This is a genomic window from Paracoccus sp. TOH, assembly GCF_030388245.1.
GTDB classification, from domain to species: Bacteria; Pseudomonadota; Alphaproteobacteria; order Rhodobacterales; family Rhodobacteraceae; genus Paracoccus; species Paracoccus simplex.
Window position 1 is genome coordinate 1,499,416 of record NZ_CP098360.1, and the last position, 443,614, is coordinate 1,943,029.

Consider the following 443,614-nt stretch of genomic DNA (forward strand, 5'->3'; position numbering starts at 1 on the left):
GAAGGCCCGCGAGGGGGTGATGGAGTTCCTGCTGATCAACCACCCGCTGGACTGCCCGATCTGCGATCAGGGCGGCGAATGCGACCTGCAGGACCAGGCCGTCGCCTATGGCGTCGATTTCAGCCGCTATCGCGAGCCGAAGCGCGCCAGCGAGGATCTGAACCTCGGCCCGCTGGTCGAGACGCACATGACCCGCTGCATCTCCTGCACCCGCTGCGTGCGCTTCACCACCGAGGTCGCCGGCATCACCCAGATGGGCCAGACCGGGCGGGGCGAGGACAGCGAGATCACCAGCTATCTGAACGAGACGCTGAACTCGAACCTGCAGGGCAATATCATCGACCTGTGCCCGGTCGGGGCGCTGGTGTCGAAACCCTATGCCTTCACCGCCCGGCCCTGGGAGCTGACCAAGACCGAATCCATCGACGTGATGGACGCGCTGGGGGCGAGCATCCGTGTGGATACCAAGGGCCGCGAAGTCATGCGCATCCTGCCGCGCAACAATGACGCGGTGAACGAGGAATGGATCAGCGACAAGACCCGCTTCGTCTGGGACGGGCTGCGCCGCCAGCGCCTGGACCGGCCCTATATCCGCGAAAACGGCAAGCTGCGCCCGGCCTCCTGGCCCGAGGCGCTGGAGGCCGCGGCGCAGGCGATGCAGGGCAGGAAAGTCGCGGGGCTGATCGGCGACCTGGTCCCGGCCGAAGCCGCCTTCAGCCTCAAGCAACTGGTCGAGGGGCTGGGCGGCACGGTGGAATGCCGCACCGACGGCGCGCGGCTGCCGGCCGGCAACCGCTCGGCCTATGTCGGCACGGCGAGGATCGAGGACATCGACAGCGCCAAGCGCATCCTGCTGATCGGCACCAACCCGCGCGACGAGGCGCCGGTGCTGAACGCCCGCATCCGCAAGGCCTGGGCGCAAGGCGCGCAGGTCGCCCTGATCGGCGAACCGGTGGACCTGACCTATGACTACCACCATTTCGGCAGCGACCGGGCCGCGCTGGCCAAGCTGCTGGACGAGGATCTGGCGAACAAGGACGGAACGTCCGGCATCGTGATCGTCGGCCAGGGCGCGCTGCGCGAGGCGGATGGCGAGGCGGTGCTGGCCAATGCCATGCGCATCTGCGAACTGGGCGATTGCAGGCTGCTGGTGCTGCACAGCGCCGCCGGTCGCGTCGGCGCCATGGATGTGGGCGCGGTGACCGATGGCGGCCTGCTTGCCGCCATCGACGGCGCGGAAGTGATCTACAACCTCGGCGCCGACGAGGTGGACATCGCTCCCGGTGCTTTCGTGATCTATCAGGGCAGCCATGGCGACCGCGGCGCGCATCGCGCCGATATCATCCTGCCCGGTGCCTGCTATACCGAGGAAAGCGGCCTGTTTGTGAACACCGAGGGCCGGCCGCAGCTTGCCGCCCGCGCCAATTTCGCGCCGGGCGAGGGCAAGGAGAACTGGGCCATCCTGCGCGCGCTTTCCGCCGAACTGGGCAAGACCCAGCCCTGGGACAGCCTGGCCGGGCTGCGCCGCAAGCTGGTCGAGGCGGTGCCGCATCTGGCGCAGATCGACCAGGTGCCGCAGAACGACTGGCAGCCGCTCGACCGTTTCGACCTGGGGCAGGCGAATTTCCGCTATGTGATCCAAGACTTCTACCTGACCAACCCCATCGCGCGCTCCTCGCCGCTGATGGGTGAGCTTTCGGCGATGGCGGCGGCGCGCAAGGCCGCGCCCCTGGCGGCGGAGTGAACAGGATGCGGTCCCGTCTGGCCCTGCTGATCGGAATGGGTGCGACGGCCCTGCTGGCCGGCTGCGGCGATTCGAAGACCGATTCGCGGCCCCAGCCCAAGCCGGCGGAGCTGGGCGTGGCGGTGCTGCAAAGCGATGGCGGCTCGCCCTACAAGAAGGTGCTGACCAAGGGCCGGATCTCGACCAAGTCGGGCGAGATCCTGATTCTGGAGCCCGACGGATCGGTCAGCGAGATGGCGCTGGACAGTCCCGAGGGCCGCGACGCCTTCGCGGTGACCGAGGCGGACTTGCTGGCGCTGAACGCCAATCTGGATCTGGACCTGTCGGGCCTGCCGGACATGGGCCCGGTGCGCAAGCGCGAACCCACGGCGCAGGAAAAGGCGCTGGCCGCATTCGCCGCCCGCACCCGGCCGCTGCGGCTGAACCTGCCGTCGAGCTTCGAGGCCGATCCCAAGGATTTCCAAGGCGCGCGGGTGACGGGTCTGGCGAATTCGCGCAAGGGCGCGGGCAGCCTGGTGGAAGTGACCGCGAACCTGCGAGGCGGGGTGGACGCCGACACGGCCTTCGCCTATGCCACATGCGCGCTGGCCAACTGGGCCGATGCGAAGGGGGCAGCTTACGCCCGCCACATCCGCACGCTCAGGGACAAGCGCAACGGCAAGATGGTCGTCGGCTCGGTGTTCACCCTGTCCGCGGAAAAACCGATGGGCCTGACGGTGATGACAACGAAAGAGACCTTGCAGGAATGCAAGGCACGCGGCATTCCCGCGGCGTGAGAGAAGGGACGAAAGATCATGGCTGAATTCTGGGCCTCGCCCTACGGTTTCGCGCTCAGCCTGCTCTTGCAGGGTCTGGCGGTCATCGCCTTTGTCATGGGCTCGCTGATCTTCATGGTCTATGGCGACCGCAAGATCTGGGCGGCGGTGCAGATGCGCCGCGGCCCGAACGTCGTCGGCCCCTGGGGCCTGCTGCAGACCTTTGCCGACGCGCTGAAATACGTCGTCAAGGAAATCGTCATCCCGGCCGGCGCCGACAAGTTCATCTTCTTCCTTGCGCCCTTCCTGTCGATGATGCTGGCGCTGTTCGCCTTCGTGGTGATCCCCTTCGACGACGGCTGGGTCATGGCGAACATCAATGTCGGCATCCTGTTCGTCTTTGCCGCCTCCTCGCTGGAAGTCTACGGCGCGATCATGGGCGGCTGGGCCTCGAACTCGAAATACCCGTTCCTGGCCTCGCTGCGCTCGGCCTCGCAGATGATCTCCTACGAGGTGTCGATGGGGCTGATCATCATCGGCATCATCATCTCCTCGGGCTCGATGAACCTCAGCGAGATCGTGCTGGCGCAAAAGGGCGATTACGGCCTGCTGAACTGGTACTGGCTGCCGCACCTGCCGATGGTGGTGCTGTTCTTCGTCTCGGCGCTGGCCGAGACCAACCGCCCGCCCTTCGACCTGGCCGAGGCCGAATCCGAGCTGGTCGCCGGCCACATGGTCGAATACTCGTCCACGCCCTACCTGCTGTTCATGGCCGGCGAATACATCGCCATCTACCTGATGTGCGCGCTGCTGTCCTTGCTGTTCTTCGGCGGCTGGCTGTCGCCGGTGCCCTTCATCGCCGATGGCTGGTGGTGGATGGTGATCAAGATGTGGTTCTGGTTCTACATGTTCGCCATGGTCAAGGCGATCGTGCCGCGCTACCGCTACGACCAGTTGATGCGGATCGGCTGGAAGGTGTTCCTGCCCCTGTCGCTGGGCTGGGTGGTGCTGGTGGCGATCCTGGCCCGTTACGAAGTGCTGGGCGGATTCTGGGCCCGCTTCGCGGTCGGAGGATAAACCATGTATTCCAACAAGCTCGCCGAGGCATTTGCCAAAGCCAGTGAGACCGACAAGGTGGAGCTGGCGCATTTCCTCGCCAACAACCTGGACACGGCGGAACATGCGCGTGACGGCGCCCGCGTCAGGGAATATGTCGCCGCGTTCGACCGTTTCGCGGCCCCGAAGCAAGGGGAACGTTTCTGATGGCCTTCGATTTCGCGCGGGCGACCAAGTATTTCCTGATGTGGGACTTCATCAAGGGCTTCGGCCTGGGCATGCGCTATTTCGTCTCGCCCAAGCCGACGCTGAACTACCCGCATGAGAAGGGCCCGCTGTCGCCGCGCTTCCGCGGCGAACACGCGCTGCGCCGCTATCCGAATGGCGAGGAACGCTGCATCGCCTGCAAGCTCTGCGAGGCGGTCTGCCCGGCCCAGGCCATCACCATCGACGCCGAACCGCGCGAGGACGGCAGCCGCCGCACCACGCGCTACGACATCGACATGACCAAGTGCATCTATTGCGGTTTCTGCCAGGAAGCCTGCCCGGTCGATGCCATCGTCGAGGGGCCGAATTTCGAATACGCCACCGAGACCCGCGAAGAGCTGTTCTACGACAAGCAGAAGCTGCTTGCGAACGGCGAGCGCTGGGAGGCCGAGATCGCCCGCAACCTGCAGATGGATGCGCCCTACAGATGACCGATGCGCTCACCAGGCTTTTCGCGCAGATGATGGCTTCCGGGCAGGAGATGGCGCGCGCCTTCAACCCGGCGCTGGAACATTTCGACATGCGCGCCATGGAAAAGCTGGTGCCGACGATCCCTGCCGACATGCTGGAAATGTGGTTCGGCAAGACCTTCAACCGCGAGGGGCTGGACGCCAAGACGCGCCTGCTTCTCACCATCGGCGCGATCACCGTGCAGGGCGCGCTGGCCGAGCCGCAATTGCGCCTGACCATTCGCCAGGCCATCGCGGCCGGCGCCACGAAACGCGAGATCGCCGAGACGATCTTTCAGATGAGCATGTTCGGCGGGCTGCCTGCGATGCAGAAGGCGCTTGAGATCGCCCAGAGCGTCTATGCCGAGGAGGACGAGGAATGATGACCTTCGCTTTCTACCTGTTCGCGATCTGCTGCTGCGTCGCGGGCTTCATGGTCGTGATCAGCCGCAACCCGGTGCATTCGGTCCTGTGGCTGATCCTCGCCTTCTTCTCGGCGGCCGGCCTGTTCGTGCTGCAGGGCGCGGAATTCGTCGCCATGCTGCTGGTCGTGGTCTATGTCGGCGCCGTCGCGGTGCTGTTCCTGTTCGTCGTGATGATGCTCGACGTGGATTTCGCCGAGCTCAAGGGCGAGCTGGCGCGCTACCTGCCGCTGGCGCTGGTGATCGGCGTGGTGCTGCTGGCGCAGCTCGGCATCGCCTTCTCGGGCTGGACGGCCTCGGAACAGGCCGAGGCGTTGCGCGCGGCCCCGGTGATCGAGGGGGTGCAGAACACCCGCGGCCTGGGCATGGTGCTTTACGACCGCTACGTGCTGATGTTCCAGCTGGCCGGGATGGTGCTGCTGGTCGCGATGATCGGGGCCATCGTGCTGACCATGCGCCACCGCCGCGACATCAAGCGCCAGAACGTGCTGGAGCAGATGTGGCGCGACCCGGCCAAGGCCATCGAGATGCGGGATGTGAAACCGGGCCAGGGGCTTTGACCGCGGCGGATCGGGCCGCGGCAGCCATCGGGACCGCCGCTGCGGCCCCAGTAGCAAACGGATATTTCAACGGGTGAACGACCCGGAGGGACCAGGACGATGATCGGATTGACACATTACCTTGTGGTGGGGGCGATACTTTTCGTCACCGGCATTTTCGGGATATTCGTGAACCGAAAGAACGTCATCGTCATCCTGATGTCGATCGAGCTGATGCTTCTGGCGGTGAACATCAATTTCGTCGCCTTCTCGACCCATCTGGGCGATCTGGCGGGGCAGGTCTTCACCATGTTCATCCTGACCGTGGCGGCGGCCGAAGCCGCCATCGGCCTGGCGATCCTGGTCGTCTTCTTCCGCAACCGCGGCACCATCGCGGTGGAAGACGTCAACGTGATGAAGGGATAAGGCGACATGGAAAAGATCGTCCTCTTTGCGCCCCTCGTCGGGTCGCTGATCGCCGGCTTCGGCTGGCGCGCGATCGGCGAGAAGGCCGCGCAGTACCTGACCACCGGCATCCTGTTCCTGTGCTGCCTCATCAGCTGGTATCTGTTCCTGTCCTTCGACGGCGTGCCGCGGCACATCTCGGTTCTGGACTGGGTGGTGGTCGGCGACTTCCACGCGGAATGGGCGATCCGGCTGGACCGGCTGACCGCGATCATGCTGGTCGTGGTGAACACGGTCTCGGCGCTGGTGCACATGTATTCGCTGGGCTACATGGCCCATGACGACAACTTCACCCATGACGAACATTACAAGGCGCGTTTCTTCGCCTATCTGTCGTTCTTCACCTTTGCCATGCTGATGCTGGTGACGGCGGACAACCTCTTGCAGATGTTCTTCGGCTGGGAGGGCGTCGGCGTCGCCTCCTACCTGCTGATCGGCTTCTATTACAAGAAGCAGTCGGCGGGCGCGGCGGCGATGAAGGCCTTCATCGTCAACCGCGTCGGCGATTTCGGCTTCCTCCTGGGCATCTTCGGCCTCTACTGGCTGACCGGGACGATCCAGTTCGACGAGATCTTCGCCCAGGTCCCCGAGATCGCCCAGACCCAGATGCATTTCCTGTGGCGGGACTGGAACGCGGCGAACCTGCTGGGCTTCCTGCTGTTCGTCGGCGCCATGGGCAAATCGGCGCAGCTCTTTCTGCACACCTGGCTTCCCGACGCGATGGAGGGTCCGACCCCGGTTTCGGCGCTGATCCATGCCGCGACCATGGTGACGGCCGGCGTGTTCCTGGTCTGCCGCATGTCGCCGCTTTACGAATTCGCGCCGGACGCCAAGAACTTCATCGTCATCATCGGCGCCACGACCGCCTTCTTCGCCGCGACCGTGGGCCTGGTGCAGAACGACATCAAGCGCGTCATCGCCTATTCGACCTGCTCGCAGCTGGGCTACATGTTCGTGGCGGCCGGGGTCGGCGTCTATTCGGCGGCGATGTTCCACCTGCTGACCCATGCCTTCTTCAAGGCCATGCTGTTCCTGGGCGCCGGCTCGGTGATCCATGCCATGCACCACGAACAGGACATGCGGAACTATGGCGGGCTGCGCAAGAAGATCCCGCTGACCTATTGGGCGATGATGATCGGCACCTTCGCCATCACCGGCGTCGGCATCCCGCTGACCCATATCGGCTTTGCCGGCTTCCTGTCCAAGGACGCGATCATCGAAAGCGCCTGGGCCGGCAGTGCCTATGCCTTCTGGCTGCTGGTCATCGCCGCCTGCTTCACCAGCTTCTATTCCTGGCGGCTGATCTTCCTGACCTTCTACGGCAAGCCGCGCGGCGACCATCATGCCCATGACCATGCGCATGAAAGCCCGCCGGTCATGACCATCCCGCTGGGGGTGCTGGCCATCGGCGCGGTCTTTGCCGGCATGGTCTGGTACGGCCCCTTCTTCGGCGACCATCACAAGGTCACGGAATATTTCCACATCGCCGGCACGCATGAAGCGGCCGAGGGCGAAGCGGCGGAACACGCGACCGCCGAGGCCCCGGTGGAACATGCCGCCGCCGATACCGCGACCGCCGAGGGCGAGGCAGCCGCCCCCGCTGCGCATGTCGCCGCGCCGGTCGGCGGTGCGATCTACATGCATCCCGACAACCACATCATGGACGAGGCGCACCATGCGCCCGCCTGGGTCAAGGTCTCGCCCTTCATCGCCATGGTGCTGGGGCTGGTCACCGCGTTCTTCTTCTACATCGCCAACCCGACGCTGCCGCGGCGGCTGGCGGCGCAGCAGCCGGCGCTGTATCAGTTCCTGCTCAACAAATGGTATTTCGACGAGATCTACGACTTCCTCATCGTCCGCCCGGCGAAATGGCTTGGCCGCGCGCTGTGGAAGGGCGGCGACGGCGCCGTCATCGACGGCACCATCAACGGGGTGGCCATGGGGCTGATCCCGCGGCTGACCCGCGCGGCGGTCCGGGTGCAATCGGGCTATCTGTTCCACTACGCCTTCGCGATGGTTCTGGGCATCGTGGGCTTGCTGATCTGGGTGATGATGCGGGGCGCGCACTGACATGACGAACCTTCTTTCCATCATCACCTTCCTGCCGATCGTCGCCGCGATCATCATGGCGCTGTTCCTGCGCGGCCAGGACGAGGCCGCGGCCCGCAACGCCAAGTGGCTGGCGCTGCTGACCACGACGGCGACCTTCGTGATCTCGCTCTTCGTGCTGTTCCGCTTCGACCCGGCCAATACCGGCTTCCAGTTCGTCGAGGATCACGCCTGGATCATGGGCCTGCGCTACAAGATGGGCGTGGACGGGATCTCGGTGCTGTTCGTGCTGCTGACCACTTTCATGATGCCGCTGACCATCCTCTCGACCTGGCAGGTCGAGGTGAAGGTCAAGGAATACATGATCGCCTTCCTGGTGCTGGAAGGGCTGATGATCGGCGTCTTCACCGCGCTGGATCTGGTGCTGTTCTACCTGTTCTTCGAGGCCGGCCTGATCCCGATGTTCCTGATCATCGGCATCTGGGGCGGCAAGGACCGCATCTATGCGTCCTTCAAGTTTTTCCTCTACACCTTCCTCGGCTCGGTGCTGATGCTGGTGGCGATGATCGCCATGTACCGCATGGCGGGCACCACCGACATTCCGACGCTGCTGGGTTTCGACTTCCCGTCCGAGACCTATCGCCTGCTGGGCATGACCGTGGTCGGCGGCACGCAGATGCTGCTGTTCCTGGCCTTCTTCGTCAGCTTCGCGGTCAAGATGCCGATGTGGCCGGTGCATACCTGGCTGCCCGACGCGCACGTTCAGGCGCCGACCGCCGGCTCGGTCCTGCTGGCGGCGGTGCTGCTGAAGATGGGCGGCTACGGCTTCCTGCGCTTCTCGCTGCCGATGTTCCCGGTCGCCAGCGGCGTGGCGCAGCCCTATGTCTTCTGGCTCTCGGCCATCGCCATCGTCTACACCTCGCTGGTGGCCTTGGCGCAGTCGGACATGAAGAAGGTCATCGCCTATTCCTCGGTCGCGCATATGGGCTACGTGACCATGGGCATCTTCGCGGCCAACCAGGTCGGCGTCGACGGCGCCATCTTCCAGATGCTGTCGCACGGTTTCATCTCGGGCGCGCTGTTCCTTTGCGTGGGCGTCATCTACGACCGCATGCACACGCGCGAGATCGACGCCTATGGCGGGCTGGTGAACCGGATGCCGGCCTATGCCGCGGTGTTCATGTTCTTCACCATGGCGAATGTGGGCCTGCCCGGCACCTCGGGCTTCGTGGGCGAGTTCCTGACCCTGCTCGGCACCTTCCGCGTCAACACCTGGGTGGCGCTGGTTGCGGCAACCGGGGTGATCTTCTCGGCCGCCTATGCGCTTTGGCTGTATCGCCGGGTGACCTTCGGCCAGCTGATCAAGGAAAGCCTGAAGTCGATCACCGACATGACCCCGCGTGAGCGCTGGATCTTCGTGCCGCTGATCGCCATGACGCTGATCCTGGGCGTCTATCCGCGGCTGGTGACCGACGTGACCGGACCGGCGGTGGAAAGCCTGCTCAATGACTACAACCAAAGCCAGCCGGCGGCGCCCGTCGCCACGGCCCAAGCCAGCCACTAGGGGGCAGACATGACCTCGCTCGACTTCTCGACCATTCTGCCCGAGGTGGTGCTGGCCGCTTACGCTTTGGCCGCGCTGATGGCCGGGGCCTATCTCGGCAAGGACAAGCTGGCGCGGACGCTGCTCTGGGCGACGGTCGTGGCCTTTCTGGTCATCGCCGCCATGATCGGCCTTGGCAGCCGCGCCGATCAGGCGGCGTTCCACGACATGTTCATCGACGACGGTTTCTCGCGCTTCGCCAAGGTGGTGACGCTGGTCGCCGCCGCCGCCGTCCTGGCGATGAGCGCCGACTACCTGCAGCGCCGCAACATGCTGCGCTTCGAATTCCCGGTTCTCGTCGCCCTGGCGGTGCTGGGCATGATGTTCATGGTCTCGGCCGGCGACCTGCTGACGCTCTACATGGGGCTGGAGCTGCAGTCGCTGGCGCTTTACGTGGTCGCCGCCATGCGCCGCGACTCGGTGCGCTCGTCCGAGGCCGGGCTGAAGTATTTCGTGCTGGGCTCGCTCAGCTCGGGGCTGCTGCTCTATGGCGCCTCGCTGGTCTACGGCTTTGCCGGCACCACGAACTTCTCGGGCATCATCACCGTGATCGAGGGCGGGCATCTGTCGCTGGGCGTGCTGTTCGGCCTGGTGTTCATGCTGGTGGGCCTGGCCTTCAAGGTCTCGGCCGTGCCCTTCCACATGTGGACGCCGGACGTCTATGAGGGCTCGCCGACGCCGGTGACCGCCTTCTTCGCCACCGCGCCCAAGGTCGCGGCCATGGCGCTGATCGCGCGGCTGGTCTTCGACGGTTTCGGCCATGTCATCGGCGACTGGAGCCAGATCGTCGCGGCGCTGGCGGTGATGTCGATGTTCCTGGGCTCGATCGCCGGGATCGGCCAGAGCAACATCAAGCGGCTGATGGCCTATTCCTCGATCGCGCATATGGGCTTCGCGCTGGTCGGCCTGGCCGCCGGCACCGCGCTCGGCGTGCAGTCCATGCTGCTTTACATGACCATCTATGCGGTGATGAACGTCGGCACCTTCGCCTTCATCCTGTCGATGGAGCGCGACGGCGTGCCGGTCACCGACCTGGCCTCGCTGAACCGCTTTGCCTGGAACGAGCCGGTCAAGGGGCTGGCCATGCTGGTGCTGCTGTTCAGCCTGGCCGGCGTGCCGCCGACCCTGGGCTTCTTCGCCAAGTTCGGCGTGCTGACCGCAGCCGTCGATGCTGGGCTGGGCTGGCTGGCGGTGCTGGGCGTCATCGCCTCGGTCATCGGCGCCTTCTACTACCTGCGCATCGTCTATTACATGTATTTCGGCGGCGAGAGCGAGGGCGTCACCTCGCGCATGGGCGCGGTGCAGTATCTGGGGCTGATGGTCCCGGCGCTGGCCATGCTGGTCGGAGCCATCAACATGTTCGGCGTCGATGCCGCCGCCGGCCGTGCCGCCGAAACGCTGGTGACGCCGACCCTGGCCGCCGGACAAGCCGCCGAACCCGTTCTGGCCACCGAGCCCGACCAAGGTGAGTGAGCCCTGGCCCACGGGCGTGGCCCGCCATGTGCTGGCCCGCACCGACAGCACCAATGCCGAGGCGCTGAGGCTGGCGCCCGGTCTTTCCGGCCCGGCCTGGGTGATGACCCGCGACCAGTTCGCGGGTCGCGGCCGTCGCGGCCGGGACTGGGTGATGCCGGCCGGGAACTTTGCCGGCACGCTGGTGACGCGGCCCAGGGGCGGGCCGCTGGGCGCGGCGCAACTCTCTTTCGTCGCGGCGCTGGCGCTTTACGACGCGCTTGCCGATGCCTGCGGCCCCTCGGTGCGGCTGGCGATCAAATGGCCCAATGACGTGCTGCTGAACGGCGGCAAGGTGGCCGGTATCCTGCTGGAAAGTTCCGGCTCGGGTTCGGGCGTGCAGGCCGTCGCGGTCGGCATCGGCGTCAACCTGGCCGCCGCACCGGATGCGGCGGCGGTCGAGCCCGGCGCCGTGCCGCCGGTTTCGGTGCGGGGCGAGACCGGCCATGCCGTCGACCCCGAGGATTTCCTCGACCTGCTGGCCCCGGCCTTCGCGCGCTGGCAGGCACAGCTCGACACCTACGGCTTCGCGCCGATTCGCAATGCCTGGCTGGCCCGCGCGGCGAAGCTGGGCGAGCCCATCACCGCCCGCACCGGGCGGCTGGAAAGCCACGGCATCTTCGAGGGCATCGACGACAGCGGCGCGCTGATCCTGCGCACGGCGGCCGGGCGGCAGGTTATTCCCGCCGCCGATGTCTATTTCGGGGGCTAGGGCCATGCTGCTTTGCATCGACACCGGCAACACCAACACGGTCTTTTCGGTCTGGGACGGCGAACGGTTCGTCGGCCTGTGGCGCATCTCGACCGACCATCGCCGCACGGCGGACGAGTACTTCGTCTGGCTGTCCACGCTGATCTCGTTGCAGAAGCTGGAACTGAACATCGACGCCTGCATCATCAGCTCGACCGCGCCGCGGGTGGTGTTCAACCTGCGGGTGCTCTGCAATCGCTATTTCGATACCCGTCCGCTGGTGGTGGGCAAGCCGGACTGCCTGCTGCCGGTGGCGCCGCGCGTCGATTTCGGCACCGTGGTCGGCCCCGACCGGCTGGTGAACACCGTCGGCGCCTTCGACCGGCACGGCCCGGACCTGATCGTGGTCGATTTCGGCACCGCCACCACCTTCGACGTGGTGGACACCGACGGCGCCTATGTCGGCGGCGTCATCGCGCCGGGGGTGAACCTGTCGCTCGAGGCGCTGCACATGGGCGCGGCGAGCCTGCCGCATGTCGACGTGACCATGCCCGTCAAGGTGATCGGCACCAATACGGTGGCCTGCATCCAGTCGGGGATCTTCTGGGGTTATATCGGCCTGGTGCAGGGCGTGGTGGACAAGATTCGCGAGGAACGCGGACGGCCGATGCAGGTTATAGCTACGGGCGGGCTGGCGCCGCTGTTCGACCAGGGATTTGATTTATTTGACGCGATCGAGGACGATCTGACCATGCATGGCCTGCGCCTGATCCACGATTACAACAAGGAGTTGGGCAATGGCTGAGCGCCTGATCTATCTGCCGCTGGGCGGCGCGGGCGAAATCGGCATGAACGCCTATGTCTACGGCTATGGTCAGCCGGGACGCGAGCGGCTGATCGTCGTCGATCTGGGCGTGACCTTCGGCGACATGGACAGCGCGCCGGGCATCGACCTGATCATGGCCGATGTGGCCTGGCTGGAAGCCAATCGCGACCGCATCGACGCGATCTTCATCACCCACGGGCACGAGGATCACGTCGGCGCGCTTGGCCTGCTCTGGCCCAAGCTGCAAAAGCCGGTGCATTGCCGCCGCTTCACCGGCGCGCTTGCGCGGTTGAAGCTCGAGGAGGCCGGCCAGCCCGTCGACCAGATCCACATCCATGCGCCGCGCCCCGACGTGGTGACGGCGGGTCCGTTCCGGGTGCAATTCGTCCCGGTCAGCCATTCGATCCCGGAAAGCTCGGCGCTGATCATCGACACGCCGGCGGGGCGGATCGTGCATACCGGCGATTTCAAGCTGGACGGCACCCCGGTGGTGGGCGAGGCCTTCGACCCGATCCTCTGGCACGAGATCGCGAACGAGGGGCAGGGGGTCAAGGTGCTGACCTGCGATTCGACCAACGTCTTCTCGCCCCATCCCGGCCGGTCCGAGGCGGTGCTGGCCAATCCGCTGCTGGATTTCGTCATGGCGCAGCGGCAGCTGGTGGTAGCGACGACCTTCGCCAGCAACATTGCCCGGCTCAAGACCCTGGCCGAGGCCGGCATCGCCGCCGGCCGCAAGATCTGCCTTTTGGGCCGGGCCATGCGCCGCATGGTCACCGTCGCGGTCGAGACCGGCATCCTGACCAGCTTCCCCCCGGTCATCAGCCCCGAGGAAGCCTCGGAACTGCCGCGCGACAAGGTGATGCTGATCGTCACCGGCAGCCAGGGCGAGCGCCGCGCCGCCAGCGCTCAGCTGTCGCGCGGCCGCTATCTGGGCATCCAGCTGAAGGACGGCGACAGCTTCCTGTTCAGCTCGCGCACCATCCCCGGCAACGAGCGCGGGGTGATCCGCATCATGAACGCGCTCTCGGAAATGGGCGTCGACCTGTATGACGCCGATGACGGGCTCTATCACGTCTCGGGCCATGCCAACCGCCCGGATATCGAGGCGGTGCATGACCTGCTGAAGCCGCAGATCGTCATCCCGATGCATGGCGAGCACATGCATCTGCGCGAACATGCCAAGCTGGCCGAGGCGCGCGGCATTCATGCGATGGTGGCGACCAACGGCACCATGCTGGACCTGTCGGGCGAAGCGCCGCGGGTGGTGGACCAGATCGACACCGGCCGGCTCTATCTCGACGGCACGGTGCTGATCGGCGCCATGGACGGGGTGGTGCGCGACCGCATCCGCATGGCGCTGAACGGCCATGCCATGGTCTCGGTGATCATCGACGAGGACGACACGCCGCTGCCCGACGCTTGGGTGGAACTGTCCGGTCTGCCGGAACAGGGCCGCGCCGGCGTGCCGCTGGCCCGCAACATCGAAAGCGAGTTGGCCGAGTTCCTGGAACGCGCCGATGACCGCACGGTCATGGACGACGACCGCCTGGAGGAAGGGATCCGCAAGATCACCCGGCAAGTCTCGATGGAGGAGATCGGCAAGAAGCCCGAGGTGACGGTGGTGATCTCGCGCCTGGCCGCGGAATGACTTGACCTCGACCCGCGCCCGGGGCATGGGCGCGGGCATGAGCGAATTCGATCCGAACCCTCCGCGCCGCAACTTCTACGGCCGCCGCCACGGCAAGACCCTGCGCCAGAGCCAGAAGGGCTACCTGTCCGAGGATCTGGGCAGCCTGCGCCCGCGCGGCATCACCGAGCAGGAGAACCCCGAGAGGACGCCCGTAGACCCGGCAGCCATCTTCGGCGACGCCCGCCCGGTCTGGCTCGAGATCGGCTTCGGCGGCGGCGAGCACATGGTGCACATGGCGGCGCGCTATCCCGAGATCGGTATCATCGGCTGCGAACCCTTCATCAACGGCGTCGCCATGCTGCTGGGCAAGATCCGCAATGCCGGGGTGCAGAATGTCAGCGTGCATCCCGGCGACGCGCGCGACCTGATGGACGTGCTGCCCGATGCCTCGATCAGCAAGGCGTTCCTGAACTATCCCGACCCCTGGCCCAAGGCACGCCATCACCGCCGCCGCTTCGTGACCCCCGAGCACCTGATCCCGCTCGCCCGCGTCATGAAGCCGGGCGCCGAGTTCCGCGTCGCCACCGACATTCCCGACTACGTGCGCCAGACGCTCGAGGAGGTGCCGCAGGCCGGCTTCGCACTGGTCGCCGAGGGGCCGCAGGCATGGGACGACTGGCCCAGCACCCGCTACGAACAGAAGGCGCTGCGCGAGGGCCGGGCGCCGCATTACGTCACCTTCCGCCGGCAGGCATGAATTTCCGCCGGGCTGATTGCGCCCGGTCGCCGTGACCGCTATCACCTTGCGCGACAAGCACGAGGGGGCCTTCATGTCACATTCCGCCGAACCGCTTCCGATGACCGCCCGCCGTTCGGGTCCCCTGACGGGCGAGGCCAAGGTGCCGGGCGACAAGTCGATCAGCCACCGCGCGCTGATCCTCGGCGCGCTGGCGGTGGGCGAGACGCATATCACCGGCCTGCTGGAAGGCCAGGACGTGCTGGACACCGCATCGGCGATGCGGGCCTTCGGCGCCCGGGTGGAACGGCTGGGCGAGGGGGAATGGCGCGTCGACGGCGTCGGCACCGGCGGCTTTGCCGAGCCCGAGGGCGTGATCGACTGCGGCAATTCCGGCACCGGCGTGCGGCTGATCATGGGCGCCATGGCCACGACGCCGATCACCGCCACCTTCACCGGCGATGCCAGCCTGTCGCGCCGCCCGATGGGCCGCGTCACCGACCCGCTGGAACTGTTCGGCTGCGCAGTGACAGCGCGCGAGGGCAAGTGCCTGCCGGTGACCATCAAGGGCGCCGCCGATCCGGTGCCGGTGCGCTACAGGACCCCGGTCGCCTCGGCGCAGATCAAGTCGGCCGTGCTGCTGGCGGGCCTGAATGCGCCGGGCGAAACCGTGGTGATCGAATCCGAGCCGACCCGCGACCATACCGAGCGGATGTTGGCCGGCTTCGGCGCCAGCATCCGCACCGAGACCACCGACGAGGGCCATGTCATCACCCTGCAGGGCCGGCCGGAACTGAAACCGCAGCCGGTGGCGGTGCCGCGCGACCCGTCCAGCGCCGCCTTCCCGGTGGCGGCGGCGCTGATCGTGCCGGGCTCCGAGATCCGTGTGCCCGGCGTCAGCCGCAACCCGACCCGGGACGGGCTCTATGCGACGCTGCTGGAAATGGGCGCCGACATCACTTTCGAGAACCCGCGCGAAGAAGGCGGCGAGCCGGTGGCCGACCTGCTGGTGCGCCACGGCCCGCTGAAGGGCGTGACCGTGCCGCCGGACCGCGCCGCCAGCATGATCGACGAATTCCCCATCCTGTCGGTCATCGCCTGCTTCGCCGCGGGCGCGACCGTCATGCAGGGTGTCCATGAACTCCGGGTCAAGGAAAGCGACCGCATCGACGCCATGGCGGTCGGCCTGCGCGCCAATGGCGCCAAGGTCGAGGACAGCCCGGACAGCATGACCGTCCACGGCCAGGGCGGGCTGACCGGCGGCGCCACCTGCGCCACGCATCTCGACCACCGCATCGCCATGTCCTTCCTGGTCGCCGGCCTGGCCTCCGAGCAGCCGATCCGCGTGGACGACGGCGGCCCGATCACCACCTCCTTCCCGGATTTCCTGCCGCTGATGCGCGGCCTCGGCGCGCAGATCGACTAAGGCGCAGGGGCGCCCGTCACGGGTGGCGCCCTGCTTCTGCTTTCCCCGAATAGCCGAATCCCACCGCGAAACCGAACCGGGCCGCGCCGCCCTGCTGCGCCCCGGCCTTCACCGTTTCCCAAATACCCCGGCACCCGCGCCGCCGGGCGCGGCCTCAGCCCGTCTTGGCGGCGGCCAGCGGATAGCCGATCCCGGCCAGCGCCGCGCGGATCTCGTCCAGGATCGCCGGGTCGTCGATGGTGGCCGGGGCCTTGAACGGCGCGCCATCGGCGATCTTGGCCATGGTGGCGCGCAGGATCTTGCCCGAGCGGGTTTTGGGCAGCCGCTCGACCACGCAGGCCGACTTGAAGGCCGCCACCGGGCCGATCCTGTCGCGCACCAGCCGCACCACCTCCGCCACCACCTTGTCAGGGGGGGTCGCAACCCCGGCCTTCAGGCACAGGAATCCGACCGGAGACTGACCTTTCAGGCTGTCCGCCACGCCGATCACCGCGCATTCCGCCACGTCGGGATGCGACGCCAGCACCTCCTCCATCGCCCCGGTCGACAACCGGTGCCCGGCGACGTTGATCACGTCGTCGGTGCGGGCCATGATGTAGAGATAGCCGTCCTCGTCGATATAGCCCGCATCGCCGGTCTCGTAATAGCCGGGGAAATGCTCCAGATAGGACTTGCGAAAGCGGCTTTCCGCATGCCACAGCCCCGGCAAGGTGCCGGGTGGCAGCGGCAGCTTGATCGCGATGGCGCCCAGCGTGCCGGCAGGGACCGGATTGCCGCCCTCGTCCAGCACCTGCACGTCATAGCCGGGCATCGGCACCGAGGGGCTGCCCAGCTTGGTCGGCAGCATCTCGATGCCGATGGGATTGGCGGCGATGGCCCAGCCGGTCTCGGTCTGCCACCAGTGATCGACCACCGGCACGCCCAGATGCTCCTGCGCCCATTTCACCGTGTCGGGGTCGGCGCGCTCGCCGGCCAGGAACAGCGCCTGCAGGTCGTGCAGCTTGTAGCGCTTGATCCATTCGCCCTGCGGATCCTCGCGTCGGATGGCGCGCAAGGCGGTGGGGGCGGTGAAGAAGCTCTTGATGCGGTGGTTCTGGATGATGCGCCAGAACACGCCCGGATGCGGCGTGCCGACCGGCTTGCCCTCGAAGACCACGGTGGTGGCGCCGGCGATCAGCGGCCCGTAGCAGATATAGGAATGCCCGACGACCCAGCCCACGTCCGAGGCGGCCCAGAAGCGGTCGCCGGGATCGATGTTGTAGATGTTGGTCATCGACCATTGCAGCGCCACCAGATGCCCGGCGGTGTGGCGCACCACGCCCTTGGGCTGGCCGGTGGTGCCCGAGGTGTAAAGGATATAGGCTGGGTGGTTGCCCTCGACCGGCACGCATTCGGCGGGCTTCACGCCGTATTGGAAGCCGTGCCAGTTGAAGTCGCGGCCCTCGACCAGCTTCGCCACCTCCTGCTCGCGCTGGAAGATTACGCAGAACTCGGGCTTGTGCCCGGCCATGTCGATGGCGGCGTCGAGCAGCGGCTTGTAATGCACCACCCGGTTGGGTTCGAGCCCGCAGGAGGCGGCGATGATCGCCTTGGGCTGGCAGTCGTCGATGCGCACCGCCAGTTCGTTCGCCGCGAAGCCGCCGAAGACCACGGAATGGATGGCGCCCAGCCGGGCGCAGGCCAGCATGGCCTCCAGCGCCTCGGGGATCATCGGCATGTAGATGATGACCCGGTCGCCCTTTTCGACGCCGCGCATCCGCAGCGCCCCGGCCAGCGAGGCGACGCGATCCCGCAATTGCCGATAGGTGATGCCCTTGGACGACAGGGTGATCGGGCTTTCGTGCTGGATGGCGACCTGGTCGCCGCGCCCGGCCAGAACGTGGCGGTCCACGGCGTTCCAGCAGGTGTTGACCATGCCGTCCGAGAACCATTCGTAGATCGGGGCCTTGTCGTCGAAAAGCGCCTTCGAGGGTCTCTGCTGCCAGTCGATCGCCTCGGCGGCCTGCATCCAGAATCCATCGGGATCTGCCTGCCAGGCGGAATAGACGTCACGATATCCCATGAAACAACTCCTCCCCGAGCTATTCCGTGGTTGTTAGGCGAGCGAAAAGCGGTTGTGCAAGAATGTTAACGCCCACAGCCGGGGGTGCGACAAAAAGTTTTGCAGAATCCTGCCGCCAAACGGCGGATGGCTTTGCAAAGCCGGGGTTTCTTTGCGCATGGCTGAAAAATGCCCGGGCCTTTGCAAAATGGCCGCCGGGGAAACGGGCCGCGGCAGAATCACCGCGGCCCGCGCCGTTCATTTGTAATGGTCGACCGGGGTGCCGGCGATGGCGCTCATGTTCAGCAACCCGCGGGTGGTGATCGAGGGGGTGACGATATGGGCGAGGTTGCCCATGCCCATCAGGATCGGTCCGACCTCGAGCCCGTTCGCCTTGAGCTTCAGTGCGTTCCTGACCCCCGAGGCCGAGTCGGTGCCCGAGAAGACCAGCACGTTCGCCGCGCCCTCGATGCGGGAATTCGGCAGCAGCCGCTCGCGGATGGTCGGGTCCAGCGCCGAATCGACATGCATTTCGCCGTCGAAGATGAAATCGACGCCGCGCGCCTGCAGGATCTCCATCGCCGCGCGCATCTTGCGCCCGGAATCGGTGTCGAGATTGCCGAATTGCGAATGGCTGCACAGCGCCACCTTGGGCGAGATGCCGAAGCGGCGCACATGCCGGGCGGCGCCGATCGCCGTCTCGGCCACCTGTTCCGGGGTCGGCGAGTGGTTGACCTGGGTGTCGGCGATGAACAGCGGTCCGTCTTCCAGGATCATCAGCGACAGCGCGCCATGCGGGCGCAGCCCGTCGCGGGCCAGGACCTGGGTGATGTAGTTCAGGTGCCAGCTGTACTGGCCGAAGGTGCCGCAGATCAGGCTGTCGGCCTCGTTGCGGTGCACCATGACGGCGCCGATGGCGGTGGTGTTGGTGCGCATGATGGCGCGGGCGACCTCGGGGGTGACGCCGCGCCGGGCCATCAGCTCGTGATAGGTGCCCCAATAGTCGCGATAGCGCGGGTCGTTTTCCGGGTTCACGATCTCGAAGTCGCGGCCGGGGCGGATCGGCAGGCCGGCGCGCTCGGCGCGCATCTCGATCACCTCGGGGCGGCCGATCAGGATCGGCGCGTCGGTGGTTTCCTCCAGCATGGCGTTGGCGGCGCGCAGCACCCGTTCGTCCTCGCCCTCGGCGAAGACGATGCGGCGGTTGGCGGTCGCCGCCGCCTCGAAGACCGGGCGCATGATCAGCGCCGAGCGGAAGACCGAGCCGTCCAGCTTGCGCTTGTAGGCGGCGATATCCTCCAGCGGCCGGGTGGCGACGCCGGTTTCCATCGCCGCTCTGGCCACGGCGGTCGAGACGACGCCGATCAGCCGCGGGTCGAAGGGCTTCGGGATCAGGTAGTCCGGGCCGAAGCTCAGCGTCTCGCCGCGATAGGCTGACGCCGCCTCGGCCGAGGTGGTGGCGCGGGCCAGCGCCGCGATGCCCTCGATGCAGGCCAGCTGCATCTCGTCGTTGATCGTGGTCGCGCCCACGTCCAGCGCGCCGCGGAAGATGAAGGGGAAGCACAGGACGTTGTTGACCTGGTTCGGATAGTCGCTGCGGCCGGTGGCGATGATCGCGTCGGGGGCGACGGCGCGGGCGTCCTCGGGCAGGATCTCGGGCGTGGGGTTGGCGAGCGCAAAGATGATCGGGCGCTTGGCCATGCGGGCGACCATCTCGGGCTTCAGCACGCCGGGGCCGGACAGGCCCAGGAACAGGTCCGCGCCCTCGATCACCTGGTCCAGCGTCCGCAGGTCGGATTTCTGCGCGTATTCCGCCTTTTGCGGCGTCATCTCCTCGGTCCGGCCGTCGTGGACCAGGCCGGCGATGTCGCACAGCCAGACATTCTCGCGCTTGACGCCCAGCTTCAGCAGCATGTTCAGGCAGGCGATGCCGGCCGCGCCGCCGCCGGTCGAGACCACCTTGATGTCCTGGAACCGCTTGCCGGCGATGTGCAGCGCGTTGGTGGCGGCGGCGCCGACGACGATGGCGGTGCCGTGCTGGTCGTCGTGAAAGACCGGGATGTTCATCCGCTCGCGGCACAGCTTCTCGACGATGAAGCAGTCGGGGGCCTTGATGTCTTCCAGGTTGATGGCGCCGAAGGTCGGTTCCAGCGCGCAGACGATCTCGGCCATCTTTTCCGGGTCGGGCTGGTTCAGTTCGATGTCGAAGCAGTCGATATTGGCGAATTTCTTGAACAGGACCGCCTTGCCCTCCATCACCGGTTTCGAGGCGATGGCGCCGATATTGCCCAGCCCCAGCACGGCGGTGCCGTTCGAGACCACGGCGACCAGATTGCCGCGCGCGGTATAGCGGGCGGCGGTGGCGGGATCGGCCTTGATTTCCAGGCAGGCCTCGGCCACGCCGGGGGAATAGGCGCGGCTCAGGTCGCGGCCGTTGGCAAGCGGCTTGGTCGCGCGCACCTCGAGCTTACCCGGATGCGGGAATTCGTGATAATCCAGTGCCGCCTGCCTGGCGTTGTCCTGCCGGCGTTCTTCCATGGCCAGAAACCTCTCCTCTCAAGATGGTTCAGCGTTAAACTATTTTTTCGCGGGGGAACAGGGGGCATCGCCGGCCGGGCGGCCCTCTGCCGGTCTTGCATCGGGACGGGGGCGCGCGCAAAACTGGAAGCGGCAAGGCGGTGGCGAAAAAGGGGACCGGCATGACGCTTCTGGATGCGGCGCGCGAGGTGCGGGAGCGGGCCTATGCGCCCTATTCGAAATTCAAGGTCGGCGCGGCGGTGCGCGGCGCCTCGGGCCGGATCTATGCCGGCTGCAATGTCGAGAACGTCGCCTATCCCGAGGGTACCTGCGCCGAGGCCGGGGCCATCGCCCTGATGGTCGCCTCGGGCGAGACCGAGTTGGTCGAGGTCGCGGTGATGGCCGACAGCCCGACCCCGGTGCCGCCCTGCGGCGGCTGCCGGCAGAAGCTGGCCGAGTTCGGCCGCGCCGATACCCCGGTTCTGCTGGCCACCGTCCGCGGCGCCGAGCTGGCCACCACCATCGGCGAGCTGCTGCCCGGACGTTTCGACATCTCGCATCTCTCGGGCACCGAATGACGCCAGCCGATCCCCGTCTGGATCCGCGTCCGGTGATCGCCGCCGTCCGCGACGGGCGCGGGCTGGACGGGGCCGGCGCGGCGCTGATCGCCCGCGGCCTGGCCGAGGGCTGGGTCAGCGACGCCCAGGCCGGGGCCTTCGCCATGGCGGTGCTGATGCGCGGCCTGGACGCGGCGGGGCGGGTGGCGCTGACGCTGGCCATGCGCGATTCCGGCGACGTGCTGCGCTGGGACTTGCCGGGGCCGGTGGTGGACAAGCATTCGACCGGCGGCATCGGCGATACGGTCAGCCTGATCCTGGCGCCGCTGGCCGCCTGTTGCGGCGCCTATGTGCCGATGATCTCGGGTCGGGGGCTGGGCCATACCGGCGGCACGCTGGACAAGCTCGAGGCCATCCCCGGCTTCCGCACCGCGCTGGCCGAGGACGAGTTTCGCCGCGTGGTGGCCGGGACCGGCTGCGCCATCGTCGCGGCGGGGCCCGAGCTGGCGCCGGCGGATGCGCGGCTTTACGCGATTCGCGACGAAAGCGCGACGGTCGGCTCGCTGGACCTGATCACCGCCTCGATCCTGTCGAAGAAGCTGGCGGCGGGGCTCGATGCGCTGGTGCTGGACGTGAAGCAGGGCTCGGGCGCCTTCCTGCGCAATCCGCAGGCGGCGCTGGACCTGGCGCGCGCCCTGGTCTCGACCGCGCAGGGCGCCGGCTGCCGGGTCCGGGCGCTGGTGACCGACATGGACCAGCCGCTGGCCCGCGCCGCCGGCAACGCGCTGGAACTGCGCGAGGCCATCGCCGTCTTGACCGGCGCCCAGGGGCAGGGCGCGCTGCGCGAGCTGTCGCTGTCGCTGTCCGCGGCCTGCCTCGATCTGGTCGGGCTTTCCGGGGCCGGGGCGGCGCTGCAAGGCGGCGCGGCGGCCGAGCGTTTCGCCCGCATGGTGGTGGCGCAAGGCGGGCCGGCCGACCTGCTCGACCGTCCCGACCGCCACCTGCCGGCCGCGCCGGTGATCCGCCCCGTGCCCGGCCATGGCCGCGTCGCCGCCATCGACACCGAGGCGCTGGGGCACGCCGTGGTGGCGCTTGGCGGCGGCCGGCTGCATGCCGGCGACCGCATCGACCCGCGGGTGGGTCTTGCGGATCTGCTGCGCATCGGCGAAGAGGCCGGCGCGGGCCGCCCCCTGGCCTTCGTCCATGCCGCCTCGGAAGCGGCGGCCGAGGCGGCGGTCGCCACGGTGCAGGCCGCCTATCTGCTGGGCGACGGGCCGGGACCGGGCCCGCTGATCCGCTGCGAGGTATCGCCCGATGACTGACAGTCGCGCCTTCCTGATCGTCATGGATTCGGTCGGCATCGGCGGCGCCCCCGACGCGGCCGAGTTCTTCAACGACGGCCTGCCCGATAGCGGCGCCAATACCCTGGCCCATATCGCCCGGGCGTGCCCGCTGGCCATGCCCAATCTCGACGGGCTCGGCCTGGGCGCGGCGGTCCGGCTGGCCAGCGGCGAGGCGGCGCCCGGCCTCGATGCCCGGCCGCAGGGGCTTTGGGGCGCCGCGACCGAAGTGTCGCGCGGCAAGGACACCCCCTCGGGCCATTGGGAGATCGCCGGCGTGCCGGTGCCGTGGGAGTGGCATTATTTCCCCGATACCCGCCCGGCTTTTCCGCCCGAGCTGACCGCCCGCATCGCGCAGGCCGCCGGCACCGAAGGCATCCTCGGCAACGAGCACGCCTCGGGCACCGAGGTGATCGCGCGGCTGGGCGCCGAGCATCTGCGCGGCGGCTGGCCGATCTGCTACACCTCGGCCGACAGCGTGCTGCAGATCGCCGCGCATGAGCAGGCCTTCGGGCTCGAGCGGCTGTACCGGCTGTGCCGGGACGTGGCGGCCATGGTCCATCCCCTGCGCGTCGGCCGGGTCATCGCCCGGCCCTTCACCGGGGCCGAGGGGGCTTTCACCCGCACCGCCAACCGCCGCGACTATGCCATCGCGCCGCCCGGCCGGACCATCCTCGACGCGGCGCAGGCGGCCGGGCGCGTCACCCATGCCATCGGCAAGATCGGCGACATCTTCAGCCATCGCGGCATCGACCGGCTGCACAAGGGCCGGTCCGATGCCGATCTGGCCGAACACCTGCTGCGGCTCGCCGACGAGGCCGAGCCGGGCAGCCTGACCTTTGCCAATTTCGTCGAGTTCGACAGCCTCTACGGCCACCGCCGCGACATCAAGGGTTATGCCCGGGCGCTGGAATGGTTCGACGGCGTGGCCGGCGCGCTGATGCGGCGGCTGCGGCCCGGCGACCTGGCGCTGTTCACCGCCGACCATGGCAACGATCCCAGCTGGCACGGCACCGACCACACCCGCGAACGGGTGCCGGTTCTGGGCTGGGGCTATGGCGCGCGCGCGGTCGGGCTGGTGGGCTTTGCCGATATCGGTGCCTCGGTCGCCGCGCATCTGGGCCTGCCGCAGGTCAGGCCGGGGAGAGCCTTCCTGTGAAATCCGTGAAGAAGATCGAGCTGCACCTGCACCTGGAAGGCGCCGCGCCGCCGGGCTTCATCCGCGCGCTGGCGGCCGAGAAGCAGCGCGACATCGGCGGCATCTTCGACGCGCGCGGCGCCTATGCCTATCGCGGCTTCGACGAGTTCCTGCGCGTCTACGAGGCTGCGACCTCGGTCCTGACCGGTCCGCGCGACTATGCCCGGCTGCTGGCCGAGGTGCTGGCGGAATGCGCCGAACAGGGCGCGATCTATGCCGAGCTGTTCGTCTCGCCCGAGTTCTGCGGCGGCGCCGAGCTTTCGGCCTGGCGCGACTATCTCGCCGCGATGGAGGAGGTCGCCGCCGCGGCCGAGCGCGACGGCATCGCCAGCCGCGCCATCCTGACCGCGATCCGGCATTTCGGCCCGGAACGCGCCCGCCGGACGGCGCTTTGCGCCGCCGAGACCGCGGGCGGCTGGGTCGCCGGCTTCGGCATCGGCGGCGCCGAGAATGTCGGCGAACTGCGCGATTTCGCCTGGTCCTTCGATTGCGCGCGCGAGGCCGGGCTGGGCCTGACCGCCCATGCCGGCGAATGGCGCGGGCCGGAGTCGGTCCGCGATGCCCTGTCGCTGGGCGTTGCCCGCATCGGCCACGGCATCCGCGCCGTCGAGGACCCGGCGCTCCTCCGCGACCTGGCCGAGCGCGGCACCACGCTGGAGGTCTGTCCGGGTTCCAATGTCGCGCTCGGCATCGTGCCGTCCTGGTCCGCCCATCCCATCGCCCGGCTGGCCGATGCGGGCGTGCGGGTCACGGTCTCGACCGACGATCCGCCCTTCTTCCACACTTCGCTTTCCCGCGAATACCAGATGCTTGCCGATGCCTTCGGCTGGGCCGAAGATGAGTTCCGGCAGATGAACCTCTGGGCCGTCGATGCGGCATTCTGCGACGAGACCACCCGCACCCGCCTGCGAAAGGACCTGACATGACCCGGCACCTGACCATCGTCGACCACCCCCTGGTGCAGCACAAGCTGACGATCATGCGCCAGAAGGATGTTTCCACCGCGGGTTTCCGCCGCCTGCTGCGCGAGATCAGCCTGTTGCTGGCCTATGAGGTCACGCGCGAGCTGGAGCTGACCACGATCCGCATCGAGACGCCGCTTTGCGAGATGGAGGCGCCGACGCTCGAAGGCAAGAAGCTGGCGCTGATCTCGATCCTGCGGGCCGGGAACGGGCTTCTGGACGGCATTCTCGAGCTGATCCCGGGCGCGCGCGTGGGCTTTGTCGGCCTGTATCGCGACCCCGAGACGCTGCAGCCGGTGGAATATTACTGCAAGGTTCCGAAGGAATTGGACGCGCGCATGACCATCGTGGTCGATCCGATGCTGGCCACCGGCAACAGCTCGGTCGCGGCCATCGACATGCTGAAGGAACGCGGCGCGAAAAACCTGCGATTCCTGTGCCTTCTGGCCGCGCCCGAGGGGGTCGAGCGCATGCGGCAGGCCCATCCCGACGTGCCGATCTTTACCGCCGCGCTGGATGAGCGGCTGGACGATCACGGCTATATCGTGCCGGGCCTGGGCGATGCCGGAGACCGCATGTTCGGCACCAAATAGGCCGGCGTTAACCGCAGGTTCAGGGTTTTTGCCCTATCACCGTCCCAAAGGGCCGATTCGGGAACGGGACGATGCTGTGGATGCTGCGGATGATGCTGGCGCTGCTGCCGGGGCTGGCGCTGGCCCAGGATCTGCGCCCGGCCGAGGAACCGCCGGCGGATTTCTTTGCCCGGCAATATATCGACAGCCGGGGCTGCGTGTTCCTGCGCGACGATGCCGGGCTGTGGGCGCCGCGCCTGGCGCGCGACGGCTCGGCGACCTGCGGCTATCCGCCGACGCTGTCGGCGCGCGGGCTGGACGGCAAGCCGCGGCTGCGGGCGCTGGACCCCGATGCCGGGCGCAGCCATGCCGAGTTGCTGGAGGAAGCGCTGTCCCAGGCCGTCATCACCAACCTGCGGCCGGGCGAGCTGGCCAGCGACCCCCGGCCGATGGAGACCCTGCCCGACAGGGGCGGCGAGCCTGCCTCGGCCGGCCCGGCCGAGGCCTTGCGCGCGGCGCTGAGCGCGGCGCCGGCCCTGCGTCAGGGCATGGGCGGGGCGTTGCAGCCGAATCGCCGGCTGTGCGAACTGCTGGGCTATGACGGCGCGCCGGGCGCGGCCCGGCTGGGCGCGGACCCGTCGCAGGGCTATTGCGGCTCGCTGAACCCAGCGGACCTGTCGCGTCTCAGCTTCATGCGCCCGGCCGGCCATCCGGCCACCGCCACGGCCGCGCGGGTCGCGCCGCTGCCGCCAGCGGCGACAGCGCAAGCCGCGACGGTGCCGGGGCTGGGCCGCCAAACCGTTCCCGGGCCTGTGCCGGCCGCGAAGCCGGCCGCTGCGGCACGAGCGATCGTCCCCCAGGACAAGCCCGGGACCAGGCCGCAGCCGGCCGGCAAGAGCCACGGGGGTGCTGGCGCCGCGACCTCCGCCGTCGGCACCATCCCCGCGGGCGCGCGCTATGTGCAGCTTGGGACCTTCGGCAATCCCGACAATGCCGAGCGCGCGGCCCGGCGGCTGGCCGGGCTGGGCTATCCGGTGCTGCGTGGCAGGGACCGGGTGAACGGGCGCGAGGTGCAGTTCATCATGGCCGGCCCGTTCGACGACCGCGAATCCATCGTGCGCGCGCTGGATGCCATCCGCCGCGCCGGCTATCGCGATGCCTTCCCACGCTGACCCAAGCTGGCGGGCGGTCCTGGGGCGGATGGGCGGCTGGCTGCGGGCCGCCGCCGCCTGCCTGCGGCCCCGCCATCCGGCGTCACTGGTCGCAGATCTCCTGCAGGGCGATCCATTGCCGGTCGCTCAGCACCGGCTTGGGCGCGGCGGTGCGGAACGGGTCGGCCTCGATCAGGCCCAGCGTGGCCTCTCCGGTCGGGTCCAGCGAGCGGGCATAGGGCTCGCTCGAGAGGCCGGCACGGGTGAAATAGGCCAGCAACTGCTCGTCCTCGGGGCGTGGCACCGGATCGGCCAGCAGTTTCTCGCCATAGCCCGACAGCGAGGCTGCCGGCAGCGTTCCCGCCGTCAGCAGGTGGAAGGTCGCCCGCGGTCCGGCATAGCGCAGCGCGGCCAGCAGCGGGTCGTTCGCGACCGCCGCCGCCTGCGCGGCGAGGATATGGCCCGCCGCAACCTCGGGCGAGAGTTGGCCTTCGATCAGGTCCTCGCCCAGCAGGGTGATCGGGCCGGGCAGGCGAAGCGCCCCGCGCAGCGTGGCCGGGACCACGGCGATCTGCGCCTCGGGGCCCATCAGCCGCATCGCCAGCTTCTGGCGCACCATGTCGCCCGCGGGCCGCGAGCAGGGGCTGCCGGTGGTCTTGGCGATCTCGGCCAGCACCATGCGCCCGATTTCCGCGCGTTGCGCCGGCGGGGCGATGTCGGCGGCATGTCGCACCAGCGCCGGCGGCACCCAGAACAGCGCCAGCACCGCCATGACCGCGGCGGCGCCCAGCATCAGCCCGCCGCGCAACCGGCCGGGATGCGGCTTGCTGGCCTCGATCACCTGATGCACCTTGGAGATCGCCGCGATCATCAGCTCGTCGTCGATTTCCAGCTCTTCGCCGGCATCGGCGCCGCCCGGCGCGTAGCGGGCCGGCAGCTTGCCGGGGTTGAGCCGCGTCACCGCCGGCAGCGACCAATGCGCCAGCGGCATTTCCGAGCGCGGATCGGTCAGCACCAACGTCGCATCGCCGAACGAGACGATGACGTCGCGCAGCTGCGATTTCGGCGTCTCGCGCCAGATTCCCGCTGCCTCCAGCCGTTGATATTGGTTCAGCGCTGTCATTGCTGCGCGACCGGCCTCCGCTGCCTTTTCCCGACCATAAGCCAAGCCCGGCGCCGGTCAACGGCCCCTGTTGTCACGGAAATTCCGCGCCGGCGCCAGAGTGTCCGCGATGGGCCGCGACAAAATTCGCCATGCGCCCGAGGGCGGTCGCAGGGGCGCCCCCGGTCCCGCGCGAAACCCGCATGCAGCGCCTTCCGCATCCTGCCGGACCACCGTCACGGTCCCGGCCGGTTCGCGCCCTGCACAGGGGACGGGAACGAGGCGGACCAGCCGGGCTCAGGCGTTTTCGGGGACGGCCATGCCGCGCTCGCGCGCCAGTTCGCGGATGCGGTTCTGCAGCTTTTCAAAGGCGCGCACCTCGATCTGGCGGATGCGCTCGCGCGAGACGTCGTAGCGCGAGGACAGGTCCTCGAGCGTCATCGGATCGTCGCGCAGCCGGCGCTCCATCAGGATGTCCTTTTCGCGGTCGTTCAGCACGTCCATGGCGGCGATCAGCATCTCGCGCCGCGTCGACAGCTCGTCGGCCTCGGCGAAGGCCTCGGCTTGGTTGGCGTCCTCGTCCTCCAGCCAGTCCTGCCATTGCGCCGTCGATTCGCCGTCGCCCGAGCCCACCGTCGCGTTCAGCGAGGCATCGCCCCCCGACAGCCGGCGGTTCATGTCGATGACTTCCTGTTCGGAGACGTTCAGGTCGTTGGCGATCTGGGCGACGTTCTCGGGGCGCAGGTCGCCTTCCTCCAGCGCGCCCAGCTTGGACTTGGCCTTGCGCAGGTTGAAGAACAGCTTCTTCTGCGCGCTGGTCGTGCCCATCTTCACCAGCGACCAGGACCGCAAGATGTATTCCTGGATCGAGGCGCGGATCCACCACATCGCATAGGTGGCCAGCCGGAAGCCCTTTTCCGGATCGAAGCGCTTGACCGCCTGCATCAGGCCGACATTCGCCTCGGAGATCACCTCGGCCTGCGGCAGGCCGTAGCCGCGATAGCCCATGGCGATCTTGGCGGCGAGCCGCAGGTGGCTGGTCACCAGCTTCTGCGCCGCCTCGGGATCCTCGTGATCGGTCCAGCGCTTGGCCAGCATGTATTCCTCCTCCGGCTCCAGCAGGGGAAACTTGCGGATTTCCTGCAAGTAGCGGTTCAAGCCCTGTTCGGGGCTGGGGGCCGGAAGGTTCGTGTAGTTCGCCATCTGAAAAATCCCTGTCCCGCAGAGAAGCGGGCAATTGTGAACGCTATCAGCGCGGTCCGGGTTCCGTCAGCCCGGCGCGCCGCGCAGTTTGGCCAGCAACCCGGCCATGTCGGGCGGCAGCGGGCTGGCAAAGGTCAGCGTCTGGCCGCTGACCGGATGTTCGAAGCCCAGCTCGGCCGCATGCAGGGCCTGGCGGGGAAAGGCGGCGACGGCGCTTGCGGCCTCCGCCCCCAGCGCCCGGGCAGAAGCCCGCCTGTTTCCACCATAGACCGGGTCGCCGACAAGGCCCAATCCCGCATGGGCCATGTGCACGCGGATTTGATGGGTGCGGCCGGTCTCCAGCCGGCATTCGACCAGCATGGCGGCGGGCGGCGTGCCGAAGGTCTCGACCACCCTGGCCCGGGTCACGGCATGGCGGCCGTTGTGAAAGCTGACCGCCTGGCGCTGCCGGTCGCCGGGATGGCGGCCCAGCAGGGTGGTGATGCGCAGCACCCCGCCAGGTTCGAAGGCCAGGCCCGGCAGGCCGCGCAGCCGCGCATCCGCCGGGTCGATCATGCCATGCGCGATGGCGAGATAGCGGCGCTGCGCGCTGTGATCGGCGAATTGCCTTGCCAGGCCCTGATGGGCGCGGTCGGATTTCGCCACCACCAAGAGGCCCGAGGTTTCCTTGTCGATCCGGTGCACGATGCCCGGCCGCGCCGCGCCGCCGATGCCGGAAAGGCTGTCCGCGCAATGCGCCAGCAGCGCGTTGACCAGCGTGCCCGACGGGCTGCCGGGTGCCGGATGCACCACCATGCCGGCGGGCTTGTCCACCACGATCAGGTCTTCGTCCTCATAGGCGATGTTCAGCGGGATCGCCTCGGGCAGGGCGTCAAGCGGCTCGGGTTCGCCGATCTCGACGAAATAGTCGCCGGATTCGGCCCGCGCCTTGCCGTCGGTGACGGAACCCGAGGGGCCGGTCACCGCGCCCTCGGCGATCAGCCGGGCCAGCCGCGAACGCGACAGCACCGCCTGCTCTGGTGCGCAGAGGGCAAGCGCCTTATCAAGGCGCTCGGACAGACCTTCGGGAATGGTGATGAGGATTTCGGCCATGGCACGGGATGATAGGCTGGATGCGGGGCCAGAGGAAGCGCTGCCGATGCTGCGCTGGCTGCGCTTTCTGGTGACCGCGCTGGCGGCGGTGATGGGCCTGGGCGTCTTGGTGATCGCGGCGCTTCTGTGGCTGCGCCTGTCCGAGGCGCCGCTGCCGGAACTGCCCCAGCACATCGCCCTGCCCGAGGGCGCGACGCCCGCCGCCGTCACCTTTGCCCGCGACTGGATCGTGGTGGTGACGGAAGCGGGCGCGGTGCTGCTTTACGACCGCCAGGGGCGGCTGCGCGACCAGGTTCAGCCCTGAGCCGAGTCACCGGCCTTGCCGCCGTTGGTGCCGGCGGTGCCGGGGGCCTTGCCTTCCAGCGCATCCAGCCGGGCACGCAGTTCGGCATTCTCGGTCCTTGCCTTGATCGCCATTTCGCGCACCGCCTCGAATTCCTCGCGGGTGACGAAGTCGCGCTCGGCCAGCCAGCGGTCGATCCAGCTGTTGAAGGCGGTCTGCGCCTCGTCCTTGGCGCCCTGCGCCACGCCCATGGCGTTGGTCATCAATTTCGAGAGATCGTCGAGAAAGCGGTTGTTCGCGGTCATGGCGGGCCTTTCGGTTCAGCGTCGGCCCCTATATGGCCCTGCCGGGGCCGCTGTTCAATCGCCTGACGGCGGCGGTTGACACCGGGCCGCCCCCGCGTAGCCTGCCCGCGCCGAAACGAGGAGCCCATGATCCCCTTTCCCGACATTTCGCCCGAGATCTTCACCATCCATCTTTTCGGCATGGATTTCTCGCTGCGCTGGTATGCGCTGGCCTATCTGGCCGGGCTGCTGATCGGCTGGCGCATCATCGTGGCGCTGATGCGGCGGCCGCGGCTTTGGGGCGATGGCGCGCCGATGCGTCCCGAGCAGGTCGAGGAATTGCTGACCTGGGTGATCGTCGGCGTGGTTCTGGGCGGGCGGCTGGGCTTCGTGCTGTTCTACGAGCCGGGCTATTACCTGGCCAATCCCGGACAGATCCCGGTGATCTGGCGCGGCGGCATGTCCTTTCACGGCGGTTTCCTGGGCGTGGTGCTGGCCTCGTGGTGGTTCTGCCGGCGGCACGGCATTCCGGCGCTGCGGCTGGCCGATGCGCTGTCGGTGGCGACGCCCGTCGGGCTGGGCCTTGGCCGGGTGGCGAATTTCATCAATGCCGAGCTGTGGGGGCGGCCGACCGACGCGCCCTGGGGGGTGATCTTCCCGGGCGAGGCGGCGCAGGCCTGTCCCGGCGTCGCCGGCCCCTGCGCCCGGCATCCGAGCCAGCTTTACGAGGCCGGGCTGGAGGGGGTGCTGCTGGCGCTGGTGCTGGTGCTGCTGGTCCGCACTGGCGGCTTGCGGCGGCCGGGGCAGGCGCTGGGGGTCTTCGTGATGGGCTACGGGTTGTCGCGCTTTGTGGTCGAGTTCTTCCGCCAGGCCGATGCGCAATTCATCACCCCCGACAATCCGCTGGGCCATGTGCTGGGCGGGCCGGTCTGGGGCGTGACCATGGGGCAGGTGCTGTCGCTGCCGATGGTGCTGGTCGGGCTGGCCTTCCTGATCCGCGCCCGCGCGCGGCCGGCCATCGCCCCGCCCGCCGCATGACGCCGCTGGCGCGGACCATTGCCGCGCGCATCCGGCTGTCGGGGCCGATGCGGCTGGACGACTACATGCAGCTTTGCCTGCTGCATCCCCAGCATGGCTATTACGCGACCCGCGATCCCTTCGGCGTGGCGGGCGATTTCACCACCGCGCCCGAGATCAGCCAGATGTTCGGCGAGATGGTCGGGCTGGCGCTGGCGCAGGCCTGGCTGGACCAGGGCCGCCCGGCGCCCTTCACCCTGGCCGAGATCGGCCCGGGGCGCGGCACGCTGATGGCCGACATTCTGCGCGCCATCCGCGTGGTGCCGGGCATGGCCGCGGCGGCGCGGGTGGTGCTGGTCGAGGCCTCGCCGCATCTGCGCCGGGTGCAGCGCGAAAAGCTGGGCGAAATCAGTCATGTGGAGGATGTGTCCGGGCTGCCGGAAGCGCCGCTGTTCCTGGTCGCCAACGAGTTTTTCGACGCGCTGCCGATCCGCCAGTTCCAGATGGGCGGGCAGGGCTGGGCCGAGCGGGTGGTGGTCCTGGGGCCCGAGGGCGGGCTGGCGCTGGGGCTCGCCGCGGTGGCCGAACAGCCGCTGCCGCCTGCGCCCGAGGGCACGGTGCGCGAGCTTTGCCCGGCGGCCGGACCCATCGTCGCGACCCTGGCCGGGCGGATCGCGGCGCATGGCGGCTGCGCCATCGTCATCGACTATGGCGGCTGGGACGGGCAGGGCGACACCTTCCAGGCGCTGCGCCGGCACCGGCCCGAGGATCCGCTGGCCCATCCCGGCGAGGCCGATCTGACCGCGCATGTCGATTTCGCGCCGCTGGCCGGAACGGCGCGGGCCCTGGGCATCCGCGTCTCGGGCATGTTAAGCCAGGGCGAATGGCTGTTGCGGCTGGGCATCGCGCAACGGGCGCAGCGCCTGGCGGCGGCCGGGGACGGCGGCGCCATGGCAGCGCTTCATCGCTTGACCGCGCCCGGCGAAATGGGTCACCTGTTCAAGGTGCTGGCCTTCTGGGCTCGCCATGCGCCCGCGCCTCCTGGAATAGAGCCCCTGGACGATGATGCACACCACGCTTGAGATCCTGACCCATCCGCTGCTCGCCTCGGTGCGGCATGGCTTCTTCACCCGCCGCGGCGGCGCTTCCTCGGGGCTGTTTTCCGGGCTGAACTGCGGCTATGGCTCGAGCGATCAGGGCGAGATGGTGACCATCAACCGCGCCCGCGTCGCCGAGGCGATGGGCGTGCCGCCGGGCGGGCTTGCCACCGTGCATCAGGTCCATTCCGCCGATGTCGCCGTGCTGCGCGCCGGCGACGAAGCCGCTGATTTCGCGACGATTCGCGCCGACGGCATCGTCACCGACCAGCCGGGCGTGGCGCTGGCGGTGCTGACGGCGGATTGCCAGCCGATCCTGCTGGCCGACCCCGAGGCCGGGGTGATCGGCGCCGTCCATGCCGGCTGGCGCGGTGCGCTGTCGGGGGTGATCGAGGCGGCGGTGGGCGCCATGAACGACCTGGGCGCCCGGCGCATCCGCGCGGTGATCGGCCCGACGATCAGCCAGCGCGCCTATGAGGTCGGCGAGGATTTCATGGACGCGTTCCTGGCCGAGGATCCGGACTATCACCGCTTCTTCGCCGGTGGGCCGAACGGCCGGCCGATGTTCGACCTGCCCTCGTTCGGGCTGATGCGGCTGCGCGAGGCCGGGGCCGAGGCGGAATGGACCGGGCGCTGCACCTATTCCGACCCGGAGCGGTTCTTTTCCTATCGCCGCAGCACGCATCAGAACGAGGCGGATTACGGGCGGCTGATCTCGGCGATCGCGCTGTGAGGCAACGGGCGTGCGCGGGGCGCGCAACGCGGCTTTCAAAGCGTTGATCCTGCTGGAAATGCGGGCGTGACGGCCGTACACCGGGCGTACACAGGCCGTATGCCGGGGGGCGGACATTCCCAGCCGGGCCGAGGGGGCCTTGGGCGCTGTCAGCGTCGCGGGACGCAGCGGTCACAAGACCGTTGCGTCAGCTGGGCAGGGTGGTTTTCCGCGGCAGCCGACGGAATGTTGCGCCGTGCAATTGTCCCGGGGCGAAAAACCGACCATGATCGGGGCGCGTGCTTTGGCGCGGAATGTCAGCAGCGATAGGAATGTCCCGGTTGAACCCCCTGTTCTACAGCTTCGGGCTGATGCTGCTGGTTTTGGGCCCGATTTCCGGTGGCGCGGTTCGCGCCGAGAATGTCTCATTGCGGCCGGAGGACTTCATCCCGGTCATCCAAAGCCGGGCGATGACCGAGCGGCTGGATGAGCTGGCCGCAGTGTTCGAGAACGATCCGGAGGCCGTTGCATCCCTGGTCGACAATGAGATCGGCGGGCGCATCGCCATGCAGCGCTATGCGAGGGCGATGGTCGAGGCCGGGGCGGCGGCGCGGCTTGGCCAGCAATGGGCGTTGTTGATCGCCGACCCGGACAGCCTTGGGCGGCCGGTGTTTCAAGATGGCGGCGTCCGGTTCCCATTGGCGGCGAATGCGGGGTTTGCGACCGGGGCAATGATGACGGCGCTGAAGGATGATCAAGAGGCGGCCGAACGGTTTGCGCGCGGCGCAGGTATCTCCACGCCGGTGGCGGGTGAGGCCGCGTCGGAATGGCTCATGAAAGCCGCCGCGCCTTTGTCGCGGCCGGCAAGGGCCGCATTCGGCAGCGCCATGCGCGCCGGCGCCCACCAGGAATAGGCGGTCCGGTCCGCCGGGCCGGGAAAACCGGGTCACGATGGCGAAGGGGCCGGTCGAGACCGATCTTCGGAACGGGGCATTCAACCAGGGTGGCCCAGGTCAGTGAACGGGCCGTGTCGCCCGCCGCGGAAGCGCTGGACCAGCAAGTCGAACAGCAATCGGAGTAACGATATGCGGACATATGCGATGCTTTTGGCATTTTTGGGGCTGACGATTGCACCGCCCTCGGCGGGGCAGGATTTTCCGGTTCCGTTTGACGGGCTTGCCACAGACATGGCGATGAACGCTTTGCACAGCTCGATGCTCAACAGCATGTTGGAGCAGAATGACGACGAGCCGGCGACGGAAACACGAGCTGCCGTGGAAACCGGCTATGCGGCATCGGCAGCGGTAAGCGCGCAGGCGCAGCGCCAGTTCATCGCCTTTGTCCGCGAAACCTCCGGTGCGGCCGGCGCCGAGGCGGTCGAACTGGAATTCAGAAAAGCAAGCCCGTCCCAGATCTGGGCCGGGATGGTCGCAGGGGACGGGCTGCGGCCAGGCGATGCGGTGGACGCAGTTGCAGGATACTGGATGCTCAACTGGATCATCGCCAACAGGGCGCATGAGACGGATTTTGATACCCGCCCCATATTGATTCAGGCCCGGTTGGCGCTGTCGCAAAATGGCGGTTTCCGGGCGTTGACCGAGGCGCAACGCCAGGAGCTTTCAGAGGTGTTGATGATGAACTTTCTCATTCAACAGGCTGTTTACAGTGATGCTGTGGCGAAGGGGAACGAGCCGATGCAGGCGGCGCTTGCCGACGCAGCAGTCGCGCGTTTTCGGAATGAGGCCGGGGTGGACCTGCGCGCGATTACGGTAACGGATCGCGGCTTCGCATCCCGCTAGCTCGTGCCGGAGACCGCCATGCGACCGTCCCGGCCGACAAGCAGGCGATCATCCATCTTCAGATGGACCAAGCCTTCCGGCGCCGCCCTGTCGGCCGTCAGCAGCGACGCCGGGCGGCGTCGCGCGACCGTCCGCACCGGCCTCAGCCCCTTTATCCCACCGCCGCCGCGCGTTCCTCGACCACCGCGAAGGGCACGCCGGGTTCGTCCTTGGCGCAGCGGATCACCAGCGAGGTCTTGACCGAGGCCACGTTCGGCGCCGCCGTCAGGCTTTCGGTCAGGAAGCGCTGGAAGCTTGGCAGGTCGGGCGAGACGCATTTCAGGATGAAGTCGATCTCGCCGTTCAGCATGTGGCATTCGCGCACCAGCGGCCAGTCGCGGCACAGCGTCTCGAAGGCCGAAAGGTCGCGCTCGGACTGGCTGAGCAGGCGGACCATGGCGAAGACCTGCACCTCGAAGCCCAGCTCGCGGGCGTCGATATCGGCATGGTAGCCGCGGATATAGCCCATCTCCTCGAGCGCGCGGACCCGGCGCAGGCAGGGCGGGGCCGAGATGCCCACCCGTCGCGCCAGCTCGACATTGGTCATCCGACCGTCGCCCTGCAGTTCCGCCAGGATTTTTCGGTCGATCTCGTCAAGTCTGGCGCCGCTCATCTGTTCCTCTTGGGCCGTTCGCTCGGCCAAAATCATGCCGGAAGCTACCCCGCCGGGTGGCTTTGCGCAATATTCTTTCCGCCACCGCAGCCTGCCCGCAGGTGGATTGCATGAGGCGGCGGGGGTGATTACCTAGGCGGCGCAACGCAAAAGGTCCAGCTTCATGTCCCAAGATTCCGTCGATGCCGCCAGCCCCGCTGCCGATGCCGTCCTACCCGCCCATAGCCGGGTGCTGATCGTGGGCTCGGGTCCGGCGGGCTATACCGCCGCCGTCTATGCCTCGCGCGCCATGCTGAGCCCGGTGCTGATCCAGGGCATGCAGCCCGGCGGCCAGCTGACCATCACCACCGAGGTCGAGAACTGGCCCGGCGAGACCGAGATCCAGGGCCCCGAACTGATGGTGAAGATGGAGGCCCATGCCAAGGCGATGGGCGCGCGCATCTTCATCGACACGGTGACGAAGCTGGACCTGACGGTGCGGCCCTTTGTCGCGACGCTGGATTCCGGCGCCACCATCACCGCCGATGCGGTGATCCTGGCCACCGGGGCGCAGGCGCGCTGGCTGGGCCTGCCGAGCGAGGAGAAGTTCAAGGGTTTCGGCGTCTCGGCCTGCGCCACCTGCGACGGTTTCTTCTATCGCGGCCGCGAGGTGGTGGTGGTGGGCGGCGGCAATACCGCCGTCGAGGAGGCGCTGTTCCTGACCAATTTCGCCAGCAAGGTGACGCTGGTGCACCGCCGCGACAGCCTGCGGGCGGAAAAGATCTTGCAGGAGCGGCTGTTCCGCCATCCCAAGGTCGCGGTGCTGTGGGACCACGAACTGGCCGAGGTCGAGGGCACCGAGGCGCCGCTGGGCGTCACCGGCGTCAAGCTCCGCCACGTCGCGCAGGGAACCGAACAGGTGATCCCGGCGGATGGGGTGTTCATCGCCATCGGCCACGCCCCGGCATCCGAGCTGGTGCGGGATCAGCTGGAGCTGCACAATGGCGGCTATGTGAAGGTCGAGCCGGGCACCACCCGCACCTCGATCCCCGGCGTCTTCGCCGCCGGCGACCTGACCGACCACATCTATCGCCAGGCGGTGACCAGCGCCGGCATGGGCTGCATGGCGGCCTTGGATGCCGAGCGCTGGCTGGCCGAGCATGACATGGCCGGAGAGCCGAACCGCCACGCCGCCGAGATCCCGGCGTGACGGCCTTTGCCGCCTTGCCCGAGCTTTATGTCAGCCCCGCCGCCGGGCAGGGGCTGCGGGCGGATGCCGCGCGGCTGGCGGCCTGGGACCTGACCGCCGAGCAGACGGCCGAACTGGCGCTGATGATGGATGGCGGGCTGTTTCCGCTGCGCGGCTACCTGTCCCAGGCCGATCATCAGGCGGTGCTGGCCGACGGCCGGCTGGCCTCGGGCATGGTCTGGCCGCTGCCGCTGGCGCTGGCGGTCCCGGACGGCCTTGCCGCCGAGCTGGAGCCGGGCCAGGACATCGCGCTGCGGGAACCCGGCGGCGCCGTGCTGGCGATCATGTCGGTGACCGATATCTGGGGCGCCGGCCCGGCGCTGCTGGGCGGCCGCATCAAGGGGCTGGCGGCACCGCGCGGCCGCGACGCGGCGCTGACCCCGAATGCGCTGCGGGCGCGGTTCCGGGCGGCGGGCTGCCGGCAGGTGCTGGCCGAGCTTGGCGCGGGCGGGGTGATGCTGCGCCCGGACCGGGGCGAGCCGGTGGCGCTGCCGCTGGCCGTCCAGAGCGCCCTGGGCCAGGCGATCCTGGCGCGCAACCACGGCGCCACGCATCTGCTGCTGCCCGAGGACGCGGCGGCGCGGCGGCGGCTCTGCGCCCATGCGGACGGGCTGGGGCTCGACCCCGTCGGCTGACGGCGCGTTGACCGGCACGGCCGCATCGCCTATCGCAAGAGGCAGAGAGTGGGAGCGCAGATGACCGAGCCTGTCCTGATCCTGACCATGAAATGGGGCACGATCTACGGTGCAGAAGATGTGAACCGGCTTTATCGGCAGGTTCGGCGCCACCTGGCGCGGCCGCATCGCTTCATCTGCTTCACCGACGACGCCGAGGGCATCGACCCCGGCGTCGAGGCGCTGCCGCTGCCCGAGCTGGGCCTGCCCAAGGGCCATGGTGACACGCGCTGGCGCAAGCTGGCGCTGTTCCGCCGCGACCTGGGCGGCTTTGCCGGCATGACGGCGCTGTTTCTGGACCTGGATCTGGTGGTGGTGGACGACCTGACGCCGTTCTTCGACCTGCCGGGCGATTTCTTCATCATCCGCGACGACGACCTGTTTCGCGCCAAGCCGCTGCGCAAGGTCAATCCGGCCCGCGACCGTTTCCTGCATTCGGTCGGCAACAGCTCGGTCTTCCGCTACGAGGTGGGGGCGCATGGCTATGTCCTGGACGCCTATCTGGCCGATCCGCAGGCGGCGACCGCGCGATACGAGATCAGCCAGCAGTTCCAGAGCGCCCAGCTCGCCGCGCAGGGCAACCTGCATTACTGGCCGAAAGGCTGGTGCGTCAGCTTCAAGAACGATTGCGTGCCGCGGCATTTCCGCAGCTTCCTGGCCGATCCGGCCTTGCCCGAGGGCGCGAAGATCGTGCTGTTCGCCGGGGCGCCGAAGATGGAGGACGTGTTCGCCGGCCGCGGCCACAAATGGTATCGCCGCATCGGCAATATCGACTGGCTGAGAAAGGCCTGGCAGGGATGATCGCGGATGCCTTGCGGCGCCTGAAGCAGGCCCGGCGCATCAGGGCGGCCGAGGCCGAGATCCTGGCCCGCCGCGTCGCGCCGGCGCCGCATGGGCTGCGGGCGCCGCTGGTCGTCAGCCTGACCAGCTATCCGGCGCGTTTCGCCAGCCTGCATCTGGTGCTGCGCTCGCTGCTGACGCAGACGGTGGCGGCGGACCGGGTGATCCTGTGGCTGGACGCGGGCGACGAGGCGAAGCTGACCCCCGAGATCCGGACGCTGGGGGTCGAGACGCGGATCTGCCCGAACTGGCGCAGCTACAAGAAGATCGTGCCGGCGCTGCTGGAGGCGCCGGATGCCTTCATCGTCACCGCCGACGACGATGTCTATTACGGCGCCGACTGGCTGGCGCAGATGGTGCGCCGGGCCGGGGCGGGCGTGGTCTGCCACCGCGCGCATCGCGTGGCGCTGCGCGACGGCCGGCCCGCCGCCTATGGCGACTGGCAGCGCAACATCGGCCGGCCCGAGGCCGGGCCGCTGGTCTTTCCGACCGGGGTGGGGGGCGTGCTCTATGCGCCGGGGGTGTTCCACCCGGACGTGACCGATGCGGCGCTGTTCCAGCGGCTGGCGCCCTCGGCCGACGATGTCTGGCTTTACTGGATGCACCGGCTGGCGGGGTCGCGGCCGGAAAAGATCGGCGGCCGTTTCCGCATCACCGAATGGCCGGGCACCCAGGCGCAGAACCTGCGCGCCGGCAACCTGGCCGGCGACGGCAACGACCGCGCGCTGCGCGCCATGCTGGAGCATTACGGCTTTCCGGCCTGAACCGGCGTCCGTTACGGCGCCAGCCGCCGGGCGCTCAGCCGGCCGGGATCGCGCACGCGGATCAGGCCGCGGCGCTGCTCGATGATGCCTTCGGCGCGCAGCTCGGCCAGGGTGCGGTTGACGGTCTGGCGCGAGCAGCCGGCCAGCAGCGCCAGCTGCGACTGGCTGACCTGGACCTCGGGCCGCTCGGTCGTGGTCATGCGCAGCAGGTGCATGCAGATCCGCCCCTCGGCCGAGTAGAATTGCGCGATGGCCTGCAGCCGGTTGTCGCGCACCAGCCGGCCATGCAGGATGCCGGCGAAATTGCGCAGCAGCACCGCCAACGGCACATGCCGCATCAGCAGCGGCGCGGTGAAGCACAGCAGCCTGGTGTTCGGCAGGGTGCGGCAGGAGGCGGCGCAGGTCTTGCCGGACAGCAGTTCGATCTCGCCCATCACCTCGCCGGGGCCGGCGACATGGGCGATGACGGTGTTGCCGTCCACGTCGACGAAGCTGACCTCGATCTGGCCCTCGATGATCAGATAGGCGACGTCGGTTTCCTCGTCCTGGCTGAGGATCTCGGTGGGGGTGGGAAAGACCCGCGGCGTGCATTCGGCATAGAAGGCCAGCCGCGCCTCGACGCCCAGCCCCTCGATCAGGTCGGGCGACAGGCTTTCCCAGCGCCCCGGCTGCTGGAACCATGGCGGCAGGCCCGGCGCTTTTCGAACGGGGCCCGGCTGCGGGCTCCGGCGGATCGGGCTGTCATTGGTCAAGAGGCCGCCCCAGTTTGAATCATGCGCGTCAGGTGACGCGCATGATTTTACACGAACGGGGCAGGATCGGAACAGCAAAGAACCTGCCGCCGGGGCACCGGAAGCATTGCGCTGGGGGATCCGGCACTTGCAAAACCGGGCCGAGGAAACATGGATCCCCTAGCGTCACCACCATTTAGCGGATTCTTGCCGGTGTTTGTGTAAGATAGCCGACAGTTCGGAACGATTTCTTGCCGCTGGGCTGCGACAGACCGCCGCAGCAGCGCCCGCCGCCCCGCCGGACGGGGCGGCGCCGGCGGTCAGTGCACGCTGACCGGGCTGAGTTCGTTCTGGCGGGCCAGCATGAAGGCCAGGCTGCGGTCCTTGACCAGCGCCAGCCGCTCGCCATCGGGGCCGTGCACGGCATAGAGCGCCTCGGCATCCGGCACCTGGCGGCGCACCTCGTCGGGCAGCGTGTCCATGGCGACGCGGCGGATATAGACGGTGTTGCCCGTGATTTCCGGGCCGAAATCGAATTTCTCGTTCATCTGCGATCCCCTTTCACTTGCGGCTGATCGGTATGGTCTGCACGATGCTGTCGGGCACGGCCCGGCGCAGGTCGATGTTCAGCAGCCCGTTCTCCAGCCCGGCCGAGACCACCTCGACCCCGTCCGCCAGCACGAAGCTGCGCTGGAAGGCACGGGCGGCAATGCCGCGGTGCAGGAACACCCGCTCGTCCTCCGCCTCGGCCTGACGGCCGCGAATCACCAATTGGCGATCCTCCAGCGTGATGCTGAGATCGTCCTCCGAGAAGCCGGCCACGGCCAGCGTGATGCGGAAGCCGTTCTGCCCCTGGTGTTCGATATTGTAGGGCGGATAGCCCTCGGCGCCCTTGGCGGCGCGTTCGGCCAGCCGCTCCAACTGGTCGAACCCCAGCAGGAACGGATGAGCGGCCAGACTGATCTTGGTCATTCCCCCAAGCCCTTTACATCTAAAGCGACTGTCGGCCGGACCCCGGAATGGCGATCCGGCAAGACCAATATGTGAACGCGGGCGGCGCAGCGCAAGATGCCGATCCGTTAACCGAGATTGGCAAAGCCATTAACAGCGTTGTATCGGTGGGATATAAGAGGTCAGTCCAGCCCGAGGCCCGACATGAACGCCCATCACGAGATGTCCCATGAAGAGATCGCCCGCGCCAAGCTCGAGGTGCTGCGGCGCGAGCATCGGGATCTGGACGAGGCGATCGCGGCGCTGTCCGAGCAGAGCCTGACCCATTCGCTGACCCTGCAGCGGCTGAAAAAGCAGAAGCTGGCGCTGAAGGACCGCATCACCCGGCTCGAGGACGAGCTGACCCCCGACATCATCGCCTGATTGCATGATCCCGCCCGGCGCTGTAGGGCGGGGCGCAAAAGGGGGTCGAGCCATGGAAGAAGCCGCCGAAACACCCGCCGGCACGCCCGTCGGCATCATCATGGGCAGCCAGTCCGACTGGCCGACCATGCGCGAGGCCGCCGCCATCCTGGACGCGCTGGGCATCGCCTACGAGGCGCGGATCGTGTCCGCCCATCGCACGCCGGACCGGCTGTGGGACTATGGCAAGACGGCGGTGGCGCGCGGGCTGAAGGTGATCATCGCCGGGGCCGGCGGCGCTGCGCATCTGCCGGGCATGATGGCCAGCAAGACCCGGGTGCCGGTGATCGGCGTGCCGGTGCAGACCAAGGCGCTGTCGGGCGTCGATTCGCTTTACTCGATCCTGCAGATGCCCAAGGGCTATCCGGTCGCCACCATGGCCATCGGCGCGGCCGGCGCCGCCAATGCCGGGCTGATGGCGGCGGGGATCCTGGCGATTTCCGACCCCGGGCTGGCGGCGCGGCTGGAGGCCTGGCGCCAGGCGCTGAGCGATTCGATCCCCGAGGAGCCGAAGGATGAGTGAACTTGCCCCCGGATCGGTGATCGGCATCCTGGGCGGCGGCCAGCTGGGCCGCATGCTCTCGGTCGCGGCCAGCCGGCTGGGCTATCGCTGCCATGTCTACGAGCCGGGCGCCGCGCCGGCGGGCGACGTGGCGCATCGGCTGACCACCGCGCCCTATGAGGACCAGGCGGCGCTGCGCGCCTTCGCCGAATCGGTCGATGTCATCACCTATGAATTCGAGAACGTGCCGACGGCGGCGCTGGACCTGCTGGAATCGCTGCGCCCGATCCGGCCGAACCGCCGGGCGCTGGCGGTGTCGCAGGACCGGCTGAGCGAAAAGGACTTCCTGGCCGGCATCGGGCTCTGCACCGCGCCCTATCGCAATGTCGAGACCGAATCCGACCTGCCCGAGGCGCTGGCGGCGCTGGGCGTGCCCGCCATCCTCAAGACACGGCGGCTGGGCTACGACGGCAAGGGGCAGATCCGCCTGTCCGATGCCGGGCAGCGCGACTGGACCGGCGCCCCCTCGGTTTTGGAGGGGTTCGTCGAGTTCTCGGCCGAGATCAGCGTCATCGTCGCGCGCGGCGCCGACGGGCAGGTCGCGGCCTATGATCCAGGCCTGAACCTGCATCGCGAGGGCATCCTGCGCACCACCACCGTGCCCTGCGGCCTGCCGGCCGGCCTGCTGACCGATGCGGTGCTGATCGCGGCGCGCATCGTCAATGCGCTGGACTATGTCGGCGTCATGGGGGTCGAGCTGTTCGTCACCGCGGACGGGCTGGTGGTGAACGAGATCGCGCCGCGGGTGCACAATTCCGGGCACTGGACGCAGGCCGGCTGCGCCGTCGACCAGTTCGAGCAGCATATCCGCGCCGTGGCCGGCCTGCCCTTGGGCGACGGCCAGCGCTATGCCGATGTCGAGATGGAGAACCTGATCGGCGACGACATGCTGCGCCTGCCCGAACTGCTGACGCAGCCGCGCTGCCAGGTCCATCTTTACGGCAAGGGCGATGCGCGCCCCGGCCGCAAGATGGGCCATGTCAACCGGCTGCGGTAAAGGCCCCCGCCACCCGGTCGAATTCCTCCCGGTTGCCGGGAATGCCGAGGCGGATCCAGCGCGGGTGCCAGGGAAAGACCCGGCTCCAGATCCCGGCGCGGGCCAGCAGTGCATGCGCGACCGGCGCGTCGGGGGCGTCGTAGAGCCGGAACAGATGCGTGCCCCCGACCAGCGGCCAATGCGGGGCGACGATCTGGTCGAGATGCAGCGCCGCCTCGGACAGCCAGACCACGGTGTCGTCGATCCATGCCGCATCGGCCAGCGCCTGCGCGCCGATCTCCAGTGCCGGGCCGCTGACCGCCCAGGGGCCGGCGCGCTCGGCGAGGCGCGCCAGCAGATCGGGCGCGGCGATGGCGAAGCCCAGCCGCAGCCCGGCCAGGCCCCAGAACTTGCCGAAGCTGCGCAGCACCATCGCATTGTCCGGCCGCGCGCCTGCCACCGACAGGTCGGGGCGCGGATCGGCGAAACTCTCGTCCACCACCAGATGACCGACCGTGGCGGCGATGGCGGCGATCCGCGCGGGTGTGAATTCGCGCCCGTCGGGATTGTTCGGGTTCACGATCACCGCCAGATCGGCGCCGGCCAGGGCGTCCGGATCGGAGGGTTCGGCCACCTGCCAGCCGGCGGCGCGCAGGCTGGCGGCATGTTCGTTATAGGTCGGCGACAGCACCGCCGCCCGCCGGCCCGGCAGCACATGCGGCAGCAGCTGGATCGCCGCCGAGGCGCCGGCCAGTGGCAGCACCTGATCCTGCGGGCAGCCGAATCGGGCCGCGGCCGCCGCGCAAAGCCGCGCGGCATCGGCGCGGGTCGGCAGCGCGGTCAGGGCATGGGGTGAAAACACCGCCGCAGGCCAGGGCCGGCGGTTGATTCCCGTGGACAGGTCGATCCAGTCCGCCCGTCCGAAGCGGCTGGCCGCCTTGTCGATATCGCCGCCGTGGTCGCGCATGGCTAGCTCCTCCCTCGCGCGTCCTTGAACCTGCGCAAACGCCCGTGGTCAAGCGGCAGAGGCTGGCTGTCGCGAACCGGTAACGGAATTTTCGCTTTACACCCTCGTGGAACCGTCCCACGATATGTTGTAGGCACATTTCGGAAACTACGCCGAGTGTTGTCTGGGCCACCAAGAGTTGGGGCCAAGGGTTGGGGTTCGACCTTGCTCCGCTCTCAGACAGGCAGGGGGACAGGATATGGCACAGCTGGACTTCATCCATAGCGATGACATCCATCCCATCGACATCGTGGAAACCGTCGCGGCGCATCACGAATGGGACTTCGACCGTCTGGCCGAGGACCAGATCGCCATGGCGGTCGAGGGGCAATGGCGCAGCTATTCGATCACGCTGGCCTGGTCGCCGCGCGAGGAGGTGCTGCGGCTGATCTGCACCTTCGACATGGATCCTCCGGCCGAGAAGCTGCCGGCGCTTTACGAGGTGCTGAACCTGGCCAATGATCAGGTCTGGGACGGCGGCTTCACCTTCTGGTCGCCGCAGAAGCTGATGGTCTGGCGCTATGGGCTGGTGCTGTCGGGCGACGCCATCGCCAGTCCGGAACAGATCGACCAGATGATCGGCAACGCCATCCTGGCCTGCGAGCGCTTCTATCCCTGCTTCCAGCTGGCCTGCTGGGGCGACGCGACGCCCGATGCCGCCATGGACATCGCCCTGTCCGAGGCCTACGGTCGCGCCTAATTTTCGCCGCAGGGCAGGGACGGGGCATGGATTTTTCGGATGTGAACGCGCGCGGGCTGGTGCTGGTAGGCTGCGGCCGCATGGGCGGGGCATTGCTGGACGGCTGGCTGAGGAACGGGCTGGCGGCGGGCGCGGCGCATGTTCTTGACCCGCATCCCCGGGCGGAACTGGCGGATCTGGGTGTTTCGGTCAACGCAGAATTGCCGGACGACCCGGCGGTGCTGGTGATCGCCGTCAAGCCGCAGATGATGGCGGATGTGCTGCCGCGGCTGTCGGTCGGGGCGCGGACGCTGGTGGTCTCGGTCGCGGCGGGGGTGACGCTGGGCGCCTATCAGGCGGCCTTTCCGGCCGCGCCCATCGTCCGCGCCATGCCCAACACCCCGGCGGCCATCGGCCAGGGCATCACCGCCATCATCGGCAATGCCAGGGCCGGCGAGGCCGAGATGGCGCTGGCCGAGACGCTGATGTCCGCCGTCGGCCGCGTCGTGCGGCTGGAAAGCGAGGGCCAGATGGATGCGGTGACGGCGCTGTCCGGCTCGGGGCCCGCCTATGTGTTTCACCTGATCGAGGCCATGGCCGCGGCGGGCGCGGCCGAGGGGCTTTCGCCGGCGCTGGCGCTGGAGCTGGCGCGGGCGACCGTGGCCGGAGCGGGCGCGCTGGCCGTGCATGAGGATGCGGACCCGGCGAAGCTGCGCGAGGCCGTGACCTCGCCCGGCGGGACCACGGCGGCGGGGCTTCACGAGCTGATGGACCCCGAGACCGGCCTGCCGCCGCTGATGCGCCGCACCATAGCGGCCGCCGCGGCGCGGGGGCGGGAGCTGGGGCAATGACCGAGCCGATCGCCTGGGCGGATTTCGAGAAGCTCGAGATCCGCGTCGGCCGCATCACCCGCGCCGAGCCTTTCCCCGAGGCGCGGCGGCCGGCCTTGAAGCTGTGGCTGGATTTCGGGCCCGAGCTCGGCGAGCGCAAAAGCTCGGCCCAGATCACCCGGCATTACGCGCCGGACGGGCTGGTGGGCCGGCAGGTGCTGGCGGTGGTGAATTTTCCGCCGCGCCAGATCGGCCCCTTCATGTCCGAGGTGCTGGTGCTGGGCCTGCCGGACGAGGATGGCGAGGTGGTGCTGATCGGCCCGGACCAATCGGTGCCTCTGGGCGGAAGGATGTATTGATGAAACTTCTGGTGACGCGCCGCATGACCCAGGCGGCGGAACATGCGCTGTCGGCCCGGTTCGAGACCGAGATCCTGGACCGCAAGGACGGCTTGAGCGTCGACGAGGCGGCGCGGGCGCTGGCCGATTACGACGCGATCCTGCCGACGCTGGGCGACCGCTTCGCCGCCGAGGCCTTCCAGGGCCGGCCGCGCTGCCGCCTGCTGGCGAATTTCGGCGCCGGCTACAACCATATCGACGTGGCGGCCGCCGCGGCGGCCGGCATCGCCGTGACCAATACCCCCGATGCCGTGACCGAGGCCACCGCCGACATCGCGCTGACCCTGATCCTGATGACCGCGCGCCGGGCGGGCGAGGGCGAGCGGTTGTTGCGCCGCGGCGCCTGGACCGGCTGGGAGCCGACGCAGCTTCTGGGCCGCCATGTCACCGGCTGCACGGTCGGCATCCTCGGTATGGGCCGCATCGGCAAGGCCATCGCCCGGCGCTGCCATTTCGGCTTCGGCATGGATGTGATCTTCCACAACCGCTCGGTGGTGTCGTCGCTGGATTTCCCGGCCCGGCAGGTGACCGATCTGGACGAGCTGTTGACGCAGTCGGATTTCGCCGTCGTGGCCGTGCCCGGCGGCGCCGGAACCCGGCACATGATCGGTGCCGAGGCGCTGGAGCGGCTGGGGCCGCGGTCCTACCTGATCAACATCGCCCGTGGCGACGTGGTCGAGGAGGCGGCGCTGGTCGAGGCGCTGGCCCAGGGCCGGATCGCCGGGGCCGGGCTCGATGTCTACGAGTTCGAGCCCAGGGTCTCGCCGGCGCTGTGCGCCATGGAGAACGTCACCCTGCTGCCGCATCTGGGCACCGCCGCCGAGGAGGTGCGCACCGCCATGGCCATGCGGGCGATGAACAACCTCGTCGCCTTTGCCGAGGGGCAGGCGCTGCCGGACCGGGTGAACTGAGGCTTGCGCCGCCGGCGCCGCCGGCGCGGGTGACGGCAGGACGGGGCTGCGGTGGGGGCTTGACCCCGCCGGCTTGGGCTTTCAGGTTGGGGCCGGGACAGGCCGGGCGGGACAGGATGCTTTACAGCTATATCAGTCAGGGGGCCGGGCTGTTGCCGCTGCCCGAGGGCGGGGGGCTGGCCGAGGCGCTGTGGATCGACCTCTATCGCCCGCTGGATTCGCAGGTGAAGGCGGTGGCGGCGCTGGGATACGAAATCCCGACCCTGGCCGAGATGGAAGAGATCGAGATCTCGAACCGGCTCTATACCGATAACGGCACCCTCTACATGACCGGGGTGCTGCCGGGACAGTTGCCCGACGGCACCCCGGCCGCCATGCCGGTGACCTTCATCGTCAGCCCGCGCCAGCTGGTCACCGTGCGCCACCACGCCCCGCGCCCCTTCGAGACCTTCCCGCCGCGCGCCGACCGCTCCAGCAGCGGCTGCGGCTCGCCCGCGCGGGTATTCCTGGGGCTGGTCGAGGAGATCATCGGCCGCTTCGCCGATATTTCCGAAGGCGTGACCAAGGTGCTCGACACCACCGCCGGGCAGGTGCTGACCATGACCGCGGCCTCGGACGCGGCGTCGCTGCAACGCTCGCTGGTCACCATCGGCCAGCAGGCCGAGCTGATGAGCCGGGTGCGCATGGGGCTTTTGTCCATGGACCGCATTCTGGCCTATCACGCGGCCAATACCGGGCATCAGCCCGAGCATGGCCATATCCGCCCGCTCGGCACGGCGCTGCAACGCGACATCCAGGCGCTCGAGGTGCATGCCGATTTCCTGGGCTCGCGCATTGCCATGACCGTCGATGCCGCCATGGGCATGATCGGCCTGCAGCAGAACGACCGCGTGCGCATCCTGTCGGTGGTGGCGGCGCTGTTCCTGCCGCCGACGCTGATCGCCAGCATCTACGGCATGAACTTCACCCATATGCCCCAGCTGGAGCTGGAATGGGGGTTTCCCATGGCGCTGGGGCTGATGGTGGTCTCGGCCGTGGTCACCTTCCTGGTGCTGAAATGGCGGAAATGGCTTTAACCGCGCAGCGGCACTTCCTCGATCATGCGGAAGAAGCCGTCCTCGTCCTCGCCCATCAGCGCGACGGCTGCCACCGGCATGGGCGCGGCGATCAGCGGCGCCAGATGCGGGGCCAGCTTCTGGCGCAGCGCCTCGGCCAGCGGCGCCGGCAGCTGGCTGCTGAGCGTCAGGTGATAGCGGAACAGCTCCAGCACGAAGGGATAGCCCCAATGGTCCAGATGCGCGCGGGCCTGCGGCGGCAGGCCGTCGGGATTGCGCCGCTCGCGCTCGGCCGGGGTCAGCGGCGCGCGGAAGGCATCGAGCCGGGTCACCAGCGCGGCTTCCAGCGCCAGCAGCCCGGCCGGCTGCCGCTTCGGGCGCAGCGCGACGAACCCCCAGTCGCAGCGCGTCTCCAGCGCCAGCGCGAAGGGCGCAAGATGGTCGCAGATCAGCCGCAGCGCCAGCGCCAGTTCCTTCGGGCCGCGGCCCGGCGCCAGGCGGAAGGGTGCCTTCAGCGTGGCGTGGAACCCATAGCGGCGCGGCGTTTCGGTCAGCGCATCGGCATCGCCGGGCAGGCCGCCGGGGCGCAGATGCGCCATGCCGTGCCGGGCGTCCCAGCCCAGCCAGGCGCCGCCGAACTCGCCCAGGGCGCCCGTCGGCAGATGATAGATCGCGTAACGCCGAAACTGCATGGCCCCTCCTGCCGCAGGGCAGCCCTGCAGCGGGCCGCCTTGTCCGCCTTCCTAGCAAAGCCTATGACCGGAGGACCAGCCGCATGACCGAAGGACAGCGCATGAGATCGACGCTCAGCTACATGACCTGGCCCTTCATCCTGACCGGCGTGGGGCTGGCGCTGGCCGGCTTTCTCGGCTGGGAATATCACGGCACCGGCTCGGGGGCGCTGGCCTTCTTCCTGATCGCCGGCATCCTGGCGGTGCTGGAGATCTCGCTTTCCTTCGACAATGCCATCGTCAATGCGCAGAAGCTCAGGCAGATGACGCCGAAATGGCAGCGCCGCTTCCTGACCTGGGGCATCATCATCGCCGTGTTCGGCATGCGGGTGATCTTTCCGCTGCTGGTGGTGGTGATCGCCGCCCGCCTCGCGCCATGGGAGGCGGTGCGCCTGGCAGCCACCCAGCCGCAGGAATATTCCCGCATCATCCACGAGGCGCATCTGCCGATCGCCGCCTTCGGCGGGGCCTTCCTGATGCTGGTGGCGCTGAACTATTTCTTCGACGAGGCCAAGGACGTCGACTGGATCAAGGGCGTCGAGGCGGCCTTGCGCAAGCTGGGCGAGATCCGCGGCATGGAGGTCGGCTTCGTGCTGATCTGCATGCTGGTGATCGTCGGCCAATTGCCGGCGGAAAAGGAGCACGCCTTCATCATCGCCGCGATCTGGGGGGTGATCACCTATCTGCTGGTGGACATGCTGGGCCATGTGCTGGACCGTTGGGGCAGCGCGCCGAGCCATGCCGACATGGCGCGCGGCGGCTTCGGCGCCTTCCTCTATCTCGAGGTGCTGGACGCCTCCTTCAGCTTCGACGGGGTGATCGGCGCCTTCGCGCTGACGCAGAACCTGTTCCTGATCGCCATCGGCCTGGGCATCGGCGCGATGTATGTGCGCTCGATGACGGTGATGCTGGTCGAGCGCGGCACGCTCGCCGCCTTCCGCTATCTCGAGCATGGCGCCTTCTGGTCGATCTTCGTGCTGTCGGTGCTGATGTTCGTGCAGACCCTGCGCCCGATCCCGGAAGTGGTCACCGGGCTTCTGGGCGCCTGCTTCATCGGCATGGCCTTCCTCAGCTCGCTGGCCTGGCGCCGGCGCCATCCGCACGGCTGAGCGCGCCGCCCGGCGCCACGGGGCTTCTCTGTTTCCCAAATACCCATGCGACGGCGCCCCGGGGCGCGGTTGCCGGGGTATTTGGGAAACGGTGAAAGGCGCCGGATGTCAGGCGCCGCCGCCCAGCGGCCGCGTCGCCTGGTGAAGCCAGTCGCGCACCTCGCCCGCGACCAGCGGCGCGATCTTCTCCCGGACCCGGGCGTGGTAGGCGTCGAGCCAGGCGATCTCGGCCGGGGCCAGCAGGCCGGGCTCGATCAGCCGGCGGTCGATGGGGGCGAAGGTCAGGGTCTCGAAGCCCAGCATGGCGCGGCCGTCCGGGCTTTCGCGCGTCTCGACCACGATCAGGTTCTCGATGCGGATGCCGAAGACGCCCTCGCGGTAATAGCCGGGCTCGTTCGACAGGATCATGCCGGCAGCAAGCGGGATCTCCGAGATGCGCGAGATCCTGACCGGTCCCTCATGCACCGACAGGCCGGCGCCGACGCCGTGGCCGGTGCCGTGGTCGTAATCCATGCCCTCGGACCAGAGCGGCGCGCGGGCCAGCGCGTCGATATGGCAGCCGGCGACGCCCTGGGGGAACTGCACCTGCGACACCGCGATCATGCCCTGCAGCACCCGCGTATAGGGCCGGCGCACCGCCGGATCGACCGGACCCATCGGCAGGGTGCGGGTGATGTCGGTGGTGCCGTCCGGATATTGCCCGCCGGAATCGACCAGCAGCACATGACCGGGCAGGATGCGCAGGTTGCTTTGCCGGTCCACATGGTAATGCGGGATCGCGGCATGCGGGCCGGTGGCGGCGATGGTGTCGAAGCTGATGTCGAGGATGCCGCGCGCCACGCGCAATGCCTCGAGCTTTTGCGCCACGTCGATCTCGGTCAGCGGCTCGGCGTCCAGCTGTGCGGCGCGGCCGTCGAGCCAGCACAAGAGTTCCGTCACCGCCGCGCCGTCCTGCAGATGCGCGGCGCGCATGCCGGCGATCTCGGCCGGGTTCTTGCAGGCTTTCGGCAGGATCACCGGGTCCGGCGCCTCGGCGATCGGGGTGTTCATGCTTTCGATCAGCGCGAAGACCCGGTCGGGCGCGCTGGCGGGATCGACCCGCACCGGGCCGGCCAGGTTGGTCAGCGCCGGGGTCAGCGCGTCCAGCGGCAGCACCGAGACCTCGTTGCCAAGCGCCGCCCGCAGCTCTGCGTCGAACTTGGCCGGGTTGGTGAAAACGGTGACATGGCCGGTCTCCTCGATGATGGCGAAGCATTGCACCACCGGGTTCTTCGGCACGTCGGCGCCGCGGATGTTGAGCAGCCACGAGACCGAGTCGGGCAGCGTCAGCACCGCCGCCTGCTGCCCGGCTTCGCGCAGCGCCCGGGCGATGCGGGTGCGCTTCTCGGCCGCGGTCTCGCCGGCGATGCCGCCGGGCCAGAGCCGCACCGCGCCCGCCGGCGGCTCGGGCTGGTCGGGCCAGATCGCATCCACCGGGTTCGCGTCAAGCGCGATCAGCGCGATGCCCGAACCGGCCAGGCCCTTTTCCATCTCGCGGATCTCGCGCCGCGTCTGCAGCCAGGGGTCGTAGCCGATGCGGCCGCCCTCGGGCAGGGCCGCGCGCAGCCAGTCGGCGGGTCTGGTTTCCGGCCAGGGCACCGGGGTGAAATGCGCGGGATCCACCTCGGCCTTGACCTGTACGCGATAGCGGCCGTCGATGAACACCCCGGCGCGGTCGGGGGTGACGATGCAGAAGCCGGCGCTGCCGGTGAAGCCGCTGAGCCAGGCCAGCCGCGCGTCGCGGGTGGCGACATATTCGCCCTGATGCGCATCGGCGCGCGGCACCAGGAAGCCGTCGAGCTCGCGCGCCGCCAGTTCGCGGCGCAGCGCGGCCAGCCGGGGCGGATGCGCGGCGGGGTCGGAATGGCTGTCGTAATTCTGGAACATGCTCGCCTCCGGGTCTTGTTCTGGTTGTCAGGCGCGGGCCAGCGCCGCGCGCGCGCCGGGCAGGGTGCGCGCGAGGCCGTCGGCCACGGCTTCGGCGCTGCGGCGGTGGTGGAATTCGGCGGCGACGCGGGCGCGGGAGGCCTGCGCCAGCCGCTGCGCCTGCTCGGGATCGGCGTGCAGCCGGGCGATCTGCTCGGCCATGATCTCGGGTCGCTCGGGCGGCACCAGGATCGCGTCGCGGCCCGAGGTGATCAGCTCGTGATTGCCGCCGACATCGGTGACGACCACCGGCATTTCCATCGCCATCGCCTCCATGATCGCGACCGAGATGCCCTCGTTCAGGCTGGCCAGCGCAAAGACATGCGCGCGCTCCAGCCCCTCGCGCACCCGATCCTCGCTGACCGCGCCCAGCAGCGTGACCGCGTCGCCCAGCCCCTTTGCCGCGATCAGCGCGTCGAGCTGGCGGTGATAGCCCGAGCCGCCCTGCTCGTCCTCGCCGGCGATCTCCAGCCGGGCGTCGATGCCGCGGGCGCGCAGCAGGGCGACCGCCTCGATCAGGTGGTCATGGCCCTTGACCGCGTTCAGCCGGCCGCAGCTGAAAATGCGCAGGGCCTCGCCGGGGGCGGGGGGCTGCCAGGGCGTCCGGCGCCGGATCTGGTCGAGGTCCACGCCCATCGGTGCCACGTTGATCACGGCGGGGCGATCGGTGCCGATCTCGCGCTCGGCCACGCGCGTCAGCAATTGCGAGATGATGGTGGCGAAGCGGGCATGGCGCCATTTCTGCCGCTGGTTCGGGCCATAGCCCTCCAGCGTCGGCCCGTGCAGGGTCAGGCTGTAGCCGGGCCCGCCCAGCCGTTCGGCGAACATGGCGATATTGGCGCTGTCGGCGCAGCTGTGGACATGGATATGGTCCCAGCCCTGCTGGTGGGCGATGCGCTTCAGCCGCGCGCCCATGCCCAGCAGCGCCAGCATGCGCAGCCGGCCCTTCACGCCCTGCGCCTCGGCGCTCAGCGCCGCGCCCAGGCCGCGGGCCCAGCCGGACGGGCCCGAGCGCAGGAATTCCGCGACGATGCCGAAGCCCTCGCCGCCCAGCGGCATCAGATAGCGGGTCTGGGCCTGCGCCTCGGCCGCCCAGCTATGCGAGGCGACGGCGCGCGGCGGCGGCCGGGTCGAGATCAGCTCGGCCTCGATGCCGAGTTCCGCCAGCGCCTGCCTTTCGCGCCACAGGAAGATATGCGTCTGGCCCGGAAACTCGGGAATGAAAAAACCGATCTTCAACACGTCGAGCCCCTTGGCCTGCAAGGCGGAAAGCCGCCCCGATCCGGCGAAATTGGTCGCACGGGAGACGGGGCAGATCAAGCAGCCGGAATGGACAGGCCTATCCCGCCCGGCGCTGGTTCATGGCGCGGGCGCGCTTCCTTGGATCGGCCTCGAACAGCGCCGCGAGCTGTTCGGTGATGGCGCCGGCCAGCTGCTCGGCATCGGTGATCGTCACCGCGCGCTCGTAATAGCGGGTCACGTCATGGCCGATGCCGATGGCCAGCAGCTCCACCTGCTTTCTGCGCTCGATCATCGCGATCACGTCGCGCAGGTGCTTTTCCAGGAAATTCGCCGGGTTGACCGACAGCGTCGAATCGTCCACCGGCGCCCCGTCCGAGATCACCATCAGGATGCGCCGCGCCTCGGGCCGCCGGGCCAGACGCCGATGCGCCCATTCCAGCGCCTCGCCGTCGATGTTTTCCTTGAGCAGCCCCTCTTTCATCATCAGGCCCAGATTCGGGCGGACCCGCCGCCAGGGCGCATCGGCGGCCTTGTAGATGATGTGGCGCAGGTCGTTCAGCCGCCCCGGCTGCGCCGGTCGGCCGGCGGCCAGCCATTTCTCGCGGCTCTGGCCGCCCTTCCAGGCGCGGGTGGTGAAGCCCAGGATCTCGACCTTGACCTGGCTGCGCTCCAGCGTGCGGGCCAGCACGTCGGCGCAGATCGCGGCGATGGAGATCGGCCGGCCGCGCATCGAGCCGGAATTGTCCAGCAGCAGCGTCACCACGGTGTCGCGGAACTCGGTGTCCTTCTCGACCTTGAAGGACAGCGGCGTCGTCGGGTTCGCCACCACGCGCGCCAGGCGGCCGGCGTCCAGCACGCCCTCTTCCTTGTCGAATTCCCAGCTGCGGTTCTGCTGCGCCTGCAACCGGCGCTGCAGCTTGTTCGCCAGCCGGCTGACCACGCCGCGCAGCGGCTCGAGCTGCTTGTCCAGATAGGCGCGCAGCCGCTCCAGCTCGGCCGGGTCGGCCAGGTCCTCGGCGCGGATCTCCTCGTCGAATTCCTGGGTATAGACGCGGTATTCGGGGCTTGCCTCGCTGACCTGCGGCGGCAGGTCGGGGGGCGTTTCGGCCTCGGACATCTCGGCCTCGTCCACCAGCTCCTCGTCGGACTGGTCGTCCAGGCTGACCTGGGCCTGGCGCTCCTCCTGGGTCTGGTCCTGGGTGCGCTCGGGGCTGGCCTCGGCCTCCTCGTCCTGGTTCTGGTCGCGGGACTGGTTGTCGCCGGCCTCCTCGTCCTGCTCGGCGTTTTCCTCGGCCTCGTCCTCCTGCGGCTCGTCCGGATCCTCGCCCAGCTGGTCGCCATAGCCCAGGTCGGCGATCACCTTGCGGGCCAGCCGGGCGAAGGCGGCCTGATCGGCGATCACCTGGCCCACGGCGTCCAGATCGGCGCCGGCCTGTTCCTCGACGAAGGGCCGCCACAGGTCGGCGACATGCTGCGCGGCCGAGGGCAGGGTGCGGCCGGTCGCCGCCTGCCGCACGATATAGCCCGCCGCCACCGCCAGCGGCGCATCCGCCGGGGCCTTGATCTGGCCATAGCCCTTGCGCTCGGCCTCCTGGCCCAGCTTGGCGTCGATATTCGACAGCGCGCCGGGCATGTCGCGGGCGCCCAGAGCCTCGCAGCGCGCGGTCTCCATCGCCTCGTAGAGGTCGCGCGCCATCGGCCCGGCGGGGACGTATTTCGCATGGGTCGCGGCGTCGTGGTGGCGCAGCTTCATCGCCAGCGCATCGGCGGTGCCGCGCGCCAGCAGCACCTCGTCGCGGGTCATGCGGCGGCTGACCTGCGGCAGGCGCATGGTGTCGCCCGCCACGCCGGACGGGTCGGCGGTGAAGGTCACGTTCAGCTCGTGATCCTCGGCCAGGGCGCGGGTGGCCTCGGTCAGGGCCTTCTTGAACGGATCGGCGGGGTTGTCGGATTTTTTCACATCAAGGCCGCAGATTGTCCAAATGAGGGTTTAACGATATAAAATTCGAGCAAGCATCTTTTAGCTCGCGCGAGGCATGATCCCAAAAAACGACATCTACTCTAAAGCCGTCTGAAATAAGCTGCGTGATTGCGGGGACGTAATCGGAGTCGCCAGATACAATCGTGAAAATATCGCCTTCCTCGGCGTTTTTATACGCGTCGCGCGTAAGCGCTGCGACTATTCCGGTGTCAATTTTTTTCTCTTTATTCGCTCGGTTGCGGTCCTCCGTTACGACCTCAAATCCGGCCCTGCGCGCAATATCCCATATCGCGTCATTCTCGGGCGGGCGAGATCCAAACAGCATTGCACGTCTTGTATCGGCGTTGTCTAGCCCAGCAACGAATTCGTAGAGCTTTCCGAAGCTCATGCGGTATTCGTTATCGACTATCCTATTTTCCATCGCTTCATATACGTCAAGGGCGAGCCCCTGACGAACTGCTGAAACGCGCTTCCCCTCAATAAAAACATTTGAATTATCTACGTAAATCCATTCACCCATTGTCTACTCTCCCGCCTTGACCGCCGCGCTTTCCGGCAGTTCCTCGTCGAACAGGCGCTGATAGAACTCGGCCACGGTCTGCCGCTCCAGCTCGTCGCATTTGTTCAGGAAGGTCAGCCGGAAGGCATAGCCCACGTTGTCGGCGAAGATGCGGGCGTTCTGCGCCCAGGCGATCACCGTCCGGGGCGACATGACCGTGGACAAGTCGCCCTGCATGAAGGCGGTCCGGGTCAGGTCGGCCAGCGTCACCATCTGGTTGATGATCTTGCGGCCCTTTTCGGTGTTGTAGGTCGGGTTCTTGGCCAGCACGATGGCGGCCTCGGCGTCGTGGCTCAGATAGTTCAGCGTCGAGACCAGCGACCAGCGGTCCATCTGGCCCTGGTTGATCTGCTGCGTGCCGTGATAAAGCCCCGTCGTGTCGCCCAGACCCACGGTGTTCGCGGTGGCGAACAGGCGGAAATACGGGTTCGGCGTGATGACCTCGTTCTGGTCCAGCAGCGTCAGCTTGCCGTCGGCCTCCAGGACGCGCTGGATCACGAACATCACGTCGGCGCGGCCGGCGTCGTATTCGTCGAAGACGATGGCGGTCGGGTTGCGCAGCGCCCAGGGCAGGATGCCCTCGTGGAACACCGTGACCTGCTTGCCGTCCACCAGCTTGATCGCGTCCTTGCCGATCAGGTCGATGCGGCTGACATGGCTGTCCAGGTTCACCCGCACGCAGGGCCAGTTCAGCCGCGCCGCCACCTGCTCGATATGCGTGGATTTGCCGGTGCCGTGATAACCCTGGATCATCACCCGGCGGTTATAGGCAAAGCCCGCCAGGATCGCCAGCGTGGTGTCGGGATCGAACTTGTAGGTGGGGTCGATGTCCGGCACCCGGTCGGACCGCTCGGCAAAGCCCTTGACCTTCATGTCGCTGTCAAGGCCGAAGACCTCGCGCAGGTCGATTTCCTCGGTCGGTTTCGCGTTCTGATCCAGCATGGGGCGGCCCTTTCGATTGTTCCATGCTTGATGAATGATTCGGCAGACGGGTGCAAGCCGGCCGGGGCCGCGGAACCTTCGCCGCAGCCGCGAATTGCGCATGGGTGCGGCGCCGCCTAGAGTGCCGTGCGGAACCTTGGGACAGGACGGATTGGCATGAGCGGATTGCTGGCGCTGCTGGATGACGTGGCGGGGATCGCCAAGATCGCCGCGGCTTCGGTCGACGACGTGGCCGGGCAGGCGGTCAAGGCCGGCGCCAAGGCGGCGGGGGCGGTGATCGACGACGCGGCGGTGACGCCGAAATACGTGCACGGCTTTTCCGCCGCGCGCGAGGTGCCGATCGTCTGGAAGATCGCCCGCGGCTCGCTGTTCAACAAGCTGGTGATCCTGCTGCCCATCGCGCTGCTGCTCTCGGCCTTCGCGCCCTGGCTCATCACGCCCCTGCTGATGATCGGCGGTTCCTATCTGTGTTTCGAGGGCGCCGAGAAGATCTTCCACGCGCTTGCCCATGACCACGGCAACGACCCGCACCTGACCGTCACCGCCGAGGGCGGCGCCGGCCTCGAGGAAGAGCGGGTCCGGGGCGCGATCAAGACCGATTTCATCCTCTCGGCCGAGATCATGACCATCGCGCTGGCTGCGATCCCGAACGATGACGCGATCGGGATGAAGGCGCTGATCCTTGCCGTGGTGGCGGTGGGCATCACCGTCGCGGTCTACGGTTTCGTGGCGCTGATCGTGAAGGCCGACGATTTCGGCCTGCACCTGCACGAGCGCGGCGGTCCCGGCGCGGTGCTGGGGCGCGGCATCGTGCATGTCATGCCGGGCTTCATGAAGGTGCTGACCGTGGTCGGCACCGCGGCGATGATCTGGGTCGGCGGCCAGATCGTCGTGCACGGGCTGCATGTGCTGGGCCAGCACCAGCCCTATGAATGGATCCACCACATGGCCGAGGCCGCGGCCCATGCCGTGCCCGCCGCGCCGGGCCTTGCCGCCTGGGCCACCACCGCCTTCTTCGACGGCATCTTCGGGGTGATCCTGGGCATGATCCTGATCCCGGTGGCGCATTACCTCGTCTCGCCCGCCATCGGCGCGGTCAAGGGGCTGTTCGGCGCGCGGGCATAGGGCGGCGCGTCTTGCCGTCGGCCGGCGGGCGGGACTATGAACTGCCATACCAATTCAGCAGGAGGTGCCATGCCGATTCCCGCCGCCGCCGCCGAGGCGCTTGCCGCGCTGCTCGGGCCCCGCTTCTCGACCAGCGCCGCCGACCGCGATCTGCATGGCCAGTCCGAATCCTATCACCGCGCGCCGCCGCCCGATGCCGTGGCCTGGTCCGAGACCACCGATGAGGTGGCGCAGGTCGCGGCGATCTGCCACGCCCACCGGGTGCCGCTGATCGGCTGGGGCACCGGCACCTCGCTCGAGGCGCAGGCGATGGCGACGCAGGGCGGGCTGGTCCTCGACATGCTGCGCATGGACCGGGTGCTGGAGATCCGCGCCGAGGACATGCAGGTCAGCGTCCAGCCCGGCTGCACGCGCGAGGCGCTGAATACCGAGCTGCGCGCCACCGGCCTGTTCTTCCCGGTCGATCCCGGCGCCAATGCCAGCCTGGGCGGCATGGCGGCGACGCGGGCCTCGGGCACCACCGCCGTGCGCTACGGCACCATGCGCGAGAACGTGCTGGCGCTTCAGGTGGTGCTGGCCGACGGCCGGGTGATCCGCACCGGCACCCGGGCGGCGAAATCCAGCGCCGGCTATGACCTGACCAGCCTGTTCGTCGGCTCCGAGGGCACGCTCGGCATCATCACCGAGCTGACCCTGCGCCTGCACGGCCAGCCCGAGGAGGTGGCGGCGGCGGTCTGCGGCTTCCCGACGCTGGAGCAGGCGGTGGAATGCGTCACCGCGACCATCCAGTCGGGCATCCCGATGGCGCGGATCGAGTTCATCGACGCCGATGTGGTGCGCGCCTTCAACACCTTCGCCGGCACCCGGATGCACGAGGGGCCGCATCTGATGGTCGAGTTCCACGGCGCCCCCGCCTCGGTCCGGGGCGATGCCGAGGCCTTCGGCGCGCTGGCCGCGGACTTCGGCGGCACCGGCTTCGACTGGGCCACCACGCCTGAGGCGCGGGCGGCCTTGTGGAAGATGCGCCACAACGCCTATCGCTCCTGCCTGGCGCTGCGGCCGGGGGCGACGGCGGTGGTGACGGATGTCTGCGTGCCGATGTCGCACCTGCCGGCGGCGGTGGCGGCGGCGGCCGAGGACATCCGCGCCGAGGGGCTGCTGGGCCCGATGGTCGGTCATGTCGGCGACGGCAATTTCCACGCCCAGATCCTGGTCATGCCCGGCGACGCGGCGGAACTCGCCGCCGCCAAGCGCGTCGCCACCCGCATGGCCGAGCGCGCCATCGCCGTCGGCGGCACCATCACCGGCGAGCATGGCGTGGGCATCGGCAAGCGGCCGCTGATGCGCGCCCAGCACGGCGATGCGGTCTCGGTGATGGCGGCGATCAAGCAGGCGCTCGACCCCGAAAACATCCTGAACCCCGGCAAGCTGGTGCCCGAGGTGAACTGACCCGTGAACCGGCCCGTCTCGGCCCGCCTCGGCCCTACAGGCAGCCTTCCAGCAGCGTCTCGAGCTCGGCGGCGTCGCGGCGATAGCGGGCCATGCTGCGCTGCATCGTCGCCTGGAAGGTCGCCTTGGTCGCCATCAGGCCGCCCGAGGTCTCCAGCCGCCGGTTGAAGGCCGCTTCCAGCTCGCGGTTGTAGCTGGCCATCGCCTTGGCGATCTGCGCCGCGGCGCCGACGCGCTTGGCGGCCGGGGTGTCCAGCGTGTCGGCGGTGCGCTGGACCAGCCCCGCGGCCATCTCGACCCCGGCCTCGGCGGTGCGGGCATTGGCGGCGCTGCGGCCCTGGGCGCCGGTGATGCTGTCGATGCTGGCCCAGCCGCCCAGGCCCAGGTCGGCGGTGCCCTTGGCATAGGCCGCGCCCGCACCCTTGGCCGGCGTGTGGGCCAGCGCCCGCTGCGCCAGGGTGCGCGCGAACTCGGTCCCCGAGACCGAGCCGTTCGCCACCCCCGCCGCGCCGGTGTGGATGTCGCTGAAGGTCTGCGTGCCATCGGCCAGCGCCCGCGCCGCGTCCCCGGCCTTGTGCCCGGTCAGTTGCATGATCGCCGCCCCCAGATCCAGCGAGGCCAGCGCGGTCTTGTGGATCAGGTCGATGACCAGCCAGACCCGGCCCTCGTCGTTCAGCCGGTCCAGCTCCAGCGTCATCTCGCGATATTCCCGCTCGGCCGCGGCGATGAGATTGCGCAGATTGGCGAGCTTGGCGCGGTTGTCGCGGCATTGCGCCGGCGGCAGCACCCGGTTGCGCCGCATCGCGTCGCCGGGGCTCAGAACCGTCTTGCGCGCCACGGGGCTGTGCTGGGGATTCTGGCGGTTGTTGGGCAGAAAACCTGTCATCGTCACCTCCGTTGCCGGCCTTGCCCCGCAGGTTAGCCGGCGGGGCGGCAGGGGGCAAGTCGGCGGGCGCTTCGCGGGCCGCGCGACCGCGACGCGGCCAACCGCTGCAAATGCAAGGACCGGCCCGATCCCGCAAAAACCGCCCCGCATGGCTTCCCCCCGCGGCGCGGCTGGCTTAATCAGGCGCAGGCAAGGCGACGGATACGAGGGCGCGACCGATGAACTGGGACCCCGAGGGCAAACCCCGCAAACCCGATTTCCTGGGCATCGGCGCGCAGAAGGCCGGCACCACCTGGCTGTCGCAGATGCTGGGCCAGCACCCCGCGGTCTGGACCCCGCCCTTCAAGGAGGTGCAGTTCTTCAACCACCGCTTCATCGAGGAGCACCGCAAATGGCTGCCCTGGCACTATCGCCGCGGCCGCCAGACCATCGAGAAGCGCTGGGCCGCCCGCGGCGAGGAGATGCCGCGCGACATGGTGCGCTATCTGGACCGCATCACCAGCGGCGCCATGTTCACCAATCATTGGTACAAGCAGGTCTTCGCCCCGGCGCCCGCCGGCACGCATCCGATCGACGTGACCCCGGAATATTCGACCTTGCCGCCGGAAGGCGTGGAATTCGTGGCGAAATTCCTGCCGCAGGCGAAATTCGTCTATATCATCCGCCATCCGGTGGACCGGGCCATCTCGCAGTTGAAGATGAACCTGACCCGCGCCCGCCGCAAGCCCAAGACGGTCGAGGCCTGGCTGGAGGAGGTCGAGGATCCGGTGCTGATGGATCGCGGCGACTACCTGAGCTACGTCCCGCGCTGGAACGCGCATTTCGGCCCCGAGCGGCTGCTTTACATGCCCTTCGGCATGATCGCCCGCGAGCCGCTGGGCTTCCTGCGCCGGGTCGAGGACTTCCTGGGCCTGCCGCCGCACGACTATCGCGACATCGGCAAGAAGGTCTTCGCCTCGGACAGCGGGCTTTCGGTGCCCGACAAGGCCCGCAAGCGCCTGCGCGCGAAGCTGGAGCCGCAATTCGAGTTTCTCGACCGGACCTTCGGACTGGATTTCACCAAGGACTTCCGCTGAGCCTTCCCCTTTCGCCCCCGCTCGACTACATAGCGCGCAGCTTCGCACGAGTTACAGCAAACGGGGAAAGATCATGGCCTCCTACCAGTATGTCTATCACATGGACGGGGTGTCCAAGACCTATCCGGGCGGCAAGAAGACCTTCGAGAACATCCGCCTGAACTTCCTGCCCGGCGTCAAGATCGGCGTCGTCGGCGTCAACGGCGCCGGCAAATCGACGCTGCTGCGCATCATGGCCGGCATCGACAAGGATTTCACCGGCGAGGCCTGGGCCGCCAAGGGCGCGACCGTCGGCTACCTGCCGCAGGAGCCGCAGCTCGACCCGGCGCTGAACGTGCGCGGCAACGTCATGGAGGGCGTCAAGGCCAAGCAGCAGAAGCTTGACCGCTACAACGAGCTGGCCATGAACTACTCGGACGAGACCGCCGACGAGATGGCGAAGCTGCAGGACGAGATCGACGCCGAGAACCTCTGGGATCTCGACAGCCAGATCGACATCGCCATGGAGGCGCTGCGCTGCCCGCCGGACGATGCCGACGTGGAAAGCCTGTCGGGCGGCGAGCGTCGCCGCGTGGCGCTGTGCAAGCTGCTGCTGGAACAGCCCGACATGCTGCTTCTGGACGAACCGACCAACCACCTGGACGCCGAAACCATCGCCTGGCTGCAAAAGCACCTGATCGAATATCCCGGCACCATCCTGATCGTCACCCACGACCGCTATTTCCTCGATGACATCACCGGCTGGATCCTGGAACTGGATCGCGGCCGCGGCATCCCCTACGAGGGCAACTATTCGGCTTGGTTGGAACAGAAGGCCAAGCGGCTGGAGCAGGAAGCCCGCGAGGACAAGGCCAAGCAAAAGACGCTGGAGCGGGAACTGGAATGGATCCGCGCCGGTGCCAAGGCGCGGCAGGCCAAGCAGAAGGCCCGGATCAACGCCTATAACGAACTGGCCGGCCAGTCCGAGCGCGAGAAGCTGTCGAACGCCCAGATCATCATCCCCAACGGCGAGCGGCTGGGCAACAAGGTGATCGAGGTCGACGGCCTGAAAAAGGCCATGGGCGACAAGCTGCTGATCGAGGATCTGACCTTCTCGCTGCCGCCGGGCGGCATCGTCGGCGTGATCGGCCCGAACGGCGCCGGCAAGTCGACGCTGTTCAAGATGCTGACCGGGCAGGAAAAGCCCGATGCCGGCGAGATCAGCTATGGCGACACGGTGAAACTGTCCTATGTCGACCAGTCGCGCGACGCGCTGGACCCGAACAAGACGGTGTGGGAGGAGATCTCGGGCGGCGCCGAGCAGATCGAGCTGGGCGACGCGACGATGAACAGCCGCGCCTATGCCTCGGCCTTCAACTTCAAGGGCGGCGACCAGCAGAAGAAGGTCGGGCTGCTCTCGGGCGGCGAACGCAACCGGGTCCACATGGCCAAGCTGCTGAAGTCGGGCGGCAACGTGCTGCTGCTGGACGAACCGACCAACGACCTGGACGTGGAAACGCTGCAGGCGCTCGAGGCGGCGCTGGAGGATTTCGCCGGCTGCGCGGTCATCATCTCGCACGACCGCTTCTTCCTCGACCGGCTCTGCACGCATATCCTGGCCTTCGAGGGCGACGCCCATGTCGAATGGTTCGAAGGCAACTTCGAGGATTACGAGGCCGACAAGGTCCACCGCCTCGGCCCGGATTCCATCGAGCCGAAGCGGGTGAAATACAAGAAGTTCACGCGGTAATGGGTAAGGGGCGCTCGGTCAGACTCTATCTTGCCGAAGGATCTGCTACAGGGATCTTGACTGCCGAAATCATTAACTGGACCGGCCACGCCCTGGCCGGTCCAAGAACTCGTCTTGAGGTAGCTCTGAAGCGTGAAGAGATGTTTCGGACGGGGGTTTACCTCCTTTATGGGGACAGCCTTGAGGGGGATCTTCCTTCTGTCTATGTCGGTGAGGGGGACAGCATCGCTGCGCGTATCCGGATCCACGCCCAAGACGATGAAAAGGATTATTGGGATCGTTTCGTTGCCATCACGAGCAAAGATCTCAACCTGACCAAAGCTCATGTGCGTTATCTTGAGAGCCGGTTGATTGTTCTTTTGCGTGAGGCCAAAAAATGCTCGTTGCAGAATAAAACCGAGCCGGTCTTCGAGCGATTGCCAGAAGCCGATATTTCCGACATGGAAACCTTTCTTGAAGAAATCCAGCTTCTTTTGCCGGTGATCGGAATTGATTTCCTAAGACGACCGCAAATGGCTGTCGCTCAACAAAGCAAAGAATCCTCATCTCAGACGGTGACGTTCTTTCTCACAAACGCCAACAAAGGCATTTCGGCTCGTGCGGTCGAGGCGGAGGGTGAGTTCATCGTTCTTACTGGCTCGACGGGAAGTTTGAACGTTTCCCCGTCGTTTCATGAAAGAATTCGGCTTGTTCGCGAGCAAGCGCTTGAGTCCGGGCGAGCCGTCCGGACTGACGATCATAACTTTCGATTGGTTGAAGATCTTGCCTTCAGTAGCCCCAGCGCGGCTGCCGTCTTTCTTTTCGGTACGAGCAGAAACGGCCGCACTGATTGGCTTGTGAGCGGGAGCAGTGAAACATATTCGACCTTCAAGGAGCGGCAGCTATAGGCGCCGCATCCTAAGAATATTCCTGCTGCAAGCCTTTGCAAAGGCTGACGCTGGGCGGGGTTACTGATTTCCCAGCTCAGGCCCATTCCCAAGGCCGGGTGAACTGTCCCAGGCAATCCGCCAGCGCCTGCTCGTCCACCGTGCCCTTGCGGGCCAGCCGCACGACCAGGCCGCGCTTCTTGTCGTCCACCACCTCGGCCACCTCGACCGCCAGCCCCGCCTTGGCCAGCGCCGCATCGTAGACGCGCTTGATCGCCAGCTTGCGCAGGTCGGGCTTGAAGATCTTGCCCACCGCGGTCTTCGGCAGCTCGGCCAGGATCTCGATATGCTTCGGCACCGCCGCACGCTCGTGGATATGCGCGCGCGCGTGTTCCATCAGCTCCTCGACCGACACCTCGGCACCCGCCACCAGCTCGACATAGGCGCAGGGCAGCTCGCCCGCGAAACTGTCCGGCTGGCCGATGGCGCCGACGAAGGCGACCTTGGGATGCGACAGCAGCGCATCCTCGATCTCGGCCGGGTCGATGTTGTGGCCGCCGCGGATGATCAGATCCTTGGCGCGGCCGGTGATCCACAGATAGCCGTCGGCGTCCATCCGCCCCAGATCGCCGGTGCGCAGGAAGCGGCCCTCGGCGAACAGGTCGCGGTTCTTGTCGGGCTCGGTATAGGTCGAGCCCTCGTAGACGCCGGGATTGGCGACGCAGATCTCGCCGATCTCGTCGGTGGCGCATGCGTGGAAGCCGGTCGCGTCGCGGCGCAGGATGCGGACATGGGTATAGGGCAGGGGGATGCCGACCGAACCCACCTTCTTCAGGCCGCCGACGGGATTGACCGAGACCAGGCAGGTCGCCTCGGTCAGGCCGTAGCCCTCGGCGATCTCGACGCCGGTGGCGGATTTGAAGCGGTTGTAGAGCTCCATGGGCAGCGGTGCCGAGCCGGAGATCGCCATGCGCAGCGACGAGACGTCGCCGTTCACCGGCCGCTGCATCAGCGCGGCGATGGCGGTGGGCACGGTGATCAGGAAGGTCGCCTGCCAGCGCTCGATCAGCTTCCAGAAATTGTCGAAAACCCCCTCGCCGCGATAGCCGGCAGGGGTGGGCATGACCAGCTGCGCCCCGGACATCAGGCAGGACATCAGGATCGGATAGGCGGCAAAGACGTGGAACATCGGCAGCGGGCACATCAGCACGTCCTGCTCGGTGAACAGCAGCGTGCCGCCCAGCCAGCCGTTGTAGATCATGCCGGATTGCTTGTGCTGGGCGACCTTGGGCGTGCCGGTGGTGCCGCCGGTGTGGAAATAGGCGGCGACGCGATCCTCGGCCGGCTCGTCGAACAGCAGGCGATTGTGGCGCTGGGCGCTGGCGGCGGCCTCGAAATCCATGACCCTGGCCTGGTGGCGGGTCGGCAGCTTGGGGCGCATCAGCGGCACCAGCAGGCGCTTGAGCCCGGTCAGATAGCCGCGCAGGTCGATCTCGAGCACGGTCTGCACGCCCGGCGCCAGCGCCACCGCCTCGGCCGCCTTCTGGGCGATGTCGGTCTTGGGGAAGCTCTTCAGCGTGACCAGGACCTTGGCCCCGGTCTCGCGCAGGATGCCGGCGATCTGCTCGGCATCGAGCAGCGGATTGATCGGGTTCACGATGCCGGTGGTGGCGCCGGCCAGCAGCACCACGGGCGCCTCGATGCAGTTGGGCAGCAGATAGGCCACCACGTCGCCGGGGCCGACGCCCAGGGTGTGGAACAGGTTCGCCGTCTCGGTGACCCGCTCGTGCAGCTCGGTCCAGCTGAGGGTGCGCGCCGGGGCCTTGGGGTCCGAGAACAGCTGGAAGCTGATCGCCGGGCGCTGGGGATGCTGGTCGCGGGTCCGGGTCAGGGCCTCGTAAAGGGTGCGCGGCACCGGACGTTGCGCATAGGGCATCTCCGCCTCGACCGCATCGCGGTCTGCGACGTTCGCGAACCTGGCCATCAATTTCCTCCCATCTTCCTGCCGGGACACAGGCGGGCCCCGCTTGCGGAAAGAATGGTCCGAAAAACCGCGCCGGGGCAAGCAGGGCCTTGCCCGCGGCACGCCGAGACGCAGCGTCAGAGACGCCGCGTCAAGCCTGCGGAATCCGCAGGGTCTGGCCGGGATAGATCTTGTCGGGATCGCTGAGCATGGGCTTGTTGGCCTCGAAGATCTCGGGATAGCGGGCGGCTTTGCCAAGATATTTCTGCGCGATGGCCGAAAGCGTCTCGCCCTTCTGCACGGTATGGAAAACCGGCTTGGCCCCGGCCGGCGCCGGGGTTTCGGTGCCCGCGCCCTCGGCCAGCTCGACATGCGCGATGCCCTTGATGTTGCCGACCGCCAGGATCAGCTTCTCCAGCGTCTCCTGATCGCGCGCCTTGCCCGAGATGATCACGGTGTCGCCGCGCAGCTTCAGGTGCACGTCCTTGCCGGTCAGCCCCAGTTCCTTGAGCTCGGCCTTCAGCGCCTCGACCTTGCGATCGGTGTCGCTTTGCGCCGGCTGGGCGGGGGCCGCCTGCGGGGCTGCCTGCGCCTGGGCTTCGCTGCCGAACAGCGATTTCCCGGCATCCTTCACGAAATCCCAGATGGCCATGGCCACTCCTTCTCTCAGATTGCGTCCCAGCGGCAACGTTCCGCCGAGCCGGCGGTTCCAGACAATTTTCGGCAATCGGAAGTTGAGAAACTGAACCCGCCCGCCTAGTTTGCGGCGATCAAGAGGATGTTGAAATTGAACAAATACGCTAACTATCTCGTTTCATTGACCCTTTTCGGGTTGATGGCGATCCCGTCCCAGGCCGGAGAGGCTGCGCGAATCTCGACCAAGGCGGCCGGGCAGGATCTGCAGCGCTCGGGGGCGGTGACCTGCTACCAGACGTCGATGCGGGAAAATCAGGCAGCGGTGCAGGCGACCAATGCCACCCGCAAGGCCCGCGGCCTGCCGTCGCTGAAGCCGAATGCCGAACTGGCGGTTGCCGCGGCGCGGCATGCTTGCGACATGGCCCGGCGCGGTGTCATGTCGCATCGCGGCAGCGGCACCAGGGGGCCGATGCAGCGGCTGAAGAAAGCCGGCTACCGGCCCAGCATCGCCGCCGAGAACATCGCCGCCGGTCCCTTCACCCAAGACCGGGTGCTGCGCGAATGGGTGCGGTCGAGCGGGCATCTCGCCAATATCCTGATCCCGCAGGTCAGGCATTACGGCATCGGCAAGGCGGTCGGCGCGGATGGCAAGACCGTGTATTGGGCGGCGGTCTACGGCGCACCGCGCTGACCGGGCGCCCGGCCGGTCACGCCGATCCCTTGCAGGGCCGGCGGCCCGCTGGGATGGCGGCGACCCCGGTGGCCCGGGCGCCAATCAGGCCCCGGCCGGTTCGGTCGGATCGGCGGCGCCTTCGGTGAATTGCAGCCGGGCCAGACGGGCATAGAGTCCGCCTTGCGCCACCAGATCCTCGTGCCGGCCCTGGGCGACGATCCTGCCGTGATCGAAGACCACGATGCGGTCGGCCTTCTTCACCGTCGCCAGCCGGTGCGCGATGATGATCGTGGTGCGGGTGCGGGCCAGATCGTCCACGGCGTTCTGCACCAGCCGCTCGGATTCGGCGTCAAGGGCCGAGGTCGCCTCGTCCAGCAGCAGGATCGGCGCGTCGCGCAGGATGGCGCGGGCGATGGCGATGCGTTGCTTCTGCCCGCCGGACAGCATCACCCCGCGCTCGCCGACATAGCTGTCATAGCCCTCGGGCAACAGGCGCAGGAATTCGTCGGCATGGGCGGCGCGGGCGGCGGCCTCGACCTCGGCATCCGAGGCGCCGGGGCGGCCGAAGCGGATGTTTTCCCGCGCGGTGGTCGCAAAGATCACTGGATCCTGCGGCACCAGCGCGATGGCCTGGCGGAAATCGGCGCGCGCCATGTCGCGCAGGTCGATGCCGTCGATGCGCACCGTCCCGGCATCCGGATCCCAGAAGCGCAGCAGCAGCTGGATCACCGTGGTCTTGCCGGCGCCCGAGGGCCCGACCAGCGCCACCGTCTCGCCCGGCGCGATGTCGAGCGTCGCGCCCTCCAGCGCCGAGCGGTCGGGGCGCGACGGATAGTGGAAGGTCACCGCGTCGAAGCCGATGGCGCCGCGCACCGGGCGGGGCAGGGCGACGGGATCCGCCGGATCGGTCAGCGCATCCTGCGCGGTCAAGAGCTCGCTCAGCCGCTCGGTCGCGCCGGCGGCGCGTTGCAGCTCGCCCCAGATCTCGGACAGCGCGCCGACGGCGCCGGCGACCAGCACGGCATAGATGACGAACTGCACCAGCTCGCCCACCGTCATCGCTTCCAGCCGCACGTCGCGCGCCCCGATCCAGAGCACGCCCAGCACGCCCGAGAAGATCAGGAAGATCACGATCACCGTCATCACCGTGCGGGTCTTGACCCGGCTCAGCGCCGAGTCGAAGGCGCGCTCGGTCACCTCGGTGAAGCGCGCGCGGGTCGGCCCCTCATGGGTGAAGGCCTGCACGGTCTGCGCCGAGAGCAGGCTTTCCGAGGCGGCGCCCGAAGACTGCGCGATCCAGTCCTGGTTCTCGCGCGACAGCTTGCGCAGCCGCCGGCCCAGCACGATGATCGGCACCACGATCACCGGCACCAGCACCAGAAGCAGCATGGAAAGCTTGGCCGAGGTCCAGACCAGCATCACCATGCCGCCGGTCAGGATCAGGAAATTGCGCAGCGCGATCGACACCGATGAGCCGATCACCGACTGGATCAGCGTGGTGTCGGTGGTGATGCGGCTGATGATCTCGCCGGTCAGCACCCGTTCGTAGAAGGCCGGGCTCATGGCGATGACCCGGTCGAAAACCGCCTTGCGGATATCGGCGACCACCCGCTCGCCCAGCCGGGTGACGAGATAGTAGCGCATCCCGGTCCCCAGCGCGAGCAGCCCGACGATGGCGAGCGCCGCCCCGAAATATTGGTCGAGCAGATGCGCGCCGGCATCGAAGCCGTCGACCACCCGGCGCACGGCAAGCGGCAGCACCAGGCTGATCCCCGCGGTCACGGCCAGCGCCGCCAGCGCGGCGGCCAGCAGCCCGCGATAGGGACGGATGAAGGGCCAGAGCGCCCGCAATGCGCCGATGCGTTTCGTCGTCGGACGGTCCGCGACGGGTTTGGGTCCGCGTGCCATATCTCTTCTCCTGGGTCGCCCGGACGGGGTGCCTGGTGGCTTGGTCAGAGCGGTTCGGTGCCGCCGGCCAGTTCCAGAATGACCTCCCATTCGGCATCCGAGACCGGCTGCACCGAGAGGCGCGAATTGTTGACCAGAACCATCGCGGCGAGCCGCGGCTCGGCCTTGGCCTCGTCCAGCGAGATCGGCCGCTTGATGCGGGCCACGGCGCGGACGTCCACGCATTCCCATTTCGGGTCCGCGGCGGTCGAGTCGGGATGCGCCTCGGCCAGAACCTCGCAGATGCCGACGATCTCCTTGCCGATGTTGGAATGGTAGAAGAAGCCGCGCTCGCCCTTCTTCATGGCGCGCATGTTGTTGCGGGCCTGGTAGTTGCGCACGCCGTCCCATTGCTCGCCCTTGTCGCCGCGGGCGATCAGGTCGTCGAAGCCGAAGACGTCCGGTTCGGACTTGAACAGCCAATGCGCCATCAGCCGATCACCTTCTTCCATTCGATCACCTCGACCGAGGCGAACAGTCCGGCCAGCGCATAGGGGTCCTGCGCCGCCCAGTCCTTGACCTGGGACAAGCTGTCGCCCTCGACGATCAGCAGCGAGCCGCAGGGCTGGCCGTCCTGGACGAAGGGACCGGCCAGCGTCACGCCGGGCTGCGCGCCGAGAAAGGCGAGATGCTGCTCGCGGGTATCCAGGCGGGTTTGCAGCTTGCCGGCATGGTCGCGGCAGATCACGGCGAAAAGGGGCATCATTCCTCCTTGAGCGGACGGTTCAGCAGAATGTCGAGCGCATGTTCCATGGCGATGCGGCCCTCGGCAAGACCCGCGACCAGATTCGACACCGGCATCTCGATTCCCATGCGGGCGGCAAGGGCGGTGATGGCCCGGGCGGTGGCGGCGCCCTCGACCGTGGTGCCGGCGGCGAAGTCGCGGCCGGCGCCAAGCGCGAGGCCGTAGCGGAAATTGCGCGACTGGTCCGAGGTGCAGGTCAGCACCAGATCGCCCAGGCCCGAGAGCCCGGCCAGCGTCTCGGCCCGCGCGCCGCGCGCCGTGGCCAGCCGCACCATCTCGGCAAAGCCGCGGGTGACGATGCTGGCGCGGGCGCTGTCGCCATAGCCCGCGCCGATGGCGGCGCCGGCGGCGATGGCGATGACGTTCTTCAGCGCCCCGCCCAGTTCCGCCCCCGGCACGTCGGTGGTGCGGTAGAGCCGCAGCGCGCCGGTGGAAAGCTGGTGTTGCAGGGATTGCGCGGCCTGGGGATCGGCGCAGGCCAGCGTCAGGGCGGTGGGCAGGCCGCGGGCGATGTCGGCGGCGAAGCTGGGGCCGGTCAGCACCGCCACCGTCGCTTGCGGGCAGGCGGCGCCGATCAAGGCCGAGGGGCCGGTCAGGCTGGCAAGGTCGATGCCCTTGGCGCAGCTGACCAGCCGGCGGCCGTCGAACAGCTGCCCCTGTTCGGCCAGGAAACCGCCCAGCACCTGGGCCGGCAAAGCCAGCAGCACGGTATCGGCAAGGCAGTCCTGCAGCGCGTCGGTGACGCGCAGGCTGTCGGGCAGGCGGATGCCGGGCAGGCGCGGGTTCTCGCGCGTCCCGGCCCAGCCGATGTCGCGGCCCCAGAGCGTGACCGGCGCCTTGCCGGCCAGCACCACCGCCAGCGCCGTGCCGAAGGCGCCGGCGCCGATCACCGCCACGCTCATGCCTTTGCCCCCCGCTTGCCGGCGCCCAGCATCGGCGCGGCCCTTTGGTCCAGCGGCCAGCGCGGCCGCGCCGCCAGGTCCAGGCCGTCGCGCTGGCCGGCCTGGTAGGCCTCGATCCCGGCCCAGGCGATCATCGCCGCATTGTCGGTGCACAGCCGCAGCGGCGGGGCCAGGAAGGTCGCGCCGGCGCCGGCCGCGACCGCCTGCAGGGCGGCGCGCAGGGTCTGGTTGGCCGCGACCCCGCCAGCCACCGCCAGCACCGGGGCGGGCGATGCGGCCAGCGCGCGGCGGGTCTTTTCCGCCAGCACCTCGGCCACCGCCGCCTGGAAGCCGGCGCAAAGATCGGCGCGGTCCTGTTCGTGCAGCCCGCCCTGCGCCGCCACCAGCTCGTCGCGCTGGCGCAGCACCGCGGTCTTGAGGCCCGAGAAGCTGAGATCGCAGCCCGGCCGGTCCAGCAGCGGCCGGGGCAGGGCGAAGCGCCGCGCATCGCCGGCGCGGGCCGCGGCCTCGACCGAGGGACCGCCCGGCTGCGGCAGGCCCAGAAGTTTCGCCACCTTATCGAAGGCCTCGCCCGGGGCGTCGTCGATGGTGCCGCCAAGCCGGGTGAACTCCTCGGGGCCGTCCACGCGCAGGAACTGGCAATGCCCGCCCGAGACCAGCAGCATCAGATAGGGATAGGCAACGCCATCGGTCAGGCGCGGCGTCAGCGCATGGCCGGCAAGGTGGTTCACGCCGACCAGCGGCAGGCCGCTACCCGCTGCCAGCCCCTTGGCCAGCATCACCCCCGACAGCACGCCGCCGATCAGCCCCGGCCCGGCGGTGACGGCGATGCCGTCCAGATCGCGCAAAGCCAGCCCGGACTGGGCCAGCGCCGCCTCGACGCAAAGGTCCAGCTTCTCGGCATGGGCTCGGGCGGCGATCTCGGGCACCACGCCGCCGAAATCGGCATGCAGCGCCGCCTGTCCCGCCACCACCGAGGCGAGGATCGTGCGGTCGTCGCGCACCACCGCCGCGGCCGTGTCGTCGCAGCTGCTTTCGATGCCCAGAAAGGTCAGTCCCATGCTCATCCTTGTTCCCGTGCCGCCAAGGGCCTAGGCAGAGGGGGAACTAACACCTTGTCAGGCCGATTGCCATGCCGCCCAAGCCCGTGCCCCTGCTGCTTCTGACCCGGCCCGAGCCGGCATCGCGGCGTTTTGCCGCAGCCGTGGCGCATCTGGGGCTGCCGGTGGTGATCTCGCCGGTGCTGTGCATCCGGCCGGTGGCGCATGATGCGGCGCGGCTGGCGGCGGCGCGGGGGCTGGTCTTCACCTCGGTGAACGCGGTGCCGGCGGCGGGCGCGGGGCGCGGCCGGCCGGCGATCTGCGTCGGCCCGGCGACCGCCGAGGCGGCGCGCGCCGCGGGCTTCGCGGTGACCGAGGGGCCGGGCGACGCGGCCCGGATGATGCCGCTGCTCAGGGGGTTGGACGCGGGCTGGCTGCACCCGCATGGGGCGCATGTGGCCAAGGAATTGCCGGTTCCGGGCATGGTCGTCTATGACCAGTTGCCCATGCCGCTGACCCCCGAGGCGCAGGCGGTGCTGGCGGGAACCGCCCCGGTGATCCTGCCGCTGTTCTCGCCCCGTTCGGCGCGGCTGCTGGCCGGGCAGGCCGGGGGCGCGCGGGCGCCGCTGTGGCTGGTGCCGATCAGCGCCGCGGCGCGGGCGGCGTGGCAAAACCCCGCCGACCGCGCCGTCATCGCCCCTGCCCCCGATGCGGAAGGGATGATATGCGCGCTGGAAAGGCTGCTCGGCGCGGAACAAAGCATGTGAGGCGGGTTGAGGCGTATCGCGCCGCCCACTAGACTGCCGCCGGGAGCCAGTCATGATTGCGGGCCGGGGCGCGATGGCAAGGGCCGGGGCCGCCGGGACGCAATGCAGAAACGGAACGGGGAAGAATTGTGAGAAAGCCAGAAGCCAATTCCAGCGACAACACGTCAACCCCCGGACAGGAAACGAAAAAGAAGGCGGTGTCTGGCCCGGTGATCGAAAGCCGCCCCGTCAGCTCGGGCGAGGGTGCCGGACCGGCCAAGACCGAAGCCAAACCGCAGGTCGAATCGCGGCTGGTCGGTTCGGGCAAGGGCGCCGAGGCCGCGGCGCCCAAACCCTCGGCCGCGGCGGCGCAGCCGGGCGGGGCCCGGGTCGAATCGTCGTCCATTCCGCCGGTGGCCGCCGCGAAAACCGAGGCTGCGAAACCCGAGACCGCGAAAACCGAGGCCGCGAAGAACGTCGCTCCGAAACCTGATGCCGCCAAGCCCGAGCCGAAGCCCGAGCGGGTCGAGACCCGGGTGGTCGAGGTGCGCAAGGCCGGCTTCATGCCGACCGTCCTGGGCGGCGTCGTCGCTGCCGGGCTGGGTGCCGCCGCGGCCTGGTGGGCGATCCCGCATCTGCCGCCGGCCTGGCAGCCCGCCCTGCCCGAAACCGCCCCGACCGAGGCCGAGATCGCCGCCGCCCGCGAGGCCGGCACCGAGGCCGCCAAGGCCGAAATCGAGGCGCAGGGCGATGTCTTCGCCAGCCGCGCCTCGGATGCGGGGGCGGATGCGGCGCGCCAGGCGTTGGCCGATGCCTCGCTGCCAGGCGGCGACGCGGCGGCGCTGAAGGCCCAGACCGACAAGCTGGCGGCGCTGGAACGCACCGTCTCGGAGCTGGCGGCGCGGCCGGCGACGCAGACCGTGGTCTCGGGCGAAAACGGCGCGCAGCTGCAGCAATTGGTGGATGACGTGAATGCCCGCCTGACGGCGCAGCAGCAGCGCATCGACGAGCTTTCTTCGCGCCCGGCGGCCGACCCGGCCGCGGCCGAGCGGATGCAGGACTTCGCCGCCCAGGCGCAGGCGCTGCAAGGCCAGATCGCCGCCGCCGCCGCGGAGGCCGAGAAGCGCATCGCCGCCGCCCAGTCGCAAGCCGCCGCGCTGCAGGAAAGCGCCGAGGCCGCGAATCGCCGTGCGCAGGCCGCAACCGCCGCCGCCGCCCTGCAGGCGGCGATCGAGACCGGGGGCGCGCGCGATCAGGCGCTGGCCGATCTGCGCGCCGCGGGCGTCGAGCCTCCGGCGGTGCTGGCGGGCGAGGTGCCGACGCTGGAACAGTTGCGCGGCGATTTTCCCGCCGCAGCGCGCGACGGGCTGGCCGCGGCGCTGAAGGCGACGCCCGGCAATGGCGGCGCGCTGGACAGCATCGGGAACTTCCTGCGGGTGCAGACCGGCGCCCGCTCGGTCGAACCGCGCGAGGGCGACGATCCCGACGCGGTCCTGTCGCGTGCCGATGCGGCGGTGAAGGCCGGCGACATCAAGGGCGCGCTGGCCGAGATCGGTGGCCTGCCGCAGCCCGGCCAGGACGCCATGTCGGACTGGACCGCCAAGGCGGGTGTCTGGGTCGAGGCCAATGCCGCGCTGGCCGCCCTGGCCGCCGGCAGCTTGTAAGGATCCCGTCATGCTGCTTTCGGCTTTGAAAATCCTGATCTTCTTCGCCATCGTTCTGGCCATCACCCTGGGGGCGCTGCAGCTTTCGGAAAGCGGCCAGGGCCTGAGCATGGTCTATGGCGGCACCGAATACACGCTGGGGCCGGTGCAGCTGGCCATCGCGGCGCTGGTGGTGGTGCTGCTGGGCTGGCTGGTGGTGCGGGCGCTTGGCCTGCTGATCGCCTTCATCCGGTTCCTGTTGGGCGACGAGACGGCGATCAACCGCTTTTTCGCCCGCTCGCGCGAGCGCAAGGGTTACGACGCGCTGTCCGACGGGATGCTGGCCGTCGCCTCGGGCGAGGGCCGGCTGGCGCAGGACAAGGCCGCCAAGGCGGCAAGGCTCCTCGACAAACCGCATGTCACCGACCTGCTGGCCGCGCAGGCCGCCGAGGTCGCCGGCGACCGGGCCAAGGCGGCCGAGATCTATCGCCGGTTGCTGTCGGACCAGCGCACCCGCTTTGTCGGCGTGCGCGGGCTGATGCACCAGAAGCTGGCCGAGGGCGATACCGCCACGGCGCTGAAGCTGGCGGAAAAGGCCTATGCGCTGAAGCCCAAGCACGCCGAGGTGCAGGACATGCTGCTGGAACTGCAGACCCGCGAGGGCGACTGGAAGGGCGCGCGCGCGGTGCTGAAGGACAAGCGCAAGCAGGGCCAGCTTCCCAAGGACGTGCATCTGCGCCGCGACGCGGTGTTGGCGCTGAAAGAGGCGTCCGAGGTGCTGGCCGAGGGCAATTCGATCAGCGCGCGCGAGGCCGCGATCTCGGCCAACCGGGCCAGTCCCGACCTGATCCCGGCCGCCGTGCTGGCCGCGCGCAGCTATGTCGCGCAGAACGACGCCAGGAATGCCGGCCGGGTTTTGCAGAAGACCTGGAGCGTGCGCCCGCATCCCGCCATCGCCGCCGCCTATGCCGAGATCGTGCCGGACGAGAAGCCGGCCGCGCGGCTGCGTCGCTTCGAGGAGTTGATGCGGCAGAACCCGGATCACGAGGAAACCCGGTTGCTGCGCGCCGAACTGCTGCTGGCCGCCGAGGATTTTCCCGGTGCCCGCCGCGCCTTGGGCGATCTGGCGCAGAAGCACCCGACGGTGCGCTCGTTGTCGATCCTGGCCGCCATCGAGCGGGGCGAGGGCGCGGACGACGCGGTGGTGCGCGGCATCCTGGCGCGCGCGCTGGTCGCCAGCCGCGGCCCGCAATGGGTCTGCGACAAATGCCACAACGTCATGGCGGATTGGTCTCCGGTCTGCGATAGCTGCGGCGGTTTCGACACCCTGACCTGGCGCGAGCCCGACAGCGCGGTCTGGACCGCGCCGGCTGCGAACGGGGCCGAGATGCTGCCGCTGCTGGTTGGCGGCAAGGCTGCTGCGGCCGACCCGCCGGTGCCGGCCGCGGTGCCGATCCCGCCGCGCGCCAGCGCCGCCGGCATGGTCGATCGGCAGCCGGACGAGTCCCGGCCCGAGCCCGAGCCGGTGCCTCTGGCCGAGGTGGCCGATGTCGCGCCCGGCATGGTTCCGCGCGAGTCGGATTACCGGCGTGCGGCCGCGGGCGTGGGTGGGGCCGAACCGGCGATGACCGTCACCGACCCCGAGCCGGAGCCGATCCCGGTGCCTGCTGTCGCGGCACCCACGCCGCAGGCCGCGCCGGTTTCCGAAGCGGCGCGCAAGCCGGTCGTCACCGATCAGGGCGACATTCTGCCTGTGCGCCCGGATGTCGAGCCGCCCGAGGAAGCGACGGTGAAGATCGCGGGGAAAAAACACTGATCCCCCCTTTTCGCCCGCGCCGGAACCTGCTATCCGGCGCGGCACATGGAACGCCGGTGTAGCTCAGCTGGTAGAGCACGTCATTCGTAATGATGGGGTCGGGGGTTCGAGTCCCTTCACCGGCACCATGGATACCCCCCGACCTGTTCCCGATAGGGCAGGGAAGGGGGCTATGGTTCCCTCCACAGTCCATGGCACCACCCGGCAGGGCTTGGACGTCACGCTGGTGATCGTCGACCGGAACATCTCGAAGCAATCACGATCCTTGTCGGGAACGGCAACGCCGATCCGCAACGCGAAGCGGTCGAGCATCTTTCCGAGATCATCCGCCGCAGTCGGAAGCGTGCAACCTCGCTGATATCCGGCAGAGGGTTCATCTTGGCCTTGGCTGCCTCGCTCGGCGCGGCGCCGGCCCGATGCGAACGTCGAAAAGGCCTCGTCGATCCCGCCGTGGATGAGGTTCTTCTGCCGACGGTCCACCGTCGCCTTGGCTTCCGCCAGGCGGCGCCTGACCGTGCCTGGCGCCTTTGCCCCATCCGCTGCATCCGCTTGCTGGAAGGCCGGCCAGGGCCGGCGCGTGATGGAGGCGTTCAGGCGGTTCGCCATGAACTGCACGACCCGCCTGTCCGTCGTCGGGTGATCTGGAACCCGAGCGCCGGATCTGGAGCGGGGGACATGGCCCGGGCGAGCTGTCGACTGCTGGCGCCCGGTTCAAGACCAGGGATACCGTGCCGGATTTTCCAGGCGGGTTGAGGTGCGGCCCCGGCGCCACCCGGCCTTTGGCCCGTTCCTGGCCGGAAAGATGCTCATGGCCATCGGCATGGCGCCGACCCTATCCGGAGTTGACGGTTTCCGTCGCCGTGACCGCGGTCCTTTCCCAGCTCGGCTCGCGCGGTCTCTGCGCGCTGCTCGGACGATGGGCCGCCGCAAGAAACGCCGGCCGCTATGCTATTCCGCCCTTGTCGATGCCGGGATTCGGCGCCGTGATCCGGAGATGCGCAAGCCGATAGAGCATGGAAAGACTCCGAGACCTTTCGGCTTGGAGTTTTTTCATCAGGCCATTGTGGACCTTTCGCTCGCCGTTAAGAACCGCGCGGATCACCGGGATCAGCATGTGCCGCTTGCGCAACCATGCCGGCATGAACTGATCCCCTTGGGGCGCCACCCAATGATCAAGGTGAAACGTCCTGAGAAAGTAAGGGATATGCAGTCGGTCAGGGCCGTTCAAACCATGGAGAATCATCCCTCCCCTGATTTTCTCCAGTCCCTTTTTCGCAGTAGGGAAGCGCAAGCCGCCCGAGTTTTCGACCATCTCCGCGCGAATGCGCGGATCACGAACGATGGCGGGATCGGGAGACCAGCGGGGGGCAAACGCCATCGTATGGCGAACCGGGAGAATGGCAGCCCAGGAAATCGCCCCGAAAGCGCCGATGGAAAACCCCATCGTATCGACGACCTCTGTTTTCTGGCGGTCCATTTCCTCAGCGATGATCGGGAAAATGCGATCCACGCGCTGGGGGCGAGAATAATATCCGAAGTCATGCTCCAAAACGAACAAGGTCTTGCGCCGCATGGCAGCTAAAGCATGGCGGAATTCCGGAGGGCGGCCTTTGGGGCCCCAGCTTCCGAAAGAAACGACCATGGGGCCAGGGGCTGGATTCGCCGGGACGCCGCGCAAGATCGTCAGCTTCGGCTCGTCCACGATGGGTTCAATGTTGAAGGCGTGAAAATCGTTCTGGGTGGTCATGGTAAATAAAACTGCAAATCGGTGTTGTTGGACAAAACCGTCCAGTTTAGGGGGATCAGAAATCCTTGGCCCTAAACCAAGGGCGCAGTCAAGCGCCTTGGCCCGATGAAAGTAACCGCCTGCGATTCTGTATCACGGGGCGAAACTATCCTGCCACATTTTCCGCGCCTCCTGCGGAGCGAGGACTTTATGTCAAAATGGTCCTGTCCATAAATGTCCCGAAAGCGCGCCGCGCCTGGCCGCTACCCCATCCGATCGCCTCGCCTTCGTGCGGAGCTTCTGCATCGAGGAGGCCATGTGCCCGGCAGGGCTCAAGTGTCGCGGCCGCCCGGAGATGCCTTTTGAGCGGCATCATTCTGGCGCGAGCGGGCCATCGACGCGATTTTCGGCCGCGACACCGTGACCCGCGCTTTCCAGAAATCCGCAACCCTTGTCCAGGACGGCATCATCGGGCCCAAGAGCGGGGCTGCGGGGCTGTCCGGTGCGGTTTTCGCAAGGTGGGTGAGGGAGAGACTTCCGACTCGAACGATGCGCGAACAAAACCAAACCAAATGGTTGAAAACTGCGACCAAAGTAGGAACGAAACCCGACCGTGAGCACCTTGCGCCTCTTTGCAGAGAGTCGCAAGCTGGGCGCCAGCGCAAACAGGAGTTGAACATGCCGCATCAGGCCATTCTTGCCTCGACATTGATTTTCGGGGTTTTTGCCGTCGCCGCCGTCGCGACCGCTTCGGTGATCACCACGCAGTCCATGGGTATGTGGGTCGATCCGCCCAAGCCGACCTGATCCTCGGCGATCTCAACCGATATGATCCCGTCCCGGTCAGCTGCGGGGCAGGGGCCGTTGGCGTTTCAGGGATTCAGCCGCCCCTTATCCACCGGCGTCATCAGGGCCCGCGACGCGATCTTTGTTGCGCAGGGCGATCCGCGTGGCCAGCGGCCCCCCGATCCAGTCCGCAGCATCTGGGAAAAATGGCCGGGGCGGTCAAGCCTGCGCGGGATCGTTGGGGGCGGATCCGAGCGAGGCCCGAGGTGATGATGGCGGGGGACCATGCCACCGCCCGGCATATTATGCAGCGAATCGTCGCCCAAACACCGGATGGGTTCGCCGGCGCCATGATCCAGAGAGAAGTCATGCAACCTTTCCGGGTCGCGTGGCTTTTCGCATTCTCAACCCTGTTCTGCGCAAATCCCTGACAGATGGACCTTTTGGGCTCTGACGCGCGGCTTAGCGTATGGCATCGCGGGGGATGACCTGCTAGGAAGGAAAGGCGGGACAACTTGCGGGCGAACGATGAAGGAACAAGACATTTCCATTCTCGGCATATGCCGGTTTTCCATGCTGGGCCGCGGGGATTGGAAGGCCTATCGCAACAAGTCCGAAGACCAGCTTGAGGCGATCTACGAGGAAAAGGCCGCCGAGCTTTTCGCTCCCGACCGCATGGAGTCGCGGTTGGCGACCTTCGAGCATCTGACGCTGGCTTCGATGCGCGCGCAAAGCGACCCGAATTTCCGCTTCCTGGTCATCTCCTCGGACCGTATGCCCGAGGAATACCGCCGCCGGCTGGAAGCGATTTGCCAGCCCGTCGATCAGGTCGTGCTGCGGTTCCTGCCACCGCTGCATGTCTCGGGGGCGGTCACCGGCATTGCCGCCGAGCTGGAGATCGACCTGCCGAATACCGTGCAGTTCCGGTTGGACGATGACGATTGCGTCGCCAAGGATTTCATCCGCCGCCTGCGCCGCCATGCCGCCGGAATGTGGCGCAACGCGCATTTCGCCGTCAGCTTCTCGTCGCTCTATTATTGCGTGACCGACGGGCCGACCGAGGGGATCTACAACTGGTATAGCCCCTTCTTCAGTGCCGGAGCGGCGGTACGGCACAGCTCTCGGACCGTGTTCGACTATGGGCATTTCAAGATCCCGCAGCATCTGGTCGCGGTGACGGACCCGCATTTCCCCAGCATCGTGACGCATCGTGGCGACAACGACACGCCGCGACACGAGGCGCAGATCCTGCGCAAGCGCGGCATGGTGCGGGCCTCGGAGCAGGACGTGCGCCGGGCCTGGGAGCGGCATTTCGATTATCTGGGCCCGGAGGGGCTGGCCTTGTCGACCTTTGCCAAGGTTGTCGGCAAGAAGCCGGCTGCGGAATTCGTGGGGCTGGAAGACGAGAAGGCCGAGGGCGTCGCCTGAGCCCACATTCCGCGCCCGGGATCGTGGTCGCGGGGCTTTGCGCGGTGCGTCAGGCTGATGGCCGATGCGGTGTCGGCTGGACCAGGCAAATCCTTGGGATTATGACGATTTCAGGAACGCCTTGACAGCGGCGGCCCGCCGGGCGTCGAGCTGAACGGGTCGGCCAAAGCGTCTGTTCCCGACAGGCTCTGACCCCCGGGCTTCGAGGGACGGAAACGGCGCGCTTGTCCTTCGCGATCCAAGCCTCTCGGGCAAGCGGGCGGAGCTTTCCGGTTGTCCGCCAGCGCCTGCACGGCGGCAGACAAATTAGTTTATTCCCTGTTGATAACAACTGTGGATTGCAGGTAGAACGACAGAAGTTTTTGGTTGTGTATCAGCTGTTACGCTGAAAAGGGGGCATCAGATGCCGCTGCGGGAAGAGATCGTCTACAGCAGTTCCGCCTATACGATCCGCACCGCGCAGCATCCGGACAATCTCGAGGCGGGCCGGCCCGCGGTGGTGACCTTCTCCCATGCCGGGCTCAACCCCGGCAATGTGCGGCCCGGTTTCGCCGAGCGCTGGCTGCGCGCCAAGGCGGTGGACGGTTATTTCGTCCTGAACCACCGCACCGACTGGTTCCAGAACGACGACTTCTTTCCCGCCATCGAGGCCATCCGCGCCCATGCCGGCTCGCGGCCGCTGGTCACCTATGGCTCCAGCATGGGCGGCTATGGGGCGCTGCTGGGCTCGGGCCGGCTGCGCGCCGAGCGGGTGGTCGCGGTGGTGCCGCAATTCTCGATCGAGCGGGCAGTGGTGCCGTTCGAGAAGCGCTGGCGCAAGGAGGCCGAGGCGCTTGGCGCCTTCCGCCACGACGTCACGCGCGAGATCCATGAACATGCCCGGATCACCGTGATCCTGGACCCCCGCAATGATGACCGGCATCACCTGGCGCTCTATCCGCTGACCCGCAACTGGGAGGTGGTGGCGCTGCCTTTCGCCGGGCACATGCCGCTGCTGGTCATGCAGGATGCCCGGCTGCTGGGCGGCTTCGTGCTGCCGACCCTGCTGGGGCAACCCGAGTCGCGGCCGCCGATCCGTGCCCTGCTGCAGGGCCGGCGGCGCAGCGCGCTGTATTTCCGGGTGCTGGGCGTCCACGCGGCGCGGCTGGGGCGCTTTCCCACCGCGCTGGAAGCGGCGGCCCGCTGTGTCGAACTGGGCGTGCCCGCGAATGGCGACAAGATCCATGAGGTGATCGGCAAGCTGCGTCCGGTGCGTGAGCGGCTGGGCAAGCGCGTGCTGCTTCCCACCGCCTGATCCGGTCCGGCGCGATCCCCGATCCAAACTGCCTTTGCCCGCGGCCGGCCGTTGCTTGGCCACAACCGGCAACGCTGCCGAATCCTCCGGATAATGTCCGCGCCCTTCGGAATGAGCAGAGGAACGCAGATGCCGAACAAAGCCACAGTCAGGGGTGTCCTGATGGATGCCACCCTTGCCCCCATCGCCGAGGGCAAGATCGTCGCCACGCTGAACGGGTCCGACGTGTTCGACGGCGCGCAGGTGGTGATCCGGAAGGTCGAGGCCACCACCAACGCGCAGGGCGAGTGGTCGCTGCCATTGCTCGTCAATGCCGAGGGCGATGCGGCGGCCACCAACTGGAGCATCGAGGGCTACAACCAATATGTGGCCAAGGTCTTCGAGGTGAAATCGCTGTTTCTGGCCTCGGCCACCGAGATCACCCTGGGGGATCTGGAACGGACCAGCGCCCAGAACCTGAAGGCGGCGCGCGAGGGCAGCGCGGTGCGGCTGGTCGTCGCCCGGGACCAGGCCGGTTACGAGGCCCTGCCGGAGGGGCAAAGGCGCGACAGCGATCTGGTGCTGCTGGATCCGCGGGACAATCCGCTGGCGATCCATGCCGGGCTGAGCGCTGCGCTGTTTCGCGGCGTGCAGCGCATCCATGCCGGTGGTCGGGCGGTGCCGCTGCTGGATGCGCGCGGCACCACGCTGATCGCCGGGCAGGGCGAGGCCGTCGCGCCGCAGGTGGTGGCGCCGCCGGCACTTTCGCCGGACAATGCCGGAATTGGTGCCAGCGTGACGCTGGATATCGGCTCGGCCACCGGCATGCCGGTGCCGGCGGCGGAATGGGACATCACCCTGAACGGCAGCACGATCCGCGACCGGGTCGATGCGGCGCAGATGCGGTTGCAGCTTGCCGAACCGGGGGAGTACGCGCTGACTGTCCGCTGGCGCAACGAGGCGGGCATGGCCGAGGCCGAGACTGCTTCGCTGATCGTGGCGCCGGCGGCCGAGGTCGTGCCGGACATGGCGCAGGCGGCCGGGTTCTTTGACGCAGGCTCGGCCTATACCGGCGCCGCGACCGCGGTCACCGGCCTTTCCAACAAGGGCAGCGGTGGCTGGAACCTTGCCGCGACCAGTTCGGGCGCGGCCATCGCCATGGGCCCCGAGGGCGTGGCCTTCAACGACGGTCGCAGCCTGCAGGCGATCAACCTGAGCAATGCGGGCGTGGACGGGGTGTTCATCGTCGTGCGCGCGGTGCTGGACGGCTACGGCTCGGGCGTGGCGCAGGTGCTGGCGGCCAACCCTTCCGCCGGCGCCATCGCCATCCAGAACAACAACGGCGCTTTGCAGGCGCGCTATCATGACGGCACCGCCCGCAACATCGCGCTGGGATCGGTCAGCTATGGCCAGGAATTCGTCGTCGGGCTGGAAATCGACAATCGGGCCCGGACGGTCCGCGCCTATACGCTGGCGGGCGATCTGGTCCAGGAAACCCCTGTCGGCATGCCGGGGGTGAATTTCACCACCGTGCGCACCGGGCAATATGTCCGCGGCACCGTCAAGCAGATCGCCGTCTGCGCTCGGCCTGCAGGCGGCGCCTTCGCCCTGCGCTTCGAGGATGTCGTCGCGCATTTTCGGGGGGCGTAACGGCGCCGGGCAATACCGTCGATCTGCTGGTGTCGCGTGGGCAATCCCTGGCCCTGGGCGCGAATTTCGGGGGCGAGACCGCCCCGAACGGCCAGAAATGGCGAGACGTGTTCGGCGGCGGGACCAATCCCGGCGCTCTGATGCTGACCGGGCTGCGCCGCGCCGACGGCGTCGCGATCGGCAATGTGGCGAACCCGCTGCTGAACGGCTATGACACCGCCGCGCCTGCCGCCGGCAGCGGGCCGATGGTGGTGCAGACCTCGATCCCCGAGGGGGCGGTGCTGGCCTGCGGTATGCTGCGGGACGGGCTGGTCGGCCAGGCCGTCGCCTTCCAGTTCCATGATGCCGGCGGCCAGACGATCGAGAATTTCGACGACGACCCGGCAACGGGCTCTGCCGATCTGCTGGCGCCCTGGCAGAACGCGGAATGGTGGCTGTCCGAGGCGGCGCGGGTTTTCGCCGCGCAGGGCTGCGCCGTGCGGGTGCCGCGCCTGTTCCTGAACCAGGGTGAGGCCGATGTCGCCCGCCCGCGCGGCTGGTGGCAGGCCGCGGCCGAGGCCACGGTCGAGAAGATGATCGCCCAGATCCGCCGGCTGACCGGGCAGGTCACGCCGATCCGGCCGTTCCTGCAGCAGACCGGCGGCTACATGCAGGGCGCTGCGGCCAATCTGCACCAATGCAAGCTGGACCAGCTGGATTTCGTGCGGGCGCGCAACGGGGTGCTGATCGGCCCGCTCTATCCCTACAAGATCGACAATGGCGACGGGAAAGGCGTGCACAAGCTCTGGTCCGAATATGTCCGCGCCTATGAGGTCGGGGTCTGGGCCGCGGCCGAGGATGCGGCGGGGCGGCCCTGGAACCTGCTGCCGGGCACGGCCACGCGGACGGGCGACCGCATCGCCATCCCGATCTCGCTGCGCGAGGACGAGGCGCTGACCAGCGCGGCCGGGCTCTATGCCGATTACGGCGGCGATCCCGCGCATCTGGGGCTCGAGGTGGTCGGCGGCGGCGCCATTACTGCCGCCGGCGTCTCGGGCGGCGACATCCTGATCGAGGTCGCCGGCCCGGTCACGGCGATCCGCTATGCCATGCAGCGCGATCCGACCGATTACCGGGCCCTGACCGACGCGGCCGGCTGCGGCTACGGCGCCCATCGCGGGCTGATCCGCACCACTCTGACCAGGACGGTGCGCTGGGGCGGCATGGATTTCGTCATCGAGCGCTGGCTGCCCAGTTTCGAGGTCGAACTGGCCTGAGCATCGGCGCGCAATCCGGGCAGGGCCATCCCCAAGGGGTGGCCCTTTCCCGCATGCGACCGGCGCAACAAACCGCGACGAAACCGCGGCGCTCCGGCGATTTGCTGTGGACATGGCGGCAATCGTCGGAAAACTGCCCGACAGGCGGATCAGCGGAGGCGAGCCATGAACCCGACCATCGACGAGGCCCTAACCCAGGGCGGTGCGGGGCGTTTCCAGCGGCGGCTGCTGGGGATCTTCGGTCTGGTCTGGGCGGCGGATGCGATGCAGGTCATCGCCATCGGCTTTACCGCCGCCTCGATCGCGGCCAGTTTCGGGCTGACCGTGCCGCAGGCCCTGCAGACCGGCACGCTGTTCTTTCTGGGCATGTTCGCCGGCGCGACGCTGTTCGGGCGCATCGCCGACCGGATCGGCCGGCGCAACGTGCTGCTGCTGACGGTGGCCTGCGACGCGGTTTTCGGCCTGGCCTCGGTCTTTGCGCCGGACATCTGGTCGCTGATGCTGCTGCGCTTCCTGACCGGCATGGCGGTGGGCGGCACGCTGCCGGTCGATTACGCCATGATGGCCGAATTCCTGCCGCCGCGGAATCGCGGCCGCTGGCTGGTCTGGCTGGAGGGGTTCTGGGCCATCGGCACCATCATCATCGCCCTGACCGCCTGGGTCGCGCATCTGGCCGGCGCGGCCGAGCCCTGGCGCTGGATCTTTGCCGTGGCCGCCCTGCCGGCGCTGATCGGCGTCTGGCTGCGGCTCTGGGTGCCGGAATCGCCGATGTATCTGCTGCGCAAGGGCGACGAGGCCGGCGCGCGCGCGGTGATCGACCGGGTGCTGACCGCGAACGGCGCCCGCGCCCTGCCGCAGGGCACCCGCCTTGCCGCGCCGCCCGTCACCGCCGAGGTGCGGCTGTTCGGCCCCGAGCTGCGCAACCGCAGCCTGGGCATCTTCGCCGCCTGGTTCCTGGTTTCGCTGTCCTATTACGGTGTCTTCGTCTGGCTGCCGGCGGAACTGGTCAAGGGCGGCTTCGGCTTCGTGCGCGGCTATGGCTTCCTGGTGCTGATGGCGCTGGCGCAACTGCCGGGCTATGCGCTGGCGGCGCATGGCGTGGAAAGCTGGGGGCGCAAGCCCACCTTGCAGATCTTCCTGCTGCTCAGCGCCGGAGGCTGCCTTCTTTTCACCGTCGCCGGCAGCCCCTGGCTGGTCGCGGCCGCGCTGCTGCTGATGAGCTTTGCGCTGCTGGGCACCTGGGGCGCGCTCTATGCCTATACGCCCGAGCTTTATCCGACCGGCTTGCGCGGCACCGGCATGGGCACGGCCAGCGCGGTGGCGCGGGTGGGCGGGCTGCTGGCGCCGTCGCTGATGGGCTATGTGGTGGCCCGCGGCTTCGGCACCGCGATCGGCGTCTTTGCGGCGCTGCTGCTGCTGGCCGCCATCGGCACGCTGTTCATCCGGGCCGAAACCCGCAACAGGTCCATCGTCTAGGGCTGGCGGCAGCCGGCGCCCGCGATGCGGCCGGCCACCCCTCGGTCAGAGCCGCTTGCTGCGCAGCGACTCGCTTGCCCCATCGGGAAATAGGGGCAGTTTCCAGCGCCGTGGCCGTTGAACCTTAGCGAAAACGACGGAAATCTCGGGCCGGCCCTTGCGAGCCGGTCCTTTCTTTGGCAGGGGCAGGGCATGGCAAGCGTATCCGAACTTTACGAGGCCCGCGTGGCGACCGGCCGACTGGCCCCCGATGCGGCACAGCGCGGCGTGCTGCCGGTGCTGGACCGGCTGGTGGGCGACCTGGCGGCGACCCCGGCCCCGGCGCCGCAGAGGAACGGCTGGCTGTCGCGGTTGCGCGGCGCGGCCCCGGCGCCCGCGCCGGCGGTCAGGGGACTCTATCTCTGGGGAGGCGTGGGCCGCGGCAAGTCCATGCTGATGGATCTGGTGATGGAGGCGGCGCCGGTCGCGGCCAAGCGCCGGGTGCATTTCCACGAATTCATGCAGGAGATCCAGGCGGCGCTGGAGGGGGTGCGCAAGACCGGCCAGCAGGACGCCGTGCGCCCGGTGGCGCTGGCGGTGGCGCAGCAGGCGCGGCTGCTCTGCTTCGACGAGATGCAGATCACCGACATCGCCGATGCGATGATCGTCGGTCGGCTGTTCCAGGTGCTGTTCGAGGAGGGCGTGACCGTCGTCACCACCTCGAACCGGGTGCCGGAGGAGCTTTACAAGAACGGCCTGAACCGCCAGCTGTTCCTGCCCTTCATCGCGCTGTTGCGCGAGCGGCTGGAGGTGGTCGAGCTGGTCAGCGCCACCGACCACCGCCAGAATCGCGACGAGGCCGGGCAGGTCTGGTTCATCCCCGCCGACACGGCGGCGCATGACCGGATGGATGCGCTGTGGCGTCAGGACACCGCGGGCGCGCCGACCGCGCCGTTGCTGCTGGAGGTCAAGGGCCGCCAGGTCGAGATCCCGCAGCATCTTGGCCGCATCGGGCGGGCGAGCTTCTGGGACCTTTGCGGCAAGCCGCTGGGTCCGGCCGATTACCTGGCCATGGCCGATGCGCTGGACCTGCTGTTCATCGACTCGATCCCGCGGCTGTCGCAGTCGAACTACAACGAGGCCAAGCGCTTCGTGACCCTGATCGACGCGCTTTACGAGGCCAGGGTGCGGCTGATCGCCAGCGCCGCCGACGAGCCGGAACGGCTTTACGCCGAAGGCGAGGGCGCCTTCGAGTTCGAACGCACCGCCAGCCGCCTGCGCGAGATGCGCGACGCCGATTGGGGGCGAGCCTAGCGGCGCGCTGCGCGGTCATGGGGGCTCTGCCCCCGGCCTTCGGCCTTCCCCCCGGGGTATTTGGAAAACGGTGAAGCGGTGGCCCGTTCCCGGCCCGCCGGGACAGGTGAGGTTCTGACCCTGCTTGCGCGCCGGATCCGGGCACATGCCGGCTTTCACCGTTTTCCAAATACCCCCGGGGGAGTCCCGCAGGGACGGGGGGCAGAGCCCCCACTGCCGGCTGCGGACGCGCGCGGGCCTAGCCGTTCTCGCGCAGCACCTGCCCGGCGAGGTAGAGCGAGCCGCAGATCAGGATGCGCGCGCCGGGCTGGTCCGCGGCCAGGCGCCGCACTGCCGTCAGCGCATCGGGCGCGATCGCGGCGGCGAGCCCGACCGAGGCGGCGGCGGCGGCGGTATCCTCGGCCGGCAGGGTGTTCGGCTCGCCCGGGATCGCCACGGCGGTCAGGCTTTGCGCCACCCCGGTCAGCGGGCGCATGTAGCCCGCCACGTCCTTGGTGTTGAGCATGCCGCAGACCAGATGCGTCGGTTTCCTCGCCATGGCCGCGAGGGTCGCCGCCACCGCCTCGCCGCCCGCCGGGTTGTGGCCGCCGTCGAGCCAGAGTTCGCAGCCGCCGGCCGCCTCGACCAGCGGGCCGCGGCTGAGCCGCTGCATGCGGGCCGGCCATTCCGCCTCGGTCACCGCGGCGCGGGCCTCGACGCGGCCGAAACCCAGTTCGCGCAGCGCGGCGATGGCGGTGCCGGCGTTCACGATCTGGTGCGGGCCGGGCAGGGCGGGCAGCGGCAGGTCCATCAGCCCGTGCTCGTCCTGATAGACCAGCGCGTCGCCCTCGCGCCGGCTGTCCCAGTCCTGCCGGGCGATGCGCAGCGGCGCGAAGAGCCGCTCGGCCTTCTGTTCGATCACCGCGCGGGCGGCGGGCTCTTGCGGGGCGACGATGCAGGGCACGCGGCGCTTGAGGATGCCGGCCTTTTCGGCGGTGATCTCGGCCAGCGTCTCGCCCAGGTATTGCGTGTGGTCGATGCTGATCGGCGTGATGACGGTCAACACCGGCGACTCGATCACATTGGTCGCGTCCAGCCGGCCGCCGAGGCCGACTTCCAGCAGCGTGTAATCCGCGGGTGTGCGCGAGAAGGCCAGGAAGGCCGCCGCCGTGGTGATCTCGAAGAAGGTGATTGGCGCGCCGCCGTTCGCGGCTTCGCATTCCTCCAGCGTGGCGGCCAGGTCCGCCTCGGGGATCAGCGCGCCGGCCAGGCGGATGCGCTCGTGGAACTGCGCCAGATGCGGCGAGGTATAGGCATGCACCCGCAGGCCTGCCGATTCCAGCCCGGCGCGGATCATTGCCTGGGTCGAGCCCTTGCCGTTGGTGCCGGCGATGTGGATCGCCGGCGGGATGCGGCGTTCCGGGTTCCCCAGGGCGGCCAGGATGCGGTGCATCCGGTCCAGCGACAGGTCGATGACCTTGGGGTGCAGCTGCATGAGCCGCGCGAGGATGGCGTCGGAGGAGGTCATCGCGATGTCGTCCGGTTCAGGTGGGCTTGCTGTCGGCGGCGGGCGCCTCGGCCTCGGGCTGCGGCGGGGCGATGTTGCCCGGCGCGGGCAGATCGCCCGCCACCGGCGCGGGCAAGCCCCCCAGCATGCGCAGGATGGTGATCAGCTCCTCGCGCAGCTGCTTGCGATGCGTCACCCGGTCCAGCATGCCGTGGTCCAGCAGGTATTCGGCGCGCTGGAAGCCCTCGGGCAGCTTCTCGCGGATGGTCTGCTCGATCACCCGCGGGCCGGCGAAGCAGATCAGCGCGTTCGGTTCCGAAATCTGGATGTCGCCCAGCATGGCATAGCTGGCGGTGACGCCGCCGGTGGTCGGATGGGTCAGCACGACGATATAGGGCAGCCGCGCCTCTTTCAGCATCTCGACCGCGACGGTGGTGCGCGGCATCTGCATCAGCGACAGGATGCCTTCCTGCATCCGCGCGCCCCCGGCGGCCGAGAACAGCACCAAGGGCCGCTTCAGCTTCACCGCGCGCTCGGCCGCGGCGATGATGGCGTTGCCGACATACATGCCCATCGACCCGCCCATGAACGAGAAGTCCTGCGCGGCGGCGACGATCGGGGTGCGGCCCATCTCGCCCTCGGCGACCAGCATCGCCTCTTTCTCGCCGGTGGATTTCTGCGCCGCCTTCATGCGGTCGGGGTATTTCTTCTGATCGCGGAAGCCCAGCGGGTCGGCGACCGGCTCGGGCACCTTGACCTCGTTGAAGACGCCGCCGTCGAACAGCGCCGCGAAGCGCAGCCGGGGCGAGATCGCCAGGTGATGGTCGCAATTCGTGCAGACGTTCAGGTTGTCCGACAGTTCGCGGTGGAACAGCATGGTCCCGCATTCCGGGCATTTGGTCCACAGGTTCTCGGGCACCTCGCGGCGCGAGAACAGCGAATTGATGCGCGGACGGACATAATTGGTGATCCAGTTCATCGACGGCCCCTGCGCTCTGTTCAGGGCGTGACTTAGGCAAATCGGCGCGGAATTGCAATTCCGCACCGCCCGCGCTTTCATGCGGGTCATGTGGACCCAGATGTTCGTGTTCCTTCATTATGCGATTGCGCTGGCGGTGTCGGTGCGCGTCCTGCTGCGGCCGCGGTTGGAGCCGACGGTGCGGCTGTCCTGGATCCTGGTGATCGAGCTGGTGCCGCTGGTCGGCATCCTGGCCTATGTGCTGTTCGGCGAGATCCGCATGCGCGGCGCCGAGGTCGAGACCATGGCCAATGTCCGCGCCCGGCTGTCCGGCCTGTGGACGCCCAGCCCCGAGGCGGTGAAGCGCCCGCCCGAATTCGCCGCCCCGGTCATTGCCGCGAATCGCGCCACCGGCGGCTTCTCGGCGGTGGCCGGCAACCGCGCCACTCTGCTGGCCGAGGACGACAGCGCCATCGCCGATCTGGTGGCGGCCGTCGACGCGGCGCGCGACCATGTGCACATGCTGTTCTACATCTGGCTGGACGATCCCTCGGGCCGCTTGGTGGCCGAGGCGGCGATCCGCGCCGCCGGCCGGGGCGTCAAGGTGCGCGCCATCATCGACGCCTTCGGCTCGCGCGCCTTCGGCTATTCCGAAAGCTGGCGGGCGATGCGCGAGGCCGGGGTCGAATGCGTCGAGGCGCTGCCGCTGGGCCTGCCGATCATCGGCGGGCTGTCGCAGCGCATGGACCTGCGCAACCACCGCAAGATCGTGGTGATCGACCATGTGCTGGGCTTTACCGGCAGCCGCAACTGCTCGGACAAGGCCTTTGCCGTCAAGCCGCGCTTCGCGCCCTGGATCGACGTGCTGTTGCGCCTGGAAGGGCCGGTGGTGCGGCAGATGCAGGCGGTCTTCCTGCAGGACTGGATGAGCTATACCGGCGAGGATCTGGGCGATATGCTGCAGATGGCGCCGCCGGTGCGGGCGCCGGGGGCGCTGGCCCAGGTGATCGCCACCGGGCCGGACGACCGCCAGGGGTCGCTGTCGGACTGCATGGCGACGATGATCTATGCGGCGCGCGAGCGGCTGGTGATCACCACGCCCTATTACGTGCCCGACGCCTCGCTGGATTCGGCGATCCGCACGGCGGCGCGGCGCGGGGTGGACGTGACGATGATCCTGCCGGCGCGCAACGATTCGCTGGTCGTGCAGGCCACGTCCGAGGGGTTCTATTACGGGCTGGTCTCGGCCGGGGTGAAGCTGATGCTGTTTCCGGACGGGCTGCTGCATTCCAAGATCATCGCCGCAGATGGCGAGATGGCGATGATCGGCAGCGCCAACATGGACCGCCGCAGCTTCCAGCTGAATTACGAGATGAACATGCTGCTGGTCGGTCCCGACGTGACCGAGCTGCTGGACGAACGCCAGCAGAGCTATATCGCCCGCTCGCGCCGCATCGACCTGGACGAGATCCGCGGCTGGTCGATCCGGCGGCGGTTGCGCAACAACCTGCTGGCGCTGGCCGCGCCGATCCTGTGACGGAGGAGCATCATGACCGACGAACCTGCCGAAGAACCCGAAACCGACCTGGCCCATGGCAAGATCGTGGACGGCGCCCCCGCGCTGGCCGAGACGGCGCTGCGCGCGGCGCTGGCCCGGCTTGCCGGCTGGGAGCTGGCCGCGGACGGCAAGGCGATCCGCCGCGAATGGCGCTTCAAGAGCTTCAAGGCGGCGGCCGCCCTGGCCAACCTGGCCGCCTGGCAGGCCGAGGCGGCCAATCACCATCCCGACATCGCCTTCGGCTGGGGCTTCGCCCGCGTCAGCTTCTCGACCCATTCGGCGGGCGGCGTGACGATGAACGACCTGATCATGGCGGCGCGGCTGAACGCGGCGACGGCCTAGCCACAACCGCAAGCTGTTTTCGCCGCCTTGGGGCCTTGCCCCCCGGGCGGTCCAGCCCTATCCAAGTCGCCAGTCAGAGGATGTCGCCATGAAGAACAACCGTTTCGACAAGTCGTCCCTGCCCAGCCGCCATGTGACCGAGGGTCCGGCCCGCGCGCCGCAGCGCAGCTTCTTCTATGCCATGGGCATCTCCGAGGAGGAGATCCATTCCCCCTGGGTCGGCGTCGCCACCTGCTGGAACGAGGCCGCGCCCTGCAACATCGCGCTGAACCGGCAGGCGCAATCGGTCAAGCAGGGCGTCAAGAAGGGCGGCGGCTGCCCGCGCGAATTCACCACCATCACCGTCACCGACGGCATCGCCATGGGGCATGAGGGGATGCGCGCCAGCCTGGCCAGCCGCGACGCCATCGCCGATACGGTCGAGCTGACCATGCGCGGCCATTGCTACGACGCGCTGGTGGGGCTGGCCGGCTGCGACAAGTCGCTGCCGGGCATGATGATGGCCATGGTGCGGCTGAACGTGCCCAGCGTCTTCATCTATGGCGGCTCGATCCTGCCCGGCCGCTTCCACGGCCGCGACGTGGTGGTGCAGGACGTGTTCGAGGCCGTGGGCCAGCACGCCGCCGGCAATCTGCCCGATGCCGAGCTGGAGATCCTGGAGCGCGTCGCCTGCCCCTCGGCCGGGGCCTGCGGCGGGCAATACACCGCCAACACCATGGCCTGCGTCAGCGAGGCGATCGGCCTGGCGTTGCTGAACAGCTCGGGCGCACCGGCGCCCTATGAATCGCGCGACCAGTACGGGCTGGCCTCGGGCGAGGCGGTGATGGCGCTGATCGAAAGGAACATCCGCGCCCGCGACGTGGTGACCCGCAAGGCGCTGGAGAACGCGGCGCGGGTGGTGGCCTGCACCGGCGGCTCGACCAATGCCGGGCTGCACCTGCCGGCCATCGCGCATGAGGCGGGGATCGCGTTCGACCTGTTCGACGTTTGCGACATCTTCCGCGACACGCCCTATTTCGTGAACCTGCGCCCCGGCGGCGATTATGTCGCCAAGGACCTGTTCGACGCCGGCGGCGTGCCGGTGGTGCTGCGCGAACTGCGCAAGGCGGGGCTGATCCACGAGGATTGCCTGACCGCCTCGGGCCGCAGCATGGGCGAGGAACTGGACCGCATCACCCGCGAGGCGGACGGCAAGGTCATCCACCCGGTGACGGCGCCGCTGTCCCGGACCGGCGGCGTGGTCGGGTTGAAGGGCAACCTCGCCCCGGACGGCGCCATCGTGAAAGTGGCGGGCATGGCGCCCGAGGACCAGGTCTTCACCGGCCCCGCCCGGGTCTTCGACTGCGAGGAGGACGCCTTCGAAGCGGTCATGCGCCGCGATTACGCCGAGGGCTGCGTGATCGTCATCCGCAACGAGGGTCCGGCCGGCGGCCCCGGGATGCGCGAAATGCTGGCGACCACGGCGGCGCTGTCCGGCCAGGGCATGGGCAAGAAGGTGGCGCTGATCACCGACGGGCGGTTTTCCGGCGCGACGCGCGGCTTCTGCGTCGGCCATGTCGGCCCCGAGGCGGCGCATGGCGGTCCCATCGCCCTGCTGCGCGACGGAGACATCATCACCATCGACGCCGTCGGGGGCGCGCTCTCGGTGGCGCTGACCGAGGCGGAGCTGGCGCAGCGCCGCGCCGAATGGCCGGGGCCGCGGCCGACCGATTACGCCTCGGGCGCGCTGTGGAAATATGCCCAGCTCGTCGGCAAGGCCCGCTACGGTGCCGTCACCCATCCCGGGGCGGCGGCGGAAACCCACGTCTACATGGATCAGTGACAGGCAGAACGGCATGGCGATGCGTCCCCGCAAGTGGATCGAACGGAAAACCCGCGCCCGGGCCCTGCGCCATTGGGAGGCGCTGGCCGATCATGCCGGAACCCTGGGCCCGGGCCGGTTGCGCGGGCTGCGCGAGGAGGCGCTGGCGCTGCGCGCCAGGCTCGACCGTTTCCTGCTGCGCGCCGACCGCCGCGTCGCCCGGTCCCGCGCGGCGCTGGACGCGCTGCACCTGCCGGGCGGCACCGACTGGCGCTGGCGGCCGGGGTTCATGACCGGCCAGATCTCGCCCCGGGGCGTGGCCGGGCCTGAAAGCGGCGGCAAGCTGGGCGATGCGGCGGCGGTCTGGCACGATTGTCCGGAGCGGGCGCTGATCCTCGAACAGCTCGACAATGCCGGGGCGACGGATCTGGCGCCCTTCGGCATCCGGCTGGAGGTCTTCGGCTTTGCCGGCAACTTCCTGTCGCTGTCGATCGACCTGCCGGTCAGCGCGCTGGCCGGGCTGACGCGCAGCCATGTGCTGCGGCTGGAAACCGGCGTCCTGGCCGAGCGGGCGCTGAACGTCTATGCGCGGCTGAACATCGGCCACGGTCCCAATATCGACGAGGTGACGCTGCAGTTGCGCAGCTTCGAGCCGGGCCAGCCCGGCCAGCAGGTGACCGAGTTCGACCTGGCCTATACCGAGATGAACGAGAAGCGGCTGGAAAAGATCTGGCTGGACCTGATCTTCGAATCCCCCCGGATGAACGCGGTCGAGATCCGCGAGCTGTTCTTCTCGCGCCACCTGCGGGCCGAATTCTGAAGCAAGGAAACAGGATGAACGAATTTGAATCCCTGGGTCTGAAAGGCGGGATCTGGCAAGGCGTATTGCAGCGCCCCACGCCGCCCGCCCGGCTGGTTCTGGTGCATATGGGTGCCCGCGTCGCCGAGGCGCGGGTCAGCCCGGACGCCGCGGGCGGCTGGCGCGTCGCGGCGCCGATCCCGGCCGAGCGGCTGTCCGACGGGGTGCAAAGTTTCCTGCTGCTCGAGGATCAGGGCGAGGAGGGCGAGCCGCCCCGGCCCGGCGCCCTGCATCTGGGCAGCCTGACCCTGGTCGCCGGCGCGCTGCTGGACGACGACCTGCGCGCCGAGCTGGAGCTGATGCGGGCCGAGCTGGAGCTGCTCAAGAAGGAACTGCGCCGGCTGGCCGCCCGGACCGAGGCCGGCTAGGCCCGCCGCCCCCGCCGTTCAGTCGCGGGTCCAGTAGCCGTAACCGCCCAGATCGGCAAAGCCCAGCCGCTGGTAAAGCGCCCGGGCGTGGGCATTGTCGCGCCGGACCGCCAGGGCAAGCCGGGTCGCGCCCTCGGCCGCGGCCCATTCGGCGGCCTTGCGCAGCAGCCAGCCCGCCACGCCCTGCCGGCGCAGCGCCGGCACCACCTCGATGCCGTGGATCATCGCCACCCGGCCGTCCCGCGCCACGAAGGCCGCGCCGGCGGCGCGATCCTGCACCCGGCCCAGGATCGCGGTCCTGGGCTGCGCCACGCGTTCCATCACCGCCTGCCGGCTGGCCGGGATGCCCCCCGCCGCCCAGATGTCGCGCTGGATGGCCAATGGCGGCCAGATCGCGAAGGCGGCCAGCGGCGGCGCCGGCTCGGCCGCCAAGGCTGCGCAATCGGCGGCCATGATCGCGGTCGGCGTGCCGGGGCGATAGCCCTGCGCCCGCAGCGCCTCTTGCAGCGCGGTATCGGCGTCGGTCACCCGGAACATCGGCCGCTCGTCCCAGCCGCGCTGGATGGCTTCGATGCGCGGGATCGCCGCCGCCTGCCAGTCCGGCGCCAGCACCCGGGCCGAGCTGACCCGGCCGCCGGCCCCCAGCCCGCGCCCGACGCGAAACCCGCCGGCCTCGGCATATTCGGCCGCCGGCCAGGTGCTTTCGAAGGCGCGGGCGATTTCTGGATCGGCGATCACAGCGCCAGCCTTTCGCGCAGCGCGGTCATGGCATCGGTGACGCGCTGGCCGTCCAGCCCGCGGATCACCAGGCTGGTGCCGTAGCGCTGGCCGCGCTGGAACGGATACGATCCCAGCGACAGGTCGGGGAAATCGTCGGCGACCGCGCGCAGCTCGTCGGCCACGTCGGATTCCGGCCGCAGCACCTCCAGCGCCTCGCTGACCGAGGGGCGGCCGGTCGGCAGCTTGTCCACGATGGCCTCGACCATGGCGCGGAACACCTCGGGGACGCCGGCCATGACATGGGTGTTGCCGATGTGGAAGCCGGGCGCGGCGGAATGGGCGTTGGGGATCAGCGCCGCGCCCAGCGGGATGCGGGCCATGCGCAGCCGGTTGCCGGTGACCTCGACGCCGCGCGCCTCCCAGCGGGCGACCATGACGCGGCGCGCCTCCTCGTTGATCTCGATGCCCACGCCAAAGGCGTCGGCCACCGCATCGGCGGTGATGTCGTCATGCGTCGGCCCGATGCCGCCGCTGGTGAACAACATGTCCCAGGCGCCGCCCAGCGACTTGTCCAGCGCCCGGATCGCCGCGACGATCTGGTCATGGTCGTCGCCGACGATGCGCACCTCGCGCAGGTCGACGCCGATGCTGTTCAGCACCTGCGACAGGTAATGGGCATTGCCCTCGCGCGTGCGGCCGGACAGGATCTCGTCCCCGATGACGAGAATGGCGGCGGTGGGATTGTCGGACTGCATCGGCGCGCTGCCTCCTGGCGATCTGGCTCACTCGGGGAAATGTATAGGTCCGTGCGCGGGGCTGGAACAAGTGGCGCCTTGGGTCTATCTGTGAAACAGGAGATCACGAGGACGATATGAACGACGCACGCCAGACCCGCGAGGGCATCCGCATCCACGAGCCGCAGGACTTCCAGGGCATGCGGGCGGCCGGGCTGATCGCGGCGCAGATCCTGGACGAGGTCGGGGCGCTGGTGCGGCCGGGCGCCGCCACCGGCGCGCTGGACGACTTCATCCGCGGCCGGGTCGGGGAACTGGGCGCCACCAGCGCCACCATCGGCTATCGCGGCTACCAGCATGCCAGCTGCATCAGCGTGAACCATGTCGTCTGCCACGGCATCCCCGGCGAGAAGCTGCTGGCCGAGGGCGACATCCTGAACATCGACGTGACGGTGATCGTGGACGGCTGGTATGGCGACAGTTCGCGCATGTATGTGGCGGGCAAGCCCAGCGTCAAGGCGCGCCGGCTGATCCAGGTCACCCATGACAGCCTGATGAAGGGCATCGAGGCGGTGCGGCCCGGCGCCACCTTCGGCGATATCGGCTGGGCGATCCAGAGCTATGTGGAACAGAACCGCATGTCGGTGGTGCGCGACTTCTGCGGCCACGGCCTCGGCCGCACCTTCCACGCGCCGCCGAACGTCCTGCATTTCGGCCGCCCCGGCAAGGGCCCGGTGCTGGAAGAGGGCATGTTCTTCACCATCGAGCCGATGGTGAACCTGGGCCGGCCCGAGACCAAGATCCTTGCCGACGACTGGACGGCGGTGACCCGCGACAAGTCGCTCTCGGCCCAGTTCGAGCATTCGATTGGCGTGACCGCGGACGGCTGCGAGATCTTCACCCTGTCGCCCAAGGGCCTGTTCTTCCCCGATCTGGGCTGAGTTCGCGACCCCCCGGCGTCTTCGTCCCGAAAATACCCGTGCGACCGCGCAACCGTCGCTGTCGCATGGGTATTTATGCAACAGAGAAAACGCAGGCCGGCGCGCGAAGGCTGGTCCCGGCGCCTGTTTCACCGTTTGAGAAATACCCCTGCAACGCCGCCTGCCGGCGCGGCGTCAAGGCTTGCGGATGGTCTCGCCCGGCATGATGGTCGGGGCCAGGGCGATGATGCCGTTCTCGGGCCGCGGCTCCTTGCCGGCGACGATGCGGGCCGCGCGCCGGCCGATATCGATGCGCCGCGCGTCGGTGGTGGTCAGCCGCATCGGCAACCCGTCCAGCAGCTCGACGCCGTTGAAGCCGGCAAGCCCCAGCCGGCCCGGGATGTCATAGCCCTTCTCCATGCACCACAACAGCCCGCCGGCCCCGATCATGTCGTTGGAGAAATACAGAAAGTCCAGCTCCGGCTCGCGCGTCAGGATGCGCTCGGTCAGCTCGCGGCCCTTGTGCAGCGACGAGCCGCCCTGGTAATATTCCCGTGCCGCCAGTTGCAGCCCATGCTCGCCCAGCCGTTCCTCGAAACCGGCAAGCCGCTTGCGGGCGCGATGGTCCTCGGGCATGTGCGTGCCGATGAAACCGATGCGGCGATAGCCGGCGGCGAGGATCTCGTCGGCCATCTCGGCGCCGGCGCGGCGATGGCTGATGCCGACGGCCGTGTCGATGGGTTCGCCGTCGATATCCATGATCTCGACCACGGGCAGGCCGGCATTGTCCAGCATGGCCCGTGCCGCGCGGCTGTGCTCGAGCCCGGCCAGGATCACCCCCGAAGGCCGCCAGCTGAGCATGTCGTAAAGCACCGCGTCCTCGCGCGAGGGGGAATAGTTCGTGACCCCGACCACCGGCTGCAGCCCGGTATCGTCCAGCTCGGCCGAGATGCCGCCCAGCACGTCGGGAAACACCATGTTCGACAGTGATGGGATGACCACGGCGACCAGGTTCACGCGCTGGCTGGCCAGCCCGCCGGCGATCTTGTTCGGGACATAGCCGAGCGCGCGGGCGGCGGTCAGCACCTTTTCGCGGGTGGCGGCCGAGACATCGCCGCGATTGCGCAGCACGCGGCTGACCGTCATCTCCGAGACGCCCGAGGCTTCGGACACATCGCGCAATGTCAGGGGGCGGCGGGGTCTTTTCGTATTCATCACAACTACCGGGACGCAATCATGTTACCGTTATCGCGTCCCGCCGGTGGCGGCAAGCTAGCTTGCCATTTCGCCGATCTGCGGGCAAAAGGGGGCGCGGCGGCCCCGTGGCTCAACTGGATAGAGCAGCCCCCTCCTAAGGGGCAGGTTGCAGGTTCAAGTCCTGCCGGGGTCACCAGAAAATCCAAGCGGTTGCTGATAAGGCATGAGAGTGCACGATTCCGCGGTTTTTCGTGCATATCCCTGTCAAGCGCGAAGCCCTGCACGAAGGGGGCGGGCAGCAGATCAGATTGGTTTGTATCGATACTTTCCTGGGGATCGGCCGATATCCGGGTTCATTCCTGCCAAGGTCATTTCACTGCTTTTTCATGACTGACGGCGCCAGGAGGGCCGGCATCGCCTCCTGACGCTGAGAGATCGGGCCGAAATCGAGACCATCCGGGGCGAATGCCCGGATGTCGGATGCCTTCAGCCGCGAAACGATCGTGTTGCGGTGAAGGCCTCCGTCATCCGACGCTGCATCCGTCGGGTGACGGGGTGCAGCGTCTTCAGTGCCACCGCGCCTCGACCATTGCCTGAAACCGCCGCTTGTCCCGCAATCCGATAGCGCGCGCGAATTTCGCCGTGGACATGACGCCGCGCAAGGCATCCGTCGAGCGCATTCTGTTCCTGGTATGATCCTGCCGCCATTGGTCCATCGACGACTTCCGGACTGGGAAGGCGCCGCAATCTTCGCCCGTGGCAACCCGACCCACCTGCAGCTCTCGCGTGCGGATGGCGGAAATGATATCCCCGGCCGCAGCATGGGTTCGGGCACTTGCGTCCTGACTGCTCTCCCAGCCTGGTTCACCGGAGGAAACAGGCCCCGCCAGCACCTGCAACTCGGCGTTCAGGGCCAGCCCATCCGAGATCCGCCATTTCAGCGTGATGCCCGGGTGTCGGCTGCACGGGTGTCGCCATTCGGCACGGCCCTGCCGGCCGGCTGACCCAAGCGATCCGGGACGGGTGGCGGCTGCCCCCGTCACGGCCTTTCCTGCCGCCCCCGGTCAGCCCGGATAGGCGCGCGTCGAAACCAGCCGGTGATAGGCGAGGGCGACCAGAACCAGCGTCACGGTGCCCGCCAGGATCGGCAGGCCCAGGAAGGACCAGCCCGCGCCGGTCAGGATCACCACCAGCGGGTCGCCACCCGCCGGCGGGTGCACGGTTCCGGTCAGCTGCATGACGGCGATGGCCAGGCCGACGCCGAGCCCCATGGCCAGCACGGAATCGCCGACCAGGTTCAGCACCAGCAGCCCGACCAGCGCCGACAGGAAATGCCCGCCGATCACGTTGCGCGGCCGGGCCAGCGGGCTTTGCGGCAGGGCGAACAGCAGCACGCAGCTTGCCCCGAAGGGCGCGATCAGCAGCGCGTGCTCCAGCGATTGCGCAAGCCCCGCCAGCAGGCAGATCGCCACCGCTCCGCCCAGGCCCGAAACCAAGGCGGGCAACAGGTTCAGGCGGGCATAGACGGCCAGAGCCCGCGGCTTTTCCCGCTCGGCGGCCCGTGTTTGCGAATACATGTCATTCTCCCGGGAAACGGCCCGCGCGATCTTTCTCGCGCGGGCCGGCAGGTGTCAGCCGACCTTCTCGAACTTCGCGGCCTCTTCCGAGCCGCGCGTCGCATTGCCCTTGGAATAGGAATGCGCGCCGACGCCGGCCAGGCTGCCGCCCTGCACGATCAAGTATTCGTCGCGGATCGGCCGGCCCTCGAAATGGCATTCCAGGATCTCGCGCGTGCCGGCGGCATAGCGGGCCTGCGCCGACAGCGAGGTGCCCGAGATATGCGGCGTCATCGCGTTATGCGGCATGGTGCGCCAGGGATGATCCTGCGGCGCCGGCTGCGGGAACCAGACGTCGCCGCCATAGCCGGCCAGTTGGCCGCTTTCCAGCGCCCGGGCCACCGCGTCGCGGTCGCAGAGCTTGCCGCGCGCCGTGTTGACCAGATAGGCGCCGCGCTTGAACAGCTTCAGCGTCTTGTCGTTGACCATGTGCTCGGTCTCGGGATGCAGCGGGCAGTTCAGCGTGACGATGTCGCAGGCCGGGAACATGTCCCGCGGCGTCTCGTGCCAGGTCAGGCCCAGTTCCTGCTCGACCTCGCGCGGCAGGCGGTGGCGGTCGGTATAGTGCAGGTGCATGCCGAAGGGCTTGAAGCGGCGCAGCACCGCCAGACCGATGCGGCCGGCGGCGACGGTGCCGACATGCATCCCCTCGATGTCGTAAGAGCGGGTGACGCAATCGGCGATGTTCCAGCCGCCCTTCACCGCCCAGTCATGCGAGGGGGTGTAGTTGCGCACCAGGTTCAGCGCCGTCATCACCACATGTTCGGACACGCTGATCGAGTTGCAGAAGGTCACCTCGGCCACGGTGATGCCGCGGTCGATGGCGGCCTGCAGGTCGACATGGTCCGAGCCGATGCCGGCGGTCAGCGCCAGCTTCAGCTTCGGCGCCTTGGCGATGCGCTCGGCGGTCAGGTAGGCCGGCCAGAACGGCTGCGAGATGACGACCTCGGCATCGTGCAGGTGCTTTTCCAGCTCGCTGTCGGGACCGTCCTTGGACGAGGTCACCACCAGCTCGTGGCCCTGTGCTTCCAGGTATTTGCGCAAGCCCAGCGCGCCCGAGACCGAGCCGAGCAGGCTGCCCGGCACGAAGTCGATGGCCTTGGGCGTGGGCAGGGTCTGCCCGTCGGGATAGCGCTCGATCACCGGCAGGGAATCGCGGGCGTAAGAGGTCGGATAGCCGTCGACCGGATCATCGTAAAGAACGCAAACTACCTTGGCCATGTCACTTCCTTTTTGCTTCGTTGCGGCAGCCAGAAGCCCTGCCTTCGCGCCGCATCCGGCACAAAGGATCACCGGCCTGTCCCTTGCGGTCAGGCGGACCGGCCGCTTGCGGCCGGGGTGAATGTCGGGGCTTCCCTCCCTGGATGCCTCGGGTTGAGCGAGGTGTCTTGTGGACAGGGCAAGCCTGCATTCCGCGGCAGGCATTGGCAAATCGGAGTTTTTCAACGATCCATAGACGGGGTCGATCAAGCTGCGGCGCAGCATCCACCGACGCGGCGATTCCGCCGCCGCTGGGCGCGCGATCGCGCGCCGCATCGCGGATCGCGGTCACGCCGAGCGTCTCGCCCGGATCGAGTGGACCGGCGTCGAGATGACGGGAAAGCCCGAGCCGGCGCAGCAGGCCATCGACACCAGGTTGGATCGTCGGTGCGCCGGTTGACGCCGGCCCGGTCTAGGCCGGGGCGCGGAACAGGCCGGCAACCAGACGCGGCAGGATCTCCTTGCCGGTCAGCGGCGCCAGGGGCAGGCCGGCCGCTGCCGGATCGATCCAGACCGCCTCGGCAATCTCGGCGCCCGCGGCGATGTCCGCTTCCCCGCTCAGTCGCAGCAGAAACAGCTCTGCCACCACCTGACAGCCGGGCTCATTCGCGGCAGGCGCCCGGAACCGGCCCAGATGCCGCAGCGCATCGGCACCGATCTGCAATCCGATTTCCTCGCCAAGCTCCCGGCAAAGCGCGCTTTCGGGGCTTTCGCCTGGATCGATCTTGCCGCCTGGCTGTTGAAACGCCCGGGTGCCCGCTTTGCGCACCAGAAGCGTTCGGCCATCGGGGTCGAGAATCAGTGCGGCCGATATCCGAATCTCCTTGGTCAAACGCAGCCTCCTGGCGGATCACGGCTCATGCAGGTCGGCGTCGCCGAACAGGCCGTTCGCGACCGCCCGTTGGGCGCAATCCTGCAAGGCCCGCACCATGGGGGATTGCGGCATCCGATCGGCAAGGACAAGGCCGATTTCCTGCACCTGTGCCGGGGTCGTCATCGGGATCAGCGCCAGATCGGGCACGCCGCCAAAAACCATGCCGAACGTATGCGGCACGATGGCGCACCAAGGCCCGCGCCGCAGATGCGCCATCACCCCCAGGAAGGAATTGGTGGTGATCCGCGGCTTCAATGTCACGCCGGAACTGGCGGCGATACGGTCAATGATGCGGCGGTTCTGCATGTCGTCTGACAACAGGCAGAGCGGGTGCGCGACCGCTTCCGCCCAGCAGATGCCCGCCCGGCCGGCAAGGGCGTCCGTCTGGCGCGTGGCAAAGACATAGCGCTCGGAGTAAAGCCGCTGGCAGCGCACATGCTGCAAGGGCTCGTTGTCGAGATAGGTGATGCCGCCGTCGATGTCGAAGCTGTCGATCCCCTTCTGGATAGACCGCGACGACATGGAGCGCAGCACGATCTCGGCATGCGGATTGCGGGCCATGAAGGCATCGGTCAGGATCGCGGTCGCCGGCATTGCGGCGGGGATCACGCCCAGTCTCAAGCAGCCCTTCAGCCCGGTGCTGTGCTTGCGGCTGAGATCGTCGCGCATGCTGTCGTGATCGGACAGGATCTGACGGCCCCAGTTCAGCACCTTTTCGCCCTCGGCGGTCAGCGACAGAAACCGGTGACCGCGCACGATCAGGCCCAGGTCGAGCTCTTCCTCGAGCTTGCGGATGGCGTGCGACAGCGTGGGTTGGGTGACGTTGCAGCGCTCGGCGGCGCGGCCGAAATGCTGCTCTTCGGCCAGCGTCACGAAAAATCTGAGATGACGTATCAGCATGATAATACTTTTCCGGTGCCAGGTTCGTCGCGGTCCCGGAACCAAACGAAAGGTTGCGTGGCGGCTGGCAGGAGAGAGCGGCGCCGCGGCCCCGACCCGAGATCACCGCAGATCGCGCAGCAGGCGCGAGACATGCGTGGGCCGCCAGGCCGTGCCGTTTTCGGTGGTCCAGCCGCGCTGGTTCAGGGCCGATGCGATCTCGCTCAGGGTTGATCCGCTTTCACGCATCGGCAGCACGATCGGCAGGGCATGGTCCGCGATGTCGCTGGGCCGGCGTTCGCCGTTCGCCTTCCCGGCCGCCGCCCAAGGCAGATCATGCGACTGGTCTGTCTGTTGCTTCTCAAGGTCGAAGGCGCGCTCCTGTGCAATCATCCGGGCGTAGATCTGCAATTCGCTCTTGCGGGCATAAGGCAGCCCGGCGACGCGCAGCCGAATCCCGGGATCGGCGAAGACGGCGGCATGGCCGACTCTGTCGAAGGGGATGCGGTCCAGGCGCGCGACCAACAGCTCTGCGCCGTTCAGGCGGCAAAGCTCCAGCGCCGCCGCCAGGGCCGGGAAATTCTGCGCGGCGGTCGCGTTGCGGTCGCAAAACAGCTTTGCCACCTGGGCGGCGGCGCCAGCAAAGCTGCCCAGGAAAAAAGCGATGTCCCGCCTTTGCGCCGACAGACTACGCCCCGAGTGACTCCGGTCCTCTGGTCCAAGGCGTGTGTAGATCACGAACCGGGTCATCGCTTTGCCTTTCCGCTTGCCGGCCCGGCGTTGAAAACGCGGGCAGGCACGGGGGGCGACGATGGCGCCCCCCGTGCTTTTCAGAACCGCAGCGCGGTGGTCAGGAAAAAGCTGCGCCCCGCCTCGGGATAGCCTTCGACCAGTGCATAATCCCGGTCGAAGATGTTGCGCATGCCGAACAGAATCTCGGCCCGGTCGCTGGCCTGCCACGCGAAATCCAGGTTGGCCAGCGCGAAGCCGCCCATGCGGGTATAGGCGATGGCCGCCGGATCTTCGGGCTGGATGGCGCTTTCCGACAGGCGCGAGCTTGAGACCTGCACCGAGGGCGAGACCGTCAGCGCCGCCGTGGCCTGCCAGTCCAGCCGCACAAAGGCATTGTGGCGCGGCGTGTCGGTCGGCCGGTAATCGGCGCGCAGCGGGTCGGTGATCGACCGATGCAGATAGGTATAGTTCGCCACCAGCATCAGGCCGTCGGCCAGTTGCCAGTCGGCCGAGACCTCGAACCCCTTGTAGACCCCGTCGCCGACGTTGCGGCTTTGGGTGATCTGGTCGCCCTCATCGTCAAGCGCGCCGGTCGGGACCGACTGGATCATGTCCTTGACCTTGCTGTAGAACAGCGCCGCGTCCACGGTGGCGGGGCCGATGTCGCCGCTGTAGCCCAGCTCGGCGTTCAGCGCGCGTTCCGATTCCAGGTCCGGGTTCGGCACCGCCGTCCCGAAGCGGGTGCTGTAGCGGTCGAAGAGCGTCGGGAACCGGGTGCGCGAGGACAGGCTGGCGCGATATTCGCCCGAAGCGCCCGGCTGCCAGATCGCCGCCAGCTGCCAGTTCACCGCGTCCGACGAACCCGTCGGCAGGCCGGCGTCGTCCTCGGTCCGGTCGGCTTCCAGCACGCGGGCCTTGTCATAGCTCAGGCCCGCGACCACGCGCAGATCCTCGCGCGCCTGCCAGGTGTCCTCCAGCGCGACGGACCAGGTTTCCTCGGTGCTGATCTCGGCCGGATCGGGGCTGCCGCCCAGACCCGGGCGCGAGAACTGGATCGATTCATGCCGGTCGCGGCGGAAATGCGCGGCGCTGCGCAGGGTGTGGTCGCCGAACTCGGCCCCGCCTTCAAGGCTCAGGCCCCAGGACCGGTCCTTGTAGCGGCTGTCGAAGGCGCGGCGCTCGGTCTGGGTGCTATGGGTATAGTCGTCCCAGGCCGAGAGCAGGTTGTCGAAGCGGTTGTAATAGGCCTTGGTCTTCACATAGCCCATGCCGAGTTCGGTGTGCGAATAGAAGGCCAGGCTGTCGATGTCCCATTCCGGCCAGGTCCAGTCGCGCTGCCAGCTTTGGCCTTCGCCGGGCTCATCGGTCACCCCGCGGATCGGCTGGTCGACGTTGTAGGGCGCGTTCTTCTGCCCGGTCTGGCGGGTATAGCTCAGCACGTATTCGTCGGTCGCGTTCGGCGTCCAGCCGGCCTTGAGGTTCAGCCGCGAATCCTCGCTGTCGGAATAGTCGCGCAGGCCGGCACCCTGCTGCGGGCGGGGCTGAAAATCGCGCGACAGGTAGAAGCCGTCGCTGTCGCGCTTCAGATAGCTGCCTTGCAGCCAGAACTGTTCCTGTTTCGTGCCCAGCGACACATAGCCGCTGCGGCCCGAGATGTCGCCGCGATTGCCGGCCTCGACGCCCAGCCGGGCCTCGCCCTCGAAGGGCTGCGTGGGCTGGCGCGTCACCAGGTTGATGGCGCCGCCCATGCCGCCGGGGCCGTTCAGCACCGAGACATAGCCCTTTTGCACCTGGATCTCGGCCAGGTCGGGGGTCAGGAAGCGGCCATAATCCAGGCGGTTGTCGGCCGGCAGATAGACCCGGATGCCGTCGATCGACAGCGGCGCCTGGAAGCGGTCGAAGCCGCGCACGAAGACCAGCCGCTCGTTGCGGCTGCCGCCGGTATTGCCGATCTCGACCCCCGGCACCACGGCCAGCGCATCATCCAGCGTCAGGCGGTTCTGCCGCGCGATCTCCTCCGAGGAAACGGTGGTCGCCGTGCCGCCCTGCGCCTCGGCCTTGCCGGTGATGACCACCGTGCCCAGCGTGAAGACCGGGCTGGCCGGGTCGGCGTCTTCGGCCATGCCCGTGTCGGGCTCTTGCGCCATGCCCGCGCCGGGCGTTTGCGCCATGCCGGCGCCGGGCATCAGCCCGGCCAAGGCCAGGGCGAACAGGCCCCTCGTCAAATTACACTCCATCGCTCCCTCTCGCGAATCGTTATGTTTCATAAAACATAACGTAGCCGGCCGGGATGACCATAGGCCGAACGGTGTCGCAGCCTCCGGGCGTGTCCGCCGCGCCACGTAGCGCTTGCCAGCACCATCCGTTATGTTTCATCATCTATAACGACGCGGGAATCAGCGCCGAAAGGGGGACCACCATGGACATCCGCTATGTCTGCTCGAACGAGGAATTCGGCACCGACAGCGCGCTGAGCGCCGCGGCCGGGCGCGCGACGGCGCTGGGCATCGCGCTGGCCGGCACCGTGCAGCCGGTCGACCCGGACATGCCGCGCGGCCATTGCGACATCGTGCTGGCGCTTTTGCCCGATGGCGAGCGGCGCGGCATCAGCGCCGACCTGCCGCCCGAGATGCCCGGCTGCCGGCTGGACCCCGAGGCGTTGGAGGCGGCGGTCGCCGTCGTCGAAAGCCGCCTGCCCGGCGCGCAGGCGCTGGTGGTGAACAAGTTCGGCAAGCAGGAGGCGGCGGGCCGCGGCCTTGTCCATGCCATCGGCGAGGCCTGCGCACGGGGCCTGCCGGTGCTGGTCGGCGTGGCGCCGCAATGGCGCGAGGCCTTTCTGGCCTTTACCGAGGGCAGGGCCCAGCCGCTGCCGGCAGAGGAAGATGCGATTGTCGCATGGCTGCGGCAGGCCTGCCTTGCTAAGGTCGGCTGATTTTCAACCCTACGGTAAAGGAACACCCCATGAAGCTCAGCGCAAGAAACGTCCTGCCCGGTACCGTGACCGAGATCGTGACCGGCGCCGTGACTAGCCATGTCCGCATCGACCTGGGCGGCAGCACCGTCACCGCCTCGATCACCAATGATGCGGTCAAGGAACTGGGGCTCAAGGTCGGCAGCCGCGCTTCGGCCGTCATCAAGGCCTCGGACGTGATGGTCGGCGTCGCGGAATGACACGATCCGCGGATGCGCTGAGGCCACATGAACGGGCCGTGACCACGCCGACGGGTTTCGACGCCGGACTTTGGTTCATCGGCCGCATCCGCACCCCCTGGCATCGGCGCGGTGATTGCCCGCATCGCGGCGATGCCGAGACCGGCCCCGATTGCCATATCGAAGTCTTCGGCCCCTGGGACGCGGCGCTGGCCGGGGTCCGGGCGCATGAGAATCTGCAGATCCTGTACTGGATGGATCATGCCCGGCGCGACCTGGTGCTGCAGAACCCGAAATTCGGCGACAGCGCCACCGGAACCTTTGCCCTGCGTTCGCCGGTGCGGCCCAATCCGGTCGCCTCCTCGGTCGTGCGGCTGCTGGCGGTCGACGGGCCGGTGCTGACCGTGCGCGGGCTGGATTGTCTGGACGGCACGCCGCTTATCGACATCAAGGCCGCATTCGGAGCCATGACATGATTCTTCTGACCCGCCGGCATCTTGCCGGCCTGCTGCTGGCGCTGGTCGCCGCCGGCCCGGCGCTGGCGCGGGATGGCAGGGCGTTCACCGACGCCACCGGGCGCGCGGTGCAGATCCCCGGCCATCCCCAGCGGGTCTTTGCCGCCGGCCCGCCGGCGGCGGTGCTGCTTTACGCGCTGAAGCCGCAGGCGATGGTCGGCTGGGTGCGGCCGCTGAAACCGCAAGACCGGCCTTTCCTGCGTGCCGGGCTTGCGGAACTGCCGGTGCTGGGCCGCCTGACCGGCAGGGGCGACACGCTGAATCTCGAGGTGCTGCTGTCGGCCAAACCCGAGCTGATCGTGGATTACGGCAGCGTCAACGCCACCTATGCCGATCTGGCCCGGCGGGTGCAGGATCAGGCCGGCGTGCCCTATGTGCTGGTCGATGGCAGCTTTGCCGCCATGCCGCAGGCGATTCGGCAGATGGCCGAGGCGCTGGGCGTGCCGGAACGCGGCGAGACGCTGGCGGGCTATGCCGAAACGACACTGGCCGATCTGGACGCCATGCTGGCCGATATTCCCGAAGCGGCCCGGCCCGGCGTCTATCTGGCCCGCGGCCCCGAGGGGACCGAGACCGCCGGCCGCGCCTCGATCAATGCCGAGATCATCGCCCGCGTGGGGGCGCGGAACGTGGTCGATGCGGCGGGGGACGGGCTGGCCAATGTCTCGCCCGAGCAGGTGCAGGCCTGGGCACCCGATGTCATCATCACCGTGGACCCGGATTTCGCCGCCAAGGTCGGCAGCATGCCGGAATGGCAGGGCATCCCGGCGGTCGCCAATCGCCAGGTCTATCTGGCGCCTTCGGCACCTTTCGGCTTCATCGACGCCCCGCCTTCGGTCAATCGGCTGGCCGGGGTGATCTGGCTGTCGCACAAGCTTTACCCGCAGGCGGCCAAGGGCGACCTGCACCGGCAGATCGCGGATTTCCACGAGTTGTTCTATGGTCCACGTCCGGACGACGCCACCGTCTCGGCCCTGCTGGGTGAGTGAGCGCCGCCTGTCCCTGCTGCTGCTGCCGGGGGTGGTCGCGGCGCTGCTGCTGGCGGTGGCGACCGGTCCCTATGGCCTGTCGCCCGGCCAGATCGTCGCGATCCTGCTGGGTGAGCGCAGCGATCCGCAGGCGGTTACGGTGCTGCTCAACATCCGTCTGCCGCGCGTGCTGGCCGCCGCGCTGCTGGGCGCGGTGCTGGCCTCGGCCGGGGCGGCCTATCAGACGGTGTTCCGCAACCCGCTGGTGTCGCCCGATATTTTGGGCGTCTCGGCCGGGGCGGGCTTTGGCGCGGTGCTGGGCATCCTGCTGGGACTGCCGGTCATCGCCATTCAACTGCTGGGCTTCGGCACCGGCCTGCTGACCGTGGCGCTGGTGCTGGGCCTGAGCCTTGCCCTGCGCGGCACCGGGCAGGTGCTGGTCATGGTGCTGTGCGGCATCGCCATCGGCGCGCTGGCCGGGGCAGGCATCTCGCTGGTCAAGCTGCTGGCCGATCCCGAAGAACAATTGCCGGCGATCACCTTCTGGCTGATGGGCAGCCTTGCGGGGATCAAGCGTGTCGACGTCGTTCTGGCGCTGCCGGCGGTGCTGGTCGGGCTTGCGCCGCTGCTGGCGCTGCGCTGGCGCATCGGCATCCTCGCCATGGGCGAGGACGAGGCGCTGGCCATGGGCGTCGATGCAAGGCCGCTGCGGCTGATGGTGGTCGCCTGCGCCACGCTGATGACCGCGGCCGCCGTCTCTATGGCGGGGGTGATCGGCTGGATCGGGCTGATGGTGCCGCATATGGCGCGGCTGCTGACCGGGCCACGCTTCGACCGGCTGCTGCCGGCCTCGATGCTGATCGGCACGGGCTTCATGGTGCTGGTCGACACCGCCGCCCGCAGCATCGCCAGCATCGAAGTGCCGCTGGGCATCCTGACGGCCGTGCTGGGCGCGCCGGTCTTCGTCGGCCTGTTGATGCGCGGTTCGCGGGGATGGAGCGAATGACCTCGCTTCTGACCGCCCGCGACCTGACTGTCGGCCATGGCGGCAAGGCGCTGATCCGTGGCCTGGATTTCCGGCTGCCGGCGGGCCAGGTGCTTTGCGTGCTGGGTCCGAACGGCGCCGGCAAGACCACGCTGTTCCGCACGCTGCTGGGGCTGATCCCGCCGGTCGCCGGCGAGGTGACGCTGGACGGCGCGCCGCTTGCGCGGCTGTCCCGGCCCCAGATCGCGGCACGGCTGGCGCATGTGCCGCAGGCGCTGGCCAGTCCCTTCGCCTTCACGGCGCTGGACATCGTGCTGATGGGGGCGGCGGCGCGGCTGGGGCCTTTCGCGCGCCCCGGCCGGCCCGAGACCGCCCGCGCGATGGCCGCGCTCGACCGCCTCGGCATCGCCGATCTCGCCCCGGCCGAGATCGCCCGGCTTTCCGGCGGCCAGCGCCAGCTGGTGCTGATCGCCCGGGCGCTGGCGCAGGATGCGGCGGCGCTGGTGATGGACGAGCCGACGGCAAGCCTCGATTTCGCCAACCGCCGCCAGGTTGCGCAGGCGATCCGGCAGCTTGCCGAGGCGGGGCGGAGCATTATCCTGTCCAGTCACGACCCCGACCATGCCGCGGCCGTCGCGGATCAGGTTCTGCTGGTCGGCCGCGAGGGCGCGCTGGCCTGCGGCGCGGTAATCGACACGATGACGGAAGCCAACCTGTCGCGGCTCTACGGAATCAGCATCCGTGGCCAGCTTTCCGCTTCCGGCCGGCTTCATTTCTACTGATCGTGCTCGCCGTCAGCCGCGGGCCGCATCCCGGCCGATAGCATGCCGCTCACACCGCGGCGCCCTGCGCCGGCGGCGATGGTCCCGACCGCCATGGCGCGACGCCCCTTGGGCCGCGGGCGGTGTCCGCCGCGCAGGATCGGGGCTGCAAGGCCCGACCTCTCCACCCTCGGCGGACACCGCCCGTCCAGCATCGCCACGGTATCGCCAAGCCATTGACTTGCGGACGCATGGGACATGCACCGGCCATGTCGGAGAGCTTCTTCCAAGGCCGGGGCCCGCAACCGGCAGGCGCGGTCGCCGCCGAACCGCAGGCGGAGAGCGCCGGGATCGGGCCGCGAGCCTCGCCGACGATCCGCCCGAGGGGGGAAGCCGGACCGGGATCGCAACCCATCCCGCGGGCGCATGTCGGGGGCCGGACCGCAACGGTCCGCCATCCGCATCCCGCATCGCATCGCCTCTCTGCATCGCAGCGAATTGACGGCGCAGCATTGTTACGCTATCGCTGGCACCGTCGTAATAATCTTGCGAGGATCGACTCCGTGGCCGAGAAAGACAAACCCTGGCTCTTCCGCACCTATGCCGGCCATTCGACCGCCGAGAAATCCAACGCGCTTTATCGGGGCAACCTCGCCAAGGGGCAGACCGGCCTCTCGGTGGCCTTCGACCTGCCGACCCAGACCGGCTATGACAGCGATCACGTTCTGGCCCGGGGCGAGGTCGGCAAGGTCGGCGTGCCGATCAGCCACCTGGGCGACATGCGGGCGCTGTTCGACCAGATCCCGCTCGAGCAGATGAACACCTCGATGACCATCAACGCGACGGCGCCCTGGCTCCTGTCGCTTTACATCGCCGTGGCCGAGGAGCAGGGCGCCGACATCACCAGGCTGCAGGGCACGGTGCAGAACGACATCATCAAGGAATACCTGTCGCGCGGCACCTATATCTGCCCGCCGAAACCCTCGCTGAAGATGATCACCGACGTCGCGGCCTATACGGCAAAGAGCCTGCCGAAATGGAACCCGATGAACGTCTGTTCCTATCACCTGCAAGAGGCCGGCGCCACGCCCGAGCAGGAGCTGGCCTATGCGCTGGCGACCGGCATCGCCGTGCTCGACGACCTCAGGGGCAAGGTCGAGGCCAGGGATTTTCCTGCCATGGTCGGCCGGATTTCCTTCTTCGTGAACGCCGGCATCCGCTTCGTGACCGAGCTGTGCAAGATGCGCGCCTTCACCGAGCTCTGGGACGAGATCTGCCGCGAACGCTACGGCATCGAGGAGGAGAAATACCGCCGCTTCCGCTACGGCGTGCAGGTGAACAGCCTCGGCCTGACCGAGCAGCAGCCGGAAAACAACGTCTACCGCATCCTGCTCGAGATGCTGGCGGTGACGCTGTCGAAGAATGCCCGCGCCCGCGCGGTCCAGCTGCCGGCCTGGAACGAGGCGCTGGGCCTGCCGCGTCCCTGGGACCAGCAATGGTCGCTGCGCATGCAGCAGATCGTCGCCTATGAAACGGATCTCCTGGAATACGGCGATCTCTTCGACGGCAATCCGGCCATCGCCGCCAAGGTCGAGGAACTCAAGGCCGGCGCCCGCGCCGAACTGGCGACGCTGGACGAGATGGGCGGCGCCATTGCCGCCATCGAATACATGAAGTCGCGGCTGGTCGAATCCAATGCCGAGCGGCTGAATCGCATCGAGGCGAACGAGACGGTCGTGGTCGGCGTGAACCGCTGGCAGCAGGGCGAGCCCTCGCCGCTGACCGCCGGCGACGGCGGCATCATGGTGGTCGATCCGGCGGTCGAGCAGGACCAGATCGCCCGGCTGGAGGCCTGGCGGCAGGCGCGCGACGAGGCGGCCGTCCAGGCCGCCCTCACCGCGCTGCGCGATGCCGCGCAGAGCGGCCGGAACGTGATGCCGTTCTCCATCGCCGCCGCCAAGGCGGGGGCGACCACCGGCGAATGGGCGGCGGTGATGCGCCAGGTGCATGGCGAATATCGCGGCCCGACCGGCGTCTCGGCCAGCCCGTCCAACCGCACCGAGGGGCTGGAGCCGATCCGCGAGGCGGTGGACGCCGTCAGCCGGCGCCTGGGCCGGCGGCTGAAATTCCTGGTCGGCAAGCCCGGCCTCGACGGCCATTCCAACGGCGCCGAGCAGATCGCCTTCCGCGCCCGCGACTGCGGCATGGACATCACCTATGAGGGCATCCGCCTGACCCCCGAGCAGATCGTCGCCCGCGCCGCCGAGGACAATGCCCATGTCGTCGGCCTGTCGATTCTGTCGGGCAGCCACCTGCCGCTGATCGAGGAGCTGATGGAGCGCATGCGCGCCGCCGGCCTGACGCATGTCCCGGTGGTGGTCGGCGGCATCATCCCCGACGAGGACGCGGCCCGGCTGCTGAAGCTGGGCGTGGCGCGGGTCTATACGCCCAAGGATTTCGAGCTCAACCGGATCATGATGGACATCGTGGCCCTGGTCGAGCCCGAGGAAGCCGCCGCCTGAGCCGGTGGCCCGGCCGCAGGGGCATTGAGCACCGAAGAAGCGGCCGCGCCGCCGGTTTCTTCGTCGTCCAAATACCCGAAACGCGGCCGCGCCGTCAGTCCTTCAGCAGCAGAATCAGCGCGGCGACGGTCGCCAGCACCCCGGGCAGCACCGCCAGCGGCGGCAGGCCCCGGGTCAGGACGGCTTCCAGCAGGATGACCCAGGCCGGGGTCAGATAGGTATAGGCCATCACCTTGGACGAGGGCAGGCGCATGGTGGCGAATTGCACCAGCGCCGTGGTCAGCGCGCTGGCGAAGATCGCCACGTAAAGCAGCGTCACCCAGACGATGGCCGGCAGATGCGCCCAATCCGTCTGCAGGATCGCCCGCCCGCCCCAGACCAGCAGGATCAGCCCGCCGGCGCAGAGCGTGGCGAGGGTCGAGGCGATCGGCGTCTCGCCCCGGTTCAGCCGCCGCACCATCGGCGTATAGAGCGCATGCGCCGCGCAGCCGACCAGGTAGATCGCCTCGCCGCGGCCGAATTCCAGCCGCAGCAGCGCCGCCGCGTCGCCGCCGAAGATCACCCAAAGCGAGCCCGCCGCCCCCAGCGCCAGCGCCAGGGCGATGCGCCCGGTCATGCGCTGCCGCATCAAGAGCCAGCCGAAGCCCGCCGCCATCAGCGGCGTCAGCGTGAACACCGCCGCGGCCGAGACCGGCAGCGCGGTCTTCAGCCCCTCGAACATCAGCACGAAATAGGCGGCGAAAAGCCCGCCCAGCAGCAGGTAGCGCCAGGGGGCGCGAAAGGCCGCGCGCGGGATGCCGGGCCCGGCCAGCGCGACGCCGCCGACCACGCCCGCGGCGATGGCGAAGCGCGCCGCCGAGATCGCCGCCGGGTCGATCAGGTTCGCCGCCCGCGCCCCGAGCGAGAAGGAGCCGGCGATCGCGGCCGAGAACAGCAGCATCGCCGCATGGCCCTGCAGCGTCTCGCGCCGCATCTGCGGCACCGCGGCCGAAAGCTCGGCCATCAGCCGCGCCCGAGCATGTAGAACTCGTCGTTCGGCCGGATGTCGCCGGCATTCACCAGCCGGTTCGACATGCCGAAAAAGGCGGCGATGGCGCCGATGTCCCAGATCTCGTCCCGAGTGAAGCCGGCCTCGACCAGGGCGGCATGGTCGCCGGCCTCGATGTCCTGCGCCCGCAGCGCCACCTTCTCGGCATAGACCAGCATGGCGCGTTCGCGGGGCGTCAGGTCCGCCTTGCGCCAGTTCACCGCCACCTGGTCGGCGATCAGCGCGTTCTTGGCCCGGATGCGCAGGATGGCGCCATGCGCCACCACGCAATATTGGCACTGGTTCAGCCCCGAGGTGGCGACCACGATCAGCTCGCGCTCGGCCTTGCTCAGGCCCGACTCGCGTTCCATCAGAGCGTCGTGATAGGCGAAGAAGGCGCGGAATTCGTCCGGGCGATGCGCCAGGGCCAGGAAGACGTTCGGCACGAAGCCGGATTTCTCGGCCACCTTGCGGATGCGGGCGGCGATATCCTCGGGCATCTCGTCCAGCGAGGGCACGGGGAAGCGGCTGATGGGATGGGTCATGGTGCGGTCCTCCGGGGGCCGAGGTTTTCACCAAAGCCGGCGCAGGGTCAACGGGGCAGGGTCAACGGGGCAGGTCGAGGGGGCAGGTCATCCGGCCCGCGCTTGACTTCGCGGGCCATTGCGCCTATCCACGCCGGGATTCCCCGGAAGGTCTGGCCTTCCGGTCCCCGCATGCCGGGGATCGCCCCCCGTCAGCGCGTTGCGCCCACGGGGGCGTCACTGTTTATTCGCGCCCCTTGCGGGCAACGGCAACCATTGGAGGGCCGCCGATGTTTGAAAACCTGTCCGACCGCCTTGGCGGCGTCTTCGACCGGCTGACCAAGCAGGGTGCCCTGTCCGAGGAGGATGTCGCCGCCGCCATGCGCGAGGTGCGCGTCGCGCTGCTGGAAGCCGACGTCTCGCTGCCGGTCGCGCGCAGCTTCGTGAAATCCGTCACCGCCAAGGCCACCGGCAGCGCCGTCACCAAGTCGATCACCCCCGGCCAGCAGGTGGTCAAGATCGTCCATGACGAGCTGATCAAGGTGCTGCAGGGCGAGGGCGAGCCCGACGCGCTGCGCATCGACAATCCGCCGGCGCCGATCCTGATGGTCGGCCTGCAGGGCTCGGGCAAGACCACCACCACGGCCAAGCTGGCCAAGCGCCTCAAGGACCGCGAGAAGAAGCGGGTGCTGCTGGCCTCGCTCGACACCAACCGCCCGGCCGCCATGGAGCAGCTGGCGATCCTGGGCCAGCAGATCGGCGTCGACACCCTGCCGATCGTCCCGGGCGAGAATGCCGTGCAGATCGCGAAACGCGCCAAGCAGCAGGCGACGCTGGGCGGCTATGACGTCTACATGCTCGACACCGCCGGCCGGCTGCATATCGACGAAGTGCTGATGGACGAGGTGCAGGCGGTCCGCGACGTGGCCAACCCGCGCGAGACGCTGCTGGTCGTCGACGGGCTGACCGGCCAGGACGCGGTGAACGTCGCCACCGAATTCGACGGCAAGGTCGGCATCTCGGGCGTGGTGCTGACCCGGATGGACGGCGACGGCCGCGGCGGTGCGGCGCTGTCGATGCGCGCCGTGACCGGCAAGCCGATCCGCTTCGTCGGCCTTGGCGAAAAGATGGACGCGCTGGAAGCCTTCGACGCGCAGCGCGTCGCCGGCCGCATCCTCGGCATGGGCGACATCGTCGCGCTGGTCGAGAAGGCGCAGGAGGTGCTGGAGGTCGAGCAGGCCGAGCGCATGATGAAGCGCTTCCAGAAGGGTCTGTTCAACATGAACGACCTGAAAGGCCAGCTCGAACAGATGATGAAGATGGGGGGCATGCAGTCCATCATGGGCATGATGCCCGGCATGGGCAAGATGGCCAAGCAGGCCGAGGCCGCCGGCTTCGACGACAAGGCGATCAAGCGCCAGATCGCGCTGATCAACTCGATGACCAGGAAGGAACGCGCCAACCCGGACCTGCTGCAGGCCAGCCGCAAGAAGCGCATCGCCGCCGGTGCCGGCATGGAAGTGTCGGAACTGAACAAGCTGCTGAAGATGCAGAAGCAGATGGCCGACACGATGAAGAAGCTCGGCAAGATGGGCAAGGGCGGGATGCTGAAACAGGCCATGCGCGCCATGACCGGCAAGGGCGGCGGGCTGCCCGACATGGCCAATGTCGATCCCGAGAAGATGGCCGAGGCGACGAAGATGCTGCAGGATCCCAAGGGGTTGGGCGGCGATCTGGGCAAGCTGAACCTGCCCGGCGGGCTCTCGGGGCTGTTTGGGAAGAAATAAGTGGTCACGCTCTCCGACACGCCCGTGCTGACGACCGAACGCCTGGTCCTGCGTGCCCCGCAGGCCGGCGACTGGCCGGTCTGGCGTGACTTTGCGGCAAGCGAACGCTCGGCCTGGGTCGGCGGGCCGCTGCTGGCGCCGGGCCTCGCTTGGCGCGCCTTCGGCCATATCGTCGGCCATTGGGTGCTGCGCGGCTACGGGCTGTTCACCGTGACCGACCGCGCAAGCGGCGCCGCGCTGGGCGGGGTCGGGCCCTGGTTTCCCGACGGCTGGCCCGAGCCCGAGATCGGCTGGACGCTGTGGGATGCCGGTGCCGAGGGCAGGGGCATCGCGCATGAGGCGGCGCTGGCCGCCCGCGACTTCGCGGCGCGCCGGCTCGGCTGGACGACCGCCGTCAGCTATATCCTGCCCGCCAACGACCGCTCGGCCGCGCTGGCCCGGCGGCTGGGCGCGCAGCGCGATACCGCGGCCGCACATCCCGGCACCGAACCCTGCGCCGTCTGGCGCCACCCGGCGGAGGCCTTCGCATGAGCGACGGGCGCTGCATCCGCGGTGTACGCCCGGTGTACGGGCGGTGGACAGCCGCCCTGAACGAAATCAACGTCTTGGAGATTTCCGCGTGACCAATGACGCCGCCCGCGCCGCCGCTCTGTTGAAAGAGCATCGCGCCAGCATCGACCGTCTGGACGCGATCCTGGTCTATACGCTGGCCGAGCGCTTCAAGCACACCCAGAACGTCGGCCGCCTCAAGGCCGAACACGACCTTCCTCCGTCCGATCCCGCCCGCGAGGCAAGCCAGATCGAGCGGCTGGAACGCCTCGCGCGCGAGGCCGATCTCGACCCGGAATTCGCGCGCAAATTCCTGAATTTCGTGATCGCCGAAGTGATCCGGCATCACGAACGGTACCACGTCTAGGATGCGTTGCCGCGCATCCGCCAAACCCGCCATTCCAAAGGAGAAATCGCAATGGCAATGAAAATCCGCCTGGCCCGTGGTGGCTCGAAGAAACGCCCCCATTACGCCATCGTCGCCTCGGACTCGCGCATGCCGCGCGACGGCCGCTTCCTCGAGAAGCTGGGTGTCTACAACCCGCTGCTGCCCAAGGATTCGGAAGAGCGCATCAAGATGGATCTGGAGCGCGTCCAGTACTGGCTGGGCCAGGGCGCGCAGCCGACCGACCGCGTCGCCCGCTTCCTGGAAGCCGCCGGCGTGAAAGAGAAGGCCGAGCGCAAGAACCTGAAGAAGGGCGAGCCGGGCAAGGCCGCGAAAGAGCGGGCCGAGAAGCGCGCCGCCCGCGAGGCCGCCGCCAACGCCCCGGCCGAAGAAGCCGCTTCGGAATAATCCGGCATGGCCGAGCGGATCTGTGTCGGCGCGATCGCGGGCGCCTTCGGCGTCCGGGGCGAGGTGAGGCTCAAGAGCTTCACCTCGGAACCTTCTGATATTGCTGCCTATGGTCCGCTCTGGTCCGAGGATGGAAAGCGCTTCTTCACGGTCCGGCTGAGCCGGCCGGTGACCGGGGGACTCGGGGCCCGGCTCTCGGGCGTCGAGACGCGCGAACAGGCCGAGGCGCTGAAGGGCGTGACGCTTTGGGCCGACCGTGACCGGCTGCCGGCGCTGCCGGATGACGAATTCTATCACACCGACCTGATCGGGCTTTCCGTCTACGACACCGGCGGCAAGCTGATCGGCAAGGTCCGGGCCATCTACGACCATGGCGCGGGCGACATTCTCGAGATCTTCGGAACGGGCCGCCAGACAGTGTTGCTGCCCTTCACCCGCGCCTTCGTGCCGACGGTGGACATCGCTGCCGGGCGCATCATCGCCGACCCGCCGGAAGAGGAACAGGAATGACGCGCATTGCATTGTTCTCCATCGGTTTTCTTCTCATGCTCGCCGGCCCGCTGATGCAGGGTCTCTCGGGCAGCGAGAACCCGAACGCCTATATCTTCGCGCCGGTCATGCTGGCCGGGATCATTCCGCTGCTGGCCGGGCAGGCGCTGTCGCCCAGCCCGCGGCTGATGGCGCAGGCCATCCTGATCTGCGGCGCGCTCTGCATGGGCGCCTGGTATCTGGGCACGCTGTTCGCGCCGATGACGCTGCCGCCCGCCGCGCCGGTCGGCACCGCCATCCTGGGGGCGCTGCTGGTGGTGGCCGGCAATTTCCTGCTGCGCCGCGACGCATGAGCACGCCGCCGAAATCCCACGCGGCGAAATCCCATGGCCGGCTTACCATCAGCGCCAGCCTGCAGCCGCGGGACCTGATGGCCGAGCCTCGGGTCAAAGGCGCGTGGACAGCGCAGGTCGTCACCCTGTTTCCCGAGGCTTTCCCGGGGGTTCTGGGGCTTTCCTTGACCGGGCGGGCGCTGGCCGAAGGGCTGTGGAACCTGCGCAGCATCGACCTGCGGCCCTTCGGCATCGGCCGGCACCGCAATGTCGACGACACGCCGGCGGGCGGCGGCGCCGGCATGGTGATCCGCCCCGACGTGATGGACGCGGCGCTGCGCGAGGCGGGCGGCGACCTGCCGGCCATCTACCTGTCGCCGCGCGGCAAGCCCTTCACCCAGGCCCGGGCGCGGCAACTGGCCAACGGTCCCGGCATGACGCTGATCTGCGGCCGGTTCGAGGGCGTGGACCAGCGCGTGCTGGACGCCCATGGCGTCGAGGAGATCAGCATCGGCGATTACGTCCTGACCGGCGGCGAACTGGCCGCTCAGGTCTTGATCGACGCGACGGTTCGCCTTATACCGCGCGTGCTGGGGAATCAGGAATCTCTGGCCGAGGAATCCTTTTCCCCGGACCAGGGCGGCCTGCTGGAACATCCGCAGTACACGAAGCCCGCCCTTTGGGAAGGCCGCGCGATCCCGGACGTGCTTCTGTCCGGCAATCACGCGGCTATTGCCAGTTGGCGGCGCGACATGGCCGAAAGGCTGACCAAGGAACGCCGCCCCGACCTGTGGCGGGCATATGAGGAAACTCGTATGGACCCGGCAAAGGACCGACAGCTCTCGGGCGCATCAGACCAATCGCGGGGCTACCGCGAGTAACCGAAGGAACAAAGCGATGAACCTGATCGCCCAGATCGAAGCCGAGCAAATCGCCGCGCTCGGCAAGGAAATCCCCGATTTCAAGGCCGGCGACACCGTGCGCGTCGGCTACAAGGTGACCGAAGGCACCCGCACCCGCGTGCAGATGTACGAAGGCGTGGTCATCTCGCGCAAGGGCGGCGGCATCGGCGCCTCGTTCACCGTGCGCAAGATCTCGTTCGGCGAGGGCGTCGAGCGCGTCTTCCCGCTCTACTCGACCAATATCGACTCGATCACCGTGGTGCGCCGTGGCCGTGTCCGCCGCGCCAAGCTGTACTACCTGCGCGATCGCCGCGGCAAATCGGCCCGCATCGCCGAGGTCAGCAACTACAAGCCCAAAGCCGAAGCCCAGGCCTGAGGAGACGCGCCATGAAAGCAGAGATTCATCCCGACTATCACTTCATCACCGTGAAGATGACCGACGGCACCACCTATCAGGTGCGTTCGACCTGGGGCAAGGAAGGCGACACCATGTCGCTGGACATCGATCCCAGCGTGCACCCGGCATGGACCGGCGGCTCGGCCAAGCTGATGGACACCGGCGGCCGGGTGTCGAAGTTCAAGAACAAATATGCCGGCCTGGGCTTCTGAGTCCACCGCGCCCGGATCTGCAAACGCCGCCCTTTCGGGCGGCGTTTTTCGTTCCGGGGGATGGTGGGCGATCCCCGGCGGAAGGCGATCACCGCCGGCATGCCCGATCATAAGCCCCGATCAGAAGGCCCGATCAGAAGGCCGGGCCCAGGATCGGCATCCAGCCCGGCGCCCGCGTCGGCCGGTTCAGCGGCAGGCCGGTCAGCGGCCCGTTGCCGGTGTCGATCATCACCCGGCCGTCGCGATATTGGCGCAGCACCGGCCCCTGCACGCTTTGATAGGCCGAAAGCGCGATGGTCGCATAGGGGCGGGCGGGCGTGCGGAAAGCGGCGCGGATCATTGCAGGGCTCCTTTCCTGTCGAGGCGGTGGATGGCGGTGCCCCAAAGCGCGGGGTCGCGGTCGCGCATCAGGTCCCGGGCGGTCCTGAACGGTTCGCAGGTGATCAGCCGCAACGGAATCTCCGAGATCCGATGCGGCTTGCCCGTGCGGCGGTCGATCAGGCTGACCGCATAACGGGGCGGGGCGAGCATGGCGGCCCGCAGCGCGCGATCGGCAAAGGCCGACAGATGGTGCCGATAGGTCATCTTTGGCTCCTTCCCTTGGCTGACCTGCCGGTTTGGTCCGGCAGACATATGACGACATAGTCGGTCGTATTTTTCAAGATAAATCTCGACCTGTTGTGTCGTGATGAAAGAATGAAGCTGGAACAGAAGGTTGCGCGACGGCCCCAAGGCTTGCAACGGCAGTGCGCCGCGCGGAAAAACGCCGCCGCGGCGGCGATTCGCGCCGATGCGGCGCTTTTCATCGCGCCGGGCGCGGCCTATGGTCCGGCGCGAGGTGGCGGGCATTTCCGGGGGATTCGTGGCGCATATCATCGTTGTCGGAAACGAGAAGGGCGGTTCGGGAAAGTCCACGACCTCGATGCATGTGGCCACCGCGCTGGCGCGCATGGGCCATCGGGTCGGGGCGCTGGACCTGGACCTGCGCCAGCGCAGCTTCGGACGCTATCTTGAGAACCGCGTGCATTTCGCCCAACGCGAGGGACTGGATCTGCCCACGCCGATCCTGGGCCATCTGGCGCCCGAGCCCGAGGCGGACAGCGATCCGCTGTCCCAGGCGGTGGCGGCGCTGGAGGCGGAATGCGATTTCATCCTACTGGACTGCCCCGGCTCGCACACCCGGCTTAGCCAGATGGCGCATACGCTGGCCGATACGCTGATCACGCCGATGAACGACAGTTTCGTCGATTTCGACCTGCTGGCGCGGCTTTCGCCCGAGGGCCGGATCCTCGGCCCGTCGATCTATGCCGAGATGGTCTGGTCCGCCCGCCAGCTGCGCGGCGAGGCGGGGGCGGGACCGATCGACTGGCTGGTGCTGCGCAACCGGCTGGGCACCCAGGCGATGCACAACAAGCGCAAGGTCGGCGGCGCGCTGGCGACGCTGTCCAAGCGCATCGGCTTCCGTGTCGCGCCGGGCTTCTCCGAGCGGGTGATCTTCCGCGAGCTGTTTCCGCGCGGATTGACGCTGTTGGATCTCAAGGACATCGGCACGGAACAGCTCAACATGTCCAACATCGCCGCCCGGCAGGAACTGCGCGACCTGATCGGCGAATTGAGCTTGCCCGGCGTCAGCGTTTCCTTCTGATCCGCGGCCGGCATTGTTGCTGGCGGCGGGCACCATTATGTTGCGCCGGAGATTGGTTTGGAGGGGACGATGACCGCAGCCTGCCGGATCACCCGGGCCGCGATGCTGGCCCTTGCCCTGTCCCTGTCGGGACCGGCACTGACGGCCATGGCCGAAACGGCCGGCGCGGTCGAACAGTCCGAACTGCCCGTGGTGACGCTGGCGCGGGCCGAGAGGACGCCGATCGAGGCGCGGGTGCCGGTCTCGGGCTCGCTGATCGCGCGGCAAGAGGTGCAGGTCCATGCCCATGTCGCGGGCTACGAGATCACCGGCATCGAGGCCGAGGTCGGCGACCGCGTGAAAGCCGGCGCGGTGCTGGCCCGGCTGGCGGACGAGGCGCTGTCGGCGCAGCTGGCCCAGGCCGAGGCGGAATACCAGCGTTCCGAGGCCGGGATCAGCCAGGCCGAAAGCCAGATCGCCAGCGCCGAGGCGACGCTGACCGAGGCCACGGCAGCACTGGCCCGCACCCGCAGCCTGCGGCAAAGCGGCAATGCCAGCCAGGCGGTGCTGGACCAGGCGATCGCGGCCGAGGCCTCGGCGCGGGCGGCCGCGGCTTCGGCGTCGGACGGGCTGGGCGTGGCGCGGGCGCAGCTGGCCCAGGCCGGCGCGAGCCGCCGCATCGCGCGGCTGAACCTGGGTCATGCCCGCATCACCGCGCCGGTCGATGGCGTGGTGGTGGCGCGCACCGCGCGGCTGGGCGCGATCTCGGGCAGCGGCGGCGAGCCGCTCTTCACCCTGATCGCCGGCGGCGAGATCGAGCTTGCGGCCGATGTGATCGAGACGGCGCTGTCGCAGCTGACCGCCGGAGACCCGGCCGAGATCCGCGTGGCCGGGCTGGGCGAGGTCCGCGGCAGGCTGCGGCTGGCGCCGGCGGCGGTCGACCCGGTGACGCGGCTGGGTTCGGCGCGGATCGCACTGGACCCCGATCCGCGGCTGCGCACCGGGCTTTTCGCCAGCGGCTGGGTCATCACCGACCGGCGCGAGGCGCTGACCGTGCCCAGTTCGGCGATCCTGGCCGATGACCAGGGCGAGCGCGTGCAGGTGGTCACGGCCGGCCGGATCGAGACCCGCCCGGTGAAGGCCGGGCTGATCTGGCAGGGTCGGCGCGAGATTCTGGAGGGCCTGGCGCCGGGCGAGCAAGTGGTGGCGCGCGCCGGCGCCTTCTTCCGCAGCGGCGATCAGGTGCAGGCCGCGCCATGAACTTCTCGGCCTGGTCCATCCGCCATCCGGTGCCGCCGATCGCGGTCTTCCTCGTGCTGCTGTTGATGGGGTTCTACAGCTTCAGCCGGCTGGCGGTCACCGCCATGCCGAATATCGACCTGCCGCTGGTCAGCGTCGTGGTCGGCCAGCCGGGCGCCGCGCCCAGCGAGCTGACCCGGCAGGTGATCCAGCCCATCGAGGATTCCATCGCCTCGATCACCGGCGTGCGGCACATCACCTCGTCCGCGACCGACAGCGCGGCCCGCATCTATGTCGAGTTCGAGCTGGAGACCGATACCGACCGTGCCGTGAACGATGTTAAGGACGCGGTGGCCAATGTCCGCGCCGACCTGCCCGAATCGATCGTCGAGCCGCTGGTCCAGCGCATCGACATCAGCGGCATGGCGATCCTGACCTATGCGGTCAGCAACCCCGGCATGAGCATCGAGCAGCTGTCGGATTTCGTCGACGACGTGGTGTCGCGCGACCTGTCCACCGTGCCGGGCGTGGCCAGCATCACCCGCATCGGCGGCGCCGACCGGCAGATCAATGTCGATCTGGACCCCGACCGCATCATGGCCTTCGGGCTGACGGCGGCCGAGATCTCGGAGCAGTTGCGGGCCAAGAACATCGACCTGGGCGGCGGGCGCGGCGATCTGGCCGGCACCGAATATTCCATCCGCGCCCTGGGATCGGCCGGCGATGTCGGGCGGCTGGCGGCGACGCCGATCCTGATCGGCGGCGGAGAGGCGGGCGGCCGCACGGTGCGGCTGGACCAGCTGGGCAGCGTCAGCGACGGCGCCAGCGAGGAGCGCAAGTTCGCCCTGCTCGACGGCCAGCCGGTGGTGGCTTTCGGCGTGTTCCGCGCCAGCGGCGAATCCGATCTGAAGGCCGGCGACGGCACCAAGGCCCGCATCGCCCAGATCGAGGCCCGCCATCCCGGCACCCGGATCACCCTGATCGACGACGCGACGACCTATACATCGGGCAGCTATCACTCGACCATGGAGACGCTCTACGAGGGTGCGGCGCTGGCGGTGATCGTGGTGTTCCTGTTCCTGAGGAACTGGCGGGCGACGCTGATCGCCGCCGTGGCGCTGCCCCTGTCGATCATCCCGACCTTCTTCGTCATGCATTGGCTGGGCTTCACGCTGAACGGCATCAGCCTGCTGGCGATCACCCTGGTCACCGGCATCCTGGTCGACGACGCCATCGTCGAGATCGAGAACATCGTGCGGCACATCAACATGGGCGTCCCCGCCTATCAGGCCAGCATGGAGGCCGCGAACGAGATCGGCCTGACCGTCATCGCCATCAGCTTCTCGATCGTCGCGGTCTTTGCCCCGGTCAGTTTCATGGGCGGGATTCCAGGCCAGTATTTCAAGCAGTTCGGGCTGACCGTCGCGGTCTCGGTGCTGTTCTCGCTGCTGGTGGCGCGACTGGTCACCCCGATGCTGGCCGCCTATTTCCTGCGCGACAACACCCGCCTGGCCGAGGAGCGGGACGGGCCGGTGCTGCGCAGCCTGATGGCGGTGCTGGCCTGGACGCTGCGCCATCGCGGGCTGACATTGCTGATGGGGCTGGGGGTCTTCATCGGCTCGATCTGGTCCGCCACGCTGCTGCCGACCGAGTTCATCCCGGCCTCGGATGTCGGCCGCAGCCAGATCACCATCGAACTTCCGCCCGGCGCCACGGTGTCGGAAACCGAAGCCGCGGCGCGGATGGTTTCGCAGCGCATCAAGGCGGTGCCCGAGGTGCGCTCGGTCTTCGTCAACGGCGGCGAGGACGACGTGGCCAAGGCCGAGCTGATGGTCAATTACGGCCCCAAGGAAGAACGCGAGCGGTCGAGCTTCGTCATCGAGGACGAGCTGAAGCACGACCTGGCGCAGATCCCCGACCTGCGGATCAATTTCCAGAACGAAGAGGGCAATGCCGACCTGTCCATTTCCGTTTTGGGCGACAGCGAGGACGGCGCCGCCGAGGCGGCCGAGCGGCTGATGGCGGCGATGAAGACCCTGCCGGAGCTGGAAGGGGTGAGTTCCTCGGCCAGCCTGCAGCGGCCCGAGATCCAGATCCATCCCCGTCCCGAGGTGGCCTCGCAGCTGGGCGTCACCGCCAGCGCGCTGGCGACGACGCTGCGGGTGGCGACGCTGGGCGACACGGAATCGAACCTGGCCAAGTTCAATACCGGCGACGAGCAGATCCCGATCATGGTGCGGCTGGACGAGGCCGCCCGGCGCGACCTGATGACGGTGCGCAATCTGCGGGTGCCAAGCACGGCCGGGCAATTGCCGCTGGAGGTGGTGGCGGATGTCTCGATCTCGGCCGGGGCGACCGAGATCGGGCGCTATGACCGGAGCTATCGCACCACGGTTTCGGCGAACCTGGCCGGCGGGGCACTGCTGGGGCCGGTCAACGCGCAGGTCACGGCCTTGCAGCAGGAGGTCGAGCTGCCGCTCGGGACCCAGATCCAGCCTTCGGGCGATGCCGAGATCATGGCCGAGGTGTTTCAGGCCTTCACCGTGGCGATGATCTCGGGCGTGCTGCTGACCTATGTCGTGCTGGTGCTGCTGTTCCACAATTTCGTCACCCCGGTCTCGATCCTGATGTCGCTGCCGCTGGCCATCGGCGGCGCGATCCTGGCGCTGTTCCTGACCGGCAATTCCATCAGCATGGCGGTGGTGATCGGATTCCTGATGCTGATGGGGATCGTGACCAAGAACGCCATCATGCTGGTGGAATTTGCGGTCAGCTCCATGGATCAGGGCACGGAAAAGCCGGCGGCGATCCTGGATGCGGTGCACAAGCGTGCCCGGCCCATCGTGATGACCACCATCGCCATGACCGCGGGCATGGTGCCCTCGGCCATCGGCACCGGCGAGGGGGCCGAGTTCAGCTCGCCCATGGCCATCGCGGTGATCGGGGGGCTGCTGCTGTCGACGCTGCTGTCGCTGCTGTTCGTGCCCTCGCTGTTCTCCGTGGTGCATGGCGGGCAGGTGCGGATCGGCGGCTGGCTGCGGCGGCGGATCGGGCTGAATGCGGCGCGGGAGGCGGTCGGCGAATGAGGCCGGGCCGGGGGCTTCGCGCCCCCGGACCCCCGCGGGGTATTTGGAAAACGGAGAAAGGGGGCCGCGAGGCCCCCTTGTCCGTTGGTTTTGCCGGGAATCAGGCCAGCATGCCCATCGGGTTTTCCAGGTGCTTGACGATGGCGTCCAGAAGCTGGGCGCCGAGGGCGCCGTCGATCACCCGGTGATCGACCGAGAGGGTCATCGACATGACGTTGCGGATCACCACCTCGCCGTTTTCCACGACCGGGGTCTGGATGCCGGCGCCGACGGCAAGGATCGCGCCATGCGGCGGGTTGATCACCGCGTCGAAGTTCTCGATGCCGAACATGCCCAGATTCGAGATCGCGAAGCTGCCGCCCTGATATTCATGCGGGGCGAGCTTCTTGGTCTTGGCGCGGTTGGCCAGATCCTTCATTTCAGCGGAAAGCGCCGACAGGGTCTTTTGCTGGGCGTCCTTCAGCACCGGGGTGAAGAGCCCGCCTTCGACCGCCACGGCGACCGCCACGTCCGAGGGCTTCAGCTTCAGGATGCGGTCGCCGGCCCAGACGGCATTGGCATCCGGCACCTCTTGCAGCGCCAGGGCGCAGGCCTTGATGATGAAGTCGTTCACCGACAGCTTCACGCCCCGCGATTCCAGCTGCTTGTTCAGCATGGCGCGGAACTTCATCAGCTCGTCCAGCTTGGCCGAGCGGCGCAGGTAGAAATGCGGGATGGTCTGCTTGGCCTCGGTCAGGCGGGCGGCGATGGTGCGGCGCATGCCGTCCAGCGCCAGCTCGGTGGTCTCGCGGTCGGCATACATCTTGAGCACGGTTTCCGCCGAAAGACCGGCCGGGGCTGCCGCTGCCGGGGCGGCGGCGGCCTTCTGGGGCTCTGCGGCGGCAGCGGGTTTCGCCGCGCCGGGCTTCGCGCCCTCGACATCCGCCTTGACGATGCGGCCATGCGGGCCCGAGCCCGTCACGCCGGCAAGGTCGATGCCCTTTTCGGCCGCGATGCGCCGCGCCAGCGGCGAGGCGAAGACCCGGTTGCCATCGGCCGCCTTCGGCGCCGCCGGGGCAGGGGCCGCCGCCGCTGCCGCAGGAGCGGCGGCTTCGGCTTTCGCGGGTGCGGCTGCCTCGGCTTTCGGCGCCGGGGCCGAGCCGATGTCGGAGGCGCTTTCGCCCTCGTCCAAGAGCACGGCGATGGGCGTGTTCACCTTCACGCCCGCCGTGCCCTCGGCCACCAGGATCTTGCCCACCGTGCCTTCGTCCACGGCCTCGAATTCCATCGTGGCCTTGTCGGTTTCGATCTCGGCCAGGATGTCGCCGGATTTGACCGCGTCGCCTTCCTTCACCAGCCATTTGGCCAGCGTGCCCTCCTCCATGGTCGGAGAAAGCGCGGGCATCAGGATTTCTGTCGGCATCTCGCTTGCTCCTTAACGGTAGGTGACTTTCTTGACCGCCGCCACCACCTCGTCCGAGGTGATCAGCGCGTGCTTTTCAAGATTCGCGGCATAGGGCATGGGCACGTCCTTGCCGGTGCAGTTGATCACCGGGGCATCGAGATAATCGAAGGCGTTTTCCATGATATAGGCCGAGAGGTGGTTGCCGATCGAGCAGACCGGGAAGCCCTCTTCCACCGTCACGCAGCGGTTGGTCTTTTGCACCGAGGCGATCACGGTCGCATAGTCGATCGGGCGCAGGGTGCGCAGGTCGACGACCTCGGCCTCGATGCCCTCGCCGGCCAGTTTCTCGGCCGCGTCCAGCGCATGGGTCATGCCGATGCCGAAGCTGACCAGGGTCACATGCTTGCCGGGGCGCACGATCTTGGCCTTGCCGAAGGGGATGGTGAAATCCTCGAGGTCCGGCACCTCGAAGCTGCGGCCGTAGAGGATCTCGTTTTCCAGGAAGACGACCGGGTTCGGGTCGCGGATCGCCTGTTTCAGCAGGCCCTTCGCGTCGGCGGCCGAATAGGGCATGACGACTTTCAGGCCGGGGATCTGCGCGAACCAGGCGGCGTAATCCTGGCTGTGCTGGGCGGCGACGCGGGCGGCGGCGCCGTTCGGGCCGCGGAACACCATCGGCGCGCCCATCTGGCCACCCGACATGTAGAGCGTCTTCGCGGCCGAGTTGATGATGTGGTCCATCGCCTGCATGGCGAAGTTGAAGGTCATGAACTCGACGATGGGGCGCAGGCCGGCCATGGCGGCGCCGGTGCCGATGCCGGCGAAGCCGATCTCGCTGATCGGGGTGTCGACGACGCGGCGCGGGCCGAACTTGTCGAGCAGGCCCTGCGAGATCTTGTAGGCGCCCTGGTATTCGCCGACTTCCTCGCCCATCAGGAAGACGGTGTCGTCGCGGGTCATTTCTTCTTCCATGGCCTCGCGCAGGGCTTCGCGCACGGTCATGGTCTTCATCGGCGTGCCTTCCGGCCAGTCGGGCGACTGATCCGCGACCGGCGCCGGGGCAGGGGCGGCGGCCTCGGCCGGCGCGGCCGGCGCCTCGGCCCTGGCCTCGGCGGGCGCGGCCTTCGGTGCCGGGGCGGCATCGACGGATTCGCCTTCCTCGACCAGCACGGCGATGGGGGTGTTGACCTTGACCCCCTGGCTGCCTTCGGCGATCAGGATCTTGCCGAGGATCCCCTCGTCGACGGCCTCGAACTCCATCGTGGCCTTGTCGGTCTCGATCTCGGCGAGAATGTCGCCGGATTTCACGCTGTCGCCTTCCTTGACCAGCCATTTGGCCAGCGTGCCTTCCTCCATGGTGGGCGACAGGGCGGGCATCAGGATTTCGGTTGCCATGGTTCCCTCCCCTCAGGCGTTCTGTTCCGCGCCGCCCTGCGGCACTTCCTTGGCGTAGATATCGGTCCAGAGCTCCTCCAGCGGCGGCTCGGGGCTTTCCTTGGCGAATTCGGCCGAGTCGTTCACGATATCCTTGATCTCCTTGTCGATGGCCTTGAGGTCCTCCTCGGAGGCGTGCTGGCCGGTCAGGAGCAGTTCGCGCACATGCTCGATGGCGTCGCGCTCGTCCCGCATCTTCTGCACTTCCTCGCGGGTGCGGTATTTCGCCGGGTCGGACATCGAATGGCCGCGATAGCGATAGGTCATGACTTCCAGGATGTACGGCCCCTTGCCGGCGCGGCAATGCGCCACGGCCTTTTCGCCCGCGGCCTTGACCGCCAGCACGTCCATGCCGTCCACTTGCTCGCCCTTGATGCCGAAGGCCTCGCCGCGGCCGAACAGCGTGGTCGACTTGGTCGAGCGCTTCATCGAGGTGCCCATGGCATATTGGTTGTTCTCGATGACGAAGACCACCGGCAGCTCCCAGAGCTCGGCCATGTTGTAGGTTTCGTAGACCTGGCCCTGGTTCGAGGCGCCGTCGCCGAAATAGACGAAGGTGACGTTGTCGTTGCCCAGATACTTGTCGGCGAAGGCAAGGCCGGCGCCCAGCGGCACCTGCGCCGCGACGATGCCGTGGCCGCCGTAGAAATGCTTCTCGCGGCTGAACATGTGCATCGAGCCGCCCTTGCCCTTGGAATAGCCGCCGATGCGGCCGGTCAGCTCGGCCATCACGCCGCGGGCTTCCATGCCGCAGGCCAGCATGTGGCCGTGGTCGCGGTAGGAGGTGATGCGCTTGTCGCCTTCTTTGGCGGCGGCCTCGAGGCCGACGACGACGGCCTCCTGGCCGATATAGAGATGGCAGAAGCCGCCGATCAGGCCCATGCCGTAAAGCTGGCCGGCCTTTTCCTCGAATCGCCGGATCAACAGCATGTCGCGGTAGTATTTGAGCAGCTCATCCTTGGACACGTTGGACGTGCTCTGCCTGGCTGCGGGCTTTCTGACCATGGGCCTCCTCCTCGGGGCAAGGAATAGTTCAGCGTTAAACTAGTTCTAGGCGAAGCTTTCGGGGGAAGTAAACCGGACTCGTGCATCCGTCCAGAGGGCAGATGCGGAAAGCCGCCGGTCGCCGGGCGCGCGCGAAGGCGGCCGCGCGGCGCCTCGGGCGGGCGGTCGCAGGGGTATTTGGACAACGGTGAAGAAGCGGGGCCAGAGCCCGCGGGAGCGGTCAGCGGATGATGATCTCGTCGGCGCGCACCAGGCCCAGCACGTCGCGGGCGCGTTCGTCCAGCAGGTCGAGATCGAGATATTCGTCCGACAGGCGCCGGGTCAGGTTGCGCATCCGGTCCACCTCGGCCTGCAGCTTGTCGCGCTGCTGGACCAGTTCCTGCGTCTCGGCCTGCAACTGCACCCGCCGCAGGATGCCCGAGGGGCCCTGCACCGCCGCATAGGCGAAATAGACGCCCAGAAGGATCATCACGACGAAGAAGATGATGGCGCTGATCGACAGGCGTTGGGTCATGGTCTGCTCGGTTGTTTCGGGCGATCATGCCACAGGTGCAAAGCGGGGGGAATCCCCCGAAGCGCCGCGCAGGAGGTCGTCGAGCACCAGGGCCATGACGCGGGCGGAATCCCGCATGTCGTCCACGCCCACCCATTCGTCGGGCTGGTGCGCCAGGTCCAGCACCCCCGGCCCGTAGGCGATGCAGTTCTGCAGCTTGCCGATGCGGTCGATGTGCTTCTGGTCGTAGGTGCCGGGGCTGACGACATAGCCGGCCTCGCGGCCCAGCACCCGTTCGATGGCCGCCGCGGTCGAGCGCACCACCGGGGCCTTGCGGTCTGTCATGCTGGGGATGACCTCGAACAGGTCGCGGATCTCATAGGAGAAGCCGGGCCTTTGCGCCTTGACCTTTTCGAGCAGCGCGGTGACCTCGCGCTTCACTTCCGACAGCTCCTCCTCGATCAGGAAGCGGCGGTCGATGGTGATGCGGCAGCGGTCGGCGACGCAGGGTGCCGGCAGACCGGTGAAGTCGGGGCCGAGATCCGGCTCGCCGCCATGGATCGAGTTGATGTTCAGCGTCGAATTCCGCGCGCCTTCGGGGATCACCGGCATCTGCGTGTGTTTGGTCATCAGCAGCGGGAACAGCGTGCGTTCCATTTCCTCCAGCACCGCGCCCATGTGGCGGATGGCGCTGTCGCCCAGGAAGGGCATCGAGCCATGGGCGATGCGGCCATGCGTCTCGATCTCGGCCCACCAGACGCCGCGATGACCCAGGCAGATGCGGTCCTTGTGCAGGGGCTCGGGGATGATGACATGGCCGACATGCGCAAAGGCGCCCTGCTGGGCCAGATAGGCCACGCCGCCGAAACCGCCCGATTCCTCGTCCGCGGTGGCGCTGATCTCGATCTGGCCGGGGTGGTCGGGGTAAAGCGCCGTGAAGGCCTCGGCGGCGATGATGCTGGCGGCCAAGCCCCCCTTCATGTCGCAGGCGCCGCGGCCATAGATGCGGCCATCGGCCAGTTCGGCGGCGAAGGGATCGCGGCTCCAGCCATGGCCGATCTCGACCACGTCGTGATGGCTGTTGAAATGCACGCATTCGCCGGGCGGGCCGCCGCGATGCCGGGCCACCAGGTTCCAGCGCGGGAAAGCCTCGCAGTCGCCGGGCGCGCCATGGGCGCGGATCAGCTCGCAGGTCCAACCCTGCCGTGCTAGCCGCGCCTGCAGGTATTCGCAGATCTCGCGGTAGTTGCGTCCTGGCGGGTTCAGCGTCGGAATGCGGATCAGATCCTGGGTCAGGCGGACCAGGTCGTCGCGGCGGTTCTCGATCTCGAGGGCAAGGGCGTCCATGGTGCAAGGCTAGGCCGGGCGCGGGGGCGCGGCAATGGGGTCATTGACAGTCGCGGCGCGCGGGCCTTCCATGGGGCAGGTTTTTCGCAACCAGGGTCGGCCCGATGATCGCCTTTCTCCGCCTGATCGGCATGGTCCTGGCCGTCGAGCTGATCTTCTATGTGTTGATTTCGATCTACATCCGCAGCCTGCGCCGGGAAGAGCTTGAAAAGGAATGGGATCGCCGCCATCCCGAACGCGCGGGCCCCTCGCCGGAACGCGCCGAGTTCGTGCGGCGTTCGATGGTGGGTTTCGGCAAGACCCTGCGGGCGCGGCTCGTCGGGCTGGTGCTGGTTCTGCCGGTGGTCGCGATCATCGTGATCATCGTGTTCGTGAATTACAACTGAGGGGGGCGCCGATGCGCTGGTTCCTGACCGTCCTTGGAGTGATCTTCGGGATCGCGGTCTTTTCGTTCCTGGACTACACGCTGCCCTCGAAGCAGACGGTCCGCATTACCAACACCTACAACCGCCTGACCGATATCGGCGCGAACCGTATCTTCTATGCCTCGCCCGACACCGGCACGGTGCAGAACGCGCAGGGGCAGCGCGACGTGCGCTTCATCGACACGGTGCGCCTGAACGGCAAGCCCTATGTCTATCGTAACGAGGATACCGGCTGGATCTGGCCGCCCTATTTCAAATACGACAGCTCGAACCTGCATGCGCGGGCGACGGACATGCGCTCGACCGCGGCCAGTCCGGAATGGGTCAGCGTGACCTCTTACGGCTGGCGCATCTCCTGGTTGTCGATCTATCCCAACGCCATCTCGGTGAAGCCGGTGGCGGGGCCCGAGGTCAAGCCCTTCAACTGGGCGGCGCAGATCATCCTGCTGGTGCTGGGGGCGCTGCTGTTCCTGCTCTGGCGCATGTGGAACCAGTTCCGCGAGCGCACCATCGACCCCGCGGTGCGCTCCGCCGACGAGACCTGGGACCGGATCGACGCCCGGGCCGACGCGGCGCGCGACCGGGCGCGCGGGCGCATGCGGCGCTGGTGGGACGGGCTGCGGGGGCGCTGAGCGATGGAGCGCAAGAACCCCGGCACCGATTTCCGCCTCGACTGGTTCGAGACCATCCAGGTCAACACGCCGGCGGCCGAGCGCCGCGCCGCAAGCCTGGCCGCGCGCCGCAGCCTGAAAAAGGAATGGCAGGCGGCCTGGCTTCTGAACGCGGTAGGTTGCATCGACCTGACCACGCTGTCGGGCGACGACACGCCCGACCGCGTGGCCCGGCTTTGCGCCAAGGCGCGCCAGCCCGTCGATGCCGGTCAGTTGGCGGCGCTGGGGGTCGATCACCTGACCACCGGCGCGGTCTGCGTCTATCCGACCATGGTGGCGGCGGCGAAACGGGCGCTGGCCGGCACGGCGATCCCCGTCGCCTCGGTCGCGACCGGCTTTCCGGCCGGGCTGATGCCGCTTGACCTGCGGCTGGCCGAGATCCGCTATGCACTGGACCAGGGCGCGGACGAGATCGACATCGTCATTTCCCGTGCGCTGGTGCTGCGCGGCGAATGGGCGGCGCTTTACGACGAGATCTGCGACATGCGCGAGGCTTGCGGCCATGCCCGGATGAAGGCGATCCTGGCGACGGGCGAGCTCAAGACCCTGGGCAATGTCGCCAAGGCCAGCCATGTCGCCATGCAGGCCGGCGCCGATTTCATCAAGACCTCGACCGGGAAAGAGCCGGTGAACGCCACGCTGCCGGTCAGCTTGGTCATGTTGCGCGCGATCCGCGACTATCGTGACCAGACCGGCTTTGCCGTCGGCTTCAAGCCGGCCGGCGGGTTGAAAACCGCCAGGGACGCGCTGAACTGGCAGGTGCTGATGGCCGAGGAGCTGGGCCGCGACTGGCTGCGGCCGGATCTGTTCCGCATCGGCGCCAGCTCGCTTCTGGCCGATATCGAGCGGCAGATCTCCCATCACGTCACCGGGCGCTATGCCGGCGCCCATCGTCTGGCCGCGGGGTGAACATGCCGAAGGTAAGCGAAATCATGGAAAGCATGGAATACGGCCCCGCGCCCGAGGATGCCTCTGCCGTCCGCGACTGGCTGCGCGAACGCGGCCGCTTCGGCCATTTCATCGCCGGACGTTTCACCCGGCCGGGCGAGACCTTTGCCAGCCGCGACCCCTCGACCGGCGAAGAACTGGCGCAGGTCACGCAAGGCACCGCCCGCGACGTGATGAAGGCGGTGCGCGCCGCCCGCCGGGCGCAGCGCGGCTGGGGCGCCATGCCCGGCCATGTGCGGGCGCGCTTTCTGTATGCCATCGCGCGCACCATCCAGAAGCGCGAACGCTTCCTGGCGGTGCTGGAGACGCTGGACAACGGCAAGCCGATCCGCGAAAGCCGCGACATCGACGTGCCGCTGGTGGTGCGGCATTTCTACCATCACGCCGGCTGGGCCGAGCTGGCCGAGACCGAATTTCCCGGCCATGGCCCGCTGGGCGTCTGCGGCCAGATCATCCCCTGGAACTTTCCGCTGCTGATGCTGGCCTGGAAGGTGGCGCCGGCCCTGGCCGCCGGCAATACCGTGGTGCTGAAGCCGGCCGAATACACGCCGCTGACCGCGCTGGCCTTTGCCGAGATCTGCGCCCATGTCGGGCTGCCCGCCGGGGTGGTCAACATCGTCACCGGCGACGGCGAGACCGGCGCGGCGCTGGTCGAGGCACCGGTGGACAAGATCGCCTTCACCGGCTCGACCGAGGTCGGGCGCGGCATCGCCCGCGCCGTCGCGGGTTCGGGCAAGCGGCTGACGCTGGAGCTGGGCGGCAAGTCGCCCTTCGTGGTCATGGAGGATGCCGACCTGGACGCCGCCATCGAGGGCGTGGTCGATTCGATCTGGTTCAACCAGGGCGAGGTCTGCTGCGCCGGCTCGCGCATCCTGGTCGCCGAATCGGTCGCCGCGCGGTTCGAGGCGCTGCTGCGGGCCCGGATGCAGAGCCTGCGCCTCGGCCCGCCGCTCGACAAATCCACCGATATCGGCGCCATCGTCGATCCGGTGCAAAAGGATCGTATCCTGCGCATCCTCGACCGGGCGACCGCCGCCGGGGCGGAGCTGGTCGGCGGCGCGCCGGCGGCGGGCTGTTTCATCGCGCCGGGTTATCTGCGCAACATCGCGCCCGCCAATCCCGGCATGGTCGAGGAGATCTTCGGCCCCATCGCCACGCTGTCCACCTTTCGCACCGCGGACGAGGCGGCGGATCTGGCCAACAACACCCGCTATGGGCTGGCAGCCTCGGTCTGGTCGGAAAGCGCCACGGTGGCGACCGACATGGCGGCGCGGATCAAGGCCGGCGTGGTCTGGGTGAATTGCGCCAACCTGTTCGACGCCGCCGCGCCCTTTGGCGGGATGCGCGATTCGGGCTATGGCCGCGAAGGCGGGCGCGAGGGGATGCTGGATTATCTTACCGCCGCCGTCGCCGCGCAGCGCGACCCGGTGCCGGCGGAGATCGCCCCGGTCGAGGCGCCCGAGGACAGCGCCGGGATCGACCGCACCGTCAAGCATTACATCGGCGGCGCGCAGAAGCGGCCGGATGGCGGTGCCAGCTACCTGGCGCAGGACGAGCTGGTGCCGCTGGGCAATCGCAAGGACATCCGCAACGCCGTCGAGGCGGCGGGGTCCGCGCTGGCGAAATGGCAGGGCCTGGGCGGCCACGGCCGGGCGCAGGTGCTGTATTTCCTGGCCGAAAACCTGGCGCAGCGCCGCGCCGAATTCGCCGGCTTCGCCAGTCCGGCCGAGGTCGATGCCGCCATCCGCCGCTGCTTCTTCTATGCCGGTTTCGCCGACAAATACGACGGCGCCACGGTTGCGGCCAAGCCCGGCCACCTGTGCCATGTGCAGCCCGAGCCGCATGGCGTCATGGGACTGGTCGCGCCCACGGCCGCGCCGCTGGCGGGGTTCATGGCGCTGGTGCTGCCGGCCATCGCCATGGGCAATGCCGTGGTGGCGATCCCGTCGCAGGACCGGCCGATGGCGGCGCTGACGCTGGCGCAGGTTCTGGCCTGCTCGGACGTGCCGGGCGGTGTGGTGAACATCGTCAGCGGTCCGCGTGATGCGCTGGCGGGGGCGCTTGCCGCGCATGACGGCGTCTCGGCGATCTGGCATGCCGGGCAGGGCGAGGGGCTGGCCGAGGTGCAGCGCACCGCGGCCGAGACCCTGATCCCGGTCTGGACGCCCGAGCCGCGCGATTGGACCGATGCGAAGGCGCAAGGCCGGGAATTCCTGCGCGCCGCCAGCCGCAGCAAGACCATCTGGCTGCCCTATGGCGCGCTTCCCGCCGGCACCGGCAGCGCGGCTTACTAGCAGCGCTTGCCCTGCGCCGGTTCCGGCCGGCGCGGGCATTGTCATCATCCTGGGCCAAGGACACGATCCGGCAGTCTCGGCATCGGAGCAGCAAGCATGTATGTCCCCCCGCATTTCCACGAGATCCGCCCCGACGAAATCGCCGCGATCATCGAGACCGCGCCTTTGGCCTGCATCGTGGCGCAGACCGGAAAGGGGCTGGTTGCCAACCATATCCCGCTGCTGGCCGCCCCGGATGGCACGCTGATCGGGCATGTGGCGCTGGCCAACGACATGCACCGGCTGATCGCCGATGGTCAGGAGGTGCTGGCGATCTTCCGGGGCGAGGATGCCTATGTCTCGCCGAATTTCTACCCGAGCAAGGCCGAGCATCACCGGCACGTCCCGACCTGGAACTATCAGGTGGTCCATGCCTATGGCGCCATCAGCTTCCAGCATGACGACCATGCCAAGCGCGCGGCCGTCGGCCTGCTGACCCGCAAGCACGAGCGCCGCCTGAACGGCACCCAGGCCTGGCGCATGGCCGACGCCCCGGCCGATTACCTGCAGCAGATGCTGAACGGCATCGTCGCCTTCCGCATCGCCCTGCGCCGGACCCTGGCGAAATCGAAGCTCAGCCAGAACCGCGAGCCGCGGGACTATCTGGGCACGATCGCCGGCCTGAAGGCCAGCGGCTATCAGGCGATGGCCGAACGGATGGCCAAGCGCCTGCCCGGCGAGGATTGACAGGCCGGCGCCGCTGGCTTGCCGAAACCCGGCGGACGGGAAGCGACACGGCGCTGGCGGAGGCCGTGCCCGGCAGTCGGCCCGGCCACCGCACCAGCGCCGCCATTTCCCGCCCGGACCCGGCGCGGCCCGGCCGCTGTCAGGCCGCTGTCAGGCCGAGCGCAGCCAGCGCAGCCCGGCCTCGGTCGAGGTACGCGGCGAATATTCCGCCCCCACCCAGCCCTGATAGCCGGAACCGTCGACGGCCCGCAGCAATTCGGCGAAATGGGCATCGCCCTGGCGCGGTTCGTGCCGGCCCGGGCAGCCGGCGACCTGGATGTGCCGCACCCGGCCGGCATGGCGCTGCCAGATCTCCAGCGCGTCGCCATGGATCATCTGCGCCTGGTAGGCGTCGAATTGCAGCCCCAGATTGGCGGCGCCGACCTCCTCGACGATCTCGGCCGCCAGATCGAAGCAGTCGAGAAAATAGCCCGGCATGTCCTCGCCATTCATCGGCTCGATGGTCAGGCTGGCCTGCGGCGCGCGGGCGCAGGCCCAGCGAAGGTTCGCGACCAGCGTGCGCCGGGCCGCGGCCCCGGCGGCCTTGCCGGCCATCACATGCAGATGCTGCACCCCCAATGCCCGGGCGAAGCGCATGGCCCGGTCGAAATCGCTGCGGAACCGCGCCTCGTTGCCCGGTTCGGCGGCAAAGCCGCGCGGGCCGCCCGCCCAGTTCGGCGGCGGCGTGTTCATCAGCACGAATTCCACCCCCGCCGCCTGCGCGGCCCGGGTCAGTTCCTTGACCGCCAGGTCATAGGGAAACAGGATCTCGACCCCGTGAAAGCCGGCGCGGCGCGCGGCGGCAAAGCGCTGCTGCATCGGCAGCTCGGTGAACAGATAGGTCAGGTTGGCGGCGAATCGCGCCATGGTCAGGGCTCCAGAGGAAAGGCCGTCCCTCCCGATCGCACTTCCATACGCCCGTTTTCGCCGGGCATAGCTGCATCGGCCAGTCGGTAGAATGTCTTGCGGTCGATCAGCGCCCAAAGACCGCGGCGAATATGCACATAGGGCCGGGGTTCCTCGACCGTCCCGCGCAGCGCGATCGCATGCTCGGGACCGGCGATCACCCGGTCGGCCACATTGGTGGTAAAGCTGATCTCCTCCCCGATCTCGGCATCGACGGCGACGAAGGGCGCATCGACCACGCGGATGCCGACCTTTTCGACCGGGGTGACCAGAAAGTAATCGTTACCCTCTCGCTTCAGGATCGAGGCGAAGAGGCGCACCATTTCGGGCCGGCCGATGGGGGTTCCGTTATAGAACCAGCTGCCATCGGCGCGGATTTCCATGTCGAGATCGCCGCAGAAGGGGGGATTCCACAGATGCACGGGCGGCGGACCCTTCTTCGACGCGCGGCTGGCGGCGGCGGCAATTCCGCTCGCATCGCTCACGCTATTGTCAGTCTTTTCCACCATTCCCTGTGGACCCCGTCACACCTGCCTTTATGTTGTCCTAGAGCAGAAACGGGGCGTTGTCATGGCCGAGGATGAAAAACTGGTTTCGGAAATCTTGACGCTGACCGACCGGCTGGCCCAGGTCCGCGCCAGCGTCGAGCGCCGCTTCGTCGGCCAGCATGCGGTGGTCGAGCAGGTGCTGGCCGCGATCCTGTCGGGCGGGCACGCGCTGCTGGTCGGCCAGCCGGGCCTGGGCAAGACCATGCTGGTCGATACGCTGGCCACGGTGCTGGGCCTTGATACCGCGCGCATCCAGTTCACCCCCGACCTGATGCCGGCCGACATCCTGGGCTCCGAGGTGCTGGACATCCGCCCCGACGGCACCCGCGCCTTCCGCTTCATCGAGGGGCCGGTCTTCACCCAGCTGCTGATGGCGGACGAGATCAACCGCGCCAGCCCCCGCACCCAATCCGCGCTGCTGCAGGCCATGCAGGAGAGCGAGGTGACCATCGGCGGCGAACATCGGCCGCTGGGCCGGCCCTTCCACGTCCTTGCCACCCAGAACCCGATCGAGCAGGAGGGCACCTATCCCTTGCCCGAGGCGCAGCTGGACCGTTTCCTGTTGCAGATCGACGTGGATTATCCCGACCGCGACACCGAGCGCGCCATCCTGCTGGCCACCACCGGGGTCGAACAGGGCCGCGCCCATGCGGTCTTCGACGCGGCGGGGCTGGTCGCGGCGCAGGCGCTGATCCGGCGCATGCCGGTGGGCGAGACGGTGCTGAACGCGATCCTTGACCTGGTGCGGGCCGCGCGGCCCGGTGCGCCCGAGGCGCCCGGCTGGATGGCCGACACGCTGGTCTGGGGGCCGGGGCCGCGCGCCGCGCAGGCGCTGACGCTGGTGACGCGGGCGCGGGCGGCGCTGAACGGCCGTTTCGCGCCGACGCTCGACGATGTCGAGGCCATGGCCGCCCCTGTGCTGCGCCACCGCATGGCGCTGAGCTTTGCCGCCCGCGCCCGCGGCGACGGCATCGAGGGCGTGATCGCGCGGCTGGTCGGCGACCGGATGCAGGCGGCCGCGTGAAACCCTCGGCCGACCAGCTGCGCGCCCGGGCCGAGGCCGCCTCGGCGGCGCTGCCGGCGCTGATGCTCTCGGCCGAGCGGCTGGCGGCGGCGCTGGTCGCCGGCGCGCATGGCCAGCGCCGGGCCGGCACCGGCGAGGATTTCTGGCAATACCGCCCCGCCACTGCGGGCGATACGGCGCGCAGCATCGACTGGCGACGCTCGGCCCGCTCGGACGGGCAGTTCGTCCGCGACCGCGAGGCGCAGGTGGCGCAATCGGCGGCGCTTTGGGTCTCGGGCGCGGCGGGCATGGATTACGCGGGCGGCGAGGACCGGCCCAGCAAGCGCGACCGCGCCGATCTGCTGGCGCTGGCCTTGGCGATGGCGTTGCTGGCCGGCAGCGAACGCGTGGCGCTGACCGGCCAGCCGCCGCGCCCCGGCCGCCTGCAGGCCGAGCGCATCGCCGAGGCGCTGATCGCCCGCCAGGCGCTGGACGGCGACGAGGACGCGCCGCCGGCCGAGGCGCTGCGTCCCGGCCAGCGCGTGGTGCTGTTCGACGATTTCCTGGGCGATCCGCAGCCGGTGCTGGACTATCTCGGCCGCGCGGCCAGCCTTGGCGTGCAGGGCGTGCTGATGCAGGTGCTGGACCCGGACGAGGAGGGCTTTCCCTGGGGCGGCGCGGTGCTGTTCCGCTCGGCCTCGGGGGCGCTTCGCCACGACACCCGCGACGCGGCCGGGCTGCGGGGCGCCTATCTGGCGCGGCTGGCCGAGCGGCGCGAACTGCTCCAGCGCGCGGCGCTGACCGCGGGCTGGCATTTCGGCAGCCATGACACCGCCGCGCCGCCGGCGCAGGCGCTGCTGTGGCTCTGGTCGGTGCTGGAGGGCTGATGCTGGTCCTGGGCCCCCTCGGCTTCCTGACCCCCTGGCTGCTGGCGGCGCTGGCGGCGTTGCCGGTGCTGTGGCTGATCCTGCGCGCCATGCCGCCGTCGCCCAAGCTGGTGCGGTTTCCGGGCACCCGGCTGCTTCTGGGCCTCAAGGATCCGCATCCGGTGGCGCGGCATACGCCGTGGTGGCTGCTGCTGCTGCGGGTGCTGGCGATCGCGGCGCTGATCCTGGGCTTTGCCGGGCCGGTCTGGAAGCCGTCGCCGGACCAGGGCGGGCAGGGGCCGCTGCTGATCGTCATGGATGCCGGCTGGGCCGCGGCGCCCGACTGGCCGCAGCGGCAGGAGCGGGCCTTGCGGGCGCTGGATCAGGCCGCGGCGGCGGGCCAGCCGGCAGCGCTGATGGTCGCGGACGGCCGGGCCGAGGGGGCGCTGGCCTTCCAGCCCGCTTCCGAGCTTGCCGGGCAATTGCGCGCCCTGCGCCCCGCCGCGTGGGAGACGCGCTATCCCGCCGACCCCGATGCGGCGCTGGCCGAGGCGCCGGCGGCGCTGTCGGTGCTCTGGCTCAGCGACGGGCTGGACCATGACGGCCGCGCCGACTGGCTGGCGGCGCTGTCGGGCCGGGGCCGGGTGACGGTGGTGCCGCCGCAGGGCCCGCGCCTGGCGCTGGAACCCGTTGCCGGCGACCGGCCGGCGCTGCGGCTGCGCGTGACCGGCGGCGGTCCGGTGCCCGAGGTGCTGGCCATGGGCCTCGACCCGCAGGGCGTCCCGCGCGAACTGGCCCGGCTGAAGCCCGGGGTGCCCGAGAGCGGCGTCCAGGGCGGCGTCGCCAGCTATCTCATCCCGATCACCCTGCCGTCCGAATTGCGCAACCGCATCACCCGCTTCGAGGTCGAGGGCCAGGTTTCGGCCGGGGCGGTGGTGCTGGCCGATGACAGCATGCGCCGCCGCAAGGTGGCGCTGGTCGGCGACGACCGCGCCAGAGAAGGGCAGCGGCTGCTGTCGCCCATGCATTACCTGCGCCGGTCGCTCGCCCCCTCGACCGACCTGATCGAGGGTGGGCTGGGCGATGTGCTGCAGGCCTCGCCCGACGTGATCGTGATCGCCGACCAGCTTGGTCTGGCCGAACAGGCCGAGCTGCGCGATTGGGTGGAAGCCGGCGGGCTGCTGGTGCGGTTCTCCGGCCCGCGCATGGCGGCCTCGGACCGGCTGAGCGAGGAGGCGCTGCTGCCGGTGCGGCTGCGCGCCGGCGGGCGCGACATCGGCGGCGCGCTGAGCTGGGGCGAGCCGCGCGGCATCCGGCCCTTTGCCGCCGACGGGCCCTTCGCCGGCCTTGCCGTGCCGCGCGATGCCACGGTGCGCGCGCAATTGCTGGCCGAGCCGGCCCCGGACCTGGCCGAGCGCACCATCGCCCAGCTTTCCGACGGCACGCCGCTGGTCACGCGCGCGCCGCTGGGGCAGGGGCAGCTGGTGCTGTTCCACACCACCGCGAATGCGGAATGGTCGAACCTGGCGATCTCGGGCCTGTTCGTCGAAATGCTGGACCGGCTGGTGCGCAGCGCCCGCGCCAGCGCCGCCGCGCCCGAGGTCGAGGCGGCGGAACAGCCCTTCTGGTTGCCCGAACTGGTGCTGGACGGCTTCGGCCGCAGCGCCGAGCCCGGCAATCCGGTGCCGGTGGCCGCCGCCGATTTCGCCAAGGGGCCGGCGCCGGGCGCCCCGGCAGGGCTTTATCGCGGCGGCGAGCGCATGGCGGCGCTGAATGCCGGCGGGCCGATCGCCCTGGCCGACTGGCCGGGCGCGCGGATCGAAAGCGCGGCGCAGGCGCCGGGGCTGGACCTGCGCGGCTGGCTGGTCGCGCTGGCCGCGGCGCTGTTCGCGCTGGACGCCCTGGGCAGCGCCTGGCTGGCGCGCGGCACGCGGCGCGGCCGGGACAGGGGGTTCGCATGAGGCTGATCCTGTTGATCCTGCCCTTCTGGGCCCTGTGCTGGACCGCTGCGCTTCACGCGCAAGAGGCGCCCGACCCCCGCCTGATGCGGGCCGCGGACGAGGTGACGCTGGCCTATGTGATCACCGGCGATGCCGAGGTGGATGCGGCATCCGAAGCCGGTCTGCGCGGGCTGTCGCAGGTGCTCACCGCCCGCACCACGGTCGAACCGGACGAGCCCATCGGCATCGACCCCGACCGCGACGACCTGTCGCTGCTGACCTTTCTCTACTGGCCGGTGACCGAGGCGCAGCCCTTGCCCTCGCCGCAGGCCTATGTGCGGCTGAACCATTTCCTGCGCTCGGGCGGGATGATCCTGTTCGACACCCGCGACGGCGACATCGCCGGTCTGGGCGGGCCGGACGGCTCGGCGACGCTGCAGACCCTGGCCGCGCCGCTGGACATTCCGCCGCTGGCGCCGGTGCCCGGGGATCACGTCCTGACCCGGACCTTCTACCTGCTCAGGGATTTTCCCGGCCGCTATCAGGGGCGCGAGATCTGGGCCGAGGCGCCCCCCGCCGGCGCCGAGGCTGCCGAGGGGGTCCCGTTCCGCAATCTCAACGACGGCGTGTCGCCGGTGCTGATCGGCGGCAATGCCTGGGCCGAGGCCTGGGCCGTGGACGATAACGGCCTGCCGATGTTCAGCGTCGGTTCCGGCTTCGACGGCGAGCGCCAGCGCGAGATGGCCTATCGCTTCGGGGTCAACCTGGTGATGTATGTGCTGACCGGGAATTACAAATCGGATCAGGTGCATGTGCCTGCATTGCTGGACCGGCTGCGGCAAGAGGAGGTCTCGGAATGAGCGGGCTCGCCTTCGATCCGCTGCTGCCCTGGCCCATCGTGGCGGCGCTGGCGCTGCTGGCGGGGCTGGTGGCGCTCTGGTCGCTTTGGCGCGGCTTGCGCGGCTGGCTGCTGCGCGGACTGGCCGGCTTGGCCGTCGCGGCGGCGCTGGCGGGGCCGGCGCTGGAATCGGGCATCCGCAACAAACTGTCCGACATCGTGATCCTGCTCGACGACCGCAGCGCCAGCCAGGCGCTGCCGGGGCGGGCGGCGCAGACCGATGCCGCGGTCGAGGAACTGACCCGCCAGCTTGCCGCCCTGCCGGATACCGAGATCCGCCGGGTGACGCTGGGCGACGACCCGGACGGCACGCTGGCCGGCGCGGCCCTGACCCGGGCGCTGGCCGCCGAGCCGCAGGGCCGCGTCGCCGGGGTGATCGCCCTGACCGACGGGCTGGTGCACGACGCGCCGATGGTCCCGGCCGCCGCGCCCGCGCCGGTGCATGTGCTGCTGACCGGCCAGCCCGCCGACTGGGACCGCCGGCTGGTGATCGAGGAAGCCCCGGCCTACGGGCTGATCGGCAAGCCCGTCACCATCCGCCTGCGGGTCGAGGACCAGGGGGCGGTGCCGCCCGAGGTGGCGCAGACCCCCGCCCGCCTGCGCATCATGCTGGACGGCGAGGAGATGCGCAGCCTCGACCTGCCGCCCGGCGTGACGCTGGATCTGCCGGTGGTGCCGGATCACGCCGGGCAGAACGTGGTCTCGATCGGCTTCGACGCGCCTGAAGGCCCGACGCCCGAACTGACCGACCGCAACAATTCCGCCGCCGTGCAGATCCAGGGCGTGCGCGACCGGCTGCGGGTGCTGCTGGTCTCGGGCGCGCCGCACGCGGGCGAGCGGACCTGGCGCAACCTGTTGAAATCCGACGCGAACGTAGACCTGATCCACTTCACCATCCTGCGGCCGCCGGACAAGATGGACGCGGTTCCGGTGGACGAGATGTCGCTGATCGCCTTCCCGACCCAGGAACTGTTCCTGGAGCGGATCAAGGATTTCGACCTGATCATCTTCGACCGCGACCGGGTGCGCGGCATTCTGATGCCGCTCTATTACGAGAACATCCGCCGCTATGTCGAAGAGGGCGGCGCGGTTCTGGTCTCGGCCGGACCGGAGATGTCCACCGTGGAAAGCCTGAACCTGTCGCCGATGGGGGCGATCATCCCGGCGCGCCCGACCGGCCGGGTCTATGACGAACCGTTCCTGCCGCGGCTGACCGAGGAGGGCCAGCGCCATCCCGTCACCGCCGGCCTGCCCGGCGCCCCGGCCGAGGGCTCGGACAGCCATTGGGGCCGCTGGCTGCGCATGTCGCAGGTGATCCCCGATCCGCGCGCGCAGGTGGTGATGACCGGCGCCAATGACGAGCCGCTGCTGATCCTGAACCGGGTCGGCAAGGGGCGGGTGGCGCTGCTGACCTCGGACCAGGTCTGGCTCTGGGGCCGGGGTTTCGAAGGCGGCGGCCCGCAACTGGAGCTGCTGCGCCGCATCGCGCATTGGTCGATGCAGGAACCGGAACTGGAGGAGGAGGCGCTGCTGGCCGATGTGACCGGCGGCCTGACCGTGACCATCACCCGCCGCACCATGGACGAGACCGCCGGCCCGCTGCGCATCACCCGTCCCGATGGCGGGACCGAGGATCTGCCGCTGGCCGAGGCCGGGCCGGGCCGTTTTACCGCGCGCTGGACGGCGCGGGGACCGGGGCTGTATCGGCTGGCCGATGGCGAGATCAGCCGCGTCCTGGCGCTCGGCCCGGCGGCACCGCGGGAATTCGAGGAAACCGTGGCCTCGGGCGCGGTGCTGGGCCCCCTGGCCGAGGCGACGCAGGGGGCGGTGCTGCCGCTCTCCGAGGGCGTCCCATCGCTGCGCACGGTGCGCGAAGGCCGGCCGGCGCATGGCCAGGGCGTGGCCGGCCCCTGGATCGCCATCACCCCGCGCGACGCTGCATCGGTCAGCGGCATGACGCACCGGCCGCTGCTGCCGGGCTGGGCCTGGCTGGCGCTGATCGCCGGGCTGGCGCTGGCCGGCTGGCTGGCCGAGGGGCGCGGCCGGCTGCGCCGCGCCTGAGCGCCGGCAAAACTTGCCAAGATCGCCCCCCGTTGCTAGGCAAATGAAAACATTCCAAGAGGACCGCATGGCTTCCGACGAGACCGCCTATATCCCGCCGACCGAAGTCGATCTGGCGATGATCAAGCGCATCCTGCCGCATCGCTATCCCTTCCTGCTGGTGGACAAGGTCCGCGACATCGTGCCGATGGAAAGCTGCGTCGGCATCAAGAACGTCACCTCGAACGAACCGCATTTCGAGGGGCATTTCCCGCAAGAGCCGGTGATGCCGGGCGTGCTGATCATCGAGGCCATGGCCCAGGCCGCGGCGGTGCTGGTCGGCGTGTCGCTGGATCTGGCCGGCAAGGGCATGGGCACCTATTTCATGTCGATCGACAAATGCCGCTTCCGTCAGAAGGTGGTGCCCGGCGACGTGCTGGAATTGCACATGAAGACCCTGCGCGGCGGCGGCAAGGTCTGGAAATTCGAGGGTCGCGCCATCGTGAACGGCCAGCTTGCCGCCGAGGCCGAGGTCATGGCCATGCTGAACCGTGGCGAGAATGGCTGAGACCGTGATCCACCCCTCGGCCGTCGTCGACCCCGCCGCGCGGATCGGCGAGGGTTGCGAGATCGGCCCGTTCTGCGTCATTGGCCCCGAGATCAGCCTCGGCCGCGGCGTGGTGCTGAAATCCCATGTCGTGGTGACGGGCGAGACCAGGATCGGCGACGAGACCGTCGTCTTCCCCTTCGCCTCGCTGGGCGAGGTGCCGCAGGACCTGAAGTTCCGCGGCGAACGCACCCGGCTGGAAATCGGCGCCCGCAACCGCATCCGCGAATACGTGACCATGAACCCCGGCACCGAGGGCGGCGGCGGCGTCACCCGGGTCGGCGACGACGGGCTGTTCATGGCCGGCAGCCATGTGGCGCATGACTGCCGGATCGGCGACCGGGTGATCCTGGTGAACAACGCCTCGGTGGCGGGCCATTGCGTGCTGGAAGACGACGTGATCGTCGGCGGCCTGTCCGGCGTGCATCAATGGGTGCGCATCGGCCGCGGCGCGATGATCGGCGCGGTGACCATGGTGACCGCCGACGTGATCCCCTTCGGCCTGGTGCAGGGGCCGCGCGGCCATCTGGACGGGCTGAACCTGGTCGGGTTGAAGCGCCGCGGCGCCTCGCGCGAAGACATCCACGCGCTGCGCGACATGCTGGGCCAGTTGGGGCGGGGCAGCTTCCGCGACACCGCCCGCCAGCTGGCGGACGAGGATCACGGCCCGATGGTGCGCGAGGTGCTGGATTTCATCCTCGGCCCCTCGGACCGCAGCTTCCTGGCCCCACATCCGTGAGAGCACATCCATGAGCCGCATCGCCCTGATCGCCGGCGAGGGCTGCCTTGCCCCCGCCATCGCCGCCGCGCTGGACCAGCCGCTGGTCTATGCGCTGGACAACCTGAAACCGCAGCTCGAGGCCAGGCCCTTCCGCCTGGAACGGCTGGTGCCCTTCCTGGACGAGCTGGCCGACCAGGGGGTGACGCAGGCGGTTTTCGCCGGCGCCATCCGCCGCCCGAAGATCGAGCCCGAGCTTTTCGACCCGCGCACCCTGACCATCGTGCCGCGCATCCTGATGGGGATGCAGTCGGGCGATGACGCCGCCTTGCGCGCGGTGCTCGACGTATTCGAGGAAGCCGGCATAACCATCTGTTCTGTCGATCAGATCCTGCCGGATCTGGTGCCTGGGGAAGGCGTGCTGGCGGGCGAGCCGAGCCCACGCGACCAGAAGGACGCCGCCCGCGCCGCCGAGATCGTCCGGGGCCTCGGCACGCTCGACATCGGTCAGGGCGCGGTGGTGGCGCAGGGGCTTTGCCTTGCGGTCGAGGCGCTGCCGGGCACCCAGGCGATGCTGGAATTCGCCCGGCTCCATGTCGGGTTGAAACCCGATCCGAAGGGGGCGGGCGGCGTGCTATACAAGGCGCCCAAGCCCGGCCAGGACCGCCGCATCGACCTGCCGACCATCGGGCCCGATACCGTGATCCAGGCTGCCGAGGCCGGGCTGGCCGGCATCGCCTGGGAGGCGGGCAGCGTTATCCTGCTGGACCGCGCCGAGGCGGTGCGCCGCGCCCAGGCAGCGGGGCTGTTTCTGTGGTCGCGGGGGTGAATGGGTGTTGGGAAAGCGGAAATGAGGCTTGCTTCACCGTTTTCCAAATACCCAAATGACGGTGCCGCGACAGCGGCAGCAGGGTATTTGGAAAACGGTGAAGACCGGGAGGCTTCTTTGTTTTGCAAAGACTCATGTCGGGACATGGCAAGCGGAGCGACGCGATGAAGTTCTTCCTGATCGCGGGCGAGCCTTCGGGCGACAATCTGGGCGGCGCGCTGATGGCCGGGCTGAACAGCCTCGATCCCGGCGCCGAATTCCTGGGGATCGGCGGCCCGGCCATGGCGGCGCAGGGGCTCGCGAGCCGCTTTCCCATGGAAGAGCTGAGCCTGATGGGCATCTGGGAGGTGCTGCCGAAATACCGGGCGCTGAAGGCCCGGATCGCCGAGACCGCCCGCGCCGTCGTCGAGGCCCGGCCCGATGCGCTGATCACCATCGACAGCCCGGATTTCTGCCTGCGCGTGGCGCGCCAGGCGCGGGCGCTGGCCCCGGATCTGCGCACCATCCATTACGTCGCGCCCTCGGTCTGGGCCTGGCGGCCGGGCCGGGCCGGAAAGATGGCCGAGGTCATCGACCATGTGCTGGCGATCCTGCCCTTCGAGCCGCCCCTGATGCAGGCCGCCGGCATGACGTGCGATTTCGTCGGCCATCCCATTGTCGCCGAGCCGGTGGCGGGCGCGGCCGAGGCGGCGGCCTTTCGCGCCGCGAACGGCATCGCGCCGGATGCGCCGCTGGTCCTGTGCCTGCCGGGCTCGCGCCGGACCGAGGTCGGCCGGCTTGGCCCGCGCTTCGACGAGGCGCTGATGCGGCTGCGCGACCGGGTGCCGGAGATTCGCGTGGTGATCCCGACCGTGCGCGGCGTCTCGGGCCTGGTGCGCGACATGGCCCGGCGCTGGCCGACCGCACCGGTGGTGATCGAAAGCCCCGAGGAAAGGCGCGCGGCCTTCGCCGCCGCCGACCTGGCGCTGGCCGCCTCGGGCACGGTCAGCCTGGATCTGGCCGCGAACGGCGTGCCCATGGTGATCGGCTATGACGTGGCGCCGCTCAGCCGGCTGATCATCGGGATGCTGCTGCGCACCGACACCGTGACGCTGGTCAACCTGGTCAGCGAGACCCGGGCGGTGCCGGAATATCTGGGCCGCAACTGCCAGCCGGGGCCGATGTCGCAGGCGCTCTACCGGCTGATCGAGGATCCCGAGGAGCGCGGCGCGCAGCTTGCCGCCATGGCGCTGACCATGGAGCGGTTGGGGCGCGGCGGCGAGCCTCCGGGCTTGCGCGCCGCGCGTTCGGTCATGACGGCGATCAGTTCTGCGCCGCGACCACGATGATCTCGACCTTGTAGTCGGGCGTCGCCAGCGCCGATTCGCCGGTGGCGCGGGCCGGGGCGTGGCCGGCGGCGACCCAGCCGTCCCAGACCGCATTCATCTCGGCGAAATCAGCCATGTCGGCCAGCCACACCTGGGCCGAAAGGATGCGGGTCTTGTCCGAGCCGCATTCCGCCAGCAGCCGGTCGATCTGGGCCAGCACCGCGCGGGTCTGCTCGGTCACCGATTCGCCGGGCTTGCCGACCTGGCCCGCCAGGTAGACGGTGCCGTTATGGACGACCGCCTGGCTCATGCGGGGGCCGGTCTCGATACGCTTGATCTCGGACATGGAAAATCCTTTCGGGTTGGGCCGGCGTCAGAAAAGCCGCCAGAGGAACAGCGCCGTCATGCCAAAGCCGATGGCCGCAATCAATGCCCGCAACGCGCCGATCGGGATGCGCCGCGCCACCGGCGCGCCCAGATAGCCGCCGAGCACGGTGCCGAGGCTCATCACCGCCGCCGGACCCCAGGCCACCTGCCCGCCCGCCGCGAAGATCGCGAAGGAGATCACCGACAGCGCGAAGGACAGCCAGTTCTTCAGCCCGTTCATCTGGTTCAGCTGCGTCATGCCCCAAAGCGCGAACAGCGCCAGCAGCACGATGCCCAGCCCGCCGTTGAAATAGCCGCCATAGACCGCGACCGGCACCATGGTCCCGGCGCCGAAGGGCGCCACCGCGTTGCGGTGCTGCGCTGCCCATTCCCGCACCCTGGCGCCCCAGATGAAGACCGAGGTCGCGGCCAGCAACAGGAAGGGCACCAGCACCGCGAAGGCCTGGTTCGACGAGACCAGCAGCAGGCAGGAGCCGGCGACACCGCCGACCAGCGTCCAGAAGGTCAGCCGCAGCACCAGCGCGCGCTCGATCTGCGCGATCTCGCGCCGGAAGCCCAGGGCCGCCGACAGATAGCCCGGCAGCGCCGCGACGGTGCTGGTGGCATTGGCCGAGACCACCGGCACGCCGCCGGCGACCAGGGCCGGGAAGGTGATGAAGGTGCCGCCGCCGGCGACGGCATTCAGCATCCCGCCGAAAAAACCGGCGACGAGCATCAGCAGGGTATCGGTCATGCGCGGCCTTTCCGGAACGTTGGGCAGCCCTGCTTAGCCGCGCGGGCAGGGGGCGTCCAGCAGCCGGACAGGCAAACGCCCGGAGAAACGCTGCGGGCGGGATCGTGGCCGGGCCTGATCCGGTCAGAAGATGCCGGTCAGATACAGCAGGATGATCACGAAGATCGGAACCCCCAGCAGCCAGGCGATGATGCCTTTCATGATCTCCTCTCCCATCAGATGCTCGGGATCCGAACGCGGGCTGCCGGGGATTGTTCCCGGCAGCCGCAGGGGCCTGGCCGTCGGCCGGTTTCGAAGAAAAGCGCCGCTCCCGGGAATAGGGGGGCTGCCGGGCCGTAAACCCCTTGCCCCCTTCTGGGGTGCTCTGGGTCAAAGGATGAAACGCATGAAAGCCCTTCGCATGGTTCTGATGGCAGGCATCGCCGCGGCCGCGGCGCTTCCGGCGCCGGCATATGCGGATGATGATGACGCCCCGCGCTACGCGCCCGGCCCGGGGATCGAGCGGCTGCTGCTGCGCGGTCTCGGCGGCTGGGCATATCCGGTCTGGCGCGGCGATGACGACGACGACCGGCGCCGGGTTCGCTATCGCGGCTGGGGCGACGACGACGATGATCGCCCACGCTGGCGCAGGGGTGATCGCGACGACGACGACGATGATGATGATGATGATGACGACGACGATTGACGGATCGTGCCGCGGCAGGACGGTCGGCCCCCGGCCTTAGCCGGCGTCGAAGCCGGCGCGGATCTCGGCCTCGGCACGCGCCGCCAGCGTCTTGCGCGTCTCGCCCGCCACCGGGATCGGGGCGTGCAGCCGCACCGTGACCGAGCCTTGCGGGTATTGCGCCAGCACCGCCAGCAGATGCGGACCCAGATCCATGTCGCCCCACCAGCCGTAGAAGCGCGGGTCGCGGCCTTTCGGGGCGCGATAGGCCGCGCTCATCGGCTGGATCGCCAGGCCCCCGGGCAGGGCGGGGTCCAGGAAGCCCTGGAACAGCGTCGGCTTGAAGGGCAGCACCCGCCGGCCGTCGCTGCTGGTGCCTTCGGGGAAGAACAGCAGCCGGTGGCCGGCGCGGGTGCGCTCGGCGAATTCCTCGGCCTGGGCGCGGGCGAGCTTCGGGTCGCGGGCGACGAAATGCGTGTCGGTGACGCGGGTCAGGACGTTGATGCCCGGCCAGCCCGCCACCTCGGCCTTGGAGACGAAGAACACCGGCAGGGCGGCGTTCAGCACGAAAATGTCGAGCCAGCTGGAATGGTTGGCGACGATGGCGCCGGGGCCGCGCATCGGCCGGCCCTCGCAGCGCCATTTCAGCCCCATGATCCACAGGCAGACGCGGCAGACGATCTGCACATGCGGCCCGGTCACCGGGCGGCACGCGCCGGCGAACAGCCGCTCGACGCCGCGGATGGGCAGGATCAGCAGCACGCCCAGCACCAGCACCAGCACGATGCCGGTGCCGCGCAGCGCCACCAGCAGCCAGCCCAGCGGGCCGGGGCGCGGAATGGCGGGCGGCGGATCCTCGCCGCGCCAGGTGCCGCGGGACTGGGTGTCGCCGGACGGCCCGCTCATTGCCCCTGCCGGGTTTCGTAGAACTTGCGATGCCGTTCCGACATGGCCCCGGTGTCGACCAGCAGGAAGACATCGGTGGTGTTGAAGGGCCGGTCCAGATAGGCGCCTTCGCCGACCGAACCGCCGAGCCGCAGATAGGCCTTGATCAGCGCCGGCATGCCGGCCATGGCGGCGCGGCGGTCCAGTTGCTCGGCCGGGACCAGGTCCATGGCCTGGTAGCCCTCGGGTCGGGCGCGGGGCCGGATCGTCGGCGGCGCCAGGTGGTGGTGATGCAGCCAGCTTAGCGGTTGGGCCAGCGCCTGCACGTCGGTGCCATGGAACGAGGCGACGCCGAACAGGATCTCGATCTGGCGGGCCAGCACGTAATCGGCCAGCGCGTTCCACAGCAGGAACATGCCCGAGCCGCCGCGAAAGGCGGGGTCCATGCAGGATCGCCCCAGCTCCAGCAGCGAGCGGCCGCTGCGGCGCAGCGGCGTCAGGTCGTACTCGCCGTCGCAATAAAAGCGGCCGAAGGTTTCGGCCCGCTCGCCGGGCAGCAGGCGGTAGACGCCGACCACATGGTCCAGCTCGCTGCGCGAGCGGCGGTTGTCGACCAGCACCAGGTGATCGACCACCGGGTCGAACTCGTCGCGCTCCAATTGCTGTTCGTGATCCACCAGCGCGCCGTCGCCGCCCAGTTCCTCGACGAAGACCCGGTATCGCAGCCGCTGCGCAGCCAGCAGATCGGCTTCGTCCGTGGCGAGCCGCGTCTCGAAAAAGGAAGTCTCGGGCGTCATCGTCCGGCCTGGCACCCTGTCTGGTTGCGATCTGGCATGTGTCTAGGCGTGCAAGGGTGACATTGCAACCGCGGCCCGATCCAGTGCCGCTCTTCGGCATCAAGACGGATTGACTCGCGCAAAAGTTGAATTAACTTGAAAATGTCGCCTAATAGGGGTCCATCGTGACCAGTTCAAGATTGATATGTCTGCCGTCCACGACCTGTTTCCCAGCATTGGTGAAGTTCACGGTAATGCGGTCGCCGATCCGCGATTGCACCTGCCCGATGCCCCATTCCGGCGCGCCGGGATGGCGCACCATCATGCCCGGTTCCAGGATTTCATTCATCTTTCGCCCCTTCTTGCGGCACAGTGCAGGCTAGCCTTCCATGGATGATCTGACAATCTACCGCGATCCGCCGTCGCACGGTCCCCTGCCGCCGGCGCTCGAGGCCGAGCGCATGGCCGCCCTGGTCAGCTCGCGGCTCTGCCACGACATCGTCTCGCCGCTGGGGGCCATCGGCAACGGGTTGGAGCTGCTGCAGCTTTCGGGCGCGTTTCCGGGCATCGCCGCCTGCGACGAGATGCAGCTGATCGTCGAAAGCGTCGAGGCGGCCCGCGCCAGGGTGCGCTGGTTCCGCATGGCCTTCGGCCATGCCGCGGCGGACCAGCGGCTGAGCCTGGCCGAGCTTTCCGCGCTGCTGGCGGATGTCGAGAAGGGCGGGCGCATCCGCCTGCGCCTGGACGCCGGGGGCGACCTGCCGCGCATCGAGGCGCGGATGATCCTGCTGGGGTTGATGTGCCTGGAAACGGCGATGCCCTGGGGCGGCAGCGTGCTGATCTGCCGCGGCGCCAGCGGCTGGCGGCTGGTCGCCGAGGCAAGCCGCACCCGGCTTGACCCGGCCCTGTGGTCCTGGCTGGACGCCGATCCGGGGCGCGAGCGGCCCGAGCCAACCTCCTCCGAGGTGCATTTCCCGCTGCTGGCCGGTTTCGCCCGCGCCGCGAACTGGCCGCTGGCCTGGGAACTGGACGAGACCGGCGGCGAAATCGCCTTCTAAAGCCGATCGACCAGCCGCCGCCTGAGTCGGTTCAACAGGCCGGGCGGCAGCTCCGGCCCCTCCTCCAGCAGGGCGCCGAGCAGTGCCATCGCCTCGTCCTCGGCATGATCCAGCATTGCCATCCCGGCTTCGAACCGGCCGCGCGGGCTGCCCTGGCGGGCCAGCTGGCGCAATTCCGGCAAGGCCCGCGCCGGGTGGCGGGGCAGGGCGGCGATGGCCAGGTTCAGCCGATAGGGTTCGGCCTTGCGCCGGGCCTCGCGGTGGTCGCGGCGGATCGCGGCGGCGTCGATGCGGTCCTCGACCAGCATCTCGGCCAGCTTGCCGATGCGGCCGGCCTGGGCCAGCACGCCGGTGGCCGGATGGCCGCCATGCGGCAGCGGCAGTGCGGTCAGCCGCGGAAAGGCCGCGCCGATGCGCGCCGCATGGGCGCGGTCGGCAGCGATGGCGGGATCGTAGATCAGCAGCCCGGTCACGTCGCGCGCGCCCCGATCCTCGGGACGCGGCATAGTCATGCCGATACGGGCGAATTACGGGTGCCGGCCGGGATCATAGGGCGCGACCTCGGGGTCGATGCTGTATTGCGGCGACACCGCCATCACCCGCCGGGCATGGCAGGCCGCCGAATAGAGCAGCGCCGCATAACCGCCCATCGAGAAGCCGGTCGCGACGACCTCGTCATAGCCGCGGGTCGCGCGCTCCAGCGCCTCGGCCAGCGCCGGGCTGCGATCCGAGACGAACCAGTCCCGCCGCGCCGTCTGCACCACCAGCGCGTCGATGCCCAGCCTTTGCGCAAAGCGCGGGCAGACCGGCGGCTCGAACCCGCGCATGGCGCGGTCGCGGCCATGCTCGAAACCGACCATCGCGCGGCCACCGTCGCCGGCGCCGCGAAACAGGGTGATGCGGTGGCGCCGGTCCTGGTGCAGCCGTTCGGCACCCATCAGGGGCGGATGGTGCCGTCGCCGGTGACCAGATACTTGAAGCTGGTCAGCTGCTCGGCGCCGACCGGGCCGCGGGCATGCATCTTGCCGGTGGCGATGCCGATCTCGGCGCCCATGCCGAATTCGCCGCCATCGGCGAATTGCGTCGAGGCGTTGCGCATCAGGATGGCGCTGTCGAGGCCCTTGAAGAAGCGCTCGGCGGTGGCGTCGTTCTCGGTCAGGATCGATTCGGTGTGGCCCGAGCCATAGCGGCGGATATGGGCGATCGCCTCCTCGACCCCATCGACCAGCTTGACGGCGATGATCTTGTCCAGGAATTCCTGCCCGAAATCCGAGGGCTCGGCCGGCATGGCGCCCGACACCTTGGCAAGCTCGCCCTCGGCGCGGACCTCGACGCCGGCATCCAGCAGATCCTGCACCAGCACGGCGCCGTGTTTCGTGTAGAACTGCCGGTCGATCAGCAGGCATTCCGCGGCGCCGCAGATGCCGGTGCGCCGGGTCTTGGCGTTCAGCACCACGCGGCGGGCCTTGTCCAGATCGGCGTCGCCGTCGGCATAGACATGGCAGATGCCCTCCAGATGGGCAAAGACCGGCACGCGGGCCTCTTTCTGCACCAGTCCGACCAGGCCCTTGCCGCCGCGCGGCACGATCACGTCGATGAACTCCTGCGCCCGCAGCATGGCAGAGACGGCCGCGCGGTCGCGGGTCGGCACCATCTGGACAGCGGCCTCGGGCAGCCCGGCCTGCTTCAGGCCCAGGACCAGCGCCTCGTGGATCGCCGCGGCGCTGTTCAGGCTTTCCGAGCCGCCGCGCAGAATGACGGCATTGCCGGCCTTGAGCGCCAGCGCCGCGGCATCGGCGGTGACATTGGGCCGGCTTTCATAGATCACCCCGATGACGCCCAGCGGCGTCGCGACGCGCCGGATGTGCAGCCCGTTCGGCCGGTCCCACTCTGCCAGCACCTTGCCGATCGGATCCTCTTGCGCCGCGACCGAGCGCAGCCCGTCGGCCATGGCGCGGATGCGCGCGGGGTCGAGCTTCAGCCGGTCCAGCATGGCGGGGGAAAGGCCCTTTTCCTCGGCATGGTGCATGTCGAGGATATTGGCGTCGAGAATCGCGTCCTCGGCGCGGAGGATCGCCTCGGCCGCGCCGATCAGGGCGGCGTGCTTGCGTTCGGCCGAGGCTTCGGCCAGCGCGGCGGCGGCGGCGCGGGCCTTCTGCCCCAGATCCGCGATCAGCGCATCGGCATCGGAAGTGGTCAGGTCTTTCATGGCGGCATTCCCTTGCATGTGGCCTGAGATAGGCCCGCCGGAGCCGGAAAACCAGAGATTAAAGGGGGAAGGTGCAGGATTCTGTTGCCAGGCTCCTGCGGGCCCCGCCTTACGCTGCTAGGCGGAAGGGCTTAAGTTTCGGTTACCCGAGCTGCTTACGCAGCCAGAGCCACCGGAGCACGGTTGTCGTTGGCAACTGTACATTTTGCACCGATGACGGTGGTAGCTCACCGAGACAAAGCAAACAGCTTTAGACGTTCGTCGATCCTGTTTCGACCCCATGCGCCCCCAACGAGGGATGATGGTGGAGCCGCCGGGTACCGCCCCCGGGTCCGATCCGCTTATTACCTGCGCGTTTATGTCCATAGTCCGACTGACGCCGAACGATCCGAATATAGGCGCCGTGTCCGCGGCGCGCAAGGGAGGGGAACCCAGTTCCCCTCTTGTCCCGCGCGCGGGACAATTCACCCCTTGGGGTATTTGCAAAACGGCGAAAGCGGGGCGCGGCGCCTGGCTTTCGCCGTTCTGCATATGCTTCGGCGATTGTTACGCAACTGACACAATCCTTTCGCATAACCGTCGCATCGTCGTTCTAGAGAGCGGGCAGGCCGCAACGGCCCCCAGGAAATGTCAGGAGTGATCCTATGAAATCCGCGAAACTCACCGTGTCGGCGCTGGCCGTGATTGCTGCCTCGGCCACGGCTGCCGCCGCGCGCGACCAGATCCAGATCGCCGGTTCGTCCACGGTGCTGCCCTATGCCACCATCGTCGCCGAGGCCTTTGGCGAGAACAGCGACTTCCCGACCCCGGTGGTCGAATCGGGCGGCTCCTCGGCCGGTTTGAAGAAGTTCTGCGAGGGCGTGGGCGAGAACACCATCGACATCGCCAATGCCTCGCGCCCGATCAAGGACAGCGAGAAAGAGGCCTGCAAGGCCGCCGGCGTGACCGAGATCATGGAAGTCCGCATCGGCTATGACGGCATCGTCTTTGCCAGCGACATCGCCGGCAGCGACTTCCAGTTCACCGCCGCCGACTGGTTCAGCGCCCTGGCCGCCAAGGTGGTCAAGGACGGCAAGGTGGTCGACAACACCGCGACCAAGTGGAACGAGATCCGCGCCGACCTGCCGGATCAGGAGATCCTCGCCTTCGTGCCCGGCACCAAGCACGGCACCCGCGAAGTCTTCGAGGAGAAGGTCATCGCCGCCGGCTGCGAGGAATCGGGCGCCGCCGAGGTCTTCAAGGCCGAGCTGGGCGAGGACGAGGGCGAGGCGGCCTGCATGGCGCTGCGCACCGACGGCAAGTCCGTGGACATCGACGGCGACTATACCGAGACCCTGGCCCGCATCCAGTCGGCCAAGAACGGCATCGGCGTCTTCGGCCTGTCCTTCTATGAGAACAACACCGACAAGCTGAAGGTCGCGACCATCGGCGGCGTCACGCCCTCGACCGAAAGCATCGCCTCGGGCGAATACCCGGTCTCGCGGCCGCTGTTCTTCTATATGAAGAAGCAGCATATCGGCGAGATCCAGGGCCTGAAGGAATTCGCCGAGTTCTTCGTCTCGGACGAGCTGGCCGGCCCCGAGGGCCCGTTGGCCGCCTATGGCCTGGTCTCGGATCCCGAGCTTGCGGCGACGCAGCAGGCGGTGGCCGACGAAGTGACGCTCGCCCAATGATCTGACGGGCGCGGGGGAGGTTCCCCGCGCCTTTTCCATTTCCCAGTCTCGAGGCTCACATGCCTGTCTCCTGGACCTTGCTGATCGTCCTTGCCCTGGCGGTCGCGGGCTATCTTGCCACCCGGTCGCGCGCCATCGCCCTGGCGTCCGGCGACATCCGGCGGCTGCATTCGCGCCCCAGCTATTACGGCTGGAACGCGGCGCTGCTGACGGCGCTGCCCGCGCTTTTCCTGATCGCGCTCTGGCGCTTCTTCCAGCCGGGCGCCGATACCCTGCTGGTGTCGGCCGCAGCCCTGGTCCTGGCCGCCGCGGGCCTTGGCTTCGCGCTGAGCCGCACCGCGCCGGGCTTCCGCGCCCGCAATGCCGTCGAAAGCATGGTCAAGGGTCTGTTGATCCTGTGTTCCAGCATCGCGATCCTGACCACCGCCGGGATCGTGCTGTCGATGCTGTTCGAGACCGGGCATTTCTTCCGGCAATATCCCTGGCAGGAATATTTCTTCGGCACCACCTGGTCGCCGCGCTTCGGCGGCGGCTCGCAGCTGGGCATCCTGCCGCTGGTCTGGGGCACCCTGTATATCTCGGTGATCGCGCTGGCGGTTTCGGTGCCGATCGGGCTGTTCGCGGCGATCTACATGTCGGAATACGCCTCGCCCCGACTGCGCGGCATCGCCAAGCCGGCGATCGAGGTGCTGGCGGGAATCCCGACCATCGTCTATGGCCTTTTCGCGCTGATCACCGTCGGCCCCTTGCTGCGCGACTGGTTCGCGCAACCGCTGGGCCTGGGCAGCTCGGGCTCCTCGGTGATGACCGCGGGGCTGGTGATGGGCATCATGCTGATCCCCTTCGTCAGCTCGCTTTCGGACGACATCATCAACGCCGTGCCGCAATCGCTGCGCGACGGCGCGCTGGGGCTGGGCTCGACCCATTCGGAAACCATCAGGAACGTGGTTTTGCCCGCGGCCCTGCCGGGCATCGTCGGTGCCGTCCTGCTGGCCGCCTCGCGCGCCATCGGCGAGACGATGATCGTGGTCATGGGCGCCGGCGCCGCCGCGCAGATGGGCCTGAACCCGTTCGAGGCCATGACGACCATCACCGTGAAGATCGTCAGCCAGCTGACCGGTGACACCGATTTCGCCGCGCCCGAGACGCTGGTCGCCTTCGCGCTTGGCCTGACCCTTTTCGTCGTCACCCTGGGGCTGAACATCATCGCCCTTTACGTGGTGCGCAAATACCGGGAGCAGTACGAATGACCGACGCAGCCATGCCGGCAGCGGCGCTTCCGCAGGGCAAGAGCTCGCTTCTGGCCGCCGATCCCCGCACCCGCAAGCGCAACGCTGCCGAAGCCCGTTTCCGCGCCTATGGGCTGGGCGCCATCGTGATCTCGATGATCATGCTGGTGATCCTGCTGTTCACCATCCTGACCGGCGGCATCGGCGCCTTCCGCCAGACCTATCTGGAGATCCCGGTCACGCTGGACGCCGCGCAGCTTGACAAGAGCGGCAGCCGCGACCCCGAGCAGATCAAGAAGGTGCTGACCCTCACCTATGGCAAACTCCTGCAGCAATCGCTGGAAAACACCATCGCCGACAAGGGCATCGCCGTTCCCGACCTGTCGGACAAGGACATCTCGACGCTGATTTCCAAGGAGGCGGCGGCGCAGCTGCGCCGCCGGGTGCTGGCCGATCCCGAACTGATCGGCCAGACCGTCGAGAGCCGCGTGCTGGTGAACGGCCGCATCGACGGCTATTACAAGGGCCGCGTCAGCATGGAGAGCGCGGCGCGCGACGCCAATACCTCGCCCGCGCAGCTGCAACTGGCCGATGCGCTGAAGGCGCAGGGGATGCTGGCGACGGAATGGAACTGGTCGTTCCTGACCAGCGCCGACGCCTCGGACCAGCGCCCCGAGGCCGCCGGCGTCGGCATCGCCATCCTCGGTTCGCTCTACATGATGCTGGTGGTGCTGGTGCTGGCGGTGCCGATCGGCGTCGCGGCCTCGATCTATCTCGAGGAATTCGCGCCCAAGAACCGCTGGACCGACATCATCGAGGTGAACATCTCGAACCTCGCCGCCGTGCCCTCGATCGTCTTCGGCATCCTCGGCCTTGCCGCCTTCATCAACTTTGCCGGTCTGCCGCAATCGGCGCCCATCGTCGGCGGCCTGGTGCTGACGCTGATGACGCTGCCCACCATCATCATCGCCACCCGTGCGGCGCTGAAGGCGGTGCCGCCCTCGATCCGCGACGCGGCGCTGGGGGTGGGGGCGTCCCGGATGCAGTCGGTGTTCCACCATGTGCTGCCGCTGGCCATGCCGGGCATCCTGACCGGCACCATCATCGGCCTGGCCCAGGCTTTGGGCGAGACCGCGCCGCTTCTGCTGATCGGCATGGTGGCTTTCGTCAAGAACTACCCCTCGGCACCGCCGGACGGGCTGTTCGAGCCGGCCTCGGCGCTGCCGGTCCAGGTCTACAACTGGACGCAGCGCGCCGACCCCGCCTTCGTGGAACGCGCTTCCGGGGCGATCATCGTCCTGCTGGTGTTCCTGCTCTGCATGAACCTTCTGGCCATCTTCCTGCGTCGCAAGTTCGAGCGCCGGTGGTAATCCCGGAAAGGAGACCCGATATGAACGACATGAGTTTGCTGGAGCGCGCTGTGGACCAGACGGAAATCAAGATCTCGGCCCGGGACGTGCAGGTCTGGTATGGCGACAAGCATGCGATCAAGGACGTGAACGTCGATCTGCTGGACAAGACCGTGACGGCCTTCATCGGCCCCTCGGGTTGCGGCAAGTCGACTTTCCTGCGCTGCCTGAACCGCATGAACGACACCATCGACATCAGCCGCGTCGAGGGGCGGATCACCCTGGACGGCGAGGACATCTACGACAGGCGGGTGGATCCGGTGCAATTGCGGGCCCGCGTCGGCATGGTGTTCCAGAAGCCGAACCCGTTCCCGAAGACGATCTATGACAACGTGGCCTACGGCCCCCGCATCCATGGCCTCGCGCGCCACCGCGCCGAGCTGGACGAGATCGTCGAGAAATCGCTGCGCGGCGCCGCGCTGTGGAACGAGGTCAAGGACCGGCTGCAAGAGCCCGGCACCGGCCTGTCGGGCGGCCAGCAGCAGCGGCTTTGCATCGCGCGCGCCGTGGCGACCCAGCCCGAGGTGTTGCTGATGGACGAGCCCTGCTCGGCGCTGGACCCGATCGCCACCAGCCAGGTCGAGGAGCTGATCGACCAGCTGCGCGCCGAATTCTCGGTGGTGATCGTCACCCATTCGATGCAGCAGGCCGCGCGCGTCAGCCAGAAGACCGCCTTCTTCCATCTTGGCAACCTGGTGGAATACGGCAGCACCGACGACATCTTCACCAATCCGCGCGACCCGCGCACCGAAAGCTACATCTCGGGCCGTATCGGCTAGGCCGGAAAGGGATCTGACATGAACAACGAACGCCATATCCTCTCGGCCTTCGACCGCGACCTGGAAACCGTCCAGGCGCTGGTGGTCAAGATGGGCGGCATGGTCGAAACCGCCATCCACGACGCCGCCATTGCGCTGGAAACCCGCGACGACGAACTGGCCGAGGAGGTCCGGCGCCGCGACAAGGCCATCGACGAGCTGGAGATGCAGATCAACGAGGAAGCGGCGCGGCTGATCGCGCTGCGTGCCCCGCGCGCCACCGATCTGCGCATGGTGCTGTCGGTGATCAAGATCTCGCATATCCTCGAGCGGGTGGGGGATTACGCCAAGAACATCGCCAAGCGCAGCAACGTGCTGGCCGACATGCCCGCCATCGAGGGTGCCGGCATGGCGCTGCGGCGCATGTCCACCACGGTCGAGGCGATGATGAAGGACGCGCTGGACAGCTATATCCAGCGCGATGCGGCGCTGGCCGGCGACGTGCGCAAGCGCGACCTGGAAGTGGACCAGATGTACAATGCGCTGTTTCGCGAGTTCCTGACCTACATGATGGAGGATCCGCGCAACATCACCGCCTGCATGCATCTGCATTTCATCGCCAAGAACATCGAGCGCATGGGCGACCACGCCACCGGCATCGCCGAGCAGGTCATCTACATCGCCACCGGCGAGCTGCCCGACGATCCGCGCCCCAAGGGCGAAAGCGTGCCGCGTCTGGAGGGGGCCTGATCCATGGCGCAGTCGCAACCCTGTGTTCTGGTGGTCGAGGATGAGGGCGCGCAGCGCGAGGTTCTGAAATACAACCTCGAATCCGAAGGCTTCCAGGTGGTCATGGCCGAGAACGGCGACGAGGCCATGTTGCTGGTGGCCGAGGAGCAGCCCGACCTGATCGTTCTCGACTGGATGCTGCCCAATGTCTCGGGCATCGAGATCTGCCGGCGGGTCAAGGCCGACCCTTCGACCCGGCAGATCCCGATCATCATGCTTTCGGCCCGCTCGGAAGAAGTGGACCGGGTGCGCGGGCTGGAAACCGGCGCCGACGATTACGTGGTCAAGCCCTATTCCGTGGTCGAGCTGATGGCGCGGCTGCGCACCCAGTTGCGCCGCACCCGCCCGGCCTCGATGGGCGAGCGGCTGAGCTTCGGCGACATCATCCTGGACGCGGCCGAGCACCGGGTCTTCCGTGCCGGCCAGCCGCTGCACCTGGGCCCGACCGAGTTCCGGCTGCTTTCGACGCTGATGGAGAAGCCCGGCCGGGTCTGGACGCGCGAGCAGCTTCTGGACCGGGTCTGGGGCCGCGACATCTATGTCGACACCCGCACCATCGACGTGCATGTCGGCCGGTTGCGCAAGGCGCTGATGACGCATGGCGGCGACAACCCGGTTCGCACCGTGCGCGGCACCGGCTATTCGCTGGGTTGAGCTTCCGTCGACCGCCCCGCGGCGGCCCTGACCGCGCGGGCGATGGCGGCAGGCGCGCGGTTTTGCAAACCAAGGCGGGTGCGGGATTTCCCACGCCCGCCGCCGAAACATCGGGCAGCCGCGGCGCCTTGGGGCCGCGGCTACGCTTTTTCCTCAGTTCTGTGCCTGTTCCAGCAGGTCGGTGATCCGGCGCACCGCGACGCGGCGATTCTCGCGCTCGGCGCCCTCGCTCGGCACCAGCAGGAACTGCTCGCCATAGCCCTGCACCACCATGTTCTCGGGCGGCACGTCGAAATATTCGGTCAGCGCCAGCGCCACCGATTCCGCCCGGCGGTCCGACAGCGCCAGGTTCGCCGCGTCCGAGCCGACCGCGTCGGTGTAACCCTCGATCATGTAGATCTCGCGCGGGTTCTGGTCGATGCTGTCGCGAATCACCTTGCCCAGCGTGGCAAGCTGCTGCGCCTGGTCCGGGGTGATCGCCGATGAGCCGGTGTCGAAGGTGATCTCGGGCACGTTCACCGGCGCGACCAGGGCCCGGACCTCGGGGATGTTGCGGATCTGCCCCAGGGTAAAGCGCCGGTCCACGGCCGCCTCGCGGCGCAGCGCCTCGCGCAGCGCGGCCTCGTCCAGCGGGCCGCGGTTCAGCACCACCGGCGGCGGGGCGGGCAGGGTCGAGATCTCGACCGGCTGCACCTCGGTATTGTCGAGCAGCCGCATCTCGGTGCCATCGGCGCGCACCAGCGTGCGGCGCAGGATGTTCATGTTGGCGTCGCGGATGGTGACCACGCGGCTGCCATCCTCGCGCAGGACCGTGGTGCGGGTCGAGCCGTCCTCGAAGTTCTCGGTGCGCACGTTCGAGCCGGGGCGGTAGAGCAGGGCATTGTCGTCCCTGATCACCTGCTGGCTGCCATCGGGAAGGGTCACGACCACCCGGTCGCCGGTATTCAGCGCTACCTGCCGGTCGTTGGACAGCATCTTGCCCACGGCGAACCCGGCCGCGCCGGCGAGCAGCAGCTTGCCGATGTCCTTCAGGTTGTCGTCATCGTCGTCGTCGCGCGCCTGCTGCTGCTCATCCTGCTGGCTGCGCTGCTGCAATCCCTGCATGATCGCGGTCTCGAAATCCTCGTCCGAGCGGCGGGCGTTTTCCTGGGTGATCTGCACCTCGTCCACCTGCCCTTCGGCCTCGTCCCCGTTGGCCTGGGCGGCGAGGGCGGCGGCATCGGCGGGGGACTGCTGCTCGGCGGCGCGTTTGGCGACCTCGTTGGGCTTGACCCGGGCTTCGGGGGCCTGGACCTCCTCGCGCTCGCCGGGCTGCGGCTCACCCGGCTGGGCCACCGGCGGTTGCTGGGCCTGCTGGGTTTGGTCCTGCTGGCCGCCCTGCTCTTGCTGCTGACGTTCCTGCAGGCGACGGCCGAGTTCCTCGGCATCGGGCGCCTTGCCGTCCGCGCCGTCCGCGCGCTGCGGCGGCTTCTGCGGGTCGGGCGCCCGGTCGCGGGTCTGGGCCTGCGTCGCGTCGCGATCCTCGCCCGGCTGCGGCTGGCCGGGTTCCGGCCGGGCGTCGCCGCCGGTCTTGGCTTCCAGCGCCTTCTTCAGTTCTTCCGCATCCGGATTCGCGCCGCTTTCTCCTGCGGGCTGCCGGGCCTGCACCGCGGGATCGTCCTGGCGCGGCTTCTGGTCCGGCGCAGGTTCCGATTCCGTTGCCGCCGCGGGCGTATCGGGCTTGGGTTCGGGCTGCTTCTGTGCCTCGCCCTGCGCGCCACCCCGCGCGTCGTCCTGGGCTTTATCTTGGGCCTTGTCCCGGCGCGCGCCCGCTTCGGCGGCGTCCCGGGGCTCGTCCTTCGGCGTTTCGGCCTGGACGACCGGAGGTTTGGCTTGCGGTTCCTGCGCCTGGGTCACCTCGGGTTTGGGCACGGGCGCCTCGCCTTGCTGCTGGGCTCGGCGGGGCGTCTCGCCGCCAGGCTGATCGCCGGCTTGCGGCTCGGCCGCGGGCGCGATCTCGGGCTCGGCCTGTTCAGGTTGTGCCGGCTCGGGCTGGGCCTGTTCCTGCTGCCGGGCTTGGGCCTCGGGCTTCGGCTCGGGCTGCGGTTCGGGTGCGGCCTGCCGCCGACGCGGCTGGTCTTCGCCCGCGCCCGGCGCGGCGGTGCCTGCAGGCTGTTCGGGCTGCGCTTGCGGAGCGGTTTCCTGAACCTGGTCCTGCTGGGCCCGTTCCGGCTGAGCCTGCTCCGGCTGGGCCTGCTCTGGCTGGGCCTGCTCCGGCTGGGCCTGCTCCGGCTGGGATTGCTCCTGGGCCTGGCCTTGCCGGCGCTGCGGCTGTTCGGCCGGGCGTTCCAGCTGCTCGGCCGCCTTGGGCTCCGGTTTCCCGCCCTGCCGGACGGGTGCCTCGGCATCCTGCTTGGGGCGGGGCAGGATCTGCTGTTCGCCGCCGCTCTCGCCCTGCTGTTCTTGCGCCACCGCAAGCTGCGGGGCGATCAGCGACAGACAGGCCACGATCGCGGTTGTTGTGTTGTAAATGCGGCGCATGACGGTCCTCTTCCGATGGTCGCGTTGTTGCGGCCAAACCCGAAGCCGAAGGCCGGGGTTCCCCAACAACCGCGTGACCGGACCGTGATGGCCGGATCAGGCCGATATCCGCCACGCGGCCGGTTCAGGCGCCGAGCAGCGCCAGTTTCCCGCCAGCCAGGCGTTGCACGCGTCCCGCCAGCTCCAGCGCCAGCAGGGCCGGGGCGATGACGGCGGCGGGAACCCCCAGGTCGCGGATCAGCAGGTTTTCCTCGGTCGGGCTCGGACCCAAGCGGGCGAGGATCCGCGCCTCGAGCGCCACCGGCCCGCCTTGCGAGGGCAGCGTGGCGGGGGGGGAGGCCGGACGATGCCCCAACGCCGCCAGACGGCTGGCCACGGCGGCAGGCTGCATGACCCGAGCCTTGCGTTCGGGGACGGGTTCCGTCGCCGGGCGTGCGGCTTCGACTGCGGTGGCGTTCGCCTGCAAGGCGGCGAGCACATCGGCGGAATTGCGCACCAGAAGCGCGCCGTCGCGGATCAGCGCGTTGCAGCCGCCCGCCCGCGCATCCATCGGATGGCCGGGTACCGCCATGACCTCGCGCCCCTGGTCGAGCGCGCAGCGCGCGGTGATCAGGCTGCCCGAGCGATGCGCGGCCTCGACCACCACCACGGCCCGCGACAGGCCCGAGATGATGCGGTTGCGGGCCGGGAAATGCCGGGCGACCGGTTCGGTTCCCGGGGGCTGTTCGGTGACCAGCAGCCCGGTCTCGCAGATCGATTCCGCAAGGGCTGCATTTTCGCTGGGATAGATCATGTCGATGCCGCCGGCCATGACCGCGATGGTGCCGGTGCTCAGCGCCGCTTCATGCGCGATGGTGTCGATGCCGCGGGCCAGACCGGCGATGACGGCGGCACCTTCCTGCGCCAGCCCCGAGGCCATGCCGCGCGCCATGCGCAGCCCCAGCGACGAGGCATTGCGCGCCCCGATGACCGCCACCGGCAGCCTGTCCAGAACCGCAAGCCTGCCGCGCACCCAGAGCACCGGCGGCGCTTCGGCCACCATGCGCAGCAGCGCCGGATAGTCGGGGTCGTTCCAGCCGAGCAGCCGGGCGCCGGCCCGATGACCGGCCGCAAGCTCGGCCTCGGCCAGTGCGGCGGGGCAGGGGGCGTAACCCGCGATCCCTGCGGCACGGGCGATTTCCGGCAAGGCGTCCAGCGCTGCCTCGGCGCTGCCATGTTCGGCCAGCAGCCTATGGAAGGTCGCCGGCCCGACCTTGCGAGAGCGGATGAGGCGCAGGGCGGCAAGCCCGTCCCCCTTCGGGGTGAGTGGGGTGTGGTGGGGGTCGAAAGAAAGCGGTCCTGCCATGATCCCGTGCCTTTGCCTCATCCGCAGGCCGAGTCATGGCATGGCAATGGTTAAGAATGGGTTAGCCGCGAAAAGATTCCTGCACTATATTGATATAACATGAAATCATGCCGCGGAACCGCCGATGGTCAGCCCGCCGATGCGCAGCGTGGGCAGGCCGACTCCGACCGGGACCCATTGCCCCTGCTTGCCGCAATTGCCGATTCCCGGATCCAGCGACAGATCGTTGCCGATGGCGCGGATCTGCTGCAGCGCCGTGGCGCCGTCGCCGATCAGCGTGGCGCCGCGGATCGGATCGCCGACCTGGCCGTTCCTGACCCGGTAGGCCTCGGTGCAGGAAAACACGAACTTGCCGTTGGTGATGTCCACCTGGCCGCCGCCGAAACCCACGGCATAGATCCCGTCCTCGAGCCCGGCGAGGATCGAGGCGGGATCCTCGGCGCCGGCCAGCATGAAGGTGTTGGTCATGCGCGGCATCGGCGCATGGGCATAGCTTTGCCGCCGGCCGTTGCCGGTCGCTTCGACCCCCATCAGCCGGGCGTTCTGGCGGTCCTGCATGTAGCCGGTCAGGATCCCGTCCTCGATCAGCACGTTGCGGCCGGGCGCCGTGCCCTCGTCATCGACCGAGATCGAGCCGCGCCGGTCCGGGATGGTGCCGTCATCGACCACGGTCACGCCCGGAGCGGCGACGCGCTGGCCCATCAGGCCGGCAAAGGCGGAATGGCCCTTGCGGTTGAAATCGCCTTCCAGCCCGTGGCCCACGGCCTCGTGCAGCAGGATGCCGGGCCAGCCGGGGCCCAGCACCACGTCCATCACCCCGGCGGGGGCGGGGACCGAGCGCAGGTTGACCAGCGCGATGCGCAGCGCCTCGCGCACCAGGCCTTGCCAGTGTTCGGCCGCGACCAGCCCGTCGAGCGCGATGCGGCCGCCGCCGCCGGCGGTGCCCGATTCGCGGCGGGCGTTGGATTCCACGATCACCGAGACGTTCAGCCGCGCCATCGGCCGGATGTCGGTGGCAAGCCCGCCCTCGGGGCGCAGGATCGCCACCTCCTGCACCGAGGTGGCGATGCTGGCAGAGACCTGCACCACCCGCGGGTCGAGCCCGCGCGCGAAGGCGTCGATCTCGCGCAGCAAGGCGACGCGGGCGGCGAAGGGCACGGATTCGGCCGGGTCCACGGGCGCGTAGAGCCGCCGGATCTCGCCCCCGGGGGGCAGGGCCAGCGTGCCGCCGCCATCGCCGACCGCCAGCCGCACCGTCTCGGCGGCCTTGTTCAGCGACGCCTCGTCGATCTCGGTCGAATGGGCATAGCCGGTCACGTCGCCCCGCACGGCGCGCAGGCCGAAGCCCTGCTCGGCATCGTAGCTGGCGGTGCGCAGCCGGCCGTCGTCGAAGACCAGCGCCTCGGAGCGCGAGCGTTCCAGGAACAGCTCGCCATCATCCGCACCGCCAAGCGCCGATTGCAGGATGCGCAGCGCGCGGCCCTGATCGAGATGGGTTTCAAAGGGGGAAAACGCAGCGTCTGTCATGGGGCCCATCCTTGCTGGATGCCTCGCCTAGGGGTTTTTTGGTAGCAAGTCGATACCTATAGGCTTGCCCGGCGGGGTAAGATATGGTTCTGGTGCAGGACCGATTGCCGGCGGTCCGAGGAGTCATGGCCTGCCGGCGGCATGATAGGCAACGGGATGGGATGATGGCAATTGCGACGATGCGCCGCGGACTGGCGGCGGTAACTGGCCTTGGACTTGCAGCGATGGCGGCCATTCCGGCCATGGCGCAGGACGTGCTGGGCGAGCTGCCGGTGATCGGTAAGCCGCATAATGGTGGGATGGGTTTCCAGCCGGCCTCGAGCCCGCTGGCGCATGATCAGCAATGGCTGGATCATTTCGTGCTCTACATCATCACGGCCGTGACGATCTTCGTCTGCCTTCTGCTGCTGATCTGCATCGTCCGCTACAACCGCCGAGCGAATCCGGTGCCGGCCCGCTTCACCCACAACACCCCGATCGAGGTGATCTGGACCCTGGTGCCGGTGCTGATCCTGGTGGCCATCGGCGCCTTCTCGCTGCCGATCCTGTTCCGCAGCCAGGAAATGCCGAACGACCCGGACCTGGTGATCAAGGCCATCGGCCATCAGTGGTACTGGTCCTATGAATATCCCAATGACGGCGTCGCCTTCGATGCGCTGATGCTGGAAAAGGACGCGCTGGCGGATGCCGGTTACTCCGAGGACGAATACCTGCTCGCCGCCGACAACCCGGTCGTGGTGCCGGTCGGCAAGAAGGTGCTGGTGCAGGTCACCGCCACCGACGTGATCCACAGCTGGACCGTCCCGGCCTTTGCCGTGAAGCAGGACGCCGTGCCGGGCCGCATCGCGCAACTGTGGTTCTCGGTCGATCAGGAAGGCGTGTATTTCGGCCAGTGCTCGGAACTTTGCGGCATCAACCACGCCTATATGCCCATCGTCGTCAAAGCCGTCAGCCAGGAAAAATACGATGCCTGGCTGGCCGGTGCGAAGGAAGAATTCGCTGCCGATGCCTCGGATTACCTGCCGGCCAAGCCCGTCCAGCTGGCCTTGGCGGAATAAGGTCGGGCCGTGGCCGAGATCAACGCATATGAGGGGCCCGCAGAGGCGGGCTTCGGCGACTATGTCGCGCTGCTGAAGCCGCGCGTCATGTCCCTGGTGGTGTTCACGGCCTTTGTCGGGCTGTGGATCGCGCCGCAGCCGGTCAACCCTTTCGTCGCCTTCTGCGCGGTGCTGTTCATCGCGTTGGGGGGCGGGGCGTCGGGCGCCCTCAACATGTGGTATGACGCCGATATCGACGCGGTGATGAAGCGCACCGCCGGCCGGCCCGTGCCTTCGGGCCGCGTCACCTCGGACGAGGCGCTGGCGGTCGGCATCGCGCTGTCCGGCCTGTCGGTGATGATGCTGGGGCTGGCGGCGAACTGGTTCGCGGCCGGGTTCCTGGCCTTCACCATCTTCTTCTATGCCGTGGTCTACACGATCTGGCTGAAGCGCTCGACGCCGCAGAACATCGTCATCGGCGGCGCGGCCGGGGCTTTCCCGCCGATGATCGGCTGGGCCTGCGCCACCGGCGGCATCAGCCTGGAATCGCTGCTGATGTTCGCACTGATCTTCTTCTGGACGCCGCCGCATTTCTGGGCGCTGGCGCTGTTCATGAAGGATGATTACTCCAAGGCCGGCGTGCCGATGCTGACCGTGACCCACGGCCGCAAGGTGACGCGCCGCCACATCTTCGCCTATACGCTGGTGCTGGCGCCCTTCGCGATCTGGCTGGGCCTCACCTCGGTCGGCGGCCCGCTTTACATGGCGGTCTCGGTGGTGTTGAACGTGATGTTCATTGCCGGCGGCTGGCGTATCCTGCGCCGCAGCGAGGAGCAGGCCCAGGCCGATGGCTACAAGGTCGAGAAGCGCTATTTCCGCCTGTCGCTCTATTACACCTTCCTGCATTTCCTGGCGCTGCTGATCCAGCATTGGGTGGGGGGATGGTGATGCTGCCTCAGGTCGAGCATGAATTGCACAAGCGCCGGCGCAGCCGCAACATCGGCCTTCTGGTCGTGCTGCTGGGGTTCGTGGCGCTGGTCTTCGGGCTTTCGGTGGTCAAGATCACCCAGGGCGACATGATGCAGGGCTATGACCACCGCCCGCGCCCGTCCATGCTGCCTGCGGATCCGAACCCGCCGGCGCGCAATCCCGCGCCTGTCGCGGCGCCGGGCACCCCGGCGGCCGTGCAGGGCGGCGCAGAGGAGGCAGGCCGATGACCGCCAAGCCCACCAGATCGAACGGGCGTACCGTCGGCATGCTGGCCGGCATCGTGGTGCTGATGGGTGCGCTGAGCTGGGCGGCGGTGCCGTTCTATTCCTGGTTCTGCCGGGTGACCGGCTTTGCCGGCACCACCAACGTGGCCGAGTCCGCCTCGGACACCGTGCTGGACGAAAAGATCCGCGTGCGCTTCGATGCCAATGTGGACAGCGACCTGGGCTGGACCTTCCGGCCCTTGCAGCGCGAGATGGAACTGCGCATCGGCGAGAACGCCATCGCCTTCTACGAGGCGATCAACAATACCGACGAGCCGATCACCGGCACCGCCAGCTACAACGTCGCGCCCGACGCGGCCGGCTATTTCTTCAACAAGATCGAATGCTTCTGCTTTACCGAGCAGACGCTTGCCCCGGGTGAGCGGATCGAGATGCCGGTCAGTTTCTTCGTCGATGCCGATCTGGTGAACGATCGCGATGCCGGTCGCATCCGCGACATCACCCTGTCCTATACCTTCCACCGGACCGATCCGCCGGCGCCGAAACAGGCGGCGCTGGACGCGACGCCGGACCCGACCGTAAACTGAGCAACAAGAACCAGCAACAGCCGGAAAAATGCAGCCATGGCCCATGTAAAGAACCACGACTATCAGATTCTGCCGCCATCGATCTGGCCGCTCTTCGGTGCGATCGGCGCCTTCGTGATGCTGACCGGCGCCGTGATGTGGATGAAGGGCGGCGGCCCCTGGCTGTTCCTGATCGGTCTGGTGGGCGTGCTCTATGTCATGTTCGGCTGGTGGGCGGACGTGGTGCGCGAGGGCGAGTCGGGCGAACACACCCCGGTGGTGCGCATCGGCCTGCAATACGGCTTCATCCTGTTCATCATGTCCGAGGTGATGTTCTTCGTCGCCTGGTTCTGGGCCTTCATCAAGAACGCCATGTATCCGATGGGGCCGGACAGCCCGATCAAGGATGGCGTCTGGCCGCCGGAAGGCATCGTCACCTTCGACCCCTGGCACCTGCCGCTGATCAACACGCTGATCCTGCTGCTTTCGGGGGTCGCGGTGACCTGGGCCCACCACGCCTTCGTGCATGACGGCGACCGCAAGACCACGATCAACGGCCTGATCGTCGCGGTGATCCTGGGCATCTGCTTCACTGGGCTGCAGGCCTATGAATACAGCCACGCCGCCTTCGGCCTGGCCGATACGGTCTATGCCGGCGCCTTCTACATGGCCACCGGCTTCCACGGCGCGCATGTCATCATCGGCACGATCTTCCTGTTCGTCTGCCTGATCCGCCTGCTGCGCGGCCAGATGACCCAGCAGCAGCATGTCGGCTTCGAGGCCGCCGCCTGGTACTGGCACTTCGTCGATGTGGTCTGGCTGTTCCTCTTCGTCGTGATCTATATCTGGGGCCGCTGATCCCGACTGACATTTGCGCGGCGCGGGACGGCAGTTCCCGCGCCGTTTGCTTTGGAGGCCCGCCATGCGCCGATACCTGTTTCCGCTGATCGTCGGCGTGCTGGGCTGCGCCGTCCTGATCTCGCTCGGGCTCTGGCAGCTCAAGCGGCTGGACTGGAAAGAGGGCATGATCGCCCAGATCCAAAGCCGCATCGCGGGCGCACCGGTGCCCCTGCCGGCGGCGGTGGACCCGTCGATGAAATACCAGCCGGTGCTGGTCTCGGGCCAGACCACGGGCGAGGAGATCGACGTGCTCTCCGGCACGCGCGAGTCGGGCGGCGGCTATCAGGTCGTCTCGGGCTTCGTCACCGATGACGGGCGCCGGATCCTGCTGGATCGCGGTTTCGTCGATCAGGACCACAAGCGCGACCCGCGCCCGGCCACGCGGCTGGACGTGGCGGGCAACCTGCACTGGCCCGACGAAAAGGGCAGCGCCACGCCCGAGCCCAACCTGACCGAGAATGTCTGGTTCGCCCGCGACGTGCCGGCCATGGCCAAGGCGCTGGGAACCGAGCCGATCCTGGTGGTCGCGGCCGAGGTGCGCGGCGATGCCCAGGGGGTGCAGCCGATCCCGGTCGCGGTCGAGGGCATCCCGAACAACCACCTGAGCTATGCCGTGCAATGGTTCATGATCGCGGCGGTCTGGGCAGGGATGACAGTGGCGCTGATCTGGCGTATCAGGCAGCGGCAATTCTAGGGGGACGCAATGCGTTACGTTTCGACTCGGGGGCGGGCTCCGGTCCTGGACTTCGAACAGGCGATGATGGCCGGCTTGGCGCGCGACGGCGGGCTGTATCTGCCCGAGGCGATCCCGATGTTCTCGGCCGAGGAGATCGCCCGCTTCGAGGGCCTGCCCTATGAGGAGGTCGCGCGCCGCGTCGCCAGTCCCTTCGTCGGCGAATGCTTCAGCGATGCCGAGCTGCGCGGCGCCATCGCCCGCGCCTATCAGGGCTTCGACCATGTCGCCCGCGCCCCGCTGGTCCAGCTTGCCCCCGGCCATCACCTGCTCGAGCTGTTCCACGGCCCGACGCTGGCCTTCAAGGACTTCGCCATGCAGCTGATCGGCCAGCTGTTCCAGCTGGCGCTGGCGCGTTCGGGGCAGCGGGTCACGATCCTGGGCGCCACCTCGGGCGATACCGGCTCGGCCGCCATCGAGGCGTTCCGGGGCCTGCCCAATGTCGACGTGTTCATCATGTATCCGCATGGCCGGGTCAGCGAGGTGCAGCGCCGGCAGATGTCCACGCCCTCCGAGGCCAATGTCCATGCGCTGGCCGTCGACGGCACCTTCGACGATTGCCAGGCGCGGCTCAAGGATCTGTTCAACGACCACGGTTTCCGCGACGCGGTCGGGCTTGCCGGCGTGAACTCGATCAACTGGGCGCGGGTGCTGGCGCAGATCGTCTATTACTTCACCGCCGCCGTCAGCCTGGGCGCGCCGGGCCGCGCGGTGGATTTCACCGTGCCGACCGGCAATTTCGGCGATGTCTTCGCCGGTTCCATCGCCAAGGCCATGGGCCTGCCCATCGGCCGGCTGGTGGTCGCCACCAACCAGAACGACATCCTGCACCGGGCGCTGACCGGCGGCGAATACCGGGTGGGCACGGTCGCGCCCTCGATCAGCCCCTCGATGGACATCCAGGTCAGCTCGAACTTCGAGCGGGCGTTGTGGCTGGCCTATGGCCATGACGGCAATGCCGTGGCGGCGCTGATGGAGGAACTGAAATCCGGCGGTTTCGCCATCAGCCAGGGGGCGCTGCAGGCGCTGCGTGAAACCTATGTCTCGGGCCGCGTTTCCGAGGAGGAAACCACCGCGATGATCGCCACCATCCGCGCGGAGACGGGCGAGGTGATCTGCCCGCATACCGCCGTCGCCGTGAAGGTGGCGCGCGAGCATCTGCGGCCGGGCGTGCCGATGATCTCGCTGTCGACCGCGCATCCGGCGAAATTCCCCGATGCGGTCGAGGCCGCCGTGGGCATCCGCCCGCCTCTGCCGCCGCATATGGCCGATCTTTTCGACCGGGACGAGCGCATCACCCGTATTGCAAACGACGCCGAGGCCATTAAATCGCTGATCCTTGAACGGAGAACAGCTTGAACCAGATCCGCATCAGCACCTTGCCGAACGGCCTGCGCGTCGTCAGCCGCGACATGCCCGGCCTGCATTCCGCCGCCATCGGCATCTGGGTCAATGCCGGCTGCCGCGACGAGCGCGCCGAGCAGAACGGCATCGCCCATTTCCTGGAACACATGGCCTTCAAGGGCACCGCCCGGCGCAGCGCGCTGGAGATCGTCGAGTCGATCGAGAATGTGGGCGGCTATATCAACGCCTATACCTCGCGCGACGTGACCTCCTATTACGCGCGGGTGCTGGCGGGGGATGTCGAGCTGGCGCTGGACGTCATCTCGGACATCGTGATGAACCCGGTCTTCGACCAGCGCGAGATCGAGGTCGAGCGCGGCGTCATCCTGCAGGAGATCGGCCAGGCACTGGACACGCCCGACGACGTGATCTTCGACTGGCTGCAAGAGGCCGCCTATCCGAACCAGCCCATGGGCCGCACCATCCTGGGCCCGGCCGAGCGGGTCAGCCGCTTCGACCGTGCCGACCTGTCGGGCTTCATCGGTGAGCATTACGGACCCGAGCGGATGATCGTCGCCGCCGCCGGTGCGGTCGATCACGACCGCATCCTGCGCCAGGTCGAGGCGATCTTCGGCCATCTGCCGGCCCGCGCCCTGACCACGCGCGAGCCCGCCCGCTGGCAGGGCGCCGAGGCGCGCCGCGTCAAGGGGCTGGAGCAGGCGCATTTCGCGCTGGCCTTCGAGGGGCCGGGCTATCAGGCGCCGGATTTCTATGCCGCGCAGATCTGGACCTCGGCGCTGGGGGGCGGCATGTCCTCGCGCCTGTTCCAGAAGCTGCGCGAGGAAAAGGGCCTGTGCTATTCGATCTTCGCGCAGTCGGGTTTCCATGACGATACCGGCATGGTGACGATCTATGCCGGCACCTCGGGCGAGCAGATCGCGGATCTGGCGACGCTGACCGTGGACGAGCTGAAGCGCTCGGCCGAGGACATGAGCGAGGCCGAGGTGGCCCGCGCCCGGGCGCAGCTCAAGGCCGGGCTGCTGATGGGGCTGGAAAGCCCGACCGGCCAGGCCGAGCGCATGGCGCGGTCGCTGGCGATCTGGGGCCGGGTGCCCGACCCGGCCGAGGTGGCCCTGCGCATCGACGCGGTGACCGTGGCCGACATCCGCGCCCATGCCGAGCAGCTGATCGCCCATGCCCGTCCGGCGCTGGCGCTTTACGGGCCGGTCGAGGGCGCCCCCTCGCGCGAGGTGCTGGCCGAAAGGCTTGCCGCCTGATGTTCTCGCGCCGCCGTCCGCCGCGTCTGGAAACCGAGCGGATGGTGCTGCGCCTGCCGGCGCATGCGGATTTCGGGCCATGGGTGGCGTTGCGGGTCGAAAGCCGCGCCTTCCTGACCCCGTGGGAGCCGGTCTGGGCCACCGACCACCTGTCCAAGCGCAGCTTCACCAACCGGGTCTATTGGGCGCAGCGCGCCAGCCGCAACGGCACGGCGCTGCCCCTGTTCCTGATCCGGCGCGACGGCATGCTGCTGGGGGCGATCACGTTGGACAACATCCGCCGCGGCCCGGCGCAATCGGCGACCATCGGCTACTGGATCGGCCAGCCCTTCGCCCGGCAGGGCTATATGCGCGAGGCCATCGGCGCGCTGGTGCAGCACGCCTTCACCGAGATGGACCTGAGCCGGATCGAGGCCGCCTGCCTGCCCGAGAACACCCCCTCGCGCGGGGTGCTGGAGCGTTCGGGCTTCAAGTATGAGGGCGTGGCGCAAAGCTATCTGCAGATCAACGGCCGCTGGCGCAACCATGTGCTTTATTCCAACCTGCGCCACGACCGACGCGGCAAGACCGAGGTGCGCTGATGCTGAACCCCGCCGATGACGCGCTGGCCGCGCGCCTGCCCGCTGGCGTGTTGCGCGAGGTGACGCCCGCCTATCTGGAGGAACCGCGCGGCCGCTATTTCGGCCGCGCCGGGCTGATCGCCGCGCCGCGTGGCACGGATGAGGTCGCCGCCGTGGTCCGCGCCTGCGCCGAAGCGCGGGTCGGCATCGTCCCGCGCGGCGGCGGCACCGGCCTGGTCTCGGGGCAGGTCATGCCGGATGGGCCGGCGCCGCTGATCCTGTCGCTGGAACGCATGACCGCGCTGCGGGCCGTCTTTCCCGAGGAAAACGTGCTGGTGGCCGAGGCCGGCATGACCCTGCAGGCGGTGCGCGACGCCGCCGAAGCGGCGGGCCGGCTGTTCCCGCTGTCGCTGGCCAGCCAGGGCACCGCGGCCATCGGCGGTTGCCTTGCGACCAATGCCGGCGGCGTCACCGCGCTGCGCTATGGCACGGCGCGGGCGCTGTGCCTGGGGATCGAGGCGGTGCTGCCCGACGGCTCGATCGTCCACGACCTGAAGCGGCTGCGCAAGGACAATACCGGCTACGACATCCGCGATCTGCTGGTCGGGGCCGAGGGCACGCTGGGCATCGTCACCGCCGCCAGCCTCAAGCTGGTGGTGCCGCCGCCGGGGATCGGCACCGCCATGCTGCAGGTGCCCTCGCCCGAGGCGGCGCTGACGCTGCTGTCGCTGGCCGAGGGGCGCATGGCCGGCGGCGTCACCGCCTTCGAGCTGATCGGCGGCCAGGGCCTGGCCTTCCTGGCCGAGGTGCTGCCCGAGATCCGCCAGCCCTTGCCCGGCGCGGAATGGTCGGTGCTGATCGAGGTCGGCCTGCCCGAGGGGCTGGCCCCCGAGGCGGCGCTGGAGGGGTTGCTGACCGACGCCCTGGAGCGCGGCCTGGTCACCGACGGGGTGATCGCGCAATCGGGGGCGCAGGCGGCGGGTTTCTGGCACCTGCGCGAGCATATCCCCGAGGCGAACCGCCGCATCGGCGCCGTCGCCAGCCATGACATCAGCCTGCCATTGTCGGAAATCGCCGGCTTCATCCGCGACGCCGGCGCGCGGCTTGCGGGCGAGGGGCTGCGCATCAACTGCTTCGGGCATCTGGGCGACGGCAACCTGCATTACAACCTGTTCCCGGCATCGGGCCGCCATCGCGCGGATTACGACGACCGGCGCAAGGCGCTGTCGCATCTGGTGCATCAGATGGTGGTGGATCGCGGCGGCTCCTTCTCGGCCGAGCACGGGATCGGGCGGCTGAAGGTCGGCGATCTGGAACGCTGGGCCGATCCGGCGCGGCTCAGGGCGATGCGGGCGATCAAGGCCACGCTGGATCCGCTGGGCATCATGAATCCGGGCGCGGTGCTTTCAGCAACGGCGTAAGCCGCGTCCGCAGGTGGTCCAGATAGGCCGAGAGCCATGGCGGCATGAAGGGCTGCGGCAGGTAAAGCGCCTGGATGTCCAGTTGCGGCCGGGCGAAATCCGGCAGCAGCCGCTGCAGCCGGCCCTGGGCCACGTCCTGCGCCACGACGAAGCTGGGAATCAGCGCCACGCCCTCGGCCTCCAGCACCAGTTGCCGCACCGCCTGGGCGCTGTTCACGGTGATGCGGCCGGGCAGGGCGATGCTGACCGGCTTGTCCTCGATCAGGAAGATCGCCCGGCCGGGATTCTGCGTATTGCTGTCGCGGATGTTCACATGCTCGCGCAGATCCTCGGGGCGGGCGGGGCGCGCATGTGCGGCCAAATAGGCGGGACTGGCCACCGCCCAGGCCTCGGCCTGGCCGATGCGGCGGGCGATCAGGCTGGAATCGGTCAACTGGCCGATGCGCAACGCCAGGTCGAAGCCCTCGGCCGCCAGATCGACATAGCGGTCGGTCAGGTTCAGGTCGATTTCGATCCCCGGATGGCTGGCGGTGAAGTCGCGGGTCAGGGTGGTGGCGAACATCTCGCCGAAGGCCACGGGGGCCGAGATACGCAGCCGCCCGGTCAGCACCCCCTCCTCGGCATGGGCCTGCGCGTCCAGTTCCTCGACCGCCGCCAGCACGCGGCGCGCCGCGACCAGATACCGCTCGCCCGAGGGGGTCAGCGACAGGGCGCGCGTGGTGCGGTTCAGCAGCGTGACGCCCTGCTGCCCCTCCAGCGCCGCGACATATTTGCTGACCAGCTTGTTCGAGATTCCCAGCCGTTCGCCCGCCCGGGTGAACGAGCCGGCATCGACCACGGCGACGAAGGCGCGGATGCCGTCGATCCTGTCCATTATATCCTCGTATCGGCGACAATATTTCCATGAATATGGCAATTTTCGCGACAATCTCCAAGCACTATCTGTCGGGTAACGGACAAGCGAACAGTTGCAAGGAAACACATCATGACCGACCTTAGCCAAAGCGCCCCGGCCCTGGCCGAGCGCAATGCCGATATCGCCGCCTTCATCCTGCGGGCCTCGACTGGAACCTGGTTCCTGGTCCACGGCCTGATCAAGCTGCTGGTCTTCACGCCTTCGGGCACCGCCGGCTATTTCCAGTCCATCGGCCTGCCGGGCATCCTGGGCCCGCTGACCATGCTGGCCGAGATCCTGGGCGGGCTGGCACTGATCGCCGGCATCTTCACCCGCCAGGTGGCGCTGGCGCTGGCCGCCGTGCTGCTGGGCGCGGCCTGGTTCGGCCATGGCGGCGCGGGCTTCACCTTCAGCAACCCGGGCGGCGGCTGGGAATATCCGGTGCTTTGGGCCGTGACCATGCTGGCGCTGGCGCTGCTGGGCGACGGGGCCTGGTCGGTGGGCCGGCGCCGCTGAGCGCTTCGCGAAACGATCTTGCCAGGGCCGGCCTTCGGGCCGGCCTTTCCTTGCGTGCATGGCTGGGTTGATTTGTCACTGCGGCGCAGAGGCCCTAATCATCCCGCCCAGATCAGGGAGGCTGCCATGACCGAGGATTACCTTCACCGCATCCGTCACACGGCCCTGCGCGAGCGTGTGGTCAGCGCCGAAGAGGCCGCCTGCCTGATCCGTGACGGCATGGTGCTGGGCATGTCGGGCTTTACCCGCGCCGGCGAGGCCAAGGCGGTGCCGATGGCGCTGGCCGAGCGTGCCAAGCCCCACCCGCTGAAGGTCACGCTGATGACCGGCGCCTCGCTCGGCAACGATCTCGACAAGACCCTGGCCGAGGCGCGGGTGCTGTCGCGCCGCATCCCGTTCATGTCCGACCCGGCGCTGCGCCGCGCCATCAATGCCGGCGAGGTGATGTATATCGACCAGCACCTTTCCGAGACGGTCGAGCAGCTGCGCACCGGACAGCTGCCGCCGGTGGATATCGCCATCGTCGAGGCGGTGGCGATCACCGAGACCGGCGGCATCGTCCCCACCACCTCGGTCGGCAATTCGGCGAGCTTCGCGCTGCTGGCGGAAAAGGTCATCGTCGAGATCAACCTGAGTCAGCCCGAGGCGTTGGAGGGGCTGCACGACATCTATATCCCGACCTATCGCCCGACCCGCACGCCGATCCCGGTGGTGACGCCGGAAAGCCGGGTCGGCTTTCCCTTCATCCCGGTGCCGCCCGAGCGCATCGCGGCCATCGTGGTCTCGACCAAGCTCGATTCGTCCGCGACCGTGCTGGACCCGGACGAGGATACCCGCGCCATCGCCGGGCACCTGACCGAGTTCCTGAAACACGAGGTGGCGCATTCCCGGTTGCCGAGCCATCTGCACCCCTTGCAGGCCGGCATCGGCACCATCGCCAACGCGGTGCTGCACGGTTTCATCGACAGCCCGTTCCACGACCTGACCATGTATTCCGAAGTCCTGCAGGATTCGACCTTCGACCTGATGGATGCCGGCAAGATGGTGTTTGCCTCGGGCTCGTCGATCACGCTGTCGGCGCCGAAATACCGCGAGGTGATGGCGCGGTTCCATGAGTTCAAACCGCGGCTGGTGCTGCGCCCGCAGGAGATTTCCAACCATCCCGAGGTGGTGCGGCGGCTGGGGCTGATCTGCATCAACACGGCGCTGGAATTCGACCTTTACGGCAATGTGAACTCGACCCATGTCATGGGCACGCAGATGATGAACGGCATCGGCGGTTCGGGCGATTTCGCGCGCAACGCCTATCTGTCGGTTTTCGTCACCAAGTCCATGGCCAAGGGCGGGCGGATTTCCTCGGTGGTGCCGATGGTCAGCCATGTCGACCATACCGAGCATGACGTGGATATCCTGGTCACCGAGCAGGGATTGGCGGATCTGCGCGGGCTGGCGCCGCGCGAGCGGGCGCGGCTGGTGCTGCAGAACTGCGTGGCCCCGGAATGGCGCGATGCGCTGGCGGATTACCACGACCGGGCGCTGGCGCGGGGCGGCCATACGCCGCATCTGATCGAGGAGGCGCTGATCTGGCACGACCGGCTGCGCCGCACCGGCAGCATGAGACCGGAATGAAGAAACGCCCCGCTGCATCGGCGGGGCGCTGGTTCCGTGGCGCGGGGGTGGGGGCTCTGCCCCCGTCGCGTGCCGCGACTCCCCCGGGGTATTGGGGAAACGGTGAAGATCACCAGGCGGGGATGACGGCGCCGCGGTATTTTTCTTCGATGAAGGTCTTCACCGCCGGGTCGTGATAGGCCTCGACCAGCGCCTTGGCCCAGGGCGCGTTCTCGTCACCCTTGCGCACCACGATGACGTTGGCATAGGGGCTGTCGGCCTTTTCCATGGCGATCGCGTCCTCGTTCGGGTTGAGGCCGGCATCCAGCGCGTAATTGGTGTTGATTACCGCGATGTCGGCATCGGCCAGCGCGCGCGGCAGCTGCGCGGCCTCGAGTTCGAGGAATTTCAGGTTCTTCGGGTTGCCGGTCACGTCCAGCGCCGAGGGGGTGAGGCCAGTGCCGTCGGCCAGCGTGATGACGCCCTTGTCCTGCAGGATCAGCAGGGCGCGGCCGCCATTGGTCGGGTCGTTCGGGATCGCGACCTTGGCGCCATCGGGCAGCTCGTCCAGCGATTTCAGCTTTTCCGAATAGACGCCCATCGGCGTGGTGATGGTCTTGGCGATGCTGACCAGGTCGAAGCCGCGATCCTTGATCTGGTTGTCCAGATAGGGTTGGTGCTGGAAGCTGTTGGCCTGCAGGTCGCCATCGGCCAGTGCCTGGTTCGGCACCACGTAATCGGTGAATTCGACGATGTCGATGGTCAGGCCCTTGGATTCGGCCACCTTGGCGACCTCTTCCATGATCTCGCCATGTTCGCCGGGCGAGACGCCGACCTTGATTTCCTCGGCCGCGGCCATGCCGGCGGTCAGGGTCGCAGAGAGGGCGAGCGCCGAGGTCAGGGCGGCAAGGCGGAATGAGCGCATGGGAGGATGTCCTTTCCGGTTATCGGCCCCGGTTGCGGGGCGCGCGTTTGTCGAAACGGGCGGCGATCCATTCGCCGGCCGATTGCACCAGTTGCACCAGCACGATCAGGATCACCACGACGGCCAGCATCACCTCGGGCATGAAGCGCTGATAGCCGTAGCGGATGCCGAGATCGCCCAGCCCTTCGCCGCCGACGGCGCCGACCATGGCGGAATAGCCGATCAGGCTGACCACGGCCAGCGTCAGGCCCAGGATGATGCCGGGCATCGCCTCGGGGATCAGCACCTTCCTGACGATCTGGCCCGGCGTCGCGCCCATGGCGCGGGCGGCCTCGATCAGGCCGGCATCGACCTCGCGGATCGCGGTCTCGATCAGGCGGGCGATGAAAGGGGCGCTGGCGATGGTCAGCGGCACGATGGCGGCGGTGGTGCCGATCGAGGTGCCGGCGATCAGCCGCGTGAAGGGGATGATCGCCACCACTAGGATGATGAACGGGGTCGAGCGCGCCGCGTTCACGATCAGCCCGAGGACGGTGTTCAGCCAGGGCGCCGAGAGCAGTTCGCCCCGGCGCGAGGTGGCGAGGAACACGCCCAGCGGCCCGCCGATCAGCGTGCCGAGCAGGGTGGACATGGCGACCATGTAGAGCGTCTGCAGCGTCGCCTGCCACAGGATCGGGATCAGGTTAGCCGACATGGCCAAGCACCTCGGTCAGAAGCCCGTGTTCTTCCAGGAAGCGGCGCGATTCCTCCAGTCGCTGGGCGGGCAGGGCGACGATCAGGCTGCCGAAGGGCCTGGTCCCGATCTCCTCGATGGCGCCGGCGAGGATGTTGACGCTGACGCCGCGTTCCGAGGTCAGCCGGGCCAGCATCGGGTCGGTGGCATGGCTGCCGATGAAGGTGATCTGCACCACGGCCTCGGCCCCGGGGCCTTGCGGCGTCTCGTGCATCTGGTCGGCGACGAATTGCGGTACGGCGACGCCGGTCACGCCGGTCAGGAACGAGCGGGTGGTGGCATGGACGGGCTTCGAGAACACCTCGTAGGTTCCGCCGTCCTCGACGATGCGCCCGCCCTCGATCACCGCGACATGGCTGCAGATGTCGCGCACCACCGCCATTTCGTGGGTGATGAGCAGGATGGTCAGCCCGAGGTCGCGGTTGATGGCCTGCAGCAGGTCCAGCACCTGCCGCGTGGTGTCGGGGTCGAGAGCCGAGGTCGCCTCGTCCGACAGCAGCACGCGCGGGCCGGTGGCCAGCGCCCGGGCGATGCCGACGCGCTGCTTCTGCCCGCCCGAAAGCTCGGCCGGATGGCGTCCGGCCTGGGCGGTCAGGCCGACCCGCTCGATCAGTTCCGCGACGCGGGGGGCGATCCTGGCGCGGTCCTCGCCGGCGATCTCCAGCGGCAGGGCGATGTTCTCGGCCACGGTGCGGCTGGCCAGCAGGTTGAAATGCTGGAAGATCATCCCGACCTCGCGCCGGATGCGGCGCAGGCTGGCGTCCGAGGCGGCGCCGACGTCGCGCGCGTTCACGATCACCTTGCCGGCGCTGGGACGTTCCAGCCCGTTCACCATGCGCAGCAATGTCGATTTTCCGGCGCCGGACCGGCCGATGATGCCGGTGATCGCGCCCTGCGGCACGTCCAGCCAGATGTCGTGCAGCGCCACGACGTCGCTGCCGCCCTTTTGCGGATAGCGGCGCGTCACGCCCTGGAATGAGATTGCCGGCCCTGTCATCGCCCCTGCCTTGACTGTCAGGCGAGACCTATGCCCGCCGGGCCGGGCTTGGCAAGGGGCTGGCGGTCCGCAAAACGGCAATGCCATTCCAAAGCGGGCCGGCCGGATGGAATGGCGTTCCTTTCGGGCCCGTTACGCTGCGGAAAGCGCGACGATGATCGGGCCGAAATCGGCGGCCTTCAGGCTGGCGCCGCCGACCAGCGCGCCGCTCACATGCGGGATGGCAAAGATCTCGGCCGCATTGCCCGGCTTGACCGAGCCGCCATAGAGCAGGGCGAAGTCGGCGCCGTCGGCGAAGCGCGCCGACAGGCGGTCGCGCATCAGGGCGTGCACCTCGGCGATCTGGCCGGAGGTCGGCGTGCGGCCGGTGCCGATGGCCCAGACCGGCTCATAGGCGATCACCGTGTTCGCCGCCGTGGCGCAGTCGGGCACCGAGCCGGCGAGCTGGGCCGAGATCACGTCCAGCGTCTCGCCGGCGTCGCGCTGCGCTTCGGTCTCGCCGACGCAGATCACCGCGATCAGGCCCGCCTCATGCGCGGCGACGGCCTTGGCGGCGACCTGGGCGTCGGTCTCGGCATGGTCGGTGCGGCGCTCGGAATGGCCGAGGATGACGTGGCTGGCACCCGCGTCGCGGAGCTGCGCGGCGGCGATGTCGCCGGTATGCGCGCCCGAGGCTTTCGCGTGGCAATCCTGGCCGCCGGTGGCGATGCCCTTGGCCGCCATGGCCTGGACCAGCGTGGCGGGCGGGCAGATCAGCACGTCGCAGCCGGGCGCCGGGTGATCGGCCAGCAGCCGGTCGATCTCGGCCAGCGAGGTCAGGGTTCCGTTCATCTTCCAGTTGCCGGCGGCGAGTTTGCGCGGGGCCATCTGCCTCTCCCATGTTGTGCTGCGAGGGGCTTAGGCCGGCTGCCGGGGCGGATCAAGGATGGGTGCGCTAACGCGGCGAAACTCAGGCGCGGGCGGCGCTGCCGGGCAGGGCGAAGCTGACCGATTCGCCGCAGCCGCAAGCGTCGGTCACGTTCGGATTGCGGAACTTGAAGCCGGATTCGAGCATGCCGGTCTCATAGTCGATCTCGGTCCCGAACAGGAACATCTGCGCGGTGGGGGCGATCAGCACCCGGGCCTGGCCCTGTTCGACGACCTCGTCGCCGGGTTGGGCGGCCTCGGCCAGTTCCATGGTGTATTCCATGCCGGCGCAGCCGCCCTTTTTCAGGCCGATGCGCAGGCCGCTGGCGGATTTCGCGGCCATCAACCGGGCGATCTGCCGCTCGGCCGCCTGGGTGATGGTGACGGGGGACTTGCCGGGGATCGAAAACATCTCGGGCCTTTTCTGTTCGCTGCCTTTCATTTAGGGGCAACGGAGCCGCCGCTCAAGGGGTGCTTGACACCGGGCGCGGGGCGGCTATAAGCGCCGCTTCATTGGTGTTGGTGGACCCCGCAAGGGGAACCCTGTCGGGCATTATGCCAAAGGACAACGCCCTTCGACAACTGACAAGAAGGAGATCAGCGATGACCAAACGCACCGCTGCCAAGTACAAGATCGACCGCCGCATGGGCGAGAACATCTGGGGCCGCGCCAAGTCGCCGGTGAACAAGCGCGAATACGGTCCCGGCCAGCACGGCCAGCGCCGCAAGCAGAAGCTGTCGGATTTCGGCACCCAGCTGCGCGCCAAGCAGAAGTTGAAGGGCTATTACGGCGATCTGACCGAGAAGCAGTTCCGCCGCATCTATGCCGAGGCCGAGCGCGTCAGGGGCGATACCGGCGAGAACCTGATCGGCCTGCTGGAGCGCCGCCTGGACGCGGTGGTCTATCGCGCCAAGTTCGTGCCGACCATCTTCGCCGCCCGCCAGTTCGTGAACCACGGCCATGTCGAGGTGAACGGCAAGCGCGTGAACATCGCCTCGTATCGCGTGAAAGAAGGCGATGTCGTCTCGATCCGCGAGCGGTCGCGCCAGTTGGCCATCGTGCTGGAAGCCGTGGGCCTGGCCGAGCGTGACGTGCCGGACTATCTGGAAGTGGACCACAACAAGATGACCGCGGCCTTCGTGCGCACTCCGGCCCTGGGCGACGTGCCCTATGCCGTGCAGATGGAGCCGAACCTGGTCGTCGAATTCTACGCGAAGAACTGATCCTTTCCGGGATCGCAGCGTTTTCAGGCCGTCCCTTCGGGGGCGGCCTTTTCTTTTGCCGCGCCGTCGCCGGGGTATTTGGAAAACGGTGAGGCGGATCACCCGTTCACAATCCGGAAAGCCCGGGTCCGGCGGCTTGCATGGCGGCGGCGCTTTGGCGAAAACGGCCGCGCGAAGAGGACGCGGAAAGGACATGGAGAAGGCGATGCGCGGGCTTGTTGTGGCTTTGGTGTTGGGAGTTGCGCCGCCTGCCGTGGCGCAGGAAAAGCCGGCAAGGGACGAGCGGCTCTGGACCTGCGAGACCTCGATCGCCGGCGAGAAGACCGAGATCAATTATGTCCGCGATGCCGAATTCCGCGAGAATGTCGGCCGGCTCGAGAAGAACTTCTCGGGCTGGGGGCGGATCTCGTGCCCCGGCTATGTCACCCTGCGCGAGATCCTGCGGCGCAACGCCATGGGGGATGACGGCAGCTATTGCCTGCTCTGGGACAAGCAGAACGACACCTATATCGGCGCGCAGAAAGGCCCGCGCAAGAGCAATGCGCTGTGCCGCAAGACCTTCTGCGAAAGGGTGAATTCGGCGCGGCAGGCGACCTTCCGCAATGCCAATGCACTGGCGGTGGCGGGCTATGACGCGGTGACGCAGCGGCCCGGCGCCGCGATCCTGGCGGCGGGCTCGGGCCAGATGGTCGGCACGCTGGAGGCGGCGGGGGCGGCGGCCATGGGCATGGCCGCCTCGCCGGTGGCGGTCGGCTCGATGGTGATCGGCTCGGCCGCCGTCGGCGGAAGCATGTGGTATTGCGCCGAGGAATAGGCCGGCGCCTTCGACCGTTCCCGAATATTCCTGCAAGGGCTCTGCCAGGCGCCCCGGCGTCTTCGTTCCGCAAGGGTCCGCCAGCGAAAAGGCCGCCCCCGAAGGGACGGCCCGTTGCGCATGCCGGGAATGCGGATCAGGCCCGGGCCAGGTTGCGCAGCACGTAGTGCAGCACGCCGCCGTTTTCGAGATATTCGATCTCGACCTCGGTATCGACGCGGGCCTTGATCTGGATCACCTTCTCGCTGCCGTCGGCATAGCGGATGGTGCAGGGCACCAGCGACAGCGGCTTGAAATCGCCTTCCAGCCCGTCGATCGACATCACCTCGTTGCCGGTCAGGCCCAACGTCTTGCGGTTGTCGCCGCCGGTGAACTCGAAGGGGATCACGCCCATGCCGACCAGGTTCGAGCGGTGGATGCGCTCGAAGCTCTCGGCGATGACCGCCTTGACGCCCAGCAGGTTGGTGCCCTTCGCCGCCCAGTCCCGCGACGAGCCGGCGCCATATTCGATGCCGCCGACCACGACCAGCGGGATGCCGGCCGCCTTGTAGGCCATGGCGGCGTCGTAGATCGAGGTCTCGCCGCCATCCGGGCCCTTGGTATAGCCGCCCTCGACGCCGTCCAGCATCTCGTTCTTGATGCGGATGTTGGCGAAGGTGCCGCGCATCATCACCTCGTGGTTGCCGCGGCGCGAGCCGTAGCTGTTGAAGTCCTTGGGCGCGACCTGGCGCTCGGTCAGGTATTTGCCCGCGGGCGTGGTCGGCTTGAACGAGCCGGCCGGCGAGATGTGGTCGGTGGTGATCATGTCGCCCAGAAGCGCCAGGACCCGGGCGCCGTGGATGTTGTGGATCGCGCCCTTGTCCCTGGACATGCCCTGGAAATAGGGCGGGTTCTGGATATAGGTCGAGCTGGGCGGCCAGTCATAGGTCTCGCTGTCGGTGACCTCGACCGCCTGCCAGCGCTCGTCGCCCTTGAAGACGTCGGCATATTTCTCTTGGAACATCTCGCGGGTGACAACGGTCTCGACCAGTTCCGCGACTTCCTTCGAGGTGGGCCAGATGTCCTTGAGGAACACCGGCTGGCCGTCCTTGCCATGGCCCAGCGGTTCGGTGGTCAGGTCGATGTTCATGTCGCCGGCGATGGCATAGGCGACGACCAGCGGCGGCGAGGCCAGATAGTTGGCGCGCACGTCGGGCGAGATCCGGCCCTCGAAGTTGCGGTTGCCGGACAGGACCGAGACCGCCACCAGGTCGTTCTCGTTGATCGACTTCGAGATTTCCGGCTGCAGCGGCCCCGAGTTGCCGATGCAGGTGGTGCAGCCGAAGCCGACCAGGTTGAAGCCGAGCGCGTCCAGGTCGTCCTGCAGGTTCGCCGCTTCCAGATATTCCGCCACTACCTGCGAGCCGGGGGCCAGCGAGGTCTTGACCCAGGGCTTGCGGGTCAGGCCGAGCGCGCGCGCCTTGCGGGCGACCAGGCCCGCGGCCATCAGCACATAGGGGTTCGAGGTGTTGGTGCAGGAGGTGATCGCCGCGATCACCACCGAGCCGTCGTGCAGCTGGTAATCCTGGCCCTCGACCGCGCCGGACTTGTAGCCCTCGTGATGGCCGGGCAGGTCGCTGGGGGCGGGGGCGCCGCCTTCGCCGTTCCAGCGTTTCTCGGCCGTGACGGTGGGCTCGGGCAGCTTGCGGGTGCCGCAAATATACTTGCGGAACTCGAAGGCCGAGTCGGTCAGCGCCACATGGTCCTGCGGCCGCTTGGGCCCCGAGATCGCCGGGACGACATCGCCCTGGTCCAGTTCCAGCGTCGAGCTGTAGACCGGCGCGTAATTGGCGCCGCGCCAGAAGCCGTTCTCCTTGGCATAGGCCTCGACCAGGGCGATGCGGGATTCGTCGCGGCCGGTCTGGCGCAGATAGCGCAGGGTCTCGTTGTCGATCGGGAAGAAGCCGCAGGTGGCGCCGTATTCGGGGGCCATGTTGGCGATGGTGGCGCGGTCGGCCAGCGGCATGTGGTCAAGGCCGTCGCCGTAGAATTCGACGAACTTGCCGACCACGCCGTGCTTGCGCAGCATCTGCACGACCTTCAGCACCAGGTCGGTGGCGGTCACGCCCTCGCGCAGCGCGCCGGTGATCTTGAAGCCGACCACCTCGGGGATCAGCATGGAGATCGGCTGGCCCAGCATCGCCGCCTCGGCCTCGATGCCGCCGACGCCCCAGCCCAGCACCGCCAGGCCGTTGACCATGGTGGTGTGGCTGTCGGTGCCGACCAGCGTGTCGGGATAGGCGACGGTTTCGCCCTTCTGGTCGGTATCGGTCCAGACGGTCTGGGCCAGGTATTCCAGGTTCACCTGGTGGCAGATGCCCGTCCCCGGAGGCACGACGCGGAAATTGTTGAAGGCGTTCTGCCCCCATTTCAGGAAGGTATAGCGTTCCAGGTTGCGTTCGTATTCCAGCTCGACGTTGCGCTGGAAGGCGCGGGGGGTGCCGAACTCGTCGATCATCACCGAATGGTCGATGACCAGGTCCACCGGGTTCAACGGGTTGATTTTCTGCGGGTCGCCGCCAAGCGCCTTGATGCCGTCGCGCATCGCCGCCAGGTCCACCACCGCCGGAACGCCGGTGAAGTCCTGCATCAGCACCCGGGCCGGGCGATAGGCGATCTCGCGCGGGTTCTGGCCGCCCTTTTCCGCCCATTCGGCAAAGGCCTTGATGTCGTCCACGCTGACCGTGCGGCCGCCATCCTCGAAGCGCAGCAGGTTTTCCAGCACGACCTTCAGCGAAGCCGGCAGCTTCGAGAAATCGCCCAGTCCCGCTTCCGTCGCGGCGTCGATCGAGTAATAGGCATAGGATGCGCCGCCCACCTCGAGCTGGCGGCGCGTCCTTGCGGTGTCGGTTCCGGTTTCGATGGGCATGACTCGGCTCCCTATCCTTGAAAAAGGTGGCTGAATGGCGGTGCTGCCTGCCATTTGCCCCTTTTCCGGATGGGGTTCAAGGGGGCGGGACAGGCGTTGTATGCCATTGTATGCCAATTTTTTGCTGCGACTGCAAGATGTGGGCTTTCCATCACGGTCACGCCGAGGGAACGCGGTGCTAACAAACCATTGATTTGTCGTTCCCGCGGCCGGCGGGTTAGCTGGGGCGGGATCGGAAGGGCCGGGAATGCACGGAATATGGCGGTGACGCGCGACAAGACGACATCTCGGGGGCGACAGGGCCGGCCGGCCCGGCTTCTGGGCATGGCCTGCGCGGCCTGGATCATGGCGATGGGGGCGGGTGGCCCGCTGCTGGCGCAGGACGCCGGGCTGGGCGGGGCGGCAGATCCCGGCCTGTCAGGGTTTTCCGCGGCGCCGCAGTCCGGCCCCGCGGCGGGTCTTGGGCCCGAGTCGGGCTGGACCGGACTGGACGCCCCGGCCGGCGGGCCCGCGCATGCCGATGCCGTCACCGACCCCTTTGCCGCTACCGGCCCCGCCGCCGCCGAGCCGGAACCGGCGGATGACGGGGTGATCGGCCTGATCGAGGCGCCCGAGGGCCTGCCCGGCATGCCTGCCGAGCTGCTGCCGCCGGGCATGCAGGTCAGCGATTTCGCCGCGCCGGGCGTGGCCTCCTTCGCCGAGGTGCAGGCGCGGCGGATGTTCGGTCCCATCGACCATCCGCCGGTGGTGGTCGAGCTGTTCACCTCGCAGGGCTGTTCCTCTTGCCCGCCCGCCGACGAGATGCTGGCCGACCTCGCCGACCGCGAGGATGTGCTGGCGCTGTCCTGGCATGTCGATTACTGGGACTATCTCGGCTGGGCGGACGAATTCGCCCGCCCCGAATTCACCCGCCGCCAGCAGGCCTATGCGCATCAATCGGGCGAACGCGCCATCTACACCCCGCAGATGGTCGTGGGCGGTACCGACACGCTGATCGCCCTGCGCCCGGCCGAACTGATGGGCTTGCTGCAGGCGCAGATGGCCCGCCCGCCGATGGTCATGGTCTCCTCCAGCAACCGCGAAGAAGGGGGCTATCGCATCGAGCTGACACCGCGCGGCGCCATCCGCGACCGGGTGGCGATCATCCTGGTGCGCTATGCGCCGGCACGAAAGGTCGAAATCAAGGCCGGCGAGAATCGCGGCATCGCGCTGGATTATCGCAATGTCGTGCTGGCGGCCGAGCGCATCGCGGAATGGGATGGCCGGGCGCCGCTGCGCCTGACGGTGAAGCCGGATCCGCGCAGCGGCGACGCCTTCCCCGCCGATACCCGCCACGCCATCCTGGCGCAGGAGCTGGGCGCGGGCGATCCCCGCTCGGCCAGCGGGCCGATCCTGGCGGCGATCCGGCTGGACTGACGCGCGCCGCTTGCGTCGCGGCCGCGCCCGGGGCAAAACCGCGCCACCCCGGCATGAGAGGAAGCTGCCTTGACCGAAGCCCGCAAGATCAATCCCTGGCTCAAGGCCGCGCTGGAATTCGGCCCGCTCATCCTGTTCTTCCTCGTTTTCTCGCGCTTTCGCGACCATGCGGTCACGCTGGCGGGGCGGGAATATTCCGGCTTCATCCTCGCGACTCTGGTCTTCATCCCGGTCCTGGTGCTGACCACGCTGGCTTTGTGGCGGCTGACCGGCCGGCTGTCGCCGATGCAGATCGCCACTCTGGTGCTGGTGGTGGTCTTCGGCGGGCTGTCGGTCTGGCTGAACGACCCGAAATTCTTCAAGATGAAGCCGACGATCATCTACCTGATCTTCGCTGCCCTGCTGGGCATCAGCCTGGCGCTGCGCCGCAACTGGCTGCAGCTGGTCATGGCCGAGGCGTTGCCGATGAGTGCCGAGGGCTGGCGCATCCTGACGCTGCGGATGGCGGCGCTGTTCCTGGGCCTGGCCGCCGCGAACGAGGCGGTCTGGCGGCTGATGTCGGAAACCGCCTGGGTCAATTTCAAGACCTTCGGCTTGCCGGCGATCATGGTGGTGTTCTTCGTCGCCAATGCCCGGCTGTTCGAGCGCCACGCGCAGCCTCGCGACGGCGAATAGCGCCCGCTGCGCCCTTGCGCGGTTGTCCGGGCGGGAGTAACCGGAGCTTCTGACCATAGGAGCGAGCCATGTCCCAGGAGTCGAAGTCCCAGGAGTCGAACCAGCCCTTGCAGCCGCGCACCCGCGCCATTCATCACGGCATCCGTCGCAGCCAGTATGGCGAGATGGCCGAGGCGCTGTTCATGACCCAGGGCTTTTCCTATGACAGCGCCGAGCAGGCCGAGGCGCGCTTCATCAAGGCCGGCCCGGACGAATTCATCTATGCCCGCTACGGCAATCCGACTTCGCGCATGTTCGAGGACCGGATCGCCAATCTTGAAGGCACCGAGGACGCCTTCGCCACCGCCAGCGGCATGGCGGCGGTCAACGGGGCGCTGATGTGCTTCCTGAAGCCGGGCGATCACATCGTCTCGTCGCGGGCGCTGTTCGGCTCCTGCCTCTACGTGCTGGACGTTCTGGCCCGCTTCGGGGTCGAGGTCTCCTATGTCGACGGCACCGAGCTGGAACAATGGCGCGCCGCGATCCGGCCCGGCACGAAGGCGGTGTTCTTCGAGTCGGTGTCGAACCCGACGCTGGAGGTGGTGGACATCGCCGGCGTGGCCGAGCTGGCCCATGCGGTCGGCGCGCTGGTGGTGGTGGACAATGTCTTCGCCACCCCGGTCTATTCCCGCGCCGTCGCGCAGGGCGCCGACGTGGTGGTCTATTCCGCGACCAAGCATATCGACGGCTCAGGCCGCTGCCTGGGCGGGGTGATCTGCGGCACCCGGCAGTTCGTGCGCCAGGTGGCCGAACCCTATCTGAAACATACCGGCGGCGCGATCAGCCCCTTCAACGCCTGGCTGATGCTGGGCGGGCTGGCGACGATGGAGCTGCGCGTGCGTGCCCAGACGGAAAGCGCCCTGCGCCTTGCCACCGCCTTGAAGCAGGAGCCCAAGGTCGCCCGCATCCTCTATCCGGGTCTCGCCGATCACCCCCAGCACGATCTGGTGCAGCGGCAGATGGGGGCGGGCGGCACCATGGTCGCGGTCGATCTGGGCAGCAAGGAGGCGGCCTTCTCGGCGATGAACCGGCTGCGCGTCTTCCAGATCTCGAACAACCTGGGCGACGCGAAATCCATCGTCACCCATCCGGCGACCACCACCCACCAGCGCCTGTCCGAGGAGGTGCGTTCGGGTCTCGGCATCACCCCCGGCCTGCTGCGCCTGTCCATCGGACTCGAAGATGCCGGAGACCTGATCGCGGACCTTCGCCAGTCGCTAAGCTGACACATTGGCACCCGAAGTTGCCGGGTGCCTCTTTCCTTTCCGGTCACGAGTCCCCAAATTGTTGCCGACCGCCAAGCGAGGACGACCATGACCGAGGCCCGCCCCGTTGCCACCGACCGCGCCTATCCGGCGCTGAACCGCGAATATCCGGCCGATTTCCGGGTGGATGACCGCTACAAGGCCAGCCTGCCGGACCTGCAGAACGGTCCGGCCAGCCTGATCGTCGGCGCCCGCGCGCCGATCCAGCATGTCGGCATCTCGAATTTCCGCCTGCCGATCCGCTACCAGACCCGCCCCGATTCGGCCGATCATGGCGGCGAGATCACGCTGGAGACCTCGGTCACCGGCACCGTCAGCCTGGAAGCCGACCGCAAGGGTATCAACATGAGCCGCATCATGCGCTCGTTCTACGCCCATGCGGACAAGCAGTTCTCGATGGGGGTGCTGCAGGCGGCGCTGGACGACTACAAATCCGACCTCGACAGCATCGACGCCCGCATCCAGATGCGGCTGAGCTACCCGATGCAGGTCGAATCGCTGCGCTCGGGCCTGTCGGGCTGGCAATATTACGACATCGCGCTGGAACTGGTCGAAAAGGCCGGGCAGCGGCTGCGGATCATGCATTTCGACTATGTCTATTCCTCGACATGCCCCTGCTCGCTGGAACTCAGCGAGCACGCCCGGCAGATGCGCGGCCAGTTGGCGACGCCGCATTCGCAGCGCAGCATCGCCCGGATCTCGGTGGTGATGCAGGGCGACACGCTGTGGTTCGAGGACTTGGTGGCGCTGTGCCGCCGCGCCGTCGCCACCGAAACCCAGGTCATGGTCAAGCGCGAGGACGAGCAGGCCTTCGCCGAGCTGAACGCCGCGAACCCGATCTTCGTCGAGGACGCGGTGCGCGCCTTTGCCGCCGAACTGATGGCCGAGCCGCGCATCGGCGATTTCCGCGTCGTCGCCAGCCACCAGGAATCGCTGCATTCGCATGACGCGGTCTCGGTGCTGACCCAGGGCGAGACCTTCGCCCATGCCAGCCTGGACCCCGCGATCTTCGCCGGCCTCAGGGCGTGATGTGAACAAGGCGTGAACACGGGCTTTCCCGACGCGCCGGCAGCGGCTATGGTGCGGGCATGAGCAATTTCGACGACTCGGATGCCTTCGAGGCCGCAGCCGCGCCGGTGCCGCTTTCGCAACGCGCCCTGGGCGCGCGGCCGGCGCCCTATCTGGACGGGCTGAACCCGGCGCAGCGCGACGCGGTCGAGGCGCTGGACGGGCCGGTGCTGCTGCTGGCCGGCGCCGGCACCGGCAAGACCCGGGCGCTGACCACGCGCATCGCGCATCTGCTGAATCTCGGCAAGGCACGACCGGGGCAGATCCTGGCCGTGACCTTCACCAACAAGGCCGCGCGCGAGATGAAGGACCGCATCGGCCGGCTGCTGGGCGAGATGGTCGAGGGCATGCCCTGGCTTGGCACCTTCCATTCGATCAGCGTCAAGATCCTGCGCCGCCATGCCGAACTGATCGGCGATGCCGAGCTGCACCTGAAGCCCAGCTTCACCATCCTCGACACCGACGACCAGATCCGGCTGCTCAAGCAGCTGATCCAGGCCGAGAATATCGACGAAAAGCGCTGGCCGGCCCGGCAGCTCGCGCATCTGATCGACGGCTGGAAGAACCGCTGCCTGTCGCCCGCCAGGCTGCCCCGGGGCGAGGAGCGCGCCTTCGACGGCCGCGGCGGGCGGCTTTACGCCGCCTATCAGCGCCGGCTGCTCGAGCTGAACGCGGTCGATTTCGGCGACCTGCTGATGCATTGCGTGAACCTGTTCCAGGCGCATCCCGACGTGCTGCGGACCTGGCAGGACCGGTTCCGCTATATCCTGGTGGACGAATACCAGGACACCAACGTCGCGCAATACATGTGGCTGCGGCTGCTGGCGCAGGCGCATCGCAACATCTGCTGCGTCGGCGACGACGACCAGTCGATCTATGGCTGGCGCGGCGCCGAGGTCGGCAACATCCTGCGCTTCGAAAGCGATTTCCCCGGCGCCCAGGTGATCCGGCTGGAACAGAACTACCGCTCGACCCCGCATATCCTGGCCGCCGCCTCGGGGCTGATCGCGGCCAACAAGGGGCGGCTCGGCAAGACGCTGTGGACCGACGCGACCGAAGGCGAGCCGGTGCGGCTGATCGGCCATTGGGACAGCGAGGCCGAGGCGCGCTGGATCGGCGAGGAGATCGAGGCTTTCCACGGCGGCCACCGCCACAGCGTCGGCCGGCGCAGCCTGAACGACATCGCCATCCTCGTGCGGGCCAGCCACCAGATGCGGGCCTTCGAGGACCGCTTCATGACCATCGGCCTGCCCTATCGGGTGATCGGCGGCCCGCGCTTCTACGAACGCCAGGAAATCCGTGACGCCATGGCCTATTTCCGGCTGGTGGTCAGCCCCACCGACGACCTGGCCTTCGAGCGCATCGTGAACGTGCCCAAGCGCGGCCTCGGCGACAAGGCGGTGCAGACCATCCAGCGCGAGGCGCGGGACCGCGGCCTGTCGCTGCTGGAGGGCGCGGCCTCGGCCGTGGCCGCCGGCGCGCTTGGCGGCAAGGGTGCCGGGGCGCTGCGGCAGTTCACCGAGGCCATGGGCCGCTGGCATGCCGATGCGCTGGACAGCCGGGTGCGCCATGTCGAGCTGGCCGAGCGGATTCTGGACGAATCCGGCTATACCGCCATGTGGCAGAACGACAAGTCGCCCGATGCGCCGGGACGGCTCGACAACTTGAAAGAGTTGATAAAGGCGCTGGAAGAATTTGAAAACCTTCAGGGTTTCCTCGAACATGTCGCGCTGGTCATGGACAATGACAAGGGCGAGCAGTCCGAGGAGGTCTCGATCATGACGCTGCATGCCGCCAAGGGGCTGGAATATCCCGTCGTCTTCCTGCCGGGCTGGGAGGACGGGCTGTTCCCCAGCCAGCGCAGCATGGACGAAAGCGGCATGAAGGGGCTCGAGGAGGAGCGCCGCCTCGCCTATGTCGGCATTACCCGCGGCGAGGAACTGGTGACGATCAGCTTCGCCGGCAACCGCCGCATGTATGGGCAATGGCAGTCCTCGCTGCCCTCGCGCTTCATCGACGAGCTGCCCGAGGATCATGTCGAGGTGCTGACGCCGCCCGGCCTTTATGGCGGCGGCTACGGCGCGGCGGCGCAGCCTTTTGCGCAATCGGTGATGCACGAGCGCGCGGCGCGGGCGGATGTCTATAATTCGCCGGGCTGGAAACGCATGCAGGAGCGGTCCGCAGAGCGTACACAGCCCGTACACCGCACGCCGGTCGTCATCGACGCCGAGCCGGCGGCGCGGTTTGCGGTCGGCGACCGGGTGTTCCATCAGAAGTTCGGCAACGGCACGATCATGGGCATCGCCGAGGACACGCTGACCGTCGAGTTTTCCACCGGTTTCAGGACCATCAAGGCGGGCTATGTGCAGCCCGCAGCGCAGGCGGGCGGGCTGGACGACGTGCCGTTTTGAAGCGCGGCGCACACCGCCTCGGCCAGCGTCGCGATCGGCCGGCCGATCAGCCGCGACGGGATGCGGCCGTCGTCCGGACCGTGCCGCCGCATGCGGGATAGGCGCTGACGCCCCTGGGACACGAGGCGGCGTCGCGGGTTGGCGTGCCGCCGGGCTGGATCGAGGATCGCGGCTCCGGAGCGCGCGGGGCTGGACGCGAGCCTGACCCTTTCACCGTTTCTTCAATACCCCTGCGGCGGCGCGACCGGCGCGGCGCTTGACCTTGGCCGCCACCGGTTCTATCTGCCTTGCTGCGCGGATGGCCGGATGACCGCGGCGGCAACGTCGAGGAAAGTCCGGACTCCATGAAGGTACGGTGCCGGGTAACGCCCGGCGGGGGCAACCCCAGGGAAAGCGCCACAGAGAACAGACCGCCCATGCGCGCATGGGCAAGGGTGAAACGGTGGGGTAAGAGCCCACCGCGGGGCTGGCAACAGGCCCGGCACGGCAAGCCCCACCGGGAGCAATGCCGAATAGGGACCGCGCGTCGCAAGACAGGGCCGCCTTCGCCCCAGCAGGTCCGGGTTGGCAGCTAGATCCCGTCAGCAATGGCGGGGCCAGAGGAATGGTCATCGAAGGGGGCGACCCCGGAACAAAATCCGGCTTACAGGCCATCCGCGCAAATTTCCCCCGCATCCCGCCGATACGGCCGGCTGCGGGGCGTCCGGCAGGGCGTCCGGCGGTCCGTTCCAGGCCAGGCGCTTTTCGCCGCGAAGCCGCCGATTTCCGGCCGATTCCCGGTTGACTCCGTCGGTTCTGCCGCTAAAAGGCGGGCTTCAAGAGAATTCCACGGGGTCCGCGCCACGCGTCTTTGCCCCGCAGCAGGAGCGAAACAGATGGCGAAGCCGACGACGATCAAGATCCGTCTGAACTCGAGCGCCGGGACCGGGCACTTCTATGTCACCAAGAAGAACGCCCGCACGATGACCGAAAAGATGACGGTCAACAAATACGACCCGGTTGTGCGCAAGCATGTCGAGTACAAGGAAGGCAAGATCAAGTAAGATCTGCCCCTGACGGAAGAACTTTGGAACCGCGTCCCGCAAGGGGCGCGGTTTCCGCATGGGCGCGGATCAGGGTCGCGGATCAGGTCGCGGGCCCGATCCGGCGCGGCTTTGCCAGGGCTTCGGCTGGCATGCGCGGCAAGCCCTGCCCGCGGGCGGGGAAGGCGGCCGTCCGGGCTTGCGCTTGCGCGCGCAGGCAAAGCCGGTTCGGGGGCAAGGCCCGCGCGGCTCCAGCCGTTTCTGCCGCTGCAAGGCGCGCTGGCCCGGCCGGCTAGTGAAAATCCCGCGATCTGGGCAGGATGCGCACCTGGCGCGGATGGCTGGGCCGGGGCTGGGGCAGCGCGGCCGGCGCCTCTCCGGCCAGGCGCAGCAGCGCGTCGGACCGGTCGCCCAGCCCATGCGCGACGATATGGGTCACGCCCTCGGCGCGCTGGAGCCGGCCCTGGACCTCGAGCAGGCGGGCGGTCATCACCACCTTGCGGAACTGCGCGAAGGTCTTTTCCCAGATCACCAGATTGGCCACGCCGGTCTCGTCCTCCAGCGTGACGAAACAGGTGCCGTTGGCGCTGCCGGGGCGCTGGCGCACCAGCACGATGCCGGCCATGCGCAGGCTGGCCCGGTTCGGCAGGGCGGCAAGGTCCGCGGCCGAAACATAGCCCTGCGCCGTCAGGCTGCGGCGCAGGAAGGCCATGGGATGCGCTTTCAGCGACAGCCGCAACGTCTGGTAATCGGCGGTGACATGTTCGCAAAGCGGCATGGCGGGCAGGGTGACGGCGGGCTCGGCCCCCTCGTCGCGGCGTCCGAACAGCGGCAGGTCCGGCGCATCGCGCAGCGCCCGCGCCTGCCACAGCCCCGCCCGCCGGTCCAGCCCCATCGAGCGCAGCGCATCCGCCGCCGCGATCAGCCGGATGGCCCGGGCATCGAGCCCGGCGCGGGTCTTGAGATCGGCCAGGTCGGCATAGGGTTCGCTTCGCCGCGCCTTCTTGATGCGCTCGGCCAGCGGTTTCGACAGCCCGTCGATCTGGCGCAGGCCGAGGCGCAGGGCGAAACTGCCGTCGCAGGGCTCCAGCGTGTTGTCCCATGCGCTGATGTTCACATCGGCCGGCAACACGCCGACGCCGTGGTCGCGGGCGTCGCGCACGATCTGGGCGGGCGCGTAAAAGCCCATCGGCTGGCTGTTCAGCAGCGCCGCGGCAAAGGCGGCCGGGTGATGGCATTTCAACCAGGCCGAGACATAGGCCAGATGCGCGAAGGCCGCGGCATGGCTTTCCGGAAAGCCGTAATCGCCGAAGCCCTTGATCTGGTTGAAGCAGCGCTCGGCGAACTCGCGATCATAGCCGCGTTCGACCATCTTGCCGACCATGCGGCCCTGCAATCGCCCGATGGTCCCGCGCGAGCGGAAGGTGGCCATGGCCTTGCGCAACTCGTCCACCTCGTCGGGAGAGAATTGCGCCGCGACCATGGCGATCTTCATCGCCTGTTCCTGAAAGATCGGCACGCCTTCGGTGCGAAACAGGATGTTCTTCAGCTCGTCCGGGTCGCCATCCCGGGGACCGGGGTAGTCGACCGTCTCCAGCCCGGCCCGGCGGCGCAGATAGGGGTGGACCATGTTGCCCTGGATCGGCCCGGGGCGGACGATGGCGACCTGGATCACCAGATCGTAGAATTCCTTGGGCTTCAGGCGCGGCAGCATGGCCATCTGCGCCCGGCTTTCGACCTGGAAGGTGCCGATGCTGTCGCCTTTTTGCAGCATGGCATAGGTTTCCGGGTCGTCCCGGTCGAAATCCGACAGCGTCAGTGTCTTGCCGTAATGCACCCGGACCAGTTCGAAGCATTTGCGGATGCAGGTCAGCATCCCCAGCGCCAGCACATCGACCTTGAGGATGCGCAATTCGTCGATGTCGTCCTTGTCCCATTCGATGAAGCTCCGCTCCGGCATGGCGGCATTGCCGATGGGCACGGTCTCGGACAGCGGCCCCTCGGTCAGCACGAAGCCGCCGACATGCTGGGACAGGTGGCGCGGCATGCCGATCATTTCCTCGGCCAGCCGGACCGTGCGCCGCAGCAAGGGGTCGTCCAGGTCCAGTCCCGCCTGATCGGCCGAGGCGGCGGAGATGTCCTTGCCCCAGCTGCCCCAGACCGTATCGGCCAAGGCCGAGGTCACGTCCTCGGACAGGCCCATGACCTTGCCGACCTCGCGGATGGCGCTGCGCGGGCGGTAATGGATCACCGTGGCGCAAAGTCCGGCGCGGTGGCGGCCGTAGCGCTTGTAGATGTGCTGGATGACCTCCTCGCGCCGCTCATGCTCGAAATCCACGTCGATGTCGGGCGGCTCCTTGCGGTTCTGGCTGATGAACCGCTCGAACAGCAGCTCATGCTTGGCGGGATCGACCGGGGTGATGCCGAGGACGTAGCAGACCGCCGAATTGGCCGCCGAGCCGCGGCCCTGGTTCAGGATGCCCTGGTCTTCGGCATGGCGGACGATGTCGTGGATGGTCAGGAAATATTGCGCGATCTTCTTCCCGCCGATCAGCGCCAGTTCCTTTTCCAGCGTGGCGCGGACCTTCCCGGGCACGCCCGCCGGATAGCGCCAGGCCGCGCCCTGCCAGGTCAGGTTTTCCAGATGCTGCTGCGGGGTCAGGCCCGGCGGCACGCTTTCGCGGGGATATTCGTATTGCAGCTCGTCCAGCGAGAAGCGGCAGCTGTCGGCGATCTGGCGCGTGGCGCGGATGGCATGGGGCCAGTCGGCGAACAGCCGCGCCATCTCGGCCGGGGGCTTCAGGTGACGTTCGGCATTCTGCGCCAGCAGCAGCCCGGCCCGGGCGATGGTGGTGCCCGCGCGGATGCAGGTCATCACGTCCTGAAGCGGCCGGCGCTCGGGGGCGTGGTAATGCACGTCGTTCACCGCGACGATCGACAGGCCCGCCGCCCGCGCCGCCCGGTCAAGGCGGTTGATCCGCGCCCGGTCGTCGCCGCGGTAAAGCCAACTGGCCGCGACATGCGTGAGCTGCGGCAGCCGCGCGGCAAGGTCGGGCAGGGGGGCAAGATCCTTGCCCGGCAGCCAGATCAGCCGCATCCCCCGGGCATGGCCGGCCAGATCGTCGAGGCTCAGGTCGCAACGGCCCTTCTGCTGCCAGTTCCCGTCCAGATCGTGCCGTCGGCCCTTGGTGATCAGCGCGGCGAGCCGGCCATAGGCCGCGCGGTCGGTCGGATAGGCCAGGAAAGCGGTGCCGTCCGCCAGCACGATCCGCGCCCCGATCACCGGGCGCAGTTGCAGCTTCCTGGCCGCGGCATACAGCCGCACCACCCCGGCCAGGCTGTTCAGGTCGGCGATCCCCAGCGCGTCATAGCCCATGAGATGCGCCGCCAGCGCCAGCTCGCGCGGGTGCGAGGCGCCGTGCAGGAAGCTGAAGGCGCTGGTCACCGCCAGCTCGACGTAATCCGCGGGCGGGTTCGGGTGCTCGACCGGGGGCAGCGGGATCTCGGGGCGGGCATGATGGTCGGGCATCAGGCGAAGATCCCGTGCAGGAACCAGCGCGGCGTGCCGCCGCGGCCGTCATGGACCAGCCCCTCGCGATAGATCCACAGCCGCAGGCCGTTGTCGTCCTCGATGCGGAAATAGTCGCGCAGCCGGGTGCCGGGGCGGTCGTGCCACCATTCCGGGGCGATGCGCTCGGGCCCGGCATGGCGGGCGATGCGCAGGGTCTGGCGGCGCCAGAGGAACTGCGCCGGCGGCCCCTCGGGGATGGCGTACAGGACGCGGATCTCCTCGGGCGGGGTCAGCAGGCGGATCGGCCGCTCGGGGCGGGCGGGTGGGACGGGGATGGTGGCCAGCGGCGGGCCGGGCGTCTGGGCGCGTTCGGGGACATGGCTTTCGCGCGGCAGCGGGCGGCTGATCGCCGCCGTGCCGAAGCGCGCCGCCAGCCGGTCCACCAGCCGCGCCAGCGCCAGCCCCTGGGGTGCGGCGCCGTCCAGGCCGGGCTGGGCCTGGGCCAGCGGCTCGACGGCCTCGGCGGCCAGGCGGATCAGGTCGAAGCCATAGCCGGGGTCCAGCCGCTCCAGCCGGCCGTCGAACAGGCGCAGCAGATGGCCGGGTTCGCGCGTGGGCGCCGCCATGGCGACGCGGATGTCGCGCCGTTCGCCATCGACGCGAAACACCGACAGGCAGAGCCGCCGGCAGCCGCGATCCGCCGCCGCCATCTGCGCGCAAAGCGTCTCCAGCAGCCCGGGCAGCCAGTCCGAGGGGTCCATCACCGGCTCGGCCAGCCGGGCCTCGGCGGCGAATGCCGGTGCGGGCTCGGGCGCGTCCAGCGGCTCGGCCGCGCGCCCCAGCGCCTGGTCGAGGCGGATCAGCGGATTGTCCTGCGCCGCGGCGCGGGCAAAGCGGCGCATCAGCGACAGCCGCGGAAGCGCCGCCAGATCGCCAATGGTCTTGAGCCCCAGCCGGCGCAGCAGCAGCAGGGTTTCACCCGAAAGCCGCAGCCCGGCGACCGGCAGCGGCGCCAAGGCCGGCAGCGGATCGGTGCAGAGCGCCCGCTCGGGCCCGAAGCGGGCCAGCGCCCAGGCCGCGCCGCGCGTCGGCGCCAGCGCCGGCCGCGCGGTCAGCCCGGCGCGGGCGAAACCGGCCTGGATCCCGGCCAGCAGCGCCGCCTCGCCGCCGAACAGATGCGCGGCGCCGGTGGTGTCGAGGATGAGGCCGTCATCGCCGTCCGGCGTGCTGAAGGGCCCCCAGCGCCGCGCCCAGAAGGCCAGCCGCGCCAGCCTTGCCGCATCGCGGTCGGGTTCGGCCGGCTCGATGCGCAGGGCCGGGCAGATGGCGCGGCTGTCCACGGCGCGGGCGCCGATGCGGGCGCCGGCCCGTTCGGCGGCGCGGTTCGCGGCATGGATGACGGGCCCGTGCGGACCGGGCGCGGCCAGCGCCAGCGGGATCTGCTCAGGCCAGGCGTCGCCCCGGCGCGCGGCGCGGCTCAGCCAGCTCTCGATCGCGAGGCGGGGCAGAGAAATCGAGACGATCCGCCGCCCGGTCATGACGCGCCACCCAGGTCGAGGGCGCCCGGCCGCGCGCCCGGAACAGTTCCGCCAGCCAGCGCGGATCGCCCGGCGCCTGCGGGTCGTCCGGGTCGGGGGCCGAGGGCAGCGGCGTCAGCCGCCAGCGCATCCGCGCCGCGCTGGGTTCGGGCGGCGCGGCATGGCGGATCAGCCAGCAGGGCAGGCCAGCCGCCTCGGCCCGCAGCGCCAGGCGGCGGCTGGCGGTGAAGTTCAGCGCCGAAGGGGAGCCATGAATCTCGCCCACCACGGCGGCCAGGGCGCGGCCTTGCAGCCCGTCCTCCAGCGCGGCCAGCACATCGGCCGGGCGTGACAGGTCCAGCCGCAGCAGGTCGCGGCCCATGCCGGGCAGGAAGGGGGCGCCGAACTCGGCCCGGCTCAGCCGGTCCTGCGCCCAGAGCACCAGTCCCGGCGGCAGGGCGGCCAGCACGAATCCGGAAGCCGCGCCCGCCAGAGGGCGGGTGCCGAAGGCTTCGGACAGGGTCGGCGCGGTCGGTTGCGGCGCCGCGGGGACTAGCGCCCGTCCGAAAGGCGCCACCCCGGAAGGGAAAGGGCGAGCGGACATGGTTCAGCCATTATGTTCTTCTTTTGTTCTAGAAGGGCCGAAGGGATTCGTCAATCGCGCGGTCGCCTGCGCGAAGGGCTTGGGGCCAGCCTTCATGGTGCTGCGCAGGAGCCACGGGCAGCGCTTTCGGCGCGCGAGGTGCCGACACGCGCCGAAAGCGCCGTCGCGCGAAGGGCAGGGCGCCGCGCCTTTCGCCCGCCCGCCCAACCCTATCGAGCCGAGTTGCCACCCGCGCGCGCTGCTGTATTGTCTGCCCGCGCACAACCGGAGGGAGTCGATGGCTTGCAAGACCGTGCTGGCGGATCATGCGGATTACCGGATCACGCTGCATGTCGCTTCCGCCCAACCCAGCCAGCGGATCGTGATCACCTTCGGCGGGCAGCCATCCGGCCTTGCCGACGACGGTTTCGGCACGCCTTTCTGCCTGGAGCATGGCTGGGACACCATCTATGTCGCGCAGCGGCACGGCACGCAATTCCAGGGCCTGTCGATCCAGGACTTCCAGACCGTCGTGCGGCCGGTCTGCGCCGGCCGGGACGTGGTGACCTATGGATCCAGCCTTGGGGCCTATGCGGCGCTCTATTACGGCGGCGCGGTCGATGCGCGGATGATCGCCGCGGCGCCGATGCTGCCCGCCTGGCGGCCGCTGAAGCTGCGGGCCTACGAGGATCTGCCGGTGACCCATGGCGACATCAAGGACGGGCCCCTGTCGCGGCACGACCCGGTGGTGATCTACGACCCGCATATCCGCAATGACACGCATCTCATCCGCGAGTTGGTGGCGCCGGCCTATCCCAATCTTCGGCCGGTCGAGGTGCCCTATGCCGGCCATACCGTGCTTGTCACCCTGTCGCAGGCGCGGCTGCTGAAGCCGCTGGTCCTGGGAATCATCGAGCATGACGCGATCATTCCTTTCGACCCTCCCGGCGAAGGAACGGCGATTTATCATGGCGAGCTTGGCCGCAGCCTTATCCGGACCGACAGGAAAGCCGCGCGGGCCGAACTGGAAAAGAGCCTCGCCATTGCGCCATCGAAGCGGTTCTTCGGCATGCTGGTCAACCTGCTGATCCGCAGCGGCGACCACGAGGCCGCGCAACAATTGATCTGCAAGGCGGAGAACTCGGGAGACAAGCGTTTGGGGCTGGTGCCCTCGGTCCGGCAGACGGCGATCAACGCCGGGCTGAGGGTCGGGTAAGGTTCGCGCAACAGCGGGCAAAGCGCGTTCTTGGGCATTCTGACGATGCCGCCTCTTGTCCCGGCGTCCGGGCATGGCCCATGATACGGCCCATGAAGCGGACGCCGACAGATTGCTGAGCCAAGCTGTTTGCGACCATCGGCCGGATATATGCCGGCGCGCATCGGGGAATCATGCTGCCCTGACCGGAACAGGTTAACGACGGCCATCCGCAACCTGAGGCTGTTAGCGGAACCACTCTGGAAGTTCATAAGGAAATACAGCAATATCAATAAATTGATTGCAGTAATCCGGCCATTTCCTGACCTGTCCCAAAGGGCAACTGGCAATCCGCGTGCGAAACGCGTTAATTGCATTTTATTAAATGTTCTCAATTTCGAGTTGGTGAGTGATGCTGGTAAACGGTAAGGTCCTGAATTTTTCCGCGATGAACGCTGCCCGCGAGTCGGGCGAGTTCGGCTTTGCGCATCTGCAGGTCTCGGGCATCGAGACGCTGGGCGTGAGCTTTTCGGGTTCGGTCGCGGATTGGTGCGAACTCGGCTTCTCGATCTGCGAAAGCTATCTGATCGAGGCGCAGAACATCTACATTGAAAACGATCTGGGCGGCTTCCTCTCGATGGCCGAGGCGCAGTTCGACGCCGACCTGTCCGACGAGGTGCTGGCCCATGCCAATACGCTGCTTCGCGGCGTCGCCTTCCGCCGGCTCGCCGGCGAACTGCAGGTGGTCGAGACGGTCGAGGGCCAGGCGGATCTGGACTGGCAGACGGTCGCCAGCCTGTGGCGTGCCATGGAGACGACGCAGGGCGACATGCGCATGCCGCGTCTGGATGCCGGCTTCGAGAAGCAGTTGCGCGCCGCGATGCGGCTGAGCTGAGCCGCGGCCCGGTTCTCGCGATGCTTGGATCGCGGGCCGGTTTTGGCTATGACGGCGGTCCAGACCTGAAAGGATGCCGCCCGTGGACGCAACCGACCGCATCGCCCGCACCATCGCCGCCGAGATCGCTGCCCGCCCCGACCAGGTGGCGGCGGCGACCAGCCTGCTGGACGGGGGCGCCACGGTGCCCTTCGTCGCGCGTTACCGCAAGGAAGTGACGGGCGGGCTGGACGACACCCAGCTGCGCACCCTGTCCGAGCGGCTGGCCTATCTGCGCGAGCTCGAGGCGCGGCGGAGCGCGATCCTCGAATCGATCGGGGGGCAGGGCAAGCTGACCGAGGATCTGGCCCGCGCCATCGCCGGGGCCGAGACCAAGGCCACGCTTGAAGACATCTACCTGCCCTTCAAGCCCAAGCGGCGCACCAAGGCGATGATCGCGCGCGAAAACGGGCTGGAGCCGCTGCTGCGCGCCATCCAGGACGACCGCGCCGCCGAACCCGAGGCGCTGGCGGCGGGCCATGTCTCGGAAGCGGTGCCGGATGTGAAAGCGGCGCTGGACGGGGCGCGCGACATCCTGGTCGAGGAACTGTCCGAGAATGCGGCGCTGCTGGGCCGGCTGCGCGAATTCATGCAGGCCGAGGCGATCATCCGCGCCAAGGTGGTGCCGGGTAAGGAGCAGGTCGGCGCCAAGTTCAGCGATTATTTCGACCAGTCCGAGAAATGGGCCAGCATCCCCGCGCATCGGGCGCTGGCCATCCTGCGCGGCGCCAAGGAGGAGGTGCTGACCATCGAGATCGCCCCCGAGCCGGAAACCGGCGCGGCGCGGGCCGAGGGCATCGTCGCCTCGGCCCTGGGGCGGCTGGGGGACCAGCCGGGCGACCGCTGGCTGCGCAAGGTGGCGGGCTGGTGCTGGCGGGTGCGGCTGTCGAACACCATGTATATCGACCTGATGACCGAGCTGCGCACCCGCGCCCATGCCGAGGCGATCCGGGTCTTCGCCCGCAATCTCAAGGATCTGCTGCTGGCCTCGCCCGCCGGACCGCGCCCGACCATCGGGCTGGACCCCGGCATCCGCACCGGGGTCAAGCTGGCCGCCGTCGACGGCACCGGCAAGCTGGTCGAGACGGCGACGCTGTATCCCTTCCCGCCGAAATCCGACCTGCGCGGCGCGGAAGCGGCGCTGGCCGCCGCCATCGTCAAGCACAGGATCGAGCTGATCGCCATCGGCAACGGCACCGCCAGCCGCGAGACCGAGCGTTTCGTGGCCGAGGTGCTGAAGCGCCTGCCCGAAGGGGTGAAACAGCCGGTCAAGGTGATCGTCAGCGAGGCCGGCGCCTCGGTCTATTCCGCCTCGGAGCTGGCGGCGCGGGAATTCCCGGAGCTCGACGTCTCGCTGCGCGGCGCGGTCTCCATTGGCCGGCGGCTGCAAGACCCGCTGGCCGAGCTGGTGAAGGTGCCGCCCGAAGCGATCGGCGTCGGGCAGTATCAGCATGACGTGGACCAGCGCCGGCTGGCCAAGACCCTGGAGGCGGTGGTCGAGGATGCGGTGAACGCGGTGGGGGTGGACCTGAACACCGCCTCGGCCCCGCTGCTGGCGCATGTGGCCGGGTTGGGTCCGTCGCTGGCGCAGAACATCGTGGCCTGGCGCGACGAGCATGGCGCCTTCCCGTCGCGCGCGGCGCTGAAGAAGGTCGGCGGGCTTGGCCCGCGCGCCTTCGAGCAATGCGCGGGTTTCCTGCGCATCCGAGACGGCAAGGAGCCGCTGGACGCTTCCTCGGTCCACCCCGAGGCATACGGCGTCGCGCGCCGCATCGTCGCCGCCTGCGGCCGCGACATCCGCCAGATCATGGGCGATGGCGCGGCGCTGAAGGGCGTCCGGGCGGAATCCTTCGTCGACGAGCATTTCGGCCTGCCCACCATTCGCGACATCCTGACCGAGCTGGAAAAACCCGGCCGCGACCCGCGGCCGAGCTTCGTCACCGCAAGCTTTGCCGAGGGGGTCGAGGATATCAGGGATCTGCGGCCGGGCATGGCGCTGGAGGGCACGGTGACCAATGTCGCCGCCTTCGGCGCCTTCGTCGATATCGGCGTGCATCAGGACGGGCTGGTGCATATCAGCCAGCTGGCCGACCGTTTCGTCAAGGATCCGAACGAGGTGGTGAAGGTCGGCGATGTGGTCAAGGTCCGGGTGACCGAGGTGGATGTGGCCAGAAAGCGCATCGGCCTGACCATGCGCAAGGACGGCGGCGCCGCCGCCCGCGAGGCGCAGAAGGAGCGCGGGCCCAAGGTCCAGCCGGCGCGCGGCCCGAAATCCGCCGCCCCTGCCGGCAAGGAGCAGCCCGGCGCCCTGGGCGCGGCGCTGCTGAACGCATTGCGCAAGACCTGAGGGGGCGCTGCCCCCGCCGCGCCTGCGGCACGGCTAAGGGGGTATTTGGGCAACGAAGAAGCCCGGGATCAGCAGCCCAGCAGGGCCGCCCGGAACTTGGGATCCGACAGCACCACCTCTTTCGTTCCCAGTTCCGCCGCGCGCGTCAGCGCGCGCGCGGTCTGGAGCTGCGCAAACTCCACCGCCTGGGAGAGGCTGCGGCCTTGCCCCAGCGCGGCGGTGATCAGCCCGGCGAACAGGTCGCCGGTCCCGGCCAGCGCCACCGGCAGATGCGGCGTCGGATGGCGCGTCAGCCCCTGCGGTCCCAGGATCACGCTTTCCAGCATGCCGGGCGCGGTCTCGCGCAGCCGGCAGCCGGTGACGATCAGCTGCGCCGCGGGCGCCATGCGCAGCCCTTGCGCGGCGCGGTGGATGTCGGACAGTTCCGTGATGGGCTGCCCGGTCAGCCAGGCGACCTCGAACGGGTTGGGCGAGGCGATGTCGGCCATGGGCAGCAGCCGGTCGCGGAAGGTGTCGGCGATCTCTTGCGGCACATAGAGGCCCGGCAGCTCGTCGCCCAGCACCGGGTCGCAGTAATAGCGCAGGCCCGGGTTCGCTGCCTTGGCGCGGGCGACGAAATCGGCGGTCAGCCGCGCCACCTCGACCGAGCCGATATAGCCAGTCAGCAGGACATCCGCGCGTTCCGGCAGGCCGCGATCCCAGAGGCCCTGCAGAAGGTCGGCGAAAAAATCGCCGGGCAGCGGCCGGCCGCGCAGGCTGGGATAGTCCGGGGTGTTGGAAAAGATCACCGTCGGGACCGGCGCTACCTCCAGCCCCGCCGCCAGCATCGGAAACACCGCCGCCGAATTGCCGACATGGCCCATGACCACCTGGCTTTGGATCGAGATCACCAGCGGGCGGCTCATGCGCCGCCCTCCAGCCGCTTCGACCAATCCTCGACCCGGCCGCTTTCCAGCCGGCGCACCGCGTAGCGCCGCCAGCCCTCGGCCAGCACGTCCAGCGCGGCGATGCCCTGCAATTCGCCGAGGTTCAGCCGGTCCACGTAAAGCGCATGCCAGAGCCGGCGCAGCGTCCAGTCGGGCGCCACGCGGTCGATCCGCTCCAGCCGGTCGCCGGGGGCGACGATGCCGGGCTGCAGGACGCGGTAATACCAGCCGGTGCGGCCGCTTTGCTGTACGCGCCGCGCCATGTCCGCGACGCCGAAGCGCCGGTTCAGCTTCCAGCAGGGTTGCCGGCCCTGCGACACTTGCACCAGCGCCGAGCCGAGCCGGAAGATGTCGCCCACCGCGACATCCGTCTCGGTCAGGCCCCGGGTCGAGATGTTCTCGCCGAAGGCGCCGGGTGCATCCAGCGGCCCGCCGGTTTCCCCGTTTTCCGGACGCCCCATCGGGGGCGGGCCACCGAATCCGCCACCGGTCCGAGAATCGGCGGCCGGCGGGTGCGGCCCGCCCGGCGGTTCGGCCGGACGCAGTGGTCCAAGTTCCTCGCGCCAGGCCGGGTAATGGTCGAAAGCATAATGGTGCACGGCCTTTTCCGGCCCGCCATGCACACGGCGGTCGGCCTGCTCGTCGCCCTCGAACCCCCCGGGGCCAAGCGTCAGCGGCCGGTCCGCCGGGCGCTTGTCGATGCCGCTGAGCTGGTCGCTGCCCGGCAGCGGCGCCGCCTTGCCCGTCAGCAGGATGATCTGGGCCATGGTTCCCCCGGCTTGCCTGGATGCGGGCAGATTAGCCAAGGAACCGGCAAGCTCAAGGGGCCAAGACCCGGCCGGTTCCGCCCCGCCCGCATCGCCGCGCTGCCCGTTCCCCGCGCGCGGCGGCGCATATCTGCCCGGTCCTTGCGCAGGGCGCGGACGCGCAGGGCGACGCGCGCGGCAGGCATTGCCGGCGCCCGGTTCCGCTGGCACCTGCTGGGACGGGAGAGAGCAGGAAGCAGATGGACAAGCGCCTTTCGATCGTCGTCATCGAGCCCGACCCGGAACGCGCCGCCCCGATCGTGGACGGGCTGCGCGAGGTCGGCGACCACGACATCCGCATCATCTCGGAGGAAACCGGTCTCGCGCGCCACATCGCCGAATGCCGGCCCGATATGGTGCTGATCGACCTGGCCAACCCCTCGCGCGACGTGCTCGAGGAGCTGGCGCTGGCCTCGGGCCCGACCGAGCGGCCGGTGGCGATGTTCGTGGACCGCTCGGACGAGCACCTGACGCGGGCGGCGGTCGAGGCCGGCATTTCGGCCTATGTCGTGGACGGGCTGCGGCCCGAGCGCATCAAGCCGGTGCTGGACGCGGCCATCGCGCGCTTTCACATGTTCCAGCGCATGCGCGCCGAACTGGCCGCGACCCGCGCCGCGCTGGAGGAGCGCAAGGTGATCGACCGCGCCAAGGCGGTGCTGATGAAGGCGCGCGGCATCGACGAGGAGGCCGCCTATGCGCTGTTGCGCAAGGCGGCGATGGACCAGGGCAAGCGCGTGGCCGAGATCGCCCAGCAGCTGGTCCTGGCCGCGGGGTTGCTGTCATGCCGCTGACGCCCCTGCGCCTGGGCTATGTGCCGCTGATCGACGCGGCGCCCCTGATCGTGGCGCGCGAGCTGGGCTTCGCCGCCGAGGAAGGGCTGGCGTTCCGGCTGCTGCGCCTGGGCGCCTGGGCGCAGGCCCGCGACATGCTGGGCGCCGGGCTGATCGAGGCGGCGCATATGCTGGCGCCGATGCCGGTGGCGCAGGCGCTGGGGCTGGGTCCGGCGCTGCCGGATCTGGACCTGGCGATGTTCCTGTCGCAGGGCGGGCAGGCGGTCGCGGTCGGCGCCGCCTTGGCCGCCAGGATGCGCGACCAAGGCCATGATTTCGACTTTCGCGATGCCCGCAAGGCGGGGCTTGCGCTGCAACGCGCCGCGTCCGCCCGGCTGCGGGTGGGCGTGCCGTTCCATTTCTCGACGCAGTTGGAGCTGATCCGGCACTGGCTTGGCGCCTGCGGCTTCAGCCCGGCGCTGGAGGTCGTCACCGTGCCGCCGCCGCTGATGGCCGAATCCATGGCCGCGGGCGAGCTCGACGCCTTTTGCGTCGGCGAGCCCTGGGCGTCCAGCGCCGTGGACCGGGGCCTTGCCGCGCTGCTGTTGCCCGGCACGGCGATCTGGGCCGCGCCGCCGGAAAAGGGCCTGGTGCTGCGCCGCGATTTCACCGTCTCCGATCCGCAGCTTACCGGGGCGCTGATGCGGGCGGTCTGGCGGGCCGGGCGCTGGCTCGACGAGCCCGAGAACCGCGACACCGCCGCCGAGATCCTGTCGCGGCGCGAATATCTGGACCTGCCGGCCGAACTGGCCGAGCGCGGACTGACCGGGCGGCTGCAGGTCACCCCTGCGGGCGAGTTCCGCCATGTGCCGGGCTTTGTCGCCTTCCATGCCGGGGCGGCGAACTTCCCCTGGAAAAGCCTGGCCGCCCTGTTCGCGCAGCGCATCGCCCGGCGTCATGGGCTGGAGCCCGGGCCGGCGATGCAAAAGGCGATGACGCATTTCCGCACCGATCTTTACCGCGCGCATCTGCGCGAAGCCGGGGCGGCGCTTCCGGGCGCCTCGGCCCGGCTGGAGGGCGCGCTGGCCGAGGACCGCGAGGTCGCGGCCGAAAAGGGCCAGATGATTCTGCGCGCCGATGCCTTCTTCGACGGCACCGTCTTCGAGCCGCCCTTCGCAAGCTGAGCGTTTCGCGGGCAGGCCGGGCGCGGTGCTGCCCGGGTTTCGGGCGAAACCGGCGGCGGATGCTGCGATGCCGCATCGACGCTTGATCCGCCCGGTTCGCTGATCCAGTCTGATCCCATGGCCCGGCGCAACGGCGCGCCACCGGCCCGCTCGCAATGATGCGGCACGGATTCCCGCGACGATGCGGCGATCCTCCCCCGAAAGCGCAAATCCGCTGCGGCGTCCCGCCGCCCGGCCGCGTGCTTTCCGACCGCCTTCGCCATCAGCAACGCATCGGAGCCACCATGCCCGCCGTTCCCCCCGTTCCGCCCTCCGAGGCCAGCCGCGCGCTGGGCCTTTCGACCTTCGCCTTCACCATCTGCTTCGCGGTCTGGACGATTTTCTCGATCATCGGCCTGCAGATCCGCGCGCAGCTTTCCCTGACCGAAACCCAGTTCGGCCTGCTGATCGGCCTGCCGATCCTGACCGGCTCGCTGGTGCGCATCGCCTTGGGCGTGCTGACCGACCGGCTGGGCGGGCGGCGGGTCTATACCCTGACCATGCTGGCCGCCGCCGGCGCGACCTTCCTGTTGTCCTGGGCCAGCACCTATCCGCAGATGCTGCTGGCGGCGCTGGGCGTCGGGCTGGCCGGCGGCTCTTTCGCGGTGGGCGTCGCCTATGTCTCGCGCTTCTATGCCGCGGGGCGGCAGGGCACGGCGCTGGGCATCTTCGGCACCGGCAATGTCGGCGCCGCCCTGACCAAATTCGCCGCGCCCTTCGTCATGCTGGCGCTGGGCTGGCAGGCGACCGCGCAGATCTGGGCCGCCGTGCTGGCGCTGACCGCCGTGCTGTTCTGGCTGCTGAGCAAGGACGACCCGGTCACCGCCGCCGGGATCGGCCGCAAGGCGCCCTTGCGCGCCGAATTCGCGCCGCTGGGCCAGATCCGGGTCTGGCGCTTCTCGGCCTATTATTTCTTCAGCTTCGGCGGCTTCGTCGCCCTGGCCCTGTGGCTGCCGCATTACCTGACCGAGGTCTACGGCTTCGACATCGCCACCGCCGGCATGATCGGCGCCGCCTATTCCATCCCCGGCTCGATCTTCCGCGCCTGGGGCGGGGTGCTGTCGGACCGCATCGGCGCGCGGGTGGTGATGTATGCGACCTTTGCCGTCTCGCTGGCCGCGACCGCGATCCTGTCGATCCCCTCGGGCGTGCCGGTGCCGGTCTTTTTGGCGGTGATCTTCGTGCTGGGCTTCTTCATGAGCCTGGGCAAGGCCGCCGTCTACAAGCACATCCCCAGCTATTACCCCGGCCATATCGGCGCGGTCGGCGGGCTGGTGGGCATGATCGGCGGCTTGGGCGGCTTCGTGCTGCCGCTGCTGTTCGGCTGGCTGCGCGACCAGACCGGGCTGTGGTCCAGTTGCTTCATGGCGCTGTTCCTGCTGGTCGGGCTCTGCGCGCTGTGGATGCACGCCTCGATCCGCCAGATGGGCCGCGCCGCCCTGCAAGCCGCCTGAGAAAGGAGTCCCGCAATGAAGAACCTTGTCGTCATCGGCGCCGGCATGGCCTCGGGCCGCCTGCTGGAGCATCTGTTCGAGGCCGCGCCCGGCGCATGGCAGGTCATCCTGTTCAACGCCGAGCCGCGCGGCAATTACAACCGGCTGATGCTGTCGCCGGTCCTGTCGGGCGAAAAGACCTATCAGCAGATCGTCACCCATGACGCGGATTGGTATGCCGCGCATGGCGTCGATTGCCGCTTCGGCGAGCCGGTGGTGCGGATCGACCGCGCCAATCGCACTGTCTATTCCAGCGCGGGCGGCGCGCCCTATGACGCCCTGGTCATCGCCACCGGCTCGGCGCCCTTCATCATCCCGGTGCCCGGCAGCGATCTGCCGGGCGTGGTGACCTATCGCGACCTCGAGGACACCAACGCCATGATCGAGGCCGGGATCGCCGGCAAGGACGCCGTGGTGATCGGCGGCGGGCTTCTGGGTCTCGAGGCGGCGGCCGGCATGGCCGCGCGCGGCGCCCGCGTCACCGTCGTCCATCTGATGGGCCATCTGATGGAGCGGCAGCTCGACCCCGCCGCCGGCTATCTGCTGCAGCGCGACCTGGAGCGGCGCGGCATCAAGGTGCATTGCAAGGGCGCGACCAAGGCGATCCTGGGCCATGGCCGGGCCGAGGCGGTGCTGCTGGAGGACGGCACCGTCCATCCCGCCGATCTGGTCTGCATGGCCGTCGGCATCCGCCCCGAGGTGCGGCTGGCCAATGACGCGCATCTGGAGGTCGAGCGCGGCATCGTCGTCGACGACGCCCTGCGCACCTCGGACCCGCAGATCTTCGCGCTTGGCGAATGCGTCGAGCATCGGGACCAGGTCTTCGGCCTTGTGGCGCCGCTTTACGATCAGGCCAAGGTGCTGGCCCGGACCCTGCTGGGCGAGGCGGCCGCGTTCCGCCCGGTGCAGACCGCGACCAAGCTGAAGGTGACCGGCTGCGACCTGTTCAGCGCCGGCGATTTCGCCGAAGCCGAGGGGCGCGAGGACATCGTGTTCCGCGACCCCGGCCGCGGCATCTACAAGCGGCTGGTGCTGGAGAACGACCGCATCATCGGCGTGGTCATGTATGGCGACACCGCCGACGGCAACTGGTTCTACGGGCTGATGAAGGACGAAACCGACGTGTCGGGGATGCGCGACACGCTGATCTTCGGCCCGGCCTTCCAGGGGGGGACCAAGCTGGACCCTATGGCGGCCGTTGCAGCCTTGCCGCCTGAGGCGGAGATCTGCGGCTGCAACGGCGTCTGCAAGGGAACCATCGTCGCCGCGGTGCAGGGCGGCGCGACCACGCTTGATGCGGTGCGCGCCTGCACCAAGGCCTCGGGATCCTGCGGCACCTGCACCGGGCTGGTCGAACAGGTGATGAAGCTGACCCTGGGCGACGGCTTCGTCGCGCCCGCCTCTGGCGGCATGTGCAAATGCACCGACCACAGCCACGAGGACGTGCGGCGGCTGATCCGCTCCATGGGGCTGAAGTCGATCCCGGCGGTCATGCAGGAGCTGGGCTGGAAGAGCGTCGGCGGCTGCCATTCCTGCCGCCCGGCGCTGAACTATTACCTGCTGGCGGAATGGCCGCTGGAATACCAGGACGACCGGCAGAGCCGTTTCGTGAACGAAAGGAACCACGCCAACATCCAGAAGGACGGCACCTATTCGGTGGTGCCGCGCATGTGGGGCGGCGTCACCACGCCGGCCGAGCTGCGCGCCATCGCCGACGCGGCCGAGAAATATGCCGTGCCGATGGTCAAGGTCACCGGCGGCCAGCGCATCGACCTGCTGGGCGTCCGCAAGCAGGATCTGCCGCAGATCTGGGCCGACCTGAACGCCGCCGGGCTGGTTTCCGGCCATGCCTATTCCAAGGGGCTGCGCACGGTGAAGACCTGCGTCGGCAGCGAGTTCTGCCGCTTCGGCACCCAGGATTCCACGGGCCTCGGCATCCTGCTGGAAAAGCTGCTTTGGGGGTCCTGGACGCCGCACAAGGTCAAGCTGGGCGTCTCGGGCTGCCCCAGGAACTGCGCCGAGGCGACCTGCAAGGACGTGGGCGTGGTCTGCGTCGACAGCGGCTACCAGATCAGCGTCGCCGGCGCCGCCGGGATGGAGGTGAAGGAGACCGAGCCCCTGGCCGCGACCCCGTCCGAGGACGAGGCGGTCGAGATCGTCACCGCCTTCGTCCAGCTTTACCGCGAAAACGCCCGCTATCTGGACCGGCCCTATAAATGGGTGGCCAAGGTCGGGCTCGACTGGGTCAAGGCGCAGGTCGCCGACCTGCCGACCCGCCGCGCGCTGGTCGAGCGCTTCGAGATCAGCCAGTCGGTCTATCGCCGCGACCCCTGGGCCGAACATTCCACCACCGCCGCGACGCCCCGCTGGGCGCCCCTTGCCGATCTGACCCTGGAGGCCGCGGAATGACCGTCTTTGTCGATATCGGAGCCCTGGACGACATTCCCCGCCAGGGCGCGCGGGTGATCCGCACCGGGCAGGGCTGCGTCGCGGTGTTCCGCACCCTGGACGACCGGGTCTTTGCGCTGGACGACCGTTGCCCGCACAAGGGCGGCCCGCTGTCCGAGGGCATGGTGCATGGCGACCGGGTGACCTGTCCGCTGCACAACTGGGTGTTCGACATGAACTCGGGCGCCGCGCAGGGCGCCGACGAGGGCGCGGTCCGCACCTGGCCGGTCCGCGTCGAGCAGGGCCGCGTCCTGATCAGCGCCGAACTCGTCACCCGCTCGCACGCCGCCTGAGGAGGGGCCATCATGCAGACCATCCGCACCACCTGTCCCTATTGCGGCGTCGGCTGCGGCGTGCTGGCGACGCCCGACGGCCGGGGCGGGCTGGGCGTCGCCGGCGATCCCGGGCATCCGGCGAACCGGGGCCGGCTCTGCGTCAAGGGCGCGGCGCTGGGCGAGACCGTCGGCCATGCCGGCCGGCTGCTCGCCCCGCGCATCCATGACCGCGAGGCGGGCTGGGACGAGGCGCTGGGCCTGGTCGCGCGCCGGTTTTCCGAAACCATCGCCGAACACGGGCCGGATTCGGTCGGCTTCTACGTCTCGGGGCAGCTCTTGACCGAGGATTACTATGTCGCCAACAAGCTGATGAAGGGCTTCATCGGCTCGGGCAATATCGACACCAATTCGCGGCTCTGCATGGCCTCGGCGGTGGCGGGGCAGCGGCGGGCCTTCGGCTCGGACACGGTGCCGGGGCTCTACGAGGATCTGGAACTGGCCGATACGGTGGTGCTGGTCGGCTCGAACCTCGCCTGGTGCCATCCGGTGCTTTACCAGCGGCTGGCGGCGGCGCGCGCGGTGCGGGGCACGCGGGTCGTGGTGGTCGATCCGCGCCGCACCGCAAGCTGCGACATCGCCGACCTGCATCTGCCGCTGGCACCGGGTTCGGATGCGGCGCTGTTCAACCTGCTTCTGGCAGAAATCGGCAGAATATCAGAGTTATGCGTTGATAATCTGGAAGGAATCGAGGATGCGATGGCCGCGGCGCGCGCCACGTCCCCCTCGGCCACCGGGCTGGCGCACAGCCAGTTGCGGCAGTTCTTCAACCTCTGGCTGCACAGTGACAAGGTGGTGACGGTCTGGTCGCAGGGCGTGAACCAGTCCGACAGCGGCACAGACAAGGTGAACGCGATCCTGAACTGCCACCTTGCCAGCGGCCGCATCGGCCGGCCCGGCATGGGCCCGTTCAGCGTCACCGGCCAGCCCAATGCCATGGGCGGGCGCGAGGTCGGCGGGCTGGCCAACATGCTGGCCTGCCATCTGGAGATCGAGAATCCCGCGCATCGCGCGGCGGTGCGCGCTTTCTGGAACGCGCCGCGCATGGCCGAGCGGCCGGGGCTGAAGGCCGTGGACATGTTCCGCGCCGTCGAGGACGGCCGGATCAAGGCGCTGTGGATCATCTGCACCAACCCCGCCGCGACCATGCCCGAGGCCGACCGCGTCGCCCGCGCCATTGCCGGCTGCGATTTCACCGTGGTCTCGGACATCATGGCGCGGACCGACACCCTGCGGCTGGCGCATGTGGCGCTGCCGGCGACCGGCTGGGGCGAAAAGGACGGCACGGTGACGAATTCCGAACGCCGCATCAGCCGCCAGCGCCGCAGTCTTTCCCCGGTCGGGCAGGCGCGCGACGACTGGCGCATCCTGGCCGAGGTCGGGCGCCGCATGGGCTGGGCCGAGGCCTTCGCCTGGCGGCACCCGGCGCAGGTCTTTGCCGAACACGCGGCGCTTTCGGGCATCGCGGGCGGTCTGGGCAGCGATTTCGACATCTCGGCCCATGCCGGCATCACCCCGGCGGAATATGATGCGCTGGCGCCGTTCCTGTGGCCGCATTCGGCGGGCCGGCAGGGCGGGCGGTTCTTCGGCGACGGGCGGTTCCATACGCCTTCGGGGCGGGGCCGCATGGTGGCGGTCACGCCGCGCCCGCCGCAGCCGGTGGATGCGGACCATCCTTTCCGGCTGAACACCGGCCGGGTGCGCGACCATTGGCACACCATGACCCGCACCGGCCTGTCGCCGCGGCTGTCCCGGCATCTGGCCGAGCCCTTTCTGGAACTGCACCCCGACGACGCCGCCCGGCTGGGCCTGCAGCCCGCCAGCCTGGCCGAGATCGTCAGCCCGCATGGCCGCGCGGTGCTGCGGGTGCTGGTGAGCGGCCGGGTGGCGCCGGGCCATCCCTTCGCGCCGATGCACTGGACGGGCGAGACCGCGGCCTCGGGCCGGGTCGATGCGCTGGTGCCGGGTGCTGTCGATCCGGTCTCGGGCCAGCCGGCGCTGAAATCGGCGGCGGTGGCGATCCGGCCCTTTGCGGCGCGTTGGTTCGGCTTCGCCGTCTCGGCCGGCCGGATCCGGCCGGATTGCGACTATTGGGCGCGGGCCACGCTGCCAAGGGGCGAGCAGGCCGAGCTGGCCGGGCTTGCGCCGCCGCAGGACTGGACCGCGCATGCCCGCGCGCTGTTCGGCCTGCCGGACGAGCCGCTGGTGCTGCAGGACCGCGCCCGCGGGCAGGTGCGGCTGGCCTTCCTGCGCGAGGGTCGGCTGCAGGCGGCGTTGTTCGTGGCGCCCGGGCCGGTGGCCCTGTCGCGCAGCCATGTCGCGGCGCTGCTGGGCGAGGGCGCGACCCTGAGCGGGGCCGAGGCGCTGGCCGGCCGTCCCGGCGCCGACCGCCCGGACGAGGGGGCGCTGGTCTGCGCCTGTTTCGGCATCGGCGTGAACAGCATCGTGCAGGCCATTGCCAGCCGGCGCCTGACCTCGGTCGAGGCGGTGGGGCAGGCGCTGCGGGCCGGCACCAATTGCGGCTCGTGCCGCCCCGAGATCCGGGCGCTGCTGGATGCCGGCACCGCCTGCCGGATGGCGGCCGAGTAGGGGCGCTGTCACGAAGATACCACGAGGCTGCCACGAAAGCGTTACCCGGCCGGCTTAGGCGGGGCCTCGCGCCGACCGGCGCAAGGACCGAAAACCCCCGGGGGACCCATGAAATACCAACTCCGCTCGCTGATGGCAGGCGCGTCGCTTCTGGTGCTGGCCTCGAACGCCGTCGCGCAGGACAATGTGCTGCAGGCCGAGGATTCCTATTTCACCGCGGCCAAGGCCGAGCTTGCCCGGAAGATCGCCGACCAGCCGAATGTCGGCCGGGCCAGGAACGTCGTGCTGTTCGTCGTGGACGGGCTGTCGGTGCCGACCATCACCGCCGCGCGCATCCACGAGGGCCAGAGCCGCGGCGTGGACGGGGAATCGAACGTGCTGTCGTTCGAGGAACTGCTGCCCTACACGGCGCTGTCCAAGACCTATACCCATGACAGCCAGGTGGCCGATTCGGCCCCGACCGCGACGGCCATCGTCTCGGGGGTGAAGTCCTTGAACGGCACCGTCGGCGTGACGCAGCAGGCCAAGGTCGAGGATTGCGCCAGCCAGAAGGGTGCCGAGGTCACGACGCTGTTCGAGCTGGCCGAGACCGCGGGCCTTTCGACCGGCATCATCTCGACCGCGCGCATCACCCATGCGACGCCCGCCGCCACCTATGCCAAGGTCACCGGCCGCGACTGGGAAGCCGACAAGGACCTGCCCGAGGAAGCGGTGCAGAACGGCTGCAAGGACATCGCCGCGCAGCTGGTCGACTGGCCGGCCGGCGACGGGTTCGAGGTCGTCCTGGGCGGCGGCCGCGGCAATTTCATGCTGGCCAGCCAGCAGGATCCCGAGGACGAGACCAAGACCGGCGCGCGCAAGGACCGCGACCTGATCGCCGAGTGGAAGGCGCGCCACAATGACGGCGCCTATGTCTGGAACAAGCAGGAATTCGACGCGGTCGATCCGGCCGGCACCGGCAAGCTGCTGGGTCTGTTCAACGCCAGCCACATGCAATACGAGGCGGATCGCGAGAAGGATGCCGCCGGCGAACCCTCGCTGGCCGAGATGTCGGTCAAGGCCATCGACATGCTGTCCCGCAACGAGAACGGCTATGTGCTGATGATCGAGGGCGGCCGCGTCGACCACGCCCACCATGCCGGCAATGCCGCCCGGGCGCTGACCGATACGGTGGCGGTGGCCGAGGCGGTGAAGGCGGTCTATGACAAGGTCGATCCGGCCGAGACGCTGATCATCCTGACCGCCGACCACAGCCATGTCTTCTCGATCGCCGGCTATCCGGCGCGCAACAACCCGATCCTGGGCATCGCGGGGCAGGGCGACGACGGCAAGCCCTATACCACGCTGGGCTATCTGAACGGCCCCGGCGCCCGCCTGGACGAGCCGCGCGCCGACCTGACCGGGATCGACACCACCGATATCGACTTCCTGCAACAGGCGCTGGTGCCGCTGGGCGAAAGCGAGACCCATGCCGGCGACGACGTGGCGATCTTCGCGCAGGGGCCCTGGGCGCATCTGTTCCACGGCGTCGTCGAGCAGAACCTGATCTATCACGTCATGGAACATGCGACCGGTCTGGCCAGCCGGGCGGCGCTGGCCACCAGCCAGGCCGCGAAGTGACACGACACATGCGCCGCCGGCTGCCCGGCGGCGCATCCCTTCGACCGGATGATGCCATGAACCGCCGCGCCCTGCTGACCGCCCCGCTGCTGCTGCCGCTTCTGCCGCGCGGCGCGCTGGCCGCGCCCGAGGCGCTGAAGTTCCGCGACCTTTACGTCCGCGGCCGCCAGCTGACGCCGCGCGCCGCCGCGCTGGCCGGGCAGCAGGTCACCATGATCGGCTATATGGCGCCGCCGCTGAAGCCCGAGATCGCCTTCTTCGTGCTGACCAAGCTGCCCATGTCCACCTGCCCGTTCTGCGAGACCGAGGCGCAATGGCCCGACGACATCGTGCTGGCGCTGACCGACCATCCGGTGCGCCCGGTGCGCTATACCGATCTGATCCGGGCGACGGGCATCTTCGAGACCGGCTTCCAGACCGATCCCGAAACCGGCTTCATCAGCTTCGTGCGCCTGCGCGGCACCCGCTACGAGAAGCTGTGATGGCGCGGCTTTCGGTGCGCGGCCTGCGTCATGCCTTCCATGCCCAGCCGGTGGTGGCATTGCCGATGCTGGAGCTGGAGCCGGGCCTGACGGTGCTGACCGGTCCCTCCGGTTCCGGCAAGACCACGCTGCTTTACCTGCTTTCCGGGCTGATCCGGCCGCAGGCGGGGGCGGTGGTCTGGGCCGGCGTGGACCTGGCGCGGCTGCCCGAGCGCGGCCGCGACCGCTGGCGGCGCGCCCATGCCGGCTTCGTCTTCCAGGATGTCCACCTGCTGCCCGAGCTTTCGCCCCTGCAGAACGTGCTGATGCCGGCGCGCTTCGCCGCCTTCTCGGCACGGCGCCATGCCGGGCGGGCGGCCGGACTGCTGCGCCGCTTCGGCGTGCCCGACCGCCGGTGCGCCGCCCTGCTGTCGCGGGGCGAACAGCAGCGCGCCGCCCTGGCCCGAGCCCTGCTGATGGATCCGGCCGCCCTGTTCGCGGATGAGCCGACGGCCAGCCTGGATGCCGCGGCCGGGCGGGTGGTGGCCGAGGCGCTGCAGACGCTGGCGGCCGAGGGGCGCTGCGTCATTGCCGCCAGCCACGATCCCGACCTGATCGCGCTGGCCGGGCGCCGCCTGCATCTGGAACATGGCCGGATCGAGGTTTTCGCATGAACCCCGTCCCCTTCGTCCGGGCGCTGCTGGCCCGCAACCCGCGCACCGTCTGGCTGTTTGCAGTGCTGGTGGCGCTGGCCGCCGCCCTGGGCATCGCCATCAGCGCGCAGGAGCGGGCGCTGCGCCAGGGCTCGGCCCGCGCCGCCGACCGCTTCGACCTGATCGTGGCGGCGCCGGGCAGCCAGACCGACCTGCTGATGTCGGCCGTGTTCCTGCGCCCGGCCCAGGTCGAGCTGCTGCCCGGTCCGCTGGCGCATCGGGTGCTGAGCGATGCGGACGCGGAATTCGCCGCGCCGCTGGCCTTTGGCGACAGCCATGGCGACAGCCCGGTGATCGGCACCACCGCGGCGTTCGTCGCCCATCTGAGCGGCGGCCTGGCCGAGGGCCGCGGCTTCACGCGCCTGAACGAGGCGGTCATCGGCGCGCTGGTCGAGGGCGAGATCGGCGCGGCCCTTGCGATCCGCCACGGCCATGCCGACGCGGTGGCGGCCGGGCTTGACGCCGACCGCGCGGCCGAGGCGTCCGACCACGATCGCGACCACGGCCATGCCGGACAGGACGGCCATCACCACGAGGAGGTGGTGATCACTGGCCGGATGCGCCCGACCGGCACGCCCTGGGATCGCGCCGTGGTGGTGCCGGTGGAATATATCTGGTCGGCGCATGTCATGGGCACCGGCCATCCGCCGGGGACCGAGCGCATCGGCCCGCCCTGGCAGGCCGAGCTGATGCCGGGCCTGCCGGCCATCGTGATGAAGCCCGCCAGCGTCGCCGATGCCTACGGGTTGCGGGCGCGCTACCGGAGCGAGGCCTCGACCGCCTTCTTCCCGGCCGAGACGCTGGTCGAACTTTACGCGGTGATGGGCGATGCGACCCGGGTCATGCTGGGCCTGACCCTGGCGGCGCAGGTGCTGATCGTGGCCGCGATCCTGGCCGGCATTCTGGCGGTCTTGGACCTGCAGCGGCGCAGCTTTGCGGTGCTGCGGGCGTTGGGGGCGCCGCGGCGCTATGTCTTCCTGTCGGTCTGGCTTTACGTCGCGGTCATGGTGCTGGGGGGCGCGCTGGCCGGGCTGCCGCTGGGCTGGGCGGCCTCGCAGCTGGTCTCGGCGCTGATCTCGCGCGAGACGGGGGTGGCCTTCGCCGCCACCCTCGGCGGGTCCGAACTGGCCATGGCGGGCCTGCTGATCCTGGCCGGCTTCCTGCTGGCGCTGCTGCCGGCCTGGCGGGTCTATCGCCAGCCGCTGGTCGAGGGGCTGCGCTGAACGCCCGGGCCGGCGCGGTCGAAAGCCGGGCTGCGGCACATTGTCCCTTTCCCTGCGCGCGGATTTCTGCCACCCCTGCGGCCGGAATCTCGCGGATGAAGGCATGGGCGCGCTGGCCGGACGAAAGCAGGGAACGGGAAGGGGCCGCCGGCTGATCGGCTGGCTGGCCGTGCTGCCGTTCCTGCTGCTGTCGCTGATCGTGCCGGGCACCATGCTGGAGCGGGACGCCCGTGGCGGCGTCACCGTGGTGCTTTGCGCCGGCGACGATCTGGTCGAGATGGTCATGGCCGCCGATGGCAGCCTGTCCCCGGCCGGCAAGGCCCCGCATGGCGACCATCGGCCCTGCGACTGGGCGCCGCATGGCCAGCCGCTGCTGGGGGCCGACATCGCCGCGGCGCCGGCACCGCTGCTGCAGGCGCTGCATCTGGCGCGGGTGCTGGACCTGCCCGACCCTCTGTATCGCGCCGAGATGCTGGCGCCCTCGGCGCGGGGACCGCCGCGGCTCGCCTGACCCGAGCTTTCCGATCCGCGCGGCCATGGGCCGGCGGTTCACGCCCCTATTCAGACGAGAACGATCATGAAGAACCCTGTTTTTGGCGCGCTTTGCGCCTCGGCGCTGGCGCTGGCCGCCGCGCCGGCCCTTGCCCATGCCACGCTGGAACAGTCCGAGGCGCCCGCCGGCGCCGCCTATCGCGCGGTGATCCGCATCGGCCATGGCTGCGACGGCCAGGCGACCCAGACCCTGCGCGTGCAGTTGCCCGAGGGCTTCTACAACGCCAAGCCCATGCCCAAGGCCGGCTGGACGCTGGAAACGGTGAAGGGCCCCTATGCCCAGCCCTTCGACAATCACGGCACCCCGATGACCGAGGGCACGCGCGAGGTGGTCTGGTCCGGCGGCGATCTGCAGGACGATTGGTATGACGAATTCGTCATCCGCGGCACGGTCGGCGCCGATGTGACGCCGGGCACGGTGCTGTATTTCTCGACCGTGCAGGAATGCGCGGATGGCAAGGAGGAATGGATCGACGTCACCGGCAGCAAGGAAGCCCAGAATCCCGCGCCGGGCGTGACCGTCGTCGCGGGCAAGGCCGGGCATGGCCACGGCCACGGCCATGGCGCCGCCGCCGCCGCTGCCCCGGCCGCGCAGGCCGCGCCGATCACGCTGGGCGATCTGACGCTCAGCGGGCCCTTCACCCGCGCCACGCCGCCCGGTGCGCCGGTGGCGGGCGGTTTCTTGACCGTCGCCAATGCCGGTGCGGATGACCGGCTGGTCGCGGCCCGCGTCGATTTCGCCGGCCGGGCCGAGATCCACGAGATGGCGATGGAGGGCGATGTCATGAAGATGCGCCAACTGTCCGACGGGCTGGCGATCCCGGCCGGGGCGACGGTTGAACTGAAGCCCGGTGGCTATCACCTGATGTTCATGGATCTGAAACAGCCGCTGGTCGAGGGCGAGACGGTCAAGGTCACGCTGCAATTCGAGAAGGCGGGCGAAGTCGAGGTGCCGATGACGGTCGGGCCGATGAATGCCGGCAAGCGCGGCGGAAAGGATGGTGGACATGGCGGACATTAAGCAGGGCTCGCCGCTGCGCCCTCTGCGCTATGCGCTCTGGGCGTTGGTCGTGGTCGCGCTGGCGGTGGTCGGCTGGATGAAGTTCGGCGCCCCGCGCCTGGCCGAGGTCGCCGATGCCGGCACCGCCTCGCTGGGCCGCGGCGATTACCGGCTGGTCGCCACCGACGGCACCGAGTTCACCCAAGCGACGCTGAAGGGCCAGCCCTCGGCGGTGTTCTTCGGCTTCACCCATTGCCCCGATGTCTGCCCGACCACGCTGGGCGACATCGCCGGCTGGCAAGAGGAGCTGGGCGCGGATGCCGGCAAGCTGCGGGTGTTCTTCGTCACCGTCGACCCCGAGCGCGACACGGTCGATGCGCTGCGCGATTACGTGTCCTGGGTGCCGGGGGTGGTCGGCGTCTCGGGCGCGCCCGAAGAGGTCGCCAAGGCGGTGAAGGCCTTCCGCATCTATGCCCGCAAGGTGCCGCAAGAGGGCGGCGAATACAGCATGGACCATTCCTCGACCATGCTGCTGTTCGACGGGAACGGCGAATATGCCGGGCTGATCGGCTACCAGGAAGACCCCGAGCGTGCCATGGCCAGCCTGCGGCGGCTGCTCGAAAGCTGAACCCGACGGCGCTGGCCAGTCCGGCGCCGTTTCATTTCAGGGCTCCGCGGGGCGGTTTTCCCGAGGCTTGCCCGTGAACCGGAACGTCTGGGCGGGCGGCTTCGGCATGCGCCAGCAAGGCGCAGGCCATGTGCTCCATCTTCTTCCCGGCCACGACACCGATCCGCGCCATCGCGATGCCGGATGCGCGGCGCTGTTCCTGAACGCGACCCCGTTCGTCCGTGGCGCGGCGCTGCGACGCCTGCCGGGCCGGTCCGGCGCCGGCCTGGCCGTCCGGCCGCCAGGCGATGCGCCTCCTCCTCCCCGCCGCCGCCGGACCTCCCATCCCCGGTCCATCGCCACCGCGGCATTGTCGCGCCGCTCCCATCGCGGCCATTGTTCCCGGCGCCCCGGCCATGCTACCTCGCGCCCGAGAATGGAGGCGCGCGTGATCCTTTGCGAATTCGGTCCTGACGGCGGGCCGGTCCTGTTCCGGGACCCGCGGGAATTGCTGGTGGTGACTCGCCCCGAGGAGGTCGCCGCCGCGCTCGACCATCTCGAGGCCCGGCGCCGGCAGGGCGCCTGGATCGCCGGCTACCTGTCCTATGAGCTCGGCTATGCGCTGGAGCCGGTGCTGGCCCGCGCCATGCCGGCCGAACGGCGTACGCCGCTGCTGGCCTTCGCCGTCCATGATGCGCCCGAACCGGCCCCGCCGCTGCCGGCGGGCGACATGGCCCGGCTGGCGCCACTGACGCCCATGATCTCGCAGCAGGATTACGCGGCCGCCTTCGCCCGCACCCGCGACTATATCGCGGCCGGCGACTGCTACCAGATCAACCTGACCTTCCCCCTCGGCTCGCGCCTGGTCTCCGGCTCGGCGCTGCAGCTTTACGCCGCCATGGCCGCGCGCCAGCCGGTCGGCTTCGGCGCCTATGTCGATCTGGGGCAGGGGCCGATCGTCGTCTCGCGCTCGCCCGAGCTGTTCTTCCGCCTGGATGCGCAGGGCCGGATCGAGGCGCGGCCGATGAAGGGCACGGCGCCGCGCGACCCCGATCCGGCGCGCGACGCGGCCTTAGCGGCGGCGCTGGCGGCATCGGAAAAGAACCGGGCCGAGAACCTGATGATCGTCGACCTGCTGCGCAACGACATCGCCCGCATCTCGCGCGTGGGCTCGGTGCGGGTGCCCGAGCTTTTCGCCGTCGACAGCTTCGCCACCGTCCACCAGATGAGTTCGCGCGTCGTGGGCCGGCTGGAGCGCCCGGCCGAGCTGGGCGCGATGCTGCGGGCGCTGTTTCCCTGCGGCTCGATCACCGGCGCGCCCAAGATCCGCGCCATGCAGATCATCCGCGAGGTCGAGCCGTTTGCGCGTGGCGTCTATTGCGGCGCCATCGGCTGGATGGCCCCGGACGGGGCGGCCTGTTTCTCGGTGGCGATCCGCACGCTGTCGGTCTGGCCGGATGGCGCGGTCACGCTGAATGTCGGCGGCGGCGTCGTGCAGGATTCGACCGCCGAAGGCGAATGGGAGGAGGCGCTATGGAAAGCCCGCTACGCGCAGGATCTGACGACCCCGGATTGCGGCTGATCGAGACGGTGCTGTGGGACGGTGCCGGCTGCCCGCGGATCGCGGGGCATCTGGCGCGGCTGGCGGCGGGGGCGGGGGCGCTCGGCTGGCCCTGCGATGCGCCGGCCGCCCGCGCGGCGCTGATCGCCCCCCTGGGCCGGCCGGCGCGGCTGCGGCTGACGCTGGACCGGGCCGGCCGGATCGAGGTGACGCGCGCGCCCCTGCCGCAGTCGCGGCCGGAATGGCGGCTGGCGCTGGCCGGCACCCGGCTCGATTCAGGCGATCCCTGGCTCCGGCTCAAGACTACGCGGCGGGCGCATTACGACGCCGCCCGCGCCGCGCTGCCCGAGGGGATCGAGGAGGCGGTCTTCCTGAACGAGCGTGGCGAGGTCTGCGACGGCACCATCACCACGGTCTTCTTCGACCGCGGCCAGGGGATGCGCACGCCGCCGCTGGCCTGCGGGCTTCTGCCGGGCGTGCTGCGGGCGGAAATGCTGGCCGAGGGCGCCTGCCGCGAGGACATGCTGCCGGCCGGGGATCTGCCGCATGTCCGGCTGTGGGTCGGCAATGCGCTGCGCGGGCTGATGCCGGCGGTCTGGGCGGGCTGAGCGGCTCAGATCAGCTCGGCCAGTTCCGCGGCGGCGCGGCGCAGGGCGGGCAGGTGCGACATCACCGCCTGCATCGACATGCGCTGGATCGGGGCGTGGAAGGTCAGCAGCGCCAGCACCCGGCCGCGCCCGTCCAGCGCCGGGACCGAGGCGCCGACCATGCCGGGAATGAACTCCTCCTCGTCCGTGGCATAGCCCTGCTCGCGGATGCGCCGGATCTCCTCGCGCAATGCGGTGGCAGAGGAGAGGGTGCGCTCGGTATGCGGGCGCAGCCGGGCGTGGCGCAGGTAATGCTCGAAACTGCCGGGGTTCATGAAGGCCAGGCAGACCTTGCCGGCCGCCGTGGCGTGCAGCGGCACCCGGGTGCCCAGCGCGATCACCAGCCGCAGCGGCCAAGGCGTCTCGACCCGGTCCACATAGACCAGCGAATCGCCTTCGGGGATCGAGATCGAGCAGGTCTCGCCCACGGATTCGAACAGCCGCACCAGCACGTCATGGCGCGGCAGGTCGAACTGGGCGGCGTGCATCACCCCCAGCATCATCTCCCGCAGCTTGTGGCCGGGCAGGAAGCTGCGGCCGTCGATCTGCCGCGACAGGTAGCCCTCCTGCTCCAGATTGGCGACGAGGCGGTGGATGGTCGGCTTGGGCAGACCCAGCTCGGCGTTGATCTCGGTCGCGGTCAGCGGCCGGGCGGCGCGCGCCAGAACCTCCAGGATCTGCAGATTGCGCAGGCTGGGCGATGTGCCGGAGCTGGGGTGCATATCTTTCATGATCGGCCTCGACATTTCAGTCTTTTTACCCCGCCACCCCGGCAGGTCCAGAGCCGAGGCGGCGGATATGCCCGTTTTTCCTTGCTTTTGCCCGGAAATCCCCGGCCGCCGGCAAATGCGTCATCGCAGTGCAGCATTACCGTTGCCCCAGCGTCATCCTTCCTTTAGGTAACGCGACTCACGACCCCGGCGGCACTGGTATCATCGCTCGGCCGCGCTATATCGGGGACAGGCGCGACGCGGGCAGAGCCGGGGGGACCATCATGCTCGATCTGACGACCATTCGTGGCGAGTTGGCCTCGCATTACGATCTGGAGCCTTCGCTCGAACTGGCCGAGCGCATGGCCGACATCCATGCCCGCATGGGCCGCGTCATGCCCTGGCCGGACTGGGCGATCCATGCGCCCTATGTCGCGGCGATCAACCGGCTGAAAAAGGAACGCAATGCCGTGGTGCTGGCGCATAACTACATGACGCCGCAGATCTATCACGGCATCTCGGACGTGGTGGGCGACAGCCTGGCCCTGGCCATCGCCGCGACCAGGGTCGAGGAACAGGTGATCGTGCAATGCGGCGTGCATTTCATGGCCGAGACCTCGAAGATCCTGAACCCGCAGAAGACCGTGCTGATGCCCGACATGGAGGCCGGCTGCTCGCTTGCCGAAAGCATCACCGCCGAGGGCATCGCCCAGATGCGGGCCCGCTATCCCGGCGCGCCGGTGGTCAGCTATGTCAACACCACCGCCGAGGTGAAGGCGGCATCCGACATCTGCTGCACCTCGGCCAATGCGGCGCAGATCGTCGCGGCGATGGACAGCGACACCGTCATCATGACCCCCGACAAGTGGCTGGCGCAGAACGTCGCCAACAAGGTGCCGCAGAAGCGCATCGTCTGGTGGGACGGCGCCTGCATCGTGCACGAGCAGTTCACCGCCCAGGATCTGCGCGATTTCCGCGACTGGAATCCGGGGCTGAAGATCATCGCCCATCCCGAATGCCCGCCCGACGTGGTGGCCGAGGCCGATTACGCCGGCTCGACCGCCAATATCCAGGGCTGGGTCGAGAGCGAGCGGCCGAAGCAGGTGATGCTGGTCACCGAATGCTCGATGGCCTCGAACATCTCGGACGCGAACCCGGATGTCGAGTTCCTCGGTCCCTGCAACATGTGCCCCTACATGCAGAAGATCACGCTGGAGAAGGTGCTCTGGTCGCTGCACACCATGACCGGCGTGGTCGAGGTCGATCCGCAGGTCGCCGATCGCGCCCGGCTGGCGGTGCAGCGCATGATCGACCTGTCGCAGCGCCTGGCAGCCTGACGGATGCGCGAGGTCTCGACCGGCCGCGTCATCATCGTTGGTGCCGGGCTGGGTGCGCTTTACGCGGCGTTGAAGCTGGCGCCGCGCCCGGTGCTGATGATCTCGCCCGAGGTCTTGGGCCAGGGCGCAAGCTCGGCCTGGGCGCAGGGCGGCGTGGCGGCGGCCATGGACCCTTGCGACAGCGCCGCGGCCCATGCCCGCGACACGCTCCGCGCCGGCGCCGGCACCGTCGATCCCGCCATTGCGGCGCTGGTCACGGACGAGGCGCGGGCGCATATCCTGGATCTGACCCGGCTTGGCACCCCCTTCGACCGCAGGCCGGATGGCGGCTATGTGCTGTCGCGCGAGGCGGCGCACGGCTTTGCCCGCGTCGTGCGGGTGCGCGGCGATCAGGCCGGGGCCGAGATCATGCGCGCCCTGGTCGCCTGCGTGCGCGAGGCCTCCTCGGTGCAGGTGCTGGAGGGGGTGATGGCCACCGGGCTGCACGTCGAGGACGGCGCGGTCGCCGGGGTCGAGGTGGCGCTTTCCGGCCCGCAGGGTTCGGCACCGGTCCTGATCCGGGGGCCGGCGGTGCTGCTGGCGGGCGGCGGCTCGGGCGGACTTTACGCGCTGACCACCAACCCGCCGCGCATTCGCGGCCAGGTGATCGGCATGGCGGCGCGGGCCGGGGCCGAGATCGCCGATGCGGAATTCGTGCAGTTCCACCCCACCGCCATCGATTGCGGCGAAGACCCGGCGCCGCTGGCCACCGAGGCGCTGCGCGGCGAGGGCGCGCATCTGGTCAACCGGCTGGGCGAACGCTTCATGCCGGCGGTGCATCCCGATGCCGAGCTGGCGCCGCGCGACGTGGTGGCGCGCGCGATCTATGCGCAAAGCCAGGCCGGGCTGCGGCCGATGCTGGATACCCGCGCCTGTCTGGGCGACCGCATCCTGACCGAGTTTCCGGCCGTGGCGGGGGCCTGCGCGCGGGCCGGCATCGACCCGACGCGCGAGCCGATCCCGGTGGCGGCGGCCGCGCATTACCACATGGGCGGCGTGGCGGTGGACAGCGACGGCCGCGCCAGCCTCGACCGGCTCTGGGTCTGCGGCGAGGCGAGTTCGACCGGGCTGCATGGTGCGAACCGGCTGGCCTCGAACGGGCTTCTGGAGGCGCTGGTCTTTGCCCGCCGCTGTGCGCTGTCGATCGAGGCGCGGCTGGGCCCGGCGCAGGCTGTGGCCCCGGTGACGCTGCCCGACCTGCTGCCGCCCGGCCCGGTGCCCGATCCGGCGCTGGTCGCCCGCCTGCGCCGCGCCATGACCGAGGGGGCGGGGGTGCTGCGCGATGCCGCGGGCCTGAGCCGCTGCCTGCGCGAGATCGCCGCCATCGAGGCGGCGCAGCCCGACTGCCCGGCGCTGCTGAACATGACCGCCACCGCCACGCTGATCGCCGCCGCGGCGCTGATGCGGCAGGAAAGCCGCGGCGCGCATTGCCGCACCGACTTCCCGCAGACCCTGCCCGAAGGCCGCCGCTCGCGCCTGACGTTATCGCAGGCGCTTGCCCTGCGCGCCTCGCTTGAACCGGAGACGACATGACCGAGATGCCCCCGCTGCCCGACCTGGTGCTGGAGCCGCTGCTGCGCGCGGCGCTGACCGAGGATCTGGGCACCTATGGCGACATCACCACCCGCACGGTGATCCCGGCCGGCACCCGCTACCGGGCGCGGATCGTGGCGCGCGAGGCGGGCGTGGCCTCGGGGATGCAACTGGCCGGCATCGCCTTCCGGCTGATCGACCCGGCGCTGGCGTGGCGGCCGCGCCATGCCGACGGCAGCCGTTTCCAGCCCGGCGACACCCTGGCCGAGATCGAGGGCGAGGCGGCCTCGATCCTCTCGGCCGAGCGGGTGGCGCTGAACTTCGCCGGCCGGCTGTCGGGCATCGCCACGCAGACGGCGGATTTCGTGGCCGAGACGGCGGGCACGAAGGCGCGCATCACCTGCACCCGCAAGACCACGCCGGGGCTTCGGCTGGTCGAGAAGCAGGCGGTGCTGCATGGCGGCGGCTTCAACCACCGCTTCGGCCTGTCCGACGCCATCCTGATCAAGGACAACCACATCGCCGCGGCGGGCGGGATCCGGCCGGTGCTGCAAGCGGTGAAGGCCCGCGCCTCGCACATGATGCGGGTCGAGATCGAGGTGGACCGCCTCGACCAATTGGCCCAGGTGCTGGAGGAGGGCGGCGCCGATGTCGTGCTGCTGGACAACATGGCGACCGCGCAGCTGCGCGAGGCGGTGGCGATGACCGCCGGCCGGGTGGTGCTGGAAGCCTCGGGCAATATGCGACTCGGCCGGGTGGCCGAGGTGGCGGCGACCGGGGTGGATTACATCTCGGTGGGCGCGCTGACCCATTCTGCCCGCACGCTGGATCTGGGTCTGGATTTCTGACCAGATCGTATCAATCCGAAAACCCATAACCCGTTCAGGCAGCTAAGCCGGATCTCTTGAAAAAGGCCGGCGGTGGCCCGGCCTTTCCGCGCCCGGCCGGCGACGGGCGTTTCCGCCACGTTCCGCCGAAAATCAGTTATCGCTAACATTTTCCCTTGCGCCGCTTGCGGTCTGACGTGCTTTAAGCAGAATCGGGGAAACGGCCCGCATTTCCTTGCCGGGGCCGCGACTGGACAGGGGAAAGCATGGCCAAGGACGAAATGCCCCAAAGCGATTTCCGCGACGCGATCCTGCGGCACCTGACCTATACGCTGGGCAAGGATCCGGATCATGCGCAGCTTTCCGACTGGCGGCTGGCGCTGAGCCATGCGGTGCGCGACCGCATCGTGGACCGCTGGATGGCATCGACCCGCGCCACCTATCGCGCCGATGCCAAGCGGGTTTATTACCTGTCGATGGAATTCCTGATCGGCCGGCTGCTGCAGGACAATATCGTCAACCTGCGACTGGCCGAGGCGGCGCAGGCGGCGATCGAGAGCTTCGGCCTCGCCTATTCCGACCTGCTGCTGGACGAGCCCGACGCGGCGCTTGGCAACGGCGGCCTGGGGCGGCTGGCGGCCTGCTTCATGGAGTCGCTGGCCACGCTGGGCTGCCCGGCCTATGGCTACGGCATCCGCTACGAGCACGGGCTGTTCCGCCAGAGCTTCGCCGAGGGCCGGCAGGTGGAAGCGCCCGAGGACTGGCTGGACCAACCCTTCGTCTGGCAGTTCGAACGCCCCGAGGCGCGCTTCACCCTGGGCTTCGGCGGCCGGGTCGCGACCCGCGACGGCCGCGCGGTCTGGGAGCCCGAAAATTTCGTGCAGGCCGAGGCCTATGACACGCCGGTCATCGGCTGGCGCGGCGCCTGGGCCAATACGCTGCGGCTCTGGGCCGGGCGGGCGGTGGACCCCTTCGACCTGGACCGCTTCAACGCCGGCGATTTCACGGCGGCCGCCGAGGCCGAGGCGCTGGCGCGCACCATCTCGCGCGTGCTCTATCCCGAGGATTCGACCGAAGCCGGCAAGCGGCTGCGGCTGACGCAGGAATATTTCTTCTCGGCCGCCTCGATCCGCGACATCCTGCGCCGCTTCGAGGCCGAGCATGCCGACCTGCGCCTGCTGCCGCGGAAGGTGGCGATCCAGATGAACGACACCCATCCGGCCGTCGCCGCGCCGGAACTGCTGCGCATCCTGCATGACGAACGCGGCCTGCCCTTCGACGAGGCGCTGGCCATCACCCGCGGCTGCGTGAACTACACCAACCACACGCTGCTGCCCGAGGCGCTGGAAAGCTGGGACGAAGGGCTGTTCTCGGACCTGCTGCCGCGCCACCTGCAGATCATCGACCGCATCGACGCGGCCGATGCCAAGGCCCATCCCGACCGCAGGAATGCCGCGCGCGGCGACGGCAAGGTGCGGATGGGCGAGCTGTCCTTCATCCTGTCGAACCGCGTCAATGGCGTCTCGGCGCTGCATACCGGGCTGATGAAGACCACGGTCTTCGCCGACCAGCATCGTATCTGGCCCGACCGCATCGTGAACGAAACCAACGGCGTCACCCCGCGTCGCTGGCTCTTGGGCTGCAACCCGCGCCTGGCGGATCTGATCACCCGCAGCATCGGCGACGGCTGGATCGGCGATCTGGAGCAGTTGCAGGCGCTGGAGCCGCATGCCGCCGATGCCGGCTGGCTGCAGGACTTCGCCGCGGTCAAGGCCGCCAACAAGGCCGATCTGTGCGACTGGACCGCCCGCGAGCATGGCGTGATGCTGAACCCGGATGCGCTGTTCGACGTGCAGATCAAGCGCATCCACGAATACAAGCGCCAACACCTGAACATCCTGGAAGCCGTCGCGCTGTGGCAAGAGATGCGCGAGACCCCCTCGGCCGACTGGACGGCGCGGGTCAAGATCTTCGGCGGCAAGGCGGCGCCGGGCTATTTCTTCGCCAAGGACATCATCCGGCTGATCAACGACGTGGCGGCGGTCATCAATGCCGACGCGGCGACCAACGAGAAGCTGCAGGTCGTCTATCTGCCGAATTACAACGTCACCCTGGCCGAGCGGCTGATCCCCGCCGCCGATCTGTCCGAGCAGATCTCGACCGCCGGCAAGGAGGCGTCCGGCACCGGCAACATGAAATTCGCCCTGAACGGCGCCCCGACCATCGGCACGCTGGACGGCGCCAATGTCGAGATCCGCGAGCGCGTGGGGGCCGAGAACTTCTTCCTGTTCGGCCTGACCGCCGAGGAGGCCGAGGCCCGCCGCGCCGTCCCCGACCATGCCGCCCGTGCCGTGGCCGGCGATCCGCGCCTGACCGGTGCCATCGAGGCGATCCGCAGCGGCACCTTCAGCCCCGGCGAGCCCGACCGCTATGCGAATATCGTCGAGAACCTGACGCGGGCCGATTACTTCCTCGTCGCCTCGGATTTCGCCGATTACTGGCGGGCGCAGCGCGAGGTGGATTTCGCCTATGCCAGCCGCAGCGATTGGACGCGCATGGCGGCGCTGAACGTGGCGCGCTCGGGCTGGTTCTCGTCGGATCGCACGATCCGCGGCTACATGCAGGACATCTGGAACGCGCAAAGCCTGCTTGGGCAGGCGTGACGCCGCAAGGGGGAACCATGGCGCAGATCGACCCCAAGGAAGTCGCCGATCCCGCAGTGCTGACCCGCATCGCCGAGGGGCGTTTCGACGATCCCTTCGCGGTGCTCGGCCCGCATCTGCGCGGCGGTCAGCGCCATGTCACCGCCTTCGATCCCGGCGCGCAGGAACTGGCGGCGATGCTGGGTAGGAAGGCGCATCCGCTGGCGCCGGTCGAGGGCTGTCCCGGCCTGTTCCACGGCAAGGTGCCCGGCGCGGACCCCTATCTGCTGCGCGGCCGCCGGGACGGCGAGGAATGGCTGGCCGAGGACGCCTATCGCTTCGGCCCGGTGCTGGGCGAGCTTGACGAATACCTGCTGGGCGAGGGGCGGCACCAGCGGCTCTGGCAGGCGCTCGGCGCGCATGTGATCGCGCATCAGGGCGCGCGCGGCACGCATTTCGCGGTCTGGGCGCCCAATGCCCGCCGCGTTTCGCTGATCGGGGATTTCAACGCCTGGGACGGGCGGCGCCATGTCATGCGCCGGCGCGGCGCCACCGGCGTCTGGGAGATCTTTATGCCCGGCCTGGGCGAGGGCACCGCCTATCAATACGAGATCCTCGGCGCCTATGGCGGGCTGGCGCGAAAGGCCGATCCGGTCGGCTTCGGCGCCCAGCACCCGCCGGCCACCGCCTCGGTGGTGCGCGACATCGCGGGCTATGGCTGGTCGGACGGCGGCTGGATGGGGACGCGGGCCGAGGCGCAGCGCATCGACCGGCCGATCAGCATCTACGAGGTGCATCTGGGCAGCTGGCGCAGGAAGGACGGCGGCCGCCCGATCTCATACCGCGAGGCGGCGGTAGAGCTGGTGGACTATGTCCGCGACATGGGCTTCACCCATATCGAGCTGCTGCCGATCAGCGAATATCCCTTTGACGGCTCATGGGGTTATCAGCCGGTCGGGCTGTTCGCGCCGACCATCCGCTTCGGCCCGCCGCACGAATTCCGCGACCTGGTGAACGCCGCGCACAAGGCCGGGCTGGGGGTGATCCTCGACTGGGTGCCGGGGCATTTCCCGACCGATCCGCACGGGCTGGTGCAGTTCGACGGCACCGCGCTTTACGAACATGCCGACCCGCGCGAGGGTTTCCATCAGGACTGGAACACGCTGATCTACAATTACGGCCGCGCCGAGGTGATGAACTACCTGACCTCGAACGCGCTGTATTGGCTTCGGGAATATCACCTCGACGGGCTGCGGGTGGATGCGGTCGCCTCGATGCTCTACCGCGACTATTCCCGCGCCGAGGGGCAATGGATCCCCAACAAGGACGGCGGGCGCGAGAATTACGAAGCCATCGCCATGCTGCAGGAGATGAACCGCCTGACCTATGGCGAGGAACCGGGCATCATGACGGTGGCCGAGGAATCGACCTCATACCCCAAGGTCTCGCGGCCGGTGCATGACGGCGGGCTGGGCTTCGGCTTCAAGTGGAACATGGGCTGGATGAACGACACGCTGGACTACATCAGGCGCGAGCCGATCCATCGCAAGCACCACCACCACCAGATGACCTTCGGCCTGCATTACGCCTTTTCCGAGAATTTCATCCTGCCGATCAGCCATGACGAGGTGGTGCACGGCAAGGGCTCGATGCTGGCCAAGATGCCGGGCGACGAATGGCAGAAATTTGCCAATCTGCGCGCCTATTACGGCTTCATGTGGGGCCATCCGGGCAAGAAGCTGCTGTTCATGGGCCAGGAGTTTGCCCAAGGCTCGGAATGGAACCACGATGCCGAGATCGACTGGGCCTGCATCGGCAAGCCGCTGCATCGCGGCATGCAAGCGCTGGTCCGCGACCTGAACGCGCTTTATCGCGCCACGCCCGCGCTTTACGCGCAGGATTGCGCCGGCGCCGGCTTCCAGTGGATCGAGGCCAATGACGCCGCCCATTCCGTCTATGCCTGGACCCGGCGCGGCGGGCCGGGCGATCCCGAGGCGGTGGTGGTCTGCAACTTCACCCCGGTCGAGCGCCGCGGCTGGCGCATGGGCTTTCCGCAGCCGGGCGAGTGGCGCGAGGCGCTGAACACCGATGCTGCGATCTATGGCGGCACTGGGCGCGGCAATCTGGGCCGCGTCGCCGCCCTGCCGGGTGGGAGCCATGGCCAGCCCGCCCATGCCGATCTGGTGCTGCCGCCGCTTTCGACCCTGATCTTCGTGAAGGACGACAGGATGTAACCATCCCGCGCGCAGGTGCCGGGTAAAGAGGGAGGGGATAGAGATGGTCCAGCGTGAGGAAAGGCTTTCCAGACGATCCATGGCCTTCATTCTGGCCGGCGGCCGCGGCTCGCGCCTGCGCGAACTGACCGACAAGCGGGTGAAGCCCGCGGTCTATTTTGGCGGCAAGTCGCGGATCATCGACTTCGCGCTGTCGAACGCGCTGAACTCGGGCATCCGCAAGATGGCGCTGGCCACGCAATACAAGGCCCACAGCCTGATCCGCCACGTCCAGCGCGGCTGGAACTTCTTCCGGGCCGAGAGGAACGAATTCCTCGACATCCTGCCCGCCTCGCAGCGCTATGACGAATCGATGTGGTATCGCGGCACGGCGGATGCGGTGGCGCAGAACATCGACATCATCGACAGCTACGGCGTCGATTACGTGCTGATCCTGGCCGGCGACCATATCTACAAGATGGATTACGAGCTGATGATCCGCCACCATGTCGAGGCGGGCGCGGACGTGACCATCGGCTGCCTGACCGTGCCGCGGACCGAAGCCTCGGCCTTTGGCGTCATGGCGGTGGACGGCAAGGACGTCATCACCAGCTTCCTGGAAAAGCCCAAGGACCCGCCCGGCACGCCGGACGATCCGGATGTGACGCTGGCCTCGATGGGCATCTATGTCTTCCGCTGGGACTTCCTGCGCGACCTGTTGATCCGCGACATGCAGGACGAGAGGTCCAGCCACGATTTCGGCAACGACCTGATCCCGCAGATCGTCAGGAACGGCAAGGCGCAGGCGCATCGCTTCGCCGACAGCTGTGTGCGCGCGCCCGGCGATCCGGTCTATTGGCGCGACGTGGGCACCGTCGATGCCTTCTGGCGGGCGAATATCGACCTGACCGACTTCAATCCCGAGCTGAACCTCTGGGACCGCGACTGGCCGATCTGGACCTATTCCGAACTGGTGCCGCCGGCGAAGTTCATCCATGACGAGCCGGACCGGCGCGGCAGCGCCGTCAGCTCGCTGATCTCGGGCGGCTGCATCATCTCGGGCAGCGAGATCCGCGAGTCGCTCTTGTTCACCCAGGTCCACACCAATTCCTATTCCAGCCTGGAACGCGCGGTTGTGCTGCCCTATGCCAATGTCGCGAGGCACGCGCGTTTGACCAACGTGGTCATTGACCGCGCCGTCAGAATCCCCGAAGGCCTCGTGGTCGGCGAGGACCCCGAGGAGGACGCGAAATGGTTCCGCGTCTCGGAAGGCGGCGTCACGCTGATCACGCAGGACATGCTGGATCGAAGGGAAGCGTCTTTATGAGGGTTCTGTCCGTCGCCTCGGAATGCGTGCCGCTGGTCAAGACCGGCGGGCTGGCCGACGTGGCGGGGGCGCTGCCGGCGGCGCTGGCCGGGCACGGGGTCGGGATGCGGGTGCTGCTGCCCGGCTATCCGGCGGTGCTGGCCGCGCAGGCCAAGGCGCCGGTCGTGCGCAAGATCCCCGAGCTGTTCGGCGGCCCGGCCCGCATCCGGCGCGGCGCGCTGGGGGATGCGGGGCTTTACATCCTTGACGCGCCGCATCTTTTCGACCGGCCGGGCGGCATCTATCTGGGGCCGGACGGCCGCGACTGGCCCGACAATCCGCAGCGTTTCGCCGCGCTGTCCAAGGCCGCCGCCCTGATCGCCGCCGAGGGGGTCGAGGACTGGCGCCCGCAGGTGCTGCACCTGCACGACTGGCAGGCCGGCCTGACCCCGGTCTATCTGCGCCGGGCGGGGGTGCGGGACGTCCGGACGCTGCTGACCATCCACAACATCGCCTTCCAGGGCCTGGCGCCGGCGCATATGCTGTCGGCGCTGCAATTGCCGGCGGATCTGTTCAACCCGCGCGGCTTCGAATACTGGGGCAAGATCTCGGCGCTGAAGGCGGGGATCGTCTTTGCCGACAGGATCTCGACCGTCAGCCCGACCTATGCCGAGGAGCTGATGACCCCGGAATACGGCATGGGCATGGAGGGGGTGCTGGCCGACCGCGCCGGCGATTTCACCGGCATCCTGAACGGCATCGACCTGGACGCCTGGAAGCCGCCCTATGCCGCGCCAGACGGCAAGGCGCCGCATCGCGCCGCGCTGCGCAAGGAGTTCGCTCTGCCCGAGGCCGAGGGGCCGCTTTGCGTGGTCGTCTCGCGCCTGACCGGGCAGAAGGGGCTGGACCTGCTGATCGAGGCGCTGCCGGCGCTGTTGGAAAACGGCGGCCAGCTTGCGGTGCTGGGCTCGGGCGATCCCGGCCTGGAGGCGGCGTTTTCGCAGGCCGCCATCCGCCATCCCGGCGTCGCCTTGCGGCTGGGCTATGACGAGCCGCTGTCGCGCCGCATGATCGCCGGCGGCGACGCCATCCTGGTGCCCTCGCGCTTCGAGCCCTGCGGGCTGACCCAGCTTTACGGGCTGCGCTTCGGCACCCTGCCGCTGGTGGCGCTGACCGGCGGGCTGGCCGATACCGTCATCAACGCCTCGGCCGCCGGGCTGGCTGCCGGCGTGGCGACCGGGCTGCAGTTCCACCCGGTCGATGCCCGGGCGCTGTCCCGGGCGCTGTCGCGGCTCTGCGCGCTCTGGCGCCAGCCTGCCGTCTGGCACCGCATGATGGAAAACGCCATGGCGCATCCGGTCGGCTGGGACGCCTCGGCCCGCGCCTATGCTGGACTGTTCGGGGCGATGGCCGCCTGATGACCCAATTGCGCATCCTCGAGGGCCGGGCGGAACCGCTGGGCGCCACCTTCGACGGCGAGGGCGTGAACTTCGCCGTGTTCTCGGAACATGCGCGCCGCGTGACGCTGTGCCTGTTCTCGGCCGACGGCCGGTCCGAGACGCATCGGCTGGACCTGCCGGAACGCGACGGCGATGTCTGGCACGGTTATGTCCCCGGCCTGCGCCCCGGCCAGCTTTACGGGCTGCGTGCCGACGGCCCCTATGCGCCCGCCGAGGGGCACCGTTTCAACTATCACAAGCTGCTTCTCGACCCCTATGCCAAGCGGCTGACCCGGCACCCGGTCTGGCACGACGCGCTGATGGGCTACACGGTCGGCGCGCCCGAATCCGACCTGAGCTTCGACCGCCGCGACAGCGCCCGCTTCATGCCGCGCTGCGTGGTCGAAGACCCGTCCTTCGCCTGGGGCCCCGACCAGCCGCCGCGCCGCGACATCGCCGAGACGGTGATCTACGAGGCGCATGTCAAGGGCCTGACCGAAGCGCATCCCGATGTCCCGCATCGCGGCACATTCCTCGGCCTCGCTTCGGACCCGGTTCTGGAGCATCTGCAGAACCTGGGCATCACCGCGCTGGAGCTGCTGCCGGCGCAGGCCTTCCTCAACGACCGTTTCCTGCTGGAAAAGGGGCTGGTGAACTATTGGGGCTACCAGACGCTGGGGTTTTTCGCTCCCGACCCGCGCTATCTGGCCAAGGGTCAGATCGCCGAGTTCCAGCACATGGTCGCCCGGATGCACGCCGCCGGCATCGAGGTCATCATGGACGTGGTCTATAACCACACCGGCGAGGGCAACGAGCTTGGCCCGACGCTCAGCTTCCGCGGCCTCGACAACCGCAGCTATTACCGGCTGCAGGACAATCCGCGCCATTACGTGAACGACACCGGCACCGGCAACACGCTGAACATCAACCACCCGATGGTGCTGCGCATGGTCATGGATTCCTTGCGCTACTGGGTCGAGGTCATGCATGTGGACGGCTTCCGCTTCGACCTCTGCGCCACGCTGGGCCGGCGGGTGCGGGGCGGCTTCGACCGCAGCGCCTCGTTCTTCGATGCGATCCGGCAGGATCCGGTGCTGACCCGGGTGAAGCTGATCGCCGAACCCTGGGACATCGGCCCCGGCGGCTATCAGCTGGGCGGCTTCCCGCCGCCCTTCCTGGAATGGAACGACAAGTATCGCGACGGCATCCGCCGCTTCTGGCGCGGCGACGCCCGGCAGGTGCCGGAACTGGCCGACCGCATGGCGGGTTCGGCCCGGCAGTTCGACCATTCCGGCCGGCCCGCCACGGCCTCGGTGAACTTCCTGACCGCGCATGACGGCTTCACGCTGATGGATCTGGTCAGCTACTCCGAAAAGCACAACGCCGCCAATGGCGAGGAGAACCGCGACGGCCATCCGCAGAATTTCTCGGACAACATGGGCGCCGAGGGGCCCAGCGACGACCCCGCCATCCTGGACGCCCGCGCGCGGCGGCGCCGCAACCTGCTGGCGACGCTGCTGTTGTCGCAGGGCACGCCGATGCTGCTCGGCGGCGACGAGCTGGGCAATTCGCAGGCCGGCAACAACAACGCCTATTGCCAGGACAACCAGATCGGCTGGGTGGACTGGTCGGCGGCCGATCCGGCCTTCCTGGACTTCACCCGCCGGCTGATCGCCTTTCGCCGCGCCCATCCGATCCTGCGGCAGAAGCGTTTCCTGCATTCGCGGCCGCGCCTGACCGACGGGCTGCCCGACCTGTTCTGGCTGCGCCCGGATGGCGCGCAGATGACCCCGGCCGATTGGGGCAATCCCGAGCTGCGCGTGCTCTGCGCCGAGCTGCGCATGGCCGCCGGCACCCCGGAATATGCGCAGCGCGAGGAGGCGCTGTTTCTGGTCTTCAACAACGGCCAGCCGCTCGAGGTGGTGCTGCCCGAGCGCCCGGCGGGCTGCCGCTGGCGGCTGCACCTGGACACCAGCCGCCCCGACCTGGCCCCGCATCTGGTCGAGGCCGAGCGGCTGGCGGTGGACGGCCGGTCCGTGCTGGCCTTCGATCTGGAGCGCGCGGATGACTGACCCCCGGCAGGCCCTGGCCGGGCGGATGGGCGTGTTGCCGGGCTTTCACGACCTTGCCGGCCAATGGCGCGAGACCCCGGTCGAGACGGCGGTGGCGCTGCTTGCCGCCATGGGCCTTGCCGTGCCGACCGCGGCCGAGGCGCAGGCGGCGCTGGACGACCACGCCGACCGCCTGCCGCAGGATGTGATCTGCGCAGCCGGTTCCCGGCCCGACCTGTCGCTTGGCGACTGGCAACTGGCCTTCGAGAGCGGCGCCGAGGCCGAGGGGCGCGGCCCGCTGCCCGAGCTGCCGCTGGGCATCCACCGCCTGCGGGCCGGCGGCCGGGACTATACGTTGCTCGCCGCCCCGCCGCGCCTGCCGGGGCCGGCGCGTTGCTGGGGGCTGGTGGCGCCGCTTTACGGAATCTCGGAAACCGGGATCGGCAGCTATGCCGATCTGGCGGTGCTGGCGCGGGGCATGGCTGGGCAGGGCGCGGGTTTCCTGGGCATCAACCCGGTCCATGCCGGCTTTCCGACCGAGCCGCGGCTGTTCAGCCCCTATACCCCCTCGCACCGCCGGCGGCTAAACGTCATCCACCTGCCCGGCGGCCCCGGCACCCCCGGCCCGCGCATCGACTATGCCCGCGACATCCCGGCCCGCATGGCGGCCTTGCGGGCGGAATACGACGCCTTTCCCGGCGATCCCGGTTTCGACGCCTGGCAGGCGGGCGAGGGCGAGGGCCTGCAACGCTTCGCTCTGCATCAGGCGCTGTCGGCGCGGCTGGGGGGCTTCTGGGGCGACTGGCCGGCGACGCTCGCCGCGCCCGACATGCCCGCCGCCCTTGCCGCGCGGGCCGAGCTGGCGGCCGAGATGCGCTTCCACGCCTGGCTGCAATGGCGGGCCGAGCGGGCCCTGGCGGCAGCCGGGCAGGCGGCGCGCGACGGCGGCATGGCGCATGGGCTCTATCTCGACCTTGCCGTCGGCACGCATCCCTTCGGCGCCGAGACCTGGGAGGACCGCGCGAGCTTCGCGTTTGGCGCCTCGCTCGGCGCGCCGCCCGACGCCTTCGCCCCGCAGGGCCAGAACTGGAGCCTCGCGCCCTTCAGCCCGCCGGGCCTGCGCGCGCAAGCCTATGCGCCGCTGGCCGAAACCCTGCGCCGGCAGCTGCAATTCGCCGGGGTGCTGCGCATCGACCACATCCTGGGCTTCGAGCGCGCCTATTGGGTGCCCGATGCCGCGCCCGGCGCCTATGTCGCCATGCCGCGCGACGCCATGCTGGCCGTGGCCCGGATCGAGGCGGCGCGCGCTGGCAATGCGGCGATCGTCGGCGAGGATCTGGGCAACATCCCCGACGGCCTGCGCGAGGCGCTGGCGGCCTCCGGCATCCTCGGTTGCCGGGTGGCGATGTTCGAGCGCGCGGGCTGGCATCCGCCGGCCTTCCGCCCGGCCGAAGCCTATGACCGCGACGCCATCGCCAGCTTCTCGACCCACGACCTGCCGACCTGGCGCGGCTGGCGGCAGGGCGCCGACATCACCGCCCGCGCCCGCATCGCCGGGCGGGAAACCGCCGCCGGCCAGCAAGAACGCGCCGAGGAGGTCGCCGCCTTCGACCGACTGCTGCCCGATCCCGGTATCGACGCGCTGCACGGCTTCCTGGCCCGCACGCCCTCGCTTCTGGTGGCGGTGCAGGCCGAGCTGCTGCTTGACATGGCCGACCAGCCGAACCTGCCCGGCACGGTCGGCGACTATCCGAACTGGCAGTTGCGCCTGCCGGTGGCGGCCGGGGATTTCCCGGCATTGCCCTCGGTCGCGCGGACTGCCAGCATCATGCGCGACCACGAACGCTAAGGAGAGGTCCATGACCGTTCACACCGTCCCGACCAAGCCCATCGCGGGGCAAAAGCCCGGCACCTCGGGCCTGCGCAAGAAGACCCCGGTCTTCATGCAGCCGCATTACCTGGAAAACTTCGTGCAGGCGATCTGGAACGGCACCGGCGGCGCCGCGGGCAAGACCTATGTGCTGGGCGGCGACGGGCGCTATTTCGGCGACCGCGCCGCGCAGGTCATCCTGCGCATGGCGGCGGCCAGCGGCGCGAAGAAGGTGATCGTCGGGCAGGGCGCGCTGCTCTCCACCCCCGCCGCCTCGCATCTGATCCGGCTGCGCGGGGCGGATGGCGGCATCATCATGTCCGCCAGCCACAATCCCGGCGGCCCGACCGAGGATTTCGGCGTCAAGTACAATACCGGCAATGGCGGCCCGGCCCCCGAACCGGTGACCGAGGCGATTTTCGCGGCCACCAAGGCCCTGACCGAATACCGCATCCTCGACGCGCAGGACGTGGACCTGTCCCGGCCGGGCAGCACCAGCCTGGGCGATATGCAGATCGAGGTCGTCGATCCCGTCGCCGACTATGCCGAGCTGATGCGCACGATCTTCGATTTCGCCAAGATCCGCGCGCTGTTCGCCGACGGTTTCCGCATCCGCTTCGACGCCATGCACGCGGTGACCGGCCCCTATGCCAGGGCGATCCTGGAGGGCGAGCTGGGCGCGCCGGCGGGCTCGGTGGTGAATGCGGTCCCGAAGCCCGATTTCGGCGGCGGCCATCCCGACCCGAACCCGATCTGGGCCAAGGAGCTGATGGACGCGATGTTCGGCCCCGATGCGCCGGATTTCGGCGCCGCCTCGGATGGCGACGGCGACCGCAACATGATCGTCGGCCGGAACTGCTATGTCACGCCCTCGGACAGCCTGGCGGTGCTGGCGGCGAATGCCAGGCTGGTCCCGGCCTATGCCGGCGGCCTCAAGGGCGTGGCCCGGTCGATGCCGACCTCGCGGGCGCTGGACCGGGTGGCGGAAAGCCTGGGCCTGGCCTGCTACGAGACGCCGACCGGCTGGAAGTTCTTCGGCAACCTGCTCGATGCCGGCCGCGCCACGCTTTGCGGCGAGGAAAGCGCCGGCACCGGCTCGGACCATGTGCGGGAAAAGGACGGGCTGTGGGCGGTGCTGTTCTGGCTGAACCTGCTGGCCGAGCGCCGGCAGCCGGTGGCCGAGATCATAGCCGGCCATTGGGCGCAATACGGCCGCAACTACTATTCCCGCCACGATTACGAGGCGGTGGATGCCGCCGCCGCCGGCGATCTGGTGGCGGCGCTGCGCGACCGGCTGGCCGATCTGCCCGGTCGGACCGCCGCCGGGCTGCGCATCGAGGCGGCGGACGAGTTCGCCTATGACGACCCGGTGGACGGCTCGCGCACCGAGGCGCAGGGCCTGCGCATCCTGACCGAGGGCGGCGGCCGCATCGTGCTGCGCCTGTCCGGCACCGGCACCGAGGGCGCGACGCTGCGCGTCTACCTGGAACGGGTCGAGACCGATCCGGCCCGAATGCAGGACGACCCGCAGCAGGCGCTGGCGGGCATCATCGCCGCCGCCGACGAGATCGCCGGCATCCATACCCGCACCGGCCGCACCCAACCCGACGTCATCACCTGAACCGCGGCGGCGGAGCGGCGGCGGCGGGATCAGCCCGCCGCCAGCTCGTCCCAGCAGGCCAGCGCGTGGCCGGCATACATCATGCCCGGCCCGCCGCTCATCTGGATCGCCATGGCCAGCACGCCGGCCAGCTCCTCGCGGCTGGCGCCGGCCTTCATCAGCGCCTCGACATGGAACAGGATGCAGGGCTCGCAGCGCTGCACGATGGCCATGCCCAGCGCGACCATCTCGCGGGTCTTCGCCTCCAGCGCCGGGCCGGCATCCACCGCCTGCGACAGCGCCCCGAACCCCTTCATCACCTCGGGGATGGCCTTGTTCATCGCCCGCAGCTCGCCCCGCATCCCGTCGATCTTGGCCCTGTAGCCCATGGCTTGCCCTCCTTGGTTCCGGCAGGCCGGTGCTAGCCCGGCCGCAAGCGGCGCGGCTTGATCCAGGTCAATTTATCTACGAATTTACGAAGGTAAGCGGGGATCAGGCGCGGCGGCCGCGCACCCAGGTCTCGCGCATCACCGGCGTGTCGTCCATCATCGCGAAGCGGATCAGGTCGGCGCGCAGCCCCGCCGCGATCGCGCCGCGATCCGCCAGCCCCGCCGCCCGGGCCGGGTTGGCCGTTACCGTCGCCATGGCGCGGGGCAGGTCGTCCCAGATCCGCGCCAGGATCAGCGCCCCGGCCAGCAGGGCCGAGGGCACGTAATCCGAGCTGAGGATGTCCAGATGCCCGGCCCGCGCCAGCTCGGCGGCCGAGACATTGCCGGAATGGCTGCCGCCGCGGATCAGGTTCGGCGCCCCCATCATCACCATGATGCCATGGTGGTGGCAGGCGGCCGCCGCCTCGGGCGTGGTGGGGAATTCCGCCAGCCGCACGCCATGGCCGGCCGAGACCGCGACATGTTCGGCGGTGGTGTCGTCATGGCTGGCCAGCACCGCGCCCAGCCGATGCGCGATCTCGACCGCCGCCGCCTCATGCGCATCGCCGAACCGGGCGCGCAACGCCTTGAGCCGGGCGACGTGATCGGCGAATGCCGCGTCGGAAAGCTTGTATTTCCCCTGCACATATTGCGCGAGCTTGGCGATGTCGCGGAACTGGCGCTGGCCCGGCGTGTGGTCCATCAGGCTGATGATGCCGACCCGGTCCCCGGGACCGAACTCGTCCAGTTCCGCCAGCAGGGTTTCCGAGCAGACCTCGGCGCGCAGATGCAGGAAATGGCTGATGCGCAGCACGCCGCGGCTGCGGATGGCGGCCAGTTCATGCGCCAGTTCGCGGGCATATTTGTCGTAATCCTCGTCCGGCCCCTCGTTGGGGATCGAGCCGACGCGCACGGCGTCGAAGACGGTGGTGATGCCGCAGCCTGCCAGTTCGGCGTCATGCGCCAGGATGGCGCCGGCATGGGGCCAGTTCACGCCGGGGCGCGGGCGCATGTGGCGTTCCAGGTTGTCGGTATGCAATTCGACCATGCCGGGGGCGAGGAAATCGCCGGCCATGTCCAGGGCGCCGGTCGGGACGGCCGCGCCCGGCAGGATCCCGGCGATGGCGCCGTTCTCGATCACCACCGCGCCGGGGGTAACGGTTTCGGGCAGGATCAGGCGGGCATTGGCGAGGATGGTTCGGGTCATCGGGCTTTCGGGCGTGGCGTTCGGGTTCCGGAAGGCAAGGGGTGGCCGATTGCCGCGCCATGGTCAAGCGCGATGCCGGCGCGGCGCGGCGGGGGGGGGCGAAAGAGCGGGGGCTCTGCCCCCACGCCGGGCCAGCCCGGCGTTCCCCCGGGAGTATTTGGGAAACGGTGAGGAGGCGAAGGCGGTCAGCCGCAGAGCGCGTCCACCCAGGCCGGCACCACTTCGGTCGCGGGGCCGGTGCGATGCTCGGCGAAATCGCCGGCGACGGCCGAGGCGGCCAGGTTCAGCTCGACGGTCCGCGCGCCGGCGCGGCGGGCGTGCTGGGCAAGGCCGGCGGCCGGCCAGACCTGGCCCGAGGTGCCGATGGCGGCGAAGATCTCGGCCGCTTCCACCGCCGCCCAGATCCGTTCCATGTGATAGGGGATCTCGCCGAACCAGACGATGTCGGGCCGGGTCAGCGGCTTGCCGCAGCCGGGGCAGGGGTCCGGCGCCCGCATCACCAGCGAGGCCGGCCAGCGATGCCCGCAGCCGGCGCAGAGCGCGTCCAGCAGGCTGCCATGCATGTGGATGACCTCGGGCGAGCCGCCGCGCTCGTGCAGGTCGTCGACGTTCTGGGTGATCAGCGTCAGCTGGTGGTGCCGGGCCAGCCGGGCCAGCGCCCGATGCGCGGCATTGGGCTGGGCGCGGGCGGCATCGGCGCGGCGCAAGTTGTAGAAGCGATGCACCAGCGCCGGGTCGCGGTGGAAGCCCTCGGGCGTGGCGACATCCTCGATGCGGTGCTCCTCCCACAGCCCGTCGGTGGCGCGGAAGGTGCGGATCCCGCTTTCGGCCGATATGCCGGCGCCGGTCAGTACGGTGATGCGCATCGGCCGGTTCACCGCGCGCAATAGGCCTCGGCCGCGGCGGCGAAATTCTTGTAGCGCGCCCAGAAGGCATTGTCGGCATCGCTTTTCGACATGCGCACGTCCTGCGCCTCGTCCGCGTCGCGGAAGAAGCGGGCGGCGCGGCGCTGGTCGGCCCGCGACAGCGTCTGGTCGGCGACCTGCTGGATGCAGCCGCAGACCTGGCTGTTGCGCGCGCCGCGATCCGACCGCACGCAGGCGGAATCGATCGGCCCCGCGACGGCAAGCGGCGTGGTCAGGACCACCGCGGCGGCGGCGATCATCAGGCGGTTCATCATCTCTGTCTCCTCGCTCGTGGCGCGGCAACGGGGCCGGACACCCTCTTTCCGCCGCGCATCTTGTCGGGCGAAGCTTAGCAGAAGCCGCCTCACGGCTCAATCGCGCGGCCGTGACCACGGATGGCGGGACGCCGGCCTCTGACCCCCAAGATATGCGCGCCGCGCCGCGCCGGCCGCCGGCTCAGGCCGGTTCCGGCGTATAGCCGGCGGCGCGAATCACCGCCGCGGCGCGGGCCGGGTCCAGCCCCTCGACCGTGACGCTGCGGGCGGCGAGATCGGTGGCCGCCCGGCCGCCCGCCTCGGCCACCGCCTTCTCGATGGCGGCCGTGCAATGGCCGCAGCTCATGTCCTCGACGCGGAACTTCATCTTTGCATCCTTTCGCGCTTTCCCCTTCGCCCGGGCCTTTCGCCCGGCCGGGAACCGGCCTATGATCGCGGTCCGGCGCCGCGGGCGCAACTCCCCCTCACGAGGCTGCGACCGATGGTCACCGAAAACTTCCGTGGCGCGATCCTGATGGTCGTCTCGATGGTGCTGTTCGCCTTCGAGGACATGTTCATCAAGCTGCTCTCGGCCGAGCTGCCCTTTGCGCAGGTGCTGGGCCTGATCGGGCTTCTGGGCTTCCTGGCCTTCGGCGCCATGCTGAAGCTCAAGGGCGGGCGGCTGTTCACCCGCGACCTCCTCCGCCCCATCGTGCTGTTCCGCGGCCTGATGGAGGCGGTGGGCTCGATCGGCATCGTGGTGGCGCTGGCGCTGACGGAGCTCTCCTCGACCGCGGCGATCATGCAGGCGCTGCCCTTGGCCATCGTGCTGGGCGCGGCGCTGTTTCTGGGCGAACCGGTCGGCTGGCGGCGCTGGAGCGCGATCATCGCCGGCTTTCTCGGCGTGCTCTTGGTCATCCGGCCGGGGCTGGCGGGCTTCCAACCGGTGTCGCTGATGGCGCTGCTGGCGGTGCTGGGGCTGGCGGCGCGCGACATTGCCACCCGCCGCGTGCCGGCGCATATCCATTCCGACCAGTTGGCCGCCTCGGCCTTCTTCGCCATCCTGATCGCCTCGGTGCTGATGGGGCTGGTGCTGGGGCAGGACTTCGTCATGCCCAGCCCGCGGCAATGGCTGCTGGTCCTGGCCTGCATCACCGTCGGCGTCGGCGGCTATGCGCTGCTGGTCGCCGCCACCCGGCTGGGCGAGGCCTCGGCGCTCGCCCCCTATCGCTATGCCCGGCTGGTCTTCGCCCTGATCCTGGCCTTCCTGGTCTTCGGCGAGCATCCGGACGCGGCGACACTGGCCGGCGCCGCGATCATCGTCGCCTCGGGCTGCTACACCATGTGGCGCGAGGCGGCGCTGCGCCGGCGCCGGCTGCGCGAGGCCGGTTTCGTCGCCATCTCCTGAGCCGCCTCTCGAACCCCCTTTCCGCAACGCCAAAGCCCTTGTATAGCCCGGCCATGACCGACCTTGACCTCATCCGCAATTTCTCGATCGTGGCCCATATCGACCACGGCAAATCCACCTTGGCCGACCGGCTGATCCAGCTGACGGGCACGGTCGCCGAACGCGACATGAAGGCCCAGCTGCTGGACAGCATGGATATCGAGCGCGAGCGGGGCATCACCATCAAGGCCAACACCGTCCGGATCGACTATCCGGCCAAGGACGGGCGCACCTATGTGCTGAACCTGATCGACACGCCCGGCCATGTCGATTTCGCCTATGAGGTCAGCCGCAGCATGCGCGCCGTCGAAGGCAGCCTGCTGGTCGTCGATGCCAGCCAGGGGGTCGAGGCGCAGACCCTGGCCAATGTCTATCAGGCCATCGACGCCGGTCACGAGATCGTCCCGGTGCTGAACAAGATCGACCTGCCCGCCGCCGAACCCGAGCGGGTCAAGGAAAACATCGAGGACGTGATCGGCATCGACGCGTCCGACGCGATCCCGATCTCGGCCAAGACCGGCCTTGGCATCCCCGATGTGCTGGAGGCCATCGTCACCCGCCTGCCGGCCCCGAAAGGCGACCGCAACGCGCCCCTCAAGGCGATGCTGGTCGATTCATGGTATGACGCCTATCTGGGCGTCGTCGTCATGATCCGCGTCATGGACGGCGTGGTGAAAAAGGGCGACCGCATCAAGATGATGCAGACCGGCGCCGTTTACGGCATCGACAAGCTGGCGGTGCTGCGCCCGCAGATGCAGGACATCGCCGAGCTGGGCCCGGGCGAGATCGGCGTCTTCACCGCCTCGATCAAGCAGGTCCGCGACACCCGCGTCGGCGACACCATCACCCATGAACGCAAGGGCGCCGAGGCGCCGCTGCCCGGCTTCAAACCGGCGCAGCCGGTGGTGTTCTGCGGCCTGTTCCCGGTCGATGCCAACGATTTCGAGGCCCTGCGCGACGCCATCGAGAAACTCGCGCTGAACGACGCCAGCTTCAGCTATGAGATGGAGACCTCGGCGGCGCTTGGCTTCGGCTTCCGCTGCGGTTTCCTGGGGCTTCTGCATCTCGAGGTGATCCGCGACCGGCTGGAACGCGAATACGATCTGGACCTGATCACCACCGCGCCTTCGGTGGTGTTCAAGCTGCACATGAAGGATGGCGAGGTGCGCGACCTGCACAACCCCGCCGACATGCCCGACCTGACCTATGTCGACCATATCGAAGAGCCGCGCATCAAGGCCACGATCATGGTGCCCGACGAATATCTGGGCGACGTGCTGAAACTCTGCCAGGATCGCCGCGGCATCCAGATGGACCTGACCTATGCCGGCAACCGCGCCATGGTGGTCTATGACCTGCCGCTGGCCGAGGTGGTGTTCGACTTCTACGACCGGCTGAAATCGGTGACCAAGGGCTATGCCAGCTTCGACTACCAGATCAGCGAATATCGCGAGGATTTTCTGGTCAAGATGTCGATCCTGGTCAATGACGAGCCGGTGGATGCGCTGTCGATCATGGTGCATCGCGACCGCGCCGAATCGCGCGGCCGGGCGATGGTGGAAAAGCTCAAGGAGCTGATTCCGCGCCACATGTTCAAGATCCCGATTCAGGCCGCCATCGGTTCGCGCGTGATCGCGCGCGAGACGCTCTCGGCGATGCGCAAGGACGTGACCGCGAAATGCTACGGCGGCGACGCGACGCGCAAGAAGAAGCTGCTGGAGAAGCAGAAGGCCGGCAAGAAGAAGATGCGCCAGTTCGGCAAGGTCGAGATTCCGCAGACCGCCTTCATCCAGGCGCTGAAGATGGACGGCTGAGCGGCGCGGCGGGGATATCCCGCCGTTCCGGGCAGCCTATTGCTTGGGCAACAGGATGACGCCGATGTCCTGCCGGGCGGCCTGCGGATCGTCCGCGTTGATGAACAGGTCGGGCAGGACCTGAAAGCTGGCGGTGGCCGCGGGATCGGTCGGCAGTTTCGCGACATAGTTTCCCGGCTGGTCCACCGAGATCGAGAACTCCCCCTCCGCCGAGGTGAAGCCGATATTGCTCGACCAGCCCTGCGCGGTGCTGGTCCGGTTTTCCAGGACGATCGGATAGCCGGCGACCGGCTGTCCCAAAGCGTCTTTCAGCTTGCCCTGGATAAGGGCCGTTTCCGCGTTTGCCGGGGTCGTCGGCAACGCCATGGCCAGCAGCGCCGCGGTCAGGGTCGCGCCTCTCATTCCTCTCATTCCATGCCTCCCGGGTCGCCGCTCCGCGTCAGCCGGCCGGTGAACAGCAGCCGGCTGCTGGTGGCGTCGAATGTCGCGGGGCCTTGCGTGACCGTGTAGACCGGCCGGCCGTCCCCGTCGAACTCGGTCGGCGACAGCGCCACGACGCTGTAGGGGCCGGGCTCGTCCACCGACAGTTCGATGGACCCTTTGCCGTCCCTGAAAAGCTCGCTCGAGCCGCGCAGGTAGCGCTGCGGAAAGGCCGCGACCATGACATAGCTGCCCGAGGGCAGGTCGTCGGTCTCCAGCGTGGCGATCAGCGACATGTTCCTGATCTCGACGGTCGGGTCGAGCTTCGCGGACACGAAGCCCGCCAGAACGATTCCCAGGGCGATGGCGAAAAGCGACGGATAATTGGTCCGGATCTTGCCGAACCACGGCAGCTCGATCTCGATGGGATTGCCGTCCTTGTCCAGGATGACCTGCTGTTTCAGCAGCGCGACGATTCCCCCGATCACGCTGACCAGGGCAATGACCAATACGAGCATCAGCAAAAGCAGGGTGTCCGACATGGCGCCCCCCTTGGGCGAACCAAGGCAAGTGCCCGGATCATAGCATGTTTCCGGTTTCGGAACCAATGAATCGTGCAGACCCGCGATACTGGGATCGCGGGTGCTCGGCGCCCCGAACCCTGGGCGCCCAAGCCCTGGCGCGTGCCCTGCGATGCCGGTGCCGGGTCGCCGCCGGCATGGCTTGGGCGACGGTTCGCGCGGCCTGCGCCGTCCGTTCCGCCCGGAACGGTGAAAGCCGCGCTACCGGCTCAATAGGGCTGCGGCGTCACCGCCGGCGGCGCATAGGTCGTGGGGGCCTGTCCCATCTGCACCTGGCTGTTCGCCGCCTGGTCGGTCAGCAACGCCCCGGCGCTCTGCATGTCGCGCCCCGCGCCCTGCATGGTCTCGCAACCCGCGACCGCCATTCCTGCCATCAGCACCCCGATCGTCAGAATCCGGCGCATGCTCGTTCCTTTCTTGCTGCTCGTTTATGCGCCAAGCCTAAACCAGCCGGAAAACCCCTCAAACCAGAGGCGGGCATTCGTCGCCGCCATCGGCAAGGAATCTCCCGGTCCCGGGGGCGCTTCCGGCGGATCCCGGCCGATGGCGGGAACGGTGCACGAACGGTGTACGCGCCGTGCACCCCCGCTGCACGCCCGGCACGCCCCGGAAAACCGGCCTCGATTTGACGCAAGTCAAGGGCGGGCCGCCCGGACGCAACGTAAGATCGGCCCGTTTCAACGGAGGATCCCATGGACCTGCATGCCCGTAAGATCAGTCTCACCGCGCGCCGCGACGCCATCCTGGCCGATCTCGCCCGCATCCGGGACGAGCTTGACGATCCCTTGCCCCAGGACTGGGACGATGCCGCGATCGAACAGGAAGATGACCAGGTTCTTCAAGCACTTGGCAATGCGGAACAGGCCGAGCTGAAGCGGATCGAGGCGGCGCTGCGCCGCATCGAGACCGGCGATTACGGCTATTGCACCATCTGCGGCGACGACATCGCCGCGCCGCGCCTCGACCTGATCCCCGACACGCCCTTCTGCGCGCAATGCGCGCCCCGCGGCTGAGGCCCTACAGCCCGGACTGCGCCTCCTGGCTCTCGCGCGTGATGGCTTGTCCGGCGCTCTGCATGTCGCGCCCCGCGCCCTGCACCGTCTGGCACGCCGCCAGCGCCAGCAGGGCGAGAACCGGGGTGACTCGAAGAATTCGACGCATATTCAATCTCCTGCAAGGATGGGCTCGCGCCTCAACGCCGGCGCCGGCGCGTGGTTCCGCCACATCTTAGCACTTCCTTAACCACTTGCGGCTAGGGTCGGTGCATGCGTGTGATTCTGTTTCTTGTCCTGTCGCTTTCGGCCTGTGCCTCGCCGGCGCCGCTATTCCTTGGCGCGACACGGCATGACATCACCCTGGACGGCATCCGCTTTGCCGTGTTCCAGAAACCCCATGAGGCCGAGGTGATCCGCCTTGGCTATCTGACACGGCGCGAACGCATGGCGGTTCCGGAGCTGATGGTGATCGCTGCCGAGCGCACCACCGGCTGCCGAGCGATCCCCAACAGCCTGCGCAGCCGCATCCCCGGCGATACCGGCGAGGCGCGGCTGTCGCTGCGCTGTCCGCCGGGGTGATCCCGATCCGGCGTCCAGGACCGGGACTCATCGTTTTTTGTGCGACCCGCATGATTCAGCTTCCGGAAGGGACGGATCGATGAGCTTTCATTCCCGGCTGACCGATGCGCAGATGGCGCATCTTCAGCCCTTCTTGCCCAAGGTGAGGAGCGCGGAAATCAGTCCGAGGGACGGTTTTTCCACCATCGAGCAAGCCGCGCGTTGATCACCGGGCGCGACGATTGGAATAATATTATTATATAACAATGCATTGTTATGGAAGCGCGCATCGAAAGAATATGACCAGCCAAGGACGCCCTACGATTGCCGGAAGCGATGGGGCATGAGGATTCGCGTGGATGATGGTCGGGCTGGCGGAGGATGCTGCCGTAAGAAGAAGCCGGTCATGATTGATGGGTCAGATGCGAGTTTCGGCGAGCTTGATCGGTGCGGGAAAGTTGGTGTCGCGCTTCTCGTATCGGGTTACGATGGTCCCGTAGCTCTTTCCCAGGACGACCGGGTTTTCTGCCGTCAGCAGATGCCGTTCAGAACCCGGCGATCACTCACGCGAACAACCCCACGCGGCTCGTGTGGCAAAGCGCTTCGAAGATCGACCAATCGAAATCGGTAGACTCGTAACGCGGTTGCGCCATGCTGCTCTCCTCTTTGACTGGATTGAATCCGCGATCGGCACAGCACGTTAGGAAGTGTGGACTCTTGGGATTCTCAAGAGCTTGCAAATCAGATTCAAGGCTGTCTTTTGGAGGCAGCTATGGGAGTTCTGGACCGTCTGATCCTTCGGGACGATCAGTGGGAGCGGATATCGCACCACATCATCGGCGACGAGCGGACGCGAGGTTCTTCGGGTCGCGACAACCGGATGTTCGTGGAAGCGGTTCTGTGGATCGTGCGCACCGGTTCGCCCTGGCGCAATCTGCCCGAGGTGTTCGGCGACTGGAACAGCGTCTTCCGTCGTTTCAGCCGCTGGAGTCATAAGGGCGTTTGGTGGCGCATCTTCGCGTCGATGTCGGACGATCCGGACTTTGAATACCTGATCGTCGATTCCACCATCATCCGCGCCCATCAGCACGCCTCGGGCGCAAAAAAGGGGCTGAAGATCAGGCCCTTGGCCGTTCTCGTGGCGGCCTGAGCACCAAGATCCACATGGCCGTGCGCGGACTGGGATGCCCGGTGGGCTTCACACTCACGGCTGGCCAAAAGGGAGATGCCCCGCAGGCCGATGCGCTGATCGAAGGCTTGCCAGCCGAAGTCGTGCTGGCCGATACAGCCTACGACAGCGACCGTCTGCGCAAAGCTATCGCTGACAAAGGCGCTGTCGCAGTCATCCCGAACAATCCCTCACGCTCGCAAACATCCACTCGACAAGCATCTCTATGCACAGCGCCATCTGGTCGAATGCTGCTTCTCCAAGCTCAAGCAGTTCTGCCGTGTCGCTACTCGCTTCGAGAAAACAGCAAGGCACTATCTCGCCGTCGTCACTCTCGCAGCAACAATCCTATGGCTCAGATAACTGTCCACACTTCCTAGGCGTTGACGAGTGCGTAACCTAGGCCAGAAAGTCCGCGACGGCCTCGGCCACCTCGGCGGGGCGGTCGGCGTGCAGCCAATGCCCGGCACCGGAAATCATCCGGATCTCGGCTTGCGGGAAATGTGCATGGATCGCCTCGCGCTGCGGCGCCTGGCAATAATCCGAGGTCTCTCCGGTCAGAAACAGCGCCGGCCCGGCGAAGGTGCCCCGGGGGGCCTCGGGCCAGCCGACCAGCAGCGGCATCTGATCGCGCAGCGCCACAAGGTTGAACTTCCAGCGTGGCGGATCGGCTTTCAGATCCAGAGATTGCAGCAGAAAGGCCCGCACACCGGCGTCGACGACATGCTCGGCCAACCGGGCGTCGGCCTCGGAGCGCAGGCGCAGCCCGGCCAGCTCAGTCGCCTCCATGGCGTCGATATGGCCGGCCTGGTTGTGGCCATAGGCGAAGGGGGCGATGTCCATGACCACCAGCCGCCGCACCAATTCCGGGCGGGTCAGGGCCAACATCATTGCAGCCTTGCCGCCCATGGAATGGCCCAGCACATCCGCTTGGCCGCCATAGGCCTCGATCACCTCGGCCAGGTCGCCGGCCAGCGCCGGATAGCTGTGGTCGGTGTCGTGAAAGCTGTCACCATGGTTGCGCATGTCGACCGCGATTACCCGCCGGGTCTCTCCGAGTCGCCGGGCAAGCCCGCCGAGATTGCGCCCCGACCCGAACAGCCCATGCGCCAGCAGCACCGGCGGCTGATCCGAATCCACACCTGTAACGATCATGTTCAGCATCATGCGTGCAATCTAACGGCACCGGCGAAGCGGCGCCAGAAGCGTCCGGGCTCAGAACCCATCGATTTTGCCTGATCCTCATGGTTCAGCCTCCGCGCGGAGGTTGATCGATGAGCAATCTCTTCTGGCTGACCGATGCGCGGATGGCGCGCCTTCAGCCCTTCTTTTCCAATGTGAGGAGATCAGAGAACAGCCCAGGGGGCTTGCCCTGACGAACGGGCAAAAACACGCGTTGGCGGCCGGCGATTTCTAAGTGAAATAATCTTCTTCAATCGCAATGGGTTACGGTAATGTGATGCTCCTCTGGAGTATGGCCTGCCGGAGATGCTCTACAATCGTCGAATGTGATGGAGCGACATAGAGGCTTCGCGCGGATCATGGCCGGGCTGGCCCATTTGAGCTGCTTCTGGTTTCGTGGACAGCAGGTTAAGCCAGCATAGCTTGGGCCTCTAACCCCATGGGGCTGAGACAGTCCAGTTTCGAATATCACCCGCGCGGGCTGTAGAACCACTCGATATAATCGAACACGTCGACATGTGCCTCTTTGCGGATACAGTAAATTTTGCGGCTATGTGTTCGGTCTTCAGCGCCGAGAAGAAACCCACCATCACCAAATTTTCCCAGACGTTTTTCGCCCTGCTCATCGAGAAAGTGCTGTCGTTGTCGGCCAGCAGGCGCTGAAACTGCTCGTTAGTATGTTGCGAACCCTGGTGCAAGTGATAAAGCGGGTCAAGATCAACGGATTATGACCTAAGATCTAAGTATGGTGAGTGCTGTTGTGAAACGCGAACTTTCGGATGAAACGCTTATGTGATTGCGCAAGAGATAACGCCGGAGCAGGGATTCCCGTGTCTCCGCGGCTTGGAATTGGCCGACCGATTCATTTCCGGAGTTGATCTTTGCCTTTGATTTTATTTCCATCAATTGTCTGTCAATCGGTAAAGACGAAAAGTTACTTCCTAATCCGTATGCCTTCTCAAATATCTGCCTCAAAGGCTTCGAGCCGAGTATTTGGTACCACTTTGCGTTCTCGCTGATCTCCAATGATGCAATCTGGGGAAGTTCTCGTTGAGCATTCAGAGTAAGCTCAATCTCTGGATAGCGTTCACCAATATTTTTTTCGAAGGATCGCTCCTCGTACTGCGCAAGAATTGTTTGGACTCTTGTGGCGTTGTGCACTTCTGAGTGATTTAAACTCAGGGCTTGGTTCAACTTCAGATAGCGTTTGTCCGAGAGTCTATTCACCAAACTGGATCTGTCGTCCGGGTTGGATTCGAGCACTTTCTTGATGAAAAATTTGTTATTTATGTCTGCATCCAGACCAAAGGCGCGAAGCGTAACGGTCATTAACCGGTAGTCTCTGATCAAATCGTCAGCACCCCGAACGTTTGGCATGTGCTCAATGAAATAGTTTCGATCTGCTGTTGTCGAGGTGTCGCGTGAAAAAGCTTCGCGTTGTCTCGCCATTGTCCGTTCGAGGACTTTCCAGCCGACGTACCCGCCGTTCCCTACTTGGATCGTATACGTCATGATCTATAAAGCGCTATCAAGTCAGCTTCCCGAGGAAGAAGAGCTTTCAGGCTTTTCAAAGCGTGGTAGTCCTCCCTGGCGTTCAGGTTTTCGATGGCGCGTGACAGAAGCCCCTTGCTATCATCGTCGGTGAAAATCTGGGAAAGCCGTTCGATCCCGAAGATGATTTGCCGACGGCCCTCATCAGGGGGGGCGTCACCGGTCAAAATCATCTGGCAGATATAGCAGAGCCTGGCGACCGGAGAGTTGACTGCATCCGGGTGGATAGCGTCCTTGATACGCAGAATATTTGCGTGTGGCGTCTTGATGGCGATCCTTGCCCGCCGATCCCCATTCTCGATGACTGCGCCGTTGATCAGCACTCGTTCATGAGGGGCCAGTTTCAGTATGAGTCCCGTCATGGCTGCACCTCGCCCCTCAGGCCCTTCATCATCCGCAGGTTGATGTCGATGAGAACGTCAGTCGACGCGCTTTCGGCGAGCACTCGATGGCCTTGTCTGATCGAAAAGATCGCGAGAGAGAGCAGGCCGGCCTTGATCGGGTCTGGCAGGCCGTTGCCGGGTTCCGACAGATCGGCCAAGAGAGTCGTCCAAAGCTCGTTATTGGCGTTCACGGCTTCGATCACCACGCGCCGATCAACGCATGACGCGGCATGCTGCAGCTGCCGCGTCACGCGGGAAAAGATCAGATACTCGTTATCGCGAGGGGTGCGGATATGCTGCGACTCGAAGGCGATCTTATTGGTTTTGAAAGGGATGAAGCTCATGCAGGAGGGCCCGTTCTAGGTTATGTGAAAGGGCGCCCTGAGGAGGCGCCCTTCTTGGTGTCAGCGGAACAGCGACAGGATGGTCTGCGGCGCCTGGTTGGCAATCGACAGCGCCTGGACGCCCAGTTGCTGCTGGGTTTGCAGAGCCTGCAGCCGGGCCGAGGCTTCCTCCATATCGGCGTCCACCAGGGCGCTCACCCCCAGTTTCAACGAATCCGCAAGCTTGCCCACGAAGGTCGACTGGTCGTTGATGCGCTTGGCTGCAGTGCCCAGCTTGGCCGAGCCTTCTTTGGCCAGGTTCATCAGCGCCTCGATCTGGCCGATTGCCGTCGCGGCCGTCGTGCTGTTGGTGATCGGCGTGATGGTGGCGGCATCGATATCGGCCTCGAAATCGACCGAGGCAACGGTGATCGATGTCGCCGCGGTCGCAACGGTCCCCGAGGTCCGATCCAGCGACCCCAGAACCGAGAACTGGGTCGCGCCCGGCAGCGGGTTAGTCTTGAGCAGGTTGACGCCGTTCATCTGGGAAGCGTTGATCACACTGGTGATCTGGGCCTTCTTCGCGACGATGTCGGCCTGAACGGTGGAGAAGTCGTTGGCATCACTACCGGCGCCGAGCGCCAGTTGCTTCATTTCGTCGAGCAGCTCGTAGATCTGATCGGCTCCGTTGCGCGCGGTCGAAACGACGGCTTCGGCCAGATTCAGGTTGCTCTGAATCGTCTTGAAGCTGTTCTGATCGGTCTCCATCACCTTGGAAATCGACCAGACTGCCGCGTTATCTTGCGAGTTGGCGACCTTCTTGCCGGTCGAGATCTCGTCCTGGGCCTTCGCCAGATTCGAGTTGATGCCTTTCAGGGTCTGAAGGGCGACCAGGGCGCTGCTGTTGGTCAGAATGCTGGACATTTTGTCTCCATTTCTTGGGCTGTTTTACCCATGCTGAATATTTTGGCCTTCTGACCTGCGGGATATTCCCGGTGCTCTTCGTCACCGTTCCGGGTGTATCCGTCAGAGATGAATAAAAACTGAAAGCCTCTGGATCCTCAAGCGGAATGCCTCGAGAATTTTATTCAAAACCTTTTCTCCCGGTGCGGAACCGCGAGCCGGCCGAGCTTTTTGCCTTGGTGATCATAGGTATCCAGGTTTCGGGAAATGGCCGTGATTTCGGCGATCTGACGTTTCGCGGCGGTGATCCCCTCGCGCGCGGCTTCGGCCAGCGCCCGGATCGCCTGCAACGCTTCAGCGCATGCCTCGACGCCGCCCTTCGGCAAGTTCCCTGCGGCAAGCAATTTCTCGAATCGCTGCATTTTTTCCAAGGCGAGATCGGCCTCGGACGCGATCAGATGTCGCCTCGCCTGATCGAGAAGAAGTAATGCTTCAGTCATTTTTCACACCGGTTCCGGAAAGAAAACTCATGTCCATGGTTCGGCTCATGATCTCGGCATAGGCGTCGTTCATGAGGCTGGAAAATTGCGATTCACCGATGCCGCCACCGAATTCCCCCTGCGATTCGCGCGGCCCGGCATATTTTAACATTTCGGAAAGAAATGCCTGTTCAAGACCATCCGAAAGTTCTCGCCTTGGGTTTTGGTTGGTCGGGTTGCCGGCGGCGATTGAAGATACATTCATTTTTTCATCTCCTGTTCATGAAAACTTTCTCGATACCGGACTTTACGCTGCATGGGTAAATATTTGGTAATCCTGTTGTGGCATGGTCCGATCAGGTCGGGTGTGTGCAGGAAATGAGGAAACCGGATGGAAATCGCGTGCCAACAGGCTGGCGGCCCTGCGGTCGGCTTGCCGACAGAAACGTACAAAGCGAACGGCCAGGGCGCGGGGGCGTTCGCTGAACTGGTCGATTTGCCTGCTGCCGAGGAGATTGCGCAGGATGGAGAATTCGAATTGGCTTTGTCGGACCTGCTGGATGCCGATGCGCCAGAGCGGGACGCAGAGGTGGTGACGCCCGGTCCTCCAGCCGTAGCGATAGCCGAGACCCCTGCGCCTGAGGCGGAAAAGGAACTGGTTCTCGTTGAGACCGATTTTCGTCTCCGCAGGGGCGAGACCAACCTGTCCGAGGCGGATTCCGGGGCGGATACGGGCAGACATCCGCATGATGCGGATCCTGCGCAGGGTCAGCCAGTGGAGGAAATGTCCGAAACGGAGAGGCAGGCTTCGGCAAGGGACGACGCCGGGAAGGCGGGCGATCTTGAGGGCAGGCATCGGTTCGCGGCCGGCGAAACACCGCGCGGCCAGGAGCATGATGCAAAATCCAAGGTTCCGGTCCGGGGCGTTGCTGATCAGGGTGCGATTGAGGAATCCGCGCTCGCCGTCCCAGTGTCGGATGATCAGGGACGGCTTGCGGATGGCGCCGAAAGCCGCCTCGATCCCGGGCTGCCGGATCAGGGAACAGTCAGCGTGTCGCTGCTGAGCGGGCGGCCGCCGCCGGAACCTGCGCATGGTTTGCCGGACCGGCATGTCAGGACCGCGGTCGTCGATGCGCAAAATGTCCTGGGCCAGATTTCGGACAAGCTGGCCGAGGGCCAGAAGGATGTTGTCGAGATCACGCTGTCGCCGGAGGAACTGGGCAAGGTCCGCCTGGTGATCGTGGCGGGGGAAAAGCCCTCGGTCGCGGTCCATGCAGAACGCTTGGAGACCTTCGAGCTGCTCAGGAGAAATGCCGATGCGCTGCAAAAGGAACTGCGCGAGGCTGGTCTGCCGGGCGCAGACCTCTCCTTCTCGGGCGGGGGCGAGCGGCGCGAGCGACAGGCAGTCACGATGGGCAGAGGCGCAAATCCGAGTTGCGTTGCCGACACGGCTTTTCTGGCGGCGGGCGCCGCACCCGCGGTCCGACCGGGCATGGCTCGGCAGATCGACATCAGAATCTAGGGATGATCATGACCAGCATAACCAATACGTCCGGCCTGGGGTATTCCTCCAGTCAACCGACGCTGCCTTCCGGTACGGCGCAGGCCGAGGCGGCAAGCCAGTTCGAGACCTTTCTCAAGATGCTGACCACCCAGATCAAGAACCAGGATCCGCTGAACCCGATGGAGGGGACGGAGTTTGCCGTGCAGCTCGCGACCTTCTCGGGGGTCGAGCAGCAGGTGCAGACCAACCTGCTGCTGAAGCAACTGCTGCAAGGCTCGGGCGGCGGCGAATTGGGCCGGCTTTCCGACTGGATCGGCCGGGAGGTGCGGACCAGCGCACCGGTCTGGTTCGACCGTTCGCCCCTGACCTTGCAGATCGACGGGGTGGCGAATGCCGAGGCCATGACGCTGGTCACCCTGGACGAGCAGGGCAACGAGATCCTACGGGAAAGCATCGGCCTGGGATCGGGGGAAGTGGATTGGCAGGGCAAGCGGGCGAATGGCGAGCTGCTTCCGGCCGGGCTCTACAGCTTCCGCGTCGAGGCGACGAAAGACGGCGAGGTCCTGTCGACGCGGAATGTCGGGGCCTATACCCGGGTCACCGGGGTCGAGCTTGCGGCCGACGGCGCGCGCCTGGTGCTGCTCGGCGGCGGCGTGGCCACGGTGGAAGATATCAGCGCCTTGCGGGAATAGGATGCGGGCTGAGGCGCCGCTGGAGGAGAGCCGGCCCGGTAGGAAGCTCATCGGCCCGATAAACCTGAGGTTGGCCAGGAATGAGGGAGAAGACCGGATTGACTGCGCAGCGCAGCGATGTGGTTCTGGCGGTTGGGTGTGAAATATTTACAAGATATCCGGATGGTTCGTCAATTTATTCACAAAAATATCCTTTTCAAAAAATGGTTTACTGAAAACTTGAAATCATATTAACATCCCGGCAATCGGGGCTCCGACGCCCGGTTGCGGCACTTTGAGGAGAGTGCGGGCGCCCGGAACCCACCGCATCGCGAGTAAAGGAGGCCCGCCATGTCTGTTGAAAATGTTGCGAAACACCCCATTCCCGCCGGTTTCGAGGATGCCCATCTGCAACCGGCCGATTATGCCCGCCTGTATGCCGAATCGATCTCGGATCCGGACGGGTTCTGGGGTCGGGAAGGCCGGCGCCTCGACTGGATTCACCCCTACAGCACGGTGAAGAATGCCGATTTCACCATGGGCAACGTGTCGATCAAGTGGTTCGAGGACGGGATCCTCAACGCCTCGGTCAACTGCATCGACCGGCACCTGGCCAAGCGCGCCGACCAGACCGCGATCATCTTCGAGCCGGACGACCCGAAAATGCCGGCGCGCCACATCACCTATGCCGAGCTTTCGGAAAAGGTGAACCGCATGGCCAATGTCCTGCTGAGCCAGGGCGTGATGCGCGGCGACCGGGTGGTGATCTATATGCCAATGATCCCCGAGGCGGCCTATGCCATGCTGGCCTGCGCCCGCATCGGCGCCATCCATTCCATCGTCTTCGCCGGCTTCTCGCCTGACGCGCTGGCGAACCGCATCAACGATTGCGGCGCCAAGCTGGTCGTCACCGCCGACACCGCACCGCGCGGCGGCCGGCGCACGGCGCTGAAATCGAATGCCGATGCGGCGCTGCTGCATTGCTCGGACCGGGTGCGCTGCCTGGTCGTCAAGCATACCGGCGACCAGACCACCTGGATCGACGGGCGCGACGTGGACGTGCTGGCCATGATGGAACAGGTCAGCCCGGAATGCCCGCCGCGTCCGATGAATGCCGAGGATCCGCTGTTCATCCTCTACACCTCGGGTTCGACCGGCAAGCCCAAGGGCGTGGTGCATTCCACTGGCGGCTACCTGCTTTTCGCGGCGATGACCCACGAATATGTCTTCGACTACAAGGAAGGCGACATCTTCTGGTGCACCGCCGACGTGGGCTGGGTCACCGGCCACAGCTATATCGTCTACGGCCCGCTGGCCAACGGCGCCACCACGCTGATGTTCGAGGGCGTGCCGACCTGGCCCGATGCCGGTCGTTTCTGGGCGGTGTGCGAGAAGCACAAGGTCAACCAGTTCTACACTGCGCCGACCGCGATCCGCGCGCTGATGGGACAGGGACCGGAATGGGTCGAGAAGCACGACCTGTCCAGCCTGCGGGTGCTGGGCACGGTGGGCGAGCCGATCAACCCCGAGGCCTGGATCTGGTATGACAAGCATGTCGGCAAGGGCCGCTGCCCGATCGTCGACACCTGGTGGCAGACCGAGACCGGCGGCCACATGATCACCTCGATCCCCGGCGCCATCCAGACCAAGCCGGGCTCGGCCACGCTGCCGTTCTTCGGCATCAAGCCGGCAGTGCTCGACGCCGCCTCGGGCGCGATGCAGGAGGGGAACCCGGCCGAGGGCGTGCTGTGCATCGCCGACAGCTGGCCGGGGCAGATGCGCACCGTCTGGGGCGACCATCAGCGCTTCATGGAGACCTATTTCCAGCAATATCCCGGTTATTACTTCACCGGCGACGGCTGCCGCCGGGACGAGGACGGCTATTACTGGATCACCGGCCGGGTCGACGACGTGATCAACGTCTCGGGCCACCGCATGGGCACCGCCGAGGTCGAATCGGCCCTGGTCGCGCATGAGAAGGTCGCCGAGGCTGCGGTGGTCGGCTATCCGCACCCGCTGAAGGGGCAGGGCATCTATGCCTATGTCACGCTGATGAACGGCGTCGTGCCCAGCGACGAGCTGCGCGCCGACCTCGAGAAATGGGTGCGCACCGAGATCGGACCCATCGCCAAGCCGGACCTGATCCAATGGGCGCCCGGCCTGCCCAAGACCCGCTCGGGCAAGATCATGCGCCGCATCCTGCGCAAGATCGCCGAGGACGATTTCGGCGCCCTGGGCGACATCTCGACGCTGGCCGATCCCGGCGTCGTGGATGAACTGATCGAAAACCGGATGAACCGGGCCTGACGATCACCGGTCGCCGCGGAGAAACCCATCCGCGGCACCACCCGGCCCCCGCGCGGGGACCGAAGCAAAGGGGAGACGCCGCGCCCGGACGATCATCGCCGGGCTCGGCGGAGGAAAGGCCGCCCACGGGGCGGATACCGGCATCGGGGAAGGGCGCTGCCTTCCGCCCACTCTTTCGACCGCGCGTCGAAAGGGCCGTGTCCCTGCATGCCCAGCATCTGCCAGCCGAAGGTTGGCATAATGGGGAGGAACCATATGGCCTATAACCAGACGGATATCGCATCGGTGCGCTCTCGCCCGATGACGCGGGAGGAGAAGAAGGTGATCCTTGCCTCCTCCGCGGGCACCATCTTCGAATGGTATGACTTCTACCTTTACGGCTCGCTCGCGGCAATCATCGGGGCGCAGTTCTTTACCGCCTTTCCCGAGGCGACGCGCAACGTCTTCGCCCTGCTGGCCTTTGCGGCCGGTTTCATCGTACGTCCCTTCGGCGCGCTGGTCTTCGGCGCCATGGGCGACCTGATCGGGCGGAAATACACCTTCCTTGCCACGATCCTGATCATGGGCTGCTCGACCTTCCTGGTCGGCTTGCTGCCCAGCTACAACAGTTGGGGCGTCGCCGCGCCGATCATCCTGATCGCACTGCGCATGGCCCAGGGCCTGGCGCTGGGCGGCGAATATGGCGGCGCCGCCGTCTACGTGGCCGAGCACGCGCCCCAGGGGCAGCGCGGCTATTTCACCGCTTTCATCCAGACCACCGCCACGCTGGGCCTGCTGCTGTCGCTGATCGTGATCCTGCTGGTGCAGGGCTATGTCAACGGCAACTGGGAGCCGACGCCGGTTCTGGACGCCGCCGGCCAGGCGGTGCTGAACCCCGACGGCACGGCCAAGATGATCAAGGCCTTCGACCTCTGGGGCTGGCGGATTCCGTTCCTGGGCTCGATCTTCCTGCTGCTGGTCTCGCTCTATATCCGGCTGCAGATGAACGAGAGCCCGGCCTTCAAGAAGATGAAGGAAGAGGGCGCGCAGTCCAAGGCTCCGCTGCGCGAGGCCTTCGGCACCTGGAAGAACGGCAAGATTGCGTTGATCGCCCTGCTGGGCCTGACGGCGGGTCAAGCCGTGGTCTGGTATTCGGGCCAGTTCTACGCGCTGTTCTTCATCCAGAACGTCATCAAGGTCGACAGCTTCTCGTCCAACGTCTTCGTGGCCTGGTCGCTGATCCTGGGCACCGGCGGCTTCCTGTTCTTCGGCGCGCTGTCGGACAAGATCGGCCGCAAGCCGATCATCCTGGGCGGCTGTCTGCTGGCGGCGCTGACCTATTTCCCGGTGTTCCACGCGCTTACCAAGACCGCGAACCCGGCGCTTTATGCGGCGCAGCAGACGCCGGTGACGGTGACGGCGGATCTGGATACGTGCTCGTTCCAGTTCAACCCGACCGGCACCGCCAAGTTCACCTCGCCCTGCGACATCGCCAAGGCGATGCTGGCCAAGTCCTCGGTCAACTATGAGACCGTGGCGGCCGAGCCCGGCACAAATGCCGAGATCAAGATCGGCGACACGGTGATCGCCTCCTACGACGCTGCCGCCCTGTCCGGCGAGGAACTGGCCGCCACCAAGGCCGGCTTCGAGAAGTCGGTGAACGACGCCCTGAACGCGGCCGGCTATCCGCTGGTGGCCGAGAAGAACGACACCGTGGCCAAGGCGAATCACTTCCTTGACATCTTCACCCCGCAAAAGCTGATGATCGTGGTGATCCTGACCTATCTGATCCTGCTGGTGACGATGGTCTACGGTCCGATCGCGGCGATGCTGGTGGAACTGTTCCCGACCCGCATCCGCTATTCCGGCTTGTCGCTGCCCTATCATATCGGCAACGGCTGGTTCGGCGGCCTGCTGCCGGCGACCGCTTTCGCCATCTCGGCGCAATCGGGCAACATCTATGCCGGCCTGTGGTACGCCATCGCGGTGGCGGTGATGACGGTGGTGATCGGCGCGCTGTTCGTGCCGGGCGGCACCCACAAGAAAGACATCTTCGCCGATTGATCATCCGGCCCCGGGCGGCGCGATCCGCCCGGCCAAGCTGCGACAATGGTGGCCGCGTCCCTGCGACGCGGCCGCTCCATCCCCGGGGAGGTCAGACATGGCCAGGATCCTTGTGGTCGAGGATGAGGACAATATCGCCGTGGTGCTGGACTTCCTGCTGACGCGCGAGGGCCACAGCCATGACCGCATGGCGACGGGCACCGGTGCGGTGGCGCGCATCCGCGACATGCAGCCGGATCTGGTGCTGCTGGACGTGATGCTGCCCGATGTCTCGGGCTACCAGATCGTGCAGGAGATCCGCGCCGATCCGGCGCTGAAGGGTGTGCGCGTGCTGATGATGACCGCCCGCGGCTCGGTGGTCGAGCGGCGCAAGGGCCTGGCCATGGGCGCCGACGGGTTCATCGCCAAGCCCTTCGAACTGTCCGAACTGCGCGCGGAAATGGCCCGGTTGCTGGCGGCACCCTGCTGATCATCCGACCGGCCGCGACATTTTCGACCCGACGGCGCGCTGACGGTTGCCGCGGCCCGTTCGATCCCTATCGTCCTTGCCGCGGCACCCGGTGCGCCGATCCAGGAAAGGAAGCCCGCATGACCGACCAGTATCAGGCCCTGATGGACCGCTGCGCCGGTCTGCCGCCGCTGCGCACCGCCGTCGTCCATCCGGTGCAGCCGACCGTTTTCGAGGCGCTGACCGATGCGGTTCGCGCCGGGCTGATCGAGCCGGTGCTGATCGGCCCCGCGGTCCGCATCGCTGCTGCCCTGGCCGAGGCCGGCCAGCCCCCCGACGCCCATGAGATCGTCGATACCGAGCACAGCCACGCCGCGGCCGCCCGGGCCGCGCAGATGGCGGCAGCCGGGCAGGTCGGCGCGATCATGAAAGGCTCGTTGCATTCCGACGAGCTGATGGGCGCCGTGATCCACCCGCAATGCGGGCTGCGGACCGAACGGCGGATCAGCCACGCCTTTCTGATGCTGACCGAGGATTACCCGCGCCCCTTCATCATCACCGACGCGGCGGTGAACATCGCGCCGGACCTGTCGATGAAGGCCGATATCGTGCAGAACGCCGTCGGGCTCTGGCGCGTGCTCTGGGGGCCCGCCCGGCCCAATGTCGCGATCCTGGCCGCGGTCGAGACGGTCAACCCCAAGATGCAGGCCACGCTGGATGCCGCCGCGCTTTGCAAGATGGCCGATCGCGGCCAGATCACCGATGCGGTGCTGGACGGGCCGCTGGCCTTCGACAATGCCATCAGCGCCGCGGCGGCGCGCGAAAAGGGCATCCTGTCCCCGGTCGCCGGTCAGGCGGACATCCTGCTGGTGCCGGACATCGAATCCGGCAACATCCTGGCCAAGCAGATGATCTTTCTGGGCGGCGCCGACGCGGCGGGGATCGTGCTGGGCGCGCGGGTGCCGGTGATCCTGACCAGCCGCGCCGATTCCGTGCGGGCGCGGCTGCTGTCCTGCGCGCTGGCGGTGCTGATGGCCGATGCCCGCGCCAGGGGGCTGGTGAAGTGATCCCGACGATCCTGACGCTGAATGCCGGGTCGTCCAGCCTCAAGTTCCGGGTCTTCGCCCATGATGGTCTTGCCCTGCTGGCGCGGGGCGCGGTCAGCCGCATCGGCGGCGAAGCCGAGTTGCGCGCCGCGCTGACGCACGGGCCCGAGACGCGGCTGGCCCTGCCGCGCGGCTCGGATCATGCCGCCGCGCTGCAGGCGTTGCTGGATTTCGTCGACGCGCATGACGACGGCTGGCGGATGCGGGCGGTCGCGCATCGCATCGTGCATGGCGGGACGAAATACACCCGCTCGACGCTGATCACGCCGCAGGTGCTGCAGGATCTGCAGGCGCTGATCCCGCTGGCGCCGCTGCATCAGCCGCACAACCTGGCCGCCATTGCCGCCTCGCGCCGGCTGGTGGGCGCGGTGCCGGACGTGGCCTGTTTCGACACCGCCTTCCATACCGGGCGCGACCCGCTTTTCACGCATTTCGCCCTGCCGCCCGAATATTACGACAAGGGCCTCCGCCGCTACGGCTTTCACGGCCTGTCCTATCAATGGCTGGCGCATGTGCTGGCCAAGCAGCACCCGGCCCTGCATCAGGGCCGGGTGATCGCCGCGCATCTGGGCAATGGCGCCAGCCTGTGCGCGATGCGCGGGGGGCGCAGCGTCGATACCACCATGGGCATGACGGCGGTGGATGGGGTGCCGATGGGCACGCGCTCGGGCGCCGTCGATCCCGGCGCGATCCTGCTGATGCAGCGCAGCTTCGGCATGCGGGTCGAGGAGATCGAGGACCTGATCTACAACCGCTCGGGCTTGCTGGGCCTGTCGGGCAAGTCGAACGATGTCGCGGCGCTTTTGGCGGACGGGACGCCCGAGTCGCATTTTGCCCTGGACTTCTTCGCGGTGAAATGTGCCCAGGCCGCCGCGGCGCTGGCGGTGTCGCTGGGCGGGATCGACGCCATGGTCTTTACCGGCGGCATCGGCGAGAACGCCGCGCCGGTGCGCGAGGCGATCCTGCGCCGCATGGCCCCGCTCGGCCGGTTCGAGACGCTGGTGATCCCCGCCGACGAGGAGCGGATGATGGCCATGGAGGCCATCGCACTGAGCCAGGCGGCGGGCGGATGATCCCGACATCGCGCCCGGCGCTGGCCGGTACAAAGGTCGGCTCGGTATCGGCCGGATCGCGGATCTGGCAGGGCGATCGCCACGGCGCGACGTGATCGTAATGTGACCGTGTTCGGTGCCCGCCGCAAAGATCGGCTTCCGCAGGTTCTGCACCGCAAACGAACCGCCGGCGTTCAGCCGCGCCGTGGCCGCCTCGGGCATGCGGGCCTTGGCATGGCAGGTCGTGCCGTTGCGGTCGGAAGGCGGGCGCGTCGGTCGGAACGGCCGCATTCTAGGTCATGCCGGCACGCGTTCGGGGATCGGATCATGGTACCAGCACCGCCGCGCCGTCGAAACGGCCGGCCCGCAGGTCTGCCAGTGCCCGGTTGGCGTCGCGCAGCGGATAGGCGGTGGTTCGGGTTCGGATGCCGATGCGCGGGGCGAGGCCAAGGAAATCGAGCCCGTCCTGCCGCGTCAGGTTCGCCACCGAAACGAGCTGGCGCTCCTCCCACAGCAGCGCATAGGGGAATGCCGGAATGTCGCTCATGTGGATGCCGGCGCAGACCACGCGGCCGCCCTTGCGCACCGCCTGCAGCGCCGCCGGGACCAGATCGCCGACCGGGGCGAAGATGATCGCGGCGTCCAGCGGCTCGGGCGGGGCTTCGTCCGCGCCTCCGGCCCATTCCGCGCCGAGGCTCAGCGCGAATTCCTGCGAGGCCCGGTCGCCGGGTTTCGTGAAGGCCTGGACTTGACGGCCCTGCCATTTCGCCACCTGCGCGACGATATGTGCCGCGGCGCCGAAACCGTAAAGCCCAAGCCGCCGCGCCTCGCCTGCCATCATCAGCGAACGCCAGCCGATCAGCCCGGCGCAGAGCAGCGGCGCCAGGGCCACGTCCTCGCCCGCCTCGCCCAGCGGAAAGGCGAATCGTGCATCCGCGATGGCCGCGGTCGCATAGCCGCCATCGCGGGTATGGCCGGTGAACTGCGGCGCATCGCAAAGATTCTCTTGCCCGGCCCGGCAATAGGGGCAGGCGCCGCAGGTATGGCCAAGCCAGGGAATGCCCACGCGCTCGCCCGGTCGCAGCCCGGTCACGCCGGGGCCGAGCGCGTCGACGCGGCCGACGATCTCGTGGCCGGGGACGACCGGCAGGTGGCGGTCGCGCAGTTCGCCATCGACCACATGCAGATCGGTACGGCAGACCCCGCAGGCCGAAACCCTGACGCGGATCTCGCCCGGCCCGGGCCGGCGGTCCGGCAATTCGGTCCAGACCAGCGGCGTGCCGATCTGTTCAAGGACCATCGCGTGCATCCCGACACCTCCGCCCGCGGCCGGCCCGACGCCGGTCAGGGGCAGTATGGCGATGGCGGCCCGTGCCTGTAAATCCCGGCGCGGCCTTGGGTCGCAGGCCCGCGCCCGCGGCATGGGGCAGCACCCGGGTATCGCTTTCCAGAGCCGCGCCGAGCCGCCGCATATCAGCATGGGGTGCGAGGCAAAAACGCGGTCAGGTTCGGCCGTGCATCACCGCGATCCACCCTGCCGCCGGCGCGGAACTGCAAGCCGGTGGTCCCGCGCAGCGTCTGATCCGCTTGGCCAGCACGCGACGACCGCTCCGAGAAGCCGCGCGGCCGGGCTGCTCATCCCGCCAGTCGGGCATAGACGCCGCCCTGCGCGATCAGCCCGTCATGCGGCCCGACCTCGACGATGCGGCCGCCGGACATGACGACGATGCGGTCGGCATGGCGGATGGTGCCCAGCCGATGGGCGATCACCAGCGTCGTGCGCCCGACCGCCAGCGCGTCCAGTGCCGACTGGATCTCGCGCTCGGTCTGGCTGTCCAGCGCCGATGTCGCCTCGTCCAGGATCAGGATCGGCGGGTTCTTCAGGAAGGCGCGGGCGATGGCGACGCGCTGCTTCTGTCCGCCCGACAGCATCACCCCGCGTTCGCCGACGATGGTGTCGAGCCCGTCCGGCAGGCTCTCGACCAGCGGGCCGAGCTGCGCCTGCCGTGCCGCCTGCATGATCTCGGTCTCCGAGGCGCCCAGCCGGCCATAGGCGATGTTCTCGCGCAGCGTGCCGCCGAACAGGAACACGTCCTGGCTGACCAGCCCGATCTGCCGGCGCAGGCTGTGCAGCTGCATGCGGTCCAGCGCGATCCCGTCCACGGCGATGCGCCCGGCGGTCGGTTCGTAGAAGCGCGGCAGCAGTGCCAGCAGCGTGGTCTTGCCGGCGCCCGAAGGGCCGACGAAGGCCACCGTCTCGCCGGCGCGGATCTGCAGGTCGATGCCCTGCAGGATCGGGCGGCTTTCGTCATAGGCGAAGCTGACGCCCTGGAAGCGGATGTCGCCCCGCAGCGCCGGGGCGGGCAGGGCGTCCGGGGCGTCGCGGATCTCGGGCTCGGTCGCCAGCAGTTCCTGATAGCGGCGGAAGCCGGCGATGCCGCGCGGATAGGTCTCGATCACCGCGGCGATCTTTTCCAGCGGCCGGTAGAACACGCCGACCAGCAGCAGGAAGCCGACGAAGCCGCCGGTGGTCAGCTCGCCCGCCAGCACGAAGCCGGCGCCGGCGACCATGACCACGACCTGAACCAGCCGCAGCCCCATGTATTGCAGCGCCAGCGATCCGGCCATGATGCGATAGGCGTCGAGCTTGGCGGTGCGGTAACGCTGGTTGTCGGCGGCGAAAAGCCCGGTTTCATGCGCTTCGTTCCCGAAGGCCTGCACCACGCGGACGCCGCCGAGCGTCTCCTCCAGCCGGACGTTGAAATCGCCGACGCGGGCATAGATCGCCTGCCAGGTCCGGGTCATGCGGCCGCCATAGACGATGACCAGCGCCAGCATCGCCGGCACCACCAGCGCCACGATCAGCGCCAGCTGCGCGTTGATCGCGAACATCAGCGCGAAGGCGCCGAAGAAGGTCATGATGGCGATGAAGGCGTCCTCGGGGCCGTGATGGGCGACCTCGCCGATTTCCTCGAGGTCGCGGGTCACGCGGGCCACCAGCTTGCCGGTGCGGGCGCGGTCATACCAGCGCCAGGAAAGCCGGGTCAGATGGTCGAAGGCGCGGGCGCGCATCTCGGTTTCGATATTGATGCCCAGCTTGTGGCCCCAATAGGTGACGATCGCCATCAGCCCGGCGTTCAGCGCGTAAAGCCCCAGCAATCCTGCCGCCGCCAGCATGGTCAGCCCCCAGTCGCCCCGGGGCAGCAGGTGGTCGATGAAGGCGGTGACGGCCAGAGGAAAGGCCAGCTCCAGCAGGCCCGACAGCACCGCGCAGCCGAAATCCAGCCAGAAAAGCCCCATCCAGGGGCGGTAATAGGTGAAGAACGCGCGCAACAAGCCGACCCCCTCCAGACTTTCCACAGGCGGGGCTGGCGACCGGCCGCCACCCTCGCGCCGCAGCAGCCGCGCCTTGCCGCCCGAAATGATCGCCGACCCGACCCGGCTCGGGCAGGACGGTGGCGGTGCTGCGGTGCCGTCCGTGACACATTCCGCAACGAAGGGAAAGCATCTGGCCCCGAGGCGCCAGGCGCGGCCAAGGCTTCAGCCTTGCTCGGGGCCTGCGCCAGCCAGGATCTCGGCGCGATAGCGCCCGGGCGTCACGCCCATCGCCGCCTTGAAGACGCGGGTCAGGTGGCTTTGGCTGTCGAAGCCGCAGGCCAGCGCCACCTGGGCCAGCGGCTGGCGGGCGGCGATCAGCCGCACCGCCAGCCGGATGCGCCGCGCCGTGATCCAGCGATGCGGCGAGACCCCGCAGCTGGCGCGGAAGCTGCGCTGGAAATGGAACTCGCTGAGCCCGGCCAGCGCGGCCAGCTCGCGCAGCTGGATCGGTTCGGCCAGATTGGCCTCGACATGATCCAGCACCAGCCGCAGCCGCCGTGGCGCCAGCCCGCCGGTCAGCACCCTGCGGTCGGGGGTGACGTAGCGACCGCCGGTGAAGATCCGGCCCAGCAACTCGTGCATCGCCGCCTCGGCCGCCAGCCGGTCGGCGCGGCGGGTGGCGCCATGCAGGGCCTGGAACGGCGCCGCCAGTTCGGGCGCCTCGACATAGGTCAGGTCGGCCAGCTGCATCAGCCGCGAATCGCGGTCGCAGATCTGCGCGAAACTGCGGCGCAGCTCGTCATCGGGCAGGTGCAGGTGGATGAACTCGAAACTTTCGGTGATCTCCCAGTTCGAGGCATGGCCATGCGGCATCAGACAGACCGCGCCGGGCCAGCCATGCGCCGCCTCGCCGCGCCGGTCCAGGCGTCGGGTGCCCTGGCCACCGCGGGTGTAGAAGCTCAGCGTGTGGCCCTGCGGGTCGTCATAGCTGATGCGGGCGTCGCGATTGCGCCACAGCGTCGCCGAGCAGCCGAAGCCCAGCCCGACATGGCCCAGCATCTGCGCATGGGGCGAGCGGGCAAGATAGGTCGAGATGGGCAGGGCATGACCGGACATGGCCCGAGATTAGGCCAGCCGACGCGCGGCGGAAAGCCGGGACGCAGGGCCTCTGCCACCGATCCGCGTCGGATCGCAGCAAGATCGTGCAATCCGGCCGGTCGCGAACCGGCTAGGAACGAGGCCAGCCATTTCGGAGCCCGCGATGAACCTGCTGCTTTTCGTCCTGACCGTGCTGATCTGGGGCTCGACCTGGATCGCCATCGCCCTGCAGGTCGGGCCGGTGCCGGTGCTCGTCTCGGTCTTCTACCGCTTCGCCGCGGCGGCGGTGCTGTATCTGGCGCTGCTCGCGGTGCTGGGCCGGCTGCGCCTGCCCGCCGCCCGGGACCAGAGCTGGATCCTCGCCCAGGCGCTTTGCCTGTTCTGCCTGAACTTCCTGTGCTTCTATGCGGCGGCGGGCCATGTGCCGTCCGGGCTGCTGTCGGTGGTGTTCTCGCTGGCCTCGATCTTCAACGCCGTGAACGCGCGGGTCTTCTTCGGCGACCCGATCTCGGGGCGGACGGTGCTGGCGGCGCTGCTGGGTGCGGCGGGGGTGGCGCTGCTGTTCAGTCCCGACCTGGTCCAGGCCCAGGGCGCCGATACGCTGCGCGGCCTGGCGCTGGCGGCGCTGGGGACGATGTTCTTCTCGCTCGGCAATATGGTCTCGCGGCGCAACAGCGCGGCCGGCATCCCGCCCAGCACCGCCAGCGCCTGGGGCATGGGCTATGGCGCCCTGGTGCTGGCCGGGCTGATCGCGCTGACCGGCACCCCCATGGCGGCGCCGCCCGATGCCACCTATCTGGCGGCGCTGCTGTACCTGGCGGGGATCGGCACGGTGCTGGGTTTCACCACCTATCTGCTGATGGTGGCGCGGATCGGCTCGTCGCGCGCCGCCTATGCCACCGTGCTGTTCCCGGTGGTGGCGCTGACGATCTCGACGGTCTTCGAGGGCTATCGCTGGCACTGGACCGGCCTTCTGGGGCTGGGGCTGGCGCTGCTGGGCAATGCGGTCATGTTCGCGCCGCCGCTGCAGCTGCGTGCCGGCGGCCGGCCGGTCGGCCCCTGAGCCCCGGCAGGAAGGCGCGCGCCCGGTTTGCCGATGCTGCACTGCAATGGACCGCTGCTGACCGTTGCGTTATGCCCAGAACCTGATGTCTAACGATTTGCGGCGCAACGGCACCGGCGCCGCGGGTCTGGCTAGGGGTTCGGATGCAGCTCGACGACCTTTTGCGGCTTCTCGATGCGTTGCGGCTGCGCAAGGCACGGGCGCTGTTGTATTTCCTGCTGGCCGATCGCACCCCCGTCCATCGCACGGAAAAGGTCACCGACCTGTTCTGGCAGAACTCGGACGAGCACAAGGCCGCGGCCTCCTACCGGCAGGCGGTCAAGCATATCCGCCGCGCCATGGAGGGGTTTCCCGGCTTCGGGCTCGAGACCAATGCCGGCGAGGTCGCCTTGCGCCTGCCGCAGAGCTTCGCGCTGCAGGAGGAACTGGCCGCCCGCTTGGCCCGGCCGGACTGGGACCCCGAGCAGGCCGACCGCATCCGGCTGCTGGTGGACCAGACCGTGCAGCTCGAAGGGATCAGCGCCTCGTTCGACAGCTGGCTGGCGATCACCCGCGCCAATCTGCTGGCGGCGCTGCGCCAGGTGCTGGACCGCCGGCTGGCCGAGACCGCCGACAATCCGGGCGGCGGTCCGCGCGCGCTGGCCGAATTCGCCATCGCGCTGGAACCCTCGAACGAAAGCGCCACCCGGCTGCTGATGCGGCTGGACTGGCGGGCCGGGCATTCGACCCGTGCGATCGAACGCTACAATGCGCTTTACGCCCATCTGGACGAGGCCTTCGACCAGGAGCCCGAGGCCGAGACGGTGGAGCTGCTGGCCGCGATCAAGCTGGACCCGACCGGCGGCGGGCGGCAGCGGCCGCAGGGCGACCGGGCGCCGCAGGTCGGCCTGTCGGTGTCGCTGCTGCCGGCCGAGGGCGAGGGCGGGACGCTGGAAAGCATGACCAACGTGCTGTTTGCCGACTTGCGCATGCGCATGGCCCGCTTCCGCGAATGGTCGATCACCGAGGAAAGCGCCGTGCCGGCCCAGGTGCGGGTCACGCTGCAGCCCTTTTACCTGATGGGGGCGCTGCGGTTCTTCGTCGAGGTCAAGCGCGGCGCCGGCGGGCAGCTGGTCTGGTCGGAATGGATCGAGCAGCCGCAGACCGATTGGGAATACAAGGTCCGCATCCTGCTCTCCAACATCGCCAATGCGTTGTCGGTGGTGGTCTCGGACCGCTCGCTGGCCGATTCCGGATCGGGCATCTATGACCGCTGGCTGAAGGCGCAGGCGCTGCTGGACCGCTGGTCGCCCGAGACCGAGGCCGAGGCGCTGGCCATCCTGCGCGAGATCACCGAGGAATCGCCGCGTTTCGGCGCCGCCCATGCCGAGCTGGCGGGGGCGCTGAACGTGCGCCATGTGCTGCTGCCCGGCACCTATCAGACCGAGGATCTGAAACGCGACGCCATGCACCATGCCATCGTCGCGGTTTCGGCCGACCCGCTGGACACGCGGGCGCATCGGGTGCTGGCCTGGTGCTTCTGCCACCTGGGCTATTTCGACCTGGCCGAGTTCCATTTCGACCAGGCGCTGACGCTCAACCGCAACAACCCGCTGACGCTGGCCTCCTGCGCGCTGGGTTTCGCCTTCGCCGGCGATCTGGGCAAGGCCGCGGACCTCGCCGCCGAGACCCGGCGCCATGCCGAGGTCATGGAGCCCTTCCACCAGATCTATCTGGCGGCGGTGGACTATCTTTGCGGCGATTACGCGGCCACCGCCCGGCAATGCGAGAACCGCGGCGGCCTGATGCCGACGGTGGGCGGCTGGCACAGCGCCGCGCTGTGGCGGCTGGGCGAGACCGAGGCGGCGGCGCGGCGCTTCGACGCCTATCTGGCCGACCTGCGCGGGCAATGGCACGGTCAGGCCGAGGCCACGGACGCGCAACGGCTTGACTGGTTCCTGTCGGTGTTTCCGCTGCGGCGCGAGGAATGGCGGCAGGAGCTGCGCGAGACGCTGGAGCAGGCCTCGGCCGCGCGGCTGCGCTTCCTGGTCTAACGGCACATGTTGGTGGCGTAGATCCCGACCGAGCGGTGGAAGGCGCGCAGCGGGCTGTTCATGATCTCGTTCTTCACGTCCTTGGCGGGCTGGCCGGCCGGATCCTTGAACTGGCTGCGGTCGCGGATCGCCTCCTCGATGTGGCTCTCCAGCGCCGCCTGCAGGTCCGAGGTCCAGTCGGGATGCGCCCGGGCGGCGAATTCGCGCACCATCTCGAGGATCTCGGTCTTCATGCTGGCCAGCATCAGCGCCCGGTCCAGCTCGTAGGACAGCGGCGGGCGGAAGCCCTCGGCCGCGCCCTGGGCGCGCAGCATGGCATCGGCGATGCCCAGGGTCTGGTCCGAGGGCACGACCAGGATGCGGGTGTTGCGGTCCGGCTTCCTGCGGCCGCGGCGGCGGCTCTCGAACTCGATGCGGACCGTGGTGCTTTTCAGGATCTCCTCGCGCTCGGCATCGCTTAGCGCCGCCTCGCCGCTTTGCGTCGAGAAATCCTGCACGATCAATGCATTCTTCACCCGTTCCTCGAACGCGTCGAGCTCGGCCTTGGGCACGGCAGCCTTGCCGCGCTGGGACAGCTCGACCATCAGCCGGCCGATGAACTCGACGTTCAGCGGCTCGCCGTCCCGGCCCTTTCGGGCGGTGATGGTGCCGTCCTTGTGCAGGAACGCCTCGGCCTGGTCGACCTCGGCGCCGATGATGATGTATTTGCGGTTCCCTGTCATGGCTCTTGCTCCCTTCATTCTCTTACGAGGGTAATCAGCTCCAGCATGGTCGCGGGCCGGGGCAGCCCGGCGGTCGCGGCGTCTTCGGGCGCCAGCACGACGCGGCGGATCGAGCCCTCGACCGAGCCGCACAGCAACGCGCTGCCCAGCGGGCCGAAGCCGCCGCTCTGGCCGTGAAGCTGCGCCTCGACCATCAGGAACTGGTAGAGCGGACCCCATTCCAGCATCTGGTGGTCGAGGCGGATCGGCGCCTCGGGATGGGCGGCGGCGAAATCGCTCGCCAGCCGCACGGGGGCAAGGCGGGCGGGCCAGTCGCCGGGCAGGGCGGCGATGGCCTTGACGATGTCGTCATTGCCGGGCCGCAGCGGCCGCGCTTCGGCGGCCGAGCGGTTGTCCAGCGCGATCACCGCCGCCGCCGTCACCGGCGCGCGCAGCTCGGGCGCCACGCTGGCGGAAATGCCGCTGAGCGGGCCGCCGCGCTCGGCGCCGAAGAACAGCGGCCAGTCGATGCGCCAGTCGGTCTCGGCCTCGCTGACGGCGTAGCCGCGCTTCAGCAGCGTGCCCAGGTTGTGCATCCCCGACCGGCCCAGATGATAGGCCGCCAGCGGCAGCGCATGGAAGGCGCGACAGAGCCCGTGCAGCAGCGTCGTCTCGTCCAGCGCCCAGGCCCGCGCCATCCGCTCCTTCTCCAGCCCGGCGATGGCGGGATGCAGGAAACGCGGCAGCAGATCGCCCAACAGGATCGCATGCCAGCAGCGCACGGCATGGGCGCGGGCCAGCACATAGGCGCGATAGGGGGCATGGCCGCGCTGCATCAGGGCGCGGGCATTGCGGTTGTGGAACTGCATCCAGGTCACGCAAAGCTCATGCAGCATCAGTGAATCGCGGTTGCGCTCGTCATAAAGCGCGCGGATCGGCTGCGGATCCGTGTCCGAGACCGCGGTCAGGCCCCGCGCATAGATCCGTGCCAGCCGGGCGCCGGGGGTCAGCCGGAACAGCCAGGTCTCGGGGTCGTAGACATGCGCCAGCATCGACGGGCCGGGCCCATAGACGGTTTCCAGCGTCAGCGGATTGTCGATCAGGTTGTAGCGCCGCACCGGCGTCCCGACGATATCGCCGTCGCTGCGGGACCAGGGCACGCTTTCGGCCTGGACGCTGCTGCCCATGTCATGGCCCATGAGCTGCGCCAGATAGGTATAGCCGGCGGGAATGTGGCCGACCTGGCGCAGGCAGGCGCCGCGCCATTCCAGGTTAGTGCGCATCAGGATCTGGGGGATGCGCTGGCCGATATCGGCGCGGTCGTCCTGACCGGGCAGCGGCGAGGCCTCTGCCGCCATGCCAAGCACCATCTCGCGGCTGCGCGTGGCGCGCAGCCCGGCCCGGCCCGGCGCGCATCCGAACGGACAGCCGGCCTGGCTTGCTGTGGGTTCCTGGGCCGTCATGGCCGTCCCATCCTCATGCATTGGAATCACTACAAATATGGCAGGCCAGTCTGCGTCGTGAAAAGGGGGGATGGCGTGCCGGGCTGACAAATCCAGACGCTGACCGGTGCATGGGGGGGCGAGATCTCGCGGCATTCGGGCTGGGGCCGGAATTCCGGCACCAGGGCGCAGGGCGCGGCGGGCAACACCTCGGCCGCATCGGGAAACAGTCGCGGCGCGTGCAGCGCATAGCCGCGGATGCGCGCGCGCACCGACTCCAGCGCCGCCTCGTCGCCGGTCGAGCGCGCGGCCAGCAGCTCCATCAGGGTCAGCTCCATCAGCAGCAGCTCGCGCAGCGCCTTGTCCGCCGCCGCCACGGGGTCGTCATGGCAGCCGAAGCCCAGCACCGGGTCCTGTCCCTCCAGGCTCATGCTGCGGCAGACCATGACGCAGGGCTCGCAGCTGCTGCGGATCTGCCACCAGTCGGTGCGCCGGCGCAGCGCCGCGCCCCGGCGCATGTCCTCCAGGCGCGCGGCCAGGCCGGCCTGCGCGATCCATGCGTCCGAGACCGGCGCGGCCGGCTGGCGCCCCAGCCACCAGTCGGCGACCGCCTCGCGCTCGCAGGTCTCGTTGCGGGCGGTCTCGCAGGCAAGGGCGGGGTCGGGATGCGCCGCCACCCCGTCGCGCCACGGCTCGAACTCGCCGCCCCGTCGTCGCCATTCGGCAAGGGCGTGGATCTCGGCGGTTTCGCCAAGGCAGCGGTCGAAGGCCTCGTCCCTGGTCGATCCGGCGCCGCTGGCGGTGCGGCCGTCGCGGGTCAGGGCCTGCAGGATGACGAGGCCCGGGGCGAAGAAGCTTTCGCGCCAATCGTGGCGCTGCCAGCTGTCGGTCAGATCCTCGGTGCGGCGGCAAAGCTGTTCCATCGGATTGCAGATGTCCTTTCAAGTCCCGGCTTCCTCCGACCTAGCGACTGGCTGTGATCCCGGCGTGAATTTTGGCCGGCGGGCGGCGCCGGGCGCTTCACCTTCCGCAACGGCTTGCCGCAAGGGGCCGTGATCGCTACGACGGCCTTGGAACAGTGGCAGGAGGGCCGGGTCATGGCCGACGAGGATTATGTCTATGACGAGGCGAGCGGAGAGTGGCGCCCGGCCTCGGAAATGGCCGCGGCGGCCGAGGCGGCCTTGCCCGTCGCCCGCGATGCGGCCGGCAATGTCCTGGCGGACGGCGATTCGGTGACGCTGATCAAGGATCTGAAGGTCAAGGGCACCAGCCAGGTGCTGAAGCAAGGGACGGTCATCCGTTCGATCCGGCTGACCGGCAACCCCGAAGAGATCGACTGCCGCCACGAGTCGATCAAGGGACTGGTGCTGCGCACCGAATTCGTCCGCAAGCGCTGAGCCGCCGGGCAGGGGCGGGCACCGCCGCCGCCGGGCATTGCAATCCTGACGTATTTCCATCACGCTTCCCGTCAACGGGATGAGGGAAGCATGGCGGGACGTTCGACCATCGAGGATGTGGCCCGCGCCGCCGGCGTCAGCGTGGCGACGGTGGACCGGGTGCTGAACGGCCGCGCCCGGGTGCGCGAGGAGACCGCGCGCAAGGTCTCGGAAGCCGCCGAGGCGGTGGGTTATCATGCCGCCCCGGCCATCCGGGCCCGGGCGCTGGCGCATGTGCCCGAGCTGCATCTGGGCATCGTCCTGCAAAAGGAACGCCATGCCTTCTACCAGGACTTCGCCGGCCGGCTGGAGGCGGCGGCCCGCCTGGACCCGCTGCGGCGCTGGCGGCTGACGGTCCGCTTCTCGCCCGGCCAGTCGCCGGCCGATTTCGCCGAGACCATGGCCGGCATGGCCGGCAAGGTGCAGGCCGTCGCCGCGACCGGGATTGACCATCATGACGTGACCTCGGCGGTGGCGATGCTGCGCGGCCGCGGCATCCCGGTCTTCTCGATGCTGTCCGATTTCGCCGCCGGCGTGCGCGAGGCCTATCTGGGCACCAACAACCTGAAAACCGGCCGGACCGCCGCCTGGCTCATGCACCGGATCATGCAGCAATCCGGCAAGATCGCGCTGTTCATCGGCGGGCACCGCTTTCACGGCCATGACCTGCGCGAGGCCGGCTTTCGCAGCTATTTCCGCGAATGCGCGCCCGAGATCCCGTTTCTCGACACGATGATCAATCTCGAGACCCGGCAACTGACCTATGAAACGACGCTGGAGATCGCGGCCCGCCATCCCGACCTGGCCGGCATCTATTGCGCCGGCGGCGGCATGGAGGGCGCCATCGCCGCCATCCAGGAGCTGGGGCTGGGCGGCAAGGTGGCGCTGATCGTGCACGAGCTGACGCCGGAATCGCGGCAGGGGCTGATGCAGGGCGTGGTCTCGGTGGTGCTGGCGACGCCGTTGCAGCCGCTTTCCGCCGATGTGCTCAGCGCGGTCGGGCATGTGCTGGAACACGGCATGGCCGAGAACCCCGGCCAGCGCTTCGTGAACGCGCTGGTGGTGACGCCGGAAAGCCTGTGATCGGGAATGATGGAAAACCATCATTTTCGGCTCTCTTTCTATCATTCATGATGGGAACTCCCTCCCAAAGCATTTGACGTGAATCGTGTTCTGCCCGAATGCTTCTGCACGGTCCCGGGGAGGAGGAGCCCCGGACCGGCAGCAAGACAGGGACGCGGCGCCCGTGCATGCCTTGTGGCAGGCCCGGCAGCCGATGCCCCGGCTGAAGCGGGTCGCGCCCGCATGAACCGGAAATGGGGAGGATAGTGATGAAGAGATTTCTGCTGGCGACGGCCTGCGCCGCGTCGCTTTCGGGGGCGGCTGCGGCCGAGACCATCGGCGTTTCCATGGCGTTGTTCGACGACAACTTCCTGACCGTGCTGCGCAACGGCATGCAGGAGCACGCCGCGACGCTGGACGGGGTGACGCTGCAGGTCGAGGATGCGCAGAACGATGTCGGCAAGCAGCTGAACCAGATCGAGAATTTCGTGGCCTCGGGCGTCGATGCGATCATCGTGAACCCGGTCGACACCGATGCCACCATCGCCATGAGCGCCGCGGCCCAGAATGCCGGCATCCCGCTGGTCTTCGTCAACCGCCAGCCGGTGAACCTGGACAGCCTGCCCGAGAAGCAGGCCTTCGTCGCCTCGGACGAAAAGGAATCCGGCACGCTGGAAACGCAGGAGATCTGCCGGCTCTTGAAAGAGCAGGGCAAGACCGAAGCCAAGGCCGTGGTGCTGATGGGCGAGCTGTCGAACCAGGCGGCGCGGATGCGGACCCAGGACATCAAGGACGTGCTGGCGACGCCGGAATGCGGCTTCATCACCATCGTGCAGGAGCAGACGGCGAACTGGTCACGCACCCAGGGCGCCGATCTGGTCAGCAACTGGCTGTCCGCCGGGACCGAGTTCGACGCGGTGATCTCGAACAATGACGAAATGGCCATCGGCGCCATCCAGGCGCTGAAATCGGCCGGTCGCGACATGGCTTCGGTGGTGATCGGCGGCGTCGACGCGACGCAGGACGCGCTGGCGGCGATGACGGCCGGCGACCTGGACGTGACGGTGTTCCAGGACGCCGCCGGGCAGGGGCATGGCGCCGTCGATACGGCGCTGAAACTTGCCCGCGGCGAGGCGGTCGAGCAAAAGGTCTACGTGCCCTTCCAGCTCGTCACGCCCCAGAACCTGGACCAGTTCCTGTCCAGGAACTGAGCCTTGCGGCGGGGCCGCGCCGGCCCCGCCGGATCAAGACAGGGGGGAAGCCGATGCTTGACCGCACCAACGCCTGGCAGGGCGAGTTCATTCTGGAAGTCGACAATATCACCAAGGAATTCCCGGGCGTGAAGGCGCTGGACGGGGTGCAGCTGAAGATCCGCCCGGGCACCGTCCACGCGCTGATGGGCGAGAACGGCGCCGGAAAATCGACGCTGATGAAGATCATCGCCGGGGTCTATACGCCCGACAGCGGCGAGGTGCGCTTTGCCGGCCAGCCGCTGAGCGTGAAGACCCCGCTCGACGCGCTGAACTCGGGCATCGCCATGATCCATCAGGAGCTGAACCTGATGAACTGGATGACGGTGGCCGAGAACATCTGGATCCGGCGCGAGCCGCTGAACCGCCTTGGCCTGGTCGATCACGGCCGCATGCGGCAGATGACCGCCGATCTGCTGGGCAGGCTGAACATCCGGCTGGACCCCGATGCCCAGGTCAGCGAGCTGACCGTGGCGCAGAAGCAGATGGTCGAGATCGCCCGGGCGGTCAGCTATGATTCCGACGTGCTGATCATGGACGAGCCGACCAGCGCCATCACCGAGACCGAGGTCGCGCATCTTTTCGCCATCATCCGCGACCTGAAATCGCGCGGCATCGGCATCGTCTACATCACCCACAAGATGAACGAGCTGTTCGAGATCGCCGACGAGTTCACCGTGTTCCGCGACGGCAAGTATGTCGGGACGCATCCCTCCAGCGGCGTGACCCGCGACGACATCATCCGCATGATGGTCGGCCGCGAGATCACCGAGATGTTCCCCAAGATCGACTGCGAGATCGGCGAGACCGTGCTCGAGGTCCGCAACCTGACCCTGCCGGGCGTGTTCCAAGACGTCAGCTTCAGCGTCCGCAAGGGCGAGATCCTGGGCATCGCCGGGCTGGTCGGCTCGAAACGCTCGAACGTGGCCGAGGCGATCTTCGGCGTGCATCCCGCGCCCATCGGCGACATGCTGATCGACGGCCGGCATGTGCGCATCACCTGTCCTTCGGACGCCATGGCGCATGGCATGGCCTTCCTGACCGAGGACAGGAAGGAGACCGGCTGCTTCCTGATCCTCGACTGCCTGGAAAACATCCAGTCGGCGCTGATCACCCGCGGCCATGTGAAGAACGGCTTCATCGACCAGAAGGCCATCACCGCCAAGGCCGAGGCGATGGCCGCGACGCTGCGGGTCAAGACCCCAAGCCTGCACGAGACGGTCGAGAACCTGTCGGGCGGCAACCAGCAGAAGCTCTTGATCGCGCGCTGGCTTCTGACCGAGCCGCGCATCCTGATCCTGGACGAACCCACGCGCGGCATCGACGTCGGCGCCAAGTCCGAGATCCACCGCCTGATCACCAAGCTGGCCGCGCAGGGCGTGGCCGTCATCATGATTTCCTCGGAAATGCCCGAGGTCCTGGGCATGAGCGACCGCATCATGGTCATGCATGAAGGCCATGTGTCGGGCTTCCTCGACCGGGCCGAGGCCGATCAGGTCAAGATCATGTCGCTGGCCGCGAAGTAACGGGAAGGAAGGCCTCATGTCAGACGCAAGCATGGCCGCGCCGCAGCGCCGCCACCGCCCGATGATGGCGGAACTCAACATCCTGCTGGTGCTGGTCGGCATCAGCCTGACCTTCGAGATCCTGGGCTGGATCACCCAGGGGCAAAGTTTCCTGGGCAACTGGCAGCGGTTGTCGATCATGATCCTGCAGGTCTCGGTGGTGGGCATCATCGCCATCGGGGTGACGCAGGTGATCATCTCGGGCGGCATCGACCTGTCGTCGGGCTCGATCGTCGGCGCCACGGCCATGGTCTCGATGAGCCTGGCGCAGGCGGCGGGATACGAACGCGCGGTCTATCCGGCGCTGACCGGCCTGCCGGTGCTGGTGCCGCTGGCCGTCGGGCTGCTGTTCGGGCTGATCTGCGGCATCATCAATGGCGCGTTGATCGCCTATACGAAAATTCCGCCCTTCATCGCCACGCTGGGCATGATGGTGACGGCGCGCGGCTTTGCCAAATGGTATACCAAGGGCCAGCCGATCAGCTTCCCCTCGGACAGCTTCGCCGCCATCGGCAAGGGCATGACGCCGGTTTTCATCTTCCTGGTGGTGGCGCTGATCTTCCACGTCGCGCTGAAATACACCCGCTATGGCAAGTTCACCTATGCCATCGGCGCCAACCCGCAGGCGGCGCGCGTCTCGGGCATCAATGTCGAAAGGCAGCTGGTCAAGATCTATGCCATCGCCGGGCTTCTGTCGGCTCTGGCCGGGATCGTGGTGGCGGCGCGCGGCCTGACGGCGCAGGCCGGCATGGGCACCATGTACGAACTCGACGCCATCGCCATGGCGGTGATCGGCGGGGTATCGCTGACCGGGGGCAGGGGCTCGATCCTGGGGACGATGATCGGCATGGTGATCTTCGGCGTCATCATCTCGGGCTTCACCTTCCTGCGGCTCGACGCCTACTATCAGGAGATGATCAAGGGCGTGATCATCGTCGCCGCCGTGGTGGCCGATGTCTATCGCCAGAAGAAGCGCAAGAAGGTCTGAGCGATGGCCCGCGCTTCCCTGGGTGTCGCGCTGATCGGCACCGGCTTCATGGGCAAATGCCACGCCATGGCCTGGCGCAACCTCGCCACCGCCTTCGGCGGCCAGCCGCCCCGGCTGGAGATCCTGGCCGACACGCCCGCCGACAAGGCCGCATCCCTGGCCGCGTCATGGGGCTTTGCCCGCGCCAGCGGCGACTGGCGGGTGGCGGTGGCCGATCCGGCGGTGGACGTGGTGTCCATCACCACGCCGAACGGCCTGCATCGCGAGATGGCCGAGGCGGCGCTGGCGGCCGGCAAGCATGTCTGGCTGGAAAAGCCCATGGCCCTGACCGTCGCGGATGCCGAGGCGATGGAGGCGGCCGCCCGCGCCTCGGGGCGGGTGACGATGCTGGGCTACAACTACACCCGCTCGCCCGCCTTCCGCGCCGCCGTGGACCTGGTGGCGCAAGGGGCCATCGGCCGAAGGCTCCATTTCCGCGGCGTCTATGACGAGGATTACATGGCCGACCCCGGCCTGCCCTGGAGCTGGCGGCTGACCCGCAAGGACGGCGGGCTGGGGGCGCTCGGCGATCTGGGTTGCCATCTGGTCTCGGTCATGCTGGCGCTGATGGGGCCGGTGGCCCGCGTCTATGCGCAGGCCGATACCGTGATCGCCGAACGTCCGCACCAGGACGGAACGGCGCGGGTCGAGAACGAGGACCAGGCCCAGGCGCTGATCCGTTTCGACTCGGGCGCCTCGGGCGAGTTTTCCTGCTCGCGGGTGGCGCGCGGCTATCGCTGCCGCCTGGCCTGGGAGGTGCAGGGCAGCGAAGGCACGCTGCGCTTCGATCAGGAGCGGATGAACGAACTGTGGCTCTATCAGCCCGGCGCGGCGCAGGCGGACGGCTTCCGCCGCATCCTGACCGGCCCGGCGCAGCCCGGCTTCGCCGCCTTCTGCCCGGCGGGCGGGCATAATTTCGGCTTCAACGAACAGAAGGTGGTCGAGGCGCAGCTGCTGCGCGAGGCCATCGAGACCGGCAGCCCGGCCTGGCCCGACTTTACCGCCGGCCTCGCCATCGAACGCATCATCCACGGCATGGCCCGGTCCGCCGAGATCGGCCGCGCCGTGGTCTTCTGAAACACCCTATCGGAGCATATCCCCATGATCTTGAAGATCGGAGTCATCGGCACCGGCGCCATCGGCCAGGACCATACCCGGCGCATCAACCGGGTGCTGGCCGGCGCCCGGGTCACGGCGCTGAACGACGTGAACCGCGCCCATGCCGAGACCTGCCAGCGCGACCACGCCCCCGAGGCGCGGATCTTCGACGACGCGCATGCGCTGATCAAGGATGCGGATGTGGATGCGATCCTGGTCTGCTCCTGGGGCCAGACGCATGAGGGTTATGTCCTGGCCGCCATCGCCGCCGGCAAGCCCTGCTTCTGCGAAAAGCCGCTGGCCACCACCGCCGAGGGCGCGAAGCGCATCGTCGAGGCCGAGCAGGCCGCCGGCAGGCGGCTGGTGCAGGTCGGCTTCATGCGCCGCTACGATCCGGGCTATGTCGCGCTGAAAAAGGCGGTCGCCGGAGTGACCGGCGCGCCGCTGATGGTCCATGCCGCGCATCGCAACCCGCGCGTGGGCGAGAATTACCTGACGCCGATGGCGATCCACGACACGCTGATCCACGAGATCGACGTGCTGCGCTGGCTGCTCGACGACGACTATGTCAGCGCCCGGGTGTTCTTTCCGCGCAAGTCGCCCCGCGCCCATGAAAACCTGCGCGACCCGCAGGTGGTGGTGCTGGAGACCGCCGGCGGCGTGGTGATCGACGTCGAGGTCTTCGTGAACTGCCATTACGGCTACGACATCCAATGCGAGATCGTGGGCGAGGACGGCATCGCCCGGCTGCCCGAGCCGATGGGCATCCAGACCCGCTCGGGTGCCGTGCTGGGCCAGCCGATCCTGATGGACTGGAAGGACCGCTTCATCGACAGCTACGATTACGAACTGGCCGATTTCCTGAAGGCGGCGGCCCAGGGCACCGCCGCCGGCCCGACCGCCTGGGACGGCTATGTCGCCGCCGTCACCGCCGATGCCTGCGTCGCCGCCCAGGACGCCGCGGGCGAGGCCGTCGCCATCGACCTGCCCGCCCGTCCCGCCCTTTACGCCTGAGGTTCCGCCATGCGCTTCGCCCTGAACCATATCGTCGCCCCGCGCCTGCCGCTGGCCGAGTTCTTCGCCCTGGCCCGCCGCCTGGGCTGCACCGAGGTCGAGATCCGCAACGACCTGCCCGACGTGACCGGGCAGGCCCCGGCCGAGGTCGCCCGCCTGGCCGCCGATGCCGGCGTCGCGATCCTGTCGGTCAACGCCCTCTATCCCTTCAACCGGTGGAGCGACGATCTGGCTGCCCGCGCCGAGCGGCTGGCCGATCTCGCCGCCGGGGCAGGGGCGGAGGCGCTGGTGCTGTGCCCGTTGAACGACGGCACCGAGATCGCGCATTCCCGGACGGTGGCGGCGCTGGACAGGCTGCGCGACATCCTGCGGCCGCGCGGGCTGACCGGGCTGGTCGAGCCGCTGGGCTTTCCGCAAAGTTCGCTGCGCCGCAAGGCCGAGGCGGTGGCCGCCATCGCCGAGGCCGGCGGTTTCGACGCCTTCCGCCTGCTGCACGACACGTTCCACCATCATCTGGCGGGCGAGACGGAATTCTTCCCGCATCGCACCGGCCTCGTGCATGTCTCGGGCGTGACCGATCCGGCGCTGGCGGTCGCGGCGATGCTGGACGGACATCGCGTGCTGGTCGACGCCGATGACCGGCTGGAGAACGTCGCGCAGCTGCAGGCGCTGCTGGCGGACGGCTATGACGGCCCGGTCAGTTTCGAGCCCTTCGCGCCCGAGGTGCATGCGCTGGAGGATATCGAAACCGCGCTGCGCGCCAGCATGGAGCACCTGCGCAACTCCGTCGCGGTATCTGCGGGGAGCCCGGCATGACGAAGACGCTGGACGTCATCACCATCGGCCGTTCGTCGGTCGATCTCTACGGCCAGCAGGTCGGCGGCCGGTTGGAGGACATGGGATCGTTCGCCAAATATATCGGCGGCTCTCCGACGAACATCGCCTGCGGCACGGCGCGTCTGGGGCTGCGCTCGGCGGTGATCACCCGGGTCGGCGACGAGCATATGGGCCGCTTCATCCGCGAACAGCTGGTCCGCGAGGGCGTGGATGTGCGCGGCGTCGCCACCGACCCCGAGCGGCTGACGGCGCTGGTGCTGCTGGGGATCCGCGACGAGGACAGTTTCCCGCTGATCTTCTATCGCGAGAACTGCGCCGACATGGCGCTGAGCGAGGCGGATATCGACGAGGGTTTCATCGCCGAGGCCCGCGCGGTGCTGGCGACCGGCACGCATCTGTCGCATCCGCGCACCGAGGCGGCGGTGCTGAAGGCGCTGAACCTGGCGCGCAAGCACGGCGCGCGGACGGCACTGGACATCGACTATCGCCCGAATCTCTGGGGCGTGGCCGGGCATGGCGAGGGAGAGAGCCGCTTCGTCGCAAGCGCCGCGGTGACTGCCCGGCTGCAGGCGACACTGCCGCTTTTCGACCTGATCGTCGGCACCGAGGAGGAGTTCCATATCGCCGGCGGCAGCACCGACACCATCGCCGCGCTGCGCGCGGTGCGCGCGGTCAGCACCGCCACGTTGGTCTGCAAGCGCGGCGCAGCCGGTGCGGTGGCCTTCGAGGGCGCAATCCCGGACAGCCTCGATGAAGGCCAGACCGGCCCCGGCTTCCCGATCGAGGTGTTCAACGTGCTGGGCGCCGGCGACGGCTTCTTCTCGGGGTTGCTGAAGGGCTGGCTGGACGACAAGGCCTGGCCGAAGGCGCTGGAATACGCCAATGCCTGCGGCGCCTTCGCGGTCTCGCGCCACGGCTGCACCCCGGCCTATCCGTCGCTGGTGGAGCTGGAGTTTTTCCTCAAACGCGGCGTCCTGCGGCCGGACCTGCGCAACGATGCGGAACTGGAACAGGTCTACTGGGCCACCAACCGCAGCAATCCCGGCGCGGGCGACTGGTCCACCATGCGGGTCTTTGCCTTCGACCACCGCGCGCAGATCGAGGAGATGCCGGGCTACACGCCGGAAAAGGGCGGGACCTTCAAGGAACTCTGCCTGCAGGCGGCGCTGCAGGTGGCGGATGGCCGGCCGGGCCATGGCATCCTTTGCGACAACCGCATCGGCCGGCGGGCGCTGCATCGGGCCTCGGGGACCGGGCTGTGGATCGGCCGGCCCTGCGAATGGCCGGGCTCGCGGCCGCTGGACCTGGAGCCGGAGCTGGGCCCGGATTGCGGCGCGCTGGCCGAATGGGCGCGCGAGAACGTGGTCAAGGTGCTGTGCTACTGCCATCCCGAGGATGATGCCGAGACGCGCGCCGCGCAGGAGGCAACCGTCAAGCGCCTGTTCGCCGCCGCGCGCCGCAACGGGCTGGAATTCCTGCTGGAGATCATTCCCTCGAAGGTCGGGCCGGTCGATGACGCGACCACGGCGACGCTGATCCGCCAGTTCTATGCCATCGGCATCTATCCCGACTGGTGGAAGCTCGAGCCGATGCGGACCCGCGCGGCCTGGTCCAACGCCATCGCCGCCATCGAGGATCACGACCGCCATACCCGCGGTATCGTGGTGCTGGGGCTCGACGCGCCCGAGGCCGCGCTGAGCGCCAGTTTCGCGGTGGCGGCGGCCTTTCCGCTGGTCAAGGGCTTCGCCGTCGGCCGGACGATCTTTGGCGAGGTGGTGCGGCGCTGGCTGAAGGGTGAAGTGTCGGACGAGGAGGCCGTCTCTCAGATGGCCGGTCGCTTCGCGCGGCTGAGCGGTATCTGGGACGAGGCGCGTGCCATGGCCAAGAAGGAGGAACCGGTATGAGCACCATCCGCTTGACCGCAGCCCAGGCGATGGTGCGCTGGCTGTCGGTGCAGAGGACCGAGGCGGGCGAGCGTTTCGTCGAGGGCTGCTGGGCGATCTTCGGCCATGGCAACGTCGCCGGCCTGGGCGAGGCGCTGCAGGGCATCGGCGACGCCTTCCCGACCTGGCGCGGCCAGAACGAACAGACCATGGCCCATGCCGCCATCGCCTATGCCAAGGGTCATGCCCGACGGCGTTGCCAGGCGGTGACCAGTTCCATCGGCCCGGGGGCGACCAACATGGTGACGGCGGCGGCGCTGGCGCATGTGAACCGCCTGCCGGTGCTGTTCATTCCGGGCGATGTCTTCGCAAACCGCCGGCCCGATCCGGTGCTGCAGCAGGTCGAGGATTTCGATGACGGCACGGTCAGCGCCAATGATTGCTTCCGTGCCGTCAGCCGCTATTTCGACCGCATCCAGCGGCCCGAGCAATTGCTGACCGCGCTGCCGCGCGCGTTGCGGGTGATGACCGATCCGGCCAATTGCGGCCCCGCCTGCCTGGCATTCTGCCAGGACGTGCAGGCCGAGGCTTACGACTGGCCCGAGGCGTTCTTTGCCCCCAGGGTCTGGCGGATCCGCCGGCCCGGGCCCGATGCCGGCGAACTGGCGGAGGTTGCGGCGCTGATCCGCGCCGCCGTGCGGCCGGTGATCGTCTGCGGCGGCGGCGTGATCTATTCCGGGGCCGAGGCGGCGCTGGGTGATTTCGCCAGCCGCCACGGTATCCCGGTGACCGAGACCCAGGCCGGCAAGTCGGCGCTCGCGCAGGCGCATGCGATGAACCTGGGGGCCTCGGGCGTCGATGGTTCGGCGGCGGCCAATGCGGCTCTGGCCGCGGCGGATCTGGTGATCGGTGTCGGCACCCGGCTGCAGGACTTCACCACCGGCTCGCGCACGCTGTTTTCCGGGCGGCTCGTGTCGATCAACGTGCAGGGCCATGATGCAGCCAAGCATGGCGCGCTGGGCCTGGTCGCGGATGCCCGCGTGGCGCTGGAGGAACTGACGGCGGCGCTGGGCGATTACCGCGCGGCTTTCGACGGACGGGCCCGCGCCGAATGGCTGGCGGCGGTGGACCTGCATTGCGCGGCGCCGGCCGAGGGCAATGCGCTGCCGACCGACGCGCAGGTGATCGGCGCGGTGCAGCGCGCCGCCGGCCCCGAGGCCATCGCCATGTGCGCGGCCGGCACCATGCCCGGCGCGCTGAAGCTGCTCTGGCAGCCGGCGCAGGGCGGTTATCACATGGAATACGGCTATAGCTGCATGGGCTACGAGATCGCCGGCGCCATGGGGCTGAAGCTCGCCCGCCCGGAGCGCGAGGTGATCTGTTTCGTCGGCGACGGCAGTTACATGATGGCCAATTCCGAACTGGCGACGGCGGTGATGCGGCGCGTGCCCTTCACCGTGGTGCTGACCGACAACCGCGGCTATGGCTGCATCAACCGCCTGCAGGCCGGCACCGGCGGCGTGGCCTTCAACAACCTGTATGCCGATTGCAATGTCGAGACGCAGCCGCAGATCGACTTCGTGGCGCATGCCGCGTCGATGGGCGCCCATGCCGTCAAGGCCCGCGACATCGCCGATCTGGAGACGCAGATCGCCAAGGCGCGGTCCCGCGACATCCCGACCGTGATCGTCATCGACACCACCGCCGAACCCGGCCCCGGCGATGGGCTGCAAGGGGCCGGCCACTGGTGGGACGTCGCCGTCCCGCAGACCGGCGGTTCGGACAGGCTGAAGGACGCCTATGCCCGATACATCGAAAACCGCCGCAACCAGACGCTCGTCAATTGAAGGAATCCCCCATGATCCGCTTTGGAACCAATCCCATCGCCTGGGCCAATGACGACGACCGGTCGATCGGCGCCCATATCCCGACCGAGCAGATCCTGCACGAGGCGGGCGAAGTCATCGGCTTCGACGGCATCGAGAACGGCCATCGCTGGCCCTCGGACCCGCAGCAGCTCAAGGACCTTCTGGGCCGCTACGGGTTGCAGTTCGTCTCGGGCTGGTATTCGACCGCCTTGCTGAGCCGCTCGGTCGAGGAGGAGATCGCGGCGGTGCAAGAGCACCTGGCCAGGCTCAAGGCCAATGGCTGCAAGGTTTGCATCGTCTGCGAATGTTCGAACACCGTGCATGGGCGGCCCGATGTGCCGGTCAACGCCCGGCCGCGCCTGGGCGCCGCGGAAATGGCCGAGTTCGGCCGCAGGATGGAGGAATTCGCCCAGTATCTGGCCGGGCAGGGCATCACGCTGGCCTATCACCACCACATGGGCACCGTGGTCGAAAGCCCCGAGGAGATCGACGCCTTCATGGCCGCGACCGGCCCGGCGACGCATCTGCTGTTCGACAGCGGGCATTGCACCTTCGGCGGCGGCGACCCCGAGGCGGTGCTGAAGAAACATGTCGGCCGGGTGGCGCATTTCCACGCCAAGAACATCCGGCGCGCCGTGACCGAGGAAGTGCGCGCCCGGGACATGAGCTTCCTGCAGGGCGTGCTTGCCGGGGCCTTCACCGTGCCCGGCGATCCCGAGGGCGCCATCGACTTCCGACCGCTGCTGAAGATCCTGGCCGAGGCCGGCTATGACGGTTGGCTGGTGATCGAGGCCGAGCAGGATCCCGACAAGCGCAACCCGCTGGAATACCAGTCGCTGGGCCTGAAGGCGCTGAAGGATATGGCGCGGGCCGCCGGTCTTCACTAACCTGTCGCCATGCTGGTCGATCCCCAACACCCGTTCTTCCGCCCGCTTTGGGTCCGCATTCTCTGCGCGCTGCTGCCGCTTGCCTGGGCGGGCGTCGAGCTGGCGACCGGGAACCTGTTCTGGGCCATCCTGTTCGGGGCGGCGGGGATCTATCTTGTCGTGGCGCTGTTCATCATCCGCAAGGAGGAGCCATGAACCTGTTGCGCAAGCCGGCCGGCCGGCACGGTCTTGTCCATCACCTGACCCCGGAAGACGCGGGCTGGTCCTATGTCGGCTTCGACCTCTGGCGGCTCGCGCCCGGCGAAGTGGCCGAGGGCCATACCGGCGGCATGGAAGCGATCCTGGTGATCGTCGAGGGCAAGGCCCGCATCGGCGGCGCCGGCCGCGACTGGGGCGAGATGGGCGCGCGGCTGGACGTGTTCGAGAAGACGCCGCCGCATTGCCTCTATCTGCCCGATGGCAGCGACTGGCGGGCCGAGGCCGTGACGCCGCTGACGCTGGCCGTCTGCCTTGCCCCCGGCAAGGGCGGGCATCCCGCGCGCCGCATCGGACCCGAGGGCATCGCGCTGACCCAGCGCGGGCAGGGCGCCAATACCCGCTTCATCAACAACATCGCCATGGAGGCCGAGGATTTCTGCGACAGCCTGCTGGTCACCGAGGTCTTCACCCCGGCAGGAAACTGGTCGAGCTATCCGCCGCATCGCCATGATGAGGATGACTTTCCCAGGATGACCTATCTGGAGGAGACCTATTACCACCGGCTGAATCCGCCGCAGGGCTACGGCATCCAGCGGGTCTTTACCGAGGACGGCAGCCTGGACGAGACCATGGCGGTCAAGAACCACGATCTTGTGCTGGTGCCGCGCGGCCACCACCCCTGCGGCGTGCCCTATGGCTACGAGATGTATTACCTGAACGTCATGGCCGGCCCGATCCGCAAATGGCGTTACGAGAATCATCCCGATCACGACTGGATCTGGCAGCGCGACAACGCCTGAGCGCCGCGCGCCGGCCGTTCCGGCGGGCAAGGTCTGCCTTTTCTTCCCCGGGTCTGGCTGGCGAAACGACAGAATCCTGCCGGATTTTTCGGCGTTTCGCTGCGTCATTCCAGCAAAGTGACGGTCAGCCCCGGCAGAGCACTTGACCTGTCAGGCAGATTCGTTTGCATCAGGGCAGGGAATATCTCTAGACATGGGAGGCATTATGTCGTTCTTCTCCACCCGCATGCTTGCGGCGTCGGCCTTTGCGCTGATGGCTGCGGCGCCGCTGCACGCCAAGACCTTCGTCTATTGCTCGGAAGGCTCTCCCGAAGGCTTCGACCCGGCGCCCTATACGGCCGGCACCACCTTCGATGCCTCGGGCCATGCGGTCTACAACCGCCTGGTGCAGTTCAAGCCCGGCACCACCGAAATCGAGCCGGCGCTGGCCGAAAGCTGGGAGGTCAGCGAGGACGGGCTGACCTATACCTTCCACCTGCGCCAGGGCGTGAAATTCCACTCCAACGACAAGTTCACCCCCTCGCGCGATTTCAACGCCGATGACGTGATCTTCACCTTCGAGCGTCAGGCCAAGGCCGACCATCCCTGGCACGAATATATTCCCGGCATCACCTACGAATATTACTCCTCGATGGAGATGGACAAGCTGATCAAGTCCATCGAGAAGGTCGACGACCACACGGTGAAATTCACCCTGAACCAGCCCGAGGCGCCATTCCTGGCCAACGTGGCGATGCCCTTCGTCTCGATCGTGTCCAAGGAATATGCCGACGCGCTGGAGACCGCCGGCACCAAGGAAGACCTGAACAACGCCCCCATCGGCACCGGCCCCTTCAAGTTCGTCGCCTATCAGAAGGACGCGGTGATCCGCTACCAGAAGAACGCCGATTACTGGGGCGAGGCGCCCAAGATCGACGATCTGGTCTTTGCCATCACCCCCGACGCCTCGGTGCGGCTGCAGAAGCTCAAGGCCGGCGAATGCCACCTGATGCCCTATCCGGCCCCCGCCGACCTGGCCGAGATCAAGGCCGACCCCAATCTCAAGCTGGACGAGCAGGCGGGCCTGAACGTCGGCTATCTGGCCTATAACACCACCGTCGCGCCCTTCGACAAGCCCGAGGTCCGCAAGGCGCTGAACATGGCCATGGACAAGAAGGCCCTGGTCGAGGCGGTCTATCAGGGCAGCGCCGAAGTGGCGAAGAACCCGATCCCGCCGACCATGTGGTCCTATAACAACGCCATCGAGGACGATAAGTACGATCCCGAGGCCGCCAAGAAGATGCTCGAGGATGCGGGCGTCAAGGACCTGACCATGGAAGTCTGGGCCATGCCGGTGCAGCGCCCCTATATGCCCAACGCCCGCCGTGCCGCCGAGATGATCCAGAGCGATTTCGCCAAGGTCGGCGTCAAGGTCGAGATCATCAGCTACGAATGGGGCGAATATCTGAAGAAGTCGATGGAGGAAGGCCGCAAGGGCGCCGTCATCCTGGGCTGGACCGGCGACAACGGCGACCCCGACAACTTCCTGTCGGTGCTGCTCAGCTGTGCCGCGGCCACCCCGGGCGGCGCCAACCGCGCCTTCTGGTGCAACCAGGGGTTCTCGGACCTGCTGGCCAAGGCCAAGGCCAGCTCGGACCATGACGAGCGGGTCAAGCTCTACGAAGAGGCGCAGGTCATCTTCAAGCAAGAGGCGCCCTGGGCCACGCTGGCGCATTCGACGCAATATGTGCCGATGGCCAAGAACGTGACCGGCTTCGTGCAGTCGCCGTTGGGCGATTACACCTTCGAATCCGTGGACCTGACCGAATAAGGTCAGCCCCGGATTGATACTCGTGCGGCCGTGCGGGGGAAGCCCCCTGCACGGCCCTTAGGTCAGGGTTCGATGCTCAGATTCATCCTCAAGAAACTGCTTTACCTGGTCCCGACGATGATCGGGATCACGCTGGTGGCCTTCGGCTTCATCCGGCTGCTGCCCGGCGACCCGGTGCTGCTGATGGCCGGCGAGCGCGGCGTCTCGCCCGAACGCTACGCCCAGATCGCGGCGCAGCTCGGATATGACAAGCCGGTCTGGCAGCAATATTTCCACTATCTCGGCAACCTGCTGCAGGGCGACCTGGGCAATTCGCTGGTGACCAAGAAGCCGGTGCTGGCCGAGTTCCTGGCGCTGTTCCCGGCCACGGTCGAGCTGGGGCTGGTCGCCATCGTCCTGGCCACGCTGATCGGCGTGCCGGTGGGCGTCATCGCCGCGATCAAGCGCGGCAGCTGGTTCGACCAGATCTCGATGACCGGGGCGCTGATCGGGTTTTCGATGCCGATCTTCTGGTGGGGGCTGCTGCTCATCATCCTGTTCTCGGGCGTGCTGGGTTGGACGCCGGTCTCGGGGCGCATCTCGCTGATGTATTTCTTCCCGTCGGTGACCGGCTTCATGCTGATCGACAGCCTGCTTTCCGGTCAGGAGGGCGCCTTCGCCTCGGCGCTGAGCCACCTGATCCTGCCCTCGATCGTGTTGGCGACCATCCCGCTGGCGGTGATCGCGCGCCAGACCCGCTCGGCCATGCTCGAGGTGATGGGCGAGGATTACGTCCGCACCGCCAAGGCCAAGGGCCTGTCGCCGCGCCGGGTGATCGGCGTGCATGCGCTGCGCAATGCCATGATCCCGGTGATCACCACCATCGGCCTGCAGATCGGCGTGCTGATGGCCGGCGCCATCCTGACCGAGACGATCTTTTCCTGGCCCGGCATCGGCAAGTGGATGATCGATTCGATCTCGCGCCGCGACTATCCGGTGGTGCAGTCGGGCCTGCTGCTGATCGCCGCCATCGTGATGATCGTGAACCTGATCGTCGACCTGACCTATGGTCTCATCAACCCGAGGATCCGGCACAAATGACCGATACCACCGTCAAGATCTCGGACGCAGCCATTCGCCGCCGGATGCTGCGCGAGTTCTGGTTCTACTTCAGCCAGAACCGCGGCGCGGTGATCGGCCTCGTCGTCTTCGTCCTGCTGGTGCTGACCGCCGTCTTCGCGGCACTGATCGCCCCGCATGACCCCACGCAGCAGTATCGCGACGCGCTGCTGGTGCCGCCGATCTGGCAAGAGGGCGGCCGCGCCGGCTTCCTGCTGGGCACCGATGCGGTGGGCCGGGACATGCTGTCGCGGCTGATCTACGGCGCGCAATATTCGCTGTTCATCGGCATCGTCGTCGTTGCCATCGCCCTGACCGGCGGCATCGTCATCGGGCTTGTCGCCGGCTTCTTCGGCGGCTGGGTCGACTCGGTGATCATGCGGGTCATGGACGTGGTGCTGGCCTTCCCATCGCTGCTGCTGGCGCTGGTGCTGGTGGCGGTGCTGGGGCCGGGCCTGACCAATGCGATGATCGCCATCGCCATCGTCTACCAGCCGCATTTCGCCCGCCTGACCCGCGCCGCGGTGATGGGAGAGAAGGCGCGCGAATACGTCACCGCCGCCAAGGTCGCGGGCGCCTCGAACCTGCGGCTGATGTTCAAGACCATCTTGCCCAACTGTCTGGCGCCGCTGATCGTGCAGGCGACGCTTTCCTTCAGCTCGGCGGTTCTCGACTCCGCGGCGCTGGGTTTCCTCGGCATGGGCGCGCAGCCGCCGGCCTCGGAATGGGGCACCATGCTGGCCGAGGCGCGCGAGTTCATCCTGCGCGCCTGGTGGGTCGTCACCTTCCCCGGCCTGGCCATCCTGGTCTCGGTGCTGGCGATCAACCTGATGGGCGACGGTCTGCGCGACGCGCTCGACCCGAAACTGAAGCGGAGCTGAGCCATGGCCTTGCTGACAATCCGCAACCTGACCGTGCGCTTCGCCACCTCGACCGGCAGCTTCACCGCCGTGGACGGCATCGACGTGCGTGTCGACAAGGGCGAGGTGCTGGCCATCGTCGGCGAATCCGGCTCGGGCAAGTCGGTGTCGATGCTGGCGGCGATGGGGCTTCTGCCCGATACCGCCACCGTCACCGCCGACGAGATGAGCTTCGACGGCCAGGACCTGCTTGGGATGACCCCGCGCCAGCGGCGGCGCATCATCGGGCGCGAGATCACCATGATCTTCCAGGAGCCCATCGCCTCGCTGAATCCCAGCTTCACCACCGGCTACCAGATCGAGGAGGTGCTGCGTTTCAACGCCGGCCTGTCGAAACGCGCCGCGCGGGCCCGGGCGCTGGAGCTTTACCGCCAGGTCGGCATTCCCGACCCCGAGGAAAAGCTGAAATCCTATCCGCACCAGATGTCGGGCGGGCAATGCCAGCGGGTGATGATCGCCATGGCCATCGCCACCAACCCGCGCCTGCTGATCGCCGACGAGCCCACCACCGCGCTCGACGTGACCATCCAGAAGCAGATTCTCGATCTGCTGATGAAATTGCAGGAACAGACCGGCATGGCGCTGATCCTGATCACCCATGACATGGGCGTCGTCGCTGAAACCGCCGACCGGGTGCAGGTGCAATACAAGGGCAAGAAGATGGAAGAGGCCGACGTGCTGTCGCTGTTCGAGGCGCCCAGGCACCCCTATACCCGCGCGCTGCTTTCGGCCCTGCCGGAAAACGCCACCGGCGACCGGCTGCCCACCGTGGGCTCGTTCCTCGAGGAGGCCGCGAAATGAGCACCGGAACCCATGTCGTCGAAGGCCGCAACATCATCCGCGACTATCACGTTCCCGGCTCGCTGACCCGCCGGGCGCGCGAGGTGCGCGCGGTCAAGGGCATCAGCTTTTCGGTGGACCGCGGCAAGACTTTGGCCATCGTCGGCGAATCCGGCTCGGGCAAGTCGACGCTGGCGCGGATCATCGCGCTGATCGACCCGGCGACCGAAGGCGAGCTGCTGATCGACGGCAAGGCGGTGGACATCGGCACGCAGCGGCTGACGCGCGAGATGCGCTCCAAGGTGCAGATGGTGTTCCAGAACCCCTATGGCAGCCTGAACCCGCGCCAGAAGATCGGCGACGTGCTGATGGAGCCATTGTTGCTGAACACCGACACGCCCTCGGCCGAACGGCGCCGCCGGGCCGAGGAGATGCTGGTCAAGGTCGGCCTGCCGCCCGAGGTGTTCAACCGCTATCCGCACATGTTCTCGGGCGGGCAGCGCCAGCGCATCGCCATCGCCCGGGCCTTGATGCTGAACCCGACGCTGCTGGTGCTGGACGAACCGGTCTCGGCGCTGGACCTGTCGGTGCAGGCGCAGGTGCTGAACCTGCTGGCCGACCTGCAGGAGGAGTTCGACCTGGCCTATGTGTTCATCAGCCACGACCTGTCGGTGGTGCGCTACATCGCCGACGAGGTGCTGGTGATGCACAAGGGCGAGGCGGTGGAACAGGGCAGCCGCGAGGCGGTCTTTGCCGACCCCCGGCACCCCTATACGCGCGAGCTGTTCGCCGCGACCCCGATGACGGATGTCGAGGCGATCCGCGAACGGGTGACCCGCCGCCAGGCTCTGCGCGCCGCGACCGCCTGACCCCGCCAGCTGCGCAAAACCCGCCGGGGCGCGCGCGCCGCCGCCGCCTTGGCGGGATTCTCTGGTTTTTCAAACACGCTCGGAGATCCGGGGGGCGAGGCGCACCGCAGCTGGTGAGTTCAAGACGAAACGCGACAAGTCCTGTCAGCATAGCATGATCCGGGCGGGCGGAGACATACGCATCGCAGCCGGGCCGGATCATGCGGTCAGTTGGATGAAGTCATCGTCGTTCAGAGCCCATTGCGGACAGTGATCGGCAGCGTAAGCTAGGTCACTAGCACCACATGGAGGACGGACCTTGTCCAGTAGGGTGAATTATTATCGCGCCGCTCCAGGCGCAATGAAGGCCATGATGGATCTGGAGGAAGCGACCAAGGAACTCTCCATCACAGCGCCAATTCGAGAATTGGTGAAAATGCGCGTATCGCAGATCAATGGTTGCGCCTATTGCCTGAACCTACATGCACCCGAGGCGCGCGCGGCGGGGGTTTCACAGCAAAAACTGGATGTTTTGCCTGCCTGGCGGGAAAGCCCGGCCTTCGATGCAAAAGAGCGTGCGGCGCTCGCATGGTCCGAGGCGCTGACACGGCTGGAAACGACGAATGCCCCTGATGCCGATTACCAGATGCTGGCGGATGCCTTTGATGATCGCGAAAGGGTCGAACTGACGCTCATCATCACGACCATAAACGCATGGAACCGCTTTGCCGTTGGGTTCAGGTCCCAACATCCCATCGCTCGTGTGGCGCAGCCATAGAAAGGCGATGATCGTCTGCTCCGTCCGCGTCTTCCCTGTTCGCGGACGATGGTGTGGATGGTCGCGATTGCCGACAGTACACATTCGTGCATCGAGCGACGAAGGTGTCGGAAGAGCCCACTGCCGAAGTGTCAAATTATCGCTGCGCATGCTCGCCGCATTTCTTCCGCTGCAAAGCGGCAGGCAGGGCGGCTGACTGAAATCGGGCGCAGGCTGTATCTGTTGCCTGCGGTCACGGCGTGCGGGGGCGACGGCACCAGGCGACCAGCGCCTCGGCGAAGATGGACATTGCCGGCGACACCTCGCGCGACGGGTAGTAGAGATAGAACCCCGGCAAGGGTCCGATGCGGTCGTGCAGCACGCTCTCCAGTCGCCCCGTTTCGAGGTCCTCCGCTACCATGTGGTGCCACAGGCAGGTCAGCCCCAGTCCCCGGATCGCGGCCTGCCGCAGCAACGCTCCGTCGTTGAACACCATCGTGGTGGCGTCCCGGAACATCACTTCACCCGTCGGCCCGACGAACCGCCAGGGCATCACGCGGCCCGCCGAATGCATCCGGTAGCCGAGGCACGGATGCCCGGCCAGGTCCTCCGGCCGGACCGGCCGTCCGGCCCGATCAAGGTAGTCGGGCGCCGCGACGACCACCGGCCGGGTCTCCTCGGTCAGGCGCCGGGCGATCATGTCCATCCGCAAAGCCTCATGCCGGAACAGCTTGCGTTGCCGGCTGCGCCGCGCCGTCGCGAGCTGCTGCGCATTCACATGCCAATAGCCATTCGCCATCGGCACATCGGGATCATGCCAGAAGTTGCGGCGGATCTCGCGATGAACGGTCGAACGGTGCCGGCCGAGCTGGACAGCGATTTGTGCCACGCTGAGCTTGCGTTGTAACAGGGCGGCAATGATGCGGCGTTCGGCGAAGCTGAGATGCGAGGTCAAGGGGGCTCTCCTCGGATTGTAACAGCCTGAAAATGAAATGACGGCCAATAAGAGACCATGGCCGTGAAATTTATTCAATGGAATCAATGATTGTTTTCGAATCCGGCGGCGTGGCTGTTCCATTCAGAGGGCAAATAACGCCCATCGAAACTCGTTTGAGACCTCTGATACGCAGCAAAAAAAGCCGCCCATGATGGGCGGCTCGCGAGAGTTCAGGCTTGGATACGGGTCAGATGTCGGATCGGCGGAAGATTTGAGTCGCCACGGGCATGTCTGACAGAATCGGCAAGATCCCGCGCTGCTGCAGGGCTGCATGCATCTCGTCGAGCGTTGCACCCTCGGCTTCGGCCAGTTCGCGGATCGAGATATGGTCGTGCCGGAACTGTTCGAAATCGGGCTTCGCGACCTGATGGCGACGTTTCAGCGGGCCGGTGAGCGGGACAACACGCCGGATGATCGGCGCTCCGCTCTCGTCGGGAATCCGCATGATGTTCTCGAGGATCCGCACCTCGACCCCTAATTCGTTGGCAGCATCTTCCTTGGACATCGCGGCCGTCATCGGTGGTGCCTCCAGAATTCGGAGCAACTGGCGTTCATCGATCAGTAGTCCATCGAAATCAGCCCGCCCGATCATGCCGTAAAGGTCGAGGCTGCCGGACAGGGCCAGCCGGATGATCCGGTCGACCTGCCAATGGGCGTGGCGCGCAGCCGCGCTCAAGGTGGCAAACTGCACGGGGACAAGCGCAAGGGTGGTGGCATTTTCGAAGAGAATGGCCAGAAGGTCCTGAACGGAGACCAAGCTGACCCGCTTCAGGGCATCCGCGTCGCGATCACCAGCAATCCTGTTGCCCAAGACTCTCTCGACCAATCCCGCGTTGAGGACCGCCGCCGCCGTCGTTGTGTCGCAGCCAAGATGGGCAGACAGCGCGTTGGCGGAGACCGATCCCCACAGCTCGCACGCCACGGCTTCGCTTTCGACCGCATCGAAGGTAAGCGCATTCAAAGGTCGGCCGTCATCTGCGGACAACAGTCCCAAGCCGGCGAATACGTCTCTCACCTGCAACCTGGACATTCCGCTCACCGCGGAGAGCGTCGCAAGGTCATGTCGACGCCGTGCAGGCACGACCTCCCCGAAGATGTTCTCCCCGGCTGCGAGAGGGACATTGTCAAGAAGGAACGAGCGCACCAGCGGGCGGAGCGGGGACAGATCCTCGTTCAGCCTGACTGCGTCATAGAGCCTGTCCAAGGCACGGGCGGGGGTGTTGACGCGGGCCTTTTGGCCCCGTTGGCACAGAATATCGTCGAGGGCCTTCAGGATGCCCGCCTCGTCCCGCAGCAGCGCTTCGAAGCCGATCCCGCAAGCATCCCCCAGGTCGCCGGTCGCGTGATCCCGCATGGCATTTCCCAGACACCTCGAAATGCCCACGACCTGATCGAGGCGATATGCCGTGTTCGGTGAAGACGATGGCCATATGCTGACCATCTTCGCGGCGCGGGCCGTCTCGGGCTTCATGGCGAAAGCGGCGCTGACCGGGCTGTTTGGCGCGGCGCAGGTGCTGGGCCAGCCGCTGCGGGTCCATACGACCAAGGTGCGCACCTTCGCCAAGATGATGGGGGCAGGGCGGGCCTCGGTCGCCATCGACGGCGACGGCATCCCCATGGGGGTATTCCATGGGGTCTAAGTCCAAGGCTTCCAGCAGCACCAACAGCACCACGACCACCAACGTCATGGACCGCCGGGCGGTTATGCAGCAGGGTCAACAGATCCTCGACAGCATTGTCGTTGCCAATGACGACAAGGTGGTCAAAGCCGCCCTTTCGCAAATGTCGATCATGGTGGACAGCCTGTCGCGCGGCAATACGGCCTCGGTCCAGCAGCTTGCCAATATGGTGGACCGCGCCTTGAACTTCATCAACAAGGGACAGGCCGATATTACCCGTTTCGGCATGGAGGCCCTTGAAGGCGCGCGCAAAGACCTGCGCGGCATGATGGACAAGGGTGAATATATCATCAAGCTGTCCAACGACACCGTTGGCAAGGCCATGACCATGGCCGAGCGGGTCGCCAACGATCAGGCTGAAAACCAGCGGCAGGCGCTTGAGATCATCGCGGAAACCAAGACCGGCGACTTCACCGACACGCTGCAAAACCTGTCGATTTCCATCATGGGCTTTGCGCTTCTGGCTCTTTACATCGTGAGGAAGCAATAAATGAACGTCAATATCTCGGCGCTGCGCCTCGCGCCCTATTCGGAATTGAAGGTCGAAGGCCGCAATACCCTGGCATTGCTGAACAGCGATGCGCAATGGATCATCGCCCGGATCGGCTCCGAGGCGGTGCGCGTCCCGGCAGGCCATTGCTATCCGATGCCCGCCGATCATGTGACCATCGTCAACCCCTATCCGCGCGCCATCAACGCCACGGTTGCGCGGGGCCTGCCTATTAACTTCGGGCCGGAAAACAAAGATGGCAATCTTTTCAACATCACGTCCTTGCTGTCGCGCGCCGCCATCAAAGATGAAGATACCATCGACCAAGTTTCCCAGAAAAAGGGCTTTTGCGTGATGATGAAAAAGGGCCGGGTCAGGATTAAGATTTACGACAGCGCAACCGATGGTTCGGAAATGGTCTATATCCTGTCCGGGGTTCCGAAATCCTTCATGTCCCACAGGCCTGCCGCAGCTCTAAACAATACCTTTGCGCCGATCTTTCAGGATGGCGAATATGACAATACCATGTATGCGTATAGCGGGATCATGCACAATGCAGCATTGTACAACTGGGTAACAGCCGCCGGCTATGACGGCTTCATGAACGCAACGGCTTTCATGGCGAATTTCGACGGCAAGGAACCCATGGAATTCGTTGTCGATGATCGGACGGCGCTTTTCTATCTGTGCAATAGCCCCAAATTCAAGGCAACGATGGAATTCACCCATCTGGGTTTGAGCGTGGAGGATTACGACTGATGGGTGCGCGCGGAATTCTTATTCTCGGGCTGGCCGGGGCAGGAGCCTTTTACGCCTACAAGCGCGGAATGCTGCCGCAACTCGCGCCGGTTATCGAGGCGGGCGAGGAATGGCTTTCGCATATCCGGCCGATGTCGGAATGGGACGCGCCCAAGCGGGCGGCGGATGCGCGCGCGGCGGCGATCAAAGCGGCCTCGGGCGGGCAGGTGGTTCCGATCCTCGGGCCTGACGAGGTTGTCGAAATGAACCCCTACGAGGCCATGCTGCGCCGGAACATGCGCAACGTCAGCGGCTGGGCGCAACGCAACATCGGCTGGGCGGCGGCAATCGCCAAGGTCGAGAACGGCCCCATGAACCCGCGGCTATCGGGCGACAACGGCACATCGCACGGCGTCTATCAGGTGAAGGTGGCAACCGCCGAAACCTGTTACCGCGCCGGATATACGGCCTATTCCCCGAGCAAGGAAACGCTTCTGACCGAGGAAGGCGGCATTTATTTCGGCACGGCGGAAATGGAGCGGCTTTCGCGGATCAATCCCAATCTGGACTGGATCATCAAAGCCTATAACGGCGGGGCCGGTTTCGAGGGCAAGGACGCCAAATATGTCAAGGCCCGGGAAGCCTATCTCAAAAAGGTCCGGCTGACCTTCGCGAACCTTTACAACGTCACTTTCAGCGCATGAGGGAATGAAATGGGTGCAGTTGTCACATGGGGCGGGCGGCTTGTCCTCGGGGCACTCGGCGTCAAGCTGCTTTCCGATGGGGAAGAGATGACCGAGAACCTGAAACAGGCTGCGCCGTGGATCGTCGCCGGCGTGGCGATCTGGTATATCTCGGTCAAGGGGCGCTGACATGGCGATCGGTGATCTGCTGGGCAGCATCGGGCAGGGCGCGGGCAACGTCGCCGCCTCGGCTGCGGACAGCGCCCGCGAGGCGGTGCTGAGCCAGTATCCCGGTTACGGCAGTCTCTGGACCTATGACGCGGACGGCCTCGACCTGACCGACATGGGCGCGTTTCTGCTCGGGGCGTTCGCTGCAACGCTGTTCTGGGTGGTGGTCAAGTGATGGGCTGGCAGGAGGTTGCCTTGGCGTTCGGCGGCGGCTGCGCGGTGCTGGCCGGGATCATCTGGCGGCAGGTCTCGGGCGATCTGGCCCGGGTGGCGGATCGGCTGGCGGAAGTCGCCCAGGTGGTGCATGGCCACGAAATCCGCCTCGGCATGATCGAGCGCGACGATGCGCGGTAAGTGGCAAGACGACTTCTGGACGGTGCTTCTGGCCGCGCCCTTCATCCTGTGCTTCACGCCCGGCTTGCAAGACGTTGCAGAACAAGGGTTTGTGATCCTTAGCTCAAGCGTTCCGCCTTGGTATCAGACCGGCATGGGCGCGGCGCTGGCATGGGCCTTCGGGAAGGATCGGGCGGCAGAAATCGCCGGTCGGATCATGGGACGGAAGCGCGATTAATCGACAAAACGGGCGGTAGTCTCTTGACGCAACCGCCCGTTTTCAATTAACAAAGTCGCACCACAACCTGACCGAGAAATTGCGTGATAATGGAAATTATGTAAAGTAGATAGCTCCCGACGAGCGACAGCAACACTGCCATCGCTCGCCATTCCAGGACTTGGCTACCTCAGCCGCGACGCAATTGTTCCAGCAACACCGCCGAGGGTTCGCCCGTGACAGGCAAACCGCGCGAGGTCTGATAGGCCTTGATCGCGTTGGTCGTGTTGCTGCCGACATTGCCATCCACGCCTTGCGTGTCGAAACCGCGCACGGTCAGCAGCCGCTGCATTTCCTTGCGTTGCTCAATGCGCAGGCCGGGATGATCGGCCGGCCAGGGATTGGCCAGGCCCGGATAGCCCTTCAGCCGGTCCGCCAGATGCGAGACCGCCAGCGCATAGCTGTCGGCATTGTTGTAGCGCAGGATGGCGTGGAAGTTGCGGGTGATCAGGAAGGCCGCGCCCGAGGGGCCGCCAGGAATGATCAGCTCGGTCGAGGCGCCCGCCGGCGGCAGGGGCCGCGATGTCGCCTGCCGCACGCCCAGCGACTGCCATTCCGAGACGCTGCGGCGCTTGCCCTTGCCGGCAAGCCCGGTGTTGAAGCCGGCGGGCAGCGTGACCTCGACCGCAGCCGGCAAGCCGGCTTGCCAGCCGGATTTCGCCAGGTAATTCGCCGCCGAAGCCAGCGCGTCCGACGGATCGTTCGACCAGATGTCGCGTCGCCCGTCGCCGGTGAAGTCGACGGCATAGGCCAGATAGGTGGTCGGAATGAACTGCGTGTGGCCCATGGCACCGGCCCAGCTGCCGGTCATATGCGCGGGGTCGATGTCGCCCGCTTGCAGGATGCGCAGCGAGGCCATCAGCTGGCTGCGGAAGAAGTCGCCGCGATAGCCCTCATAGGAGAGCGTCGACAGCGCCTCGATCAGCGGCAGGTCGCCGCGGCGCTCGCCATAGGTGGATTCCATACCCCAGACCGCGGCGACGATCTCCTTGTCGACACCATAGGTCGCCTCGACGCGGTTCAGCACGCCGCCATATTGCGCCAGCGCCGCGCGGCCGTTGTTCTGGCGCTTTTCCGAAACCGCGTTCTCGAGATATTCCCAGAGCGATTTCTTGAACTCGGCCTGGTTTTGGGAACGGCGCACCACTTCTGGATTGTAGGTCACGTCGCGGAAGGCGAAATCCAGCGTCCCGTCACTGATCCCCTGCGCGCGCGCATTGGCCTTGAAGCCCTGGATCCAGCCGTTCAGCCCGGCCACCTTGGCAGGCGGCGGATTCTGATTGCGGCCCCATTTGATCTCTTGGCTCTGCTGGGCCACGCCGCCGGGCTGATAGATCCCGCCGGTGCATCCGCCCAGCACCAGCGCCAGAGCCGTCAAGGTGGCCGACACCCGCAATGAAAACCGCATTTCTACCCCTCGCTCGATTGTTTGGACCAGAGTAGCGGGGCCGTGAACAGGCTGGAAGGCGTAATCACAACCGTGGCAACAGCCCGCCCAACAAGCGCCGCCGGGCATTCGCTCCTGCCCAAGACATCCCGGGCCAGCGCCTGCCTTACGAAAGGGACGTCCAAAGAACCTCGTCGATCCGCGGTGCGCCGGTTGCCAGCATCACCAGCCGGTCGAAACCCAGCGCGCAGCCCGAGGCCGGTGGCATGAAGACCAGCGCGGCCAGAAAATCCTCGTCCAGCGGATAACGCTCGCCATAGATTCGCGCCTTTTGCTCCATCTCCAGCAGGAAACGACGGCGCTGCTCGACCGGGTCGGTGAGTTCGCCGAACCCGTTGGCGAGTTCTACCCCGCAGGCGTAAAGCTCGAACCGCTCGGCCTCGCGCGGCTCGTCGGCGGCGCGCCGGGCCAGCGCAGCCTCGGCGGCCGGGTAGCGGTCGAGGATCAGCGGCCGGCCATGGCCCAGATGCGGCTCGACCTTCTCGACCAGCACCCGGGACAGGATGTCGGACCAGCCGTCATCTTCGGCCAGCCTTATCCCCTGCCCCTCGGCCTGGGCGCGCAACGCCGCCGCATCGGTCTCGACCCCGTCGCAGGTCGAAAGCAGGTCGATGCCGGCATAATCGCGGAACGCCTGCGCCACGGTCATCACCTCGGGCGTGGCATAGGGATCGCATTCGGCGCCGCGAAAGCGCAGCAACTCGGTGCCGGCACATTCTGCGGCATGCCGCAGATACTGCGCGCAATCATCGAAAAGGACACGATAATCCTGGCCGACACGATACCATTCCAGCATGGTGAACTCGGGACTGTGCAACGCCCCGCGCTCGCGGTTGCGCCAGACATGGCTGAAGGCGAAGATGCGCTCCTCGCCCGCCGCCAGCAGCTTTTTCATGGCGAATTCGGGGCTGGTGTGCAGATACATCGGCCGAGGCATCCCGTCATTGCCGATCTGCCGGGTCTCGAAGGCGTGCAGATGCGCCTCGTTTCCCGGACTTACCGCAAGGGCCAGCGGGTCGACCTCGGTGAAATCCTGCGCTTCGAGCCAGTCGCGGAGCGCGCGCTGGATGCGGTTGCGGGCCAAGAGCAGCGGCCGGCGCCCGGCATGGCGGTCTCGGTCCCACCACGGGCTTTCAAGGGCGGTTTTCATCGCGAACCTCGTTTTTCGCTGCTTGCGACTGGCGCGAGGCCGCGCGAGGCGCTAAGGGAACTCATCATCGCCGGCATAGCCGGCGCGTCGGAATTTGAAAAGCAGGCAAGGGAAACCGCCTTGAAAGTCATCGCCTCCAGCCTTCGCAAAGGCAATGTCGTCGAGATCGACGGCAAGCTTCATGTCGTCCTGACGGCGACGAACTTCCACCCCGGCAAGGGCACGCCGACCACCCAGGTCGAGCTGCGCCGCATCGCCGACGGCAACAAGGTCTCGGAACGCTGGAAGACCACCGAGCAGGTCGAGCGCGCCCATGTCGACGAACGCGCCTATAACTTCCTCTACGAGGACGGCGAGGGGTTCCATTTCATGGAGCCGGAAAGCTACGAGCAGGTCGTGGTCTCGCCCGACGTGGTCGGCGACGACAAGGTGTTCCTGGAAGACGGCATCAGCGTCTTCCTGCAGGTCCATAACGGCGTCGCCATCGCCATCGAACTGCCGCAGAAGGTCACCGTCGAGGTGGTCGAAACCGAGCCGGTGGTCAAAGGCCAGACCGCCTCGTCCAGCTACAAGCCGGCCATGGCGCATAACGGCGTGCGGATCATGGTGCCGCCGCATATCGGCGTCGGCACCAAGGTGATTATCAACACCGCCGACCTGACCTATGTGGAACGCGCCAAGGCCTGAGGTCTTGTCGATTGCATGACTGACGGGGCGGGGCCGCGGGCCCTGCCCTTTTTCTTGGCCTCAGTCGGCCGTCGCGGCCCCCACCGTGGCCCCGGCCACGGCGCCGACGGGGCCGGCCACGACCGCGCCGCCGATGCCTCCGGTCGCGGCGCGTTCGGTGGCATTGTCGCCGCAGCCGGCCAGTGCCAGCACCATGACGGAAGCGGCGGTCGCAAACAGGCTACGCATTCCCAATCCTCCTCTGGGGGCGGCGACATGCGCCGCCGCTCTGGCAACAAGACGCGCCGAGAAGGCCCGAAGTTCCCGGGAAAATTCGGAAGAATGCGCCGCAGGCCCCTGGGTTCAGGGAAAGATCGGCGCCAGCATCAGCCCTTCGGTTTCCGGCAGGCCGAGCATCAGGTTCGCGTTCTGCACCGCCTGCCCCGAGGAGCCCTTGCAGAGATTGTCGAGCGTCGAGACCACCAGCGTGCGGCCCGAGATGCGGTCCCCGGTCACGCCGATATGGCAGAAGTTCGAGCCCTGCACATGCGCCATTGCCGGCAATTGCCCGAAGGGCAGCACCACGACGAAAGGCTCGTCGGCATAGGCCGCCGTCAGCGCGGCATGAACCGCCTGCGCCTCGCCCTTCAGATAGCAGGACGCCAGGATGCCGCGGTTCACCGGCACCAGATGCGGGGTGAACTGGATCTGCACCGGCCGGCCGGCCAGCAGCGAAAACTCCTGGTCGAATTCGCCCAGGTGGCGGTGCTTACCGCCCTGCGAATAGCCGGCCACATCCTCGGAGCGCTCGGCGAAAAGCATGTTTTCCTTGAGCGAGCGCCCTGCCCCGGACACGCCGTTCTTCAGGTCGCAGATGATGTCGTCGAGGTCGATCAGCCCTGATCCGATCAGCGGCCGCAGCGCGAACTGTACCGTGGCGGCGTTGCAGCCGGTGCCGGCAACCAGCCGGGCGCCGCGGATCTGGTCGCGATAGAATTCGGTCAGCCCGTAGACCGCCTGCGGCTGGATCTCGGGCGCGGCATGGTCAAGCCCATACCATTTCAGATATTCCGCCGGGTCGCGTAGCCGGAAATCGGCGCCCAGGTCGACGATCTTCACGCTTTCCGGCAGTTGTCCGACCAGCGGCTGGCTCAGGCCATGCGGCAAGGCGCAAAACACCAGGTCGATGGCCGAGAAGTCGATCTCCTCCATCCGGACCAGGGCCGGCAGTTTCAGGTGCCGCAGATGCGGGAAGACCTCGGCATAGCCCTGCCCCGCCTTGCGGTCGGCAGAGAGCGCAGCGATCTCGATCCGGGGATGGGTGGCAAGGATGCGGACCAGTTCCGCGCCCGTGTAACCCGATGCTCCAAGGATGGCAGCTTTCAGCGTCATGTCTCGATCCCGAGGAACTGGCCGCAACGCGGCATCTGCGTTCGATGGACCCGCGCGAAGGGGCCTTGCAGCGGACTATGCCCGGGTCGGTTCGGTGTCAAGGAAGGTCGGCACTGCGGCCACGCGCAGAACCTAAAATTTATCGATGAATAGATTATATTTATTTGATATTACTTAAATTATAGTCTGGTCACGCTCTGGCCGTCCGGCCGTTTTCCGCCTCTTTCCATGCCGTGGCATCGTGCCGGGATGCAAGGCGAATGGGACGCGGATCTCTTGACCAGAAGCCAAGATATTGCAATCAATGCCTTGATATAAAAGGTTTCATTGCGGATCTCCTGCAACCCGGATCAGCTCCTTCTTTTCATGCGCCTGGATCGCGCCCCGCCTCATTTTATTGCGAGACATCCCGGCGCGAATCCAATATTCGGGCACCGGCCGCCGCGGCCGAGGACAAGGGAGAGAGAGATGAGCGCGACCCCCGATCGCAAGGGCCGGCTTGGCCCCGGCGACATCCGTGCCCGCAAGGGCGTCGAGCCCGTGGTCTGCCTGACCGCCTATACCACCCCCATGGCCCGTCTCGTCGATGCGCATTGCGACCTGGTGCTGGTGGGTGACAGCCTGGGCATGGTGTTGCACGGCCTGCCATCGACCCTGGGCGTGACGATGGAGATGATGGTCCTGCATGGCCGCGCCGTGGCGCGCGGCAGCTCGCGCGCCTGCATGGTGGTGGACATGCCCTTCGGCAGTTACGAGGAAGGCCCCGAGCAGGCTTTCCGCAACGCCGCGCGGCTGATGGCCGAGACCGGCTGTCAGGCGGTCAAGCTGGAAGGCGGCCGGCACATGGCCGAGACCGTGGCCTTCCTGGTGGCGCGCGGCATCCCGGTCATGGGCCATGTCGGACTGACGCCGCAATCGGTGAACACGCTCGGCGGCTACAAGGTGCAGGGCCGCGGCCATCACGAGGCCGACCGCATTGCCGGCGATGCCGCGGCGCTGGCCGATGCCGGCGCCTTCGCCGTGGTGCTGGAAAAGCTGCCCGCGGCGCTCGGCCGCCGCATCACGCAAGAGATCGCCGTGCCCACTATCGGCATCGGCGCGGGCGTCGATTGCGACGGCCAGGTGCTGGTGGTGGACGACATGCTGGGCCTGTTCTCGGAGTTCCGGCCCAAATTCGTCAAGCGCTATGCCGAACTGGGCCAGGATGCCGAGGCCGCGATCGCTGCCTATGCCGCAGAGGTGCGGGCCCGCAGCTTCCCCGGCCCCGAACATGTCTTCGGCGAGGGCAAGCCGGAATGAACACGGCGATCGTCCGGCCGCTGGCCGAGCTGCGCGACAAGGTCCGGGACTGGAAATGCCGGGGCGAAACCATCGGCGTCGTCCCCACCATGGGGGCGCTGCACGAAGGGCATCTGAGCCTGGTCCGCGCTGCGAAGGCCGCTTGCGACCGGGTGATCGTGACGCTGTTCGTGAATCCGCGCCAGTTCAACAATGCCGAGGATTTCGCGAAATATCCGCGCACCGAACATGCGGATGCGGCGCTGCTCGGCCCCCTGGGCGTCGACCTGCTGTTCGTCCCGGACGGGAACGAGGTCTATCCGCCCGAGCACGCGACGGTGATCTCGGTCTCGGGCGTCACCGGGCCGCTGGAGGGCGCGCATCGCCCCGGCCATTTCGACGGCGTCGCGACGGTGGTGACGCTGCTGTTCAACATGACCCAGGCCGACCGCGCCTTCTTCGGCGAAAAGGACTGGCAGCAACTGCAATTGGTGCGGCGGCTGGCGCTGGACCTGAAACTGCCCATCGAGATCGTGCCCTGCCCCTGCGTGCGGGCCCCGGACGGGCTGGCGCTGTCCTCGCGCAACCAGCGGCTGACGCCCGAGGGCCGGTCCCGCGCCGCCGCCCTGCCCCGCACGCTGTTCGACGCGGCGCGGCGGATCGAGGCGGGCGAGCCGGCCGCCGGGACGCTGACCGCCGCGCGCGCCGAGCTGGAGGCGGCGGGGATCGGGCCGGTGGAATATCTGGAACTGCGCGACGGCGAGACGCTGCAGGCGCCGCAGCGCGGCCGTCCGGCCCGGCTGCTGGTCGCGGCCTGGCTCGACGGCGTGCGGCTGATCGACAACGTGGCGGTGGTCCTGCCGTGACCATGGGCATTCGGGCAGCGGGAAAACCGCAGGAGTGGTGCCGCGACCGAAGCGAGTCAGGACGGGTCGGGGGACGGTGAAGCCGGGTCGGGCGACAGCGCCTCGAAGCGCAATTCGGCCTGGAAGCCGGGATGGGTGTTGCGCAGCGCCAGCGCGCCCTGCGCGGCATCGACGATATCGGCGACCACGGCCAGGCCGATGCCCTGCCCCTCGCCGCTGGGATCGAGGCTGAGGCCGCGGCGGGTCAGCCCGGCCAGATGCGCCTCGGGCACGCCCGGGCCGTCATCGCTTATGGCGATGCGGATGGCACCGGCCTCTGGCCGGACCCGGACGCGCACCGTGTCGCGGGCGTGGCGCATGGCGTTTTCCAGCAACGCACCAAGCGCCTCGGTCAGGTCGTCGGGGTCGATGCGGGCGCGCAATCCGGGCGCGGCATCGAGCTGCCAGTCGATCTCGGCGCCCAGGGGCGTGCGGCGCAGCACGCCGATCAGCTTGGCGGCGATCGGGCCGGGCTCGGCGCCGGCGGCATTGCGCCCCGACTGGATGCGGGCGCGGGCCAGTTCCCGGTCGACATGGCGGCGCATGTCGGTGGCGACGGTCTCGATGCTGCGGGCGATCTCCTCCTCGCCGCGGGCACGCAGCTGCGCGGCATCGCCCAGCAGCGCCTGCAGCGGCGTCTTGAAGCCATGCGCCAGATTGGCGGCACGCTGGCGGGCGCGGGCCAGCTCCTCGTCCCGGGCGTCGAGCAGCCGGTCGATCTGGCAGGCAAGCGGGATCACCTCGGCCGGCAGATCCTGGCCGATGCGCGGCCGCCCCCCCGAGACCAGCCCCGCCACCCGTTCGCCCACCCGGGCCAGCGGCTGCAGCCCGATGCGGATCTGCAGCCAGCTTGCCCCCATCAGCGCCGCACCGAGCAGCGCGAGATAGGGCAGCAGGTCGCCCAGGAAACCGCGCCGCGCCAGTTCCAGATCGTCGCGATTCTCGGCCACGATGATGCGCAGCGGCACCGGCCGGTCGCCGCGGCCGACCGACAGGCCCTGCTCGACCGCCAGCAGCGCCTCGCCGCGCGGTCCGGGCAGGGTCCGCACCCGGGTCTGGCCCGGCGGCGGCGCCGGCGCCTCGGCCGGCAGCGTATAATCCCAGAGCGAACGCGAGCGCCGTGTCTCCTCGCCCAGCGTCACCTGCCAGTAATGACCCGAGAAGGGCTGGCTGTAGAGCGGATCCTCGGGCGGCGGCCGCAGCCGGGCGCCGCCATCCGCCTGGGGTTCGACCATGGCCGCCAGGGCCAGCGCCCGGGCGCGCAGGTCGGCGACGGCGACGCGCTCGCCATGGCGCTCGAACAACATGGCCAAACCCATGCCGGACAGCGCCAGCGCCGCGGCGATGGCCAGCGCCCCGGCCAGGACCAGCCGCCAGCGGATCGAGCGGCTCACGCCGCCGGCCCGTTTTCCAGATGATAGCCGAAGCCGCGCCGGGTGCCGATCACGCCCGGCCCCAGCTTGCGGCGCAACCGGGTAATGATCGCCTCGACCGCATTCGCCTCGCGCGAGTCGTCGTCGCCGTAGAGATGCTCCAGCAGCTCGGTCGGCGGCACCGTCCGGTCGCGGTTCAGCGCCAGATAGGAGATCAGCCGGAACTCCAGCGGCGTCACCGGCACCGGGATGCCGTCGATGGCGGCGGTCATCCGGTTCAGGTCCACGGTCAGCCGGCCGATCTGCTGGGTCGCATTGCCCCGCCCGCCGGCGCGGCGCACCAACGCGCGGGCGCGGGCGATCAGCTCCTCCATGCGGAAGGGCTTGGGCAGGTAATCGTCGGCGCCGGCGTCGATCCCCTCGACCCGCTCGGTCCAGGCGCCGCGGGCGGTCAGGATCAGCACCGGGCTTTCGCAGCCCTCGGCGCGCCAGCGTTTCAGCACCGTCAGCCCGTCCAGGCGCGGCAGGTTCAGGTCCAGCACGATCAGGTCGTAATTCTCGGTGCCGCCGCGGAACCAGGCGGTCTCGCCATCGGCGACCGCCTCGACCAGGAAGCCCGCGGCCTTCAGCGCCCGTTCGAGATCCGCGGCGATGCGCGGCTCGTCTTCGACAACCAGCACCCGCATCAGTCCTCGTCCAACTCGAGAATGGTGCCGGTCGCGGCGTCCAGTTCGACGTCGATCAGCCGGCCGTCCTGCGTCACCAGCTCGACCTCGTAGATCAGCATGTCGTCATCCTGCCCCAGTTCGACCTCGATCACCCGGCCCGGATGCGAATCTTGCAGCCTTGCCAGCACCTCGGCAAGCGGCAGGATGACACCCCGCGCCACCGCGTCGCGGGCAAACTCGAAATCCGGGTCCGCCAGATCCTGCGCCTGGGCCGAAACCAGGGGTAGCGACAGGACCAGAGACAGGAGGGCGAGCGTCTTCATGCCGGTTCTGATAGCGCCTGAGAACTGACAACGGCCTGACAAGGCGGGCAAACCCGCCCGAACGCCGATCTGCCGGGCCGCCTGACAATCGCCTGACAGTCCGGGTCAGAACACTGTCAGCAAGCCTGTGCCATCTCCTCATTCATTCCATCCGCGACGGATGCACCGCCGCGATTCCCCATTTCTGCGCGGGTCCACCCCGTCCCATAAAAAGGAACAACACCATGGCACGCAAGATCGGAACCAATTTCGCCGATGTGCTGAACGGCACCAATGCCGCCGACTGGCTGGCGGGGCTGGGCGGCAACGATCGGGCCTTCGGCCTGGCCGGCAACGACACGTTGCTGGGCGGCGAAGGCAAGGACAGCCTGCATGGCGGCCTTGGCAATGACGAGATCGCCGGCGGCAATGGCGATGACGAGATCGAAGGCGGAAACGGCAATGACACCCTGTTCGGCGGATTCGGCAATGACGAGCTGGAGGGCGGGAACGGCCATGACCGGCTTTGGGGCGGCCATGGCAATGACGATCTGGAAGGCGGCGCCGGCAACGACCTGCTGAACGGTGGCGTCGGCCATGACGAACTGGATGGCGATTCCGGGAATGACCGGCTGTGGGGCGGCGCGGGCCGCGATTCGCTGGATGGCGGCCGCGGCAATGATCTGCTTTGGGGCGGCCAGGGCGCCGATGTCTTCGAATTCGAGCGGGGCGACGGGCTGGACGTCATCACCGATTTCCAGAACGGTCTGGACCGGCTGGACTTCGACGATTTCAGCCGCGCCCAGGTGCAGCAGGTGATCAACACCGCCCAGCAATCGGGCGACGATCTGGTGCTGCGGCTTTCGGCCGATACCACCGTCACCATCCGCGACATGCGGGCGAACCAGCTCGACATGGGCGATTTCGTGTTCTGATCCGGCAGGCATGACCGGACCGGCCGCCGCGGAGCATCCCTTCGCGGCGGCTTTTCCATGCGCAATGCCGGCCCCCGCCCCCTATCGGCGCGAATATTTTGCCTTCAGTGTCGGAACCCGGACGCACCCGCCGTCCTTGGCACAGGAGGACCCGATGCTTTACGCGCTGCTTTGCTACAATGACGAGGCCGTCACCTCGGCCTGGACCCGCGAGGAGGATGCCGCGGTGATGGAGCGGCTGGGCGCCGTGCATCGCAAATGGGCCCGGCAGTTCGGCCCGGTGGCGCGGTTGATGCCGACCAGCGCCGCGACCACCTTCCGCAAGGACGAGCAGTTGGTGCTGGACGGCCCCTATGCCGAGACCAAGGAGCAGCTGCTGGGCTTTTACATCGTCGACGTCGAGGGGCTGGCCCGGGCGCTGGACATCGCACGCGATCTGGGCGCGGCCAATCCCGGCGGCGCCTACGAGATCCGGCCGCTGATGATGTTCCATCCGGGAGGAGAGGCGGGTGACGATGGACAGGACTGACCCCGGCTGGATCGAGGCGCGGCTGACCGGCGCGCGGCCGCGCGTCATGGCGGCCCTGCTGCGCTATTTCCGCGATCTCGACCTGGCCGAGGAGGCCTATCAGGAGGCCTGCCTGCGCGCCCTGCGCCACTGGCCGCAGAACGGCCCGCCGCGCAACGCCGAAGGCTGGCTGATCATGGTCGGGCGCAACGCCGCGCTGGACCATCTGCGCCGCGACGCCCGGCGGGCCGACCTGCCGCCCGACGAGGCCATGCCGCAGCCCGAGGACGGCCCCGACCTTGCCGAACGGCTGGACGCGGCGGATTACCGCGACGACATCCTGCGGCTGCTGTTCGTCTGCTGCCATCCCGACCTGCCCGCCACCCAGCAGATCGCCCTGGCGCTGCGCATCGTGTCGGGCCTTTCGGTCGAGCGCATCGCCCGCGCCTTCCTGGTCGCCCCCCGCGCCATGGAGCAGCGCATCACCCGCGCCAAGGCCCGCATCGCGCAGTCCGCCCTGCCCTTCCACACACCCGGCCCGTCCGAGCGCGCCGAGCGTTTCGCCGCCGTGATCGCGATGATCTACCTGATCTTCAACGAGGGCTATACTGATGCCGACCCGGCCGGCGAGCGCGCCGCGCTCTGCGACGAGGCGATCCGGCTGGCCCGGCTGATGCTGCGCCTGTTTCCAACCGAGCCCGAGATGATGGGCCTGCTGGCGCTGATGCTGCTGCAGCACAGCCGCCAGCCGGCGCGCTTCGACCCGGACGGCGCGCCGATCCTGCTGGAAGCCCAGACGCGGACCTTGTGGGATCGCGCGATGATCGACGAGGCGCTGGCCATGCTCGACAAGGCGATGCTGCACCATCGGCCCGGCCCCTATCAGATCCAGGCCGCCATCGCCGCGCTTCATGCCCGCGCGCCGCGACCCGACGAGACCGACTGGGCCGGCATCGACCAGCTCTATGCCGCGCTGGAACGGCTCGCGCCTTCGCCGGTGGTCACGCTGAACCGGGCCGTCGCCCTGTCCAAGCTGCACGGCCCCGAGGCGGCGTTGGCCCTGGTCGAACCGCTGCGCCAGCGGCTGGACGGCTATTTCTACCTGCACGGCCTTCGCGGTGCCTTGCTGCGCCAGCTGGGCCGGAACACCGAGGCCCGCGAGGCCCTGTCCCGTGCCATCGGACTGGCCAATTCCGCCGCCGAGGCCACGCATATCCGCCGGCAACTGGACAGCCTGCAGGCGCTTTCGGAAGGATCCTGAAGTTCTTTTCGCGGCCCTTGTCGGATAGCCGCCCCTCCGCCCGTTCCTTGACCAGAACCCAGACCAAGGAGAGATCCCATGACCCATGAACCGAAACACATGCTGGTGTTGGACCGCGTGCTCGACGCCCCCGCGGCCAAACTGTGGCGCTGCTGGACCGAGTCCGAGCTGCTGAAGCAATGGTTCTGCCCCAAGCCCTGGTTCGTTTCCGAGGCGCGGTTGGACCTGCGGCCGGGCGGCGAGTTCTATAGCGTGATGAACGGCCCCGATGGCGAGCGGTTCGAGAATTTCGGCGTCTTCCTGGAGATCGAGCCCGAGCGGCGGCTGGTCACCACCGACGCCTTCCTGCCCGGCTGGATTCCCACCGAGCGCGCCTTCATGGCCGCGCATGTGCGCTTCGAGCCGCAGGGTGACAAGACCCATTACGTCGCCCGCGCCATGCACTGGAACGACGAGACGCTGAAGCAGCACGAACAGATGGGTTTCCACCAGGGCTGGAACATGGCCGCCGATCAGCTCGAGGCGCTGGCAAGGTCGCTCTGACCGCGATGGGGAAGGCGCCGGGGTGGCGCCTTCCCGCCCGGGTCAGGTCGAAGCGATCCTGACCTTGCCGCCGGTGGTGGACAGCGGCACGATGTCGAGCCCGCAATCGGCGCCCGCCACCGCCCGACCGCTGGCGATGTCGAACATCGCGCCATGGGCGGAGCAGATCAGCCGCGCGCCGTCGGCCGAGACCAGCCGATCGCCGCGATAGTCCAGCGGCAGATACTGGTGCGGACAGGCATTCACATAGGCCCGCAGCCCCTCGGGCAGCCGCACCAGCAGCAGCGGAAAGCGGCCATTGCCGCTTTCGACGGTCAGGCAGCGGATATGGCCGATCTCGGTCTCGTCGCAGATCTCGGTCCCGGCGGGCGGGGCCGAGGCATAGTCGGTCCAGGCCATTCAGGCGGCCGGGTCGGCATGCAGCACGCCACGGCGGATCTGGTCCGCCTCGATCGATTCGAACAGGGCGCGGAAATTGCCCTCGCCGAAGCCGTCATCGCCCTTGCGCTGGATGAATTCGAAGAAGATCGGCCCGATCACCGTCTTCGAGAAGATCTGCAGCAGCACCCGGGTCGTGCCGCCGCCCACGACGCCCTCGCCGTCGATCAGGATGCCGTGCCTCTTCATGCGGTCGATGGGCTCCCGATGGTCTTTCACCCGCTTTCTCGACATTTCGTAATAGACATCCGGCGGGCCGGGCATGAACGCCATGCCGGCCGCGGCGATCCGGTCGGTGCCGGCATAGATGTCCTCGGTGGCGATGGCGATGTGCTGGATGCCCTCGCCCTTGTATTCGCGCAGGTATTCCTCGATCTGGCTGCGGTCGTCGGTGGATTCGTTGATCGGGATGCGGATCTTGCCGTCGGGCGAGGTCAGCGCCCGGCTGACCAGCCCGGTCTGCTTGCCCTTGATGTCGAAATACTTGATCTCGCGGAAATTGAACGTGTCGTGGTAAAATTTATACCAGCTGTCCATGTTCCCGCGCACCACGTTATGCGTCAGGTGGTCGAGATAGTAGAAGCCGAAGCCCTCGGGTTTCGGGTCCGGTTCGCCCAGCCAGTCGTAATCGGCATCATAGGCGCTGCCGGCATCGCCGTAGCGGTCGATGAAATACAGCAGCGAGCCGCCGATGCCGTAAACCGCCGGCGCGTCGATGGACTTGCCGCTGCCGGTATATTCTTCGGCGCCCAGGGCCAGCGCGCGCCTCAGCGCCGCCTGCGCATCGACCACCCGCCAGGCCATGGCGGGGGCGCAGGGCCCGTGCTCGCGCACGAAACCGGCGGCATGGCTGTCGGGATCGGCGTTCAGCAGGTAGTTGATATCGCCCTGCCGGTAAAGCGTGATGGCCTTGCGCTTGTGCTTGGCCACCGGCACGAAACCCATCTGCCGGAAGATGCGGTCCAGCGTTCCGGGCTCGGGATGGGCGAATTCGACGAATTCGAACCCGTCGGTGCCGGCGGGATTGTCGGGGCTGATGGTGGCTTTCGGGGCGTCATGCGGGAACGGACCCATGGCGTCTCCTCCTGTTCTGCTCGCGTGCTGGCTTGATCATCGCGCGACAGCCGTGCAATTTCGCTGCAAACTGGGCCAAGGATTCGACCGGAATACACGGATCGCGCATGAAGGGAGTTTATCATGCAAGAAACGCGCATGGACGGGTTCGACATCGCCATCCTCTCGGCCTTGCAGCGCGACGGGGCGATGACCAATGCGGCGCTGGCCGAACTGGTGAACCTGTCGCCCTCGCAATGTTCGCGCCGGCGTGCGGCGCTGGAGGCCGCGGGCGTGATCGAGGGCTACTCGGCCCGGCTCAACCCGCAGAAGCTGGGCCTCGGCCTGCGCGCCATCATCCGCATCAACCTGCGCGGCCACGGCCAGGGCAAGGACGATGATTTCGCCCGCTTCGTCGCGGCGCATCCGCAGATCCGCTCGGCCTTCTCGGTCTCGGGGGATGCGGATTACATCCTGGACGTTCGGGTGCGCGACCTGGAAGCGTTTTCGGATTTCATCCATCGCCACCTGCTGCCGCATCCGCAGGTGGCGCAGGTGCGCTCGGAAATCGTGCTGCGCATCCTGAAGGATGAGCGCAGCCTGGCGCTGCCGGCCTGAACCTGCCCTTGCCAAGCCGGCGGCATGGGCCGATATACCGCACTTCCCCAGCCGCGCGAGTCCGCCTTGTCCGCAGAAAAGCCCCGTCCCATCACCACCGTCGCCGGCATGGTCGATGCCGGGCTGGCCGATGCGGCCAAGGCCGGGACGCTGGAACAGGTCGCGGCCGAGTTCCGCATCCGCATGACCCCGGCCATGCAGCGCGCAGCCGAAGCGGCGCCGCGCGGTCCGGTCGCGGCGCAATTCGTGCCTGATGCACGGGAACTGCTGATCCGGCCCGAGGAACTGGCCGATCCGATCGGCGACGATGCGCACAGCCCGACGCCCGGCCTGACGCATCGCTATCCCGACCGGGTGATCCTGCACGTCACCCGCAGTTGCGAGGTCTATTGCCGGTTCTGCTTCCGCCGCGAGGTGGTGGGCGAGGACGGCACCCTGCCCGAACCGCAGCTGGCCGCGGCGCTGGATTATGTCGCCCGGACGCCGGCCATCCACGAGGTGATCCTGACCGGCGGCGACCCGATGGTGCTGTCGGCGCGCCGCATCGCGGCGCTGCTGCAGCGCCTGGCGGCGATCCCGCATGTCGATATCGTCCGCTTCCATACCCGCATCCCGGCGGTGGCGCCGCAGCGCATCGACGCCGCCATGCTGCAGGCGCTGCGCCCCGAGCGGCTGGCGGTCTGGGTGGTGCTGCACATCAATCACGCCGACGAGCTGACCGCCGAGGCTTGCGCCGCCCTGGCCCGGCTGGCCGATGCCGGTGTCCCGCTGCTGTCCCAGACCGTGCTGCTGAAAGGGGTGAACGCCGACGCCGAAACCCTGGCCGGATTGTTCCGGGCGCTGATCCGCAACCGGGTGAAGCCCTATTACCTGCATCATTGCGACCTGGCGCGCGGCACCAGCCATTTCCGCACCAGCATCGCCGAGGGCCAGGCGATCATGGCGCAGCTGCGCGGCCGGCTGTCGGGGACCTGCCTGCCGACCTATGTGCTGGACCTGCCGGGCGGGCATGGCAAGGTGCCGCTTGGACCGGGCCAGGTCGAGGAAACCGCGCCGGGCCGCTATATGATCCGCGACTGGCGCGGTCGGATGCACGATTATCGCGATCTGGACGCTTGAGTCGGCGGATGCTGTTCTGAACCGCGACACGCCAAATCCGTGACGTCTTATTGCCTTCATGGCTGCTACTTCTCAAGCTCAAGCTCAAGCTCAAGCTCAAGCTCAAGCTCAAGATGCCCGAAAGCTCGGTCACAACATCGGTCGTGTCACTGTAAGATCGTCAAGATCAACCCCTAGGACTTCGTAGAAATCGCCAATACTGATTTCACGCCGCCAGATTAGGCGGGCAACTTCTAATAAGATTTCGTCCACTGGGTTCCCTTTGCATTGGTCGCGCCGCAACGCGATTTGCCGCATGTCGCTACCCAATCAAGATACCGTTGCTTGAACGCGCCGTTCTTGCGGGCGAACCATTCTTCTCGATCTTGAATGAAGGGCGTAATGACGTCTGATGCCAAAGTTTCGGTAATTCCGCCCCAAGGTGCCGGCACTGTTCCGACGAACGAAATCCCCGCTGCCTGCATCGCTTCAATGGTCTTTTGGTCTCATCGGCTTTCCCGGCGTTCTTCGCCATACTATTCCGTCCGGCTAGGCGGCCGGACGAGCCTTCCATTCGCGATCTCGTGAGCGCTCAGCCGGTCGCGGTGGGTGTTCTAGCTTTCCGATTTCTGCCATAGACCTTTGTTAGAAACGCGGTCGGAAAAAATCCAATAAAATCAAGGTAATTGGCGGACGGTGAGGGATTCGAACCCTCGAGACGGTTCCCCGCCTACACACTTTCCAGGCGTGCGCCTTCGACCACTCGGCCAACCGTCCGTGGCGGCTCATCTAGCGCGGCGCGGCGGCCGGCGCAAGCCGCAGTTCTCTCAAAGCTTGGAAATCCGCTTCTGTAATTCAGCAAGTTGGCGGCGGATCTCGGCCATGTCTTCGGGTTCGGCGGCCTTCTTGCCGGCGCGGCGGGGATCAGGCTCGACCTCGCCCAATTCGGGGCCGCTGCTGCCCGCCGTCCCCCAACCCGCCGCCATCGCCTTCAGGAACATCTGCTGCTGGCGCTGCAGCGCCTCGAAGCCGGGCATCGAGGACATCGGGTTCGGGAAGGTCGACAGGTTCTCCATCATCTTGGACTGGCCCTCGCGCAGCATCTCGAAACTGGCGGCGAGGAATTGCGGCACCACGGATTGCGCCTGCGTGGTGTAGCTGCGCACCAGGTCGATCAGCACCTCGACCGGCAGCACGTTCTCGCCCCGGCCCTCATGCTCGGCGATGATCTGCAGAAGATATTGCCGCGTCAGGTCGTCGCCGGTCTTCAGGTCGACGATGCGGACCTGGCGTCCGGCGCGGATGAAACGGGCGATGTCGTCAAGCGTGACGTAATCGCTCGTCTCGGTGTTGTAGAGGCGGCGACTCGCATAGCGCTTGATCAGCAGCGGGGTCGTGTTCTCGGCCTCGGCCATGGCTCCTCCGGCGATGCATTTGCAGCATGATGGGAAATGACCCGCGGAAATGCAAAGAAAATCGCCCGTCATTCCCGACGCGACGCGGCGTGCAGAAATGAGAAAAAGGGGGCAGCACCCTGCCCCCTTGTCCCGAATTGTCCGATACGGCCGAAGGCGCGGATCAGGCCTTGGTCACGGTGCTGGCCGAGGTCGTCGCGGCGGCAGCGGCTTTCTTGACCGCGGCCTGGGTCTCGCGGGTGGCCTTCTCGGCGGCTTTCTGGGCGTCGGCGGCCAGGTCCTTGCCGGCGGTCAGCATCAGATCGACGGTGTCCATCTGCACTTTCTTGGCGACTTCGGCGAAGGCGGCCATGTGCTCGGCAGCGGCTTCCGCGGCGGAGGTGGCGAAATCGCTCACGGCCTTGGCGTATTCGGCCGGCTCTTCCTTCGAGGCGGTCAGCTCGCCCAGGCGGGCGATGGTGTCTTTCGCCCATTGCGACGAAATCTCGGTCGAACGCTCGGCGGCAGCCAGGGCAACCCGGGCCATCTTCTCGCCCAGCGCGGTCTGCGACTTGAACGCGTCCTGGACAGAGGAGGTGTCGATCGGCATTTTCGCCAGCATTTCCTGCAGGGTTTTGGTGAAGTCGGGGGTCTTGGCCATTTGCTCTCTCCTAGATCGGCGCGAAGCTTGGGCACCGGTTGAACTGTTCTGTCCCCCATATACTTTCTGCACTGCAGCATTGCAAGGTTTTCTTGCTGCGATGCAGAAAATTTCTGCTAGGCGCGCTCATGGACATAGACGCCGGGAGCCGGGCCGAAACCCTCGCCGGACTCCCGCGCTTCGACCAGGGAACCGGAATGCCGCGCCAGCCATTCGCCCCAGCGGCCCCACCAACTGCCTTCGTGGCGCTGCGCCTGGTCCAGCCAGTGCTGCTCACCCCGGTCGAAGCCGGCATCCGAGGTGTAATGGCCGTATTTCTTCTTGCTGGGCGGATTGACGATGCCGGCGATATGGCCCGATTCGGAAAGGATGAAGGTCTTGTCCGCGGAGCCCATCTGCGCCACGCCGCGCCAGCTGTCGCGCCAGGGGGCGATGTGGTCGGTTTCGCAGGCGATGGCGCAAAGCGGCACGGTCACGTCGCTGACATGCAGGCGCTGGCCCATCAGCTCGAACCCTTCGCGGACGAAGCGGTTCTGCTGGCACAGGCCGCGCAGGTATTCCACCGCCATGCGCCCCGGTAGGTTGGTGCCGTCGCCGTTCCAAAACAGCAGGTCGAAGGCGGGCGGCGTCTCGCCCAGCATGTAGCTGCGGATCGCCGGTCCCCAGACCAGGTCGTTGGCGCGCAGGAAGCTGAAGGTGCGCGTCATCAACTGGGCGCTGAGCACACCGGTGCGCGCCGCTTCCTCCTCGATGCCCGAGACGAAATCCTCTTGCAGATAGGCGGTGAATTCGCCCTGGTCCTCGAAATCGGTCAGGGTGGTGAAGAAGGTGGCCGAGTTCACCCGGTCGTCGCCGCGCTGCTTGAGCAGCGACAGCGTCAGGGCCAGCGTGGTGCCGGCGATGCAATAGCCGATCACGTTCAGCTTCTTCTGGTCGGTCAGGTCCAGGATCCGGTCCATGACCTCGAGATAGGCGTGGACGTAATCGTCCATGCCGGTCTCGCCATAGCTCGGGTCGGGGTTCTTCCAGGCCACCACGAACAGCGTATAGCCCTGGTCGACGATCCATTTGATCAGACTGTTCTGCGGCTTGAGGTCGAGGATGTAGAACTTGTTGATCCAGGGCGGGAAGATCACCAGCGGGATCTCGTGCACCTGCCCGGTGCTCGGCTTGTACTGGATCAGCTCGTAAAGCCGGGTGCGGGCGACGACGCTGCCTTCGGAGGTGCCGATGTTCTCGCCCACCCGGAAGGCGTCGTGATCGGCCAGCGAGACGATCAGCTCGCCGCTGTTCTGCTCGACGTCGCGGACCAGGTTCTCTAGCCCCCTGACCAGGCTCTCGCCTTCGGTCGCCAGGGCCTTTTCCAGCGCGTCGGGATTGGTGGCCAGGAAATTCGTCGGCGCCATCATGTCGATCATCTGGCGGGTGAACCATTCGATCCGGCGCCGGTCGGTCATCTCGGGCAGGTCCAGCGCGCCGGCCGCTTCCTCCAGCGCCTGGGCGTTGATGTGATATTGCCGCTTGATGAAGTTGAAGAACGGATGCGCCTCCCACAGCGGATTCGAGAAGCGGCGGTCCCGCGGCCCCTCGGCCGGCGGCGGTGTCAGGGTGCCGCGGGCGAAGGCGGCCTGGGCCTCGGCGAAATGGCGCAGGGTTTCGCCCCAATAGCTGACCTGCTGGCCGATCACCCGCTCGGGCTGCTCGGCCAGCAGCTTCAGCCAGGCCGAGGTGGCGGTGGCGAAAAGGTCGGGGCCGGGCATCTCGACGCCGGGGCTGTGGGCGCGGCGCTGCGCCAAGGCGCTGATCAGCCGTTGCGTCAGCGATTCGATGCGCTCGATATTCAGGGCCAGCTGCTCGGGCAGCCGGCTGTCGGCGCCGAAGGCGGCCTCGGCGAACGCCGTCGCCTGATTGCCGAGCGCCGGGGCGGCGGGGGCATCGCGCCCGGGCATGGTGGGCTTCTCCGGCGCGGTGGCGCCCGCGGCGGCGGGGGCCTTGGCGGGCCCGCCCTGCCCCGGCGCCGCGGGTCCGGTGGCGCCAAGCGGGCGCAGCGCCTCGTCCACGGCGCTCAGGCTTGCCGGCTCGGCGGTTTTCGCCGGCGCCTTGGCCGAGGGCTTGCGGTGCGTGCCGGTGCGGGTATCGCTGCGCCCGGCAGCCCGGCCTCGGGCCACGGCATTGCGCGGGGCGGATTTCGCCGCGGCCTTGGCCCGCGCCGGTTTGGCCGGGGCGGCGGCTGCGGCCGACCCCTTCGCCGGTTCCGCCGCAGGGCTCACGGGCTTGGCCGCCCGGCCGCGCGGCGCGGCGGATTTCGCGGCCGGCGCGGCGGCCGGCTTGTCGGAGGCAGCGGGGACCGAATCGCCGGCGGGAGCGGCCGTTTTCGCCTCGGTCCGGGCTTTCGCCCTGCCGCCGCGGCCCCTGCCCGGTTTGTCCGCCGCCTGCGCTCCGGCGCCGGTCTCCGGCTTTTCGTCCTTGCCTGCCATAATTGACAATCCTCCCCTAACCGTAAAATCATTATGCCTAGCATAGAACGCAGGTAAAGCCGTGACCTCTTCCGTCCAGGCCAAATCCGGCGAACCCAACGGAGATCTGGTTACGATGGCGACTTACAAAGGGCTGAGGGGCATCATCTCCTATGATGCGATGGAGACGATCCGGAACACCAACGAATGGATGGGGGCGAGCGCGCGCGCCCTCGCCTCCTATCCCGCCTTTGCGATGATCCCCAATCCGCTGTTCAAGCTGATGTCGGCCTGGGGCCGCGTGACCGAACGCAGTTTCTCGCGCATGGTGATCAAGCCGGACTGGGAAATCCCGCCGATCGTCTCCGAGGACGGTCAAGACCATATCGTCTATGTCGAGCCGGTGATCGAGCGGCCCTTCGGCGACCTGGTGCATTTCCGCGTCGCCCGGCGCGAGCCGATGGCCCGCAAGATCCTGCTGGTCGCCCCGATGTCCGGCCATTACGCCACCCTCCTTCGCACCACGGTGACATCACTGCTGCCCGATTGCGAAGTCTATGTGACGGATTGGCACAATGCCCGTGACATCCCGGTCAGCTGCGGCAAGTTCGACATCGAGGACTACACCCAGTACCTGGTCGACTTCATCCGCCATCTCGGCCCGGACGTGAACGTGATCGCCGTCTGCCAGCCGGCGCCGCTGGCGCTGGCCGCGACCGCCCTGCTCGCCGAGGAAGATCCCAAGGCCCAGCCTCGCTCGCTGATCCTGATCGGCGGCCCGATCGACCCCGACGCCGCCCGCACCGAGGTCACCGATTTCGGCAACCGCATCACCATGGGCGAGCTCGACTACCTGATGATCCAGCAGGTCGGCTTCAAGTATCGCGGCGCCGGGCGCATGGTCTATCCCGGCCTCGCCCAGCTTTCCTCTTTCATCGCCATGAATGCCGAGACCCATGCCAAGGCCTTCCTCGACAAGGTCTTCGCCGAGGCGCGCGGCCAGGCTTCCGAGGGCGACAAGCACAACACCTTCTACGACGAATACCTGGCGGTGATGGACATGACCGCCGAATTCTACCTCTCGACGGTCGAGCGCATCTTCAAGGAACGCGAGATCGCCCGGAACCGCTTCGCCGTGAACGGCAAGCCGGTGGACCTGGGCAAGATCAGCAATGTCGCGGTCATGACGGTCGAGGGCGCCAATGACGACATCTCGGCCCCCGGCCAGTGCGTCGCGGCGCTGGACCTGTGCACCGGCGTGCCGGCAAGCCGCAAGACCCAGCACCTGGAACCCGGCGCCGGCCATTACGGCATCTTCGCCGGCAAGAGCTGGCGGCTGAACATCCGCCCGCTGGTGCTCGACTTCATCGACGAACAGGTTCCCTCGGCTCCGCATCGCAAGCGCCGCCGCGGCGGCGCGGCGCCGGTCGATTGCGGCGCGATCAACCTCTCGGAACAGGATTCCAAGATCGCGGTCTGATCGCCCGGCAACCGGAGGCGGTCCGCCTCAGGTCGCCCGTGCCAGCACGTCCTCGACCGCCGCGCCGATCAGCGCCAGGCAATCGGGGGTCGAAAAGCGGTGATCGGCCCCCTTGACCAGCGCCAGCCGCATGTCTTCGCCCGCGGCATGGCCCAGCAGGTCCAGCGCCCAGGACATCGGCACATCGGCATCCGCCGTGCCCTGCAGGAAGCGTGTCGGGAAGGGCAGCGGCAGCGGCTGGTCCAGCACCAGATGCCCGCGCCCGTCCTCGATCAGCCGGCGGGTGATGACATAGGGATCGCCATAATCGCTCGGCTGCTCGACCCGGCCGCGCTCCAGCAGCGCCGCGCGCTCGGCATCCGAGAACCCGGCCCAATAACCGCGCTCGGTGAAATCCGGCGCCGCCGCCACGGTGACCAGCCCGGCCAGCCGCTCGGGCATGGTCCGTGCCAGCAGCAGGCCGATCCAGCCGCCCATCGAGGAACCGACCAGCACCTGCCGCCCCTCGGTCAGCCCGCGGATCGCGGCCATGGCATCGGCCAGCCAGTCGCCGACGCAGCCCTCCTCGAAGACGCCCGGGGATTCGCCATGCCCCGAATAGTCGAAGCGCAGGAAGGCCCGGCCCTGCGTCCGCGCCCAATCCTCCAGCCACAGCGCCTTGGTGCCCTGCATGTCCGAGCGGAACCCGCCCAGGAACACCACGCCGGGCCCCCGGCCCTCGATCCGGTTATAGGCGATGCGCCGCCCCTGCGGCCCGTCCAGAAACTGCGTCATTTCTCCGTTTCCCAAATACCCTGCGGGGGAGTCGCGGAACGCGACGGGGGCGCAAAGCCCCCCCCGCATCCCTAGCCGCATTGACAACGCCCGGCAATCGCGCCACACCCGCCCGACATACCCGCAACCGGGCGTTCCGTGGGCGCCAAACCGACGAGGAGGACTCCATGTCCCAGATCTCCCTGACTTTTCCCGATGGCAATGCGCGCGCCTATCCCGCCGGGGTCACGGCGGCCGAGGTCGCGGCCTCCATCGCCCCCAGCCTCGCGAAAAATGCCATCTCGGCCAGCCTCGATGGCCGGCATATCGACCTGCAATGGCCGATCATGGCCAGCGGCAAGATCGCCATCAACACCATGAAGGACAGCGAACCGGCGCTGGAGCTGATCCGCCACGACCTCGCCCATATCATGGCCCGCGCCGTGCAGGAGCTGTGGCCCGACGTCAAGGTCACCATCGGCCCGGTGCGCGATTACGGCTGGTTCTACGATTTCGACCGCGCCGAGCCCTTCACCCCCGAGGATCTGGGCGCCATCGAGGCGCGGATGAAGCAGATCATCGCCGCCCGCGACCCGGTCCGCACCGAGCTCTGGGACCGCGCCCGCGCGCTGGCCTATTACGAGGACCGCGGCGAGCCCTTCAAGGTCGAGCTGGTGAACCGCATCCCCGAGGGCGAGGATCTGCGGATGTATTGGCACGGCGACTGGCAGGATCTCTGCCGCGGCCCGCATCTGCAGCATACCGGCCAGGTGCCGGCCGACGCCTTCAAGCTGACGCATGTCGCCGGCGCCTATTGGCTGGGCGACGCCTCGCGGCCGATGCTGCAGCGCATCTACGGCGTGGCTTTCAGGAACCGCGACGACCTCAAGGCGCATCTGACCATGCTGGAGGAGGCCGCGAAACGCGACCACCGTAAGCTCGGCCGCGAAATGGAGCTGTTTCATTTCCAGGAGGAAGCGCCGGGCATGGTGTTCTGGCACCCGAACGGCTGGTCGATCTATCGCGAGCTGGAAGCCTATATGCGCCGCCGGCTGATCCGCGCCGATTACAAGGAAATCAAGACCCCGCAGGTCGTCGACCGGATCCTGTGGGAAAAGTCCGGGCACTGGGAAGCCTATCGCGAGAACATGTTCATCGTCGAGGTGGACGAGGAAGGCGCCAAGGAAAAGCGCGTCAACGCGCTGAAGCCGATGAATTGCCCCTGCCATGTCCAGGTCTATAATCAGGGCCTCAAATCCTATCGCGATCTGCCGCTGCGGCTGGCCGAATTCGGTTCCTGCCATCGCTACGAGCCCTCGGGCGCGATGCACGGGCTGATGCGGGTGCGCGGCTTCGTCCAGGACGACGCGCATATCTTCTGCACCGAGAACCAGATCGAGGCGGAATGCGCCGGCTTCATCGGGCTCTTGTCCTCGGTCTACAAGGATCTCGGCTTCGAGAAATTCGACATCAAGCTCTCGACCCGCCCCGAGGTGCGCGTCGGCTCGGACGAGATCTGGGACAAGGCCGAGGCGGCGCTGAAAGGCGCCATCGAGCATCTGGGCCTGCCCTATGAGGTCAATCCCGGCGACGGCGCCTTCTATGGCCCGAAGCTCGACTTCAAGCTGACCGACGCCATCGGCCGCGAATGGCAATGCGGCACCTTCCAATGCGACTTCAACCTGCCGCAGCGGCTCGAGGCGGAATATGTCGGCGAGGACGGGGCCAAGCACATGCCGGTCATGCTGCACCGCGCCGTGCTCGGCAGTTTCGAGCGCTTCATCGGCATCCTGATCGAGAACTATTCTGGCAAGCTGCCGCTCTGGCTGGCGCCGCGCCAGGTCGTGGTCGCCTCGATCGTCTCGGGCGCCGACGATTACGTGCATCGGGTGGTGGCCGCGCTGCGCGAAGCCGGGCTGCGGGCCGAGGCCGATACCCGCAACGAAAAGATCAACTACAAGGTCCGCGAGCATTCGGTCGGCAAGGTGCCGGTCATCATGGCCGTGGGCCTGAAGGAGGTCGAGGAGCGCAGCGTCTCGGTGCGCCGTCTCGACCGGCAGGGCAGCGAAAGCCTGGGGCTGGATCAGGCCATCCAGGCCCTTGTCGCCGAGGCCACGCCGCCCGATCTGCGCTGACGACGCAGATCAGCAAGAACTTGCCCATGACACTGCGCGAGCTGACCGGGGGTCAATTTGCGCGGTGCATTATTGCTTGCGTTTTTTCGCGAATCGTTCATCCTCTCGTCCGCGTGAGCACGACTTTCTACCGCCTCCCTTCACGGGGCAGCCGGACTTGACGGGAAAGGGCTGCACGGCCCGGGCGCAATCTCGCCCCGGGAGACTTGAAGGAGAGACGGTAAAATGGCTACCGGCACCGTAAAATGGTTCAACGCCACCAAAGGCTATGGCTTCATCGCACCCGATGACGGCGGCAAGGACGTGTTCGTCCACATCTCGGCGGTCGAGCGCGCCGGCCTGACCGGCCTGAACGACAACCAGAAGATCGCCTACGAATTGCAATCCGGCCGCGACGGCCGCAGTTCGGCTTCGGATCTGAAGCTGCTCTGATTCGGCGGCACCCGGAATTTCGGAACCGGCCGGGCCGCAAGGCGCCGGCCGTTTTCATTGGGACGACCGCGTCTTCGTTGCGCCGATACCCTGGGGGAGTCGCGCAGCGACGGGGGCAAAGCCCCCTTCCCACCCGCGCCGCAAGCCTCTATCCCGAAACCCTGGACCGGGCGGAGGCGACGGAATGAATCTGGCCGAACATGTGCTGCAGGCGGGGCTGGCGGTGCCGGACAAGCTGGCCATGTCGGTGCTCGGCCTTGGCCGCGCCGATCGCTGGTCGCACGCCCGGCTGCGCCAGGCGGTGCTGGGCACCGCCACCGGCCTGCTGCGATCCGGCCTTGGGCCCGGCGACCGGTTGCTGATGCGGCTGGGCAACAATCCCGGCTTCCCGGTGACTTATCTCGGCGCCATCGCCGTCGGCATCGTGCCGGTCCCGACATCGCCGATGCTGACCGCGCCCGAGATCGGCAGGATCGCCGCCGCCATCCGCCCGGCGATGATCGTCGCCGATCAGGGCATCGCCCTGCCCGAGCACCCCGCCCCGGTGCTGTCCGCCGCCCGGCTCGCCGATTTCGCCACCCTGCCGCCGGCCGCCTTCGCGCAACGGGATCCCGACGACCTGGCCTATATCGTCTTCACCTCGGGCACCTCCGGACAGCCGCGCGCCGTCTGCCACGCGCATCGTGCCATCCTGGCCCGCGGGATGATGTTCGACGGCTGGTATGGGCTGACCGCGCAGGACCGGCTGCTGCATGCCGGCGCCTTCAACTGGACCTTCACGCTCGGCACCGGGCTCATGGACCCCTGGACCCTCGGCGCCACGGCGCTGATCCCGGCCGAGGGGGTGGCGCCCGAGCAGATCCCGCTGATCGCCAGCCGCCACGGCGCCACCATCCTTGCCGCCGCGCCCGGCGTCTTCCGTCGCATGCTGCGCGCCGACTGGCAGCCCTGGGCCGGGCTGCGCCATGGCCTCGTCGCCGGCGAAAGGCTCGATCCCGGCCTGCGCCGCGACTGGCGGGCGCGCACCGGCACCGACCTGCACGAGGCCATGGGCATGTCGGAATGTTCGACCTTCCTGTCCGGAAGCCCCGCCCGGCCGGCGCCCGAGGGCACCGCGGGCTTCCCGCAGCCCGGCCGCCGCATCGCCATCCTCGACGATGGCGGCGCACCGGGCCAGGGCCCCGGCATCCTGGCCGTGCACCGCTCGGATCCCGGCCTGTTCCTCGGCTATCTCGACCAGCCGGGGGAAACCGCCGCGCGTTTCCGGGACGAGTGGTTCCTGACCGGCGACCTGGCCGAGGTCACGCCCGAGGGCGCGATCCGCACCCTGGGCCGCGCCGACGACATGATGAATGCCGGCGGCTTCCGCGTCGCGCCGGGCGAGGTCGAGGATGCGCTTTCCACCCTGCCCGATGCGGGCGATGTCGCGGCCGCCGAACTTCCGGTCGGCCCCGGTTCCAGCATCATCGCCGCCTTCTGGACCGGCACCGCCACGGCCGAGACGATGCGGCAACAGGCCGAGGCGCGGCTGGCGCGCTACAAGCAGCCGCGGGAATACATCCGCCTGTCCGCCCTGCCCCGTACGCCGACGGGCAAGATCAATCGCCGCGCCCTGCGCGACGCCCATCGCAAGGACCAATCATGACCGAACCGCTGCCCGGCCAAGTCCGCCTCGACATCTTTGCCGACCCGGTCTGCCCCTGGTGCCTGATCGGCAAGGCCGAGCTGGACCGGGCGCTGGAAAGCCGCCCCGGCCACCCTTTCGCCATCACCTGGCAACCCTTCCGCCTGGATCCGCAGATGCCGCAGGCCGGGATGGATTACGTCGCCTATATGAAGATGAAATTCACCGACGAGAAGGGCATCATCGCCGCCATGAAGCCGGTGATGGAGGCCAGCGAGCGGCTGGGCCTGTGGATCAACCCCTCATTGATCGAGCGGATGCCGAACACGCTTGACGCCCACCGCTTGCTCTACTGGGCCGGGCTGGAGGGCGTGCAGACCCCGGTCATGTCCGGCCTGATGCGGGCGCATTGGCGCGAGGGCCGGAACATCTCGAACCCCGACGTGCTGGTCGAGATCGGCGAAAAGGCCGGCATGCAGGGCGCGATGATCCGCCGCCTGCTCGCCACGGCCGAGGATCGCGACCAGGTCGCCAGCCGCGAGCTGCATGCCCGGCAGCGCGGCATCAACTCGGTCCCGACCTTCATCGTCGCCGACGGCCATGTCGTCACCGGCGCCCAGCCGGCCAGCCTGTGGCAGAACGTCATCGACGAGCTGACCGGCGGTCAGGCCCAATAGGTTGCCCCCACAGGTTGCGCTGACCGCCCCGGGATCCTCAAGATCTGGAAATCGGCGCCGGTTTCGCCTATATTCCTATCTCTCATGTTTTTCCGACTCCAACCGGGCGGGCGCGGCTGTATAAGACCCGCTCGCCCCGATTCCGCCCCCAGCCAAGGACACCCGCCATGAGCCGATTCTCCGCCCCTATCGCCGAGCAGATCTGGGACATGAAGTATCGGCTCAAGAACGCCGAGGGGCAGCCGATCGACCTGTCGGTCGAGGACAGCTGGCGCCGCGTCGCCCGCGATCTGGCCCGCGTCGAGAAGGAGCCGGCGCTGTGGGAGGACCGCTTCTATGCCGCGCTCGAGGATTTCAAGTTCCTGCCCGCCGGCCGTATCCTGGCCGGGGCCGGCACCGGGCGCGAGGTGACGCTGTTCAACTGCTTCGTCATGGGCACCATTCCCGACAGCATGGCCGGCATCTTCGACATGCTGAAAGAGGCCGCGCTGACCATGCAGCAGGGCGGCGGCATCGGCTATGACTTCAGCACCATCCGCCCGCGCGGCGCCGAGGTGAAGGGCGTGGCCGCCGATGCCTCGGGGCCGCTGTCGTTCATGGATGTCTGGGACGCCATGTGCCGCACCATCATGTCGGCGGGCTCGCGCCGCGGCGCGATGATGGCGACGATGCGCTGCGACCATCCCGATATCGAGGCCTTCATCGAGGCCAAGCAGGACAGCGCCCGGCTGCGCATGTTCAACCTGTCGGTGCTGGTCACCGATGCCTTCATGCAGGCGGTCAAGGCGGATGCCGCATGGGATCTGCAATTCGACGGCAAGGTCTATCACACGGTCCAGGCCCGCGACCTGTGGAACCGCATCATGCGCGCGACCTATGACTATGCCGAGCCGGGCGTGATCTTCATCGACCGCATCAACCAGCAGAACAACCTGAACTATGCCGAGACCATCGCCGCGACCAATCCCTGCGGCGAACAGCCCCTGCCGCCCTATGGCGCCTGCCTGCTCGGCTCGGTCAACCTGGCCCGGCTGGTCGAGGCGCCCTTCACGGCCCAGGCCCGGCTGAACCCCGAGGCGCTGGACGAGCTGGTCCGCACCGCGGTGCGGATGATGGACAATGTCGTCGATGCCTCGCAATTCCCGCTGCCGCAGCAGGCGGCCGAGGCGCAGGCCAAGCGCCGCATCGGGCTGGGGGTCACCGGGCTGGCCGATGCGCTGCTGATGCTGGGCCTGCGCTATGGCGCTGCCGACGCGGTCGAGCAGACGCGGGTCTGGATGAAGGCCATCGCGCGCTCGGCCTATCTGGCCTCGGTCGATCTGGCCCGCGAAAAGGGCGCCTTCCCGCTGTTCGATGCAAAGAAATACCTGGCCTCGGGCTTCATGCAGCACATGGACGCGGATCTGCGCGCGGCGGTCGAGCAGCACGGCATCCGCAACGCGCTGCTGACCTCGATCGCGCCGACCGGCACGATCAGCCTTTACGCCGGCAATGTCAGCTCGGGCATCGAGCCGGTCTTCGCCTATGCCTATACCCGCAAGGTGCTGCAGAAGGACGGCTCGCGCACCGAGGAAGAGGTGGTGGATTACGCCGTGCAGATGTGGCGCGACCTTCATGGCGATGCGCCCCTGCCCGACTATTTCGTCAACGCCCAGACCCTGGCGCCGCTGGATCACGTCGCCATGCAGGCGGCGGCGCAGGACTGGGTGGACAGTTCGATCTCGAAGACCATCAACTGTCCCGAGGACATTTCCTTCGAGGATTTCAAGGATGTCTACCTGGCCGCCTGGGACAAGGGCTGCAAGGGCTGCACCACCTATCGCCCGAATGACGTGACCGGCTCGGTCCTGTCGGTCAGCGAAAAGGCCGAGGAGGCGCCGCAGGCCGACAAGGGCGCCGACGTGGTCTACCTGACCGAGCCGCTGGACCGCCCGGCGGCGCTGGAGGGCGCGACCTACAAGCTGAAATTCCCCGGCAGCGAGCACGCGATCTACATCACCATCAACGACATCGTGCAGGGCGGCCACCGCCGGCCGTTCGAGGTGTTCATCAACTCGAAGAACATGGAGCATTTTGCCTGGACCGTGGCGCTGACCCGGATGATCTCGGCGGTGTTCCGGCGCGGCGGCGACGTGTCTTTTGTGGTCGAGGAGCTGAAGGCGGTGTTCGATCCGCGCGGCGGCGCCTGGATCGAGGGGCGCTATGTGCCCTCGATCCTCGCCGCCATCGGCGGGGTGATCGAGCGTCACATGGTCGCCACCGGCTTTTTGGCCGGCGAGGGCATGGGCCTGAAATCCGATCCCCAGGCCGAGGTCATGGCGGTGGGCGAGCGCCCGCGCGGCCCGGCCTGCCCGGCCTGCGGCCAATATGGCATGCGCATGATCGAAGGCTGCATGACCTGCCCGTCCTGCGGCCATTCGAAATGCGGGTGACGGGCGGGCGGCTTCTTGTGCTGCCAAGCATAAAATGAGCCTTACCCGGACTGTTTGAGCCTTTTTGCAAGCGTAAAGTGAGCCCAGGATTTTTCTGGGCTCACTTTATCTTTATTTATCAATCCATTGTTGATGGACACCCCTTTTGGCCCCGCGGTCGCTTCACGCTTGTCCAGTTCGAGTGCGGTCCCATTGACGAGTTTTGGATGGCTGCGCATCGTCAGGGCATCCGCCCCATGATCGGCTGCCGGTCACGGTCCGTTTCCGTCCCGCTACTAACCTTGGAACATCACCACTCGTCACTCTTCACACCGGAATAGCGCCTGCTTTTCCGAACAGCCCGGGCTTGTCTCTGAAAAGGAGCCAGCCCCCCCTCTTCCGCGACCGGGCCTCTCCCGGCCGATAGCCCCCGCATGCCCGGAGTATCCCATGGCCAGCATCCCGCTTTTCGAGGCCCGCTTCTTCAATCAGAACGAGGGCCGGTTTGATCTCGATCTTGCCGCAGAGGTGCGCAGCCAATGAACGTCCTGATAACCGCCGACCTGCATCTGGACCTCTGGGCCCGCGCCGGGCGCGATCCGTTCTCCGGCATCCTGCCGGTGCTGCGTGACCTCGACGCGCTGATCATCGCCGGCGACCTCGCCAATGATCCGCAGCGGAACTGGCCCTGGGCGCTGTCCCGGATCGCGCGGCTGGTCTCGCCCGCCCGGATCTGGGTCATTCCCGGCAACCACGACTATTATGGTGCCGCGCTCGACGACGACATTCTGGCCCGGATCGCAACGGAAGCCGGGGCGCGCCTTGCCCAGAAGCGGGTCCTGACCTTCGGCACCTGCCGCCTGCTGTGCTGCACGCTCTGGACCGACTTCGCGCTGACCGGCGATCCGGAGGCGGCCATGGCGCGCGCCGGGATGGGGATGCTGGACTACGCCCAGATCCGTCGGGTGGAGGGCGGGCTCATCCGCCCCGAGGACACCGTCAAGATTCACCGCGATCATCTCGGCTGGCTGACGCGGGAGATTGCCAAACCCTGGCAGGGGCAGACCGTCACTGTCACCCATCACGCCCCGAGCGCGGCGGTCTCCGGTCCGATCTCCAGCATCAGCCCGGCCTTCGCCTCGGATCTTGACGGCTGGATCAAGGCGCACCGGCCTGATTACTGGTTCTTCGGTCACACGCATCGGCCGCTCTCGACCCGCATCCGCGGCGCGCCGGTTGTCAACGTCTCGCTCGGCTATCCCGACGAGGTGCCCGAGGGCGGTGAGGCAGAACTGCTGCTGCGCGGCCTGATCTTCCCCGGCGCCTGACCGCCATTCCTCCAACCCATCTTTCCCGGCCGGGCATCCCTCGGCCGACGGCCCCCTCATGCCCGGAGTATTCCCATGTCCACCATCCCCTTCATAGAAGCCCGCTTCTTCGACCCGAAAGAGGACCGCATTGAGCTCGAAACCCGCTTCATGCGGCATTTGCGCAAGCTTCGCTGCAGGAGGATTCCGCCAGACCTTCCGGCCCCGCCCGACGAGATCGACGCGCCAGGCGAGATCCCGGACACGGATCTGATGGGTATCATCAGGTTCAGCGATGACGACGAGGCCCGCATCAAGCGTCGGGTCAATCGGATCATCGAGCGCCGCAAGGCGGCCTCGGGCCTCGAACATCTGAAGCGCGATGACCGAGAGCGGCTGGAGGTGTTGAAGGATGGCGCCCGGCTGGTCCAGATCTCTAGCGAGCACCGTGCAGATGAGATTGCTGCCGGACTTCACGGCGATATGTCCTGGATGGCCCCGGCCACCGAGGTGGTCTGGCGGGCCATGCGCCGCTCGGTGCGCGAGGGCTGGCCCGGATTGCGGGTGCCGCCCCTTCTGCTCGACGGCCCACCAGGCATCGGCAAGAGCCATTGGGCCCGGCGCTTGGGCCAGCTGCTGTCCACGACCACCTCGGTGATCGAGGCCACCGGCGAGAACGCCTCGTTTGGCATCGTCGGCTCGCAGCGAGGCTGGGGTGGTTCCCACCCGGGACGACTGATCGAAACCATTCTGCAAAGCCGCATCGCCAATCCGGTCATGGTGGTCGACGAGGTCGAAAAGGCCGGTCGGGCCACATCCACGAACGGGCATGCCTTCGGCCTGGCCGAGGCGCTTCTGCCGCTGCTGGAGCCGCTGACCGCAAGGCGCTGGAGCTGTCCCTATTACCAGGTGAAGTTCGACATGAGCTGGGTGATCTGGGTGCTGACATCCAACGATTACCGGCTGCTGCCGGAGCCGCTGCTCAGCCGCTGCCCGCCGATCCGGCTGCGTCATCTCACCCTTGCGGAACTGCAGGCCTTCGTGCGCCGCGAAGGCGCAAAGCGTAACCTGTCCGAGACCTCCATCGAGGCGATCTGCGAGATCCTCTCCCATCCCTCGCTGCGGCAGCATCGGCCCAGCCTGCGGGTCGCGGCCCGCATGCTGCAACGCGCCGCCGATCTCGAACAGGGGCCGACGCTCCACTGAGCCGGCCCATCCATCTTTCCATACTTCCCGGAATCCAACGCGCCTGCGGCAGCGTCGCAGCCGCCCCCTTCATACCATCAAACCGGAGAAACCATCATGAAACTTTCACCCATCGACCGCGCCTGGTTCGACAAGGTGCTGCGCGCCATCGCCGCCGCCGAGGCCGGCCCGTCGGATGCGGACCTTGCCCAGGCGCCGGTCCTATCGGACTGGAAGGCGGCGATTTCGCCGGACAGGCATATGATGCTTTGGGGCGAAGTGACCGATCACCCCCTCCTCGGCAATGCAAGCATCCACACCTCGCAGCTCATCGCCATCGATCCCGAAGCCGGCTGGGCCCGGACAGCGTCGCGCTGGTATCGGCTCGGCCGGTCCATAGATGCGCTTGCAGCGGAGCTGGCGGAATCCCTGAACGGGAAGAAGGCTGAAGCCATCCGGTTCACCCTTCCCGGATTCACCAACATCAATGATCCGGAACTGCTTCAGAAGCTCCTGGCCCAATACATCATGCTGGTGCGCGAGATCGACACGGCGGACCGGGCCGCCTCCGGAAGGGAGGGCTGATATGCACTGGTTCACCGCCGATCCGCACTATTCGCACGGCAATATTATCCGCTTCTGCGACCGCCCCTTCCCGGATGTGGCCACGATGAATGCACATCTTCTGGCCGATTGCCGGGCACGGGTCCAGCCCGATGACGACCTCTGGATTCTCGGAGATTTCACCGCGGGAGGATCGACCGATGCGCAACGGCGCGAGGTGCGCGGCATCTTCCATGCCTTACCGGGCCGGAAACACCTGATCCGGGGCAACCATGATGAAGACTGGGTCTGCGACCTGCCCTGGGACAGCGTGGCGGAAACGGCCGACATCGTCGTGGACAAGCGCCGGCTGTTCCTCTGTCATTATCCGATGATCACATGGCCCGGCGCACGACACCAAGGTTTGCAACTTTTCGGCCATGTTCATCAGAATTGGCAAGGCTCGTGCAACAGCGTCAACACCGGCGTGGACGCCTGGGATTTCCGGCCGGTCACGCTGCAGGACATCGAACGCCGTGCAGCCAGCCTCCCGGTCAATCCTCTTTGGGATCAGGTCGAACCCGGCCGCGCCTGGCCGACGGTGCTGTGTGCGGGCTGCGGCGCGATCCTGGATCCGGCCCTGGTCTCCGGGCAGGCCGTGGTGCGCAAGGGGCGGATCGTCGTGGCCGCGACGAACGCGACGATCGTCACCATGGGGGACACGATGCGCACATGGTTGCCGGAAGGCCGGCATGTCTGCCCGGAATGCATCGGCGGCTATCTTTCCGTCAAGGAAGTCACGCTTCCGGTCGGATTCAGCTTCGATGAGATGCGGAACCGGGCCGTTCCCAAGGGGAAATAGAATGCCGTCGGAAAATTTCTCTCACAAAGCCCGCGTGGCGGAGCGCCTCCTGGCCAGCCTCGACCTGATCGATGCATCGCAGGCCTGTGCGCTCTTGCGCATCGAAACGGACGACCCGGGCGCCACAATGCAGGCCATGGCCCGAGATGATGCCGTCATCGCTCTGGTTCAGAATGGCAAGACTATGTTGCCGCTGTTCCAGTTCGATACGGGAAATGGCGTTATTTTTGATGTCGTCCGCGACATCCTGAGGCTCAGGCCGGCTCGCATCAGCAATCTGATGCTCTGCTACTGGCTGACCCGTGCCCATGTCGATTTCGACGGCGCCCCCGGCGCATGGGTTCGGGAAAGATGACGGGGCGATCCTCGCCGCATTCCGGCGATATATCGAGCCTGAGCGTCATGGGTAGCCACGGAGACGCTGCCGGTCCTGCACGCGCTCGGCCTGTTCGAATCCGGCAAATGGACCGCAGCTGTCGTCTGTCAGATATTTCTGGCTCTCCGTCAGATTTCTGACCCAAAAGGCCTACCAGCCGAGGGCGATGTCATCGCCGCGAAGAGCCCATAGCCGCCATTCGCTGATGCGCAGCATTCTAGATGTCCTACAGTCGCCACCTCAGTCTATTTTTCTACAAATTTTCTACAAAAATAGGAAAAGCAGGGCCAATCTAACTTCAGGAAGATATAGATCAAGGCAATTCTCGATCGAATATGAAGCTTCTCCCTTTTCGCTTTGGGAGACTCCAGAGGCGATCACTATTCGCGCTGTCATGTAAAGCGGAAAGATATCTGCCGTATGCTCCTTCTGCGAAGTCAAAGCAGGACTCAAAGGTGTCGTAGCCACTCTTTGTGTTGGATAACTCCATGCAAAACATTAGAACAATATCGAAGAAGTCATGTGCGTTTTCAACTAAGTATCCCGTAAATTGTGGGGATGTCCCTGAATGAATGATTCGATTTCTAGAACGATATATTCTGTGGATTTGCCAAGTGATCAGCTTCTGGTGTGTGGTGACCCTATCCTTAAGTTTTTCCTGATCACGCAGAAGGAGGGCTAGAGTATAGATTCTATACCGAAGCAACTCAAAGTCCTTGAATCGTCCCAGCAGGTCTTCAAGCGCGGCTTCGTTCGCGGGATTTGTCAGAAGGGAGACGAACTTTGAAGTTAGATCTGGCAGGTGCTCAATCTGAGCTTTCTGTAAAGATCTCGTGAACGATCTTCGATCCCACTTCAAAATGTCGAAAATCGCATTCGACACTATACGGTCTATATATCCAAGCATAATCGGAGGAACGATAGCCTTAACGACCGCATCAACATTCGACTGGTTTCCTCGAGATGGTGATACGGTTTCTAAGCGGGTCCAGATATTCACCAGTTGAATGTCCGGACTTGCCGAAGAGAGGCTCATTCCGTGGATGTTAATTATATTTCTGAATTTGTTTCTATCCGACCCAACGTCTAACGTTATTCCTTCATGATATCTTTTGAAATTTACAGAGGCCTTCGCCATCCTCATATCGCGAATATAATGCATATGATTTCCGCCAAGATCGAGCGTCTTGCTGACTCCATCACAACAGGCTTGAATCGCAACGGCCTGATCGCTTGTGGAGAATGTCGATCTATGATTAAATATCTTGAAGAAAGATCCCACATCATCAATCTTCTTCTGGGCAAGACTCGCTGCGGAGTTGTAATCTGTAGCTCTAACAGAAATCAGGACTACTTGGTTCGCCCTTAGCTCAGCCTTGAGACTGGAGTGCGTCTCCGCTTGCACGCCTTCGTTATCGCCGCCTTCATCTAACCTCAAGATATCCATCTCTTTGAGGCTATCGGAGCTTATGGATGTTATTTCATCTGACACACCCAATGCGACGCTGTATCTGTGCATGTGTGGATAAACGACCCTGCAGAAGTCTTTGATTGTCTCAACATCTGAAATCTTTCTTTCCGAGAAAAAGAAGTCTAACACACTAGCGTTTATGTGATCCCTTGATACCCCCAACCCTTGGAGGGTCGATGTGAACTCTCTTGCCAATAGGTCTATCTTGCTTTTCTCTTTTCCCTCTCGGGCTAGCAGTATCAATTGATCAACAATTTCGGCAATATACTGCTGTCCATCGAGTTCAGAAAGAATAACCTCAAGCCAACGGCGATAGTCGTCTAGCGAAGATGTTTCCACATCCAATTTGCTCAGCTCTTCAAACCCGACCGCCACACATTGCCTCGCGATCCAATTCCCAGAAAACCTAAAATTAAGTTCGTTTATTATTTGCGAGGCTGATTTTTTAGCAGATTTCTGGCGAGCGGCAGGCGCACTCCCAGCATCCTTCACTAGCGAAAGGGCTTCCGAGGCGAGTCCTCTCAATGAAGTGGTCGGAGACTTGTAGCTATCTAAAGAGTAAGGAAACGTGAGCTCGTCGCAACGTTGGGCAAAAAACAAAAGGCCGCGAGTTTCGTCCTTATTTTCCCAATTTGAAATATTTCTGAATCGCAATTTTTTACCGCCCCGATCGCGTGGACACTTCTGGATACATCTCGAGGCCAGTTAAACACAACGTGTTTTGCGGCGCTAGACATATGCGTAGCAAAGAGCAATCACGCCTGCCGCTTCCGAGATCGCCAGATTGCGCGCCGCGCTCGCGGCCTCGGAGGCCCGTGCGGAGGCCGCCGAGAGCGAGCTGGCGCAGACCCGGGCGGTGGTCTCGACCTCCGAGGCGATGATCAAGCATCTCCGGCGCGAGCAATACGGCCACAGCTCGGAACGTCGCGCCCGCCTGATCGACCAGATGGAATTGCAACTCGAGGAACTCGAGGCCGCGGCCACCGAAGACGAGATCGCTTCATCGGCTGACCGCCTGCGGGTTTGGTGCGCGGAATGCCCAGGTGAAGAAGGTCTCGTCGGAGACGGATCGAAGAACAGCGGCAACCGCAGCGGTCGCGGCTAGGGCGAAAACGAGCCGCCCTCCAAGAACGGCGCCGATGTCGGCGCCAAGCGCCACGACGATCAGGGTGTCCTCGATGACGCTATGCGCGAACCCCATGAAAACGCACGAGACAAAGACCTGGCGTGGCGATACCGCACCCGACCGCGCCTCGCGGATCAACAGGCCTCCGCCATAGGAAATTCCCAGGAACAGACCGACCGCGGTGAAGTGCCCGGCCTCTCCCCGTATGCCGGCAAGCCGCAGCAAGGGCGCGAGCGCCTTCATTAAAAGTTTCAGAAGCCCCGTGACTCTCAGCACCTCAAGCCCCCAGGACAAGGCCAGGAGGATGACGAGCATGGAGATCATCGTCTCCAGGAGGCTTGTGAAGAATCCTGTCCATTCGGGTGTGGCGCTCATCGGAATCCAGGTCGGGTTCGCCGGCGACGACAGCCAGCCCGTGGCGGCAAGCAGGCGATGCAGCAGGAAGGCGTAGAGCACGCCGCCCAGGATGCGCAGAAGCGTTGTCGCGATCATCCCGGGCCCCGCCTTCTGGATGATCTTCTGCTCGATCGGCAGGCCATGCGCAAACAGAAGCAGCGCCGAGAAAACCGTGATGTCCGCCACACTCAGCGAACTCGCCGGGACAAGGACGAAGATCAGGGGAACAGCCCCCCAAATTCCGACCAGCATTCCGCTCAGCCATGCCAGCCCCAATTCCGGCGGCAGCCCGACAAGGCTCATCACCGGCGCGAATGCAGGGGCGATCGCCTCGATCACACCCATCCGCGACAGCAGTTCCGTCATGATCGTGATCGGAACCATGATCCGGGCAAGAACCCAATAGATTTCAAGCGTTTCCAGCGTCTTGCGCAAGGCGGCTGTGAGGATGGGCATCAGAGGGCTCCTGTGACATTGCCCTGATCTTCTACCCCGAGCCCTATCGCATATACGGTCAAAGATTGCGCATCCGTGCAATTTTATTGCATTCCTGGCCTGGGAAGGAATGACACAAATGGACCGGATAGACCGAAAGCTTCTGAACCTTCTGCAGCGTGACGCGTCGAGAACGAATGTGGACATGGCCGACGAGGTCGGGCTGTCTCCATCCAGTTGCCTGCGCCGGGTCCGGCGGCTGCGCAAGACGGGCATCATCGACCGCATTGTCGCGATCCTGAATCCCGCCAAAACCGGGCGCGTGCTGAAGGCGCTGGTCACGGTCGAACTGAAGCTTCATGGAGAGCAGCACATGCGCCGCTTTCTGGATCTTGCGATTGCCGAAGAAGCCGTATCGCAGGCCTATGCCGTGACAGGCGAGACCGATGTCGTCCTGATGCTGCGCCTGCGCGACATGGAAGAATTCGACGCGCTCTGCGACAGGTTGTTCCGCGACAAAACCAACATTGCCCGCTTCTTCACCATGATGGTGATCCGCACCGCGAAAGAGGAAACGGCAATTCGACTTTGACCGGAGCATTTTCGGCGGCCAAGCCAATGGCAGCTTCGTCCGCATCGCTTCCGCCGCCAGTTTCCATTCCCGCACGCGGCAAGAGTCGCCTTGAGCCCTTTGCGGACAGTGGGAAGGTTATGTTAACGAGCGCCATGCTTACTTTCAGACCTTCAACAGATCAGGACTTGCCGCGCGTCATGGAGATATGGCGTCGGGCGGTCGACGCCACTCATCACTTCCTTGCGCCCGTCGACAAGTCGGCCATTGAGGCCGAGCTTATGGAGTTCTTCCCACGGGTGAGCCTGCAACTTGCAGTCGATGCCGCAGGCACGCCGCAGGGTTTCATGTTTCTGCATGACGGTCATCTGGAGGCACTGTTTATCGACCCGGATCAACATGGAAAGGGGATCGGCAAAGCCTTCATATCCCTAGCCATCGCGGCCCATCCTGAGCTGACAACCGATGTGAATGAGCAAAATCCAGAGGCGCTCGCGTTCTACGAGCATGTCGGCTTTGTCCGCACGGGAAGGTCTCCCCATGATGGGCAGGGAAGGCCTTATCCCCTCATTCATTTGCGGCATCAGCCACGCATGTGAGCGGCGGCTCCGTCCCCCACATCAGCCACGCCTTTCGGCCGGAATCCGATACGGGATTCCGGCTATCGATATTTTCCCTGGAATGGCCCGCATGTGTTTCGGCATGCAATCTTGGGTCTGACGCAGATTTGGTGCAGTTTAGCTTCAACCTCGCTACATTTTGGCCTTCTTCCAGGGAGGTTACCGATGACGGCATGGTTTTCACGCCGAGATTTTCTGCCGGCAGGGCTTACGGCCGATCAGATCGAGCTCGATGGCAATACGATCCGTATCCATGCCCGCTCTTCGGCGGCCGCGGCCGCCTGTCCACACTGCGGGAGCATTTCGGACCATGTCCACAGTCGGTATCGACGTCGCCCGGCCGATGTTCCTGCGCATGGGCGAGCCGTGGAAATCGTCCTGCAGGTTCGTCGCTTTCGCTGCCGCGCGCCCGGCTGTCCGGCCCGGATTTTCGCCGAACGGTTTCCGTCCGGCGTCACCCGACCGCATATGCGACGCACCTCGCGCCTGCAGGAGCTTGTGCGCCACCTCGGTCTTGCCCTCGGCGGACGCCCTGCTCAGGCGCTCGCCCGGCGCCTTCTGGTGCCGGCAAGCAAAGACACGTTCTTGCGTGGGGCGCGGAGCCTGATGGGCCCCGTCTCCGAACCACCGCGTGTCATCGGCATCGATGACTGGGCATGGCGCAAGGGGCAGCGTTACGGCACGATGATCTGCGACCTGGAACGGCGGCAGGTGATCGACCTGCTGCCCGATCGCGAGCCTGCCACCGTGGAAGCGTGGCTCCGCGCACATCCCGGCATCCGGATCATCGCCCGCGACCGCAACGGCGGCTATGGCGGTGCCGCCACCCGTGCCTTGCCACAGGCGGTTCAGGTCGCCGATCGTTGGCATCTGCTTGAGAACGCGAGTGCCGCATTCCTGGCGGCCGTGCAGCGCAGCATGCCCGTCATCCGCAGGGCGATCGGGGCGAAGACGCTCGATCCCGCGCTGCTGACGGCAGCGGAAAGGCTGCAATACGAAGGCCTTCGGCGTCGCCAGCAAACCAATCGGATGGTGAGGACGATGGCCGATGAGGGCCTGCCCATCAAGCGTATCGTCCGCTCGACCGGCCTCAGCCGCAAGCTCGTTCGCCAGATCCTGCGTGGCGAGCGCGAAGATGTCTTCCGCATCCGCGAAAGCAGTCTGACACCCTGGCTGCCACGGCTGGAGCGGGAATGGAACGGTGGTTGCCGGAATGGCGCCGAGCTTTGGCGCCGCCTCAGGGAGGATGGTTTCCGCGGCAGTCTTCGGGTCGTCGGAGAATGGGCGACACGCCAGCGCCGCGCCGAGCAAGCTGTGCCGAACGGGACGGGCAAATCACCACCTGCGCGCAGGATTGCGCGGCTCCTGACCATGGGGCGGGATCACCTGTCCAGAGCCGATGCGCTTCAGGTCGCGCAGATCGAAGCGGCATTGCCAGCCCTTGCGACCGCCCGGGCGCTCGCCGACAGGTTCACGGATATGGTTCGAAACGGGCGTGAGGATGTCTTGGCCAGCTGGCTCGATGAGGCGGCAGACAGCATGATCGCTTCCTTTGCCCGTGGCCTTCGCAGCGACTGCGCCGCCGTTGCCGCCGCCTTGCGCGAACCTTGGTCGAACGGGCAGACAGAGGGGCAGATCAATCGGCTGAAGACCCTCAAACGCCAGATGTATGGCCGCGCAAACATCGATCTGCTCAGGGCAAGGCTCCTCGCCCCGGCGTAAACCAGAAAATGCACCAACTTTGAGTCAGACCCAGTTTTGTGCGCTGATTGACACCTCGCTGCCCATCGCGCTGGCGGGCCGCGTCCTGACGGCGTTCAACCACGGCACCTTCTTCGGTATCGGCTCGATCATCGCCGCCTCGCTGGTCGCTAAGGATCGGCAGACCAGCGCCATCGCCTTCATGTTTTCGGGACTGACCATGGCGAACCTGATCGGCGTGCCGGCCGGCACTTGGCTGGCGCAGGTCTACGACTGGCGGCTGGTGTTCTGGCTGATCGCTGGGATCGGCCTCGTCACCGCGCTGAGCGTCGCGCTGCTGGTGCCCCGGATCGAGCCGGGCAAGGCCATTGCGCTGAAGGCCGAGTTGCGCGCCTTCATGGACCCGCAGGTGCTGCTGGCCATGGGCATCACGATCTTCGGCCCCGCCGCCTTCTTCACCTCGATCACCTATATCGCGCCGATGATGGTCGAGGAGGCGGGCCTCTCGGAAGCGGGTGTCGCGCGGATCATGGTTCTGTTCGGTCTGGGGCTGGTGGTCGGCAACTGGATCGGCGGCCGCTTCGCCGACCGTTCGCTGTTCGGGACCTTATTCGTGACGCTTGCAGCCCAGGCTGCGGTGCTGGTCGTCTTCTGGCTCGGCGTCGGCAGCCCGGCCGTGGTATCGGTCTCGGTATTCCTGATGGCGGCCTTCGGCTTCGCCACCGTGTCGCCGATCCAGAAACTGGTCATGGAGCGCGCCAGCCGCGCCGGCGCGCCCACCATGGCTGCATCGGTGAACATCGGCATGTTCAACCTCGGCAACGCGATCGGAGCATGGGCCGGCGGCGCGACCATCGCGGCCGGGTTCGGCCTGGCCTCGCCGAACTGGGCGGGCGCACTCCTTTCGCTGTAGCCTTGGGCTTGGCCATGGTCGCCTGGGCGACGGCCGAACGAGCCTACTCTGCGGTCCCGGCGGAATAGGTTCGACCTCGACACCTCCGCGAGCGAGGCATGCAGCTTCGGGCTCACAAAACTGATCAGTTCCATATCAGCGGTGCGGTCCCACGGTGATGTTGGAGCGGCTTCCGTGGGAAGGGCCGGGTCAAGGCGATCAGCTGGGGGGTGCGAGTATCTGCGGCGGCTGTTGCGCAGGTCGATTCGAGACAGCCGCCAGCGCCTCATGAAGATGTTGCCGCGGCATATGCGGGTTGCATGCGGTGCCATCAAATCACGTAAAACGGTAAAAACTGCTGGAAATTCGTGCTTCCGTTGGCGAAGGTTGCCTGATCGAATTGTAATGTTCACGATCAGGAATGGGGAGGATTTAAAGCCTTCCTGCGTGCCGCTTTAGGTTTTCATGGAGGCAGAGTTGGACGATTTGGGCCTGGGCATCGAAGATACGCCCTATATGGGCGGCGGCACGCTGGCGGAGAAGCTCGACCGAGCCCGGATGGAGCTTCTGGACCTGTCGGCGCGCAACCGGCTCCTCAACATGCCGAAATCCGCGAAGGCCGCGAAGAGCATTGAGGTCGTCGATGAGCGCAGTAGCGAGATTTTCCGTCTCCTTGTCGGCGAAACCAAGGCGTTCACCTTCCTTCCCGGCCTTCCCTCCAGAAAGTCTGCCCAGCCATCTGATGGCGAGGACGAGGAACGCAGCGCCGAGGAGGATACGGACGTCATCCAGGATCTGGCCCTTCCCGAGGACGACGAACTCGATGAGCGCGGCATCGCGGGGCGCCATGCGGATACGCGCCTTCAGACCCGGTTTACCCCGGAAGGACTGCAGAAGCGGCTGTTGGATCTTTACTATGATGCGCGGACTCTGGAGGACGAGCAGGGCGTAAACGTCCTTTACCTGACCCTGGGCGCACTTCGCTGGGTCGATCCCAATGACAAGAAGAATATCCGTCACGCGCCGCTGCTGCTGATCCCGGTCTCGCTGGAGCGTGGCACGGCCGGGGAACGGTTCCGCCTGCGGGCGCGGCCAGAGGATTTCGCGACAAACCTGTCGCTCGAGAATTTCCTGGATCGGATTCATGGGATCCGGCTGCCTGAGGTTGAAATTTCCGAAGCCTTCGACTTGCAGGCATATTTCGACGCGGTGGGCGCTTCGCTGGAGGGCAAGGAGGGCTGGGGTGTCGAACCGGACATGGTGGTCCTGGGGTTCTTCTCCTTCGCCAAGTTCATGATGTATCGAGACCTCGATCCCGCCACCTGGCCGGCCGAGGCCTCGATCACGTCGAAGCCCTTGCTGAAGGGATTGCTGGCCGACGGCTTCGAATCCGGTGACCCTCTTCACCCGGACGATCAGCCGATTGACCAGATCATTCCGCCGGCTGAACTCCATCATATTCTCGACAGCGACAGCTCGCAGACCCTAGCGGTTCACGAGGTGCGGATGGGCCGTAACCTGGTCATCCAGGGGCCGCCCGGCACCGGTAAGAGCCAGACCATCGCCAACCTGATTGCGGCGGCGGTGGCGGATGGGAGGACCGTGCTGTTCGTGGCCGAAAAGATGGCCGCGCTGGAGGTGGTGAAGCGCCGCCTGGATGCGACCGGGGTTGGTGCTGCCTGCCTGGAACTGCACAGCCGCAAGGCCAACAAGAAGGCGGTTCTGGAGGAGATCAAGCGAACATGGGAAAACGGCGCCCCGCGCACGGCGGACATCGGCTCGCTGAACACCCGTCTGGGAGAATTGCGCGATGAACTGAATGGCCATGCGACCCGTATGCACAAGCGTGACCGGGTCTCCGGCCTGACACCATATCAGGTTATCGGCCAGTTGGTGCGGCTCCGCTCTTCTGGTGAGCAGCCGAATGATATCAGGCTCGATCGGCCGGAGGACTGGACTCGTGACGGCTTCGAGGAGCGGCATGGGATTCTGCGCGAATTGGTCGAGCGCGTCCTGGAGATCGGCAACCCGTCTCAGCACATATGGTATGGCGTGGAGCTCGTCAGCGTCACCCCCATGGAGGTCGAACGGCTGACCACACGCCTTGCCGCAGCCGCAGTATCCAGTGGGGATATCGAAGCTTCCTCTGCCCGGCTGGCGACGATGCTTCATGCCGAAGCACCGCGCACCGGCAAGGAGTTGGAAGCGCTGGTCGGCCTTGCCCGCCGCATCGCTGAGGCACCCTTGACGCGCGAAGCGCTCGCTTCCGGCGAGTGGTCAGATATTTCCGCGTTGGAGGAGATCCTGCGGAACGGTGAACTGGTAAGCGAAATTCGTCAGGTGCTTCGGGGCCGGATCAAGGGCGATGCCTGGCGTTGTGAAAATCTCGATGCGAGAGAACCGCTCAGGGCACTTCCTGCGACGACCGTGGAGTCGGATTTCGGGATCATTGCCGAATTGGCCAGCAAGTTGATTCCCACGCTCGAAGCCGCACGTGACCTTGCCAAGCGGCTCGGCGAGACGTCACCCGATACGATCGACGAGATCGTGACGCTTGTCCGGGTCGCTGAACGTGTTGCCACGGCTCCGATAGCACCGCCTGCCGCGCTGGCAGATCCAATATGGGAACAGCATCCCGGATTGCCGGCAGATCTCGTCTCGGCATTGCGTGAGTATCAGAATGCGAAAGCGGAACTTGACGGCAAGGTCGTGGAGGCGGCCTGGGACACGGATCTGACCGCGGCGCGCAACGTGCTTGCCGCGCACGGAACCGGTTTCTTCAAGAGCTTCAGCGGCGAATGGCGGCGCGCAAACCGGCTTGCGCGATCCTGCCTGGCCAATCCGGCCCAACCGCTCGAGGCGACGCTGACCCAGTTGGACCGGCTCAAGCAAGGAAAGGCCGCACGGGCTGAGATCGCGAAAGACGAGGCGCCAGGCCGTTCGGCTTTCGGTGGGCTTTGGCGCGGAGAGCGTTCTGACCCCTTGCAACTTGCCGCGGTCGTGGAATGGCAAGCCGGCTTGGGTGAGGCCGCAAAATCGGTTCGACGTATTGTCATGCGCCAGCCGGAGCGGGAGGAGGTTTCCAGGCTCCTCGACCGTCTGGCGGGCCTCGCAGCGATCCGGGAGGCAGCGGATCACCTGATTCGCTTGCTGGAGAGTCCGGTGAATGTGACGGCGGATGTCCTTGCGCATCGTGCTGTGGAACTGACTGCTGCGGATCAGGCAACCTCCGGTCTTTTCGAACAGTTGCCTCCCAGCCTGGGAGAACGCTTGGTGCTCCTCGATCGTCTGGACGAGGGCCGGCGCTCCGAACGGTTGCTCGGTGAAAGTGAACCCAGCGCCAGCGCGGCTTTTGGGCCGCTCTGGGCCGGCGCCGATTCCGACTGGCGTCAGCTGCGAGTCGCTGCGAAGTGGGTCGCCGACAATTCCGATCTTGTCGAATTGGGCGGGAAGGTCGAGGAACGCGAAGCGGCCGCAGAGCTGGCCGACGAAATAGAGACGCGATCCACCGGTTTGGGTGCGGATCTCGACAAGCTCGCGGCCGATCTCCACCTTGATCTGGCTGGATCTTTCGGCGCCGATCTGGACGATATCCCGATGACAGCGCTCACCGCGCGACTTCGGGATTGGAGCGGCGCAGGCGAGAGCCTTTTCCAATGGACCGCCTATCGGGATCGTGCCGGACGGGGGCGGCAACTCGGCTGCGGCGATGTGGTGGATCGTCTGGAAGATGGGCGGTTTGATCCGGGCCGGGTCATTCCCTCTTTCGAGATGGTCTATTACGAGGCCCTGCATAACGGGCTGATTGCTGCAGACCCTGACCTTGCGCGCTTCGATGGTGCGCTCCACTCCAGAAAAGTGGCGGAATTCGCCGAGTTCGACCTGCAGCGCATCCGGGTGTCCGCCGACGAGACGGTTCGTGCTCATTACCGGCGCGTGCCGCCGCGGGATGGCGGTGCGATCGGTCCGCTCGGGGTGCTTCGCAACGAATTGCAGAAGCGGCGCGGTCACATGCCGATCCGCAAACTGGTCGAAAGGGCAGGACCGGCGCTTCAGGCGCTCAAGCCGGTATTCATGATGAGCCCGCTTTCGGTTGCGCAGTTCCTCGCGCCCGGCGCAGTCGAGTTCGATCTGCTGGTCATGGACGAAGCAAGCCAGATCCAGCCGGTCGATGCCCTCGGCGCGGTGGCCCGTGCCAGGCAGGTCGTGGTCGTGGGCGATCCTCGCCAGTTGCCGCCGACGGCATTCTTTGCCCGAATGACCGGGGGCGGCGACGAGGACGAGGATGATGGCAGCCGGGTCACGGATATCGAAAGCATCCTTGGCCTTTTCACCGCGCGTGGCTTGCCGATGCAGATGCTGCGCTGGCACTATCGCAGCCGGCACCAGTCGCTGATCGCGGTCAGCAACCGGCAGTTTTACGAGAGCAAGCTTTTCGTTGTTCCCAGCCCCTATACGGCGGAGGCAGGGATGGGGCTTCGATTCCACCATATTCCTGATGGGCTCTTCGACGCGGGCGGCAAGCGCTGCAACCAGGTCGAGGCGAAGGTGGTGGCGCGAGCGATCATCGAACATGCGCTGTCGCATCCGGATCTTTCGCTCGGTGTGGCGGCCTTTTCGGTGGCGCAGCGCCGGGCGATCCTGGATGAGCTGGAGCTGTTGCGGCGCGCTCATCCGGAAACGGAAGGCTTTTTCCATTCCCATCCCTCGGAGCCGTTCTTCGTCAAGAACCTGGAAAACGTCCAGGGCGACGAACGGGACGTGATCTTCATCTCGGTCGGCTACGGCCCGACCGTGCCGGGCGGACGGGTGCCGATGCGCTTCGGCCCACTCGGGTCCGAAGGCGGCGAACGGCGCCTTAACGTCCTGATCAGCCGCGCGAAGCAGCGTTGCGAGGTCTTCTCGTCGATGACGGACGAGGATATCGATCCGGATTTCGCCCAATCCCGCAAGGGCGTGTTCGCCTTCCGGATGTTCCTGCATTTTGCCCGCACCGGCAGTCTTGCGATGGGCGAGGCGACTGGCCGGGACCACGACAGCGTGTTCGAGGAGCAGGTGGCCAAGGCGCTGCACGAGCGTGGCTACCATGTCCACCGGCAGGTCGGCCTGGCAGGCTTCTTCATCGACCTGGCGGTTTCCGATCCGGATCGGCCGGGGCGCTATCTTCTGGGGATCGAATGTGATGGTGCTGCGTATCACGATGCGCTTTCTGCGCGGGATCGCGACCGGCTCCGGCAGTCGGTCCTGGAAAGCCACGGCTGGCACATCCACCGTATCTGGAGCACGGACTGGTTCCAGCGGCCGCAGCAGGAACTGGCTCGTGTGATCAGCGCGATCGATGCCGCTAAAGCGGAGGACGCGGCCCGGGAGGTGAGGCGTCAGAAGCCCACGGTCCGGATCACCTCCCAGGATGTTGGTGACTATACGCTGATGGGGGTCGAGATGGGCGAGGAGGCCGAGATCGTTACGCCGGAAGTGCCGGGGCCGAACTTCTATGAAGAAACCGTGCTGGAACGGGCACCGCACCACCTTGGCGAACTCCATGAACTGCCCAGAGAGGTGCTGGTCTCCTATGTCGAGCGCGTGGCCGAGGTCGAAGGACCAATTCATGTCGACGAGGTCGTGACCCGGATTCGGGAAGCCTGGGGCCTAAAAAGAGCCGGGGCCCGCATACGGGATGCCATTGAGGCTGCCGTCGATGTCGCTGCCCGCAAAGGCTCCATACTCCGCGATGGCGACTTCGTTTCCATCGAGGGACGCCAGGCCGTATTGAGGGATCGCTCAGTCGTTACCTCGTCAGGGCTGCGCAAGCCGGAAGCTATCCCGCTCGATGAAATCGCGGCCGGAGCGATGGCCCTCGCAGCCGCCAACTACGGCGCTCCCGTGGACCAGTTGGTCACCGAGGTCGCGCGTGGCCTTGGCTTCAAGGCAACAAGCGACGGGCTCAAGCGCAGGATCGTAGAGGGGATAGAGTTGGCGCAACGAGACGGGCGGCTGGAAGAGCAGAACGGACTGCTTCAGGCGGTGTCGGTGCCAGTGGAGACGGGTTGAGACGAGGTGATCAACACGGTCCGGATGCAGAGGACGGAGTCCAAGTGCATTCAGAAGTGTCCATGAGAGCGGGCTGGTCCTATCGGTCCGGTAAAAGTTGATTGGTAGGAGAGAGCAGGCTTGCTGACACGCATTAGACGTATCAAGGGTCTTGGAGTATTCGGGGATTTCACAGCTGACCAAAATCTTCCAGACTTTGCCCGCTACAACCTGGTTTACGGATCCAACGGTTCGGGTAAGACAACCCTCTCTCGGCTTTTCGCTGCCTTTGAGGCTGGAGTGCATCCTGAGTTCTCGGGTTTGGAATATGGCTGCGACACGCAGCGTGGTTCGATAAAAAACGGGCAAGCTTATAGTCGTAAAGTTCGTGTGTTCAATTCGGACTACATTGAGGCGAATATAGGCCAGCTCCATACACCGCTTCGACATATTCTGATCGTCGGCGAAGAAAACAAGGTGCTAGCCGAAGAGGCGGCGAGCGAACGTATCGCACACGAGGCACGTGAACGCGACATTGCAGCGGCCAGGACGAAGAAGTCAAAGCTAGAAACTGACAGGGGCAAGGTTTTCTCGGCAATCGCCAAAACTATTGGCGAGGCAACCAGTGGCATGAGCCTTCGGAGCTATCGCAAGCCGGATGCGGAAGCTGCCTTCACCCGCGAAGCAGACTTGGCCACTCTGACCGAGGAAGATCTCGATTCCCACCGGGCGACGGTCCACCAGGTGCAGTTGGAAAGCGTATCGATTCCTGAATGGCCGAGCACGGAAGGAGGTTTCCGTGTCCGCTGCGAGGCCTTGGCTCGCATTACTGCAGAGTTGTTGGCTCGAACTGCTCAAGCAGGCGCTCTCCGACGTTTGACCGAGGAGCCGGAGATCGCCGCATGGGTAGAAACAGGCCTCACCCTGCATCGCGCACATGCCTCGGAAACCTGCGAATTCTGCGCACAACCGCTCCCGTTGGCGCGAATGAAGCTTCTGGCTGAGCACTTTGGCGTTGAGGACCAAAATCTTAAAGCTGAGATTGAATTGGCGATCGGCCAAGCAAAGATCCTTTCGCAGGATCTCGCGACACTTTCACCCACGTCTAGAGCCGAACTCTACTCCGAGTTGCGGTCAGGGTATGATGCCGCCGTAGCACTACTCGAAGAATGTCGTAGCGCTCTTGCCCATCAGCTCTCGACGTTAGAGGTTACACTTGGGGAGAAGCTTCTCCAGCGGAGCGTTCCGCTTGTCCGGAATTTGCCGGTCGATCTCGGCCCGGTAGAGGAAGCGTTGCTTCAGATCGGTCAAATCATCACGAAACATAATGAGAAAACGGCCGCGTTCGAACAGGCGCGAAGCATCGCCCGCGCGCAGATTGAAAGGCATTACCTCTCAACAATCAAAAACCAAATTGATGATTTCGACGCCCAGATCGTCGAGCAACAGACGCTCATTGATCGCTTGACCGAGGGCGCGGCAAATCTGCCCGATACCCGCAGTCTTTCTGAACTGAAAGCTTCATATGAGTCGAAGCAGTCCAAGGTTTCGAGCGCTCATACCGGCGGGGCCGAACTCACAAAAATGCTCCATACCTTCATTGGTCGAACCGAACTTACGTTTGAATCGGGCAGCGAAGGCTATCGTGTTCTGCGCCGTGGGCAGACCGCGAAGCGGCTGTCGGAAGGGGAAAGGACCGCTGTTGCCTTCCTCTATTTTATCGTGCAGCTTCAGGATCAGGACTTCACCTTATCTGATGGCTTGGTCGTGATTGACGACCCAATATCGAGCCTTGACGCTACCTCGATATACCAAGCTTTCGCATTCCTGAAAAATGCCGTCCAAGATGCTGCGCAAGTATTCATTCTCACCCATAATTTTGACTTTCTTAGGCTACTCCTGAATTGGGCATGCAACCTGAAGAAAGCCGATCGCGCCTATTTTATGATCGTATGCATAGAGTCGGAATTGGCTCGTGACGCCCGTTTGCAGCCACTTGACAAACTGCTGCATGATCACCCGACGGAGTATTGCTACCTGTTTAAATTGCTGTATGGGTTCAAAACCGACGGCACCATAATGGCAGCGTATCATATTCCAAATGTGGCAAGAAAGGTTCTCGAAAGTTTTCTAGAGTTCCAGCGCCCGCAGGAGGCCAGCCTCCATGCCAAGCTAAACGCTATTGGATTCGATCCGCTGAAAAAGACAGCTATCTACAAGTTCGCGAATGATCTTTCACACTTTACTGGAAAGGGGTTTGATCCAGCATTGGTGGCGGAAACTCAGAAAAACGTGACCTATCTACTCGAGATGATCCAAACTGTAGCGCCTGATCATTACGCGGGCCTTGAGCAACTAGCGCTCCGCTGACACAACCCCACAACAAACATCGGAGGCAATATTCGGATGGAAGACCCTCGTAGGGAGTCACTATCTGGGCAGAGTGAATCTGAAGTGATCAAAGGGCGAAGTATTCGTCAGACGGGGCGTATTTCTGGAAGTATGTTGCCCGGCCATGAGGATCGTGAGATTAAGCCTGCACCGCGCGCGGTTCCTGACGATGTGCTTTGCTATCCGCAGGTTGACAGCTGGCGGGATCGAGTCTGGTTACTACTCGAGGATCTTATCACAGACAGAGTGAAGGCGTTATTTGTGTCGGAGCCGCCAAAGCATGTCGTCTCTGATGATTTAAGCTGGCTCGACGATCTGATCTACAGGATCACAGGCCAGGAGTCAAACATCAAGGAAGAGGCGGCGAGGCGCTTGCGGATCCACTATCGAGCCTTTCGTGCTGCGCATGCCACTAGAACAAATGATCTCGGTCAGTTCTATGCCAGAGGTCTGCGTTATCTACGGCCGCAAGAAATAGAAGATCGGGCTAGAGCTCTGTTGCTGAATGGTCAGGCGCTAGGCGCATCTGAAGAAAGTATTGACGCGGCCATTGAGGAGTTGGACGCGAGAGATGAACGCAAGGGGCGAACCGGTCAGCTATATTTCTGCGCGGTAGAAGAGGAACTATACACTGATTGCGGCGGATCCGGCCACTATCTTACCTACGGCAGCGAGTATCTTTACTGTCTCGCAATTCGAGCTGCATGGGAGACATCGGCGAGAAGAATTCTGAAAGGGCTTGGCAGCCCTACGCTCTTCGTATGCGATATTCCAATGAACTTGATGGGTGATCAGACCATACGGGAGTTCGCGGGGATGATGCTGGAGTATCTGTTCTGTGAACTGGTTGAAGATCTGGAATCCCACAGCCTTAGCCCTGGCGCTGGATCGGCGCTGATGATTCCAGTCGACCTCCCAGCGAGCTGCATTGTCGGGCACTATCATCCAGCTAGTATCTATGATCCGCTTGACCGCAGGTGAGCCCCCTCCGCTTTGCTCAACCGGAACGAAGATCTTTGATCGCCGATGCTCGAGCACGCGGTGGACTTTTACGCCACCTGACTCCTGGTTCCTGGCTCCAGAGCCGCAGACAACGCGGTCATGGCTGACGGTTTAGATCGCTGCAAACAAGCAATATCCTGATACGCGACGCTCGCCCCATTAGCCGTAACCGGTCAGGATCCAGTGACGAACGCTCACCTAGCCGCTGGCCACTTGCGCCACAGATTTCCTTTAGCAAGTCCAACATGGGCGGCAGAAACCAAAAATACAGCCCAAGGGCTGTCAACCGAAACCCTAATCGGAAAAAAGATTCTCGGGAATGCCGATGATGGCTGTAGGAGTCACGATGGCTATTGTCCGGCGCTGCCGCCGCTCATCCCTTCCTTACTAATACCATTAAGATTGAAGGAAGGGAGTTTCGCAACTTCTCGTGGCGTATGATAATTAAAATAAATTTTTAACTGTGCAATATTTGCAACAGTCAAGATTCCCACTCGGCGCAGGCCCAAAATTTCCCGATTGCAGGGTCCGTCAGCGGAACGATAGGGTATGGGCATGATGCTGAACTCGATCCCTCATATCGCCCTTGCGGCCTTCGGCCTGATACGCTGATCCATCTGGATCGGGCGCAGGGTATCGCGCAGCCTGATGTCCCCTCTGATCGCCGGAAGCGGCCGCGAATCGCCTGATATGAATAGGCCGTTCCAGGGCCACCCGGACCATTCGGAGGGGCGATCTGTCCCAAGCTTCCCTGCGGCAGGCGACGTTCGGCACTCGTGCCGAAGGTTTTTCGCACCGCCTGAGCCCGATCCGGACCGGAGCGGAAGAACTGTCTGTCGCGGCTCCCGGCGGTCGGTCCACAAGACCTGCCCTCACTTGGCGCTCAACGGGGTGCGAAAAACGGAATCCCCTTTGGGGTTCAGATCAACTCGTTGATAATACTTGTTTTCTTCCAATTCACTGGGCTGCGGGATATTGTGCGCGCAAAAGCCACACAGCTTTCGGAGGGATGAAACGACGAAGACCTGATGACCCCAGATACGAAAACACCGGAATGCTGGAACATCCCGGTGCGATCGTTTTCAGGAAGACCGAAGCCCACCAGCTCACATACTGGTCCTTTAGCAGATTCAGCGGTCCGCCGCAAGGATCCGCCATGGGCGACGATCTTCCTCAACATCGCAAGCTTCTTCCGAGGAACGGCTGACAGCCGGCCTTGCCCCGCCCGTCAATCCGGCGCGGCGGGGAACGGCACCGTCATGCCCCGGAACCGGAAAGCGGCTGTGAGCGAACCGCGTCCCCCGAAGGGGCGCTCCGAACATCACGGTCATGAGACACCACAGCTGATCCGATGCCCGACAGGCCGGCAAGGTGTGCCTCTCATGCCCGTCCCACATTCGCCGGAAGCATCGCTTCCGGCAACGAGAGGGGTTTGCCCATGGCGAACAACACGACGAAGAAGAGCACCAAGGCCATGCGGCCGGCGGATCCGGGGTATTCCGGGCCGAACTATTTCGGGAACGGTCTCGATCTGCATCTGCCCTCGCGGGCGGAGCGGAAGATCGCGCGCTTTTCGAAGGGACACTTCACCGGACGCATCGTGGCGAGCGGCGGCGACGGCGACGGAGACGACGGTTACAGCGCCGGACATCTGATCATGGTCGAGAGCCATCTCGAGTTTTGCTGGTGCCTTGTGCTGCTGGCGAGACGCGCGACCGCCGACGTTCGTGAACAGGCCGCTTTCGACTGGCAGGACCGGGATGGAAAGGTGCATACGCATTTCTTCGACTTCCTGGTCACTGAGCGTGATGGGAAGCGGATCGCCTGCGCGGTGCGGCCTGCCTCGCGCACCGGCGGCCGCTTCGGTGCGACCATGCCGCGGATCGCACACCAAGCGCGGCAGCGCGGCTTTGCTCATGATGTCCGCCTGCTGACTGATGATGATCTCGATCAGGTCGACCTGTTCAACGCGAAGCTGATGCACGGCATGCGGCAGCCGCATCCGGAAGCAGATATCGCAGCGGAAAGGGCGGTTTCGGAAATGCCCGGTATCGCCGTGATCGAGGATCTGGTCCGGCGCATCGGCATGGGCGCGGACGGCTACCGGGCCGTGGTGCGGCTGATCCGCCGCCACCACCTCCGTCTCCTCGATCATGTGCGTATCGGCTACCAGGCCGCCGTATATGCCGCCCCCGCTCACCGGGTGTGATGACATGCAGCAAATCACATTTGAACCGAACCCTACCCATCGTCTGGCTCTGAGCACCTACGACCGCCTGACCATCGCCGGCATGTCGGTGCCGCTGCGCCCGATCAGCTGCAATGACCATGGTTGGGTCTTGGCCGAGACCGAAGGGAACGGCCTGTCTGGGGTCTATCCGCACATGCAGCTGGCCGGTCTCGACAGGGCAGGCCATATCCGGCACGAGCGCGGATACTTTGACCAGAACCGGGCACGGGCGCGCTCGAGCAGGCCGTCCCAGGCGCTGATTTCCGCGCTCCCGCCAAAGCAGCTCGCCGCTTTCCTGAAGAGCAGCGCCTATCTCGCGGCCTACGAGAAGCTCAGGTCGGAAGGGCTGATCAAGGCCAGCCAAGAGTCGTATACGGCGAATGAGGCCCTGCTTTTCGCCACCGCGTCGCGACTGGTCGATGAACTTTACCCGACGGGCGGGAGCGATCTGCCGAAGTCGGCAGATTTCCGCGAGGTTCCATCCTGGTCGACGCTGAAGCGCTGGCGGAAGCGGGCTCGCCTCGGTGGCGAGGCCGCATTGCCGGGGCGTTTCCACAAGCGCGGTAACCGGAACCGGAAGATGGATGGGGAGGCCATCGCGCTGATGGTCAGGACGATCCGGCGCGCTTGGCTCGACGAGAACCGCAAGGAGGCAAAACAGGTCTGGGAAGCAGTCGATCGCGCTTTCAAGATCGCCAACGAACAACGCAGGATCGACGGCCATCTGCCGCTGGTGCCGCCTTCGCGGGAGACCGTCAGGAAGGAGATCGCGCTGATCGATCCTTTCGGTGCAACGCTCGCACGCATCGGCCCTGACGCCGCCCGGACGAAGTTCAGGCCGGTGGGGGCCGGAATCGAGGTGAGCCGGGCCGGTGAGCGAGTCGAGATCGACGAGATTTCCCTCGACCTCTTCACCATTCCCGAGATGCGCATGTTCATCGACGGAATCCCTGCGGCGCTGCGCAGGCGGCTCGGCCTCGAGAAGAAGTCTGTTCGATGGACCGTCACCGTGGCCATCGACGTCCGGACGCGTTGCATCCTGGGCATCGCAATCAGCCGGACGCCCAATCACCGCGCTGCGCGGCAGGTGCTGCAGATGACCATGGTGAACAAGGGTCGATGGGCCTGTGCCGCCGACTGCCATGCCCCCTGGGACATGGCCTGCCCGCCGGAACTGATCGTCTCGGATGGTGGATCCGCCTTTATCGCGCCCGAGTTCAAGATGGCCTGCGCCGACCTCGGCATCGCCACCGAGATCGCTGTCGGGGGGCTGCCCGAGCTTCGGGCCTTCATTGAGCGAATCTTCGGAACCCTCAATCTGCGCCTGCTTCCGCTGCTGAGCGGCCGGACCTTTGGTGATGTGGTTGAAAAGGGCGAGGCGGATCCGCAGTCGCTCGCCGCCCTGACCTTCGACGATCTGGCCTTCTGCCTGACCAGATGGATGGTCGACGCCTATCACAACACACCCCATTCGGGCCTGGGCGGCAAGACACCCCGACAGGTTTGGCAGGAACTCGTGGCCCGGGACGGGGTAGCCCCGTCCCCCGACAACCAGCGCTGGCGGATGGTGTTCGGAGAACGCCTGCTCCGCACGCTGGACAAACGCGGCATCGTGATTCTGGGGGTGCGCTATCACTGCGAGGCGCTGGCGCTCTGGATGAGCCGCAAAGGTGAACAGAAGCTGCATGTGCGCTGGCATCCCCGCGACCTCGGCGGCATCGAGGTCTACCTCGGCGATCAATGGATCACGGTGCCTGCGGTCAAGAACGGCTTCGAGACCTGGGACGCGCTGGTTGGAAAAAGCGCCAACATCTGGCTGGATGCCATTCGCAACCTCCGCGCCGCCCATCCGGACCGCAAGACCCTCTACTTCGACATGATCGACGAGGCGATGCAGGCGATCGATGCACGCAACGAGCAGGCTCGGTGGCTGGCCGACCTGTTCGTCGACGAATGGACCGAGGAGCGTATCGATAAGGCGCGGCAACGCCTCTTCATCGGCTTCCGCACCACCGCCCGTCCGCAGCCGGGGCTGCCGACCACCGATGGCCCGGGTCGTTCGATTCCTGCACCTGACGACGATGAGGAGGAAGATTGGCTGCCGATCCCAAGCGCCGCCGAGAGGCCTGCCCTGCGCAAGCCCGACATTTCCGCCCGCGCCGCCTCCGCCCCGCCGACCGAAATTCCCTCTGACAGAAACTGGAGCATCGAAGAATGACCATGCGTAGCCCCGCGGACATCACCGAGACCATGAACAAGATCCGGAGCCTCTATATCCGGACCGAGCGCGACAGTAGCTTTGCCAACCACCTGGACCGCCTGCTTTCCCGCGACACCGAGGGCAACCTCCTGCCCGTGGCGCAGCGATTTACCACGACCCGCGAAACCCGCGGGGTGATGGTGATCGACGAGCCAGGCGGCGGCAAGTCCACCCTCATCGACCATGCTCTCCGGCGCCATCCGGCGCTGAATGCCGGGCCGGACGGACAGCAGGCATGGCTTGCCGGCTCGGTTCCGTCACCCGCCACGTTCAAGAGCATGATTGGCCATCTTCTGGAACAGAGCGGTTATCCTCCAATCGAGGGCCGCCGGGAGGCGTGGTCGCTGGTGCAGTTGCTGCGCGCCCGGTTCACGGTCCGCGGCATTGCCGTCCTTTTGATCGACGAGGCCCATGACCTGTTCTGCGCCGACCGCGGCCTGATCCTGCGGGCGATCAAATCGCTGATGCAGGGCGACGAGGCTGTTGCCATCATTCTCTCCGGCACCGGGAAGCTGCGCGATATCCTGCGGTCCGATCCCCAGGTCCAGCGCCGCTTCACCACGCTCCTCCTACCGCCTGTCGACGCAGTGGTGGACCGCGCTCATATCACCGACATGATCGCGGCCTATTGTAAGCGGGCCAACCTGGAGCCGCCCGCCGAGGCCGATCTGGTCGACCGGCTGGTCCATGCTTCCCGCCACCGTTTCGGTCGCTGCATCGAAGCCGTCATCGGCGCCATCGAACGCGCCTTGATCTGCGGGCACGACAGTCTGGATATGGGTCATTTCGCCGAAGACTGGACTCTGAAGGAGGGGAGCGAGCCGCATCGCAATATCTTCCTCGCGGAAGAATGGTGGCTCATCGATCCCGACCGCGAGCCGGAGGAGGACATGCCTGTCGTCGTCCCGCGCCGGAAGCGGAGCAAATGATCATGGCCCGTCTGTTCCCCCGCCTGCCCTTCGTCCCCGACGAAACTCCGCTCTCCTGGGCCGCGCGCCAGGCCGCCTTCCATACCGGCGGGCGCCTGGTGCCGTTCCTCAATGATCTCGGCATCGCGCTCATGGATCTGGTCGCGGGCGCAACGGAAGCGATCACGCGCCTCTGCGACATCGCGGATCAGGATCCGGACCCGGTGCTGCACAATACCATTCACGCCTTGGGAGAGCGCCAGTTCCTTTTGCGCAGCGAGGCCTTTACCGCCGAGATGACCACCGGACCGGAGACGCGGTTCTGCCCGGCCTGTCTGGCTGAGGATGATACGGGCCACCACCGACCCGATGCCATGCGCCGCGGGCGGCTCATCTGGCGCCTGCATCCGATCCGGGTCTGCCCGGTCCATCATCTGACACTGATCTCGCGTCGGCTGAACAAGTGGGACGATATCACGCATGAGCTTTCGGTTCTCGTGCCGGAAGACCAACGGGCGCTGCTGGCCTTGGCGGAAACCGCCCACGTCCAACCGCCTTCCCCTTTGCAAGACTATGTCCTTGCGCGCTTTGAGGGCCGATCGGGTCCCGCCTGGGCTGACGGACAGGGTATCGAACAGGTCAGCCGCGCAACCGAAATGCTCGGCGGAGTGCTGGAGTTCGGGACGCAGGCCAAGCCGGCGGAGCTCTCGATGACCGACTGGAATCGTGCCAGCAACAATGCTTGGTCATATGTCCGGCAGGGCGAGGACGGTGTCCGATCCGGGCTGGAAATGCTGCAACAGAGGGCAGTTGAGCGGGGTCTGGTCGGTCATCGCAACCGGTTCGCCACCTTCGGCATGCTCTATCGATGGCTTTCCTCCCCAAAACTTACCAAGGATCCCGGTCCGATCCGCGAATTGCTGCGCCAGCACATCATCGACACCACGGATATCCTGCCTCAAGAAAAACTGCTCGGTGAGATGGTGACCATCCCGAAATGGGGCAGTATCACCTCCATCGCGAAATCTGGCGGCGTGCATCCGCTCACCCTCCGGGACGTGCTCATCGCCAGGCGGGTCATCCCGGCCAAGGCGAAAGACCAGCCATGTTCGGCCACGCTCGTGGATTTTCAGATCGGGCATGAGGTGGCGTTGGAGATGCGCCGGGCCGTCGCCGTCACCGCGCTGCCCGGCCTCCTGAACGCCTCACGCCCGATGGTGACCTGTCTCATCAACACCGGTCTTCTGGCCGCGCTGCATGGCGGCAACGGTCAGAAACAGGGCAAGGTCAGCCGTTCGATTGACGGCCTACGTGTGGAAGCGCTGATCAACGAAATCAACCGAAGCTTCCTGAAGATGGACACCGCACCAGAGGGCTTCGTGAAGCTGGCCAAGGCCGCCGAGATGAGCCGGGTGCCGATGGAGGTCATCCTGATCGGGGTGTTCCGGCACCATCTGGAACGCGTGTTCCGTCTGCAGCGCGAACCGGGTCTCGGTGGCTTGCTCGTCGATCCGCAAGAAGTGAAAGCGCTGCCCGCCAGGATTCCGGACAAGGACATGCCCTTCGTTCTCTGAACCTGTCCCAGCGGACTCCGCTTTCGGTTCGGACATCATCTATGCTCAGGTGATTCCGCCTCATCCTCCCCCGAGCATCTTTCGACCGCCTCCAATCCTGGGACTTCATGTATGCCGCCTTCGGGCGGCACATTTCTTGCCTGAATCTCGAAGATTCGAGGGTCACTTTATGGTTGCAAAAGGGTCAAAGACTTGAGGATCCGGCAGAACTCATGCAGATTATAAAGATATTTCAGTGCGTTGTAGATCGCCTTGATTGAGATGGGTCATTTTATGGTTGGCGGCACATTTGTTGTGCTGCCAAGCGTGAATTGAGCCCCGCGCGGTGTTTGGCTGCCGCGCGGCAGCCGAGAGCGGCCAGCGATGCTGGCCGAACCACAGCCGCCAGCGCATTGCCATTGCTGGGCATCCTGCACCGTTTCCAACGAAAACCCCGCTCCGGGATGGAGCGGGGTCGGATTGGGGCCTGCGGGATGGTGGGTTAGTCCGCCCGCAGCGGAGAATCAAATGCCTTGGTACCAATATGTCCGAAGGATAGGACTGGAAACCGCCGGGCGATATTCGTAGATTTGCCTATCTCATGGGCCCCTGCCCTTACATCACCCCTCCCATCGCCACCCGTCGCGCATTCGGCTCGCAAGCGGCCTCAGGCTCGCCCGGTCTCGACCGGCCGGCCTGCCGCGTCGATCCGCGGCCTCGATCCGCCGGGCCGGCAGTTCCTCGACCGTCCCTCTGGGCGCCGCCCGACCTGTGGCCATAGGCGCCCGAGACTGGCGATCACCGCAAAACGGCATTGCCGATTTTGCTATTTGCAGCGCGATGATCTAGCATAGTTTGCAAATATTCGCCTTTCCGCTTCCCGCCCGGACGGCAAGCCGATAGTTTGCCGCAAACCCCAAGGGAGACGGCTCATGAAGGACATCCTCGGCGAACTGGAATCGCGCCGCCGCGATGCGCGGCTGGGCGGCGGACAGCGGCGCATCGACGCCCAGCACGCCCGTGGCAAGCTGACCGCGCGCGAGCGGCTCGAGCTGCTGCTGGACGAGGGGTCGTTCGAGGAGTTCGACATGTTCGTCCGCCACCGCTCGACCGATTTCGGCATGGAGGAGGACCGCCCCTATGGCGACGGTGTCGTCACCGGCTGGGGCACGATCAACGGCCGCATGGTCTATGTGTTTTCGCAGGACTTCACCGTCTTCGGCGGCTCGCTGTCCGAGACCCATGCGCAGAAGATCTGCAAGATCATGGACATGGCGGTGCAGAATGGCGCCCCGGTGATCGGGCTGAACGATTCCGGCGGCGCGCGGATCCAGGAAGGCGTCGCCTCGCTGGCCGGCTATGCGGACGTGTTCCAGCGCAACGTCATGGCCTCGGGCGTGGTGCCGCAGATCAGTGTCATCATGGGCCCCTGCGCCGGCGGCGCGGTCTATAGCCCGGCGATGACCGACTTCATCTTCATGGTCAAGGACACGTCCTACATGTTCGTGACCGGCCCGGACGTCGTCAAGACGGTGACGAACGAGGTGGTGACGGCGGAACAGCTCGGCGGTGCCTCGACCCATACCAAGAAGTCCTCGGTCGCCGACGGCGCTTTCGAGAACGATGTCGAGGCCATGTCGGAGATCCGCCGGCTGGTGGATTTCCTGCCGCTGAACAACCGCGAGAAGACCCCGACCCGGCCGTTCTTCGACGATCCGGCCCGCGTGGAATCAAGCCTGGACACGCTGATCCCCGACAACCCGAACCAGCCCTACGACATGAAAGAGCTGATCCTGAAGGTCTCGGACGAGGGCGATTTCTACGAGATCCAGAAGGATTTCGCCGCCAATATCATCACCGGCTTCATCCGCATCGAGGGCCAGACCGTGGGCGTGGTCGCCAACCAGCCGATGGTGCTGGCCGGTTGCCTCGACATCGACTCGAGCCGCAAGGCGGCCCGCTTCGTGCGCTTCTGCGACGCTTTCGAGATCCCGATCCTGACCTTCGTCGACGTGCCGGGCTTCCTGCCGGGCACCGGCCAGGAATATGGCGGCGTCATCAAGCACGGCGCCAAGCTGCTCTTTGCCTATGGCGAGGCCACCGTGCCCAAGGTCACCGTCATCACCCGCAAAGCCTATGGCGGCGCCTATGACGTCATGGCCTCCAAGCACCTGCGCGGCGATTTCAACTATGCCTGGCCCACCGCCGAGATCGCAGTGATGGGCGCCAAGGGCGCGGTCGAGATCCTGTATCGCAGCGAACTGGGCGATGCCGAGAAGATCGCCGGCCGGACCAAGGATTACGAAGACCGCTTTGCGAACCCCTTCGTCGCCGCCGAAAAGGGCTTCATCGACGAGGTGATCCAGCCGCATTCGACCCGCCGCCGCGTGGCGCGCGCCTTCGCCTCGCTCCGGGGCAAGAAACTGTCGAATCCCTGGAAGAAGCACGACAACATCCCGCTGTAATCCGCAGCGGACCAAAGGGGGGAACGATGTCGAGACTCGCCGTGTTCGGCCTTGCGCTGTCATGTCCGGCCCTTGTGGCCGGGGTGACGCCGGCTGCCGGCGAGCCGGCCGAGATCGCGCTTCCCTCGGGGGCGACCGTCCTCTGGCAGGAGACCCGGCACGACAATTCCGCCGGCCAGGGCCTGACCTATCGCTTTCGCTTCGTCATGCCCGACCTGGCCGGCCGGGTGCCGGCGACCAGCGGCCCGGCCTCGGATTTCGATGCCGCCGGGTCGGGCGAGGATGAGGCCGGGCGCCCGCCGATCGACATCGACACCGAAACCGGCGAAGTCGTGGGCGCGCCGGCGGCCGCGGAGCCCGAGGACGGGCTGATCGACCCGGCGCTGCCGGACGACCAGCCGGTCGAGGCGGATGCCGCCGAGGAAGCCGCCGACGCCCTGATCGACCAGCCGGTGCTGCCGGCCGCCCCGGACGTGCTTGCCCAGGATCCGGTGCATGACGACATCGTCTGGCTGTGCGAGCACTGGGTGCTGCCCCGGATCGCCAGTCCCGCGCCGCGTCCCAGCCAGATCATCATCAGCCTGGCGGATCGCAAGCTGGCCTTCGGCGCCTACGACCCCGAGGCGATCCAGCTTTTCGAGGCCTTCCGCCTGCCGCCCGACCGCGATGCCTGCGAATGGGAGCCGTGGTGATGCGCGCGATCCGGCCCGAACCTCCTGATGCAAGCCTGCCACAGACCCCGGCAGGCTCGGTCCCGGCCTTGCCGCGCGGCTGTCGGCCCCTGACGGCGCTGGCTATCATGCCGCCGCGGCCGTGTCTTGCTGCGGCCGAATCTCAACCGAGCAGTCGGGACAGAACCGTCCCGCCATACAGGAGCACGACCCCATGTCGAAGAAAGTTGTTCTGGCCCTCGTCCTCGTCGGCCTCGCCGCGGCTTGCGCCAAGAAAGAGCCCGAAGTGGTTCCGGCCCCGGTCGTCCAGCCCGAGCCCGTGTTCCAGGGCAAATACGGCGCCAACTAAGCCGATTGCCGCGCGCGGGCTGCCAGGCGGCCCGCGCCAACCGCGCGCCGCCCTGCCCCCGCGCCGCGGTGCATTTTTTCAAGGGGGCATGACATGCTGAAGCATCGCGGCTTTCCGGGCCGCCTTCCCGGCACCGATTTCCAATTCACCATCCGTCGCGCCAACAAGAAGGGCGCCACGCCGCTGATCCGCCGCGAGCGGTTCCGCGACCGCAAGCCGGCCGACCGCCGTGCCGACATGGCCTTCCTGGCGGCGCTGATCGCGCATTTCGGCGAGGAACCGTTTCCGCGCGGCAATCTGGATGCCGGGCGCCTGTCCTGGCTGCTGGGCCGCGAGGTGGTCGCGGTCGGCAAGCTGGTTCCCACCGATTACGAACAGTTGCTGCGCGTCGACATGAAGCGCGCCGAGGCCGGATTCCCCGAGCTTTTCGCCGAGGAACCGCCCGAATTCGACTGGGACGAAGCCGGCTGGGACGACGAGGACTGGGACGAGGAGGCCGAGGATTGATGGCCTGCGGAGCGATGGGCGGAATGCCGCGTAGTCTTGTCTTTTCACACCGTTGTCAGTTTCTTCGGGGCATGGTGCGTGCAATATTATCTGCACCTCTATCATCCACGGCCCGGAAGCGGGTCCATAATACAGGCACAGAGCTATGCAAAAATCCGTCATCCTCCGACTCTCCGGCGTGGCGCTTATGGTCGCCGGCCTTGCGGCCTGCGACCAGGGCTATGGCGGCGGCATCTCGCCCGATGCGCAGCGCGCGGCGGGTGGCGCCCTGGCCGGGGCTGCGGTCGCCAAGATCATCGACGGTGACGTGGGGACCGGCGCGCTCATCGGTGCGGCTGGCGGCGCGCTCTGCGACGACGCCGGCGTCTGCCAGCAGCGCTACTAATCGCAACAGGGCTGCCGGCCCGGGGCACGCGCCCCGCGCCGCGGCCCGTATCCCGGAGCAAACGAGATGTCCAAGAAACTCGTTCTTGCGCTTGGCCTTGGCCTGTTCGGCCTGGCCGGCTGCACCCAAGGCATCAACCCGACCGACATGGACCGCGGCCTCATCGGCGCCGGCGTCGGTGCGACCGCTGCCTATGTCGGCGGCCATAACGTCGCCAAAGGCGCGGCCATCGGCGCTGCCGCCGGCGCGCTTTGCGACGACGTCCGCCTTTGCGAGCCGACCCGCCGCTACTAAGCCGCGCGGCGACGGCTCAATCCACTTTTCAAGCCGTCCCGGCATTGCGCCGGGGCGGCTTTTTCACGTCCGGGATCTGCCCCAAGGGAAAGAAGCATGTTCAAGAAAATCCTGATCGCCAACCGGGGCGAGATCGCCTGCCGGGTCATCAAGACCGCGAAAAAGATGGGCCTCCAGACCGTCGCCGTCTATTCCGACGCCGATCGCAACGCGCTGCATGTCAAGATGGCGGACGAGGCCATCCATATCGGCCCGCCGCCCGCGAACCAGTCCTATATCGTGATCGACAAGATCATGGAGGCGATCCGCCAGACCGGCGCCGAGGCGGTGCATCCCGGCTATGGTTTCCTGTCCGAGAACATGAAATTCGCCGAGGCGCTGGAGAAGGAGGGCGTCACTTTCGTCGGCCCGCCCTCGCCCGCCATCGAGGCGATGGGCGACAAGATCACCTCGAAGAAACTGGCGCAGGAAGCCGGGGTCAGCACGGTGCCGGGCTATATGGGCCTGATCGCCGATGCCGAGGAGGCGGTGAAGATCTCGGGCGAGATCGGCTATCCGGTGATGATCAAGGCCAGCGCCGGCGGCGGCGGCAAGGGCATGCGCATCGCCTGGAACGAGCAGGAAGCCCGCGAGGGTTTCGAATCCTCGAAGAACGAGGCGGCGAACAGCTTCGGCGACGACCGCATCTTCATCGAGAAATTCGTGACCCAGCCCCGGCATATCGAGATCCAGGTGCTGGCCGACAAGCACGGCAACTGCGTCTATCTGCACGAGCGCGAATGCTCGATCCAGCGCCGCAACCAGAAGGTGATCGAGGAAGCCCCCTCGCCCTTCCTTGACGAGGCGACCCGCAAGGCCATGGGCGAGCAGGCCTGCGCCTTGGCCAAGGCGGTGGGCTATACCTCGGCCGGCACGGTGGAATTCATCGTCGACGCGCAGAAGAACTTCTATTTCCTGGAGATGAACACCCGCCTGCAGGTCGAGCATCCGGTGACCGAACTCATCACCGGCATCGACCTGGTCGAGCAGATGATCCGCGTCGCCGCCGGCGAACCCCTGCCCTTTACCCAGGCGGATCTGAAGATCAACGGCTGGGCCATCGAGAGCCGGCTTTACGCCGAAGACCCCTATCGCAACTTCCTGCCCTCGATCGGCCGGCTGACCCGCTATCGCCCGCCGGCCGAGACCGCCGCCGGCCCGCTGCAGGCGGCCGACAAATGGGTGCCCGCCCATCCCGGCGACCATCCGCCGGTCGCCGCCGCCGGGGTGCGCAACGATACCGGCGTCTACGAGGGCGGCGAGATCAGCATGTATTACGACCCGATGATCGCCAAGCTCTGCACCTGGGCGCCGAACCGGGCCGAGGCCATCGAGCAGATGCGCCTGGCGCTGGACGAGTTCGAGGTCGAGGGCATCGGCCACAACCTGCCCTTCCTGTCGGCGGTGATGGACCATCCCAAATTCGTCTCGGGCGACATCTCGACCGCCTTCATCGCCGAGGAATATCCCGAGGGCTTCCTGGGTGCGACCCTGCCCGAGGCCGAGATCACCCGCGTCGCCGCCTCGGCTGCGGCCATGCATCGCGTGGCCGAGATCCGGCGCGCCCGCATCTCGGGCCGGCTCGACAACCACGAGCGGCATGTCGGCGAGCATTGGGTCGTCTTCGTCGCCGGCAAGGAGATTCCGGTGCGCATCACCGCCGACCGTCAGGGTTCGACGGTGGAAATCGACGGGTGCAGGCTGCGCGTCGAAAGCGACTGGCTGCCCGGCCAGTCCCTGGCGCGGCTGTCGGTCGACGGCGAACCGCTGGTGATGAAGGTGGACCGGCTGCCCTCGGGCTTCCGGCTGCGGGTGCGCGGCGCGGACCTGAAAACCTATGTGCGCCGTCCGCGCGCCGCCGAACTGGCGCGGCTGATGCCCGAGAAACTGCCGCCGGACACCTCGAAATTCCTGCTCTGCCCGATGCCGGGCCTGGTCGTGCGGATCAATGTCGCGGCCGGTGACGAGGTGCAGGAGGGCCAGGCGCTGGCCACGGTCGAGGCGATGAAGATGGAGAACATCCTGCGCGCCGAGAAGAAGGCGGTGGTGAAATCCGTCAACGCCCAGCCGGGCGAAAGCCTCAAGGTCGATGACGTGATCATCGAATTCGAGTGACGGGAAACCGCCGGGCGCATCCGCGCGCCCGGCACAAGGATCGGGGATCATGCCGGTTTTCGACGACTATCTCAGCCCTCATGCGCAGCAGGCGGTGATCGCCGGGCTGTTCATTGCCGCGGGCTGGTGGGTCGTCGCTTTGCAGAACCGCCGGCGTGACGCCAAGCAGCGCGCCGAGCGGGTCGGCGATGTGCAGCGTGCGCTGCTGGCCGAGATCCGCGCCCATGTCGTGGCGCTGGAAGCGCAGCGGCTGGACGAGGACGAGGCGCGGCGGCTGCTGGACAGCCTGCGCGACAGCGGCCGGGTGCCGGTGATCCCGACCCAGGCCAACGACCGGATCTTCGCCGCCATCATCGACGAGGTGCATATCCTTCCGGCCTCGGTCATCGACCCGGTGGTGACCTATTACCGGCAGCTTTCGGTGATGGCGGCCTTTGCCGAGGCGATCCGCAATCAGGCCAGAAAGGACGCGGCCCGGGCGGTCGAGATGTTCGGGGATTACCTGGGACTGACCGAGGCGGCGCGCGAAACCGGGCACGAGGCGATGCGGCTTTTGATGGCCAGCATCTTCGGCGGCGAACGTGCGGTTCAGGAATTGCTGGAGCAGGAAGAACAGGCGGGCGCCCGGCGCATCGCCGCCGCCCTGCCGGGCGAACTGGCGGACCTGCGCGACCGTCTCAGTAAGCGATCTTCGGACCGGAGCGGCCTTTGATGGGTTTCAGACCGACGATGATGGCCATCTCATTGGCGGTGCGGGCACGGGCCAGCCGTTCGGCCAGCGAAGCCGTAGCCGGACCCGGCTTGGGCTGGCCGGACACCGTCGCCGGGGCGGGTTCTTCCGTCGCGCGCAGCAAGGGCGATTTGGCCATCGGGCATCTCCTTGTCATCGGGCATCCGTGCTGCCCTGCCCCCAAGATAATGCCTGAACGGCCGTCCCGCAACGGAATCGCTGCGATTTTCGCAACCTTGCGTCACGGCAGCCCAGCCCGGCCGATCTCCTGCAGGCGCAGCGGGAACTTGTCGATGGCGCGGGTGATCTCACGCACCGACCAGGGCACGGGCTTGCGCTGCTTGACCTGGCCGTCCTTGTCCATCAGCACCAGCGAGAATCCCTCGGGACGCAATCGCCGGCGCCAGAGGCCGGCCGCCGCCGGGTCGGTATCGGTCACCACCACCACGTCGCGCGCGATCAGCGGCGCCGGGTCGCGCTGCAGCGCCGCCAGCTGCTCGACGAAGGCGGGATCGGCGGCGGTGTCGGCAAAGACCACCACCGGCCGGGCTTGCCACAGGAATTCCGCCGGATCGGCCTCGGCCGCCGGCAGCACGGTCAGCTCGTGCGCCGCCGTGCCGGCCGGCGCGGCCGTGCCTTCGTTGCGCGCGGCGGGCACTTCGCCGCGGACATACGGGCGATGGCCGTCGGCCTCGCCCTCGGGCCTTGGACCCATCGCTGCGATCAGCGGCACCACCGCCAGAAAAATCAACCGTTTCAGTTTCATCGTCCCCTCTGCTCTCTCTTCATATAAGAGCCGAGGCGCCATGGGAAAGGATGCAAGATGACCGAAAGCACGAAAGCCGCACTGGAAGAATGGCGCCGGCTCGCCAGCAAGGAGCTCAAGGGGGCCGATCCGGACAGCCTGATCTGGCACACCCTGGAGGAGATCGAGGTCAAGCCGCTTTATACCCAGGCGGATGTGCAGAACCTGCCGCATCTGGGCAGCCTGCCCGGAATCGAGCCCTATACCCGCGGCCCGCGCGCCACCATGTATGCCGGCCGGCCCTGGACCATCCGGCAATATGCCGGGTTTTCCACCGCCGAGGAATCGAATGCCTTCTATCGCAAGGCGCTGGCCGCCGGGCAGCAGGGCGTCTCGGTCGCCTTCGACCTGGCCACGCATCGCGGCTATGACAGCGACCATCCCCGCGTCGAGGGCGATGTGGGCAAGGCCGGCGTCGCCATCGACAGCGTCGAAGACATGAAGATCCTGTTCGACGGCATTCCGCTGGATAAAGTTTCCGTGTCCATGACCATGAACGGCGCCGTGATCCCGATCCTGGCCAATTTCATCGTCACCGGCGAGGAACAGGGCCATTCCCGCGCCGTGCTGTCCGGGACCATCCAGAACGACATCCTCAAGGAGTTCATGGTCCGCAACACCTATATCTATCCGCCCGAGCCCTCGATGCGGATCATCGCGGACATCATCGAATACACCTCGAGCGAGATGCCCAAGTTCAACTCGATCTCGATTTCCGGCTATCACATGCAGGAGGCGGGCGCGAACCTGGTCCAGGAGCTGGCCTATACCCTGGCCGACGGGCGCGAATATGTCCGCGCCGCGCTGAAGACCGGCATGGACGTGGACCAGTTCGCCGGGCGGCTCAGCTTTTTCTTCGCCATCGGCATGAACTTCTTCATGGAGGCGGCCAAGCTGCGCGCCGCGCGGCTGCTGTGGACGCGGATCATGAAGGAATTCGACCCGAAGAAACCGGGCAGCCTGATGCTGCGCACGCATTGCCAGACCTCGGGCGTGTCCTTGCAGGAGCAGGATCCCTACAACAACGTGGTGCGCACCGCCTATGAGGCGATGGCGGCGGCCCTGGGCGGCACGCAGTCGCTGCACACCAACGCGCTGGACGAGGCCATCGCGCTGCCGACCGAATTCTCGGCCCGCATCGCCCGCAACACCCAGTTGATCCTGCAGGAGGAGACCGGCATCACCCATGTCGTCGATCCGCTGGCCGGCAGCTATTACGTCGAGAGCCTGACCCACGAACTGGCCGAGAAGTCCTGGGCGCTGATCGAGGAGGTCGAGGCGATGGGCGGCATGACCAAGGCCGTCGCCTCGGGCATGCCCAAGCTGCGCATCGAGGAAAGCGCCGCCCGCCGCCAGGCCATGATCGACCGCGGCGACGAGGTGGTCGTGGGCGTGAACAAGTACCGGCTGGCCAAGGAAGAGCCGATCGACATTCTCGACATCGACAACATGAAGGTGCGCGAGGCGCAGATCGCCCGGCTGCAGGCGATGCGCGCGGCGCGGGACGAGGCGCAATGCCAGGCGGCGCTGGACGAGCTGACGCGCCGGGCGAAGGAAGGCGGCAACCTGCTCGAGGCGGCGGTCGAAGCCGCGCGCGCCCGGGCCAGCGTGGGAGAGATCAGCATGGCGATGGAGAAGGAATTCGGCCGCCACCGGGCCGAGGTCAAGACCCTGGCCGGCGTCTATGGCGCCGCCTATGAGGGCGACGACGATTTCGCGCGCATCCAGCGCGATGTCGAGACCTTCGCCGAACAGGAGGGCCGCCGGCCGCGCATGCTGGTGGTCAAGATGGGCCAGGACGGCCATGACCGCGGCGCCAAGGTGATCGCCACCGCCTTCGCCGATATCGGCTTCGACGTCGATGTCGGGCCGCTGTTCCAGACCCCCGAGGAAGCCGCGCAGGACGCCATCGACAACGACGTGCATGTGGTGGGGATCTCGTCCCAGGCGGCCGGGCACAAGACCTTGGCGCCGAAGCTGATCGCGGCGCTGAAGGACCAGGGCGCCGGCGACATCATCGTGATCTGCGGCGGCGTGATCCCGCAGCAGGATTACGATTTCCTGAAAAAGGCCGGGGTGAAGGCGATCTTCGGGCCGGGAACCAACATTCCCTCGGCGGCGCGCAACATCCTGGATCTGATCCGCGAGGCGCGGGCGGCCTAGGGGGCCGTCGGCAATGGCGGCTGTTGCCGGCGCCGTCGCATGGGTATTTGTGCAACGGTGAGATGACCGGCCGCCGCGCGAGAGATCGGGCGGCGGCTTCCAACCGGAGCAAGCCCATGATCATCCGACCTGCCGAGGATCGCGACCTGACCGCCATTCTGGATTTCTGGAATCCGCTGATCCGCGAGACCACGGTGACCTTCTCCAGCGAGGAGAAGACCGCCGCGGGTCTGGCGGGAATGATCGCCGCGCGCCGGGCGGCGGGGCGCGAATTCCTGGTCGCCGAGGCCGGTGGCGCGGTGCTGGGACTGGTGAGCTACGACCAGTTCCGCTCTGGCAACGGCTATGCGCATTGCATGGAGCATACGGTGATCCTGTCCGCTGCCGCGCGCGGGCGCGGGGTGGGCCGGGCGCTGATGGCCGCGGTCGAGGACCATGCCCGCGCCGGCGGCGCGCATAGCATGATCGCCGGCGTCTCGGCCGAGAACAAGGCCGCCGTCGCCTTCCACCGCGCCATCGGCTACCGGCAGGTCGGGCAGGTGCCGCAGGCGGGGCGCAAGTTCGGCCGCTGGCTGGACCTGGTGCTGCTGCAAAAGATCCTCTGAGCCCGGCTTGCCTGTTTCCGGGCGCTGTGAAAAACTCGCCCCCGGAAACGCGAGGGCGGGATGAACGACGGGCGCAACGGCACGGTCAAGCAGATCATCTGCATCAAATGGGGCACGAAATTCGGCCCGGAATTCGTCAATCGCCTGCACGGGATGGTGGCGCGCAACATCACGCCGCCGTTCCGGCTTTACTGCTTCACCGATGACGGCGCCGGGCTGCATCCCGACATCGCCGTGCGGCCGCTGCCCGAATTCGACTACCAGGCGCCGGTCAACACCAAGGGCAAATGGCCGAAATCCCGGCTTTGGGGCGAGCTGGGCGACGTGCAGGGCGTGGTGCTGTTTCTGGACCTGGACGTGATCGTGACCGGCAGCCTCGACGATTTCTTCGCCTATGGCGAGCCGGACGACACCGTGCTGGGGCTGAACCCGAACACGCCGTTGGAGAAGATGGGCCAGACCTCGGTCTACCGGATGCGCGTCGGCAAGCTGAAACCCTTGCAGGAGATCTTTCGCGCCGATCCGCAGGCCGCCGCCGACAAGTTCCGCTATGAGCAGCGCTTCGTCACCCGCAACGCGCCGGGCGGCGTGAAGTTCTGGCCCAAGGGCTGGCTGGCGCATTTCCGCATGCATTGCGTGCCGAACTTTCCGCTGAACTATCTGCGCCCGGCGCGCGTCTCTGACGGCACCCGCATCGTGATCTTTCCCGGCGATCTGAATCCGCCCGACGCCATCCTGGGTCGCTGGAGCGACAAGGACCAGCATCGCGCGCCGCTGGACCATCTGCGCGCCGCCTTCGACGGCCGCCGGCGCGAAAGCCTGTCGAAGCACTTGCGCCATTACCTGCTTCCCGTCGGCTGGGTCGGCGAGCTATGGCGAGAATAGGCGCGCCGCCCGAGACGCATTACACCCTGCCGCCGGATTTCGCCGCCGCGCTGGGACAATGCGTGGCGAATCTCGGCTGGCTCGAGGAGATCATCAAGCGCGCCATCTATGCGCTGGAGCGCGCCCGGCTGGCCGACGACCTGACCGAGGAGGAGCTGCAAAGCTGGCTGACCCGCATGGGCGCCATCGCCGACGATTCCATGGGCACGCTGATCGAGCAGCTCGACGCCGCCATGCGCCGCTATCCGGGGCTGCGCGACCGCAACCGCATCACCGACCGGCTTTACGAGATCCGGCAGCATCGCAATCTGCTTTGCCATGCCTCGTGGCGGCCGACCGAGGACAAGCTCCGCTGGCATCCGGCTTTCGTCAATACCCGCGGTGAGGTGCAGCGCCAGCCGCTGGGCGTTCCCGACCTCAACGCCATCAGCGAGGCCACGGTCGAAATGGGCGTGCGGGTGATGCGGGTGATGCGTGCCACCGGCGTTCCCGGCTACTGGGCGGGCGACGACGAAGCCTGAACCCCAGCCCGAGTGCCGCCCGGCATCCATGCGCGTTGCAACGTGCCGCACCATCCGCTAACACCGCTTCGTCCATAGATAAGAGTTTCATATGTCCGCCCAGAACCAGGGGCAAAACGCCTCTCCGCTTCGTCTCGGCATCGCTGGTCTCGGGACGGTCGGCACCGGCACCGTCAAGATCATCCAGAAACACGCCGCCCTGCTTGGGCTTCGCGCCGGCCGGCCCATCGCCGTCACCGCCGTCAGCGCCCGCGACCGGATGAAGAACCGCGACGTGGACCTATCGGGCTATGCCTGGGAGGAGGACGCCCGTGCCCTGGCGCTGCGCGAGGATGTCGACGTCTTCGTCGAGCTGATCGGCGGCGAGGAGGGCATCGCCCGCGAGGCGGTGACCGCCGCGCTGCGCGCCGGCAAGGACGTGGTGACCGCCAACAAGGCGCTGCTGGCGATCCACGGCCAGGAACTGGCCGAGCTGGCCGAGGCCAATGGCCGGGTGATCCGCTTCGAAGCCGCCGTGGCCGGCGGCATCCCGGTGATCAAGGCGATGACCGAGTCGCTTTCCGGCAACGAGATCCGTCGCGTCATGGGGGTGATGAACGGCACCTGCAACTATATCCTGACCCGCATGGAAAGCGCCGGCCTGCCCTATGAGACGGTGTTCGAGGAGGCGCGGCAACTCGGCTATCTGGAGGCCGACCCGACGCTGGACGTGGGCGGCATCGACGCCAGCCACAAGCTGGCGATCCTTTCGGCCATCGCCTTCGGCACCAGGCCCAGCTTCGACGCGGTCGAGATCGAGGGCATCGAGCGGGTCAGCATCGACGACATCCGCCGCGCCGCCGACATGGGCTATCGCATCAAGCTGCTGGGCGTGGCGCAGATGACCGGGCGCGGGCTGGAACAGCGCATGTCGCCCTGCCTGGTGCCCGCCGACAGCCCGCTGGGCCAGTTGCAGGGCGGCACCAACATGGTGGTGATCGAGGGCGACTCGGTCGGCCAGATCGTCTTGCGCGGCGCCGGGGCCGGCGAGGGTCCGACGGCCAGCGCCGTCATGTCCGACGTGGTCGAGATCGCGCGCGGCGTGCGCATGCCCAGCTTTGGCCAGCCGGCCGAGACGCTGGCCAGCCCGCAGCCGGCGCGCACGGCGGTTCCAGCGGCCTATTACATCCGCCTGCAGCTGACCGACAAGCCCGGCGCGCTGGCCAAGGTGGCCTCGGTGCTGGGCGACAGCGGCATCTCGATCGACCGGATGCGGCAATACGGCCATTCCCGGACCGAGGGCGTGGCGCCGGTGCTGATCGTCACCCACAAGACCACGCCCGAGGCCATCGACCATGCCATCGAGGCCCTGCCCCGCACCGGCGTCATCGCCGGCGAGCCGGTCGAGCTGCGGATCGAGGAGGTCTGAACCGGGCCGCGGCGGCGCCCTGCCGCGCGGCCGGGTTCGGGTATTTTTGCAACGAAGATGCCGGGGGCCGGTTCAGGCGCTGCCCAGGTGGCGCAGGCCATGGGTCACGTCGGCCCGGACCGCCAGGCGCAGCCCCGGCTCGTCCCCGGCGCGCAGCGAGGCCAGGATCATCCGGTGATGGCGCGGCGGCTCGTTGCGCTTGACCCGGCCGTAGAGCGCCCGCATGGTCGGGCCGAGCTGCAGCCAGACCGTCTCGACGATGGCCAGCATCGCCGGCGCCTGGGCGCGCAGGTAGAGCAGCCGGTGGAATTCCAGATTGGTGCGGATATAGCCCACGGCGTCGTGGCTTTCGGCCGCCTCGCCGATGGCGGCGTTGATCACCGCCATGCGCTCGATCAGCGCCTGGTGGGCGCGCGGCAGGGCGCGGGCGGCCAGTTCCGGCTCGATCAGCCCGCGCAGGGCGGCCAGTTCCTCGATGCGCTCGATGGAGAGCTCCGGCGTGGTGATCCGCCCCGAGGAGGAGAGCGACAGCGCGCCTTCGGCCACCAGCCGCCGCACCGCCTCGCGCGCCGGGGTCATCGAGACGCGATGCTCGGCGGCGATGCCGCGCAGGGTCAGCGGCAGGCCGGGCGGCAATTCGCCCAGCATGATGCGCTGGCGCAGGTTGCGGTAAAGCCGCTCATGGGCCGAGGTTTCCGAGGAACGCGAAGCAGTCATGCGCCATGCTGTGATCACAAAACCGGCGGCCGTCAAGCCCTGCCCGTCAAAGGCGGAAGCGCCAGGCCAGCAGCTCGTGGCCATGCGCGCGCAGCCAGGCGCGATGGCGGTCGTAATCCGGCATCAGCCGCCCGGTCGCGGCCCAGAAGGCCGGCGAATGGTCCATATGCGCCAGATGCGCCACCTCATGCGCGGCGACGTAATCGAGCACCTCGGGCGGCGCCATGGCGAGGCGCCAGGAGAACATCAGCCGCCCGTCATGGGTGCAGCTGCCCCAGCGCGAGCGGGTGTCGCGCAGCGCCAGCGCCCGGAAGCCGCGCCCCAGCGCCGCCGCATGGCGGTCGCAGGCCGCGACCAGCCGGGCCTGGGCCAGGTGCTTCAGCCAGGCCTCGACCACCACGCCGGCCGGCCGGCCGAGCGGCACCAGCAGCGCCTCCTCGGTCAGCGCGACGCGCCGGGTCTCGGCCGGGGTGATGCGGCGCAGCCGACCCTCGACCGGCAGCAGCGCTCCGTGCTCGGCCCGCTGCAGCGCCGGCATCCCGGCCCGGGTGCGGCGCAGCCATTCCGCCCGCGACTCGGCAAAGGCGCGGCCGTCGGAAAGGCTGGTGCGGCTGGGCAGGGTCAGCACCACCTCGCCGCCCGCCCGCGCCACGCGCAGCGTCATGCGCCGCGCCCGGGCCGAGCGCCGCAGCGTCACCGGGATGTCGCCTCCGACCAGAATCCTGTCCATCTTGTCCCGCATCTTGCGACGGCCTGCCTGTTGCTCCATCTTTCCCCTGCACCGCCACCCGCCCGCAAGGGGAAAAGGCTTTGACAGCCCCGCCCGGCTATGGCAGGGGACAGCGGATTTACCTGAACGCGGCAGAAAAAGAGAATACCATGCCCAAAGAGGAATGGGGCACGAAACGCCTTTGCCCCCATTGCGCCACACGCTTCTACGACTTGAGAAACGACCCGATGACCTGCCCGGCCTGCGGCGCGGAATTCACCGTGGAAAGCCTGACCAACGGCCGGTCGCGCTCGCTGATCTCGGAAAAGACCGCGGCGCGGAACGAGGATCAGAACGAACTGGTCGATGACGACGATCTGGACGATGACGCCGATACCGGCGATCTGGACGATGATCTGCTGGACGATGACGACGATGACGGCGACGTGTCGCTGGACGATATCGCCGACGTGCCGGACAGCGACGAGGAATAATCCTCGTCAATGCGACAGCGGCCCCGGACGGCACCCGCCGGACCGGGGCTTTTCCTTGGCTCGGGGGCGCCATGCGGATCATCGACAGGCAGGCCATGCGCGCCATCCTGCTGACGCCCGATGACCGGGTGCTGCTGATGCGGGTGGATTAGGCAGCGGCGACTGGTGGATCACCCCCGGCGGCGGCACCGAGCCGGGCGAGACCCCCGAGGTGACCTTGCGCCGCGAGCTGATGGAGGAGTTGGGCTTCGCCCTGCCCGCCCCCGGCCCGCTGGTCTGGCGCCGCCGGGTGACGATGACGCTGGGCCAGCGCCGCTGGCGGCAGTCCGAGGATTACTTCCTGATCGAGACCGCCGCCTTTCGCCCCGCCGTCCAGGCCGCGCCCGAGGCCGGCAGGATCCGCGAGTTCCGCTGGTGGCGCCTGCCCGAGCTGCGCCACAGCGCCGAGCGCATCGCGCCGACGGCGCTGCGGCGCATCGTGCTGGACTATCGGGAAAACGGGCCGCCGGCTGGCCCGCTTCCGGTCGAGATCGTCGGGGATTGACGGCTAGGGCTGATAGGCCGCGTCGAAGAACTCCACCTCCAGCCGCACCGCGCGGCGGAAGAAATCGCGGGCCTGCCCGGCCGCGGCGGGGCCGGTGCGATCCAGTTCGGCCTGCAGGAAAGCGACGAAATCCCGGAAGAAGGGATTATCGTGCAGGGTGATCCATTCGGCATGGACGAAGTTTTCGGGCAGCGGCTGCGGCGCCCGGCGCGCCCAGTCGAGATAGAGCCCCTCGGCCACCGCCAGCACCGCCAGCACGGCGGGATAGGCGCGCGTCGCCGCCGCCTCGCGCATCAGCGCCTGGAAACCGGCGGTGGGCGGCTTGTCGGGAATGGCGGCCCGCTGCGTCTCGCTGACGCCGAGCGCCGCGAAGGCGCGCAGGAAATAGTCGTTCTCCTCGCCCGAGACCATGCCGGCGAAGCGGCCGAAGCGCAGCCGCGATTCGAAACGGTCGGCCGAGGCGATGGCCGCACCCAGAAGCGTCAGGAAAGCGTCGAGGAAACGGTGGTCCTGAACCAGATAAGCCGCCATCGTCGCATCGGCGATGCTGCCGTCGCACAGGTCGGTCACGAAGCGGTGGCCGGTGGCCGCCGTCCAGTCGGCGGCGCATTCGCGGCGCAGGATTTCAGAGAAACGTTCGGACATGCTGTCCTCCTGTCATGGGGCGAGACCGGCTTTCCGTCATGGCCTCGCGGGTGAGGCCGGCCAGGGAGAGGCATGGGGCAGACAGGTCCATACCATCCCTTCGCCGGCATGATCCGGATCAGGTTCTAAGGGTCACCGCGCCGCTTGTGCCTGCAGTCTCTCAGCCCCTTGCCGGGACTCCCCTTGGTCGGGCGCGACCCTAGCCGCGCCGGCCGGCGCTGTCACGCCCCTGACATGCCCGTGGTCCACAGGATCGTGAGCGCGCCTTGCCGCGTCCGCCCGCCTTGCGCCGGCATTCCGGCTTGCAGCGGCGGGCGATCTGTTATCTCGTTGCAGCATGACGCGCCGGCCGGCGCCGAACCAGGACCGGAGACAATGACCACAGGCGATATGCCGGACCGACAACGCAGGACCGAATTCGCAGAGCAGCAGACGCAGCGCGGCGAACATGCCAGGCAGACCGGGTTGCGGCTGCATCGCCCGCCCCTGGTGACCAATATCTCGGCCGCGCGCTGGCTGCTGCTGGCCATCGTCGCGGCCTCGATCTATTTCTTCCACGGCTTTCTGGTGCCGGTGCTGGCGGCGATGGTGATCGCGCTGGCCAGTTGGCCGCTGCGCAACCGCGCCGCCTTCCGGTTGAACCTGGGCCGCACCGGAGCCGCGGCGCTGCTGGTGCTGGTGCTGGTCTGTTTCCTGGTGGTGCCGCTGACCCTGGCGCTGGTCTATGCCTTCCGCGAATTGCGGGACTGGATCAACTGGGCGATCCTGGTCAACAGCGCCGGGGCGCCCACGCCGGCCTGGATGGTCGATCTGCCGCAGATCGGCGACTGGCTGAACGAGAACTGGCAGACCTATATCGGCCGGCCCGGCGGGATCAGCGAGATCGTGCAACTGGTCAGCGGCTCGAATATCGGCGCGATCTATCGCGGCGCGGTGACGGCGGGCTCGCTGGCCTTCCACTTGGCGCTGACGCTGCTGTTCATGCTGATCACGCTGTTCGTGCTTTACCGCGACGGCGACCGGATCGTCGCGCAGGTGGACCGCGTCGGCCGACGCATCCTGCCGGACCGCTGGAGCCGGCTGTCGCGGGTGGTTCCGGCCACCATCAGCTCGACCGTGACCGGCATGACGCTGATCGCCATCGGCGAGGGGGTGGTGCTGGGTCTGGCCTATTGGCTGGCCGGCGTGCCCTCGCCGGTGACCTTCGGGGTCATCACCGGCTTCATGGCGCTGATCCCCGGCGGTGCGCCGCTCAGCTTCACGCTGGTCTCGATCTACCTGGCCGCCAGCGGCTCGCCGGTCGAGGGCGCGGCGCTGTTCATCTGGGGCACCTGCGAGCTGTTCGTCGTCGACAAGACCATCCGTCCGGTTCTGGTCGGCGGGCCGGTGAAACTGCCCTTCCTGCCGACCTTCTTCGGGCTGATCGGCGGGGTGAAGACCTTGGGCATCGTCGGCCTGTTCGTCGGACCGGTGCTGATGGCGCTGCTGGTCTCGATCTGGCGGGAATGGCAGCGCGAGATCGCCGAGGACGAGACGCGCCGCAACAGCCTGCTGGCCGAACCCGACTGAACCCGACTGAACCCGGCCCGGACCGTTGCGGCATGAAAAAGGCGGGGCGCCCAGAAGGCGCCCCGCCGTTTCTTTCGTCGTCGGCCGCGGTTCAGTCCGCCGGCGCCGGCGCCGGCGGCACCACCGATTCCTCTTGCGGTGGGCTCGCCAGGGTTTCGGGCAGCGGCGTCAGCGTCACCCCCGCATTCGAGCCGAGCGGCTGGCCCTCGCGATTGGTCTCGGTCGGCGCGGGCGTCTCGCCCGGCTGCAACGCGCCCTCGGTCTCGGCCGCAGGTTCCTCGGCCCCGGTCTCGGTCCCGGTCTCGGCTCCGGCCTTGGGGGCCGGCGCCGGCACCGGGTTGGCACGCTCGGACCCGTCATTGCGCAGATAGTCGAAGAACTCGCCTTGCGGCTGGATCACCAGCGAACTGTTCTCGCCCCGCAGCGCCCGTTCATAGGAGGTCATCGAGCGGGTGAAGGCGAAGAACTCGGGATCGCGGCCGAAGGCATCGGCATAGATGGCGTTTCGGCGGGCATCGGCCTCGCCCCGCACCACTTCGGCGCGCTTCCTTGCCTCCGAGGTCAGCTCGACCACGGTGCGGTCGGCGGCGGCCCGGACGCGCTGCGCGGCCTCGCCGCCGCGGGCGATCTCGTCGGCGGCCTCGCGCTCGCGTTCGGCCCGCATCCGCGCATAGGTCGCGGTCAGGTTCTGTTCGGGCAGATCGGTGCGGGTCAGGCGCAGGTCGATGACGCGGATGCCCAGATCCTTGGCATCCTCGCGCGCCAGGTCGCGGATGCGGTTCATCAGCGCCGTGCGGTCATCCGACAGCACCGTGGTCGAGGGCACCGAACCCAGCACCTGGCGGATGGCATTGGTCACGATCGGCTCAAGCCGGCTTTGCGCGAATTCGATGCCGCCGCCGCCGACGGCGCGGCGGAACTGCACCACATCGGTGATCTGCCAGCGCGCGAAGGCGTCCACCACCAGGCGGCGGTCGTCCAGCGGCGTGACCTCCATCGGCGGGGTCGGCAGGCCGAGGATGCGGGCGTCGTATTTCACCACATTGTCGAGGAAGGGCACCTTGACGCCAAGGCCCGGCTCCTCGCGCACCTCGACCACCTCGCCGAAGCGCAGCACCAGCGCCTTTTCGCGCACATCGACGATATAGAGCGCCGAGATCGCCAGCACGGCGACCACGACCAGGAAGGGCAGTGCCAGAAGCGAGATCGCACGGTTCATCACTGGTTCCCCCCGCTGGTATTGCCCGCATTGGCATTGCCCGAATTCCGGCTGCCCGCGGCGGGTGCTCCGCTGCGCAACTGATCCAGCGGCAGATAGGGCACAACGCCCTGCCCGGCCTCGCCGTCAAGGATGACCTTGTTCACCCCGCCAAGCACCTTTTCCATGGTTTCCAGATACATCCGGCGGCGTGTCACCTCCGGCGCCTTGATATATTCGTCATAGACCGAGTTGAAACGCGCGGCCTCGCCCTCGGCGGTGTTCACCGCCTCGGCCCGATAGGCTTCGGCGCGTTCGATCACCGCAGCCGCCTCACCGCGGGCGCTGGCCAGCACGCGGTTGGCATAGGCGTCGGCCTCCTTTTCCAGCCGGTCGCGTTCCTGCTGGGCGGCCTGCACCTCGCGGAAGCTGTCGATCACCTCGCGCGGCGGGTCGGCGCGGTCCAGGTTGACGCGCAGCACGTTGATCCCCGCCTCGTAATCGTTCAGCGTGTTCTGCACCGCCAGTTTCAGATCGTCGGCGATGGCGCCGCGGTCGCGGTTCAGGATCGGCGCCAGTTCCGAGCGGGCGACGATGTCGCGCATGGCGGATTCCGAGACGGCGCGGATGGTGCCTTCGGGATCGGCCAGGTTGAACAGGAATTTCTCGGGATCCGAGATGTTCCAGACCACCTGATAGGCCATGTCGACGATGTTCTGGTCACGGGTCAGCATCAGCCCCGAATCCATCGGCCCGGCGCGGCCGGTGCCGATCTCGGTGGTGCGCTCGCCCGAGACCTGCACCACCTCGGCGGTGATGAAGGGCCAGGGCGCGAAGTTCAGACCCGGATCGCCGGTGCCGACCGGCTTGCCGAACAGCAGCTCGACCGCGCGTTCCTCGGGCTTGACGGTGTAGAAGCTGGTGAAGGCCCAAAGCGCCACCGCCGCAAGCCCGACCAGCCCCCAGGTGCCGCGGCTCATCTGGAATTGCGGGCCCTGCGGGCGGCGCGGACCGTTGCCGCGACCACCGCCGCCGCCCTTGCCGCCCATCAGCACCCGCAGCCGATCCTGGCCCTTGCGCACCAGGTCCTCGATCTCGGGCATCTGGTCGCCGCGGCGCGGACCCTGCGGCCGGTCGTCGCGGCCGCCCTGATTGTTGCCCCCGGCACTTCCCCAGGGGCGTTGGCCCCCTTCCTGCGGCGGCTGCCTGCCGCCCTTGCCGTCATCTCCGCCGCCGCCCCAGGGGCCTTGTCCCGCCATCCGTCTCGTGCCTCGCTCTCTGCTTGTCTGTCGTCTCGTTGGAAACTGGTGCCTTCGGCCGGAAAATCAAGCCGATGCGTGCTGTTTGTCGGATTTGTCATCGCCCAGCCGGCGCGTGGGCTTGCGCATGGTGACCAGCTCCTCGGCCAGGGTCGGATGCACGGCGATGGCGGCGTCGAAATCCGCCTTGGTCGCCCCCATGCCCATGGGCACGGCGACCATCTGGATCATCTCGCCGGCCTCGGGGCCGAAGATGTGGCAGCCGAGCACCTTGTCGCTTTCCGCGTCCACGATCAGCTTCATCACCGCCCGCGCATCCGAGCCCGCGAAAAGCGAACGCATGGGCCGGAAGCTGGCGGCATAGATGTCGACGGGGCCGCGCTTTTCCGCCTCGTCCTCGGTCAGGCCGATGCTGGCCAGCTCGTGCGGGCGGGTGTAGACGGCGCTGGCGACCAGCCCGTGATCGACCTTGCGGGGCTTCGCGCCGAAGACCGTGTCGGCGAAGCTGTGCCCCTCGCGGATCGCCACCGGCGTCAGGTTCACCCGGTCGGTCACGTCGCCCACGGCATAGATCGAGGGGACCGAGCTTTGCGACCATTCGTCCACCGCGATCTCGCCCTTGCGGCCCAGCCTGACGCCAAGCTCCTCAAGGCCCAGACCCTTGGTATAGGGCGCGCGGCCGGTGGCGAACATCACCGCGTCGAAGACCTCGGCGCCGCCGTCCTCGAAGCCGACGCGCAGGGCGCCCCCCTCGCGGTCCAGCCGCGCCGGGTTGCTGCCCAGCCGCACGTCGACGCCGATGGCGCGCAACTGCTCGGTGACATGGCGGCGCATCTCGCCGTCGAAGCCGCGCAGCACCGCGTCGCCGCGATAGGCCAGCACCGTCTCGCAGCCCAGGCCGCGCAGGATGGTGGCGAATTCGCAGGCAATGAAGCCGCCGCCCACCACCAGCACCCGGCCCGGCAGCGTCTCCAGCGTGAACAGGTCGTCCGAGATCAGCCCCAGCTCCTCGCCCGGGATGCCGGGCAGCGAGGGTCGGCCGCCGACCGCGATCAGGATATGCTTGGCGGTCAGCCGCTGGCCGTCGGCCAGTTCCACGGTATGCGCGTCATGGAGCCGGGCGCGTTGCTTGTGGATGTCCACATCCGCCGCCACCAGCCCGCCGGTATAGGCGCCTTCCAGCCGGGTCAGCTCGGCATCCAGCTTGTGGCGGAAGGCCTGCCAGTCGAACCGGCCGGCATCGGCGCCCTGCCAGCCATAGCCGCGCGCCTCGGCGGCCTGGGCCTCGGCCTGGCTGGCGAAGATCATCAGCTTCTTCGGGACGCAGCCGCGGATGACGCAGGTGCCGCCCATGCGGCTTTCCTCGGCCAGGCCGACGCGGGCGCCGTATTCGCTGGCGGCGATGCGCGCCGCGCGCACCCCGCCCGAGCCGCCGCCGATGACGAAAAGGTCGTAGTCGAAAGTCATTCCATGTCCTCGCGCCGCAGTTCCACCACCGAGCCGTCCGGACAGCCGATGATCGCAAGCTGGCAGATATTCAGGAAAAGCCCATGTTCAACCATGCCGGCGATGGAAGACAGTTCCGCCGCCAGCGCCTCGGGGTCGGGGATGGCCTCCAGCGCCAGGTCCAGCACATAGTTCCCTTCGTCCGTCAGCAGCGGCTGGTCGTCGCGCTTGCGCAGCAGGATCGGGCGACGGCTCAGCTCCAGCCGGTCCAGCGCCCTCTGGATCAGCGTCCGGGTCGCCTGCCAGCCGAAGGGAATCACCTCGACCGGCAGGTGGAAGGCGCCCAGCCGGTCCACCACCTTGCCCTGGTCGGCGATCACCACCATGCGGTCCGAGGCGGTGGCGACGATCTTTTCGCGCAGATGCGCCGCGCCGCCGCCCTTGATCAGGTTCAGGTCCGGGTCCACCTCGTCGGCGCCGTCGATGGTCAGGTCCAGCCAGCCGATCTCGTCCAGTTCCTCGACATGCAGGCCCAGCGAGGCGGCAAGCTCGGCCGTGGCCTTCGAGGTCGCGGCGCAGCGCAGCGCGAAGCCCTCCTCCTTCACCCGTTGCGCCAGGCGGCGCACGAAGATTGCGGCGGTCGAGCCGGTGCCGAGGCCCAGGCGCATGCCCGGCTCGACCAGCGCCACGGCGGCGCGGGCGGCGGCGTCCTTGGAAAGATCGGTGACGGCGGGATCGGTCATGGCGATGGTCCTTGGCAGAATGTGCGTCTTGCCCGTCGCGGGCGGTCCGCGACCTTATACGCAGAAGTGGCGCAACAGACCATGGCCGCAAGCGTTTTTCGGCCGCGACGAAACCGGCCCGCAGCAGCGATTGCCTCGCCCGCCCGGCTGACCTAAAGCTGGCGGTCATGACGATACCGGACACATATGCCGCCATCATCACCGCCGCCGGCCGCGGTACCCGCGCCGGCGAGGGGCCGCCCAAGCAATGGCGTGCGCTGTCGGGCCGCTCGGTCGTGGCGCGCAGCATCGCGGCCTTCGCGGATTTCCCGCGCATCGTCGTGGTGCTGGCGCCCGAGGACATGGCGCGCGGCGTGGCGGAACTCTCCGGCCCGGTGACGCTGGTCGCCGGCGGCGCCACCCGCTCGGACAGCGTGCGCGCGGCGCTGGAAAGCCTCGAGGGCAGCGGCGTGACCCATGTGCTGATCCATGACGGCGCCCGGCCGCTGGTGCCGGATGCGGTGATCCGCGGCGTGGTCGCGGCGCTGGAGGCGGGCAGCCCCGCCGCCGCCCCCGCCCTGCCCGTCACCGATGCGCTGTGGCGGGCGGATGACGGCCGCGTGACCGGCACTGCCAGCCGCGACGGGCTGATGCGCGCCCAGACGCCGCAGGGCTTTGCCCTGGACGCGATCCTGGCCGCGCATCGCGCGTTCCCCAAGGGCGCGGCCGATGACGTGGAACTGGCGATCCGCGCCGGCCTGCCGGTCGCGGTGACGCCGGGCGACGAGGACAATCTGAAACTGACCTATGGCGCCGACTTCAAACGCGCGCGCCGCATCCTGGAGGGCGCGATGGACATTCGCCTTGGCAATGGTTTCGACGTGCATGCCTTTACCGAAGGCGACCATGTTTGGCTTTGCGGCGTGAAGATCCCGCATGACAAGGCGCTGCTGGGCCATTCCGACGCCGATGTCGGCATGCATGCGCTGACCGACGCCATCTATGGCGCGCTGGCGCAGGGCGATATCGGCCGGCATTTCCCGCCCTCGGACCCGCAATGGAAGGGGGCGGAAAGCCACATCTTCCTGCGCCATGCCGCGGCACTGGCGCGGCAGATGGGCTATGAGCTTTCCAATGCCGACGTGACGCTGATCTGCGAACGGCCCAAGGTCGGCCCGCATGCCGGCGCCATGGCGCTGCGCCTGTCCGAGATCGTCGGCGTCGAGCCCGACCGGGTCAGCGTCAAGGCCACCACCTCGGAACGGCTGGGCTTCACCGGCCGCGAGGAAGGCATCGCCGCCATCGCCACCGCGACGCTGATCCGGGGGTGAGAATGGAGCGGATGATCGCCAGCTTCTTCGGCATCGGCCATCTGCACCCCGCGCCGGGCACTTGGGGCTCGGCCGCCGCCGTGGTGCTGGGGGTCGCGGCCTATGAAGGGCTCAGCCCCTGGCTGGTGCCGGCGGGCGTGGTGCTGGCGGCGCTGCTGGGCTTCTGGGCGGTGCCGCGGGTGCTGGAGGGCAGCACCGACAAGGATCCGTCCTGGATCGTCATCGACGAGGTGGCCGGGCAATGGCTGGCCATGAGCTTCACGGTGATCCCGCTGGCGCGGCACGGCGTCTCGATCCTGGAGGCCTGGCCGGGTTTCGTCGCGCCCTTCCTGCTGTTCCGGCTGTTCGACATCTGGAAGCCCTGGCTGGTGGGCCGGGCCGACCGGCGCGGCGGCGCGACGGGGGTGATGCTGGACGATCTCTGGGCCGGGTTGTTCGCCGGGCTGGTCTCGGTCATGCTGGCCGGGCTTTACCATGCGCTGCTGGAGCCGATGCTGTCGTGACCGATCCCGCCGAAATTCTCGATCTCGCCCGCCGTCGCGGGGTGATGATCGCGACCGCCGAAAGCTGCACCGGCGGGCTGATCGCCGGGCGGCTGACCGATGTGCCCGGCTCCTCGGACGCGGTCGACAGGGGCTTCGTCACCTATTCCAACGCCGCCAAGATCGAGATGCTGGGCATCCGCCCCGAGACGCTGGAAGCGCATGGCGCCGTCAGCGAGGAGATCGCCGCCGAGATGGCCCGGGGCGCGCTGGCCCGCTCGCAGGCCGGCATCGCCGTGGCGGTGACCGGGATCGCCGGGCCGGGCGGGTCGGAACACAAGCCCGAGGGCCGGGTCTGCTTCGGCCTTGCCGATGCGGCCGGAGTTCGGACGGAAACGGTCGAGTTCGGCCCGCGCGGCCGCGCCGCGGTGCGCGCCGCCACCGTCGAGCACGCGCTGGCGCTGCTGAAGGCGGCGCTGCTCTAGGCCAGCGCCCGCAGCGCCGCGGTCACGTCGTCCAGCCGGGTGTCCCAGCCGCAGACCAGCCGGATCGACACCGGCTCCTCGTCCTTGGCATCCTGGGTATGCGGCCAGAGGTGATAGCAGATGCCGCTGGCGCCGGCCCGGCGATGCAATGCGCGCGGGATGGTGGCAAAGACCGTGTTCGATTCGACGCGCTGGTCGATGCGCACCCCCGGCAGGCGCGCCAGACCCAGCGCCAGCTCATGCGCCATGGCGTTGGCGTGGCGCGCCAGCTGCAGCCACAGCTCGCCCTCGAGCCAGGCCAGCACCTGCGCGGCCAGATAGCGGTGCTTCGAGACCAGCGCCCCGGCGCGCTTGCGGCGGAACTCGAATTCCTCGGACAGCGCCGGGTCGAAGATCACCACCGCCTCGACGCCCATGCAGCCGTTCTTGGTGCCGCCCAGCGACAGGATGTCCAACCCCGCCCGCCAGGTCAGGTCGGCGGGCGAGACATCGAGGCTGGCCAGCGCATTGGCGAAGCGCGCGCCGTCCATATGCACGCTCAGCCCCTGCGCGCGGGCCAGCGCCGCCAGCGCCGCGACCTCGTCCGGGCCATAGACCGTGCCCCATTCCGTGGCGTTGGTCAGGGTCAGCGCCGCGTTCCGCCCGGCATGGACCGCGTCGCGGCCGTGGACATGCAGCGCCTCGGCCAGCGTCTCGGGGGTGATCTTGCCGCCGGTGCCCGGCACCGGGATCAGCTTGGCGCCGCCGCTGAAGAATTCCGGCGCCCCGGCCTCGCTGGTCTGCACATGCGCATCGGAATGGCAGAAGACCTTGCCCCAGCCGGGCGAAAGCAGCGACAGCGCCAGCGCATTGGCCGCGGTGCCGGTGGCCACGAAATGCACCGCCGCCTCGGGCGCGTCGAACAATTCGCGCACCCGGTCCTGCGCCGCCCGGGTGATGCGGTCCGTGCCATAGGATGGCACATGGCCTTCATTCGCGGCCGCCAGCGCCGCCATGATGCGGGGATGCACGCCGCCGGCATTGTCCGAGGCAAAATTCATGAAAGATCCTCGATGATATGTTCGTCCCAATCGTCCTCGGTCACCGTAAGCTCGCTGACGGTCCAGCCGCGCACCGAGGCGCCGGCGCGGTGCACCGATTCGCGATCCCCTGAAATCAGGTAGTGCCAGTCGTAAAGCGGCTTGCCCTCGGCGCGCAACCTGTAGGCGCAGGTCGAGGGCAGCCACCAGGCGATCTCCTTGAGCTTGCCGGGCGTCAGGACCACGCAATCGGGAACGAAATCATGGCGATTGGCATAGCTTGAGCATTGGCAGCTATGCCCGTCCAGCAACCGGCAGGCGACTCGGGTGAAGGCCAGTTCGCCGGTATCCTCGTATTCGATCTTGTTGAGGCAGCATTTGCCGCAGCCGTCGCACAGCGCCTCCCATTCCTGCTGGTCCAGGCTGGCCGGCGGCAATTCCCAGAACCGGGCGCGCATCAGCGGGTCGCCAGGATCTCGCGCGCCCGGACGCTGTCGCGGTCCATCTGCGCGACCAGCGCCGGCAGGCCGTCGAACTTCGCCTCGGGGCGCAGGTATTCGACCAGCGCCACCGACAGGTGCTGGCCATAAAGGTCGGCTGCGAAATCGAAGATATGCACCTCCAGATTGGGCCGGTTCTCGCCGAACATCGGCCGCACGCCGATGCTGGCCACACCCTTGTAGCTGCCGCGATCCGGCCCGGTCAGCACGTCGACCAGCACCGCATAGATGCCGAGCGCCGGCAGGTGCAGCCCGTCCACCGCCATATTCGCGGTCGGATAGCCCAGGTCGCGGCCGCGCTTGTCGCCATGCAGCACCTCGCCGTCGATGCGGTGCCAATGGCCCAGCATGCGCTCGGCCTCGCGGGTGCGGCCCTCGGCCAGCGCCATGCGGATCGCGGTCGAGCTGTATTGCACCGCGCCATTGCCGACCAGCGGCGCCACGGTGACGCCGAAGCCCAGCTCGCGCCCCAGCCGGGCCAGAACCTGCGCATTGCCGGAGCGCTTGCGGCCGAAGCAGAAATCCGCGCCCACGGTGATGTGGCGCACCCCCAGCCCATCGACCAGCACCTCGCGCGCAAAGCCCTCGGGCGACAGTCCGGCCAGCACCGCGTCGAAAGGCAGTTCGTAAAGATGCTCGACGCCCAGCCGCGCCAGCCGGTTCGCCCGCGATTCCGCGTTCATCAGCCGGAAGGCGGGCGAGTCGGGGGCGAAAAATTCGCGCGGATGCGGCTCGAAGGTGATGACGCCCAGGGGCGCGTCGCAGGCGGCGCGGGCGGCGTCGATCACCGAGCGATGGCCAAGATGGACGCCGTCGAAATTGCCCATGGCGACGGTGGCCCCGCGGGCATCAAGCGGCAGAGCTTTCCAGTCGTGATGGATGCGCAATCGGGCCCCCGCCGGGCCGGAGCCGGCCCTGTCTAGTCGAATTTGCGGCTCGGCGCCAGGACGACGGCCTCACCTTTCAGGACGACCGTATCACCGACAAGGCAGCGGGTTGCAAGGGTCACGCGGCGCTTGGTATGGTCGATGGTCTCGACCGTGACCTCGGCGCGCACCAGATCGCCCGGCCGCACCGGGGCCATGAATTTCAGCGTCTGGCCCAGATAGACCGTGCCGTGGCCGGGCAGCTGTTCGCCGATCACCGCCGAGATCAGTCCGGCGGTCAGCATGCCATGGGCGATGCGGCCCTCGAAGATGGTGTCCTGCGCATAGGCCTCGTCCAGATGCACCGGATTGCGGTCGGTCGAGACCTTGGCGAACATCTCGATATCCTCGTCGGTCACTACCTTCTGCAGGTAGCGCATCATTCCGACCTCGAGATCCTCGATGACGATCGTGCCGCGCGGAAGGTTGTCCAGCATCATTCAATGCTCCCGATGAGTGGCTCCATGCTGCATAGCAGCAAAGAATCGGTCGCGCAACAAAATAACGCCACACCCACCCAAAAGGACGGATTGTTGCCGGGGCTCAGCGCAGCCGGCCGATGCCATAGGCCGGGTTCTGGGCCCGCAGCGCCAGCCACTCGGCCAGTCGGGCCGGATCCGGGTTCTCGACATCCGGACCGAACTGGTCGAAGCCGAGCCCGCCGGTGACGAACAACGCATCCAGCCCCTCGCCCGCGGCGCCGGCGATATCGGTGGCGATGCCGTCGCCGATGGCCAGGATCCGGGCCTTGTCGTCCAGCCCCAGCCGGCGCCGCGCCAGATCGTAGATCGGCGGATGCGGCTTGCCGAAGTAAAGCGAGGTGCCGCCCAGATCCTCGTAAAGCTCGGCCAGCGCGCCGGCGCAGTAGACCCGCTGCTCGCCCAGGTCGACCACCACGTCGGGATTGGCGCAAAGCAGTTTCAGCCCACGTTCGCGCGCCAGCATCAGCCGGCCGCGGTAATCCTCGGGCACCTCGGTCAGGTCGTCGAAAAGGCCGCAGCAGACGATGCCCTCGGCCTCCTCCAGAGGCACGCGGGTGATCGACGGGGCGTCGCGCCACTCTCCGGGGATGTCGGTGAAGAAGCCCTCGTCCTTGGGCTGGGCGACGGCCCAGACCCGGCGGCCGACCGCACCGGCGAACATCGCGTCCTGGGCCGCGTCGCCCGAGCTGACGATGACGTCCCAGGCGTCGCGCGGCACGCCCATGCGGTCAAGCTGGGCGGCCACGTATTGCTGCGGGCGCGGCGCGTTGGTCATCAGCACCACGCGCCCGCCGCCGGTCCGGAACGCCTGCAGGGCGGCGACGGCGGCGGCATAGGGCGCCTTGCCGTTGTGCAGGCACCCCCAGAGGTCGCAGAACAGGACGTCGTAATTGGTGCCGATCTCGTCGAGCGAGCGGATAATCTGCGTCATCTGGGGGCCTTCCGTCTCAGATCGCCAAAGCGGGGATGATCTGCTTCTTGCGCGACATGATGCCGGGCAGCACGACCGTATCGCCCGAGACGGTGGTGTTGAAGCTCTTCTCGGCCACCTGCCTGACGAAGTCGTTCGGCACCAGCAGCGTGGCTTCCTCGTTCAGGATGTCGACGATGAACAGCAGCACCTCGTCGGCGCCGTCGGCGGCAGCGACGGCCGGCATGGCGGCGATCAGCGCCGCCTTGCGGTCCAGCAGCACCTGCGGCGCCGTGGTCTCCAGCACCGAGACGCGCAGCTGCTTGCCGCCCAGTTCGTATTCCTTGCTGTCCATGCGCAAGAGCGCCTCGTCGGCAAAGGCCGACACGTCCGACTTGGCCGCGAACATCTCGGCCGCGTATCCGGGGATCGAGACGCCCAGGTCCTTGGCCAGCTTCTCGGCCACGAAACGGTCATGCGGGGTGGTGGTCGGGCTGCGGAATTCCAGCGTGTCCGACAGGATGCAGGTCAGCATCGCGCCCTTGACGGCGCGGGGGGCGCGGGCCAGGTCCTCGTCGCCGATCAGGTCATGCATGATCGTCGCGGTGCAGGCCAGCGGACGGATGGTGATGTTGATCGGCAGGCGGGTCTTGATGCCGCCGGCCAGCAGGTGGTGGTCGATGATCTCGATCACCTCGGCCTCGGCCAGCGAGGCGGGCAGCTCGGCGGGGTTGTTGGTATCCACGATCACGCATTGCTCGCCCGGTGCCACATCGGCGATGATCTCGGGCTTGTCGAGACCCCATTTCGCCAGCATCCAGGCGGCCTCGGTGTTCGGCTCGCCCTGCAGCACGGCCTGGGCCGGGGTCTTGCGCACTTCGGACAGATACCAGGCCCAGATGATGGGCGAGCCGGTCGAATCGGTGTCGGGGGCCTTGTGGCCGAAAACCTTGATCATGGTGATCCCCTGAAGCTTGGGCGGAAAAGTCGCGCGCCTTATATGGCCCGGGCCGGGGATTGTCTATCAACCCAGCGCCATGCCGGCATTCAGCGCCAGCGCCAGAAGCACGGTGTTGTAGTAGAACGAGAAGGCCGAATGCAGCAGCGTCAGCCGCCGCACCCGCGTGTCGAGCGCCGGCACGTCGGCGGTCTGTGCCGCCATGCCCAGCGTGAAGCTGTAATAGAGGAAATCCCAGATCTGCGCGTCCTCGTCGGCGCCCAGGCCGGGAAAGCCCAGGTTGCGCGTCTCGCGGCCGTCGGGGCGGCGCGCATACCACAGGCTCGCGTAATGGAAGGCCATGACGGTATGGATCATCACCCAGCCCAGCGGCACCGAGACCAGCGCCATGACCGGCCGCAGCCAGAAGCCGGAATGCGGGTCGCGGATGGTCAGCAGGATGGCGACCAGGCTGATCGCCACCGAGCCGATGGCGATGGGCACGATCACGCTGATGCCCTCGTCCTCCAGATCGGCGCGGCCGCGCATCATGTCGGCGGTCATGCCCCGCATCAGCGCCGCCGTCAGCAGCAGGTAGCCCAGGCAGGAGCTGACCGAGAACAGCAGCAGCCGGTCCACCGCCTGCATGCGCCAGGCGCCCAGGCCGACCGCCAACCCCAGCCCGAAGCTCAGCAGGAAGCGCAGGTGCCGGCGCAGGTCGGCCAACATCAGACCGGGGTCTGCTGATGCTGGACGATGCGCCAGTCCCCGTCGCGGCGGATCCAGGTGGTGGTGCAGAGCGCGCGATAGGTCTCGGCCGCGGCGCGGCGGGCGGTGACGCGATAGGCGAGTACGCAAAGCTCGTCGGTCTCGATGCTGGCGCGGTCGGTCATGGTGATCTCCTGCCAGCGCGGGGTCGAGGACAGGCTCTCGACCACCCGGCGCCGGGTCAGGATGCCCGTGGGCGCAAAGGCCATCAGGCAGGCCTCGTCGAGCTTGCGCGTGGCCTCGGCCACCCCCGTCAGCCAGAATTCGCGTTCCTCGCGCCAAAGCTCATCCGCCATCGCCTATCCCCTCCACCGTGACCGGGCTGATGGTCCAGCCCCTGTTTTCCAGCAGGCGCAGCACGCCATGCTCGCCCGGCAGGTGCAGCGCGCCGAAGCCGGCGACGACGCCCTTGCCCTGCGCGGCCGCCTTTGCCGCCGCCTGCTCAATGGGTTCGATCCAGCTTTCGTTCCGCTGGTCCATCAGCTTTTCCTGCGCCAGCCGCATCTGCTCGTCCACCTCGTCACGCGAAAGGCCGGATTTGTCATAGGCGTCGAAGCGGCCGAATTCCCAGATCATCCAGCTGTCGCCCGAGAAATAGGCGTCGGTCAGCGTCACCGTGTAATCGTCGGCATATTCCGCCGCCGGCATGGCGGCGCGGATCATGTCCTCTTCCTCTTTCGCGGTCATGCCCTCGAAAAGCGTGAAGACGGTGTCCCAGGGCTCCAGCGCCCGCACCGGCACCTCGGCCGCCCGGGCGCGGTCGATCAGCAGATGGTCCAGCCCGCCGGTATCGCCCCGGGTCTCGACGATGCGCATCATGCAGGGCGAGATGCCCAGCATGACCGCCACGTACCAGGGGCGCAGCCGGCTGGCGATCACCGCCGGCAGCCCCCGCTGTTCCAGCGCCGCCGAGAGCGATTTCCATTCGGCGTCGGAGAGCCGCTCGGGCAGGGTCGGCCCTTGCGGGTTCACGATCAGCGTCGGATCGGCGGTCATGGCTTCGGCCAGCTTCGCCTCCTCCTCGGGGCCGGCCTCGACCAGCAGCGCGGCGGCGCGGTCGATCTCGGGGCCGAAGCGGGCCATCGCCAGGTCGTGGCGCGGATCGGCGAAATGATAGGTGCCCAGCAGCGTCACCCGCTGTCCCGCCTTTTCCGCCCGCCAGAACAGGCCCTGGTGATAGGGCACGCCGCTGGTGGCGGCGCGCAGTTCGGCCAGGCGCTCGGGCGCCATGGTATCGAACAGGTTGCGGCCGACGCATTCCTGCGCCCCGGCCGGCAGGGCCAGGGTGGCGGCGGCGAAAAGGGCGGTCAGGGTCGGCTTCAGGCGCATTTTCGGTTCCGGCATGGTCATCGGCGCCCAGCATGGCACGGGCGCCGGCGCGGTGCCAGCCTAGCGCGGCAGCCGCAGATCCTGGGGCGGCGGTGCCCCGGCCAGCACGGCCCGCCAGATCCGCTCGACCTGCGCGGCCTTGGCAGGCCAGGTGAAATCGCGCATGACCCGCGCCTGCGCCGCCGCGGCCATGGCGGGCAAGGCTTCGGGCGCGGCCGCGATGGCCTGCAGCCGCTCGCGCAGCCCCGCCACCAGCTCGGCGCGGCTGCCCATCGGGATGCGGAAGCCGGTGCCATCGTCCACCAGCTCGCCCGGCCCGGCATAATCCGCGACCACCGGCACCACGCCAAGCGCCATGGCCTCCAGCACCACGCCGCCGCCGAATTCCCGCACCGAGGGAAAGACCAGCAGCTGCGTCCGCGCCGCAACGCCCTGCACCTGCTCGTGCGGCAGCCAGCCGTGAAAAGTCACCGCCTGCCCCAGGCCCTCGCGCGCCACCATCTCGCGCAGGCCGTCGCCCTGCGGCCCGTCGCCGATGATGTCGAGCGTCATCTGCCCGGCGCGCAGCAGCGGCAGCGCCGCCTCGATCGCCATGTCGGCGCCCTTGTAAGGCACCAGCCGGCCGATGAAGCAGCCGCGCAACGGCAGGGTGCCGGGTTGCGGCGCGGTCAGGCTGAAGCGCGACGGGTCGATGGCGTTCTCGGGCAGCCAGACGGTCTTGTCGCGGTATCGCGCCGGGATCTCGCCCAGCGTGTGCATCGAGCCGCAGATGATCGCCGTGGCGTGGCGCAGCATCGCCCCCCTGCCCGGCAGCGCCTTGTAGGCGCCGCGGATATAGGAGAGCCATTCCTTCTCCCGCCGCCTTTCGCTGTCGAACCCTTTGGGCCAGGGGACGCCGCCATTCAACGGTCCCAGCAGGAAGGGCACCCCGGCGCGGGCGCAAAGCGGCGCCATGCGGCTGTTCGCGGTGGGGGTCAGCGGCGTCACCCGATGCACCAGGTCGTATTTTCCGGCGCGGATCTGGTCGCCGAAGGCGCGCCAGACCAGCCGCTCGAAATAGCCGTAGCCTAGGGTCGAGATCGCGGTCTTCATGGTCCAGCCGACGCCCTTGCCCATGCTGAGCCGCTCGGCCAGCCGCCACATCGGTGCGGCCAGCTTTTCGCTGTCGATGGCGGTGAAGTCGCGCCCCTCGACCAGGCCGGCGCGCAGGATCGCCTCGCGGTTGCGGACCTGGGTGACGATATGCACGTCGGCGACGGTGCGCAGCGCATGGGCCAGCGCCCAGCCGACCAGCGGCACCGAGACCCATTCCGGGTTCGCCGCCTCGGCGATCACCAGAACTCTGAGCCGCCTGTCCAAGATGCTATCCCCCGCCGCTTGCCTTGAACCGGCGTAGCCGCGGTGCAGAAACCCCGTCAAGCGGATTTCGCGCGGTTTTTTCTTGGCCATGCCCGTTGACAGGTTCGAAGGCCGCGCCTAGATGGGCGACATTGGCACTCACCATGACAGAGTGCCAACAACGCATAACAACCTGTAACACCGGAGTGTTCACATGGCTTTCAAACCGCTGCACGACCGCGTTCTGGTCCGTCGCGTCCAGTCGGACGAGAAAACCAAGGGCGGCCTGATCATCCCCGATAGCGCCAAGGAAAAACCCGCCGAGGGCGAGATCATCGCCGTTGGCGAAGGCGCGCGCAAGGATTCGGGCGAACTGATCGCGCCCGCGGTCAAGGCCGGCGATCGCGTGCTGTTCGGCAAGTGGTCGGGCACCGAAGTCACCGTCGACGGCGAAGAGCTGCTGATCATGAAGGAAAGCGACATCCTGGGCATCATCGCCTGATCGTCCCCTTCCGATAACCCATTCAAGGAGCAGAGCAAATGGCTGCGAAAGAAGTCAAGTTCAACAGCGACGCCCGCGACCGCATGCTGAAGGGCGTGAACATCCTGGCCGATGCGGTCAAGGTGACGCTGGGCCCGAAAGGCCGCAACGTGGTGATCGACAAGTCCTTCGGCGCGCCGCGCATCACCAAGGACGGCGTCTCGGTCGCCAAAGAGATCGAACTGGCCGACAAGTTCGAGAACATGGGCGCCCAGATGGTCCGCGAAGTCGCTTCGCGCACCAATGACGAGGCCGGCGACGGCACCACCACCGCCACCGTGCTGGCCCAGGCCATCATCAAGGAAGGCCTGAAGTCGGTTGCGGCCGGCCTGAACCCGATGGACCTGAAGCGCGGCATCGATCTGGCCACCACCAAAGTGGTCGAAGCCATCAAACTGGCGTCGCGTCCGGTCAATGACAGCGCCGAAGTCGCCCAGGTCGGCACCATCTCGGCCAACGGCGAAGCCTTCATCGGCCAGCAGATCGCCGAAGCCATGCAGCGCGTCGGCAACGAGGGTGTGATCACCGTCGAAGAAAACAAGGGCATGGAGACCGAAGTCGAAGTCGTCGAAGGCATGCAGTTCGACCGCGGCTACCTGTCGCCCTACTTCGTCACCAATGCCGACAAGATGATTGCCGAGCTGGAAGACGCCTACATCCTGCTGCACGAGAAGAAGCTCTCGTCGCTGCAGCCGATGGTGCCGCTGCTGGAAGCCGTGATCCAGTCGCAAAAGCCGCTGATCATCGTCGCCGAAGACGTCGAAGGCGAGGCTCTGGCCACGCTGGTCGTCAACAAGCTGCGTGGCGGTCTGAAAATCGCTGCCGTCAAGGCTCCGGGCTTCGGCGATCGCCGCAAGGCCATGCTGCAGGACATCGCGATCCTGACCGGCGGTCAGGTCATCTCGGAAGACCTGGGCATGAAGCTGGAAAACGTCACCATCGACATGCTCGGCCGGGCGAAGAAAGTCTCGATCAACAAGGACAACACCACCATCGTCGACGGTGCTGGTGAGAAAGCCGAGATCGAAGCCCGCGTCGCCCAGATCCGCCAGCAGATCGAGGAAACCACCTCGGACTACGACCGCGAGAAGCTGCAGGAACGCGTTGCCAAACTGGCCGGTGGCGTTGCCGTCATCCGCGTCGGCGGCATGACCGAAATCGAAGTCAAAGAGCGCAAGGACCGCGTTGACGATGCGCTGAACGCGACCCGTGCGGCCGTTCAGGAAGGCGTTGTCGTCGGTGGCGGCGTGGCCCTGGTTCAGGGCGGCAAGGCTCTGGAAGGCCTGACCGGCGCGAACTCGGATCAGGACGCCGGCATCGCCATCGTCCGCCGCGCGCTGGAAGCTCCGATGCGCCAGATCGCCGAGAACGCTGGCGTTGACGGCGCTGTCGTGGCCGGCAAGGTCCGCGAATCGTCGGACAAGGCCTTCGGCTTCAACGCCCAGACCGAAGAATATGGCGACATGTTCAAGTTCGGCGTGATCGACCCGGCGAAAGTCGTGCGCACCGCGCTGGAAGACGCCGCCTCGGTCGCCGGTCTGCTGATCACCACCGAAGCGATGATCGCCGAAAAGCCCGAGCCGAAAGCTCCGGCCGGCGGCATGCCCGACATGGGCGGCATGGGCGGCATGATGTAATCAGCCGCGCCTGTCGCGAAGATTGGGCCGTCCCGAAAGGGGCGGCCTTTTTCAAGCATCATGGCAAGAAAGAAGCCCGGCCGGTGTCCTTGGGCAGCGGGGAAAGGTGCGTGAGGGGGCGTTCGGACCGGGAAGCGCAATCGCTCGCGCGCTACTGGTCACATCGGTCCTATAAAAATCGCGAGCGATTGCATCGCGTGCGGTATAAATTCCGGACCCGGTTGTCAAGCCTTGCGATCCTATCGCGGGCGATATAATTTCCGGGCATGAGTGATCCTGCAAGACCCACGCTCGACGACATGCTCTGCTTTGCCACCTATGCGGCAAGCCTGGCCTTCGGCCGCATCTATCGTCCGCTTCTGGATGGGCTGGGCCTGACCTATCCGCAATTCCTGGTCATGCTGGCGCTGTGGTCCGAGGATGGCGTGCCCATCGGCCAGTTGGGCGAACGGCTGTCGCTGGAAACCAACACGCTGACGCCGATGTTGAAGCGGCTGCAGGGGATGGGGTTTCTGGACCGCGTCCGCGACACGGCGGATGAGCGGCGGGTCATCGTGACGCTGACCGAAAAGGGCCGCGCCGTCCAGATCGACGCCGGCGAGATCACCCGCTGCGTCGCCGCCGCCTCGGGCCTGTCCGAGGCGCAGATCGTCCATCTGCGCCATGAGATGCGCGAGTTGCACCGGCGGCTGGATGCCCACGCATCCGGAAAGGCCGGGCCGGGCCCGGCCTGATCCTGCCCGGCCCGGTCAGGCGGTCACTTGTGAACGGGCCGGCGCGTCCAGCCTTTCGACCAGTTCGGACAATACCCGCTCGGCCTCGTCAGTGTCGAAATCGGTCTGGTAGCGTTTGCGCACGCCGTGGTCCGACAGCAGGTGGTAGTCCGAGGCCTGCACGCCATGGCGGGCCAGGCAGTTGCGCACGCAGGCCAGTGCGCAGCCGTCGATGGCGATGATGCGGCGGCCCGAAGTGGCGAGGCGCACCAGCTTCGGCACGTCGCCGCCCACCCCGGCGATGCAGGACATCTGGGCCAGCCCGCGGCGATCCATCTGCACGGCCAGGTAATTGGCCATCTGCGCGGCGCTGGAACAGCCGGAGCAGGAATAGACAAGGGGCAACTGGGCGGGTGGGTTCATCCTTGGGCCTCGCATGGCTTTCGGCCAGGGGACCATGCCTTTCCGGCCCTGTCGAGAGACAGGACGTCGCAGGAAGGCGCCGCGCGGACCACGCGGACCGCGCCTAGGCCTGATCCTTTTCCGCCAGATCCAGCCATTCCTCCTCGGCCGCGGCCAGCGCCTGCTGGCGCTCGGCCAGGCCGTCGCTTGCCTTGGCGAATTTCGCCGGGGCGGTCTGGAACAGGTCGGGCTGGGCAAGGAATTCGGTCAGCTTGCCGATCTCGGCCTCCAGCCGCTCGATGATCGCGGGCAACGCCTCCAGCCGCTTCCGCTCGGTGAAGCTCAGCCCCGGGCGTTCGGCCGCAACCTTCGCCTGGGGCCTTGGCGCGGCGGCGGGCTTCGGCGCGTCGGTCAGCGGGGCGTCTTCGGGCCGCTGCGCGCGATAGTCCGACCAGCCGCCGGGATAGATCGTGGCGTGGCCGTCGCCCTCCATCGCCACCGTAGTGGTGGCCACGCGGTCGATGAAGTCGCGGTCGTGGCTGACCAGCAGCACGGTGCCGTCGTAATCGCCCAGGATGTCCTGCAAGAGGTCCAGCGTTTCCACGTCCAGATCGTTGGTCGGCTCGTCCAGCACCAGCAGGTTCGAGGATCTGGCCGTGATCCGCGCCAGCAGCAGCCGGGCCTTTTCCCCGCCCGACAGGCTGCCGACCGGCGCCCTTGCCTGCGCCTCGTCGAACAGGAAATCCTTGAGATAGGCCACGACATGACGCGGATTGCCGCGCACCATGACCTGATCCGACCGGCCCGAGACCCGCATCGACGGGTCGGCCGCCAGCGCATCCCACAGCGTCGCCGTCTCGTCTATGGCCGAGCGCGCCTGGTCGAAGACCGCGATCTCCAGGTTGGTGCCGTGCCTGACCTCGCCGGTATCGGGGGCGATCTCGCCGGTCAGCATCTTGATCAGCGTGGTCTTGCCGACGCCGTTCGGGCCGACGAAGGCCACGCGGTCGCCGCGCAGCACCCGCAGGTCGAAAGGTTTCAGGATCACCCGCTCGCCGAAGGATTTCGAGATGCCCTTGGCGTCGATCACCCGTTTGCCGGATTGCGGCCCGGCGTCCAGTTCCATCGCCGCGGTGCCCTGGCGGCGGATCTGGCCGGCGCGTTCCTCGCGCAGCGCCGCCAGTGCGCGCACCCGGCCCTGGTTGCGCTTCCTGCGCGCGGAAATGCCCTCGACCGCCCAGCGGGCCTCGGCCTTGATCTTGCGGTCGAGCTTGTGGCGCGCCTCGTCCTCGGCGGTCCAGACGGTCTCGCGCCAATCCTCGAAATGCTCGAAGCCGCGGTCCTGCCTGCGCACCTCGCCGCGGTCGATCCACAGCGTCGCGCGGGTCAGCGCCCGCAGGAAGGCCCGGTCGTGCGAGATCAGCACGAACCCCGCCCTGGTCGCGGCAAGCTGCTCCTCGAGCCAGCCGATGGCCTCGATGTCGAGGTGGTTGGTCGGCTCGTCCAGCAGCATGAGCTCTGGCGCCTCGGCCAGCAGCCGGGCCAGCGCCGCCCGCCGCCGCTCGCCGCCCGAGGCGGTGGCCACCGGGCGGTCGGGGTCGAATTTCAGCCCCTCGGCCGCCATCTCGACCCGGTAGCCCTCGGCATCGCCAAGGCCGGCGCGGGCGAAATCGCCCAGCGTGGCATGGGTCGAGAGGTCGGGGTCCTGCTCCATATAGCCGACGCGGGTGCCGGCGGGGGTGATGACCTGGCCGGCATCGGGCTCGACCAGCCCGGCCATGACCTTCATGAGCGTGGATTTGCCCGAGCCGTTGCGGCCGACCAGCGCCAGCCGGTCGCCTTGCTGGACGGTCAGATCCAGCCCGTCGAAGACGGGATTGCCGCCAAAGGTCAGGGCGATATCGGTGAGTTGCAGAAGCGGTGCGCGTGCCATGTGGGGGCAGATATGCCGCGCCAGGCTCCGGGTCAACGGGGGACGGATGCGGGCCGAAGGGGGGCGCCGCCCCCGGCCCTGCGGGCCTCCCCCGGGGTATTTTCGAAACGGCGAAACAGCGAAGGAGCGCAGCGCCGCCGCCAGCATGGCGATATGCCTTGCCGCGGACAATCCTGCGGGTGCGCAGGACGGGCGACGGCGAAGATCAGCAGGCCGCGGGGCGCTCATCGCTCTTTGATTGCCGCCGGACCGGATGCCCCGCGACCCGCGCTTGCATGCGGCGATGGCAAAGCCGGGGATGGCCGGCCGGCTGCGCGTCCTGCGCCAGAGGCGGCGGGCCAAAAAGCGATGAGGCCAGCGGGATTGAACGCCGCCCCGTCCGGGTTATATGGGGCACCGGGTCCGGGCCGAGCCCGTTCACCGTTTCGTGACCCCTTCCATGTCCGCCAGCCGCCGCCAGCCGGACCCGCAAGACAGGAAAGACCATGTCCCAGACCGTCATCCTTTCGACCTGCCGCGTGACGACCGCGAATGGCAGCCGGTACCTGCAACAGCTTTGCAAGCATTGGGCGCACAAGTTCGAGGTCGAATTCGACCCGTGTCACGGCCGTATCGCCATGCCCGAGGACCGAACGGTCACGCTGGCGGCCATGCCCGATGCGCTGGAGATCCGGCTGGAGGCGCCCGAGGCGATCACCGCGCATATGCGCCACATCGTCGACAGCCACATCGCCCGCTTCGCCTTCCGCGAGGAGCTGGCCTTCGACTGGCAACCGGCCTGAGGGCGGTTGCCGCCCCGGGGCCGGGCCGCTAATCTGCGCCGGTCACGAAAGGCCGGTGCATGAGCGAAGAACAGACCTATCAAGTGCTGGCGCGGAAATACCGCCCCGAGACCTTTGCCGATCTGGTCGGCCAGGACGCGATGGTGCGGACGCTGAAGAACGCCTTCGCCGCCGACCGCATCGCCCAGGCTTTCGTGATGACCGGCATTCGCGGCACCGGCAAGACCACCACCGCGCGCATCATCGCCAAGGGGTTGAACTGCACCGGCCCCGACGGTCAGGGCGGCCCGACGACCGAGCCCTGCGGGGTCTGCGAGCATTGCGTGGCGATCTCCGAAGGTCGGCATGTCGACGTGATGGAGATGGACGCCGCCTCTCGAACCGGTGTGAACGACATCCGGGAAATCATTGAATCGGTTCACTATCGCGCCGCCTCGGCGCGTTACAAGATCTATATCATCGACGAAGTCCACATGCTCTCGACCAGCGCCTTCAACGCGCTTCTGAAGACGCTGGAGGAACCGCCGCCGCATGTGAAGTTCATCTTTGCCACCACCGAGATCCGCAAGGTGCCGGTGACGGTGCTGTCGCGCTGCCAGCGCTTCGACCTGCGCCGGATCGAACCCGAGGTGATGATCGCCCTGCTGCGCCGCATCGCCTCGGCCGAAGGCGCCGAGATCACCGACGACGCGCTGGCGCTGATCACCCGCGCCGCCGAAGGCTCGGCCCGCGATGCGACCAGCCTTCTGGACCAGGCGATCAGCCATGGCGCCGGCGAGACGACGGCGGCGCAGGTCCGCGCCATGCTGGGGCTGGCCGATCGCGGCCGGGTGCTGGATCTGTTCGACATGATCCTGCGCGGCGCCGCGGCCGAGGCGCTGGCCGAGCTGCAGGCGCAATATGCCGACGGCGCCGACCCGATGGCGGTGCTGCGCGACCTGGCCGAGATCACGCATTGGGTCTCGATCGTGAAGATCACCCCCGAGGCGCTGGAGGATCCCACCATCGGCCCGGATGAGCGCGCCCGCGGCCAGCAGATCGCGGAAAAGGTGCCGATGCGGGCGCTGACCCGGCTGTGGCAGATGCTGCTCAAGGCGCTCGAGGAGGTGGGGAACGCCCCGAACGCGATGATGGCCGCCGAGATGGCGATCATCCGCCTGACCCATGTCGCGGACCTGCCCGACCCCGAGGCGCTGATCCGCAAGGTTCAGGCCAGCGCCGCGGCGGGCGAGTTCAGCCGCGCCGCCGCGCCGCCCGCCGCGCGCAGCGAGGCACCGCGTGCGGCCGCCCCTCGTGCCCCCGTCGCCGTCCGGCAGGATGGCAGCGCGGCGGCCATCGCGATTTCGCCCGATGCGCTGGACGGTTTCCCCGATTTCGAATCGGTGCTGGAACTGATCCGGCGCATGCGCGACATGAAGCTGCTGCTGGATGTCGAGGATCACCTGCGGCTGGTGCGCTATTCGCCGGGCCGGATCGAGTTCCAGCCGACCGAGAACGCGCCGCGCGACTTCGCCCAGCGGCTGGCGGAACGGCTGCGCGGCTGGACCGGCGGCCATCGCTGGGCGGTGACCGTGACCGCGGATCCCGGTCAGCCGACGGTCAGCGAACGGCGCGCGGCGCGCGAGGCCGCGGCCCGCGCCCGCGCCATGCAGAACCCGACCGTGCAGGCGATCTTCGCCGCTTTCCCCGGCGCGAAGATCACGCAGATCCGGCCGGTGCCGACGCCGGTCGCGGTTGAAAAACCGGCGGGCGAGGATACATCCCCGCATGAGCTGACCGAAGGCCCGGTGGCCGAGGTCGAGGAATGGGACCCTTTCGAGGACGAGGATTAGGCGATGTTCAAGGGCCTTGGCGACATGGACCTGTCGAAGATGATGGAAGCCGCCCAGCAGATGCAGGGCAAGATGGCCGAGATGCAGGAAGGGCTGAACCGCCTGACCGTCACCGGCGAGGCCGGGGCCGGGCTGGTCAAGGCCACCGCGACGGCCAAGGGCGAGTTGACGGCGCTCGATATCGACCCCTCGATCTTCAAGGCCGAGGACAAGGAGGTGGTCGAGGATCTGATCCTGGCGGCGATCAAGGACGCGCAGCGCCGCGCCCAGGACAAGGCGGCCGAGGAAATGGCCCGCCTGACCCGCGAGCTCGGCCTGCCGGCCGACATGAAGATGCCCTTCTAGGCGATGTCCTCCGCCTCCGGCGACGAGATCGAGACGCTGATCGCCACCATGGCGCGGCTGCCGGGGCTGGGGCCGCGCTCGGCGCGGCGCATCGTGCTGCAGCTGATCCGCCGCCGCGCCGGGCAGATGGCGCAGCTGGCGGCGCTGATGGCCAGCGTGGCGGAGAATGCCCGCGAATGCCTGGTCTGCGGCAACATCACCCAGTCCGACATCTGCCCGATCTGCGAGGATCCGGCCCGCGCCACCGGCGAGATCTGCGTGGTGACCGAGGTCGCCGACCTCTGGGCGCTGGAACGCGGCCGCGCCTTCCACGGCCGCTATCATGTGCTGGGCGGCAGCCTTTCGGCGCTGGACGAGATCGGCCCCGAGGATCTGCGCATCCCGCAGCTGATCGCCCGCATCGCCGAGGAGCACGTCACCGAGGTCATCCTCGCCCTCTCGGCGACGATCGAAGGGCAGACCACCGCGCATTACATCGCCGAGGCGCTTGCCCCGACCGGCGTCGCCGTGACCGGCCTGGCGCAGGGCGTGCCGATCGGCGGCGAGCTTGACTATCTCGACGATGGCACCATCACCGCGGCGCTGCGCGCCCGCCGCAAGCTCTAGCGGCGCCCGCCGCGCCGGGGCTCCGCCCCGGACCCCGGGGTATTTTTGAAACGGAGAAAGAGGCTGGAAACGGACCGGCGGCGCGCATGGCAAAAGGGGCGCTGCAACCGGCGCCCCTGGCTTTCTCCGTTTTCCAAATACCCCGGGGGTGCGGGGGCAGCGCCCCCGCGTCCTCCACCGAAGCTCAGGCGTCCAGTTTCCCCACCGCCTTCGCCGGTTTCGCGATCTCGATGCGGCGCGGCTTCAGCGCCTCGGGGATCTCGCGCACCAGGTCGATGTTCAGCATGCCGTCCTCGTGGCTGGCGCCATCGACGCGGACATGATCGGCCAGCGTGAAGCGGCGCTCGAAGGCGCGGGTGGCGATGCCGCGATGCAGATAGCTGCGGCCCTCGTCCTCGGCGGCCTTCCTGCCCGAGACGATGACGGCGCCGTCCTTGACCTCGACGGTCAGATCGTCGGCGGCAAAGCCGGCAACGGCGATCGAGATGCGATAGGCGTTCTCGCCGGTCTTCTCGATATTATAGGGAGGGTAGCTTGCGATATCGGCGGACAGGGCACGGTCCATGACATCTGCCATCCGGTCGAAACCGACCGAGGCACGATAAAGCGGGGTCAGATCGAAGTTGCGCATTTTCGCATCCTTTCATCAAGCGATACAAAGGCTTGCCCCCCGGTTCGGGCGGGCAGGTCCGTCGGCGCCCCAGGGGCCGTCCGACAGCGTTGAGGTGGGAATGCGTGTTGCGGGTTTCAAGCCCTGCGGCCGTCCGGCGGCGGTATGGCGGGACGCAGCGACTGCAAGCCGCACGTCCCGCCATTCTCCTGCCTGTCCCTAGCCCGGCTGACGCCGGGCGGCCGGTAGGCCGGCTTCCGCCTCAGCCGCGCGCGCCCGCCAGCAGGCGGGCAATCTCGTCCTTCAGCGCGGCGCGCTTCCTGCGCAGCTCGGTCTCGGCCTCGTCCGACATCGGGGTATGGCGGCTCTCTGCGCCGAAGACCTGGTCGTTGATCGCGTCATAATCTTCCAGCAGCCGCGCGAAACGCGCGTCCGAGACCTTCAATTCGTGGATGCGCCCGGCATCGTTCGGAAATTCCTCGTGAATGGCATGCGGTGCGGCCATGGTTCCCTCCGGGTTGCTCGTTACAGGCCCAAGGTAGGGATGCCGCAACGGACTGGCAACAGGTCGCCGGCGGCGATAGAACCGGGGCATGGACATCAGCGCATCCCTTCCCGGTCCCTTCACCCTGGCGGACCTTGCCGCCATAGCCTGGCTTTTCCTTGCCTGGCTGGGCATTGGCTGGATCACCGAGCACCCGCCGAAGGACCGTCCCTCGGTCTCGGTGCTGATGAAGGACTACCGCCGGGAATGGATGCGGCATTTCGTCACCCGCGACCCGCGCATCTTCGACGGCAACATCCTGACCACCCTGCGCGAGGGCACGGCCTTTTTCGCCTCGGCCTGTCTGATCGCGGTGGGCGGCGGGCTGGCGCTGATCGGCAATACCGACCAGCTGGCCGGCGTGGCGCGGCAGTTCGATCTCGGCCACGTCCCGGCGCTGAAATGGGAGATCAAGATCGTCGTGGTGCTGTTCTTCGTGGCCAATGCGCTCTTGCGCTTCGTCTGGTCGCACCGGCTGTTCGGCTATTGCGCGATCATGATGGCCTCGGTCCCCGACGATCCCGAGGATCCGCGTGCCCTGCCCTCGGCCATGCAGGCGGCCGAGATCAACATCACCGCGGCGCGCAGCTTCAACTCGGGCCTGCGCTGCGTCTATTTCGCGCTGGGGGCGCTTGGCTGGCTGGCCGGGCCGCTGGGCCTGTTCCTGGCCACCAGCTATGTGCTCTTCATCTCGTGGCGGCGGGAATTCGCCTCACACTCGCGCCGGGTCATCCTGCACAGCGCCCCCGGGCTGGCGGGCCTGATACCAGGCGAGGGCCAGGGCCAGCATCCCCGCGACTGACAGCGCCACCGCGACCAGCCCCGAGGACCGCCAGCCCCAGCCAGCGGCCAGCGCCAGTCCCGCGAGCCAGGGTCCCAGCGCATTGGCGGCATTGAAAGCGGCATGGTTCATTGCCGCCGCCATGCTCTGCGCCTGGCCCGCCACGTCCATCAGCCGGGTCTGCAGCGGCACCACCATGCCCGAGCCCAGGCCCAGCACGAAAGACGAGACCAGCATCAATCCCCAATCGCCCACCGCATATGAGGCAAAGCCCTGGGCCAGCGCCATCAGCACCATCAGCCAGAACGCCGCCCCCCAGGTGCCGTAGCGGATGGTCAGCCGTGCGGCCATGACCCCGCCCGCGGTGCCGCCGATGCCAAAGGCCGACAGCATCGCCGGCACCGCCCAGGCCGGCGGCTGGGTGGTCGCCAGCATGGCGGCGGACAGGAAGGAATAGACCGCGAACAGCCCGCCAAAGCCGATGGCCCCGACCAGCAGGATCAGCACCACCGCCGGGTTTCCCAGCGCCTTCAACTCGTCGAGCGGCCGGGCGTCCCTGGGCGCGCCGACCCGCGGCGCCAGGCGCAGGATCAGCCAGCCGGCCAGCAGCGCCAGCACGCCGGGCAGCGCGAAGCCCCAGCGCCAACCCAGCCCCTGCCCCAGCATCCCCGCCAGCGGAACCCCGGCGATATTGGCGATGGTCAGGCCCAGCAGCACCTGCGTCACCCCCTTGGCGCGCTGCTCGCGCGGCAGGGCGTCTGCGGCGAACAGCATCGCCACGCCCAGAAAACCGCCATGCGGCAGCCCGGCCAGGAAGCGCGTGCCGACCAGGGTGCCATAGCCCGGCAACACCGCCGCCAGCAGGTTCATCACCCCATAGGCCGCGATCAGCGCCGCCAGATAGCGCCGGCGCGGCAGCCGCGCGCCCAGGATCGAGGTGATCGGCGCGCCGACCACCACGCCAAGCGCATAGGCGCTGACGACATGGCCGGCCTGCGGCTCGGTGATGCCCAGATCGCTGGCATACCAAGGCAGAAGCCCCATGGCGGCGAATTCCGAGGTGCCGATGGCAAAGGCGCCCAGACCAAGGGCAAGAATCGCAAGTTTCAGACGAGGCTGCGGCGGCATGGCGGCACCTTCCGGGGCATGTTTGGCGGGTTTTCGGGAATCATGTTGGCGATAACAGATTCCTTGACCACCCGTCACGCGCCACCACCGAAATGCGGCCATGCGCTGCGCGCAAATGTCGCGCCTGCGCGGGCCGGACCGGCCTTCTCTGTTGTATAAATACCCAAACCGCAAGGTTGCCAAGCCAGCACCGCCGCCTGTCCAAGACAACCGCACCGCAGGCGCCTTGCCGGCCGCGCGGCGGGGCATCGATGGAACGGACAGGCGTGCGGCTTAGTCCTGCTGCCAGCGCGGCTTGCGCTTCTCGAAGAAGGCGGCGATGCCCTCGGGCGCCTCGTCGCCTTCCCAGACCGCGACCAGGGCGTCGATGCTGGCCTCGATCTCGGCCGGGCCGATGGCGGGGCCAAGCCGGCGGGCCAGGCGCTTGGCCGCCGCCACGGCGCCGGGGGCGCAGGAGAGATAGGGCGCGACCTCGGCCTCGACGGCGGCATCCAGCGTGTCGGCATCGGCCTGGCCGGCCAGCAGGTTCAGCCGCACCGCCTCATCGGCGCCGAACAGCCGGGCCGACATGAAGACCCGGCGCGCGCGGTCCTCGCCCATGCGGGCCAGCACATAAGGGCCGATGGTGGCGGGGATCAGGCCGAGCCGGGTCTCGGTCAGGCCGAAGCGGGCTTCGGGCACGGCGATCGCCACGTCGCAGACCGCGATCATGCCGACGCCGCCGCCGAAGGCATTGCCCTGCACCCGGCCGATCAAGGGCTTGGGCAGGGTGTTCAGCGCATTCAGCATCATCGCCAGTTCGCGGGCGCCGGCGCGGCGGCTCTCGGCATCGGCGCGCATCTGATCCTGCATCCAGCCGAGGTCGCCGCCGGCGCAGAAGCTCTTGCCCTCGGCCGCCAGCACCACGACCCGGACGGCAGGATCGGCGCCCAGCCGCCCGGCGGCCTCGGTCAGTTCGCGGATCATCTGCGCCGACAGCGCATTGTGCTTGTCGGCGCGCGCCAGCCACAGATGCGCGACGCCGCGCGGGTCGATCTCGATGCGGACGGTCTGCATCACGGCTCTCCTCTCAGGCTGCGGGCCATGGCGGCGGCGCGGGCGATCACGCCCATGTCCAGGCCCGTGTCATGGCCGGCCGCCGCCAGATGCGCGGCGACGGCTTCCGTCGCGACATTGCCGGCCGCACCCGGGGCATAGGGGCAGCCGCCAAGGCCACCCACGGCGGCGTCGAAGACCCGCAACCCGCGCGCCAGGCTCGCGTCGATATTGGCCAGCGCGCGGCCGGCAGTGTCATGGTAATGGCCGGCCAGCCGCTCGGGCGGCAGCTCGTCCAGCACCGCCGCCAGCATGGCGTCGATGGTCTCGGGCCGGCCCTGGCCGATGGTGTCGCCCAGGCTGATCTCGTAGCAGCCCATGTCGCGCAGCGCCGCCGCGACGCGGGCGACGGCGGACGGCGGCGTCGGCCCGTCGAAGGGGCAGTCGGTCACCACCGAGACATAGCCCCTGACCGGGATGCCGTCGGCGCGCGCGGCCTCGGCCACCGGCGCCAGCCGCTCGAGGCTTTCGGCGATGCTGGCGTTCAGGTTCGCGCGCGAAAACCCTTCCGAGGCCGAGGCGAAGATCGCCACCTCCGAGGCGCGGGCCGCCTTTGCCGCCTCGTAGCCCTTCATGTTCGGGGTCAGCACGGCATAGCGGACGCCGGGGGCGCGGCGGATGCCGGCCATGACCTCGGCGGCGTCGGCCATCTGCGGCACCCATTTCGGCGAGACGAAGCTGGTGACCTCGATGCGCCGGAACCCGGCCTGCGACAACAGGTCGACCAGCGCGATCTTTTCGGCGGCGGGGATCAGCCGCTTTTCGTTCTGCAGCCCGTCGCGCGGGCCCATTTCGAAGATCTCGACGCGGGTCATTCGGGCACCTCGTAGAAGTCGCGGGCATAGATGACCGCCGTGCCCTCGGCCGGCAGGCTGCGCTGGAAGGCCGGCCGCGCGGCGCAGCGGTCGCGATAGGCGGCCAGCGCCGGGCGGTCGGCGAAGCTGACGAAGCGCGAGGCGATCCAGACCGAATAGCCGACCTGGCAATCGACGCCGGAAAACTCGCCAAGCAGCCAGTCCGCATCCGCGACGCAAGCCTCGACCAGACGTAGCGCCCGCGACAGCCGCGCCGCCTCGAGCCGCATCAGCGTGACCGAGCGCTGACTGTCTTCGCGCAGGAAGACATGCTGCTGGGTCAGGTTGGCGAGATGCTGGCCCAGCGTCTCGCCGAAATGCAGCCAGTCGAGCCAGCCCGGCCGCCCGGGCGTGCCCGGCGCGCGCCAAAGCTGCCGGGCGCGGGTCTCGCACAGCCATTCGGTCATGGCGCCGGATTCGTGGATCGTGGTGTCGCCGTCGCGCAGCGCCGGCACCCGGCCGACCGGGTGGATCGCGTCATAGGGCGGCCGGCGCGTCGAGCCGTCCGCAAGGTCCATCAGCTGCAGGTCATAGTCGCAGCCGATCTCCTCGAGCAGCCACAGGATGCGCATCGAGCGCGACAGCGGCACATGCCAGAGCGTCAGCTCAGCCATCCTCTTCCTCCAGCCGGATCAGTGGCGCGCCGGCCTCGACCTGGTCGCCGGGCGCGGCCAGCACCTCAGCCACGGTGCCGTCGCGGGCGGCGGTCAGGGTGTGTTCCATCTTCATGGCTTCCAGGATCGCCAGCCGGTCGCCGGCCGCGACCTGCTGTCCGGCGCCGACGAAGACCGCCTTGACCAGGCCCGGCATCGGCGAAAGCGTCAGCCCACCGCCGGCCTCGTCGCCGCCGCGGTCGAGCGGGTCGAGGGGGGTCAGCGTCAGCGAGCGGCCGCCGAAGACGCTGGTGCCCGCCGCTTGATTGATGATGCGCGAACGGCGCGGGCTGCCGTCGACCCACCAGCGTCCGCCCTCGTAGCCGATGATGTGCGTTCGGCCATCCAGCGTCACGCGGGCGGCGCCGGGGCCGGTGACCTCCAGCACGGCCTCGCCGCCCTCCCAGGTGATGGTGCGGCGCAGGGGCTGCCAGAGGGTGATGCCGCCGCGGATCCGGGGATCGTCGAGCCCGGCAAGGCCGAGGACCGCCAGCGCCTTCGCCCGCGGGTCGGGCTCGGCGGCGGCGACCAGCGCCTGCAGGTCGCGGGCGATCAGGCCGGTATCGACCTCGCCGCGGCCGAAACCCTCGTGCCGGGTCAGGGCGATCAGGAAATCGACATTGGTGACCGAGCCCGCCACCTCGGTATCGACCAGCGCCGATTCCAGCGCCCGCAGGGCGATAGCGCGGGTGGCGCCATGGGTGACGATCTTGGCGATCATCGGGTCATACCACGGGCTGATGCTGTCGCCGGGCCGGACGCCGGTCTCGATCCGGGCATGGTCGGGAAAACGCAGATGCGCGAGCCGGCCGGTGGCGGGCAGGAAGCCCGCGGGCACGTCCTCGGCATAGAGCCGGGCCTCGAAGGCGTGGCCGGTGATGGTCAGGTCTTCCTGCCGGGCCGGCAAGGGCTCGCCGCTGGCGACGCGCAGTTGCCATTCGACCAGATCGACGCCGGTGATCGCCTCGGTCACCGGGTGTTCGACCTGAAGGCGGGTGTTCATCTCCATGAACCAGAAACCGTCGGGACGCAGGCCCTGGCTGCCGTCGACGATGAATTCGATGGTGCCGGCGCCGGCATAGCCGATGGCCTCGGCGGCGCGGACGGCGGCGGCGCCCATGGCGGCGCGCATTTCGGCGGTCATGCCGGGGGCGGGAGCTTCCTCGATCACCTTCTGGTGGCGGCGTTGCAGCGAGCAGTCGCGCTCGAACAGATGGACGGCGCGGCTGCCGTCGCCGAAGACCTGCACCTCGATATGGCGGGGCCGCTGGATGTATTTCTCGATCAGCACCGCGGGATTGCCGAAGGCGGTGGCGGCCTCGCCTTGGGCGGATTGCAGCGCGGCGGGGAAATCCCGGGCGCGCTCGACCAGCCGCATGCCCTTGCCGCCGCCGCCGGCCACCGCCTTGATGAGCACCGGATAGCCGATCCCGTCGGCCTGGGCCTGCAGGTGGTCGGCATCCTGGTTCTTGCCGTGATAGCCGGGGACCACCGGCACGCCGGCGCGCGCCATCAGCGCCTTGGCGGCGTCCTTGAGGCCCATCTTGCGGATGGCGTCGGCCGAGGGGCCGATGAAGATCAGGCCGGCGGCGGTGACCGCATCGACGAAATCCGGGTTCTCGCTGAGAAAGCCGTAACCGGGATGGATGGCCTGGGCGCCGGTGTCGAGCGCCGCCCGGATGATGGCATCGCCGCGCAGGTAGCTGTCCCGGGGCGCCGGGCCGCCGATGGGAACCGCCTCGTCGGCCATGGCGACATGGCGGGCGGCGCGGTCGGCCTCGGACCAGACCGCGACGGTGCGGACGCCCAGGCGGCGGGCGGTGTCGATGACGCGGCAGGCGATCTCGCCGCGATTGGCGATCAGGATCTTCTGGAACATGGGCGGCTCCTCGTGGCGCGGGCGGCGCCGGGGGTTTCACACCCCCGGGCCCCCGCGGGGTATTTTTGAAACGGTGAAATCATCGCCGGGCCTCATCGACCGCCCGGCGGAGCGTGGCGTGGCTGCCGGCGTCGAAGCCGACCAGCGTGACCTCGAGGCCGGCGCCGTGGCCGAGGATGGTGGCCACGGCGATGCCGGCGGCGCGTTCGGCCGGGAAGCCGTAGATGCCGGTCGAGATCGCCGGGAAGGCGATGCGGGCGATGTCATGGGCCTGTGCGAGGAGCAGGCTGTGGCGATAGGCGGCGGCGAGCAGCGCGTCCTCGTCCGCCCCGCCGCCCTGCCAGACCGGGCCGACGGCGTGGATCACGTAGCGGGCCGGCAGGGCATAGCCGCGGGTGATGCGGGCCTCGCCGGTGGGGCAGCCGCCGATCCGGCGGCATTCTTCCAGCAGTTCGGGCCCGGCGGCGCGGTGGATGGCGCCGTCCACCCCGCCGCCGCCCAGCAGGCTGCGATTGGCGGCGTTGACGATGGCGTCCACGGCGAGCCGGGTGATGTCGCCTTGCAGGGTCAAGAGCCGGGGCCGGTCCATGGCCGTCACATCCGGAAGATGCCGAAGCGGGTCGGCTCGATCGGCGCGTTGAGGCTGGCGCGCAGGCTCAGCGCCAGCACGTCGCGGGTCTTCCTGGGGTCGATGATGCCGTCGTCCCAGAGCCGGGCCGAGGCATAGAGCGGATGCGACTGGCGCTCGAACATCTCGATGGTCGGGCGCTTGAACTCGGCCTCGTCCTCGGGCGACCAGGTGCCGCCCTGGCGCTCGATGCCCTCGCGGCGCACGGTGGCCAGCACGCCCGCCGCCTGTTCGCCGCCCATGACCGAGATGCGCGAATTGGGCCAGGTCCAGAGGAAGCGCGGCGAATAGGCCCGGCCCGACATGCCGTAATTGCCGGCGCCGAAGCTGCCGCCGACCAGCATGGTGATCTTGGGCACGCTGGTCGTCGCCACCGCCGTCACCATCTTGGCGCCGTGCCGGGCGATGCCCTCGTTTTCATATTTGCGCCCGACCATGAAGCCGGTGACGTTCTGCAGGAATACCAGCGGGATGTTCCGCATCGAGCAGAGTTCGATGAAATGCGCGCCCTTCTGCGCGGCTTCCGAGAAGATCACGCCGTTATTGGCGACGATGCCGACGGGGCAGCCCTCGACATGGGCGAAGCCGGTGACCAGCGTCTCGCCGAAGCGGGCCTTGAACTCGTCGAAGCGCGAGCCGTCCACCACGCGCGCGATCACCTCGCGGATGTCGTAGGGGGTGCGCAGGTCGGCGGGGACGACGCCGAGGATCTCCTCGGGGTCATGGGCGGGCGGTTCGGGGGCCTGCCATTGCACGGTCGCGGGTTGTTGGCGGTTCAGGTTGGCGATGGCGCGGCGGGCCATGGCGAGGGCATGGGTGTCGTCCTCGGCCAGGTAATCGGCCACGCCGGAAAGACGGGTATGCACGTCGCCGCCGCCCAGATCCTCGGCCGAGACCACCTCGCCGGTCGCGGCGCGGACCAGCGGCGGGCCGGCGAGGAAGATCGTGCCCTGGTTCCTGACGATGATCGTCACATCGGACATGGCCGGGACATAGGCGCCGCCCGCGGTGCAGGAGCCCATGACCACGGCGATCTGCGCGATGCCCTTGGCCGACATCTGCGCCTGGTTGTAGAAGATGCGGCCGAAATGGTCGCGGTCGGGAAAGACCTCGTCCTGGTTGGGCAGGTTCGCGCCGCCGGAATCGACCAGGTAGACGCAGGGCAGCCGGCATTCCTCGGCGATCTCCTGGGCGCGCAGGTGCTTTTTTACCGTCATCGGGTAATAGGTGCCGCCTTTGACCGTGGCGTCGTTGGCCACCACCATCACCTCTTGGCCATGCACCCGGCCGATGCCGGCGATCACCCCGGCGCAGGGCGCGGCGTCGTCATACATGCCATGCGCCGCGGTGGCGCCGATCTCGAGGAAGGGCGAGCCGGGGTCGAGCAGGTTCGCCACCCGCTCGCGCGGCGGCATCTTGCCGCGCGCCACATGGCGCTCGACGGCCTTGGGTCCGCCGCCGGCCGCGGCGGCCAGTGCCGCCCCGCGCGCCGTTTCCAGCATGGCGAGATGCGCCGCGCGATTGGCGCGGAAAGCCTCCGAGGACGGCAGGGCCGAGGTGCCGAGTTTCATCGCGTCATCCTTTCGGTCGTGGCGTCGGGGCCTTGCGCCGGTTTGACGCAGCCGGGGCCCGGACGGGAAATTCTTGATCCAGATCAACGCCGCAACCGCGGCCGGGGCGGCATGAGCGGGCATGCGACAAGAAGAGAGGATCGACATGAGACAGAAGCTCGCCCTTGCCGCGGCGCTCGCCGCGTTTGCCTTGCCGGCGCTGGCGCAATCGCAGGGGGAATGGACCCTGGGTTTTGGCATCGCCAACGTGAACCCGAAATCCGACAATGGCAGCCTGGCCGGCGGCGCCTATCCGATCGAAATCGGCGACAGCACCCGGCCGACCATCACCTTCGAATATTTCATCCGCGACAATCTTGGCATCGAGCTGCTGGGCGCCCTGCCCTTCAAGCACGCGATCCGGTCGAACGGCACCGAGATCGGCACCGTGAAGCACCTGCCGCCGGTCGTCTCGCTGCAATACCATTTCGACGCCACGCCGCGGTTCAAGCCCTTTGTCGGCCTGGGCGTGAACTTCACCGGCTTCTGGGACGCCGAGGCCGGGGGGCCGCTGGCCGGCTCCGATCTGCGGGTCAAGAACAGCTGGGGCCTGGCCGCGCATCTGGGCGGCGATTACTGGATCAACGACCGGGCGGCGATCCGCGCCGACCTGCGCTGGATCGACATCGATTCGGATGTCGAGCTGAACGGCGCCAAGATCGGCGAAGTCGAGGTCGATCCTCTGGTCGCCGGCATCGGCTACGTGATGAGGTTCTAGGCCGGCGCCGGGGCGTCCCGCGACGGGGCGCCCCTGTTCCGGGGGCCGGTTCATTCGGCATCTCCCAGCGCCATGAGCAGCGCGACCTGCCGGGCGGTTTCGTCCCGGATGCAGCGGGCGCGGGCCAGATCCCCCTTGCCCTCGGCGGCGGCGTCCCGGGCTTGGTTGCACAGGGCCTCGCGGAACTGCAGCCAGTTGCGTTCCACCTGGCGCAGCGCCTCCGGCGGCTTGGCGGCCCTTTCGCCCTGCGCCTCCAGCGCGGCCTCGTAGACCCCGGTCAGCTTCGCTTCCCAGGCCTGATGCGAGGCATCGAGACAGTTGGCCATCGGAAAATCCGGGTCGTCTCCGGTATATTTGCCGCGCGCGTAGTCGAGACAGGCTTCCATGCCGGTGCCGGCGCAATCGGCGCGGGCGCCTTGGGTCGGCGCCCCGGCAAGGCATCGGTCGATAGCGGCCGGGTCGAAGCCCGACGCGTCGCCGGCGAAGCATGGCGCCGCCAGCAGCAGGGCCAGCGCGCATCCGGCCAGCCGCGTCATTCGATTCCCTCCGCGATATCGCGCAGGCGCAGGGCCTGTTCGGCCGTCAGCCGCAACACGCAATCCTGGGCCGCCGGACCGCCCAGCGTGCCGCCCTGATAGCGCAGGCCCTCGTAGCGGCAGGAGGAGTCGCGGAAGGCGATCCAGTGGCGCTGCGCCTGCTGCAGGGCCGGGGCCGCGGGTATGGCGGCTGAGCCGAGTTCGGCCAGCTCGGCATCCGCCGCCTCGGCGGTCTTCAGCGCCCGCTCGTAATAGCCGTTCAGCAGCTTGTCCCAATCCTTCGCCTCATGGCCCAGGCAGTCCACCATGCCCACGGTGGTCTCGCCGCCCGGCGTCGCCATGCATTGCCTCGAGGCCTGGCCGATGCAGCCCGGCAGCCCCGGCCCGGCGCCGGCATCGGTTTCCGCATCCGCGATGCATTTCGCAAAACCATCGGCATCGTATCGCGGCCCGTCCTGGGCCAGAACCGGGCCGGCGGCCAGCAGAAGGGACAGGACAAGCAGGCGCATCAGGCAATCTCCATCAGTTGACGCCCGATCAACATGCGGCGGATTTCCGAAGTTCCGGCGCCGATCTCCATCAGCTTGGCGTCGCGGAACAGTCGGCTGACCGCCGAATCGTTCAGGAAGCCCGCGCCGCCCAGCGCCTGCACGGCCTGATGCGCCTGCACCATGGCCTGTTCGCTGGCGTAAAGCACCGCGCCGGCCGCATCCTGCCGCGTGACCTTGCCGGCATCGCAGGCTTTCGCCACCTCGTAGACATAGGCCCGCGCCGTGTTCAGCGCGACATACATGTCGGCGATCTTGCCCTGCATCAGCTGGAACGAACCGATGGGCTGGCCGAACTGCTTGCGTTCCTTGACATAGGGCATCACCTCGTCGAGGCAGGCGGCCATGATGCCGGTGCCGATCCCCGACAGCACCAGCCGCTCGTAATCAAGGCCGGACATCAGCACCCGCACGCCCTTGCCCTCGGCGCCCAGCACGTTCTCGAAGGGCACCTCGCAATCCTGGAAGATCAGCTCGCCGGTGTTCGAGCCGCGCATGCCCAGCTTGTCGAAATGCGGGCTGGTCGAGAAGCCCTTCATGCCGCGCTCGACGATGAAGGCGGTGATGCCTTTCGAGCCCGCCTCGGGATCGGTCTTGGCATAGACCACCAGCACATGCGCGTCCGGCGCGTTGGTGATCCAGTATTTGTTGCCGTTCAGCACATAGCGGTCATTCTTCTTTTCGGCGCGCAGCTTCATGCCGACCACGTCGCTGCCCGCCCCTTCCTCGGACATGGCCAGCGCGCCGACCGCCTTGCCGCTGCACAGGTCGGGCAGGTATTTCGCCCGCTGCTCGTCGCTGCCGTTCAGCTTGATCTGGTTCACGCAAAGGTTGGAATGCGCGCCATAGGACAGGCTGACCGAGGCCGAGGCGCGGGCGATCTCCTCGGTGGCGATGACATGCGCCAGATAGCCCATGCCGCTGCCGCCGAACTGCTCGGGCACGGTGATGCCCAGAAGGCCCAGATCGCCCATCTCGCGCCACAGTTCGTTCGGGAAGGCGTTGCTGCGGTCCACCTCGGCCGCGATGGGCTTCACCCGCTCCTGCGCCCAGCGATGGACGGTGTCGCGCAGCGCGTTCACGTCCTCGCCCAGATCGAACTGCATTCCCGTGGTGAACATCGGCCATCTCCTCCGTTTATTGAACGAGTGTTCATTTAATTGGTTTATGCCGCCAGGTCGGGGCCTGCGTCAAGCCTGTTCTCGGCGGCTCGGGGCGATCCTGCGCCCGTCGGGACCGCGTTGACAAGCCTGTGGCCACGCGCCATTCCTGCCGCGCCTAGCCGCAAGGATGCCCGATGAGCCCGCTTCCCGATACCGCCGCGCGGCTGCTGATCCTGCGCCATGCGCCGCTGGCCCGGCCGGGGCTTGCGGGGCGCTGCGATGTCGAGGCGGATTGCAGCGACAGCGCGGCGCTCGACTGGGCGCGCGCGGCGCTGCATGGGGCCGCGAGGTATTGGGCCAGCCCCGCCCTGCGCTGCCGCCAGACCTGCGCGGCCTTGGGGCTGACCCCGGAATGGCACGCCGATCTGTGGGAGCAGGATTTCGGTGCCTGGGAAGAACCCGGCGCGATTATCCCCGACCTCGGCCCGCTGCCGCCCGAGCAGCTGGCGCGCCAGCGCCCGCCGGGGGGCGAAAGCTTTCTCGACATGGCGGCGCGGGTGCAGCCGCTTTTCGACCGGGCGTGCGGCCCGGTGGCCGTCGTCGCCCATGCCGGCACGGTGCGCGCCGCGCTGGCGCTGGCGGTCGGCCCGGCGGCGCTGGCCTTTTCGGTGGCGCCGCTGTCGCTGACCATCCTGTCGCGCAGCCCCGCCGGCTGGGCCGTCGAGGCCGTCAACCGGGTCGCGCCCCAGGTCGGGCCATGATCCTGTCGCAAGAGACGCTGACCATTGCGCTGGTGGCGCTGCTGGCCGATGCGCTGATCGGCTGGCCCGAGGCGTTTTATCGCCGCGTTTCGCATCCGGTGGTCTGGATCGGCCGGCTGATCTCGGCGCTGGACGCAGGCTGGAACCGGGGCGGGAATCGCATCGCCCGCGGCGCGGTGGCGGTGGCGGTGACGGTCGGCGCGGCGCTGCTTCCGGCGCTGCTGCTGACCTGGGCGCTCATGCCGCTGCCCTTCGGCCCCGTCCTGCTGGGCCTGCTGGCCTGGCCGCTGGTCGCCACCCGCTCGCTGCACGACCATGTCGCCGCGGTGGCGCGCCCCTTGGCCGCGGGGAATGTTCCGGCGGCGAAAGCGGCCGTGGCGATGATCGTCGGCCGCGACCTGGACGACCGGCCCGAACCCATCGCCCGCGCCGCGCTGGAAAGCCTGGCCGAGAACACCTCGGACGGCGTCGTCGCCCCCATCCTGTGGGCGGCGGTCGCCGGGTTGCCGGGCATCGCCGCCTACAAGGCCGTCAACACGCTCGATTCGATGATCGGCCACATGAGCCCGCGCCATGCGCTGTTCGGCCGGGTGGCGGCACGGCTGGACGATCTGGTGAACCTGCCGGCTTCGCGGCTGACGGCGCTGCTGTTTCTGCTGGCCGCGGCCCCGGCGGGGGGACGTGCCGCAGGGGTGATCCGGCGCGACGCCCGCCGCCACCGCTCGCCCAATGCCGGCTGGCCCGAAGCGGCCATGGCCGGCGCGCTGGACGTGCGCCTGTCCGGCTCGCGCCGCTATCACGGCATCGAGACGCCCGAGCCATGGCTGAACGGGAATGCCCGCGATCCGCAGCCCCGCGACCTGTTGGCCGGGCTGCGGCTTTATCGCCGCGCCATGGCGCTGCTGGGCCTGGGTCTTGCGGCGCTGCTGCTGGCCTAGGACCAGTCGAAGAAATCGGCGGGCGCCCGGCGGCGCAATTCCTCGGCCAGGTCGGTGCCCATGGCGGCGCCGTCCGAGGCCGGTCCGGCGCGTTCACCCGCGATCACCTCGCTGCCGTCGGGGCGCAGGATCTCGCCGCGCAGCCGCAGCCGGTCTCCCTGCAGTTCCGCCAGCCCGGCGATGGGCGTCTGGCAGGAGCCGTCGAGCCGGGCGAGGAAGGCGCGCTCGGCCGTCACCCGCAGCGCGCTGTCCCGGTCCGAGATCGCCGCCAGCAGCGCGGCGATGCGCGAATCATCGGCGCGCCGCTCGACCCCGATGCAGCCCTGCGCCACCGCGGGCAGCATTTCCTCGGGATCGACCGCGCCGCGCGCCACATGCAGCATCCCCAGCCGCGTCAGCCCCGCCATGGCCAGGAACGTCGCCACCGCGACCCCATCCTCCAGTTTTTTCAACCGGGTCTGGACGTTTCCCCGAAACTCCACGAGCTTCAGATCCGGCCGCCGCGCGGCCAGCTGCGCCCGCCGCCGCAGGCTCGAGGAACCGACGATAGCGCCTTGCGGCAGCTCGGAAATCGCCGCGAATTGCGCGCTGACGAAAGCGTCGCGCACATCCTCACGCGGCAGGTAGCAGTCGATCAGCAGCCCCTCGGGCTGGATCGTCGGCATGTCCTTCATCGAATGCACGGCGATGTCGATGTCCTGCGCCAGCAGCGCGTCCTCGATCTCGCGGGTGAACAGGCCCTTGCCGCCGATCTCCTTCAGCGGCCGGTCCAGCACCCGGTCGCCGGTGGTCTTGATCACCACGATCTGGAAGGTCTCGGCGGCAAGGCCATGCGCGGCCATCAGCCGGTCGCGGGTCTCGTGCGCCTGCGCCAGCGCCAGGGCCGAGCCACGGGTGCCGATGCGGATGGGGTTCTGGGGGTCGGGCATCTGGGTCATGGCAAAGGGCTTAGCGCCCCCCCTCGGCCTTGACAACGGGGCCGTGCGCGCCATGAAGGGCCGCAAGAGGTGAAGCATGTCCGAAAAAACCATCCTGCGCGCGCTGAAGGGCGAGCGTCTGCCCGTCCCGCCCGTCTGGATGATGCGCCAGGCCGGCCGCTATCTGCCGGAATACCGCGCCACCCGCGCCCAGGCCGGCGACTTTTTGTCGCTGTGCTATACGCCGGACCTGGCGGCCGAGGTGACGCTGCAGCCGATCCGCCGCTATGGCTTCGACGCGGCGATTCTGTTCGCCGACATCCTGCTGCTGCCCCAGGCGCTGGGGCTGGATCTGTGGTTCGTCACCGGCGAGGGGCCGCGGCTTTCGACCGTCACTTCCGCCGCCGAGGTCGCGGCGCTGAAACCGGCGGCCGCCATCCATGACACGCTGGCACCGGTCTATGAAACCGTCCGTATCCTGGCGCGCGAACTGCCGGGGGAAACCACGCTGATCGGCTTTGCCGGCGCGCCCTGGACCGTCGCCACCTACATGGTCGCCGGCCGCGGCACCCCCGACCAGGCCCCGGCGCATGGTTTCATGGCCGAGGATCGCGCCGCATTCGCCGCGCTGATCGACCGCATCACCGAGGCGACCATCGACTATCTCTCGGCCCAGGTCGAGGCCGGGGCCGAGGTGGTGAAGCTGTTCGACAGCTGGGCCGGCTCGCTCAAGGGCCGGGATTTCGACGATTTCGCCGTCGAGCCCGCGCGCCGGATCATCGCGGCGCTCAAGGCCCGCCACCCCGGCATCCCGGTGATCGCCTTCCCGCGCGAGGCGGGGCCGCGCTATGCCGGCTTCGCCCGCGCCACCGGTGCCGATTGCGTGGCGCTGGACAATTCCGTCAGCGCCGATTGGGCGGCGGCCGAGGTGCAGAAGGACGGCTGCGTGCAGGGCAATCTCGACCCGCGCCTGCTGGTCAGCGGCGGCCCGGCGCTGGAGACCGAGGCCCGGCGCATCGTCCGCGCCTTCTCGCAGGGGCCGCATATCTTCAACCTCGGCCATGGCATCACCCCCGAAGCCGATCCCGAGAACGTCACGCGGATGCTGGCCGCGATCCGCGGCTGACGGACGGGCCTTGGGCTGGATCGTCGCCACGCTGATCGCCGCCGCGGCCCAGACCGGCCGCAATGCGGCGCAGCGGCGGCTGACCGCGGAACTGGGCACCATGGGCGCGACCGCCGTGCGTTTCCTGTTCGGCCTGCCCTTCGCGGCGCTGGTGCTGGCCGGGATGGCGGCGCTGGTGCCGGTGCCCATGCCCGACGCCACGGTGCTGGCATGGGCGGCGCTGGGGGCGGCATCGCAGATCGCCGCCACCGCGCTGATGCTGCTGACGATGGAGCGCCGCGGTTTCGGCGTCGCCACGGCGCTGATCAAGACCGAGCCGGTGACGCTGGCGCTGATCGGCACCCTGATCCTGGCCGAGCCGCTGGGCCCCGCCCGCATGGCGGCGATCGCCGCGGCGACGCTGGGCGTGCTGCTGATGTCGGGCGCGGACTGGCGGCACGGCGGCTGGCGCGCGGCGGGCCTGGGCATCGCGGCCGGGGCGCTGTTCGGCCTTTCGGCCATCGGCTTTCGCGGCGCGATCCTCGCCCTGCCCTTCGGCGCCGAGCCGGTCCGCGCCGCGACCATCCTCGTTCTCAGCCTCGCGCTGCAAAGCGCGATCATGCTGGCCTGGCTGGGCGCGCTCGACCGCCCGGCACTGACCGGAATCGCCCGGCATTGGCGCGGCTCGCTGGGCGCCGGGGCGCTTGGGGCGCTGGCCTCGCTGTTCTGGTTCCTGGGCTTCGCGCTGACCGCGGCGGCCAATGTCCGCACGCTGGCGCTGGTCGAGGTGGTGATGGCGCAGCTCGTCTCGGGCCGGGTGTTCCGCGAGGGCATCTGCCCGCGGCAACTGGCCGGCATGGCGCTGATCGTGCTGGGCGTCGCCGCGCTGATCGCGGTCAGTGCCCGGTGACCACTGGCAGCATCGAACCGACCAGCAGCAGCGCCATCGCCCGGTTGAACAGCCGCAGCCGCGCCGGCTGGGACAGGACGCCGCGCAGTCCCTGCCCCATCGCCGCCCAAAGCGCGACCGAGGGCAGGTTCACCAGGGTGAAGACCAGCGCCACCACCAGCGTGCCGCCGACCCCGGCCGAATAGGCCGAAAGCGCCCCCAGCGCCATCATCCAGGCCTTGGGATTGACCCATTGAAAGGCGCAGGCGGCCAGAAAGCCCATCGGCCGCGCCGCCGCGCCCTCGGTCCCCGGCGCCGCGGCATGGGCGATCTTCCAGGCCAGCCACAGCACATAGGCCATACTGATCCATTTCAGCGCCTCGGCCAGACGCGGCGCGCTGGCGATCAGCCGGTCCACGCCCAGTCCCAGCAGCGCCACCATGGCGCCGAACCCCAGCGCCACGCCCAGAAGATGCGGAATGCTGCGACGGATGCCGAAATTCGCCCCCGAGGCCATCAGCATCAGGTTGTTGGGCCCCGGCGTGACCGAGGTGACGAAGGCGAAGGCGACAAGCGCCAAAAGGATCTGGTGCGACATTGCGGATTTCCCTGAAGATCCCGCAATGATATTGTGACTTTCATGCAATTTCTGGCCTGATTTGCAAATGAACCTGATGCAAGGACAATCAGATTTCGAAATAGACCAAGTTTCCGCGCGGATCTTGCGTATCCTGGCGCGGAACGGCCGCATTCCGAATCAACAGCTCGCCGCCGAGGTCGGGCTGTCGCCTTCGGCTTGCCTGCGCCGGGTGCAGGATCTGGAACGCCGGGGCGCCATCCAGGGCTATCGCGCCGTCATCGCCCCCGCCGCCCGCGCGGCGGGCTTCACCGCCTATGTCACCGTGGGCCTCGCCCGCCATTCCAACGAGGCGCAGCAGGCCTTCGAGCGCGCCTGCCTGGCGGCGCCGCAGGTGCGGGAATGCCACAACATCACCGGCTCGATCGAATATCTGCTGCGGGTCGAGGTCCGCGACCTGGATGCCTATCGCCGCTTCCATACCGAGGTTCTGGGCGCCTTCCCGCAGATCGCCACCACCACCACCCATGTCGTCATGGGCTCGCCCAAGGACGAGCGGGCCTGATTGCTTCAGCCTTGCATGGGTATTTGGGCAACAGAGAAGACCAGGACGGGATGGGGCTTCTTCGTTGTCCAAATACCCAAATCGCGGCGGCGGCGCCGGATCGGCCTTTCCGCCCCTCGCGTCGCGGGCTAACAAGGCCGCATGACCCTGCCCGCCCTTTCCCCCGATCAGGCCGAAGCCTGGGACGCGCTTGCCGCCGTGCTGGAGGATTCCGGCATCGACCTGGTTTCGGAAGAGACCGCGCCGCCGAAACCCGGCAAGGGCCGGGTCATGGCGGTGATCGGCAAGGCCGGCTCGGGCAAGACCCTGCTGCTGGCGGAACTGACCAAGGCGCTGAAGGCGGCCGGGGTCGACATCGTCTCGGGCGATTACGAGGGGCGCAAGCGCAAGGACCGCCGCACCGTCGCCATCCTGGCCCCCACCAACAAGGCGGCCTTTGTGCTGCGCATGCGCGGCGTGCCGGCGACCACGATCCACCGCATCCTCTATACGCCGGTCTATGACCCGGAATACGAGCGCATCGCCGACTGGCTGACCGGCGTCGGCGAGCGCCCTTCCGTCGAGGGGCTGATGGAGGGGCTGACCGAGGCGGCGCTGGACAGGGCGAAAGCCTTTTACGATCAGCACGCCTCGATCCCCGGCGCGCTGGCCGCCGCCGGGTTGCGCGGCTCGGATTTCATCCGCGGCTGGAAGCGGCGCGAGGACGGGCTGGACATCGGGCTGGTCGACGAGGCCTCGATGCTGGACCAGCGCCAGTTCGAGGATCTGCGCGAGATCTTCCCGGTGCTGATCCTGTTCGGCGACCCGGCGCAGCTGGCCCCGGTCGGGCAGTCGGGCGAGATGGTCTTCGACCGGCTGGCCGCCCCGCAGCGGCTGACGCTGAGCCGCATCCACCGGCAGGAGGGCGACAGCCCGATCCTCGACCTTGCCCATGCGCTGGCCGATCCGGCGCTGGAATTCGATGCCTTCGAGCGCATGATCCGCGACGCCGCCGCCCGCGACCCGCGGGTGATCTGGGCCGAGCGGGTGGAATCCGACCTGATGGCGCAAAGCCCGGTGCTGGTCTGGCGCAACATCACCCGCATCAAGCTGATCCAGGCCTTCCGGTCCGCCTATGGCGCGCCGGGTGATGCGCTGCTGCCGGGCGAGCCGCTGATCTGCGACGGGCTGGAACTGCCCCTGAAGCACCGCAAGAAGCGCATCGACCTGGAGGCGCGCGGGCTGATCAAGGGCGCGCAGGTGGTCTATCTGGGCCCCGGCCGCAAGCCCGGCTTCTCGCGGCTGCATGTCGTGGGCGCCGAGGAGCCGCGGCTGTCCGCCGCCAGCATCGTCAAGATCGAGATTCCGGATGTCGAGGAGCCGTTCATCCCCTTTGCCGCGCGCATGGGTGCCACCTTCCTGCATGGTGCGGCGGTGACGATCCACAAGGCGCAGGGCAGCCAATGGCCCGACGTGCAGGTCTTCGGCCCCGATATCAGCGCCGCCGCCTGGTCGGGCCGCAGCGAAGCCGGCATCGCGCTGTGGAAGCGGCTGGCCTATGTCGCCATCACCCGCGCGCAGGAGCGGCTGCACTGGGTGGTGAAATCCCGCCTCGCCCGGCCCTCGGCGCCCTTGGGCATCGCGCATCTGGAAGCCCCCGCCGGCGTGCTGGAACTGGCGGCCGAGACCGAGACCGAAGCCTAGCGCCGGCGCGACAATTTGCGCGCCGCGGTGTTGGGGCGCAGCTGCACCATGCGCAGTTCCAGCGCCTCGGCCAGCGCCTCGCGCGGGATGCCGGTTTCCTGCGACAGCCGCAGCAGGCCGAAATGCACCCGCGCCAGTTCCTGATAGTAGCGGGTGAAGTGATAGTTGATCGTCGCCCCGGCGAAGGCGCCCAGCACCGGCACGGTCTGCGCCGCCAGCTTCTGCGCCAGCGAGGCCGACAGCCGCGGCGCCACCCGGCCGATCAGCGCCTGCACCGTATGGCCGGTGATGGTCATCCGCGCCGTCAGCAGGCCCAGATCCGTGCCGTCGTCATCCGAAAGCGGCCCGGCCGAGGCGAAGATATGCAGCGCCTCGTGCCGCGCCGCGTCCGAAGCCGGGTCGAAGCCGTGTTCCGAGGCGATGTCCATGATCGCCCGCAGCAGCAGCGTGACCGTCACCGGCAGTTCCAGCGCCGCCCCGCCGATCCCGGCCAGCCCGCCCACCGCGCCCGAGGTGGTCGAAAGCAGGCGGTTGAACAGGTCGCCGCGATCCCGCAGCATTCCGCGCGACCGCGAGGCCGCGTCGAAGGCGCGGTTCAGCGCCGCCAGCGTGATGCGGTCCATGCGCCCGCGCACCGATTGCGGCAGGCGCTCGATCAGCCCCTCGGCCTTGCCGCCGATCGCGGTCAGCAGTTCCATCGCCACCCCGCCCGCTTCGAGATAGCGCCGGGCAAGCCGGTCGATCTCGACATGGACGGTGGGGTCGGTGATCGGGGGCAGCACATCCTGCCGGAGAGGTATGGGGGTGTTCTCGGTCATTCCGGGGAAACCTTGCAGTATCGTGCCCTGCGGCACAAGATCGCGACGGCAAGGGAACCCGCAAGCCTCGCGACAGGTTCCTTGATGCAGACGAAATCCTGCCATCCGGCGGGACAAGGAAGAACGCGAACGAGGAACACCCGAATGAATATCCGCCGCCTGATTCCCGCCCTTACCCTTGCCGCCGGGCTCGGCCTCGGCCAGGCCGCGCTGGCCCAGGAAGACGCCGGCCCGACGCTGGCCGATCTGGGCCAGGACCAGGCGCTGACCGCCGCCTTCGAGAAGATGGCCGCGGGGCACGAGGTTCCCGCCTGGATCCGCGAGGGCATGGTCACCACGCCCAGTCAGAAGGTCTCGTTCGGCGGCAAGGACTATCTGGCGATGACCGGCTGCAAGCAGCACGACTGCGCGGCGAACCAGGTCGCCATGCTCTATGCCCCCGACAGCGACAAGGCCTATGGGGTTCTTTCGGTCCATGACGGCAAGGGCGCCGAATTGCTGACCTGGCTCAATATCGGCGGCGATGCGGAATCGATCGACGGCCGGACCATCCTCTATGCCGCGCTGACGGGCAGCCTGGCGAACCACCCCGAAGCCTTCGATTACCCGGCCGAGTGATCGGGCGGTTCGATTTCGGTGCAGCCGCGGCCTGCGGGCGGGTCGCGGCGCATCTCGTTCCCGCTGGCGCTGTCGCCGGCCTCGCGTTCGACCGGGCCGGCGACGCCCTGCCAGGCGCCCGGCGCCAGTTCGATCCCCAGCACGCGGTCGGGGTTGGTCGGCGGCGGCATCTCGACGCCTTCGAGCTTCCAGAAGCCGAAGCGCCGGTAATAGGGCAGATCGCCGACCAGCATCACCCGGCGCCAGCCCATCTCGGCCGCGCGGGTCAGGCTTTCGCGCATCAGCAGCCCGCCCAGCCCCTCGCCCTGCGTCGTCGGGTGGACGGCGACCGGGCCGAGCAGCAGCACCGGCCTGCCGCCCACGCGCACCGGCCAGTAGCGGATGGCGCCCATCAACGCGCCGAATTCGTTGCGCAGCATCAGGCAGAGCGGCCGGACCGGCGCCACGCCGTCGCGCAGTCGATAGGAGGACAGCGCCGTGCGCCCCGGCGCGAAGCACAGATCCAGAAGCGCCTCGACCTCGGGCGTGTCGGCGGGGGTTTCGGGGCAAAGTTCGTACATCCTGCCTCCGCTCGTGGGGTCGGGATTCGGGGCTCGGGCCTGGCGCGGCGCAGGCACCGCCTAACATGCGGGGGCGGCGACGAAAACCGCCTGCGGGATCACGAAACGCAAAATTCCCGGGCATCGCGACGCGGTGCGCAGCAGGCTTGACGCGTCGCGCGCATGAGGTCACTTCTGGGGCCGCATCAGCCATGAAACAGCGAGGCCAGCCATGTTCTACCGACCCCAGGACGGCCACGGGCTGCCGCACAACCCGCTGAACGCCATCGTGGCGCCGCGGCCCATCGGCTGGATCTCGACCCGCGGCCGGCAGGGCGACAACCTGGCGCCCTATTCCTTCTTCAACCTGACGGCCTATGTGCCGCCGCAGGTGATGTTCGCCTCGACCTCGGCCAAGCCGGACCGGCAGGGCACCAAGGACAGCGTGGCGCAGATCGCGCAGTCGCGGGTGTTCTGCGTCAACATCGCCGACGGGCCGCTGAAGGATCAGGTCAATGCCAGCTCGGCCGCTTTTCCCGCCGGGGTGGACGAATTCGAAGCCGCCGGCATCGCGTCCGCGGAATGCGAAAGCATCGACTGCCCGCGCGTCGCCGGGGCCGCCGCGGCGCTGGAATGCCGCGCCACCCGCATCCTGCGGCTGGCGGGCGAGGCGAATTTCATGGTGCTGGGCGTCGTCACCGGCATCCATCTGCGCGAGGATTGCCTGAAGGACGGCCGCTTCGACCTGCGCGCCACCGGCTGGCTGTCGCGCATGGGCTACAAGGATTACACCATCACCACCCAGACCTTCGAGATGGAGCGCCCCTGATGGAAAACCGGCCGGAAAAGCGCCGCCGCGACGACCGCACGGTGCGCGACTACATCCGCACCATCGTGGATTTCCCGCATGAGGGCATCCTGTTTCGCGACGTGACCACGCTGTTTGCCGATGCGCGCGGCTTTCGCATGGCGGTGGACCAGCTGCTGGCCGCCTATGCCGGCGAGGATATCGACAAGGTGGTGGGGCTGGAGGCGCGCGGCTTCTTCCTGGGCGGCGCGGTGGCGCACCAGCTGTCGGTGGGCTTCGTGCCGATCCGCAAGAAGGGCAAGCTGCCCGGCGCCGTGATCAGCCAGGCCTATGCGCTGGAATATGGCGAGGCGGTGATGGAGATGCATGACGACGCCCTGAAGCCTGGCGAGCGGGTGCTGATCGTCGACGACCTGCTGGCCACCGGCGGCACCGCGGCGGCCGGGATCTCGCTGTGCCGGCGGCTGGGGGCCGAAGTGGTGGGCTGCGCCTTCGTGATCGAGCTGCCCGAGCTGGGCGGCCGCACGCTGCTGGAGGGGCTGGGCCACGAGGTCCATGCCCTGACCAGTTTCGAAGGCGCCTGATCCCTTGCGGCAGGCCCCGGCCGGGGTTAGGTGAAGCCCATGGACAAGAAACCGCCCCTGACCCTTTACCTGGCCGCGCCGCGCGGCTTCTGCGCCGGCGTGGACCGCGCCATCAAGATCGTCGAGATGGCGCTGCAGAAATGGGGCGCCCCGGTCTATGTCCGCCACGAGATCGTGCATAACAAGTTCGTCGTGGACTCCTTGCGCGACAAGGGCGCGGTTTTCGTCGAGGAGCTGGACGAGTGCCCGGACGACCGGCCGGTGATCTTCTCGGCCCATGGCGTGCCCAAGGCGGTGCCGGCCGAGGCGCGCCGGCGCGAGATGGTCTTCGTCGACGCCACCTGCCCGCTGGTCAGCAAGGTGCATGTCGAGGCCGAGCGCCATCACGCCGAGGGGCTGCAGATGGTGATGATCGGTCATGCCGGCCACCCGGAGGTGCTGGGCACCATGGGGCAATTGCCCGAGGGCGAGGTGCTGCTGGTCGAGACGGTCGAGGACGTGGCGAAGATCGCGCCCCGCGATCCCTCGCGGCTGGCCTTCATCACCCAGACCACGCTGTCGGTCGACGACACCGCCGCCATCGTCGCGGCGCTGCAGGCCCGCTTTCCGGGCATCATCGGCCCGGCCAAGGAGGATATCTGCTATGCCACGACCAACCGGCAGGCCTCGGTCAAGGCGATTGCCGGGCGGATCGACGCGCTTCTGGTGATCGGGGCGCCGAACAGTTCGAACTCGCGCCGGCTGGTCGAGGTCGGCAGCGCCGCCGGCTGCGCCTATTCGCAGCTGGTGATGCGCGCCGACCAGATCGACTGGCGGGCCATTGCGGGCGCGCGGGCGGTGGGGGTGACCGCCGGCGCCTCGGCCCCCGAGGTGCTGGTCGACGAGGTGGTCGCGGCCTTTCGCGCGCGCTATGACCTGACCGTCGAGATGGTCGAGACGGCGCGCGAGAATGTCGAGTTCAAGGTGCCGCGGGTGCTGCGCGAAGCCTGAGGCGGAGTGCTGGCGGCGCGGATGTTGGGGGCGCTGCCCCCGGCCCTGCGGGCCTCCCCCGGGGTATTTTTGAAACGGAGAAAGGGGCGGGATGAAGCTCTGGTCGATGCCGTCATCCGGGAACAGTTACAAGGTGCGGCTGGCGCTGGCGCTCTTGGGTCGCGATTGCGAGATCGTCGATGTCGAGGAATCCTCGGCCGAGCTGGCGGAGGCCAAGGCGGCGGGGCGGCTGCCCTTCGGCAAGGCGCCGGTGCTGGAGCTGGACGACGGGCGGCGATTGCCGGAATCGAACGCGATCCTGTGCTGGCTGGGCGAGGGCACGCGCTTCGTGCCGGCCGATGCCTTCGGACGTGCCGCCATGCTGGGCTGGATGTTCTGGGAGCAGAACCAGCATGAGGGGGTGATCGCCGTGCGCGCGGCCTTGCAGACCTATCCGGCGCGCCGGCACCTGGCGACACCCGAGCGCATGGCGGATCTGCTGGAGCGCGGCCATGCGCTGTTGCAGGTCATGGAGGATCGGCTGGCCGGGCAGGACTGGCTGGTGGGCGATGCCGTGAGCCTCGCCGATATCTGCCTTTACGGCTATACCCATACCGCGGGCAGCCGCGGCGGCTTCGACATGGCGCGTTTCCCCGGCATCGGCCGCTGGCTCGACCGCATCGCCGGCCTGCCCGGCTACAGGGGGCTGGAGGCATGAGCGCGCTGTTCGCCTGGACCGACGGCGCCTGCAGCGGCAATCCCGGCCCCGGCGGTTGGGGGGTGCTGATGCGTGCCATCGAGGACGACCGGGTGCTGAAGGAGCGCGAGCTGTCCGGCGGCGAATCCGAGACCACCAACAACCGCATGGAACTGATGGCGGCGATCTCGGCGCTGGAGACGCTGACGCGGGCCAGCGAAATCACCGTCGTCACCGACAGCGCCTATGTGAAGAACGGCGTCACCCAATGGATCCACGGCTGGAAGAAGAACGGCTGGCGCACCGCCGACCGCAAGCCGGTGAAGAATGCCGAGCTGTGGCAGCGCCTGGATGCCGCGCAGGCCCGGCACAAGGTGCGCTGGGAATGGATCAAGGGCCATGCCGGCCATCCCGAGAACGAGCGCGCCGATGAACTGGCGCGGGCGGGCATGGCGCCTTTCAAGCCGGCCAAGGTCACGGGGTGAGCGTCGCAGCGCTGATCGCGCTGCTGGATCATGCCAGCGTGCTGGTCTTTGCCCTGACCGGGGCGCTGGTGGCCAGCCGCGGGCAGCTCGATGTCGTGGGCTTCATCTTCTTCGCCACGCTGACCGGGATCGGCGGGGGCACCTTGCGCGACCTGGTGCTGGGCCGGGCGCCGGTCTTCTGGGTCGGGCGCCCCGAGCTGCTGTTGCTGACCACCGGCGCGGCGATCGCGGTGATCTTCAACGCGCATCGGCTGGAAAGCCGCTATCGCGCCATCCTGTGGCTGGATGCCTTCGCCCTGGCCGTGGCGGTGCCGGCGGGTGTCGGCGTGGCGCTGGAGGCCGGTGTGAGCCCGGTGGTTACCGTGCTGATGGGGGTGATGACCGGCACTTTCGGCGGGCTGATGCGCGATGTGGTCGGCAATGAGGTGCCCCTGGTGCTGAAACAGGGCGAGCTTTACGTCACCGCCGCCTTCGGCGGTGCGGTGGCGGCGCTGCTGCTGCTGGGTCTGGGTGCCGGGCGCGGCTGGGCGCTGATCGGCTGCGCGGCCATGGTGCTGCTGCTGCGCGCCGGCAGCATGAGCTTCGGCTGGCGGCTGCCGGTCTACAAGGCGCGGCCGCCGCGCAATTAGGCCGGGGACCAGACCGCCATCTCGGTGCCGCCCGGCTCGCGGAACTGGAAGCGCCGGCCGCCGGGAAAGGCGAAGATCGGCCGGGTGATCACCGCCCCGGCCGCGGTCACCCGGGCCAGCGCGGCCTCGAGATCGTCGGCCTTGAGGATCACCAAGGGCGGGGCCAGCGCGCCGGAAGCGATGCCGCCCGCCACGCCGGCATCGGCGAGTTCTTGATATTCGGGGCCGTAATCGTTGAAGCTCCAGCCGAAGGCGCGGCTGAAGAAGTCCTGCGTGGCCGGCAGATCGGGCGAGGAAAATTCGAGATAGTCGATCTTCATCGGGGAACCCTTTCGGATGTTCCCGTTTTGTTTACACCCGCGCGCGGTTCAGCGCAAGACCGGCGGGCCGGGGCGGCGCTCGCGCAGATCCTCGACCCCCATGCGCAGCCCGGCGCCGATGCGATGCGCCAGCGCCGACCAGGCCCGCGCCGTTTCGGGCGGCAGGGTGCGGCGCAGCGTTTCGTCGAACAGCATGAGCCAGGGCGCGAAATGCTCGGCCCGCACGTCGCCGGCGCGCATGTGCACCTGCATCGGATTGCCGTCGTAGCCGCGCTCGTAAAGGATGGCGTTGCGCCAGAACCGGGCGATCTTGGCCTCGTGCTCGGGCCAGTCGGCGACATGGGCGGCAAAGACCGGGCCCAGCACCTCATGCCGGCGGATCGCCGCGTAGAAGGTGGCGACGACGCGGTCGATCTGTTCGGGGGTGACGTCAAAGCGCGGCGGAATCATGGCGCCGATATGGGCCGGGACGGCCGGGCTTGCAAGGCGGCAGCATGTCACGGCCCCCGCCCCGAGAAAGCCGCGCTTGCAGGGCTCGGGGCGGTTTCCTATAACCCGCGCATGTTCAGCAGGGCCGGGATTTTCCGAATTATCCGCCCGGCGGCGTAGGGGGTCCTCGCCGCCGGGTCACGCATGCCTGCCCAGCCACCGAAGGATTCCCGCCAGATGAGCGACACCACCACCGAAACCCCGGCCGCGCCCGATTACCGCGACACCGTCTTCCTGCCCCAGACCGATTTCCCGATGCGCGCCGGCCTGCCGCAGCGCGAGCCGGAATGGCTGGCCCGCTGGGAACGGATCGGCATCTACGACCGGCTTCGGGAACGGGCGGCGGGGCGCGCGCCCTTCATCCTGCATGACGGCCCGCCCTATGCGAACGGCCATCTGCATATCGGCCACGCGTTGAACAAGACCATCAAGGACATCGTGGTGCGCAGCCACCAGATGATGGGTCGCGACGCCCGCTATGTGCCGGGCTGGGACTGCCACGGCCTGCCGATCGAATGGAAGATCGAGGAGAAATACCGCAAGGCCGGGCAGGACAAGGATGCGGTCGACATGGTGGAGTTCCGCCAGGAATGCCGCCGCTTCGCCGAGGAATGGGTGGCTATCCAGCGCGAGGAGTTCAAGCGGCTGGGCGTCACCGGCAAATGGGACCAGCCCTACCTGACCATGGACTATCACGCCGAGGCGGTGATCGCGGCCGAGTTCATGAAGCTGCTGATGAACGGCGCGCTCTATCAGGGCTCGAAGCCGGTGATGTGGTCTCCGGTCGAGAAGACCGCGCTGGCCGAGGCCGAGGTCGAGTATCACGACCATACCAGCCACACCATCTGGGTGCGGTTCCCGGTGGCATCCTCGCAGGGTGTTTGGGCAACGGAGAGGCCCGCCAGCGTGGTGATCTGGACCACGACGCCCTGGACCATCCCGCAAAACCGCGCCGTGGCCTATAATCCGGGCATTGCCTATGGGCTTTATCGCGTCGATGCGGTGGCCGAGAATGCCACCGCAAAGCCCGGCGAGCTGCTGGTGCTGGCCGATGCGCTGGCCGAGAGCGTGAAGCAGGCCGGCAAGATCGAGGATTGGCAGCGGATGCGCGACGTGACGGCGGCCGACATGGAGGGCGTGGTGCTGGCGCATCCCTTCCGCGGTGTCGAGGCCGGCGCGGGCGAGTGGGACTATGCCGTGCCGCTGCTGCCCGGCGATCACGTCACCGACGATGCCGGCACCGGCTTCGTGCATACTGCGCCCAGCCATGGCGACGACGACTACCAGCTTGGCCTGCGCTTCAAGCTGCCGATGACCTACAATGTCGAGCCGGACGGCTCCTATCGCGCCGACCTGCCGATCTTCGGCGGCCAGGCCATCATCGGCTCGGACGGCAAGGAAGGCCCGGCCAATGTCAGCGTCATCAAGCAACTGGCCTGGGCCGGCGCGCTGCTGGCCAAGGGCAAGATCAAGCATTCCTACCCGCATAGCTGGCGCTCCAAGGCGCCGCTGATCTATCGCAACACCCCGCAATGGTTCGCCGCCATCGACCACAAGCTGACCGACGGCATGGGCGAATATGGCGACACCATCCGCACGCGGGCGCTGACCAGCATCGACAGGCTGGTGACATGGTGGCCGCAATCGGGCCGCAACCGCATCCATTCGATGGTCGAGAACCGGCCCGACTGGGTGCTGTCGCGCCAGCGCGCCTGGGGCGTGCCGCTGACCTGTTTCGTGAAGAAGGGCGCCAGGCCATCCGACCCGAATTTCCTGCTGCGCGACCAGCGCGTCAACGACCGCATCATCGCCGCCTTTGAACGGGACGGCGCCGATATCTGGTATCGTCCCGGCTTTGCCGCCGAGGTTCTGGCGGGCGTTGCCGATCCGGCGGATTACGAGCAGGTGATGGACGTGCTGGATGTCTGGTTCGACAGCGGCTCGACCCATGCCTTCGTGCTGCGCGACCGCGCCGACGGGGCGCCGGACGGCATCGCCGACGTCTATCTGGAGGGCACCGACCAGCATCGCGGCTGGTTCCAGTCCTCGCTGTTGCAGGCCTGCGCGACCCGGGGCCGGGCGCCCTATCGCAACGTGGTCACGCATGGCTTCACCCTGGACGAGAAGGGCATGAAGATGTCCAAGTCGCTGGGCAATACCATCGTGCCGGCCGAGGTCATCAAGCAATACGGCGCCGACATCCTGCGGCTCTGGGTGGCGCAGACCGACTATACCGCCGACCAGCGCATCGGCCCCGAGATCCTGAAGGGCACCGCCGACAGCTATCGCCGGCTGCGCAATACGTTGCGCTTCGTGCTGGGCAACCTGGACGGCTTCACCGAGGCCGAGCGGGTCGAGCCGGCCGAAATGCCGGAACTGGAGCAATGGGTGCTGCACCGCCTGGCCCAGATCGACCGGCAGGTGCGCAAGGGCTATGACGGCTTCGATTTCCAGGGCGTGTTCCAGACCGTGTTCCAGTTCGCCACGGTCGACCTTTCGGCCTTCTATTTCGACATCCGCAAGGACGCGCTTTACTGCGATGCGCCCGATTCGGCGCGGCGGCGGGCGACCCGCACGGTTCTGGACCTGCTGTTCCACCGGCTTGTCACCTGGCTGGCGCCGATCCTGCCCTTCACCATGGAGGATGTCTGGCTGTCGCGCTTTCCGTCCGAGGAGGACAGCGTGCATCTGCAGGACTTCCCCGTCACCCCGGCGATCTGGCTGAACGAGGCGCTGGCGCGGAAATGGGAAGCCATCCGCCGCGTCCGCCGTACCGTCACCGCCGCGCTGGAGATCAAGCGCAGCGACAAGGTGATCGGTGCCAGCCTGGAGGCCGCGCCGGTGGTGCATGTCGAGGAGGCCGAGGATCTCAAGGCGCTGAAATCGGTGGATTTCGCCGATATCTGCATCACCTCGGGCCTGAGCCTGACCGCCGACCCTGCCCCGGGCGAGGCTTTCCGGCTGTCGGACGTGCCCGGCATCGGCGTGGTCTTCGAGGAGGCCGAGGGCGAGAAATGCCAGCGCTGCTGGAAGATCCTGCCCGATGTCGGCAGCCACAAGCACCCCGGCACCTGCGCCCGCTGCGATGCGGTGCTGAACGGGGGATAGGCGGCGCGTTCAGGCCGGTTGGGCCGGCCTGAGCGCCTGCGGGCCGGCAATGCCTAGCGGAACCAGAGGCCGGCCCGCCGCAACCGCTGGCGCGTCGCCCGTTCGGTCGAAGGCGGGGTTTCGCCGGCGAACATCGGACGGATCCGGCTGCGCCCCTCGCCGCTGGCGATCAGGCGGGCGACGGCCTCGTCTTCGATCAGCAGGGGCGCGATGCGGGGATCGGCCGTCAGCGCCTCGACCAGCGCCACCACCGCGTCGGATTCGCGGGCGTAGAGCAGCGACAGATTGCGATAATGGCAGGTCGCCCAGCCGTCGAGCCCGTCGAGTTCCGGCCCCGGACGGCCGCCGCCCAGAGAATGGATCACCAGCGGCAGCGTGACCTGATCGAGCCAGGGATCGAGGCTTTGGCAGGCCAGCGCCTCGCCCGGCTGATCCTGGATCGCCACCGCCCAATCCAGGAAGCGGCGGCCGAATTCCTGCGGATCGGCGCCGAAGAACCAGCCGGCGTTGAAATACAGATAGCGTTCCCAATGCTCGTCGGGCTGCGCCGGATCCAGAGAGCTGTCGAAATCCAGGCCGAACCGGTCATAAAGCGATTTCCAGATCTGCGTGTAGCCGGGCCCGTAAGGCGGCGGCTCGGGCCAAGTGCCGCTGCGGCGCATCGAGGCCGAGGGGCGGGCGAAATCGAAATCCACCCGGTCCAGCGGGCCGGTCACCAGGGTGTCGCTGTCGAAGAACACGAAGGGCTGGCCGGCCGGCAGGATGGCCAACGCCTCGATCTTGTTGCCATAGGGATAGCTGTGGCCGAAGCGCGTCGCGGTAAAGGGCAGGATCTCGGCGCCGAAGCCGGTCAGCGCGGCGCGCACCGGTTCGGGCATGGCGACGCGGCGCCCGGCCCAGGCGCCTTCGGCACGGGGTTCGGCGACGATCAGGCGGCCCGACCAGCCGGGCGCGTTGCGGCGCAGGCTGGCGGCGAACAGCACCGTCTCGATCCCCAGCCGGCCCCCCTGCCCGATCAACAGGATGTTGAAATCCCGTGCCGCTGCCGGGGTCGCTGCGGGAAGCGCCGGTGCCTCCAAGGCGGGTCCGGGCTTGCGCGCCTCGCGCTCGGCCTGGCGCGCGGCGCGCCTTGCCTCGCGCTCGGCCTGGTTGGCGGCCTGGCGCGCCAGCCGCTCTGCGGCACGGGCTTGTTTTCGGGCAAGATTCGCGGCTTCCGACCCGGCGCCGGTCGAATTCCTGTCCTCTGCGGCCATGCTGCTACCCCACACGAATCCTTCGGTGAGCCGGTCTTAGCAATAATGCAGGGCCTCATTCCAGAGGCGAGTTTATCAATTCCCACTCAACCATAATAAGAGCGGCAGTCGCGGAATAATAAACATATATCATCCCTAAATTGAATGGTTAGGGAATAAATGGACGAAACCTCACCAAAAAGGCAGGTTCACCGTTCCGGGCTTTCATTGCAGGGTGGCGAAAGCCGTTGAACGAGTTCCTCTTTTACAGGTACGGCGAGACCGGGTGAGACATGGGCACTGTCCTCACCCGGTCGCTCTCGTCCCCGAATTTGACATCCAGCCGGCGCCTTGTCGATTCTCCGTTGAGATTACGGCGCTTTCTTGCCGATGCCGTTGCGGCAAGGGTGCGGAACTGCCTGGTTCCGCACCGCCGCCGGGGCCGGTCTACAGCAGGAAATCACCGGCCTGCAGGGTGAATACGCCTTGCAGATGAAAGGCGAAATCCGCCGCGCCGTCGCCGTCCCTGTCTGCCGTGACCACCGTCGTGCCGCCGTTGCGATAATAGCGCAGTTCTCCGGCGCTGCCGGAAAACGCCTCGGTCCCGATGAAGCGGAAGGCGTTGTTGCCGCCTCGATCCAGATCGGCATCAAGCGGCGTCAGGTCGAGCCGGTCGCCTTGCCAGCGCCTGAAATCCATCACCACGTCGCGGCCGGCCGGCCCGATGCCGCTGTCGGCCGGCGCCATGAAGACGAACCGATCCGCGCCCAGACCGCCGAACAGCCGGTCCGAACCCAGGCCTCCGGCCAGGATATCCGCGCCGGCCTCGCCATGCAGCATGTCGTTGCCGATGCCGCCGAACAGCCGGTCGGCATGAGCGCCGCCCCGCAGCAAGTCGGCGCCCGCCTCGCCCCACAGCAGATCGGCGCCGGCGCCGCCCGAGAGGATGTCGCCGTCGGCGCCACCGAACAGACGATCCTCTCCATCCTCGCCGAACAGCCGGTCACTGCCCAGCCCGCCCCACAGGCTGTCATGCCAGACCCCGCCCCGCAGCAGGTCATTGCCCGCGCCGCCGTAAAGCTGATCCGCCCCGCCGCCGCCGTGAAGTTGATCCCAGCCGTTGCCGCCGTTCAGCGTGTCGCGGCCCAGGCCGCCGTAAAGCGTATCGGAGCCGCCATTGCCATTCAGCAGATCGTTGCCTGAGAATCCCAGGAAGAAATCCGCCCGGCTGCCACCGGAAAGCACGTCGGCGCCGGCAAGGGCTTGGCCGATCACCGCCAGATCATCCGTCAGGCCGGAGCTTGCGGCGGCATCGGCAATATCCGCCGCCGCCATGCGGACGCCCTCGACCGCGGAAAGCCGGTCGTTGCCGTGGTGGAGGATATAGCTGGTGACCGTCCCGGAATAGGGCTGACCGTCACGGTCATAGCGGAACCCCGAGCCCAGGAAAACCTCGCGGAACCCGTCCTCGTAATAGACGGTGAAGCTCGAGGTCGTGCGCCTGACGCTGTCACCATAATACATGTTCGAAAAGTCGATTTCCCTCATGTCGATACCAATCGACGGGTGAACCGTTATTCTTGCCATCCAAACCTCGAAAGCAGCAAAAAAATGTGCCGATGGGTGACGCAATACCCGGCGCAGCGCCGGAAACAAGCCGTGTTTTCGAAGGGCTCGTTTCGTCGGCGCAGGCTAGCGCCAGAGGCGGCGGCGCACCGTCGCCGGCGTCATTCGGAAAGCAGCTCGCTGTCCCAGTAAAGATAGTCGATCCAGCTTTCATGCAGGTGGTTCGGCGGGAATCGGCGGCCGACCGCGTGCATCTCTTCGGCGGTGGGACGGCGCGGGATGCGGCGCAGCTTCAGCCCGGAATGGCGCAGCGACTTGTTGGCCTTTCTCAGGTTGCAGGGCGAGCAGGCGGCGACGACGTTCTCCCAGCTGGTCACCCCCCCGCGCGAGCGCGGGATGACATGGTCGAAGGTCAGATCGCCCTTGGCGCCGCAATACTGGCAGCAGAATTCGTCCCGCAGAAAAAGATTGAAGCGCGTGAATGCCACGCGCTTCTGGGGTTTCACGAAATCCTTCAGCACCACGACCGAGGGGATGCGGATGCTGTGGCGTTGGCTTCGCACCACCTCGTCATATTCGGCGATGATCTGGACCCGGTCCAGGAACACCGCCTTGACCGCCTCCTGCCAGGGCCAGAGCGACAGGGGGTAGTAGCTGAGCGGCCTGAAATCGGCGTTGAGCACAAGCGCGGGATGGTGGCGCAAGAAGGAAGGCTCGCGCACGAACTGCGTTCGGAAATCGCCGTGGTCGTCCAGCATCGGCACCTCGTTTCGCCTTGCCCGGAACTCATCCTGATGGGTAGGCCGACTATATATCGCGGCCATGGGCTGACAAGTCCCCGAATATATGCCCGCCGATCAAATAGCCGCGCGGCGTGACACGGGTGTGACAGGACGATGCGCCGATCAATGCGGCGAGGCAAGCTTCATCAGCACCAGTCCCGAGACGATCAGCACCGCCGCCACCAGGCGCAGCGCATCGGCCGTCTCGCCCAGCAGCGCGATCCCCAGCACGAAGGCTCCGATCGCGCCGATGCCGGTCCAGATCACATAAGCGGTGCCCAGCGGCAGCACCTTCATCGACAGCGACAGGAACCAGATGCTGGCCGCCATCCCGACGACGGTGACCACCGTCGGCCAGGGGCGGGTGAAGCCCTCGGATTGCTTCATGGCAAGGGCCCAGACGATCTCGAAAAGCCCTGCCACGCCAAGATAGATCCACGCCATGCCATTCCTCCTGTCGCGCCGGACCAAGCTGTCGCGCCGGGCGGGGAAGGTCAAGCCGGGCTGGCCCTGCCGGCAAAGAGCTGGCAAGATCGTGGCATGAGAACGCCACCCCAGTTGATCGGGACACTGGAATCCGCGCTTTACGCCGAGGATCTGGACGAGGCCGCGCATTTCTGGACCGGCATCATCGGTCTGACCGAGATCGCCCGCGTGCCGGGCCGGCATGTCTTTTTCCGCTGCGGCGGCCAGGTGCTGCTGGTGTTCCGGGCCAGCGCCACGCGCATGCCGCCGAAAGCCGGTGCCCGGCTGCCGGTGCCGCCGCATGGCGCCGAGGGGCCGGGGCATTTCTGCATGGCTGCCGAGCCGGGCGCATTCGACGCCTGGCGCGCGCATCTTGAATCTGCAGGGATAAGGATCGAGGCCGATTTCACCTGGCCGCAAGGCGGCCGGTCGCTGTATTTCCGCGACCCGGCCGGCAATTCCATCGAAATTGCGGATCCGGCCATCTGGACCTGAGAGAGAGGCCGCTCAGCGGCGGGCGCGAACGGTCACGCGCTGCGGTTGCGGGGCAAGGAAACGCAACACCACCGTGCCGGCCGGAATCAGGGCGATCGCGGTCATCCAGATCAGGGTGGTCATGGGCTTTCTCCTCGTCTCTCCAGAATCAAGGTAGGGCCTGGTTCGGGTTTGGCAAGGGCGGGATCGTTCAAACCTTCAGGGTTTGGCGGCAAATCGCTCTTCCAGGAAAGCCAGCGCCACCGACAACCCGTCGGGAGAGATGCCATGCGCGGTGCCCTTCATCACATGCCCGTAGACGGTGAACCCGGCCTTCTGCAGCGCTTCGCCCGCGATGCCCATGCTTTCGAAGGGCACCACCGGGTCCTGGTCGCCATGAAGCAGCAGGATCGGCGGCCTGGTCCTGACCTCCCCCGCCTTCTCGGGCTCCAGCAGCCGGCCCGAGAAACCGACCACGCCGGCGATCTCGGGTTCGCGCTGTGGTGCCACGGAAAGCGCCATCATCGTGCCCTGAGAGAAACCGATCAGCGCCAGCCGGTTCGGCGCCAGCCCCTCATCTGCCAGAACCTTGTCAAGGAAGGCATTGATGTCCTTGAAGGATTGCGCGGCCGAGCTGCGGGCCTGCTCCTCGCTGGAGCCATCCATCCAGGGGATCGGAAACCATTGATAGCCCATCGGGTTGTTCACGCAGCGCTCGGGCGCGTCCGGGGCATAGAAGGCGGTGCCCGGCAGGTGCGGCGCCAGCGGATCGGCCAGGCCCAGCAGGTCGGCCCCGTCGGCGCCGTAGCCATGCAGGAAGACCACCACGGAATCGGCCTTCTGCGGCCCTTTGCGTTCGGATTTCAATTCGCGCAGCATCTCGTCCCCCTAACGGACGCCCTCGCGCCCCTTTGCGGCCCGGTAATAGGCCCAGAGCGCCCGGGCCGCAACCGCGCGCCAGGGCCGCCAGGGCTCGGCCAGCGCCGTCAGCGCGGCGGGACCGGGCCGCTCGGGCAGGCCGTAGAGCAGCCGCGCCGCCTCGGCCAGCGCCAGATCGCCGGCAGCGAAGGCATCGGCCCGGCCGAGCGCGAATTTCAGGTAGATCTCGGCGGTCCAGCGGCCGATGCCCGGCAGCACCGTCAGCCGGGCGATCACCTCGTCGTCGGACAGGCCGCGCAGGCCCGGCCAATCGACCCCGGCCGCGACGATGCCGCGCAGGTAGCGGATCTTCGGGCGCGACAGGCCGGCGGCGCGCAAGGCCTCGTCATCCGCCGCCGCGATCCCGGATTCGTCGGCCAGCCCCGCCGCGGCCAGGCGCGCGCCGATCGCGCTGGCCGCCCGCGTCGAGATCTGCTGCGAGACCAGCGCGTCGCGGATCGCTGGAAATCCCTCGGGCCAGCGCCGCATCGGCAGCGGCAGCAGCGCCGGCAGTTCCCGCGCCCAGACCGGGCAGACCCGCATCAGATGCGCCGCGCCTTCCTCCAGATCGGCGGGCGCGCGGATCTCGCGCATCATTCCTCCTCGTCGGCCAGCCGCGCCTCTTCCTTCAACCGGGTCTCGAAGGCCATCGAGATATGGTGCCGCAGCGCCTGTTCCGCCGTCGCCCCGTCATGGGCGGCGATGGCGTCGACGATGGCCTGATGCTCGTCCAGCGTCACCACGTCGCGGCCCTGCGCCGCCAGGCTGGTGCGTGCCATCAGCGCCATGCTGCGATGCACCAGGTCCAGCTGCTGCACCAGATAGCGGTTGTGCGAGGCCAGGTGGATCTGGTGGTGAAAGCGGCGGTTCGCCCGCGCCAGGGCCTGCGGATCGCCCAGGATGGCGCGGTCGTCCTCGACCATGCCGGCCAGCACGCGCACCTCCTCGGGGGTGGCGTGGCGGGCGGCCAGCCGCGCGGCCAGCGCCTCGAGCTCGGCGCGCACGGTGTAAAGCTCGGCCAACTGGTTGTGGTCCAGCGTGGCGACGATCAGGCTGCGCCCGTCGCGCTTCAGCATCGACTGGGTTTCCAGCCGCTGCAGCGCCTCGCGGACGGGCGTGCGCGAGACGCCGAAACGCTCGGCCAGCTCAGATTCGACCAGCCGGTCGCCGGGGCGATAGATGCCGTTGTCGATGGCGGAAAGGATCAGGGAATAGGCGTCTTTCATGGCGGGCACGATTCCCGCTTGGAACGGCGATTGCAAGCGCCATGCCGCGGGTTTAGGCAGTTGTCATGGATTTTCGTCATGTCTCCACCTGGATCTTCGATCTGGACAACACGCTTTATGCGCCCGAGGTCAGGCTGTTCGCCCAGATCGAGCGGCGCATGACCGCCTATGTCATGCGCGAATTGCGCGTGACCGAACCCGAGGCCGGCCGGCTGCGCCGCCATTACTGGCGCACCCATGGCACCACGCTGGCCGGGCTGATGGCCGAACATGGCATCGACCCGCTGCCCTATCTGCGCGACGTCCACGACATCGACTTCACGGTCCTGACCCCGGATCCGGAACTGGCGGCGCTGATCGCCGCCCTGCCCGGCCGCAAGATCGTGCATACCAATGCCGACAGCGCCTATGCGGCGCGGGTGCTGGAGCATCGCGGGCTGATGGTCTTCGACGCGATCCACGGCGTCGAAGAGGTGGATTTCCACCCCAAGCCGGATGCGCGCGCTTATGCCGCAGTCCTCGCCGCCGAGGGGTTCGAACCGAACAGCGCCGCCATGTTCGAGGACGACCCGAGAAACCTCGCCGTCCCGCATGAGCTTGGAATGCGGACGATTCTGGTCGGTCCGGGGCGCCACGGCCCGGACGAGCTGGCCGGGGACCAGGACCACGGGCCGCATGTGCATTACCGCACCGGCGACCTGACCGCCTTCCTGCGCGGGCTTGCCGGAACCGACGCGCCGGTTAAGACTTGAGCTTCCGTCCGACCGGGAAAACCGCAAGCCCCGGAAAACCGCAAGCCAAGGAACGCGCCATGTCCGAACCGCTCACCCCCGCCGAAGCCGCAGCCCAGAACCGGGCCGAAGCGCGCACCGCGAGAAGCCTTTTCTCCTTCGCGCTGCTGGTCGTGGTGCTTTCGGCCGTCTGCCTCGTGCTTTGGGGCCTGCCGGCGCTCAGCCTGATCGGACTGGCGGCCACCGTGCTGGTCTTTGTCATGCTCGCTGCCTATGCGGCGGGATTCTAGACCGACCGGAACCGGATGATGCAGATCGACAACACCGAGATCCTCGTTTCCGGCGGCGGCATCGCCGGGCTGATCGCGGCCGCAGCCTTTGGCAGCGCCGGCCATGCGGTGACCTGCGTCGATCCCGCCCCGCCGGTGACGGAGGAGACGGCCACGGGTTCGGACCTGCGCAGCACCGCCTTCCTGCAGCCTTCGATCGCCGTGCTGCAGGCCGCCGGGCTGTGGGATCGCCTGCTTCCCCATGCCACGCCCTTGCAGGTGATGCGCATCATCGACGCCGGCGGAAAACGGTCGCAGGCCCGCCTGAGCCGCGATTTCGACGCCGCCGAGATCTCGGACCAGCCCTTCGGCTGGAACCTGCCCAACTGGCTTTTGAAGCGCGAGATCTCGGCCCGCCTCGCCGGGTTGCAGAATGTCCGCTTCCTGCCCGGCACCGGCACGGCAGGGCTGGTGGTCCGCGACAGCGAGGCCTTGGCGACGCTGACCGACGGCAACCGGGTCCGCGCAAAGCTGGTGATCGGCGCCGACGGCCGCAACTCGCCGGTCCGCGAAGCGCTCGGCATCGGCACCCGCACGCTGCGCTATGGCCAGAAGGCGTTGGCCTTCGCCGTCACCCATGAGCGCCCGCATGACAATGTCTCGACCGAGATCCACCGCTCGGGCGGCCCGTTCACGCTGGTGCCGCTGCCCGACCGCGACGGCAAGCCGAGCTCGGCCGTGGTCTGGATGGAGCGCGGCGCGGAAACCGCCCGACTGCGCGCCCTGCCGCGCGAGGCGTTCGAGGCCGAGCTGAACCGCCGTTCGGCCGGGGTTCTGGGCCATCTGACCCAGGCTACGCGCCTGACGGAATGGCCGATCATCAGCCAGATCGCCGACCGATTCACCGGCCCGCGCACGGCGCTGATCGCCGAGGCCGCGCATGTCGTCCCGCCCATCGGCGCCCAGGGGCTGAACATGAGCCTTGCCGATCTCGCCGCCCTGGTCGCGCTGTCCTCGGGCGATCCCGGCAGCGCCGCCTCGCTCGACGCCTATGAGCGCCGCCGCCGCCCCGAGGCGCTGGCCCGGCTGATCGGCATCGACGCGCTGAACCGCGCCAGCATGATCGCGGCCCGGCCGCTGCGCGACCTGCGGGCCGCGGCCCTGGGCAGTCTCTATGCCGCTGCTCCGGTCCGCAAGCTGTTGATGCGCGCCGGATTGGGCATGCACTGAGGGGGTTCCGTTTTCCAGATGCCCATTGCGCAGCGGCGGACGCTCGGGTCCGGCAGCCCGGCCTTATGGGTATGCAAGAAACGGCAAGCGCCGACGCCGGGCCCATGGCGCAGCGCCGCGCAATCTGCCACATAACGGCGCATGGCCAAACCGATCACCGCCTTCACCTGCACCGCCTGCGGCGCCAGCCATCGCAAATGGGCCGGCCGCTGCGAAGCCTGCGGCGCCTGGAACACCATCATCGAGGAAGCGCCGCTGAGCCAGGGGCCCGGCCGCGGCCTGGGCACGCTCAAGGGCAAGAGCATCCCGCTCTCCGGGCTCGATACGCAAGAGGCGCCGCCGCCGCGCGCCACTTCGGGCATCGCCGAGCTCGACCGGGTGCTGGGCGGCGGGCTGGTGCCCGGCTCGGCGATCCTGGTGGGCGGCGATCCGGGCATCGGCAAATCCACGCTGCTTCTTCAGGCTGCCAGCGCCTTCGCCCGTTCGGGGCAAAGCGCGATCTATGTCTCGGGCGAGGAAGCCAGCGCCCAGGTCCGGCTGCGCGCGCAGCGCCTGGGTCTGGGCGACGCGCCGGTGCGGCTGGGGGCCGAGACGGCGCTGCGCGACATCCTGACCACGCTCGACGCCGAGCGGCCCGATGTCGCGGTGATCGACTCGATCCAGACGCTTTGGTCCGACCGGATCGAGGCGGCGCCGGGCTCGGTGGCGCAGGTCCGCGCCGCCGCCCATGAGCTCGTCACCTTCGCCAAGCGCCGCGGCACCTCGGTCATCCTGGTCGGCCATGTCACCAAGGAGGGCCAGATCGCCGGCCCGCGCGTGGTCGAGCACATGGTCGACACCGTGCTGTATTTCGAGGGCGAGCGCGGCCATCAGTTCCGCATCCTGCGCGCCCACAAGAACCGCTTCGGCCCGGCCGACGAGATCGGCGTCTTCGAGATGACCGGCGGCGGCCTGTCCGAGGTCGCCAACCCCTCGGCGCTGTTTCTTTCCGAACGCGGCGAGCCCAGCCCCGGCTCGGCGGTCTTCGCCGGGATCGAGGGCACCCGCCCGGTGCTGACCGAGGTGCAGGCGCTGGTCGCGCCCTCGACATTGGCGAGTCCCCGCCGAACCGTGGTCGGGCTCGATGGCGGCCGGGTCTCGACCATCCTGGCCGTGCTCGAGTCGCGCTGCGCCATCCCCTTCGCGGGGCTCGACGTTTTTCTCAATGTTGCCGGGGGGATGCGTGTCAACGAACCCGCCGCCGACCTTGCTATCGCCGCCGCGCTGCTCAGCGCGCGCGAGGACGCGGCGCTGCCCGCCGATTGCGTGCTTTTCGGCGAGATCAGCCTGTCCGGGGCGCTGCGGCCGGTCGCCCAGGCGGAAAACAGGTTGAAAGAGGCGCAGAAACTTGGTTTTTCACGGGCGATCCTGCCAGCGGCCACCAAGGTCGAGGGCGTGGCCGGCATGCGGATCGACCGCATCGCCGACCTGACAAGTTTCGTGGGCGAGACCTTCGGCGCCGGATGACGGCGGCGGGCCTGGCTTTCAGACGCGGCAAAACCGCGAAAGGGCGTGAAAATGGACGGATTCACCATCATCGACGGCATTGTCGCGGCCGTGATCATCCTCTCGGCGATCCTGGCCTATGCGCGCGGCTTCGTGCGCGAATCGCTGGCGATTCTGGGCTGGATCGGCGCGGCGGTGCTGGCCTTCATCTTCGCGCCGACGGTGCGGCCGATGGTGGCGCAGGTGCCGGGGCTGAACAAGTTCCTGGCCGACAGCTGCGAACTGGGCACCATCGCCGGCTTCGCCGCGGTCTTCGCCCTGGCGCTGGTGCTGTTCTCGATCATCACGCCGCTGTTTTCCTCGGTCGTGCAGCGGTCGGCGCTTGGCGGCGTCGACCAGGGCATGGGTTTCCTGTTCGGGGTGGCGCGCGGCATCCTGCTGGTCGCCATCGCCTTCATCGTCTATGACCGGGTGATGGTGACGCAGCCGGTGGCGGCGGTCGAGAACTCCCGCTCGGCCCAGGTGTTCGAGCGGATGCGCGGCCAGATGGACCAGCAGATCCCGCAGGACGCGCCGGGCTGGGTGGTCAGCCGCTACGAGCAGCTGGTGCGCAGCTGCGCCCCCGCCGGCCAGCCGGTCGATGCCGCGACCCAGACTCCGGCCCAGAGCCCGGCCCAAACTCCCGCGGCGCCGGCGAACTGAAACAATATGCCGCTTTCGTGACATAAAAAGCGCCCCGCCGCGGCGGTGGGGCGTGACTTCGCCGGCCTGACACCCTAGATTGGCGTCAAGCGCCCATGCCCAGCCCCGGAATAGCCCCAAGAGTTCGGTGATGATGCAGCCATTCCTTGCCCATCCCTTCGATTCCGACCGCCTGCACGAAGAATGCGGCGTGTTCGGCGTGATCGGAGTGACGGATGCCGCCAATTTCGTCGCTTTGGGGCTGCACGCCCTGCAGCACCGCGGGCAGGAGGCCGGCGGCATCGTCAGCCATGATGCCGAACAGGGTTTCAACAGCGCCCACCGCTTCGGCTACGTCCGCGACAACTTCACCAAGCAAAGCCTGATGGAAACGTTGCCCGGCTCGCTCGCCATCGGGCATGTGCGCTATTCCACCGCCGGCACCAAGGCCGCGACGGCGATTCGCGACGTCCAGCCCTTCTTCGGCGAATTCGCCATGGGCGGCTGCGCGGTGGCGCATAACGGCAACATCACCAACGCCCTGGCCCTGCGGCGCGAACTGATCGAGCGCGGCTCGATCTTCCAGTCCAGCAGCGACAGCGAATGCATCATCCACCTGATGGCGCGCTCGATCCAGCGCAACATCCCGGAACGGATGAAGGACGCGCTGCGTCGGGTGGAAGGCGCCTTCAGCATCATCGCCATGACCCGCACCAAGCTGATCGGCGTGCGCGATCTGCTGGGCGTGCGGCCGCTGGTGCTGGGCAAGCTGGGCGACGAGGGCTTCGTGCTGGCCTCGGAGACCTGCGCGCTCGACATCATCGGCGCCGAGTTCCTGCGCGAGATCGAGCCGGGCGAAATGGTGGTGATCTCCAAGGGCGAGGTCGAAAGCTCGCGTCCCTTCGGCCCCTCGAAGGGGCGGTTCTGCATCTTCGAGCATGTCTATTTCTCGCGCCCCGATTCGATCATCGGCGGCCGCTCGGTCTACGAGACCCGGCGCCAGATCGGCGTGGAACTGGCGCGCGAGGCCCCGGTCGAGGCCGATCTGGTCTGCCCGGTGCCCGACAGCGGCACCCCGGCCGCCATCGGTTATGCGCATGAAAGCGGCATTCCGTTCGGCATGGGCATCATCCGCAACCAATACATGGGCCGCACCTTCATCGAACCGACCGAACAGATCCGCAACATGGGCGTGCGGCTGAAGCTCAACGTCAACCGGGCGCTGGTCAAGGGCAAGCGCGTGGTTCTGGTGGACGATTCGGTGGTGCGCGGCACCACTTCGCGCAAGATCAAGGACATGATCCTGGATGCCGGCGCCGCCGAAGTGCATTTCCGCATCGCAAGCCCGCCCACCGCCTGGCCATGCTTCTATGGCGTGGACACGCCCGATCGCGACAAGCTGTTGGCGGCGCAGATGTCCGAGGCGGAGATGCGCGAATGGATCGGCGTCGACAGCCTGGCCTTCGTGTCGCTGGACGGGCTTTACCGCGCCGTGGGCGAGGCCGAGGGCCGCAACAAGTCCTGCCCGCAATATTGCGATGCCTGCTTCTCGGGCGAGTATCCGGTGGCGCCCTTCGA

The 443,614-nt window shown here is 67.8% G+C and carries 432 protein-coding genes, 3 tRNA genes, 2 other RNA genes, 4 pseudogenes and 1 riboswitch (2 of these 442 running past the window's edge); of the genes and pseudogenes, 280 read left to right on the forward strand and 161 right to left on the reverse strand.

Annotated features, from left to right (window positions below; all coding sequences use genetic code 11):
- The 16 genes from nuoG to aroA all read left to right on the forward strand — a co-directional run.
- Positions 1–1,744, forward strand: the 3' portion of a protein-coding gene (gene nuoG / locus NBE95_RS07495) for an NADH-quinone oxidoreductase subunit NuoG (protein WP_289893289.1). Its footprint begins 275 nt before the window's first position; 1,744 of the gene's 2,019 nt are visible here — the last part of the coding sequence; its start codon lies beyond the left edge, outside the window; it ends in the stop codon at positions 1,742–1,744.
- A gap of 5 nt (positions 1,745–1,749) precedes the next feature.
- The gene (locus NBE95_RS07500; protein WP_289893290.1) at positions 1,750–2,520 is read left to right on the forward strand and encodes a hypothetical protein; all 771 of its coding nucleotides are present in this window, start codon (positions 1,750–1,752) and stop codon (positions 2,518–2,520) included.
- A gap of 18 nt (positions 2,521–2,538) precedes the next feature.
- Complete coding sequence (gene nuoH / locus NBE95_RS07505; RefSeq protein WP_289893291.1) at positions 2,539–3,576, forward strand: NADH-quinone oxidoreductase subunit NuoH; 1,038 nt, start codon at positions 2,539–2,541, stop codon at positions 3,574–3,576.
- Positions 3,577–3,579: 3 nt separating this feature from the next.
- The gene (locus NBE95_RS07510) at positions 3,580–3,762 is read left to right on the forward strand and encodes a hypothetical protein (protein ID WP_019352610.1); all 183 of its coding nucleotides are present in this window, start codon (positions 3,580–3,582) and stop codon (positions 3,760–3,762) included.
- Complete coding sequence (nuoI, locus tag NBE95_RS07515; RefSeq protein WP_289893293.1) at positions 3,762–4,253, forward strand: NADH-quinone oxidoreductase subunit NuoI; 492 nt, start codon at positions 3,762–3,764, stop codon at positions 4,251–4,253. Before NBE95_RS07510 ends, nuoI begins: the two co-directional genes overlap by 1 nt.
- The gene (locus tag NBE95_RS07520; RefSeq protein ID WP_289893294.1) at positions 4,250–4,654 is read left to right on the forward strand and encodes a carboxymuconolactone decarboxylase family protein; all 405 of its coding nucleotides are present in this window, start codon (positions 4,250–4,252) and stop codon (positions 4,652–4,654) included. Before nuoI ends, NBE95_RS07520 begins: the two co-directional genes overlap by 4 nt.
- Positions 4,651–5,253, forward strand: a complete 603-nt coding sequence (locus NBE95_RS07525; RefSeq protein ID WP_289893295.1) for an NADH-quinone oxidoreductase subunit J — start codon at positions 4,651–4,653, stop codon at positions 5,251–5,253. The genes NBE95_RS07520 and NBE95_RS07525 overlap by 4 nt, the downstream gene beginning before the upstream one ends.
- Positions 5,254–5,352: 99 nt before the next feature.
- Positions 5,353–5,658, forward strand: coding sequence for an NADH-quinone oxidoreductase subunit NuoK (gene nuoK, locus NBE95_RS07530; RefSeq protein ID WP_155064184.1), 306 nt, complete (start codon positions 5,353–5,355; stop codon positions 5,656–5,658).
- A gap of 6 nt (positions 5,659–5,664) precedes the next feature.
- Positions 5,665–7,767, forward strand: coding sequence for an NADH-quinone oxidoreductase subunit L (gene nuoL, locus NBE95_RS07535; RefSeq protein ID WP_289893296.1), 2,103 nt, complete (start codon positions 5,665–5,667; stop codon positions 7,765–7,767).
- A 1-nt stretch (position 7,768) separates the two neighbouring features.
- Entirely contained in the window at positions 7,769–9,310 is a 1,542-nt protein-coding gene (locus tag NBE95_RS07540) for an NADH-quinone oxidoreductase subunit M (protein ID WP_289893297.1), read from the forward strand.
- A gap of 9 nt (positions 9,311–9,319) precedes the next feature.
- Positions 9,320–10,822 (forward strand): NADH-quinone oxidoreductase subunit NuoN, encoded by a 1,503-nt coding sequence (nuoN, locus tag NBE95_RS07545; RefSeq protein ID WP_289893298.1) that lies wholly within the window; start codon positions 9,320–9,322, stop codon positions 10,820–10,822.
- Positions 10,815–11,573 (forward strand): biotin--[acetyl-CoA-carboxylase] ligase, encoded by a 759-nt coding sequence (locus NBE95_RS07550; protein ID WP_289893299.1) that lies wholly within the window; start codon positions 10,815–10,817, stop codon positions 11,571–11,573. Before nuoN ends, NBE95_RS07550 begins: the two co-directional genes overlap by 8 nt.
- Before the next feature lie 4 nt (positions 11,574–11,577).
- The gene (locus NBE95_RS07555; RefSeq protein WP_289893300.1) at positions 11,578–12,357 is read left to right on the forward strand and encodes a type III pantothenate kinase; all 780 of its coding nucleotides are present in this window, start codon (positions 11,578–11,580) and stop codon (positions 12,355–12,357) included.
- A complete protein-coding gene (locus NBE95_RS07560) occupies positions 12,350–14,026 on the forward strand; it encodes a ribonuclease J (protein WP_289893302.1) in 1,677 nt (558 codons plus the stop codon). The genes NBE95_RS07555 and NBE95_RS07560 overlap by 8 nt, the downstream gene beginning before the upstream one ends.
- A gap of 37 nt (positions 14,027–14,063) precedes the next feature.
- Positions 14,064–14,765, forward strand: coding sequence for a tRNA (guanosine(46)-N7)-methyltransferase TrmB (gene trmB / locus NBE95_RS07565; RefSeq protein WP_289893303.1), 702 nt, complete (start codon positions 14,064–14,066; stop codon positions 14,763–14,765).
- 73 nt (positions 14,766–14,838) lie between these two features.
- On the forward strand, positions 14,839–16,170 hold the full coding sequence (gene aroA / locus NBE95_RS07570) for a 3-phosphoshikimate 1-carboxyvinyltransferase (RefSeq protein WP_289894856.1): 1,332 nt from the start codon (positions 14,839–14,841) through the stop codon (positions 16,168–16,170).
- Positions 16,171–16,324: 154 nt separating this feature from the next.
- Here the strand turns inward: aroA and NBE95_RS07575 are convergent, their stop codons facing one another.
- Complete coding sequence (locus NBE95_RS07575) at positions 16,325–18,232, reverse strand: propionyl-CoA synthetase (protein ID WP_289893304.1); 1,908 nt, start codon at positions 18,230–18,232, stop codon at positions 16,325–16,327.
- A gap of 237 nt (positions 18,233–18,469) precedes the next feature.
- A complete protein-coding gene (locus NBE95_RS07580) occupies positions 18,470–20,749 on the reverse strand; it encodes an NADP-dependent malic enzyme (protein ID WP_289893305.1) in 2,280 nt (759 codons plus the stop codon).
- Positions 20,750–20,910: 161 nt separating this feature from the next.
- On the opposite strand from NBE95_RS07580, the gene NBE95_RS07585 reads away from it, so the two are divergent.
- The 6 genes from NBE95_RS07585 (at position 20,911) to NBE95_RS07610 (ending at position 26,529) form a co-directional block, all read left to right on the forward strand.
- Positions 20,911–21,306 (forward strand): cytidine deaminase, encoded by a 396-nt coding sequence (locus NBE95_RS07585; RefSeq protein WP_289893306.1) that lies wholly within the window; start codon positions 20,911–20,913, stop codon positions 21,304–21,306.
- Positions 21,303–22,607 (forward strand): thymidine phosphorylase, encoded by a 1,305-nt coding sequence (locus NBE95_RS07590; protein WP_289893307.1) that lies wholly within the window; start codon positions 21,303–21,305, stop codon positions 22,605–22,607. The genes NBE95_RS07585 and NBE95_RS07590 overlap by 4 nt, the downstream gene beginning before the upstream one ends.
- Entirely contained in the window at positions 22,600–23,784 is a 1,185-nt protein-coding gene (locus NBE95_RS07595) for a phosphopentomutase (RefSeq protein WP_289893308.1), read from the forward strand. The genes NBE95_RS07590 and NBE95_RS07595 overlap by 8 nt, the downstream gene beginning before the upstream one ends.
- Positions 23,781–24,749 carry an adenosine deaminase gene (locus NBE95_RS07600; RefSeq protein WP_289893309.1) on the forward strand — a complete coding sequence of 323 codons (969 nt, stop codon included), beginning with the start codon at positions 23,781–23,783 and terminating at the stop codon, positions 24,747–24,749. Before NBE95_RS07595 ends, NBE95_RS07600 begins: the two co-directional genes overlap by 4 nt.
- Complete coding sequence (gene upp, locus NBE95_RS07605) at positions 24,746–25,378, forward strand: uracil phosphoribosyltransferase (protein WP_289893310.1); 633 nt, start codon at positions 24,746–24,748, stop codon at positions 25,376–25,378. The genes NBE95_RS07600 and upp overlap by 4 nt, the downstream gene beginning before the upstream one ends.
- Before the next feature lie 71 nt (positions 25,379–25,449).
- Complete coding sequence (locus NBE95_RS07610; RefSeq protein ID WP_289893311.1) at positions 25,450–26,529, forward strand: SPOR domain-containing protein; 1,080 nt, start codon at positions 25,450–25,452, stop codon at positions 26,527–26,529.
- Positions 26,530–26,611: 82 nt separating this feature from the next.
- Here the strand turns inward: NBE95_RS07610 and NBE95_RS07615 are convergent, their stop codons facing one another.
- The 3 genes from NBE95_RS07615 to NBE95_RS07625 form a co-directional block, all read right to left on the reverse strand.
- Positions 26,612–27,631: a hypothetical protein gene (locus NBE95_RS07615; RefSeq protein WP_289893312.1), complete on the reverse strand. Its 1,020-nt coding sequence runs from the start codon at positions 27,629–27,631 to the stop codon at positions 26,612–26,614.
- Positions 27,632–27,907: 276 nt separating this feature from the next.
- A complete protein-coding gene (rpoH, locus tag NBE95_RS07620) occupies positions 27,908–28,813 on the reverse strand; it encodes an RNA polymerase sigma factor RpoH (RefSeq protein WP_289893313.1) in 906 nt (301 codons plus the stop codon).
- A gap of 66 nt (positions 28,814–28,879) precedes the next feature.
- Complete coding sequence (locus NBE95_RS07625) at positions 28,880–29,905, reverse strand: pseudouridine synthase (protein WP_289893314.1); 1,026 nt, start codon at positions 29,903–29,905, stop codon at positions 28,880–28,882.
- On the opposite strand from NBE95_RS07625, the gene NBE95_RS07630 reads away from it, so the two are divergent.
- Positions 29,904–30,209 carry a DUF6476 family protein gene (locus NBE95_RS07630; RefSeq protein ID WP_354670346.1) on the forward strand — a complete coding sequence of 102 codons (306 nt, stop codon included), beginning with the start codon at positions 29,904–29,906 and terminating at the stop codon, positions 30,207–30,209. The two genes, NBE95_RS07625 and NBE95_RS07630, sit on opposite strands and share 2 nt — an antisense overlap.
- Here the strand turns inward: NBE95_RS07630 and NBE95_RS07635 are convergent.
- Positions 30,200–30,493: an accessory factor UbiK family protein gene (locus tag NBE95_RS07635; protein WP_289893315.1), complete on the reverse strand. Its 294-nt coding sequence runs from the start codon at positions 30,491–30,493 to the stop codon at positions 30,200–30,202. The two genes, NBE95_RS07630 and NBE95_RS07635, sit on opposite strands and share 10 nt — an antisense overlap.
- Positions 30,494–30,619: 126 nt before the next feature.
- Between NBE95_RS07635 and lgt the strand changes: the two genes are divergently transcribed.
- The 5 genes from lgt (at position 30,620) to NBE95_RS07660 (ending at position 35,097) form a co-directional block, all read left to right on the forward strand.
- A complete protein-coding gene (gene lgt / locus NBE95_RS07640; protein WP_289893316.1) occupies positions 30,620–31,510 on the forward strand; it encodes a prolipoprotein diacylglyceryl transferase in 891 nt (296 codons plus the stop codon).
- Entirely contained in the window at positions 31,507–32,571 is a 1,065-nt protein-coding gene (locus NBE95_RS07645) for an SAM-dependent methyltransferase (protein ID WP_289893317.1), read from the forward strand. The genes lgt and NBE95_RS07645 overlap by 4 nt, the downstream gene beginning before the upstream one ends.
- On the forward strand, positions 32,555–33,319 hold the full coding sequence (gene pgeF / locus NBE95_RS07650) for a peptidoglycan editing factor PgeF (RefSeq protein ID WP_289893318.1): 765 nt from the start codon (positions 32,555–32,557) through the stop codon (positions 33,317–33,319). The genes NBE95_RS07645 and pgeF overlap by 17 nt, the downstream gene beginning before the upstream one ends.
- Before the next feature lie 320 nt (positions 33,320–33,639).
- Positions 33,640–34,212, forward strand: a complete 573-nt coding sequence (locus NBE95_RS07655; RefSeq protein ID WP_289893319.1) for a hypothetical protein — start codon at positions 33,640–33,642, stop codon at positions 34,210–34,212.
- Between the two features lie 186 nt (positions 34,213–34,398).
- Positions 34,399–35,097 (forward strand): DUF6683 family protein, encoded by a 699-nt coding sequence (locus tag NBE95_RS07660; RefSeq protein WP_289893320.1) that lies wholly within the window; start codon positions 34,399–34,401, stop codon positions 35,095–35,097.
- A 151-nt stretch (positions 35,098–35,248) separates the two neighbouring features.
- On the opposite strand, the gene NBE95_RS07665 is transcribed toward NBE95_RS07660, so the two are convergent.
- Positions 35,249–35,749: an Lrp/AsnC family transcriptional regulator gene (locus NBE95_RS07665; protein WP_289893321.1), complete on the reverse strand. Its 501-nt coding sequence runs from the start codon at positions 35,747–35,749 to the stop codon at positions 35,249–35,251.
- Positions 35,750–35,912: 163 nt separating this feature from the next.
- Here NBE95_RS07665 and trxB point away from each other — a divergent pair, with 163 nt between their 5' ends.
- The 4 genes from trxB to NBE95_RS07685 are packed head-to-tail and all read left to right on the forward strand — an operon-like array spanning position 35,913 to position 39,255.
- Positions 35,913–36,938 carry a thioredoxin-disulfide reductase gene (gene trxB, locus NBE95_RS07670; protein ID WP_289893322.1) on the forward strand — a complete coding sequence of 342 codons (1,026 nt, stop codon included), beginning with the start codon at positions 35,913–35,915 and terminating at the stop codon, positions 36,936–36,938.
- Positions 36,935–37,612, forward strand: a complete 678-nt coding sequence (locus NBE95_RS07675; RefSeq protein ID WP_289893323.1) for a transcription antiterminator BlgG — start codon at positions 36,935–36,937, stop codon at positions 37,610–37,612. The genes trxB and NBE95_RS07675 overlap by 4 nt, the downstream gene beginning before the upstream one ends.
- 60 nt (positions 37,613–37,672) lie before the next feature.
- A complete protein-coding gene (locus NBE95_RS07680) occupies positions 37,673–38,452 on the forward strand; it encodes a hypothetical protein (RefSeq protein ID WP_289893324.1) in 780 nt (259 codons plus the stop codon).
- Positions 38,449–39,255, forward strand: a complete 807-nt coding sequence (locus NBE95_RS07685; RefSeq protein WP_289893325.1) for a glycosyltransferase family 2 protein — start codon at positions 38,449–38,451, stop codon at positions 39,253–39,255. The genes NBE95_RS07680 and NBE95_RS07685 overlap by 4 nt, the downstream gene beginning before the upstream one ends.
- Before the next feature lie 11 nt (positions 39,256–39,266).
- On the opposite strand, the gene NBE95_RS07690 is transcribed toward NBE95_RS07685, so the two are convergent.
- The 3 genes from NBE95_RS07690 to NBE95_RS07700 all read right to left on the reverse strand — a co-directional run bounded on the left by NBE95_RS07690 (position 39,267) and on the right by NBE95_RS07700 (position 40,958).
- Positions 39,267–40,007 (reverse strand): Crp/Fnr family transcriptional regulator, encoded by a 741-nt coding sequence (locus NBE95_RS07690; protein WP_289893326.1) that lies wholly within the window; start codon positions 40,005–40,007, stop codon positions 39,267–39,269.
- Between the two features lie 299 nt (positions 40,008–40,306).
- A complete protein-coding gene (locus NBE95_RS07695; protein ID WP_289893327.1) occupies positions 40,307–40,534 on the reverse strand; it encodes a DUF1150 domain-containing protein in 228 nt (75 codons plus the stop codon).
- A gap of 13 nt (positions 40,535–40,547) precedes the next feature.
- Positions 40,548–40,958, reverse strand: coding sequence for an Hsp20 family protein (locus NBE95_RS07700; protein ID WP_289893328.1), 411 nt, complete (start codon positions 40,956–40,958; stop codon positions 40,548–40,550).
- Between the two features lie 183 nt (positions 40,959–41,141).
- Here NBE95_RS07700 and NBE95_RS07705 point away from each other — a divergent pair, with 183 nt between their 5' ends.
- From NBE95_RS07705 to NBE95_RS07715, 3 genes are read left to right on the forward strand one after another with little or no spacing between them, the layout of a single operon-like run.
- Positions 41,142–41,360: a DUF465 domain-containing protein gene (locus NBE95_RS07705; RefSeq protein ID WP_019353231.1), complete on the forward strand. Its 219-nt coding sequence runs from the start codon at positions 41,142–41,144 to the stop codon at positions 41,358–41,360.
- 52 nt (positions 41,361–41,412) lie between these two features.
- Positions 41,413–41,922 (forward strand): 5-(carboxyamino)imidazole ribonucleotide mutase, encoded by a 510-nt coding sequence (gene purE / locus NBE95_RS07710; RefSeq protein WP_289893329.1) that lies wholly within the window; start codon positions 41,413–41,415, stop codon positions 41,920–41,922.
- Positions 41,915–42,958, forward strand: coding sequence for a 5-(carboxyamino)imidazole ribonucleotide synthase (locus NBE95_RS07715; RefSeq protein WP_289893330.1), 1,044 nt, complete (start codon positions 41,915–41,917; stop codon positions 42,956–42,958). Before purE ends, NBE95_RS07715 begins: the two co-directional genes overlap by 8 nt.
- Here NBE95_RS07715 and cobD read toward each other — a convergent pair.
- Entirely contained in the window at positions 42,942–43,904 is a 963-nt protein-coding gene (cobD, locus tag NBE95_RS07720) for a threonine-phosphate decarboxylase CobD (protein ID WP_289893331.1), read from the reverse strand. The genes NBE95_RS07715 and cobD overlap by 17 nt on opposite strands.
- A gap of 238 nt (positions 43,905–44,142) precedes the next feature.
- Here cobD and NBE95_RS07725 point away from each other — a divergent pair, with 238 nt between their 5' ends.
- The 5 genes from NBE95_RS07725 (at position 44,143) to NBE95_RS07745 (ending at position 47,837) form a co-directional block, all read left to right on the forward strand.
- Entirely contained in the window at positions 44,143–44,643 is a 501-nt protein-coding gene (locus tag NBE95_RS07725; protein WP_019351406.1) for a YbjN domain-containing protein, read from the forward strand.
- Between the two features lie 26 nt (positions 44,644–44,669).
- Positions 44,670–45,473 (forward strand): pyrroline-5-carboxylate reductase, encoded by an 804-nt coding sequence (gene proC / locus NBE95_RS07730; protein WP_289893332.1) that lies wholly within the window; start codon positions 44,670–44,672, stop codon positions 45,471–45,473.
- The gene (locus NBE95_RS07735; protein WP_289893333.1) at positions 45,470–45,811 is read left to right on the forward strand and encodes a tRNA-binding protein; all 342 of its coding nucleotides are present in this window, start codon (positions 45,470–45,472) and stop codon (positions 45,809–45,811) included. The genes proC and NBE95_RS07735 overlap by 4 nt, the downstream gene beginning before the upstream one ends.
- Positions 45,811–46,761, forward strand: a complete 951-nt coding sequence (locus NBE95_RS07740) for a D-glycerate dehydrogenase (protein WP_289893334.1) — start codon at positions 45,811–45,813, stop codon at positions 46,759–46,761. The genes NBE95_RS07735 and NBE95_RS07740 overlap by 1 nt, the downstream gene beginning before the upstream one ends.
- A gap of 116 nt (positions 46,762–46,877) precedes the next feature.
- Entirely contained in the window at positions 46,878–47,837 is a 960-nt protein-coding gene (locus tag NBE95_RS07745) for a magnesium transporter CorA family protein (protein ID WP_289893335.1), read from the forward strand.
- On the opposite strand, the gene NBE95_RS07750 is transcribed toward NBE95_RS07745, so the two are convergent.
- Positions 47,834–48,508, reverse strand: a complete 675-nt coding sequence (locus NBE95_RS07750) for a DUF1045 domain-containing protein (RefSeq protein WP_289893336.1) — start codon at positions 48,506–48,508, stop codon at positions 47,834–47,836. The genes NBE95_RS07745 and NBE95_RS07750 overlap by 4 nt on opposite strands.
- Before the next feature lie 101 nt (positions 48,509–48,609).
- Here NBE95_RS07750 and NBE95_RS07755 point away from each other — a divergent pair, with 101 nt between their 5' ends.
- Positions 48,610–49,656 carry a DUF475 domain-containing protein gene (locus NBE95_RS07755; RefSeq protein WP_289893337.1) on the forward strand — a complete coding sequence of 349 codons (1,047 nt, stop codon included), beginning with the start codon at positions 48,610–48,612 and terminating at the stop codon, positions 49,654–49,656.
- Between the two features lie 108 nt (positions 49,657–49,764).
- Here the strand turns inward: NBE95_RS07755 and NBE95_RS07760 are convergent, their stop codons facing one another.
- From NBE95_RS07760 to cobS, 5 genes are all read right to left on the reverse strand, one after another.
- Positions 49,765–51,582, reverse strand: coding sequence for an aminopeptidase P family protein (locus NBE95_RS07760; RefSeq protein WP_289893338.1), 1,818 nt, complete (start codon positions 51,580–51,582; stop codon positions 49,765–49,767).
- Between the two features lie 27 nt (positions 51,583–51,609).
- Positions 51,610–52,863 (reverse strand): exopolysaccharide biosynthesis GT4 family glycosyltransferase EpsE, encoded by a 1,254-nt coding sequence (gene epsE / locus NBE95_RS07765; RefSeq protein ID WP_289893339.1) that lies wholly within the window; start codon positions 52,861–52,863, stop codon positions 51,610–51,612.
- A 97-nt stretch (positions 52,864–52,960) separates the two neighbouring features.
- Entirely contained in the window at positions 52,961–54,823 is a 1,863-nt protein-coding gene (cobT, locus tag NBE95_RS07770; RefSeq protein WP_289893340.1) for a cobaltochelatase subunit CobT, read from the reverse strand.
- Between the two features lies 1 nt (position 54,824).
- The gene (locus NBE95_RS07775) at positions 54,825–55,364 is read right to left on the reverse strand and encodes an NYN domain-containing protein (RefSeq protein WP_289893341.1); all 540 of its coding nucleotides are present in this window, start codon (positions 55,362–55,364) and stop codon (positions 54,825–54,827) included.
- A 3-nt stretch (positions 55,365–55,367) separates the two neighbouring features.
- Positions 55,368–56,345: a cobaltochelatase subunit CobS gene (cobS, locus tag NBE95_RS07780; RefSeq protein WP_289893342.1), complete on the reverse strand. Its 978-nt coding sequence runs from the start codon at positions 56,343–56,345 to the stop codon at positions 55,368–55,370.
- A 156-nt stretch (positions 56,346–56,501) separates the two neighbouring features.
- Here cobS and NBE95_RS07785 point away from each other — a divergent pair, with 156 nt between their 5' ends.
- Together NBE95_RS07785 and NBE95_RS07790 are read left to right on the forward strand one after the other, a co-directional pair.
- The gene (locus NBE95_RS07785; protein ID WP_289893343.1) at positions 56,502–57,470 is read left to right on the forward strand and encodes a DUF808 domain-containing protein; all 969 of its coding nucleotides are present in this window, start codon (positions 56,502–56,504) and stop codon (positions 57,468–57,470) included.
- Between the two features lie 69 nt (positions 57,471–57,539).
- Positions 57,540–58,919 carry an FAD-linked oxidase C-terminal domain-containing protein gene (locus NBE95_RS07790; protein ID WP_289893344.1) on the forward strand — a complete coding sequence of 460 codons (1,380 nt, stop codon included), beginning with the start codon at positions 57,540–57,542 and terminating at the stop codon, positions 58,917–58,919.
- 34 nt (positions 58,920–58,953) lie between these two features.
- Here NBE95_RS07790 and NBE95_RS07795 read toward each other — a convergent pair whose 3' ends face one another.
- Positions 58,954–59,805 carry a hypothetical protein gene (locus NBE95_RS07795; protein ID WP_289893345.1) on the reverse strand — a complete coding sequence of 284 codons (852 nt, stop codon included), beginning with the start codon at positions 59,803–59,805 and terminating at the stop codon, positions 58,954–58,956.
- A 218-nt stretch (positions 59,806–60,023) separates the two neighbouring features.
- Here NBE95_RS07795 and NBE95_RS07800 point away from each other — a divergent pair, with 218 nt between their 5' ends.
- The 3 genes from NBE95_RS07800 to NBE95_RS07810 all read left to right on the forward strand — a co-directional run bounded on the left by NBE95_RS07800 (position 60,024) and on the right by NBE95_RS07810 (position 63,497).
- Positions 60,024–60,881, forward strand: coding sequence for a sulfotransferase (locus NBE95_RS07800; RefSeq protein ID WP_289893346.1), 858 nt, complete (start codon positions 60,024–60,026; stop codon positions 60,879–60,881).
- A 73-nt stretch (positions 60,882–60,954) separates the two neighbouring features.
- Entirely contained in the window at positions 60,955–62,610 is a 1,656-nt protein-coding gene (gene ettA / locus NBE95_RS07805) for an energy-dependent translational throttle protein EttA (protein WP_289893347.1), read from the forward strand.
- The gene (locus tag NBE95_RS07810; RefSeq protein WP_019351909.1) at positions 62,610–63,497 is read left to right on the forward strand and encodes a GIY-YIG nuclease family protein; all 888 of its coding nucleotides are present in this window, start codon (positions 62,610–62,612) and stop codon (positions 63,495–63,497) included. The genes ettA and NBE95_RS07810 overlap by 1 nt, the downstream gene beginning before the upstream one ends.
- A 76-nt stretch (positions 63,498–63,573) precedes the next feature.
- Here NBE95_RS07810 and NBE95_RS07815 read toward each other — a convergent pair whose 3' ends face one another.
- Together NBE95_RS07815 and lysM are read right to left on the reverse strand one after the other, a co-directional pair.
- Positions 63,574–65,460, reverse strand: a complete 1,887-nt coding sequence (locus tag NBE95_RS07815; protein ID WP_289893348.1) for an acyl-CoA synthetase — start codon at positions 65,458–65,460, stop codon at positions 63,574–63,576.
- Positions 65,461–65,590: 130 nt separating this feature from the next.
- Complete coding sequence (lysM, locus tag NBE95_RS07820; protein WP_289893349.1) at positions 65,591–66,091, reverse strand: peptidoglycan-binding protein LysM; 501 nt, start codon at positions 66,089–66,091, stop codon at positions 65,591–65,593.
- 165 nt (positions 66,092–66,256) lie between these two features.
- Between lysM and NBE95_RS07825 the strand changes: the two genes are divergently transcribed.
- Positions 66,257–66,766 (forward strand): CAP domain-containing protein, encoded by a 510-nt coding sequence (locus tag NBE95_RS07825; RefSeq protein WP_289893350.1) that lies wholly within the window; start codon positions 66,257–66,259, stop codon positions 66,764–66,766.
- 84 nt (positions 66,767–66,850) lie between these two features.
- Here the strand turns inward: NBE95_RS07825 and NBE95_RS07830 are convergent, their stop codons facing one another.
- Genes NBE95_RS07830 through tsaD form a run of 5 tightly spaced genes read right to left on the reverse strand, consistent with a single transcriptional unit; the run spans position 66,851 to position 71,409 of the window.
- A complete protein-coding gene (locus NBE95_RS07830) occupies positions 66,851–68,656 on the reverse strand; it encodes an ABC transporter transmembrane domain-containing protein (protein WP_289893351.1) in 1,806 nt (601 codons plus the stop codon).
- A gap of 44 nt (positions 68,657–68,700) precedes the next feature.
- The gene (locus NBE95_RS07835; RefSeq protein WP_289894858.1) at positions 68,701–69,126 is read right to left on the reverse strand and encodes an EVE domain-containing protein; all 426 of its coding nucleotides are present in this window, start codon (positions 69,124–69,126) and stop codon (positions 68,701–68,703) included.
- Positions 69,126–69,401, reverse strand: a complete 276-nt coding sequence (locus NBE95_RS07840) for a YciI family protein (RefSeq protein ID WP_289893352.1) — start codon at positions 69,399–69,401, stop codon at positions 69,126–69,128. Before NBE95_RS07840 ends, NBE95_RS07835 begins: the two co-directional genes overlap by 1 nt.
- On the reverse strand, positions 69,398–70,342 hold the full coding sequence (locus NBE95_RS07845; protein WP_289893353.1) for an NAD(P)H-dependent glycerol-3-phosphate dehydrogenase: 945 nt from the start codon (positions 70,340–70,342) through the stop codon (positions 69,398–69,400). Before NBE95_RS07845 ends, NBE95_RS07840 begins: the two co-directional genes overlap by 4 nt.
- Positions 70,339–71,409 carry a tRNA (adenosine(37)-N6)-threonylcarbamoyltransferase complex transferase subunit TsaD gene (tsaD, locus tag NBE95_RS07850; protein WP_289893354.1) on the reverse strand — a complete coding sequence of 357 codons (1,071 nt, stop codon included), beginning with the start codon at positions 71,407–71,409 and terminating at the stop codon, positions 70,339–70,341. Before tsaD ends, NBE95_RS07845 begins: the two co-directional genes overlap by 4 nt.
- 80 nt (positions 71,410–71,489) lie before the next feature.
- Between tsaD and NBE95_RS07855 the strand changes: the two genes are divergently transcribed.
- The 4 genes from NBE95_RS07855 to NBE95_RS07870 all read left to right on the forward strand — a co-directional run bounded on the left by NBE95_RS07855 (position 71,490) and on the right by NBE95_RS07870 (position 75,715).
- Positions 71,490–72,149, forward strand: coding sequence for a uroporphyrinogen-III synthase (locus NBE95_RS07855; RefSeq protein ID WP_289893355.1), 660 nt, complete (start codon positions 71,490–71,492; stop codon positions 72,147–72,149).
- A 128-nt stretch (positions 72,150–72,277) separates the two neighbouring features.
- Entirely contained in the window at positions 72,278–73,792 is a 1,515-nt protein-coding gene (locus NBE95_RS07860) for a hypothetical protein (RefSeq protein WP_289893356.1), read from the forward strand.
- A 10-nt stretch (positions 73,793–73,802) separates the two neighbouring features.
- Positions 73,803–75,587 carry a heme biosynthesis HemY N-terminal domain-containing protein gene (locus NBE95_RS07865; RefSeq protein WP_289893357.1) on the forward strand — a complete coding sequence of 595 codons (1,785 nt, stop codon included), beginning with the start codon at positions 73,803–73,805 and terminating at the stop codon, positions 75,585–75,587.
- Between the two features lie 52 nt (positions 75,588–75,639).
- Positions 75,640–75,715: transfer RNA gene (locus NBE95_RS07870), tRNA-Thr, on the forward strand.
- A gap of 815 nt (positions 75,716–76,530) precedes the next feature.
- On the opposite strand, the gene NBE95_RS07875 is transcribed toward NBE95_RS07870, so the two are convergent.
- Positions 76,531–77,334, reverse strand: a complete 804-nt coding sequence (locus NBE95_RS07875) for a hypothetical protein (protein ID WP_289893358.1) — start codon at positions 77,332–77,334, stop codon at positions 76,531–76,533.
- Positions 77,335–77,862: 528 nt separating this feature from the next.
- Between NBE95_RS07875 and NBE95_RS07880 the strand changes: the two genes are divergently transcribed.
- The 7 genes from NBE95_RS07880 (at position 77,863) to zapE (ending at position 86,475) form a co-directional block, all read left to right on the forward strand.
- Positions 77,863–78,120, forward strand: a complete 258-nt coding sequence (locus NBE95_RS07880) for a hypothetical protein (protein ID WP_289893359.1) — start codon at positions 77,863–77,865, stop codon at positions 78,118–78,120.
- Positions 78,121–78,627: 507 nt separating this feature from the next.
- A complete protein-coding gene (locus tag NBE95_RS07885; protein WP_289893360.1) occupies positions 78,628–79,527 on the forward strand; it encodes a glycosyltransferase in 900 nt (299 codons plus the stop codon).
- 403 nt (positions 79,528–79,930) lie between these two features.
- Positions 79,931–80,821 (forward strand): hypothetical protein, encoded by an 891-nt coding sequence (locus NBE95_RS07890; RefSeq protein WP_289893361.1) that lies wholly within the window; start codon positions 79,931–79,933, stop codon positions 80,819–80,821.
- A gap of 162 nt (positions 80,822–80,983) precedes the next feature.
- Positions 80,984–82,450, forward strand: a complete 1,467-nt coding sequence (locus NBE95_RS07895) for a hypothetical protein (RefSeq protein WP_289893362.1) — start codon at positions 80,984–80,986, stop codon at positions 82,448–82,450.
- A gap of 29 nt (positions 82,451–82,479) precedes the next feature.
- The gene (locus NBE95_RS07900; protein WP_289893363.1) at positions 82,480–83,706 is read left to right on the forward strand and encodes a hypothetical protein; all 1,227 of its coding nucleotides are present in this window, start codon (positions 82,480–82,482) and stop codon (positions 83,704–83,706) included.
- Positions 83,707–83,871: 165 nt separating this feature from the next.
- Positions 83,872–85,182, forward strand: coding sequence for an MFS transporter (locus tag NBE95_RS07905; protein WP_289893364.1), 1,311 nt, complete (start codon positions 83,872–83,874; stop codon positions 85,180–85,182).
- A gap of 192 nt (positions 85,183–85,374) precedes the next feature.
- The gene (zapE, locus tag NBE95_RS07910; RefSeq protein ID WP_289893365.1) at positions 85,375–86,475 is read left to right on the forward strand and encodes a cell division protein ZapE; all 1,101 of its coding nucleotides are present in this window, start codon (positions 85,375–85,377) and stop codon (positions 86,473–86,475) included.
- Between the two features lie 238 nt (positions 86,476–86,713).
- Here zapE and NBE95_RS07915 read toward each other — a convergent pair whose 3' ends face one another.
- Entirely contained in the window at positions 86,714–87,982 is a 1,269-nt protein-coding gene (locus NBE95_RS07915; protein ID WP_289893366.1) for a folylpolyglutamate synthase/dihydrofolate synthase family protein, read from the reverse strand.
- 16 nt (positions 87,983–87,998) lie between these two features.
- Complete coding sequence (accD, locus tag NBE95_RS07920; RefSeq protein ID WP_289893367.1) at positions 87,999–88,940, reverse strand: acetyl-CoA carboxylase, carboxyltransferase subunit beta; 942 nt, start codon at positions 88,938–88,940, stop codon at positions 87,999–88,001.
- Between the two features lie 100 nt (positions 88,941–89,040).
- Between accD and cls the strand changes: the two genes are divergently transcribed.
- The 5 genes from cls to NBE95_RS07945 all read left to right on the forward strand — a co-directional run bounded on the left by cls (position 89,041) and on the right by NBE95_RS07945 (position 93,847).
- Complete coding sequence (gene cls / locus NBE95_RS07925; protein WP_289893368.1) at positions 89,041–90,456, forward strand: cardiolipin synthase; 1,416 nt, start codon at positions 89,041–89,043, stop codon at positions 90,454–90,456.
- Positions 90,457–90,468: 12 nt separating this feature from the next.
- Positions 90,469–90,819 (forward strand): 4a-hydroxytetrahydrobiopterin dehydratase, encoded by a 351-nt coding sequence (locus NBE95_RS07930; protein WP_289893369.1) that lies wholly within the window; start codon positions 90,469–90,471, stop codon positions 90,817–90,819.
- Between the two features lie 88 nt (positions 90,820–90,907).
- Positions 90,908–92,641 (forward strand): dihydroxy-acid dehydratase, encoded by a 1,734-nt coding sequence (ilvD, locus tag NBE95_RS07935; protein ID WP_289893370.1) that lies wholly within the window; start codon positions 90,908–90,910, stop codon positions 92,639–92,641.
- A gap of 13 nt (positions 92,642–92,654) precedes the next feature.
- Positions 92,655–93,440, forward strand: a complete 786-nt coding sequence (locus NBE95_RS07940; protein WP_289893371.1) for a DUF6478 family protein — start codon at positions 92,655–92,657, stop codon at positions 93,438–93,440.
- Positions 93,441–93,454: 14 nt separating this feature from the next.
- A complete protein-coding gene (locus tag NBE95_RS07945) occupies positions 93,455–93,847 on the forward strand; it encodes a hypothetical protein (protein WP_289893372.1) in 393 nt (130 codons plus the stop codon).
- Positions 93,848–93,865: 18 nt separating this feature from the next.
- On the opposite strand, the gene NBE95_RS07950 is transcribed toward NBE95_RS07945, so the two are convergent.
- On the reverse strand, positions 93,866–94,585 hold the full coding sequence (locus NBE95_RS07950) for a GNAT family N-acetyltransferase (protein WP_289893373.1): 720 nt from the start codon (positions 94,583–94,585) through the stop codon (positions 93,866–93,868).
- Complete coding sequence (locus tag NBE95_RS07955; protein WP_289893374.1) at positions 94,582–95,322, reverse strand: molybdopterin-binding protein; 741 nt, start codon at positions 95,320–95,322, stop codon at positions 94,582–94,584. The genes NBE95_RS07950 and NBE95_RS07955 overlap by 4 nt, the downstream gene beginning before the upstream one ends.
- A gap of 116 nt (positions 95,323–95,438) precedes the next feature.
- Between NBE95_RS07955 and map the strand changes: the two genes are divergently transcribed.
- Positions 95,439–96,242: a type I methionyl aminopeptidase gene (map, locus tag NBE95_RS07960; RefSeq protein ID WP_289893375.1), complete on the forward strand. Its 804-nt coding sequence runs from the start codon at positions 95,439–95,441 to the stop codon at positions 96,240–96,242.
- A 174-nt stretch (positions 96,243–96,416) separates the two neighbouring features.
- Here the strand turns inward: map and NBE95_RS07965 are convergent, their stop codons facing one another.
- Complete coding sequence (locus tag NBE95_RS07965) at positions 96,417–97,436, reverse strand: LacI family DNA-binding transcriptional regulator (protein WP_289893376.1); 1,020 nt, start codon at positions 97,434–97,436, stop codon at positions 96,417–96,419.
- Positions 97,437–97,537: 101 nt separating this feature from the next.
- Here NBE95_RS07965 and NBE95_RS07970 point away from each other — a divergent pair.
- Positions 97,538–97,614, forward strand: a tRNA-Arg gene (locus NBE95_RS07970).
- 370 nt (positions 97,615–97,984) lie between these two features.
- Here NBE95_RS07970 and NBE95_RS07975 read toward each other — a convergent pair.
- The 7 genes from NBE95_RS07975 to NBE95_RS08005 form a co-directional block, all read right to left on the reverse strand.
- Positions 97,985–98,461, reverse strand: coding sequence for a hypothetical protein (locus NBE95_RS07975; protein WP_289893377.1), 477 nt, complete (start codon positions 98,459–98,461; stop codon positions 97,985–97,987).
- 21 nt (positions 98,462–98,482) lie between these two features.
- The gene (locus NBE95_RS07980) at positions 98,483–98,995 is read right to left on the reverse strand and encodes an HPP family protein (RefSeq protein WP_289893378.1); all 513 of its coding nucleotides are present in this window, start codon (positions 98,993–98,995) and stop codon (positions 98,483–98,485) included.
- Positions 98,996–99,049: 54 nt separating this feature from the next.
- Positions 99,050–100,255 carry an NAD-dependent formate dehydrogenase gene (locus NBE95_RS07985; RefSeq protein WP_289893379.1) on the reverse strand — a complete coding sequence of 402 codons (1,206 nt, stop codon included), beginning with the start codon at positions 100,253–100,255 and terminating at the stop codon, positions 99,050–99,052.
- Positions 100,256–100,706: 451 nt separating this feature from the next.
- On the reverse strand, positions 100,707–101,126 hold the full coding sequence (locus NBE95_RS07990; protein WP_289893380.1) for an NUDIX domain-containing protein: 420 nt from the start codon (positions 101,124–101,126) through the stop codon (positions 100,707–100,709).
- Between the two features lie 18 nt (positions 101,127–101,144).
- The gene (locus tag NBE95_RS07995) at positions 101,145–102,068 is read right to left on the reverse strand and encodes a LysR family transcriptional regulator (protein WP_289893381.1); all 924 of its coding nucleotides are present in this window, start codon (positions 102,066–102,068) and stop codon (positions 101,145–101,147) included.
- Between the two features lie 102 nt (positions 102,069–102,170).
- Positions 102,171–102,671 (reverse strand): recombinase family protein, encoded by a 501-nt coding sequence (locus NBE95_RS08000; RefSeq protein WP_289893382.1) that lies wholly within the window; start codon positions 102,669–102,671, stop codon positions 102,171–102,173.
- A 206-nt stretch (positions 102,672–102,877) separates the two neighbouring features.
- Positions 102,878–105,004: a TonB-dependent receptor gene (locus NBE95_RS08005; protein ID WP_289893383.1), complete on the reverse strand. Its 2,127-nt coding sequence runs from the start codon at positions 105,002–105,004 to the stop codon at positions 102,878–102,880.
- A 194-nt stretch (positions 105,005–105,198) separates the two neighbouring features.
- Here NBE95_RS08005 and NBE95_RS08010 point away from each other — a divergent pair, with 194 nt between their 5' ends.
- The 7 genes from NBE95_RS08010 (at position 105,199) to NBE95_RS08040 (ending at position 111,680) form a co-directional block, all read left to right on the forward strand.
- Positions 105,199–105,711 carry a DUF2478 domain-containing protein gene (locus tag NBE95_RS08010; RefSeq protein WP_289893384.1) on the forward strand — a complete coding sequence of 171 codons (513 nt, stop codon included), beginning with the start codon at positions 105,199–105,201 and terminating at the stop codon, positions 105,709–105,711.
- A gap of 29 nt (positions 105,712–105,740) precedes the next feature.
- Complete coding sequence (locus NBE95_RS08015; RefSeq protein WP_019352118.1) at positions 105,741–105,950, forward strand: TOBE domain-containing protein; 210 nt, start codon at positions 105,741–105,743, stop codon at positions 105,948–105,950.
- The gene (locus NBE95_RS08020; protein ID WP_289893385.1) at positions 105,947–106,405 is read left to right on the forward strand and encodes an SAM-dependent methyltransferase; all 459 of its coding nucleotides are present in this window, start codon (positions 105,947–105,949) and stop codon (positions 106,403–106,405) included. Before NBE95_RS08015 ends, NBE95_RS08020 begins: the two co-directional genes overlap by 4 nt.
- A complete protein-coding gene (locus tag NBE95_RS08025) occupies positions 106,402–107,433 on the forward strand; it encodes an iron ABC transporter substrate-binding protein (RefSeq protein ID WP_289893386.1) in 1,032 nt (343 codons plus the stop codon). The genes NBE95_RS08020 and NBE95_RS08025 overlap by 4 nt, the downstream gene beginning before the upstream one ends.
- On the forward strand, positions 107,426–108,418 hold the full coding sequence (locus NBE95_RS08030; RefSeq protein ID WP_289893387.1) for an iron ABC transporter permease: 993 nt from the start codon (positions 107,426–107,428) through the stop codon (positions 108,416–108,418). The genes NBE95_RS08025 and NBE95_RS08030 overlap by 8 nt, the downstream gene beginning before the upstream one ends.
- Positions 108,415–109,179 carry an ABC transporter ATP-binding protein gene (locus NBE95_RS08035; protein WP_289893388.1) on the forward strand — a complete coding sequence of 255 codons (765 nt, stop codon included), beginning with the start codon at positions 108,415–108,417 and terminating at the stop codon, positions 109,177–109,179. The genes NBE95_RS08030 and NBE95_RS08035 overlap by 4 nt, the downstream gene beginning before the upstream one ends.
- Positions 109,180–109,721: 542 nt before the next feature.
- A complete protein-coding gene (locus NBE95_RS08040) occupies positions 109,722–111,680 on the forward strand; it encodes a protein meaA (RefSeq protein ID WP_289893389.1) in 1,959 nt (652 codons plus the stop codon).
- A gap of 94 nt (positions 111,681–111,774) precedes the next feature.
- Here NBE95_RS08040 and NBE95_RS08045 read toward each other — a convergent pair whose 3' ends face one another.
- Both NBE95_RS08045 and NBE95_RS08050 read right to left on the reverse strand, forming a co-directional pair.
- Positions 111,775–112,683, reverse strand: coding sequence for a DMT family transporter (locus tag NBE95_RS08045; RefSeq protein ID WP_289893390.1), 909 nt, complete (start codon positions 112,681–112,683; stop codon positions 111,775–111,777).
- Positions 112,683–113,252, reverse strand: coding sequence for a peroxidase-related enzyme (locus NBE95_RS08050; RefSeq protein ID WP_289893391.1), 570 nt, complete (start codon positions 113,250–113,252; stop codon positions 112,683–112,685). The genes NBE95_RS08045 and NBE95_RS08050 overlap by 1 nt, the downstream gene beginning before the upstream one ends.
- Before the next feature lie 269 nt (positions 113,253–113,521).
- Here NBE95_RS08050 and ffh point away from each other — a divergent pair, with 269 nt between their 5' ends.
- The 9 genes from ffh (at position 113,522) to rpmE (ending at position 118,692) form a co-directional block, all read left to right on the forward strand.
- Complete coding sequence (ffh, locus tag NBE95_RS08055) at positions 113,522–115,018, forward strand: signal recognition particle protein (protein ID WP_289893392.1); 1,497 nt, start codon at positions 113,522–113,524, stop codon at positions 115,016–115,018.
- Complete coding sequence (locus tag NBE95_RS08060) at positions 115,019–115,549, forward strand: GNAT family N-acetyltransferase (protein WP_289893393.1); 531 nt, start codon at positions 115,019–115,021, stop codon at positions 115,547–115,549.
- 88 nt (positions 115,550–115,637) lie between these two features.
- Positions 115,638–115,934 carry a chorismate mutase gene (locus tag NBE95_RS08065; RefSeq protein ID WP_019353403.1) on the forward strand — a complete coding sequence of 99 codons (297 nt, stop codon included), beginning with the start codon at positions 115,638–115,640 and terminating at the stop codon, positions 115,932–115,934.
- 51 nt (positions 115,935–115,985) lie between these two features.
- On the forward strand, positions 115,986–116,360 hold the full coding sequence (gene rpsP, locus NBE95_RS08070) for a 30S ribosomal protein S16 (protein ID WP_289893394.1): 375 nt from the start codon (positions 115,986–115,988) through the stop codon (positions 116,358–116,360).
- A 6-nt stretch (positions 116,361–116,366) separates the two neighbouring features.
- A complete protein-coding gene (gene rimM / locus NBE95_RS08075) occupies positions 116,367–116,870 on the forward strand; it encodes a ribosome maturation factor RimM (RefSeq protein ID WP_289893395.1) in 504 nt (167 codons plus the stop codon).
- Entirely contained in the window at positions 116,867–117,202 is a 336-nt protein-coding gene (locus NBE95_RS08080) for a hypothetical protein (RefSeq protein ID WP_289893396.1), read from the forward strand. Before rimM ends, NBE95_RS08080 begins: the two co-directional genes overlap by 4 nt.
- Positions 117,199–118,062, forward strand: a complete 864-nt coding sequence (gene trmD, locus NBE95_RS08085) for a tRNA (guanosine(37)-N1)-methyltransferase TrmD (protein ID WP_289893397.1) — start codon at positions 117,199–117,201, stop codon at positions 118,060–118,062. The genes NBE95_RS08080 and trmD overlap by 4 nt, the downstream gene beginning before the upstream one ends.
- Before the next feature lie 16 nt (positions 118,063–118,078).
- On the forward strand, positions 118,079–118,459 hold the full coding sequence (gene rplS / locus NBE95_RS08090) for a 50S ribosomal protein L19 (RefSeq protein WP_289893398.1): 381 nt from the start codon (positions 118,079–118,081) through the stop codon (positions 118,457–118,459).
- Positions 118,460–118,470: 11 nt separating this feature from the next.
- Positions 118,471–118,692, forward strand: coding sequence for a 50S ribosomal protein L31 (rpmE, locus tag NBE95_RS08095; protein WP_019353473.1), 222 nt, complete (start codon positions 118,471–118,473; stop codon positions 118,690–118,692).
- 133 nt (positions 118,693–118,825) lie between these two features.
- Here the strand turns inward: rpmE and NBE95_RS08100 are convergent, their stop codons facing one another.
- Positions 118,826–119,032, reverse strand: coding sequence for a hypothetical protein (locus NBE95_RS08100; RefSeq protein WP_289893399.1), 207 nt, complete (start codon positions 119,030–119,032; stop codon positions 118,826–118,828).
- Complete coding sequence (locus tag NBE95_RS08105; RefSeq protein WP_289893400.1) at positions 119,029–119,541, reverse strand: hypothetical protein; 513 nt, start codon at positions 119,539–119,541, stop codon at positions 119,029–119,031. The genes NBE95_RS08100 and NBE95_RS08105 overlap by 4 nt, the downstream gene beginning before the upstream one ends.
- A gap of 13 nt (positions 119,542–119,554) precedes the next feature.
- Between NBE95_RS08105 and NBE95_RS08110 the strand changes: the two genes are divergently transcribed.
- The 3 genes from NBE95_RS08110 (at position 119,555) to NBE95_RS08120 (ending at position 124,641) form a co-directional block, all read left to right on the forward strand.
- Entirely contained in the window at positions 119,555–120,337 is a 783-nt protein-coding gene (locus NBE95_RS08110; RefSeq protein WP_289893401.1) for a division plane positioning ATPase MipZ, read from the forward strand.
- A 69-nt stretch (positions 120,338–120,406) separates the two neighbouring features.
- Positions 120,407–121,576, forward strand: coding sequence for an efflux RND transporter periplasmic adaptor subunit (locus NBE95_RS08115; protein WP_289893402.1), 1,170 nt, complete (start codon positions 120,407–120,409; stop codon positions 121,574–121,576).
- Positions 121,573–124,641 (forward strand): efflux RND transporter permease subunit, encoded by a 3,069-nt coding sequence (locus tag NBE95_RS08120; RefSeq protein ID WP_289893403.1) that lies wholly within the window; start codon positions 121,573–121,575, stop codon positions 124,639–124,641. The genes NBE95_RS08115 and NBE95_RS08120 overlap by 4 nt, the downstream gene beginning before the upstream one ends.
- Positions 124,642–124,741: 100 nt before the next feature.
- Here the strand turns inward: NBE95_RS08120 and NBE95_RS08125 are convergent, their stop codons facing one another.
- From NBE95_RS08125 to NBE95_RS08145, 5 genes are all read right to left on the reverse strand, one after another.
- The gene (locus NBE95_RS08125) at positions 124,742–126,043 is read right to left on the reverse strand and encodes a pyruvate dehydrogenase complex dihydrolipoamide acetyltransferase (protein WP_289893404.1); all 1,302 of its coding nucleotides are present in this window, start codon (positions 126,041–126,043) and stop codon (positions 124,742–124,744) included.
- A gap of 12 nt (positions 126,044–126,055) precedes the next feature.
- Positions 126,056–127,420 carry a pyruvate dehydrogenase complex E1 component subunit beta gene (locus NBE95_RS08130; protein WP_289893405.1) on the reverse strand — a complete coding sequence of 455 codons (1,365 nt, stop codon included), beginning with the start codon at positions 127,418–127,420 and terminating at the stop codon, positions 126,056–126,058.
- Positions 127,421–127,432: 12 nt separating this feature from the next.
- Positions 127,433–128,464, reverse strand: coding sequence for a pyruvate dehydrogenase (acetyl-transferring) E1 component subunit alpha (gene pdhA, locus NBE95_RS08135; protein ID WP_289893406.1), 1,032 nt, complete (start codon positions 128,462–128,464; stop codon positions 127,433–127,435).
- A gap of 220 nt (positions 128,465–128,684) precedes the next feature.
- Entirely contained in the window at positions 128,685–128,978 is a 294-nt protein-coding gene (locus NBE95_RS08140) for a septum formation initiator family protein (protein ID WP_289893407.1), read from the reverse strand.
- 24 nt (positions 128,979–129,002) lie between these two features.
- A complete protein-coding gene (locus NBE95_RS08145) occupies positions 129,003–130,304 on the reverse strand; it encodes an acetylornithine deacetylase/succinyl-diaminopimelate desuccinylase family protein (RefSeq protein WP_289893408.1) in 1,302 nt (433 codons plus the stop codon).
- Positions 130,305–130,408: 104 nt separating this feature from the next.
- Here NBE95_RS08145 and NBE95_RS08150 point away from each other — a divergent pair, with 104 nt between their 5' ends.
- The 5 genes from NBE95_RS08150 (at position 130,409) to NBE95_RS08170 (ending at position 135,368) form a co-directional block, all read left to right on the forward strand.
- Complete coding sequence (locus tag NBE95_RS08150) at positions 130,409–130,690, forward strand: hypothetical protein (RefSeq protein WP_289893409.1); 282 nt, start codon at positions 130,409–130,411, stop codon at positions 130,688–130,690.
- Between the two features lie 11 nt (positions 130,691–130,701).
- A complete protein-coding gene (locus NBE95_RS08155; RefSeq protein ID WP_289893410.1) occupies positions 130,702–131,361 on the forward strand; it encodes a DUF1523 family protein in 660 nt (219 codons plus the stop codon).
- A 3-nt stretch (positions 131,362–131,364) separates the two neighbouring features.
- On the forward strand, positions 131,365–132,309 hold the full coding sequence (deoC, locus tag NBE95_RS08160; protein ID WP_289893411.1) for a deoxyribose-phosphate aldolase: 945 nt from the start codon (positions 131,365–131,367) through the stop codon (positions 132,307–132,309).
- A gap of 2 nt (positions 132,310–132,311) precedes the next feature.
- The gene (locus NBE95_RS08165; RefSeq protein WP_289893412.1) at positions 132,312–134,642 is read left to right on the forward strand and encodes an aldehyde dehydrogenase family protein; all 2,331 of its coding nucleotides are present in this window, start codon (positions 132,312–132,314) and stop codon (positions 134,640–134,642) included.
- Positions 134,643–134,738: 96 nt separating this feature from the next.
- Complete coding sequence (locus NBE95_RS08170) at positions 134,739–135,368, forward strand: FMN-binding negative transcriptional regulator (RefSeq protein WP_289893413.1); 630 nt, start codon at positions 134,739–134,741, stop codon at positions 135,366–135,368.
- A 150-nt stretch (positions 135,369–135,518) separates the two neighbouring features.
- Here the strand turns inward: NBE95_RS08170 and NBE95_RS08175 are convergent, their stop codons facing one another.
- Both NBE95_RS08175 and NBE95_RS08180 read right to left on the reverse strand, forming a co-directional pair.
- Positions 135,519–136,274, reverse strand: a complete 756-nt coding sequence (locus tag NBE95_RS08175) for a TIM barrel protein (protein WP_289893414.1) — start codon at positions 136,272–136,274, stop codon at positions 135,519–135,521.
- Positions 136,275–136,276: 2 nt separating this feature from the next.
- Positions 136,277–136,822, reverse strand: a complete 546-nt coding sequence (locus NBE95_RS08180) for a DUF1285 domain-containing protein (RefSeq protein WP_289893415.1) — start codon at positions 136,820–136,822, stop codon at positions 136,277–136,279.
- 61 nt (positions 136,823–136,883) lie between these two features.
- On the opposite strand from NBE95_RS08180, the gene NBE95_RS08185 reads away from it, so the two are divergent.
- The 9 genes from NBE95_RS08185 (at position 136,884) to lpxB (ending at position 147,090) form a co-directional block, all read left to right on the forward strand.
- Positions 136,884–137,885: a MoxR family ATPase gene (locus NBE95_RS08185; RefSeq protein WP_289893416.1), complete on the forward strand. Its 1,002-nt coding sequence runs from the start codon at positions 136,884–136,886 to the stop codon at positions 137,883–137,885.
- The gene (locus tag NBE95_RS08190; protein ID WP_289893417.1) at positions 137,882–138,751 is read left to right on the forward strand and encodes a DUF58 domain-containing protein; all 870 of its coding nucleotides are present in this window, start codon (positions 137,882–137,884) and stop codon (positions 138,749–138,751) included. Before NBE95_RS08185 ends, NBE95_RS08190 begins: the two co-directional genes overlap by 4 nt.
- Complete coding sequence (locus tag NBE95_RS08195; protein ID WP_354670347.1) at positions 138,751–140,691, forward strand: BatA domain-containing protein; 1,941 nt, start codon at positions 138,751–138,753, stop codon at positions 140,689–140,691. Before NBE95_RS08190 ends, NBE95_RS08195 begins: the two co-directional genes overlap by 1 nt.
- The gene (locus NBE95_RS22375) at positions 140,688–141,530 is read left to right on the forward strand and encodes a DUF4159 domain-containing protein (protein ID WP_354670348.1); all 843 of its coding nucleotides are present in this window, start codon (positions 140,688–140,690) and stop codon (positions 141,528–141,530) included. Before NBE95_RS08195 ends, NBE95_RS22375 begins: the two co-directional genes overlap by 4 nt.
- On the forward strand, positions 141,527–143,629 hold the full coding sequence (locus NBE95_RS08200; protein ID WP_289893418.1) for a hypothetical protein: 2,103 nt from the start codon (positions 141,527–141,529) through the stop codon (positions 143,627–143,629). The genes NBE95_RS22375 and NBE95_RS08200 overlap by 4 nt, the downstream gene beginning before the upstream one ends.
- Before the next feature lie 67 nt (positions 143,630–143,696).
- The gene (gene fabZ / locus NBE95_RS08205; protein ID WP_289894859.1) at positions 143,697–144,176 is read left to right on the forward strand and encodes a 3-hydroxyacyl-ACP dehydratase FabZ; all 480 of its coding nucleotides are present in this window, start codon (positions 143,697–143,699) and stop codon (positions 144,174–144,176) included.
- On the forward strand, positions 144,169–144,954 hold the full coding sequence (gene lpxA, locus NBE95_RS08210) for an acyl-ACP--UDP-N-acetylglucosamine O-acyltransferase (RefSeq protein WP_289893419.1): 786 nt from the start codon (positions 144,169–144,171) through the stop codon (positions 144,952–144,954). Before fabZ ends, lpxA begins: the two co-directional genes overlap by 8 nt.
- Positions 144,955–144,964: 10 nt before the next feature.
- Complete coding sequence (lpxI, locus tag NBE95_RS08215; protein ID WP_289893420.1) at positions 144,965–145,762, forward strand: UDP-2,3-diacylglucosamine diphosphatase LpxI; 798 nt, start codon at positions 144,965–144,967, stop codon at positions 145,760–145,762.
- Positions 145,763–145,926: 164 nt separating this feature from the next.
- On the forward strand, positions 145,927–147,090 hold the full coding sequence (gene lpxB / locus NBE95_RS08220) for a lipid-A-disaccharide synthase (RefSeq protein ID WP_289894860.1): 1,164 nt from the start codon (positions 145,927–145,929) through the stop codon (positions 147,088–147,090).
- On the opposite strand, the gene NBE95_RS08225 is transcribed toward lpxB, so the two are convergent.
- A complete protein-coding gene (locus NBE95_RS08225) occupies positions 147,065–147,415 on the reverse strand; it encodes a RidA family protein (RefSeq protein ID WP_289893421.1) in 351 nt (116 codons plus the stop codon). The two genes, lpxB and NBE95_RS08225, sit on opposite strands and share 26 nt — an antisense overlap.
- Positions 147,416–147,442: 27 nt before the next feature.
- Positions 147,443–148,189 (reverse strand): sulfite exporter TauE/SafE family protein, encoded by a 747-nt coding sequence (locus NBE95_RS08230; protein ID WP_289893422.1) that lies wholly within the window; start codon positions 148,187–148,189, stop codon positions 147,443–147,445.
- Positions 148,190–148,598: 409 nt separating this feature from the next.
- Here NBE95_RS08230 and NBE95_RS08235 point away from each other — a divergent pair, with 409 nt between their 5' ends.
- Positions 148,599–148,874: a hypothetical protein gene (locus tag NBE95_RS08235; protein WP_289893423.1), complete on the forward strand. Its 276-nt coding sequence runs from the start codon at positions 148,599–148,601 to the stop codon at positions 148,872–148,874.
- A gap of 36 nt (positions 148,875–148,910) precedes the next feature.
- Here the strand turns inward: NBE95_RS08235 and NBE95_RS08240 are convergent, their stop codons facing one another.
- From NBE95_RS08240 to NBE95_RS08250, 3 genes are all read right to left on the reverse strand, one after another.
- Complete coding sequence (locus NBE95_RS08240) at positions 148,911–149,759, reverse strand: lysophospholipid acyltransferase family protein (protein ID WP_289893424.1); 849 nt, start codon at positions 149,757–149,759, stop codon at positions 148,911–148,913.
- Positions 149,756–150,535, reverse strand: a complete 780-nt coding sequence (locus NBE95_RS08245; RefSeq protein WP_289893425.1) for a GNAT family N-acyltransferase — start codon at positions 150,533–150,535, stop codon at positions 149,756–149,758. Before NBE95_RS08245 ends, NBE95_RS08240 begins: the two co-directional genes overlap by 4 nt.
- A gap of 148 nt (positions 150,536–150,683) precedes the next feature.
- The gene (locus tag NBE95_RS08250; protein WP_019352392.1) at positions 150,684–150,863 is read right to left on the reverse strand and encodes a DUF3553 domain-containing protein; all 180 of its coding nucleotides are present in this window, start codon (positions 150,861–150,863) and stop codon (positions 150,684–150,686) included.
- Between the two features lie 40 nt (positions 150,864–150,903).
- Between NBE95_RS08250 and NBE95_RS08255 the strand changes: the two genes are divergently transcribed.
- On the forward strand, positions 150,904–151,572 hold the full coding sequence (locus NBE95_RS08255; RefSeq protein ID WP_289893426.1) for a histidine phosphotransferase family protein: 669 nt from the start codon (positions 150,904–150,906) through the stop codon (positions 151,570–151,572).
- On the opposite strand, the gene NBE95_RS08260 is transcribed toward NBE95_RS08255, so the two are convergent.
- From NBE95_RS08260 to ssrA, 4 genes are all read right to left on the reverse strand, one after another.
- Complete coding sequence (locus NBE95_RS08260; RefSeq protein WP_289893427.1) at positions 151,569–152,084, reverse strand: hypothetical protein; 516 nt, start codon at positions 152,082–152,084, stop codon at positions 151,569–151,571. The two genes, NBE95_RS08255 and NBE95_RS08260, sit on opposite strands and share 4 nt — an antisense overlap.
- A 15-nt stretch (positions 152,085–152,099) precedes the next feature.
- Positions 152,100–152,510, reverse strand: a complete 411-nt coding sequence (locus NBE95_RS08265; protein ID WP_289893428.1) for a hypothetical protein — start codon at positions 152,508–152,510, stop codon at positions 152,100–152,102.
- Positions 152,510–153,781, reverse strand: a complete 1,272-nt coding sequence (locus tag NBE95_RS08270; protein ID WP_289893429.1) for a glutamate-5-semialdehyde dehydrogenase — start codon at positions 153,779–153,781, stop codon at positions 152,510–152,512. The genes NBE95_RS08265 and NBE95_RS08270 overlap by 1 nt, the downstream gene beginning before the upstream one ends.
- Before the next feature lie 70 nt (positions 153,782–153,851).
- Positions 153,852–154,205, reverse strand: a transfer-messenger RNA (tmRNA) gene (gene ssrA, locus NBE95_RS08275).
- A 220-nt stretch (positions 154,206–154,425) separates the two neighbouring features.
- On the opposite strand from ssrA, the gene NBE95_RS08280 reads away from it, so the two are divergent.
- The 6 genes from NBE95_RS08280 to phoB are packed head-to-tail and all read left to right on the forward strand — an operon-like array spanning position 154,426 to position 160,293.
- Positions 154,426–155,454 carry a substrate-binding domain-containing protein gene (locus tag NBE95_RS08280; protein WP_289893430.1) on the forward strand — a complete coding sequence of 343 codons (1,029 nt, stop codon included), beginning with the start codon at positions 154,426–154,428 and terminating at the stop codon, positions 155,452–155,454.
- A 59-nt stretch (positions 155,455–155,513) separates the two neighbouring features.
- Positions 155,514–156,704 (forward strand): phosphate ABC transporter permease subunit PstC, encoded by a 1,191-nt coding sequence (gene pstC, locus NBE95_RS08285; protein WP_289893431.1) that lies wholly within the window; start codon positions 155,514–155,516, stop codon positions 156,702–156,704.
- Positions 156,701–158,053, forward strand: a complete 1,353-nt coding sequence (gene pstA / locus NBE95_RS08290) for a phosphate ABC transporter permease PstA (protein WP_289893432.1) — start codon at positions 156,701–156,703, stop codon at positions 158,051–158,053. Before pstC ends, pstA begins: the two co-directional genes overlap by 4 nt.
- A gap of 20 nt (positions 158,054–158,073) precedes the next feature.
- A complete protein-coding gene (gene pstB, locus NBE95_RS08295) occupies positions 158,074–158,871 on the forward strand; it encodes a phosphate ABC transporter ATP-binding protein PstB (RefSeq protein ID WP_289893433.1) in 798 nt (265 codons plus the stop codon).
- Positions 158,872–158,889: 18 nt separating this feature from the next.
- Positions 158,890–159,600: a phosphate signaling complex protein PhoU gene (phoU, locus tag NBE95_RS08300; protein WP_019352172.1), complete on the forward strand. Its 711-nt coding sequence runs from the start codon at positions 158,890–158,892 to the stop codon at positions 159,598–159,600.
- Between the two features lie 3 nt (positions 159,601–159,603).
- Entirely contained in the window at positions 159,604–160,293 is a 690-nt protein-coding gene (gene phoB, locus NBE95_RS08305; RefSeq protein ID WP_019352173.1) for a phosphate regulon transcriptional regulator PhoB, read from the forward strand.
- Between the two features lie 153 nt (positions 160,294–160,446).
- Here the strand turns inward: phoB and NBE95_RS08310 are convergent, their stop codons facing one another.
- The 3 genes from NBE95_RS08310 to tldD all read right to left on the reverse strand — a co-directional run bounded on the left by NBE95_RS08310 (position 160,447) and on the right by tldD (position 165,685).
- A complete protein-coding gene (locus tag NBE95_RS08310; RefSeq protein ID WP_289893434.1) occupies positions 160,447–162,813 on the reverse strand; it encodes an OmpA family protein in 2,367 nt (788 codons plus the stop codon).
- 124 nt (positions 162,814–162,937) lie between these two features.
- Complete coding sequence (gene dprA / locus NBE95_RS08315) at positions 162,938–164,158, reverse strand: DNA-processing protein DprA (RefSeq protein WP_289893435.1); 1,221 nt, start codon at positions 164,156–164,158, stop codon at positions 162,938–162,940.
- A gap of 105 nt (positions 164,159–164,263) precedes the next feature.
- Entirely contained in the window at positions 164,264–165,685 is a 1,422-nt protein-coding gene (gene tldD, locus NBE95_RS08320; protein ID WP_289893436.1) for a metalloprotease TldD, read from the reverse strand.
- 161 nt (positions 165,686–165,846) lie between these two features.
- On the opposite strand from tldD, the gene coxB reads away from it, so the two are divergent.
- The 10 genes from coxB to NBE95_RS08370 all read left to right on the forward strand — a co-directional run bounded on the left by coxB (position 165,847) and on the right by NBE95_RS08370 (position 174,737).
- On the forward strand, positions 165,847–166,743 hold the full coding sequence (gene coxB / locus NBE95_RS08325; RefSeq protein ID WP_019352801.1) for a cytochrome c oxidase subunit II: 897 nt from the start codon (positions 165,847–165,849) through the stop codon (positions 166,741–166,743).
- Positions 166,744–166,752: 9 nt separating this feature from the next.
- A complete protein-coding gene (gene cyoE, locus NBE95_RS08330; protein WP_289893437.1) occupies positions 166,753–167,670 on the forward strand; it encodes a heme o synthase in 918 nt (305 codons plus the stop codon).
- The gene (locus NBE95_RS08335) at positions 167,664–167,939 is read left to right on the forward strand and encodes a hypothetical protein (RefSeq protein WP_289893438.1); all 276 of its coding nucleotides are present in this window, start codon (positions 167,664–167,666) and stop codon (positions 167,937–167,939) included. The genes cyoE and NBE95_RS08335 overlap by 7 nt, the downstream gene beginning before the upstream one ends.
- The gene (locus NBE95_RS08340) at positions 167,936–168,523 is read left to right on the forward strand and encodes a cytochrome c oxidase assembly protein (RefSeq protein WP_289893439.1); all 588 of its coding nucleotides are present in this window, start codon (positions 167,936–167,938) and stop codon (positions 168,521–168,523) included. The genes NBE95_RS08335 and NBE95_RS08340 overlap by 4 nt, the downstream gene beginning before the upstream one ends.
- Before the next feature lie 36 nt (positions 168,524–168,559).
- A complete protein-coding gene (locus NBE95_RS08345) occupies positions 168,560–169,360 on the forward strand; it encodes a cytochrome c oxidase subunit 3 (protein WP_289893440.1) in 801 nt (266 codons plus the stop codon).
- Between the two features lie 64 nt (positions 169,361–169,424).
- Positions 169,425–170,096, forward strand: coding sequence for an SURF1 family protein (locus tag NBE95_RS08350; RefSeq protein ID WP_289893441.1), 672 nt, complete (start codon positions 169,425–169,427; stop codon positions 170,094–170,096).
- 9 nt (positions 170,097–170,105) lie between these two features.
- Entirely contained in the window at positions 170,106–171,494 is a 1,389-nt protein-coding gene (gene thrC / locus NBE95_RS08355; RefSeq protein ID WP_289893442.1) for a threonine synthase, read from the forward strand.
- A 53-nt stretch (positions 171,495–171,547) separates the two neighbouring features.
- Positions 171,548–172,756, forward strand: coding sequence for a pitrilysin family protein (locus NBE95_RS08360; RefSeq protein ID WP_289894861.1), 1,209 nt, complete (start codon positions 171,548–171,550; stop codon positions 172,754–172,756).
- The gene (locus NBE95_RS08365) at positions 172,756–173,337 is read left to right on the forward strand and encodes a GNAT family protein (protein WP_289893443.1); all 582 of its coding nucleotides are present in this window, start codon (positions 172,756–172,758) and stop codon (positions 173,335–173,337) included. Before NBE95_RS08360 ends, NBE95_RS08365 begins: the two co-directional genes overlap by 1 nt.
- The gene (locus NBE95_RS08370; RefSeq protein ID WP_289893444.1) at positions 173,337–174,737 is read left to right on the forward strand and encodes an FAD-binding oxidoreductase; all 1,401 of its coding nucleotides are present in this window, start codon (positions 173,337–173,339) and stop codon (positions 174,735–174,737) included. Before NBE95_RS08365 ends, NBE95_RS08370 begins: the two co-directional genes overlap by 1 nt.
- Here NBE95_RS08370 and NBE95_RS08375 read toward each other — a convergent pair.
- On the reverse strand, positions 174,700–175,611 hold the full coding sequence (locus NBE95_RS08375) for a LysR family transcriptional regulator (protein WP_289893445.1): 912 nt from the start codon (positions 175,609–175,611) through the stop codon (positions 174,700–174,702). The two genes, NBE95_RS08370 and NBE95_RS08375, sit on opposite strands and share 38 nt — an antisense overlap.
- A 111-nt stretch (positions 175,612–175,722) precedes the next feature.
- On the opposite strand from NBE95_RS08375, the gene NBE95_RS08380 reads away from it, so the two are divergent.
- Positions 175,723–176,148, forward strand: a complete 426-nt coding sequence (locus NBE95_RS08380) for a DoxX family protein (protein WP_289893446.1) — start codon at positions 175,723–175,725, stop codon at positions 176,146–176,148.
- 126 nt (positions 176,149–176,274) lie between these two features.
- Positions 176,275–177,777: an acetyl-CoA hydrolase/transferase family protein gene (locus NBE95_RS08385; RefSeq protein WP_289893447.1), complete on the forward strand. Its 1,503-nt coding sequence runs from the start codon at positions 176,275–176,277 to the stop codon at positions 177,775–177,777.
- A gap of 109 nt (positions 177,778–177,886) precedes the next feature.
- On the opposite strand, the gene NBE95_RS08390 is transcribed toward NBE95_RS08385, so the two are convergent.
- From NBE95_RS08390 to NBE95_RS08410, 5 genes are all read right to left on the reverse strand, one after another.
- A complete protein-coding gene (locus NBE95_RS08390) occupies positions 177,887–178,681 on the reverse strand; it encodes a MetQ/NlpA family ABC transporter substrate-binding protein (protein ID WP_289893448.1) in 795 nt (264 codons plus the stop codon).
- Between the two features lie 19 nt (positions 178,682–178,700).
- Positions 178,701–179,375, reverse strand: coding sequence for a methionine ABC transporter permease (locus NBE95_RS08395; protein ID WP_289893449.1), 675 nt, complete (start codon positions 179,373–179,375; stop codon positions 178,701–178,703).
- On the reverse strand, positions 179,365–180,411 hold the full coding sequence (locus NBE95_RS08400; protein WP_289893450.1) for an ATP-binding cassette domain-containing protein: 1,047 nt from the start codon (positions 180,409–180,411) through the stop codon (positions 179,365–179,367). The genes NBE95_RS08395 and NBE95_RS08400 overlap by 11 nt, the downstream gene beginning before the upstream one ends.
- Before the next feature lie 132 nt (positions 180,412–180,543).
- The gene (tpiA, locus tag NBE95_RS08405; RefSeq protein ID WP_289893451.1) at positions 180,544–181,278 is read right to left on the reverse strand and encodes a triose-phosphate isomerase; all 735 of its coding nucleotides are present in this window, start codon (positions 181,276–181,278) and stop codon (positions 180,544–180,546) included.
- A gap of 82 nt (positions 181,279–181,360) precedes the next feature.
- On the reverse strand, positions 181,361–181,729 hold the full coding sequence (locus NBE95_RS08410) for an iron-sulfur cluster assembly accessory protein (protein WP_289893452.1): 369 nt from the start codon (positions 181,727–181,729) through the stop codon (positions 181,361–181,363).
- 191 nt (positions 181,730–181,920) lie between these two features.
- Here NBE95_RS08410 and rpsD point away from each other — a divergent pair, with 191 nt between their 5' ends.
- Both rpsD and NBE95_RS08420 read left to right on the forward strand, forming a co-directional pair.
- A complete protein-coding gene (rpsD, locus tag NBE95_RS08415) occupies positions 181,921–182,541 on the forward strand; it encodes a 30S ribosomal protein S4 (RefSeq protein WP_289893453.1) in 621 nt (206 codons plus the stop codon).
- Positions 182,542–182,746: 205 nt separating this feature from the next.
- Positions 182,747–183,355 (forward strand): hypothetical protein, encoded by a 609-nt coding sequence (locus NBE95_RS08420; protein ID WP_289893454.1) that lies wholly within the window; start codon positions 182,747–182,749, stop codon positions 183,353–183,355.
- A gap of 136 nt (positions 183,356–183,491) precedes the next feature.
- Here the strand turns inward: NBE95_RS08420 and acnA are convergent, their stop codons facing one another.
- Entirely contained in the window at positions 183,492–186,263 is a 2,772-nt protein-coding gene (gene acnA / locus NBE95_RS08425) for an aconitate hydratase AcnA (protein WP_289893455.1), read from the reverse strand.
- 258 nt (positions 186,264–186,521) lie between these two features.
- Here acnA and NBE95_RS08430 point away from each other — a divergent pair, with 258 nt between their 5' ends.
- From NBE95_RS08430 to rpmG, 7 genes and pseudogenes are all read left to right on the forward strand, one after another.
- Positions 186,522–187,679, forward strand: coding sequence for a DUF1223 domain-containing protein (locus NBE95_RS08430; RefSeq protein WP_289893456.1), 1,158 nt, complete (start codon positions 186,522–186,524; stop codon positions 187,677–187,679).
- A gap of 69 nt (positions 187,680–187,748) precedes the next feature.
- Complete coding sequence (locus NBE95_RS08435; protein WP_289893457.1) at positions 187,749–188,354, forward strand: inner membrane-spanning protein YciB; 606 nt, start codon at positions 187,749–187,751, stop codon at positions 188,352–188,354.
- A gap of 68 nt (positions 188,355–188,422) precedes the next feature.
- Positions 188,423–189,619: an O-succinylhomoserine sulfhydrylase gene (gene metZ, locus NBE95_RS08440; protein WP_289893458.1), complete on the forward strand. Its 1,197-nt coding sequence runs from the start codon at positions 188,423–188,425 to the stop codon at positions 189,617–189,619.
- Positions 189,620–189,742: 123 nt separating this feature from the next.
- Positions 189,743–190,687, forward strand: a pseudogene (folE2, locus tag NBE95_RS08445) (GTP cyclohydrolase FolE2); the annotation flags it as partial.
- A 59-nt stretch (positions 190,688–190,746) separates the two neighbouring features.
- Positions 190,747–193,137, forward strand: coding sequence for a UvrD-helicase domain-containing protein (locus tag NBE95_RS08450; RefSeq protein WP_289893460.1), 2,391 nt, complete (start codon positions 190,747–190,749; stop codon positions 193,135–193,137).
- A 294-nt stretch (positions 193,138–193,431) separates the two neighbouring features.
- Positions 193,432–193,799, forward strand: an RNA gene (gene rnpB / locus NBE95_RS08455) — RNase P RNA component class A.
- A 213-nt stretch (positions 193,800–194,012) separates the two neighbouring features.
- The gene (rpmG, locus tag NBE95_RS08460) at positions 194,013–194,180 is read left to right on the forward strand and encodes a 50S ribosomal protein L33 (RefSeq protein WP_101752137.1); all 168 of its coding nucleotides are present in this window, start codon (positions 194,013–194,015) and stop codon (positions 194,178–194,180) included.
- Between the two features lie 271 nt (positions 194,181–194,451).
- Here the strand turns inward: rpmG and NBE95_RS08465 are convergent, their stop codons facing one another.
- From NBE95_RS08465 to NBE95_RS08475, 3 genes are read right to left on the reverse strand one after another with little or no spacing between them, the layout of a single operon-like run.
- A complete protein-coding gene (locus NBE95_RS08465; protein ID WP_289893461.1) occupies positions 194,452–197,688 on the reverse strand; it encodes an error-prone DNA polymerase in 3,237 nt (1,078 codons plus the stop codon).
- Entirely contained in the window at positions 197,688–199,208 is a 1,521-nt protein-coding gene (locus NBE95_RS08470) for a DNA polymerase Y family protein (RefSeq protein ID WP_289893462.1), read from the reverse strand. Before NBE95_RS08470 ends, NBE95_RS08465 begins: the two co-directional genes overlap by 1 nt.
- The gene (locus NBE95_RS08475) at positions 199,114–199,791 is read right to left on the reverse strand and encodes a hypothetical protein (RefSeq protein WP_289893463.1); all 678 of its coding nucleotides are present in this window, start codon (positions 199,789–199,791) and stop codon (positions 199,114–199,116) included. Before NBE95_RS08475 ends, NBE95_RS08470 begins: the two co-directional genes overlap by 95 nt.
- 277 nt (positions 199,792–200,068) lie before the next feature.
- On the opposite strand from NBE95_RS08475, the gene NBE95_RS08480 reads away from it, so the two are divergent.
- From NBE95_RS08480 to NBE95_RS08490, 3 genes are all read left to right on the forward strand, one after another.
- Positions 200,069–200,986, forward strand: coding sequence for a hypothetical protein (locus tag NBE95_RS08480; RefSeq protein ID WP_289893464.1), 918 nt, complete (start codon positions 200,069–200,071; stop codon positions 200,984–200,986).
- Between the two features lie 391 nt (positions 200,987–201,377).
- On the forward strand, positions 201,378–201,860 hold the full coding sequence (locus NBE95_RS08485; RefSeq protein WP_289893465.1) for a hypothetical protein: 483 nt from the start codon (positions 201,378–201,380) through the stop codon (positions 201,858–201,860).
- 73 nt (positions 201,861–201,933) lie between these two features.
- Positions 201,934–204,246: a Tex family protein gene (locus tag NBE95_RS08490; protein ID WP_289893466.1), complete on the forward strand. Its 2,313-nt coding sequence runs from the start codon at positions 201,934–201,936 to the stop codon at positions 204,244–204,246.
- Between the two features lie 68 nt (positions 204,247–204,314).
- Here NBE95_RS08490 and pdxY read toward each other — a convergent pair whose 3' ends face one another.
- Together pdxY and NBE95_RS08500 are read right to left on the reverse strand one after the other, a co-directional pair.
- Positions 204,315–205,151 carry a pyridoxal kinase gene (pdxY, locus tag NBE95_RS08495; RefSeq protein WP_289893467.1) on the reverse strand — a complete coding sequence of 279 codons (837 nt, stop codon included), beginning with the start codon at positions 205,149–205,151 and terminating at the stop codon, positions 204,315–204,317.
- Positions 205,148–205,939 carry an MOSC domain-containing protein gene (locus tag NBE95_RS08500; RefSeq protein WP_289893468.1) on the reverse strand — a complete coding sequence of 264 codons (792 nt, stop codon included), beginning with the start codon at positions 205,937–205,939 and terminating at the stop codon, positions 205,148–205,150. The genes pdxY and NBE95_RS08500 overlap by 4 nt, the downstream gene beginning before the upstream one ends.
- Before the next feature lie 239 nt (positions 205,940–206,178).
- On the opposite strand from NBE95_RS08500, the gene NBE95_RS08505 reads away from it, so the two are divergent.
- The 15 genes from NBE95_RS08505 (at position 206,179) to NBE95_RS08575 (ending at position 223,178) form a co-directional block, all read left to right on the forward strand.
- Positions 206,179–206,769 (forward strand): ANTAR domain-containing protein, encoded by a 591-nt coding sequence (locus tag NBE95_RS08505; RefSeq protein ID WP_289893469.1) that lies wholly within the window; start codon positions 206,179–206,181, stop codon positions 206,767–206,769.
- A complete protein-coding gene (locus tag NBE95_RS08510; RefSeq protein WP_289893470.1) occupies positions 206,760–207,932 on the forward strand; it encodes a CmpA/NrtA family ABC transporter substrate-binding protein in 1,173 nt (390 codons plus the stop codon). Before NBE95_RS08505 ends, NBE95_RS08510 begins: the two co-directional genes overlap by 10 nt.
- Positions 207,933–208,216: 284 nt before the next feature.
- The gene (locus NBE95_RS08515) at positions 208,217–209,425 is read left to right on the forward strand and encodes a nitrate/nitrite transporter (RefSeq protein WP_289893471.1); all 1,209 of its coding nucleotides are present in this window, start codon (positions 208,217–208,219) and stop codon (positions 209,423–209,425) included.
- Positions 209,426–209,440: 15 nt separating this feature from the next.
- Complete coding sequence (gene nirB, locus NBE95_RS08520) at positions 209,441–211,873, forward strand: nitrite reductase large subunit NirB (protein ID WP_289893472.1); 2,433 nt, start codon at positions 209,441–209,443, stop codon at positions 211,871–211,873.
- Positions 211,870–212,205: a nitrite reductase small subunit NirD gene (gene nirD / locus NBE95_RS08525; protein ID WP_289893473.1), complete on the forward strand. Its 336-nt coding sequence runs from the start codon at positions 211,870–211,872 to the stop codon at positions 212,203–212,205. Before nirB ends, nirD begins: the two co-directional genes overlap by 4 nt.
- Positions 212,206–212,217: 12 nt before the next feature.
- Positions 212,218–214,833, forward strand: a complete 2,616-nt coding sequence (locus NBE95_RS08530) for a nitrate reductase (protein WP_289893474.1) — start codon at positions 212,218–212,220, stop codon at positions 214,831–214,833.
- Between the two features lie 108 nt (positions 214,834–214,941).
- A complete protein-coding gene (locus tag NBE95_RS08535; RefSeq protein ID WP_289893475.1) occupies positions 214,942–216,453 on the forward strand; it encodes an alkaline phosphatase in 1,512 nt (503 codons plus the stop codon).
- 56 nt (positions 216,454–216,509) lie between these two features.
- On the forward strand, positions 216,510–216,935 hold the full coding sequence (locus NBE95_RS08540) for a hypothetical protein (protein ID WP_289893476.1): 426 nt from the start codon (positions 216,510–216,512) through the stop codon (positions 216,933–216,935).
- Positions 216,935–217,588, forward strand: coding sequence for an ATP-binding cassette domain-containing protein (locus NBE95_RS08545; RefSeq protein WP_289893477.1), 654 nt, complete (start codon positions 216,935–216,937; stop codon positions 217,586–217,588). Before NBE95_RS08540 ends, NBE95_RS08545 begins: the two co-directional genes overlap by 1 nt.
- Positions 217,585–218,850: an ABC transporter permease gene (locus tag NBE95_RS08550; RefSeq protein ID WP_289893478.1), complete on the forward strand. Its 1,266-nt coding sequence runs from the start codon at positions 217,585–217,587 to the stop codon at positions 218,848–218,850. Before NBE95_RS08545 ends, NBE95_RS08550 begins: the two co-directional genes overlap by 4 nt.
- A 103-nt stretch (positions 218,851–218,953) precedes the next feature.
- The gene (locus NBE95_RS08555) at positions 218,954–219,361 is read left to right on the forward strand and encodes a DUF2946 family protein (protein ID WP_289893479.1); all 408 of its coding nucleotides are present in this window, start codon (positions 218,954–218,956) and stop codon (positions 219,359–219,361) included.
- Between the two features lie 66 nt (positions 219,362–219,427).
- Complete coding sequence (locus NBE95_RS08560) at positions 219,428–220,423, forward strand: DUF1775 domain-containing protein (protein WP_289893480.1); 996 nt, start codon at positions 219,428–219,430, stop codon at positions 220,421–220,423.
- Entirely contained in the window at positions 220,410–221,030 is a 621-nt protein-coding gene (locus NBE95_RS08565) for an SCO family protein (protein ID WP_289893481.1), read from the forward strand. The genes NBE95_RS08560 and NBE95_RS08565 overlap by 14 nt, the downstream gene beginning before the upstream one ends.
- 427 nt (positions 221,031–221,457) lie before the next feature.
- Complete coding sequence (locus NBE95_RS08570; RefSeq protein WP_289893482.1) at positions 221,458–222,591, forward strand: aminodeoxychorismate synthase component I; 1,134 nt, start codon at positions 221,458–221,460, stop codon at positions 222,589–222,591.
- Entirely contained in the window at positions 222,543–223,178 is a 636-nt protein-coding gene (locus NBE95_RS08575) for an aminotransferase class IV family protein (RefSeq protein ID WP_289893483.1), read from the forward strand. The genes NBE95_RS08570 and NBE95_RS08575 overlap by 49 nt, the downstream gene beginning before the upstream one ends.
- A gap of 5 nt (positions 223,179–223,183) precedes the next feature.
- Here NBE95_RS08575 and NBE95_RS08580 read toward each other — a convergent pair whose 3' ends face one another.
- Positions 223,184–223,948, reverse strand: a complete 765-nt coding sequence (locus NBE95_RS08580) for an IclR family transcriptional regulator (protein WP_289893484.1) — start codon at positions 223,946–223,948, stop codon at positions 223,184–223,186.
- A gap of 263 nt (positions 223,949–224,211) precedes the next feature.
- On the opposite strand from NBE95_RS08580, the gene nadA reads away from it, so the two are divergent.
- The 10 genes from nadA (at position 224,212) to NBE95_RS08630 (ending at position 240,805) form a co-directional block, all read left to right on the forward strand.
- Positions 224,212–225,264, forward strand: coding sequence for a quinolinate synthase NadA (gene nadA / locus NBE95_RS08585; protein WP_289893485.1), 1,053 nt, complete (start codon positions 224,212–224,214; stop codon positions 225,262–225,264).
- A gap of 3 nt (positions 225,265–225,267) precedes the next feature.
- Positions 225,268–226,836 carry an L-aspartate oxidase gene (locus NBE95_RS08590; protein ID WP_289893486.1) on the forward strand — a complete coding sequence of 523 codons (1,569 nt, stop codon included), beginning with the start codon at positions 225,268–225,270 and terminating at the stop codon, positions 226,834–226,836.
- Positions 226,833–227,684: a carboxylating nicotinate-nucleotide diphosphorylase gene (nadC, locus tag NBE95_RS08595; RefSeq protein WP_289893487.1), complete on the forward strand. Its 852-nt coding sequence runs from the start codon at positions 226,833–226,835 to the stop codon at positions 227,682–227,684. The genes NBE95_RS08590 and nadC overlap by 4 nt, the downstream gene beginning before the upstream one ends.
- 245 nt (positions 227,685–227,929) lie before the next feature.
- Positions 227,930–230,326 (forward strand): glycogen/starch/alpha-glucan phosphorylase, encoded by a 2,397-nt coding sequence (locus tag NBE95_RS08600; RefSeq protein ID WP_289893488.1) that lies wholly within the window; start codon positions 227,930–227,932, stop codon positions 230,324–230,326.
- 17 nt (positions 230,327–230,343) lie between these two features.
- Positions 230,344–232,539 (forward strand): 1,4-alpha-glucan branching protein GlgB, encoded by a 2,196-nt coding sequence (gene glgB, locus NBE95_RS08605; protein ID WP_289893489.1) that lies wholly within the window; start codon positions 230,344–230,346, stop codon positions 232,537–232,539.
- A 79-nt stretch (positions 232,540–232,618) separates the two neighbouring features.
- Positions 232,619–233,845 (forward strand): glucose-1-phosphate adenylyltransferase, encoded by a 1,227-nt coding sequence (gene glgC / locus NBE95_RS08610; protein ID WP_289893490.1) that lies wholly within the window; start codon positions 232,619–232,621, stop codon positions 233,843–233,845.
- Positions 233,842–235,242: a glycogen synthase GlgA gene (gene glgA, locus NBE95_RS08615; protein WP_289893491.1), complete on the forward strand. Its 1,401-nt coding sequence runs from the start codon at positions 233,842–233,844 to the stop codon at positions 235,240–235,242. The genes glgC and glgA overlap by 4 nt, the downstream gene beginning before the upstream one ends.
- Positions 235,242–237,335, forward strand: coding sequence for a glycogen debranching protein GlgX (gene glgX, locus NBE95_RS08620; RefSeq protein ID WP_289893492.1), 2,094 nt, complete (start codon positions 235,242–235,244; stop codon positions 237,333–237,335). The genes glgA and glgX overlap by 1 nt, the downstream gene beginning before the upstream one ends.
- A complete protein-coding gene (locus NBE95_RS08625; RefSeq protein WP_289893493.1) occupies positions 237,328–239,163 on the forward strand; it encodes a 4-alpha-glucanotransferase in 1,836 nt (611 codons plus the stop codon). Before glgX ends, NBE95_RS08625 begins: the two co-directional genes overlap by 8 nt.
- A gap of 10 nt (positions 239,164–239,173) precedes the next feature.
- Positions 239,174–240,805, forward strand: coding sequence for an alpha-D-glucose phosphate-specific phosphoglucomutase (locus tag NBE95_RS08630; protein WP_289893494.1), 1,632 nt, complete (start codon positions 239,174–239,176; stop codon positions 240,803–240,805).
- Positions 240,806–240,834: 29 nt separating this feature from the next.
- On the opposite strand, the gene NBE95_RS08635 is transcribed toward NBE95_RS08630, so the two are convergent.
- The 5 genes from NBE95_RS08635 to NBE95_RS08655 form a co-directional block, all read right to left on the reverse strand.
- The gene (locus NBE95_RS08635; RefSeq protein ID WP_289893495.1) at positions 240,835–241,173 is read right to left on the reverse strand and encodes a carboxymuconolactone decarboxylase family protein; all 339 of its coding nucleotides are present in this window, start codon (positions 241,171–241,173) and stop codon (positions 240,835–240,837) included.
- A 103-nt stretch (positions 241,174–241,276) separates the two neighbouring features.
- The gene (locus NBE95_RS08640) at positions 241,277–242,419 is read right to left on the reverse strand and encodes an alpha-D-ribose 1-methylphosphonate 5-triphosphate diphosphatase (protein ID WP_289893496.1); all 1,143 of its coding nucleotides are present in this window, start codon (positions 242,417–242,419) and stop codon (positions 241,277–241,279) included.
- A gap of 185 nt (positions 242,420–242,604) precedes the next feature.
- A complete protein-coding gene (locus NBE95_RS08645) occupies positions 242,605–243,285 on the reverse strand; it encodes an NAD-dependent deacylase (RefSeq protein WP_289893497.1) in 681 nt (226 codons plus the stop codon).
- 8 nt (positions 243,286–243,293) lie between these two features.
- Positions 243,294–243,596 carry a hypothetical protein gene (locus NBE95_RS08650; RefSeq protein ID WP_289894862.1) on the reverse strand — a complete coding sequence of 101 codons (303 nt, stop codon included), beginning with the start codon at positions 243,594–243,596 and terminating at the stop codon, positions 243,294–243,296.
- A 184-nt stretch (positions 243,597–243,780) separates the two neighbouring features.
- Positions 243,781–243,966, reverse strand: a complete 186-nt coding sequence (locus NBE95_RS08655) for a cation transporter (protein WP_289893498.1) — start codon at positions 243,964–243,966, stop codon at positions 243,781–243,783.
- 114 nt (positions 243,967–244,080) lie between these two features.
- On the opposite strand from NBE95_RS08655, the gene NBE95_RS08660 reads away from it, so the two are divergent.
- Positions 244,081–244,986: a DMT family transporter gene (locus NBE95_RS08660; protein WP_289893499.1), complete on the forward strand. Its 906-nt coding sequence runs from the start codon at positions 244,081–244,083 to the stop codon at positions 244,984–244,986.
- 53 nt (positions 244,987–245,039) lie between these two features.
- Complete coding sequence (lepA, locus tag NBE95_RS08665) at positions 245,040–246,839, forward strand: translation elongation factor 4 (RefSeq protein WP_289893500.1); 1,800 nt, start codon at positions 245,040–245,042, stop codon at positions 246,837–246,839.
- Positions 246,840–246,875: 36 nt separating this feature from the next.
- On the opposite strand, the gene NBE95_RS08670 is transcribed toward lepA, so the two are convergent.
- From NBE95_RS08670 to NBE95_RS08680, 3 genes are all read right to left on the reverse strand, one after another.
- Positions 246,876–247,241 (reverse strand): carboxypeptidase-like regulatory domain-containing protein, encoded by a 366-nt coding sequence (locus NBE95_RS08670; RefSeq protein ID WP_289893501.1) that lies wholly within the window; start codon positions 247,239–247,241, stop codon positions 246,876–246,878.
- Positions 247,242–247,246: 5 nt separating this feature from the next.
- Complete coding sequence (locus NBE95_RS08675; RefSeq protein ID WP_289893502.1) at positions 247,247–247,801, reverse strand: hypothetical protein; 555 nt, start codon at positions 247,799–247,801, stop codon at positions 247,247–247,249.
- Between the two features lie 248 nt (positions 247,802–248,049).
- A complete protein-coding gene (locus NBE95_RS08680; protein WP_289893503.1) occupies positions 248,050–248,244 on the reverse strand; it encodes an entericidin A/B family lipoprotein in 195 nt (64 codons plus the stop codon).
- A 288-nt stretch (positions 248,245–248,532) separates the two neighbouring features.
- Between NBE95_RS08680 and NBE95_RS08685 the strand changes: the two genes are divergently transcribed.
- Positions 248,533–248,853: a TraR/DksA family transcriptional regulator gene (locus NBE95_RS08685; RefSeq protein ID WP_289893504.1), complete on the forward strand. Its 321-nt coding sequence runs from the start codon at positions 248,533–248,535 to the stop codon at positions 248,851–248,853.
- A gap of 4 nt (positions 248,854–248,857) precedes the next feature.
- Here the strand turns inward: NBE95_RS08685 and NBE95_RS08690 are convergent, their stop codons facing one another.
- On the reverse strand, positions 248,858–249,001 hold the full coding sequence (locus NBE95_RS08690; RefSeq protein ID WP_289893505.1) for an entericidin A/B family lipoprotein: 144 nt from the start codon (positions 248,999–249,001) through the stop codon (positions 248,858–248,860).
- A gap of 104 nt (positions 249,002–249,105) precedes the next feature.
- Here NBE95_RS08690 and NBE95_RS08695 point away from each other — a divergent pair, with 104 nt between their 5' ends.
- The 3 genes and pseudogenes from NBE95_RS08695 to NBE95_RS08705 all read left to right on the forward strand — a co-directional run bounded on the left by NBE95_RS08695 (position 249,106) and on the right by NBE95_RS08705 (position 250,924).
- Positions 249,106–249,414, forward strand: coding sequence for a hypothetical protein (locus NBE95_RS08695; protein ID WP_019353618.1), 309 nt, complete (start codon positions 249,106–249,108; stop codon positions 249,412–249,414).
- 79 nt (positions 249,415–249,493) lie between these two features.
- On the forward strand, positions 249,494–249,619 hold the full coding sequence (locus NBE95_RS08700) for a hypothetical protein (protein ID WP_289893506.1): 126 nt from the start codon (positions 249,494–249,496) through the stop codon (positions 249,617–249,619).
- Between the two features lie 546 nt (positions 249,620–250,165).
- Positions 250,166–250,924 (forward strand): annotated as a pseudogene (locus NBE95_RS08705) (IS5 family transposase).
- Positions 250,925–250,960: 36 nt separating this feature from the next.
- Here NBE95_RS08705 and NBE95_RS08710 read toward each other — a convergent pair.
- A complete protein-coding gene (locus NBE95_RS08710; protein ID WP_289894863.1) occupies positions 250,961–251,725 on the reverse strand; it encodes an alpha/beta fold hydrolase in 765 nt (254 codons plus the stop codon).
- A gap of 110 nt (positions 251,726–251,835) precedes the next feature.
- Between NBE95_RS08710 and NBE95_RS08715 the strand changes: the two are divergent.
- A pseudogene (locus NBE95_RS08715) lies at positions 251,836–252,070 on the forward strand (hypothetical protein); the annotation flags it as partial.
- Between the two features lie 405 nt (positions 252,071–252,475).
- Here NBE95_RS08715 and NBE95_RS08720 read toward each other — a convergent pair.
- From NBE95_RS08720 to NBE95_RS08745, 6 genes are all read right to left on the reverse strand, one after another.
- Positions 252,476–253,255, reverse strand: coding sequence for a DUF1217 domain-containing protein (locus tag NBE95_RS08720; protein ID WP_289893507.1), 780 nt, complete (start codon positions 253,253–253,255; stop codon positions 252,476–252,478).
- A complete protein-coding gene (locus NBE95_RS08725; RefSeq protein ID WP_289893508.1) occupies positions 253,252–253,656 on the reverse strand; it encodes a flagellar biosynthesis repressor FlbT in 405 nt (134 codons plus the stop codon). Before NBE95_RS08725 ends, NBE95_RS08720 begins: the two co-directional genes overlap by 4 nt.
- Positions 253,653–254,021 carry a flagellar biosynthesis regulator FlaF gene (gene flaF / locus NBE95_RS08730; RefSeq protein ID WP_289893509.1) on the reverse strand — a complete coding sequence of 123 codons (369 nt, stop codon included), beginning with the start codon at positions 254,019–254,021 and terminating at the stop codon, positions 253,653–253,655. The genes NBE95_RS08725 and flaF overlap by 4 nt, the downstream gene beginning before the upstream one ends.
- A gap of 60 nt (positions 254,022–254,081) precedes the next feature.
- The gene (locus NBE95_RS08735) at positions 254,082–254,924 is read right to left on the reverse strand and encodes a flagellin (protein WP_289893510.1); all 843 of its coding nucleotides are present in this window, start codon (positions 254,922–254,924) and stop codon (positions 254,082–254,084) included.
- 164 nt (positions 254,925–255,088) lie between these two features.
- Complete coding sequence (locus NBE95_RS08740) at positions 255,089–255,403, reverse strand: hypothetical protein (RefSeq protein WP_289893511.1); 315 nt, start codon at positions 255,401–255,403, stop codon at positions 255,089–255,091.
- A complete protein-coding gene (locus tag NBE95_RS08745; protein WP_289893512.1) occupies positions 255,396–255,647 on the reverse strand; it encodes a hypothetical protein in 252 nt (83 codons plus the stop codon). Before NBE95_RS08745 ends, NBE95_RS08740 begins: the two co-directional genes overlap by 8 nt.
- Before the next feature lie 126 nt (positions 255,648–255,773).
- On the opposite strand from NBE95_RS08745, the gene NBE95_RS08750 reads away from it, so the two are divergent.
- From NBE95_RS08750 to NBE95_RS08785, 8 genes are all read left to right on the forward strand, one after another.
- Positions 255,774–256,904 (forward strand): flagellar hook-length control protein FliK, encoded by a 1,131-nt coding sequence (locus NBE95_RS08750; RefSeq protein WP_289893513.1) that lies wholly within the window; start codon positions 255,774–255,776, stop codon positions 256,902–256,904.
- Positions 256,905–256,912: 8 nt separating this feature from the next.
- Complete coding sequence (locus NBE95_RS08755; protein ID WP_289893514.1) at positions 256,913–257,578, forward strand: flagellar hook capping FlgD N-terminal domain-containing protein; 666 nt, start codon at positions 256,913–256,915, stop codon at positions 257,576–257,578.
- Positions 257,579–257,658: 80 nt separating this feature from the next.
- Positions 257,659–257,793, forward strand: a complete 135-nt coding sequence (locus NBE95_RS08760) for a hypothetical protein (protein ID WP_289893515.1) — start codon at positions 257,659–257,661, stop codon at positions 257,791–257,793.
- Positions 257,794–257,908: 115 nt separating this feature from the next.
- Positions 257,909–259,864 (forward strand): acetate--CoA ligase, encoded by a 1,956-nt coding sequence (gene acs / locus NBE95_RS08765; RefSeq protein ID WP_289893516.1) that lies wholly within the window; start codon positions 257,909–257,911, stop codon positions 259,862–259,864.
- Positions 259,865–260,164: 300 nt separating this feature from the next.
- On the forward strand, positions 260,165–261,907 hold the full coding sequence (locus NBE95_RS08770) for an MFS transporter (protein ID WP_289893517.1): 1,743 nt from the start codon (positions 260,165–260,167) through the stop codon (positions 261,905–261,907).
- Positions 261,908–262,004: 97 nt separating this feature from the next.
- Positions 262,005–262,376 (forward strand): response regulator, encoded by a 372-nt coding sequence (locus NBE95_RS08775; protein ID WP_289893518.1) that lies wholly within the window; start codon positions 262,005–262,007, stop codon positions 262,374–262,376.
- A gap of 119 nt (positions 262,377–262,495) precedes the next feature.
- Positions 262,496–263,422, forward strand: a complete 927-nt coding sequence (locus tag NBE95_RS08780) for a bifunctional enoyl-CoA hydratase/phosphate acetyltransferase (protein ID WP_289893519.1) — start codon at positions 262,496–262,498, stop codon at positions 263,420–263,422.
- On the forward strand, positions 263,419–264,534 hold the full coding sequence (locus NBE95_RS08785) for an acetate/propionate family kinase (RefSeq protein ID WP_289893520.1): 1,116 nt from the start codon (positions 263,419–263,421) through the stop codon (positions 264,532–264,534). The genes NBE95_RS08780 and NBE95_RS08785 overlap by 4 nt, the downstream gene beginning before the upstream one ends.
- 304 nt (positions 264,535–264,838) lie before the next feature.
- On the opposite strand, the gene NBE95_RS08790 is transcribed toward NBE95_RS08785, so the two are convergent.
- From NBE95_RS08790 to NBE95_RS08800, 3 genes are all read right to left on the reverse strand, one after another.
- On the reverse strand, positions 264,839–265,822 hold the full coding sequence (locus tag NBE95_RS08790) for a zinc-dependent alcohol dehydrogenase family protein (RefSeq protein WP_289893521.1): 984 nt from the start codon (positions 265,820–265,822) through the stop codon (positions 264,839–264,841).
- Between the two features lie 326 nt (positions 265,823–266,148).
- Positions 266,149–267,849: an ABC transporter ATP-binding protein gene (locus tag NBE95_RS08795; RefSeq protein ID WP_289893522.1), complete on the reverse strand. Its 1,701-nt coding sequence runs from the start codon at positions 267,847–267,849 to the stop codon at positions 266,149–266,151.
- A 204-nt stretch (positions 267,850–268,053) separates the two neighbouring features.
- The gene (locus NBE95_RS08800; RefSeq protein WP_289893523.1) at positions 268,054–268,947 is read right to left on the reverse strand and encodes an AraC family transcriptional regulator; all 894 of its coding nucleotides are present in this window, start codon (positions 268,945–268,947) and stop codon (positions 268,054–268,056) included.
- Between the two features lie 145 nt (positions 268,948–269,092).
- Here NBE95_RS08800 and NBE95_RS08805 point away from each other — a divergent pair, with 145 nt between their 5' ends.
- Entirely contained in the window at positions 269,093–269,992 is a 900-nt protein-coding gene (locus tag NBE95_RS08805) for a DMT family transporter (RefSeq protein ID WP_289893524.1), read from the forward strand.
- Positions 269,993–270,135: 143 nt separating this feature from the next.
- Positions 270,136–272,025, forward strand: coding sequence for a BTAD domain-containing putative transcriptional regulator (locus tag NBE95_RS08810; RefSeq protein WP_289893525.1), 1,890 nt, complete (start codon positions 270,136–270,138; stop codon positions 272,023–272,025).
- On the opposite strand, the gene NBE95_RS08815 is transcribed toward NBE95_RS08810, so the two are convergent.
- The 3 genes from NBE95_RS08815 to NBE95_RS08825 are packed head-to-tail and all read right to left on the reverse strand — an operon-like array spanning position 272,022 to position 275,091.
- Positions 272,022–272,747 (reverse strand): hypothetical protein, encoded by a 726-nt coding sequence (locus tag NBE95_RS08815; RefSeq protein ID WP_289893526.1) that lies wholly within the window; start codon positions 272,745–272,747, stop codon positions 272,022–272,024. The two genes, NBE95_RS08810 and NBE95_RS08815, sit on opposite strands and share 4 nt — an antisense overlap.
- A gap of 14 nt (positions 272,748–272,761) precedes the next feature.
- Positions 272,762–274,189, reverse strand: coding sequence for a hypothetical protein (locus NBE95_RS08820; protein ID WP_289893527.1), 1,428 nt, complete (start codon positions 274,187–274,189; stop codon positions 272,762–272,764).
- Between the two features lie 29 nt (positions 274,190–274,218).
- Positions 274,219–275,091, reverse strand: coding sequence for a YcaO-like family protein (locus NBE95_RS08825; RefSeq protein WP_289893528.1), 873 nt, complete (start codon positions 275,089–275,091; stop codon positions 274,219–274,221).
- Between the two features lie 174 nt (positions 275,092–275,265).
- Between NBE95_RS08825 and NBE95_RS08830 the strand changes: the two genes are divergently transcribed.
- The 19 genes from NBE95_RS08830 (at position 275,266) to NBE95_RS08920 (ending at position 295,327) form a co-directional block, all read left to right on the forward strand.
- Positions 275,266–275,565 carry an alkylphosphonate utilization protein gene (locus NBE95_RS08830; protein WP_289894864.1) on the forward strand — a complete coding sequence of 100 codons (300 nt, stop codon included), beginning with the start codon at positions 275,266–275,268 and terminating at the stop codon, positions 275,563–275,565.
- A 90-nt stretch (positions 275,566–275,655) separates the two neighbouring features.
- Entirely contained in the window at positions 275,656–276,687 is a 1,032-nt protein-coding gene (locus tag NBE95_RS08835; protein ID WP_289893529.1) for a LacI family DNA-binding transcriptional regulator, read from the forward strand.
- A 248-nt stretch (positions 276,688–276,935) separates the two neighbouring features.
- Positions 276,936–277,877: a sugar ABC transporter substrate-binding protein gene (locus NBE95_RS08840; RefSeq protein WP_289893531.1), complete on the forward strand. Its 942-nt coding sequence runs from the start codon at positions 276,936–276,938 to the stop codon at positions 277,875–277,877.
- 53 nt (positions 277,878–277,930) lie between these two features.
- Positions 277,931–279,442, forward strand: coding sequence for a sugar ABC transporter ATP-binding protein (locus NBE95_RS08845; protein ID WP_289893532.1), 1,512 nt, complete (start codon positions 277,931–277,933; stop codon positions 279,440–279,442).
- Positions 279,443–279,458: 16 nt separating this feature from the next.
- Positions 279,459–280,469: an ABC transporter permease gene (locus tag NBE95_RS08850; RefSeq protein ID WP_289893533.1), complete on the forward strand. Its 1,011-nt coding sequence runs from the start codon at positions 279,459–279,461 to the stop codon at positions 280,467–280,469.
- A gap of 3 nt (positions 280,470–280,472) precedes the next feature.
- Positions 280,473–281,585, forward strand: coding sequence for a Gfo/Idh/MocA family oxidoreductase (locus NBE95_RS08855; protein ID WP_289893534.1), 1,113 nt, complete (start codon positions 280,473–280,475; stop codon positions 281,583–281,585).
- A gap of 24 nt (positions 281,586–281,609) precedes the next feature.
- Positions 281,610–282,620, forward strand: coding sequence for a Gfo/Idh/MocA family oxidoreductase (locus NBE95_RS08860; protein WP_289893535.1), 1,011 nt, complete (start codon positions 281,610–281,612; stop codon positions 282,618–282,620).
- A gap of 9 nt (positions 282,621–282,629) precedes the next feature.
- Positions 282,630–283,436 (forward strand): TIM barrel protein, encoded by an 807-nt coding sequence (locus tag NBE95_RS08865; protein WP_289893536.1) that lies wholly within the window; start codon positions 282,630–282,632, stop codon positions 283,434–283,436.
- A complete protein-coding gene (iolC, locus tag NBE95_RS08870; RefSeq protein WP_289893537.1) occupies positions 283,433–285,361 on the forward strand; it encodes a 5-dehydro-2-deoxygluconokinase in 1,929 nt (642 codons plus the stop codon). Before NBE95_RS08865 ends, iolC begins: the two co-directional genes overlap by 4 nt.
- Entirely contained in the window at positions 285,358–287,187 is a 1,830-nt protein-coding gene (iolD, locus tag NBE95_RS08875; protein WP_289893538.1) for a 3D-(3,5/4)-trihydroxycyclohexane-1,2-dione acylhydrolase (decyclizing), read from the forward strand. The genes iolC and iolD overlap by 4 nt, the downstream gene beginning before the upstream one ends.
- 11 nt (positions 287,188–287,198) lie before the next feature.
- Positions 287,199–288,095: a myo-inosose-2 dehydratase gene (iolE, locus tag NBE95_RS08880; protein ID WP_289893539.1), complete on the forward strand. Its 897-nt coding sequence runs from the start codon at positions 287,199–287,201 to the stop codon at positions 288,093–288,095.
- 9 nt (positions 288,096–288,104) lie between these two features.
- Complete coding sequence (locus NBE95_RS08885; protein WP_289893540.1) at positions 288,105–288,290, forward strand: hypothetical protein; 186 nt, start codon at positions 288,105–288,107, stop codon at positions 288,288–288,290.
- Complete coding sequence (gene iolB / locus NBE95_RS08890; protein WP_289893541.1) at positions 288,287–289,093, forward strand: 5-deoxy-glucuronate isomerase; 807 nt, start codon at positions 288,287–288,289, stop codon at positions 289,091–289,093. Before NBE95_RS08885 ends, iolB begins: the two co-directional genes overlap by 4 nt.
- Before the next feature lie 205 nt (positions 289,094–289,298).
- The gene (locus NBE95_RS08895) at positions 289,299–290,903 is read left to right on the forward strand and encodes an ABC transporter substrate-binding protein (protein ID WP_289893542.1); all 1,605 of its coding nucleotides are present in this window, start codon (positions 289,299–289,301) and stop codon (positions 290,901–290,903) included.
- Positions 290,904–290,975: 72 nt separating this feature from the next.
- Positions 290,976–291,983, forward strand: a complete 1,008-nt coding sequence (locus NBE95_RS08900) for an ABC transporter permease subunit (RefSeq protein WP_289893543.1) — start codon at positions 290,976–290,978, stop codon at positions 291,981–291,983.
- Positions 291,980–292,882: an ABC transporter permease subunit gene (locus NBE95_RS08905; protein WP_289893544.1), complete on the forward strand. Its 903-nt coding sequence runs from the start codon at positions 291,980–291,982 to the stop codon at positions 292,880–292,882. Before NBE95_RS08900 ends, NBE95_RS08905 begins: the two co-directional genes overlap by 4 nt.
- Before the next feature lie 3 nt (positions 292,883–292,885).
- Complete coding sequence (locus NBE95_RS08910) at positions 292,886–293,722, forward strand: ABC transporter ATP-binding protein (protein ID WP_289893545.1); 837 nt, start codon at positions 292,886–292,888, stop codon at positions 293,720–293,722.
- Positions 293,719–294,570: an ATP-binding cassette domain-containing protein gene (locus NBE95_RS08915; protein WP_289893546.1), complete on the forward strand. Its 852-nt coding sequence runs from the start codon at positions 293,719–293,721 to the stop codon at positions 294,568–294,570. Before NBE95_RS08910 ends, NBE95_RS08915 begins: the two co-directional genes overlap by 4 nt.
- Before the next feature lie 352 nt (positions 294,571–294,922).
- Positions 294,923–295,327, forward strand: coding sequence for a carboxymuconolactone decarboxylase family protein (locus tag NBE95_RS08920; protein ID WP_289893547.1), 405 nt, complete (start codon positions 294,923–294,925; stop codon positions 295,325–295,327).
- Between the two features lie 232 nt (positions 295,328–295,559).
- On the opposite strand, the gene NBE95_RS08925 is transcribed toward NBE95_RS08920, so the two are convergent.
- Both NBE95_RS08925 and NBE95_RS08930 read right to left on the reverse strand, forming a co-directional pair.
- Positions 295,560–296,261 carry a LysR substrate-binding domain-containing protein gene (locus NBE95_RS08925; protein WP_289893548.1) on the reverse strand — a complete coding sequence of 234 codons (702 nt, stop codon included), beginning with the start codon at positions 296,259–296,261 and terminating at the stop codon, positions 295,560–295,562.
- A gap of 229 nt (positions 296,262–296,490) precedes the next feature.
- Positions 296,491–297,657 carry a hypothetical protein gene (locus NBE95_RS08930; RefSeq protein WP_289893549.1) on the reverse strand — a complete coding sequence of 389 codons (1,167 nt, stop codon included), beginning with the start codon at positions 297,655–297,657 and terminating at the stop codon, positions 296,491–296,493.
- Positions 297,658–297,709: 52 nt separating this feature from the next.
- Here NBE95_RS08930 and NBE95_RS08935 point away from each other — a divergent pair, with 52 nt between their 5' ends.
- Genes NBE95_RS08935 through NBE95_RS08970 form a run of 8 tightly spaced genes read left to right on the forward strand, consistent with a single transcriptional unit; the run spans position 297,710 to position 300,692 of the window.
- Positions 297,710–297,943, forward strand: a complete 234-nt coding sequence (locus NBE95_RS08935) for a hypothetical protein (RefSeq protein WP_289893550.1) — start codon at positions 297,710–297,712, stop codon at positions 297,941–297,943.
- Complete coding sequence (locus NBE95_RS08940) at positions 297,933–298,472, forward strand: hypothetical protein (protein WP_289893551.1); 540 nt, start codon at positions 297,933–297,935, stop codon at positions 298,470–298,472. Before NBE95_RS08935 ends, NBE95_RS08940 begins: the two co-directional genes overlap by 11 nt.
- Positions 298,473–299,231, forward strand: coding sequence for a hypothetical protein (locus tag NBE95_RS08945; protein ID WP_289893552.1), 759 nt, complete (start codon positions 298,473–298,475; stop codon positions 299,229–299,231). It abuts the gene before it with no gap.
- Positions 299,231–299,914 (forward strand): hypothetical protein, encoded by a 684-nt coding sequence (locus NBE95_RS08950; protein ID WP_289893553.1) that lies wholly within the window; start codon positions 299,231–299,233, stop codon positions 299,912–299,914. The genes NBE95_RS08945 and NBE95_RS08950 overlap by 1 nt, the downstream gene beginning before the upstream one ends.
- A 9-nt stretch (positions 299,915–299,923) precedes the next feature.
- Entirely contained in the window at positions 299,924–300,082 is a 159-nt protein-coding gene (locus tag NBE95_RS08955; protein WP_289893554.1) for a hypothetical protein, read from the forward strand.
- Position 300,083: 1 nt separating this feature from the next.
- Positions 300,084–300,296, forward strand: a complete 213-nt coding sequence (locus tag NBE95_RS08960) for a hypothetical protein (protein ID WP_289893555.1) — start codon at positions 300,084–300,086, stop codon at positions 300,294–300,296.
- Between the two features lie 20 nt (positions 300,297–300,316).
- Positions 300,317–300,475 (forward strand): hypothetical protein, encoded by a 159-nt coding sequence (locus NBE95_RS08965; RefSeq protein ID WP_289893556.1) that lies wholly within the window; start codon positions 300,317–300,319, stop codon positions 300,473–300,475.
- Complete coding sequence (locus tag NBE95_RS08970) at positions 300,465–300,692, forward strand: hypothetical protein (protein ID WP_289893557.1); 228 nt, start codon at positions 300,465–300,467, stop codon at positions 300,690–300,692. The genes NBE95_RS08965 and NBE95_RS08970 overlap by 11 nt, the downstream gene beginning before the upstream one ends.
- Positions 300,693–300,861: 169 nt before the next feature.
- Here the strand turns inward: NBE95_RS08970 and NBE95_RS08975 are convergent, their stop codons facing one another.
- Positions 300,862–302,139 carry a lytic murein transglycosylase gene (locus NBE95_RS08975; RefSeq protein ID WP_289893558.1) on the reverse strand — a complete coding sequence of 426 codons (1,278 nt, stop codon included), beginning with the start codon at positions 302,137–302,139 and terminating at the stop codon, positions 300,862–300,864.
- Between the two features lie 145 nt (positions 302,140–302,284).
- Positions 302,285–303,328, reverse strand: coding sequence for an EF-P lysine aminoacylase EpmA (gene epmA / locus NBE95_RS08980; RefSeq protein WP_289893559.1), 1,044 nt, complete (start codon positions 303,326–303,328; stop codon positions 302,285–302,287).
- A 120-nt stretch (positions 303,329–303,448) separates the two neighbouring features.
- On the opposite strand from epmA, the gene efp reads away from it, so the two are divergent.
- Complete coding sequence (gene efp / locus NBE95_RS08985; RefSeq protein ID WP_289893560.1) at positions 303,449–304,015, forward strand: elongation factor P; 567 nt, start codon at positions 303,449–303,451, stop codon at positions 304,013–304,015.
- 60 nt (positions 304,016–304,075) lie between these two features.
- On the opposite strand, the gene NBE95_RS08990 is transcribed toward efp, so the two are convergent.
- Positions 304,076–304,243, reverse strand: a complete 168-nt coding sequence (locus NBE95_RS08990) for a hypothetical protein (protein WP_289893561.1) — start codon at positions 304,241–304,243, stop codon at positions 304,076–304,078.
- A 114-nt stretch (positions 304,244–304,357) separates the two neighbouring features.
- The gene (argC, locus tag NBE95_RS08995; RefSeq protein WP_289893562.1) at positions 304,358–305,386 is read right to left on the reverse strand and encodes an N-acetyl-gamma-glutamyl-phosphate reductase; all 1,029 of its coding nucleotides are present in this window, start codon (positions 305,384–305,386) and stop codon (positions 304,358–304,360) included.
- A 468-nt stretch (positions 305,387–305,854) separates the two neighbouring features.
- Here argC and panB point away from each other — a divergent pair, with 468 nt between their 5' ends.
- Complete coding sequence (gene panB / locus NBE95_RS09000; protein ID WP_289893564.1) at positions 305,855–306,685, forward strand: 3-methyl-2-oxobutanoate hydroxymethyltransferase; 831 nt, start codon at positions 305,855–305,857, stop codon at positions 306,683–306,685.
- Complete coding sequence (gene panC / locus NBE95_RS09005; protein WP_289893565.1) at positions 306,682–307,530, forward strand: pantoate--beta-alanine ligase; 849 nt, start codon at positions 306,682–306,684, stop codon at positions 307,528–307,530. The genes panB and panC overlap by 4 nt, the downstream gene beginning before the upstream one ends.
- Before the next feature lie 56 nt (positions 307,531–307,586).
- On the opposite strand, the gene NBE95_RS09010 is transcribed toward panC, so the two are convergent.
- From NBE95_RS09010 to NBE95_RS09020, 3 genes are read right to left on the reverse strand one after another with little or no spacing between them, the layout of a single operon-like run.
- Positions 307,587–308,963 carry a HAMP domain-containing sensor histidine kinase gene (locus NBE95_RS09010; RefSeq protein WP_289893566.1) on the reverse strand — a complete coding sequence of 459 codons (1,377 nt, stop codon included), beginning with the start codon at positions 308,961–308,963 and terminating at the stop codon, positions 307,587–307,589.
- Positions 308,960–309,628: a response regulator transcription factor gene (locus NBE95_RS09015; protein ID WP_289893567.1), complete on the reverse strand. Its 669-nt coding sequence runs from the start codon at positions 309,626–309,628 to the stop codon at positions 308,960–308,962. The genes NBE95_RS09010 and NBE95_RS09015 overlap by 4 nt, the downstream gene beginning before the upstream one ends.
- Positions 309,628–309,933 carry a PepSY domain-containing protein gene (locus NBE95_RS09020; protein ID WP_289893568.1) on the reverse strand — a complete coding sequence of 102 codons (306 nt, stop codon included), beginning with the start codon at positions 309,931–309,933 and terminating at the stop codon, positions 309,628–309,630. Before NBE95_RS09020 ends, NBE95_RS09015 begins: the two co-directional genes overlap by 1 nt.
- Before the next feature lie 224 nt (positions 309,934–310,157).
- Between NBE95_RS09020 and NBE95_RS09025 the strand changes: the two genes are divergently transcribed.
- From NBE95_RS09025 to NBE95_RS09040, 4 genes are all read left to right on the forward strand, one after another.
- Positions 310,158–310,847: a calcium-binding protein gene (locus NBE95_RS09025; protein ID WP_289893569.1), complete on the forward strand. Its 690-nt coding sequence runs from the start codon at positions 310,158–310,160 to the stop codon at positions 310,845–310,847.
- A gap of 154 nt (positions 310,848–311,001) precedes the next feature.
- Entirely contained in the window at positions 311,002–311,376 is a 375-nt protein-coding gene (locus NBE95_RS09030) for a YciI family protein (RefSeq protein WP_289893570.1), read from the forward strand.
- Positions 311,363–312,616: an RNA polymerase sigma factor gene (locus NBE95_RS09035; RefSeq protein ID WP_289893571.1), complete on the forward strand. Its 1,254-nt coding sequence runs from the start codon at positions 311,363–311,365 to the stop codon at positions 312,614–312,616. The genes NBE95_RS09030 and NBE95_RS09035 overlap by 14 nt, the downstream gene beginning before the upstream one ends.
- A gap of 78 nt (positions 312,617–312,694) precedes the next feature.
- Positions 312,695–313,159, forward strand: coding sequence for an SRPBCC family protein (locus NBE95_RS09040; RefSeq protein ID WP_019353364.1), 465 nt, complete (start codon positions 312,695–312,697; stop codon positions 313,157–313,159).
- A 42-nt stretch (positions 313,160–313,201) separates the two neighbouring features.
- Here the strand turns inward: NBE95_RS09040 and NBE95_RS09045 are convergent, their stop codons facing one another.
- Entirely contained in the window at positions 313,202–313,558 is a 357-nt protein-coding gene (locus tag NBE95_RS09045) for a Rieske 2Fe-2S domain-containing protein (RefSeq protein WP_289893572.1), read from the reverse strand.
- A complete protein-coding gene (gene hppD / locus NBE95_RS09050) occupies positions 313,559–314,671 on the reverse strand; it encodes a 4-hydroxyphenylpyruvate dioxygenase (RefSeq protein ID WP_289893573.1) in 1,113 nt (370 codons plus the stop codon).
- A gap of 123 nt (positions 314,672–314,794) precedes the next feature.
- Here hppD and NBE95_RS09055 point away from each other — a divergent pair, with 123 nt between their 5' ends.
- Positions 314,795–315,268: an Lrp/AsnC family transcriptional regulator gene (locus NBE95_RS09055; protein ID WP_289893574.1), complete on the forward strand. Its 474-nt coding sequence runs from the start codon at positions 314,795–314,797 to the stop codon at positions 315,266–315,268.
- Between the two features lie 108 nt (positions 315,269–315,376).
- A complete protein-coding gene (locus NBE95_RS09060) occupies positions 315,377–316,387 on the forward strand; it encodes a lysine-2,3-aminomutase-like protein (RefSeq protein ID WP_289894865.1) in 1,011 nt (336 codons plus the stop codon).
- A gap of 666 nt (positions 316,388–317,053) precedes the next feature.
- Here NBE95_RS09060 and NBE95_RS09065 read toward each other — a convergent pair.
- The 4 genes from NBE95_RS09065 to phaC form a co-directional block, all read right to left on the reverse strand.
- Positions 317,054–317,143, reverse strand: a tRNA-Ser gene (locus NBE95_RS09065).
- Between the two features lie 50 nt (positions 317,144–317,193).
- A complete protein-coding gene (phaR, locus tag NBE95_RS09070) occupies positions 317,194–317,781 on the reverse strand; it encodes a polyhydroxyalkanoate synthesis repressor PhaR (RefSeq protein ID WP_289893575.1) in 588 nt (195 codons plus the stop codon).
- Between the two features lie 163 nt (positions 317,782–317,944).
- Positions 317,945–318,421, reverse strand: coding sequence for a phasin family protein (locus tag NBE95_RS09075; protein WP_289893576.1), 477 nt, complete (start codon positions 318,419–318,421; stop codon positions 317,945–317,947).
- 116 nt (positions 318,422–318,537) lie between these two features.
- Complete coding sequence (gene phaC, locus NBE95_RS09080; protein WP_354670349.1) at positions 318,538–320,898, reverse strand: class I poly(R)-hydroxyalkanoic acid synthase; 2,361 nt, start codon at positions 320,896–320,898, stop codon at positions 318,538–318,540.
- A gap of 133 nt (positions 320,899–321,031) precedes the next feature.
- Between phaC and phaZ the strand changes: the two genes are divergently transcribed.
- A complete protein-coding gene (gene phaZ, locus NBE95_RS09085) occupies positions 321,032–322,357 on the forward strand; it encodes a polyhydroxyalkanoate depolymerase (protein WP_289894866.1) in 1,326 nt (441 codons plus the stop codon).
- 27 nt (positions 322,358–322,384) lie between these two features.
- Here the strand turns inward: phaZ and NBE95_RS09090 are convergent, their stop codons facing one another.
- Positions 322,385–323,131 (reverse strand): alpha/beta hydrolase, encoded by a 747-nt coding sequence (locus NBE95_RS09090; RefSeq protein WP_289893578.1) that lies wholly within the window; start codon positions 323,129–323,131, stop codon positions 322,385–322,387.
- Between the two features lie 167 nt (positions 323,132–323,298).
- On the opposite strand from NBE95_RS09090, the gene thrS reads away from it, so the two are divergent.
- The 10 genes from thrS to NBE95_RS09140 all read left to right on the forward strand — a co-directional run bounded on the left by thrS (position 323,299) and on the right by NBE95_RS09140 (position 334,641).
- The gene (gene thrS, locus NBE95_RS09095; RefSeq protein WP_289893579.1) at positions 323,299–325,245 is read left to right on the forward strand and encodes a threonine--tRNA ligase; all 1,947 of its coding nucleotides are present in this window, start codon (positions 323,299–323,301) and stop codon (positions 325,243–325,245) included.
- Positions 325,246–325,470: 225 nt separating this feature from the next.
- Positions 325,471–325,677: a cold-shock protein gene (locus tag NBE95_RS09100; RefSeq protein WP_011747293.1), complete on the forward strand. Its 207-nt coding sequence runs from the start codon at positions 325,471–325,473 to the stop codon at positions 325,675–325,677.
- A gap of 184 nt (positions 325,678–325,861) precedes the next feature.
- Positions 325,862–327,322: a class I adenylate-forming enzyme family protein gene (locus NBE95_RS09105; RefSeq protein WP_289893580.1), complete on the forward strand. Its 1,461-nt coding sequence runs from the start codon at positions 325,862–325,864 to the stop codon at positions 327,320–327,322.
- A complete protein-coding gene (locus NBE95_RS09110; protein WP_289893581.1) occupies positions 327,319–327,978 on the forward strand; it encodes a DsbA family oxidoreductase in 660 nt (219 codons plus the stop codon). Before NBE95_RS09105 ends, NBE95_RS09110 begins: the two co-directional genes overlap by 4 nt.
- Before the next feature lie 167 nt (positions 327,979–328,145).
- Positions 328,146–330,410 carry an adenosylcobalamin-dependent ribonucleoside-diphosphate reductase gene (locus NBE95_RS09115; protein ID WP_289893582.1) on the forward strand — a complete coding sequence of 755 codons (2,265 nt, stop codon included), beginning with the start codon at positions 328,146–328,148 and terminating at the stop codon, positions 330,408–330,410.
- 518 nt (positions 330,411–330,928) lie between these two features.
- Entirely contained in the window at positions 330,929–331,717 is a 789-nt protein-coding gene (locus NBE95_RS09120) for a metallophosphoesterase (RefSeq protein ID WP_289893583.1), read from the forward strand.
- Between the two features lie 75 nt (positions 331,718–331,792).
- Complete coding sequence (locus NBE95_RS09125; RefSeq protein ID WP_289893584.1) at positions 331,793–332,902, forward strand: AAA family ATPase; 1,110 nt, start codon at positions 331,793–331,795, stop codon at positions 332,900–332,902.
- A 135-nt stretch (positions 332,903–333,037) separates the two neighbouring features.
- On the forward strand, positions 333,038–333,466 hold the full coding sequence (locus NBE95_RS09130; RefSeq protein ID WP_289893585.1) for a DUF6634 family protein: 429 nt from the start codon (positions 333,038–333,040) through the stop codon (positions 333,464–333,466).
- Between the two features lies 1 nt (position 333,467).
- Positions 333,468–334,286 (forward strand): metallophosphoesterase, encoded by an 819-nt coding sequence (locus NBE95_RS09135; protein ID WP_289893586.1) that lies wholly within the window; start codon positions 333,468–333,470, stop codon positions 334,284–334,286.
- Position 334,287: 1 nt separating this feature from the next.
- Positions 334,288–334,641, forward strand: coding sequence for a hypothetical protein (locus NBE95_RS09140; RefSeq protein WP_289893587.1), 354 nt, complete (start codon positions 334,288–334,290; stop codon positions 334,639–334,641).
- Between the two features lie 334 nt (positions 334,642–334,975).
- On the opposite strand, the gene NBE95_RS09145 is transcribed toward NBE95_RS09140, so the two are convergent.
- Positions 334,976–336,658: a hypothetical protein gene (locus NBE95_RS09145; protein ID WP_289893588.1), complete on the reverse strand. Its 1,683-nt coding sequence runs from the start codon at positions 336,656–336,658 to the stop codon at positions 334,976–334,978.
- A 229-nt stretch (positions 336,659–336,887) separates the two neighbouring features.
- Between NBE95_RS09145 and NBE95_RS22380 the strand changes: the two are divergent.
- Positions 336,888–337,136: pseudogene (locus NBE95_RS22380) on the forward strand (transposase); the annotation flags it as partial.
- On the opposite strand, the gene NBE95_RS09155 reads toward NBE95_RS22380, so the two are convergent.
- Entirely contained in the window at positions 337,134–338,297 is a 1,164-nt protein-coding gene (locus NBE95_RS09155; RefSeq protein ID WP_354670350.1) for a nucleoside recognition domain-containing protein, read from the reverse strand. The pseudogene NBE95_RS22380 and the gene NBE95_RS09155 overlap by 3 nt on opposite strands.
- On the opposite strand from NBE95_RS09155, the gene NBE95_RS09160 reads away from it, so the two are divergent.
- From NBE95_RS09160 to NBE95_RS09190, 7 genes are all read left to right on the forward strand, one after another.
- The gene (locus NBE95_RS09160) at positions 338,230–338,682 is read left to right on the forward strand and encodes an Lrp/AsnC family transcriptional regulator (RefSeq protein WP_289893590.1); all 453 of its coding nucleotides are present in this window, start codon (positions 338,230–338,232) and stop codon (positions 338,680–338,682) included. The two genes, NBE95_RS09155 and NBE95_RS09160, sit on opposite strands and share 68 nt — an antisense overlap.
- A 134-nt stretch (positions 338,683–338,816) precedes the next feature.
- Positions 338,817–339,260: an acetyltransferase gene (locus tag NBE95_RS09165; protein WP_289893591.1), complete on the forward strand. Its 444-nt coding sequence runs from the start codon at positions 338,817–338,819 to the stop codon at positions 339,258–339,260.
- Positions 339,261–339,446: 186 nt separating this feature from the next.
- Positions 339,447–341,003, forward strand: a complete 1,557-nt coding sequence (locus NBE95_RS09170; RefSeq protein WP_289893592.1) for an ISL3 family transposase — start codon at positions 339,447–339,449, stop codon at positions 341,001–341,003.
- Positions 341,004–341,022: 19 nt separating this feature from the next.
- Positions 341,023–341,895, forward strand: coding sequence for an MFS transporter (locus NBE95_RS09175; RefSeq protein WP_289893593.1), 873 nt, complete (start codon positions 341,023–341,025; stop codon positions 341,893–341,895).
- A gap of 456 nt (positions 341,896–342,351) precedes the next feature.
- The gene (locus NBE95_RS09180; protein WP_289893594.1) at positions 342,352–347,925 is read left to right on the forward strand and encodes a DUF3320 domain-containing protein; all 5,574 of its coding nucleotides are present in this window, start codon (positions 342,352–342,354) and stop codon (positions 347,923–347,925) included.
- 120 nt (positions 347,926–348,045) lie between these two features.
- The gene (locus NBE95_RS09185; RefSeq protein WP_289893595.1) at positions 348,046–350,274 is read left to right on the forward strand and encodes an AAA family ATPase; all 2,229 of its coding nucleotides are present in this window, start codon (positions 348,046–348,048) and stop codon (positions 350,272–350,274) included.
- A 36-nt stretch (positions 350,275–350,310) separates the two neighbouring features.
- A complete protein-coding gene (locus tag NBE95_RS09190; RefSeq protein ID WP_289893596.1) occupies positions 350,311–351,276 on the forward strand; it encodes a hypothetical protein in 966 nt (321 codons plus the stop codon).
- Between the two features lie 940 nt (positions 351,277–352,216).
- On the opposite strand, the gene NBE95_RS09195 is transcribed toward NBE95_RS09190, so the two are convergent.
- The gene (locus tag NBE95_RS09195; protein WP_289893597.1) at positions 352,217–352,477 is read right to left on the reverse strand and encodes a hypothetical protein; all 261 of its coding nucleotides are present in this window, start codon (positions 352,475–352,477) and stop codon (positions 352,217–352,219) included.
- 258 nt (positions 352,478–352,735) lie between these two features.
- Here NBE95_RS09195 and NBE95_RS09200 point away from each other — a divergent pair, with 258 nt between their 5' ends.
- The 12 genes from NBE95_RS09200 (at position 352,736) to NBE95_RS09255 (ending at position 365,785) form a co-directional block, all read left to right on the forward strand.
- On the forward strand, positions 352,736–353,506 hold the full coding sequence (locus tag NBE95_RS09200; RefSeq protein WP_289893598.1) for a hypothetical protein: 771 nt from the start codon (positions 352,736–352,738) through the stop codon (positions 353,504–353,506).
- Between the two features lie 4 nt (positions 353,507–353,510).
- A complete protein-coding gene (locus NBE95_RS09205) occupies positions 353,511–355,745 on the forward strand; it encodes a Mu transposase C-terminal domain-containing protein (protein ID WP_289893599.1) in 2,235 nt (744 codons plus the stop codon).
- The gene (locus tag NBE95_RS09210) at positions 355,742–356,716 is read left to right on the forward strand and encodes a TniB family NTP-binding protein (RefSeq protein WP_289893600.1); all 975 of its coding nucleotides are present in this window, start codon (positions 355,742–355,744) and stop codon (positions 356,714–356,716) included. The genes NBE95_RS09205 and NBE95_RS09210 overlap by 4 nt, the downstream gene beginning before the upstream one ends.
- Positions 356,717–356,718: 2 nt before the next feature.
- Positions 356,719–358,269: a TniQ family protein gene (locus tag NBE95_RS09215; protein ID WP_289893601.1), complete on the forward strand. Its 1,551-nt coding sequence runs from the start codon at positions 356,719–356,721 to the stop codon at positions 358,267–358,269.
- Positions 358,270–359,180: 911 nt separating this feature from the next.
- Positions 359,181–360,713, forward strand: a complete 1,533-nt coding sequence (locus NBE95_RS09220; protein WP_289893602.1) for an acyl-CoA carboxylase subunit beta — start codon at positions 359,181–359,183, stop codon at positions 360,711–360,713.
- 26 nt (positions 360,714–360,739) lie between these two features.
- Positions 360,740–361,405 carry a DUF6497 family protein gene (locus NBE95_RS09225; protein ID WP_289893603.1) on the forward strand — a complete coding sequence of 222 codons (666 nt, stop codon included), beginning with the start codon at positions 360,740–360,742 and terminating at the stop codon, positions 361,403–361,405.
- 193 nt (positions 361,406–361,598) lie between these two features.
- Positions 361,599–361,733: a hypothetical protein gene (locus tag NBE95_RS09230; protein ID WP_269846628.1), complete on the forward strand. Its 135-nt coding sequence runs from the start codon at positions 361,599–361,601 to the stop codon at positions 361,731–361,733.
- A 93-nt stretch (positions 361,734–361,826) separates the two neighbouring features.
- Positions 361,827–362,240 (forward strand): hypothetical protein, encoded by a 414-nt coding sequence (locus tag NBE95_RS09235; RefSeq protein WP_289893604.1) that lies wholly within the window; start codon positions 361,827–361,829, stop codon positions 362,238–362,240.
- Positions 362,241–362,385: 145 nt separating this feature from the next.
- Positions 362,386–362,625: a hypothetical protein gene (locus NBE95_RS09240; RefSeq protein ID WP_199258365.1), complete on the forward strand. Its 240-nt coding sequence runs from the start codon at positions 362,386–362,388 to the stop codon at positions 362,623–362,625.
- A gap of 66 nt (positions 362,626–362,691) precedes the next feature.
- Positions 362,692–362,919, forward strand: a complete 228-nt coding sequence (locus tag NBE95_RS09245; RefSeq protein WP_289893605.1) for a hypothetical protein — start codon at positions 362,692–362,694, stop codon at positions 362,917–362,919.
- 96 nt (positions 362,920–363,015) lie between these two features.
- Positions 363,016–365,073 carry an acetyl/propionyl/methylcrotonyl-CoA carboxylase subunit alpha gene (locus NBE95_RS09250; RefSeq protein WP_289893606.1) on the forward strand — a complete coding sequence of 686 codons (2,058 nt, stop codon included), beginning with the start codon at positions 363,016–363,018 and terminating at the stop codon, positions 365,071–365,073.
- 49 nt (positions 365,074–365,122) lie between these two features.
- A complete protein-coding gene (locus NBE95_RS09255) occupies positions 365,123–365,785 on the forward strand; it encodes a hypothetical protein (protein ID WP_289893607.1) in 663 nt (220 codons plus the stop codon).
- Here the strand turns inward: NBE95_RS09255 and NBE95_RS09260 are convergent.
- Both NBE95_RS09260 and NBE95_RS09265 read right to left on the reverse strand, forming a co-directional pair.
- On the reverse strand, positions 365,751–365,942 hold the full coding sequence (locus NBE95_RS09260) for a hypothetical protein (RefSeq protein ID WP_289893608.1): 192 nt from the start codon (positions 365,940–365,942) through the stop codon (positions 365,751–365,753). The genes NBE95_RS09255 and NBE95_RS09260 overlap by 35 nt on opposite strands.
- Positions 365,943–366,044: 102 nt before the next feature.
- The gene (locus tag NBE95_RS09265) at positions 366,045–366,569 is read right to left on the reverse strand and encodes a DUF4174 domain-containing protein (RefSeq protein ID WP_289893609.1); all 525 of its coding nucleotides are present in this window, start codon (positions 366,567–366,569) and stop codon (positions 366,045–366,047) included.
- 57 nt (positions 366,570–366,626) lie between these two features.
- Between NBE95_RS09265 and scpA the strand changes: the two genes are divergently transcribed.
- From scpA to NBE95_RS09290, 5 genes are all read left to right on the forward strand, one after another.
- Positions 366,627–368,771, forward strand: a complete 2,145-nt coding sequence (gene scpA / locus NBE95_RS09270) for a methylmalonyl-CoA mutase (protein WP_289893610.1) — start codon at positions 366,627–366,629, stop codon at positions 368,769–368,771.
- Positions 368,772–368,887: 116 nt separating this feature from the next.
- On the forward strand, positions 368,888–369,376 hold the full coding sequence (locus tag NBE95_RS09275; protein WP_289893611.1) for a GNAT family N-acetyltransferase: 489 nt from the start codon (positions 368,888–368,890) through the stop codon (positions 369,374–369,376).
- 60 nt (positions 369,377–369,436) lie between these two features.
- Positions 369,437–370,261: a glycosyl transferase gene (locus NBE95_RS09280; protein WP_289893612.1), complete on the forward strand. Its 825-nt coding sequence runs from the start codon at positions 369,437–369,439 to the stop codon at positions 370,259–370,261.
- Positions 370,249–370,782: a hypothetical protein gene (locus NBE95_RS09285; RefSeq protein ID WP_019352253.1), complete on the forward strand. Its 534-nt coding sequence runs from the start codon at positions 370,249–370,251 to the stop codon at positions 370,780–370,782. The genes NBE95_RS09280 and NBE95_RS09285 overlap by 13 nt, the downstream gene beginning before the upstream one ends.
- A 91-nt stretch (positions 370,783–370,873) precedes the next feature.
- On the forward strand, positions 370,874–372,190 hold the full coding sequence (locus NBE95_RS09290) for a homoserine dehydrogenase (protein WP_289893613.1): 1,317 nt from the start codon (positions 370,874–370,876) through the stop codon (positions 372,188–372,190).
- Positions 372,191–372,262: 72 nt separating this feature from the next.
- Here NBE95_RS09290 and NBE95_RS09295 read toward each other — a convergent pair whose 3' ends face one another.
- Positions 372,263–372,907: a GntR family transcriptional regulator gene (locus tag NBE95_RS09295; protein WP_289893614.1), complete on the reverse strand. Its 645-nt coding sequence runs from the start codon at positions 372,905–372,907 to the stop codon at positions 372,263–372,265.
- Between the two features lie 46 nt (positions 372,908–372,953).
- Complete coding sequence (locus NBE95_RS09300; RefSeq protein ID WP_289893615.1) at positions 372,954–373,649, reverse strand: SprT family zinc-dependent metalloprotease; 696 nt, start codon at positions 373,647–373,649, stop codon at positions 372,954–372,956.
- 137 nt (positions 373,650–373,786) lie between these two features.
- Between NBE95_RS09300 and NBE95_RS09305 the strand changes: the two genes are divergently transcribed.
- Together NBE95_RS09305 and NBE95_RS09310 are read left to right on the forward strand one after the other, a co-directional pair.
- The gene (locus NBE95_RS09305) at positions 373,787–374,110 is read left to right on the forward strand and encodes an FYDLN acid domain-containing protein (protein WP_289893616.1); all 324 of its coding nucleotides are present in this window, start codon (positions 373,787–373,789) and stop codon (positions 374,108–374,110) included.
- 211 nt (positions 374,111–374,321) lie between these two features.
- Entirely contained in the window at positions 374,322–374,654 is a 333-nt protein-coding gene (locus NBE95_RS09310; RefSeq protein ID WP_289893617.1) for an NUDIX hydrolase, read from the forward strand.
- Positions 374,655–374,657: 3 nt separating this feature from the next.
- Here the strand turns inward: NBE95_RS09310 and NBE95_RS09315 are convergent, their stop codons facing one another.
- Positions 374,658–375,299 carry a TenA family protein gene (locus tag NBE95_RS09315; protein ID WP_289893618.1) on the reverse strand — a complete coding sequence of 214 codons (642 nt, stop codon included), beginning with the start codon at positions 375,297–375,299 and terminating at the stop codon, positions 374,658–374,660.
- Between the two features lie 78 nt (positions 375,300–375,377).
- Positions 375,378–375,493: riboswitch (TPP riboswitch) on the reverse strand.
- Positions 375,494–375,674: 181 nt separating this feature from the next.
- On the opposite strand from NBE95_RS09315, the gene NBE95_RS09320 reads away from it, so the two are divergent.
- A complete protein-coding gene (locus NBE95_RS09320) occupies positions 375,675–376,868 on the forward strand; it encodes an AI-2E family transporter (RefSeq protein ID WP_289893619.1) in 1,194 nt (397 codons plus the stop codon).
- 91 nt (positions 376,869–376,959) lie between these two features.
- Here the strand turns inward: NBE95_RS09320 and NBE95_RS09325 are convergent, their stop codons facing one another.
- The 4 genes from NBE95_RS09325 to rpiA all read right to left on the reverse strand — a co-directional run bounded on the left by NBE95_RS09325 (position 376,960) and on the right by rpiA (position 381,514).
- Positions 376,960–378,087, reverse strand: coding sequence for an SPFH domain-containing protein (locus NBE95_RS09325; RefSeq protein WP_289893620.1), 1,128 nt, complete (start codon positions 378,085–378,087; stop codon positions 376,960–376,962).
- The gene (gene hflK, locus NBE95_RS09330) at positions 378,087–379,325 is read right to left on the reverse strand and encodes an FtsH protease activity modulator HflK (RefSeq protein WP_289893621.1); all 1,239 of its coding nucleotides are present in this window, start codon (positions 379,323–379,325) and stop codon (positions 378,087–378,089) included. The genes NBE95_RS09325 and hflK overlap by 1 nt, the downstream gene beginning before the upstream one ends.
- A gap of 66 nt (positions 379,326–379,391) precedes the next feature.
- Entirely contained in the window at positions 379,392–380,792 is a 1,401-nt protein-coding gene (gene gorA, locus NBE95_RS09335; protein WP_289893622.1) for a glutathione-disulfide reductase, read from the reverse strand.
- Positions 380,789–381,514, reverse strand: a complete 726-nt coding sequence (rpiA, locus tag NBE95_RS09340) for a ribose-5-phosphate isomerase RpiA (RefSeq protein WP_289893623.1) — start codon at positions 381,512–381,514, stop codon at positions 380,789–380,791. Before rpiA ends, gorA begins: the two co-directional genes overlap by 4 nt.
- A 167-nt stretch (positions 381,515–381,681) precedes the next feature.
- On the opposite strand from rpiA, the gene NBE95_RS09345 reads away from it, so the two are divergent.
- Genes NBE95_RS09345 through NBE95_RS09355 form a run of 3 tightly spaced genes read left to right on the forward strand, consistent with a single transcriptional unit; the run spans position 381,682 to position 383,791 of the window.
- Positions 381,682–382,824 (forward strand): bifunctional 2-C-methyl-D-erythritol 4-phosphate cytidylyltransferase/2-C-methyl-D-erythritol 2,4-cyclodiphosphate synthase, encoded by a 1,143-nt coding sequence (locus NBE95_RS09345; protein ID WP_289893624.1) that lies wholly within the window; start codon positions 381,682–381,684, stop codon positions 382,822–382,824.
- Between the two features lie 2 nt (positions 382,825–382,826).
- Positions 382,827–383,327: a phosphatidylglycerophosphatase A gene (locus NBE95_RS09350; RefSeq protein WP_289893625.1), complete on the forward strand. Its 501-nt coding sequence runs from the start codon at positions 382,827–382,829 to the stop codon at positions 383,325–383,327.
- Positions 383,328–383,371: 44 nt separating this feature from the next.
- Positions 383,372–383,791, forward strand: a complete 420-nt coding sequence (locus tag NBE95_RS09355; protein ID WP_289894867.1) for a CinA family protein — start codon at positions 383,372–383,374, stop codon at positions 383,789–383,791.
- Here the strand turns inward: NBE95_RS09355 and NBE95_RS09360 are convergent.
- The 10 genes from NBE95_RS09360 to NBE95_RS09405 all read right to left on the reverse strand — a co-directional run bounded on the left by NBE95_RS09360 (position 383,788) and on the right by NBE95_RS09405 (position 392,021).
- Positions 383,788–384,831, reverse strand: coding sequence for a beta-eliminating lyase-related protein (locus tag NBE95_RS09360; RefSeq protein ID WP_289893626.1), 1,044 nt, complete (start codon positions 384,829–384,831; stop codon positions 383,788–383,790). The genes NBE95_RS09355 and NBE95_RS09360 overlap by 4 nt on opposite strands.
- On the reverse strand, positions 384,828–385,268 hold the full coding sequence (locus NBE95_RS09365; RefSeq protein WP_019353490.1) for a YcgN family cysteine cluster protein: 441 nt from the start codon (positions 385,266–385,268) through the stop codon (positions 384,828–384,830). The genes NBE95_RS09360 and NBE95_RS09365 overlap by 4 nt, the downstream gene beginning before the upstream one ends.
- Positions 385,268–386,197, reverse strand: a complete 930-nt coding sequence (locus NBE95_RS09370) for a bifunctional riboflavin kinase/FAD synthetase (RefSeq protein WP_289893627.1) — start codon at positions 386,195–386,197, stop codon at positions 385,268–385,270. The genes NBE95_RS09365 and NBE95_RS09370 overlap by 1 nt, the downstream gene beginning before the upstream one ends.
- A gap of 32 nt (positions 386,198–386,229) precedes the next feature.
- Entirely contained in the window at positions 386,230–386,673 is a 444-nt protein-coding gene (locus NBE95_RS09375; RefSeq protein WP_289894868.1) for a MaoC family dehydratase, read from the reverse strand.
- Positions 386,674–386,779: 106 nt separating this feature from the next.
- Positions 386,780–387,649: a TIGR01459 family HAD-type hydrolase gene (locus NBE95_RS09380; protein ID WP_289893628.1), complete on the reverse strand. Its 870-nt coding sequence runs from the start codon at positions 387,647–387,649 to the stop codon at positions 386,780–386,782.
- A 16-nt stretch (positions 387,650–387,665) separates the two neighbouring features.
- Positions 387,666–388,586, reverse strand: coding sequence for a manganese-dependent inorganic pyrophosphatase (locus NBE95_RS09385; RefSeq protein WP_289893629.1), 921 nt, complete (start codon positions 388,584–388,586; stop codon positions 387,666–387,668).
- A 66-nt stretch (positions 388,587–388,652) separates the two neighbouring features.
- Positions 388,653–389,294: a DUF1345 domain-containing protein gene (locus tag NBE95_RS09390; RefSeq protein WP_289893630.1), complete on the reverse strand. Its 642-nt coding sequence runs from the start codon at positions 389,292–389,294 to the stop codon at positions 388,653–388,655.
- Positions 389,294–389,629, reverse strand: coding sequence for a nuclear transport factor 2 family protein (locus NBE95_RS09395; protein WP_289893631.1), 336 nt, complete (start codon positions 389,627–389,629; stop codon positions 389,294–389,296). Before NBE95_RS09395 ends, NBE95_RS09390 begins: the two co-directional genes overlap by 1 nt.
- On the reverse strand, positions 389,619–390,662 hold the full coding sequence (locus tag NBE95_RS09400) for a TraB/GumN family protein (RefSeq protein ID WP_289893632.1): 1,044 nt from the start codon (positions 390,660–390,662) through the stop codon (positions 389,619–389,621). Before NBE95_RS09400 ends, NBE95_RS09395 begins: the two co-directional genes overlap by 11 nt.
- Positions 390,663–390,722: 60 nt before the next feature.
- Positions 390,723–392,021, reverse strand: coding sequence for a glycosyltransferase (locus tag NBE95_RS09405; RefSeq protein ID WP_289893633.1), 1,299 nt, complete (start codon positions 392,019–392,021; stop codon positions 390,723–390,725).
- Between the two features lie 193 nt (positions 392,022–392,214).
- Between NBE95_RS09405 and groES the strand changes: the two genes are divergently transcribed.
- From groES to NBE95_RS09420, 3 genes are all read left to right on the forward strand, one after another.
- A complete protein-coding gene (groES, locus tag NBE95_RS09410) occupies positions 392,215–392,502 on the forward strand; it encodes a co-chaperone GroES (RefSeq protein ID WP_019353022.1) in 288 nt (95 codons plus the stop codon).
- Between the two features lie 38 nt (positions 392,503–392,540).
- Positions 392,541–394,178: a chaperonin GroEL gene (gene groL, locus NBE95_RS09415; protein WP_289893634.1), complete on the forward strand. Its 1,638-nt coding sequence runs from the start codon at positions 392,541–392,543 to the stop codon at positions 394,176–394,178.
- 266 nt (positions 394,179–394,444) lie between these two features.
- Entirely contained in the window at positions 394,445–394,912 is a 468-nt protein-coding gene (locus NBE95_RS09420) for a MarR family transcriptional regulator (protein WP_289893635.1), read from the forward strand.
- A 15-nt stretch (positions 394,913–394,927) separates the two neighbouring features.
- Here NBE95_RS09420 and NBE95_RS09425 read toward each other — a convergent pair whose 3' ends face one another.
- Together NBE95_RS09425 and NBE95_RS09430 are read right to left on the reverse strand one after the other, a co-directional pair.
- Positions 394,928–395,251, reverse strand: a complete 324-nt coding sequence (locus NBE95_RS09425) for a putative zinc-binding protein (RefSeq protein ID WP_289893636.1) — start codon at positions 395,249–395,251, stop codon at positions 394,928–394,930.
- Positions 395,252–395,417: 166 nt separating this feature from the next.
- A complete protein-coding gene (locus NBE95_RS09430; protein WP_289893637.1) occupies positions 395,418–397,226 on the reverse strand; it encodes an ATP-binding cassette domain-containing protein in 1,809 nt (602 codons plus the stop codon).
- A gap of 485 nt (positions 397,227–397,711) precedes the next feature.
- Here NBE95_RS09430 and NBE95_RS09435 point away from each other — a divergent pair, with 485 nt between their 5' ends.
- The 4 genes from NBE95_RS09435 to recR are packed head-to-tail and all read left to right on the forward strand — an operon-like array spanning position 397,712 to position 400,791.
- Positions 397,712–398,008, forward strand: a complete 297-nt coding sequence (locus NBE95_RS09435; protein ID WP_019353567.1) for a DUF2218 domain-containing protein — start codon at positions 397,712–397,714, stop codon at positions 398,006–398,008.
- A gap of 59 nt (positions 398,009–398,067) precedes the next feature.
- Positions 398,068–399,840 carry a DNA polymerase III subunit gamma/tau gene (locus NBE95_RS09440; RefSeq protein ID WP_289893638.1) on the forward strand — a complete coding sequence of 591 codons (1,773 nt, stop codon included), beginning with the start codon at positions 398,068–398,070 and terminating at the stop codon, positions 399,838–399,840.
- Positions 399,841–399,843: 3 nt separating this feature from the next.
- Positions 399,844–400,185 (forward strand): YbaB/EbfC family nucleoid-associated protein, encoded by a 342-nt coding sequence (locus tag NBE95_RS09445; RefSeq protein WP_289893639.1) that lies wholly within the window; start codon positions 399,844–399,846, stop codon positions 400,183–400,185.
- A gap of 3 nt (positions 400,186–400,188) precedes the next feature.
- Positions 400,189–400,791, forward strand: a complete 603-nt coding sequence (recR, locus tag NBE95_RS09450) for a recombination mediator RecR (protein ID WP_289893640.1) — start codon at positions 400,189–400,191, stop codon at positions 400,789–400,791.
- A gap of 184 nt (positions 400,792–400,975) precedes the next feature.
- Here recR and NBE95_RS09455 read toward each other — a convergent pair whose 3' ends face one another.
- On the reverse strand, positions 400,976–401,422 hold the full coding sequence (locus NBE95_RS09455) for an Hsp20 family protein (protein WP_289893641.1): 447 nt from the start codon (positions 401,420–401,422) through the stop codon (positions 400,976–400,978).
- A 241-nt stretch (positions 401,423–401,663) separates the two neighbouring features.
- Positions 401,664–401,906: a DUF465 domain-containing protein gene (locus NBE95_RS09460; protein ID WP_289893642.1), complete on the reverse strand. Its 243-nt coding sequence runs from the start codon at positions 401,904–401,906 to the stop codon at positions 401,664–401,666.
- Between the two features lie 88 nt (positions 401,907–401,994).
- Between NBE95_RS09460 and NBE95_RS09465 the strand changes: the two genes are divergently transcribed.
- Positions 401,995–402,747: a DUF599 domain-containing protein gene (locus NBE95_RS09465; protein WP_019352722.1), complete on the forward strand. Its 753-nt coding sequence runs from the start codon at positions 401,995–401,997 to the stop codon at positions 402,745–402,747.
- On the opposite strand, the gene NBE95_RS09470 is transcribed toward NBE95_RS09465, so the two are convergent.
- From NBE95_RS09470 to NBE95_RS09500, 7 genes are all read right to left on the reverse strand, one after another.
- Positions 402,658–403,854: an MFS transporter gene (locus tag NBE95_RS09470; RefSeq protein WP_289893643.1), complete on the reverse strand. Its 1,197-nt coding sequence runs from the start codon at positions 403,852–403,854 to the stop codon at positions 402,658–402,660. The genes NBE95_RS09465 and NBE95_RS09470 overlap by 90 nt on opposite strands.
- 273 nt (positions 403,855–404,127) lie before the next feature.
- On the reverse strand, positions 404,128–404,910 hold the full coding sequence (locus NBE95_RS09475) for a crotonase/enoyl-CoA hydratase family protein (protein WP_289893644.1): 783 nt from the start codon (positions 404,908–404,910) through the stop codon (positions 404,128–404,130).
- The gene (locus NBE95_RS09480; protein WP_289893645.1) at positions 404,910–405,764 is read right to left on the reverse strand and encodes a hydroxymethylglutaryl-CoA lyase; all 855 of its coding nucleotides are present in this window, start codon (positions 405,762–405,764) and stop codon (positions 404,910–404,912) included. Before NBE95_RS09480 ends, NBE95_RS09475 begins: the two co-directional genes overlap by 1 nt.
- Positions 405,761–406,417 carry a glutathione S-transferase gene (locus NBE95_RS09485; RefSeq protein ID WP_289893646.1) on the reverse strand — a complete coding sequence of 219 codons (657 nt, stop codon included), beginning with the start codon at positions 406,415–406,417 and terminating at the stop codon, positions 405,761–405,763. The genes NBE95_RS09480 and NBE95_RS09485 overlap by 4 nt, the downstream gene beginning before the upstream one ends.
- Entirely contained in the window at positions 406,410–408,335 is a 1,926-nt protein-coding gene (locus NBE95_RS09490) for a biotin carboxylase N-terminal domain-containing protein (RefSeq protein WP_289893647.1), read from the reverse strand. Before NBE95_RS09490 ends, NBE95_RS09485 begins: the two co-directional genes overlap by 8 nt.
- 79 nt (positions 408,336–408,414) lie before the next feature.
- On the reverse strand, positions 408,415–408,924 hold the full coding sequence (locus NBE95_RS09495) for an O-acetyl-ADP-ribose deacetylase (protein ID WP_289893648.1): 510 nt from the start codon (positions 408,922–408,924) through the stop codon (positions 408,415–408,417).
- A 5-nt stretch (positions 408,925–408,929) separates the two neighbouring features.
- The gene (locus NBE95_RS09500; protein ID WP_289893649.1) at positions 408,930–410,534 is read right to left on the reverse strand and encodes a carboxyl transferase domain-containing protein; all 1,605 of its coding nucleotides are present in this window, start codon (positions 410,532–410,534) and stop codon (positions 408,930–408,932) included.
- Positions 410,535–410,679: 145 nt separating this feature from the next.
- Between NBE95_RS09500 and NBE95_RS09505 the strand changes: the two genes are divergently transcribed.
- Complete coding sequence (locus NBE95_RS09505) at positions 410,680–411,291, forward strand: OmpW family outer membrane protein (protein ID WP_289893650.1); 612 nt, start codon at positions 410,680–410,682, stop codon at positions 411,289–411,291.
- Positions 411,292–411,341: 50 nt separating this feature from the next.
- Here the strand turns inward: NBE95_RS09505 and NBE95_RS09510 are convergent, their stop codons facing one another.
- From NBE95_RS09510 to NBE95_RS09520, 3 genes are read right to left on the reverse strand one after another with little or no spacing between them, the layout of a single operon-like run.
- On the reverse strand, positions 411,342–411,827 hold the full coding sequence (locus tag NBE95_RS09510; RefSeq protein WP_289893651.1) for a lysozyme inhibitor LprI family protein: 486 nt from the start codon (positions 411,825–411,827) through the stop codon (positions 411,342–411,344).
- Positions 411,824–412,336, reverse strand: a complete 513-nt coding sequence (locus tag NBE95_RS09515; RefSeq protein ID WP_289893652.1) for a lysozyme inhibitor LprI family protein — start codon at positions 412,334–412,336, stop codon at positions 411,824–411,826. The genes NBE95_RS09510 and NBE95_RS09515 overlap by 4 nt, the downstream gene beginning before the upstream one ends.
- Entirely contained in the window at positions 412,336–413,496 is a 1,161-nt protein-coding gene (locus NBE95_RS09520) for an isovaleryl-CoA dehydrogenase (protein WP_289893653.1), read from the reverse strand. Before NBE95_RS09520 ends, NBE95_RS09515 begins: the two co-directional genes overlap by 1 nt.
- Before the next feature lie 176 nt (positions 413,497–413,672).
- Here NBE95_RS09520 and NBE95_RS09525 point away from each other — a divergent pair, with 176 nt between their 5' ends.
- Together NBE95_RS09525 and cbiB are read left to right on the forward strand one after the other, a co-directional pair.
- Positions 413,673–414,239, forward strand: coding sequence for a histidine phosphatase family protein (locus NBE95_RS09525; RefSeq protein ID WP_289893654.1), 567 nt, complete (start codon positions 413,673–413,675; stop codon positions 414,237–414,239).
- Complete coding sequence (cbiB, locus tag NBE95_RS09530) at positions 414,236–415,177, forward strand: adenosylcobinamide-phosphate synthase CbiB (protein WP_289893655.1); 942 nt, start codon at positions 414,236–414,238, stop codon at positions 415,175–415,177. Before NBE95_RS09525 ends, cbiB begins: the two co-directional genes overlap by 4 nt.
- Here the strand turns inward: cbiB and hemC are convergent.
- Positions 415,174–416,115, reverse strand: coding sequence for a hydroxymethylbilane synthase (gene hemC / locus NBE95_RS09535; RefSeq protein WP_289893656.1), 942 nt, complete (start codon positions 416,113–416,115; stop codon positions 415,174–415,176). The two genes, cbiB and hemC, sit on opposite strands and share 4 nt — an antisense overlap.
- Positions 416,116–416,191: 76 nt before the next feature.
- Between hemC and hemE the strand changes: the two genes are divergently transcribed.
- Both hemE and NBE95_RS09545 read left to right on the forward strand, forming a co-directional pair.
- Positions 416,192–417,220 carry a uroporphyrinogen decarboxylase gene (gene hemE / locus NBE95_RS09540; protein WP_289893657.1) on the forward strand — a complete coding sequence of 343 codons (1,029 nt, stop codon included), beginning with the start codon at positions 416,192–416,194 and terminating at the stop codon, positions 417,218–417,220.
- 10 nt (positions 417,221–417,230) lie between these two features.
- Entirely contained in the window at positions 417,231–418,109 is an 879-nt protein-coding gene (locus tag NBE95_RS09545; RefSeq protein WP_289893658.1) for an EamA family transporter, read from the forward strand.
- Here NBE95_RS09545 and NBE95_RS09550 read toward each other — a convergent pair.
- Positions 418,096–418,686, reverse strand: a complete 591-nt coding sequence (locus NBE95_RS09550; protein WP_289893659.1) for a LysE family translocator — start codon at positions 418,684–418,686, stop codon at positions 418,096–418,098. The two genes, NBE95_RS09545 and NBE95_RS09550, sit on opposite strands and share 14 nt — an antisense overlap.
- Before the next feature lie 76 nt (positions 418,687–418,762).
- Here NBE95_RS09550 and NBE95_RS09555 point away from each other — a divergent pair, with 76 nt between their 5' ends.
- Both NBE95_RS09555 and NBE95_RS09560 read left to right on the forward strand, forming a co-directional pair.
- Positions 418,763–419,230, forward strand: a complete 468-nt coding sequence (locus NBE95_RS09555; protein WP_289893660.1) for an Lrp/AsnC family transcriptional regulator — start codon at positions 418,763–418,765, stop codon at positions 419,228–419,230.
- A gap of 141 nt (positions 419,231–419,371) precedes the next feature.
- Complete coding sequence (locus NBE95_RS09560; protein WP_289893661.1) at positions 419,372–420,913, forward strand: AAA family ATPase; 1,542 nt, start codon at positions 419,372–419,374, stop codon at positions 420,911–420,913.
- Here the strand turns inward: NBE95_RS09560 and NBE95_RS09565 are convergent.
- The gene (locus NBE95_RS09565) at positions 420,910–421,731 is read right to left on the reverse strand and encodes an EcsC family protein (protein ID WP_289893662.1); all 822 of its coding nucleotides are present in this window, start codon (positions 421,729–421,731) and stop codon (positions 420,910–420,912) included. The genes NBE95_RS09560 and NBE95_RS09565 overlap by 4 nt on opposite strands.
- A gap of 144 nt (positions 421,732–421,875) precedes the next feature.
- Between NBE95_RS09565 and NBE95_RS09570 the strand changes: the two genes are divergently transcribed.
- Positions 421,876–422,349, forward strand: coding sequence for an Ivy family c-type lysozyme inhibitor (locus NBE95_RS09570; RefSeq protein WP_289893663.1), 474 nt, complete (start codon positions 421,876–421,878; stop codon positions 422,347–422,349).
- Here the strand turns inward: NBE95_RS09570 and NBE95_RS09575 are convergent.
- Positions 422,334–422,909 (reverse strand): N-acetyltransferase, encoded by a 576-nt coding sequence (locus tag NBE95_RS09575; RefSeq protein ID WP_289893664.1) that lies wholly within the window; start codon positions 422,907–422,909, stop codon positions 422,334–422,336. The genes NBE95_RS09570 and NBE95_RS09575 overlap by 16 nt on opposite strands.
- 211 nt (positions 422,910–423,120) lie before the next feature.
- Between NBE95_RS09575 and NBE95_RS09580 the strand changes: the two genes are divergently transcribed.
- The 6 genes from NBE95_RS09580 to NBE95_RS09605 all read left to right on the forward strand — a co-directional run bounded on the left by NBE95_RS09580 (position 423,121) and on the right by NBE95_RS09605 (position 427,060).
- The gene (locus NBE95_RS09580; RefSeq protein ID WP_289893665.1) at positions 423,121–423,717 is read left to right on the forward strand and encodes a flavin reductase family protein; all 597 of its coding nucleotides are present in this window, start codon (positions 423,121–423,123) and stop codon (positions 423,715–423,717) included.
- A complete protein-coding gene (locus tag NBE95_RS09585) occupies positions 423,717–424,280 on the forward strand; it encodes an adenine phosphoribosyltransferase (protein WP_289893666.1) in 564 nt (187 codons plus the stop codon). The genes NBE95_RS09580 and NBE95_RS09585 overlap by 1 nt, the downstream gene beginning before the upstream one ends.
- A 39-nt stretch (positions 424,281–424,319) precedes the next feature.
- Positions 424,320–425,270 carry a 4-hydroxy-3-methylbut-2-enyl diphosphate reductase gene (gene ispH, locus NBE95_RS09590; RefSeq protein ID WP_289893667.1) on the forward strand — a complete coding sequence of 317 codons (951 nt, stop codon included), beginning with the start codon at positions 424,320–424,322 and terminating at the stop codon, positions 425,268–425,270.
- A gap of 91 nt (positions 425,271–425,361) precedes the next feature.
- Complete coding sequence (locus NBE95_RS09595; RefSeq protein WP_289893668.1) at positions 425,362–425,967, forward strand: glutathione S-transferase family protein; 606 nt, start codon at positions 425,362–425,364, stop codon at positions 425,965–425,967.
- Positions 425,964–426,431, forward strand: a complete 468-nt coding sequence (rnhA, locus tag NBE95_RS09600) for a ribonuclease HI (RefSeq protein WP_289893669.1) — start codon at positions 425,964–425,966, stop codon at positions 426,429–426,431. The genes NBE95_RS09595 and rnhA overlap by 4 nt, the downstream gene beginning before the upstream one ends.
- Positions 426,428–427,060 carry a trimeric intracellular cation channel family protein gene (locus tag NBE95_RS09605; protein WP_289893670.1) on the forward strand — a complete coding sequence of 211 codons (633 nt, stop codon included), beginning with the start codon at positions 426,428–426,430 and terminating at the stop codon, positions 427,058–427,060. Before rnhA ends, NBE95_RS09605 begins: the two co-directional genes overlap by 4 nt.
- Here NBE95_RS09605 and NBE95_RS09610 read toward each other — a convergent pair.
- A complete protein-coding gene (locus tag NBE95_RS09610) occupies positions 427,057–427,380 on the reverse strand; it encodes a VOC family protein (RefSeq protein ID WP_289893671.1) in 324 nt (107 codons plus the stop codon). The two genes, NBE95_RS09605 and NBE95_RS09610, sit on opposite strands and share 4 nt — an antisense overlap.
- 48 nt (positions 427,381–427,428) lie before the next feature.
- The gene (locus NBE95_RS09615; protein ID WP_058098337.1) at positions 427,429–427,830 is read right to left on the reverse strand and encodes a group III truncated hemoglobin; all 402 of its coding nucleotides are present in this window, start codon (positions 427,828–427,830) and stop codon (positions 427,429–427,431) included.
- Positions 427,831–428,046: 216 nt separating this feature from the next.
- Between NBE95_RS09615 and ileS the strand changes: the two genes are divergently transcribed.
- Positions 428,047–430,977: an isoleucine--tRNA ligase gene (gene ileS, locus NBE95_RS09620; RefSeq protein ID WP_289893672.1), complete on the forward strand. Its 2,931-nt coding sequence runs from the start codon at positions 428,047–428,049 to the stop codon at positions 430,975–430,977.
- Between the two features lie 53 nt (positions 430,978–431,030).
- On the opposite strand, the gene NBE95_RS09625 is transcribed toward ileS, so the two are convergent.
- The 4 genes from NBE95_RS09625 to NBE95_RS09640 all read right to left on the reverse strand — a co-directional run bounded on the left by NBE95_RS09625 (position 431,031) and on the right by NBE95_RS09640 (position 435,001).
- Positions 431,031–432,230, reverse strand: coding sequence for a hypothetical protein (locus tag NBE95_RS09625; protein WP_289893673.1), 1,200 nt, complete (start codon positions 432,228–432,230; stop codon positions 431,031–431,033).
- Positions 432,231–432,656: 426 nt separating this feature from the next.
- Positions 432,657–433,757, reverse strand: coding sequence for a hypothetical protein (locus NBE95_RS09630; protein ID WP_289893675.1), 1,101 nt, complete (start codon positions 433,755–433,757; stop codon positions 432,657–432,659).
- A 179-nt stretch (positions 433,758–433,936) separates the two neighbouring features.
- Complete coding sequence (locus NBE95_RS09635) at positions 433,937–434,533, reverse strand: HNH endonuclease (RefSeq protein ID WP_289893676.1); 597 nt, start codon at positions 434,531–434,533, stop codon at positions 433,937–433,939.
- 147 nt (positions 434,534–434,680) lie between these two features.
- Positions 434,681–435,001 carry a multidrug efflux SMR transporter gene (locus tag NBE95_RS09640; protein WP_019351460.1) on the reverse strand — a complete coding sequence of 107 codons (321 nt, stop codon included), beginning with the start codon at positions 434,999–435,001 and terminating at the stop codon, positions 434,681–434,683.
- Between the two features lie 96 nt (positions 435,002–435,097).
- On the opposite strand from NBE95_RS09640, the gene NBE95_RS09645 reads away from it, so the two are divergent.
- The gene (locus NBE95_RS09645; protein ID WP_289893677.1) at positions 435,098–435,517 is read left to right on the forward strand and encodes a VOC family protein; all 420 of its coding nucleotides are present in this window, start codon (positions 435,098–435,100) and stop codon (positions 435,515–435,517) included.
- Positions 435,518–435,715: 198 nt separating this feature from the next.
- On the opposite strand, the gene NBE95_RS09650 is transcribed toward NBE95_RS09645, so the two are convergent.
- Genes NBE95_RS09650 through NBE95_RS09660 form a run of 3 tightly spaced genes read right to left on the reverse strand, consistent with a single transcriptional unit; the run spans position 435,716 to position 437,640 of the window.
- Entirely contained in the window at positions 435,716–436,375 is a 660-nt protein-coding gene (locus tag NBE95_RS09650; protein WP_289893678.1) for an alpha/beta fold hydrolase, read from the reverse strand.
- 9 nt (positions 436,376–436,384) lie between these two features.
- The gene (locus NBE95_RS09655) at positions 436,385–437,008 is read right to left on the reverse strand and encodes a DNA-3-methyladenine glycosylase 2 family protein (RefSeq protein ID WP_289893679.1); all 624 of its coding nucleotides are present in this window, start codon (positions 437,006–437,008) and stop codon (positions 436,385–436,387) included.
- On the reverse strand, positions 437,008–437,640 hold the full coding sequence (locus NBE95_RS09660) for a GntR family transcriptional regulator (RefSeq protein WP_289893680.1): 633 nt from the start codon (positions 437,638–437,640) through the stop codon (positions 437,008–437,010). The genes NBE95_RS09655 and NBE95_RS09660 overlap by 1 nt, the downstream gene beginning before the upstream one ends.
- 65 nt (positions 437,641–437,705) lie before the next feature.
- On the opposite strand from NBE95_RS09660, the gene NBE95_RS09665 reads away from it, so the two are divergent.
- From NBE95_RS09665 to purF, 6 genes are all read left to right on the forward strand, one after another.
- Entirely contained in the window at positions 437,706–438,392 is a 687-nt protein-coding gene (locus tag NBE95_RS09665; protein ID WP_289893681.1) for a pyrimidine 5'-nucleotidase, read from the forward strand.
- A 59-nt stretch (positions 438,393–438,451) separates the two neighbouring features.
- Complete coding sequence (locus tag NBE95_RS09670) at positions 438,452–438,661, forward strand: hypothetical protein (RefSeq protein ID WP_289893682.1); 210 nt, start codon at positions 438,452–438,454, stop codon at positions 438,659–438,661.
- Positions 438,662–438,679: 18 nt separating this feature from the next.
- Positions 438,680–439,870 (forward strand): UbiH/UbiF family hydroxylase, encoded by a 1,191-nt coding sequence (locus tag NBE95_RS09675; protein WP_289893683.1) that lies wholly within the window; start codon positions 438,680–438,682, stop codon positions 439,868–439,870.
- A gap of 141 nt (positions 439,871–440,011) precedes the next feature.
- Positions 440,012–441,376 (forward strand): DNA repair protein RadA, encoded by a 1,365-nt coding sequence (gene radA / locus NBE95_RS09680; protein WP_289893684.1) that lies wholly within the window; start codon positions 440,012–440,014, stop codon positions 441,374–441,376.
- 51 nt (positions 441,377–441,427) lie between these two features.
- Complete coding sequence (locus NBE95_RS09685; RefSeq protein WP_289893685.1) at positions 441,428–442,057, forward strand: CvpA family protein; 630 nt, start codon at positions 441,428–441,430, stop codon at positions 442,055–442,057.
- Positions 442,058–442,190: 133 nt separating this feature from the next.
- Positions 442,191–443,614 carry the 5' portion of an amidophosphoribosyltransferase gene (gene purF / locus NBE95_RS09690; RefSeq protein WP_289894869.1) on the forward strand. Its footprint extends 73 nt past the window's final position, so 1,424 of the gene's 1,497 nt are visible here — the first part of the coding sequence; its start codon is at positions 442,191–442,193; its stop codon lies off the right edge, out of view.

Excerpts from the sequence above, each read along its gene's own strand:
- NBE95_RS07500 (WP_289893290.1), top strand. The coding sequence starts at position 1,750 with ATGCGGTCCCGTCTGGCCCTGCTGATCGGAATGGGTGCGACGGCCCTG.
- nuoH (WP_289893291.1), top strand. The coding sequence starts at position 2,539 with ATGGCTGAATTCTGGGCCTCGCCCTACGGTTTCGCGCTCAGCCTGCTC.
- NBE95_RS07510 (WP_019352610.1), top strand. The coding sequence starts at position 3,580 with ATGTATTCCAACAAGCTCGCCGAGGCATTTGCCAAAGCCAGTGAGACC.
- nuoI (WP_289893293.1), top strand. The coding sequence starts at position 3,762 with ATGGCCTTCGATTTCGCGCGGGCGACCAAGTATTTCCTGATGTGGGAC.
- NBE95_RS07520 (WP_289893294.1), top strand. The coding sequence starts at position 4,250 with ATGACCGATGCGCTCACCAGGCTTTTCGCGCAGATGATGGCTTCCGGG.
- NBE95_RS07525 (WP_289893295.1), top strand. The coding sequence starts at position 4,651 with ATGATGACCTTCGCTTTCTACCTGTTCGCGATCTGCTGCTGCGTCGCG.
- nuoK (WP_155064184.1), top strand. The coding sequence starts at position 5,353 with ATGATCGGATTGACACATTACCTTGTGGTGGGGGCGATACTTTTCGTC.
- nuoL (WP_289893296.1), top strand. The coding sequence starts at position 5,665 with ATGGAAAAGATCGTCCTCTTTGCGCCCCTCGTCGGGTCGCTGATCGCC.
- NBE95_RS07540 (WP_289893297.1), top strand. The coding sequence starts at position 7,769 with ATGACGAACCTTCTTTCCATCATCACCTTCCTGCCGATCGTCGCCGCG.
- nuoN (WP_289893298.1), top strand. The coding sequence starts at position 9,320 with ATGACCTCGCTCGACTTCTCGACCATTCTGCCCGAGGTGGTGCTGGCC.
- NBE95_RS07555 (WP_289893300.1), top strand. The coding sequence starts at position 11,578 with ATGCTGCTTTGCATCGACACCGGCAACACCAACACGGTCTTTTCGGTC.
- NBE95_RS07560 (WP_289893302.1), top strand. The coding sequence starts at position 12,350 with ATGGCTGAGCGCCTGATCTATCTGCCGCTGGGCGGCGCGGGCGAAATC.
- trmB (WP_289893303.1), top strand. The coding sequence starts at position 14,064 with ATGAGCGAATTCGATCCGAACCCTCCGCGCCGCAACTTCTACGGCCGC.
- aroA (WP_289894856.1), top strand. The coding sequence starts at position 14,839 with ATGTCACATTCCGCCGAACCGCTTCCGATGACCGCCCGCCGTTCGGGT.
- NBE95_RS07575 (WP_289893304.1), bottom strand. The coding sequence starts at position 18,232 with ATGGGATATCGTGACGTCTATTCCGCCTGGCAGGCAGATCCCGATGGA.
- NBE95_RS07580 (WP_289893305.1), bottom strand. The coding sequence starts at position 20,749 with ATGGAAGAACGCCGGCAGGACAACGCCAGGCAGGCGGCACTGGATTAT.
- NBE95_RS07585 (WP_289893306.1), top strand. The coding sequence starts at position 20,911 with ATGACGCTTCTGGATGCGGCGCGCGAGGTGCGGGAGCGGGCCTATGCG.
- NBE95_RS07590 (WP_289893307.1), top strand. The coding sequence starts at position 21,303 with ATGACGCCAGCCGATCCCCGTCTGGATCCGCGTCCGGTGATCGCCGCC.
- NBE95_RS07595 (WP_289893308.1), top strand. The coding sequence starts at position 22,600 with ATGACTGACAGTCGCGCCTTCCTGATCGTCATGGATTCGGTCGGCATC.
- upp (WP_289893310.1), top strand. The coding sequence starts at position 24,746 with ATGACCCGGCACCTGACCATCGTCGACCACCCCCTGGTGCAGCACAAG.
- NBE95_RS07610 (WP_289893311.1), top strand. The coding sequence starts at position 25,450 with ATGCTGTGGATGCTGCGGATGATGCTGGCGCTGCTGCCGGGGCTGGCG.
- NBE95_RS07615 (WP_289893312.1), bottom strand. The coding sequence starts at position 27,631 with ATGACAGCGCTGAACCAATATCAACGGCTGGAGGCAGCGGGAATCTGG.
- rpoH (WP_289893313.1), bottom strand. The coding sequence starts at position 28,813 with ATGGCGAACTACACGAACCTTCCGGCCCCCAGCCCCGAACAGGGCTTG.
- NBE95_RS07630 (WP_354670346.1), top strand. The coding sequence starts at position 29,904 with ATGGCACGGGATGATAGGCTGGATGCGGGGCCAGAGGAAGCGCTGCCG.
- NBE95_RS07625 (WP_289893314.1), bottom strand. The coding sequence starts at position 29,905 with ATGGCCGAAATCCTCATCACCATTCCCGAAGGTCTGTCCGAGCGCCTT.
- NBE95_RS07635 (WP_289893315.1), bottom strand. The coding sequence starts at position 30,493 with ATGACCGCGAACAACCGCTTTCTCGACGATCTCTCGAAATTGATGACC.
- lgt (WP_289893316.1), top strand. The coding sequence starts at position 30,620 with ATGATCCCCTTTCCCGACATTTCGCCCGAGATCTTCACCATCCATCTT.
- NBE95_RS07645 (WP_289893317.1), top strand. The coding sequence starts at position 31,507 with ATGACGCCGCTGGCGCGGACCATTGCCGCGCGCATCCGGCTGTCGGGG.
- pgeF (WP_289893318.1), top strand. The coding sequence starts at position 32,555 with ATGCACACCACGCTTGAGATCCTGACCCATCCGCTGCTCGCCTCGGTG.
- NBE95_RS07660 (WP_289893320.1), top strand. The coding sequence starts at position 34,399 with ATGCTTTTGGCATTTTTGGGGCTGACGATTGCACCGCCCTCGGCGGGG.
- NBE95_RS07665 (WP_289893321.1), bottom strand. The coding sequence starts at position 35,749 with ATGAGCGGCGCCAGACTTGACGAGATCGACCGAAAAATCCTGGCGGAA.
- trxB (WP_289893322.1), top strand. The coding sequence starts at position 35,913 with ATGTCCCAAGATTCCGTCGATGCCGCCAGCCCCGCTGCCGATGCCGTC.
- NBE95_RS07680 (WP_289893324.1), top strand. The coding sequence starts at position 37,673 with ATGACCGAGCCTGTCCTGATCCTGACCATGAAATGGGGCACGATCTAC.
- NBE95_RS07685 (WP_289893325.1), top strand. The coding sequence starts at position 38,449 with ATGATCGCGGATGCCTTGCGGCGCCTGAAGCAGGCCCGGCGCATCAGG.
- NBE95_RS07695 (WP_289893327.1), bottom strand. The coding sequence starts at position 40,534 with ATGAACGAGAAATTCGATTTCGGCCCGGAAATCACGGGCAACACCGTC.
- NBE95_RS07700 (WP_289893328.1), bottom strand. The coding sequence starts at position 40,958 with ATGACCAAGATCAGTCTGGCCGCTCATCCGTTCCTGCTGGGGTTCGAC.
- NBE95_RS07705 (WP_019353231.1), top strand. The coding sequence starts at position 41,142 with ATGAACGCCCATCACGAGATGTCCCATGAAGAGATCGCCCGCGCCAAG.
- purE (WP_289893329.1), top strand. The coding sequence starts at position 41,413 with ATGGAAGAAGCCGCCGAAACACCCGCCGGCACGCCCGTCGGCATCATC.
- NBE95_RS07715 (WP_289893330.1), top strand. The coding sequence starts at position 41,915 with ATGAGTGAACTTGCCCCCGGATCGGTGATCGGCATCCTGGGCGGCGGC.
- cobD (WP_289893331.1), bottom strand. The coding sequence starts at position 43,904 with ATGCGCGACCACGGCGGCGATATCGACAAGGCGGCCAGCCGCTTCGGA.
- NBE95_RS07725 (WP_019351406.1), top strand. The coding sequence starts at position 44,143 with ATGGCACAGCTGGACTTCATCCATAGCGATGACATCCATCCCATCGAC.
- proC (WP_289893332.1), top strand. The coding sequence starts at position 44,670 with ATGGATTTTTCGGATGTGAACGCGCGCGGGCTGGTGCTGGTAGGCTGC.
- NBE95_RS07735 (WP_289893333.1), top strand. The coding sequence starts at position 45,470 with ATGACCGAGCCGATCGCCTGGGCGGATTTCGAGAAGCTCGAGATCCGC.
- NBE95_RS07740 (WP_289893334.1), top strand. The coding sequence starts at position 45,811 with ATGAAACTTCTGGTGACGCGCCGCATGACCCAGGCGGCGGAACATGCG.
- NBE95_RS07745 (WP_289893335.1), top strand. The coding sequence starts at position 46,878 with ATGCTTTACAGCTATATCAGTCAGGGGGCCGGGCTGTTGCCGCTGCCC.
- NBE95_RS07750 (WP_289893336.1), bottom strand. The coding sequence starts at position 48,508 with ATGCAGTTTCGGCGTTACGCGATCTATCATCTGCCGACGGGCGCCCTG.
- NBE95_RS07755 (WP_289893337.1), top strand. The coding sequence starts at position 48,610 with ATGAGATCGACGCTCAGCTACATGACCTGGCCCTTCATCCTGACCGGC.
- NBE95_RS07760 (WP_289893338.1), bottom strand. The coding sequence starts at position 51,582 with ATGTTCCAGAATTACGACAGCCATTCCGACCCCGCCGCGCATCCGCCC.
- NBE95_RS07775 (WP_289893341.1), bottom strand. The coding sequence starts at position 55,364 with ATGGGTGAATGGATTTACGTAGATAATTCAAATGTTTTTATTGAGGGG.
- cobS (WP_289893342.1), bottom strand. The coding sequence starts at position 56,345 with ATGCTGGATCAGAACGCGAAACCGACCGAGGAAATCGACCTGCGCGAG.
- NBE95_RS07785 (WP_289893343.1), top strand. The coding sequence starts at position 56,502 with ATGAGCGGATTGCTGGCGCTGCTGGATGACGTGGCGGGGATCGCCAAG.
- NBE95_RS07790 (WP_289893344.1), top strand. The coding sequence starts at position 57,540 with ATGCCGATTCCCGCCGCCGCCGCCGAGGCGCTTGCCGCGCTGCTCGGG.
- NBE95_RS07795 (WP_289893345.1), bottom strand. The coding sequence starts at position 59,805 with ATGACAGGTTTTCTGCCCAACAACCGCCAGAATCCCCAGCACAGCCCC.
- NBE95_RS07800 (WP_289893346.1), top strand. The coding sequence starts at position 60,024 with ATGAACTGGGACCCCGAGGGCAAACCCCGCAAACCCGATTTCCTGGGC.
- ettA (WP_289893347.1), top strand. The coding sequence starts at position 60,955 with ATGGCCTCCTACCAGTATGTCTATCACATGGACGGGGTGTCCAAGACC.
- NBE95_RS07810 (WP_019351909.1), top strand. The coding sequence starts at position 62,610 with ATGGGTAAGGGGCGCTCGGTCAGACTCTATCTTGCCGAAGGATCTGCT.
- NBE95_RS07815 (WP_289893348.1), bottom strand. The coding sequence starts at position 65,460 with ATGGCCAGGTTCGCGAACGTCGCAGACCGCGATGCGGTCGAGGCGGAG.
- lysM (WP_289893349.1), bottom strand. The coding sequence starts at position 66,091 with ATGGCCATCTGGGATTTCGTGAAGGATGCCGGGAAATCGCTGTTCGGC.
- NBE95_RS07830 (WP_289893351.1), bottom strand. The coding sequence starts at position 68,656 with ATGGCACGCGGACCCAAACCCGTCGCGGACCGTCCGACGACGAAACGC.
- NBE95_RS07835 (WP_289894858.1), bottom strand. The coding sequence starts at position 69,126 with ATGGCGCATTGGCTGTTCAAGTCCGAACCGGACGTCTTCGGCTTCGAC.
- NBE95_RS07840 (WP_289893352.1), bottom strand. The coding sequence starts at position 69,401 with ATGATGCCCCTTTTCGCCGTGATCTGCCGCGACCATGCCGGCAAGCTG.
- NBE95_RS07845 (WP_289893353.1), bottom strand. The coding sequence starts at position 70,342 with ATGAGCGTGGCGGTGATCGGCGCCGGCGCCTTCGGCACGGCGCTGGCG.
- tsaD (WP_289893354.1), bottom strand. The coding sequence starts at position 71,409 with ATGAGCATGGGACTGACCTTTCTGGGCATCGAAAGCAGCTGCGACGAC.
- NBE95_RS07865 (WP_289893357.1), top strand. The coding sequence starts at position 73,803 with ATGCTGCTTTCGGCTTTGAAAATCCTGATCTTCTTCGCCATCGTTCTG.
- NBE95_RS07875 (WP_289893358.1), bottom strand. The coding sequence starts at position 77,334 with ATGACCACCCAGAACGATTTTCACGCCTTCAACATTGAACCCATCGTG.
- NBE95_RS07880 (WP_289893359.1), top strand. The coding sequence starts at position 77,863 with ATGCGCGAACAAAACCAAACCAAATGGTTGAAAACTGCGACCAAAGTA.
- NBE95_RS07885 (WP_289893360.1), top strand. The coding sequence starts at position 78,628 with ATGAAGGAACAAGACATTTCCATTCTCGGCATATGCCGGTTTTCCATG.
- NBE95_RS07890 (WP_289893361.1), top strand. The coding sequence starts at position 79,931 with ATGCCGCTGCGGGAAGAGATCGTCTACAGCAGTTCCGCCTATACGATC.
- NBE95_RS07895 (WP_289893362.1), top strand. The coding sequence starts at position 80,984 with ATGGATGCCACCCTTGCCCCCATCGCCGAGGGCAAGATCGTCGCCACG.
- NBE95_RS07905 (WP_289893364.1), top strand. The coding sequence starts at position 83,872 with ATGAACCCGACCATCGACGAGGCCCTAACCCAGGGCGGTGCGGGGCGT.
- zapE (WP_289893365.1), top strand. The coding sequence starts at position 85,375 with ATGGCAAGCGTATCCGAACTTTACGAGGCCCGCGTGGCGACCGGCCGA.
- NBE95_RS07915 (WP_289893366.1), bottom strand. The coding sequence starts at position 87,982 with ATGACCTCCTCCGACGCCATCCTCGCGCGGCTCATGCAGCTGCACCCC.
- accD (WP_289893367.1), bottom strand. The coding sequence starts at position 88,940 with ATGAACTGGATCACCAATTATGTCCGTCCGCGCATCAATTCGCTGTTC.
- cls (WP_289893368.1), top strand. The coding sequence starts at position 89,041 with ATGTTCGTGTTCCTTCATTATGCGATTGCGCTGGCGGTGTCGGTGCGC.
- NBE95_RS07930 (WP_289893369.1), top strand. The coding sequence starts at position 90,469 with ATGACCGACGAACCTGCCGAAGAACCCGAAACCGACCTGGCCCATGGC.
- ilvD (WP_289893370.1), top strand. The coding sequence starts at position 90,908 with ATGAAGAACAACCGTTTCGACAAGTCGTCCCTGCCCAGCCGCCATGTG.
- NBE95_RS07940 (WP_289893371.1), top strand. The coding sequence starts at position 92,655 with ATGGCGATGCGTCCCCGCAAGTGGATCGAACGGAAAACCCGCGCCCGG.
- NBE95_RS07945 (WP_289893372.1), top strand. The coding sequence starts at position 93,455 with ATGAACGAATTTGAATCCCTGGGTCTGAAAGGCGGGATCTGGCAAGGC.
- NBE95_RS07955 (WP_289893374.1), bottom strand. The coding sequence starts at position 95,322 with ATGCAGTCCGACAATCCCACCGCCGCCATTCTCGTCATCGGGGACGAG.
- map (WP_289893375.1), top strand. The coding sequence starts at position 95,439 with ATGAACGACGCACGCCAGACCCGCGAGGGCATCCGCATCCACGAGCCG.
- NBE95_RS07965 (WP_289893376.1), bottom strand. The coding sequence starts at position 97,436 with ATGAATACGAAAAGACCCCGCCGCCCCCTGACATTGCGCGATGTGTCC.
- NBE95_RS07980 (WP_289893378.1), bottom strand. The coding sequence starts at position 98,995 with ATGTATTCGCAAACACGGGCCGCCGAGCGGGAAAAGCCGCGGGCTCTG.
- NBE95_RS07985 (WP_289893379.1), bottom strand. The coding sequence starts at position 100,255 with ATGGCCAAGGTAGTTTGCGTTCTTTACGATGATCCGGTCGACGGCTAT.
- NBE95_RS07995 (WP_289893381.1), bottom strand. The coding sequence starts at position 102,068 with ATGCTGATACGTCATCTCAGATTTTTCGTGACGCTGGCCGAAGAGCAG.
- NBE95_RS08010 (WP_289893384.1), top strand. The coding sequence starts at position 105,199 with ATGGACATCCGCTATGTCTGCTCGAACGAGGAATTCGGCACCGACAGC.
- NBE95_RS08015 (WP_019352118.1), top strand. The coding sequence starts at position 105,741 with ATGAAGCTCAGCGCAAGAAACGTCCTGCCCGGTACCGTGACCGAGATC.
- NBE95_RS08020 (WP_289893385.1), top strand. The coding sequence starts at position 105,947 with ATGACACGATCCGCGGATGCGCTGAGGCCACATGAACGGGCCGTGACC.
- NBE95_RS08025 (WP_289893386.1), top strand. The coding sequence starts at position 106,402 with ATGATTCTTCTGACCCGCCGGCATCTTGCCGGCCTGCTGCTGGCGCTG.
- NBE95_RS08035 (WP_289893388.1), top strand. The coding sequence starts at position 108,415 with ATGACCTCGCTTCTGACCGCCCGCGACCTGACTGTCGGCCATGGCGGC.
- NBE95_RS08045 (WP_289893390.1), bottom strand. The coding sequence starts at position 112,683 with ATGGCCGAGCTTTCGGCCGCGGTGCCGCAGATGCGGCGCGAGACGCTG.
- NBE95_RS08050 (WP_289893391.1), bottom strand. The coding sequence starts at position 113,252 with ATGACCCATCCCATCAGCCGCTTCCCCGTGCCCTCGCTGGACGAGATG.
- ffh (WP_289893392.1), top strand. The coding sequence starts at position 113,522 with ATGTTTGAAAACCTGTCCGACCGCCTTGGCGGCGTCTTCGACCGGCTG.
- rpsP (WP_289893394.1), top strand. The coding sequence starts at position 115,986 with ATGGCAATGAAAATCCGCCTGGCCCGTGGTGGCTCGAAGAAACGCCCC.
- rimM (WP_289893395.1), top strand. The coding sequence starts at position 116,367 with ATGGCCGAGCGGATCTGTGTCGGCGCGATCGCGGGCGCCTTCGGCGTC.
- NBE95_RS08080 (WP_289893396.1), top strand. The coding sequence starts at position 116,867 with ATGACGCGCATTGCATTGTTCTCCATCGGTTTTCTTCTCATGCTCGCC.
- trmD (WP_289893397.1), top strand. The coding sequence starts at position 117,199 with ATGAGCACGCCGCCGAAATCCCACGCGGCGAAATCCCATGGCCGGCTT.
- rplS (WP_289893398.1), top strand. The coding sequence starts at position 118,079 with ATGAACCTGATCGCCCAGATCGAAGCCGAGCAAATCGCCGCGCTCGGC.
- rpmE (WP_019353473.1), top strand. The coding sequence starts at position 118,471 with ATGAAAGCAGAGATTCATCCCGACTATCACTTCATCACCGTGAAGATG.
- NBE95_RS08100 (WP_289893399.1), bottom strand. The coding sequence starts at position 119,032 with ATGATCCGCGCCGCTTTCCGCACGCCCGCCCGCCCCTATGCGACCATC.
- NBE95_RS08105 (WP_289893400.1), bottom strand. The coding sequence starts at position 119,541 with ATGCCCGCCACCTCGCGCCGGACCATAGGCCGCGCCCGGCGCGATGAA.
- NBE95_RS08115 (WP_289893402.1), top strand. The coding sequence starts at position 120,407 with ATGACCGCAGCCTGCCGGATCACCCGGGCCGCGATGCTGGCCCTTGCC.
- NBE95_RS08120 (WP_289893403.1), top strand. The coding sequence starts at position 121,573 with ATGAACTTCTCGGCCTGGTCCATCCGCCATCCGGTGCCGCCGATCGCG.
- NBE95_RS08125 (WP_289893404.1), bottom strand. The coding sequence starts at position 126,043 with ATGCCGACAGAAATCCTGATGCCCGCGCTTTCTCCGACCATGGAGGAG.
- NBE95_RS08130 (WP_289893405.1), bottom strand. The coding sequence starts at position 127,420 with ATGGCAACCGAAATCCTGATGCCCGCCCTGTCGCCCACCATGGAGGAA.
- pdhA (WP_289893406.1), bottom strand. The coding sequence starts at position 128,464 with ATGGTCAGAAAGCCCGCAGCCAGGCAGAGCACGTCCAACGTGTCCAAG.
- NBE95_RS08140 (WP_289893407.1), bottom strand. The coding sequence starts at position 128,978 with ATGACCCAACGCCTGTCGATCAGCGCCATCATCTTCTTCGTCGTGATG.
- NBE95_RS08145 (WP_289893408.1), bottom strand. The coding sequence starts at position 130,304 with ATGGACGCCCTTGCCCTCGAGATCGAGAACCGCCGCGACGACCTGGTC.
- NBE95_RS08150 (WP_289893409.1), top strand. The coding sequence starts at position 130,409 with ATGATCGCCTTTCTCCGCCTGATCGGCATGGTCCTGGCCGTCGAGCTG.
- NBE95_RS08155 (WP_289893410.1), top strand. The coding sequence starts at position 130,702 with ATGCGCTGGTTCCTGACCGTCCTTGGAGTGATCTTCGGGATCGCGGTC.
- deoC (WP_289893411.1), top strand. The coding sequence starts at position 131,365 with ATGGAGCGCAAGAACCCCGGCACCGATTTCCGCCTCGACTGGTTCGAG.
- NBE95_RS08165 (WP_289893412.1), top strand. The coding sequence starts at position 132,312 with ATGCCGAAGGTAAGCGAAATCATGGAAAGCATGGAATACGGCCCCGCG.
- NBE95_RS08170 (WP_289893413.1), top strand. The coding sequence starts at position 134,739 with ATGTATGTCCCCCCGCATTTCCACGAGATCCGCCCCGACGAAATCGCC.
- NBE95_RS08175 (WP_289893414.1), bottom strand. The coding sequence starts at position 136,274 with ATGGCGCGATTCGCCGCCAACCTGACCTATCTGTTCACCGAGCTGCCG.
- NBE95_RS08180 (WP_289893415.1), bottom strand. The coding sequence starts at position 136,822 with ATGGTGGAAAAGACTGACAATAGCGTGAGCGATGCGAGCGGAATTGCC.
- NBE95_RS08185 (WP_289893416.1), top strand. The coding sequence starts at position 136,884 with ATGGCCGAGGATGAAAAACTGGTTTCGGAAATCTTGACGCTGACCGAC.
- NBE95_RS08195 (WP_354670347.1), top strand. The coding sequence starts at position 138,751 with ATGCTGGTCCTGGGCCCCCTCGGCTTCCTGACCCCCTGGCTGCTGGCG.
- NBE95_RS22375 (WP_354670348.1), top strand. The coding sequence starts at position 140,688 with ATGAGGCTGATCCTGTTGATCCTGCCCTTCTGGGCCCTGTGCTGGACC.
- NBE95_RS08200 (WP_289893418.1), top strand. The coding sequence starts at position 141,527 with ATGAGCGGGCTCGCCTTCGATCCGCTGCTGCCCTGGCCCATCGTGGCG.
- fabZ (WP_289894859.1), top strand. The coding sequence starts at position 143,697 with ATGGCTTCCGACGAGACCGCCTATATCCCGCCGACCGAAGTCGATCTG.
- lpxA (WP_289893419.1), top strand. The coding sequence starts at position 144,169 with ATGGCTGAGACCGTGATCCACCCCTCGGCCGTCGTCGACCCCGCCGCG.
- lpxI (WP_289893420.1), top strand. The coding sequence starts at position 144,965 with ATGAGCCGCATCGCCCTGATCGCCGGCGAGGGCTGCCTTGCCCCCGCC.
- lpxB (WP_289894860.1), top strand. The coding sequence starts at position 145,927 with ATGAAGTTCTTCCTGATCGCGGGCGAGCCTTCGGGCGACAATCTGGGC.
- NBE95_RS08225 (WP_289893421.1), bottom strand. The coding sequence starts at position 147,415 with ATGTCCGAGATCAAGCGTATCGAGACCGGCCCCCGCATGAGCCAGGCG.
- NBE95_RS08230 (WP_289893422.1), bottom strand. The coding sequence starts at position 148,189 with ATGACCGATACCCTGCTGATGCTCGTCGCCGGTTTTTTCGGCGGGATG.
- NBE95_RS08235 (WP_289893423.1), top strand. The coding sequence starts at position 148,599 with ATGGCAGGCATCGCCGCGGCCGCGGCGCTTCCGGCGCCGGCATATGCG.
- NBE95_RS08240 (WP_289893424.1), bottom strand. The coding sequence starts at position 149,759 with ATGAGCGGGCCGTCCGGCGACACCCAGTCCCGCGGCACCTGGCGCGGC.
- NBE95_RS08245 (WP_289893425.1), bottom strand. The coding sequence starts at position 150,535 with ATGACGCCCGAGACTTCCTTTTTCGAGACGCGGCTCGCCACGGACGAA.
- NBE95_RS08250 (WP_019352392.1), bottom strand. The coding sequence starts at position 150,863 with ATGAATGAAATCCTGGAACCGGGCATGATGGTGCGCCATCCCGGCGCG.
- NBE95_RS08255 (WP_289893426.1), top strand. The coding sequence starts at position 150,904 with ATGGATGATCTGACAATCTACCGCGATCCGCCGTCGCACGGTCCCCTG.
- NBE95_RS08260 (WP_289893427.1), bottom strand. The coding sequence starts at position 152,084 with ATGACTATGCCGCGTCCCGAGGATCGGGGCGCGCGCGACGTGACCGGG.
- NBE95_RS08265 (WP_289893428.1), bottom strand. The coding sequence starts at position 152,510 with ATGGGTGCCGAACGGCTGCACCAGGACCGGCGCCACCGCATCACCCTG.
- NBE95_RS08270 (WP_289893429.1), bottom strand. The coding sequence starts at position 153,781 with ATGAAAGACCTGACCACTTCCGATGCCGATGCGCTGATCGCGGATCTG.
- NBE95_RS08280 (WP_289893430.1), top strand. The coding sequence starts at position 154,426 with ATGAAATCCGCGAAACTCACCGTGTCGGCGCTGGCCGTGATTGCTGCC.
- pstC (WP_289893431.1), top strand. The coding sequence starts at position 155,514 with ATGCCTGTCTCCTGGACCTTGCTGATCGTCCTTGCCCTGGCGGTCGCG.
- pstA (WP_289893432.1), top strand. The coding sequence starts at position 156,701 with ATGACCGACGCAGCCATGCCGGCAGCGGCGCTTCCGCAGGGCAAGAGC.
- pstB (WP_289893433.1), top strand. The coding sequence starts at position 158,074 with ATGAACGACATGAGTTTGCTGGAGCGCGCTGTGGACCAGACGGAAATC.
- phoU (WP_019352172.1), top strand. The coding sequence starts at position 158,890 with ATGAACAACGAACGCCATATCCTCTCGGCCTTCGACCGCGACCTGGAA.
- phoB (WP_019352173.1), top strand. The coding sequence starts at position 159,604 with ATGGCGCAGTCGCAACCCTGTGTTCTGGTGGTCGAGGATGAGGGCGCG.
- NBE95_RS08310 (WP_289893434.1), bottom strand. The coding sequence starts at position 162,813 with ATGCGCCGCATTTACAACACAACAACCGCGATCGTGGCCTGTCTGTCG.
- dprA (WP_289893435.1), bottom strand. The coding sequence starts at position 164,158 with ATGGCAGGACCGCTTTCTTTCGACCCCCACCACACCCCACTCACCCCG.
- tldD (WP_289893436.1), bottom strand. The coding sequence starts at position 165,685 with ATGACAGACGCTGCGTTTTCCCCCTTTGAAACCCATCTCGATCAGGGC.
- coxB (WP_019352801.1), top strand. The coding sequence starts at position 165,847 with ATGATGGCAATTGCGACGATGCGCCGCGGACTGGCGGCGGTAACTGGC.
- NBE95_RS08335 (WP_289893438.1), top strand. The coding sequence starts at position 167,664 with ATGGTGATGCTGCCTCAGGTCGAGCATGAATTGCACAAGCGCCGGCGC.
- NBE95_RS08340 (WP_289893439.1), top strand. The coding sequence starts at position 167,936 with ATGACCGCCAAGCCCACCAGATCGAACGGGCGTACCGTCGGCATGCTG.
- NBE95_RS08345 (WP_289893440.1), top strand. The coding sequence starts at position 168,560 with ATGGCCCATGTAAAGAACCACGACTATCAGATTCTGCCGCCATCGATC.
- NBE95_RS08350 (WP_289893441.1), top strand. The coding sequence starts at position 169,425 with ATGCGCCGATACCTGTTTCCGCTGATCGTCGGCGTGCTGGGCTGCGCC.
- thrC (WP_289893442.1), top strand. The coding sequence starts at position 170,106 with ATGCGTTACGTTTCGACTCGGGGGCGGGCTCCGGTCCTGGACTTCGAA.
- NBE95_RS08360 (WP_289894861.1), top strand. The coding sequence starts at position 171,548 with ATGCCCGGCCTGCATTCCGCCGCCATCGGCATCTGGGTCAATGCCGGC.
- NBE95_RS08365 (WP_289893443.1), top strand. The coding sequence starts at position 172,756 with ATGTTCTCGCGCCGCCGTCCGCCGCGTCTGGAAACCGAGCGGATGGTG.
- NBE95_RS08370 (WP_289893444.1), top strand. The coding sequence starts at position 173,337 with ATGCTGAACCCCGCCGATGACGCGCTGGCCGCGCGCCTGCCCGCTGGC.
- NBE95_RS08375 (WP_289893445.1), bottom strand. The coding sequence starts at position 175,611 with ATGGACAGGATCGACGGCATCCGCGCCTTCGTCGCCGTGGTCGATGCC.
- NBE95_RS08380 (WP_289893446.1), top strand. The coding sequence starts at position 175,723 with ATGACCGACCTTAGCCAAAGCGCCCCGGCCCTGGCCGAGCGCAATGCC.
- NBE95_RS08385 (WP_289893447.1), top strand. The coding sequence starts at position 176,275 with ATGACCGAGGATTACCTTCACCGCATCCGTCACACGGCCCTGCGCGAG.
- NBE95_RS08390 (WP_289893448.1), bottom strand. The coding sequence starts at position 178,681 with ATGCGCTCATTCCGCCTTGCCGCCCTGACCTCGGCGCTCGCCCTCTCT.
- NBE95_RS08395 (WP_289893449.1), bottom strand. The coding sequence starts at position 179,375 with ATGTCGGCTAACCTGATCCCGATCCTGTGGCAGGCGACGCTGCAGACG.
- NBE95_RS08400 (WP_289893450.1), bottom strand. The coding sequence starts at position 180,411 with ATGACAGGGCCGGCAATCTCATTCCAGGGCGTGACGCGCCGCTATCCG.
- tpiA (WP_289893451.1), bottom strand. The coding sequence starts at position 181,278 with ATGGCCCCGCGCAAACTCGCCGCCGGCAACTGGAAGATGAACGGAACC.
- NBE95_RS08410 (WP_289893452.1), bottom strand. The coding sequence starts at position 181,729 with ATGTTTTCGATCCCCGGCAAGTCCCCCGTCACCATCACCCAGGCGGCC.
- rpsD (WP_289893453.1), top strand. The coding sequence starts at position 181,921 with ATGACCAAACGCACCGCTGCCAAGTACAAGATCGACCGCCGCATGGGC.
- NBE95_RS08420 (WP_289893454.1), top strand. The coding sequence starts at position 182,747 with ATGCGCGGGCTTGTTGTGGCTTTGGTGTTGGGAGTTGCGCCGCCTGCC.
- acnA (WP_289893455.1), bottom strand. The coding sequence starts at position 186,263 with ATGCCCATCGAAACCGGAACCGACACCGCAAGGACGCGCCGCCAGCTC.
- NBE95_RS08430 (WP_289893456.1), top strand. The coding sequence starts at position 186,522 with ATGGCGGTGACGCGCGACAAGACGACATCTCGGGGGCGACAGGGCCGG.
- metZ (WP_289893458.1), top strand. The coding sequence starts at position 188,423 with ATGTCCCAGGAGTCGAAGTCCCAGGAGTCGAACCAGCCCTTGCAGCCG.
- NBE95_RS08450 (WP_289893460.1), top strand. The coding sequence starts at position 190,747 with ATGAGCAATTTCGACGACTCGGATGCCTTCGAGGCCGCAGCCGCGCCG.
- rpmG (WP_101752137.1), top strand. The coding sequence starts at position 194,013 with ATGGCGAAGCCGACGACGATCAAGATCCGTCTGAACTCGAGCGCCGGG.
- NBE95_RS08465 (WP_289893461.1), bottom strand. The coding sequence starts at position 197,688 with ATGCCCGACCATCATGCCCGCCCCGAGATCCCGCTGCCCCCGGTCGAG.
- NBE95_RS08470 (WP_289893462.1), bottom strand. The coding sequence starts at position 199,208 with ATGACCGGGCGGCGGATCGTCTCGATTTCTCTGCCCCGCCTCGCGATC.
- NBE95_RS08475 (WP_289893463.1), bottom strand. The coding sequence starts at position 199,791 with ATGTCCGCTCGCCCTTTCCCTTCCGGGGTGGCGCCTTTCGGACGGGCG.
- NBE95_RS08480 (WP_289893464.1), top strand. The coding sequence starts at position 200,069 with ATGGCTTGCAAGACCGTGCTGGCGGATCATGCGGATTACCGGATCACG.
- NBE95_RS08485 (WP_289893465.1), top strand. The coding sequence starts at position 201,378 with ATGCTGGTAAACGGTAAGGTCCTGAATTTTTCCGCGATGAACGCTGCC.
- NBE95_RS08490 (WP_289893466.1), top strand. The coding sequence starts at position 201,934 with ATGCCGCCCGTGGACGCAACCGACCGCATCGCCCGCACCATCGCCGCC.
- pdxY (WP_289893467.1), bottom strand. The coding sequence starts at position 205,151 with ATGAGCCGCCCGCTGGTGATCTCGATCCAAAGCCAGGTGGTCATGGGC.
- NBE95_RS08500 (WP_289893468.1), bottom strand. The coding sequence starts at position 205,939 with ATGGCCCAGATCATCCTGCTGACGGGCAAGGCGGCGCCGCTGCCGGGC.
- NBE95_RS08505 (WP_289893469.1), top strand. The coding sequence starts at position 206,179 with ATGGACAAGCGCCTTTCGATCGTCGTCATCGAGCCCGACCCGGAACGC.
- NBE95_RS08510 (WP_289893470.1), top strand. The coding sequence starts at position 206,760 with ATGCCGCTGACGCCCCTGCGCCTGGGCTATGTGCCGCTGATCGACGCG.
- NBE95_RS08515 (WP_289893471.1), top strand. The coding sequence starts at position 208,217 with ATGCCCGCCGTTCCCCCCGTTCCGCCCTCCGAGGCCAGCCGCGCGCTG.
- nirB (WP_289893472.1), top strand. The coding sequence starts at position 209,441 with ATGAAGAACCTTGTCGTCATCGGCGCCGGCATGGCCTCGGGCCGCCTG.
- nirD (WP_289893473.1), top strand. The coding sequence starts at position 211,870 with ATGACCGTCTTTGTCGATATCGGAGCCCTGGACGACATTCCCCGCCAG.
- NBE95_RS08530 (WP_289893474.1), top strand. The coding sequence starts at position 212,218 with ATGCAGACCATCCGCACCACCTGTCCCTATTGCGGCGTCGGCTGCGGC.
- NBE95_RS08535 (WP_289893475.1), top strand. The coding sequence starts at position 214,942 with ATGAAATACCAACTCCGCTCGCTGATGGCAGGCGCGTCGCTTCTGGTG.
- NBE95_RS08540 (WP_289893476.1), top strand. The coding sequence starts at position 216,510 with ATGAACCGCCGCGCCCTGCTGACCGCCCCGCTGCTGCTGCCGCTTCTG.
- NBE95_RS08545 (WP_289893477.1), top strand. The coding sequence starts at position 216,935 with ATGGCGCGGCTTTCGGTGCGCGGCCTGCGTCATGCCTTCCATGCCCAG.
- NBE95_RS08550 (WP_289893478.1), top strand. The coding sequence starts at position 217,585 with ATGAACCCCGTCCCCTTCGTCCGGGCGCTGCTGGCCCGCAACCCGCGC.
- NBE95_RS08555 (WP_289893479.1), top strand. The coding sequence starts at position 218,954 with ATGGGCGCGCTGGCCGGACGAAAGCAGGGAACGGGAAGGGGCCGCCGG.
- NBE95_RS08560 (WP_289893480.1), top strand. The coding sequence starts at position 219,428 with ATGAAGAACCCTGTTTTTGGCGCGCTTTGCGCCTCGGCGCTGGCGCTG.
- NBE95_RS08565 (WP_289893481.1), top strand. The coding sequence starts at position 220,410 with ATGGCGGACATTAAGCAGGGCTCGCCGCTGCGCCCTCTGCGCTATGCG.
- NBE95_RS08575 (WP_289893483.1), top strand. The coding sequence starts at position 222,543 with ATGGAAAGCCCGCTACGCGCAGGATCTGACGACCCCGGATTGCGGCTG.
- NBE95_RS08580 (WP_289893484.1), bottom strand. The coding sequence starts at position 223,948 with ATGAAAGATATGCACCCCAGCTCCGGCACATCGCCCAGCCTGCGCAAT.
- nadA (WP_289893485.1), top strand. The coding sequence starts at position 224,212 with ATGCTCGATCTGACGACCATTCGTGGCGAGTTGGCCTCGCATTACGAT.
- NBE95_RS08590 (WP_289893486.1), top strand. The coding sequence starts at position 225,268 with ATGCGCGAGGTCTCGACCGGCCGCGTCATCATCGTTGGTGCCGGGCTG.
- nadC (WP_289893487.1), top strand. The coding sequence starts at position 226,833 with ATGACCGAGATGCCCCCGCTGCCCGACCTGGTGCTGGAGCCGCTGCTG.
- NBE95_RS08600 (WP_289893488.1), top strand. The coding sequence starts at position 227,930 with ATGGCCAAGGACGAAATGCCCCAAAGCGATTTCCGCGACGCGATCCTG.
- glgB (WP_289893489.1), top strand. The coding sequence starts at position 230,344 with ATGGCGCAGATCGACCCCAAGGAAGTCGCCGATCCCGCAGTGCTGACC.
- glgC (WP_289893490.1), top strand. The coding sequence starts at position 232,619 with ATGGCCTTCATTCTGGCCGGCGGCCGCGGCTCGCGCCTGCGCGAACTG.
- glgA (WP_289893491.1), top strand. The coding sequence starts at position 233,842 with ATGAGGGTTCTGTCCGTCGCCTCGGAATGCGTGCCGCTGGTCAAGACC.
- glgX (WP_289893492.1), top strand. The coding sequence starts at position 235,242 with ATGACCCAATTGCGCATCCTCGAGGGCCGGGCGGAACCGCTGGGCGCC.
- NBE95_RS08625 (WP_289893493.1), top strand. The coding sequence starts at position 237,328 with ATGACTGACCCCCGGCAGGCCCTGGCCGGGCGGATGGGCGTGTTGCCG.
- NBE95_RS08630 (WP_289893494.1), top strand. The coding sequence starts at position 239,174 with ATGACCGTTCACACCGTCCCGACCAAGCCCATCGCGGGGCAAAAGCCC.
- NBE95_RS08635 (WP_289893495.1), bottom strand. The coding sequence starts at position 241,173 with ATGGGCTACAGGGCCAAGATCGACGGGATGCGGGGCGAGCTGCGGGCG.
- NBE95_RS08640 (WP_289893496.1), bottom strand. The coding sequence starts at position 242,419 with ATGACCCGAACCATCCTCGCCAATGCCCGCCTGATCCTGCCCGAAACC.
- NBE95_RS08645 (WP_289893497.1), bottom strand. The coding sequence starts at position 243,285 with ATGCGCATCACCGTACTGACCGGCGCCGGCATATCGGCCGAAAGCGGG.
- NBE95_RS08650 (WP_289894862.1), bottom strand. The coding sequence starts at position 243,596 with ATGAACCGCCTGATGATCGCCGCCGCCGCGGTGGTCCTGACCACGCCG.
- NBE95_RS08655 (WP_289893498.1), bottom strand. The coding sequence starts at position 243,966 with ATGAAGTTCCGCGTCGAGGACATGAGCTGCGGCCATTGCACGGCCGCC.
- NBE95_RS08660 (WP_289893499.1), top strand. The coding sequence starts at position 244,081 with ATGGTCACCGAAAACTTCCGTGGCGCGATCCTGATGGTCGTCTCGATG.
- lepA (WP_289893500.1), top strand. The coding sequence starts at position 245,040 with ATGACCGACCTTGACCTCATCCGCAATTTCTCGATCGTGGCCCATATC.
- NBE95_RS08670 (WP_289893501.1), bottom strand. The coding sequence starts at position 247,241 with ATGAGAGGCGCGACCCTGACCGCGGCGCTGCTGGCCATGGCGTTGCCG.
- NBE95_RS08675 (WP_289893502.1), bottom strand. The coding sequence starts at position 247,801 with ATGTCGGACACCCTGCTTTTGCTGATGCTCGTATTGGTCATTGCCCTG.
- NBE95_RS08680 (WP_289893503.1), bottom strand. The coding sequence starts at position 248,244 with ATGCGCCGGATTCTGACGATCGGGGTGCTGATGGCAGGAATGGCGGTC.
- NBE95_RS08685 (WP_289893504.1), top strand. The coding sequence starts at position 248,533 with ATGGACCTGCATGCCCGTAAGATCAGTCTCACCGCGCGCCGCGACGCC.
- NBE95_RS08690 (WP_289893505.1), bottom strand. The coding sequence starts at position 249,001 with ATGCGTCGAATTCTTCGAGTCACCCCGGTTCTCGCCCTGCTGGCGCTG.
- NBE95_RS08695 (WP_019353618.1), top strand. The coding sequence starts at position 249,106 with ATGCGTGTGATTCTGTTTCTTGTCCTGTCGCTTTCGGCCTGTGCCTCG.
- NBE95_RS08700 (WP_289893506.1), top strand. The coding sequence starts at position 249,494 with ATGAGCTTTCATTCCCGGCTGACCGATGCGCAGATGGCGCATCTTCAG.
- NBE95_RS08710 (WP_289894863.1), bottom strand. The coding sequence starts at position 251,725 with ATGCTGAACATGATCGTTACAGGTGTGGATTCGGATCAGCCGCCGGTG.
- NBE95_RS08720 (WP_289893507.1), bottom strand. The coding sequence starts at position 253,255 with ATGACGTATACGATCCAAGTAGGGAACGGCGGGTACGTCGGCTGGAAA.
- NBE95_RS08725 (WP_289893508.1), bottom strand. The coding sequence starts at position 253,656 with ATGACGGGACTCATACTGAAACTGGCCCCTCATGAACGAGTGCTGATC.
- flaF (WP_289893509.1), bottom strand. The coding sequence starts at position 254,021 with ATGAGCTTCATCCCTTTCAAAACCAATAAGATCGCCTTCGAGTCGCAG.
- NBE95_RS08735 (WP_289893510.1), bottom strand. The coding sequence starts at position 254,924 with ATGTCCAGCATTCTGACCAACAGCAGCGCCCTGGTCGCCCTTCAGACC.
- NBE95_RS08740 (WP_289893511.1), bottom strand. The coding sequence starts at position 255,403 with ATGACTGAAGCATTACTTCTTCTCGATCAGGCGAGGCGACATCTGATC.
- NBE95_RS08745 (WP_289893512.1), bottom strand. The coding sequence starts at position 255,647 with ATGAATGTATCTTCAATCGCCGCCGGCAACCCGACCAACCAAAACCCA.
- NBE95_RS08750 (WP_289893513.1), top strand. The coding sequence starts at position 255,774 with ATGGAAATCGCGTGCCAACAGGCTGGCGGCCCTGCGGTCGGCTTGCCG.
- NBE95_RS08755 (WP_289893514.1), top strand. The coding sequence starts at position 256,913 with ATGACCAGCATAACCAATACGTCCGGCCTGGGGTATTCCTCCAGTCAA.
- NBE95_RS08760 (WP_289893515.1), top strand. The coding sequence starts at position 257,659 with ATGAGGGAGAAGACCGGATTGACTGCGCAGCGCAGCGATGTGGTTCTG.
- acs (WP_289893516.1), top strand. The coding sequence starts at position 257,909 with ATGTCTGTTGAAAATGTTGCGAAACACCCCATTCCCGCCGGTTTCGAG.
- NBE95_RS08770 (WP_289893517.1), top strand. The coding sequence starts at position 260,165 with ATGACGCGGGAGGAGAAGAAGGTGATCCTTGCCTCCTCCGCGGGCACC.
- NBE95_RS08775 (WP_289893518.1), top strand. The coding sequence starts at position 262,005 with ATGGCCAGGATCCTTGTGGTCGAGGATGAGGACAATATCGCCGTGGTG.
- NBE95_RS08780 (WP_289893519.1), top strand. The coding sequence starts at position 262,496 with ATGACCGACCAGTATCAGGCCCTGATGGACCGCTGCGCCGGTCTGCCG.
- NBE95_RS08790 (WP_289893521.1), bottom strand. The coding sequence starts at position 265,822 with ATGCACGCGATGGTCCTTGAACAGATCGGCACGCCGCTGGTCTGGACC.
- NBE95_RS08800 (WP_289893523.1), bottom strand. The coding sequence starts at position 268,947 with ATGTCCGGTCATGCCCTGCCCATCTCGACCTATCTTGCCCGCTCGCCC.
- NBE95_RS08805 (WP_289893524.1), top strand. The coding sequence starts at position 269,093 with ATGAACCTGCTGCTTTTCGTCCTGACCGTGCTGATCTGGGGCTCGACC.
- NBE95_RS08810 (WP_289893525.1), top strand. The coding sequence starts at position 270,136 with ATGCAGCTCGACGACCTTTTGCGGCTTCTCGATGCGTTGCGGCTGCGC.
- NBE95_RS08815 (WP_289893526.1), bottom strand. The coding sequence starts at position 272,747 with ATGACAGGGAACCGCAAATACATCATCATCGGCGCCGAGGTCGACCAG.
- NBE95_RS08820 (WP_289893527.1), bottom strand. The coding sequence starts at position 274,189 with ATGACGGCCCAGGAACCCACAGCAAGCCAGGCCGGCTGTCCGTTCGGA.
- NBE95_RS08825 (WP_289893528.1), bottom strand. The coding sequence starts at position 275,091 with ATGGAACAGCTTTGCCGCCGCACCGAGGATCTGACCGACAGCTGGCAG.
- NBE95_RS08830 (WP_289894864.1), top strand. The coding sequence starts at position 275,266 with ATGGCCGACGAGGATTATGTCTATGACGAGGCGAGCGGAGAGTGGCGC.
- NBE95_RS08835 (WP_289893529.1), top strand. The coding sequence starts at position 275,656 with ATGGCGGGACGTTCGACCATCGAGGATGTGGCCCGCGCCGCCGGCGTC.
- NBE95_RS08840 (WP_289893531.1), top strand. The coding sequence starts at position 276,936 with ATGAAGAGATTTCTGCTGGCGACGGCCTGCGCCGCGTCGCTTTCGGGG.
- NBE95_RS08845 (WP_289893532.1), top strand. The coding sequence starts at position 277,931 with ATGCTTGACCGCACCAACGCCTGGCAGGGCGAGTTCATTCTGGAAGTC.
- NBE95_RS08850 (WP_289893533.1), top strand. The coding sequence starts at position 279,459 with ATGTCAGACGCAAGCATGGCCGCGCCGCAGCGCCGCCACCGCCCGATG.
- NBE95_RS08855 (WP_289893534.1), top strand. The coding sequence starts at position 280,473 with ATGGCCCGCGCTTCCCTGGGTGTCGCGCTGATCGGCACCGGCTTCATG.
- NBE95_RS08860 (WP_289893535.1), top strand. The coding sequence starts at position 281,610 with ATGATCTTGAAGATCGGAGTCATCGGCACCGGCGCCATCGGCCAGGAC.
- NBE95_RS08865 (WP_289893536.1), top strand. The coding sequence starts at position 282,630 with ATGCGCTTCGCCCTGAACCATATCGTCGCCCCGCGCCTGCCGCTGGCC.
- iolC (WP_289893537.1), top strand. The coding sequence starts at position 283,433 with ATGACGAAGACGCTGGACGTCATCACCATCGGCCGTTCGTCGGTCGAT.
- iolD (WP_289893538.1), top strand. The coding sequence starts at position 285,358 with ATGAGCACCATCCGCTTGACCGCAGCCCAGGCGATGGTGCGCTGGCTG.
- iolE (WP_289893539.1), top strand. The coding sequence starts at position 287,199 with ATGATCCGCTTTGGAACCAATCCCATCGCCTGGGCCAATGACGACGAC.
- NBE95_RS08885 (WP_289893540.1), top strand. The coding sequence starts at position 288,105 with ATGCTGGTCGATCCCCAACACCCGTTCTTCCGCCCGCTTTGGGTCCGC.
- iolB (WP_289893541.1), top strand. The coding sequence starts at position 288,287 with ATGAACCTGTTGCGCAAGCCGGCCGGCCGGCACGGTCTTGTCCATCAC.
- NBE95_RS08895 (WP_289893542.1), top strand. The coding sequence starts at position 289,299 with ATGTCGTTCTTCTCCACCCGCATGCTTGCGGCGTCGGCCTTTGCGCTG.
- NBE95_RS08900 (WP_289893543.1), top strand. The coding sequence starts at position 290,976 with ATGCTCAGATTCATCCTCAAGAAACTGCTTTACCTGGTCCCGACGATG.
- NBE95_RS08905 (WP_289893544.1), top strand. The coding sequence starts at position 291,980 with ATGACCGATACCACCGTCAAGATCTCGGACGCAGCCATTCGCCGCCGG.
- NBE95_RS08910 (WP_289893545.1), top strand. The coding sequence starts at position 292,886 with ATGGCCTTGCTGACAATCCGCAACCTGACCGTGCGCTTCGCCACCTCG.
- NBE95_RS08915 (WP_289893546.1), top strand. The coding sequence starts at position 293,719 with ATGAGCACCGGAACCCATGTCGTCGAAGGCCGCAACATCATCCGCGAC.
- NBE95_RS08920 (WP_289893547.1), top strand. The coding sequence starts at position 294,923 with ATGGATCTGGAGGAAGCGACCAAGGAACTCTCCATCACAGCGCCAATT.
- NBE95_RS08930 (WP_289893549.1), bottom strand. The coding sequence starts at position 297,657 with ATGCGGGATCACGCGACCGGCGACCTGGGGGATGCTTGCGGGATCGGC.
- NBE95_RS08940 (WP_289893551.1), top strand. The coding sequence starts at position 297,933 with ATGGGGTCTAAGTCCAAGGCTTCCAGCAGCACCAACAGCACCACGACC.
- NBE95_RS08945 (WP_289893552.1), top strand. The coding sequence starts at position 298,473 with ATGAACGTCAATATCTCGGCGCTGCGCCTCGCGCCCTATTCGGAATTG.
- NBE95_RS08950 (WP_289893553.1), top strand. The coding sequence starts at position 299,231 with ATGGGTGCGCGCGGAATTCTTATTCTCGGGCTGGCCGGGGCAGGAGCC.
- NBE95_RS08955 (WP_289893554.1), top strand. The coding sequence starts at position 299,924 with ATGGGTGCAGTTGTCACATGGGGCGGGCGGCTTGTCCTCGGGGCACTC.
- NBE95_RS08960 (WP_289893555.1), top strand. The coding sequence starts at position 300,084 with ATGGCGATCGGTGATCTGCTGGGCAGCATCGGGCAGGGCGCGGGCAAC.
- NBE95_RS08970 (WP_289893557.1), top strand. The coding sequence starts at position 300,465 with ATGCGCGGTAAGTGGCAAGACGACTTCTGGACGGTGCTTCTGGCCGCG.
- NBE95_RS08975 (WP_289893558.1), bottom strand. The coding sequence starts at position 302,139 with ATGCGGTTTTCATTGCGGGTGTCGGCCACCTTGACGGCTCTGGCGCTG.
- epmA (WP_289893559.1), bottom strand. The coding sequence starts at position 303,328 with ATGAAAACCGCCCTTGAAAGCCCGTGGTGGGACCGAGACCGCCATGCC.
- NBE95_RS08990 (WP_289893561.1), bottom strand. The coding sequence starts at position 304,243 with ATGCGTAGCCTGTTTGCGACCGCCGCTTCCGTCATGGTGCTGGCACTG.
- argC (WP_289893562.1), bottom strand. The coding sequence starts at position 305,386 with ATGACGCTGAAAGCTGCCATCCTTGGAGCATCGGGTTACACGGGCGCG.
- panB (WP_289893564.1), top strand. The coding sequence starts at position 305,855 with ATGAGCGCGACCCCCGATCGCAAGGGCCGGCTTGGCCCCGGCGACATC.
- panC (WP_289893565.1), top strand. The coding sequence starts at position 306,682 with ATGAACACGGCGATCGTCCGGCCGCTGGCCGAGCTGCGCGACAAGGTC.
- NBE95_RS09015 (WP_289893567.1), bottom strand. The coding sequence starts at position 309,628 with ATGCGGGTGCTGGTTGTCGAAGACGAGCCGCGCATCGCCGCGGATCTC.
- NBE95_RS09020 (WP_289893568.1), bottom strand. The coding sequence starts at position 309,933 with ATGAAGACGCTCGCCCTCCTGTCTCTGGTCCTGTCGCTACCCCTGGTT.
- NBE95_RS09025 (WP_289893569.1), top strand. The coding sequence starts at position 310,158 with ATGGCACGCAAGATCGGAACCAATTTCGCCGATGTGCTGAACGGCACC.
- NBE95_RS09030 (WP_289893570.1), top strand. The coding sequence starts at position 311,002 with ATGCTTTACGCGCTGCTTTGCTACAATGACGAGGCCGTCACCTCGGCC.
- NBE95_RS09035 (WP_289893571.1), top strand. The coding sequence starts at position 311,363 with ATGGACAGGACTGACCCCGGCTGGATCGAGGCGCGGCTGACCGGCGCG.
- NBE95_RS09040 (WP_019353364.1), top strand. The coding sequence starts at position 312,695 with ATGACCCATGAACCGAAACACATGCTGGTGTTGGACCGCGTGCTCGAC.
- NBE95_RS09045 (WP_289893572.1), bottom strand. The coding sequence starts at position 313,558 with ATGGCCTGGACCGACTATGCCTCGGCCCCGCCCGCCGGGACCGAGATC.
- hppD (WP_289893573.1), bottom strand. The coding sequence starts at position 314,671 with ATGGGTCCGTTCCCGCATGACGCCCCGAAAGCCACCATCAGCCCCGAC.
- NBE95_RS09055 (WP_289893574.1), top strand. The coding sequence starts at position 314,795 with ATGCAAGAAACGCGCATGGACGGGTTCGACATCGCCATCCTCTCGGCC.
- NBE95_RS09060 (WP_289894865.1), top strand. The coding sequence starts at position 315,377 with ATGGTCGATGCCGGGCTGGCCGATGCGGCCAAGGCCGGGACGCTGGAA.
- phaR (WP_289893575.1), bottom strand. The coding sequence starts at position 317,781 with ATGGCCGAGGCCGAGAACACGACCCCGCTGCTGATCAAGCGCTATGCG.
- NBE95_RS09075 (WP_289893576.1), bottom strand. The coding sequence starts at position 318,421 with ATGGCCAAGACCCCCGACTTCACCAAAACCCTGCAGGAAATGCTGGCG.
- phaC (WP_354670349.1), bottom strand. The coding sequence starts at position 320,898 with ATGGCAGGCAAGGACGAAAAGCCGGAGACCGGCGCCGGAGCGCAGGCG.
- NBE95_RS09090 (WP_289893578.1), bottom strand. The coding sequence starts at position 323,131 with ATGACGCAGTTTCTGGACGGGCCGCAGGGGCGGCGCATCGCCTATAAC.
- thrS (WP_289893579.1), top strand. The coding sequence starts at position 323,299 with ATGTCCCAGATCTCCCTGACTTTTCCCGATGGCAATGCGCGCGCCTAT.
- NBE95_RS09100 (WP_011747293.1), top strand. The coding sequence starts at position 325,471 with ATGGCTACCGGCACCGTAAAATGGTTCAACGCCACCAAAGGCTATGGC.
- NBE95_RS09105 (WP_289893580.1), top strand. The coding sequence starts at position 325,862 with ATGAATCTGGCCGAACATGTGCTGCAGGCGGGGCTGGCGGTGCCGGAC.
- NBE95_RS09110 (WP_289893581.1), top strand. The coding sequence starts at position 327,319 with ATGACCGAACCGCTGCCCGGCCAAGTCCGCCTCGACATCTTTGCCGAC.
- NBE95_RS09115 (WP_289893582.1), top strand. The coding sequence starts at position 328,146 with ATGAGCCGATTCTCCGCCCCTATCGCCGAGCAGATCTGGGACATGAAG.
- NBE95_RS09120 (WP_289893583.1), top strand. The coding sequence starts at position 330,929 with ATGAACGTCCTGATAACCGCCGACCTGCATCTGGACCTCTGGGCCCGC.
- NBE95_RS09125 (WP_289893584.1), top strand. The coding sequence starts at position 331,793 with ATGTCCACCATCCCCTTCATAGAAGCCCGCTTCTTCGACCCGAAAGAG.
- NBE95_RS09135 (WP_289893586.1), top strand. The coding sequence starts at position 333,468 with ATGCACTGGTTCACCGCCGATCCGCACTATTCGCACGGCAATATTATC.
- NBE95_RS09140 (WP_289893587.1), top strand. The coding sequence starts at position 334,288 with ATGCCGTCGGAAAATTTCTCTCACAAAGCCCGCGTGGCGGAGCGCCTC.
- NBE95_RS09160 (WP_289893590.1), top strand. The coding sequence starts at position 338,230 with ATGGACCGGATAGACCGAAAGCTTCTGAACCTTCTGCAGCGTGACGCG.
- NBE95_RS09155 (WP_354670350.1), bottom strand. The coding sequence starts at position 338,297 with ATGTCCACATTCGTTCTCGACGCGTCACGCTGCAGAAGGTTCAGAAGC.
- NBE95_RS09165 (WP_289893591.1), top strand. The coding sequence starts at position 338,817 with ATGCTTACTTTCAGACCTTCAACAGATCAGGACTTGCCGCGCGTCATG.
- NBE95_RS09170 (WP_289893592.1), top strand. The coding sequence starts at position 339,447 with ATGACGGCATGGTTTTCACGCCGAGATTTTCTGCCGGCAGGGCTTACG.
- NBE95_RS09190 (WP_289893596.1), top strand. The coding sequence starts at position 350,311 with ATGGAAGACCCTCGTAGGGAGTCACTATCTGGGCAGAGTGAATCTGAA.
- NBE95_RS09195 (WP_289893597.1), bottom strand. The coding sequence starts at position 352,477 with ATGTTGAGGAAGATCGTCGCCCATGGCGGATCCTTGCGGCGGACCGCT.
- NBE95_RS09200 (WP_289893598.1), top strand. The coding sequence starts at position 352,736 with ATGGCGAACAACACGACGAAGAAGAGCACCAAGGCCATGCGGCCGGCG.
- NBE95_RS09205 (WP_289893599.1), top strand. The coding sequence starts at position 353,511 with ATGCAGCAAATCACATTTGAACCGAACCCTACCCATCGTCTGGCTCTG.
- NBE95_RS09210 (WP_289893600.1), top strand. The coding sequence starts at position 355,742 with ATGACCATGCGTAGCCCCGCGGACATCACCGAGACCATGAACAAGATC.
- NBE95_RS09215 (WP_289893601.1), top strand. The coding sequence starts at position 356,719 with ATGGCCCGTCTGTTCCCCCGCCTGCCCTTCGTCCCCGACGAAACTCCG.
- NBE95_RS09220 (WP_289893602.1), top strand. The coding sequence starts at position 359,181 with ATGAAGGACATCCTCGGCGAACTGGAATCGCGCCGCCGCGATGCGCGG.
- NBE95_RS09225 (WP_289893603.1), top strand. The coding sequence starts at position 360,740 with ATGTCGAGACTCGCCGTGTTCGGCCTTGCGCTGTCATGTCCGGCCCTT.
- NBE95_RS09230 (WP_269846628.1), top strand. The coding sequence starts at position 361,599 with ATGTCGAAGAAAGTTGTTCTGGCCCTCGTCCTCGTCGGCCTCGCCGCG.
- NBE95_RS09235 (WP_289893604.1), top strand. The coding sequence starts at position 361,827 with ATGCTGAAGCATCGCGGCTTTCCGGGCCGCCTTCCCGGCACCGATTTC.
- NBE95_RS09240 (WP_199258365.1), top strand. The coding sequence starts at position 362,386 with ATGCAAAAATCCGTCATCCTCCGACTCTCCGGCGTGGCGCTTATGGTC.
- NBE95_RS09245 (WP_289893605.1), top strand. The coding sequence starts at position 362,692 with ATGTCCAAGAAACTCGTTCTTGCGCTTGGCCTTGGCCTGTTCGGCCTG.
- NBE95_RS09250 (WP_289893606.1), top strand. The coding sequence starts at position 363,016 with ATGTTCAAGAAAATCCTGATCGCCAACCGGGGCGAGATCGCCTGCCGG.
- NBE95_RS09255 (WP_289893607.1), top strand. The coding sequence starts at position 365,123 with ATGCCGGTTTTCGACGACTATCTCAGCCCTCATGCGCAGCAGGCGGTG.
- NBE95_RS09260 (WP_289893608.1), bottom strand. The coding sequence starts at position 365,942 with ATGGCCAAATCGCCCTTGCTGCGCGCGACGGAAGAACCCGCCCCGGCG.
- NBE95_RS09265 (WP_289893609.1), bottom strand. The coding sequence starts at position 366,569 with ATGAAACTGAAACGGTTGATTTTTCTGGCGGTGGTGCCGCTGATCGCA.
- scpA (WP_289893610.1), top strand. The coding sequence starts at position 366,627 with ATGACCGAAAGCACGAAAGCCGCACTGGAAGAATGGCGCCGGCTCGCC.
- NBE95_RS09275 (WP_289893611.1), top strand. The coding sequence starts at position 368,888 with ATGATCATCCGACCTGCCGAGGATCGCGACCTGACCGCCATTCTGGAT.
- NBE95_RS09280 (WP_289893612.1), top strand. The coding sequence starts at position 369,437 with ATGAACGACGGGCGCAACGGCACGGTCAAGCAGATCATCTGCATCAAA.
- NBE95_RS09285 (WP_019352253.1), top strand. The coding sequence starts at position 370,249 with ATGGCGAGAATAGGCGCGCCGCCCGAGACGCATTACACCCTGCCGCCG.
- NBE95_RS09290 (WP_289893613.1), top strand. The coding sequence starts at position 370,874 with ATGTCCGCCCAGAACCAGGGGCAAAACGCCTCTCCGCTTCGTCTCGGC.
- NBE95_RS09295 (WP_289893614.1), bottom strand. The coding sequence starts at position 372,907 with ATGACTGCTTCGCGTTCCTCGGAAACCTCGGCCCATGAGCGGCTTTAC.
- NBE95_RS09300 (WP_289893615.1), bottom strand. The coding sequence starts at position 373,649 with ATGCGGGACAAGATGGACAGGATTCTGGTCGGAGGCGACATCCCGGTG.
- NBE95_RS09305 (WP_289893616.1), top strand. The coding sequence starts at position 373,787 with ATGCCCAAAGAGGAATGGGGCACGAAACGCCTTTGCCCCCATTGCGCC.
- NBE95_RS09315 (WP_289893618.1), bottom strand. The coding sequence starts at position 375,299 with ATGTCCGAACGTTTCTCTGAAATCCTGCGCCGCGAATGCGCCGCCGAC.
- NBE95_RS09320 (WP_289893619.1), top strand. The coding sequence starts at position 375,675 with ATGACCACAGGCGATATGCCGGACCGACAACGCAGGACCGAATTCGCA.
- NBE95_RS09325 (WP_289893620.1), bottom strand. The coding sequence starts at position 378,087 with ATGAACCGTGCGATCTCGCTTCTGGCACTGCCCTTCCTGGTCGTGGTC.
- hflK (WP_289893621.1), bottom strand. The coding sequence starts at position 379,325 with ATGGCGGGACAAGGCCCCTGGGGCGGCGGCGGAGATGACGGCAAGGGC.
- gorA (WP_289893622.1), bottom strand. The coding sequence starts at position 380,792 with ATGACTTTCGACTACGACCTTTTCGTCATCGGCGGCGGCTCGGGCGGG.
- rpiA (WP_289893623.1), bottom strand. The coding sequence starts at position 381,514 with ATGACCGATCCCGCCGTCACCGATCTTTCCAAGGACGCCGCCGCCCGC.
- NBE95_RS09345 (WP_289893624.1), top strand. The coding sequence starts at position 381,682 with ATGACGATACCGGACACATATGCCGCCATCATCACCGCCGCCGGCCGC.
- NBE95_RS09350 (WP_289893625.1), top strand. The coding sequence starts at position 382,827 with ATGGAGCGGATGATCGCCAGCTTCTTCGGCATCGGCCATCTGCACCCC.
- NBE95_RS09355 (WP_289894867.1), top strand. The coding sequence starts at position 383,372 with ATGATCGCGACCGCCGAAAGCTGCACCGGCGGGCTGATCGCCGGGCGG.
- NBE95_RS09360 (WP_289893626.1), bottom strand. The coding sequence starts at position 384,831 with ATGAATTTTGCCTCGGACAATGCCGGCGGCGTGCATCCCCGCATCATG.
- NBE95_RS09365 (WP_019353490.1), bottom strand. The coding sequence starts at position 385,268 with ATGCGCGCCCGGTTCTGGGAATTGCCGCCGGCCAGCCTGGACCAGCAG.
- NBE95_RS09375 (WP_289894868.1), bottom strand. The coding sequence starts at position 386,673 with ATGCTGGACAACCTTCCGCGCGGCACGATCGTCATCGAGGATCTCGAG.
- NBE95_RS09380 (WP_289893628.1), bottom strand. The coding sequence starts at position 387,649 with ATGACGCAGATTATCCGCTCGCTCGACGAGATCGGCACCAATTACGAC.
- NBE95_RS09385 (WP_289893629.1), bottom strand. The coding sequence starts at position 388,586 with ATGATCAAGGTTTTCGGCCACAAGGCCCCCGACACCGATTCGACCGGC.
- NBE95_RS09390 (WP_289893630.1), bottom strand. The coding sequence starts at position 389,294 with ATGTTGGCCGACCTGCGCCGGCACCTGCGCTTCCTGCTGAGCTTCGGG.
- NBE95_RS09395 (WP_289893631.1), bottom strand. The coding sequence starts at position 389,629 with ATGGCGGATGAGCTTTGGCGCGAGGAACGCGAATTCTGGCTGACGGGG.
- NBE95_RS09400 (WP_289893632.1), bottom strand. The coding sequence starts at position 390,662 with ATGCGCCTGAAGCCGACCCTGACCGCCCTTTTCGCCGCCGCCACCCTG.
- groES (WP_019353022.1), top strand. The coding sequence starts at position 392,215 with ATGGCTTTCAAACCGCTGCACGACCGCGTTCTGGTCCGTCGCGTCCAG.
- groL (WP_289893634.1), top strand. The coding sequence starts at position 392,541 with ATGGCTGCGAAAGAAGTCAAGTTCAACAGCGACGCCCGCGACCGCATG.
- NBE95_RS09420 (WP_289893635.1), top strand. The coding sequence starts at position 394,445 with ATGAGTGATCCTGCAAGACCCACGCTCGACGACATGCTCTGCTTTGCC.
- NBE95_RS09425 (WP_289893636.1), bottom strand. The coding sequence starts at position 395,251 with ATGGCCAATTACCTGGCCGTGCAGATGGATCGCCGCGGGCTGGCCCAG.
- NBE95_RS09430 (WP_289893637.1), bottom strand. The coding sequence starts at position 397,226 with ATGGCACGCGCACCGCTTCTGCAACTCACCGATATCGCCCTGACCTTT.
- NBE95_RS09435 (WP_019353567.1), top strand. The coding sequence starts at position 397,712 with ATGTCCCAGACCGTCATCCTTTCGACCTGCCGCGTGACGACCGCGAAT.
- NBE95_RS09440 (WP_289893638.1), top strand. The coding sequence starts at position 398,068 with ATGAGCGAAGAACAGACCTATCAAGTGCTGGCGCGGAAATACCGCCCC.
- NBE95_RS09445 (WP_289893639.1), top strand. The coding sequence starts at position 399,844 with ATGTTCAAGGGCCTTGGCGACATGGACCTGTCGAAGATGATGGAAGCC.
- recR (WP_289893640.1), top strand. The coding sequence starts at position 400,189 with ATGTCCTCCGCCTCCGGCGACGAGATCGAGACGCTGATCGCCACCATG.
- NBE95_RS09455 (WP_289893641.1), bottom strand. The coding sequence starts at position 401,422 with ATGCGCAACTTCGATCTGACCCCGCTTTATCGTGCCTCGGTCGGTTTC.
- NBE95_RS09460 (WP_289893642.1), bottom strand. The coding sequence starts at position 401,906 with ATGGCCGCACCGCATGCCATTCACGAGGAATTTCCGAACGATGCCGGG.
- NBE95_RS09465 (WP_019352722.1), top strand. The coding sequence starts at position 401,995 with ATGGACATCAGCGCATCCCTTCCCGGTCCCTTCACCCTGGCGGACCTT.
- NBE95_RS09470 (WP_289893643.1), bottom strand. The coding sequence starts at position 403,854 with ATGCCGCCGCAGCCTCGTCTGAAACTTGCGATTCTTGCCCTTGGTCTG.
- NBE95_RS09475 (WP_289893644.1), bottom strand. The coding sequence starts at position 404,910 with ATGCAGACCGTCCGCATCGAGATCGACCCGCGCGGCGTCGCGCATCTG.
- NBE95_RS09480 (WP_289893645.1), bottom strand. The coding sequence starts at position 405,764 with ATGACCCGCGTCGAGATCTTCGAAATGGGCCCGCGCGACGGGCTGCAG.
- NBE95_RS09485 (WP_289893646.1), bottom strand. The coding sequence starts at position 406,417 with ATGGCTGAGCTGACGCTCTGGCATGTGCCGCTGTCGCGCTCGATGCGC.
- NBE95_RS09490 (WP_289893647.1), bottom strand. The coding sequence starts at position 408,335 with ATGTTCCAGAAGATCCTGATCGCCAATCGCGGCGAGATCGCCTGCCGC.
- NBE95_RS09495 (WP_289893648.1), bottom strand. The coding sequence starts at position 408,924 with ATGGACCGGCCCCGGCTCTTGACCCTGCAAGGCGACATCACCCGGCTC.
- NBE95_RS09500 (WP_289893649.1), bottom strand. The coding sequence starts at position 410,534 with ATGAAACTCGGCACCTCGGCCCTGCCGTCCTCGGAGGCTTTCCGCGCC.
- NBE95_RS09505 (WP_289893650.1), top strand. The coding sequence starts at position 410,680 with ATGAGACAGAAGCTCGCCCTTGCCGCGGCGCTCGCCGCGTTTGCCTTG.
- NBE95_RS09510 (WP_289893651.1), bottom strand. The coding sequence starts at position 411,827 with ATGACGCGGCTGGCCGGATGCGCGCTGGCCCTGCTGCTGGCGGCGCCA.
- NBE95_RS09515 (WP_289893652.1), bottom strand. The coding sequence starts at position 412,336 with ATGCGCCTGCTTGTCCTGTCCCTTCTGCTGGCCGCCGGCCCGGTTCTG.
- NBE95_RS09520 (WP_289893653.1), bottom strand. The coding sequence starts at position 413,496 with ATGTTCACCACGGGAATGCAGTTCGATCTGGGCGAGGACGTGAACGCG.
- NBE95_RS09525 (WP_289893654.1), top strand. The coding sequence starts at position 413,673 with ATGAGCCCGCTTCCCGATACCGCCGCGCGGCTGCTGATCCTGCGCCAT.
- cbiB (WP_289893655.1), top strand. The coding sequence starts at position 414,236 with ATGATCCTGTCGCAAGAGACGCTGACCATTGCGCTGGTGGCGCTGCTG.
- hemC (WP_289893656.1), bottom strand. The coding sequence starts at position 416,115 with ATGACCCAGATGCCCGACCCCCAGAACCCCATCCGCATCGGCACCCGT.
- hemE (WP_289893657.1), top strand. The coding sequence starts at position 416,192 with ATGTCCGAAAAAACCATCCTGCGCGCGCTGAAGGGCGAGCGTCTGCCC.
- NBE95_RS09550 (WP_289893659.1), bottom strand. The coding sequence starts at position 418,686 with ATGTCGCACCAGATCCTTTTGGCGCTTGTCGCCTTCGCCTTCGTCACC.
- NBE95_RS09555 (WP_289893660.1), top strand. The coding sequence starts at position 418,763 with ATGCAAGGACAATCAGATTTCGAAATAGACCAAGTTTCCGCGCGGATC.
- NBE95_RS09560 (WP_289893661.1), top strand. The coding sequence starts at position 419,372 with ATGACCCTGCCCGCCCTTTCCCCCGATCAGGCCGAAGCCTGGGACGCG.
- NBE95_RS09565 (WP_289893662.1), bottom strand. The coding sequence starts at position 421,731 with ATGACCGAGAACACCCCCATACCTCTCCGGCAGGATGTGCTGCCCCCG.
- NBE95_RS09570 (WP_289893663.1), top strand. The coding sequence starts at position 421,876 with ATGAATATCCGCCGCCTGATTCCCGCCCTTACCCTTGCCGCCGGGCTC.
- NBE95_RS09575 (WP_289893664.1), bottom strand. The coding sequence starts at position 422,909 with ATGTACGAACTTTGCCCCGAAACCCCCGCCGACACGCCCGAGGTCGAG.
- NBE95_RS09580 (WP_289893665.1), top strand. The coding sequence starts at position 423,121 with ATGTTCTACCGACCCCAGGACGGCCACGGGCTGCCGCACAACCCGCTG.
- NBE95_RS09585 (WP_289893666.1), top strand. The coding sequence starts at position 423,717 with ATGGAAAACCGGCCGGAAAAGCGCCGCCGCGACGACCGCACGGTGCGC.
- ispH (WP_289893667.1), top strand. The coding sequence starts at position 424,320 with ATGGACAAGAAACCGCCCCTGACCCTTTACCTGGCCGCGCCGCGCGGC.
- NBE95_RS09595 (WP_289893668.1), top strand. The coding sequence starts at position 425,362 with ATGAAGCTCTGGTCGATGCCGTCATCCGGGAACAGTTACAAGGTGCGG.
- rnhA (WP_289893669.1), top strand. The coding sequence starts at position 425,964 with ATGAGCGCGCTGTTCGCCTGGACCGACGGCGCCTGCAGCGGCAATCCC.
- NBE95_RS09610 (WP_289893671.1), bottom strand. The coding sequence starts at position 427,380 with ATGAAGATCGACTATCTCGAATTTTCCTCGCCCGATCTGCCGGCCACG.
- NBE95_RS09615 (WP_058098337.1), bottom strand. The coding sequence starts at position 427,830 with ATGATTCCGCCGCGCTTTGACGTCACCCCCGAACAGATCGACCGCGTC.
- ileS (WP_289893672.1), top strand. The coding sequence starts at position 428,047 with ATGAGCGACACCACCACCGAAACCCCGGCCGCGCCCGATTACCGCGAC.
- NBE95_RS09625 (WP_289893673.1), bottom strand. The coding sequence starts at position 432,230 with ATGGCCGCAGAGGACAGGAATTCGACCGGCGCCGGGTCGGAAGCCGCG.
- NBE95_RS09630 (WP_289893675.1), bottom strand. The coding sequence starts at position 433,757 with ATGAGGGAAATCGACTTTTCGAACATGTATTATGGTGACAGCGTCAGG.
- NBE95_RS09635 (WP_289893676.1), bottom strand. The coding sequence starts at position 434,533 with ATGCTGGACGACCACGGCGATTTCCGAACGCAGTTCGTGCGCGAGCCT.
- NBE95_RS09640 (WP_019351460.1), bottom strand. The coding sequence starts at position 435,001 with ATGGCGTGGATCTATCTTGGCGTGGCAGGGCTTTTCGAGATCGTCTGG.
- NBE95_RS09645 (WP_289893677.1), top strand. The coding sequence starts at position 435,098 with ATGAGAACGCCACCCCAGTTGATCGGGACACTGGAATCCGCGCTTTAC.
- NBE95_RS09650 (WP_289893678.1), bottom strand. The coding sequence starts at position 436,375 with ATGCTGCGCGAATTGAAATCCGAACGCAAAGGGCCGCAGAAGGCCGAT.
- NBE95_RS09655 (WP_289893679.1), bottom strand. The coding sequence starts at position 437,008 with ATGCGCGAGATCCGCGCGCCCGCCGATCTGGAGGAAGGCGCGGCGCAT.
- NBE95_RS09660 (WP_289893680.1), bottom strand. The coding sequence starts at position 437,640 with ATGAAAGACGCCTATTCCCTGATCCTTTCCGCCATCGACAACGGCATC.
- NBE95_RS09665 (WP_289893681.1), top strand. The coding sequence starts at position 437,706 with ATGGATTTTCGTCATGTCTCCACCTGGATCTTCGATCTGGACAACACG.
- NBE95_RS09670 (WP_289893682.1), top strand. The coding sequence starts at position 438,452 with ATGTCCGAACCGCTCACCCCCGCCGAAGCCGCAGCCCAGAACCGGGCC.
- NBE95_RS09675 (WP_289893683.1), top strand. The coding sequence starts at position 438,680 with ATGCAGATCGACAACACCGAGATCCTCGTTTCCGGCGGCGGCATCGCC.
- radA (WP_289893684.1), top strand. The coding sequence starts at position 440,012 with ATGGCCAAACCGATCACCGCCTTCACCTGCACCGCCTGCGGCGCCAGC.
- NBE95_RS09685 (WP_289893685.1), top strand. The coding sequence starts at position 441,428 with ATGGACGGATTCACCATCATCGACGGCATTGTCGCGGCCGTGATCATC.